Origin of the sequence: Marinobacter sp. 1-3A, from assembly GCF_016597775.1 — a bacterium.
GTDB classification, from domain to species: Bacteria; Pseudomonadota; Gammaproteobacteria; order Pseudomonadales; family Oleiphilaceae; genus Marinobacter; species Marinobacter xiaoshiensis.
This window is the reverse complement of the sequence record NZ_VCGZ01000004.1, coordinates 1-410,975: the sequence shown is the minus strand read 5'-3', so window position 1 is coordinate 410,975 and position 410,975 is coordinate 1. Positions and strand designations below refer to the sequence as shown.

Below are 410,975 nucleotides of genomic sequence, written 5' to 3'. Positions count from 1 at the left end.
AAGTCGCCAGGTCAGAAATTGCGAGCCCGTTGGGCCAACGACACTGAATCCGGAAAAATGCGCCGTAGAAAAAGACGCGGCTTAAACACAGAAACAGTGTCAACTATCTTGAAAAACACCGGCTGGTTCCCATCACTCCCGAAGATTTAGAGTATTTCCCCGTTTGGCCGCACCCTGAGTATGCTCAAAGGATTGTAGATGAGCATTTCCCTGGCCATCATGCGGTAGAGATACCACTTGAAGAATTTCTATCTCATTGGCTGCCAACCTTTGAGGCTGACAATGTAAAGGTCGCGGTATTTCCGAATAAAGAGTGGGTGTTCTGGGTTATGGAACCGGCTGACTTGGCGCAATGCCTGAGAGATGAGGCCGCTCAGTATGAGTAAAAAGCATAACCATCGCAGGCACGGCGACGTCTTTTCCATTGCGGCTTCGCCTCCATTCCAAAGCCGCGCATGCTGCGGGCGTTAAATTTTTTTGGCGCACCTTTGTCGACTATGATGTAATACATTGTAGTCATCAAATTTGAGGGTCCAGCCATGAGCGTCACTACAGTTCGCCTTCAGGCAGAAGTTGAGAAAAATCTTGATGCGATCGCCAGTAGGCTCCACCGGAGCAAAGGTTGGGTGATCAATCAGGCATTGTCGGAGTACATAGCAAAGCAACAGCTTGAACAAGAGCGTTGGAAGCAAACGCTGGAGGCAATGGAATCTGCTGCCCAAGGTAAGGTGGTTGATGCCAGCGAAGTTCATAGCTGGCTCAATAGTTGGGGAACTGAAAACGAGCAGGATGCACCGAGGTCGTGTAAGTGAAACTGGTTTATACGGACGAAGCCATTGAAGATTTGAAGCGCCTCAGGGAATTTATCGCCATCCACAATCCGTCAGCAGCTGCCAGGATAGCCACTGAACTGGTTGGTAGGATCGAGTTGCTACCAGGTTTCTCCAAAATCGGCACACCAGTTGAAATGGCTCCGGTACCTGACTCTGTCCGAGATATGGTTTTCGGCAAGTACGTCGTTCGATATTCGGTTCATACCAGCGCCATCATTATTCTTCGGGTATGGCATGGCTTGGAAGGTGAACGATAGCAATTTAACCAAGCGCGACACTCAGATGCCTTAGCCTCCGCTTCGCTGCGTCAAAGTCACCGGTGCGCTCGGCGTTGTGTGTATTTCTCCACAGGCCATAGAAGGGATTCAGATGACTCATCATTTCGGTTCTTGTCTGTGCGGCACCGCTAGCTTTGAGGTAACAGGGGGCTTCGATTGCTTTTACCTGTGCCATTGCAAGCATTGCCAAAAAGATACGGGTTCGGCTCATGCAGCAAATCTATTCTCCCAGTCAGCTAAATTGGTCTGGCGGACAGGTGCAGATGCTGTGACCTCGTATACGCTTCCAGGCACTCGTCATAACAAAAGCTTTTGTAAGTTGTGTGGCTCAGCATTGCCCAGCACCCAGACCCCTGGCTTGCTTGTTGTTCCCGCAGGGTGCTTGGACAGTGAAATCTCTATGGCACCGACAGCGCACATTTTTTCATCCAGCAAAGCTGTTTGGGATGAGGCGTTAGGGGAGGTCCCAGCGTTCGAGGGGCTGCCAGCTTGACCTACCATCACACGAAAGAAGCTAAGGAATAGGCAAGAAAGCTAAAAAAGTTACAAGAGAAAGCGGATGGATTTAACTATATACAAAGATCTATTAACCGAACTCCGCTTAGCTGCAGGAAGGTTTGAAGGCCCATCCGAAGCAGATAGTGAAGCGCTGGAAGAAGACTTTTCAGAGATCCTGGAATCTATCGATATTAATAAATGGAGTACCAATACTGACGGAACAGTGAAGTCTATTGATGCTCTATTGCGTGAGCTGGCCGAGGCTAACCGTAATTTAGACAAACAAAAATGTATTGAATCCCTCTCCATGATCAGGGTGGCGCTTTCTGATATAGAAAGCTCGTTTTCAAATACTCTTGATAGTATGGAAAAGTTAGTATTATCAATACGAGATGCATAACAAGACCATTCAGCATCATTTTGCACTCTCTCGTCAGCCTTGCGCTCTAAAAAATTCCATGAAAGGGTTTAAACATGAACTTAAGGCTTACCGGCAGCATTGGGACATTTTTTCTCGTCGTCTTGGGGCTGATGTATAACGTTGGCCAATTCAGCGTTGCAGATTTCTTTATATTCCTTGGCCTTGGGACTGTTGCTGGCTTAATCGCATGGTTTAAGCTGTTTAAGCCAAACCCCCATCGGCAAGGCCGATAAAAGCATAACCATGCGCTTCGCCACCAACATTCAGAACACTCAGCCAAGCTTTTCTTTCTGTACTTCACCGCGAATGACTATCTGGCCGCTGTAAGGTGAAGGCTTGGCCTCCTCCATGTCGGTCTGGTCTGATTTACGGTCAGCCAGGCTGGCATTTGCGGGCAGAGCGGCCACGGCAAACAGGGAGGCGAGTGTAATAAGTGCAAATTTACGCATGTCTGTATCTCCAGAGTAAGTAGGTTTGAACAGTTCGCTGAATCTCCGGGTGTTCCGGGATCAGATGCAGCGAAGTATGCGGCTCTGGAGCAAGCTTGAATAATTGGTAAACGGTATAGCCTACATCACGCAGATTGATGTGAGGGCTGGTTTATCTGGTGTTGAAGCCGTCAAAACGATCTCTATTATACGAATTAATGCTTATACATAACTCTGAGTGATGTATTGAATACGATGCTTTGATTAGTCCTGTTCCTGCAGTTTCATAAAAATACAAGCCAACTTGGTTCCGATTCATCACTTCTCGGAGTTGGCTATGCGCTTTCAACACATCACATCTCTTTTGGCTGCCGCCGCTTTTTCGTTCTCAGCTCCGGCACAATCTGCTGACTCTGTGTTGGCGGTGTCTTCCGATAACGATCTTTTTGCTCCGACCCAAACCGACCGGGACTACACCGCCGGGCTGGCGGTCACCTACTCGTCAAATTCCCGGGACTTTCTCAACAACCCGGCAGCTCGGGTGAGCCAGAGCCTGGATAAGCTCGTGCTTCCTCATAGTGATGCACAGGTTGAAAAGCCAGAGAGTCAGGCGCTGGAGTTTGGTGCCTATGGTTTTACGCCAGAGGAAATCAAGGCGTCAGCGGTTGATAGGAACGACCGTCCATACAGCAGCCTTGTGTATTTGTCTTCCAGCCAGAGCTATCGGGCGGCTGCCGGCAATGCCGGCTGGACAACCTCGCTCACGGTGGGAATGCTCGGATTGGATGTGTTCAAGTCTGCTCAGAACGCGGTTCACAAAGTGGTAGGCAGCGACCGGGCGAACGGCTGGGAGCATCAGATTTCAAACGGCGGTGAGCCTACCTTCCGTTATTCTGCCGCTTACCATCAGTACCTGGATGCGAGCGTGCCAGACCGTCAGCTCAAGGTGACCTATTTCGGCTCGGTGGGTTACTTAACGGAGTTTGGTGCCGCGCTGGTGTTCCGAAGTGGCCTGATCTCGTCGCCGGATAATCGATTCAACCCGGAGCTGATGGCGTATGGCGAGCGCGCACCGGGGGTGGCGGCTCATGGCGGGCGGGAAAATTACTTCTGGGGAGGCCTATCGGTCAAAGCTCGTGCCTATAACGCTTTTTTGCAAGGGCAGTTCCGGGATTCAGAGCATGAGCTGAGCGCCAGCGACCTCAATGTGCTGCTGGCGGAAGTCTGGGCCGGATACACCCACAGTTTTGTGGCTGGCATCGAGCTGAGCTACGTGTTGCGCGTGCAAAGCTCGGAAATCAAGCAGGGTACCGGCGACCGTACCCTGGCCTGGGGTGGCCTGGTGTTCAGCAAGCGTTTGTAATGCAGAAATCAATGCCCGTAAGTGATTGCGGTGAAGCCACGCGCAGGCCAGACTTACCGGATACGGATTGCCGGGAAGCCAGAATGCGAACGCAAGAGCTGCAACTGCTGTACATTTTTGATGCCATAATGACTGAGCGTTCGATCACCCGGGCGGCAGAACGGCTGGCCATGACCCAGCCTGCGGTGTCTAACGCGGTATCCAGAATGCGCCAGATCTGGAACGACCCACTGTTTGTTCGCAAAGGCCGCAACATAGAGCCAACTTCTTATGCGCTTAGCCTTTGGGACCAGGTGAGTGAGCCTATGTACACGCTCACTAACGCGGTTAGCGCCACCCAGTTTGATCCGGCCAGCTCAAAGCGTACTTTTCGCATAGCCGTCACCGATGTGATTACAGAAATGATCTGGCGACAGTTGATTCAGCTGTTAGAGCAGGAGGCGCCGGGGGTTGATCTGCATGCGGTACCCTACACTATGGAGCGCACCCACCAGGATTTACGTGAGGCCCATGTTGATCTGGCCATAGGCATGCTCAGTCATCACGACCACAGCCTGCGTAGCACCTGGCTGTTAGAGAGTGGTTATGCTCTGGCGATGCGGTATGATCATCCGCTGGCGGGTCGGCCGATCACTCTGGAGGAGTTCACCAGCGCACGGCATTTGTTGGTGAGCATGTCGGGCGATGCTCACGGATTTGTTGATAGCTATCTTGATCAGAAGGGGCTTGGCCGGCGTATAGCGGCCACGGTAAACCACTTTTCCATTGTGCCTCAGTTGCTCAGGGAGTCCGACCTGATTGCGGCCGTGCCACAGCTGATCACTCAGGATTGCGGCTTTCTGGACGGCCTGTGGCTGGGCGAGCTGCCATTTTCAGTGGACCCGACCAGTCTTTACCTCATCTGGCACAACCGCCACGACCGTGACCCGGGCATTGTGTGGTTGCGGGAACACCTTGAAACACTGATGCAGGCACGCGGGCAGGAAATTATGGCCCAAGCACCTTGCGGCTGAGCCACCTGGCCAGCCAAATCCTTGATCGCTGTAAATTCCTCTATAATGTGTGCCCTGGTTCATTCAGCCTGGAGGCACACTATTACTGTTTCACTACCCCGCTTGTATTCCTTCCGACGTTGCCCTTACGCCATGCGTGCCCGGCTCGGAATCCTGTTTGCCGAAATGAAGGTGGAGCTGCGCGAGATAGTGCTGAAAAACAAGCCAGCGCAGATGTTGGCTATCAGCCCTAAAGGTACGGTTCCCGTACTGGAGCTGGCAGCAGATGACAGCTCTACCCGGCCGGTTATCGAGGAAAGCCGGGAAATACTTGAATGGGCTCTGCAGCAGAATGATCCCCAAGGTTTGCTAGGCACCGATTTGGTCAGTGCTAACGCTCTGATCGACCGCAACGACAACGAATTCAAACATTGGTTAGATCGCTATAAATACGCCGATCGCCATCCAGAATTGAGCCAACTGGAGTACCGGCAGCAGGGCGAGGTGTTTTTGCAGGCGTTAGAGAATTTACTGGCCCAAAATAGCTATCTGCTTGGGGATAGCATCAGTATCGCAGATGTGGGCATCATGCCCTTTGTGCGCCAGTTCGCCCATGTAGACCGGGACGTTTTTTACAGCCTGCCATATCCAAGTCTGCAGCAATGGCTGAGAGGCTGGCTGGAACACCCGGTATTCTTGCAGGCCATGGTCAAGTTTCAGCCCTGGCAGGAAGGCGATGAGTTGGTGATATTTCCAAGCGACACCCCAAAGGAGGATAAGCGTAAGATGAACACAGCCCCTGAATCCTATCCCATCGGAACCCCCGGCACGCCTTGGGGTGATGAGGAACGCGCCGAGTGGTTGTCCCGACAGAGCCATCAACGCAGCTATGAAGCTGAGGTGTTGAGTGTGATCGAAGGCCTGGGCTCCCGCTTCGATGTGGAAGAGTATGGCCGCCTGAACTATGGCTCTGAGAGCTATCCCTTGATGGCGATCCGAAGCCGCGACTGGCGCGACGATTTGCCAGTTGTCCTGATTACCGGCGGGGTCCATGGCTATGAAACCAGCGGTGTGCATGGCGCGCTGCAGTTCGTGGATCAGCACGGGGAAGATTACGCGGGCCGCATCAACTTGCTGGTCGCCCCTTGTGTTAGCCCCTGGGCATACGAGCGCATTCATCGCTGGAACGCAGATGCCATCGACCCGAACCGCTCCTTCCATCAAAACAGCGCAGCAGGGGAGTCGGCAGCACTTATGCAGCTGGTGGAGCCGATCCGCGACCGTGTGGTTTTGCACATGGACTTGCACGAGACGACCGATACCGACGAAAGCGAGTTTCGCCCTGCGTTGGCAGCCCGGGATGGCAAACCATTCGAGCGGGGTGAGATTCCCGATGGCTTCTACCTGGTGGATGACAGCGAGAACCCGCAGCCAGAATTCCAGCAGGCGTTGATCAAGGCGGTGGAGCAGGTTACCCATATTGCTCCGGCTGATGCCAAAGGCGAGATTTTCGGTTCACCAGTGGTTGCCCGGGGTGTTATTCAGTATCCGCTTACACAGTTGGGATTGTGCGCCAGTATTACTAGTGCTCCCTACAAAACCACCACCGAAGTCTATCCCGACAGCGCCAGCGTGACCCCTGAGCAATGCAATGCCGCACAGGTGGCAACGGTGTGTGCGGGGATTGATTACGCGCTGGCTTCCAGCGGTCTCAAGTCGTAAGTACGCTATGAAGTTTAAGAATGCGGTTGTTTATGAAGGGCGGGTAAGTCGCGCTGAATCTCAGCAGTGACCTTGAGTAATTCTTCCAAAACCTGGTTCTGGCTTTTATGCTCGCCTTGAATAATCACATCTGCGTAGCGGGTATATAGCTCGTACCGCTCGGCAAACAAGTCTTCCAGGGATTGGTCCGGGCGCTTTGAAATACCTCTCAGGCTGAAGTCGCCGATGCGTTGACGCACCGCAGTGAGAGAAATATCGAGGAATACAACAATACTGTTTTGCTTGAGGTGCCGCATTGCGCGGTCGCTGTATACGGCGCTGCCGCCGGTTGCTATTACCTGGCCAGTCACATCCAGGCTGCACAACACCTGCTCTTCGATGCGGCGCAAGGCCTGGTAGCCTTCGCCATCAACAATGGCCTGTAACGTACTGCCAGTCTGTGATTGGATCAAAAGATCCGTATCCACAAACCCCAAGGCGGCAGCCTTGGCCAAAAGAACGCCCAGGGTGCTTTTGCCCGAGCCGGGCATTCCTATCAAGACAACATTATTCAGCGGCGAAAGCACAGTAACCTTACCAGTAAACAGGTTGGCGGCTTGAAGGTAAACACACTGGGGTTGACCCCAAGCCTGCTGGGTTAATTCCCTAGAACATTTGTTTCATTTTTCTTGGATTTTTTGGCCGCTTTCTTTTCCTTTGCAGTTAAAAGCGGTTTCTTCTTGGTGTCCTTTTTCTTGTCTTGTCCTTTACTCATGACATATACCTCAATAATCGATGCACTGAAGTTCAATGCAAGCTGCTATGCAGCGATATCAGTATGGCCTCTATGCTGAACAACGGAAAGGAGTTGTTATGAGGAAATAGTGGAGAAACCAATTAATTCGTAGTCTCACCTATGTTGTATGGGCGAACTGTGTCAGGCTCATCGGCCGAATATGCAGGCAAGGAAGTATGGCCCGAATGACCAAGAAAAAGAGTTCCGCCCTTTGGCATCCACGATTTTGGCCCTCGTGGGCGATCGTATTCGTGCTGTACCTAATGTCTTTGTTGCCCATGGCATCCAAGCAACGCTTTGGCGCGCGCCTAGGTCGGTTTCTGAGCCGCAAACTTAAATCCCGGGCTCGGGTCGCTAACCGGAATCTCGAGGTCTGTTTTCCTGAACTGGATGAGACCGACCGCAAACAGCTGGTGGAAGATAATTTTGTAGCATGCACCCGCGGCTTTCTGGAAAGCACGCATGCATGGTGGCGGGATATGTCTCCCTGTTATGGAAAAACTGAGGTGCAGGGATTGGAGCATCTCAGGGAAGCCCAGGAAAAGGGCAAAGGCGTGCTACTGATCGGTGGTCACTACAGCATTTTTGATTTCGCGTTACCGCTTGTTTCCTGCCACTTGAGCAACCCGGGTTATGTATACCGGCCTAATAATAATCCGGTTATTGATCGTATGATCGAAAAGGGCCGTCGTCGTCATTTCGGTATTCGCCCGTTTACCAAGCGCGAGTTGCGGCCAATGGTGACTTTCCTGAAGAAGGGAGGCGAAGTCTGGTTTGCCTGTGACCAGGATTTTGGCAACAAAACCGAGCTGTATGTGCCCTTTTTTGGAGTGGAAACCGGGTGCATTACATCCCCGAGCTATATTGCCAAGGTTTCCGGTGCCTCGGTTATTTGCGTAAGCCACCTTCGGATGCCTGATGGAAGCTACCGCGTGGTGTTCTCGCCAATACAGGAGGGTTTTGGGGTCGATAGCCGCAAGGATACGGAAGTCTGGAACCGATATATTGAAGACACTATTCGCAAACTGCCTGATCAGTACCTGTGGTTGCACAAGCGCTTTAAATCCCGCCCCGAGGGCGTGAGTAAAGTTTATTGAGTAGTGACCAGATAACAACGTGAGACCCATGTCTGTATGCGAGTGACAAAGGTTTGAATATGCTGTTAGCTTAGCATGATAATAGATGTATTAGCTTTGTTCCGGGTTTGCAGTGTCAATAAACAGGCTGGAGAAGAATATGTCGCAATCAGGCGGTAGTGTTTACACCAAAAGCCAACTCATGGTTGTGCAGGGTGTTGTCGGAGATTTGAGCAAGCACTGGGGGTGGCTCCTGGCGCTGGGTATTTTATTTATAGTGCTGGGAACCGTTGCTCTGGGAATGAGTGTTGCCGTAACGGTTGCAACAGTGCTCTTTTTTGGTGTGCTGCTGGCGATTGGTGGTGTTTTCCAGATTATTGAGGCGTTTAAATGCCGGGGCTGGAAAAGTATTCTGATGCACGTTCTGATAGCGCTGCTCTATATAGTTGCCGGCGTTAGTATGATAACCGAGCCAGTGGCTGGCTCCCTGGTGCTCACGGCGTTACTGGGTGGCGTTTTTGTTGCGACCGGTCTTTTGCGGATTGTAATGGGCTACCACTTGAAGGGCACTGGTCTGCGCTGGGGTTGGATGGTATTCGCTGGCGTTGTCTCGCTGGTCCTGGGCGGCATGATTTTCTTTCAGTGGCCCATGTCCGCGCTCTGGGTGATCGGCCTGCTGATTGCCATTGAAATGATCTTCCACGGCTGGGCGTATGTAATGATCGCCCTGGCACTGAAAACCGTTCGGTAAAGCCGGTGCGCTGTCCGGCTTGTTTCTGAACGGATTACAGAGGGTGCGAGAATGTCACCGGTTTTCCTGAAAATAGCTGGCTTGCTCGCCATTGGTATGGCTGTATTCGGGCTGCTCACTGGTAAGGTGCCAGCCGGAACCAGAGGTTTTAAAACCAATTACTACCACCGAAACGAAAACCCCTTTCTGTTTTATGGTTTTATCGTCATTTACCTGGTTATCGGAATGGCTGTACTCGTTAATTCCGGCTAATACCCGGCGCTTTACTTGCCCAGCAACTCTCCCACCGGGCGCAGGTTTACCACGTGATCACAAAGGGATTTTATGATCATTAATATGGGGGTGGCGATGATCAGCCCTACAGGGCCCCAAAGCCAACCCCAGAACAGAAGCCCGATGAAAATCACTACCGGGTTGAGGCTCGAAACCTGGCTGGTTAACCAGGGTGTTAACAAGTACCCCTGAATGCTGGTGATGGCCAAAGAAATACCCGCCACAATGATGGCAGTATTAACCTCGCCAAACTGGATAAAGGCGGCAATACCGGTGCCCACAAATACCAGAAAAGGCCCCAGGTAGGGCACGGCACTGGCAACACCCGCAACCACGCCCCAGAGCATGGCCTGTTCTACCCCCAGGGCTACGAAAGCCAGCCAGGTCAGTACGCCCACAAACAGCGCGCCAAGCAGCATCACGAAGAGAAAACGTCGTACCTGGTGGTGAAAATCATTCATGATTCGCGCGGCCTTGCGCATTCGTCCAAATGAAGGCCCGGAGATTTTGACGATCTTGCGCTTGTACAGGGGACCCACCGCCAGAATGAAATACACCAGTAACAGTACGGAGAAAAACTGGGAAACCATGACCAGTGCAGCAGGTGAGTTCCGCAGAACGTACTCTTCAACATCCATGGGTTGATCCACCACCCGCACGGGTGTGATGCCCTGATGTGCCGGGTGGTCGTCGCTTTGCCCCTGTGCAGCAGACTCTTCAATTTTCTTCGCTGCCGCCTGGGCCTTGTCAATGAGGCCCTCCTCTTGCTTTGGAGACCGGGCCTCGTTACGTTGAAAGTCACTAATGGCCACGGGGACTTTATCCAGTATGGCCATGGCTTCACGTTGCAGGGGAATGCTTGCAGCCGCGATAACGCTCAATAGTGAAACCAGAATGATAGCGGCACTGAGTGGCCTGGGAATTCTGAAACGGTCGAGAGCTGAAACTAGGGTGTCCAGGGCGTAACTGATCAGCACAGCCACCGTCAGTGGCAGCAGCACGGCCTGGGCCCAGCTAATAAAAAAGAGTGAGGCGATGCTGGTGAGCACAACCAGCGATATGCTGCGAATGTTTACGGCCTCAATCAGTGCCTTCGCAGGTATTTCGTTGATGTCGGCATTACTCGGGCTGAACTTACTCTGTTCGTCGCGTGCCATAGTGTCCATTGAGAGAGTTGTCAGTTTTAGATTCCACTAAGTGTAGACTGCTGCAGCGGCGCGCGAGCAAAAGCAACAGAGTTGTAATAGAACGCTTTTGTTTTGCGTCGCGATAACACCCCCTCTTATAATCCTCGCTACTGTGATGTGATCGGCATCTCACCTTGAGCTCTCCCTTGCAAATAAAAAAAGGAATACAAAATGTTGAAATTTGGCTCTTTGATGGCTGTTGCTGCAGCGACTTTGTTGCTCAGCTCTGCGGCGAACGCTCAATACAAAGATGAGTACACGGTCTCTACGGTTTTGCCGTCGGCGTTCCCTTGGGGACAGGCTGCCGATAAATGGGTTGAGCTGGTAAAAGAGCGCTCGGAAGGGCGCATTAACATGAAGATTTACAGCAACTCCCAGTTGGTATCTGGAGACCAGACCAAAGAGTTTTCAGCCATGCGCTCGGGGCTGATTGATATGGCCGTGGGTTCAACCATTAACTGGTCGCCCCAGGTGCCTGAACTGAACCTCTTCTCCCTTCCGTTCCTCATGCCCGATAACGCCGCCATTGATGCCATTACTCAGGGTGAGGCGGGCAAAGCTGTATTCAAGGCCATCGAAAAGCGTGGTGTAACGCCGTTGGCCTGGGGCGAGAATGGCTTCCGGGAGTTGTCTAACTCTAAGCTTGCGATTAGTGAACCCTCCGATCTGGAAGGCCTGAAAATTCGGGTTGTGGGCTCGCCTTTGTTCCAGGATACGTTTACAGCCCTGGGTGCCAACCCAACCCAAATGAGCTGGGCAGATGCCAAGCCAGCACTGACTACGGGTGCTGTAGATGGCCAGGAAAACCCTCTCTCTGTGTTTGATGTGGCACGTATCGACCAGGTAGGACAGGAGCACCTCACACTGTGGCATTACATGGCCGACCCGCTGGTGTTTGCAGTTAGCAACCGTGTATGGGCTCAGTTCAGTGCAGAAGACCAGGCTCTGCTGAAGCAGGCGGCGGTGGACGCAGGTCAGTGGGAAATTGAAAAATCCCGCGCTGAGCTGGCGGATACACTGCAAGCCATCAAGGATCGCGGAGTGACGGTTACCGAGCTGACCCGGGAACAGCACGATGCATTTGTGAACGCCACACTGTCTGTTTATAAAAAGTGGACACCGCGCATTGGTGAAGACCTGGTAAAACAGGCTCAAGCGGCCGTAGCCAACCGTAAACAGTAATAGCCTGTGGTATCAGCGCTCGCCTGTGCGTGGCGAGTGCTGATACCGGAACCGGAGTATTCATGCCGTCCCGACCCCCGAAGTTCCGACCGGAAGCCTGGTTGGCATCCGTTGCCCTGATTACCATTTGCCTGATCAGTCTTGGGAATGTGATTGTTCGTTACACCACGGATGCTTCCTTTGCGTTCACCGAGGAATTTTCGGTGTTTCTGTTGGTGTTGCTTACCTTTGGTGGAGCTGCGGTTGCGGCTCGCAACAATCAGCACATTCGCATTGAATTGATTGAACACCATTTGCCGCCCGCCGCGTTAAAAGGGCTTTTTGTTCTGCAATGGCTTGCGGGTGTTGCGGTCATGGGTGTTACCACTTGGTACGGAAGTATTTTTGCGATGCAGGAATACGATTGGGAGTCCTTGTCGCCGGGATTGGGCTTGCCGAACTGGATTTATGTGATCTGGTTGCCTGTGTTATCGGGTGCAATCATTATTCGCATGACTCAAAACTTTATTGATCGCCTTCGCGGAAAAAAAGACCCGGAGGTGATTCATGAGTCCTGATATTTTGATGATCGGCAGTTTTCTGTTGGCGCTGCTTTTGGGTGTCCCGGTTGCTATAGCTCTGGGATTGGGTGGGTTGGTGGGCATAGTATCCGGGCTGTCTCCGGATATGCTTGCCACCTTTGGCACCAACACCTACAACAGTGTGTCCAAGTACCCGCTGATTGCGATCCCCTTGTTTATTCTCACCGGCCTCATTTTTGAGCGCGCGGGTGTGGCTGCCAGCCTGGTGCGCTTTGCCCAAGCGATTATAGGGCCGCGGCATGGCAGCCTTACGGTTGTGGCGGTACTGGTTTGCCTGATTATGGGCGGCATGAGCGGCTCAGGGCCTGCAGATGCGGCGGCTGTGGCCATGGTTATGCTACCCAGCATGCGCAAAGCGGGTTATCCACAGCCATTTTCTGCTGCACTTATTGCAGCCTCGTCGTCTACTGCGATACTGATTCCGCCATCCATAGCCCTGATTCTGTACTCCATTGTGGTACCGGGCGTGGATCTGCGTGCCTTGTTTGCCGCGGGTTTGTTCCCGGGCATTCTGGCGGGCTTGTCTCTGCTGGTGCCAGCACTGTACCTCGCCCGTAAATACGGTTGGGAAAACCCCGAGGAATCTGAGCGCCCGCCTTTTTGGCCCAGTTTCAAAGCGGCACTGCCAGCACTTTTTGCGCCTGTTATTATTCTGGGTGGTTTGCGCTCTGGCTTGTTTACGCCCACCGAAGCCGCGGTGGTAGCGGTAACATATGGCGTAATTGTAGGCACGCTTGTTTACCGTAACCTTAGCTTCCGTAACCTGTTTGATTTGATGACCGATGCGGCGGTGACATCCGGTGTGGTTATGCTAATCATTGCGCTGGCGGGGATTTTTGCCTGGGCAGGGACAACGCTGGGCACCTTCCAGCATCTGGCCGATGCACTTTTATCGCTCTCTGAAAACGGTTGGGTATTGCTGGGGCTGGTTATGGTACTGGTGTTAATTGCCGGTATGCTGCTGGATGCCATATCGATTTACCTGATTCTTATCCCCATCGTACTGCCTTTGATGAATCACTTTGGCTGGAACCCTGTATGGTTTGGCATTCTGTTAGCTATGAACATCGCCATTGGCCAGTTTACGCCGCCGGTAGCGGTTAACCTGATGGTTACAACACGTATTGCTAATATTCGCCTGGAACATACCATTGGGTGGGCGCTGGTGTTTATTGCTGCCATGAGCGTAAGTCTTTTGCTGGTCATGCTCATTCCTGGCATCGCGCTCTGGCTTCCAGAGCAGCTTGGCTATGTAGTTGGGCCTTGGTAAAAGGCAGGTTTAGCCAAGTAATTGGACGCTATAGGTAAATGCTATCGCGAGATTGAATTTAATCAATTTCACTTAAGTTTCCGCGTTGGTTAGTATTAATACCGTAGATTCATCAACATACAAACGAACCAAAGGAGAAAATTCCATGGGCGTGATTAACAGCGAAATCAAACCGTTTAACGCAACCGCCTTCAAACAGGGCGAGTTTGTTGAAATTTCTGAAGCAGATGTGAAAGGCAAGTGGGCGATCTTCTTCTTCTACCCAGCCGACTTCACCTTTGTATGTCCTACTGAGCTGGGCGACGTAGCAGATCACTACGAAGAGCTACAGAAGCTGGGCGTTGAAGTATTCTCTGTGTCTACCGACACTCACTTCACCCACAAAGCATGGCACGACAGCTCTGAGACCATCGGTAAGATCAACTACTACATGGTTGGCGACCAGACCGGCACAATCACCAACAACTTTGGTGTAATGCGTGAAGGTCAGGGCCTTGCAGACCGCGCTACTTTCCTGATCGATCCGGATGGAATCATTCAGGCAATGGAAATCACTGCTGAAGGTATTGGCCGTGATGCAGACGATCTGATGCGTAAAGTTAAAGCCGCTCAGTACGTTCGCAACAACCCAGGCGAAGTGTGCCCGGCAGCGTGGAAGGAAGGCGAAGCTACTCTGTCTCCTTCACTGGATCTGGTTGGTAAGATCTAAGCAGCCCTTTAACCGGGAAGCGAAAAGTTCAGGCTCTATCTATAAGGGCCTGTAACTAAAAGAAAACCCCGGGTCAGTTCAAGAACCCGGGGTTTTCTGTATCTGCGGCGTACGAATTTGGTCTAGTTTTCTACTGTATCAACGCCATACTGGGAGCCGCGGGCTTTCAGTCGATAGAACTCTTCAATAACACCCGCCATGGCATCTGGGCAATAGGGGCGAAGGCCCCCTAAAACAAGGCGCTTGGATACTTCACCTACTGGTTTGCCATCGGAGTTCAGCCGGTACTCAAGGGTGACATTCCCGCGTTTTCCGCTGTCTTCCAAATCAGCGTTATGCAGTTCCAGTTCGGGTGATGATGCATCCAGGCTATCCAGAGCAAGGCTCATGCTTTCGTACATCACCATGGGGCGATCCGGGTTGAACATCACACCCTTCGATTCCATCAGTGGTTTGAGCGTGTGAGGAAAGTTTTTACCGGAGGCTGCCACGTAGCAGCGGATAAACTCCTCAATAACCTGCTCATCCCTGGTTGTTTCGCCGCTGCGGGTGACTTCCATATAGACCTTGCCATTCTGGTCACACACTTCGATGGTTTCATCACCGATTTCCCGGAATTCCAGGGGCACACCGTCACCAAGCAGGGCACGGAAGTGAAAGGTCATGGATCGGGACAGGCCGAAACGCGACACCACTACGGCAAAAAGCAGATCTCCGGGAACGCAGAACCGGCGCGCATCGGGATCGTGGATCGGGTTGAAATCTTCGGCCACCTCTTTGGCAAACTGGCTGGCCTGAGATGCGGAGATGTGTACGCGTCCGTCCTGAATTGTATAAAAGCGGTCTGGAAACATGTGCTCTTGGTCCTGAGTGCAATGGGTAACGCCACAACGTCTTGGAGCATGGTACCGGGGTCTGGCGCGTATGGGTATGCGCTATTTGTCCATTCGCCTTGGCAGAAACGCTATCAGGCGTTTTTGAGTGCGTTTCAAGATAATCAGTCAATAGTATTCTGCTATCAATCAGTTTGGATCAATTGATTTGAGCATTTTGTTGCCAGGCCGTATCGTTATGTCATACCCCAAACAAAGCTTACTTCGAACTCTAAATCCGAAGTATCAGTTGAAAGATTTCAAAAGGAGAATTCCTATATGTTGGATGCAAATATCAAGCAGCAACTGCAAGCCTACCTGGAAAAACTGCAGCAGCCGATTGAGCTGGTAGCAGCATACGATGATGGTGCCAAATCACAGGAGTTACGGGAACTCCTGGAAGAAATAGAGACTATGTCCGAGAAGATCAGCCTGCGCACGGACGAGTCGAATGACGTACGTCGTCCGTCCTTTGCCATCAATCGCGTGGGCACCGAAATGGGTGTCCGGTTCGCGGGCATTCCCATGGGCCATGAGTTTACCTCGCTGGTTCTGGCTTTGTTACAGGTTGGTGGCCACCCATCCAAGGCTTCTCAGGATGTGATTGAGCAGGTTCAGCAGCTGGATGGCGAGTTTGAGTTTGAAACCTACTTCTCGCTGTCGTGCCAGAACTGTCCTGATGTGGTTCAGGCTCTGAATCTGATGAGCGTTCTCAACCCGAATATTCGCCACACGTCTATTGACGGCGCCCTGTTTCAGGACGAAGTGGAAAAGCGTGAGGTTATGTCGGTACCCAGCGTTTACCTGAACGGTGAGCCATGGGGCCAGGGGCGTATGACCCTGGAAGAGATTGTCGCAAAGCTGGATACCAAATCGGACGAGCGTGAAGCTGAGAAGATCAACGAGAAAGACACCTTTGAAGTACTGGTGATTGGTGGTGGCCCCGCTGGTTCAGCCGCTGCTATTTACGCCGCTCGTAAGGGTATCTCCACTGGCATCGCGGCGGAGCGCTTTGGTGGCCAGGTGGCAGACACCATGAGCATCGAAAACCTGATTTCTGTGCCTTACACCGAAGGCCCGAAGCTGGTTGCGGCTATGGAGCAGCACGTTAAAGAGTACGACGTGGATATCATGAACATGCAGGTGGCGGAGAAGCTGATTCCGGCAGCCAAGCGTGGTGAGCCCCATGAGGTTCGTCTGGCCAATGGTGCATCGCTCAAGGCTCGCACCGTTGTGCTGTCTACCGGTGCGCGCTGGCGTCAGCTGGGTGTTCCCGGTGAAGACGAATACCGCAACAAGGGTGTGGCCTACTGCCCGCACTGTGATGGTCCCCTGTTCAAGGGCAAGCACGTTGCAGTGATTGGTGGTGGTAACTCAGGCGTGGAAGCCGCTATCGACCTGGCTGGCCTGGTTGGCCATGTAACACTGATCGAGTTTGGCGATGAAATGCGCGCAGACGAAGTGTTGCAGAAGAAGCTGCGCAGCCTGAAGAACGTGGACATCATTACCTCTGGCCAGACTACTGAAGTGGTTGGTGAGAATGGCAGGGTAAGCGGCTTGAACTACACAGACCGCAAGACAGGTGAAAATCACCATGTAGCACTTGAAGGTGTGTTCGTTCAGATTGGCTTGGTGCCAAACACTGAGTGGCTGAAAGGCGACATTGAGCTGAGCCAGCACGGCGAGATCATCATTAACGACCGCAATGAAACCTCGATTCCGGGTGTGTTTGCGGCAGGTGATGCCACCACAGTGCCCTACAAGCAGATTGTGATATCCATGGGCGAAGGCTCAAAAGCAGCACTGAGTGCTTTTGATTTCCTGATCCGCAACTCTGTGGAATAAGAGGGAAGCTATAGCCGGGGTCTATGCCCCGGCTATGGTCTGACAAGCTCTGTAAACGGCATTCGCTTTGATAGGCGAGTGCCGTTTTGCATTTCAGTTCCCTGAAATATCCTGCACCAGGCTGCCTTCGATGGCATCTGGCGCTTTACCATCCGGAAACAGGTGTCCGTAAGCGGCTTTTATTCCAGACAGAATGAATTCGTGGGGAACATCGTCGAAAACGCCATGATCGTTCACGTATTCCATGTGGGCTTCGCCGGCTTCGGTGTATTCCTGGAAAATCGAGTCGTTAACACCATCAAATTCCAGAGGCTCAACCTTCATCAGCTCGCACAGGCGTTTATCGAAAGCCGGGGTGGCCTTTATCCATTTGCCGTTGAGGTACAGCTCGATAAATCCGTGCATGCGAAAAATATCCGAGCGCAGCCATTCAATGAGTTTTGGGCTTGATAGGTGATTTCGCACATCGGCAAGGCCCAGGCGGCTTGGTATACCAACGGATCGCGTAGCGGCGCCGAGCAATACTGCTTTGGGAATGCAGTAGCTTTCAGCTGTTTTCAAAGCATGGCTGGCACTGAAGGTTTCGGGCTCCGGGCGAAAAACGTAAGGGTTGTAGCTTACGCTGTCCCGAACGGCGAGATACAGGGCTTTCGCTTGCTCTACCTTGTCGTCAGGTACGCCTTCCAATTGGGTGGCAATCCAGGCCTTCAGTTCGGGCTGGTTGTAATCGAAATACTCTGTGGGCTGGAGGTAGCGTTCCATTGTTGTTGTCTATCCAGTTGGGTAACAGGTCTCCGATCATCTCTGATTAGCTTGCTACACGCAATAACGATATCCATCACCCTGAGTGCCCAAATGGATCATTCGCTAGCCTTCGATGATTCACTCCTTTCTTGGCTTATTGGCCTCGCCTGAGTTCATAGACACACATGTTGACCGCAGAGGCCAGGTTCAGGGATTCGATCTCGCCATTGCCAGCAATGGTGTAGGGTTTTGCGGCCATCTGTGTCAGGGCTTCCTGCGGCACCCCCCGGGCTTCGTTGCCGAACAGGTAGCAGTCGTGCTGGCGGAATGATTCTGTGGTGAGCCTGTCGCCGTTCAGATCGAGGCAGGCGATAGAGCTATAGCGGCTGGACAGGCTTGCCAGCGGTACCTCGGTTTCCAGAGCTGTGTGGAAGATCGCACCCATGCTGGCGCGCACCACTTTCGGGTTGTAGGGGTCGACACTGCCGGGGCTGAGCAGGCAGCGAAACCCGCCAAACCAGGCCAGGGTGCGTAAAATAGTGCCGAGGTTGCCCGGGTCCTGAACTTCGTGCAGGTAAATGGCTTGTTCGCCGGGCTCGGTAACGGGCTCAGCTGCGTTAGCCGGCATGGGCACGACCGCTAAAATCCCCTGGGGCGTGCGGGTGTCGGCAAGCTGGGCCATCTGGCGGTCGTTAATGAGATGGGTTTTAAACGGGCCAGACCAATGCTCATACGCGTCGGTCACATACAGCTCTGATGCCCTCAGCGCGGGCTGACTGGTGGCAGCCTTTTGCAGTTCCAGCACCAGATGCTCGCCTTCAACCAGATAATGACCCAGCGCCTGACGGTACTTTTTCTGGTGCAGTTTTTTAATATCGTCCAGCTTCACGATGGGGTTCCCGAAACGGCTCCGCTGTTGCTTTCCAGATCGTCCAGCATGGCCAGTGCCAGTGCTTCGGCAACCTTGATGCCGTCCACGCCGGCTGAAAGAATGCCACCAGCATAGCCTGCGCCTTCGCCAGCAGGGTACAGGCCACGAGTGTTCAGGCTCTGCAGGCTGGTGCGATCCCGGGTGATGCGTACTGGTGAGGAGGTGCGGGTTTCTATGCCAGTGAGAACGGCATCTTTTCGGTCAAAGCCCCGGATCTGCCTGCCAAAATTTGGCAGAGCCTCGCGGATGGCTTCGATGGCATAGGGAGGTAGGGATGGCACCAGATCGCCCAGTTTGACGCCGGGCTTGTAGGAAGGCTCAACCTCGCCCAGCTCGGTGGAAGGTATGCGTTTGATGAAATCTCCCACCAGCTGGGCGGGGGCACAGTAATCACTGCCGCCGAGTGTATAGGCCCGGGATTCCAGCGCTTCCTGAAACTCCACACCGGCCAGCGGGCCGCCGGGGAAGTCTTCTTCCGGGTGCACGGCCACTACTATGCCGGCATTGGCGTTACGCTCGTTTCGGGAGTACTGGCTCATGCCATTGGTGACGACCCGGCCCGGTTCTGAAGTCGCAGCCACCACCGTGCCCCCTGGGCACATACAGAAGCTGTAGACGGCGCGCCCGTTGCTGGCGTGGTACACCAGTTTGTAGTCTGCCGCCCCCAGGGCGGGGTGCCCGGCGTATTTGCCCAAGCGGGCATTATCAATCAGCGATTGCGGATGCTCGATGCGAAAGCCAATGGCAAAGGGTTTGGCTTCAAGAAACACATCGTTTTGCTGGAGCATGCGGAAGGTATCCCGCGCGCTGTGACCAAGGGCCATAATCACGTATCGACTGTTCAGCCGTTCACCGCTGGCCAGTTCCACACCTTCAACGCGGCCATTCTGTATGAGCAGGTCGGTGACTTTGCTTTCGAAGCGGATTTCGCCGCCAAGACGGATGATTTCCTCACGCATTTTGGCCACCACGCCGGTCAGCCGGAAAGTGCCAATATGGGGCTTGCTCACATAGAGTATTTCTTCCGGTGCACCGGCCCGGATAAATTCATGCATTACCTTGCGGCCGTAGAACTTGGGATCTTTGATCTGGCTGTAGAGCTTGCCATCCGAGAACAACCCTGCGCCGCCTTCGCCAAACTGCACGTTGGATTCTGGCGACAGGGTTTTATTCCGCCAGAGGGCCCAGGTGTCCTTGGTGCGGCGGCGAACGTCGGGTCCGCGCTCTAACACAATGGGCCGGAAGCCCATCTGGGCCAGAATCAGGGCGGCAAACAGGCCGCATGGGCCCAGGCCTATCACGATTGGGCGCTCGGTCAGGTCAGAGGGCGCCTGAGCGACTGGATAATAGGCGGTGTCGGGTGCTTGCCGCACGTGTTGGTCTTTTTCGAAGCGGGCCAGAATGGCGTCTTCGTTACGCGCGCTCAGATCAATAATGTAAACGAATTTGATCTCGGTATTCTTCTTGCGGGCATCGTAGCTGCGCTTGAATACGGTGAAGTCCACCAAATCGGCGTCGCCGATGCCCAGCCGTTCAAGGATGGCGGCCCGCAAGGCACTTTCGGGGTGGTCCAATGGCAGTGCCAGTTCGGTAAGGCGGATCATAGTCTGTCCTGCCCGGGTAGGCCGCTGTGGGCGGATCATTTGCCGGGTATAAAGGGATCGGAACGTGTTGCGGTAATTGTACGTGCGCCGGGCCCGGATGTCAGGGTTTTGCCGCAAGCGGGCCAGCCACGTAGAATGGGCGGTCGACTTCCTTTTTTGATGAGTTCTTATGGCACGTTCCAAAAGCAGTGGCCGCTGGCTTGATGAGCACGTAAACGATCCCTTCGTGAAGCAGGCGCAGGTAGACGGCTATCGCTCACGGGCAAGCTACAAGCTTCTTGAAATCAACAAGAAGGACAAGCTGATTCACCCCAACATGGTGGTGATGGATCTGGGCTCTGCGCCGGGCGGCTGGTCACAAGTGGCGGCCAACCTGGTGGGCCACAAGGGCAGAGTTTTGGCTTCGGATATTCTGCCGATGGATACCATTGCCGGTGTGGAGTTTGTTCAGGGAGATTTCACCGAAGACTCGGTCTTTGAGGCCATTATGGAAGCGCTCGGCGACAGCCGGGTGGATGTGGTGATTTCCGATATGGCTCCAAACATCAGCGGCGTTACTGTGACTGATCAGGCCTCCTCCATGTACCTGGTGGAACTGGCACTGGATATGGCCAGCCAGGTGTTGAAGCCCAAGGGCAGCTTTATAGCCAAGGTGTTCCAGGGCGAAGGTTACGACGAGTACCTGAAAGCGGCCAGAGTGGTCTTTGACAAGGTGGTGGTGCGCAAGCCGGACTCTTCCCGCGCCCGTTCCCGGGAAGTGTACGTTGTGGGCAAGGGCTTCAAGGGCTGAGTCTGCCGGTCTATTGGGCAAAAAAAGGGGGCACCTGACGTTTCAGGGCCCCGCAAAAAGGAAACAGTGTTAGCTTACAGGCTTGCGTGAAGCACCCGGCGGCACACATCCGGCGTGACATCACCATGCTCACCAAGCGCTGTCATGCCGTGGCTTTCCAGGCTCTTGATCAGTGGCTCAATGTGCTCTTCGCCAAGGTCGTAGTCGCCAAGGCGGGTTTTAACGCCCAGTGATTCAAAGAAGTCCTGGGTTTTGGCAATCGCGGCTTCGGCTTTCTTTTCAGCACTCCCCTCACGAATACCCCAAACCCGTTCGCCGTATTGAACCAGCTTGTCGAGTTTGGATGCCTTGCGCTCACGCAGCATCGACGGCAATACAATGGCCAGAGTCTGGGCGTGATCAAGGTTGTGCAGCGCAGTCAGCTCATGGCCCAGCATGTGCGTGGCCCAATCCTGGGGTACGCCACTGCCAATCAGACCATTCAGGGCCAGTGTTGCGGTCCACATCAGGCTGGCTCTGACCTGATAATTATCTGGCTCAGCCAGAGCTTGCGCGCCAATCTCGGTGAGCGTCAGCAGCAGGCCTTCGGCAAAACGATCCTGCACCGGCGCTTGAGCCGGGTAGGTCAGGTATTGCTCGATCACATGAACGAATGCATCGACAACCCCATTGCCCACCTGACGCAGCGGCAGGGTGTAGGTTTTCGTTGGATCAAGGATTGAGAACTGCGGGAACACAAGGTCGCTTTGGAACGGTAGCTTTGCCTTCAGGGAGCGACGGGTTACAACGCCGCCCTTATTCATTTCAGAGCCAGTGGCAGGAAGCGTGAGCACCGAACCAAAGGGCAGGGCACGCTTAATATTGCGGCCACCTTTGAGCAGGATATCCCACTCGTCACCTTCGAAAACGGCGGCTGCCGCAACAAATTTGGTGCCATCGATGACCGACCCGCCGCCTACGGCGAGCAGAAAATCTATGTTCTGTTCGCGTACCTGTATAACCGCGTTCATCAAGGTTTCGAAGCTCGGGTTTGGCTCAATGCCGCCAAACTCGGTCACCGTCCGGTCGCCGAGTGCCTTGGTAACTTCATCCAGCGTACCTGTGCGGCGTGCACTTTCGCCACCAAACAGAACGAGTACCTTGGCGTCTTTGGGTACCAGTTTGTCGAGCTCCGCAATTTTACCTTCGCCAAAGGCGATACGGGTTGGGTTGTAAAAGTTGAAGTTATTCACATGGAATCCTTAATGTTGAATCTTGAAGTTTAACGTAGATCGGTCGTCTGGTGTTTGGTGGCCCTTCCTTCGAAACCCTGCATCACATTCACCACATTTACGCCAATGGCATCCACATCGTAACCGCCTTCCATAGTGAAAACTGTAGGTAGCCTTAGTTGTTCTATACGTTGGCCCAGAGAAAAGTAGTCTTTTGATTTCAATTTAAAGAACGAAATCGGATCTTCCTCGAAGGTATCCACACCCAACGCAATAATCAGAGCGCCTGGCTGGAAATCTGCAATGCGCTTGCAGGCGGTTTCCAGCCCCTTGCTCCACTCGCTGTAGGGCGTTCCAGGAGGATAAATAATGTTGAGGTTATAGCCTTCTCCTTCACCCTCGCCTGTTTCATCCTCAAAGCCCAGAAAGTGTGGGAATACCAGATCAGGATCGCCATGCAGGCTGATGGTCAGTACATCGCTGCGGTCGTAAAAAATGGCCTGGGTGCCGTTGCCGTGGTGAAAATCCACATCGAGAATGGCAACACGCTCGTAGCCTTGATCGCGAAATGCCTGTGCGGCAATAGCGGCGTTATTGAAGAAGCAGTAACCCCCGAATAAATCAGCGTGGGCATGGTGGCCGGGAGGGCGACACAGGGCAAAGGCGGCACGTTCGCCGTTTGCGACCAACTTCTGGGCGGTTAATGCGACATTGGCAGAGGCGCAGGCCGCTTCCCAGGTGCCAGCAGAAATGGAAGTCTCGGCGGCAAAGCTGAAGTAGCCCAGGCGACCGTCTATATCTTTAGGCATGCGGGGGCGCATACCACGGCCACACCATACAGCGGGAATGGCTTCTCCCGGTTTGCCTTCAGCCACCCAGTCGGCCCAGCAGTGCTCAAGAAAAGCCACGTAATCCGGCGTGTGCACGCGCTTTACGGGTGCAAGGCCAAACTCTTCAGGCTCAATCACCTCACCCAGGGTTTGTGATTTCACTCTGGCCAGTATGGTCTCTGCCCGTGATGGCTTCTCATGGGGTTCAATCAGAATGCCGCCGTCCAGTTCGGTTTTAACGCAGCGGAGGCTGTGCAGGGGTGAGAAAACAGTTTTCATGGAGCACTATCCAGGTTGATTTGTCAGCTGACTGTGCCACAGGATTTGCAGTGGCTCAAACGAAACCCGAGTGTTTAAGCGGTGTGCTGTGGGCTATTGTACACGCATGAAAATATGCTAAAAACCAGACGGACCACCATGACTGAACGGGCGTAAAGACAATGTTGTACCCCTTATCGACGCTTGCACTGGCTCCGGTTCTTATCGGGCAGGGAAGCTATGTGCGCAAGGTTACCCCGCGCTTGCCGGAACCCGAGGGTGAGCGTTGCGGTACCCTGGGCTCCGGGCCGGAGCTGCGGCTGCTGATTCTTGGTGACTCTGCCGCGGCGGGCGTTGGTGTGAGCCATCAGCAGGATGCACTGGCAGGCCAGTTGGTCAGGGAACTCGCCAGGGATCACTGCGTGAGCTGGAATTTATTGGCAGAAACCGGTCGCACGGCAGCCGGTGTTATCGAGGCACTCAAAGCCGCACCCAAAGCCCATTACGATGTTGTCCTCGTGTCTGTTGGCGTAAACGATGTGACGGGCCGCACCCGCAACGGGCAGTGGGTGTCAGCCTTGAAGGAGTTGTCGGACCGGTTGATCAATAGCACGGGGGCAACACTCGTACTGTTCACCGCCATCCCGCCTATGCATCTCTTTCCCGCCTTGCCTCAGCCTTTGCGTTGGTACTTGGGCCTGCGGGCCAAACAGTTGAACACATTGATGAAAGGCCTGTGCAATACCGGCTCTTTCGAGAAAGGGCGCCTTGAATATCTGTGTGTGTCCTTTCCCCTGGAACATGGCTACATGGCCTCGGATGGCTTTCATCCCGGCGTGGATGCTTACAGGGTTTGGGCTGAGCATTCCGCGGCCAGTATTCGCAAACTGGCCCAAAATCAGTAGTTTTAGACCCCGCTAGCTAACCACCCCGCATACCCGGCTGCGCTATCGTAACTCTCATGGATACCAGAAGAACGACAATGACTTTGAGAGGTCGGATATGAGCGAGCAGCATTTTGATGTGTTGATCATCGGTGCCGGGGTGTCGGGGATCGGTATGGCCTGCCATCTCCAGCGTGAGTGTCCGGGCAAGTCGTTCGCTATTCTGGAGCGGCGTCAGTCACTCGGTGGTACCTGGGATCTGTTTCGCTACCCGGGCATTCGTTCCGATTCTGACATGTTTACCTTTGGCTATAATTTCCGCCCCTGGACTGGCGGAAAAGTGCTGGCAGACGGCGCTTCCATCAAGAACTATGTCAGCGAAACCGCAAAAGAACACAACGTTGAGCAGCATATTCGCTATGGTCTTGCCGTAAAAGCCGCGGATTGGTCCAGTGCAGAAAAATGCTGGAAGCTGACGGCGGTGAATGAGGCTACCGGTAAAAGCGAAACCTATACGGCCAGTTTTCTGATTGGTTGTACTGGTTACTACAACTACGATCAGGGCTATAAGCCTGATTTTCCCGGCGAAGCGGATTTCAAGGGCCAGGTTGTCCATCCGCAGCACTGGCCGGAAGGCCTTGATTATACCGGCAAGAAAATTGTGGTGATTGGCAGTGGCGCCACGGCGGTCACACTGGTGCCCACGCTGGCGGAGAAAGCCGGGCATGTAACCATGCTGCAGCGCTCGCCCACGTACCTGATGCCCCTGCCGTCGACGGATAAGGTAACCCTGGGCATTCAGAAGGTGCTGCCTGCCAAGGCCGCATACCGGCTGACCCGGGCGCGCAATATTACGGTGTCCCGGTTTCTGTACCAGCGTTCCCGCAAGAACCCCAAGCTCATGCGCCGCCTGTTTCTGGGCATTATCAAGCATCAGGTGGGCGACCAAACCGACATGCGCCACTTTACCCCGAGCTACAATCCCTGGGATCAGCGCCTGTGTGTGGTGAAAGACGGTGACCTTTTCCGCGCATTGAAGGCGGGCAAGGCATCCATGGCAACCGATCATATTGAGCGCTTCACAGAAACCGGTATTCGCCTTAAATCCGGTGAGCATCTGGATGCAGACATCATCGTTCCCGCCACCGGCCTGGATATTCAGATGCTCGGAGGCATCAAGCCGAAAGTAGATGGCCGGGAAGTGGTGTTGAAAAACAAGATTGTTTACAAGAATGTGTTGGTTGAAGGCGTACCCAATGCGGGCATGATCTTTGGTTACACCAATATCTCCTGGACCCTGAAAGCCGATATTGCCAGCGAATACCTGTGCCGCCTGATCAACCACATGGACCAACGCGGGATGCGCGTGGCCGTCGCCAGAGATCACGAAAACAGTCTGGGCGAGGATACCGTAATGGGCGCCCTGGATTCCGGTTACGTCAATCGCGCCGCGGATCGCCTGCCGCGGCAGGGCACTCACGGCCCATGGAAAGCGTCACAGAATTATCTGGCGGATGTAAAAGTGCTGCGGTTTGACCCTATTGAAGATGGCTACATCGAGTTTGATGGCAAGAAAACCAGGGCTCGTGAACGCAAACCTGGTGGCTTTTTCCAGCCTTTGCGTTCTGCACTGTTTGGGGCCTGACTGATCAAAGCCGGGGTGCGGCAAGTGTGCAGCACCCCGAGTTGTTAATCCTTACCCAAGTATGAAGCCCGAATATCGGCCCAGTTGCTCTCTTCCGTTACCCGCAGAACATGCTGCGAGATGACGGCTCTGAGCGGGCTGCCGTCTGGCAGAGCCAGAGCGTAGAGTTGTTCGGCAAACACACCGGGAAGCACCGTCAGCTTATCCTGGCCCAGCTGCAGGTTGCGATACTGCATCAGGGCGCGGTCGTACACTATGGCATCGGTGTCGCCATTGGCCACGGAGAGCATAGCGGAGGTGAGATCCGGGTAGGTCTGGTACCGAACTCGCTGCTCTTCCAGATAGCGCTGGCTGGCGGTTTTGGTAATGGTTGCCACTACTTTTCCGGGCAGATCATCCGCGCCCTGAATGCCGGAGCGCAGGTTGCTCACGGTCAACGAGGATGTGATGGCAGCGGTAAAGCTGGCCACCATTATCAATCCTGCAAACATCCAGACCAGGCCGATCAACCTGCCGGCCAGTGATACCGGTGCTTTGTCGCCATAGCCAACCGTTGTCATGGTAACGGCCGCCCACCAGAAACTGGCACCAATACCTTCTGCGGCGGAACCTCCGAATTGCTCCGGGTTGCGGCGCCGCTCAACCAGCCAAAGCAGAAAACCCACACCTGCCAAGAGCCCGGCCAGGCCAAGAATAACGCTGAGAAATTTCCAGCTTATGAGCGCCTTCAGGCTGCTAAGCAGGCTTGTTTCCGGCACTTGAGGAACCGCAATCGACAGGCCTGTCTGGTAGAAAGGATGGCTGAAATCAAAACGTGCTTCCCGGTCGGCCGTCATGGTCAGGGCGCCGACGGCCACATCAATGTCACCGTTTTCCACCGCGACAAGCAGCTCGTTAAAGCTCATGGGAACCCATTCAAAATCCCGCTCCATGCCTGCGGCTATATCTTCCCAGAGATCGATACTGATGCCTTCCCAGCGCCCATCCTCTGTTTGCATGACAAACGGCGGAACCTTGGTGATGCCAACTTTGAGGGGTTGGTCTTGGGCCTTCGCATGGCTGGAAAGACCCAGGGCGAGCAGGAGAAAACAGGATAGGATTCGTATTAGCATAATTGTGTGTGACCCCTTGCCGGGCCGCATTCCTTGTTGTGGGTTAGCGGTCTTCAATTGACGTAAACTACAGGATTGCCGGTTGCAATTCCTTATGGCTAATTGGTGAGGCCTCTGTTACTGTGCACGCATCCTGCCTCTAAGGATTCTGCAGTTTCCGGCTTTAAGCCGCGTTGCGAACCTCCATACGACCTGTCAGAGGACGTCACCCCGATTACCGGCGCGTGACTGTAGTCGTCTAATATTCCATGAATCTTCATGGCATCTGCCCGCATTCGCCGAGAACGGTGTTCGTGGAGGCAGAACAATCAAGAGTTAATCATATATGAGTTTTTCGTCACTCGGTTTGTCTGAGCAGCTTGTCCGTGCAACCGCCGATCAAGGTTACGATACCCCTTCACCCATTCAGCTTCAGGCCATTCCTGCCGTACTTTCTGGCAAGGATGTTATGGCTGCAGCCCAAACGGGTACCGGGAAAACCGCCGGTTTCACACTGCCATTGCTGCAGCGCCTGGCTGAGAAGCCGCGCACGGGCAAAGGCCCCCGTGTACTTATTTTAGCGCCCACACGGGAACTGGCCGCGCAGGTTCACGATAGCGTAAATCTTTACAGCAAATATGTTCCCACCAAAGCCGCCGTGGTGTTTGGTGGTGTAAAAATCAACCCGCAGATGATGAAGCTGCGTAAAGGCCTGGATGTACTCGTTGCCACACCTGGCCGTTTGATGGATTTGTATCAGCAGAATGCTGTGAAATTCAATGAAGTGGAAATCCTGGTGCTGGACGAAGCCGACCGCATGCTCGACATGGGCTTTATTCGCGACATCAAAAAGATTCTTGCGCTGTTGCCAGCCAAGCGTCAGAACCTGCTGTTCTCAGCTACTTTCTCCGGTGAGATTCGTGCACTGGCTCAAGGCCTGCTGAATAATCCGGTTCAGATTGATGTGGCGGTCAGAAACACCACTGCTGAGTCAGTAAAACAGTCGGTGTACACCGTTGACCAGAGCCAGAAAACCGCGCTGCTGAGCAAACTGGTGCGTGATAACAGCTGGGAACAGGTGCTGGTGTTTACCCGTACCAAGCACGGCGCTAACCGCCTGACCCAGAAGCTGGAAAATGACGGCATTACCGCTGCCGCCATCCATGGCAACAAGTCCCAGGGTGCTCGTACCCGTGCACTGGCCGATTTTAAAGCCGGAGAAGTGCGCGTGTTGGTAGCGACGGATATTGCTGCCCGTGGCCTGGACATCAAACAGTTGCCCCAGGTGGTTAACTTCGAGCTGCCCAACGTGCCGGAAGACTATGTTCACCGCATCGGCCGTACCGGTCGCGCGGGTGAAAGTGGCCATGCCTTGTCGTTGGTAAGCGCTGATGAGCTCAAGATGCTGGTTGGCATCGAAAAGTTGATCAAGAAGCAGTTGCCGCGCAAGGAAGTGGAAGGATTCGAGCCCAAGAACCACGTGGCCATGAAGCCTAAAGCCAAGGCAGACCCGAGCAAGGCTCGCAATCGCAGTGGTGGTAACGGACGGCCTGGCAGTAAGCCACGCAGCTTTGGCGATAAGCCTGGTGGGCGTAGCGGTGGTCGCAGCCAGAATGGCGGTGGTCAGCGTGGGCGTTCAAGCCAGAGTGCGTGAAGCCCGATAGGCCTCAGCAAACTGAATAAACAATGCGGAGCTTAGGCTCCGCATTGTTGTTTTCGGGGATCAGAACTTGTAGGTGAAGCCTACCATGTAGACCATCGGGTCGATTTCGACTTCGAACTTGTCGGTCTGAGCCACGTAGTTTCCTGCGCCGTCGTAGACTTTTACAGTGGCATCCGTATTGATGTCTGCCCACCAGATAGCTGCGTTCAGGCCAAAGTTTTTGCTCAGCATGTAGTCAACGCCTACTTCAAATGCAACGCCAACACTGTCGTCCAGCTCGAGCTCGCTAGAAGCGGCGCCAATGGCATTGTTCAAATCTGCAGAGGTTTTCTCTTCAAAGAATGTAGTGTAGTTGACGCCCACGCCTACAAAAGGCTGTAGCGCAGATGCACTGTGCATCGGGAAATATTGCAGTGTCAGCGTAGGCGGCAAGTGCTTGGTTTCACCCAGCTTTACGCTGCCTGGAATATCACCTCCGCCATTTATGTTGTGTTTGAACGGTGTTGCACCCAGCACACCAATGCCAAGATGGTTGGTGAACATATAAGTGGCGCGAAGGCCGAGCTGCGTGTTGGTGTCAACGCTAACTTTTGAATCTACCGCTGGCCCCAGAAGCGGTGCGCCGCCTACTGTGATTGATGCACTCGAATCATCCGGTGCTACATGCACAGCACCTGCACGCAGAATGAAATCGCCAGCTTCAAAAGCCTGGGCTGCGGGCGCAACGGCCATAACTGCAGCTGCCATAACACTAAGTTTGAACGTACGGGACATATATATCTCCTGAGAACCTGAATCGTTGTTGCGTTCAGATTAAAGATCATGGAGATAGAGAACTTGATATAGCGCAATAATTGCGGGTAGGTGATCTGTGTTACAGCGCCTGATTGACGTAACTCAAGAAAAGGTACGGGAGTGTAGTTTTGCGGATTGTCAGGCGGTGTCTTTTTTGCTGCCAGGCACAGCATCACCGGAAACAAACACATCCCGCACGGTGACAGGATTACCTTCTGCGTTGTGCACCTGAACGGCTTGTATAGGCTGCCCTGTCGCTTTGTCCCTAAGGTCCAGAGGTGTCTCGTCGGGTGCCGGGTTCCATTTGTCTCCCCATTGGCGCAGAGCAATAACAACAGGGAACAGATCCCGGCCTTTTTCGGTGAGGCGGTACTCAAAACGGGAGCCGTGCTCGCCCACATCCACTTTTTTCAATACGCCGTTATCGACCAGTCTGGCCAGGCGGTCACACAAGATATTTTTGGCAATACCCAGCTCCTGCTGAAAATCCACAAAGCGACGGGTACCGTACATAGCGTGCAGCACAATAAGCAGGGACCACCAATCGCCTACCTGGTTCAGGGCGCGGGCGACGGAGCAGTTGGAGTCATCAAAACGTTTTCTGGCCATGACAAGAAGTGTACATAATAAGGTTGCATCTTAAAACCAGATTAAATAAAGTTGCGTTAAGAGACCAGATTAGTAAGGTAGCTACCATGCAGCCATGCCACACTAATCAATAGTCATCACCAACATCAAATTTTGCGGAGTAGCCACAGATGACCACCAACCTGGGCCCTATGTTTCAACCCTTTGATATTCACAACCTCACGCTGCGCAATCGGGTCGCCATGGCGCCAATGACCCGCAATTTCTCGCCCAAAGGCGTGCCGGGGGAGAACGTAGTGGCTTATTACCAGCGCCGGGCCGAAGCAGGCGTTGGCCTTATCATCACGGAAGGCACAACGGTGAATCATGCCGGTGCCAATGGCTACCCCAATGTGCCCCAGTTTCATGGTGAAGAAGCCTTGGCTGGCTGGAAAAACGTGGTAGATGCTGTACACGAAGCTGGCGGAGCCATTTTTCCGCAGCTTTGGCACGTGGGTGCGGTGCGTAAAGAAGGTACAGAGCCAGATCCTGCCGTTCCCGGCTACAGCCCATCAGGGTTGTTTGCGCCAGGAAAGCCAAACGGTAAGGCGATGAGCAAAGAGGATATTGCGGATGTGGTCAAGGCATTCGCAGATGCCGCACAGGATGCCAAAGCACTCGGGTTTGACGGCGTAGAGATTCACGGCGCTCACGGCTATCTGCTGGACCAGTTCCTGTGGGAAGGCACCAACCAGCGGGATGATGAATACGGCGGCAGCATGGAAAATCGCCTGCGCTTCGTTGTAGAAATAGTAGAAGCGGTTCGCCACCGAGTAGGCCCGGAGTTCCCCATCATGCTGCGCTTCTCGCAGTGGAAGCAGCAGGATTACGAAGCAAAACTGGTTAACAGCCCGGAAGAGTTGGAACAGTTCCTGAAGCCGCTGGTTGAAGCCGGTGTGGATATTTTCCACGCATCAACCCGCCGTTTCTGGGAGCCGGAGTTTGAAGGTTCCAACCTTAACCTGGCAGGCTGGACGCAGAAGCTGTCTGGCAAGCCCACCATGTCGGTAGGCAGCGTTGGCCTGACCGAAGATTTCATCAGTGGCACCATGGCCAGCAAGCAAGAGTCGGTAGAGCAGTCGGGTATCGACGAGCTGGTAGAGCGCATGAACAACCACGAATTTGAACTGATTGCCGTGGGCCGCGCACTTCTACAGGACCCGGAATGGCTGACCAAAGTGCAGGAAGGACGACTTGGCGAAGTAGACGATTTCGTCCGTAAATCCCTCACCAAACTTTACTGAGACTGGACTGAATATTTCCTGTCTGTAACAGCACACCCCCATTGTCTGAGCGTATGATGGGGGTGTTTTTTTATGGGTGGAATTTCACGGGAGGAACGGTAATGTCTTTTAAGAACAGTCTGTCAGTGTTGATGCTTGCGAGCCTGCTGGCGTTTGCAGGTTGTGCGACGGTGGGTAAGGATTTTTCCACACACAATATTGACCAGATCACCCAGGGTGAAACCACCCGGGCCGAGATTCAGGAAATGTTTGGGGAGCCTTGGCGCACAGGCGTTGAAGACGGCAAGCGCACCTGGACTTACGGCAAGTACCGCTGGTCTGCCTTCGGTGATGCAGAAACTACGGATCTGGTAGTTCGGTTCAATCCCGACGGAACCGTAGCTTCTTACGTTTTTAACACCACCGAGTAAGCGGGCTTAGTCCCTCAGCCCACTAACAAGCTTGTCGATGCTGTCTTTGGCATCTCCAAACAGCATGCGGGCGTTGTCCTTGAAGAATAGCGGGTTTTCCACACCGGAATAACCCGTTGCCATGCCCCGCTTAAGAATCACCACTTGCCGTGCTTTCCACACCTCCAGTACCGGCATACCCGCAATCGGGCTGCCCGGGTCTTCTGCTGCGGCAGGGTTCACCGTGTCGTTGGCTCCAATAACCAGCACCACGTCTGTGGTTGGGAAATCCTCGTTGATTTCGTCCATCTCCAACACTATGTCGTAGGGCACATGGGCTTCTGCCAGCAATACGTTCATGTGCCCGGGTAGACGGCCGGCAACGGGGTGGATGCCAAAGCGCACATCCACGCCACGCTCCCGCAACAGTTTGGTCATGTCGCTCACCCCGCTCTGAGCCTGCGCCACCGCCATGCCGTAACCCGGTACGATAATGACGGAATCAGCATTGCGTAACTCCTCGCACACTTCGTCTGCGCTGGCTTCCAATGCTGTTCGATCGTCAGGGTCTGCGCTTGCAGAACTGCTGCTGGTTTGGCCGAATCCGCCGAGGATTACACTGATGAACGACCGGTTCATGGCCTTGCACATGATGTAACTGAGAATGGCACCGCTGCTGCCCACCAGTGCGCCGGTCACGATCAACAGGTCGTTGCCCAGCATGAACCCGATGGAGGCTGCGGCCCAGCCGGAATAACTGTTGAGCATGGACACCACCACCGGCATGTCGGCACCGCCAATGGCCATGATGAGGTGAATGCCCAACACTGCCGCCACGATCGTCATAAGCACCAGGGCAAGTATGCCCAGCGCCATGCTTTCGGTACCCAGGAACCAGGCGCCCAGCAGAATAGACACCGCTATCGCAGCCAGATTCATCAGATGCCGGCCGGGGAGGGTGAGAGCCTTGCTGTCGATACGGCCATCCAGCTTGCCGCAGGCCACAAGGGAGCCGGTAAAAGTTATGGCGCCGATAAAGATACCCACAAACACTTCCACCAGTTTGATGGTGTGCTCGGCACCCGTGCTGTGAATCAGCGGATCTATATAACCGGTAAAGCCCACTAATACTGCCGCCAGGCCGACAAAACTGTGCAGCAATGCCACCAGTTGTGGCATCTGGGTCATTTCTACCTTGTTGGCAATGGCGATGCCAATGCTGGCACCCACCAGCACCGCAATCACGATGGCAACAAGCCCACTGTCACTGACGCTGGTCATGGTGGCGACCAATGCAATGAGAATGCCGGCTACCCCGTAAAGATTGCCCCGGCGTGCGGATTCCTGATTGCTCAGGCCTCCCAGGCTGAGGATAAACAATACGCTGGCGACCACGTAGGCCACACTAACGAGTCCTGTACTCATGGTGGTCGCCTCCTACTTGCGGAACATTTTGAGCATGCGATGGGTAACCCGGAAGCCACCCCCTACGTTGATGCTGGCAATCAGCACCGCCACAAACGCCAGAACCCCGACCACGGCGTTCTCTGCCTGGGCCAGGTGCAACATGGCACCAATCACGATAATGCCACTGATGGCGTTGGTGACACTCATCAGAGGTGTGTGCAGGGAAGCCGTGACGTTCCACACCACCTGCCAGCCGATAAAACACGCCAGCACGAACACGGTGAAGTGCCGCAGGAAGCTCTCCGGTGCATAGGCGCCAACGCCATAAAGAGCCGCAAGGGTGACGACCAACACGGCCCCCTTACCGATCAGGCTACGGCGTTGGGATTCCTTGTGTGCCGCCGCTTTTTGTTCTGCCGAAGGTTCTTCTGTGCCTGGTGCAGGCTTGGGGCTGGTGGGTGTTTGCGGCTGCGGTGGCGGCCAGGTTACGTCCTTGCCCAGCACCACGGTGAGGCCACGAATCACGTCGTCCTCCATGTTCACTTTTGGCTGGCCGTCTTTCTCCGGTGTCAGTTCAGTCACCAGATGAAACAGGTTGGTGGCATAGAGATCGCTGGCCACCTTGGCCATACGGCTGGGAAGATCCGTGTAGCCGATCAGCGTAACGTCGTGCTGCTCGACAATTTTTCCGGGCTCGGTAAGCTCGCAATTGCCGCCTCGTTCCGATGCCAGATCCACAATCACGCTGCCGGGCTTCATGGATTTCACCATCTCCGCCGTGATCAGTTTCGGCGCGGGCTTACCTGGAATCAGGGCGGTGGTAATGATGATATCTACCTCTTTGGCTTGTTCTGCGAATAGCGCCATTTCCGCCTTGATAAACTCGTCGCTCATCTGCTTGGCGTAACCGCCTGCACCACTGCCTTCTTCCTCGCCAAAATCCAGCTGCAGAAATTCGGCGCCGATGCTTTCAATCTGTTCCTTCACTTCCAGCCGGGTGTCGAAGGCCCGGACGATGGCCCCCAGACTATTGGCTGCGCCCACCGCCGCAAGCCCTGCCACACCAGCGCCAATAACCATTACTTTGGCTGGCGGCACCTTGCCTGCGGCTGTTATCTGGCCTGTAAAAAAGCGCCCGAAGTGATTGGCGGCCTCCACTACCGCACGATACCCGGCGATGTTGGCCATGGCGCTCAGAGCATCCATTTTCTGGGCCCGGCTTATGCGGGGCAGGCTGTCGATGGCAAAGGTGGTGATGTTACGGGCCGCCAGCTGGTTCAGAAGCTCGGCGTTCTGGGCGGGCCAAATGTAGCTGATGAGAAAGCCCCCTTCCTTCATCAGGTCGGCCTCATGCTTGCCCAGAGCCGGGTTCAGCATGGGTGCGCGAACCTTCAGAATGATATCTGCCTCGCGCCAAAGGGATTGAGCATCCGCGGCAATGGAAGCGCCAACGGCTTCATAAGCTTCGTCGCGATAGTGCGCCGCTTCGCCTGCGCCGGATTCAACTCTTACCTCATAGCCCAGGTTGATCAGTTTGTGCACGGAAGGCGGTGTGGCTGCAACTCGCCGTTCGTCTGTGAATATCTCTTTTGGAATGCCAATCTTCATGATGCAAACGCCCTGTGTTTGAACCGATGAAAGGAAGGAGAACTACCTTCATCCTAGTGCAAGCTCAGGACTTTGCCTGCCATACGTTCTGTTGCGTACGGCAGAAATCCGGATAAGGCGCTATGCTTTGCGTTTTTGCACATACCGGAATTTTTTCGATGATTGAGATGTTTTTCAGCACCTATATCAGCAGCACCATTCGCTTTCTGTTTCTGCTGGCGCCTTTCTTTGCGGTGTCCATGTTTATCGCCTTGACCCGCGGTTTGCCCGCAGCTGAAAAAGCCTCGATCATTCGCCGGGCGTGCATTGCTGCATCCATAATGGGTGTCTTGTTGTTCTTCGGCGGCCCGGTTCTATTCAGTGCCATTGGCATTACTCTGAACTCCTTCCGTATTGGTGCCGGCACCCTGCTGTTCCTCACGGCCATTAGCCTCGTCACCAGCGGCACCCGCAACCATGCCACCGGCCTGCCCGAAGAAGAGCGTGATGATGTAGCCGTGGTGCCCCTGGCGGTGCCGATTATGATTGGGCCAGCCACCATTGGTGCCATTCTGGTTTATGGTGCAGAGCTCAAGCATGCGCCGGAAGTTGCCGGAGGCCTGCTGGGATTGCTTTCTGGTTTGCTGATTCTGGGCATATTGCTGCACCTGTCCGGGTATCTGGAAAAAGCCTTGGGCAAAACCGGCCTAAACATTCTCTCCAAAATCAGCGGTCTGGTACTCTCAGCCATGGCTGCTGAAATTGTACTGACAGGCATCACAGGCTTTATCGCCAGTTCGGGTTTAATGGGAGCATAAGGGGGCTCAATGTCCGCTGATACCATAGAACACAACCGCAACCGACAGGATTTCTCCGGTATCGACTCGATCTGGTTGTTTGGTTATGGCTCGTTGATTTACAAAGTGGATTTCCCGTACCTGGAAAAACGCCCCGCCTCTATTCAGGGCTGGGCCCGCCGGTTCTGGCAGGGTTCTCACGATCATCGGGGTACGCCGGAAGCGCCGGGCAGGGTGGTAACGCTTGTTGAGACTCCCGGAGCTACCTGCAAAGGCATGGCGTTCCGGGTATCACCGAAAGTGTTCGAGCATTTGGATGTCCGGGAAAAGAATGGCTACCTGCGTTTCACCACAACCTTGACGTTCGATAACGGCAGTCATGGTGAGGGGCTGGTTTACATTGCCACTGAGGATAACGAAGCTTTCCTTGGCGAGGCGCCGGATGAAGATATAGCGCGGCAGATTGCTTCTGCGGTTGGGCCGAGTGGTCCTAACTCCGAATACCTGCTCAGGCTCGCTGAATCGTTGCGCGCACTGGGTGATGAGTGTGCTCATACTTTCGCAATTGAGTCGTGCCTCAAGAAAACCTCCTGAACAAGAGCCTTGGCTTCGGGGAAGCAACCGAGGGCGGGGCACCTTCCGAAACACGCTGTGAATACGTCCGTGTACGCTTGGCTCCGCCATCCCTGGCTCCGCACAGTTTCGGAAGGTGCCCCGCCCTCAGTTGCGTCAGGCTTTGGCGGTGGCCGCTTGGTGATCATCCCGGGTAGCAGGATTAAAGCCTCTGGGAGGTGATTTGCGGCGTTGGTTCAGGCCGATCATCACCAGCGGCACAACAACCATCAAGCTGCCCACCAGGAACCACCAGTCGGGCACCTCGTTAAACCAGATCCAGCCAATAGCTACTGCCCAAATCAACCCTGTGTATTCGGCGCTGGTCACCTGATTGGCATCTACCTGTCGGTAGGCCAATAGAACGGTGATGTTGTAGCCCAGAATAAAAAATGCTGAAGCCGCCGCGGTAAACAAAATCTCTGGATGCCAGGTAGCACCTTGCTGCCATTCCCATATAGCGAGCAGACCGGCTGCGGGAATGACCAGTAAATAGTTTAGAAACAGCTTGTGCACAGTGCTTTGGCCCTTGGGTAACTTGCGCACCATCACCGCGTTGATTGCCAGTGTGAGGGCAGATCCCAGCGCCGCCACAACCGCCCAGTTGAACTCCACCGGGCGCAGGATAACGATGATGCCTGCAAAACCGCTGAAGACTGCAAGCACACTCAGTGGCGACAGTGACTCCCGGAAGATAACCACCGAAAACACCATCACCAGAATCGGTGCCGCGTAAAATACGGCGTTGGCCGTGGCCAGAGGCAGGTTGCTCAAGGCAACAATCATGCACAGCAGGCCTACCAGATGAACGTGCGCCCTGATAGCGTGTACTTTGATGCCGGAGAACAGGTTTTTCCGGTCGATCTTGCGGGCCAAAGGCAGCAAGAAAACAAGGGTGATGAGGCAGCGTAGAAATGCGAACTGCAGAATCGGTGCGCCCGGCTCCATGAGCTTGATAAACACGTCAGATATCAGCGCCATGGCGTTGCCAAGCACAAGCAAAAGAATGGCGCTGTTTACGGTTTTACCTGACATGCTTTCTTATCCTGAAACTCGGGGTGAAATAAAACGCACACGTGGGAAGTGGCAGTTGTAGCCTACATGGGTTTTAATATCCGATAAAATGATGAATATTCACCAAGTATTAGAAAAATAGATAATGAAGCTGCCCCCTCTCAAAGCATTGCCCGTATTTGAAGCGGTTGCTCGCCTCAACAGCTTTTCAATGGCTGCTCAGGAATTGTCGGTAACCCAGAGTGCGGTGAGCCATCAGATAAAGCAGCTGGAAACCTATCTGGGGGAACGGCTGTTCTGGCGCAGCGGGCGCACACTCGCGTTGACCGATGAGGGGCGGCAGTATCTGGATGCCGTCAGTACCGCGTTGCTGCAAATCGAGCGGGCCAGTGAAAAACTGCTGGGGCATGAAGAGTCCCGGTTACGGCTCGCGCTGTTCAGTTCCTTCGCCGTGCGCTGGCTGGTACCAAGATTGCCAGACTTGCAACGGCAGCACCCGCAGGTAGAACTGGCGCTGGAAATGACCAGTGAAAACCCGGTGCTGTCTGATCGGGTAGCAGACTGCTTTATTACCATCCACAGGGATTCCCCGGCATACAGTTACGAGCTTTTGTATGTGGAGCGGCTTTTCCCCGTGTGCAGTCAGGATTATTGGCAGCGCATCTGCAGAGAGTTAGGGCGGGAAACCGATGTGACCGGCCATGATGAACCAGCCATGACTCAGGCGGAGATAGCCCGCTTCCCCCTGTTATCTACCCACAGTATTTACGACAAAGCCGCTGGCGACTGGGAAGCCTGGTATCAAACCGTGGATGAATCCCTGCCTTCCGGCGCTCGCGTACAGCATTTCAGCCACATGCTGCTGGCGCTGGAGGCGGCGCGCTATCACCAGGGTATAGCGCTGACCAACGACTACATGTTGAGTACCCGTAAGGATTCAGAAGAGTTTGTGCGCTTGCCTTGCCACCCGCTGGTGACCGGCGACCGGTTCTATTTTGCCTGGAAAACCAGCCGGCGAAGGGAACGAAGCATTCAGCTGCTGAGGGGTTGGCTGGTGGATGAAGCCGTCAGAGGGGGACTCAGGTCACAATGATGTAAAATTGACCCTTTGTGTCGGCCTTTCCGGCGCTGGTGCTATCGGAGAATGATGTTGCAGCGGGTATCCTTGCATCAACAGAAATAAAACTGCGCCTCACGCAGAAGTTGTAAACAGGAACCCAACATGTCTTTAAATCGTCGCCAGTTTCTCCAATACGCCGGCGCCCTCGGTGCTTTGGGTGCGCTTGGCAGCCAGGCCGCACTTGCACAAGTTCTCAACCCTCAACGCATGCAGCCCTGGCGCAACTGGTCGGGCGTGCAAACCTGCTTGCCAGCACAGCAGATAACTCCCAAATCACTCGACGAGTTGGTCAGTGTTATTGCCCAAAGTACGGGAACTATTCGCCCGGTTGGAGCAGGGCATTCATTCAGCCCGCTTGTGCCCACTGACGACACCCTGCTTTCCCTGGGCTATTTCGGCGGCATGTTAAGCCATGATTCAGAAACCCACCAGGCGGAGTTTGGTGCGGGCACTTCCATGGCCCTTATGGGCATGGCGCTGAACGATGTTGGCCAGGGCTTTATCAATATGGCGGATATTGATCACCAGACGCTGGGTGGCGCCGTTGCTACATCCACCCATGGTACCGGCATTAAATACGGTTCGTACTCCAGCTACATCAAAGGGTTGCAGCTAGTAACTGCGAGCGGTGAGGTCTTGGACTGCGATGCCACACGTAACCCGGAGGTGTTCCATGCTGCCCGCGTATCCATGGGGTCGCTCGGGGTAATTACCAAGCTGACCATGCAGAACCGGCCAGGCTACCGTCTTCGGGAAACCATGTGGGTGGCCAAAACAGAAGACTTGCTGGCGGATATTGATAAGCATGTGTCTGAAAACCAGCACTGGGAAATGCTGGTGATTACCCATTCAGACTATGCGCTGGCGATTGCCCTGAACGAAACTGAAGAGCCGGCTACACCGCCGGTAAACAAGGCTGAAAGCGGTGGCAATGAGTTTGTGACTCTGCTGGAGAAACTCGACAAATATGGCAGCGACTTCCCCTCGGCCCGCCGGTTTTTGCTGAACAACCTGCGGCACTTTGCCACCTTTGATGAGCGCATTGGCGAGTCCTACGAGATCTATTCCAACGTGCGCTCGGTGCGTTTTAACGAAATGGAATACTCAGTGCCTGCTGAGCATGGCCCTGCCTGCCTGCGGGAGATTCTGCAACTGATAGAGCGCAATGATTTACCCACCTGGTTCCCGCTGGAATACCGTTATGTGCAGGCTGACGATGTGCCTTTGAGTATGTTCCAGGGGCGCGACAGTTGCGCCATTTCTGTGCACCAGCACTACAGCATGGATTATCACAACCTGTTTGCGGCCATAGAGCCGATCTTCTGGAAGTACGACGGCAGACCCCATTGGGGCAAACTGCATACGCTGAATGCACGGCATCTGGAAAAGTTGTACCCACAGTGGCGCGAGTTTACCGGGCTGCGCGAGAGCCTCGACCCTCAGGGCAGATTTCTGAATGCCCACTTGCGCTCAATTCTGGGCGCGTGAAGGAGATAGTGAAGGAGAAGGTATTGTGAATCGTCGTGGTTTTCTGTTCACCGGCCTGCTCGGTGGTGCGGCCATACTGACCGGCGCTGCCTTGCTGCGACCTGCTGACAAGGGCAAACCTTACACGGCTTACTTTGAGGCGTTGAACGCGGAGCTGAAGCGCGCCGGGCCCATGCGGCCGGTGTTACTGGTGGATCTGGACAGGCTGGATCACAACATTGATGTGGTTAAAGCCTCCCTGCAACGCAGCGGCAAGGCCTTGCGCCTGGTTGAAAAGTCGCTGCCGGCGCGCGGGTTGCTGGAGTACATTGTCAGGCGTACCGGCACAGACAAGCTGATGTCGTTTCACCAGCCCTTCCTGAATCAGACTGCGGAATACTTTCCCGAAGCCGATATATTGCTGGGCAAGCCGCTGCCAGCCCGATCCGTTGAGGTGTTCTACCAGCAGCATCAGGGGCAGGCTGATCCCACAGCGCGAATCCAGTGGCTGATTGATGCGCCTGAGCGCTTGCAGGAGTACCTGCAGATAGCACAAGCACGCAACAGCAGGTTCCGGATCAACATTGAGCTGGACGTAGGCCTGCACCGCGGCGGTGTGGCCGATATGAATACCTTGAATGCGTTACTTGGTTTGATTGCCGATAACCCGGAGCATCTCGAGTTCTCGGGGTTTATGGGTTACGACCCGTTTGTAGGTATGGAATTGCCCTCGGTTCTTGGTTCTCCGGAAACGCTGCTAGGCAAGGTGATGACCCGTTATCAGGGCTTTGTTGATTTCACAAAAAATCACTACCCGGCATTATGGCGGGATGGCTTGGCACTGAATACAGCTGGCAGTCCAAGTTATCGGCTGCACGAAACTGAAACCCTGAGTACAGAGCTGGCGGTGGGCTCTGCCATGGTGATGCCCACCCACTTTGATTTGCCTTCATTGAGTGATCACATTCCCGCGGCCTTTATTGCCAGCCCGGTGCTGAAATCCACGGGGCCGGTGAATATTCCAGCGCTTGATGGGAAATCCAGAATCTTCTCTTGGTGGGATGTTAACCAACGCGCCAGCTACTTTATGTATGGCGGTAACTGGCTGGCAGACTTTGTTGCCCCAGAAGGGCTGCAGAGCAATAGCCTGTACGGCAGAAGCTCGAACCAGGAGCTGGTGACGGCCTCGCCGGGAGTGGGGCTTGAAGTGAACGATCAGGTGTTTTTGCGTCCGCAACAGAGTGAGGCAGTATTGCTGCAGTTTGGCGACATACTGGCTATGCGTAATGGCAAGATTGTTGATCACTGGCCGGTATACCAGGACGGGTCCCGGGCATAGCCAGTGAGCCATAAGGCCAGTGGCCAGCATTTGAAAACGCTGGCCACAGCCTGTGAGCTTACTTGGTGCCGGGGCGCTCAACTACTTTGCGTTTACCCTTGGCGCATCGGGACAGAGCTTTCAGGCCTTCTTCATCGAAAGCATCCACCCGGATAACGTCGTACAAAGCTGTCAGAGCTTCCTCAAGCTTCTCGCGTTCTTCTGTTTTCACAACGCCTTCTGCGCAGGCCCAGTCCACCAGCTTTTTGCGCTCATGGCCCATCAGCAGTGTCACTTCGTCCAGATCGTCTTTATCACGATTACGAATGGCTTCGTGCATGCGGCCACGTACATCGGCGGTTTCGTTTGCCAGCTTGTAGGCATTCAGAACCCGACCAAGAGGGTCCTTCGGATCCATTGTGGTATAAGCGCCGCGGCTGATGCGCTGGCGCAGTGGTGTGTCTTTAACGATGCTGGCAGCCACTTGGGCGCCAAGCTTGTCATCCGGCCCGTTCAGACCGGTCGCACCCAGCGGAAACACCAACAGGCGCATTGGCCAACGTAAAGCAGGTACAGGGAACTTGGTGATGGCTTCACGCATAGAGTGCTGCAAGTCCTGCAGGCAGGTTTGCAGGCACCATTCCACCAGCGGGCGCTGGTCGGCAGGGTAGCCTTCCTCGTGCCATTGCTTGATTACGGCCGTCGCGTAGTACAGCTGCACCAGGCAGTCTGCCATGCGCCCGGAGAGGCGCTGTCGGGCTTTTAACCGTCCGCCCACGGAGAGCAGAGTTACATCGGTCATCAGTGCAAACGCCGCCGAGAAGCGGGCAAGCTGGCGGTAATATGAGCGGATGTTTCCTTGCCGTGGGACGGTTTCAAACAACCCGCCGGAGAGGGCAAGAACCAGGGCCCTCAATGCGTTCCGTGTGGTGTGAGCCAGATGCTTGTAGAAGATGCCGTCGAACGTCTTTGCCGCCTGATCTTCATCTTTCATATCTGCCGCTGCAATTTCATCAACAATAAACGGGTGGCAGCGGATCGCACCCTGACCAAACACCATCAGGCTGCGAGTCAGGATGTTTGCGCCTTCCACCGTAATGCCAATAGGCACAGCGTTATAGGCGCGGGCCATGAAGTTGCGGGGGCCGGTAATAACGCCGCGGCCAGCGACTACGTCCATGGCGTGGTTGATCACTATTCGCATCAGGTCGGTGTTGCGGTATTTCAGCAGGGCAGACGGCACCGCTGGCCGCACGCCTCTGTCCAGCATGCCGGAGGTCAGCAAGCGTGCTGCATCCATCATGTAGGTGTAGCCGGCAATGGGTTCCAGAGCCTCCTGAACACCTTCAAACTGGCTGATGGAACGGCCGAATTGCTCGCGGGTATAAGCGTAGGAACCGGTTGCCAGGCTGGCAACCTTGCCGGCACCTGTGCCCAGCGCGGGCAGGGAAATGGAGCGTCCGATAGACAGGCATTCCAGCAGCATGGTCCAGCCTTTGCCGAGCATGTCCTGGCCACCGATGACCTGATCCATGGGAATAAACACCTCGGTGCCCCACGTAGGCCCATTCATGAACACAGTATTCATCGGCAGGTGTCGGGCGCCTGCGTGCACGCCTTCGGTTTCCCGTGGCACCAGAACACAGGTCACGCCTATATCTTCGTTATCGCCCAGCAGGTTTTCCGGGTCGTACACCTTGATGGCCAGGCCAATCAGCGTCGCCACCGGTGCCAGGGTGATATAGCGTTTGTTCCAGGTAACTTTCAGGCCCAGAACTTCTTCGCCGTTCCATTGGCCTTTGCATACGATGCCTTTGTCGGGAATGGCGCCTGCATCGGAACCCGCAATGGGCGATGTGAGGGCAAAGCAGGGAATCTCTTCACCGCCGGAGAGCCTTGGCAGGTAGTGCTTTTTCTGTTCGTCGGTGCCGTAATGCATCAGCAACTCACCCGGGCCGAGGGAGTTGGGTACCATCACGGTAACCGCAGCAGATACGCTGCGGGTAGAAATCTTCATGACGATTTCAGAATGGGCCGTGTTGGAGAAGCCCATGCCGCCGTCTTCTTTCGGAATCACCAGGCCGAAAAAGCCGTTCTCTCGGATAAATTTCCAGACCTTGTCCGGCAGGTCATAGTCTTCGTGGGTGATCTTCCAGTCATCGAGCATGCCGCAGAGTTTTTCTACCGGGCCGTCGAGAAAGGCCTGTTCTTCGCTGGTCAGGTGTGCAGGTTTTGCATCCAGCAGTTTCGACCATTCAGGCTTGCCAGAGAACAGTTCGCCATCCCAATCCACAGAGCCGGATTTGAGGGCTTCTTCTTCGGTTGAAGACAGCTTGGGAAGGCGGCTGCGAACCCACCCCAGTAGTGGGCGACTGAATTTATCAAGACGCATATCGCTGGGAATAACCAGAATCAGGGCAAGAGCCAGAAAAAGGCCGCCAAACAGAATGCTGGCAATGTGCCACTCGTCCTGGATCAGGCCAATCAGGGTTGCGGCAGACATCACCACAGCGGCTGTGGTGCCGCCAACTCCCACATAGATAAGAACCAGGGCACTGATGAGCAGTAAAAGTACACTCACGGGCAGACCTCCATATCGTGGATAAAAATTCAGCGAATTTCAGTTTAACCTTCGGCCAAAGTCCCCCCACATGCAAGGGCTGCGCGTGGGTAGGTCTGTGCCGGCGCCTCTGGCTACAGGCTCAGGCCAACAATCAGCAGGGCCAAGGTGGCCAGAAGAATGGCTACGTTGGTACCCAGCAAGGTGTTCAGTGTATCTGGCTGCTCAAGGGCACCTGGCAGTTTGCAGGCAAGCCAGAACGCGAAGGGCGCCGTTGCTAATGACAGTATAGACGGCAATGGCAACCAGCCAGTGAGTATGCCCATTACCAAAACGACATAACCCGAGAGAAACAATGCGGATACCAGCCGGGCAGCGGCGCTGGTGCCAAGGGTAACCACCAGATGGCGGCGCCCTATCTTTCGATCGGCTTCGACATCGGGAATCTGGTTGATCAACAGTAACTCGCTCACCAGAAGCAGGCTGATCACCGATACGGTAATGGCGGTGGCATCAAGCCGGGCCCCGAGCGCCACCAGTGTGCCAAGAACCATCACCGGCCCGAAACCTATGCCCGGAGCAAACAGGCACAGTAACGGAGAGCGGGTAATCCAGCGGGTATAGGTAACCACAAGTGCAATGCCGGCGGTCCCCAGAATCAACATGGGAAGCCCGCGCTGCCAGAGAAAGTAGAGCCCAATAAGAATAACCAAAGCCAGGGTTCCAAGAGCAGCAGCCAGTACACGCTTTGCTGCGCCCGGCACCTCCGGGAGAGCGCCGCTGCCACCGGAAAACGGGGTGCGGGTGGTAATCAGGTCCAGCCCGGACACAAAATCTTCATATTCATTAAGCAGGTTTACTGCAGCGTGGGCCAGCAGTGCGCCCACAAAAACCAGCAGCGTGTCCAGCAGCGCCGGTGGCTCGCCCTGGTGCCAGGCCACGGCAACGCCCAGCCCGACACACAAAGGCGCAAGAATCAGGAAGTTAGGGCGGGAGGCGCGAACCACCGCAATGGTTTCAGACATTCACTATTTCCTCAGATGTAACCGGCGGCAAAAACCAGCCCGAGCACAATGGGCATAACAATAAGGCTGCCGAGGTTACTTAATAGTACGAGAGAGGCCACTTTATGGGGCTCTTGCTGATACTGCTCTGCCACCATGTAGTTGAGCACCGCAGGGGGCAGGGCCGCGAAAACCCAGAGAGAGGCAATTTGAAGGCCGGGGAGATCCAGAAGTGCAATCATCGGCCAGGCCAGCAATAGCCCACTGACCGGGCAGGCAATGGCGCCCAGCATGCCCAGTTTCCAGTCACTGAAGTCGATATCCAGCATACGCACGCCGAGGGTAAACAACATTAGCGGTATGCAGATTTCCCCGAGCATGTTCAGGGAGTGAAGCAGCCAGTCGGGAAGGCTGACGCCCGATAGATTAACGGCCAGCCCCGCAATACTGGCAAATACAATGGGCAGTCTCAGACGCTGTAATATGGAGGTATGTGGGTCCAGCATGTATAGACCCACGGAAAAGTGCAGCAGCATTTCTACAATGAAGAGCACGATGGCTGCGGGTAGAGCCGCCTCACCAAAGGCAAGAACCAGCAGTGGGATTCCCATGTTGCCGGAGTTGTTGAACATCATGGGGGGCAAAAAGGTTTTCAGATTCAGGTTAAGAACCCGGGCCAGCGGATACAGAACAATACCCGAACCCAGCACCACCACCGTCGCAGCCAGCGCCAGCCCGGCGTAATCCTGCAGCGGCGCTTGCTGGTCGGCCAGCACTGCAAACACCAGCATGGGCACAAACAGTTCCATGTTCAGAACGTTTAAGCCGCGAATATCCGGGGTGCGAAACCGACCGTAAAGGGCACCGCAGCCAGCTATAAGAAAGACCGGTAGAAGGGTCGAGAGAATCTGGCCAATCATCGAAAGCTCCAATAGGCGCCGCAGGTTGGTTGCGGTGGTAGTGTTACCCGACCACAATAGCCCGGATACCTGGATTGCTAATCGGTTATGGAGTTTACCAGTGACAAGCCCGTTTGATCAGCCTCTTAATCGCCAAGATACCTGTTCGGTAAAACTCGATGTCCGCAAGGCGGTATTTGGCCGAGAGGATGTGATTCCAGTGTGGGTGGCAGACATGGATTTCGCCGCGCCAGAGGCCGTTACTCGCGCGCTTTCAGAGCGTGCCGCACATCCGGCTTATGGCTATACGCTTTTCCCCGATAGCCTTTACCAGTCAATACAGGACTGGTTTCGTGAGCAACATGGGTGGGAAATCAAGCGCCACTGGATACTGATGGCGCCGGGGGTTGTGCCGTCCTTGCATGCCGCCTGTATGGCTTATGCAGCCCCGGGTGAAGGCGTGATTGTTCAGCCGCCGGTGTACCCGCCGTTTTTCAGCTCGGTTCGCTTGAGTGGGCGCGAGATTATTGAAAATCCACTGGTTTGCGATGAAACCGGTTACTACCGGATGGATCTGGAGCACCTGGAAGCTTGCGCTGCGCGCCCGGATGCCCGCCTGCTGATGCTGTGCTCACCCCATAATCCTGTTGGGCGCATCTGGTCGGTGCAAGAACTGGAAGCCGTTCTGGATATTGCACGGCGCCATGATCTGGTGGTCATCTCAGATGAAATCCACTGCGACCTTACCTTTGCCGATATGCCCCGGCACCGGATGCTGGCAACACTAGCGCAACCCGGCGATGCGCTGATTACGGCCATCGCGCCCAGCAAAAGCTTTAACATACCGGGGCTTGGACTGTCTGCCCTTGTCATTCCGGACAGGGAACAACGCAATGCCATGCAAGCGGTGTTCGATTCCCTGCACCTGCCCCAGTGCAATCCGTTCAGCATTGCAGGATTTGAAGCCGGCTACCGTTTTGGTGGGCCCTGGCTGAGCGATCTGATGGCGTATTTGCAGAAGAACCGGGACTTTGTAGTCAACACGGTTAACGCGCGCTTGCCCGGCATTAAAACCCGTGCGCCAGAAGGGACCTACCTGGTGTGGCTGGATTGCCGGGATATGGGGCTGGATGACGCGGCATTGAAACGGTTTTTCGTGCAGGACGCCGGAGTGGGTATGAACCCCGGCATCTCGTTTGGTGAACAGGGCAGCGGTTTCATGCGGCTCAATATCGGCTGCCCCAAGGCTGTGCTGGCCGAGGTGCTGCAGCGAATCGAATCGGCTTTGAGTGGCCGCCAGCCATAGCCCTGAGCGTTACTCTCCTGGAACCTTGGCTTCTGTGCCTATGTGGTAGGCGGCAAAGCCCGCCATGACCACCTGATCTACCGCCATGCCAATGATTCGGCCATCGCTGTTGGAATGGATAGGGTACTGGGCGTTGGTGATCGGATCAGCAACATAGCCAAGAATCTGCCCCTTGGTTACTTTCGCGCCCAGCTTGACCTTGCTGAACAGAATGCCGCCGTCATTGGCGCGCACCCACGCAGAGTTGTAGTACACAGGTTGTGGGTCGCCCCATACGAACATCCGCGAAATCATGCCCTGCTTTTCCATCAGGCTGGTGAGGCTGTTTACGCCTGCCTTGATCTGATGTTCCTGTATACGATGGGATTCCCCAGCTTCCAGCGTCACTGAACGAATGCCCACATCTACCGCAGCGGTACGCAGCATTCCGGGCGATCCACTACTGTGTACCACTGCCATGCGGTCAAACCCGCGGGTAAATTCCGCAACTGTTGGGTTGTTCATGTCAGCACGAAGTTGCGGCAGGTTGGTTCGCTTAAGTGAACCGGTATGTATATCCACCAGCATGTCGCAATGCCGGATAATATTTTCGAAAAGTGAGTAGGCAATCCGGTCTGCCAGGCTGCCATTCGGGCGGCCAGGGAAGTGCCGGTTCAGGTCGCGGCGATCTGGCAGGTAGCGGCTACCTTGCTGGAAGCCAGGCAGGTTCACAATGGGGATGCCTACCACGCTGCCACTGAGCTTTTCCGGATCAAGGTCGTACATTGTCTGGCGGATAATTTCGATGCCGTTGAGCTCGTCGCCATGAATGGTGCCTGTCAGGCACAGGGTTGGGCCGGTATTCACACCGTTGACCACCAATACCGGTGTGGGCTGCGACAAGCCGGCAATCTGAATGCCGGATGACCAGGACAGGCGTGTTGATGTGCCAGGCAAGACTTCGCTGCCAAGCAGAACCAGGTTTTTTGCAGGCTGTGGACCTTTAACTTGCGGTTCGGGTGCCTTGTCTTCCGGAATGTCGATTGCGATCGGCTCTTCAGTGCCGGGATTGCTCTGAGCGGCAGGATCTTTCGGCGGCTCAGGGGTAGGGGCAGGCGCAACTTCCTTCAGGTCAATGTTAGGCGCTACTTTTTTCGGCTTTGATGAACGTTTTGGTTTGGGTGCTGGTGTCACCTCTTCGGCTGCTGGTACCACATCGGGCGCTGGCGCCTCCGGGGAGCTTCGCCGTGGTTCTGAGTGCTCCACATCTTCAACGTTTTCGTCCTCAGCCAATTCTGCCAGCAGAATTTCCTGGGCAGCCGGTGTCTGAGCCTTGCTTACAGGTGGATCTGCCAGTGATACGGCAGGCAGGGCCAGCATGAGCAAGCAAAAGGGGGTTGTAAGAGCGGTCAGCATTTTCAGCCTGTAAAACAGCATGATTCCTCACGGGTTGTTCACGAAGGCCCAAGGATAAAGGTTGGCCGAGGGTCATGGATATGGCAATAACACAGGTTTAATGCCATTTTCATGATGCAGTCATGAACAAGGTTGCCAATAATAGTTATGGTCGCAGAGTACATGCGAGCCTGATCTATCCAGTTATATCCGACTGAGGAAGTTAACTATATGGACTTTTTGCGAATTCTTATTGCCATTCTGTTACCGCCACTGGGTGTGTTTTTGCAGGTAGGCATCGGAAAACACTTCTGGATCAACATACTGCTGACGATTCTGGGCTACATCCCCGGTATCGTGCATGCGGTGTACATTATCGCCAAAAAATAGAAACTGGCAGGCACTTTGCGCGCCTGCCAGTGGGCTGGGCTCAGGTAGTCTTAGTGGCTTGCCAGAGCCCATCTTCCTGCACAGCGCGGCCATCTGCTTCCAGCTTCAACAGGTGCGCCAGTGCTGAACGGGCTGCAACGCCATGAATGGCCGCTGGCACGTCGCCGTAGGCTTTGCTGGTGAGGTCTTTCAGGTTGACCGGTGAAAGTTTGGCGAGTGCGCGCGCAATCTTGTGCTCTCTGGCCATCCGGTGGGTGATCAGGTAGTCGATGATGGCTTGCGGTTGTCCCATCACGAAGCCGTGGGCCGGCGCGATGAAGCGAATGGGTTCTGCCAGCAGATCGTAAAGCGATTCCAGATAAGCCTTCATGTCGCCGTCGGGTGGGTTTATAACCACCGTTGAGCCCTGCATGATGTGATCCCCTGAAAACAGCAACTGCTGATCTTCTAACAGGAAACACAGATGGTTGGAGGCGTGTCCGGGTGTGTGCAGAACCTTGAGAGTGCCTGCATCGGTTTCGATCAAATCCCCGTGCTCAGGCTGTTCGTCCGGTGCGAATTTATGGTCCTGGCCCGGGCCGTCCGGCGCAGATCGACCATAAATCCGGCAGCCTGTTTTTTCCTTAAGCGCCCGGGTGCCCGGGGAGTGGTCCAGGTGGGTGTGCGTGACCACCACCGAATCAATCTTGCCTCCAGTCACCTCAAGAATGCGTTCCATGTGGCTCGCGTTGTCTGGGCCCGGGTCGAGCACGGTAAACCGTTCGTGGCCAAGAATGTAGGTGTTGGTGCCCGGGCCGGTCATTATGCCGGGGTTGGGGGCTGTCAGGCGAATCACACCTGCCGCAACTTCCACCGGCTCACCGGGAACAATTTCTGCTCTGGTGCTGCCTTCACCTTCCGGGTCCAGTTTGACGGCTTCCGCGTAAGCGGGCGAATCCGGCTCGAGAAACACCGGCTTGCCACGACGGATCGCCGGCCAGGGCTGGCTTGGGTAAGGTTCGGGAGGGTTTGCCCAGGCGTAGCGCATGAGGCTTTCCACAGAATCAAAATCCCGCAGGACTCTTAGGGTTCCTACGGTTGGCAGCGTCATCAGGCGTGTGCCGGCACGGTGTTCCTGCAGGGCCTGCTCCGGTTGAATCCACACGTGATCGATGGTTTCCTCGCCATCGTGGCTCACGTACTGGCTCTCTGGCGCTTCGGTTACGAAGAACCGGGTATCAAAACGCCGGGGAGGGCCGGGAGGGGTAATCCAGTGGCTCAGGTAAGCCAACCTGTCCAGTGGGATTGTAAGCTGGTGGCGCTGGCACAGTTCGGCCAGGGGCAGCTCGCCTTTGAACACCGCCTTGCGGTCGTCGTGGGCTGGGTGATCTCCGCCGATGAGCTTCCGCTCGCTATCAATAGCTACTAGCACGCCCGCTTCTTCAAAGCACTCGCGGACGGCGGCCAGCATGTAATCCGCACCGCCTTCGCTCAGGCTCATGGTATGGCTGATTTCGGTGTCCTTCAGGCCAGCGGTGTGTTTGCGGCCGAGGGATTCCTGCTGATCTACCGCGCCGCCGGGGAAAACATAAAAGCCGGGTAGAAAAACGGCACTCCAGGTGCGTTGTAACAGCAGTACCTCGATACCTTCGGGGGTATCTCTTACCAGTGCCAGAGTGGCCGCAGGGCGAATTTCCATAGAGTTTCCATTATTCAAAGCCGTAACCTCCGCTTGCCTTTACAACCAGCGCGCAAAGGCTGAATCCAGCGCTAAAAGACCAACAAAGACGATAACCGATTTTTGCAACAAGATCATTGAGATGAAGGTCGTTGCACAAGAGGGTATCATTCAGTGTCGCACACGACCCTTTGCCATACAGGTACCTTAAGTGGCCCGAATCAAGCTTTCTTTCCCCGATGAAGTGTTCTGTTTTGAAACCCTGTTGCAGGTTAGAACAACGGATATCAACGGTGCTAACCACCTGGGTAACGATGCGCTGGTTTCAATGCTGTCGGAAGCGCGAGCCCAGCTTTTGATCAGTCATGGTATTTCTGAGGGTAACAGCAGCGGCCAGGGCATTATTGTCACGGACCTGGCGACCATGTATCAGTCAGAATCCTTCTTCCCGGAAATGCTGCGCTTTGAAGTGGGGGTGATGGATTTTAATAAGTACGGCGGGGATTTCGTATTCCGGGTCACCAAAGCTGAGAGTGGTCAGGCGGTTGCCCTGGCGAAGTACGGGTTCGTGTTTTTTGATTACCTCCAGAAGAAAGTAACCCCTGTGCCAGAAAGCTTCCGGTCACGCTTTGCCTGACGCGCTCTCACGGAGCTGCTTCATACCGGCGCGATAGAAGCTGTAAGCCATAATGCCGGCCAGCAGGTTGCCCACCAGCGCACCGCTCATCAAGCCGTAAATGCCGTTGAGCTGGCTGCCCAGCCAAAGCAGGGGCAGAAAGCACAAAAACAGCCGCAGCATTGAAACCAGCAACGCCCGCACGGCAAGGCCAAGGGCGTTGCAGATGGACACCATCAACATGCACACCCCCAGGCCGCTGTAACTGAGTGGCACCCGCACAAGATAGGCACCAAGAATCTCCTGCACCTGTTGGTCGCTACTGAACAGGTCAGATACCAGGCCGGAGGCAATGAGCCATAGCAGGCCAATGGCCAGTTGCCAGCCCACCACGAAGCGCACCGCAATACGCACCAGTTTGCGGATCTGTTCTATATCCCCGGCACCCAGCAGGCGGCCAATCATCGGCGGCATGGACATGGTGAGTGCGAGTACCACCACAATGGAGAAGAATTCCAGGCGCGTGCCCAGGCCCCAGGCCGCAACCGCGGCCGAACCAAAACCCGCAACCATGGCCGTTGCCAGCATGGCGGAAACCGGCGGCATAAGCTGGCTGACCATGGCGGGTGCCATGATGCTGTTGAGTTGTCTGAGGGCGCGCCCCAAGGCGAGTTCACGAAGATCAAATCTGGCCCAGCCGCGCTTCAGCAGTTTTGGATAGATGAACAGGCAGCCGATTCCGAAGGAGGTTACGGTGGCCCAGGCGGCACCGGGCAGTCCCCAACCGAATACGAAGATATAGAGTGGGTCGAGAGCTATGTTGGCGAGGCTGGTAGCTACCATCATGTAGCCAGGCAGTTTGGTGTCGCCATGGGAGCGGCAAATGCTGTAGCCAAAGTACAAAAAGGCGCCGATCCAGGCGGAAAATAGCCAGGGTACCCAGTAAGTACGCACCATGGGGAGCAGGGTGTCGTCTGCGCCGAGGGCGGTCATGATTGGGGTTTGGAAAAGCCACAAGACGATGCAGAGTACGAAGACCAGTGTGCTGCCAACGGTGATAACCAAACCACCCAGGCGAAATGCCCGGAGTTCGTCACCTACCCCAAGTGTGCGCGAAATGATGGCGGTGGTGGCAATGCCAAGGCCCACTTGTAACCCGATGATGAGCTGGTGCATGGGGAGTGTGAAGCCCAAAGCAGCCAGCGGGTCACGGCCAAGCTGGCCGATAAATGCACTGTCGGCGAGCTGGAAGGTCATGAGTGAGAGAGCGCCAAACAGCATGGGCCAGGTCATGGTGTAGAGCTGGCGGGGTAGGCTGGCGGTTTGGGTGGTGTTGCTCACGGGTTTTGGGATTGCCTTGGTGTTGGGCTGGGGGGTTGAGTCTAACAGGTTTGTGATCTGAGTTCGGAGGTGGCCTAGCGGGCGAGCCAACCTCACCAGACACGCCGTGAACCCGTCCTTGGGGGCTTGGCATTGCCATCCATGGCAATGCACAGTCTGATGAGGTTGGCTCGCCCGCTAGGCTCCGTGCTCTGATATGGCCTGCAGAACACTATTCTTTGACGAGCTTACGCCAGTTTCAGGCTGATTGAAGGTTCGCGGTTATAGAGCCTTCAGTGCTGCGTCGTAGTCCGGTTCGTCGTGGATTTCGCTGACCAACTGGCTGTGGATAACCTTGTTGGTTTCATCCAGAACCACCACTGCGCGGGCACAGAGTCCCGCCAGTGGGCCGCCCTGAAGAGCTACGCCGTAATCCTGCTGAAAGCTGTAGTTCCGGAAGGTGGATAGGGTTTCTACGTTTTTCAGGCCTTCGGCACCACAAAAGCGGGATGCAGCGAAGGGCAGGTCGGCGGAGACAACCAGAACCACGGTATTGTCCAGGGAGCCTGCTTTTTCGTTGAATTTACGGGTAGATGTGGCGCACACGCCTGTGTCGATACTGGGGATGATGTTCAGGATTTTGCGTTTGCCTGCCCAGTTGTCGAGGGTTACTTCTTCGAGGCCGCTGCTGGTGAGTGTGAAGGCGGGTGCTGTGTCGCCGGCCTTTGGAAATTCACCGCTCAGTTCAATGGGGTTGCCGTCAAAAGTGACTGTGCTCATGGAGTGCTCCTTTGGTGATACAGAAGGTGATGCAAAAATAGCAAAACAGAAATAAGTTGAAACCGCTTACCCTGTTTAGTCCATTTTCGTTGAGATTGCATCCCTTCGGGGTGTTTGAGCAGGGTTAGCGGCTGGATGCAGTCTGTGGTTCGAACCCTGGAGCCGGGTGGCGTTGAACCAGAAGCAGGTAGCCTGCCAGGGATGCGACGGCGCAGATGGCGATGGTGGCGGCCATAACCAGTGAGGTGCCGTCGTGGAGGTAACCTACAAGCATGCCTGCGAAGGCGGCGACAGCCATTTGCGCAAAGCCGAACAGTGCAGACGCAGACCCGGCCATGCGCGGGAAGTTGGCCATGGCACCTGCCATGGTTTGGGGCATGACCATGCCCGTGCCTGCCATAAACACGGCTTGCGGAAGGATCACTGCCCACACGCTGAAGACTTCTGCCAGCGCCAAAGCCGCCATTAAGCTGCCACCCACAACGGCAATGATTAAACCGCGAACCAGAATTTGATCTGGCACCAGGCGGCTGCCGAGGCGGATTGCCGAGAGATTTCCGGTGACATAACCGGCAACAATTCCCGCGAAATACAGGCCGAACTGTTGCGGTGGCACTTTGAGAAAGTCGATCAACACGAATGAAGAGCCGGAGAGAAACGCGAACAGGCCGGAGAATAGCAGTGCGTTAGTTAGTGTATAGCCTAAAAAGCTGATGTCTGTCCCTATAGCGCGATAGTTCCGTAGCAGGCTGCACAGTTTAAGGGGCTGGCGGTATTCAGGCCGCATGGGCTCCGGGATGCCGAAGGCGACGACCACTGCCATGATCAGGGCATAGCCCCCAAGTACGATAAAAATGGAGTGCCAGCCCAAGCCGGCCACCATGATGCCACCCAATGTGGGTGCCACAGCAGGGGCAAGCGCCATGATGCTGGCCAGAAGCGCCATGATTTTTGCGGCTTCGCGGGGGGTGTAGATATCCCGAATGGCTGCGCGCCCAAGAACGGGCCCGGCTGATCCGCCCAAGGCTTGCAGAAATCGGCAAAGAATCAGGGTTTCGATGTTGCTGGCCAGCGCACAGCCAATGCTGGCGAGGGCGAAGACTACAAAGCCGCCAATCATGATGGGTTTGCGGCCGAATCGGTCCGCCAGGGGGCCACACACCAGTTGTGCTATGGCAAAGCCAACCATGTAGAGGCTCAGGGTTAGCTGAACCTGACTGGTGCCTGTGCCAAAGTCGCTGCCGATTTGCGGCAATGCCGGCAAATACATATCGGTGGCAAGCGGCCCAAGAGCTACGGCGGCGGCGAGCAGTATGGTTGTCCATATACTGGTGAGTGCTAGCATCTATCATCCATGCGTTGGAGGAGGCGAGCATGGGGGCGAGCTTTCCAAAACACGCCGTGAATACGTCCCTGTAGGCTCCGCTCCGCCATCCATGGCTCCGCAGGGTTTTGGAAAGCTCGCCCCCACGCTCGTGGCAAACTTTGGAGTGGATTCTAGGGGGTGCCTTGCGAAAAAATAACAGGGGCGCTGCTCATAGGATATATGAACAAAACAGATGGGTTAGTCGTTCAGGCCATTCATGGTGGCGGCTACAGCGTTCACCTGGTTTCTCAGCCAACGGTGCGCGGGGTCGTTCTGGTTGCGGCGGTGCCAGACCATCAGCAGGGTAAATGGCTTGAAATTGAAGGGTAAGGGCACCCAGGCAAAATCCCGAAGTAAGTGTTTGCTCATGCGCTCAGGTGCGGTAACCAGCATGTCTGTGCCCCGGAGGAATTCCGGCAGGCCGGAGAAGTTGGAGACGGTAATGGCGTTACGGCGGGTTAGGCCGCGTGCAGATAAGCCGGCTTCGAGAGCAGGTTTTTCTCCGGTGCCGAATACCATGGCGATGTGGTCGGCTTTCAGGTAATCGGTAACCGTCTCAGGGGCTTCGCGTTGGCTGGGGTCGTAAAAAACTACCATGTGATCCCCCATCAGCCCTCGTTGCATAATGTCGGTGGCTTCCGGGGCGTGGGGGGAGATGATCAGGTCGCAGATGTTTTTACGCAGCATGTCTGCTGTGGGAATGCCGGAGGCAATGACCTGCAGTGTAACGCCAGGCGCTTGCAGGCGTAGGCGTTGCATCAGTTGCGGGAGGAGTAAATCCCGCTCGTAGTCGTTGGCGGCGATGGTGAACGAGATTTCGGTGGTTTCTGGTGTGAAGGGTGGGCCAGAGGCCAGAGAATGCAGGTCATCCAGAATCTGGCGAATGTGGGAGCCGGCCTGCATTGCGTAGCGCGTGGGTGTGATGCCGCGCCCGGATTTGACGAACAGGGGGTCCCCGAGGGCTTTACGCAGGCGGTCGAGCGTGTGGCTTACGGCGGATTGGCTGACTCCAAGCTTGACCGCAGCACGGGAAACACTGCCTTCGTCAAGAACGGCAACGAAGGTGTGGAGCGCGCGGATATCAAGATTGAATGTATCAATAAGGTTCATGGGTAGCAGTGTAATCCACAACTGCCGATCCCGGAACCGGGCTCGTCATTAATCTGAACGCTGGCCCAACCATTCAGCGATTTCCAGCCAGCTTTCCCGAGGCGCTTTGCTACCGGCCAGAATGCCCATGTGCCCACCGGGAGTAACGCGGAAGGTTTTGTCCACGGAGCTGATATGGTCCATCAAACTCCTGGCCGCAGCCGGCGTTACCATGGTGTCTTCGCTGCCTGCCACGGCAAACAGGTTGGCGTTTACGTTGATCAGCTGTGCGTGATCGTCACCAATTTGCACCTTGCCGCGGGATAATTCGTTATCGATCCAGAGCCGAACCACCGCGTCCTGAACGATACCGCCGGGGTAGGCGACCATGCGATCCAGGAAGGCGGAGGTGGTGGCATGACTGCTAACAAACTCCCGGTCTCCCAGGCGGATAATCAGCTCCCAGTAACCCATAATACTGCCGATAGGGTTGGTTAGTTTGAAGCCGATGGTGTTCGCCCAGCCCGGGCTGTGGAACCAGTGTGGTTTCAGGTCGTGAATCTGAAGCCCGGTGCGCCGGTAAATGGCTCCGGCAACATCGGCCATACGCTGGTTCAACAAACCCAGAATGCCAGACGCGTGGCTGTCGATGGGTGAGCCCAGAATGATGGCATTACGGATATGTTGGTCTTTGCTCAAAGCCGTATAAAACAGGGTGAACATGCCGCCCATGCTCCAGCCGTGCAGCGACAATTCCTGCTGGCCGCTGTGCTGCCGAACTCTGTCGAGAGAGGCGGGTAGCAGCTCAGCCACATAGGTATGTAAGTTGTAATGACTGTGTGCCCGCGTGGGGATGCCCCAGTCTATGAGGTACACCTCAAAGCCTTTCGCCCGCAGAAATCTAACGAGGCTACGCTGGGGGAAAAGATCGTAGATCAACATGTTTACTGCCAGCGGCGGAATAATCACCACCGGTGTTCGGTGTCTGTTTGTCTCAACGGGAATGGTTATGCCATCAAGCTCGATGATGTCTTCTTTCAGTGGCGGGTAATAGCGCAAGCTGACCAGGCCATCGGTATGAAGGGTTTCAAAAGGTGTTTGCCCCGCTTGCACCAAGCTGGCAGCACGGAATACACGGTCAAAGGCATTGCCGGCATAACGTGATGTTTGCCGTGCCAGCCTGGCAGCTCTTTTGGTTGCGGCGTTGATAATATTGGGCATCGGGAAGATCCGTGATAAAAGATGTGAGGCTAATGCCAAACCCTTGGCAGCGCCATGGCAATACTGTCACTTTTGGTTGGCAGAGCGGTCACAATCAGCCACTGCCCATAGCCGGTGCTGATTGGTATGATTGCCCACCACTGGCTAAATAATCACAACAGGAACCGTATGCTCAGTTTCCTACCTGCTCCCGTTATTGGTGTGCTCAACTCCATTTTGTTGGCAATTAACACGCTCTTCTGGTGTGTGCTGCTTTATATCCCGGCCTTGCTGAAGCTCATTATCCCACACAAGGGCTTTCGGGTACTTTGTACCAAGATCATTATCTGGATTTCAGAGTCCTGGGTGGCCTGCAACACAGGCTGGATGAAGCTTACCCACGGCACTAAATGGCATGTCACTGGTGCGGAAAACCTGCGTCGTGAAAGCTGGTACCTGGTTCTCAGCAATCACCAGAGCTGGGTGGATATTTTTGCCATGCAGCGGGTGTTCAATCGCCGTGCACCTTTTTTGAAGTTCTTTCTGAAGCAACAGCTGATTTGGGTTCCCGTTATCGGGTTGGCCTGGTGGGGCCTGGATTTCCCGTTTATGAAGCGGTACTCCCGGGAATATCTGATCAAGCATCCGGAGAAGCGTGGGGAAGATCTCAAAGCCACTCGCCGTGCCTGCGAGAAGTTTCGTTATACCCCTGTGAGCGTAATGAACTTTGTAGAAGGCACCCGGTTTACCCCTGCAAAACATGCGAAGCAAAAATCCCGTTACAAGCATTTGCTCACGCCAAAAGCAGGCGGCGCCGCTTTCGTACTGGATACCATGGGCGATTCAATACAAACGCTGGTTGATGTCACCATTGCTTATCCCGGCGGAGCACCCTCATTCTGGGACTTTATTTGTGGTCGTATGAAGGAAGTGAAAATGGAAATTCATACCGTGACAATCCCTGAGCACCTGAAAGGACGGGATTATGCGACCGATGCAGAGCACCGGCGCAACGTGAAGAACTGGTTGGGTGAGCAGTGGCAGGCCAAGGACGCCCGCCTGGAGGAAATGCTCAAGCCCTAGCATTGACGAGCGACGTCAGCTTTTGCTGTCGTCGCTGTTTTTTCCAGTATCCTGCGCACTTTCCTTTGCAGTGGTCTTTGGCGCTTCAACCGCTTCTACCAGTTTGAAGTTAATCTGCCGCCGCTCTTCGTCCACTCCGGAAAAACTCACTTTAACCGCTTGGTCCAGCTGGAATATGCGTCCGTTCTTGTTGTGAATCAGGCGAAGTGTCACAGGGTCAAAGCTGTATTTGCCGTTAAGATCCTTGCAACTGACAAACCCTTCCAGCCCGTTGGCTTCAAGCCGCACGAAGAAGCCTGCCGGAATGGTTCGGCTTATTACACCATCCAGAGGCTCCTCGCCCAGGGTTTTGGCAAAATCGCTCTTGAGCCAGGTTTCCAGACTGTTGGCGGCCTGTCGGGCTTTGAACTGAGCGTTCTGGAGAGTCAACAGTTCGTCCCCGCTCAAGGCTTTCATGGGGGCGTCCCAAAGCACTGCTTTAATCATGCGGTGCACATACAGGTCAGAATACTTGCGCAGCGGAGAAGTAAACGTGGTGTAGGCGTTTAGCCCCATGCCCTGATGGGGTGCTGCAGTGAACGTCATTTCTGCCCGAGCCAACTGGCGCGAGAGGATGGATTTCACTGGCACTTCTGCCTCCAGAGTGGATGTTTCCTTCATCAGTGCTTTGAAGCCTTCCGGTGTGGTGGCATCTATATCCGCCAGGTGCGGCGCATAAGCTTCAAGCAATGCTCGAATGTTGTCGGCGCGGTCATCCCTGAGCCCCGGATGCTGAATAAACAGGCCAGACGCCTGTTTGGACAGGAAATCGGCCGCGCACCGGTTGGCGGCAATCATGCATTCTTCCACCAGGCGGTGCGCTTCGTTCTGCACCGAAGGTTCGATGCTGCGAATGCGCCGGTTTTCATCCAGCCTTAGACGAAACTCGGGGCGGTCGCCGCTTAGCAAAGCATGTTCGCTGCGCCATTTGCGCAATGCGGTAGCAGCCTGATGAAGTTGATCCAGGCTGTTGCACACGGAATCCGGTAAAGCTTTGATGTCTTCGTCTTCGCGGCCTTCAATCAGGTTGGAGACCAGATCGTAACTGAGCTTGCCCTTTGAGCTGATGACCGCTTGATGGAAGCTGTAATCACCCAGGCTGCCGTCGTTATTAACCTGCAGATCACACACCAGGGCCAGCCGTTTCACATCTGGCATCAGCGAGCACAGTCTGGTGCTGATGGTATCTGGAAGCATGGGTAGGGGATCGCCCGGGAAATAAATGGCGGTGGCGCGCTTGAAGGCTTCAAGCTCGGCTGCGCTTTTTTGGTCGATAACTGCAGCCGGGTCTGCAATGGCTATGGACAGTGCCCAGCCAGTCACATTGGGTTCGGCCAGAAGCGCGTCGTCCATGTCCTGGGTGGCGGGGCTGTCGATGGTCACATAGGCCCGGTCGGTGCGGTCTTCCCGGCCGTCGCCGAGGGCTTCGATAGAAGCCTCGCTCAGGCTTTCTGCCTGTTCAACAACCGGCGCTGGCCAGGAGTCTGAAAGATCGAAAGTTGCCAGAGTCAGGGCGCGCTCTATGCCAGGCTCGCCGGCTTTGCCAATGACTCGCAGAACCTTGGCCTGACCTTTGCCGTCTTTGATTGGATGTTTGTGCATGCAGCAGTACAGGTAATCGTCAGGCTGCGCGTTCATGCGCTCTTTTGGCGGAATGAAAATCCAGCGATTGATGCCCGGAGTTTCCGGCACCACAAAATGGCCTTTGCCCTTTACCAGGTAGCGCCCGACAAAGGTGCTTAGCCGGCTTTCAAGAAGCTCGTCCACGACACCCTGGGTTTTACCTTTTTCCACTTCCTGTTCGATAACATTTACCCGGTCACCCGGGAGCACTCTTTGCATTTCTTCCGGTGGCAGGAATACATCCCGCCCTTCATCCAGTGCGACGAATCCGAAACGGCCGTTTGTGGATTTAACGGTCCCGGGGAAAACAACTTTGCTTTCCTCAATGTCAGACTTTAGCTGGCGCAACTGGCTGAGAGCGTCGGCGTTGAGCATGGGTTAACCTGGCTAAAAAAATGAATGATGGGGCGGAGTATAACGGTTATGGCGATGCGAGTCAGACCCGTTACGCTGGGTTAATTTCCGTATCTTCTGGGGTGTTGATGCAAACGCGGTTGCGGCCTTCTTTCTTGGCGCGATACAGAGCCTGGTCTGCATTTCGCAAAACCCTGTCGGTGTTGTCCCCGGGTTCGGAGAAATATCCACCCACGCTGATGGTGACAGGTGTGCCGGTTTTACGGCTCTCCACCTCAACACTTTCACGAATGCGCCTGGCGATTTGCTTCAACGTTGTCGGGTCGCAAGGGGAGAGCAGTATGACGAACTCATCACCGCCCCAGCGCCCGGGACAATCGTAGGGGCGAAGGCTGGCTTTCAGCCACAGGGCAACGCGACAGAGAATTTCGTCGCCGGCTTGATGGCCAAGCTGGTCATTAATGGATTTGAAGTGATCTATGTCGAGCCAGATCAGGCCAAAGCCATTACCCGAGCGGGCTGAGCGCTGAATTTCATCATCCAGAGCTTCGTCTATCCCGCGGCGGTTTTTCAGGCCTGTGAGGGGATCAATTCGGGCAAGCCGATTCAGTTCGTCGGTACGCTGGGCAACTTTGTTCTCCAGTTGCCTCGTGGAGTCACGTAAGCTCTCGGTCATTTTTTCGAAATGGTCTACAAGACGACCAATCTCGTTATCCGGCTTGTCCAGGCGAGGCAGGATGAAACTGCCGCTGCGCACTTTTTCCACTGCCTCTTCCAGCCCCACGATGGGCTTTACGATGCGCGACTGGATAATCAGGTGGAACACCATCAGTGTAATCAGGAGACTGGCGAGGAAAACGGCCACCAGAGGCCACAGATAGCTTTTGGGTAATAGCGTGTTGAGATCCAGCAGGGTGATTTCGAACCAGCCGATCGCTGGCAAATAAGCAACTCCGGCAAGGTGTTGGCGACCCTCTACGGTGACAAATCCGCTTTCGACATGACCTGCTGTGCCAGAGCTTTTCTTGAGTAGCTGGAGCATGCCAAGAATTTTCTGTTTGTCCTCGGGAGCTTCAAACAGCAGGTCGACGGTGTTTTTCTGGCCTTCGGGCTTTATGACGCTGGCAAAATCAATGTAGTTACGATCCCGATATAACTGTATGGCGCCGTTGTAATCGACAAACAGGGTGGTGATACCTTCCTGGTTAATATCCACAATATCCTGAAGAAACCTGTCGAGATTCATGCCGGTGCCCACCATACCTACAATCTGATTGTCAGGGCCGCGCATCAGCACATCAATCCAGAGCTTGGTAACGCCCAGTTCGGTATCGGGATTGACGTTCAGATGGAAATCTCGCCCTTCTTCGATCAGTTGGTAAAACCATGCATCATTGGGCTCATCTGGGCTCAGGACATAGCGGAACTGCTGATCGGCGTATTCATCTTTTTCGTTGTTGAAGTAGTAGCGGCCGCTTTCCCGGAGAGCGACGAAATAGCTGTTGTCCCGGAAGTTGTCGCGAAAGCTTTCCATTTCGTGGATGGCATTAGCTTCCAGAGCCTTGTTATCTGGCTCTTTTGCCCAGTTGATCAGTGCGGTGGAGCTGGCCATTTGACGGGCGAGGCCAATCTCACGCTCCAGAGATTGCAGCAAGCGGGCGCTGTCATAGCGCACCTGTATTTCGGCTACCTGTTGCCCCCAGCGCTCAATCAGATCGGCGGAGAGCTCCCGGTAGGCTAACCAGGAGGCACATGCAGCGATAATGATCAGGCCGGCAGCAATGCTGAGGAACCGGGTTTTAAGTCGCAAGCAATTCCGTCTCCATTCCAGGGGGGGATCGGGAATAATCATAGTGCACTGGCAGGCAAGATTATAGAAAAGAGCGTGAGGAAATTATCGCAACCTGCGCCAGATCAGCATAGCTACCTGTGCGGAAAGAATGCTGTTACACAGGTTTCGGGGCGAGGCGCTGTGATTCAGCGCCTCGCCGAAGGCTAATTATGCTCGGCAAAGACTTTGGTCTGGCCGCTTTTGTTAAACAAAAGCACCTGATAATGGTCTTTGCGGTCGCCCATTTCCATGCCCGGTGAACCGGCAGGCATGCCGGGAACCGCAAGGCCACTGGCTTTTGGAGCATCGGCAATCAGCCGGTGAATGTCGCTGGCAGGTACGTGACCTTCGATCACATAGTCACCCACGAAAGCCGTGTGGCAGCTGGCCAGATTGGGGCTAAGGCCGGCTTCCATTTTTACACGGTTCATGTTGTGGGTGTCGGTAACTTCCACCTCAAAGCCGTTGCTTTCCAGATGGTTGATCCAGTCAGTGCAGCAGCCGCAGGTGGGCGATTTGTAAACATGGATGCTCTGTGCGGCGCCGGCCGCCAATAATGGGGTGCTGAAGCCAAGGGTGGCTGTCAGGGCCATTCCGAGAATCTGTTTTTTCATGGTCGTTCTCTCTCTGTAATGTGGTGTTCAGTGATGGCTGTTATCTTCTGCAGGTGTGTCGGTACTGGATGATGAAAGCCAGAACCACCAAACGATGGCGGCCATCAGAACAAGCCCTCCAGCATTGACCAATATAGTTTCCATCAGTTCCGCTCCTCTTTCTGCTGCTGGTGCTGGCTCTGTTCCCGCGTTTGAGCTGGCTTGTGGCTGGTTTTGAACAGGCGCAGCCGGTTGGCGTTGGTTACAACGGTTACCGACGACAGCGACATGGCGGCGCCCGCAAGAATCGGGCTCATCAATATGCCCCAAACCGGGTACAGCAGGCCTGCTGCTACGGGAATACCCAGTACGTTGTAAATAAAGGCACCAAAAAGGTTCTGGTGGATATTGCTCACTGTCGCCCGGGAGACCTCAATCGCATCCGGGACTCCATGCAGGGAGCCCCGCATCAGGGTAATGGCGGCGCTTTCAATCGCAACGTCGGTGCCTGTTCCTATGGCGAAGCCCACATCGGATGCGGCCAGAGCTGGCGCATCGTTGATGCCGTCACCCACCATGGCCACGGTGTAGCCTTTGGCTCGCATTTCGTTCACCACATCGGCTTTGTCTTCCGGCAGAACTTCTGCACGGTACTCATCAATGCCGGTTTTTGCAGAAATAGCTTTGGCTGTGGCGTCAATATCGCCGGTAACCATCATGACTTTGATTCCAGCGTCGTGCATACGCTGGATGGCGGCCTCTGAATCCGCCTTGATGGCATCGGCAACACCCATTACACCCAGTAATTCTGTGCCCCGGGCAAGAAACAGCGGTGTGCCAGCCTGCTCGGTAATGGTTTTCTCGGCATCGGCCAGACCCTGAAGAGCAATGCCTTCGGACTCCAGCCAACGGCGATTGCCAAGACGAATCGCATCACCTTCAAATTCGCCGAAAACGCCCTTGCCATTCAGCGCCTCAAACCCGGTGACGTTGAGAGGCTGAATGTTTTGCTCTTTGGCTTTGTTAACCACGGCTTCCGCAAGTGGGTGCTCGGAATGCATCTCCAAGCCAGAAGCCAGGGCCAGCAATTGCGCTTCATCACCGCTCACAGCGTGCACGCTGGTCACAGCAGGGTGGCCCTCGGTAATGGTGCCGGTTTTGTCGAGGATCACCAGATCGATCTTGCCGGCGGTTTGCAGGGCATCGCCCTGGCGAATCAGGGCGCCGTATTCTGCTGCTTTACCAACGCCTACCATCACGGACATAGGTGTGGCCAAGCCTAGCGCGCAAGGGCAGGCAATGATCAGAACGGTGGTAGCCGCGATGATCATATGCACTACAGCAGGCTCTGGCCCAACGTTGTACCAAACCAGTGCCGCGGCCACGGCAATGAGCATTACACTGGGCACAAACACCGAGGATATCTTGTCTGCAAGCCGCCCAATGGCAGGTTTTGAGCCCTGGGCTTTTTTAACCAGATGAATAATCTGCGCCAATGCCGTTTCGCTGCCCACCCGCGTTGCCTTGTACACAATCGCACCATGAGTATTCATAGTACCGGCAGATACCTCGTCACCCTCTGCTTTGGTAACCGGCATGGGCTCGCCAGTGAGCATGCTTTCATCCACACGGGTGCTGCCTTCAACAACAACTCCGTCCACCGGCAAGTTCTCACCGGGGCGAACCCGAATGTGATCGCCTTTGCGTACATCTTCTACCGGAATGTCCTGTTCGTGCCCGTCACGAATCACCCGTGCCGTTTTTGCCCGTAAATCCAGCAGCCGACGAACCGCTTCGGAGGTTTTCCCCTTGGCCCGGAGTTCCAGCGCCTGACCCAGGTTGATCAGGCCGATAATCATGGCGGAGGCTTCAAAATACACATGCCGCGCCATTTCTGGCAAAGCCTCAGGAATACTCACCACCGTAATGGAATACAACCATGCGGTACCTGTACCGAGAGCGATCAAGGTATCCATATTGGCATTGTGGTGCCGAAACGCCTTCCATGCCCCGGTGAAAAAATGCCCACCCGTGCCGGCCATAACCAACAGGGTTAACACGCCGAGCCCAAACCACACGCCCTGGTTTGCTTCGGATATGGTCATGGAGCCGAACGTCATGCCATAGACCATCATGGCAACACCCAGCCCCAGGCTGATTGCCATTTTTACCAGCAGGGTTTTGTACCGCTTCTTGTCCTCTTCCTGCTTCTGGTCGTCTGCCGCGTCAGCATCTTCAATCACACTGGCGCCATAACCGGAACTCTCTACCGCTTTGATCAAAGCTTGCGCATCCGACACGCCCGTTGCCGTAGCGGTATTGTCCGCAAGATTCATGTGGGCATGGGTAACGCCGGGCACCGACTTCAGCGCCTTCTCAATCGTATTCACACAAGATGCACAAGTAGCGCCAGTTACCGCCAGCAGCACTTGATCGTCACCTGGCGCAGGCGCTGCCGGTTTTTCAGGTTTGCTCTCTGGCGCTTTGGCCTGTTTTTCGGCGTTTGGAACAGACTCTGAGTCCTGCTTTTTTGCTTTGGACGCGCAACAGCTGGCGGGTTTTTCAGCTGCGCCCACTAGCTCTGCCGGGAAACCCGCTTCCGACACAATCCTGGCAGCTTCGGTGGAATCAATGCCTTCTGGCAAGGCGACCGTTTGATCTTTCAGATTAACCTCAACCAGGCTCGCATCACCGATCAACGGTTCCAGGGCATTGCGAATCTTCTTCACACAGCCCTGACAGGTGGCGCCAGAAATACTCAGAGTGGTCTTTAGCTCAGGTGCTTCACTCATAACGATCTACTCCTCAACATGCTGTGCGGGAGTGTTGTCATCCCAATGTTCAATCAAGCGGCAGATAGTTCGGCCATCCGGTGTGCCATCTGGCATATCCTGCCAGGCGCCCAGCGCTGCTTGCATCCGCTTGCGCAACTGCTGCAACTCCTCAATCTCCCGCTCTACATCGGCCAGCCGCTGCTGAAACACATCCCGAACCATAGGGCAGGGCGAATGGTGGTCATCCGCCTGATCGAGAATCTGCCGAACCTCGACCAGCGAAAACCCCAGCTGCCGGGCCTTGCGGGCAAAACGCAGACGCCGAAGGTCTTCGGCATCGAAATGCTGGTAATTGTTATCCGGGTTCCGCGTGGGTTTAAGCAGCCCCTCGCGGGTGTAAAAGCGAACCGTGTCCGGATTAACCCCGGCAGCAGTAGCAAGTTCTTTAACTTTCATAGACAGCAGCACCGCAAAATGTAAATGAGCGGTGGTGTGGGAGACCTGTCCGAAAATGCTCGGAGCCAGGGAAGGCGGAGAGCAAGCGTATATGGACGTATTCTCAGCGGTTTTCGGACAGGTCTCCCACACCGCCGCGGCTATCACCAAAGCGAGACAGCCGAGGGTATTTTGAAGCTTAAGGATAGCCTAAAACCTATGACCTACTCACAGGTCAATGGTTTTCAGGAAGAGGGGCTTTTCGCCCGAAGGAAGGTATCGCAGCTTTTACATTGATCAGGCGCCATCAACTTCGCCTGCCAGCCAATCTTCACGCCGCAAGCCGGGCAGGCCAGGCGCAACTGCAAAATAATAATCGGCGTAACCAAAGCCACCAGCAAAAGCCCCAAAGGCCCCCACTCATCACCACTGGAAAGCCCAAGCTGACTGCTGAATATCAGAACAATAACCAGAGCCACAAACGCAAAAATGAAATAACTCCGGTTCCAACGCTCCCACCGGCGAAGCTTCGCATCCTGTTCCGGTGTCAAATACTCCGTGGCCATAAAAACCTACCTGGACAAATCAAATTTCAAACCCGGGCTCAGTCGCCGCAAACTTCTCTAGCGTACCACCGAGCAAAGCCTGCTCCAGCTCTGCAGCTGGGACCGGCCGACTGATCAAATACCCCTGAGCCATATTACAGCCCTGGCCCCTGAGCAGGTCCAGTTGTGCCTGGGTTTCCACACCCTCGGCAACCACCCGCAACCCAAGGTTATGTGCAAGATTGATCACTGCACGAGTGATTACAGCATCATCATGGCGCAGGGTCACCTCCGTAATGAACGAACGGTCGATTTTCAGAAGATCTACCGGAAAATCTCTCAAATACGCCAGAGAAGAATAACCCACGCCGAAATCATCAATCGCCAGATGCACACCAAGATCGTGCAGGCGAGACAGCTGATCCCGGTTGCGTTCAATATTCTGAATGAAAATTTCTTCCGTAAGTTCCACCTCAAGCCGCTCAGATGGAATACCTTCAGCGTTCAGGGCATCGCGTATGTGATCCACCAGATGCTCGTTATCCAGCTCACGCCCGGACAGATTCACGGCAACTCTGAGGTGTTCAAAATGGGTGCCTTTCCAGGCAGCCAGCTGGCGGCAAGCTGCCATCACTACCCAGCTGCCGATATCCGTAATCCGGCCACTCTCCTCCGCCAGGGGAATGAACTCAGCTGGAGCCAGAAGGCCACGGTGGGGATGCTGCCAGCGAATCAGTGCTTCCACGCTGGTGATCTCACCGCTGTTCAGATTCAGTTGTGGCTGGTAGTGCAGCACAAATTCATTGTTGGCCAGAGCCTGGCTGAGCTCCTTTTCCAGTTCCAGACGCATCACCTCCCGCTCCTGCATACCTTCCGTATAGAACTGGTAGGTATTACGGCCCTGATCCTTGGCCCGGTACAATGCTATATCGGCATTGCGCAACAGAGTATCTGCATCCATGCCACTCTGCGGGTACACGGCTACACCCAGGGTGGCGGTAATGCTGTGAACTTCATTCTGAACTTTGAAAGGCGCTTCAAAACACTGCTTGATAAGCCCCAGCAGGTGAATAACGTCGTCAATGTCTTCCACATACTGCTGGCAGATCATGAACTCGTCACCACCGGAATAGGCCACAGATACGCGCTCATCACTGAGCTTGTTCAGACGTCCGGCAACCTGAACCAATAGCTCATCGCCAAACTGGTGGCCCAGAGAGTCGTTCAGCATTTGAAAACGGTCCAGATCCAGCATCACCAGTGCGACTTGTCGGGCCTGGCGATCTGCAAGAGTTAGTGCATGAGCCAGGTCTTCCATAAAAAAGCGGCGGTTAGCCAGGCCGGTGAGAACATCCGTAGACTCCAGCCGCACCAGGTCTTGCTGAATGGTTTTGCGTTGCGCAATTTCCATATCCAGCTCCCTGCGTGTTGCCAGCAAATCCTGATTGCGTTTGAGCATGAGCTGCAACAGTAGCGTTGCGATACTGGTCACCAGACCCATGAAAAGTAGCGCCACAAAGGTCCATCTGGGCCAGGGGCTGCGCTGTTTATCAACCCAGGTCTGAGAGGGCTCTAGAGTTAGTTGCCAGTCTAGTGTTGGCAAGTTGATTGGTACGGTATAAGACATGGAATCGTCGGCATCCTGGAGCCCATCCAGAGTGTAGATAGGGTCGCCGTTGCTGCTCAGTACGATGCGGAACGCATCCTGTTCCCGGGTGGCCAACAATTCGCGGGCCAGTATTTCCATTCTGAAAACTCCGGCGATAAATCCGTTGTTGTCTGCGCCTGTGCCTACAGGTGCATAAATAACAATGCCTTTTCCGCCCTGGCGGAGTTCCAGTACATCAGAAATATCGTAGTTGCCCGAGGCCTGGGCAGCCTCAAGAGCCTGTTTCCTTTGTTCATTGAAGGCCACGTTGAAGCCGAGAACGCTCTCGTTCAATGAAAGCGGTTCCAGCCAGCGAATAAAATAGTCTCGATCTATCCACTCAATGACCGTATAAATGAGGAAATCACCGAGGTGGTTGCGGGCATCCTGGCGCCATTCGCTTTCTGGCGTGCTCGGGTCTGTTGCCAGGCGCATGGCCATTCTCTGGATGGCGCTGGCGTGAGCTTTGAACTCCCACTCGATGTTATGAGCCATACTCTGGGCTTCATTCTCGAGATTGGCCTGGATTTGCTCTGTGTACTGGTGGATAAGGCCGTAACGAAGCCCTGAGGCAGTAATGAAAAAAACAAGGAAGATAACCACCGGAAAGGCAGGGTGTAACATCCGCTTTATGAAAAGCCTGCCTTTTACAGGTGTGTGTTCCAATAGCTGCTCCGTTCATCAGAAAACCGGCCAGAAAGGTTAACGGCTGGTGGCCGGAAATCATTAGCTGTTTTCTGGGGCATCTGCAGGGCCTTATTCAGGAGTCTATTGCAGGAATACCCAGGCGCGGGATTTCCTGCATCGGGCAGTTATCCATCACAAATGTCAGCCCTGCAGCTTCAGCTCTGGCGCCACCCGCTTCGTTGATAACGCCAACCTGCAACCAGATGACCGGAATCTTCAGCGCAATGGCCTGATCAATCACTGCATCTGTGCGCTCCGGGGCCAGGAACAGCTCCGCCATATCCACCGGCTCGGGCAGTGAGGCCAGGTCTGCGTAAACCGTCTCTCCCAACACTTTCTGGCCGGCGAGGCGGGGGTTCACCGGGATCATCCGGTATCCCTGCTGCTGCATGAATTCCATGACTTCGTAGGAGGGCCGGTGTGTTTTCTCGCTGGCGCCAACAAGGGCTATGGTGCGGACACTTTCAAGAATGGTGCGCATCTGGTCAGGTTGGTTGCTTGGCATGGTGACGAACCCTTGTATGGAGTTAACGATATGGAGTCAGCGGTGTGCCTCAAGGTACACAGACACGGATTCTGTATAGCGTAGCGCGTGGGGCTTGTCGATTTCTACCTGCGCCCACTGCACGGCAGAGTGCTCCATAACGATGTTGAGCACTTCGTGGGTCAGGCGCTCCAGCAAGGCAAAGCGATTGCCATTCACGTGGCCAATAATCTGCTTGGTGATGGTGCGATAATTGAGTGCCGCTGCAATTTCGTTGCGACTGATTGCTTCCGTTGCATCGTAAGTCAGGCACACATTAATGATCACATCCTGCTGGTTGTTGATTTCCTCTTCCTTGATGCCGATGTAGGCTCGCAGCAGTAAATTCTTGATCTGTATTCTTGCCTGGTGGTTGCAGGAAACCTCGGTCATACCGCCTCCATCCAATTTTTGCGATCAGCGATTGCTGCTGATCAGATTAAAAAACTCTGTGCGCGTTGCCTGGGATTTGCGGAACTGGCCCAGCATCATGGACGTCTTCATCTTCGAGTTCTGCTTCTCCACGCCACGCATCATCATGCACATGTGCTGCGCTTCGATAACCACAGCAACGCCTTTGGCGTTGGTAACAGTTTCTACCGCTTCTGCAATTTGCCGGGTCAGGTTTTCCTGGATTTGCAGACGGCGGGCATACATATCCACAATGCGTGCAAACTTGGACAGCCCCAGAACACGGCCCTGTGGCAGATAGGCGATGTGACACTTACCAATAAAGGGAAGCACATGATGTTCGCACATGCTGTAAAGTTCGATGTCCTGTATTACGACCATCTCATCCATTGCGGATTCGAAAACAGCATTGTTGACGAGATCGCTGAGGTCTTGCTCGTAGCCCTGGGTCAGGAATTGCATGGCTTTGGCCGCACGCATGGGGGTGTCCTGCAGACCTTCACGGTTGGTGTCTTCACCCAGCCCGTTGATGATGGCGCGGTAGTGGCCCGCGAGGTCGTCAAGGAGTTTGGTCATAGTCTTTTCCGATTCTCTTGAAAATGCTGAGGTAGATACAAGGGACAAAGCTTAAGTGAATTTGTCCGGTATCTCTACGATTTACGACGCTGGGCACGGAAAAGACCAGTCATTGGCAGTAGTTTACGGGCGGCAGTAGCGTGGCCCTGGCCAGAGGGTCGGGTCTATTCTTAAGTCGTAGACTGTGAAGAATATATCGGGGACATCGCATGGATCAGCAGACATCGGGTACATGGAAGGGAAGGCCCGTTGATAGTGAGGTGGCAGCACAGGAGGCGTGGCAGCAGAGCGGTAAGTGGTTCACCTATGAAGGTCATGCGATATTCAGCCGCATGGCGGGGCAGGGAGAGCCGCTGTTACTGATCCACGGGTTCCCTACCGCAAGCTGGGACTGGCATCGCCTTTGGCCCATGCTGGTTCAGGGCAACCATTTGCTGGCGCCGGATATGCTGGGCTTCGGCTTCTCTGACAAACCCCGACATTACGCCTACAGCATTGAAGATCAATCAGATCTTATCCAGGGCATGCTTGAGGGCCTTGGCCTCACGTCGGTTCATCTTCTGGCCCACGATTATGGATGCAGTGTTGCCCAGGAGCTTCTGGCCCGAGAGCAGGAAGGCACGCTGCCTTTCGAGATTGCCAGTGTGTGTTTCCTGAACGGTGCCTTGTTTCCTGAAGTGCACAGCCCCTTGCTGATTCAGAATTTGTTGCGTAGCCCATTGGGTGGGCTCATCAGTCGGGCCTTGACCCGGCGCAGCTTTGAGCGCAGTTTCATCAAGCTGTTTGGTAGCAAAAGCCGTCCAGATCAGCAGGATCTGGACGATTTCTGGCATTTGATTACCTATAACAACGGCCGTGGGATTTTGCACCAGTTGATTCATTTTATGGAAGAGCGCCGGTGTCACAGGCATCGTTGGGTCTCGGCGCTGCAAAATGCCAGGCAACCCATGCGTCTTATCTCGGGTGTTGCAGATCCTGTGTCGGGCGCGGCCACGGCGCAGCGCTATCAGGAGATGATCTCAGATGCCGATGTGGTGCAGCTGAAAAATGTAGGGCATTACCCCCACTTTGAGAGCCCATGGGAAGTATTCGGCGCTTACAGAGAGTTTCGTAAGCGCCAGTGATCGGGTTGAAAATAGCCGCTAGCCGGCAACGGGTGTTAAAGAGGTATCTGTATTCTGGTCGCCAGCTGCCTGGTTGGTCGCACTTACGACCTGGTTACGTCCCCTGGACTTGGCGTCGTAGAGCGCCTGGTCGGCCCGATTCAACCAGACAGACCAGGTTTCACCCTTGCTGACTTCGGCAATACTGGCACTGGCTGTTACCTTGATATCCTCAAGAAACGGGCGCGCGCTGATGCTCGTAAGCAATTGATGGGCAAGAAGATTGCCCTCATGCTGGTTGGTTTCTGGCAGAACGATCATGAATTCTTCACCACCGATCCGGAAAATCTGGTCGCTTTCCCTGATGCGCTTGCGTAGTCGCAGTGCCATTTCTTTCAGTACCTTGTCTCCCGCCAAGTGTCCCCACTGATCGTTGATCAGCTTGAAGTAATCCAGATCCAGGAGAACCATGCTGGATACCCGCCCATAGCGTTCACGCATCTGGATTTGGCCGTTCAGGATATCTGCCAGTTGTGATCGGTTGAGGCAGCCGGTAAGGGGGTCGGTGGTTGCCAGCCGTGTGAGCTCCATTTGAAGCTTGCCCACTAGCCAGGCAAAAATCATGGAAAACAGACAGGTAAGGCCCAGCGAGAAGGTAATGCGCCAGAAATCTGCTTCGGGAAACTTCATAAACGAAACCACCGCCATAACAGTGACAAAAATGGTATTGCTGGCAATGGCTTCACGGAGCGGAAGCAGGAAAAACAGCGCTGAAGCAGCTGGATAAGCCCAGTAAAGGCCTACATGCCCGTTAATGGCTGTTGAGTAGGCGGCGCAAGCCACTGCGAGTAGAGGGAATAGCCGCCCTTTCAGAAAATAGGTGGAGCGAAACCGCAACAAGACAATGACCGCAAGCGCATTGGCGCAGAAGAGGATCAGCATTCCGGAGAGCAGAAAGTGGTGGTGCTGCCATTGCACGACCACCAGCGGTGCCACCGCAATGAATGCCCATAAATGCAGGTGATAAACCAGCTGGTGTTTGAAACCAAGCACCGCGAGGGTCGGGTTGGTTGAGGTGGAATCCGTCGAGATAAACGCGCTCACAGCAAGCTCCGGCTGTTTTTGTTATATCGCCCAGCTTCTGGAGCCGGGCATGTGTCTAAGTCTAGCATGGGTATTCTCCAGTGAAGCTGAAGTATCCGGGTATCGGCACGATTAGTTTTGTTAAGTTGGCCCATGGTGACCGCTTCGTTAAAATCCTCCCCTCGTCTGAACAGATTGCTATTCACGCTGAACCCTGACAGGAACTCCGCCATGACCGCCATCCATACTCGCGCCCCGGCACTGACTATCCGGGCAGGCCGTCGAACCCTGCAGAGGTTGCAGGAAAAACCACTGACACCGGACGATGTGCACGTTATACCCGGGGCGGCTGGGGGGCCTAAAGCACTTGGGCTCAGCGGTCTGGACAAAGCCATATTTGGTGATTGGTTGCCCAGGGTTGAGCAGGAACGTTCGCTGATTGGTTCGTCTATTGGTAGCTGGCGGTTTGCAGCCATTGCCTCCTCGGACAACCCGCGGGCGCAACTTACCCGGCTTGCAGAACTCTACACGGCACAGCGTTTCGAAAAAGGTGTGACTGCGGCGGAGGTCACCCGCCAGAGCGTACAGTTCCTGAAAGAACTGATTGGGGGCCGGGAGGAGCATATTCTTGAGCATCCCTGGTACCGCCTGAATGTGATGGTTGTGCGCAGCCTTGGCATGCTTGAGCCCGATACGAAAGCACGCCTGAGCTTTGGTTTGATGAGCGCCATAAGTGCCAATGTTGTTGGGCGACGACACCTCGGGCGGTTTATGGAGCGGGGGATTCTTCATGATGCCAGGCTGAAGGCACCCTTGTCGGCGCTGGCAGACTTTCCTAGCCATGAAGTGCCGCTCAGCCGCGATAATTTGCACGCTGCATTGCTGGCATCGGCCTCCATACCCATGGTGATGTCGGGGGTCCGCAACATTCCCGGCGCTCCTGAGGGGATATACAGGGATGGCGGGCTTTTGGATTACCATCTCGATTTGCCGTATGAACAGCCGGGCGTGGTTTTGTATCCGCACTTCACGGATCGAATTGTACCCGGATGGTTTGACAAGACTTTGCCATGGCGTCGCGGTGATGCGACTCGCCTGCAGGATGTGTTGCTGGTAGCGCCTTCCACCGATTACCTGGAGCGTTTGCCAGATGGCAAGCTCCCGGATCGTAAGGATTTCGAAACCTATCTGGGAAATGACAGTGGCCGGGAGCGCTCGTGGCAGAAAGCGATTGCCGAAAGCGAACGCTTGGGAGACGAGTTCCTTGAGCTACTGGAAACCGGCCGCCTGATGGACGTTATTCAGCCTTTGTGAGTCATGGCGGCCAACTGTTCAGGCTGAGCTGCTTGCGGAAAACCTGCCAGCGCTGCCGTAGACAATCAGAAACGTGGTAAAAGCCGTTACCACCACGGATGGGCCTGCGGGCGTGTCGAGATACCACGACATACTCAAGCCCCCCGCGACGGCAATAAATCCGAAAACAACAGCCAGCGCTGCCATCTGTTCCGGAGTATTGGCCAGCCTGCGGGCGGTGGCGGCAGGAATAATCAGCAGAGCCGTAATCAGCAGTACGCCGACCATCTTCATGGCAACAGCAATCACCAGCGCAAACATCAACATCAGCAACAGGCGCAGGCGCTCAACTGGCACTCCTTCCACCCGCGCCAGTTCCTCGTGAATGGTGCTCATCAGAAAACCACGCCAAAGCACCGATAATAGCGTCAGAATCACCACTGCGCCGCCGTATATCCATAGCAGGTCGTTGCGGTTCATGGCCAGCAGATCGCCGAACAGAAGACCGGTGAGGTCAATCCGCACCTCGGGCATGAAGCTCAGTGCCACCAGACCAATGGCCAGGGCGCTGTGAGCAAGAATGCCCAGCAGAGTATCTGTTGCCAGGGTTTTGTTGCGGGAAAACAGTAACAGTGCCATGGCCAGAATAACGCTGGTAATGAGCACGCCGAGGTTCAGTGGAATACTGAACAAAAAGCTCAGCGCTATACCCAGGAGCGCGGAGTGCGCCAGGGTGTCACCAAAATAGGCCATCCTCCGCCACACGACAAAGCAGCCCAGAGGCCCGGCAATCAAGGCTACGCCGAAACCACCAAGGAGGGCGCGCCAGAAGAAATCATTCAGCACAGTATCAATGATGTTCATGGTTGCACTCCCCATGCCCGGTGGCTGAACCCGGGTGGCCTGTGCCAACCACATTGCCGCTCAGGTCGTGGCTGTGGTTATGGTGGTGGTGATACACCGCCAGAGACTCGGCAACCGGCCGGCCGAAGGTTTCAATAAACGCAGGGTCGTGTGAGATGTCGGCAGGATGCCCGCTGCAGCACACGTGCTGGTTCAGGCAGATCACCTTGTCAGTTGCAGCCATGACCAAATGCAAATCGTGAGAAATCATGATGACGCCGCAGTTGAGTTCATCTCGCAACTGGCGAATCAGATCATAAAGTGCCGCCTGACCGTTGATATCCACGCCCTGGGCCGGTTCATCAAGCACCAGAAGATCCGGCTTCCGTACCAGTGCCCTGGCCAGCAAAAGCCGCTGTTGCTCGCCTCCTGAAAGATGGTGAACAGATGCCTTCAACAGATGGCCGACACCGGTTCGCTCCAGTGCAGCTATGCAGGCCGCAAGCGGCTGGCCACTGAGCAACATGAAGCGCTGGATACTCAGGGGCAGTGTTGATTCCAGGCTCAGGTGCTGGGGAACGTATCCGATAACCAGGTCCTTTGCCCGCAGGATATGGCCGCTTGTAGCGGCCTGAATGCCCAGGACGGCTTTGATCAAGGTGGTTTTTCCAGCCCCGTTTGGGCCAATGATGGTAATGATATCGCCGCGGTAAAGCGTAAGACTGACCCGATCAACAACCGGGCGATCATCAAACCGGACGGTAAGGTGCTTGATGTCAACCAGCGGTTCATCCATGAGGCTGCTCCGCCTGACAGCGGGGGCACAGACCGGCTATTTCCAGAGTTATGGATTCGGAAATGAAAGCTTCGGCGCTGGCGGCATCGTGTATAGCTTTGGATACAGCCGCATCTGTCAGTTCCAGGGCATTGCCGCAAGAACGGCAGATAAGGAACATTCCGGTGTGGTGTTCGCCGGCGTGGGCACAGCCTATAAAGGCGTTCAGGGAGGCTATGCGATGCACCAGACCGTACTGTTGCAGGAAATCCAGTGCCCGGTAGACCGTCGGTGGTGCAGCACTGTGGCCTTCTGAGGCCAGCTTCGCGAGTACATCGTAGGCGCCGAGTGGTTTGTGGGATTCCCAGATAAGTTCAAGAACCCGCTCACGGGTGGGTGTCAGGCGGGCATGTTGCTCCTGGCAGATGGCCCGGGCTTCGGCTAAAGCCTGACTGACACAATCATCGTGATTGTGAGGACGGTAAGGGAGTGCGCGAACGGACATGGTCGGAATCCTGCAGAATTTGTAACATTATAACATCCGCAGGAGCCCGACTGCCAAGGGCAAGAATTGAAACGGCTTACACCATGGAATCGTTGGCGAGAGATTCAAGATAATCGAGATTGGGAATCCAGGCGGTTTCGCCGTCAACGTCGACGAGCATAAGATCCGCAGGCCCGTTTTCTGCCTCCATTTTTTTGATTTGCTCTTCGGTAATACGGACCTGGCTTGGAATGCCCTGTGTAATTAATGCCATGAAGCGAAGCTTTTTGTTGTTGTCGGTGATGCTGTTGAGTACCACGATACGGCCCCGGTTTTCACCTGGTACGGACAAGGTTCCGCCATTGGCGGCATCGTAGGAAATAACGGGCAAGTTAAGGCCCCGCCATTCCAGCCGGCCAGCAAGCCAGTCAGGTGCGCCGACGCCGGCCTCACCACTGGCATAGTCCACCACCTCGGCAATGGATACGTTGGGCAGTAACAGTTGCCGTCCGCTCACGGGAATCATGACGCAGGAGAGGGTTTGGCTGTTGTCATTCATTGCTTGTGTCCTCAGGCGGAGCCCCGTTTCTGCCGGCCTTTCAGCAGGCAGGATTCTTCAATGGTTTTGACCAGTTCCCGGGCCAGTTGCTCCGGGGTGCCGGTAAAGCTCGTGCAGCCGGTGGCAGCCACGGAATCCGGCATCGAGCTATTGCCACAGCTGGTGCTCTCCTGAACCCAGATTCGGCTGCCATAGGCCTTGAGCAAAGGTGCTGCAATTGCGCCATCATTGCCCATGCCGGAAAACAGGATGGCATGGCAGTGGGAGCCATAGTTGTCTGCGGTATTCAGTAACACCTGGTCAATCGACGGGCTATAGGGCCCGGGCCAGGGTGTATCCAGCTCAGTCAGTGCACCAGTGGCAGAAAATTTCCATTCGTGTTCAACCGGCATCAGTACCACATCGCCGTTTTTTACCCGGTAGTTCTCTTGTGCATGCTGCAGCTTGTAATGTGCATGGCGGCCAAGCACCCGGGTAAGCACTTCGGCAAAATTTCCGTCAATATGCTGGGCATAAACGAAGCCCACTGGCAGGCCCGGCGGAAGGCAGTCCAGAAATGCTTTCACGGCGGCTGGGCCACCCAGGGAAGCGCACAAAACCCAGATGTCTTCAGCTACGGAACCCGGTGCCGCAGGGGTTAGCCACTGCGGAAGTTCCGACGATTCCGGGCTTTCCGAAGGCTCTGCTTCAAGCTCTTCGATGCTGGCCTTGGAATCCAGCTGCGACAGATCGCCCAACTCTTGTTCCAGCTTGCCCAGCAGTCGCCGTTCCCAGCGAAAATACTCTGTACTACCAGCCCCGGGTGCCTGATCCAACCCGAACAGAACCGGAGCCTCGGTATTATCCAGAAGGTAATCAAACAGGGCAGGGTGATCTGCCTCGTCTTCCAGTGTCACCAACCAGAGCCCGGCTTCCGGGAACTCACGGTGGCCTTGCAGGCGCTCTGGATCTCCAGAAAAGCATACCTCAAGGCCGAATTTGGCGGCCGCGGCCTGCAGTCTGTGTCGCTGCAGGACAACGTCCGACACAATGCCGACCTGAGCCCGACCATTTTGGCCGGCCATCACTGCTTACCAGTTAGCCGTTCAATGGTCTTCAGCAGTTCCGTCTCCTGGAACGGCTTGCCGAGGTATTCGTTTACGCCGATGGCCAATGCCCGCTCACGGTGCTTTTCGCCGGTCCGGGATGTGATCATGCAGATCGGCATATCCCGCAGGTTGTCATCGTGCCGCACAAAGCTGGCCACCTCAAAGCCATCCATACGTGGCATTTCGATGTCCAGAAGCATGATGTCCGGCTTGTGGTCCTGCAGTTGCGCCACTGCATCCAGGCCATCTTTTGCAGTGATAACCTCCATGCCGTTACGCTCCAGCAGGCGCGAGGTAACCTTGCGTACGGTAACCGAATCGTCCACCACCATAACTACCGTGGCGCGCTCTTCGTAGCGTGCAGACTCTCTTGCCTTGTCCAGTTCGGCCAGACGCTGGCGTTCAGACAATATGTCAGAGCGGATCATGGCAGGCAGGTCGAGAATTACCACCACGTTGCCATCACCAAGAATAGTCGCTCCGGACACACCGCGAACGGTGCTGAACTGCGGTCCTAGCGACTTAACCACGATTTCACGGCTGCCCATCAGGTTGTCGACCTGCAGAGCCATGGGTTGCTCGGCACCACGAACCAGAATCACCGGCAGTGGCAAGGCCTGTCCCTGAAGCTTGGGATGGTGATCACTGTTCAGCAGGCTTCCAAGGTACTGCAGCCGGTACTCCTGGCCCGCGTATTCGTACATCGGCGCATCCGGCTTGTAGTATTCCTCAAGCTCGTAGGTGCTGACTCGCACGATACCCTCAATGGTGTTAAGCGGGATGGCATAGAAGTCTTCACCCGTGGATACCATCAGGGCCCGGTTTACAGAAACGGTAAACTGACGGTGAACACGGTGCCGCGGCCGACCTGCGATTCAATGTCCAGGCTGCCGCCGAGTTGTTTGATCTCACTGGCGACCACGTCCATCCCAACGCCACGACCGGAAATCTGGGTGACGTTCTGTGCGGTTGAGAACCCTGGCTGTACGATAAACTGCAGAATCTCGCGCTCGGAGAGTTCTTCATCCTCCCGCAACAGTCCTTGGCGAATGGCTTTTTCCCGGATGACATTTGAGGGGATGCCAGCACCGTCGTCTACCATGCGCAGAACCACGTCGCCACCTTCGCGAGCCAGAGACAGGGTGACTGCACCTGCCTCCGCTTTGCCGCTCTTCTTCCGGTCAGCCGGCTTTTCAATTCCATGGTCAATGGCGTTACGCAGCATGTGTTCGAGCGGCGCAATCATCCGCTCGAGTATGGTGCGGTCCATTTCACCTTCGGCGTTGCGTACATCAAACTCAACTTTCTTGCCTAGCTCACCACTGATCTGGCGAACAATCCGGCGTAGACGAGGCACCATGGAAGAGAAAGGAATCATTCGGGTCTTCATCAGACCTTCCTGAAGTTCTGTGTTAATACGGGACTGCTGAACCAGCAAGGTTTCTGTATCCCGCACCCGGTCTGCAAGGGTCTCACGCAGATCTGCGAGGTCTGAAGAGGATTCCGTCAGAGCGCGCGACAACTGCTGGATGGAGGAGTACCTGTCCATTTCCAGCGGGTCGAAGTCGTCACCGTAATCCGGACCGTGTTCCTTTTCGGCACTGAACAGAATCTGTGCTTCTGTTTCGATCTCCATCCGGCGCAACTGCTCCCGCAGACGCTCGATGGTGGCAGCCATTTCATCCAGAGTATGGCTGAAGTCGCTGCTTTGCTGCTCCAGTCGACCACGGGTAATACTGGTTTCACCGGCCAGGTTAACCAGGTCATCCAGCAAAGGAGCAGATACCCGAATGGTTTCCTGTGCAGCACGCTGTGCATCAACAACGCGCTTGGAGGTTTTGGCCTTGGCCCTGGCAGGCGCAGGCTTTGGTGCAGGTTCTGCTGGTGCCTCTGCTATTGCCGGTACTTGCACTTCCGGTGCGGCTTCGGCCACAGGTGCGCTTGCAGCTGCGCCAGACTCGTAGCGTCCCCGTATGTCAGCAACCAGGGCAATAATGCTGTCGTGATCTTCGGTGATGGCTTGCCACTGAGTGTCATCAGGCAACTTGCCAGCGAGGTCAATCAGGCGTGTTTCGAAATTGTGAGCCTTGTCGCCCAGCAGTGTGAGCTGCGACAAACGTGCACCGCCTTTCAGGGTATGCAGTGCGCGCTGAGCTTCCTGATTGAAGTGCTTGCTGGCTGGATCCTTGCGCCAATCTGCAAGAAGGTGCTCCAGTTGGTCCATGATCTCGCCAGCTTCTTCCAGGAAGATTTCCAGAATTTCCGGATCGATCGCTTCCTGATCGGCGATGGCCGTTTCTTCTGGTGACATCTCAAAGCTGTCTGAATCCAGAGTCTGGGCGCTGCTGAAGGACATCAGAAGATCCGGGTCTGCAGCTGGTTCCGCACCAATTGCCAGTTCACCGAGCATGGACTTCAGGTTATCCAGCCCACGGGTGCTCAGAGCCAATAACAGCCTCTGGTTACCTGGGCTCGATGTTACCGCTTCGAGGGCGCCAGCCCAGGCTTCCGCCAGTTCAGCAATGGGGTCCACATCGGAGAGTCGAGCACCACCTTTGAGAGTGTGCAGCTCTTGCTGAAGCTGTGGAACACCGTGCATTGCCTGGGGGTCTTCACGCCATTGGTCGAGGCACTCGCTGATAACGTCGTGGATCTCATGGCCTTCATCCAGGAAAATACTGGCGATGTCATCGTCATGGCTTGTGTCAGTTTGCGTGGCTTCCGGAAGAGGTGCCGGAATATCAATGTCTGCTGACTCAACTTTTGCATCTGCATCTGCTTCGGGCTCAGCTTCGGCCTCTGTGGGGACGGCTTCGCCACGGAGAATCGCTTCAACCTGATCCACAAGATCGTTGGCGGGCGGGCAAGGCTTCTGGGTAGCAACCTGCTCAACCATCTGCGCCAGTCGGTCGTGGCACGCAAACAGTAGATCGTTCATGGCAGTGCTGGCTGCAAGCTGTCCTTCTGCTACTTTTTCAAACAGGTCTTCGAGGACGTGGGTCAGGTCGCCAATGGCGTCAACCCCGGCCATGCGAGCGCCGCCTTTCAATGTATGAACGTCTCGCTGAAGCTCTGCCGCCACGGACCGGTTCGACGGGTCTTCACTCCAGGCATGCAGGGCACTGCCTGTGGAGTTGATCAGGTCGTAAGCTTCCTCAAGGAAAATGCCGGTGAGCTCCGGATCCATGTGCGAGAGATCGGTGCCGACTTCGGCAACTTCTGGCTCCTCTGCATCCTCAAGTTCGGGCAGAGGTGGCAGATCATCCACGGAATCAGTGCGTTCTGGCTCTGCCGGAGCTGCCACATCTGTAACCGGTCGCGAACTGGTCGTGTTGTCCATGTAGGCATGGATTTCGCTAATCAGATCAGGTGCCGGGCGGGGTGGCTCCTTGACTTCCAGGTTGTCCACCATACCGGCGAGGCGGTCGTGGCAACGGAACAGAAGGTCAGACAGCTCGTCATTTACAGAGAGTTGTTTATCCGTCAGACCCTCAAACAGGGTTTCAAGTTCATGGGCCAGATCACCCACTGCCGCAATTTCGGCGAGGCGTGCACCACCTTTGAGGGTATGGAGATCCCTTTGCAGCAGGCGCAAAATATCGAGATTTCCGGTATCTTCGCTCCAGCTTTGCAGGGCCTCAGCGGTGCTGTCGATAAGCTCGCGAGCTTCTTCGAGGAAGATCTCCGCAAGCTCGTCGTCCATATCACTGTCGGAAGCTTCAGCAACTTCGTCAGTTTCAGGCAGAGGAAGGTCTGTGGGTGTAGTGGCTTCCAGCTCTTCCATGTCGAAGCTGAGGTCGATTTCTTCCAGATCTTCGGTGAATTCCTGATCAAAGGCGCTTGTGGCTTCAGTTTCGGAGCCAAGCAGAGACTGGGTGAGCGCTTCAAGCTCGGCCACCAGCTCGTCACCGGTCTCGGTAGCCAGCCCTGCAGCAATCTGATCCATCATATTGATCAGGTGCTCGTGGGCATTGCGAACGGATGAGAAGAACCATTCGTCCGGTGCCTCGCTCTGGTTCGCAGTGGCTACATAAACTTCGTGGAGCGCTTCTGACAAGGCAGCGACATCGGCTAGCCCGGCGTCAGATGCGGCATCAGTAAGCTGCGCCAATTCTTCGGTCAGGCGTTGGAGTGGGCCACGGTCTTCAGGGCTTTCTGCCCACTGCGCCAGGATAAGGTCGGCATCCAGAACAACATCCAGCCCTTCACTCAGGAACAGCTGGACCAGCTGGGACGGCGCTGGCTGTGTGCCGTCATGGCTGGTTTCTTCGCTGTAGGTGCGGAGCCTGTCGTTGGAGATGTGTTCCAGTTTATCCAGGAAGGCTTCCGTGCATGGCAGTGAAGCTTGTGGCTCCTCACGTATCTGGGCCAAACCTTGCGTCAGGAAATCGCAGGCTGCTTCAATCAGTGACAGCACGTCGCGGTCTGCCCGAAGGTTCTGGGCGCGGGATTCTTTTACAAAGCGCTCAAGCGGCGCGATTACTGCCGCAATCGGCGCGATACCGGCGGTGTGGGCACTTCCTTTCAGAGTGTGGAGAGCGCGTGACAGGTCGTCAGTATAGGAAACGCTAACCTTGTCGCCTGCAGCCGCCAGATACTCTTTAAGGGTTTGCAGATGGGTTTCTGTTTCACTCTCGAAGATGTCCAGCAGTACTGGATCAACGTCGCTATCGTCATCCGTATCGTAGTCGGATTCCGGCAGCTCTATAGCAGTACTGGCGAAGGCGCTGTCATCGTCAGCGGAGGGCATTGTGCTTGCGTCAGGGATATCACCGTTAGCAAGGGCCCGGGCGCGGTCTTCAAGACGGGAGGGGTCTATCGACGGCGGCTGTTTATTCTCAAAATCATTGACCAGAGCCGGCAGAACCCCTGTGGCCTCTTCCAGCAGGCTGGCAATATCGTCATTCATGAAGGTGCTGCCGTCGATCACACGGTTCAGCATGTTTTCTATAGACCAGGCCAGCTCACCAACTACCAGCGCACCGACCATACGGCCACTGCCCTTGAGCGTGTGGAATGCGCGGCGCACTTCGGAAAGCGCACTGCGGTCATCGTGTTGACGCAGCAGCATGGGGAGGTATTCGCGGATGGTATCCAGAACCTCACCGGCTTCCTCAACAAAGATTTCGAGGATTTCGTCATCAATCAGGTCGTCTTGCTGGTCGCTATCGGCCGCCAAATCCTGTGCCGGAGTGCTTTCAGGTGCTGGTTCAGGCCTGGTGTCTTCGGCCGTTTCCGCTGCGGTAACTTGCTCATTGTCACTGCGGCGGGTTGTTGCCATGGCTTCCCCACGGGCAACCAACTCTTCCACATCGTCGGCGGCTTGGCCGTCACGGAATGCATGAATCAGTGCGGGAATGCGGGCATTCGCTTCATCAATAAACGAGAACAGATCATCGGTTGGCTTGATGCTCTGGTCAATTACACGGTTCAGCAGGTTTTCCACTGACCAGGCAAGGTCGCCAAGCCTGTTAGCACCTACCAAACGGCCACTGCCTTTGAGTGTGTGGTAAGCGCGGCGGACTTCTGTCAATGCCGGGCGGTCGTCGTGATTCTGGCGCAGGCGTGGATAGAATTCGTGAATGGTCTCCAGAACCTCTTCGGCCTCTTCCACAAAAATGCCGAGAATTTCGTCGTCCAGAAGCTCTTCATCCGATGCCTTGGGTGCAGTGCTGCCGCTCTGGGATGCGCTATCTTCTGACGCCGTTGGCTCAACAACGGGCACCTCATCCGGGGCCAGTTCAGTGCCCCATGTGGGCTCTTCACCAACCGGAAAGCCGAGGCTTGCAAGGCTTTCTTCAGCAATACGAAGAATGTCCGCGTTGTCACTGATGCCTTCAGCAAGGCGTTCAAGGTAGTACTCGATACTGGTAATGGCATCTGCCAAGGTATCCAGTTGCTTCCAGTCGGGTACATGCTTGTCACTTAGCAGAACATCGGAAATATAACGCTCGGCAGACGCCAGCATGCTGGCAACACGATCCAGTGGTACCAGGCTCAGGCCGCCGCGGATGCTATGGAGCAGGCCGGGAACGTGTTCGATTTCACGGGTGTCCCACTGGGATGCGATGAAATTGATAACCGCTGATTTCACCTGCTCCAGTGTGTTGCGCGATTCTCTCAAAAGCGCACTGCTGGCTTCACTGAGCTCGCGGGAACCCTGGTAGGCCGGAAGACTGTCGACGTTTCTTGAGGATTGCTCTGGCTGCCGATCGCTATCCAGACCTGCAAGGCTGGCTTCTACATAAAGCAGAGCCCCGGCAATGTCCATCAGAGTACCGTCATCAACCAGTTCGCTTTGGACGGCCAGCTTTTCAATCAGCTCGATTTGTTCGGTAATAACCTTGCGAGGAATCCCCAGGCCAAGCACCGCCAGAGTGTTACCCACCTGAACCATGCCGGGAAGAAGGTCTTCAAGCTCGCTGTTCTTACGCAGTTCTGAGCGCACGAACAGGTCCAGCTGGTCTTTCAGCTTGGCAAGTTCTTCATTTAATGCGCTGACAACGGAATGTATGGCTTCACGGCCTGGGCCGGAGACGCGATTTCGGGCTGCATCCACATCGTCTTCTGAAGGTAGCGCCTCTACGAGCTGATAGCGGCTACGCAGGTCCCTTACATTTTCAGAATCCAGATCCCGCGCCCGTGCTACGTAATAAAGCAGGTGTTTGAGCAGTGCATCGGGTGCTGGTTGAGCGAGGATATCTCCATGCTCGTCGGTGAGGCGGCGGATTTCGCTATCTAGCTCCCGAAGCAGGGACTTGACCGCTGCGTTGACCGGGTTGGCTTTTGCCTGAAGTGTTTCTACAAAGGCAGCTGCAGCTTTCCAGAGCTCGCCACGGGGCGTTCTCTGACAAAGGCGGGTTAGCCGGTGAATAACCTTCTGCAGGTAGACGAACTGGGCATCAAGGTCTTCTTCGCGAATGATCCCGGCAAGGGCAAACTGGTACATCTGCCGCAGTTTGCGGATGTGGCCAAGTACCTTTGGGTCCTGCAGGCGTTGCGACACATTGTCTGCAACCTGCATGCGTGACGGGCCGAGGTCTGGCTTGAACAGCGATGTGTCAGACAGCAGAGAGTCGCCACGCGCAGCACGCAGGTCGTTCAGTAGAGGCAGCAGTACCATGGGGAAATCATCCTGGCTGCTGGCCAGGTGTTCCAGATACTGTGGAAGCTGAAGAATCGCTTCCATCAGAACATTAACGGCTTCGTCCACACTGGCGACGCTGTTATCCAGCACCGCCTGGGTGAGCTTTTCCATTTCTTCGGTCAGCAGTGCTGCACCGTAAAGCTCAACCATCTGCAGGGTGCCATGCACCTGATGGAGATAATTCAGGCAGAAGCGCAGGCGTGCAGTATCGTCGCGATTTTCGACGTACGCCTCTAGCGCATGCTGACCCTGGGTCAGCGTGTCCTGTATCTCGCCCCGAACCCAGTCGAGGGCGATGCTGTCATGGTGGTTGCCCATAACCTCTCCGGTTATTCTTCGTCAGTCTGGCGCTTGATCCACGCCAGTACATGTTCCGAGGGTACTTTTTGTAAGCCCGGGGGCTGCCAGTCGGTCAGCTCTCCCTGGCCCAGAACCAGTAGTCCCCCGGGCGCCAGCCGCTCTGCAAGACGCCTGACAATGTCCCGTCTGCGCCAGCGACGGAAATAGATCAGCAAATTCTGGCAGAAGATAATATTCATTCCGTGCATGGGCGCTTTATCCAGATCCAGCACATTCAGTCTGGTAAAGCAGACCCGCTCCCGGATGCTTTCGACAATTTCTACGGTGTTCCGCTCGGCCGGGCGGAAATACCGGGCTTTCAAGTCTTCTTCCATGCCCAGCAGTTTGCGGGCATTGAACTGGCCTGTCCGGGCCTTCTCGATAACCGGTGTGCTGATGTCCGAACCGGTTACGCCATAGAGCGGCTGTAGCCCCAGTTGAGCCATACACTCGTTCAGCACCATGGCTAAGGTGTAAGGCTCTTCACCAGATGAGCAACCGACGCTCCAGGCCTCAATCGGCCGCTTTCGGAACTGCTCTCTTGGTCGTGTGAGGACATAGTCGGCGACCAGCCGGAAGGCGTCAGGGTCCCGGAAAAAACGGGTTTCCTGCACCGTAAGCCGGTCCACCAGCGTTGACCATTCCCGAATGGCATCCGGCCCCGAGATAATCGTTTCGTAGTAGGCCTGATAGCTGCTGCAGCCTATTTCCCGCATCCGGATAGCCAGATTGGTTTCCAGAAACGAGCGGCGCTCTGCAGGCAGTGTCATGCCGGTACGGTGTTCCAGTAGTGTCTGCCACTGGCTGAACTGCGCCTCATCCATTTCCGGAAGACGGCGCAGAAACCAGGCGCTTTCGGCAGTTGACGGGTTGTTATGAAGTTCAGACATAAACCGCCATTAGCCTCGGGCTGTAAATCAGCCCACCACCGGAACGTTGCTGTCTTCCTCTTCGTCGTGGCCTGCCATATCTTCTTCGGGCAGCGTAAAGCCGGCAACGGAGGACCGCAGCTCGGAAGCCATTTCCGCCAGATTCCCGATAGACTTCGCGGTAGCGTTGGTACCGGATGAGGTCTGGGAAGTGATTTCCTGGATAACGTTCATCGTGTTGGAAATGTGTGCCGCAGAAGACGACTGCTGGCGTGCCGCGTTGGAAATGTTCTGGATCAGTTCCGCAAGGCTCATGGATACGTTCTCGATTTCTTCGAGCGCGATACCCGCGTCCTGTGCCAGTCGTGCACCACGTACCACCTCGGCGGTGGTGTGTTCCATGGAGATAACAGCTTCGTTGGTGTCAGACTGGATCGTCTTAACCAGCGCTTCAATCTGCTTGGTTGCTGCAGAGGAGCGTTCCGCAAGGCGCTGAACTTCATCCGCAACTACCGCAAAGCCTCGACCCGCATCACCGGCCATAGAGGCCTGGATAGCAGCGTTCAGAGACAGGATGTTGGTTTGGTCAGCAATGTCGTTGATCAGGGATACGATGTCACCGATTTCCTGGGAAGACTCACCCAGACGCTTGATACGCTTGGAAGTTTCCTGGATCTGCTCACGGATGTTGTCCATGCCGCGAATGGTGTTCTGTACCACTTCTGCGCCTTTCTTGGCGATGGCAACCGAGCGCTCCGCAACCGCAGAAGATTCAGCAGCGTTGGAAGATACCTGGTCGATAGAGACAGCCATTTCGTTAACAGCAGCAGAGGCACCGGCAATTTCCTGGGCCTGGTGCTCGGAAGCGTCGGCCAGGTGCATGGCGGTAGACTGGGTTTCCTGGGCCGCGGAGGCTACTCGTACCGCAGTACCACGAATCGCCTGTACCAATCCGCGCATCTGGTCGATCGCGTAGTTGATGGAGTCAGCGATGGCACCGGTGAAGTCTTCGGTTACTGTGGCCTCTGTGGTCAAGTCACCATCAGCGAGGTCGGCCAGTTCGTCCAGCAGTCGCAGGATCGCATTCTGGTTTTGCTCGTTCTGTTCCTGGGTAGTAGACAGGCGCGTCTGGGCTTCCCGGTACAGGGCAAGACCGATGAATACAACCATGGCAACCATGGCGATCAGGATAATAAATGCCAGAGTCGGGCTTACCAGCCGCGAGCCACTTTGGGCACGGAAGCTTTCGGCAAGAACAGACAGTTCAGACAGCAGGATCTCGGAGTTCTGGAAGATGTCGCTGGCTGAGTTACGTACCTTGAAGAGGTCGGGAGAGGCTTCAAGGATTGCGTCTACGTTCTGGGCGACAAACTCGAACAGCTCATCAACAGCCTCAAGACCGTAGATTGCGTCTTCATCATCAACCCTGGTTGTGCCCATTGTCGGGTTGCCGTTCAACTGACCGTCGAGTACGCGGCCAAACAAGCTGGCGTCACGACCAAAGCGGTCAGCGGCAATTACGGCGTCTTCGTCACCGGAGAGTACGTTGTTTACCGAGCGCACAATACGCTCTGCAAGCAGTGACTGGCGCTGAGCCAGTGCAATCTGTTCGGCTGGTGCACCGCTATCCAGCAGGATTTGTACAATATCGTCGTACTCAACCTGAAGCTGGGGGATGGTTTCGTTCAGGGTGCGTGCTACTTCGTGCAGGCCAAGAACGGCGTCCCGGGTGGACAGTATGCTGTCTGCGTTCTCACGTACCGAATTCCAGTGCTGTTGAACACCACTTTCGCGGGCCAGTTCACTGGGCGGCAGGCCGGTTTCCGGGTTACCTTCAGTAACGTTGGACCAGAGCTGCTGGAACTCATCGCGGGAACGGCGCAACTGGTTGAACGCCTCGGCGGTGCCGCCGGCGGCTTCAGTCGCGTTTTTCGCGATTTCCTGCGATAGCACCCTGAGTTCAGCTGCGTTGGCAATGTATTCCTGGTCGTTCTGGCTGTCCCTGTTGATGATAAACAGGACCACAACGAGCAGGACAGTGAGTGCGATCAGCGAGGTAATCAGGCCAGCAACGAGTTTGTTGCCCCCCTGACCCGTACCGATTCTTCCGGCTCTGTTTTTCATTTTCTGGCTCCCGGCCTCTATCTGGAATTTGGCAAGTTGTTTTAATGAGGTTTCAGGCAGTCAGGGTGTTTTTCCTGCCACTGTCATCACCCTTACCACTGCGCGACGTCAAGAAAGCGTTCGTCTTCGAGCAGGTCGACGGCGGAAAACACTTTCCAGACTTCTTCGTTTCGTTCATAGCCGCCTGCAACAAACGGCTGAACACTTTCAGGTACACCCGCGGGTGTGGCCTTGAAACTATCGGTTGCAAAGTACTGCATGCCCAACACTGAATCGACGACCAAACCGCTGAAGATGTCACCCTGCTCAATCACAAGCACCCGCCGCTCCCGCTGACTGCGGGATGAGCGGGGAATGTCAAAAAAGCCGGCAAGATCAACCAGAGGAAGGAGGCGCCCACGCACGTTGGCGGCGCCCATCAGAAACGGCCGTACGCCCGGTATATGTGTAAACCGGGGAACGTGCAGTATTTCAGTGACCTCACCCATAGGAGCCACATAGCGCTCGCCTGCGAGAACAAAGCCGATACCGTTCCAAAGTTCAACGGCTTCTTGCTGTTCGGGCAGACCGGCGGCCATGGATCGGCTGCGTCGGGCGATATCCGTCAGTACGGCAAAGGGGGCGGCCTGTGCGGACATGCTTTCTCCGAAGTTAGGATCAGCCAATCAAGCTGTTGATTGTTTTGATCAGGTCGTCTTCGTTTACCGGCTTGACCAGGTAGCCTTTGGCGCCCTGGCGGGTGCCCCATACACGGTCAGTTTCCTGATCCTTCGTAGTGACAATAATCACCGGAATGGAAGCCGTTTCGGGGGCCCGGGTAAGCTGGCGGGTTGCCTGGAAGCCATTGAGGCCAGGCATAACCACATCCATGAGTACCAGATCCGGGGTTTCGGCGCGGGCCTTGGCTACACCATCTGCACCGTTATCGGCTGTAAGCACTTCGTGTTTGTGCTTTTCCAGAATGGTGGAGATTTTCTTAACCTCGGTAGGAGAGTCGTCAACAATCAGAATGCGAGCCATTGGTTCCTCGATGGTTCTTTAGATGTCAGCAGGGTCTACTGTGGAGCCACAGGTACATAGTGGCGAATGGTGTTAAGCAGCTCATCCTTGCTGAACGGTTTGGTCAGGTACTGGTCAGAGCCGACGATGCGACCCTTGGCCTTATCGAAAAGCCCGTCTTTGCTTGACAGCATAATGACCGGCGTCTTTTTGAATGAGGAATTATTCTTGATGAGCGCGCAGGTCTGATAGCCGTCCAGGCGGGGCATCATGATATCCACAAAGATGATGTCCGGTTGTGAGTCGGCAATTTTTGCCAAAGCGTCAAAACCGTCTGTCGCGGTGATAACCTCACAGCCTACCTTCTTCAGGAGGGTTTCTGCGGTGCGACGGATGGTCTTGCTATCGTCGATCACCATGATCTTCAAGTTCTCGAAGTTGTCATCCATTGTCCAGGTGCCTTGCGCTCAGCGACTGTCATTGTTTTAAACGGGGGCTTTTTAGCATAAACCTTAAGGTTCTTCTATAAACCCTGTTCATTTATAGATTATCAGTGGCCCGATAAAAAGTATTACTTTGTGACCAAATGTACTTTTGCCTGCAACATCACGTAATTTACCCAGGATTTCTCCGGATGCATTCAAGGCTCGGGTACAATACCATCTGATTTCTCAGCATAGCACTTATTGCCCGGTTTACTCTGCATACCGGTTCTTGTTTTTCACCCCCAGGAGCGCCAGAAATACTATGACAGTTCGACTAGGGATCGTGATGGATCCGATTGAGGATATCCATTTCAAAAAAGACAGCTCACTGGCGATGTTGCTGGCTGCGCAAAACCGCGGCTGGGAAATCGAATACATGGAGCTGCAAGACCTTTATCTGGACGGCGGCAAGGCGATGGCGCATACGCGCAGCCTGACGGTGCGCAAGGATCCGGAAGACTGGTTTAGCTACGGCCCTGCCAGGGATCGTGCTTTGGGCGATCTCGATGCAATCCTGATGCGCAAGGATCCGCCCGTTGATGATGAGTTCCTTATGTCCACCTATATCCTTGAAGCCGCCGAGCAACAGGGCGCTTTGGTGGTTAACCCGGCAGCAGCTTTGCGCGATTGCAACGAAAAGCTGTTCGCTACCCAGTTTGAGGATCTGACTCCGCCGTTGCTTGTCAGTCGGTCGGCGAAGCGTTTTCGGAAGTTTTATGCGGAGCATGGCGACATCATCATGAAGCCAGTGAATGGCATGGGTGGTCACTCCATTTTCCGCGTCAAGGAAAACGACTTTAATCTGGGGGTGATTATTGAAACCCTGACCAACTATGGTGCCCGCCAGGCCATGGCCCAGAAATACATTCCGGAAATCAGCGATGGCGACAAGCGCATTTTGATGATTGAAGGCGAAGCCGTACCCTACTCCCTTGCGCGAATTCCTTCGCAAGGTGAAAATCGCGGAAATCTCGCGGCCGGTGGTCGCGGTGAGGGTCGTGAGCTGACTGACCGGGATCGTGAAATCTGCGCGCGGGTAGCTCCGGTAATTAAAGAGAAGGGCTTGATGTTTGTAGGCCTGGATGTGATCGGTGATTATCTGACCGAAATCAACGTCACCAGCCCAACCTGCATCCGGGAGCTGGATGACACCTTCGGGACAGATATTGGCGGAATGTTGATTGATGCCATTGCGAAGCGTCTTAACCGGGGCTGACGTGAGTATAATGGGTCAACTACGGGAACGGGTTTAGTCATGGCGGTGCAGGTAAGCGATTTTGACAGGTTTTCCTTCACGCTGTTTATGGCGCTGGTGGTGCATGCAGTTGTAGTGTTGGGGATTACCTTTGCCCCGGAGTCTCCGCGCTCTTCTGCCCAGACAATGGAAATCACCCTGTCGCAGTTTGATGATGAGCAGGCGCCGGACAAGGCAGATTTTTTGGCGCAGACCAGCCAGCAGGGCAGTGGTACCGAGGATGAACCCCGGGAAATGACCTCGCCGCAACCCGCGGACATCAGCCAGCCGGAAGTGGCTCAGGTGCAGCCGGAGCCCATGGCCCAGGTGGAGCCAGTTCGCCGGCAGGAGCGTGCGGTTGTGCAAACGGAGGGACCATCCACTCAGCAGGTTCAGCAGCCTGAGCAGCGCGCTGAACCAGAAGACGAGCCCTTGCCGGTTAAAGAAAAGAAAAGCCTGATGGAGCGTAGTCTTGAGATTGCCAGTCTGGAAGCGCGCTTTGATGCCCAGCAGCAGGCCTATGCCCGCAAACCCAGAGTGATGCGGGTGACCGCAGCTTCCACCCTGAAGTCCAGCAACGCATGGTACGTGCAGAACTGGGTAAGCAAGGTTACGCGGGTTGGCAATATCAACTATCCCACCGAAGCCCGACGTGCCGGCGTTTATGGCACCCTGCGAATGCTGGTATCCATGCAGAAAGATGGCACAATCAAGGAAGTGGCTATTCTGCAATCGTCGGGCAGTACACTGCTGGATGATGCAGCCATTCGTATCGTCAGGATGGCCGCGCCCTTCGCGCCTTTTCCTGACGATATGCGAAAAGAAGTGGATGAACTGGAAATCATACGCACCTGGTCCTTCCAGCAAAGGGGGCTGACATCTGGATGACGGCATCTAAGCATTCTCCTCACAGCTTGCGACATCACTTTCTGGTGGCATCGCCCTATCTTGCGGATCCTCGCTTTCACGGCGCTGTTATCTACCTTTGTGAGCACTCCAGTGATGGAGCCTTGGGGTTGATGGTCAACCAGCCTCTGGATATTCATTTGGGGGAGATTCTGGAACAGCTTGATCTCCAGGGTGGCGAGCTTGACCTGCCTGTGTTCAGCGGTGGGCCGGTGGAGCAGGAGCGAGGGTTCGTGCTGCACTCCCCCGGAGCAGACTGGCAAAGTACTGCCAAAGTTTCTGACGACGTTATGTTGACCACCTCCCGCGATATACTGGCCGGCATTGGCCTCAACGAGGGCCCGGAAGAGTTTCTGATGGCTCTGGGATACTCGGGGTGGGGTGAAGGGCAGTTGGAGGAGGAGTTGGGCAGCAATTCCTGGTTAACCTGTCCTGCTACTACCGACATTCTGTTCAGGACACCCTGGGCTGACCGTTACAAGGCTGTTCTTGGCCTGATAGGGATAGATATTAACCAACTCAGTGAAACGGTGGGGCATGCCTGAACGCGGTCAGCGCAGTGTGATGGCATTCGATTTTGGTCTCCGCCGTATTGGCGTGGCTATGGGGCAGGAGATGATCGGTACAGGCCAGCCCCTGGCTATGATCCCCGCCGACAACGGAACCCCCGATTGGGCTCAGCTCGAAAAGCTGTTGGCGGAGTGGCAGCCGGATCTGGTGCTGGTTGGCCTGCCTCTGAATATGGATGGCAGCGAAAATGACATGTGTGGCCGCGCCCGAAAGTTTGGTAAGCGCCTGCATGGCCGTTTTCATGTGCCGATCGACATGGTAGATGAGCGCCTGACCAGTTACGAAGCAAAGGGCCAGGTGATGGCTGCCGGTGGTAGCCGGGACTATGGCCTTCACGGCGTGGACGATCGCGCAGCGGTACTGATACTGGAAACCTGGTGTCGGCTGCAAACAGAATAATAAAGTGAGGATTTAATGAGCGCATTGCTTGATGTGGACCAGCTTCTGGACAAGTTGGAGGCGGGGCTGCGTAACCTGCTTGAAGAACGCGGTATCAAGTCGCCGGTGCTTATCGGCATCCGCACCGGTGGCGTATGGGTAGCAGATATCATTGGCAAGCGCCTCGGGATTGAAGAGCCGTTCGGTGAGCTGGATATTTCTTTCTACCGGGATGACTTCAGCCGGATTGGGCTCAACCCCAAGGTAACCCCCTCAAGCCTGCCGTTTGATACCGAAGACCGGGATATCATATTGGTGGACGACGTTATTATGAGTGGCCGAACCATACGTGCGGCGATGAATGAGCTGTTCGATTATGGTCGCCCAGCCAGTATCATACTCGCCACGTTGATTGATCTCGGTGCCCGTGAATTGCCCATCCAGCCTGATGTGGCCGGGCAGTCGCTGAAGCTGGATGCGCCGCAGCGCATAAAACTTCGTGGCCCGGATCCGCTCCGGATAGAAATTCAGGCAGCCGAACAGTAAACCTCCGAACCCGATAGCAGGCACTCCATGACCGCAAACCTAGCTTCCCCTAACCACTTGCAGCTTACCCGGGATGGCCAGTTGCGGCATTTTCTGACTTTGGACGGGCTGGGCAGGGAATTGCTGACCGACATTCTGGATACTGCAGATTCCTTTATCGAAGTGGGTGAGCGAAGTATCAAGAAAGTGCCTCTGCTGCGAGGCCGAACCGTGGTCAACCTGTTCTTTGAAGCCAGCACCCGCACCCGCAGTACCTTTGAGCTTGCTGCAAAGCGGCTGTCTGCCGACGTACTTAACCTCGATATAAACACCTCCGCAACGTCCAAGGGCGAATCGCTCTCAGACACGCTTTTGAATCTTGAGGCCATGGCCAGCGATATGTTTGTTGTGCGTCATGCCCAGAGCGGTGCGCCCCACTTTATTGCTGAAAGCGTTACCCCAGGCGTAGCCATTATTAACGCAGGCGACGGTCGCCATGCTCACCCAACCCAGGCCATGCTCGATATGCTGACTATTCGGCAGCACAAAGGCGGTTTTGAGGGCCTTAAAGTGGCCATAGTGGGCGACATCCTGCACTCGCGTGTAGCGCGCTCCCAAATCCGTGCACTGAATGAGCTGGGTGCCGAACAGATACGGGTTATCGCCCCCGGAACCCTGTTGCCAAAAGATGTGGAAAGCCTCGGCTGCACCGTGGAATACGACATGGCCAAGGGTATGAAGGACCTGGACGTGGTGATCATGCTGCGCCTGCAGAAAGAACGAATGGAAGGTGCACTGCTGCCCAGTGAGCGTGAGTTTTACCGGCTCTACGGTTTGAGTCAGGACAAGCTGGCACTGGCGCACCCCGAATGCATTGTCATGCACCCGGGCCCGATTAATCGTGGCGTCGAAATTGAATCCGCAGTGGCGGATGGCCCGCAATCGGTGATCCTGAATCAGGTCACCAATGGTATTGCCATCCGCATGGCTGTGATGTCCATGGCGATGGGCGGGCAAATGGCCGAGCGGCAGCAGAAACAGAACGAGATAAATGAGAGGGGCTTGGCATGAGCGGTAACGACCATTTTTCCGGCGCCAGCCTGAAAATCACTGGCGGCCGACTTCTGGATGGCCATGGAAGTGAAACCCCTAACTCTGCCCTGTTAATTAGAAACGGGCGCATCGCAGCCATTGGCGAAGCGGCTGAAAAAGCCGATGCAGACCAGTCATTTGACGCAAGGGGTTGTGTAATTTCACCGGGTTTTGTTGATCTGTCTTGCAACCTGCGTGAGCCGGGCAATGGCCAGAAAGGCAACATGGTGTCCGAAACCCGCGCTGCTGCCCGGGGCGGCTTCACCACTGTATGCGTGTCTCCGGAGACCTCACCGGTTAATGACTCCCGAGCCGTGACTCACCTGATCAGGGATGGCGCTTATGTCAGCTCGCCGATTCGGGTGTTGCCCGTGGGTGCACTCACCCGCGGGCTTGATGGGGAAATGCTCAGTGATATGTCGGGCCTGACTGCTGCCGGCTGTATTGCTGTGGGTAATGGTTCCCGCGGTGTGCGCAATGCCCGAGTGTTGCGCCGCTGCATGGCCTATGCTCAGACCTTTGGTTTGATCGTGATGTTGCGCCCGGAGAATCAATCCCTGGCTGCAGACGGCTACGCCCATGATGGCCTGGTGTCGGCTCGCCTCGGCTTGCTGGGTATTCCGGAGGTGGCAGAAACCGCTGCTGTAATGGAGATGTTGCTGCTTGCCGAAGAAACTGGCGTGAGACTGCACCTGAGCCAGCTCTCATGCGGCCGCAGCGTGGAGATGGTTGCCGACGCCCGCAGTCGTGGCATTGCTGTGACCGCCGACGTAGCCATGCATCAGCTGGTCTTTACAGAGGAGGCGTTGTCGGGCTTTGACAGCCGCTTCCACTTGCGTCCGCCGTTGCGTTCAGAGGCGGATCGTCAAGCACTGGTTGCTGGCGTTCGCGAAGGTGTAATTGATGCCATCGTCAGCCAGCATCTGCCCCATGAAAGCGCAGCAAAACAGGCGCCGTTGCCAGACACTGAACCTGGTCTTTCCAGCATAGAAAGCCTGCTGTCTCTGGGGCTTGAGCTGGTTCAGAGGGGCGAGTTTACCCTTGCCGAGCTGATTCGCGGGCTTACTTCGGGCCCGGCTTCAGTGGTTGGGCTTAACGCTACGATTGGTCAGGATGATGTAGCTGACCTTTGCGTATTTGATCCTGAAGCGCACTGGACGCCAAGTAAGCGGTCCCTGATTTCTGCGGGGCATCACGCGCCAGTGCTTGATCGGCCGCTGCCTGGCGTCGTTCGGTTTACACTGGTGGAAGGGCGGGAAGCCTGGCCTGGCGCCTGAAGACGCCGGGTCTGGCTATAAAATGCGCCTGGGGTCAGCCAATCTTTGTCGACACCATCACATAATCCAAAATGTTGCTTAAAAACCCTTGAGGCGGGGCACCTGTGCCAACGTATTCTTATGCCTTCCGGCATAATGTCGACTTCAATAAAAGTGCGCAGCTTGTCAGATCGGATAGCAAGCACCGCCGCCAAACAATAATGATTCAGGAGTCATCCCGTGACATCAGTATTCTTCCCGCAAAAGGTGGCCTTGGCGGCTGCCCTGTGTGCAAGCTTTTTGCTCCCCTCGGTGGGTAATGCCCAAACCAGCCCGAAAGCAGACGATGAAATCATTGAGCGAAGCTTTTGTGTGTTTGATCCGGTTGGCGCTAACGGCCCGCTTTTCACCATTACCAAAACCTTTCAGCCTATTGCTCTTCAGAACGGTATCAAGCTGAACCTGAGCGCCTACACCGACGAAAAAGTTGCTGCGGAAGATTTCAAGGCTGGTCAGTGTGATGCAGTGTTCCTTACCGGAACCCGCGCTCGTGAGTTCAACAAGTTCACCGGCAGTCTCGAGGCCATGGGTGCTGTGCCTGGCCAAGAAGAAATGCGCCTGCTGTACAACACGCTCAGTCAGCCTAATGCCCGCCCACTGCTGGTAGATGGCCCCTATGAAGTGGCGGGAGTGTTCCCGGCTGGTGCGATTTACCTCCACACCCGTGATCGCAGCATTGATTCCGTAGAAAAACTTCAGGGCAAGCGCGTTGCAACACTGGATTTCGATCAGGCGTCGGTTCGCATGGTTCGCCATGTGGGCGCGTCTGTTGTTGGTTCCAACTCCGCTAACTTTGCCGGCAAGTTTAATAATGGCAGTGTTGATATTGCCTACGCTCCTGCGGTGGCATATCAGCCATTGGAATTGTACAAGGGCGTTGAGCCAAACGGCGGCGTTCTGAAATACGCACTGGCCTATATGAACTTCCAGATCATCCTCCACCGCGATCGCTTCCCGGATAGCGCCGGCCAGATGGTGCGTGATGAGGCCGTCAAACGCATGGGTGAGGCCTACGACATCATTTCCCAGGCAGAAGCTGAAATGCCGGAAAGTGTATGGATGACCTTGCCAAGGGAAGTGACAGCCGAGTACGACAAAATGCTGCAGAAAGTGCGCTTGTCACTGGTTGACGATGGTGTGTACGACGAGCGTGCAATCAAGCTGATGAAGGCGATTCGTTGTCGGGTGGATGCCACACGTTCAGAGTGTGCTTCCTGATTAGACTCACAATTTGAAACAGGCCCGCCTGGTGTGCGAAGGGCGGGTCGTTTCAGGCTTGGCTTTCGGGGTGCTTGTCAGTTTGAGCGAAGCGCATCCTTGAATGCTTTACCTGCCTTGAAACCAACGGTTTTGCTGGCGGGAATGCGGATTGTCGCACCGGTTTGAGGATTCCTGCCATCCCGTGCTTCGCGGGTGCGGATATTAAAGGTGCCAAAGCCTATTAGGGTGGTGTCTTCTCCGCGAGCAGCGGCAGCCGAAATCTGATCTGTGATAGCGGTAATCACTTCACTGGCTTTTTCTCGGGTGAGGCCAGTGCGTTCGGCGATAGCTGCAGCAAGTTCAGGTTTGCGCATCGGGTATCCCTTTTTTTATCCATCGGAGTTGCAGCTCAACGAGAGTGCGGCTGCCTGAATCTATAGCGGCTTGCGGTATTTTGTGCAAATACGATGAGCCATAAAATCTGTGTACACAGGCGTCATTTGCGGTGCCGGTCTCAAAAAGAGCGAGCGCTGTGGGCCATAATGCCCGGCTAACGGCGCGTTCAGAATAATAATTCAAAACGTTAAGAAGGTTTAAAAACCATGATGCAAACCGGGATTCCATTAACAGCCCCCTCTAATTCGAATCATTCCCGCTCGCTATCTGTCGGGCAGTCAATTCGGCATTCATTCGCCCGTTACAGGGGCGTTGTTGTTGCTCTGAGCCTTGGCACTTTGCTGTCAGGTTGTGGTGTGATCAATAACATGATGTACAAAACCACTGGCGATGTTATGCAGGGTTTCTCCCGTGAGCACACAATTCCCTACTTGATGGAAAGTGGCGATCTGGCTATGGGTTGCGCCATGAGTGAGGCCACTGCCCCTCTGTTGATGTCCTTCGGTCGAGTAACCGACGAGCCCGACCAGTTGGCGGTAATGCTTTATCTTTCAGCCGGTGGCTGTGCTGAAGATCAAGGTCGTGAGCATGAGTTGGCGGCATTGGCTGCCATGTACGAAAGAAAAGGCAACGCCGCAGAAGACGCCATGATTCGCCAGAAGCGGGCTTACGCTCTGGCATCAAAGCGCTATCTGAAGTCCTGGCAGCATCACAATACATACTACGGCGAGTCCGGTACCGGTGAGTGTCCGGATTTCGACGACGACCTGGATGAGTTCATTTACCTTGCCGGACTGCTGTCCGGTTTGCAGGCGCTTAATGCAGAAATCCAGTCAACATCGTCTATTGGCGTTCCCAAGAACGTTGGTTCGATTGTAGCCAGAGCGTCCAGCTGCCTTGAGAATGACAAGTGGTGGGGCGCACCAATGGCACTGAAAGCAACGGTTTGGGCCATGATACCGGGCGCTCAGCCGGAAGGTGAGGATGCCTTTGACCGTCTCGCGATGACCGATCGATTGGGTGAGGAAGCAGGTGTTCGATTGAGCCACGTGTTCCACGCAATCGCGGCAACCAACAAGGGTGATGAAGCCATGGTGAAGTCGGTGGTGCGCCGACACGCTGAGTCGCTCAAGGAGCAGCCGGCTAATGCAGAGTGGGCGTTCGTGGATGCCATGGCGACCAATATTATCGTCTCAATCTCCGACCGTCTTTGGGTAGAGAATACCGGCCACCGCACCCCTTTGGGCCAGCTTGGCAGCTTCTGGGATGACCGGCAGAAAGAAGTTGAAACCATGGACCTCGATGGCCTGCTGTAACTTGTTAATGTTCCAGAGTGTAGAGTTATGACCAAGGGTAGTTTTCGTCGGAGTGGTCTGGAGTGGTTTTCATCACTACCTGCCTGTCTGCTTTTGTTGTCTGTGGTGCTTTTTTCTACAAGCAGCGATATCCATAACCAGATGCTGCGCGGCGGCGAACAGCTCTGGAGTGGCTATTACAAACTGCGGATGGACCCGGTAGCGCCAACCTGTAACGCAGATCGGGATATTGATGCGGCAGTGGCGCAAGAGCTTGCTCAAAAGCCAGCCGACGATGACCCCATGGCGATGTTGCTGGGCGCGCAGGAGAAAGATCCTGCGGATGTCCGGCTTGCGATTGAGCGCTCTGTTGCCGATTGCAAAGCTGCCTATCAAAGCTATGACAGTCTGCAGGATAAGCTCACCCCCGGCGTCAAAGCCTACCGGGCAGTGGAGCTGTTTGTTGCTGATTTGATTGCCTTTGGCCTTGAGTCGCAACGCTACATTCTGGTGTTGTTGGTGATGTTGTGTGCTGCCACAGCCACACTTACACGCCATCATATAGCCATGCGGGCCATGGAGACCCGTTTGGACTATACGGTTTCCCTGACGCTCCAGACGATAGCTAACGCTATGTTGTTGGGGTCCAGCCTGATTTTCCGCCAATCCAGTTTGGGCACCGAAACGGCAGTTTCATCCGACGATCTCCTGCTCCATAACTTTTGGGTCGTAGGGTTTGCGTGTCTGACCCTGGCCAGCCTTTACCGGCTGGTTCGCGTGCCGGCAGGCCTGGCTCCCGGAGGGCAACTGAACAAGGCATTTTTGGCTGTGCCGCTGTACACCGTGATGTGTCTGATTTCCGGAAGCTATTTTGCGCTGATTGGTCACACGTCAGGCATTGGCATCTATCTCGGCAAGATGGTCGAACTGGCGGACATGTTCCTGAATGTGGGCCTGTATGTTTGGGTCGGCATGATGCTTAAACAAACGCGCCTGGCAACGCTGGTATTCAACCTGTTTCGACCCTGGCGTATGCCACCGGAATTGCTGGCTGTGGTTGCCGTTCTTGTTGCTGCTGTTCCAACGGCTTATACCGGTGCTTCGGGGATTTTCGTTATAGCTGCAGGTGCGGTTATTTACAGTGAGTTGCGTGCTGCTGGTGCCCGTCGGCAATTGGCGCTTGCGGCCACCGCAATGTCGGGTTCTCTGGGTGTTGTGTTGCGTCCCTGCCTTCTGGTTGTCGTTATCGCATATCTGAACCGGGAAGTGACTACAGATGACCTGTTCGGCTGGGGTATCTGGGTATTTGTGTTGACGGCTGCCATGTTCAGCGCAGTTGCGCTCACCGTAAACCGGCAGAGCAAGTTTAATCTGGCGCCGGCTTCCGAAGCCTTGCCTGCCACGCTAAAGGCGCTTCGCTCCCTGATACCCTACGCCTTGGTTATTGTGGGTGTTGTGCTGCTCTACCGTTTTGCTCTGGATGTGCGTATGGATGAATTTTCGGCACCGCGTTTGTTGCCGGTCATTATGTTGTCCATCCTGGTATACGAGCATATAAGCTTCAAAAACAAGAAGGGCAGTGCGACGGGTGAGATTAACCATCAGGGGCTGGAACGTAGTGTACGTGGAGCCACCAATGACACCACAGCTGAGATTGGTGCGTTGCTATTACTCCTGGGCCTGTCAGTCAGTATCGGTGGCGTGATCGAGCGTTCCCAGATCATGGAAGCCTTCCCTCAGGCGTTTGATAGTGCCTGGTCTGCGATGCTATTGATGGTGATGATTCTGGTGATTCTCGGAATGATTATGGATGCCTTTGGCGCCGTCATTCTGGTGACTGCCACTGTAGCGTCCATTGCTTATTCCAGTGGAATTCACCCCATTCACTTCTGGATGGTGACCCTGGTGGCCTTTGAGCTGGGCTACCTGAGCCCGCCGGTCGCACTTAACCATCTGCTAACACGACAAGTGGTGGGAGAGGCCGAGGTGCTGGCTGCCCAGCAGGAAGGCGGCACCTTCTATCAGCGCCATGAGCGCATCATCATGCCTCTGATTGCGATGGGCATCTCGCTGGTGCTTGTGGCCTTCGTACCTTTGATGTTCTACGCCTGAGGGTAGCAAGCCAGGCCAGGACTTCCGTCTTGAAACAAAAAAAGCGCCGTGCTTGATTAGCAGGGCGCTTTTTTTTGGGGCTGGGCTCAGAGTTTCGGGCCGGCCTCAACAATGGAATCGGAAACATCAAACTTCTTGAAGTTTTCGACGAACTGACCAATCAGTTCCGCTGCCTTCTTATCGTAGGCTTCTTTGCTGGCCCAGGTATTGCGTGGGTTCAGTAGCGCCGAATCTACGCCCGGTACCTGCTTGGGCACGCTCAGGTTGAGGGTTGGCAGGTGCTCAGTTTCAACCGAGTCAAGCTCGCCATTCTGAATGCCGCTGATGATCGCGCGGGTGGTCGGTATGCTGAAGCGTGTTCCTTCACCATAGGCACCGCCAGTCCAGCCAGTATTCACCAGGAAAACCTTGCTGCCGTACTCATCCATACGCTTCATCAGAAGCTCAGCGTACACGCCTGCCGGACGCGGGAAGAACGGAGCGCCAAAGCAGGTGGAGAAGGTAGACTTCAGTGCAGACGATGAACCCATTTCTGTGGAGCCAACCAGCGCTGTATAACCACTCAGGAAGTGATAAGCGGCACCTTCACGGCTCAGAATAGACACAGGCGGCAGTACGCCAGTCATGTCGCAGGTCAGGAACACAATGTGTGTTGGCTCACCGGCGCGGTTTTCGATTACGCGCTTTTCAATGTGTTCGAGCGGGTAGGCACACCGGGAGTTTTCAGTCAGGGAAACGTCGGTGTAGTCTGGCTCGCGGGTTTCCGGATCAATTGTTACGTTTTCAACAATAGCGCCGAAGCGGATCGCGTCCCAGATAATGGGCTCGTTCTTCTTGCTCAGATCGATACACTTGGCATAGCAGCCGCCTTCAATATTGAAAACAGTGCCAGGGCCCCAGCCGTGCTCGTCGTCACCAATAAGGAAGCGGTGAGGGTCGGCAGACAGGGTGGTTTTACCCGTGCCGGATAGACCGAAGAACAGACAGGTTTCGCCGTCTTCGCCAACGTTGGCGGAGCAATGCATTGGTAGCACGTCTTTTTCCGGCAGCAGGAAGTTCTGCACGGAGAACATCGCTTTTTTCATCTCACCGGCATAATGCATGCCTGCCAGAAGCACTCTGCGGCGAGCAAAGTTGATGATGACGCAGCCATCGCTGTTGGTGCCATCGCGCTCTGGTACGCACTCAAAATTGGCAGCATTCAGAATTTGCCATTCCTGCTTGTCTGCCTGGTTGTAGCTTTCCGGGCGAATGAACAGGTTGCGGCCAAACAGGTTTTGCCAGGCGGTCTCGGTGGTCATTTTCACTGGCAGGTAGTGCTCAGGGTCGGAGCCCACGTGCACCAGGGACACAAAGCTGTCTTTTTCAGCAATATAGGCTTCTACGCGTTCCCACAGGGCGTCGAATTTATCGGCGTCGAACGGGCGGTTGATCGGCCCCCAGTGGATGTCGTCAGATGTGCTTGGTTCTTCAACAATGTAGCGATCCATGGGGGACCGACCGGTGCGATGACCAGTTTCTACGACCAGCGAACCGTTGGATGCCAGCTGGCCCTCGTTACGCGCCAGTGCCTGTTCTACCAGTCTTGCTGTACTCAGATCATTATAAGTGTTGCTCACTTCGACCTCACCCTCGGGATGTCTTAGTGACTGCTCAGGCCGCCTGCCCGAAAATTGACGGAATTCTGAACAATCGGATCAATTCAGGCGCGCTATTATGCCAGAGGCGCCAATAAAAAACGACTACGCCGGAAGCCGCGTGATTGCTGGCTTCCGGGTGATTCTGCAGCCGTGCCTAGTGTAACGTATGGCCGGTAAAAAGCTGATCAATATCATTCCTGTCGAATCGATAGTGCGCGTGGCAGAACTGGCAGTCCATATCTATGGTTCCCTGTTCCTCCAGTATGCTGTAACACTCGTCTTTGCCAATGGCTTCAAGGGCAACAAGAGTTCTGTCTTTGGAACAACTGCACTGAAATGCCACGGTTTCGGCATCGAAGAGTCGCACCGTTTCTTCATTAAACAGGCGGTGCAGAAGAGTTTCGCTATCAAGTTCCAGCAGTTCATCGGCCTTAACCGTGCGTGCAAGGTGGTTAACCCGCTCCCAGAGTTCGTCATCTTCCTGGGTGGCACCTGGCATACGCTGGAGCATCAGGCCGGCAGCGCCCTGCTCATTGGAAAACAGAAACAGACTGGTGGGGATTTGCTCCGAGCGCTCGAAATATTCTTCCAGGCATCCCCCCAGACTATCCCGCTCCCGAGGCACCACGCCCTGGTAGCGGCTGCCTTGCCGGGGTGTGATGGTAATGGCCATACGCCCGTCGCCCAGCAAATCGTGGAAGCTGTCTTCGGTCACCGCGTGCTCGTCGAATCGTGCAAGCCCGCGAATCTTGCGGTCGTGGCTGCATTCCGCCATGAGTGTTCGAAGCGGGCCTTCGCCCTGGGCCTGAATGGACAGTGTGCCTTCGAACTTCAGGCTGCTGCTCATAACAATGCTGGCTACAAGAGCTTCTCCCAGAAGGCCTCTGACCGACTCGGGATAAGGCGCCTGGCCGGTGATTTCACGGAAGCTCTCGTCAAGCTGTACCCAGGCTCCGCGTACCTGGCTGTGTTCAAATATAAAACGCTGGAACTGGTCGCGGGATGCCATATTGGTTCTCCTGAAAACTGGGTGCTTTAATCGGTGGCTGACAACAGAACGGTCTGGTTCAGATGCTGTTCTGGTCACGGAACCGTTGAATGTCGCGGCGATCTTTCTTGGAAGGGCGCCTTGCCGGCGGCAATTGTGCTGCCTGCATGGTTTTACGTTGCCACGAGAGGTCTTCACGCTTTTTTATGCTGTCTTCGGTTTCGTGGTAGAGCTTTTGAGCTTCCGGCGCACCGCGCCGACGCTCGCTCACTTCATCTACAACCACGACTTTTTCAAGATAACCAAGGCGCAGGGTGAGCGTGGCGCCAGGCTCAACCAGGCGGCCTGGCTTGCAGCGCTGGCTGTTGTAGTGGACTTTGCCGCCTTCTACAGCCTCTTTTGCCAGGGAGCGTGTTTTGTAAAAGCGCGCAGCCCAAAGCCATTTGTCGAGCCTTACCCGTTGATCGTCCGAAGTGGATGCCGCCATATCTCCTCACCTGAAGGGCGTATGCCTCAATTATAGCGCCCTCAGTCATCAGATGGCAGAGGGCTTTTCTGGTGATGGGGCCTTTGCTGGTGAATCGCTGTCAGAACTTCATCAAAGTGGTGCACGCAAGGTATTTCGGGATGAGATTTGCTGGCTGCCTGTTTGCTGTCCGGGGCCAGAATTCCAAGGCATTGGGCAATTCCTGCCGACCGGGCGCTTTCCAGTACGGGGAAACTGTCATCCACCATTAATGTGGAAGCGGCTCTATAGGGGGCAAGTTGTTGCAGGTCCTGCCAAAAGGCGGTGTCTTCTTTGGGTTTGCCCAGCTGATGGCTGGAAACAATACCGTCCACATAGCGGTCGAGGCCTGTGCGCTGCAGTTTCAGCTCTAGAGGATCCGGGTGGCAGTTGGTGACGATGACGGATTGCAGGCCGGCCTTCTTGAGAGATTGAAGAAAGTCCGCCACATGCGGACGGTAGCCGATGCGGTCACTGAGCTCGGATTTCAGTCCGGTTATGTCCAGGGCAAGTTGCTCGCTCCAGTAATCGGTGCAGTAGAAGTTGAGCGTGCCTCTTTGGGCCATGATCATGCTGATGATTTTGTCCCTGGCTTTCTCGGCGTGCATGCCGTTGCGCTCCGCGTAACGCCTGGGCAGGTGTTCCAGCCAGAAATGATTGTCGAAGTGCAGATCAAGCAGTGTGCCGTCCATATCCAGGAATACGGTTTCGAGGGACGTCCAGTTGATCATATGCAAAGCCAGCCTTAAATGTTTTCCTCAGGCTGCCGCAGATCCCGATTTGAGGCAAGCCGGGATATTACGGATGTTGGGCACAGGTCTGCGGCCCAGAGCTACCGCTGGCATCCTGTGCAGTACACGGTAGATCGCCCGTTCATGCGGATTTCCTTCAGCGGTGTTTCGCAGTTCGGGCAAGGCTCTCCGGCGCGGCCATAAACCAGCAATGACTGAGCGAAATAGCCTGGCTTGCCATCGCTGTTCACGAAATCTCGCAGGGTAGTGCCGCCCATCAGGATCGCAGCGCTGAGAATCTCCCGGATAGCTTCCGCAAGACGCTGGTAGCGATCGAGACTGATGCGCCCAGCCTTGCGTTTGGGATGAATGCCGGCGTGGAACAGTGCTTCGTTGGCGTAAATGTTGCCTACGCCGACCACCACATGGCTGTCCATGATGAAGGATTTCACGGGGGTGTTTCTGGAGCGCGATAACTGGAACAGCATTCGACCAGTAAACTCTGCCGATAGCGGTTCCGGCCCAAGGCTGGCAATCAGGGGGTGCGTCTCGGCAGAGTCTGCCCACAGCCAGCAACCAAAGCGACGGGGGTCATTAAAGCGCAGAGTTACGCCGGAATGCAGCACAAGGTCGATGTGGTCGTGTTTCTCTGCCGGTGCGCCATCAGTGATGATGCGAAGGCTGCCAGACATGCCCAGGTGAACGATGGCAGTGCCATGGTCGAGGTTCAGAAAAAGATATTTTGCTCGCCGCTCGACAGTGCGGATAACCTGGCCGTTCATTTGCGCGGCAAGATCGCCGGGCACGGGCCAGCGCAGGCTGCCATTTCGTACTTTGACCTGTTCAATGGTTTGACCTTCACAGTGGGGCGCAATGCCGCGTCTTGTGGTTTCGACTTCAGGTAGTTCGGGCATTCAACCAGTCTCCGGTCAAATTTGTAGGTGTGATGTTGCGCAAATGTGAACGGTAGCAAGCTTGACTTTAAAGCTTGTTGTTTTAGCTAACACCTGTACGCTAAACTGCCGCGAACAGGCGCCTATATTGGTCGCTTCAGGTTTTGATTTGAGGATTAATTATGTGGTTTAACGGTCTCCTTGACCTGTCGGTGATACAGTTGATTCTGGTTGTTCTGGGTATGACCCACGTCACTATCATCAGTGTAACGCTTTATCTGCATCGCCATTCGGCCCATAACTCGCTGGATTTGCATCCTGCACTGAAGCATTTTTTCCGTTTCTGGCTGTGGCTGACCACAGCGCAGAATACCAAAGAATGGACTGCGATCCATCGCAAGCATCACGCCAAGTGTGAAACGGCCGAAGATCCACATAGCCCGGTGGTACTGGGTATAAAGAAGGTGTTATTCGAAGGGGCAGAGTTGTATGCCTCGGCAGCGACTGCTGAAAACCTTGAGCGCTACGGCCAGCGGACCCCGGAAGACTGGATAGAGCGCAATCTTTACAGTCGCCACAGGGCGCTGGGCATTGCTCTGATGGCAGTCATTAATCTGGTGCTTTTTGGTGTTAACGGTATCTGGATCTGGGCAGTGCAGATGGTCTGGATACCTTTCTGGGCAGCCGGTGTTGTGAACGGGATTGGCCACTGGATGGGTTATCGCAATTTCGAGTGTGCGGATAACGCCCGCAACATTTCTCCACTGGGAATTATTATTGGTGGTGAAGAACTGCACAATAACCACCACACCTACCCGAACTCCTCCAAACTTTCACGCCGCTGGTACGAAGTGGATATCGGCTGGGGCTATATCCGCCTGTTCCAGGCGTTTGGTCTTGCCAAACCCAAAGGCTATCGGCCGATCGCCCATTATGTGCCGGGCAAGCAGAACGTGGATGTGGAAACTGTGCAGGCTATTGCCAATAATCGTTTCGACATAATGCGCCAGTACCGCAAACGTGTGACAGAGCCGGTTTTGCGCCAGCAAAAGAGCCTGATGGATGATGAGATACGGCCCAGATATCGTAAACTCAAACAGCTTCTATCGCGGGAAGTTACGCTGATAAAGCCGCGAGATAAAGAGGCGCTGGAATCAGTTCTGGAAAGCAACGCTGTGTTGCGCCAGATTTACGAGATGAGCAACGAGTTACAGGCCCTTTGGCGCCAGCGCGGCCTTAAGCCGCAGGATAAGCTGCACGCGTTGATGGAGTGGTGCAAAGATGCTGAAGCCAGTGGTATCCGCTACCTGGAAGAGTTTGCCGCCCATTTGCGGGCTTATTCGCTGCGCCCTGCGGCTTGAACCACTCTGTATAAGCAGTAAGTGACCTGGCCAGCGGTTTTTTGCCGGTGCAGCTGCCAGTTGGCAGGTGCCGCCGGCGACGGCAGATCACTTTCGTGCTCCACGTATACCCAGCCTCCAGGTTTCACCCAGCCTTGGGTATTCAGCAGTGGGATCAGCGTTGTCAGCCAGCCCTGATGGAATGGTGGGTCCATGAAAATGATATCGAATGGATGCCGTGAGCGCTGGCTCAGGTAGGTGTCTACATTAGCGCAAATCACAGTGCCTGCTTCAGAACCCAGTAGCCTGAGGTTGCCCCGAAGAGCGGCGGCCAAGGCTGTGTTGTTATCAACCAGCGTGGCCTGGCCGGCGCCTCTTGAGAGCGCCTCCAGTCCCAAAGCACCAGAGCCTGCAAACAAGTCCAGGCAATCGCTTCCCGCGATATGAAGCGACAACCAGTTAAACAGGGTTTCCCGTGTGCGTGCTGGTGTTGGGCGAACCCCTCCTGCATCCGGGAAGCGCAGCTTCCGGCTGCGCCAGTCGCCCCCGATAATGCGTAGTTCACCCCCGGCACCTGTGTTCTTGGCGGCGCCCTTGGAAGGCTTGCTTGAAAGGTGCTGGCCTGAGGGTTTTCTTCGGGTCATATGGTTGGCTCCGGAAACGGGCGGCAATATTTTCGGCTGGCGTATCTTAGCGGAAATCGGGCTGTTCATGATAATCCACAGCAACCTCACTTCACTGGGACAGTCTGCTAGAATATGCGCTCTATTTGTCCCGCCCAATCAGACTGATGGTATGACTTTATGATGGCAGAGTGGATTTCGGTCGGCCTACTGGCCCTTCTTGTATTTGTATTTTTTCTGGATATCGCCAGCAATCGCCGCCGTGTACCGCGGCCGAAACCCGTGCCCCAGCGCAAACCGGAGGCAGTCAAAGGCCCTGAGCCTTTGGCGCCGACTGAAAAGCCAGCCCCCACCGCCCCTGAATCCTTGCCGGAGGACGCGCCAACAGCAGTTGCGCCACCGGCAATGCCAGAGCCGGAGCCGGCAAAGGTTCCCGAACCGGAAGCCGCGCCACAACTCAGTGTTTTTGAGCGCATCAAGCAAGGCCTGGGCAAAACCCGCGCAAGCCTGACCGGCGGCATGGCCGACCTGTTTTCGGTAGGCAAGAAAATAGATGAAGACCTGCTGGAAGAAATCGAAACCACGTTGCTGATGGCGGATGTTGGCGTAACGGCCACCTCGGAAATTATTGAATCCCTTACGGACAAACTCCAGCGCAACCAGCTCAAAGACGGCGAAGCACTTCGCAAGGCCCTACGTGACGAGTTGCATGGCCTGTTAAAGAATGTCACCAAGCCGCTGACAATTGATGCCGGAACCAAGCCTTATGTGATTTTGATGGTTGGTGTGAATGGCGTGGGCAAGACCACTACCATTGGCAAACTCACTAAAAAGCTCCAGAGCGAAGGCAAGTCAGTGATGCTGGCGGCAGGGGATACCTTCCGTGCGGCCGCCGTTGAGCAGTTGCAGGTTTGGGGTGAGCGCAATAAGGTTCCGGTGGTGGCTCAGCATACGGGTGCCGACAGTGCCTCCGTGATCTTTGACGCTATACAGTCAGGCCAGTCCCGTGGCGTGGATGTGGTGATCGCAGACACTGCAGGTCGACTGCAAAACAAAGACAATCTGATGGGAGAGTTGGAGAAGGTTGTCCGGGTAATGAAAAAACTGGACGCCACGGCACCTCACGAAGTCATGCTGGTGCTGGACGCGGGCACGGGGCAGAACGCTCTTAGCCAGGCGCAGGTGTTCCAGAAGGCGGTTGGCGTGAGCGGTATTACCTTAACGAAACTGGACGGCACTGCCAAAGGCGGTATCGTATTTGCCATTGCCCGTCAGTTGCAGCTTCCTATCCGGTTTATCGGTGTTGGTGAACAGGTTGATGACCTGCGCAGCTTTGATGCTGAAACCTTTGTGGACGCATTGTTTGCAGACTAGTTTGCCAAATAACCCGGATTGTTGGAGTCGTCGCCCGTTATGATCGAGTTTCGCCAGGTTACCAAGCGATATGACAGTGATCATACTGCGTTGCGGCAGGTGAATTTTCACCTGGATCGCGGTGAGCTGGCGTTTCTGACCGGGCACTCAGGTGCGGGCAAAAGTACCCTGCTGAAACTGCTCATGGTTATGGAGCGCCCCACTGCCGGAGAGGTGGTGGTCGGTGGTCAGGTGCTCAACCGCCTGCCGCGAAGGCAGGTTCCCTACATACGCCGGCACATCGGTGTGGTATTCCAGAATCATCAACTTCTTTTTGATCGCACTGTGTTTGATAACGTGGCCATGCCCTTGGAGGTCATGGGAGCTTCACCCCGTGATGTGGGTCGGCGTGTGCGTGCAGCGCTGGATAAAGTGGGACTGCTCAGTAAGGAAAAAATGAACCCGCTACAGTTATCGGGTGGTGAGCAGCAGCGTGTGGGTATTGCCCGGGCCGTGGTGAACAAGCCGCCTCTACTGCTGGCGGATGAGCCTACAGGTAACCTGGACCCAAAACTTTCTGCAGACATCATGAATCTGTTTGCACAATTCAGCCAGGTAGGTGTAACTGTGCTGATCGCCAGCCACGATCTCGCCCTGATAAACGAAATGGATCGGCGTACCCTGACTCTCGATCACGGCAATCTGATTGCGGGCGGTACCCCACTGCAAGGAGGTTTCCGTGGCCGTTGACCCGTTGTCCAAGCCCCGTAAACCGGATATTGCCCGGGGTGCGAAAGCCTCCCGGTCGCCCTGGCGCGAGCAGGCGGAATCCTACTTCATTCATCATCGAAAAGTGGCACGCGACAGCGCCTCACGCATGTGGCGAACCCCGGTGGCCAGCCTGATGACCTGGACGGTGATGGGCGTTGCGCTGGCATTGCCGGTTGCACTTTTACTTTTGTTGACCAGCCTTCAGGGTGTGAGCGCCGGTTGGGAGAGCGGTGCCCGGGTTACTGCTTATATGAAACTGGACGCCAGCCTTGAGCAGACCCGCAAACTTGCCGAAGAAATTGGCGCAGATGGACGGGTAGATGGAGTTGAATTGATTGACCGTGATCGTGCATTGACAGAATTCCGTGCATCGTCGGGTCTTGATGATGCGTTGGATTATCTGGATGAGAACCCTTTGCCCCACACTCTGCTGATCACGCCTGAGGAAAGTGCAAGGACGGCAGACGGGGTAGCAAGCCTGCTGATGTTTGTTGAAAGCATGGAGGGTATTGAGCGGGTTCAGGTAGATCTGGGCTGGTTGCAACGCCTGAACGCCATGACAGACCTGCTTGCGCGGGCCGTCTGGGCGCTGGCAATCTTGTTGGCGGCAGCGGTGGTGCTGGTGATCGGCAACACGGTAAGGCTATCTATTGAAAGCCGCCGCGATGAGATCCTGGTGGCCAAGCTTGTCGGGGGAACGGATGGTTTCGTGCGCAGGCCCTTCCTTTACACGGGCGCGTGGTTTGGTCTGGGCGGTGGCGTTGTTGCCTGGATACTGCTGCAACTCTCTCTTTGGTGGCTTAGTGGCCCCATTGAGCGCCTTGCTGGTTTATACAGCAGCGACTTCTCGCTGAGCGGCCTGAGTTTTGACGGTGCGTTTGCATTGATTATTGTAGCGATGCTGCTAGGCTGGCTGGGTGCCTGGATAGCAGTAAAGCGCCATCTGGACGATATTGAGCCGGGTGAAATAGCTGGCGGTTAATGATCCGGATTGCGGTAAGAGCGTATTGAATACGGATCGGTTCCGGGGTAGTTTCTAAGGTAGTGAAAGTCAGGGCGAATTCTCCATTTTGTTGATTTAAAACGTTTTACTTGAGAGATTCGGGAACTTTTAAGGTTCTTGGCGGTCCAATCTTTATTCGCTATATTATGCGACCGTCAGGTTCGGAGGCTAAAGCATGGGTACGAGTTTACAGCTTATTGAAAGACTGGTTCCGGGCGCCAATCTCGAGGCTTACATTCAGGCCGCGAGCCGCATTCCGGTACTAACCGTGGATGAAGAGCGGGAACTGGCCGAGCGCCTTCATTACGATGAAGACGTGGATGCAGCTCGCCAGTTGGTTCTGTCGCACCTGCGCTTTGTTATTCATATTGCCCGGAGCTATTCCGGCTATGGTTTGGCACAAGCTGATCTGATCCAGGAAGGCAACGTCGGCCTTATGAAGGCGGTCAAGCGCTTCAACCCGGAGTATGGCGTACGGCTTGTGTCCTTTGCCGTGCACTGGATCAAGGCAGAAATTCACGAGTTCATTCTGCGCAACTGGCGCATTGTGAAAGTGGCGACGACCAAATCCCAGCGTAAACTGTTTTTCAACTTGCGCAGCCAGAAGAAAAAACTGGCTTGGCTAAGCCACGACGAACTGCACGCAGTGGCAGACGATTTGGGTGTTGAGCCAAGGGTTGTGCGGGAAATGGAAGGCCGGCTGGCCTCCCACGACACAGCCTTTGATGGTCCGATGGACGATGATGACGACAGTGCTTACAAGGCGCCGGCGTATTATCTGGAAGACCACCGTAGCGACCCTGCCGTTCAGCTCGAAAAAGCGGACTGGACGGAGGATTCTAACGGCCGTCTGATGGAAGCGTTGGAAATGCTGGATGAGCGCAGCCAGGATATTTTGCGCGAGCGCTGGTTGTCCGAGAGCAAGGCAACGCTTCACCAGTTGGCAGACAAGTACGGTATTTCAGCTGAGCGTATTCGCCAGTTAGAGAAGAATGCCATGAAGAAAATCCGTACGCAGATGACTGAAGAAGCTGCCTGATCAGGCTGTTGATCTGAAAGTACTTTGAAAACGCCACCACCGGTTCCGGTTGGTGGCGTTTTTGTTTGTGTTCTTTGTGACTTATAGTTTGGTGCACGAAGTAATTGGGCAGGCCCTTCCAAAACACGCTGTGAATACATCCCTGTACGCTCGGCTCCGCCATCCATGGCTCCGCACGGTTTTGGAAGGGCCTGCCCAATTACTTCTTCCCGATACTTGAAACCGAGACCTCTAAAATGACTGAGAAACTCCCCCGTATCGCATTTCTTGGCATCGGCCTCATGGGTGCTCCCATGACCCGCAATCTGCTGAATTCAGGCTTCCCAATGACTGTATGGAACCGAACGGCCAGCAAGTGCGAGCCGTTTGCCAGTGAGGCAAGGGTAGCTGAGAGCCCCGTTGATGCAGTGCGAACCGCCGATGTGGTAATCACCATGCTGGAAAACAGCGATGTGGTTGAGCAGGTGTTGGTTGCCAGTGGTGCCATGGCAGCTCTAAAGCCGGGTGCCCTGGTGATTGATATGAGTTCCATTCAGCCGTCGGTCGCTCGTCGGCATGCCGCGCTTGCGATGGAACAGGGCGCTGGCTATGTGGATGCGCCGGTTTCTGGTGGCACGCTGGGTGCTCAGGAAGCGCGGTTAAGTATTATGGCGGGCGGCTCAGAGGGAGATGTTTCCAGAGCTTTGCCCGTGTTTGAGGTGCTGGGTAAGTGCACGAGAATCGGGCCGGTTGGAGCCGGGCAGCTTGCCAAATTGGCTAATCAGGCGATTGTTGGAATTACTATTGGCGCGGTGTCTGAAGCTTTGTTGCTGGCTGCCCAGGGCGGGGCTGATCCGGCCGCGGTGCGGGAGGCACTGATGGGCGGCTTTGCTGGTAGCCGGATTCTGGAATTGCACGGTCAGCGTATGATCGATCGGGATTTTGCGCCTGGCGCGCCAGCGCGGATACAGCTGAAGGACATGCGGATGATTCTGGATGAGGCCCGGGCAGAAGGATTAACGCTGCCGTTGTCGCAGCAGGTGCACAACGAATATCTCTCGCTGGTCGCTAATGGCCACAGTGATGCTGATCACAGTGGCCTGCTGCTGGAGTTGGAGCATATTAACCGCACCCGTCTTGGTTCTGCTGGCCCAAGGTTTAAGGAGTAACTGTCATGCCGCGTTTTGCTGCCAATCTGTCGATGCTATTCACCGAAGTGCCGTTTACCGAGCGTTTTGCCAAAGCGGCGGCGGCCGGGTTTAGGGGCGTGGAGTATCTTTTCCCCTATGAGTGGCCCAAGGAAGAGCTGAGTAAAGCTCTGGAAGACAATGGTTTGACTCAGGTTTTGTTCAATCTGCCGCCGGGTGACTGGGAGGCAGGTGAGCGTGGCATTGCTTGCTTGCCAGGCAGGGTTGATGAGTTCCGCGCCGGGGTGGATCACGCTATTGAGTATGCCCGGGCCCTTGGGTGCAAGCGGCTGAACTGTCTGGCTGGATTGAAGCCGGTCGAACTGGATGAAGATACTGCCTGGCAAACGCTGGTGGCGAATGTGGCCTGGGCAGCGGATAGGCTGGAGGGTGAGGGTATTACGCTGTGCGTTGAGGCAATAAATTCACGGGTCGATATGCCCCGTTTTTTTCTTGATACGTCTGCCAGAGTCATGGCTCTGATTGAGGAAGTGGAGGCCGATAACCTGCGCCTGCAATATGACATCTACCACATGCAAATCATGCAGGGTGACCTTGTGCGCTCTATGGAGTGTTTGCTGCCATGGATTGGGCACATCCAGTTTGCCGATAATCCGGGACGACATGAGCCGGGAACCGGCGAGATTAACTTTTCGAATGTTTTTTCCGCCATCGATAAAATGAATTATGACGGCTGGGTAAGTGCGGAGTACCTGCCTTCCGGGGCGACGGCAGATAGCTTGCACTGGTTGCCGTCATAGAACCGACCGTCGCCATTGGCGACACCCTCTTACAAGATCGTAACTGGCCGGTGCCCCGAGTTATTCGTACTCTGTTGTTAATGTAATCCGCTATCAGGAGGGGATCCGGTGAAAGCGCTGGTAATCGAAGACGATCAGGACGTAGCAAATTATCTTGTTAAAGGGCTGAAAGAATCAGACTTCGTGGTTGATCACGCTGCCGATGGCAAAGACGGCATGATGATGGCCGCCAGCGAAGAGTACGACATCATGATTGTCGACCGCATGCTTCCGGGCATGGACGGGCTCTCTATCATCAAGACCGTTCGCGCCACGGGAAACCAGGTTCCGGTTCTTATACTCAGCGCGCTGGGTGATGTAGACGATCGTGTTGAAGGCCTGCGGGGTGGCGGTGATGACTACCTTACCAAGCCTTTCTCCTTCACTGAGCTTCTTGCCCGGATTGAATCGCTGGTTCGCCGAAACCGCCAGTCGGCGGAAACTGAAACCGTGCTGCGTGTAGCCGATCTGGAAATGGATTTGCTCGCCCGAACGGTTAAGCGCTCCGGTCAGAACATTGATGTTCAGCCCCGGGAGTTCCGGTTGCTGGAGTACTTGATGCGCAACGCCGGCCAGGTGGTCACCCGGACAATGCTGTTGGAAAAAGTCTGGGATTATCACTTCGATCCCCAAACCAACGTGATTGATGTGCATATCAGCCGTCTGCGGGCAAAGATTGATAAGGAATTCGAAACTCCCTTACTGCAAACCGTGAGGGGTGCAGGGTACATGTTACGTGAAACTGCTTAGCCAGCTCAGGACATCGTCCTTCCAGCTTGCCCTGCTGTATATGGTGGTGTTTGCCACCTCGGTATTTTTATTACTGGCCTTTATTTACTGGCGTACAGCGGGTTTTATGACCGCTCAGACCGACGAAACCATTGAAGCGGAAATCGCCGGACTGGCGGAGCAATACAGAGGGCGCGGTGTAAACGGCCTGATCACGATTATTCGTGAGCGGGTTGCCCGCGATCCCAATGCAAAAACCATCTACTTGCTGACCACCGAAGACTTCCTCAAGCTGGCCGGCAATCTGGAAACCTGGCCAGAGGGCAGTCCCTCAGAGGGTGGTTGGGTTAACTTTACGCTCAGTTCAGCTGTGGGCTGGAAAGGGCCGGAGCGCTTGGCCCGGGCCCGAATATTTGAAGTTCAGGGCGGTTTGCGGCTATTGGTGGGTCGAGATGTTGACGAGCTCACCAGCCTCAAAAGAGTAATTGAAACGGCCATCAACTGGGGCATGGGGATCACCCTTGCGCTGGCACTGCTCGGTGGCTATTTGATGAGCCGAAATACCATTCGCCGCATAGAGGTCATCAATAATACCTCCCGGCGAATAATGAACGGTCACCTCTCCCTGCGTATACCTACCCGTGGCACTGAGGACGATTTCGATCAGCTGGCAGAAAACCTGAATCAGATGTTGGACCGGATTGTTTATCTGATGGAAGGTATCCGCCATGTGTCTGACAGCATTGCCCACGACCTTCGTACGCCTCTCACGCGATTGCGGAACCAGCTTGAAAACACTCTGATGTCTGTCGATAACGATGAGGCACGGGAACAGGCCGGCCGCGCTGTAGCAGAAGCAGACCAGCTCCTTGCGACATTTAATGCGCTGCTGCGCATCGCGCGTCTGGAAACAAAAGGTAATTCGTCTGATATGAAGCGGGTGGCTCTGGACGAATTGGTGTCTGATGCCTGTGAGCTATACGAGGCGGTGGCAGAGGATAAAGATCAAACGTTTGAGCAGTCTCTGGAGCCTGGCGTAATGCTCGAAGGCGACCGGGATCTGTTATTCCAGATGATCAGTAACCTGATCGATAACGCGATTAAATACACGCCCGAGCATGGTGCCATTGGTGTAGCTGTGCGGAGAGACGGCGATGACGCTGTTTTCGAAGTCAGCGATAGCGGTATCGGTATTCCTGACGATGAAAAAGATCAGGTATTCCAGCGTTTTTATCGGGTTGGGAAAAGTCGTTCGCTTCCCGGCAATGGCTTGGGTCTAAGCCTGGTCAGTGCCGTTGCAGAAATTCATAAAGGGCGGATTATACTTAGCGATACTGATGAGACACAGCAGCCGCCCGGATTGACGGTTGCTGTGTACATGCCTGCGGCTCACCCGTGCGCGCAAGCGCATACGGGCTACCCAGGCAGAACAGGCGTTGGCGCCGGCCACCGGTGACGCTACTGGTGCCACAGAGACCGACCGCGCCTGAGTCTTAGTGACTCGGGCGGAACCGGTTCACTTGCGACATAACCGGCGCGAATAAAGCATCGGTTCGGGTTTCAATCTTCTGGGTGATGCGCTCAATCTGAGTGCGACGAAGGTTGATGCGCACCTGAATGCTGTCCCACTCACCTTCAAGGTGTTTCTGTTCTGACATCAGAAAAGCCGCGATGTTGTGGCGGTTAACTTTTCCGGTAATGCCCATCTGGTCAAGGCGGAAACCCAGCGCGTCTACGCCTTCAAGAGCCATGTTCAGAAGCTTCTGTGTGTTCATTTATGCTATCTCCATAACTGGAAGCGGGTATAAGGTTCGATACCTTAACGCTATCCCGGTCCCCTAGAGTGTACAACCTAATTTTCTGCACATACTTGCCTGGTTCTCCCTGACTAAAAGGTAATTCATCGGCAAGGGCGTGGTAATTCCGGGTGTGTAGAATTGAAGCTGTAGATAGAGGCAAGCACGAATAGCAGCTTGCTTCTCCCTCCAGCACAGCGCTAGCCTTACCCCGTTTTTACGGGGTTTTTTTATGCCTGGTTGTTCTACTTTTCGTAAGTAATTGAGTTGATGTACCAGGTGATTGTTCCTGCATCGGTTCTTACCTCGGCCTCATCGCCTACTTCTTTTTTCAGAAGAGCCCGGGCCATCGGTGAGTCGATGGAAATGTAGTCATTGCGGTTGAATATCTCATCGTAGCCAACGATTCGGAACTTCAGGGTTTTGCTATCGTCGTTTTCAACTTCTACCCAGGCCCCGAAAAATACTTTTCCTTCCTGATCCGGGTGGTACTCCACTACCTTCAGATTGTCCAGGCAGCGTCTCAGGTAGCGTACTCGGCGATCAATCTCTCTGAGTCGTTTCTTGTTGTACTGATAGTCTGCGTTCTCACTGCGATCGCCAAGGCTGGCCGCCCAGGTAACTTTTTTGGTGACCTCCGGGCGCTCAAATCTCCAGAGTTCGTCGTGTTCCTTTTGCAGATCATCGTAGCCCTGCCGGGTGATAAGTGGCGTCTTCAAAGCGGCTCCTGTTGTCCAAAGGTGGTGCGAAACTGGCAATCTTATTCATCCGAGCCAGTGAAAGTTGTCACAAAACGGTCAATTAACTGAGAAACACGACCAGTTTGGCGATAGACTGATCGAAAATTGACACAATTCTAAAAAGCGTGTCTTCGAGGGCAAATCTAATGAATCTCTTGCACCGTTCTGTCAGAGCGCCGAAATTGATGCACTCCGGTTTGGCTTCTGTCGTTTTCCTGTTCATGGTAACAGGATTGGCCAGTGCGCAGACCAGTCCTGGCGAGAGCCAGGTGTTTGAGGTTGAGCAGCGGTCAACGCTGGAGACTATCCCTTTCAACTCCATTGCTGAAGATGTGCTCTCGGACACGGTGATAGAGGGTGGTTTGGCTGCGCCCGCTGAGGGTGTTCCTGTGCAGCAAGCGGGTGCTGACGATTTCTATCTTGACCCCTTGGCGCTGCAGCCGGGTGACGGCCGTACGGACCTCGGGCGCTCCCAGATACCAGTAGAGTTTCGCTTCAGCAATCCCAAATCCCTTCCCGGGCAGACACACAGCAATAATTACGTAATTCGCCCACCAGAAAACCGCACCTACGAAGCTCTCAATGTGAACATGAACGGCCGCTGACAGGCCCGGAAAATGCAGGAAGGCGTTAAATTACAGGTGGTGTGATCCCGGCAGTGTTTTGGCCGGGACCGGAAAGCTGAGGTGGCTTACTTCAGGGCTTCGAGCTTGTCGATGTACTTCTGCATGGCGTCGTCTTTCGACATACCTTTGCACTTTTCCCAAGCGTCATACTTGGCGCGGCCAACAAAATCCATCATACCCGGGCGCTTGCCTGACACATCACCTTCGGTGCCCTGCTTATACAGTGCGTAGAACTCCAGCTTCATCTCGTTGGATGGCTTGAAGTCACCTTCGGCATTTTGAATGTAGTTTACTGCCTCTTCGAAACGGGATTTCACGTCGCTCATATCAATCTCCTCCTTGGTTATTGTGAAAATACTTTTAAAGCTTTAACTATGGTTTCAGGAGTATAGCTACGACGCTGCGTGCCGTCATTGACCAAATTTCCTGAGGCTGTGGCCAGTGGGTCACATGTACATGCCTGGGCACAAACACTTTGGCAAAAGTTTGCCCGCGCGCACAGTTTGAGGCGCTGCTGGCCAATTATTGCTTGAGAAACCTGAGCCACATGTGTACAGTTTTGTCGCTGCGTGCCAGGACGGTACGCACGAAGGATTGAACAACTGCAAATGATTTGCACAGGGAGCAAGCCATGTCGTCCAAAGACGGTTCTGTCGCGCCGAAAGAGCGCATCAATATCAAATATGTCCCCGCCACCGGAGATCAGCAGGCTGAAACCGAACTGCCGCTGAAGATGTTCGTCGTTGGTGATTTTAAAGGACACGCCGAAGAAACCCCCATCGAAGAACGCAAAGCCATTTCCGTCGACAAGAACAACTTCCGTTCTGTCATGAAGGAAGCCGGCCTTACGTTATCTACTACTGTATCCAACCAGCTGGAAGAGCAGGCCGACGAACTGCCGGTCAACCTCGAATTCCAGTCCCTGGATGACTTCTCGCCCGACAGCATTGCCCGTCAGGTTCCTGAGCTGAAGAAGCTGATCGAGTTGCGGGAAGCACTTGTCGCTTTGAAAGGCCCTCTGGGTAACGTGCCTTCGTTCCGTTCCAAGCTGCAGGAGTTGCTGGATAACGACGAAGCCCGTGAAACCCTCTTGTCTGAGCTGGAACTGGCTACAGAAGGCGAGTAATCATTGCTGCCGCCTTCACGCGGTACACAACACCAAATATCAATCACGTACTGAAGGGATGTGGTATGTCTGATACTGCTGCGCAGCAATCCGCTGCCTCTGAATCTGTAATGGAAGGCTCCTTGCTCGACCAGGTCATGGCCAACAGTCGCATGGCGCCAGCTGACGAGGGCTACGATGTCGCCCGCAAAGGCGTTGCAACGTTTATTGCCAACCTGCTGAAAAGCGAAGAGAAAGGCCAGCCGGTCAACAAGGCACTGGTTGACCAGATGGTGGTCGAACTGGATCGCAAGATCAGCGCCCAGATGGATGAAATTCTGCATGCGCCCAAGCTGCAGGAACTGGAATCCTCCTGGCGTGGCCTCAAACTGATGGTTGATCGCACTGACTTCCGCGAAAATATCAAAGTGGATATTTTGCACGCCACGAAAACCGAACTTCTCGAAGACTTCGAGTTCGCTCCCGATGTCACCCAGACCGGCTTCTACAAGCACATTTATTCCACGGAATATGGCCAGTTCGGCGGCGAGCCCGTAGGTGCAGTTGTTGGTAATTATGCGTTCACACCGTCTACACCGGATATGAAGCTGCTGCAGTATGTATCGTCTGTTGGTGCCATGGCTCACGCGCCTTTCCTGTCCTCGGTTGCGCCGTCATTCTTTGGCGTAGACAGCTACCAGGAACTGCCGGCCATCAAGGAGCTGAAAGCCGTTTTTGAAGGCCCGAAGTACGCCAAGTGGCGCTCTCTGCGGGAATCCGAAGACGCCCGTTACCTGGGGCTCACATCACCACGCTTCCTGCTGCGGGTGCCCTACGATCCCACTGAAAACCCGGTGCGCAGCTTCAACTACAAGGAAGACGTTTCCGGCGATCACGAGCATTACCTGTGGGGCAACACCGCGTATTTGCTGGCTACCCGCCTGACGGAAAGCTTTGCCAAGTACCGCTGGTGCCCCAACATCATCGGCCCGCAAAGCGGTGGCGCAGTGGAAGATCTGCCGGTTCACCTGTTCGAATCCTTTGGCCAGCTGGAAGCCAAGATTCCTACAGAAGTGCTGATCACCGATCGCCGTGAATACGAAATGGCCGACGAAGGCTTTATCTCCCTCACCATGCGTAAGGGCAGCGATAACGCGGCCTTCTTCTCAGCCAACTCCGTACAAAAGCCCAAGCAGTTCCCGAACACCAAGGAAGGCAAGGAAGCGGAAACCAACTACAAGTTGGGTACCCAGTTGCCGTACATGATGATCGTTAACCGCCTGGCTCATTACATCAAGGTGCTGCAGCGCGAACAGATCGGTTCCTGGAAGGAGCGTCAGGATCTTGAGCGCGAACTGAACACCTGGATTCGCCAGTACGTGGCCGATCAGGAAAACCCGCCGGCCGAAGTACGCAGCCGCCGCCCATTGCGCGCAGCTCAGGTAACGGTTTCCGATGTAGAAGGCGATCCAGGCTGGTACCAGGTGTCTCTGGCTGTGCGTCCGCACTTCAAATACATGGGTGCCAACTTCGAGCTGTCGCTGGTAGGCCGCCTGGACAAGGATTAATCCGTGTTCAGTAGTGATGCACAACCCATGGGAGGCAGCCTGTTCGAACGATTGGAGCAGGCTGGTTCTCCGGAAGGGCAAAGCATGGGGGAAGTCACCCATGTGGTGGCTTCAATAAAACGCCACCTGGTTCGACTGCTCAATGCACATCCCGGCAATAGCGCCTGTGCGCCGGAACTGGGACTGCTGGACTTCAACGATGCGACTCTGGGTACCCACGATCTGAGTATCCAGATCCGCAGCGCAATTCGGCAGTGCATTGAGAAGTACGAACCGAGAGTAAAGCGGGTTGATGTGGTTGCTTTACCCCAGGGGCCAGACCCTTTGCAGTTACGGTTTCAGGTAACGGTATACCTGAACGTAGGCGCAGAAGACGACAAAACGACGATAGATCTATTACTGGATGACAAACGTTACTACCGAGTGACGTAACGAAACGATCAGCAAACACCAAGGATGGCAGGAGCCGGTGGGGATGCTTTTCTGCAGGGAAAAAAATGTCTGAGCGCAGCGAGTTGTTTTTTCCCGGAAGAAAAGTATACCGACCGGATCATACTCCCAAGGAAGCGGTAGTTGTATGAAGTTAAACCGATTTTACAGGGACGAACTGAGCTTTCTGCGATTGCAGGGGCGGGAGTTTGCTGAGGCTCACCCGCAGCTTACCCGATTTCTTTCTGAGCAAAGCACCGATCCTGATGTTGAGCGCTTGTTGGAAGGCTTTGCGTTTCTGACCGGGAAACTTCGGGAGAAAGTGGAAGATGAATTTCCAGAGCTGACCCATTCATTGCTGAACATGCTTTGGCCGAACTATCTTCGTCCGGTTCCGAGCTGCACCATTATGCGGTTTGATCCGCAGTTGCATTCCATCAGTGAGCGACAAAGGGTTGAGCGGCACACGGAAATCAAGAGCCGCCCTTTGGGAGATTCCACGCGCCAGACTCAGTGCCGGTTTCGTACTTGTCGGGCGGTGGATGTGTTTCCCATAAGTGTCGCCGATGCTCATGCTGAGCATTCCCGGGAAGTGTCGTCGATGACAGTAGACTTGGCGCTGCATACCGATCAACCGCTAAGCGCCCTGGATCTTGATAGTCTGCGCTTCTATCTGGGCGGGGATAATCATACGGCTGAAACGCTATATTTGTGGCTGAACCATTATCTCAGCCGCATGGAACTGGTGGTTGGCGAGTCGGTTTACAGCCTGCCGACTTCTTTGTTGAAACCTGTCGGTTTCGCCAGTGATGAGGCGCTTTTGCCTTATCCAAAGAACGCCTATTCCGGCTATCGGATTCTGCAGGAATACCTGAGTTTTCCTGAGGCGTTCCGGTTTGTGGACATTACCGGCCTGAAGAACCGCTTGCCGGCGGTTCAGGCGGATGAAATCAGTCTGCGTTTTCATTTCAGCCGGATTCTGCCGCCGGATGCCCGGGTTCGGGCTGAGAATATGCAACTTTACTGCACGCCGGCGGTGAATCTGTTTACCCATGAGGGTGAGCCGGTGGATCTCAACGGGCGTCAGACCGAGTACCGGATTCTGGCATCCAGCCGTTCGCCGGATCATTTTGAAGTGTTCAGCATTGAACAGGTGGAAGGCTGGCTGGAAGGTCGTTCCGGGCGGGGCGAGCGTCGGCTTTATACGGCGTTCGAGAGCTTTCAGCACGAAGTTGAGCGGGATCGTGGTCGCACAGCCCTGTATTACCGGGTTCGGGCCAAGGATAGCGTGCGTGGTGACGGCTTTGATCACTATATGTCGTTTGTTCGCGGCGATGAATCCGAGTGTATGGATCGCCAGGAAGCTATTTCCCTGACGCTGACCTGCACCAACCGGCAACTGCCGCAACAGCTGGCGGTTGGGGAAGTTTGCATGGCTACCGAAACCACGCCGGCGTTTGCGTCCTTCAGCAATATCACCCGTCCCACCGCTACCTTGAGGCCGACTCTGGATGGCAGCCTGTTGTGGACACTGATCTCCAATCTGTCGCTGAACTATCTCTCCATGCTGGATGTGGATGCCTTGCGCACCGTATTGCGTGTGTATGATTTCCGCGCACTGGTGGATCGCCAGGCGGAGCGGGTGTCCCAGAAGCGGCTTGCGGGTATCAGTGCCATTGAAACCAATCCGGTGGACAAGATGATCCGCGGGCTGCCGGTACGGGGAATTCGTTCGGTGATGAAGCTGGATCAACAGGCCTTTGCCTCGGAAGGCGATTTGTACCTGTTCGGCACCGTACTCAGCCAGTTCTTTGCGCTTTATGCCAGTATCAACGCATTTCACCAACTGGAAGTGGTGAATACAGATAATCAGGAACGGTATACATGGACGTTACAGCAAGGTCAGCAACCGCTGATGTAGCCGGCCTGCAACCCGTTCTGGGTAATGCGCGGCGGTACAGTTTTTTTCAGCTGGTGGATCTGATTCACCGGCACCACGGTGACGATCTGGAAGGCGGTCGCGACGAGCAACCGCAGCAGGAGCGTATCCGGTTTTCCGCCTCGGCGGGCCTCGGGTTTCCCGGTAGCGATGTGGTTTCCGCTTTGTCGCCGGAGCATGAGCACGGCCCCTACCAGATGGAAGTGAGTTTTCTGGGCCTGCACGGTTCACAGTCGCCGCTGCCGGGTTATTACCTTGAGGATCTCGCCTGGGAAGCGGGTCAGGATCTGGGTATTCGCCGGCATTTTCTGGATTTTTTCAATCACCGGCTGGTTACCCTGTTTCACCGGTCCTGGCGCAAATACCGTTACTACGTGCGTTTTCGCCCCGGCGCATCGGATGGCTTTTCCAATCTGATCTACGCCCTTATCGGCCTTGGCGATAGCCGATTGAGAGAAGCCACACCGGTTAACTGGTCAAAAATGCTGGCCTATTCCGGCTTGATGGCAGGCCGCAGCCGTTCGCCGGAAGTGGTCAGTGGCATTGTGGCTCATTGCTTTGATCTCGACCATGTGAGCATTGAGCAGTGGGTGTTACGCAAGGTCGCCATTGGTGAGGACCAGCAAACGCGCTTGGGCCAATGCAACGCTACGCTGGGGAACGACACCTTGGTCGGCTCGCAGATCCGTGATCGCAGCGGCAAGTTTATTCTGAGGATACGCAACCTCAGCCGTCAGCGTTTTGCAGACTTTCTACCCAACGGACAGGATCACCAAAGACTGGTGAAGCTGGTGGAATTCGCGACCCGAGAGCAGTTGGCTTACGACCTGGAATTGCAGATGCGCGGGCAGGATATTCGCCCGATGCAGATGGGGCAGGACATACGGTTGGGCTGGAATTCTTTTGTAACGCCAGAGAAATCCCGGCGCTGGCCAGCGGTTCGGATTCAGATACGCCGTTAATATGAAAAGGAATGCAATCATGGAAGAGCGGCAGGTAACCCGACTGAAGTTGACGGTCACCAACCCCGGCACAACACGCAGTGGCGCCGGCATTGAACACAGCTTTGGGCCCCGGGGTGGTTCCATCGGCACCGCCGAAAGTGACACCTGGCAATTGTCGGCGCACCGCACCGGCGCTGTTGCTGGCCATGCAGAAATCCGCCTTCTTGACGGAGGTTATTGCCTGATTGATCGCAGCGGTCGCACCTATATTAACAGCGCAACCCAGCCTGTTGGGCGCGGCCGTCGGGCCCGGTTGAACCAGGGCGATACTGTCAGTATTGGTCGCTACCGCATACGGGCAGAGTTAATAGCAGCGCAGGCGGGTTCGTCCACTGAACAGGAGCTGGAACTCCGCGAAGCGGCAGAAGACCGGCGATTGGTGGATATGGCCGAAGGTGAACTGGTACGCGGAGCTGCGCGTGATAGCGATATGCAGGTAGCTGAGCCGCTGGAAGGGCTGGCGCCGGCTGCCGCTGAAACCCCGAGCGCTGATCCCATGCTGCACTGGCAGGATGAGCCAGTTCGTGTAGACCAGGAAGAGCGCACACTGATGGCAAGCGAGCGCGCCTGGTTTGCCACGGAAACCGACGTAACGGATGAATACCGGGAAAATCGCGATGTGGCGATGGGCCTTCCGGTAAGGAGAGGAGAGAGAGACAGGATGTCAGAAACCCATAACGGCGCATTGGGCGAAGGTTCAGGTGAGAGAAGCCAGCCGCACAGCGATCAAAGCCGCAAACATATCAGTGCCACCCCTTTGATGCAGGGCATGGAAGCGGGGCTCGACTTTGCTGACAGTGATGGCATGCAGTTGTTCCTCGAAGAAGCCGGGCAGACCCTGAAAGCCACAATTGATGGTTTGCTGGCTCTGCACCAGGGCGAAGACAGCCGGCATCAGGCCCTGCGCACACGGTTGCAGCCCATCGAAGATAATCCTTTGCGTCTTGGCGGGGACTACGAAGAAACCGTGCAAACCCTGTTTGCCAGCCAGCGCAGCCCGGTGCACTTGTCGGCACCTGCCGCCGTGCAGGAAAGCCTGCAAAGCCTGAATCACCATCAGCAGGCAACTGGCGCGGCAATCAGTGAAGCGCTGGAAGCCATTCTTCATGCGTTTTCACCAGAAGCTCTGCTGCGCCGCTTCCATGGCTACCGCCGCGGCTTGCAGAAGAATGAGGATGAAGGCCGCTGGGCCTGGGATATGTACCAGCACTACTACAAAGAATTGAAATCGAGTCGTCAGCAGGGTTTTGAGCGCCTGTTTCAGGAAGTGTTCGATCAGGCTTACGACCAGCATTTGCGTCAACTACAAAGGGAGAACCTGGTGTGAAAACCTGCAAATGGAAGTTGCTGACGATGGCAGTAGTATTTGTGCTTGCAGGATGCAGCACACCCTATAACGCCGTAACCAAAACCGCGAAAGTACTCTGGGACCCCAGCATTCCTGTGGGTTATCCGGAAGATCTCCCCAGCCGGGTAGATCTGACTATGGTAGCCGAGCCGGGTGTGAACCCGAATGAGTCTCTGGCACCGACACCGATAGCCTTTCAGATTATTGAAATGCGCGACAGTTCCTTGTTGATGGCCGGTGATTTCGACCAGCTCCTGAACAACCTGAAAGACTCCCTGGGCCGGAACTACATCGAGCACAGCGATTACACCCTGCTGCCTGGCCAGTTCAAGTTTATAGAGCCGTTTGAGATCAGCAAGGACACCCGATTTATCGGCGTGATTGCCTTCTATGCCTACCCGAACCTGTCCCAGTGGAAGAAGGTGGTCAGGGTGGATCCTGTGGGTGGCCGTTACCACTTGCTTGTGAATCTGCGGGACAGGGAAGTCAAACTCAAGCGGTCGGAAGAAACCTGATGGCAGTTACAAATAGAGTCGTCTGGAGTGATGGGCTGTTTATCAAACCCCAGCACTTTCAGCAGCAGCAGCGGTATCTGGAACACCAGATCAACGAGCGGTCTCTGGCGGTTTCTGACTACCTGTATGGATTCAGCGATCTGGAGCTGAACGCGGAATACCTGAGCTTCGGGCGCGTGGGCCTGGTGCGTGCCAGCGGCCTGTTCCCGGATGGCACTCGCTTCAACCTGCCTCAAGACGATGTGATGCCAGAGCCTCTGGAAATCACCGATGCATCAGTGGCGAATCAGGTTGTGTACCTGGCTCTGCCGTTAGGTAACGATAGTCTGGCTGAAGTTGAGTGGCCAGATGCGCCTGCAGCCGGGCGCTTCCGGGCTCAGAGCACAGAGATCCGCGACTTGCATTCGATCGACGGCGACGCCCACATCATTGACGTGGCCCGAGTGGCGCCGCGCCTGATGCTGGAGCGGGATGACCGAAGCGCTTATGCGGCCGTGGCCATTGGCCGGATTCTGGAAAAACGTCCGGATGGCAGCCTGGTGATGGATCCGAATTTTATACCCACCATGCTCAGCGTTCGGTCGGCGCCCAAACTGCAGCGCTTTGTCGGTGAAATGGCCGGATTGATGCGTGAACGTGCGCGTAACATTGCAGAACGTGTTGGCGCGCCAGGGCAGGGCGGTGTTGCCGATGTGGCGGATTTCATGCTGCTGCAGATGCTTAACCGGGCACACCCGAGATTCATGCACCTGGCTCGTTTGCGCCAGCTGCATCCGGAGCGTCTGTACGAAGTTCTTTTGGAACTCTGCGGCGAGTTGGTGACATTCACCGACGAAAGCCGGCTGCCACGGGAATATCCCCCCTATGATCACGATCTTCCCGAAGACAGCTTTACACCGCTGATGCAGGTATTGCGGCAATCCCTGAGCACGGTGTTGGAGCCGCGGGCTCTGGCTATTCAGTTGCAGCAGCGCCAGTACGGCCTGACGGTCGCGCCGGTTCAGGACGGCCAGTTAATCAACGGTGCCGAGTTCATTCTGGCGGTGAAAGCCGATATGCCCCTGGACGACCTACGCAAGCAGTTTACCCAGCAGTGCAAGGTGGCCTCCGTGGAGAAAATTCGCGATCTCATCAGCCTGCAGCTGCCGGGCATTCCGCTGTCTGCGCTGCCAGTGGCACCGCGCCAGCTGCCGTATCACGCAGGATTTGTGTACTTCCGGCTGGACGATCAAAGCCAGGCCTGGCAGATGCTCGACAACGCCAGTGGTTTTGCCTTCCACGTGGCGGGCAGCTTCCCGGGCCTGGAAATGCAGTTCTGGGCAATCAGGAGCTAAATTATGACAAATGCACAGGTAATGGATTTACCCAATGGCAGCAGGCAGTCCGGCGGCAGTGCATTCAGTGATCTGTTGTTTGCCGACGAGCAGCCGCAAAACGGCGCGTCCGGCAATGAATTTGGCAATGACCAGTTCCAGCTCCGGGGGCTGGAAGACAACCGCCTGACGGATGCCGCTACGCCTTTGCTTGGGCTGGTTATCCGGATTCGCCGGCTGGCGGACTATCGCGCCGTTGAAAGCCTCTACCAGCAGGTAGTGGACGAAGTGGCCGCCATAGATCGCGAGCTGATCGAGCAGGGCTATGAACGCCCCACCGTGGTGGCCTATCGCTACGTGCTTTGTGCCTTCATTGATGAAGCGGTGCTTGGTACGGACTGGGGTGCCCACAGTGTCTGGTCGCAGCATTCGCTGCTGTCGCGCTTTCACAACGAAACCTGGGGTGGCGAGAAGGTCTTCGCCATACTCGCGCGCATGGAGCAGGAGCCGGCGCGCTACAAGGACATGCTCGGGTTTATTTACCTCTGCCTGTGCCTGGGTTTTGAAGGCCGGTACAAAGTGATGGAAAACGGCCGCGACGAATACGAACAGATATTGAGAGGGCTTCATGAGCAGCTGCAATCGCTCCGGGAAAACTCTGACCCCGAGCCTCTGGCAGACGCACAAATCAACGTAACACCGGCGCGCAATCGTCTGCGCAGTGGCCTGCCGATCTGGGTAATTGCCGGGGTGTTCGCAGCAGCCATGGCGGGAATATATAGCTTATACAACATAGCGCTGGAAGAACGCATCAGGGATGTGCTCAGCGTATTGGAACAACTACCGAAATAAGGATATCACTGTGATTCGGGTAGAACTGCCAGCGCTCATCGGGCGCCTCAACGACATTTGCCGCAATGGCCTGGAAGCCTCCGCGGCCCTTTGCATCAGCCGCCAGGGTGCGGAAATTACCCCGGCCCACCTGCTGTTCAAACTGCTGGAAACGCCGTTTTCCGACGTGCGCCAGATTCTTGAGCAGGCCGGTATCAACCATCAGGAATTCCAGCCCATTGTGGGTGAAAGCCTGAACGGCGAGCTGCAAACGGCGGAGCCGTATCCGTCGTTTTCGCCACTGCTGATCGACCTGCTGCAGGACGCCTGGCTGTTGGCCTCCACCGAGCTGGGGCATCGGAACTTGCGCTCCGGCGCCATCTTTCTGGCCTTGCTGATGAACGCCGACCGCTACCTCATGCCCCAGGTCAGCCAGCAACTCCGGGACATTAACCGGGAGCAACTGCGCCGGCAGTTCGACACCATGACCGCAGGCTCCGCCGAGCGCCCGGAAATAGCGCAAGGCGAAGCAGGCGCGCCTCAGGTTGAGGCGGATATGGACCCGCTCAAGCGCTACGCCACCGATTTTACTGCACTGGCCCGTGCCGGAAAGCTGGATCCTGTAGTGTGCCGCGACGCCGAAATCGACCAGATGATCGACATCCTCTGCCGCCGACGCAAGAACAACCCCATCGTAGTAGGGGATGCCGGAGTTGGTAAAAGTGCCATCGTGGAAGGCCTCGCCTTGCGCATCGTCAATGCCGAAGTACCTGAGCGCCTGCAAAAAGTAGAGCTGTGGACTCTCGATATGGGCGCGCTACAGGCGGGTGCCTCGGTAAAAGGCGAATTCGAGAAGCGCCTCAAAGGCGTGATTGAAGCGGTGAAAGCCTCAACCACCCCCATCATCCTGTTCATCGACGAAGCCCATACCCTGATCGGTGCCGGCAACAGCGAAGGTGGCTCCGACGCCGCCAACCTGCTCAAGCCTGCTCTGGCTCGCGGCGAACTGCGCACCATCGCCGCGACTACGTGGCGCGAATACAAAAAGTACTTCGAAAAAGACCCGGCCCTCAGCCGCCGCTTCCAGCCAGTGGCCCTGGATGAGCCCAGCCCGGCACAAGCGGTACACATTCTCCGTGGCCTGCGCACCGTGTATGAAAAAGCCCACCAGGTACTCATCGCCGACAGCGCCCTGAAAGCCGCCTCCGAAATGTCTGCCCGCTACCTGGCAGGCCGACAGCTCCCGGACAAAGCCATCGACGTACTGGACACTGCCTGCGCCCGGGTCAGCCTCAACCTGAGCACGCCACCGCGCAAACTTAGCCACGTGCGCAGTGAACTGCACCAGCTCTCCATGGAGCAGGAACTGCTGAACCGGGAGCACACCCTCGGCCAGAGCGTCGACACCGACCGGGAAGCGGAACTGGAGCAACGCATTGCCGAACTGAATGAACAGGCCGCCGAACTGGAAGAAAGCTGGAACACCCAGCGCGACATGGTGGCGCGCCTGGTGGACATCCGCGAACAACTGCTCAACCCGGCCGACGTTCAGGAAACCATTGCAAAAGACGAAGCCGATACCGAAGCCGACATTGGTGCATTGCCCGAACAGGCTGGCCTGGAAGAACACCCCAGCCTGCAAAACGAAGCCGCCGCCCTCGAACAGGAGCTGGCGGAACTGCAAGCTGATGAGCCCCTGGTGCATGCCCGGGTAGACGCCCGCCAGATTGCCGAAGTCATCGCCGACTGGACCGGCATCCCCGTCAACAGCATGACTACCGACGAGCTGGAAAAAATCACCCATTTACCGGCGTACCTGCAAGCCCACATCAAAGGCCAGGACACCGCCATTGATTGCCTGCACCAGCACCTGCTAACCGCCCGCGCCGACCTCCGCCGCCCCGGCCGCCCCATGGGTGCCTTCCTGCTGGTGGGCCCCAGCGGCGTGGGCAAAACCGAAACCGTGGTACAACTGGCCGAACTCCTCTACGGCGGCCGCCAGTTCCTCACCACCATCAACATGTCCGAATACCAGGAGAAACACACCGTGTCCCGCCTGATCGGCTCACCACCCGGCTACGTCGGCTATGGCGAAGGCGGCATACTCACCGAAGCCATCCGCCAGAAACCCTATTCTGTGGTGCTGTTGGATGAAGTCGAAAAAGCCCACCCGGAAGTCCTCAACTTGTTCTACCAGGCCTTCGACAAAGGCGAACTGGCGGACGGCGAAGGCAGGTTGATCGATTGCAAAAACATCGTCTTCTTCCTGACCTCCAACCTCGGCTACCAGACCATCGTCAACCACGCCGAACACCCGGAGAAAATCGAAGAAGCCCTCTACCCGGAACTGGCCGACTTCTTCAAACCCGCGTTGCTGGCAAGAATGGAAGTCGTACCTTACCTGCCGCTGGGCGAAGACACCCTCAACCGCATCGTCGGCGACAAACTGGAACGCCTGGCCCAGCAAATCCGTGACCGTTACCACACCGAAGTGGTGATGGAAGACGGCCTGGTAGAAGCCATCCGCAGCCGCGCAACCAGAAGCGAAAACGGTGCGCGTATGCTGGAATCGATCATTGAAGGTGAGCTGTTGCCGCCGATCTCGTTGGCGTTGCTGGAGAAACTGGCAGCCAAAGAGCCGGTTAAGCAAGTAACTCTGGGCGTTTCCGAAAACAGGTTTTCAGGCACCGTAGCTTAGGCCAACCGAGATCTAGCGCAGCGTGGGGTCAGTACAGAACCGGATAACAGGAACATAAGGGAAAAGAAAATGGGACGGATGCAGATGGAACTGCACACCGGCATAGAGCTGGCAGTCGCACTGACACGCCAAACCACATTGCCGGATTTGCTGAAAACAGCCACCACACAGCTGGAAAATGCCTTCGGCCTGACCCGCTGCTGGGCACTCGAACTCGACCTCAGCGGCCGCACACTGCACTGCAGCAACCTGGCTGAAACCGGCGAATTCGACTGCGGCGACTTCAGCCACCCCTTCGCCCACCTACTGCAAACCGGCAAAGCCCGCGAACTCACACGGGCCGCCAGCTATCGCCTCGATCACCCCGGCTTCCAAAGCCTCATCGAAGCCAGCGGCCGCCCAAAATCCCTGTGGCTCGAACCGCTCAAAGGCGACGACGGCCGAACCCTCGGTATACTCATACTCTGCCGGGACGAATCCGACTGGGATGGCATCACTGCCCAACCCCTGTATTGCGGCCTCCTGCACCTGCTAAAGCACCAGTGGATCGCCCAGCTGCAAAGCCGTGATCAGGTGTGGCAACGCCGCCTGCTTAAACGCTCCCTGGACAACCTGCACGACGCAGAAACCCTGCGCAAACGCAGCGAAACCCTGGCCCGCACCCTTGTGGGACCCTCAGAATCCATGACCAGCCTGCGCGCCCAGATTGTTCGCGCAGCCGGCAGCCAGCTGTCTGTGCTGGTGCAGGGCGAAACCGGTTGCGGCAAAGACGTCGTGGCCAGAGGCATTCACGAGCTATCAGACCGCGCCGACGGCCCCATGGTGGTGGTCAATTGCGCCGCCATTCCGGACAGCCTGCTGGAGAGCGAACTCTTCGGCCACACCAAAGGCGCCTTCTCCGGTGCCGACCAGGCCAAAGAAGGGCTTTTGGCTCAAGCCAATGGCGGCACCCTGTTTCTGGACGAAATCGGCGACATGCCCATGGCCCTGCAGTCCAAATTGTTGCGAGTGCTGGAAAGCCGCCAATTTCGCCCCCTCGGAGCACAAAAGGAACAGCACTCCGATTTCCGACTGGTCGCGGCGACCCACCAGCCTCTGCGCCAGAGTATTGAAGACGGCAACTTCCGCCGTGATCTGTTCTACCGCCTGAGCCAGTTCCCGCTGCAGATCATGCCACTGCGTGAACGCCTGGATGACCTTGAAGCCCTCAGCCGCCATTTTATTCGCCTGTATACCGAGCGTGAAGGTGCCGGGCCTTTGGGCATCAGCAGCCACGCACTGCGCGCCCTCGCAACCTACGATTTTCCCGGCAATGCCCGTGAACTACGCAACATCATCGAGCTGGCCTGCCTGCAGACTCCCGCAGGAGATGACATTCAGCCGGAAATACTCCGGCTCACCGACATGTTCCCAAGCCTGGCAGGCCCGGAAACGCATGGGGCAGTAGCATGCAGTTCCGATGAGCAAGTGGTGTCTGGCACGGAAGATATTCGGGATCTCAAGGCAGCCGCCCAGGCATTTGAAGCGGCGGTTATCCGTGATCGCTTGCGCCAGTATGGCGGCAACCGTGCCCAGGCCGCCGAGAGCTTGGGCCTGCCCAAGCGCACACTCGCCCACAAATGCTTGAAATATCAGGTTGCCGAATCATGAAGCACCCGAACGCCCCGACTCGCTCCAGCTTGCGCCCACTCCCTCTTGGTGCTGTCGCACTGGGCCTGCTTTGTTTCGGCGCCGCTAGCCTGGCGGATGTACCTACGCAAGCCCAGGCTGACTTGCTGGAAGATGCGCGCGGGTGCACCAGCGAAACCCAGAGGCTGGAGCGGTTGGCGTGTTTTGACGAGGTTTTTGGTACCCCTCTGGCAGAGGCTGATGCCGCAACCGGGCCCAATGCCGGAGTGCGCCGCATGGTCGGCTCCCTGCGCTGGCAAGAGGCCTACGCACAGCAGAGTGCTGAGCCTTCTTCTGGCAGCCTGAGCTACCGTAATACGGGGCAGACCGCCGGCCTTCTGGTGACCGTCCCCGCGTTGGGCGCAAAACCGCCACGGCCTCTGCTGGCCCTCCAGTGCCACAACAACATTACCGAGCTGACCCTGATGCTGCCGGAGCCTCTGGATGCAGAACGGGTAAACCTTAGGCTTGGCACCACAGACGCCGCCGGCCAAGGTGCCTGGCGGGTGCGTGATAATGGCTACGTGCTCAGCATCGGGCGCGGCCTGCCGGCTATCCGGGCGGTCAAGGCGATAGAGCACAAAACTGATATCCGCGTTTATTCCGAAAACAGTCGCATAGACGGTCTGCTATTCGATCTGACCGGTTTTGAAACTGCCATTCGCCCGCTTCGTGAAAGTTGTGGCTGGTAGTCGAGTACAAACGCAAGGACGCGAGGAACGAAGGACATGCAGGTAATAGAACAGCATCCCTACATTGAGCAGGTTGTCACCCCGCTGGAAGGCGAGTCGCCAACCGGTCACGGGCTGGGAGAGGATGCGGCGCTCGGGTTCCTTGAAGACGAAATCATGAAAATCGGCTCCCTTGCCCATACCGATATTGATTGGGGCAAGGTTGAGAGCGAATCCCTGAAAATACTCTCTGCTCGTAGCAAGGATTTGAAAGTTTTCGGCTTTCTCCTGATTGCCTTGCAACGGGGTGTTGATGGAGAACGCTTTGCGCTTTCGCTGTACCTGCTCCAGCAAGTGCTGGAAAGCTGGTGGGACGATGGTTGGCCATACCCGGGCGATAAGGGTAAGCGCGCGCGGAAAATGATGTTCACGCAAATGCTGCAGCGGGCGGCCAAAGGTGTGGTAGGCAGCTCCTTTGATGCCAGTGTGGGCGATGGCCGACGTTTTTGCCTTGACGTGCTGGCAAAACTTGAGGCGCAAGCGCAACAGAAAGAGCTGCCTGATGATGCGCTGGTGGATCTCAAACGAGCTGTTGAAAAACTACCCCAGGCCCAGGAGGTTGGTGGTCAATCGGGAGCGAGCGCAGAGGCAACTTCTGAGCGCTCTACTGCTGCAAGTGATAACGCCAAAACGGCGCCAGCACCTTCCGCTACGCCAGCCAGCCCGGCACTTGGCGCCCTGACGCTGGACCCGAGTAATGAGCGGGCTACCCGCCAGAGTTTGTTGAAAGTGGCAGATTTGCTGACCGGCACCGAGCCCGAGCGGCCCCTGGGTTACCAGATTCGCCGGTACGCCATCTGGCAGAGCATTACTTCGGTACCGCCAACCCGGGATGGCAAACGCTCTGACCTGGCCGCCGTAAGTGCGGATCGCGTTGCGGAATACCGTGAAGCTCTGGAAAAAGCGCCCGATCAGTCGCTTTGGCAGCGCATAGAACAAAGCCTGTCGGTCAGCCCCTTCTGGCTTGAAGGCCACCGACTCAGTGCCGGTGTGGCCGCGGCTTTGGGATGTGATGCCTGCGCTGAGGCCATTCGTGCAGCCGTGAACGAATTTGTGGAACGACTGCCGCAGCTGGCGGAACTGACTTTTAACGATGGCACCCCGTTTCTATCACCGGAAGCCCAGGAGTGGCTTTGGTCTGCGCCTGCCCATACCCAGGGGCAATCTGGCGGCAGTGCCAGCCCATGGGAGCAAGCCTATGACACTGCGCGGGAGCTGATTGCCCAGAAAGGGCTGGCGCAGGCTATGCAATTGCTTGAAGACGGGCTTGCGGGCGCCCGCGAGCCACGGGAGCAGTTCTACTGGCGCTTGGCATCGGCACGGCTGATGAAGGAAAGCGGCCTGGTGAGCCTGGCGTCACGACAGATCCAGGACTTGCAACAACAGATAAGTGGTTTGGTTATCGAAGATTGGGAGCCAGCACTCCTGAAACAACTTGAACGACTGTCCTGAGAGCTTTGGGCGTGTGTTGCCAGAGCTCTCAGTAACGAATCAACGAACTAGCCTGTCGAAAGACTGACTTTTGGAACACGGATACACAGCAGGAATGGACACCATGTGGAGAAAAGCTTTACTCATCGGTCGCTGGCTTCTGCCATACATTCGCAACGCGGCACCGATCACCCTGGCCCTTGGCGTTATCGCTCTATTGATAGCCACCTGGTGGCTTGGGCCGAAATGGGAGGTGGGTGGTGAGTTCCCGCTGGTTGCCTGGCAAATGCGGGCGTTGGTTACCCTCGGTGTTGTGCTACTGGTTGTGATGATCTGGGGCACGGTGCTGGCTCGCCGTCTTGGCAAGGTCAATGCTGCGAAAGCCGAGGAGCAGCAAGAGCAGGAAGATCCGATTCTGCCTATGGAGCGCAGGCAACAGCGGTTGCTGGATCGCCAGCTTGCCGCCCTGAAGAGCAACCTGCCGGGCCGCAGGGGTGTTTATCGTTTGCCCTGGTATTTGGTTATGGGTCTGGAAGGGGCAGGCAAAACCAGTCTTATTCAGCGTTCCGGGCAGACATACACCCTCACTAACGTCACCCGCAACAACCGCGCGGATCGCAATCCGTTCGGGTTCGACTGGTGGATTGGCGATAACGGCGTACTGATCGATCCCGACGGCGAGCTGCTGAGTCAGAGCCAGAACCAGAGCGCTGCCGGGGAAATACAACAACGGCTTTGGACGCATTTTATCCAGTGGCTAGAGCACAACCGCCCGCAACGCCCACTCAACGGCGTGATCCTGGCAATTGACCTAGCGCAGCTGAGCACCGCCAGCGAAGAGCAGCGGGAAGCTCATGCCATTTTGTTGCGCACCCGGCTGCGGGAACTGATGGAGCAGATTGGTTCGCGCCTGCCGGTGTATGTCTCCTTCACCAAAATGGATTTACTCTATGGCTTTGGGCCCTTTGTTCGTACCCTCAGCAAGCAGGAGAAAGAGCAGGCTTTGGGGTTCACTTTCCGGTTGGAAGGTCAGCTGGATAATGATGAGTGGCTGAATGAGTTTGCCGAGCGCTACAGCGAGATGGTTGAGCGTTTAAATGCACGCTTGCCAGACGTACTGGCCAGTACCCGTGATTCTGAAGATCGCGCCGCGGCATACTCGTTCACCCGCCAGCTAGCTGGTATGAAACCCGCGCTTGAAGGCTTCCTCACCAGTCTTTTGTCTGCAGACGCTTTCTCGACACCCGCATTGGTGCGAGGCACTTACTTCACTTCTGTTGTGCAGGAAGGCGTTCCGGAAGATGCGTTTGTCTCTGCGGCTGCGAGCCATTATCAGGTATCCAGCCCAATTCAGCCGGCCCAACGCACGGGCCAGTCGGCAAGCCTGTTCACCCAATCGCTCTTCCCCGGAATTATCTATCCTGAAGCCGGACTTGCCGGTGATAACCGCCGGATTGTACGCAGTCGCCAGCGCAGAGTGGCGATTGCGGCCATAGTCGCAGTATGTGCCGGGGCAGGCATGACGGCGAGTTGGCAGCATTTCTTCATCAAGAATGCTGAAGCAGCGGCGTCGGTTGAAGCACGGGTCAAGCGCTTTATTGATAACTGGCAGCCGGTGGGCTTTGAACCGGATACCACTGGCCGTAATCTGCTTGAACCTCTGGATCAGTTGCGTCAGGCGACTCTGGCGTTTGGAGACCATCGCCAGCAATGGCTGCTGGTCAGTGATATGGGGCTCTATCAGGGCCATAAGGTAGGGCCAGAAGTAGAAGCCTCCTACCTCGACATGCTGGCCTATCAGTACCTGCCTGCTCTGATGTTCGGTGTAATGGGTGAGATGAGTCGTGCGCCAGACAACAGCCCGGAGCGCCTCGAGCACCTGCGCGTGCTACGCATGCTCTACGATGGCAGTGGGCGCAGGAACGATATAGTAACGACCTACATGAGCCAGTACTGGCAGCGAGCCTTTCCGGGTCGGCGGGATGTTCAGCAGAGACTTATGGCACATCTAGACTATGCCATGGCCTACACCGACCTTGCCCATCAGGCCCAGCGCGGCGATGTAACGGCGGACATGGCGCTAGCGCCATTCAAAAGCAGCGTACAGTGGTCACAACACGAGTTGGGGCGCATGTCGACACCTGATCGTGTTTACCGGGACCTGAAAGTTGAGGCTGCCCGCGAGTTCAGTCAGCCAAACGATCTGGCCCGCACATCCGGCCCAGCGTTCAGCAACGTATTCGTGCGTGTGGATCAGTATGGCGAGCCAGGGCACCAGTCAGAAGTGGCCCAGGATCCTTTGAGCATTCCTGCCTTACTTACCCGGGACGGACTGGAGAAGTGGTTTCTGAGAAAGTCTGCCACAGTTACAGATCTGGCGTTGGTAGATGCCTGGGTGCTGGGTCGCAGGGATAATGTAGACTTCAGCAAAGCGGATGAGGCAGAGCTGCTAGCCAGCCTGCAAAACCTCTATGCAGAGCACTACGCCAACGCATGGCGCACAGCTCTGAGCCGGGTAGATATCCAGGATTTTGAAGACCTCAATCACGGGGTTCGGATACTGGAGAGCCTGACCAGCGGCCACCAGCCCATGGCCCAGTTCCTTGGGCAGGTGCGCCAGAATACGCAGCTGATCCCGCCTGCAGAGGGGGACGCTGCCGCGGCGCGTGAGCTGCTGGAGCAGTCGGAGCACTTTCGCATGTTGCAGAACATCGAACGCCAGTTCACCGATCTCCACCAGGTCACCCGAAAGAATGGGGATCAGCCGAGTGGGCTCGAGCAGATCATGCTCGTGGTAAGCGACTTGCACGAATACATGCGCAATATTCAGGAGGCGCCAGACAAGGGCAGGGCAGCCCTCAATGCGGCTCGGGCCAGAATGGGGTTGCAAGGAGCCGATCCGATTTTCACGCTGCAGCGAATGGCAGGGCACCAGCCAGAACCACTGAACAGAATATTGAACCGGTTGGCTACCGAAAGCTGGCGTGTCTTGCTGGACCAGGCCGTTGCGCAGCTGGAGCGGGAATGGTATCGGGAGGTTTACCAGCCTTTCCAGCAGAATCTGGCCAGGCATTATCCATTTAATGCGGCTGCGGGCCGCGACGTGGCTTTGCAGGATTTTGAGCGGTTTTTCGCCCCGGGCGGCGTACTGGATACCTTCTACAAGGACAATCTGAAGCTGTTCCTGGAGGATCATCCGGAGCAAGTGGGTGATGCCCGCCGGGCGGGGCTCGTGCGCCGGGATGTGCTGGCGTCTCTGAGTAATGCGGACAAGATTCGCAGTGCTTACTTTACGCGCAGCGGTACGCTGGATGTGGAGTTTGCCCTCGAACCCCTGAACCTGTCTTCCAACAAACGCCGCAGTGTTGTGAACCTTGATGGCCAGCTGGTGGAGTTCAGCCATGGCCCGCGCCAGAGTATTCCACTGGTTTGGCCCAACACCTTGAGAGAGGCGGTTGAAAGCAGGATTACCCTGGTGCCGGTGCAGGTTAACCGTTCACCCCGCAGCATTTCAGAAAATGGCCCCTGGGCACTGTTCCGCCTGTTGGACAAGGCCGACATAACGGGTGTCAGTAACAGTGCCGTAGATGTGCGCTTCCAGGTGGACGATGGCGAAATGCGCTATCGTTTGCATGCGGCAAGCAATATCAACCCGTTTACGCAGCAACTGCTATCGGGGTACAGGATTCCGCGAAGCTTGTACTGAAAAACATCTGCTCGAAACGGGGCGGGGCCGTAACGGGTCTACTGGCTATTTCGGTTACAGTTACGGATTCCCGACCCTGTGCTAGAGTAATTTGTGAACGGTCTTGCGGGCTGAGGGGCAAACACAGGTCTGCTTCAGCCCGTTGTCGAATGAAATCACTAACCGAATCAGGAGACAGCCCATGGAAAAGCAAATAACGAAAGATGACTATGCCCGCGTGAAAGATGATCTTCAGGTACTGCGTGACGACATTGCAACCCTGACGAAAGCGTTTGCAGACAGTCAGAAAGCCAGCGCCAATAACCTGAAGGATGAAATCAGCCGTGAGGCCCGCGCGGTGTTTGAAAACCTGCGTGAGCGGGGCGATGCAGCCCTTACTCGTGCAACAGAGGCAGGCTCGAAAACTGTAGAGAGTGTGGAGCACAAAATAGAGGAAAGGCCATTTCTCAGCATTATTCTCATGTTTTTGGCTGGTGTCATTGTGGGCAAAATGCTTGATCGCTGATGCTGCCTGATTCCGCAAGTATCCAGAGCACCCTTCGCAAAGCTGTCGCGGCTATCATCGGGGTAGTGCTGTCTCTGGTGCTGCTTACTGCGCTGCTGGTTACCGGCTTCTACCTGCTGGTCAATGCAGCCACCCTGGCCCTGGCTCCCCTTGTGGGCAAGCCGGGGGCTATGGCGATCACAGGGGTGGCATGCCTGTGTTTGCTGGCGCTGTTCTTCTACCGCATGACCCGCACGCCCAAACCCCGCAGCAATGCCCAAATTAGCCAGTCTGATCCTGGCTCAGGTTCCCCTATCGAATTATTACGTGCGTTGATCGCCCGTAACCCGTTGGAGGCTGCAGCACTGGCTTTTGCCGTTGGCGTGGCAGAACAAAATGACCCGAGACTGAAGAAGCTGTTGCTCCAGGGCGGTATGGTTTTGATGCGGCAGTCCTCTGGTCCAGGCTCTTCGGAATCCGGTGGTTTCGAAGAATCAGCCGCGCCGGCCAAAGATAAAGCTTCTTTCGAATAATCCCTCGCCCCACGTTGATTTCCCCGACATTACCTGTCACTTCAAGTCCTGAATCTGTGTTTTTTCAGCTATGAGGCTGTGCAGGGAAGTGATGATTATGTGATTGTTTTTCAGTTCTTTTTGTTGGGAAAGTTTAGGGAGTATGACGAGATTTTAGTCTGGATGTAACCCAAAATCGTGATCTGGGGCGCTAGGGTAGTAGCACGTGTTTCGGGGGCGGTGATCAGATCAACGCAGTCACCCGAAGAACGCTTTGACGAATGGAATTTCCAACCAGCGAGGAAAAGCACTATGAACTCCAAAGCTCGTATTGCCTGCGCCACGATTTTGTCTGCCAGTGTATTTGCTGCTCCCGTAGCTTTTGCCCAAGGTTCCTCTGATCGCGACGAATCCGGCCCATACATCAAAGGTAGCTATGGTGGATATAAATCCCATGGTGGTGACTTTGATGATTCCAACGATCTATACGGTGCTGGTCTCGGTTATCAGTTCAACCAGTTTTTTGCGCTTGAAGCGGCTTACATAGATTTTGGCAACTTCGGCAAAGACAAGGTTGAGGGCAAACTCAAAGGTGGGTCACTTGTGGCGATCGGACGCTTGCCCGTAACTGATAGCTTCGGCGTGTATGCCAAGGCTGGCGCGTTTGCGGCTGCTCTGGATGTGGATGCCTTTGACGAAGATGAAACCTACGACGACGTAAGCCCTGTTGTGGGTGCGGGTGTGGACTTCCGGATTACAGAGCACCTGACCACGTTTCTGGAGTACAACCGTTACAACGTCGACATTGATGAAAATGATTTCAATGGTCAGTTGAACAACGACGGACCGGACTTTGATACCGCTCAGGTTGGCCTCAAGTTCCAGTTCTGATCAGCCGTGGTATAGACCCGAAAAGGTGCAAAAGCTTGGCTTTTGCACCTTTTTGCTTGTTCCCTCTCCAATAGCCTGCCTGTCACTCATACAGATATACTGATACCACATGGCCCGCCGGCAAGTCGGGATGTGGCACGGTAAACAGCGAAACAGGAAAAGAGCTTATGTCTGACAACCAACCCTTCGACTGGTCATCAACCCCTGCAGCTGTGTGGCGACGCCATCGCGCAGGCTTGCGCGCAGTGCGCAGGCTGGACCCGGTTCAGTGGGGTTCTCTGACGGGCATTGACCGTCAGCAACAGGCGCTAGCTCGCAATACTGAACGCTTTCTTGCTGGAGAGCCGTCCAATAACGTGTTGCTCTGGGGCGCCCGGGGCACGGGCAAATCATCTCTGATCAAGGCGTTGTTGAACCGATATAAAGATCAAGGCCTGAGAATTATCGAAGTGGACAAGGACGATCTGGTGAACCTGCCAGAGATTGTTGATGATATCTGCGATCTTCCCTACCGCTTCATCATCTTCTGTGACGATCTGTCTTTTGATGTGGGCGAAACCGGTTACAAGGCGCTGAAAAGCGTGCTTGAAGGCTCACTGGAACTGCCCCCGGAGAATGTTCGTGTTTACGCCACGTCGAATCGCCGCCATCTGATGCCCGAATTCATGTCAGACAACCTCAAAGGCCACACTCAGGATGGTGAAATTCACCCGGCTGAAGCTATAGAAGAACAGGTGTCACTTGCTGACCGTTTCGGTTTGCAGTTGTCCTTCTACGCGTTTCCTCAAGAAGTGTATTTGCAGGCAGTGGATGCACTCTTCCCGGGTGTCACTGATCGGGAGAACCTGCACCGCGAAGCCATCCGGTTTGCAACCCAGAAAGGGGTGCGCAATGGCCGCACGGCACAGCAGTTTTACCGGCAGTTTTCCGGTGATGAGAATCTTGGGTGAAACCGCTTCGCTATTGCCGTTTTGCCATGCGCATGAAGTGATGGTGCACAAGCCGCACAACCAGATACACCAAAGCAAGGGTGGCTGGAATGGCAATACCCAGAGCCAGGGTTTTGTTGAAGATAATGCCCGCTTCGTAGATGGAATCGAGGGCCAGTTTGAGTAAGCCGATCAGGTAATAGGTGATGGCCACAACCGAAAAACCTTCAACGGTATGCTGCATCATCAGTTGAATTTGTGATCGCCTGTCCATGGAGCTCAACAGCTGCTGATTCTGGCTCTGTATGGCCAGTTCCACCCGGGTCCGCATCATGTCTGAGGTGCGATCTACCCGTTTTGACAGATCTTCCAGCCGCTCGCTTACCGCTTCGCAGGTCTTTACTGCAGGCGTCAACCGGCGGGTCAGGAACTCGCCGATGGTCAGATGCCCTGATACTTCGTCCTCTCGCAGCTCTTCCAGCCTGGTCAGCACAAGTTGATGGTAGGCTTTGGTAGCGGAAAACCGGAAGGTGGAGTGGGCTCGAAACGCTTCGATTTTGGCTGCAATGTTGGTTAGTTTGGCAAGAATGGTTTGCTCATCCAGGGTTTCGTTATCAGCCAGTGCCTGGGTGATAGTGGCCAGTTGCTGGTCCATATCATTCAGGGCTGGGGTGATTTCCCGGGCTACGGGCAATGCCAGCAGAGACATCAAGCGATAGGTTTCGATTTCCATCAGGCGCTGAACGAGCCGGCCTAGCTGGCTGTCCGACATGGTGTAATTGAGCACCATAAAGCGGCCGAAACTGTCGGAGTGCAACTGAAAGGTGCCCAGTACCCGCGCAGCCCCTTCCTGTGGGCTGCTTCCTACCAGGCGCATACCCTCAAAATGCCGGCGCATGAACGCAGGCTCGTTGCGGGCATGCTCCGTGGATGGGCTAACGTCAATATGAAACGCCGCAACTACCACGCCTTCGAGTTGCGCGAGCCAGCCATGCGGCAGTGCACTGATCCCGGTTTCCTCAAATGGCTCAACGTCAGACGGAGCCAGGTTGGTAAAAGTATAAGCAGTAAATTCCAGGTGAACTTCACGGCGAATGCGCAGATTATCAAAGGTTTGCTCGTAGCAAGTGACTTCCTCCTCTGGCCAGGGTTGCCCCAGCATCCGGTGCAGGCTCTGCAGATGTTTAAACTGGCTTTTGCGCTGCTCTGACGTGGTCAAAACTGCGATATGGCTTACCCTTGCCTGCGGCGGCAATACCTGAAATGGGCGCGAATGAAGCTCCTGATACAGGTCAGGGCGCAGGGGGTGAAAATCCAGTGCGACAGTCTTGGCGGTCACGGGTCAGTCCTTGGTTTATCCGTAAGCTTTGGGATGATAACGCGGAAGGATGCGCCGTCAATGCCATTAAAGTGCTGATTTCTGGCGTCAACTCGGCCACCAAAGAAGTCGGCAATCAAGCGCACGATCAACAGCCCCTGGCCCAGGTGTCCCTCGGTTTTGCCTTCACGCTGGGACACAAACGCCTCGAAAATGTCCACGCCCGAGGTGGCTGGCAAGCTTGAACCTTCGTTAAACACTTCGATTTGAACCTGGTCAGTGTGTTGGTCCAGACGTATTTCAATTCTGCCGTTTTCGGGTGTGAAGTCGCGGGCGTTGTCGACCAGTTTGTCCAGCATCTGTACCAGCAGTTCCGGGGAGCCGACAAGGGTGATACCGGATTCCGGCCCGGTGTAGATAAGTTGATGATGTGGATCCAGCGTCTGATAGGCCGCGCTTGCCTGGCTGACCACTTCTGCCAGATCAAAGGCTTCTTTGTCGGCATGATCAAAGCTTTGTTCCAGCCTTGCGGCCTCGCTCATGCCATTGAGAATTTGCCGCAACCGCTCGGTACCTGCGGTTGCGCGCCCAATGTATTGCGAACGCTCTTCTGTAGTTTCGGCGTGAGAAAGGTTTTCCAGGGATGAGCGTACCACGGCCACCGGGGTTTTGAGTTCATGGGAAAGACGCCGCGAAAAACTCTCCAGATAACGGTTATAGCCGTGCAGTCGGTCGGCCATCTGGGCGAAATGGTTCTGCAATTGGCCCAGTTCATCCTTTGCGCCTGAGCCCGGCAGGGTACCGATAATCCGGCCATCCTGATCTATGGTGGCGCTGACCGCTCGCTGTAGGCGGGCAATGCGCCAGGACAGCCAGCTGGCATAGCCCAGCAACACCAGCGTCAGGCCAATAATAATCAGCGTGCTGCGGGCAATAACGGAGCCAAGTGTGGAGCCAGCCAGGGTTAATAGCTGGTCCAGGGATTGCTCAAGCACCAGAGTTCGGCCGCCAAAAACAGGCTTGGATGTCATCAGCCAAACCTTGTCGTCTTCATGCCGGACAAGTCCTTCTTCGGGTATGCCACTCATATCCAGCCGATTGGTGTGGATGGAGAGGCGCGCTGGTTTGGGCTGGTAAAACTGAACCAGCGCCCTTAGTGCATTGAGGCTGATGTGCTCAACAATTTGCAAAGGGCTGAGTTCGTCAAACTCTGGTGGTGCCTGGGGAGACGGTGTTGCCTGTTGCGCGATCACCCAGCCCGCCGGCTCGATCAGCCGTGCAATTTGGCCTTTGCTCATTCCGGGAATCAGTTGCCGCTCAAGCCCGGATTGGCGTTCCACCAGTACTGGCAGTGGGTCTGTAGATGTGCCAGCTTGCGCTAACCCTGAACTGTCCCGCCATTGCGCTGAAAAACCGAAACGGCTGCCTTGCGGAGGTTTGGGCAGTTTCAGTTCAAGCTGCCAGCCGTTACCCATGCTGGTCCAGTGCCCGCTAACCCGGTAGTCAGGGGTGTCGCTGGCTTCTCTGTTTGCTGTATCAGTCGTTGTTGCATACACAGTGCCCGGCGGCGAGGCACGCATGAGCCATGATGTGGTTTGGGCATCGGGATTCAGTTGCTTGCTGTCTGCGGGTTCGAGCCAGAGTTTGAGCCGGTCGTGGGGCTGATCCGGTGCGCCAGGGTTGAAGAATTCGGGCTGGCGATTGCTGAGGCGTATCAGCAGGTACAGGTGGCGTTGGTCGGTTGCTGCTTGCCAATGCAGGGTGGGTTTGCCTGAACTTTGGGCGGGAGGTTCTGAATCTGAATAGGCAGAGGGTTGCCAAAGCAGGGATTGTTCACCCTCATCGTAACCGGGCCAGTCATGGCCGTAGCCGTCGAGATTGATCGGGCTGGTGAGGCTTTCCATGTAAATGGCGGGCGTTTGGGGCGCAACGACGGGAAGGCCCAGGCTGAGGTCACCGGCGGATTGGGCCAATCGATCAGCTTGGTCCTGCAGCTGCTGCAGCGCCTGTTGGCGAAGTGCCTGATCCAGCTCCAGCACGAACTGCAAGCCGGCCCAGGGAATTAGCAGCATCAGCAGGCTGGCAATAAAGAGCTGGCGTTTGAGGGTCACGGTTCAGAGCTCACGGGCATTCCAGCGATAACCCATGCCGTAGGCGGTCTGGATACTGTCAAAGGTGCTGTCGATCTGCAGGAATTTGCTGCGGATGCGTTTGATGTGGGAGGTGACGGTGTTGTCGTCCAGGTGTGTGTTGGCGGCTTCCATCAGTTGTTCACGGCTGCGCACGTGGCCGGGGTGTTGTACGAGTGAGTGCAGCATCCAGAACTCGGTCACGGTGAGGTCTATTGCGTTGTCATCCCAGGCTACGGTCATGCGATCAACGTTGAGGTCGAGGCGGCCGCGTTTCACGATTTCGTCCGGTTTTTGCAGGGCTTCTGCCCAGGCATCTGCCCGGCGTAGCAGCGCGGTCACTCTTGCCAGCAGGTGTTCGATGCTCATGTCTTTGGTGACGTAGTCGTCCGCACCCAGGCGCAGGCCGTGTACTGAGTCTATGTCGCTGTCGCGGGCGGTCAGGAAGATGATGGGTAGGGTCGCGGACAGCGAGCGCAGGTCCTGGCACAGGGTGAAGCCGCCTTCGGGTTCGTTGCCCAGGCCGACGTCGATGATGGCGAGGTCGGGCAGGCTTTGGCGCAGGACCTGCCATGCTGATGACCGATCACCGTAGGTGGATACGCGATAACCGCGGCGTTCGAAGGCGGCGCGGTAGTTGTCGCGGATGGCGGGTTCGTCTTCTATCAGGACGAGGTGTTTTTTCATGATTTTGGCTGTTGTTTGTGGGCGTTGGGGTCTATTTAAACACGGGAGGCGTTTAGAACAAGGGTAGCTTGCGGTGTTGCCATAATTCATCATTTTTTGTTCGTGGAATGTTTGATTCTGCCATGGGGGTACCTTTTTTGGTTGGTGGAATGGCTGTGTCTGATTTAGTCATGTAGCCAAAGGATTACTGCCATGATGTTTTCTTCCTTATCCTCTCAGCACAGTGCTTTTTTACTTGACGCGAACCCGCCCTCCCAAACGGCTGGAACCCTTCCCGAAACACGCTGTAGATACGTCCCTGTACGCTCGGCTCCGCCATCCATGGCTCCGCACGGTTTCGGAAGGGGGCACCGCCTCACGGGAGGGCTCAGTGTGGGCCGGAAGCGGCGGCTCGTGCGCTTTATGGAGGGGATTAGTTTGTGGATGGCTATGTTGCTGGTTTTGTTTGTGCAGCCGCTTTATGCAGAGGCCAACACCGGCAATGAAGATTCCGCAGGAGCCTTGCACTTTGTGGACGGTAAAGGGCAGTGGCAGGAACCCGCTTTGGTGCTGGGGAGTGACTTTGATGTTCGGGTTAGTGGGCTGATTGCAGACAGTAAGCTGGTGCGGACGTTTAAGAACACGAGTGATGACTGGCGCGAGGGGGTGTTTGTGTTTCCGCTGCCGGAAAAGGCCAGTGTTTATGGGCTGACCATGAAGGTGGGGGGGCGCACGATTGTGGGGGAGGTTCAGCCACGTGCGGAAGCGAAGAAGACTTATGAAGCGGCTCGGGATTCCGGGCGTCATGCGGCGACGGTTGAGCAGCAGCGGCCGAATCTGTTTACCACTCGGGTGGCGAATATTCCGCCGGGGGCTGAGGTGAGTGTGGAGCTCAGTTATCAGCAGTTGGTGAGCTATCGGGATGGGGTGTTTGAGTTGAGTGTGCCAACGACGCTGACTCCCAGGTATATGCCGGGTGCGCCTTTAACGGTAGCACCTCAGCAATGGCAGGGTGGTTGGGCAGTGCCTACTACCGAGGTGCTGGATGCGGATGCGATCAGTCCGTTTACGGTGGATGTGGACGATGTGGCAGCGGACAGTCACAGAGCTTCAGTCAAGTTCACGATTGATGCCGGGCTGCCGTTGGCGCAGGTGTTCAGTCCCAGCCATCAGGTGGCGACTCAGCAGGATGGTCAGGTAGTAACGGTTGAGCCACAGGCGGGGGACATTGTGATGAATCAGGATTTTGTGATTCGTTGGCAGCCTTTTGCGGGGCAGGAGCCGGGCGCGGCTGTGTTTCATCAGCAGTGGCAAGGGGAAGATTATTTGCTGGCGATGCTGGTGCCGGGGCGGGCGGGTAAAACCCGGTTGCCACGGGAGCTTACGTTTGTGATTGATACCTCGGGCTCCATGGCCGGGGAATCCATTCGGCAGGCGAGGGAAGCGCTGCAGCTGGGGTTGGAGACGCTGGTGCCCGGTGATCGGTTCAATGTGATTCAGTTCAACTCACAGCCCCACGCTTTGTTTATGCAGCCGGAAATGGCCACAGCCAATAATCTGGCCCGGGCGCGGCAGTATGTGAATGGGTTGAAAGCTGACGGTGGAACGGAAATGGCATCAGCGCTAACGTTGGCTTTGCAGGGGCAAGGCAAGAGTGCAGGTGAAATGCCGGAAGATGCAGCAAGAGTGCGTCAGGTGGTGTTCATGACAGACGGTGCGGTTGGCAATGAGTCGGCGCTGTTCAGCCAGATTCGTCGCCAGTTGGGTGATCACAGGCTGTTCACTGTGGCCATAGGGTCGGCGCCTAATATGCACTTTATGCGTGAGGCCGCGCGCTGGGGGCGTGGTAGTTATACCTCGGTGCAGGATCTGGCCGATATGAGTGGTCCTTTGGCCAGGTTGTTTGCAGCCATGGAAGCGCCGGTGATGACGGATATTCAGGTTACCTGGCCGGGGCAGTCTGCAGCGGTAATGGAAGACAGCTTTCCGCAGCGGCCCGGTGATTTGTTTCAAGGTGAACCCTTGTTGCAGGTTGTGCGTGGAGTAGCACCTGCCGGTAAGCTGAGTGTGTCTGGTCGGTTGCCGGGTGGTGGAAGCTGGCAGCAAAGCCTGGATTTGCAGCAGGCGGCTTCAGGTACAGGGCTGAATCGTTACTGGGCGCGGGAGAAGATCGACAGCCTTCTGGACGATGCCCGGATAGAAGGGCAGGAGCCGGATAAAGAGAGAATCACCAAGCTGGCGGTTGCCCACAACCTCATGTCGCCCTATACGAGCTTTGTGGCTGTGGATAAAACGCCGGTGCGGGCTGCTGAAAGCGCTTTGTTGAAAGACAACCTTCCCACGCTGCTACCTGCAGGGAGCCAGCCCGGCATGGCGCGCTACCCGCAAACGGCTACGTTTGCGCCTCTGATGATAGCTTTGGGATTGCTTGGATTGATGCTATCTGCAGCGATTGTGCTCCTGCAAAGGCGGGCGTACCCATGAGCCGCTCACTGCTGTTGTTGATCACAAGCTCTGCCATGTTGCTGGTATTCGGGCTTTGGGTACCTATCAAGGCTGTTGTGGCTCAGGAGCTGCTGGAAATCGCCTGGGCTGAGAGCCAGGCCAGGCAGACCGAATCCAGGCCCTGGCCCTGGGCTGATACCTGGCCCGTGGCAAAATTGTCGATGCCGGCGCTTGGTGATTCGATGATCGTTCTGGCGGGTGTTCATGGGGAAAGCCTGGCCTTCGGGCCGGGTCAAATGATGGGCGGCAACGGCACTGAGACTGCAGTTGTTATTGCCGGCCACCGGGACACTCACTTTCGCCCTCTTAAATATCTGGAGCCAGGCAATGAGCTAAGGTTACAAGGCCGGGACGGGCGCTGGCAGGGCTACCGGGTGAGTGCAACAAGAATTGTGGATAGCCGTTCGGAATTCATCGATACTCATAAGCTGCCTGCAGGTACTCTGTTGCTGGTTACCTGCTACCCCTTCGACAGCATGGATGCAGGCGGCCCGCTCCGTTATGTGGTTGAGGCTCAAGTAGACGATACAGCCCGCCTGGCTGACAAAGAAGACGATCACAGCAGCGTTCTTTATAGTCAGGCCATATTGGACGAAATTGACACTGTTGCAGGCCTATAAACTTGGCGTACACTTGTGCGCCAAAATCCTGATGCAGAGTTTGTCGTATGGGCTTTATCAGAAGTGTTTTGGCTTGGCTGAGTGTTCCTGTGCTTTGCATACTCGCCCTGCCATTCTTTATTGTCAGGCCGTTTAATCCGGATAATAACCGGCTGTTGGCCATTGCATTGGCGCGAACCGGTCGCGCAATACTCGGCATGGAGCGGCCGGTGGAAGGTGTGGAAAACATGCCCCAGGATCGCCCTGTGGTGGCAATTTGCAATCACCAATACAACGATGATCTTTTTGTGGTGGGGGATCTGGTCGCGCCTCGCACCGTCACGGTGGGCAAGTCATCACTGGTCTGGGTTCCGTTTTTTGGCTGGGCATTCTGGCTGGGGGGTAATGTGATTTTGAACCGTGCCCGCTCCCGCAAAGCTGTTGCAGTCATGCAAGCTACCAGTGAGGCGATCACCCGCGAAAATAAAAGCCTGTGGGTTTTCGTGGAAGGTACCCGCAGTAAGGGCCGAGGGCTGCAGAAGTTCAAAAAAGGTGCTTTCTACGCAGCGGTGACGGCCGGGGCGCCAATTGTTATGGTATGCGCAGCTGAATATCGCAATAAAACGTTTGGTTGGCAGGGTAGGCGCGAGGCTGTGCCTATGCGGATTCTGCCTCCGATAGAAACCATAGGGCTTACCACTGAGGATGTTCCAGCGCTGATTGCGCGCTGCCATAAGGCGATGGCCGAGGAAATTGCTGAGTTAAGCCGAGCCTGAAGATTCTACTCGAGTGTGAAGTCTCTGGTAGGTGCCGTTTTTCTGCTGGCTATTGTCAGCCAAATAAGGAAGAGCTGAATATGTTGATGCCTGTTACCGGCGTGTTTGCGGCCGTACTCGGTATATTGATGCTGGTGCTTTCAGCATACGTTGTTAAGTTCCGAATGAAGTACAACAAGGGTATGGGTGTTACCGACAACCCTGATTTTCAGGCTGCGGTTCGCGCCCACGGTAATCTTGTGGAATACGCGCCCATTGTTCTTATCATGCTGGGAATTGCGGAGCTTAATGGTGTGGCAACCGGATATGTTTACTGGACTGGCATGGCCTTCGTTACGGGTCGCCTCCTGCATGCCTGGGGCATGATTAATGGCCATGGTGAGGAGCATAAAGCGCGGGCTCTGGGTATGGTGCTGACCTGGTTGGGAATGCTGGCAGCGGCAATTTTGCTGCTGTGGAATGTGTGGCAAGTGCACGGCTGATTGTTGCAGTTAAAACCGCCGGGGCCGCACACGTCGGCCCCGGGACGTCCTCTTTAAAGTGCTTTTGCCATATCGCTGGACAGGTATTCAATTTCAACCCTGCGGTTGGCAGCCCTGTCATCAGGTGTTGTGAAAGGGCGGGCTGAGCCCCAGCTCGCAACAAGAATCTGCGATTCGGAAACACCTTCCTTGATCAAAAGCCGGGCAACGGCCTTGGTCCGTTGGCGGGACAGAAAATAGTTGTAGTCTTCGGCGCCATAATTATCAGAGTGGCCATGAATCCTGACGCTGGCAGATGAATGTTGCCTGAGATAAGCCGCGTGTTGGCGAACAATCGCCACGTCTGAGTCGTCCAGTGCGTGCTTGTTGAAGCCGTAGTGAAACCTCATCCGGTGCGGGCGTTTGCCTTCGGCCATGAGGGTAGCTGCATTAAAGCCGGAAGCCACGGCAGCTTTGGCAATCAACTCCGGGTTGTCCAATACGAGTACAGTCATCTGCAGTATCCTTGATTCAGACCTCTGGTTTTTCTTGTTATTCCCGCTCACTATTACCCGAGACAGAAATAACGGTAATTAGCGGATGGTGTAGTGTCCCATCCCACTGAAAATCATTTAAGCGCGGAAACAAGACGCTGGTATGATAGAAAACGGTTTTTCAGGGACAGATTATGATGAATTGTGACCGCCCATGCTGATTATTCCTGCTGAGAACGCCATTAACTGGAAGCGCCCGCCCTGGGTTACCCTCGGGTTGATGCTCGCCTGTATGCTGGTTTTCCTGTTTTATCAGGGAGGAGACAGCCGCAAGCTTGAGCAGGCAGTGAGTGAGTATCTCGATTCCGGGCTGCACCAGTTGGAAGCACCGGCTTATGAGGACTACCTGCAACGGGAAATCCACTTTGAAGGCGAAGAAGATCGCGTTTTTGAACTGCAGCAGTTTCAGAAGCTGAGAGAAGAAGGTGAAGACTTCTGGCTTTCTGCCAGCCTGCTTATGGATAGCGAATTCTACCAATACCTGCTGTCGAATCGCGATCTGATCTGGACCCCTGCAGAGCGCACGCGCTGGCTGGAAAAGCGCAGGTTCATTGAAGAAACCTATATTCAGCGCCTGAGCGCTCAGCAGCTGGGCCTGATTCCTGCTAAGTTGTCGTTATACACGTTGATTACCTACCAGTTCCTGCACGGTGGCTGGGGGCATATAATCGGCAACCTGCTCTTCCTGTTCCTGCTCGGATTTACCGTAGAAAAGGCCCTTGGCCCTGGCCGCTACCTGTTAGCCTATCTGGCATGTGGCGCATTATCGGGCCTTGTTTTCACCGCCTTCTCGATGGGAAGTTTCATTCCATTGGTGGGAGCCTCTGGTTCCATTTCCGGGCTGATGGGAATGTACGTGGCCATTTATGGCCTGCAGAAAATTCGTTTTTTCTATTTCCTGGGTGTGTACTTCAACTACTTCCGCGCACCTGCCATAGCCATACTGCCGGTGTGGCTGGGCAAGGAAATCTACGACTACTGGTTTGCCGGCGCAACTGGCATTGCCTACATGGCCCACGCTGGCGGATTGCTTGCAGGTGCAGGCCTGGTATGGCTGCTGGGCAAAAGCTGGCTGCAGGTGCGCGAGGAGTTTTTTGAGCCGGAAGAAGATGAGCAGGACGAGCGCTTTACCACCGGTTATGCCCAGGCCATGGCCAGCTTGGGCCGCATGGACTTCGACCTCGCTCGACGCCAGTTTGAGGCCTTGCGCGAGGCCTATCCGGACAGGCCCATCTTGCTGGGGCACCTGTACCACCTCGCCAAACTGCGCCCGGATTTACCCGAATACCAGTCCCGTACCCGCGAACTGATGAACGACTCCCTGAGCCGCAGGCAGCCGGAGCATATGATAGCTGTTTGGCAGGAGTACCTGAGTAAAGGCGAAAGCCATAATCCCCTTGCGGCGGAAGATCATAACCGGGTGTTATTCGCCAGCCTCAAACAGCACGATCTGAAAGCCGCAGAGAAAGCCTTTGAGCGGCTGCGTGGAGCGGATGATCCATTATTGACAACTGAGGCATGCAGATTGCTCGCCGAAGAGTTTGAAAAGCTCCAAATGGCTCCTAAGGCTCGACATTACCGTCAGCTGCTAGAGGCGAGCTGACATAGTTAGGGGCCTGTAAGCGTGTTTTGGAATAGCCCCCACGCTTACAGGTCTTACTCCGAAACCAGAAAGCTCGCCTTGGGCCCTTTAAGAAGTTCCCGCTTCTCAGCCTGCTCCAGAAATACCGGCACCTGTTCATGCAGCGGGTGATTCACGCAACGCTTCTGGATAAACGTCAAAAACGCCGTCGCCTTCTCCCACTGATTCAAACCGTTTGCCAGGGTTTGGGCAACCAGCAAATAGGCCGGAGCCAACTCGTCGCTTTCCGGAAAACGCTTGTGGAAGTCCTGCAGCAGCCTCAGAGCCAGCTTGTATTGCCCCCGCTGATACAGACAGCGCGCGCAGCGTACGGCCAGTTCCGGCTCATCCAGTTTGAAACCAGGCTCAGCCTCCTCGAGCAGACTCACGACAGACGCAATACCTTCACCGTCGTTGCGGTCTGCCAGCCAGCCAAGAATCCGTGGGTGGTATTGGTAGAGCTCAGTGGCATCGTTTCGGGCTACCAATAGTTGGTATAGCTGGCCAACACGCAGAGGGTCCTCACGGTTACGCTTCAGTGCTTCCTTCAGCATGCCCTGCACCCGGTCGTAGTTGCCGTCCTTCAGGTTCATATCGATATCCGCATCAAAGCGCGCACCACGATCCCGCTGCTGCATATCCACATCGGCGGAATCATCCTGAATATCTGAGGCGAACCCCAGCTCTTCCTGGTACTGGAATAACAGGTAGCCAAGCATATTGAACAGAATCAGCGTGAAGGTACTGTTCAGAAAGCCGGATAACGGCTGTGAAAACCAGAAAGGAAAATGGTTGTAGGCAAAATCCTGAGCCACACCCGAGGCCAGGGTAAGGAGAATCAGATAACCGTAGAGCAGAAAGTAAGGGGTGCCGATACGGGAAATCAGCACCGCCAGATTCATTGGGTTTACCGCCGCGCCCACAGAGCGCTCCATAGCCAGCACCATAATGCTCGCAGGCAGCGCCAGCACTACGAAAGCCAGTGCAAGTAACATCAGCAAGGGCCCGCCCACCATGGCGGCGGCGCCAACCAGCCCGCCCATAACAATGAAAACCAGCAGTTGGAGAATAACAATGTTGAACCCACTGCCGGTAAAGGCCACAGACACACTGGGCGGTTTCAGATGGCCCTCGGCAGTGTGATTGATCACTGCATAGGTGTACTTGAACAGGGCCAGGGCCAGGACCAGCCAGACCAGGATGCCGATCAGGTTGGCGGGAGCAACAAGGGGCACCAGAGTGCAGATGGCAATAACCATCAGCGGGTCTGTGTGAAACGGATAACTGAAAAAAGATCCAATCCGGTTCCAGAAGGGTATTACTTCCGTCGCTGCGCCCATATAGCGCATGGCTTTACTGCACGAAGGGCAAAGCGCTCGGCGTTGGCGCGTATCGGCATCGGGCATGCAGCGGCTGCAGTAATGAGTCTGACATTCGCCGCAGTGCCATTTCGCCGGGTCGCCGGGATGGTAGTGACAATCGTGTTTCATATTTAATACTGATCCTGCCAGCGTTCACGAACTTCCAGAATGGCCGGTAGACATTGGAAGAATGCCTCGACCAAATCCGGGTCAAAGTGCTTTCCGGTTTGTTCTCGGATTAGCCCGGTCGCTTTGTCTATCGGCCAGGCGCTTTTATAGGGGCGCTCACTGGTCAGTGCATCGAACACGTCTGCGAGTGCGACAATTCGGGCAGATACGGGAATATCCGTTCCTTTGAGGCCGTTCGGATAGCCGCTGCCATCCCACTTTTCGTGGTGATTTAATGCTACTTCCCGAGCCATGTCGAGTAGGTTGGAGCCGTCATCTCCAATAATCTCGGCTCCAATTTCAGGATGTGTCTGCATCACGGCCCATTCGTCCGGGTCCAGTTTTCCGGGTTTTTGTAAAATAGCGTCGGGGATGCCGATCTTGCCAACATCATGCATGGGGGCAGCATTCAATAGGGTATCTGCCCAACTTTCTCCAAAACCTGCTGCCAACGCGATCAGTCTGGAGAAGTGGCTCATGCGGATAACGTGCAGTCCCGTTTCGTTATCTTTGTATTCGGCGGCTCGGCCCAGACGCTGCACTACGGACAGGCGGGTTTTTACCAGCTCATCTATGCGCACAAGCGATAGGTGGGTTTTAACCCGGGCACGAACAATGGCAGCATTCACGGGTTTGGCAATGTAGTCCACGGCACCCAATGCAAATCCCCGGGTTTCGTCCTCGGAACCCGACAGAGCCGTCACGAAGATAACCGGTATATTGCGGGTTCTGCTTTCTGTCTTGAGTGTTTCACAGACGCTGTAACCGGTCATGCCCGGCATCATAACGTCGAGTAAAATCAGGTCCGGCTGTTCACTTCTTGCCAGTTCAAGTGCGCGCTCACCGTCTTTGGCGAATAGCAAACGATATTGGTCAGACAGTATATTTCGAAGCACCTGAAGGTTTGCTGGCTCATCGTCTACCAAGAGAAGCGTTTTCATATCAGTCAGCATCAGCAAGGCTCCAGAGTTTTACGGAAGTTGATCAGGATGTCTGCGGCTTTTTCTGGCTCGAAGTTCTCCAGCATCAGATCCATTGCTTTAACGCAATCAGCTGGCAGTCCCGGCTTGAGCTTCTCTATGTCTTTATCCGGCATCTCGCCTTGACTCAAACGCTCAATCACGTGGTTCAGCAGCCCCGTATCCAGCGGCGTAGCGACGGTTTCCGGGGCATTCTCGGGCAGATCGGGATGTTGTCGGAGCCAGTCGACGGCTGCATCAAAGTGCCGTTGTATACTGTCCCATAAAGAGTCAGGCGCTGGTGCTTCGGTTTTTAACTGGGACTCCAACTCTGCCAGTGCGTTGGCGAGGTGTTTGAAGCCTAGATTGCCTGCAAGCCCCCGAAGCCTGTGTGCGGAAGCAGCTTGGTCATGGGTATGCTGTTTTAGAGTCGCGGGTTCGCTGTCTGGGTCATTCAGAAATCGGGCGGCCGCGCTCCGGTGTTTAGCGACGCTCGGCCAAAGCTGGTTTAGGGTACTGTGATCAATGACTCCATTGATGGCTTGGGCCGTGTTTTTCTCTGGTTTGGCACGATCAATAGTATTCTCTACAGCACTATTAATAGCACTATCAATGCCCAACACCCTTGCCATTTCGTGGGTCAGGTGTGCCATGTCTATAGGCTTGGCGGCAAAACCGTCCATGCCAGCTTGCAGGGCCTCGCGACGATCAGATTCCAATACGCTGGCGGTGAGCGCAATCACCGGAGTATAGCCCCTTTGCTCAGCCGCTTCGTATTGGCGAATGGCGCGCGTGGCTTCGTGGCCATTCATTTCGGGCATTTGCACGTCCATCAAAACCAAGTCGAAGGCATCTTCACGATAGAGTTCCAGCGCCTGTTGGCCGTTGCTGGCTGTCACCACCTGATGTTTTCGCTGGACCAAGACTGAGGTCAGTAGTTCAATGTTTTGCGACACATCATCGGCAACCAGAATCCGTAACGGCGGTAGAGCAACTTCTTGTTCGGAGTGCAATTCGTCGTCTACCGGTGTACCTATATCAAGCGCTAACGTTACCCGGAAAACAGATCCCTTGCCGGGCGTGCTGGTTACGGTAATCTGCCCGCCCATCTGCTCCGCCAGCTGTCTGGCTATGGTGGTGCCAAGGCCGGTGCCACCAAAACGGCGGGTCATACTGGAGTCTGCCTGAGTAAAGGGTTCGAAGATTTTATCAAGGCGGTCCGCAGGGATGCCGACGCCGGTATCTTCCACCAAGATCACCACTTTTTCTCCTTCTGTGTAGTGAACTCTTAGATTGACACCACCGGTTTGCGTGAACTTTACGGCGTTGCTCAACAGGTTCAATATCACCTGCTGAATGCGCAAGGGGTCACCTTTGAAAAAATCCCCGGCCTGATAATCCAAGTTCAGATAAAGGCCTTTGCGGTCAGCGCTGAGTGATTGGGTTGCTATGATTTGTTCACAAAGTTGTCTGAGATTGAAATCCCGGATTTCAAACTCGATGTGGCCGCCATCGAGCTTTGCCGAGTCCAGAATGTCGTTCAGCAAGCCCAGAAGTGATCTGGCAGAGGTTTTCACAACGCACAAATGCCGCGCCTGAGACTCTTGTAGAGGGGTGTCCAATACCAAGTCCGTGAAACCTATGATGGCATTCATGGGCGTGCGTATTTCATGGCTCATGTTGGCCAAGAAGGCGCTTTTAGCTGCGGCTGCTTGTTCCGCTTCTTCTTTGGCTTGCCGCAGCTCGGTTTCCATTTTGTGGCGTTCGGAAATATCCGTTAAGAAGCCGACAAAGGTACTTATGCCGCCCAGTTTGGATTCGCCTATCGCAAGCAATACCGGAACCTGATGGCCATCCTTGTGGAGGGCCCACACCTCGCGGTTGTAGCCAATGATCTTGCGCTCGCCGGTACGCAGGTAGTTTTTTAGATAACTGTCATGGGCATCCCGGTGGGGATTGGGCATCAGCATGCTTACATTTTTCCCGATAACCTCTGCTGAATTGTAACCCAAAATCCTTTCGGCGGATTCGCTGAATGATAGAACGATGCCGCGGTCGGAAATCTTCACTATGCCATCCACAGCAGCATCCAAAATAGCTTGGATTTCACTCGCAGTTTCTTGGCTTCGCCTCAATAGCGCCCAGTAACGGGCCAAGGCATTCACACTGGCGGCCAATAAACTGAGGCTAACGGTGATGAAAGCAATCGTAAGGGCAAGTGCGGTGTGGCGGTTGCTGCCGGGAAGAAAATCCGGGTCGGGTTCACCGATGAAACGAGCCGCCTCCATGGCGGTGTAGTGCATACCGGCGATGGCCAACCCCATCACGATTCCGGCAAAAAGGCGACGTTTGTATCCGCGCATGGTGGTTCTGTGCCGCAGGCCGAAACTGATCCACAACGCCAAAGTACCCAGCAGAACCGCAACAACAATAGACAGCACAAACAGAAAAGGGTCGTATCTTAGACCCGGCCCGATCTCCATCGCCGCCATGCCCAAGTAGTGCATGGTGCCTATGCCTGCCCCAACAATCACGCCGCCGCCAAGCAAGCGTGAGCGGGTTAGGTTGTGGCCCGCGAGAAAGCTTAGAGCGACCCACGATGCGAGCAAGCTTGGTGTGGCTGAAAGTGCGGTGATCCAAGGGTGGTAATGAACCATAGCGGGCATTTCGAAGGCCAGCATACCAATAAAATGCATCGACCAAATGCCAAACCCTAGAGATGCCGAGCCGCTGACCAAATGCAGGCGCTGCAGAGAAGCTGTGGTACTTCGCCGCGCTGCCGCTGCAAGAGTGAGCGCCAGATACGATGCACCGATAGCAATAACCAGTGATAGAGCAACTAAGGCGGTGTCGTATTGGCCCGTCATCAACTTATCGGTTGCGGGATTGAGTACAAAAAAATGATCAAGCGCCAGCAATGCAGGTTACCTATTGCCAAAATATAGTTATTAAAAGTCTACCTTAACCCTAAGAGATGGGCTCGCAAATCCTATTTCGTTTAAATTTTGTACGCTGGCAATGATTGCCTGAATACCGAACATTCACCAAAGTGAGGTTGAACTATAATTATTCGATGCAATAGTAGTAGTTGACTTCACATTCCCTGACTTTTGCGCCAGCCTGCTTGTCTGATGTCGCAGTGTAGCTTGTAAAAGTGCTCGGATCATGACGAATAACGGAGGCACAAGTATGTCGAATAACAGCCTTGGAAAAGATAGCCTGAACACACTCAGTAGCTTGAGTGCAGGCGGTAAAACGTTTCACTACTACAGTCTGCCCAAAGCGGCAGAATCCCTCGGTGATATAAACCGACTCCCCTTTTCATTGAAAGTGCTCCTTGAAAACCTTCTGCGCAACGAGGATGGCGTAACCGTGGATCAAAGCCACGTTGATGCCATGGTGCAGTGGCTGAAAGACAAACGCTCAGACACCGAAATCCAGTTCCGCCCCGCACGCGTTTTGATGCAAGATTTTACCGGCGTGCCTGGCGTAGTGGATTTGGCCGCCATGCGTGAAGCTGTTAAAAAAGCCGGTGGAGATCCTGCCCTTATTAACCCTCTCTCGCCTGTGGACCTGGTAATCGATCACTCGGTGATGGTTGATGAATTCGGTACGGCGTCTGCCTTTGGGCGGAACGTAGCCATCGAGATGGAGCGTAACCAGGAGCGTTACGAGTTTCTGCGTTGGGGCCAGCAAGCCTTTGATAACTTCCGCGTGGTTCCGCCGGGAACCGGCATCTGTCACCAGGTAAACCTCGAGTATCTGGGTAAAACCGTGTGGCACAAAGAGCAGGGCGATAAAACCATCGCCTATCCCGATACGCTGGTGGGTACAGATTCCCATACCACCATGATTAACGGCCTGGGCATTCTTGGCTGGGGTGTTGGTGGTATTGAAGCAGAGGCGGCCATGCTCGGGCAGCCAGTATCCATGCTGATACCGGAAGTGGTGGGCTTCAAGATTTCCGGTAAATTGCGCGAAGGCATTACCGCAACGGATCTGGTTCTTACCGTTACTGAAATGCTGCGCAAGAAAGGCGTGGTTGGTAAGTTTGTAGAATTCTATGGCGATGGTCTTAAAGACATGCCCGTGGCAGACCGTGCCACCATTGCCAACATGTCCCCGGAGTATGGCGCAACCTGTGGCTTCTTCCCGGTGGATGAGCAAACCCTTAAGTACCTGCGCCTGACAGGGCGTGATGACCAGCAGATAGAACTGGTTGAAGCCTATGCCAAAGCACAGGGATTGTGGCGTGAGCCAGGCCATGAGCCGATCTACACAGCCACGCTAGAGCTTGATATGGGCGATGTGGAGGCCAGCATGGCTGGGCCGAAGCGGCCACAGGATCGAGTCGCGCTGAAAAACATGAAGGCGGCATTCGAACTGTTGATGGCAACCTCCGAAGGAGGCCCTGATGCGACTGAAAAGCGTGAAATGGAGCTTAAATCAGAAGGTGGCCAAACCGCAGTGGGTGTTGACGACAGTTATCACCACCCCTGCAGCCGGGAAATCACCCTGAACGGGCAGGACACTCGTCTCGACCCGGGCGCGGTAGTAATTGCGGCTATAACCTCGTGTACCAACACCTCGAACCCCAGCGTAATGATGGCGGCTGGTTTGGTGGCACGGAAAGCGATAGAAAAAGGCCTGAAAACCAAGCCTTGGGTAAAAACTTCCTTGGCACCTGGCTCCAAAGTGGTAACAGAGTACTTGAAGGCAGGCGGGTTCCAGGATGATCTGGATAAGCTTGGCTTCGACTTGGTGGGCTACGGCTGCACAACCTGTATTGGTAACTCCGGCCCGTTGCCGGATTCAGTGGAAAAAGCCATAACAGATGGTGATATCACCGTGGCATCGGTGCTGTCTGGTAACCGTAACTTTGAAGGCCGCATCCACCCGCTGGTGAAAACCAACTGGCTGGCGTCGCCCCCCTTGGTTGTTGCCTATGCGCTGGCCGGAAACGTGCGTTTGAACTTGCAGGAAGATCCACTGGGTAAAGACCAGAGCGGCAACCCGGTGTATCTGAAAGACCTGTGGCCAAGTCAGCAGGAAGTAGCCGAGGCTGTGGAAAAGGTCAAAACCGACATGTTCCGCACCGAATATGCCGCAGTATTCGATGGCGATGCCACTTGGCAGGCCATCGAAGTGCCGGAAACCAAGGTATATAAGTGGTCAGACGATTCCACTTATATTCAGCACCCACCCTTCTTTGAAGGTATTGGGCCTGAGCCTGATCCGGTCGAGAATATTGTTGATGCAAATATTCTGGCCTTGTTGGGTGACTCCGTAACAACGGACCACATATCGCCTGCCGGTTCCTTCAGTGCCGACAGCCCTGCAGGTAAGTACCTGCTGGAGCACGGAGTTGAGCCACAAAACTTCAACTCCTATGGCTCGCGCCGGGGTAACCATGAAGTGATGATGCGCGGCACCTTTGCCAACGTGCGTATCCGTAACGAAATGCTGGATGGCGTTGAAGGCGGCTTCACCAAGTTTGTGCCCACCGGGGAACAAATGGCGGTGTATGACGCCGCAATGAAGTACCAGGAGCAGGGAACACCGCTGGTCGTTATTGCGGGTAAGGAATACGGAACTGGTTCAAGTCGCGACTGGGCGGCCAAAGGCACTCGACTGCTGGGCGTTCGCGCAGTGGTGGCGGAATCTTACGAGAGGATTCACCGCTCCAACCTGATCGGTATGGGCGTGATGCCTCTGCAGTTCCCGGAAGGTGCGGATCGTAAGAGCCTCAAGCTGACCGGAGAGGAAACCATCAGCATCAGCGGCTTGTCTGGTGAAATAACACCGGGCCAAACCCTGACCATGACGGTCACCTACAAGGACGGCTCTACTGCGACCTGTGATCTGAAGTCGCGGGTTGATACTGCCAACGAGGCTGTGTACTTCCACCACGGCGGCATCCTGCACTATGTGGTGCGTGAGATGCTTAAGTCTGCCTGAACTGGCTGATTAATCCGTTCAGACGTAAAGCCGGCAACCTCCAAGGGTTGCCGGCTTTTTTATGCTTACTCGTCGCCCACTACAGGCAACAGTATCCAAAAGCTGGCTCCTTGCCCTGGTAACGACTCGAAGCCCACTTCGCCACCCATCACGGTAACCAGTTCGCGGGTTATGGCGAGCCCGAGGCCAGTTCCCCCTTGGCTGCGGGTGTCTGAGCTGTCGGCCTGTGCAAAGCGTTGAAAGATTCGGTCTCGAAAGGCTTCAGGAACGCCCTCGCCGCTGTCCTGTACTGTAATTGTGACTGTTGAGTTCTCGTCAGCTTCCTGACTCCGGGCAGATATGTTGACGAGACCTTTATCAGGGGAGAATTTTATTCCATTGGAGATCAGATTGTTCAGTGCTTGTAGCAAGCGCTTTCCATCCACCAGTACGTAGACATTGGGCAGGTCTGGCAGGGATTGAACAGTAATTCCTCGTTGCGCACCATAGGCTTGGTTTGCGTCGACTGCGTGTTCGAGCAGCGGCAGCAAACGTTGCTTCTCCATGGTTATGGGCAGCTTACCTGCCACCAGCTTTTCAATATCCAGCAGGTCGTTGATTAAAGAGGCCAGGTGCCTGGCGTTGCGCTCCGCAATGGCCATCATGCCCTGGGCTTTTGGTGATAGTTCTCCAGCAGCGCCTCCAGCTAGTAGACCTATAGCACCGGTAATAGAAGTAAGGGGAGTGCGCAGCTCATGGCTTACGGTAGATACAAACTGATTCTTCATGCGCTCGACTTTTTTGCGTTCTGAAATATCGTCGAGCAGAACCCAGAGCAGTTTTCGACCAACGGAATCCCGTATCAGCATGCTATGAATAATCGCCGGGTAGCTTTGGCCTTTGCAGTCGATTATTTCCTGTTCAATTGGGCCAAAATAGCCTGTATTTTTCAGTTGTTCGAGAATCTCGGCTCTCAGCGATCTCTTGCGGGGCGCAAGCAGTTGGCGGTAGTTCAGGCATAGAAACTCATCCTTGTGATAGCCAGTTGATTTTAGCATTGAGGCGTTAACATCAATGATCTCACCAGTACGATAGTCTGCAAGAATGATCCCACTGGGCGCCAGTTCGAACAGGCGGCGTAGTTGTTGTTCGCTTTCCTCCAGTCTCAGCATTGCGCGTTTTCTGTCGTCAATATCCTCCAGGTAGCCATGCCAGATAATGCTGCCGTCCGGGAGCTTTTGCGGAGAAGAATGGCCCTCAATCCAGTGCTCAGTGCCATCATCTTTGTGTATCCGGAACTGGATTGACCATGTGTTTAATTGTTGGGCGGACTCCTGGATCGCAGTCATCACTCTCTGCGAGTCTTCAGGAACGATCATCGCAAAAAGTGACTCTGCGTCACTTTTTGCTTGCATTGGGGTGATGCCAAATGAACGCTCGATGCCCTTGCTGCTGAAAGGAAAGGTCATACGCCCATCGGGATAGAGGCGGAACTGATAGAGGCCACCGGGCACCAGATCAACAAGCTGTTTGAGCATGGCCAGGGATTCATTCTGTTGCTCCAGCTCCCGATCCCGGTAGTGGATGGCCAGCGCACGGGCACTGATTTGTTCCTCGGCACAGTCTGCGATATCGCGCAGGCACTGCAGGTCATCCTCGCTTAGCTTGCGGGGTTTACGGTCAATCACGCAAAGAGTTCCCAGAGGATAGCCATCTGCACTGTGAATGGGTATGCCAGCATAGAACCGCACGTTGGGGGCGCCGGTTACAACCGGGTTGTCGCAGAAGCGTTCGTCTTCGTACGCGTCCTCAATCACCAGCGGCTGCTTGTCGAGAATCGCATGACCACAAAAAGAAAGGCTGCGTGGGGTTTCTCTGATATCCAGGCCCACGCAGGACTTGAACCACTGTCGGTCGCGATCGATCAGGGAGATCAGCGCAATGGGGGCATCGATAAGTCTTGCAGCCATGCGGGTGAGCCGATCAAAGCGGGCCTCCGAGGGAGTGTCCAGAATTCGCAACTGATCCAGCGCTGCTTGCCTGGCACTTTCATCGGCGGGAAAGGCGGGTGCTCTCATGCTGAAGGGCCCTCCGGTGTGCTGCTATCCAAAGGTAGCTCAACCCAGAAATGAGCACCCTTATTGTTGTAGAAGCCTATAGTTCCGTTCAGTAGGTCCGCAAGCTGGCGATTGATCGCAAGGCCCAATCCAGTGCCGTTGGTAGAACGGGTGGCCCCAGCTTCGGCCTGGGAAAAACGATCGAATATCTGGCCGGTGAACTCTTTGGGTACACCCTTGCCCTGATCGCTCACAGTGATTCTCAACCGGTTGCCCCCAATTGTTTCCCCCTGGAGGGTCACCACGCCGTTCTCCGGTGAAAACTTGATGGCGTTGCTTACAAAGTTGTCCAGTATCTGGCGTAATCGGTGGCCGTCGGTTGTCAACAGTAGTTCGGGTATGTTGTTAGCAGCGAGTGTAACGCCATACTCTTGCGCCATGGTCTGGTTGCCGCAGATGGTTTCCTTGAGTAACTTCTGCAGGTTTTCAGGCTGAAAACTGACGCGCAACTTACCGCCAGAGAGTTTGTTGAAATCAAGCATGTCGTTGATGAGAAGTTGCAGGCGTTCGCCATTCCGCAGCGCTAATGCAGTCATTTCTCTGGCACTGTCGGGGAGCTCGCCTGTTGTGCCGGAGTTTAGCAGTCGCAGGGCTCCATTTATGGAGGTCAGCGGTGTTCGTAGCTCATGGCTGACATTGGCAACAAAGTTATCTTTGAGTCGGTTGTAGGCGTCGCGCCCATCCATTAGCTGATTGAACGCCTGAGCCAGTGCCCGCACCTCTGGCGCTCCCTGCTCCTTGAGACGCCGCGAAGATTCGGGCTTCTGGATCATGGAGCGTATGCGGCGGGTCATCTGGGTGAGCGATGAGGTTGTTGAGCGAAGCGCCAAGAATGTCATCAACAATATGCCTGACGTTACGCCTGTACTAATCAGGAGAAACCGGCTGAAGGCCTGCTTTGCGGGGGCGGTAGCAAGGGATTTTGGAACGGCCCGGATAAACAGCCAGCCCAGCCGGTGCAAGTGGCTGGTTGCGTAGATCAGCGATTCTCCGGCATTGGTTTTAACCTCACCAAAGCTGACGCCAGAGAGGGCGGCATCAATCAGTAAGTTGTCTCCGGGGTCTGGTAGATCCTCGATAGCCTTGCCATTTGGAGAGCCCTCTATAAACAGAAAGTTACTTGAGTCTATTACCAGAAACACTGCGTCTTCGCTGGCACTGTCACGCACGTTTTCCGGAATCAGAAGCGATTGGTGCATTTTCAAGGTGCCGCTCAGGAAGCCCAGAAGCTCTCCGCCATCTGCCAGGATCGGTACAATGAAGATCATTAAAGGTATGCCCGATGGCCGGCCTATCAAGGGGCGACTGATCACTGGGCGGCGAGTTGTCATCGCCTCCTTCCAATGGGATCGGTCGGCATAGCTTGTGCCCACCCTGCTTGGTACGCTGGTGTTTTCAGCAATGAGCGTCGCATCAGGGTTAAAGACGGTCAGGCTGTAGGGAAACAGCTCCTCCAGCTTTTGCTGTTTTTTAAGAAGATTTGTGAGCTGGGGTTCAGGCAAGAGTTGGCCGTCATTGCTTAACAATGGGGCAAACTGGGACAGAACGCTTGTTCGAAGTTCCAGATCCTGGCTCACCAAGCTGGAAATATGGTTTGTTTCATGAGCCTGCTGCACCAGCAAGTTTGTTGAAAAATCCTCCAGTAGCGCGCTGTAAGCGGCATAGATAACTGAGCCAATGGTAGCCAAAGCGCCGACCAGTATGATTATGGCCAGCCGGCTACCCAGAGATAAATGATTCAAAACGCGCTCCTGTCTGGCAATTTGCTGTAAAACTTGCTTTGATTGAACAATAAATGAACCAGAAATCACAGCGTTTGCGCGCGTTAATTAGCTAGAGCCCCTATGCCTGAAAGCCCTGTTTCCGAGGTGCGGAAAAAACTGGAGATTCTTCGTGATCGTTTTCGGGATAGAACGATCGGTGAAATCGAAGGGTTGGTGGCCAGTGTCGCCAGTGCCTCCCGGAACCCTGAATCCATTAGTGAGTTGGTTTCGGCCTATCATATATTACACAGATTTGCCGGGTCGGCCGGGACCTTGGGTTTTACCCAGCTTGGCGAGCAAGCCCGTAAACTCGAACTTGCTATCAAGCCTTTGGCAGACGAGGTGGCAGAGGGCGCTGATAGCGAGCGCGTTCGGCAACAGTTAAACCAATTGCTGGCTGGCGGCTATGAAAAGGAACTTGTGGGCCTGAGCAACCTTTTGGTTGTGGCCGATCCAGTCTCAACCGGTTGGCACAAGCCCGCTCCTGCAGGTACGGATAATCCGCTTGTATTGTTGAACCTGGATCCGGATCAAGAGCACGGGGAGCTGATTTCCCAGGGCTTGGCGCTGTATGGCTACGAAGTGCGAAGTCTGGCCAATGGTGAGCAGTGGCCAGAGAACATGGACGATATTGATCTGGTTATGGTTCGGGATACGTTGCTGCAGGATGAGGAAGCCTGCTGGTTGCCCAGACTGCACAAATTGCCCGTGATATGTTTCAGTGAAGCTCACGACTTTGCCACCCGTTATCGACTGGCGCGCCTTAGTGTTGATGCCTGCATTGACGAGCCCCTGGATATACCCGCGCTTGCAGACCAGGTTGAGAAATTGCTGGCTGAAGGGCTGGCAACGCTCACCGGCAGAGTGGTTATCGTAGACGATGACAAGGAGTTACTGGAGCATTATCGAGTGGTTCTCACCAGTGGCGGTTTGCTGGTGCGGGCACTTGATGACCCATCGCGCCTGTTATCCGAACTGGCAGACTTCAGGCCGGATATCCTGCTTATGGATGTGCAGATGGGTGAGTACGATGGCCCGGTACTGGCCAGGATGCTTCGGTTTCAGGCCGAGTGGCTCAGTCTGCCCATTATCTTTTTTTCCTCTGAGGCAGACCGTGATCTGCAACTTGACGTGCTCGCCCGCGGCGGTGATGATTTTGTAACCAAACCGGTGTCTGACGAGTTTTTGTTGCGCACAGCAAGGATACGCTGTTTCCGCGCCCGGCAACTAGACAAACTGGTCTCCCTTGACAGCCTCACTGGCCTGTTAAAACACGCCCTGGCCAAAATCGAACTGAACCGGGAACACGCGCGCTGTGCACGCAGTGGGCATAGCTCGGTTGTAGCCATGCTGGACCTGGACCATTTTAAGCAGGTTAACGATTCTTATGGTCATGGGGTTGGTGACATGGTGATCAAGGCATTGTCCAACTTGCTGCGCCACCGGTTGCGCAACACGGACATTATAGGCCGCTATGGTGGCGAGGAATTTCTCGTTGTGTTGCCTGAGTGCTCACTGGAAAAGGCCGTTGAGGTGCTTGAAACGCTGAACAAGGATTTCGCCCGTTTGGTGTTCAATGCTCGCAACGAGGAGTTTTCGGTAACCTTCAGCGCAGGCGTTGCCACGCTGAATGCCTACGAGACCGGCGAGCAGGCTATAGATGCTGCCGACCGGGCACTGTATGAGCGTAAGCGTGCAGGGCGTAATGGCGTTACTGTCGCTAGCGAAGACCATTTATGATTTCTGATGAAAAACTGAGAACGTCGCGATGCATGTGTTGATTCTCGAAGACGATGAGCTGGTTGGCGACCTTCTTGAGACTGTCGTGGCGAGCGCCTTCCCGGGCGCAGTAATCCGGATTCATACTCTGGTTAAAGAGGCGCTCAGTAGCTGGCATAAACAACCGGCAGATCTGGTTATAACCGATTGGAACCTGCCGGATGGTTCCGGGCTTGATTTTATTCGCTCTGTGCGGAAAGCCAGCCGAGAAGTTCCTGTGCTGATGATCAGCGGTCGTGCCGATCGCGATTCTATCCTGGCAGCCGCCCATCTGGGCATTAACGGCTACGTGAGCAAACCGTTCCAGGTGGATAGTTTGCACCAGAGGCTGTTAGAGCTGGTGCCAGTATCCATCGACCTTGATGGCAGTTCCTCCAGCTCGCTGGAAGAAAAAATGGAGGCGGCCTGCAATTCCGCAATCCAGTTGCCGGGCGAGATTGACACCGCCGCCTTGCTGAATCTCATTGAAAAGCGTGATGAACTGGATGCCGTCACGCTTGCAGAACAGTGGAAGACAGACCCGGCGCTGAGTGCAAAGATGCTGGATGTGGCCAACAGCGCTTCTTTTCGCCGTTCCGGCACACCGGTAAAAACGGTGAGAGAGGCAATCAGTGCGATTGGTATTGCCATGGCACTGAACCAGGCTCTGGCATTATCTCTGGATATTGCGGGCAGGCTTTCCTGCCAGCGCCTCGCGGAGAGAGCGCAGGTGGAGCAGGAACAGGCATTGCGGGTTGCGGAGGCGGCCCGCGGGCTGGCTCGAAAAATTGGCGACGCCCCTGCGCTGTACTTTACCGCAGGCCTGCTCAGCCGTGCAGGAGAATTGGCAGCCTTGAAAGTACTGCAAAACCAGTGCGACGAGAGCGGTGAGCCACCAGAGCTTGAGCAGATTGACTCTGCCATAGCCCAATGGGCCCAAAAGCTGGGCAATCAAATCAAGGTGCAGTGGCGCTTGCCCCTTCAGATCAGAGAACTGGTTGGTGCCGTGTATTTTGTCGGCAGGAGCAACACCAGTCAGTCCAAGTTGGTCATGCGCGCAGCAGCTTTGCTGGCAGCAGATCAGGCAAACAGCCCTGAGTGTCGTACACTCCTGCGACGACTGGGAATTGAGCATCAGGAGGCCGCCCGGGATGACACCTGAAGGTCTCAAGCGAATTCTGATGGTTGAGGATGAGCCGGATATCCGAACGATTGCAGAGCTTGCGTTGGAGGCCATCGGCGGCTATGAGCTCACGGCCTGTGAGTCCGGGCAGCAGGCGCTGGCGCAGATAGCTGAGTGCAGGCCCCAGCTAATTGTTCTTGATGTGATGATGCCGGGCATGGATGGCCCCGAGACCTTGAAGGCAATCCGCAGCCTACCGGATTATGCCGAAACGCCGGCGGTTTTTATAACGGCCAAGGTCCAGAGCGACGAAATTCAGAGTTACCTCGCACTGGGTGCGGCTGGTGTCATTCCCAAACCCTTTGACCCGCTTACATTGGCTGATCAGATCAGGGACATCTGGAACGAGGCCCGTGCAATCGGTTAAGCTCTTGCCGGTTTATACTGTCGCAACTGCAAAAGGCTGTTATGTCGTCCTCCCAAAATCACGATGAAACCAAAGCTAGGCTTAATCTGGAAACCTCCCGCATACGCTGGCACGAGCTGCAAACCTACTATGCCCGAGGGCAGGTTGTGCGTGTTGACCAGACCCTGGATCTGTTGGATGTGGCGTCTGAGCTCACTGCAGATAACCGCGCGCTCTTTGAACAATGGCTGACTGCGGGCAAAGTAGGGGATGTATCCCCTGATCTGGCCCGTGCCTGGTACGAGCGTGATGCTACACTTTGGGCTGTCGTTGTAGCGCCCTGGGTGCTGGTTCAGGATCGCTCCGAGCCCTCTGATCCCGTGGTGCATTAATGCTTACCGGCGCCCTGCTGATTCTTGCTCCGCTGTTTCTTGGTTTTGCCCTATCCCTTGAAAGCCGCCGCCTGATGACCGTTATTCACTACACGGTGGAGGCTCTGGTGTACTTCATTTTGGCCTTGCTGGGCCTGGGGTTGGGCCAGATGGAGGGGCTAACGGACCAGCTTGGCACCATGGCCAGCCAAATGTCAGCCCTGGTGGTGGTTTTGTTTGTGGCGAATATGGCAGGGTTGTGGCTGTTTCACCGCTGGCGGCCCATGACGCCAGAGCATCGGGAAGAAACCGCTGGAAGCGCGGGCTATGTGCGGCTGTTCATGGCAGCGCTGAAGCCATTACTGGCGGTGCTGCTGGGAATGCTAGCAGGCTATTTCCTTTTGCCGCCACTGCCGCAAGCGGAGCAGTTGGCAACCTGGTCTCTGATGCTGTTGTTGTTCCTTATTGGTTTACAGTTGCGCAATGCCGGGCTTTCCTTGCGAAAACTGCTGATGAACACCCAGGGCTTGGGTATCGCCCTGGTGCTCGTGGTTAGTTCGCTGCTGGCGGGTGTCCTTTTGATGCCCGTTCTGGGGCTGCCATGGCACGATGTGCTTGCTCTGGCCTCTGGGTTTGGCTGGTACTCCCTGTCCGGCATTGTGATTGGTGATGCGCTTGGGCCGGCATGGGGCGGTGTGGCATTCATGAACGATGTACTGCGGGAAATCATCGCCCTGGCGATCATTCCTCTGGTGATTGGCAGCCGGCCAGCCATGGCCATCGGCTACGGCGGAGCCACTTCCATGGATTTCACCTTGCCGGTAATCCGCAGTAACGGTGGGCTGAGTTGTGTTCCGGTCGCGATTGCATCAGGCTTTTTATTGTCATTCCTGTCGCCGGTTCTGATGGGTGTTTTTCTGTCGTTTGGCTAGACCCAGGCTCACATCGCGGTAAAAAACGTTCTCAGACTGTTCTGGTAGGTTTGGATAATCACATCTTCCAGGGGCAGGTCTTTCACTTCGGCAATTTTTTCAGCGATGAATGGCAGATAAAAAGGCGCATTTTCACGGCCACGGTAGGGCGCTGGCGTGAGGAAAGGGGCGTCGGTCTCCAGAAGGATCTGGCTGATGGGAGCCATACGAACAATATCCCGCACGTTTTCTGCCTTGTTGAAGGTGGTGATTCCATTAAAACCAAGATTCCACCCCTGATCCAGGGCATACCGGGCAAGCCCAGGGCCGGAGGTGAAGCTGTGAATCACGCCACGTCGCTTGAGCGACTGTTCAAACTCTTTGAGTATGGCGATTGTATCCTCGTCAGCATCACGGCTATGGATAACCACCGGGCGGTCACTGTCACAGGCAATCTGGAGTTGTCGCCGGAACACGTCCCGCTGAACAGCGCGATCTGCGTTGTCATAGAAGTAGTCCAGCCCAATCTCGCCAACCGCAACGATCTTGTCGTCCTGGGCGTGGGTGCGGATTTCTTTCTCTACGGCATCGTTGTAGCTTTCCGCCTCATGGGGGTGGATGCCTTGAGTGCCATAAAGCCACGGAGCCCGGGTACTGAGCTCGCGTACAGTTGCCAGGTTGCCCGGTGCCACAGCAATGGTAATCACCTTCTCGATGTTCACCCGCCGGGTTTCTTCCAGAATTTCCTCCAGGGGACGATCCTTGAGGTAATCCAGATGACAGTGGGTTTCAATAATCGGATGGTCGAATACGGGAATCTCGCGACGTTTCTTACTCATGGGCTGATGCTAGGCTCCAATACAGGCAGTCGGTTCAACTGCTATTCTGGTGTTCGAAGCTCTCAAGTTTATCAGTTGCCCATACATAGGCCTACATTGTCTCGTAGGGGCTTTCCTTGATGGTTGTTGTTGCTCGGGATTGATTCAGGTGGAGGTGTAGATGCACGTTGTTGTTATTGGTGGTGGCGTTGTGGGTGTAACCACAGCCTGGGAACTGAGCCGTCGTGGGCATCAGGTGACGGTGCTTGAACGCCATGGCGCGGCTGGGGATGAAACCAGTAAGGGCAATGCGGCCCAGCGCTCTTATGGTGTTGTGTATCCTTGGGCAGACCCGAGCATGGTTTTCAAGGCATTGCCCTGGCTTGTGCAGCAGGATCGCCCTCTCAAGCTCCGAATGCCGCCTTCTCTTGCGGCCATACAGTTTATGTTTTCAACGCTGCGCTATGCGTGGTCGCCTGGCCTTTTTGGTTTTAACAAGCGCGCTATGTTGCGCCTCGGAAGTCACTCCCGCGAGCGGTTTCTGAAGTTGGAAAACGAGCTGAACCTGAAGTTTGATGGCGCTCACAAGGGTTTGCTGCACCTGGCCAGTACCCCGGAAGAGCTGGAAGTACATCGTGGCACACATCGAATACTGAAAGAAATGGGCGTAGCGTCCCGACTGCTGACGCCGGAGCAGGTCTACGAGGCAGAGCCCGGAATGGCGAGAACCGGGCCACTATATGGCGCGCTCAGTTACGATACGGATGGCACCGGCGATTGCCACCTGTTCACCAGGGCGCTTGCCAAAGCCTGTGAAGATAAAGGTGTTAAATTTCGTTACAACGTTCAGGTGGAGCAGCTAACTGCCAGCAGCCAAAATGTTGAAATGGTGGTTCTGCGTAACGAGCGTGGGCAGACAGAGGCTTTGGCCGCCGATGCCTTTGTGGTCAGCGCGGGCTGTTGGTCCCCGGAGTTGGTTCGGCCTCTGGGCCTGAAGCTGCCTATATACCCAATCAAGGGTTACAGCATTACGGTGCCCTTGAAAGACCCGGGCAAAGCGCCTGCTACCACCATTCATGATGACAACTACAAAGTTGTGTCTACCCGCTTGGGCGATCGCTTGCGTGCAACCGGTTTTGTAGAGCTGGCGGGGTTCAATCGTGATATTCCGGAAGCGCGTATAGCGACCATTCGGAAGTCTGTTGAGTCCCGTTACCCCGGCTGTGCAAATCTTGACCTTGCAGAAACCTGGACCGGGTTCCGCCCCATGACACCAGATGGCCCTGCCATCATTGGCCGGGGCCCGCGCCGCAATCTTTACCTGAATACAGGTCACGGCACCTTTGGATGGACTTTGGCAGCGGCCAGTGCGGATGTGATTGCACAAGTGGTGGATGGTGAGGAGCCTACAGTTCCTCTGGATGCATTCCGCCCGGGACGCTATCAGGAGTGATTCCTCCGCAGCCTGAGGAGTCATTTTATTCGCGATGGAAAACCCTCAATAACTGGCTGATAAAGCACCGGCTCATTTGGCAACCGGCTCCATTTATGGAGCCGCGGCCAGCGTGGCTTGAGAAGTATCCTGAGCTGGCGCGTCTGGTGGAAAAACTCACCGATGATGAGTGCACTGATTTGGAGGAGGAGCCTGCAAAGCTGGCAGAACTGGCTTCTCAGTTTCTGCCCGACCTCGCTCTCTATTCACCTATAGTCGACCTTCCGGAGCTGGCACCCGCGTCTTCTGACGTTGTAGCTGCGACTCTGCCCGAAGCCAAAGCAACTGACATGCCCGGGCGCAAGCGAGAGCAGGCAGGCGCCTTTACCGCTGCGCTGGAGCCTCTTCAGCACACCATTCTGGACTGGTGCTGTGGTAAAGGGCATCTGGCTCGAACCCTGTTTACACAGAGCCGAAAGGACGTTGTGGGCTATGAGTGGAACTCGGATCTGGTGGCCGATGGTAACCGGATCGCTGAGCGATTCGGGGATGCTGTTCGAATATCCTGCCAGGATGTTATGGCGCGAGATATACTCGTTCCCGAGAAAACCCATGCTGTGGCACTCCATGCGTGTGGTGATTTGCACCGGCAATTATTGATTCAGGGAGTTGCCGCTGATGTGCCGCGGCTGAGCTTGTCGCCCTGCTGTTATCACAAACCTGGTAAGGGGGCGTATAAGGCTCTTTCTAAGGGGGTGTCCATTCACGAACCTGCCCTTGTTTTGGATCGCAACGATCTGCGCCTGGCAGTAAGGGAAACTGTCACTGCACCAGCTGGCGTCAGAGAGCAAACCAAGACCCTAAGTCAGTGGCGCTTGGGGTTTGATGGCCTTCAAAGAATGCTGCGTGGTGTGGATCAATACCTTCCCGTTCCTTCATACCCCCCAGGACGTATGCAAGAAGGCTTTCCTGCCTTTTGTCATTGGGCTGCCAACAAAAAGCAGCTGTTTTTACCCGAAAACACTCATTTTGAATTTTGGCTGGAACACGGCCAGCAGCGCCAGCGGGAAGTATACCGCCATGAGCTTGTCCGGCACGTGTTTCGCCGGCCTTTGGAGTTGTGGCTGGTTCTGGATTACGCGGTCTTTCTTGAGGAGCAGGGATACAGTGTGCGGTTTGGTCATTTTTGCCCCCGGGCACTGACCCCGAGAAACCTGATGTTGGATGCAACCAAAAAGTAAAGGCGCCCTAGGGCGCCTTTACTGACTTCAACTGCTTGCGTTCAGGTTGTGATCGAATTAACGACGAACCTGGATGCGCGCTTCAACACGACGGTTTTCAGCACGGCCTGCCGCAGTGGCGTTAGTGGCAACAGGCTCGGTAATGCCATAGCCTTTCGCGCTTACTTTGGAAGGATCGACGCCCAGAGGACCAGTCAAACGGCCAGCAACTGCTTCAGCACGACGCTGTGACAGAGCCAGGTTGTATGCTGCTTTACCTGTGTTGTCGGAGTGGCCAGCGATTTCTACAGAAGTTCCTGGGTTGTCTTTCAGGAAGTCTGCTACACGGCGGAGTTCCGCATCGTAGGCGTTACCGATTACTGAACTGTTCGTTGGGAACTGAACTTCAATGGTGAACGTCTCGACAGTTTCAGTTACGCCTTCGCAGCCGGTCTCGTCTACTTTTGCACCGGCCGGAGTGTCTGGGCACAAATCCTGGCTATCAACTACGCCATCGTTGTCGCTATCCAGTTCACAGCCGCGGCTGTCTACCATGGCACCTGCTGGGGTGTTGGGGCAGGCATCACGAGCGTCGGGTACACCGTCGCCATCGGCATCTGGCTCACAGCCAGTGCTGTCAACGGTTGCGCCAGCTGGAGTGCCTGGGCACTGATCGCGGGAATCGGGTACGCCATCACCGTCTGAGTCAGCTGGAAGCTGAGGTGCTGGAGCAGGTGCGCTTCCAACAGTACGGCTGAATGCAAAGCTGATGCCGAGGGAAACCTGGGTATCGAAGGTGCTTTCGTCGATGCCGTGGAATTCACGCAGGTCACCACGCAGAGATACCGCGTCTGTTACGTTATAGCGGAAGCCTGCACCCACGTTTACACGGGTTTCATCGTGATCTGTGCCGGCTGTGCGGTAGCTGATTGTATCGCCAACGCCAAAGTCAGCATGCCCTGCACCCAGAGATACGTACGGGTTCCATGCTTTGTCTGGGGTTGCGAAGTAGTAGATACCGTCTATGCGGAGCTCTTCGAAATCTGATGAGCCGGGAACATATTTACGGTCTGCATCTGCGCGCGAATAGATAGCTTCGACTGCCCAGTGTGGCTTGAACCGGTATTCCAGGCCAACACCAAACGTGCCGGTCTCGCTCAGATCGCGGGCATCGTCAAAAAGCTGGAAGGCGGCGAACGGGTTAACGTAAACCGTTTCCTTACGCTCAGCCAGGGCTGGGGCAGCAAGAGTTGTTGCGATGGCAGCCATCGCTATCGGGCGCATGATCTTCATGCAGGACCTCCTGTTCGGTTTATTTTAAAACGCTTTTGAGTCATTTAGGTGATCATAGAGCGTACATATAGCCAATTTAAGCTAAAGAGGTACAAAAAACAAAGAATTGATGATTAATGTTACATTAGGAAATGTACGTGCCGAGCGACTCACTTCAGGTTATGAACAGCATTTTACAGGGCAGGGACGCTGAAATAGAGGTGTGCACTTTTTTTACTGAAATGCATTTTCTCGCCGCCGCTAAAATGCACTTCGAAGGAGCTCTCATCTTCACCAACCACGGAGCCTGCGCCGAAAATGGAGTGAGTGAGGCGCGCATGATGCCATAGGGGGGCGTTGGTGCTGGTAGAGGCGTGAGCCTCGCCCTCGAGAGTTACACCTTCTTGTGAAGCGTAGCGCGAACTGACGGGTGTTAATGGAGCTTGCAGCTCCAGCTTGTTCTCAGAGCCTGGCGCTTTCTCATCGAGCCAACGCCCGAACTCACTGGCCAGATTAAAACAGAACTCCTCAACAAACCGGCTGGGGCCTTGATCACCATCCAGGTGAGGCTGAGCGCTCGCTGGGCGGGTGATCAAATGCAGAGCGTTTTGAGTTCGGGTCATGGCTACATAGAGCAACCTGCGCTCACTTTCTAAAGTTGCCCGGGCATCGTCCTGTGAGCGCGGGCTGTGGGGTAGATACTTCTCTTGCAGCCCTGGAATGATCACCCTTGGCCATTCCAGCCCTTTGGTGCGGTGGATGGTGGAGAGCAAAACCCCCGCGTTAGCCTGTGCTTCGCTGGCTTGTTGGCGCAGAGCCTTCAGGTGTGCAAGCGTGCCTTTGGCATCCTCGTTCAAGCCTTTCAAATACTCCCGAAAGCCGTGAATGGTATCAATGCGTTCCTCTGCGCTTTCGTGGGTCAGGGCCAGGCTGCGAACACCCTCATACAACTCAGTGTGCTCTGCATAAACCGTGATTAGCCCTGCAGCAGGGCCGGAATAGCCGTGCAGTTGGTTTAGAGCCTCGCCCAGTTTGCGTAGCTTGCGTGCCGCCATAGGAGCCAGTGCGCCGAAATCCAGTGCCAGTAGGCGCTCGTGCCAAGCATTGGAAAAACCGGCCAGAAAGCGCGCTAATTGTTCCAGCTCGGGTTCCTTGAGGCCAACATGGGGGAGGCGAAGAAGCTGGCGCGCTAGTTCCAAGCGGTCTTCTTCCGGTAATTTTTCAAGCGTACCGGAAACCACCTTTAACAGTGCCGTGATGGCCTGAACCTCACGGCTGAACAGCGCGCCTTTGCCCGCATCGATGCGATAAGGAATTTGCCGCGCCAGCAATTTGAGTTCAATGGGCACACTCTGGCTCCAGACCCGGAACAGGATGGCAGTATCGGCCAGAGTGCTTTCGGCTTCTTCGCCGAGGATCTGTAACACGGCCTCTGCATCATTCTCCACCCGGTGCAGTGCAATCTCGGTAGCCGGAGTGGAAGGGTGGGAGTGGCACAATACATCCTTGCGCCCGGTGTTGTGGCATATCAGGTGGTTAGCCAACAGAGCCACGCGATGACCATAGCGGAAGGTGTAGCTCAGGGTTTGTTCAAGCGGGCTTTCAAATTCATCGCTGAAGCGCTTCAGAATAAACTCCGGTTTGGCACCCCGGAATTCATAAATGGTCTGGTCCGGGTCCCCAACTACGGTAACCCTGGCGCGGTCGCCGGCAACATAGCGCAATAACAGATGCTGGATCTCGTTGGTGTCCTGGTACTCGTCCACCAGAATCAGATCCATCTTGTTGCCCACCAGTCGCTGTAAAGGCGGGTTCTGGTGTATGGCCATCACTGGCTCGTACAGCATATCCGCAAAACTGATCCGGCTTTGCCCTTTGCGCCACTGCTCGAAGCTGTGGAACAGATCAATCAGGTATCTGTGCTTTTCTGAGTAGCCCAGCTCTTCAAATACTATTTCTGCAGGCGACAGGGTGGTTTTCACCAGATCAATAAACCCAGTAGCTGTCTCAACAAAATCCTTCTTGTTACGCCGGATCTCATCTGCCAGATCCTCAGGCGCCAGCCTCCGAATTAATAGCCAGGCCTGAAAGCTGATCTCCTGCTCGGTCAGGATTTTTTCGGAGAACCCCGGCAGGTAGCCTTCACGCACAAAGCGCTTGTACAGCCGCAGCCCCATAGCGTGATAGGTGCGTATTTCAGGCAGTGCTAACCCGCTCTGGTGACAAATCTCCTGCAGTTTCCGTTCAAAATCCACACGGGCACTTCGGTTGAACATAAGCACCAGAATGCGCGCGGGGTCGTGACCTTGCTGCAGTAGGTAGCGAATGCGCCAGGCCAGGGTGGATGTTTTACCGCTGCCAGCCACAGCGGTGATCACCGAGTGTTCGTAGCCGGCGGTAATAATCGCCCGCTGTTCGTCAGTGAGAAAATCAGGCAGATCAAGGGCGGGGGATTCAAGGGTCTTTGTTGGCATAGGTGCTATTGTACTGGCCAACTGGTAGCGCGGGTACCTGTGCCGCATAATTGCTGACAATCTGTTGGGTTTACCTTTTACTACCCATCGTTCTAGTTGGGGGGAACAGAAGCAGTGGGGAACACTTTCCAAAATACGCTGTGAATACGTCCGTGTACGCTCGGCTCCGCCTCTCACTGCTAATGCTCCTGCGTCGCGGTGAGAGTCCGGGGTTGGCCGTCCATGGCCAACCCGTGAAGAGCTTTTCGCTCTTCACCCATGGCTCCGCACGATTTTGGAAAGTGTTCCCCACTGCTTCTCACCTCGACATTTTTAGGAGACGAATGTGCAAACTGAAAAATCGATAAACGTACTTGGGGAAAAGCTCGAAACCTGTAGTACAGATCCGGAAACCGGTTTCTATCGGGATGGCTGCTGCAATACAGGACCGGATGATCACGGATCGCATACTGTATGTGTTGTGATGACCGCCGAGTTTTTGGAGTTCTCCAAGTCTCGTGGGAACGACCTGAGCACGCCGGTGCCTGCGTTCGGGTTCCCCGGCCTGAAAGCCGGAGACGGCTGGTGCCTGTGTGCAGCTCGCTGGCGTGAAGCTTTTGAGGCGGGCAAGGCCCCTCGGGTGCGGTTGCGTGCAACGCATCAGGCGGCGTTGGCGCACTGTGATCTTGGTGATCTGAAGTCTCATGGAATAGACCTCAGTTAATGAGTCCTGAAACGGAAACCTTTTCGCCAGACCTGGACGCATGGCGTTTTCTTCAAGCCGAACTTGCGGCTGCAGGGCAGCGGCGGCTGGTGTTGGTGGAAGGCGCCCGCGATCTTGCCATGCAGTGGTTGCAGGCACTGCTGCCAGCTTTGGAGTTGGAAGGCGGGCTTTGGGTTGGAGGAGCAGGTGATGCCCCGGACAGTCGCCTGACCAGTATTGAGCCCGCTAAGACGCGCCAGTGGCTGGGTCGGGAAACGTCGGTCATTGTGTGGGATGGCTGGCGGGGCAATCCGCCGGATGGGTTTGCGGCGCTTTCGGGCACGCTGAAGGCGGGTGGTTTGTTGTTCTGGTTGATGCCTTCGCTGGAGGAGTGGGGGCATTTTGCTGATCCGGATTATTCCCGAACGGGTCTGGATCACGATGAGTCGCATCCTTTTGCGAAGCGAATGGCGGGCATTCTGGCGAAAGATTCGTCGGTGATCCGGGTGCAGCTCGGTTCGCCTCAGGTGTTGGTTCTGCCGGAGCTGCCCAGAGTAACGTCTGAGTTTACTGTAACCACAACACCGGATCAGCAAGAGCTGATCCGTAAGCTGGTGGCTTTCGGGCTTGGGCGCAGGCGTCGGCCAATGGTGGTGACAGCCGATCGGGGCCGAGGAAAATCTGCGGCTTTGGGAATGGCTGCGGCACAACTGCTGCAACAGGGTCGCCGGAACATTCTGGTAACCGCCCCTTCTAGAGATAATGTAAACAGCCTGTTCAAGCATGCCCGGGAAACCCTGGGCGCAGACGTACTGGAGGCGGGCACGGATCTGATTGAAACCGTGACAGGCGCTCGACTGCGCTTTTTGCCGATCCGGGATTTGTTGCGGGAAAAGCCGGAGGCTGAGGTGGTGATGGTGGATGAGGCTGCCGCTATCCCTGTGCCTTTGTTAAAGCGTGCTCTTTTGGGTTGGCCGCGGGTAGCTTTTGCATCCACTGTGCATGGCTATGAGGGTGCCGGGCGTGGGTTTGCTATCCGCTTTCGCCAGATACTCGATGAGAAAACGCCCCAGTGGCAGTCGCAAACGCTGTCTGAACCAGTACGCTGGGCAGACGGAGACCCGCTGGAAACCCTCATATCTGATCTTTTCCTGTTGGGTGCCGAGCACCAGCCAGTTGAGCTGGCAGATACAGCGGCGAACCAAGTCATGATTGAGCCCTGGCAGCCAGCCCGGGCTTCCGAGGCAGAGCTGGCGGAGGCATTTGGCTTGCTGGTGGACGCCCATTACCGCACAACGCCTGCAGATCTCCGGCAGTGGCTGGATGATCCTGCCGCCAGAAGCTGGCGAGCCACTGTGAATGGACAGGCTCTGGGCGTGCTATGGGGCGCTGTGGAGGGCGGGCTGAGTAATGATTTGGCAGAGTTGGTTGCCAGCGGCAGGCGCCGGGTGCGAGGGCATCTTCTGCCCCAGTCTCTGGCCAGTCATAGTGGGTTCCCGGAAGCGGCCAGCCAGCGAGGTTTGCGAATTATCCGCATTGCGGTATCGGCTCCTGCCCGGCGCTTTGGTCTTGGGAGCCGGCTGGTTGATGAAGCGGCCAAGGGTGCAGAACTCGAAGGCCTGGATTTTACGGGCACCAGTTTCGGCGGCAATTCCGACCTTTACGCCTTTTGGGCATCCTGCGGACTGGAATTTGCGCGCGCTGGGCTGCAGCAGGAGGCTACCAGCGGGGAGTATTCGGTACAGATGGTTCTGGCTCACAGCGCAGGAGCAGCCACTTTGGTTCCGCAGGTGCGAGACCGGCTGGCGCGACACTGGCTGACGCTGGTGCCACTGAACTGGAAAGATCTGGAGCCGGAATTGCTGCTTGAGATAACCGCTGGCCTGCCATCAGGGCGCAGGCCGGATGCTGCAGACATCCGGGACCTGCAGAATTTCTCGGCAGGGTACAGGGGCTTTCAGCTGATGCTTCCGGTTTTGCGGGAGCTAAGCATGGTTTCCGGCGTTGCAGTTTGGCTTCTGGAGCATGCTGAGGCGACTCTGTGGTGTCAGGCTGTACTTCAAGGATTGAGTTGGGCTGATCTTCAACGTGAAGGGCTATGTGCAGGGCAGCGGGATGGCGAGGATCGTTTACGCCAGGTTACCCGTGAACTTCTGCAGAAGGGGCCAGAGTTGTGACCCGCTCGATTTAATTATCAGGGCCACCTGCTCAGAATAGGCCACACTTACCTGATAGAGACTGCTCGTTATGGCCAAGGGAATCGGCTTCTCCCACCAATCGCTCCTGCTATCTGTTTTTTTACTGGCGTCAGGCCTCGTTGCTGTGACCGGATGTGCTTCAAGAGAGGCTCCTGCCAATCTGGGTCAACAGGCAGAAATCGCGTTGGGTTCAGATCTCTATCGAGCAGCAGCGAAAGCAGACTTTGATGCAGTCAAAAAGCTGAAGGAATCCGGTGCGCCGCTGAATACGCTGACAGGAAACGGCACACCGCTAATGGCGGCAGTGCAAGCAAAGGCGGATCGTGTCGTGTGGTACTTGTTAAGCCAGGGTGCGAATTCCGATCTTGCTGAAAGCGATCAGGTTACGCCGCTAATGGTTGCTGCAGAGCAAGGTGATCGCCGGCTGACGCGCTTGCTGCTGTCTGCTGGTGCCAAGGTAAACGCGAAGGACCTGAAGGGCTATACACCGGTTATGCGCGCTGCGGAGACGGGGCAGCTCTCGGTCGTGAAAATACTTCTGACCGCTGGGGCGAATGTGAATGTCAGCCAGGATGGGGAGTCACTGCTGATGAAAGTGGTTGCCACTGGAGACCTGCTCACTGCAGAAATGCTGCTTGCTGCAGGAGCAGATGTAAACTTCCGGGCAGAGAATGGTGAAACAGCGCTCGACGTGGCTCGCGCAAATAACCATCAGGATCTGGAAATGCTGCTGGTACAGGCCGGCGCTAATTTATAAAGCCTTCAGATTTAGCCCATATTATTCAAGCTGCATGGGATCGGTCTGATCGTCCCATACCGGCGGGAAGTGAGTGTCAATTACCGCATCGGGTACATCGCGAATGTCGGCGAATGACCATTGGGGGCTTTGGTCCCGGTCAATCAGTTTTGCTCGAATACCTTCTGCCAGATCGGGCCTGCGTACACATTCCCAGGCCATGGCCAGCTCCATGCGGAATACATCTTTCAATGACATCTGCTGGGCTTTTTGAAGCTGGTTCCAGACCAGCCAGGCCGATACCGGGCATCCGCCTTCGAGAGTTCTTACGTTGGCTTGCCACCACTCAGAATTGATAGGGGCAGCCAGCAGTTGATCAACGATCTCGGGCAGGCTGGAACCGGCGCACAACCTCGCAATATCACGTTCGTGCAGCTCCAGGTGGCTGGCGGGGAGCGCCGGGTAGTCCGGAGTTTCAGCCTGGCTCAACAAGCGAAACAAACGGTTGTCATCGGCTGCTCTGTTACCGCTCCAGCGCTCCGCCTGCAAGCTTGAGAGCAGTCCTTGATGGTTGGAGTCTGGTAATGCCATGTCTGCCAGCCCAACGCGCAGGGCGTCGCTCACATTCAGGTGAGCACCGGTCAGGCCCATAAATAACCCGAGGCGGCCGGGCAGGCGATTGAGGAACCAGCTGGCACCCACACCCGGAAACAGTCCAATGGATACGGCCGGCGTGGCGAGCGAAGCCTCTGGTGTAAGTAATCGGTACCGGCAGGCGGAAAACAGACCAAGTCCACTGCCCATGATGGGGCCATGCCCGATAGCAACGACGGGCTTGGGGAATCTGCGCAGAGCATAGATCAGTTCGTATTCGAGTCTCAGGATGCTGAAGGCGCCTTCTTTGTTTGTTGAGCCCGTTACTGATTGATAAAGCCCGCGCAGGTCGCTGCCCGAGCAGAATCCGGTTTTGTCTGAGCCGCGTATCAAAACAACACAGATGCGTTCATCGTCAGCCCAGCGCGCAAGGCAATCCCTTAATTGGGCGATCATCACACTGGATAAAGCATTTAGCGTTGTAGGGGAGTTCAGGGTCAGTGAGCCGATGAGGCCCTCACGACAAGGAAGTTCTTGAACCTCTACAGACATTAGTGGAGTCTCCGGGTGGTAAAACGCTTTCTGGTGCGGTTTTTTGTTTGCATAGCGTCTGTAACTGGATAAAAGTCAAAGATGGCGAGTCTTGAAGGAATCGCATTGATCTATGGCATTTGCGACATGTTACGTCTGTGCTATAACTTCTCGCCAGTTCTCTATTAGGTTTAGAACACCTATACGCGACACTTAAAACGATGATGAGAGGTTAATCATAATGAAACTTAAACACTATGCTGTTGCAGGTCTTTTCGCACTGAGCGCCGCCGTTCCTGCTGTAGCTTCTGCGGCTGGTAATGTAGAGGCAGGCAAGGCGAAGTCTGCAGTGTGTGCTGCCTGCCACGGCCAGAACGGTATTGCACAGATTCCGATGTACGCCAACCTCGCGGGCCAGCATGAGCAGTATCTGGTTTCTGCACTGAAGGCGTACAGAAGCAAAGAACGTAACGGCGGCATGGCGGCAATCATGCAGGGTCAGGCAGCTTCTCTCAGCGATGAGGATATTGCTAACCTGGCAGCTTACTACGCAAGTCTGCCAGCTGGCGGCAAGTAAGCGTTATTGCATTAGTACAGCAGCTCAGGCTGCTGTACTAATGATTCGGTAGCTTGGGCGATAAGCCGAAGATCCCGGTAGCTTCATGCGGTTATTGGCAACAAACTGTTCGAGCATAGCTTCAAGAGGCTTGATCAGGGACGGATCCCCAGTGATCTCAAAAGGTCCCTTCTCCTGCACCTTTCGGATACCCCCATCCTTTACGTTACCAGCCACTATGCCACTGAATGCCTTCCTCAGATTCGCAGCGATCAGATGGACCGGCTGATCGCGGTGTAGCTCCAGGGCCAGCATGTTTTCGTGATCCGGCTCGAAGGGCATCTGGAATACAGGGTCGATTTTCAGCATCCAGTTAAAATAATACGCATCCTGCATCGCACGGCGGAAGGTTTCAACGTCTTTGAGTCCCTTTTTCATGGTCTGGGCCACCAACACGGGGTCATCGATAATAATTTCGTACTTTTTGGCGGCTTCATCCCCAAGCGCTGTGCGGATGAATTTGTCGATCATCTCGAAGTACTCAGCATTTTCTTTTCTGCCAGTGAAAACCACCGGGAAGGGCAGGTCAGCATTGTCCGGATGCAGAAGGATGCCCAGCAGGTAAAGAATTTCCTCAGCGGTGCCGACGCCCCCGGGGAAGACAATAACGCCGTGCCCGCAGCGCACAAAGGCTTCCAGACGTTTTTCAATATCCGGCATGATAATCAGTTCATTAACGATGGGATTAGGCGCTTCTGCACCAATGATGCCGGGCTCAGTAATGCCTATGTAGCGACCGTTTTTAACCCGCTGCTTTGCGTGGCCTATTGTTGCGCCTTTCATCGGGCCTTTCATGGCCCCGGGGCCGCATCCGGTGCATATACTCAGCTCTCGCAAACCAAGCTGGTGGCCAACTTCCTTGCTGTACTGGTATTCCTCATGGCTGATGGAGTGCCCGCCCCAGCATACGACCAGATCGGGCTGCCGACCTGTCTTCAGAGCCCGGGCATTGCGCAGTATATGGAAAACCATGTTGGTCAGGTCTTCAGGCCCGTTGCCTTTCAGAATTCCTGCAAACTTGGGCGTGGAGTGGGTGTACACGATATCCCGCAGAACCGAGAACAGGTGCTCCCGAATCGCCAGGAGCATTTCATCATCCACAAATGCATGGGCCGGCGCGTTAATCAGCTCCAGCTTTAACCCTCGGGGCTGGGGTATCAGGCGTATATCAAAATCCGCGTAGGTCTGCATCAGGTCCTGGCAGTCATCGGTCACAGCACCGGTATTCAGCACAGCCAGAGCGCATTGCCTGAACAGCTGATACAAGCCGCCCTCGCTTTTATCTTTAAGTAGATTGACCTCGTGATTGGACAGTATTTCCAAGCTGCCCTCAGGGGATACGAGGGCATTGATGGTGGGTGCAGTCATGAACGGAAAAGCTCCTGAGTGTTGCGGTAATACCCGATTTTGAGGCATAACGCCGAAGCGTTACACTATGCGCTCTCCTGATCATACACCATTCGACAAAACGCCCATTTATGAAACTGCTTATTCGTCCTGCCTCTGAGGTTGCTATCAAGAGCAAGCCTGTTCGTCGTCGCCAGATGCGTCAGCTGCGCCAGAACATCCGTAGAATTCTGACCCGGCTTGACGAGGATATTGTCGTAGAAGGCAGCTGGGACCGAGTAGATGTTGATGTGCCCGAAGGCCGCGGTCTGGCGGGCGCGGTGGTGGATGAACTGATGCGTATCCCCGGTATTTCCACTATTCAGGAAATCGCCGCTTTCCCGCTTGTCAGCCTTGAGGATATTGCCGAAAAAGCCGTGGCAGCGTTCGCTGGCCGCCTCGACGGGAAAACCTTTGCTGTTCGGTCCCGGCGGCACGGAAAGCATGACTTCCGCTCAGTGGACCTCCAGCGTTTTGTGGGCAGCGAACTCTACCTGTCCGCATCGGGTGCCAGCGTTGATTTGCGCTCACCTGAAGTAGAGGTGCGTATCGAGGTGCGGGACGACCAGTTCCACATTGCCAATCGCAAACATCGCGGCTTGGGGGGCTACCCGCTGGGCAGTGTCGAGAATGTATTGACGCTGATCTCGGGCGGTTACGATTCGTCGGTAGCGGCCTATCTGATGCTGCGCCGGGGCATGCGTAGCCACTTTTTGTTTTTCAATCTTGGTGGTGTCGCTCACGAAGTGGGTGTACGCCAAGTGGTTCACTACGTGTGGAGCCGTTACGGAGCATCCCACGGCGCCAAGTTTATCTCCGTGCCTTTTGATGGTGTGGTGGAAGAGATCATGAAGTCGGTTAGTCACCGGCATTGGGGCGTGGTGCTCAAACGGCAAATGTTGAAGGCCGCGAGTGAGCTTGCGCGCAGCAATAACGCCGCTGGCCTGGTGACGGGTGATGCGGTGGCCCAGGTGTCGAGCCAGACATTGACCAACCTGAACGTTGTTGACCGGGCCAGCGACGAAGTGGTTTTGCGCCCTTTGATCGCCATGGACAAGGAAGCCATCATCAAGCTTGCGCGGGAAATTGGCACGGAGGCCTATGCGCGCAACATGCCTGAGTATTGTGGTGTGATCTCCCAGAAGCCGACTACCCGGGCCCGCTTGTACCGGGTGGAAGCCGATGAGGCCGAGATGGATCCCCAGGTTCTGGTGCAGGCCATTGAAGCCCGTGAAGAAACGCTGGTAAGTGACTTGCTGGATACCACTATCACCCCAGAAGATGTGGAGCTGGTAAAAACACCCGCTGTAAGCGACGTGGTTATTGACGTGCGCCATCCGTCGGAAGGAGAGCAGTCGCCCTTGATGCTCACTGGCAACGAGATTCTTAAAATCCCTTTTTACGAGTTGAACCGCAAGGTGCCAGAGCTTCCCGCCAACCGACAGTACCTGCTGTATTGCGATCGCGGCACCATGAGCCGAATGCATGCAGTGCACCTGAAAGCAGAGGGGCACGGCAACATCAAGGTTTACGCGCCCGCTTCATAACGAATTAGCTGCCCATGCCTTTGAAGAACTGCTGTACGTTCTCGCTCAGGCTGTCCAGATCATAGCCGCCTTCCTGCACGACCAGTGTTGGAAGGCCAAGCTGGCGCATGTGTGTGCCGAGTTTGCAGAACCCTTCCGACGATACTGACACCTTGGCTTGGGGGTCGTCTTTATAAATATCAAAGCCCAGCGTCAGAATCAGTGCATCCGGCTGGAACAGCTTGATGGCCGCCATAGCCTCCTCCACCTTCGTGAAAAAGTCGTCCTCTGATGAACCATGAGGCATGGGCAGGTTGATGTTGTAACCGTACCCCTCACCTTCGCCACGCTCATTCTCAAAGCCAGACACCACCGGGTAGAAGTTGGTCGGGTCGCCGTGAATGGATATGTAGAGCACATCGCTGCGCTCATAGAAGATTTCCTGAATGCCCTGGCCGTGGTGCATGTCGGGATCCAGAATAACCAGACGAGGGAACCGGGATTTCATGTGCTCGGCGGCAATGGCGGCATTGTTGAGATAGCAGAAACCACCGGCGGAATCCTTGCGGGCATGATGCCCTGGTGGGCGGCACACGGCGTAGGAAGTGCGATCTCCCGCCATGAGCGCGTCAGCGGCCGCCAGGGCGGTTTGCGCAGACCAGTAGGCCGCTTCCCATGTGTGCTCCCCAATGGGGCTGCTGCCGTCGGCCTGATATCGGGCTGCTTCTGCCAGAATGCCTGTCAGGTGGTTGGGAGAGCGAACGAAGATGTTAGACATCACTTCCTCCCCCCAGTCGTCCATTTCCTTCCAGCGACGGTGAGCTGACTCGAGAAAGCGCAGATACCCCAGATCGTGCACCTTGGCAATCGGCCGGGCTCCCTGGTCAGAAGGCTGCAATACCGGTATTCCTGCCGCTTTCAAACCCTCCAGCATTTGGTGGGTGCGATCTGGCACCTCCTGAGGCTGACGCATCTGACCCCGGGTGAAGTAGGATTGGGGGGAATGCTTGTCTTGAGCTGGATGGAAAAATGCTTTCATTATCCGACCTCCTGGTTTCCGGTGCTGCTGCGGTATTACCCAGTTGCTGTGAATGCAGACACTGTGAGTATGAGCACTTGGGAGTATAGGCACAGATTGGGATTGGTCAAAAGCCGGGCCATCGACTTTACAGGTAGTGATTCAGCATCCAAGATGAAGGACGGATTCAATTCATACAACCGTGCACCTTTGTGGGTGTCGTTACTGACTGAACAGGAGCCGAAATGATCGAGTCACCACTGCTGGGAAAGATGACTGGCTACATCGGCGGTCGCTGGACTGACAATGAACAGGGCAACACCTTTGATGTTTACAACCCGGCAACGGGCAAGGTGATTGCGCAGGTTGCCTCCATGCCTGAAAGTGAGGTGAAGGCGGCGATCGAGGCAGGCAAGTCTGCGCTGCAGCTGACCCACCCCTACTCCATCGAAACCCGCAGGAAATGGCTGGAAGACATTCGTGATGCGCTCAGGGCAAACAAGGAAGAAGTAGGCAGGGTCCTGTGTCTGGAGCACGGCAAGCCTTTGAACGAAGCCCAGGGTGAGGTGGATTATGCCGCGGGCTTTTTCGATTACTGCTCGAAGAATATTCAGGCGCTGGACGCTCACGAGCTCCCCGGAAAACCACGAGACTGTACCTGGACCGTTCATTATCGCCCGGTTGGGGTAACGGCTCTCATCACGCCCTGGAATTTTCCCATTGGTATGATTGCCAAGAAGCTGTCGGCGGCCCTGGCTGCTGGTTGTCCCTCAGTGATCAAGCCGGCAAGCGAAACGCCATTGACCATGATTGCGCTGTTTGAGTTGATGGACAAGCATGTGGGCCTGCCTGATGGCATGGTGAACCTGGTGATGGGAAAGGCCAGCGTGATTGGCAAGGTTCTGTGCGAAAGCCCGGATGTGCCCATGTTGAGCTTTACCGGGTCGACAGAGGTTGGCCGTAAGCTGGTTGTGGATACCGCTGACCAGATTAAAAAACTGGCTTTGGAGCTGGGTGGCAACGCGCCGTTTATCGTATTTGATGATGCGAATCTGGACGCCGCCGCAGACAACCTGATTGCCAACAAATTCCGTGGCAGCGGGCAAACCTGCGTGTGCGCAAACCGGATCTTCGTGCACGAAAAGGTGATGGACGCCTTTGGTACGAAGCTTGCGGAGCGGGTGAACAAAATGACTGTTGGGGATGGCATCGCAGGTGATGTTGATATTGGTCCACTGATTAATAAAGCCGGCTTCGACAAGGTAAAACGCCACTTGGAAGACGCCTTGAACAAAGGTGCTGCCCTGGTTGCGGGCAAGCAGCCTGGTGATCTGGGTGAGGGCCACCTGTTTTTCCCGCCAACGGTTATTTCCGGCGTCACTCCGGATATGTGCTGTTCACGGGAAGAAACCTTCGGGCCCCTGGTGCCTATGGCCAGTTTCCGCACCGAGGAAGAGGTTATCGAGGCGGGTAACGATACTGAATTCGGCCTGGCTTCCTACGTGTTCACGGCAGATGCGGAGCGTGCCCAGCGGGTAGCTGCAGGTTTGCGGTTTGGGCACGTGGGTTGGAATACAGGTTCAGGGCCTACGCCTGAGGCGCCATTCGGCGGCATGAAGGCATCTGGAATCGGCCGCGAAGGCGGGCTTGAGGGGTTGTTCGAGTTTGTCGAAGCGCAAACGATACCGAGGGGGTTCTGATCTCTGGGCAGTCCTTTTAAACACAGAAGGCGAGCCAATGGCTCGCCTTCTGTGTTTTCGGCAACTGTTTAAGGTGTAAATATAACCTTAACAGAACTGTCTACATCGGCTTCATCAATGTAGCCGATGCTGCCTGGCGTCGATGAAACCCGCGCTTTCATTGCTGCGGCATTGTTTACTTCGGCGGGCGGTTGGCCACGGCCGGTAAACACCTGCTTGGACCAGAAGGCCTTGAGCTGGGCATCGTTGCGCCCGGTGATCTTGTCGTGGAACTGAGCGCGCACCGCGTCGCCACTGGCCATTTCAAATGTTGTGGCTTTCTGTCCGTCGGGCAGTTCATTACTGCGATTAAGGTACAGATCGCGCACTTGATTTTCGGTGATGCTGTCTGGGCCAGCACTGTGGCCGATCACTACAACATCGGCCAGAGCAAGGGGGCTAACCAGCAAGCTGGCCGCAAACATCAGGCTTAGCTTTTTCATAGGGGCCTCCGTTAAAACGCCGAGTCGAGTTTCAGGGTGTAGACGTTGGTGCTGTTTTTGCCAGCTGGCAGAACGTAAGCAGCATCCAGTCCTCCTGCAGCATTCTCAAAGCCGGTTACGTGAGTAACGTCCCCTTTGATTGCAACACCTGGTGTGATGTCCCAGCGTGCACCAATACTGTATTCGTCTCTCCGGGTGTTCAAAGCTGGTCCGAGAAAGGTGCGGTCGTCGTTATCCGTACTTTCGATCCAGCCAATTACCGCGTAGGGGGTTACGCTGCCAAACCGACGACCCACGGAAACGTATGCAGAGTCTGTATCTGCAAATTCTCCGTCGATTTTTGCCCGCGTTACTTCCGAGATAACCTGCCAGATGCCATCGTCATAGCCCAGGCCTAAGCCCAGGAACAAGGCTCGTTCACCATCTGAAAGGGCATACTCATGTACGCCATCCTGGTTAAGGTCAATATCAATGTTGACCTGAGCTGTTCCGACAATCGCTCTTGCAGTCCAGACATAGTCAGTCCACGAGAGAGTGGTGCCGAAAACGTTCCTCAATTCTGAAGGCCCAGTGGTTCCTTCTTCATCGGTGAATCCGGTGAAGAGCTGGCCTGTAACGGCTGAGTTGTCCAGATTCATTGTGTAGGTTGCATCTGCCCCTACATAGCTTTTTATAGAAATTGGGCCGTAAACGCTTTGTGGTGGCCGAGCCCAAGGCTGGGAGTAGCCCACTTCCAGGGAGTCGGAATACATGAACAGCGGCAGGCGCATTTTACCTGCACGGAGCTGCAGGTTGTTTATGGGGCGGTAGCTCAGGTAGGCCCACTCAACTACGGGGTCCCAGTCCTCTGCGCCGCGCCCTACCAGCTGGAAAACTGCCTGGCTCTTGTCAGAAACGTCAAACGTTCCTTGCAGAGCGAACAGGCTCAGATCTGCCACGCTGGTCTTTTCGGTTATACCGTCAAATCCCGCATCGTTGCTGGATTTTGCCACACCGGTGCTGAAGAAACCGTTGAAACGAACACGGTCATTCTTGGCGGTATTCACCTGCTGTTGCATGGAGTCCAGCTGCTGTTGCATGCGCGCCAATGTGTCTTCTGTGCTTTGGGCCGAAACGGAGCCCGCAGCAATGGCCAGAGCCAGCGGTGCGAAATGTAGAAATTTCTTCATAAGGAATTGGTCCGTACGTCTTTTGTGGTTAATTTACACGCGGAACTGGCTGGCAACGGTTTGCAGGCCGTTGCTGACGCTCTGAATATCGCGACTGACGTTATCCAGCTCATCGGTGCTTTCCATGACTGCCTCGGCATTCCGGTGCATGTCCGTCATGTAAGTGGTTACTTCGTTAAATGTCGTGCTTTGTTCGTAGGTGGCAGCAGCAATCTGTTCATTCAGCTCACTGATCTGCTGCACGTTTTGCAGAATGCGGGACAAAATCTCACCGGATTCAGTGGTCGCTTCCACGCCCTCATGGGCTTTATTTACACTGGCTTTCATGGAGGTAACCGCTGAAGACGACAGCTTGGAGAGCTCTGAAATTACACCCTGAATTTCTTCCGTTGCTTTGTGGGTACGTACTGCAAGCCCACGCACCTCGTCAGCAACCACTGCAAAGCCGCGGCCATGTTCGCCGGCACGCGCTGCCTCAATCGCGGCGTTCAGAGCCAGCAGGTTGGTTTGTTCTGCAACGGTTTGAATGGTGTCCAGCAAACCCCCGACCCGGGCAGAGAACTCGTCGAACTGATTCACCAGACCAGCGGTATTCTCAATGTCGCTGACCAACTCGCGGATGGTGGCCACATTTTTCTGTACTTTTTCCTGGCCCGATTGGGCGAAGCGCGCTGCGTCCTGGGTCTGGTCCGAGGCGCTGGAAGCAAAACCTGCTACTTCTTCAACACTTTTTACCAGTTCATCCACAGAGTTACGGGTAGAAGAAATTGCCTGTGCCTGGCTGCTGATGCGCTCAAGGTTGGCCCGGCTGGCATCGGTCAGGTGGCCTGTTGCTGTGTTCAGTCCATTCACGTCATCGCTGATAGTGGCAAATGATTTATGCAGCTTGGCAACGAACAGGTTGAATTGATTAACCAGTTCCCGGAGTTCATCCCGGCCTTCATAGTTCAGGCGACGAGTCAGGTCGCCTTCGCCAGAGGCCATGTTCTTCAGGGAGTCGATAATCTGGGTAAGGCTGGTGGAGATGGAACGACCGATCACCAGGCTTATTGCGATCAGCACTACAACGGTAGTGACAAGAATAATCAGCGCCAGAGTTTGGGCATTTGTTGAGGCTTCAGCGGTTTCCGAAATGGCGCCCTGGAACCGTGCACGATTGTTTTCAAGCATGGCGTTCAGGCCAGCCTGCAGTTGCTCCAGACGGGCTGCGTTACGGGCTGCGTCGTCGCCAATGCGTGTGAAGTCCGCTGTGCCGTCGATAATGGAGGTGGCAAGGCGGGACGCGTTGTCGTAGTAGTTGTCGAGGTCCCGGCTCAGCTTTTGAATATTGCTGGCTTGGGCGGGGCTCAATTCCGCAATTTTTTCCAGGTTGGTCGCAATGGTGTCTCGGTAGGCCTGGGTTGCTTCCAGCTGCTGGTCGTCCCCCGTGGTAACCGCACCACTGATTTGTTGCTCCATCAGCTTTAGCTGGCCTTCATTAATAGTGGTCAGTTCCAGCGTCGGATAAAGGCGATCTTTTACCTCGCTCAGGCGTTCAGAGTTGGAGCGTTCTGTTATAAACGCGAAGCCCTGACTGATGACAAATGCGAGGATGGCAATGCTGACCAGTAAGCCAAGCTTTTGTGAGATTTTAAGTGATGACAGCATAGTCTTTTCCTGACGGAACAACCCAATGTGGCGGAATCAGCATATAGGTTGCTATTAGTAGGCGAAATGGTGATTGTGTTTCGTGCTGTTATGTTCTGTTGTCGGCTGATTTTGCAGTAACTTTATAGTAAGGCGAGTCTAAAATGTTAAGCCATCGATCGGGATCGGGGCAGGCTCGGTCACGACTTGTTATAATCTTCGGCCAGAATTCCCCATTCTCCGGACTACAGTGATTTCCCCATGGATGTCTCCCACATTATAGATTCCCTGAATGATGCCCAGCGTGAGGCAGTTACGGCACAGAATGACCACTTGCTGGTGCTGGCGGGTGCCGGCAGTGGCAAGACCCGGGTGCTGGTGCACAGGATTGCGTGGTTGATGCAGGTGGATCGGGTTCCGCCTACGGGGATTCTGGCGGTCACCTTTACCAACAAAGCTGCCAAAGAGATGCGTTGCCGCATCGAGGAGATGATGAATATTCCGTCTCGGGGCCTTTGGTTTGGCACCTTCCACGGTATTGCTCACCGGCTGTTAAGGGCGCATTCGAAGGATGCCGGGCTGCCGGAGAACTTCCAGGTACTGGACAGCGATGATCAGCTGCGCATGGTCAAACGGGTAATGCGGGAAGCCCAGATTGATGAAAGTCAGTTTCCACCCAAGCAGGCTCAATGGTTTATCAGCAGCCAGAAAGACGAAGGTTTGCGGGCCGACCACATTCAGGAAAATCCGGGAGACCATTTCACCTCCACCATGGTGAAGGTATACCGCCGCTACGAAGAACTGTGCCAGCAGAGTGGACTTGTGGATTTTGGCGAGCTATTGCTTCGCTCCCATGAACTCTGGCTGCACCGGCCGGAAATACTGGCCCATTATCAACAGCGCTTTCAGCATATTCTGGTGGACGAGTTTCAGGACACCAACACAATTCAGTACGCCTGGCTGCAGGTTCTTGCGGGTAATCGTGTACCACTGACTGTGGTGGGCGATGACGACCAGTCCATTTACGGCTGGCGTGGCGCAAAAATAGAGAATATCCAGCAGTACCAGAGGGATTTCCCGAATTCCCGGCTGGTGCGGCTGGAACAGAACTACCGTTCCACTCAATTGATTCTGAAAGCCGCTAACGCCGTAATTGCCAACAACCAGGGCAGGCTCGGTAAAGAGCTTTGGACAGATGGCGTGGAAGGTGAGCCCATCAGTCTGTACGCAGCATTCAACGAGCAGGACGAAGCCAACTATATCGCCGATAGCATCTCCAGCTGGGTCAATGAAGGCAACCTGCGTAGCGAATCCGCCATCTTGTACCGCTCCAACGCCCAATCCCGGGTGCTGGAAGAATCCCTGATGCGCCAGGGCATACCTTACCGCGTATATGGCGGCCTGCGCTTTTATGATCGCCAGGAAATCCGCAACGCCTTGGCTTATCTGCGCTTGGTGCATTATCGCCGTGATGATGCGGCTTTTGAGCGCGTGGTGAACTTGCCCACTCGCGGCATAGGCGCCAAAAGTCTGGCCGAGCTGAGGGAGTACGCAACCAGCCAGAGTATTTCTCTGTGGGAGTCCGCCGAACGATTGCTGGAGGCCGGGCAGGTAAAAGGCCGGGCCAAAACCGGGCTGCAGGCGTTCCTCGATATTATAGAAGAGCTGTCTGCGATGGCTGAAGGCGCGTCGCTTCATGGGCTTATGAAGCAGACTATCGAAGCCAGCGGCCTGAAGGACTACCACGCCAGTGAAAAAGGCGAGAAGGCTCAGGCCCGGGTGGAGAACCTGGAAGAGCTGGTTAACGCCCTTGCAGATTTTGATGTGGAAGAGGGTGTGGACCCGCTCTCGGAGTTTATTGCTCAGGCAGCTCTGGATGCTGGCGAATCTCAGGCGGAAGATCACGAAGACAGTGTGCAGCTCATGACTTTGCACTCTGCAAAAGGCTTGGAATTCCCGTTGGTATTCCTTGCCGGTGTTGAAGAGGGTTTGTTCCCTCACAGCATGTCTCTGGAAGAGCCGGGGCGCATGGAGGAAGAGCGGCGGCTGGCCTATGTGGGCATCACCCGGGCCATGAAAAAGCTGGTGATCACCTATGCGGAATCCCGTCGTTTGTATGGTCAGGAGAAGTTCAACGCGCTTTCCCGCTTCGTTCGGGAGATTCCCAGTGACTGCCTGCAGGAAGTACGGTTACGCAACACGGTAACCCGCCCAGCTATGTTGGATCGTCCTAATGAGGGCTTGTTCAGTCAGGACTCTGCCCAACAGACCGGTTTCAGCCTGGGGCAGCGGGTTCGGCACCCCAAATTTGGCGAAGGTGTGGTGATGAATGCTGAAGGCACCGGGCACCACACAAGGGTGCAGGTGAATTTTGATGAAGGTGCCAAGTGGTTGGTGCTGGCTTATGCGCCGTTGGAGGCCTGCTAACTATTATCGGGGAGCGCAGGCAGGGGGAAGGCTTTTCAAAACACGCTCCTTGCGGCACATCCATGTGACGCTTGGGCTCCGCTTCTCACTGCTTTATGCTCCTGCGTCGCAGTGAGAATCCTGGGTTGGCCGTCCTTGGCCAACCCGTGAAGAGCTGTCGCTCTTCACCCATGGCTCCGCACAGTTTTGAAAAGCCTTACCCGGCCTCCGCTATCGACGCTGTGCTAGCCTCCTACTACATCAATACCGCGTAAATAACCCCAGCCAGAATGACTCTGTAGATAACGTAAGGCCACATGCCCACCTTGTTCAGCCATTTCAGGAAGAAGTGGATAGCGGTAATGGCAATAACGAAGGATGTAACGCCCCCTACCAGAAATGCACTCCAGTCCACGGCAATATCCGAAGTCGCTACTTCCAGAAGCTTAACTGCAGAGGCCAGAGCGGTAATGGGAATGGCCAGCAGGAACGAAAAGCGGGAGGCTGTTTCCCGGCTCATGCCCAGGAACAAACCGGCAGTTATGGTAATGCCAGAGCGAGAGGTGCCGGGTACAAGGGCGATGGCCTGTGCGATACCTACCAGTAAAGCGTCTTTCCAGTTCAGAGAGTCTATCGAACGTTGGCGTTTGGGCATCCAGTCTGCAACACCCAGCAGCAGGCCGAAGAACAGGGTGGTGGCAAAGATGATTTCTACCGCCCGCAGTTCGTTATCGATGATATCCAGTAACGCCAAGCCCGCGAGGCCAGCCGGGATTGTGCCAATCACCATATACAGCGCCAGTGCGCCCTGGCCGACTACGCGGCGTTGGCTCATGGATATGAGGCCGTCGCGGGCGATGCTGAATACGTCGGTGCGGAAGTAGATCACTACCGCCAATAGGGTGCCCACGTGAACCGCAAGGTCGAACGCGACGCCCTGATCCACCCAGTCAAAAAATGCAGGTACAAGGATCAGGTGGGCTGAGCTGGAAATCGGCAGGAATTCGGTCAGTCCCTGCATAAGGCCAAGGAAAAAAGCCTGGAGAAAATCCATTCTGTTGGTTCCGTTCGGGTCAGAGGTTTGCGGTTCAATGGTAAGAAAGATGGGCGGGATATTAGCAGGGTGGTGGTTGGCTGAACAGGTCGCGAGCCCCGGCACTGTGCTTTGTAAGGTAGACCCGGCCAGTCACCGGGGCTACGCGCGGCGGTCAGGCCGGGAATTTATCTCGGGTATTGTTGGCGATCCGCACCAGAACCAGCATCAAAGGCACTTCCACCAGCACACCAACTACTGTGGCGAGCGCCGCACCGGACTGTAGGCCGAACAGAGCAATGGCAGCAGCCACGGCCAGTTCAAAAAAATTGCTTGCGCCAATCATGGCGCCGGGTGCGGCGATGCAGTGGCGAACCTTCCACAGTCTGGCCCAGCCGTAGGCGATGAAAAAAATCAGCACCGTCTGGATGATTAGCGGCACGGCAATCAGCGCAATGTGCAGTGGGTTCTCCAGGATGACTTCGCCTTGAAAGGCGAAAAGCAATACCAGGGTGACAATCAAAGCTGCCGGCGTAATGGGACCCAACCGCTTCATGAACACTTCGTCGTACCACTGCTCGCCTCGGCGTGCGATTAATGTGCGACGGGTGAGATAGCCGGCGGCCAGCGGGATCACGATATACAACACAACCGACAGAATCACTGTATCCCAGGGCACCTGGATGTCGGAGATGCCCAGCAATAAAACCACAATGGGCGCGAAGGCAAACAGCATAATGATGTCGTTCAGGGATACCTGCACCAGTGTGTAGGCCGCATCGCCTTTGGTGAGGTAGCTCCACACGAACACCATGGCCGTACAGGGTGCCGCGCCCAGTAAAATGGCGCCAGCCAGGTATTCGCTGGCCAGTTGCGGAGCAATCCAGGGCTCAAACACCACCATCAGGAAGAACCAGGTAATGGCGAACATAGTGAAAGGTTTGATCAGCCAGTTCACGATGGTGGTAATGGCCAGCCCTTTCGGCTCTTTTCGTACACCAACAATCGCACCAAAATCGATTTGCGCCATCATTGGAAAGATCATCGCCCAGATCAGGATAGCGATAGGGAGAGACACCTGGGCGTATTCGAAGCGGGACAGGGTTTCGGGTATTCCGGGCGCAAACTGGCCCAAGGCTACGCCGGCAACAATCGCCAGAGCAACCCAGACCGAAAGATAGCGTCCGAATAGATCCATGCCCTCTGAGGGAGTGCTTGCGGCTTCAGTAATTTGGCTCATGGTGTAATTTGTAATCTCGCTGTCCGGGTGTCTTTACTTTGTCATCTTCGATAATTAGTATCGCAAAAAAAGCATATATGGAAAACCGAATATGCAAATTAATCAGGATTGGACAGCTTCATGATTAGAGACGTTGTTCCTCAGCAGGAAACTGCGTTGAAGCACCAAGACTTCAGCCCGGTCTCCGTTTTCAAGGCCTTGAGCGATGAGTTACGGCTGGCAGCTTTGCTGCTTATTCGGGGGCAGAAGGAATTGTGTGTGTGCGAACTGACAGAAGCCTTTGCTGTGTCCCAGCCGAAGGTCAGTCGTCACCTTGCCACATTACGAGAGGCCGGACTGGTAGAAACAGAGCGTCGTGGGCAATGGGTTTACTATTCAGTGAACCCACAGTTGCCGGACTGGGTAGCTCGGATTCTTGATGAAACGGCGCAAAATAATAAAGCCTTGATCGAAACGCCTATGGCGAAGTTGCAGGCAATGGCCGAGCGCCCGGCACCGCAGTGCCCCTGAACATTCATTGGATATATCACCTGCGAAATTCGCAAGGAGAACACCATGAGTAAAATCAAAGTAGGCATTAACGGGTTTGGCCGTATTGGTCGCTTGGCGTTAAGGGCCGCCTGGGAGTGGCCTGAACTGGAATTTGTGGCGATTAATGACCCGGGCGCAGACGCTCATACTTTGGCTCATCTGCTGAACTTCGACAGCATCCATGGCCGCTGGAGCCGTGAGGCAGCTGCTGATGGCGATGACATGGTGATTGATGGCCAGCGCATTCGTGTCACTCGTAATAAAGCCATTGCCGATACCGGCTGGTCTGGATGCGATCTGGTGATCGAAGCCAGCGGTGCGCACAAGACAGTGTCGGCGCTGCAGGGCTACCTCGATCAAGGCGTAAAACGGGTGGTGGTCACCGCGCCGGTGAAAGAAGCGGGCGCGAAGAATATTGTTGTGGGTGTGAATGAAGATATTTTTGACCCGGCCAGGGATCGAATCGTAACCGCGGCGTCGTGCACCACCAATTGTTTGGCGCCAGTGGTGAAAGTGATTCACGAGAAACTGGGTATCAAGCACGGCTCCATTACCACCATCCACAGCCTGACCAATACCCAGACAATCATTGATGCGCCCCACAAAGACCTGCGGCGGGCGCGGGCTTGCGGCAGTTCGCTGATCCCCACCAGCACCGGCTCAGCGACGGCGATTATCGAAATATTCCCGGACCTTAAAGGACGTTTGGATGGCCACGCAGTGCGTGTTCCCCTCACCAACGCGTCTCTGACGGATTGTGTGTTTGAGGTGGAAACGCCCACAGATCGCGATGCGGTAAACCGGCTGCTCAAAGAAGCCTCAGAGGGTGAATTGAAGGACATTCTGGGCTACGAAGAACGCCCGCTGGTATCCATCGATTACAAAACAGATCCGCGCTCGTCCATCGTCGATGCCTTGTCCACACTGGTGGTCAACGGAACTCAGGTGAAGATCTACGCCTGGTACGACAACGAGTGGGGTTACGCCAACCGCACCGTTGAACTGGCGCGCAAGGTGGGCCTGGCTTGATATGAATACCGCCATTCGTCAGTACCTGGTGATCACGGGTAATTATTGGGCCTTCACCCTGACGGATGGTGCCCTGCGTATGCTGGTGGTGCTGCACTTTCATCAGCTCGGATACTCGCCCCTTGAAATCGCTCTGCTATTCGTTTTCTACGAGTTATTCGGGGTGGTGACCAATCTGGTGGGTGGTTATCTGGGCGCTCGTATGGGTTTGAATCGCACCATGAACATCGGGCTGTTCCTGCAAATAGCAGCCTTGGCCATGCTGGCTGTCCCGGCGGCCATGCTCTCAGTGCCCTGGGTGATGGCGGCGCAAGCTTTGTCTGGTATTGCCAAAGACCTGAACAAAATGTCTGCCAAAAGCGGTATCAAATTGTTGGTGCCAGATGAACAGCAGGGCACTTTGTATAAATGGGTCGCCATACTGACGGGATCGAAGAACACGCTGAAAGGCGTGGGGTTTTTTCTGGGTGGCGTGCTGCTGATGTCGGTGGGTTTCACCGGCGCGGTGCTTACCATGGCTGCGGCTCTCGGGTTGGTTTGGCTGGCCAGTCTGTTTTTGCTTAAACAGGAATTGGGCAAGAGCACCGCAAAACCCAAATTCCGGGAGATTCTTTCAAAAAGCCCTGCCATTAACGTGCTGTCTGCAGCCCGTATGTTTCTGTTTGGTGCCCGGGATGTGTGGTTTGTTGTGGCTTTGCCCGTTTATCTGCATACGGTCTTTGGTTGGGATTTCTGGAAGGTCGGCGGCTTTATGGCCACCTGGGTCATCGGCTATGGCTTTATCCAGACCATAGCGCCCCGGATTACCGGCACAAGCGAAGGCAAGCAACCTGCCGCATTCTGGGCAGCAGCACTGGCATTGGTTCCTGCGGCTATTGCCCTTGGTCTGATGGCCGGCTGGTCACCACAGATCGTGGTTATCGGTGGTTTGTTGCTGTTCGGAATCTTGTTTGCCATCAATTCCTCCCTGCATAGCTATTTGATTGTCAGCTATGCCAGAGGTGATGGTGTATCCCTGGATGTGGGTTTTTATTACATGTCCAATGCCGCAGGCCGACTGCTGGGTACAATATTGTCTGGCTGGGTGTATCAGGTTTACGGGCTGGAGGCATGCTTGTGGATATCATCGGGTCTGGTATTAACAGCAGCGTTGCTGTCGTTGATGCTGCCGGAAAGGCATGTGGCTGAAGCATGACAGCAGGTGAAATCAAAAACGCAGAACCAGCCCTGCACCTGCTTCAATCTGAAGGTAGCCGCTGCTGCGGTAGGTAAGTTCGCAGCCGCCGGAGCAGAGCACAGAACCGCCGGAATCCAGGGCTGTGTAGATTCCACGAAGGTCCAGTCGCAGGCGCAAGCTGTCGTTAAGTAAGAATTGATAACCACCTCCGAGGGAGAGCGCAAGGCGATGCTCCGTATCGAAACCTGAACCCTTTGGCTCAAGCCGCGTTACGCCCAACACCCCAGAGGCAAAGCCACCGTGGGTTTTTCGGCCCGGAAAGTAGAGCCCACCGAACTGCAGCTGATAAATCGTAACGTCAGTTGCCTGTGCTCCCGTGGTAAACAAACCGCTATCGAGCTTGGCCGAGGTATCCTGCCGGCCAAAATACAGTTCGCCCTGCTTGCCTGCTTCTGGCAGGTCAAAGTTTAGAACAATCCCTTGGCTAACAGAGTCCTTGAATTTGATTTGATCCTTGGTGCTGGCGCTGGCGGATTCAATATCGATAGAGCTGCCCATGCGGTAGCCTGCGAAAGGCGTGATGCCAAAATCGGCAGCTACTGGGCTCGAAATCAGGGAAAGGGCTGTCGTGAGTATAAATAGCTGCCTGAAGCTCATGGGCTGAGGATCTCTGATTTCTTGAAAGGACTGTGTCGGGCGATAATGTATAAGCATTACAGACTCGGGCAATCTTGCCAATAGGCTAGACTGACCCGGAAAGAAAGTTGCCCTGCTAGTCTATCGAACCTGTTCTGAAGGGAGTTTTTTCATATGTCCATTTCGAGCTTGGTAGTAATCACCGGCGCCAATCGTGGAATTGGTCTGGAGCTTGCCCGCCATTATGCTTCTGAAGGTTATGAAGTAGTGGGTGTTTGCCGGCAATCGTCTGATGAGTTGGCAAAAGTGGCGAGGCAGGTCATTGAAGGCGTTGATGTCACCACCGCTGAGGGGATCGCAAAACTGAAAACCGGGTTAGCAGGCAAACATATCAGCCTGCTGATCAACAATGCTGGCCTGTTACAGGATGAGGTGTTGGGCAGTATCGATTTTGACTCTATCCGTACACAAATGGAGATCAACGCCTACGCGCCCCTGCGTGTAGCTGAGGCCTTGATTCCTTTAATGGGGCAGGGCAGCAAGATCGCCAATATCACCAGCCGCATGGGTTCAATTGCCGATAACGATTCTGGTGGCCGTTACGGCTATCGAGCGTCCAAGGCGGCGTTAAACGCCTTTGGTAAATCTCTGGCGATGGATTTGAAACCCAAGGGGATTGCTGTCGCGCAGCTGCACCCTGGTTTTGTGAAGACCCGAATGGTGAACTTTGGCGGCCTGATCACTCCGGAAGAGTCTGCCCGCGGGCTGGTGGAGCAGATTGCCAGGCTGAACCTGGAGAATACCGGCTCTTTCTGGCATAGCAATGGTGAAGAGCTGCCCTGGTGAGTATCAAACCACGCATTCTGCTGCTGTCGGCGTACGACGCTGCCAGCCACAAGCGCTGGCGTGAACAGCTCATTGCACTGTTGCCGGAATATCACTGGCATACACTGATATTGGCTCCCCGGTATTTTCAGTGGCGTATCCGCGGCAACCCGTTGAGCTGGCTGAACGAGCTGTGTCTTCAGGAACCCTGGGATCTGGTTATTGCCACGTCCATGGTGGATCTCGCAACCTTGCGGGGCTTGCATCCACAACTGGCGAACACACCTTGCTTGCTATACATGCACGAGAACCAGTTTGCTTTCCCTGTCAGTAACCAGCAGCAGGGGCGGGTGGAGCCCCAGATGGTCAATTTGTATGGCGCGGTGGCTGCGGATAGCGTGGTATTTAATAGTGCCTGGAATCGAGACAGCTTTCTGAAAGGAGCATCAGAGTTTTTGGGCAAGATGCCGGATGCCGTGCCGGAAGGGCTGATTGAACGTCTTCGGCTAAAGTCCAGAGTGCTTCCGGTGCCTATTGAAGATTATCTGTTTGTGGACAATCCGGAACCCTTGAACAGAGCGTGTCCACATCTCCTCTGGAACCACCGCTGGGAATACGATAAAGCGCCAGACAGGCTGCTGGGCTTTCTGGCGCGACTTGAAAATCGGCAGCAGCCATATCGGCTAAGCCTGGTCGGAGAAGGCTTTCGTAATCACCCGAAATCGTTTGATCAGATAGCGACCCGGTTCAGTCATCGCCTCGAGAACTGGGGCTTTCTGGAAAGTCGGGCTGAATACGACAGGCTGCTACGCAAGGCAGATATTGTTTTATCTACCGCGCTTCATGATTTTCAGGGGCTGTCGATGCTGGAAGCTATGGCGTCCGGATGCGTTCCTCTGGCGCCCGACCGGCTGGCGTATCGAGAATATGTGCCCGACAGCTGTCGCTATGAAAGCCATGAGCAGGACGCTGGTGCGGAAGCTGAAGCTGCGATCAGCTGTTTGCAACGGATTCTGGAGAAACCGCCCAGCCAGTGTCGGCCGGACCCCTGGAAAGCATCGGTACTGGCAGAGCAGTACCGGTTGCCGTTTGGTGAACTCATCCGGGCCCGCCCGGATTGAGCTGGCACTCAGGCTGGCTGTTCGGGCACTTCCCGGATCCGACCTTGTTCATCAATGGCAACGTATACAAACCGACCTTCAGTGACCTTGCGCGGGTGTTTGGCTGCACGATCAAGTGTCCACACTTCCACATGGATTTTCATGGAGCTGCGGCCGATGTCTACCAGTTCGCAGTAGCAGCCCACCTGCGAACCCACTCGCAGAGGTGAGAGAAACTCCATTCCATCCATTGCCACAGTGGCATTGCGGCCCAGAGATATGCGGCCAGCCATAGTTGCTGCAGCAATATCCATCTGCTTGACTAGCCAGCCAGCAAATACGTCGCCATTGGCGTTGGTATCTTGTGGTAGGGGAACAATCTGAAGGGTCAAGTCGCCGCGGGGACTGGGTTTGTCGTCATCGTACGCCGTCATGAAGCCTGCCTTTTATTAGGTTCTGGAATTATTTTCTTAGCATGGTAACGACCTGCAGCACGGCTGCAAGCTTATTTATTGCTTCGGCACAATATTTCAGCAGGTGTAACAAAGCTGTCATACAGAAGCTCTAGTCTTTAGCCATCAGTAAACCGGTGCTGTACACAATTTTAGTGACTGATGGAGATTTAACGTGATTAAACCGAATACAGCTTTTGCTATTGTTGCACTGACTGGCGGGTTATCCATGCTTTCCGCTCCGGCATTGGCCCGTGACACCGTAAACGTTGTGGGTTCTTCAACGGTTTATCCTTTTGCCACGGTTGTGGCCGAGCGCTTTGGCCGCAACACCAGCTTCCCAACACCCAAGCTGGAATCAACCGGTTCTGGCGGCGGCTTCAAGCTGTTCTGTGCGGGTATTGGCACTCAGCACCCGGACATTACCAACGCCTCCCGCCGCATGAAAGCCAGCGAATTCGACATGTGCCAGCGCAATGGTGTGGAAGCCATTACCGAAGTAAAAATCGGCGCTGATGGCATTGTAATCGCAAACTCCAAACAAGCTGACCAGATGGATCTGAGCCTGCGGCAGGTGTTCCTGGCGCTGGCCAAAGAAGTTCCCGACCCAAAAGGCGGTGACAAGCTGGTTGCCAATCCTTATGAGAAGTGGAGCGATATCGATTCCGGCCTGCCAGCTAAGGCCATTCGTGTGATGGGGCCGCCTCCTACGTCCGGCACCCGTGACGCCTTCGTAGAAATTGCGATGGAAGGTGGCTGTAAGACCTACGGCTTCATCAAGGCCATGGAAAAGAAAGAAATGCGCGGTGTTTGCCACAATATGCGCGAAGATGGCGCATTTGTAGAGGCTGGCGAAAACGATAACCTGATCGTGCAGCGCCTGGTGCAGGACAAAGACACCCTGGGTATCTTCGGCTACAGTTTCCTGATGGAAAACAGCGGTGAAATTCAGGCGACAACCATCAACGGAGTGGCGCCAACACCAGACACCATTGCCGATGAGAAATACCCGGTTGCCCGCTCTCTGTTCTTCTATATCAAGAATGCACACGCAGGTGTGGTTCCAGGCATTGCCGAGTATGCACAGGAATTTACCACTGAAGGCGCGTGGGGCGATAACGGTTACCTGGTGGATGTGGGGCTGATCCCTAACCCCCGCAACGTGCGCATGGAAACCGCGAAAGCAGTTCGGGAACTCAAACCAATGACAGGTGATGAGCTTTAATGCAGACGGCTGATTTATTGCCCCTGGTTCTGGTGCTTGCCGCAGTAGCTTACGGGTTCGCTTATATGCGTTCCCGGGCTGTGGCAGCACCCCTGGGGGGCATCCGTAACCTCAAGGCCCTGCCGGCATACTATGCCGCCAGGGCTGCGCTTTGGTGTGCGATTCCAGCCCTGATCATCCTGGGTGCCTGGGCCGCTTTTGAAGGCAAGGTTATTCAGAACGTTGTGATGGCTTCCCTGCCGGCAGAGTTGACGCCGCAATCGGCAGGGCACGCCAGCCTGACACTTTCCCAGATCAGTAACCTGGCAGCAGGTAAGCTGAACCCCGCCATGGTGCCCGATGGCATTTCCAATGCGGCCGTATTGTTGCAGGAGTTGCAAGAGCAAAGCAGTCGCTTCAAAAGTCTTTTGGTTGTTTTGATTGCGGTTCTTGGCGGCACCTTCGCCTGGACACGAGTGGCCCCGACTATAAACGCTCGCAAGAGCGTGGAGCTTACGCTTCAGCGCCTGTTCTTTGTGTGTGCCGCTGTGGCGATACTGACCACCATCGGCATTGTTTTTTCCGTTATTTTTGAAACCGTCCGCTTCTTTGGCAAGGTGCCGATGAGCGAGTTTCTGTTTGGCACCAACTGGAGCCCGCAAACTGCGTTGCGGGCGGATCAGGTAGGTTCAGAGGGTGCCTTCGGCGTTATTCCGCTCTTCACTGGCACCCTGATGATTTCCGCCATTGCCATGCTGATCGCCGTGCCGGTGGGCCTGTTGTCTGCGGTTTATCTTTCAGAATACGCCAGCCCACGGATGCGCTCGGTGGTTAAGCCATTGCTGGAAATGCTGGCGGGGGTGCCCACAGTCGTTTATGGCTTCTTTGCGGCGCTCACGGTAGCGCCTTTCATCCGTGATCTGGCTCTGATGGTTGGCCTTGAAGCTTCCTCCCAGAGTGCTCTGGCAGCGGGCTTGGTGATGGGCATTATGATCATTCCCTTCGTGTCTTCGCTATCTGATGACGTGATCAACGCAGTGCCACGCAGCCTTCGCGATGGCTCCCTGGCATTGGGTGCCACTCAGTCTGAAACAATGAAAAACGTGATTTTTCCGGCGGCGCTGCCAGGCATTATGGGCGGCATTTTGCTGGCTGCATCCCGTGCCATTGGTGAAACCATGATTGTAGTGATGGCCGCTGGCCTGGCTGCAAATCTGACGGCCAACCCTCTGGATTCAGTGACTACGGTGACAGTTCAGATTGTCACCCTGCTGACCGGTGACCAGGAGTTCGATAGCGCCAAGACGCTGGCTGCCTTCGCACTGGGCATGATGCTCTTCATCGTAACGCTTCTGCTGAACGTGATCGCACTGAAAGTCGTGCGTAAATACAGGGAACAATATGACTAAGCCAGGTTCACACGCGGAGCGTGAAGGCTCGCAGGCGGAGCTGATTCGCCGTTCGCTCAAGCGCCGCTATCGCAAGGAGCGCCGGTTCCGCCTTTATGGCATCACGGCCATCTCCATTGCGCTCTTCTCGCTGGTGATTCTGTTTACCGACATTATCAGCAAGGGATACACAGGCTTCATCAAAACCACCGTGACCCTTGAGGTGCATCTGGATGGCGAACTGATGTACCTGAACGATGCCTCAGATCCGGAACAGATCGCCATAGCGGACTTTCAGGCGCCCATCATCAGGGCCATGCAGGCGTATTTCCCGGAGGCTTCCAGCCGGGCGGATATGCGGGAGCTCAGCCGCATGACAGGCAGTTATGCCAGCAACCAGGTTCGCGACTTGCTGAAGGAGAATCCGGATTGGCTGGGCACTACCCGCACCATTGAGTTCCCGGCCCACGATACGGTGTCCGTTTATGTAAAGCATGCCGGCGACCCTGGCTACTCCATACGCCTCACAGAGCAGCAACAGCGCTGGACGGATGAACTGCTGAGTAAGGGCGTGATCGATACCGGGTTTAACGATGTGTTTTTCACCAGTGGTGACTCTCGGGAGCCGTCTAACGCCGGTATTCTGGGCGCGCTGGTTGGCTCCTTGCTCACCATGGGCATTACCCTGGTCATTGCCTTCCCGGTGGGCGTAGCCGCGGCGATTTATCTGGAAGAGTTTGCCCCCAGCAACCGCCTGACGGACTTTATTGAGGTCAACATCAACAACCTGGCAGCCGTGCCCTCCATCATCTTCGGGTTGCTGGGGCTGGCGGTGTTTATCGGCCTGTTCGGTATGCCTCGCTCGGTGCCCGTGGTGGGTGGCCTTGTGTTGGCGCTGATGACTCTGCCCACCATCATCATTTCGAGCCGTGCAGCCATAAAGAGTGTGCCCCCGTCGATTCGGGAGGCAGCCGAAGGCATAGGCGCGTCAAAAATGCAGGTGGTGTTGCACCACGTTCTGCCGCTGGCCATGCCTGGCATGCTGACCGGCTCCATCATTGGTATGGCGCAAGCCCTGGGAGAGACAGCGCCTCTGCTGTTGATTGGCATGGTGGCGTTTATTGTCGAGATACCGGATGGCTTCTTCAGTTCCGCCACCGTGTTGCCCGTACAGATCTTCATCTGGGCCGGCAGTGCAGAGCAGGGATTCGTGGAGCTGGCCTCCGCCGGCATTATGGTACTGCTCGCCTTCCTGATCACCATGAACGCGTTCGCCATCTGGCTGCGTAAACGCCTTGAGCGCCGTTGGTAAAGAGACAACACTTATGAGTATTAGTATGAGCCCTGCAGAAACCACGATTGAAGAAGGCAAAACCGTTGGCATTCCCTTCTCCGACGACCCCAAATTTCATCTGCGGAATGTGGAAGTCTTCTATGGCGAATCGCCGGCCATTAAAAACATCAGCCTGGATATCGCCCGCAACGAAGTTATTGCGTTTATCGGGCCTTCCGGCTGCGGTAAGTCCACCTTCTTGCGCTGCCTGAACCGGATGAACGACAGTATCGAGAGTTGCCAGATCAAGGGCTCTTTGCTCTTGGACGGCCAGGACATCTACGACCCCAAACGGGATGTGGTGGAGTTGCGTGCCCGGGTGGGTATGGTATTCCAGAAGCCCAACCCCTTCCCCAAGTCTATTTACGATAACGTCGCCTACGGGCCCCGCATTCATGGCCTGGCCAATCGCAAGTCTGACTTGGACGACATAGTGGAAAACAGCCTGCGTAAGGCTGGCTTGTGGAATGAGGTTAAAGACCGCCTTGATGCCATGGCAACCGGCATGTCCGGCGGACAGCAGCAGCGCCTGTGTATTGCCAGAGCCATAGCGGTCAGCCCGGAAGTGGTGTTGATGGATGAACCTTGTTCGGCGCTGGACCCGATTGCAACCGCGCGCATTGAAGAACTGATTGCCGAGTTGTCCGAAAGCTACACCATAGTGATCGTGACCCACTCCATGCAGCAGGCTGCGCGGGTTTCCAATCGCACCGCCTACTTCCATTTGGGCCATCTTGTGGAAGTAAATGACACCAGCAAGGTATTCACCATGCCGGAACATGAATTGACGGAATCCTACATCACTGGCCGGTTTGGCTGATTCAGGGTTTCAAGAACAGGGGGAGAGTCACAATGCCTACGAAAAAAGATGACGTATACGGAGATCATATCTCCAATCGATTCAATGATGAGTTGCTGGCTCTGCAAACCCGATTCCTGAAAATGGGTGGTTTGGTGGAAACCCAGATAGACAGCGCCGTTAAGGCGCTCATTGAGGGCGATGGCCAGCTGGCGGAAGAGATCCGCTCCAAAGACAAGCTGGTGGATCGGATGGAGATGGATATTGATGAAGAGGCGATGCTGATCATTGCCCGCCGCCAGCCGACAGCTCGTGATCTGAGACTGGTTATTTCTGTGATCCGAATGGTTGCAGATCTGGAGCGGGTGGGCGATGAAGCCAAGAAAATCGCCAAGTTTGCCATCAAGCTCCTGGATGAAGGTCAGTCGCCCCAGGGCTATGTGGAGGTGCGCAATATCAGCGCCCATGTGATGACCATGCTTCACGATTCACTGGATGCGTTTGCGCGCCTGGATTCCGAGCAGGCACTGCGAGTAATGAAGGAAGACAAACGGGTGGATGAGGAATATCAGGCTGCGGCCCGCACCCTGCTGACCTTTATGATGGAAGACCCCCGTAACATCTCACGGTGCATGTCAGTGATGTGGGTTCTGCGGTCGCTGGAGCGGGTGGGGGATCACGCCTGCAACATTGCCGAGAACGTGATTTTCATGGTCAAAGGCGAAGACGTGCGCCATACACCCATGGAAGAGGCGGAGCGGGTAGTGGGGCGTTAAGCCCCACTCTAGCCAAGCCAGGGCTGCTTAGGCCTGCTTCATTTTGTCGGTATAAGGTGGCCAGCCCAGAGGTTTTCCTGCCAGCAAGTGCAGGTGAATATGGAATACCGTCTGGCCAGAGTTTTCGCCGCAGTTCATCACGGTGCGATAACCGTCTTCGGCAAAGCCCATCTCCTTTGCGAGCTTGGCGGCTACCCAGTACAGGTGGCCAACCAGCTCGCGATCCATCTCTTCGATGTCGTTAATGGTCGCGATCAGCTTTTTCGGGATAATCAGCAGGTGCACTGGCGCTTGCGGGTTGATATCACGGAATGCCAGGCTGATATCGTCTTCGTAAACGATATCCGCCGGGATTTCGCGGTTGATGATCTTGGTAAAAAGGGTTTCGGACATCCTGGTTTCCTTTTATTTGTTGTGACTCGATTGTTCAGGTACTTAAAGCTGGTTCAGGCCCGGTAGCCGGGCAGCTAACTGGCGGATAACCGCTGGCAGCTCATCGTCGATTCCCATGGCATAGCGTGCCACCCGGTTACGGGCAAAGGGCAGCGCGCGGGCGGTGCCCAGGCCGATGTTCCTGAGCAGGTGCAGCGGCGGAATCTGGTTGCTGAACAGGTGATAAAACGCATCCATGGCAAACATCATGCGCCGGTTGGCCGGTCGCCGTTGCGTCTCATAGCTTACCAATACCGAGGCGTCGGCCAGATCCCTGCCAGCCCTACGTGCTTCTTTCAGAATAGATTGCAGGCACTGGGCATCCTGAAATCCAAGATTCACACCCTGTCCCGCCAAGGGGTTGATGGTATGGGCAGCATCCCCGACAAGCACAATGCGCCCCGCCGAGTAGTGCTTCGCGTGCTGGCGGGCGATGGGAAAGCTGGCGCGGTCCTCAATATGGGTAAGCTGCGGAAGCTCTGCCGGGAAAGCCTGCTGTATTTCTGCCATCAGTGATGCATTGTTCAGGCTTTTCAAGCGGGCGATTTCCTCTGGTGAGTCGTACCACACCAGTGATGCACGGCTTTCACCCGGGTGGTCAGAGCCGGCGGCGTAAAGCGGCAGGAAGGCTCTGGGCCCTGAGGGATAGAACCCTTGCCAGGTAATGTCTTGCACCGGCCCCTGATAGCGAACGGAAATGATCATAGCCTGCTGGCCATACTGATTCCGTGTAACGCCAATGCCTGCCATATCCCGCACCCGGGATTGTGCACCATCTGCACCAATAACCAGTGTGGCACTCAGCTGCGCACCGCTCTCAAGCGCAACTATGGCCAATTCGCCCGTTTGGGTAATACCAGTAACGCCATTGCCGGCGAGTATGGTGACAGAGGGTTCGGCTTCTGCAGCCTGCCAAAGGCTCTGCTGGGTGACTGAGTTTTCAACAATATGGCCAAGGTGAGAGGCATTCAGCCCGGCGGCGTCGAACTCCACCTGATTGGACGTGCGCGGTAGCAAGTTACTCAGGGGGTGGCGGGTTTCGTCCCACACCGCGAGACGGCGATAAGGCGTGGCGCGCATACCCAGGATATGATCCCAGGCGCCAAGGCTTTGCAGATAACGCTCACTGCCTGCGCTGAGAGCTGACACACGGATATCGGGGGCCGAATCGGGATCGAAACCGGGGGCGGGGGCGCGGTCAACCATCGCGACACTGAAGCCTTCCCGCCCGAGACCGGTGGCAAGTGCGGCGCCGACCATGCCGGCGCCGACAATTACAATATCAAAAGCTTGAGTCATATCGGGTTCCTGTCTGATGCCCCACAGTTTACGCGATGGCAAGGATCAGACAAGCGACCGGGATCAAGCCTGTTATGAAAGCTCCGTTAACCTATCATGCCCGAGACCAATTGCTCCGAGGCATCCCCGGGCTGGCGCCGGCCCTTTTTAAGCCAGGCAGGCTTCTGGGCACCGGGCTTGATGAAGCCCCGATTGAGCACGATGGGTTGTACCAGGTTCAGGAAATCCCGGGTTTTCATGTGCAGGGTTTCGGTATGGCTGCCTGCGGCAAAGGCGAGCTCCGGCTGTTCTGTCAGCGGCTCAGCACAATACACCGTCATCCCGAACAAGCTGCCGAAGGGCGGCATGGCGCCAACTTCACAATCCGGGAAGCGATCCTGAAACGCCTGCTCGTCGGCAAGGTCTACAAAGTCCGTATCCAGAATGCGGGAAAGGCTCTCCCAGCGAACACGCCAAGTTGCCGGCATGACCAGCATGGCCATTTTTCCATCGAGTTCGATAATGACGGTTTTGACAACCTTGTCACCCGCAATCTTTACATGGTGAGCCAGTTGCTGAGCGGTAAACGCGGGGGGGTGGGTGAGGCACATGTATTCAACATTTGCCCCATCCAGAAATTCTTTTAACTGCTGAATCGGCATAGTGACAGCCTCCTACCAGCATGGACAGCAACCCGGAATGGCTTGATATGAGCTCCACTCCGACGACGTTTGACGGGGCCATCAGGCCCCGTCATTAATCGTCAGCTTAGCTGAGGTTGTGCCGAATGCGAGTAACGGGTTGTATCTATGCGATACGAATTGCTACTTCACTCGCTTTTGTACAAATGCACGTCGCGCTGGGGGAAGGGGATGGAGATACCTTCGGCATCAAACGCTTTCTTCACAGCCTCCTGCATGGCCCAGTTGAATGGCCACAGGTCGCCGGCCTTGGTCCAGGCGCGCACGGTCAGGTTGACCGAGCTATCGCCCAGACTACCAACAACCACGAGAGGGGCGGGATCTTTCAATGCACGCTCGTCTTCAGAGATAAGGCGTAAAATAATGTCTTTCGCCTTGTCGATGTCATCGCTGTAGCCGATGCCAAAGGACATGTCGCAGCGACGTGTTTCATAGACGCTCATGTTGGTCAGGCTGGCATTAGACAGCTGGCCGTTAGGGATCACCACGCGGCGGTTATCGAAAGTATCGATAATCGTGTACAGAATAGTGATTTCTCGCACTGAGCCGAGAAAGCCCTGTGCTTCAATTGCATCACCTACTTTGAATGGCTTGAACAGCAGGATCAGCACGCCGCCTGCAAAGTTGCCCAGACTGCCTTGCAGCGCTAAGCCAACGGCCAAACCGGCGGCACCAATGATGGCAACGAAGGATGTGGTTGCAATGCCAACCATGGAGGCGACAGAGACGAGCAGGAGAATCTTCAGAATGACGCTGATAAGGCCGCACAGGAACTTGTTCAGGGTCGGGTCTTTTTTGCCAAGCTTAGCGTCCAGCACGTTTACAAGGCGATTGATCAGCCACATACCGATAATCAGGGTGACAATCGCTAGCAGGACTTTCGGGGCATAGGTCATGACCAATGTGATGGCTTGATCCATATATTCTGATGCGCGCCCGTCCGCGCTGAATAGGTCTTCCATAGTGATTCCTTATTAGTTCCTGATGATGAATGCGTAACGCTTGCAGTTAAAAATCCAGTGCAACCGGATAGGTTAAAGACTTTATATAGCAGACAAACTGGCTAAGGTATATCTGAATTGCAGAGCGCGCATGGCTCAAGCCGGGGTTTTTTCTGCAGCCCACTTGAGCAAGGCGCGAGAATCCCCACGAACAAGGATTCCCCCCTTCTTTTGCCCAAGCTGGTAATCGTACATAGGATCATAGTAATCCTGTAGCAGCGGCTGAATCCAGGCGTTATGACCTTCCAGGGTGCCGTTGTGTTCCTGTTGCTCGAGCGCTTGCTCCATAACATTGCGCAGCTGGCGGTACCGTTCGCCTCCCAGTCGTTTACTAATGCGTTCAAGCGAGCCCAGCAGGTAATCACGGAAGTTCAGCCAGCCAGCTTCTTCGCCATCTCTTTTTATATAATTGGAGGCCATGTGCTCGACATAGTCTTCCCGGATAATGCGGGTGCGGTCTTCCAGCGATTCCTCAAGAATGAGCAGGGGAGTGCGGGCCATCCGCTCTTTCAGTGCTTCGGGAAGGGCGCAGCGGCCAACCAGGCGGCTTTCATCTTCCAGATAAATCGGGCCGTCCTTCAGGTGGCGCGCTTTCAACAGGGCAATGGCCAGGCGATTTTCGAAATCTATTTGCGATGGCTGGGGAGTTACTTGCCGCCCAAAGCTGGAGCCCCGGTGATTTGCCAGGCCTTCCAGATCTACCGGGTTGGGGAGTTGCTGCAGTACACGGGTTTTGCCAGTACCTGTGCGCCCACTGATAATGCGAAAATCACTGGATTTGATGAGCGCGTCGAGGCTGTCGATAAGGAACCGGCGTAAGGCTTTATAGCCGCCCTTTACGAGTGGGTATTCAATGCCGGTATCCTTGATCCATTGTTGGGTTAGTCTGGATCTCAAGCCGCCACGGAAGCAGAACAGATAACCTTCTGGATGATTTGCCACAAACCGCATCCAGGTTTCAATGCGCTGAGCCTGGATATCCCCGGAAACCAGTTGGTGGCCGAGCCGGATAGCTTCATCCTGCCCTTTCTCTTTGTAGCAGATGCCGACCCGGTGTCGTTCTTCATCATTCATCAGTGGTGCGTTTATAGCGCCAGGGAAGCTGCCTCTGGCAAACTCCACTGGTGCCCGGACATCCATCAGCGGGGTGTCGTTCAGGAAAAGTGAGAGGTAGTCTTCAGTGTCGGGTCTGCTTGGCATTTCAGAGCTCAATCGCTTGCCAGAATGAGGCGGCAGTATAGCGGAAGTGCGAAAAATCCGTGAAAAAAAGGGCAGCCCTTGGGCTGCCCTTTACCGGAACAGGTCGGCGCATCCTTGCGCTGAGTGCAACAACCGTGTTGCGAATCCTTTTGCCACTCCGTGGTGCCGGCGTCCGAGCCAGCGGTCCGAATAGTTATCCCTTAAGCCAGATATCCCTCTATCCCTGCTTCTCCCTGCATTCCATGCCGGGGTGCATCCAGTGCGTCGTCCTTATCCTTATCATCCTTGACGAATCCACTATACCAATGGGTGAGTTGGGAAGGATGTGAGTCATGCACGCTTGTGTTTGGAGTTTTCGTCGAGAGATTACTGAAGCGTAATTATATCAGTATGTTAAGAAAATCCGGGTGGTGGTTGTAGTGGGTGCGCACGAGCGATTGCTGCAAGATCGCACACACTTGTGGGATATATCTCACACGGATTCGGGCGAATTTCTCAAGTCTCTTTTGCTGCTTGAGGGGAGGCCGGGCCAGGGCAGGAGCCCAATCAGTATTCCCGCGCCGTCGGCAGCTACATCTGCCAGCGAGAACTCCCGGTAGGGAAGAAGGGCCTGAACAGCTTCAATGCCAAACCCGAAAGCCAGCAACGCCGGTGCGTACCAGATGGCGCGGAGCTCCGGCCAGGCCAGTCGCGTAACCAGTGTGAGCTCAATAAACGCGATCAGGTGGTTCACTTTGTCGCTGGGAGCTGAAGGGATCGGGTAGCTGCTGCTGGTGGTCGCCAGAAAGCCAATGGCAATTACCGATAGCAGCAGGGCAAAGCGCCACAGCGGCCGGAAGTTCAGCAGGCTTGTCAGTTGGTGTTTCAGTGTTCCCATTGGTGAAATCCGTCAGAGTTCTCTGGCTGTGTGAAGGTTTTCAACATGATATGCTTTGCGCCCCGTCACTGTCATTGAAGCGGAGGACTATTCGGCGATGCTCAGAGGTAATTTTTTTCGTGGACTGGGCTATCTGGGTGAGGGCTTTCACCTGATTCGCCAGCCCGGTTTGCGGCTATTTGTCGTCATTCCGCTTGTTATCAACATTTTTCTCTTCGGGTTGCTGTTCTATTTTCTGGGTGAGCTCTTCGGCGCCTTGATAGCGACTGCCATGGGCTGGCTGCCCGATTGGGCCTGGTTGCAGGCGTTGGACTGGTTGTTCTGGATTTTGTATGGCGCTGTGATCCTGCTCATGCTGGCATACGGTTTTGTGATAATCGCCAACCTGATTGGCTCGCCTTTCTACGGTTATCTGGCGGAGCTTACGGAGAAACACCTCACAGGCCAGGAAGTCAGTACTGACGAAGGCTGGACAGCCATCATAAAAGACATCCCCCGTGCGCTCTGGAGGGAGGTACAGAAAATTGCCTACTACCTGCCACGGGCTATTGGTCTGTTTATTATTGGGCTTATTCCAGTGGTCAATCTGGTGGCGGCCGTGCTGTGGTTTCTGTTCAACAGCTGGATGATGGCGCTGCAGTATGTGGATTACCCCGCAGACAACCATAAGGTGAGTTTCAAGGCCTTGCGCCAACTGCTTGCCGACACCCGTTTGTCTGCCTTGGGTTTCGGGTTGCCGGTAGCTTTGGCAGCCATGGTGCCTGTTTTGAATCTTATCGTGGTTCCTGCCGCTGTTTGCGGCGCGACTGCCTATTGGGTGCGCGAAAACGGCGCAACACGCAATTAAAGAGTTTGGAGGATTTTTGGACGCATCGGAACTTGCTATAGGTCAGCGCTGGGTCAGCCACAGTGATACCGCGCTCGGCCTGGGAATAGTGACAGACATATCTGGCCGTCGGATTACCTTGGGCTTTCCTGCGGCGGATGAGGAGCGCACCTACGCTATTGATAATGCGCCGCTTTCCCGCATCGTGTATCAGCTTGGCGAGGAAATTGAGACCTTCGATGGCGCAAGATATCTGGTGCGGGCGGTTGAGGATATCGGGGGCGTGCTGCTGTACCACGCGGAACCGCTGATTGAGGGTATTGAGCAGCCTGAGGCTAACCTGGAGCAGATCTCCGAGGTGAAGCTCGCCGGCTCTGTCAATTTTTCTGCGCCTCATCAACGCCTGTTTGCCGGGCAGTTTGATCGTAACGGCGCCTTCCGCCTGCGCTTCGCCACACTGCAGCACATGGACCGTTTGCGGGCGTCTCCCGCCCGGGGGCTGATTGGCGCTCGCACACAGCATTTGCAGCATCAGATCTATATCGCCCATGAGGTCGCAAAACGTCATGCACCGCGAGTACTTCTGGCAGACGAGGTTGGCCTTGGTAAAACCATCGAAGCCGGTCTTATTCTGCATTATCAATTGCAAACTGGCCGGGCCCGCCGGGCCCTGATCGTGGTGCCGGATTCGCTGATTCACCAATGGTTGGTTGAAATGCTCCGGCGCTTTAATCTGCGCTTCTCGATTGTTGATCAGAGCCGCTACGACGCCCTGAAAGACTCGGAAGATGATGTGGACGCCTTGATGGATCATATCTTTGGCGGCGACTCATCTGTTAACCCCTTTGAAAGTGACCAGTTGGTTCTGTGTAGCCTCGATTTTCTTGTGAACAGCGAGAAGGCTCGGGCAGATGTGCTGAAAGCAGACTGGGATCTAATGGTTGTGGACGAGGCCCACCATCTGGCGTGGAGCCCAGACGATGTTAGCCCGGAATACCAGTTGGTGGAGGAGCTTTCAGCAATCAGCGAAGGCCTTCTGTTGCTGACTGCAACGCCGGAACAGGTGGGTGTGGCTAGCCACTTTGCCCGTTTGAGACTGCTCGATCCTGCACGCTTTCACGATTTACAGGCATTTCAGGACGAAGAGCAGCAGTACGAAGCTATTAATAGCGTAGTGCGGCGCCTTCAGGATGAAAGCTCGGACATCCAGGAGGGTGACCGCAAAGCACTGGAGGCCTGGCTGGGTGATGAACTGGAGCAGCTGCTGGCGGGTGACTCACCGCGTCAGGCTGTTATAGATGCGCTGCTGGATCGCCATGGCACCGGGCGGGTTCTTTTCCGTAATACGCGGGCAGCAATTCAGGGTTTTCCAGAGCGTTGTGCCAATGCGATTCCGTTGAAGTGTCCAGAGATGTACCAGGGGCAGGAGTTTGGCTATGCCGGGCTGGCGCCGGAGCAGTCAGTGGCTGAAGAGCAGTGGCTGGCGGATGATCCCCGGGTTGCCTGGCTGGAAAAGAAGCTGGCCAGCCTGCGCCCGGCCAAGGTGGTGGTTATCTGTGCCCTGGCCGAAACCGCTATGGCGCTGGAGCACTATCTTCAGTTGCGTGCCGGTATTCGCAGTGCGGCATTCCATGAGCACTTGAGTCTGGTGGAGCGTGATCGCGCTGCTGCCTACTTTGCTGATAACGAACAGGGTGCCCAGGCGCTGATCTGTTCGGAGATTGGCAGCGAAGGCCGGAACTTCCAGTTTGCTCATCATCTTGTGCTGTTTGATCTGCCAGCAAACCCCGACCTGCTTGAGCAGCGCATCGGGCGGCTGGACCGTATCGGGCAAACTGAAACCATCGATATCCATATCCCTTACCTTCAGGGCACCTCGCAAGAGGTTCAGTACCGCTGGTTCCAGGAAGGCCTTAACGCGTTTTCTGAAAGCTGTGCTGTTGGTGTTGCGGTACAGGAGAAGGTTGGCGAGCAATGGACGAGTGCTCTCGAAGGCGATCTGTCTGTACTGGACGGCCTGGTTGAAGCCTCGGCAGCCGAGACCAGTCGCCTGAAAACGCTCCTGCAAAATGGTCGCGATGCGCTGATTGAGCTCAATTCCTGCCGGGGAGACATAGCCGATACGCTGATTGCCGGCATTGAGGAAGAAGAAGGTTCGGCTCAGGTGCGGGATTACATGATGGAAGCCTTCGACATTCTCGGGGTGGACGTCGAAGACCATTCTGACCTTGCGGATATTCTGCGCCCCGGTGAACAGTATCAGGCGGGTCATGTTGCCGAGCTGCCGGAAGACGGTGTAACCGTTACCTGGGATCGGCAGCATGCCCTTGAACGTGAAGACATCGCCTTCATGAGCTGGGAACACCCCATGGTAACGGGCGTAATGGATTCAGTAACCAGCTCCGGCTTGGGCAAAGCCGCTCTGGCCAGCCTGTCGGTGAAGGCGCTACCACCGGGCACTTTGCTGATGGAAGCACTGTTTACCGTACATTGCCCGGCCCCGGAAGCCCTGCAGTTGACAAGATATCTGCCGGTTTCACCCTTGCGGCTACTGGTGGATGTGAATGGAAAAGAACTCTCTGCGGCATTGCCTCATGATCGCCTGAATGACTTGTGTTCCAACATTCGCCGCCGCACTGCTCAGGCAATCGTGCCGCAGATCCGGCCCCAGGTGGAAACCATGGTGGATCATGTGGAGCGCTTGTCGGCACCACATCTGGATCCAATGAAGCAAAAAGCGCTGGCGCAGTTGGCCGCTAACTTTGAGCCAGAGATTCGCAGGCTGGAAGCCCTGAAAAAAGTGAATCCGGCGATTCGGGATGAGGAAATTGATTATTTCCGAAACCAGCTGGATGCCGCGCGTGAGGCTATTGGGCACGCCAGCCTGGCTCTGGAAGGGATTCGGGTTATCGTCACAGCTTGATGCTGTTTTTTGAGATACCCTTAACGTAACATTTTGTAAATTGATCCATGGATGACAGAGAGACCCTATGATGACTTTGATTCTGTTTATAGTGGCGCTGACAGGCCTGTTGATTGTCATGCGGCGTGAATCCGGTGCCAAACCTGCCATTGGCGTAATGGTAGTCGTTGGTGTTCTGTCGATGATCTTTGCATCCGGATGGTTGGCACTGATTCTCTTTGTTGGCGCCGGAGTTACTGCAGCGGCGGGTTTGCCCGGCCTTCGCCAGGGCTGGCTAACGCCGCGTATTTTTGCCATGTTCAAAAAAGTCGCCCCCAAGGTATCTGATACCGAGAAAGTGGCGCTTGAGGCGGGCACCGTTGGCTGGGATGGAGAGCTGTTTACCGGGAAGCCGGATTGGCACAACTTGCTGATCAATCGCCACACAGGCCTGAGCGAAGAAGAGCAGGCGTTTGTGGATAACCAGTGCGTTCAGGCAGTGTCCATGTGTAATGCGTGGGACATTGCGGTAGAGCGAGCGGACCTTCCAAAAGAGTTGTGGGACTTCCTCAAGAAAGAGAAGTTCTTCGGCATGATCATCCCCAAAGAGTATGGCGGGCTCGGCTTCTCCGCAAAAGCCCAGACAGCGGTACTGCAAAAAATTGCCGCCAATGAAATGCTTATGGTTACCGTGGGTGTACCCAACTCCCTCGGTCCTGGCGAACTGCTGCTCAAGTACGGTACAGAAGAGCAGAAAGAGCACTATTTGCCGCGCTTGGCAGACGGCCGTGAAATTCCCTGTTTTGGCTTGACCGGCACTCGCGCAGGCTCTGATGCCACTTCGTTGCCGGATGTTGGAACTGTGTGCAAGCAGGAGATCGACGGCAAGGAAGTTATTGGAATAAAACTGAATTTCGAAAAGCGCTGGATCACTCTGGCGCCCATCGCGACCGTTGTAGGCCTGGCGTTCCGCATGTTTGACCCGGATGGCCTGGTTGGCGACACCAAGGATTACGGTATTACCTGTGCACTGATTCCCCGTGATACCAAGGGTATGGAAATCGGCCGCCGCCACTGCCCTATCGGAAGCCCGTTCCTGAACGGCCCGATCATCGGCAAGGATGTGTTCATACCGCTGGATTATATTATTGGCGGGCTGGATATGGCCGGGCAGGGCTGGCGTATGCTGGTTGAATGCCTCTCGGTTGGTCGCTGCATTACCCTGCCTTCCGGCGCTGCAGGCACCGCTGCCTATGCTGTGGGCACTGCAGGTGGGTTCACCCGCATCCGGCGCCAGTTCAACACCCCTGTGGCCGATATGGAAGGTGTGCAGGAGCCCTTGGCTCGCATTGCCGCCAAAACCTATATTTCCCAAGCGGCGGTTAATCACACGGCCAACATGATTGATAAGGGCGAAAAGCCTGCCGTGCCCTCTGCGATCCTCAAGTATCACCTGACGGAATTCCAGCGTGGCATTATGGCTGACGCCATGGATGTTCACGGAGGCAAAACCGTGACTCTGGGGCCCCGTAACTATCTCGGCATAAGCTACAGCGGTTCACCGGTTTCCATTACGGTGGAAGGCGCGAACATCATGACCCGCAGCCTGATGATTTTTGGTCAGGGTGCTATCCGCTGCCATCCTTATGTGCTCAAAGAGCTGGCGGCCAAAGACAAGGACGATATCAATGCATTCGACGATGCCTTCTTTAGTCATGCCGGTCTGATTTTTGGTAACGCCGCAAGAGCCTTTACCCAGGCATTGAGTATCGGCCGTGCAGACGTACCCTTCGATAGCGCCAGCCGCAAGTACGCTCAAGCGGTTGCCCGCTTTAGTGCCGCGTTTGGTCTGTGTTCAGATGCAGCCATGACTACTCTTGGCAGTGAGCTGAAGATGCGTGAGCTGATTTCAGCTCGCTTGGGTGACATGCTGTCTAACCTTTATCTTGCCTCCATGGTGCTCAAGAACTGGCATGAAACCCAGCCAGTGGAAGGTGAGAAAGAGGTAATGCAGTACAGCCTTGGCTTGCTACTGCATCGCACAGAAGAAGCGTTGGACGGTTTCCTGCAAAACCTGCCAAATCGTGCGGTCGCTTTGGTTCTGCGTGGTATCACTCTGCCTCTTGGCCGGCGCTGGGGTAATCCCCACGATGACCTTGCCCGTAAAATCGCGCGGTTTATATCCACCGATACGCCCATTCGTCACAAGTTGCTTGCGGGCACCTGGACAACAGACGGTGAAGGCTCGGTGGAGAATCCTGTAGCGCGTTACAACGGCCTGCTGAAAGACTATGACAAAGCCGAGCAACTTTACCGCAAAGCCACCAAGGCATACGCGAAAGGCGAGCTGCCAATGACCGCTTTGCACCCGGAACAGCGTTTTGACGCGGCATTGGAAGCGGGTATTTTCACCAAAGAAGAAGCTCAGTTCATGGGCGAGTACGAAGCTGTTGTCTTTGACATGCTTACCGTGGATGACTTCCCGTTTGATGAGTTTGCCCGCAACAAGGACACGGTGATTGATCACAATCCAGCGTAACGGGGCAGGCCGCTAGTATGTGGTTGTCTTTTCTGGCCGTGAGTGTTGGCGCCGTTGTTGGCGCCAACCTGCGCTGGTTGTTGGGGTTGTGGCTTAATACCAGTTACCACGTGATTCCCTATGGCACCCTCGCTGCCAATCTTGGCGGTGGTTGGCTGGTTGGCTTGCTCATTGGCTATTTCAGTCATGCCAGCACCCTTGCGCCTGAGTGGCGTCTGTTTGCAATCACTGGCTTGTGTGGCGCGCTGACAACCTTTTCCACTTTCTCTCTGGAAATGTTTTCTGCTATTCAGGACGGGAAGTGGGCAATGGCCATAACCGGGGTTCTCGCTCACGTAATTGGCTCTATACTCATGACTGCATTGGGTATTTACACCTTTAGTCTAATGAAAGGCTAATGGGTACGACTACCTACAGGATTTATTTTAAATCTACTTGGCAAGCCAGTGATTCAGTAGTAGAGTGTTTTGGAAGGAAAGATTCAGCAAAGCATTTCATGAATAAGACGTACTCCGCAGTTAGTAGTCACCGTCCTGTTTTTGATTCCGCGAGTTCTGTATTTCCGTAAAACGCTGACCACTCACATTCAGTGAATGGCAGCAGTTAATATGATTGATTTCAGGAAGTTTAAGTATGTCTACTACTACCGGTACTGTTAAGTTCTTCAACGAAGCTAAAGGCTTTGGCTTTATCACTCGTGAAGGCGGCCCGGACGTTTTTGTTCACTACAGCGCAATTCAGGGCGGCGGTTTCAAGACTCTGGCTGAAGGCCAGCAAGTTGAGTTCACCGTTACCCAGGGCCAGAAAGGCCCTCAGGCGGAAAACGTTACTCCTCTCTAATCCCACTCGGATAGAGTAGTAACCGCCAAAAAGGCAGCTTCGGCTGCCTTTTTTTCGTTATAAGGCTAGGTTCTTTTCCTGCACTGAGGCACTGATGTGGTACATTTTCAGCCGGGCACAGTGAGTTGCCCAAAGAGAATTGCTGGCGATCGTCACCCATGAGTGTCAACAAAGAGTATCACTGGGTTACACAACCGGAGAGCTTATGAAGCTGATTGGATCAACTACCTCGCCCTATGTTCGGCGCATCCGCATTCTGCTGGACGAGGAGCGCTACGACTTCGTTAATCTCGATATTTACGGCGCAGACCGCGACGAAATCAGAAGCACCAATCCCGCACTGAAAATACCTGTGCTGGAGAGCGATGGTCAGCAAATTTATGACTCGCGGATTATTGCCCGCTATCTCAGCTCCAAACAGGGCAGAGACCCGCTTACCTGGGATCAGCAAAACCAGCTAACCCTGATTGATGGTGCTAATGACTCTGCAGTTATCCTGCTGTTGGCGAAGCGTTCGGGCGTAGATGTAGACGCACCCGGCGTACTGTTTTTTGATCTGCAGCGTGAGCGCATCATGACAACGCTGCGCACGCTTGCGGCGCAAGTGGAAGATGGTCAGTTTGAAGAGTGGAATTACCCGGCTATCTGCCTCTATTGTCTGGTGGACTGGCTCGATTTTCGTGATCTTGTGGACTTCACCGGCATTGAAAGCCTGATTGCCTTCCGTGATAGTCATAACACCCTTCCGTGGGTAGCCGAAACCGATCCGCGTCAAGCCTAGGTTCAGGACAAGCCGCGAGTGATCAGAGCAGGGTCGCCGCGGCCTTCCACCGCTGCCAGTTCGGCACTGGATAGCCACTCCCCGGGTGGCTTGTCCAGAACGCTGGCGCATGCGGCCAGCGCGTGGCCCCAAGAGCAGTGATTGGCAAACAGCATTCCAGCCTCGTTTAGTGTTCCCCCTCTATTAATGTAGCCTAGCACCCTGCTGTGGCCGGGGTCGGGAAATAGAGTGTGCAAGTGCCCGCGGAATACCTCAGGGCGCATGTGAGTCAATGCCACTCTTCGGTGTAGCCGGCTCGGGAACAGGCGCTCGCGCTCGAATTCCGACATGCAACTTTCTGCTTCCAGAGTGTCTCTTGGCTCCCGGAATCGCCCTGGCTCCTGAATATAGACCAAGCGAAATGATGTGCCGGTATCGCGCAGACGTTCGCAGGCGCGGATCGCTTCCGAAAGTTGATAAGCGCCATTGGCGATCAGCAATATCGGTTCTCCCCCGGATGTGTCTTCGTCCACCACCAGGGCGCCATTCTGCGCTAGCGCTTCGGCCTCATGGGTATCAAATACGCAAGGCCGGTTTCGTTTCGGAATCACCATGCAGCTGATGGTTCCGCGTTTGGTAAATACCGAAGGAAGAACGGTGAGTGTGCTGTTGTAATCCACAGGAAAAATCACCCGGGAAACATCGTTCATTTCACCCAGCAGGCTTTCACAGAAGGTGGTGTCCTGGTGGGACTGTTCGTTTTTGCCATTTTCCCAGGTGTGGGATGTGGCAATAATCGGCTGGCCAAGCCAGCGGGCGGGGCGGCCCACGGCTTTCTGGTGCCGTGCAAAAATCAGTTCCTGGCGGATGGCGCCCAGCATTTTTACGCAGAAAGCTTCGTAGCTGGCCACCAAATTGATTCCGGCTTTATTCGCCAGGCAAGCAGAGACAACCGCTTCCTCATTCAGCACGGTGATGATTTTTCCATGAACCGACTCGGAATCGTTCTCGGGGTCAATCACCCGGTGCTTCAGATCTTCCAGTATGCCGGTCAGGCGGTTGCTGGCAAGTTCGTCAGGGTTGCCAACCCGAGCTCTAAGGTCCGGGTTTTGCACAACCAGGGCTCGGAAAAAGTCATCCACCGCCAACATTGGCGAAACTGGATCATTACGCTCAGGGAGGACTGGAATAACAAGGTCTGGCGGATTGCGCCTGGCCAAAGGGTGATCACGTTCCAAGGGGCGCGATTGCTGTTCGTGTTCTTTTAACCGCAGTACGCTTTGTGCAAGTTCTTCGGGCTCAACCCACAGACGAGAGGCGTGCGTCTGGAATAGTTCCCGGGCGCGGACGTCCAGGCGCGGATTGCCCGGGAGCGGCAGGTTGTGGGCCGGATTCAAGCCGGCGCCATAAAAGCCGAAGCCTTTCACGGTTTCAGCAATGCCGTAGGGAATGCGAACCGGGTAGTCCAGTTCGCCTGCCAGCGCACGGTCGCTCCTTTGCTGCAGAGAGTCTTCCATTTCTGCAAGAGCGCAAACAAAGGCCGCCGGATCGCGACCATCAAACCTGAAGGGGTCAAAGTCATGGGCGGCGAGGTGGGCCTCAAATCTCTCGAGCCCCTCGCGCGTGCCTAACTCAGTGCGTTGCTCAATGCGGCGGCCATTGGCAATCATCACCGGGGTCACCAGACCGCAGTCAGCTGCTCTCCACCAACGGGGAATCCAGTCACTGCCGCGCTGTTCTTCCGCCGCACCGTCAGAGAGAAAAGCAATCAGCGACTCCCCAGGTAGTGGCATGTGCGCGTATTGAAGTTCGGCAAAGCCCAAATACCCACCTTCGATGATGCCGCCGGCTGTGTATGGGTTAACATGGCTGCCTAATGGTGCCACCACACTGCCATCCGGCTTTTGCTGGTAACTGTAGAAATCCGCCACCATCCGTGACAGCCCATCTGTTCCGGTGTAGCGTTTATGTTGCTCGGGGAGAAGGTTGCCGGTCAGCACGTTCAGTGCATCAACTGCGGCTACGCAATGCCCCTGACCCATAAGCCAGCTACGTGTTTGCCCCGTCAGATTATTGAGGGCCATATAAGCCGCGTAGGCTGGCACCATGTTTAATGCCCCGCCGGTGTGACCTTCAGGATTGCATTTGAAGTCTTTCGCGGCCAGTGGAGCACCAGAGCTGTCTACGCGGTTTGCGTAGGTCATGTGTACAACCAGCCACATGCCGGCACTGGTTAGTCGATCAAGATCTGCCAGCTTGCGGTAGACTGTAGCGGTGTCAGGCTGAAGATTTGCAGCGACGAGACGTGAAGCGAGTGCCTGAACGCGTTCACAGGTTGCGTCGGTATGTTGGATGACGCCATAGCCTGAGCGCCAGAGTTTGTACTCGGAACAAGCCGTTGCTGGCAAAATCGGGGATGACATGGTGTGCCTCCAAGGCATAATTATTGTGCAACGATTGTAAGAGGCACGCGCGTTGTGCCGGTTGATGCAGGTCAGTCGGGAAGCCTTCTGGCAACAACTGTGTTTTGTAACTGTTTTTTAGGAGAAACTGATGACTGATGACAAACGCCGCCGCTATTCCGCCCCCGTGGTGGATGGAGTGGGCAAGTCTGCCAGCCGGGCTATGCTGCGAGCTGTCGGTTTTACCGATGAGGATTTCCGTAAGCCGCAGGTTGGTATCGCTTCCACCTGGAGCAATCTGACGCCCTGCAACATGCACATTCACGAGTTGGCGGAAGCCTCTTCGGCGGGCGCGGATGCCGCTGGCGGCAAGTCATTGATCTTCAACACCATCACAGTGTCTGACGGCATTGCCAATGGAACTCTGGGCATGAAGTACTCCCTGGTGTCCCGGGAAGTTATTGCAGATTCCATTGAAACCGTCGCGGGCTGTGAAGGATTTGACGGACTGGTTGCCATAGGTGGGTGCGACAAAAACATGCCCGGCTGCATTATGGGGTTGGCGCGGCTCAACCGGCCGTCGGTGTTTGTGTATGGCGGCACCATTTTGCCCGGAGAAAACCACACCGATATTGTTTCGGTATTCGAAGCGGTGGGCGCCCATGCCCGTGGTGACCTTGATTTAATCGAAGTAAAGCAGATTGAAGAAACAGCCATCCCCGGCCCGGGCTCCTGTGGTGGCATGTACACGGCTAACACCATGGCATCGGCTATCGAAGCTATGGGTATGAGCCTGCCGGGCAGCTCCGCACAAAACGCGGTATCCAATAACAAACTGGATGACTGCCGTGCTGCGGGCGCAGCGGTTTTGAATCTTCTGGATAAAGACATCAAGCCCAGAGACATTATGACCCGAGAGGCATTTGAGAATGCGATTACTGTTGTGATCGCGCTGGGTGGCTCAACCAACGCGGTTCTGCACCTCTTGGCAATGGCTAGCACGGTCGATGTGGAGCTGAGCCTGGAAGACTTCGTAGAGATTGGTAAGCGCGTTCCGGTCCTTGCGGACTTGCGCCCGAGCGGTCATTACATGATGTCCGAACTGGTGGCGATTGGTGGCATACAGCCGCTGATGAAAATGCTGATGGAGCGTGGCCTTTTGCACGGCGATTGCCTGACGGTGACCGGCAAGACATTGGCGGAGAATTTGGCTGAAGTTGAGCCTTATCCCGAAGACCAGGACATTATCCGTGCGTTCGACAACCCGGTGAAAGCCGACAGTCACTTGCGCATTCTCCATGGCAATCTGGCGCCGGAAGGGGCTGTTGCTAAAATCACCGGCAAGGAAGGCACGCACTTTTCCGGGCGTGCCCGGGTGTTCCATTCCGAAGAAGAAGCCCAAGAACGAATTATTGATGGGACCGTGGTGGCCGGCGATGTATTGGTGATTCGTTATGAGGGCCCGAAAGGTGGCCCAGGTATGCGTGAAATGCTCACGCCTACCTCGGCAATCATGGGCAAGGGCCTTGGCAACGATGTGGCTTTGATTACGGATGGTCGTTTTTCCGGAGGCAGCCATGGCTTTGTAGTGGGGCATATCAGCCCGGAAGCTGCTGAGGGTGGACCCATTGCGCTGGTTGAGGATGGCGATACAATTACCATCGATGCAGTCGCAAATACCATGGTATTGGACGTGTCAGACGATGAGCTTGAGCGCCGGCGCAAAGCCTGGGTTGCTCCCCAGCCACGATTTACCCGTGGTGTGCTTGCCAAATATGCTCGCACAGTAAGCTCTGCATCCACCGGTGCGGTTACCGACTTGCCATGATGCACCGATAAAGCAACGACAGAGCGCAACATGCATAAAATGAACATCGCGCGGATACTGTTGTGGCTGGTGTTATGCCTGCCACTTGCAGTAAGCGCACAGCAGAAGGGTGCCAGCGTAGCTGGTGCTCAGAACCTGAACCTGGCATCGGTTAATGCAGCCGTGGCGATGGTAGGCAGCAATGAATTGGTGTTTGGTCGAAATGCAGACCGGCCGGTGCCTATTGCCTCCATTACCAAGGTAATGACTGCGCTGGTTGTGCTTGAATCCGGCGCTCCGCTGAATGAGTGGCTGGTGTTCGAGAAGCGACACACAGCTGCTGCCGCCAATGCCTACACTCGCATCCGGATTGGCTCGACTATGCGCCGTGCTGATGTGCTGCGTATTGCGCTTATGTCGTCTGAGAATTTTGCGGCCTACACCTTGGCCAGAAGCCACCCGGGTGGTTTCGATGCATTTGTTGATGCCATGAATGCCAAGGCAAAGGCCCTTGGCATGATGAACACACACTTTGTGGACCCTACAGGCCTTTCGGCAGAGAACCTTTCAACCGCAGGTGATCTGGTGAAACTTGTTAATGCAGCTGCAAAGCACCCGGAGATTCGAGAGTACTCCACAACCGGCTATTTTCGTGGCAACTTCCGTAATCCCCGTTACAGTTTGTCGTTTGGTAACACCAATGCTTTGGTACACCGCGAAAGCTGGGGGGTGGAGTTGAGCAAAACCGGTTATCTTTCGGAGGCAGGGCGCTGCCTTGTGATGATCTCTGAAATGAACGGCAAACAGGTGGTCACAGTACTTCTCGATTCTTTGGGAACCCGATCCCCCATGGGAGATGCTGGTCGCATCAAGCGCTGGCTGGATACCGGAGCCAGTGGGCAGGTGGCTAAAGCGGCGCGGCAATACGCACAGGAAAAGAACGCGGCATACAATGCTGTGGCACAGAGCACCAGCACCACAACCGCTCTGAAGTAAAACCCGAGCGACATCGCACAATTCGCTGAACATGGCAGGAACCTTCATGATCCGGATTTTTACCACCGGTGGCACCATCGACAAGGTGTATTTTGACGCTAACAGCGAGTTTGAAATTGGCGAGTCGCTGGTGCCCGAACTGCTGGCAGAATCCAATATCCACAAAGGCTACAGCCTGCAGGGGTTATTGCGTAAAGATAGCCTGGAAATGACCGACGCAGATCGTGACAAGGTGTTTGCTGCAGTTAATGCCTGCGATAACAGCCGCATTCTGATTACCCACGGCACTGACACCATGGCGGAAACCGCTCAGGTGCTGTCATCTCTGAAAGACAAAACCATTGTGCTGACGGGGGCCATGCAGCCCGCGCGAATGCGTCGTAGTGATGCGGTGTTCAACATAGGTTTTGCCTGGGCAGCGGTGCAGCTTTTGCCTCCCGGTGTCTATATTGCCATGAATGGAGAAGTGTTCGAGGCCGGCACTGTGCGTAAAAACCTGAAAGCCCAGCGCTTCGAGCGTACCTGAGTTCAGCTAATCGAAGCGATTTCCTGCTCCGTCAGCTCCCGGAAAGCACCCGGCTCCAGTGCCGGGTCGAGGGATATGGCACCGATGCTCTGTCTGTGCAGAGCTTCCACATGATTCCCTACCGCTGCCAACATGCGCTTGACCTGGTGATAGCGCCCTTCTGAAATAGTCAGTTCAATCAACTGTGGCTCCACAACCTTTACCTGCGCTGGCTTTGTGGGCTTGGGGTCGTTGTGGAGCAGAATGCCGGTTTCCAATTCTTTGATGGCTGAATCTGTTATAGGAGTGTTCAGGCCTACCCGGTAGGTTTTCGGGCAGTCCACTTTGGGTGAGGTGACCCGGTGAGACCATTTTCCATCGGTTGTCAGTAGCAGTAAACCCGTGGTGTCGGCATCCAGGCGCCCCGCAATGTGCAGATCCTGGGTCAGCTCCGCAGGAAGAAGATCCAGAGCGGTAGGGTGATCACTGTCGCGGGTGGCACTGACAACGCCTGCAGGCTTGTTCAACATGAGATAGCGTTCACCCTGGATAGCCAGTTGCGCAGCGTCCAGAGAGATCTTTGCATCCTCAGGAACGTGCTTTCCTGTGTCTTTCCAAACCTCGCCGTTCACCTTAACCCTCCCCGCATGTATGGCACGCCTGGCCTCTTTGCGTGAAAGTGGTGAGCTGGTGGAAATAAACTGATCAAGACGCATGCTTTTTAACACTCCTGGCCTGGGGCTGGCGTTGCAAGGTTGGCAAGACACAGTACAGGAATAGCGCCGGTGGTGCGGGCCCAAAGTAAAGGCAGGGCACCGGTGTTCATGATGGGGCGTGGCGCACGTTCACCATTGCCGGGCATGATTGCGCCGTCTCGATCATCCGCCAGAATGAAGGTAAATGGGTGTGCCCCGGGGATGCCAAGGCGAACATCGGTTGCGGTGATCTCGCCGTTGTGTGCCTTGTAGTCGAGAAAGCCTTTGGTAAACCATTCGAGGCGACGGGTTTCGGGTAATTGCGCGACAGATCTCGCCAATTCTGGCTGGCGGGGGAAATATTCAAGGGTTAAAGGAGCGCCGCCATCCAGAAACCCGGTTACGATCTCGACTCGTTGATCATTCTTTATAGCCGTGGCACGCCATAACACCGTATTGAACGGCATGGGCTGCACCAGCAGTTCGGCCTTCTCAAAACCCGCTTCTGCGAGAACCGGTTGGACTCGCTCGGTAATGATTTGTTGGGCCACGAACGACCAGCCGAGATACGCAGTGGACAGAACCAGTCCCGCCGCTACGGCGCGCACTGCCGGAGGGCGTATTAAAAAGGCGATGCAGCCTGCCAACAGCGGGAGTGTATACAAAGGATCGATGATAAAGATGCTGCTTATGGCAAGGGGCTGGCCAATCGGCCAGAAAAGCTGTGTTCCGTAGGTGGTAAAGGTGTCCAGAAGCGGATGCGTCATCAATGCCAAAGCTGTTAGCAACAGCCAGCGGGGAAACCCCGGCTCTGGCTTCCACCGCCAAAGCAAAACCGCAAGTAATACCGACAAAGGCGCGAGCGCAAACAGAGAATGGCTGAAGCCCCGATGCTGGGTGAAGTTAGCCACCGCCGTTCCGTAATCAATCAGCACATCAAGGTCGGGAAGCGTAGCCAGCAGGGCGCCGGTGAGTAGAACAGGCCGCCCGAGTGTTCTGCCTGCCACAAGGCCAGCGATTGAGGCGCCAAGAGCAGCCTGAGTGATTGAGTCCATGAATTCCGTAAAAGTAGAGAGTGGTAGTGGGTATTATGCGTGGAATGCGGGTTCAGATCACGGGAAGAAGGATGTGTTGAAAAAACGGGTGTTAAAAAAGCTGACACCCCGGGCTTGATGCAAGCGCGGGGTGTCAGCTTTGTACTCTGTGCACTGCAGGACTATAGAGACCCTGTTAGTGCGCTAGCCAATTAAGCGGCTTTGCGGCGACGTGCCATGCCGAGACCGGCCAGGCCCAGGCCGAGCAGGGCGATAGTGCCGGGCTCTGGTACATCTACAGGTACAGAACGTACGTTCAGTTTTGCAAGAAGGTTAACAGAGGTTGCATCGCCTTCTGAGGTGGATATTTCTTTGATACCACCTTCGAAGCCCAGGAGGGATAGCCAATAGATATTGGAACCATACTGAAACTCTGTACTTTCGATCATGCTGTCCAAGCGAACAACATCATCCACGTCGCGGCTTGAGCAGCCAAAAATAAACGCAAGTGGACCGCAGTGCTTGTTTGGCGTTTCAGTATGACTGAAATCAAACGTGTAAGGTCCAGTGATATTGCCGTTGCTTGGGTTTGTAGAGAACGAAGCATACACGTCAAGAGCGGCGCCAGAGATGCTATCGCCAGTAATACGGTTGTTAAAATGGGTGAAAGTTCCTAGCACGAACGGGTCGTTAGATGTCAGCGTTTGTGGCAGATTGTTAGGCCCTTCGAAGCTGAAACCACTTTGTGGCCCATTTGAGCACTCTCTCCACCAGAGAATTCCGGAGCACGATTCCTCGCCGGTACCCCAGCGAATGCTCTCTGATCCAACGCCTTGAACATTTGATCCGCCCACAGGCGACTTCCATTCGCCGCTCACAGAGTCAAGATTTACTGGATATGCAGCTACACTCATAGCTGCTGTCAGCAACAATGCACCAATGGATCCCTTCGCCAACATCTTCATGGCATAACTCCTAGCTTTAACAGTGAAATGACACAATTCGTTTTATGTCGTCAGTTGCTACCATTAAGCTAGTTTTGTGCCAACTAAATATTTTCCGATATATCAGTGTGTTATGCGTCGTTTGTTTTCTGGCTGTAAAGAAAGCTGACAGCCTGTTTTAGATGCTGACTCCAAGCCGATCAAGCAATTCCTGTCCCGGGAAGCCATCAGCGATCAATCCTTCAGCATGCTGGTACTTACGAATCGCAGAGCGGGTTGCGGGGCCCGTAATACCATCTGGCTTGCCGGCATCGTATCCGCGCTCGTTGAGAGCTGCCTGAAGTTCGAGAACCGTATCTCTGGATAGCGCGGGGGTGTCCTCTGGTGGCGGATTCTGCAGCATTCCGGCGCCCGCAATGCGGTCAGCCAGGTGCCCCACGGCTATGGCGTAGAACTCGGAGCGGTTCCAGCCCATGATCACTTTAAAGTTGTGATAGGCAAGAAAGGCGGGCCCGCGGTGGCCGGCGGGAACAATCAGTGCCGCCGTAATCTCTTCCTGGGCAAGAGGTTTGCCGAACGCATCGGTAATACCCAGTTCACCCCATTTGCTCAGTTCAAGGCGACGTCCATCAGCCAATGAGTAGTCGAAGTTCTTGGGCAGCAGCACTTCGCGGCCCCAGCGGTAGTCTCCGTCCCAGTTCATGGACTGAAGAAACTTGCCAGCAGACATCATGGCGTCTGGCAGGCTGTTCCACAGGTCGCGACGGCCGTCGCCATCGGCGTCTACCGCATGCTTCAGGAAAACGGTGGGCATGAATTGTACGTGGCCCATTGCACCGGCCCAGGAGCCTTCCATTTGCTCCACCGGAATTGCGCCTTCATCAATAATGCGCAACGCAGCAATCAACTGTTCGGTAAAAAATGTGCTGCGACGGGGATCGCAGGCCAGAGTTGTCAGCGAGTCTGGCACGGACATTTTGCCGAAGTAGCTGCCGAAGTTGGTTTCGAGCCCCCAAAAGGCGACGAGATACGGAGCAGGCACGCCGGTCTCTTCAGTTACCCTGGCCAGAAGTTCGCTGTGTTCTTTGATCAGCACCCGGCCTTTGCTCACCCTGTCGTCGTTCACCCTGCGGTTCAGGTAGTCTGCAAAGGTGGTAGTGAACTCGGGCTGCCTGCGGTCCAGCTCGATTACCCGGTTTATATGTTTGACCCCTGTCATAACCTCCTGGGCTGTTTTAGCGCTCACCCCGGCTGCAATGGCTTTTTCCTGAAGTTGCAGTTTGCACTCTTCAAAGCCATCCGGCGCCGCCAGTACGGCCTCATTGTCTGCCACTTTGGCCAGGGCAGGCAGAGCGGAGATGGCCAGAAGGGCGGATACAGATACATGGCATGCCATACGCCGGTTGGGCAGAATCCTTGCAAACTTGGTCAGCACGGAAAACCTCGGTAATAGAAGAAGGTGTGGACAGTAAAAGGTCATGGTAGCGCGTTTTTCAGCTTGTGAAACACTTTACAAGGTTCATGGGGGTGACAGTTCTTTAACCTGTTGCAGCACGTGGCCAATGCAACACACTTTTTGGCGGCTTGCAGGTTGTAAGATTGTGGTTTTTTGTAGCATGCGGGTTTCCCCTGCGGGCCTTTGTTCTATAGTTGGGGCATACATTCATAAGAGTTCAAAACATGGCAACGCTGAAAGCGCTGGTGGTTGATGACGCCAGTTTTGTAAGGGATCTGGTTAAGCGGACGATACGCCAGCGCTTTCCAGTAATCGAAACTACCGATGCCCAGAATGGCCGCCGGGCCCAGTCGCTGATGTCCCGTGGGATGTTTGATCTGATTCTGTGCGACTGGGAGATGCCAGAGATGTCTGGCCTTGAATTGCTGCAATGGATGCGCCAGCAGCCCCAGTACGAAAAAGTGCCTTTCATCATGATTACCAGCCGGGGCGACAAAAGCCATGTGATTGAGGCCGTGAAAGAAGGCGTGTCTGAATATCTTGGCAAGCCGTTCAGTCCGGACGGGTTAAGCAAAAAAATCATCAAGGTAATGGGCAGTACACTGACCACAGCTATGGGCCAGAGTGGCAAATCCATGGCTGGGCCCGCCGATGCGTTCAAGGAGTCAGCGGCCCTGCTGACACAAAAGCGGGAGCCTGCGCCTGCGCAAGAGAGCCAGCCGACGCCCACGGCTGGCGTGCTTGTCCCTCAATCCGCAGAAGTGCCCAAGCCGCCGATGGCCAAGGGCGCCATGAGTCTTGCTTCAATCCGTTTTGCAGACAGTACCCTGAAGTCTGTGGTTAAAGACATTAACCTGACGGAAGTGCGGGTGATTGCCAAGCGGGATCAAACCTTTCCGGGCATTCTGGATCAGGCGGTGGTGGATATAGAAACCGGCGAGGGTCAGATGGCGCGGCTGAATGGTTACGTGCATCAGTTGCAGGCCGTGGACAAACGCAAGGATACTGATTTTGTAAGCGTCACTATCCGGTTTGTGGATGAGGATCCAAAAAAAATGGAGGACCTTTCCCGGTTCATCGCCCGTTTCCGGGCAGGCAAGCGTTAGCTTAATCAGCCGTCTTCGACACTAAGCGCTCGGTTGGGAAATGACAGACAAATTCGCTGCCTTCCCCGAGGCGGCTTTTGATCTCCATGTTTCCATCGTGATTGATCAATACATGCTTGACGATGGCCAGGCCCAGCCCGGTGCCACCGGTGTCTTTATGTCGGCTGGGGTCTGCACGATAAAAGCGCTCGGTAAGCCGGGGAATGTGAACCTCATCAATACCGGCACCTGTGTCGTTAACTGAAAGGTGGCCCCCTTCACTGTCTGTGAACCAGAGTACCTTGATTTTGCCCCGGGCCGGGGTGTATTTAACCGCATTGAAGATAAGGTTTGAGAAGGCACTGCGTAACTGGTTTTCATTACCGTTTATCAGGTAATTGCTGCTCGCTTCGAAGCTGATGTCATGCTGATTTTCGCTGCTGAGGGTTCGCGCGTCCTGGCAGATCTGCCTTACCAGTTGGCCAACATCTGTTGGAACGTCATTCTCGGACTCTTCTCCGGTTTCAATCCGGGATAGAAGTATCAGGTCGGAAATCAGCGTTTCCATACGAAAAGACTGGGTGGCCATTGTGTTGATGGCTCTCCGCCACTTGGCGGGCAAATCATCGGCATTGTCCACCAGGGTTTCCAGATAACCACTGATTACCGTAAGTGGTGTACGCATTTCGTGGGAAACGTTGCTCACGAAATCCTGGCGCATCTGCTCCAGTTGATGCAGACGCGAGATATCCTTGGCCACAATAAGACGGTCGTCTTCCCCGAACAGGCTGATCTGGATTTGCAGATGAATATGCGGTTTCGCGGGCGAACTCAGTTCCAGGGGGTCACGGTAGTTTTTTGCGTCAAAGTAGGCTTTGAAAGCCGGTGTGCGGATGAAGTTGTAAATATACTGCCCCTGATCCGTAGAGCGGCGAAATCCCAGCAGATGTTCTGCAGCCCCATTCCACCACTCCATAGCGCCGAGAGCATCGGTCATGATGACACCGTCGCGCATGGCATTTGTGGATTCCTGTATGCGATCTATGCGCGATCGTAGCCTTTCCTGGGTTTGCCGTGAGCTCTGGGTGAGCTTGTGCAGTTTTTCAAAGAAACTGCCCCAGATGCCCATGCTTTGAGGTGCTTCATGACCGGTGTTCGGGTCTGCCAGCCAATGCGCCAAACTCCGGGTTTGATAGAGCGTCCACAACAGATAAAGCCCAAGGCCGGTGGTCAGGCCGTAAACCGGGTGGCCAAAGTACAGGCCGGCAAGCGTGCTGCCTGCAAGCCCGGCTAGTGTGAAGCGCAGATGTCGCGACCAGATATTCTGCATTAAGGGCAGCCTTGTGGTGCTGTTGGTGAGCTGCAGGTGCAGATCAGGCGGGCTGGGTAGAGAACCGGTAGCCTGCGCCTCTCACAGTTTGAATCAGATAGTCGTGATGTTCACCCAGAGCTTTGCGCAGCCGTCGAATGTGCACATCAACCGTTCTCTCTTCAACGTACACATTCCCGCCCCATACCTGATCCAGAAGCTGGGAGCGTGTGTAAACCCGCTCCTGGTGGGTCATGAAGAACTGCAGCAGGCGGTACTCAGTGGGCCCGATATTCAGGGAGCGCTCGTTTGAAGTGACGCGATGGCTGGCAGGGTCCAGCGTGAGGCCATCCACTTCAATGGGGTCGTCGATGCCGGGGGGCGTTGCCCGGCGTAGCACGGCTTTGAGGCGGGCGACCAGTTCTCTCGGGCTGAAAGGTTTAGTGATGTAGTCATCAGCCCCGATTTCCAGGCCGCGGATTTTATTGTCTTCCTCAACCTTGGCGGTGAGCATGATGATGGGTATGTTTGCGGTGGTTTCTTCTTTTTTCAGACGCCTCGCGAGTTCTATGCCGCTGGTACCCGGGAGCATCCAGTCCAACAGCACTATGTCTGGCTGGCGGTCGACGATTAAGGCATGAGCCTCCAGGGCATCGGCGGCTTCGATACATTCGTAATCAGCCATCTCCAGCGCAACAACGATCATCTCTCGGATAGCGGGTTCGTCATCGACAATCAGGACGGTTTTTCCAGACATATTCTCTAACCTGTTTCAGACCATGATGTGTTGCTGAACTATTACAGCGCCAGAGTGTTACAGCTGTGTGACAGCTTTGGTATTCAGTGCCCTCAAGCGACAATCAGGTCAATAACCAGCCCGGCGAACACCGCAAACCCCGCCCAGTTGTTGTTCAGGAAGGCTTTGAAGCAACCATCTCGCTCGCGATCTTTAGCGAGATATTGCTGGTAGATAAACAGGCAGGCCATGGCAACCAGCCCAAGGTAATAGAAACTACCCAGTTCACAGCGGTTGCCCACAATTATCAGGATGAGCACCACCATGGCCTGGAGTGCGCCGATGATTGCACGGTCGCCATCGCCGAACAGGATGGCTGTGGATTTTATGCCGACTTTCAAATCATCATCGCGATCCACCATGGCGTAGAAGGTGTCGTAGGCCACAGTCCAGAGTACGTTGGCTGTGAACAGCAGCCAGGTAATCTGGCTGAGTTCTCCGGCTTCGGCAGCCCATGCCATGGGAATGGCCCAGGAAAATGCAGCGCCCAGGAACAGCTGGGGTAGATGGGTGAAGCGTTTGGAAAAGGGATAAATAAACGCCAGCGCTGCGCCACCAAAGGACAGATAGAGCGTGAGGGTGTTAGTGAAAAGCACCACCATCAGGAACGAGATAATACAGAGACCACCAAACAGGGCGACCGCTTCCCAGGCCTTTACCCGGCCGGTGGTTAGCGGGCGGTCTTTGGTGCGTTTTACGTGCTTGTCCCAGTCCCGGTCGGCAAAGTCGTTGATGGCGCAGCCGGCGGCACGCATAAAGAAAACGCCCAGAGTGAAGACGATGATGTTGCCAATGCCGGGGTTGCCCTCACCGGCAAGCCAGAGTGCCCAGTATGTGGGCCAGAGCAGAAGGAGAGTGCCAATGGGTCGGTCGATGCGCAGCAGTTTTGCGTAATCGGTTAATCGGCTCCGTATGTGTTCTGGCACGGCGTCAGGCAGCATGGGTTTATCCGTTTGGGGCATGGAACAGAATGTGTGGAAAGCAAATGTGCAGGGATTATAGCCAGTGGGCGGGCAGGGGTGAAAGTCGGAGCTTCCTCCGCAGCCCATCAGTTCCCGCGGTAAAGCACAGGAAGCAGGTATTCGCCGACCAGTAATGCGCTCTGCTTGTTGCTGAAGAGGGAGCGACGCGCAAGTTCAGGTTCCGATTGCCCGGCTCTTGAAGGAGCAGTGCAGAGCCCGGTTTCAAGAGGGCCGCGCTGCCAGTCGCGGCTGCCGAACAGGAAAGCGCCCAAGGGTTTGCTGCCAAGATTAAGCAGCCGCCGGCCTTCACCCTTGAGGCAAGCAAGGGGGATAACGGTGCGAGCAAGAACCCAGGGCTCGCCATCGCCACACAGACGTACTTCGCGAATCCAGGCGAGCTGGCGAAAAGGGATACCCAGGCGTCTGGCTTCTTCAAGGGTGGGTGTGGCAAAGCCTTCGCGCTGCACTTCTACGTGAAACGAACTCACGCACTGTTTTTGCAGTGCCCGGGTGAAGGAGCCTTCAACTTTCAGCCAGTAACTCGCCGGACCATGCACCTCCGGGTTGCGCAACCCGGCAGCTGCAAAAGAGCTATACCAATTGGTTGGTGGTATAGCCGTGCCCGGCCTATCTGCAAAAGATTCGATATCAAAGGCCCTTAACGGCATAGATCCCGGGAGCGTTGCGCCAGTATCCTTTGTAGTCCATGCCGTAGCCAAACAGAAAGCGGTCTTCAACATACAGGCCGGTGAAATCAGCCTTCAGATTCGGGCGCGCCTTGCGATCGTGCTGTTTGTCTACCAGTACGGCCGTCAGAACCTCCTTTGCCCCCTGGTTGAGGCAATAGTCAGCTATCGCACAGAGGGTGGTGCCTTCGTCAAGGATGTCGTCAATAACCAGCACCGTGCGGCCTTTCATGTCGGCTTTGGGCTGAAGTGTCCATTCCAGAATGCCGCCGGTGGTTTCCTGCCTGTAGCGTGTTGCATGCAGGTATTCCGCCTGTACCGGAAAGTTGAGGCGGGGCAACAGCTGACCGGTAAAGATCAGACCGCCGTTCATCACACAAAACAGCAGGGGATTGCTGTCTTTGAGGCGGCCGGTAATGTCGTCGGCAAGATTGCGAATGGCAGTCTGTACTCGCTGCTCATCAACCAGGCAATCAGCTTCGGCCATAACCTGATTCATTTCGGCGACGGTATCGCTCATAACGGTCGGTCCTGTCGTAAAACGGGCGATTATACCGGAGAGGGACAGCGGAGGGGAGGGGGTATAATACCGACAATTGGCAGAAAAACCTTGCGAGAGCGTCTTCGCTGGCATTGGTCAATCATTATGTGCCGCGTATGATTGCGGCGCAGTGCATTTAAATGAACGGCGTTGCAGGCTTTGCTGTGTGCCTGCGCAAAAAGCGCTTGCTGGTGTATTGTTCGACAATTAACATTGCAGCCACAAAAAAGTGTGGTGGAGAGACTGTTTATGAAGAAGTGGCAGTGCGTAGTGTGTGGCCTGGTTTACGATGAAGCAGAAGGCTGGCCGGAGGATGGTATTGAGCCCGGGACTGCCTGGGATGATGTGCCCGAAGATTGGGTTTGCCCCGACTGCGGTGTGGGCAAGGAAGATTTTGAAATGATCGAGATCGGTTGAACCCGAACGGAGCATGGCTATGACAGAGCAGACCCCCATCGTAATTGTCGGAACCGGTTTGGCAGGTTACTCCCTGGCCCGTGAAATCCGTAAGCAGGATAAAGACGTGCGGATTGTTATGGTGACCGCCGATGATGGCGTCAGCTACTCCAAGCCCATGCTGTCTACCGGGTTTTCCAAAGGTAAGGATGCAGACGGTCTGGCTCAGGCAGCCACTGCGGCAATGGCTGAGCAATTGGACCTGGAGCTGCGTACCTTCACTACCGTGACCGGCATAGACACCAACGGCCACCGATTATTGCTGGGTGACGGAAGCCTGACATACAGCAAGCTGGTGCTGGCCTGGGGTGCAGATGTGATTCGGCTGACGATACCCGGTGATGGTCAGGAGCGAGTCTTCCCGATCAACGATCTGGAAGATTACCGGGTGTTCCGCAAGGCGCTGAAGCCGGGTGGCCGAGTGGCTATTATGGGTGCCGGGCTAATTGGCTGCGAGTTTGCCAACGACCTGCGTAATGGCGGCTACGAGGTGGATGTAATTGCGCCTTCCGATGCTGTCATGCCGAGTTTGCTGCCTCCAGTCGCCGCGAACGCGGTGCAGCAGGAACTGGAAGCCTTGGGCGTGCGGTTTCATCTGGAAACCGTGGTGGAGCGTATAGAGCCGGCTGAGGCAGGTGTAAAACTGTTCCTCGCGAATGGTGAATCACTGCCAGCGGACATTGTGATTTCTGCTGTCGGTTTGCGGCCCCGCACGCAACTGGCGAGAGCAGCGGGGATCGAGGTTGGCCGTGGGGTTACAGTAAACAGGCTGTTGGAAACCTCGGCCAAGGATGTTTATGCCTTGGGGGACTGTGCTGAGGTGGATGGCCATGTATTGCTTTATGTTTTGCCGTTGATGGCATGCGCCCGCGCCCTTGCAAAAACCCTGACTGGAGAACCCACAGAGGTAACCTATGGCACCATGCCGGTGATGATTAAAACTACATGTTGCCCGGCAGCGGTGTGCCCACCGCCATCGGATGCGCAAGGCAGTTGGGAAACCGAGCAGGATGGCACCCATGTAAAATCCCTGTTCAAAAACCCGGAGGGGGATGTTCTGGGGTTTGCGGTTACCGGCCGGTTTGCATTGGAAAAGCAGGCGCTCTCCAAAGTGGTACCGCCCATTCATTCTTGAATGTGCTGCCTCCTGTTGGCGCTTTTCGTTGCGAAAGTTCCCCGCTTGCGGTAGAAAACCCTTCGTGAGCTAACGAATCAACAGGAGCAGGCATGCTTGACGTTACAAAAAAACTGGTGGAACTGCTGTATCTTGCGCCCACTGGCGGTGACCACTATCGGGGCGAAAGCCAGGATCTGGGATTCCCCCATGTGTTTGGAGGGCAGGTTCTCGGGCAGGCTCTAATGGCTGCCAGCCATACGGTCGAAGATCGCCTCTGCCACTCCCTGCATGCCTATTTCTTGCGGCCCGGCAACAAGAAAATGCCTATAGAGTATGAGGTTCAGCGGGTTCGTGATGGACGCAGTTTTTCTGTTCGCCGGGTCATTGCCCGCCAGGACGGCAAGGAAATCCTGACCGGCTCCATGTCGTTTCATGCCTCTGAGGAAGGTTTTGAGCACCAGGTGGAGATGCCCGATGCGCCAAACCCTGAAACCCTTCGCTCCGAGCAGGATTGGGGCAAGATGATGGCTCCACAGGCGCCAGAAGCCTTGCGGGAGATTATGACCCGTGACCGTCCTATAGAAATCCGGCCAGTGAACCCCACGAATCCGTTTCAGCCGGACAAGCGCCCACCCCTTAAGCAAAGCTGGATCCGTGCTTTGGGCCCTTTGCCTGACGACCCGGTTTTACACCGCTGCCTGCTTACCTACGCATCGGATTTCTCGTTTTTGGGAACATCCCTTAACCCCCATGGTGTATCGTTTATGAACAAGGAGTTGCAGGCTGCAAGTCTTGATCATGCCATGTGGTTCCACCGGGATTTTCGCATGGAGGACTGGTTGCTTTATGACAAGGACAGCCCGAGTGCGTCGGCCGGGCGGGGCTTCAACCGGGGTAACTTCTTTAATCAGGAGGGTGTTCTGGTGGCATCTGCTGTGCAGGAAGCACTGATTCGCAGGCGTTAACAGCCTTTGTTGATTATTATCCGGGGGCGTGTTGTTTGGTGACTGCTTCACGCCTTTTGGAGAGCCAGGCCAGCATTTGCTCAAGTGGCAGAGGCCGGCTCAGGAAATAGCCCTGAATCATATCGCAGCCCATTCCTTTCAGTAGATCTGCAGTAGCCTCATCTTCCACGCCCTCGGCCACAACCTGATAGCCGAGGCTGTGACACATGTTGATGGTTGTCTGAACAATAACTCTGTCTTCTTCCCGAGTAGCCAGATCCGTTATAAGCGATCGGTCGATCTTGATCTCGCTGGCGGGTAATTGCTTGATGTAGGAAAGCGAGGAATAACCAGACCCGAAATCATCAATGGAAACCGGAATGCCTTCGTAAGCCAGTGAGTTAAGAGCTTTCAGGGCGTTGACTGGATCCTGCATCATCGATGTTTCCGTGACTTCAAAGATGATCGCACCTCTGTGCTGCAAATGAGCGCCCATCAGGCGTTTTACAAAAATCGGAAAATCCGGCTCCCGGAGGTTGTTGGGTGAAATGTTCACCGAGAGATCGAGAAGGTGGCCACTATCGAGGAGGCGACCACGGAGTTCAAGAGACTGTTCCAGCACCCATCGGGTGAGTGGTTTGATCAGCCCTGTCTGTTCCGCGAGGGTGATGATCTCGTCTGCAGGAACAGGCTGTTCTCGTGCGGGCCAGCGAATGAGCGCTTCCACTCCTGAGATTCTACTGGTTCTCAAATCCAGCTTTGGTTGCAAATGAAGCGCTAGCTCATTATTTACAAGGGCTTTCTGTAACGCTGAAACCATTGTGAGACGGCTGGCGCTGTACGAGTCTATGGAGGGGGTGTAATACGCAATTCCCCGCTCACGGGCACGCTCGGAACTCTCTGCTATTGAGGCTCTGCGAATTAACGAAGATGCGTCTGTGCCATGAGCCGGCGACACAGCAACCCCAAGCTGGGCATTTAGCGGGATCTGCATGCCAAGATAGTCAACGGGGCTTCGGATAGCGTCCAGAGCACGTACAACGGCTCGGCGGGCATGCTCTGATGTGTCCGCATCCACCACGCACACCAGGGTTTCCAGGTCGAGAGAGGCCGTGTAAAAGCTGCGTCCATTATGCTGCCCCAGGGAAATTATGCCCGGAATCTGACGCGCAATAGCGTTTGCATTCTTTGAGGCCAACTCCGATATAAGATCGCTGTTCTGGTGGCCAAGAGTCTTGGTCACAGATTGCAGGTTATTCAGGTGGATGACAACAATGCCATGTCGAGTGTCTGGTGACCGGCGAATCAGGTCATTCACCTGCATTTCAAAGTTGGTGCGGTTTGGCAGGCCGGTGAGCGAGTTGTGTAGTGCATTTTCAATTAGTTTGAGTTCAGCAGAGCGCCGGGCTGTCATGGCTTTCAGTTCTGCTTCGCGGGCCTCTACTTTTTCCTGTCGCTCCTGGTTTAACCTTGCCGCCAGGGCCAGGGCGAGCAGAACCGCCTGTAGTGCAGACCCGATTTCCATGCCGTAGGTGGTTATAAAACTGTTTGGGAGAAACCCGGCTTTATTGGCGGCAGTAATGGCACTGCCCACTGATAGTGCGCACCAGGCTATCGTGTAATAGCCAGCTTGGGGGTTGCCGCGTATCCACTGCAGCGGGCCAATTATGGTGAGAAGCAGTGTGCTTGGAATGGCCACAGCGACCGACAGGCGGATGGCTGAGCTGTAATCAAGCACGCCGGTGGCAGCGATCATAATGGCGTTTATGGCGACAAAACCAAGGGCAACCCGATTCAGTATTGGCCCGGACTGTTCAAGCTGGAGAAAAGATCGTGAAAACAGCAGGGTAAATATGACTACTAAGGGGACGGAGAGCAGCATGGTCCAGCTATGAAGTTCCGGGCTTTTTGGCCATAACAGCTGGAAGGCGGTGCCGTTCAGGCTGGCAATCAATAACAGATAGCTTAGCGTTGATAGTACATAGAAGAGATAAACGTTCTCCCGCAGTGCAAAAAATACAAACAGATTAAAGAAGATAACGCTGATGAGCACGCCGTAATAGATGGCGTGGATTTGTTCCTCAATTGATGCATGTTCGAAAAACGTCTGGGCATTCCATAGTGTCAGCGGCACCTGCAACGTGCCTGTTGTTTTTACCTCAAGAAGTATCTGTTGGTCAGTATTGATGTTTGCACTGAACGGGAACAAGAAATGGCGGTTGAGAACGGGGCGGCTTGTAAAGGGGTAGTGGTCCCCGGTTACGGTTGTCTCGGCAATCTCGCCATTTTCCATCAGGTAAAACGCAACGTGATCCAGATGGGAGTAGCTGATTTCAAGCAGATTAATCTGCCTATCAACAGGAACGTTGAAGCGGAACCAGACAGTATCACGGGTGTAGCCAAAGTTAGCGCTACTGTTTGTAAGAGGCTGCCAGCCCGTTGCAGCGGACGCCTCTTCAGGTGACAGCTGTGCGTCCGGTGCCAGACGCAGAAACTCGACATTAGGGTAATGAAAAGCCTCGGCGCCCTGGCAGTTAAACGCCAGGGACACAAGCAGCGTGAGTGCTGCCAGAATGCGAGACCATTGGAACCTTGTCACGATTCACCGCTAATTGTGATTGTTATCCAAATCAGTATGAACTGTCGCTATTAGCGGCTCAAGCCGCTTCTAATTTAATACAGCAGATATCCATTCACGTACCCAAGGCAAGGCTTCCTCTTCCGGCTCCTGGGTTTCCAGCGCATCAATGCGCAGAGTGTCGCCAACCTTTCGGGCAGCGGTTTCATAAAGTGCTTCTTCCATTAGCTCGCCGGCACCACAAAACGTATCGCCGTAGGAGCTATCCCCCAGAACAATGATGCCAAAGGGGCGCCCTGGCTGTTGCGGCAACTGATCACGCAAAGCCACATAGAAGGGTAAAAGATTGCCCGGAACTTCTCCCTCGCCCGTGGTTGATGTGCAAACCAGTAAGGGAGATGTATCAGACGTTATGTCTTCCAGCACCGGGTTCTCCAGAACCTTCACGGAATACCCTTCGGCATCCAGGGCCTGTTTGATGGCTCTGGCGGTCATCAGTGCGCCTCCATAGACGCTGCCCACCAGAATTCGAATATCTGTCATGTTGTTTCCTGTTCAGTACAAAGCGGTTTGCCGGTTTCTCTGAGCGCCGGATAGTAGCGGCGCGACCGTTCAGTCTCAAGCGCTTGGCACATTCTGGGCATCTGCAGCCTGGCTGCGGACCCGAGGGGCAATCCGGTTGCGCCCGGCTTCCTTGGCGCTGTACAGATGCAAATCCGCCTGGCGAAGCATGTTATCGATGGAGTCAGCCTGAGAAATAGAGCAGACGCCGGCGCTCATGGTGATGGGCAAATCCTGCCCGTGAAAACTGAAAGTTTCCTGTGCTACCTCACTGCGTAAACGTTCGGCCAGCGTGAGGGCAGGGATCAGGGATGTATCCGGCAGCAGTAACAGAAACTCTTCGCCGCCCCAGCGTGCCGCCACATCTGTTTGGCGGATAACGGACTGCACAACTATTGCAAACTGTTTGAGAGCGGCATCACCAGCGCTATGGCCGTAATGGTCATTAATATTCTTGAAGAGGTCCAAATCGATCAGGACAATGGAGAAGTGATGTCCTGTACGCTGGTACCGGGAAAACTCTTCTGACAGCCGGTTCAGGATGTCGCGCCTGTTGGAAAGACCGGTGAGCTCATCGGTTTTGGCGGCGTGCTCGTGGGTCAGTGCGAGATCCAGTAATTCGTTACGAGCCTTCAGTCTGCTAGCTTCCAGAACAAAACAGAAAATAGATTCAAAGGTCAGCGATGCAAAAAAACGAAGCTTGAAGTCACTGCTGTACTCCGCTTGCACAAAAGGCAGGCCGGGAAACTGGAACACAATAATGGCAACCAGATAGACCAGTAGCAGAATCAGGGTGCCGGTTTTCAGATTGGTGAGGAAAAACAACAGAGGCGGAAACACATAGAACCACAGGGGGCCTGTGTTGCTCTCGCCACCGGAGGCTATCAGGTAAGTAAAGAGAAAACTGACAGTAACCAGAAGCCCGGTTTTTTGTACGTCCCGATTACGGTAGATGGCAAACCAGGCCATGTTTGCAGCGACCGGAAGAATAAACCCCCAAAGAGCAAAAGCGTGGCTGTAGTGCGCGGAGCTCCATGCCTTTGCGCCAATGCCAATCAGAGTCAGAATCGCAGCGAGTGACAGCCAGGTGAGCACCAGTGAAATCTGTGCGCTTTCGCGTTCCTGGGCAGCTTGGTAGCCCAGAGTTGAGTATTTTTTCATAGCGGCCCTATAGGTATATGCAACGCTTTTCCTTAGTACTCTGGCTCTTTACCCATTATGTATCAGGCAATGGTAGGTATGCATCTATTTCGAGTGTATTGTGTGACCGGGTCGCGCAGGCGCACATTTGTTTCAATTTCAGGGTAAAAAATTTATAGTTGCGCGCAACACGGCGGTTCGTTCTCCATTCAGACCAAATGAGACCTATTCTGTTATGGCCCGTTCAAGCGGATTTCTGGATACCCTTCTAACCAGCAACTCTACAGAGCGATACAGGGTCGGGCTCAGCCTGTTGTTTCTGCTCGGTGTCTGGCTGGCGGTAGGTTCCTTCAGTGAAGGGTTGCCCAATAGCACGCTGCTCATGGCTGCGGCTGTCATCGGCGGCTATATGGCTATCAATATAGGCGCTAATGATGTTGCGAACAATGTTGGCCCTGCGGTGGGCTCTGGCGCTCTGTCTCTCGGCGCAGCGGTTATTCTGGCAGGTATCTTTGAGTCCGCTGGTGCGTTGATTGCGGGTGGGGATGTTGTCTCTACCATCAAGGGCGGCATTATTGACCCTACCAACCTGGAAGATGGCCGTGCCTTTGTCTGGCTGATGACTGCAGCTCTGCTTGCGGGCGCGCTCTGGCTCAACCTGGCAACCTGGATGGGTGCGCCTGTATCCACCACCCACTCTATTGTAGGTGGCGTTCTCGGCGCAGGTATTGCGGCGGGTGGCTGGGGCATCGCAGACTGGGGTGTTATGGCCAAGATTGCTGCCAGCTGGGTTATTTCGCCTGTTCTTGGTGGTGCCCTGGCTGCCCTGTTGCTATTTATTATCAATAAGACAGTGCTCTACCGGAAGAACGTAATACCTGCTGCGCGAACCTTTGTGCCCTGGCTTGTCGCCGTCATGGCGTGGGCTTTTGGCACCTACCTGATGATCAAAGGCGTAAAGAAAATTGTTGAGGTGGATTTCCTTCAGGCCTCTCTGGTCGGTTTGGGTGCCGCTGTAGTTTCCTTTTTTATCGTGCGCTCTCTGGCTTCCCGTCGCGCAGCTACCATGGAAAACAGTGCAGGAGGGGTAAATACCCTATTCACCTGGCCACTGATATTCGCGGCTGCGCTATTGAGCTTTGCCCACGGTGCAAACGACGTAGCGAATGCCATCGGCCCGCTCGCGGCCATCAACGATGCGCTATCTAACGGTGCGATAGCGACGGCTTCAAGCATACCTCTGTGGGTCATGATGATTGGCGCTTTGGGTTTAACGGTCGGCTTGATGCTGTTTGGTCCGCGCCTGATCAAAACCGTGGGTAGCGAAATTACCGAGCTGGATAAGACCCGTGCCTTCTGTATCGCACTGTCGGCTGCGCTTACGGTTATTCTGGCATCGCAACTGGGTTTGCCGGTGAGCTCTACGCATATTGCCATTGGTGGTGTTTTCGGTGTGGGCTTCCTGCGCGAATACCTGAAATCCAATTACGCGACTCAGTTGCACAAGATCATGGAAGAGCGTGATGAGGATGATCTTGAGCGTCTCAAGCCTTTTCTGGATGACTTCCGCAACGCCTCTGTTGAGGAGATGGAGAAGCTTCTCAAGCGGGCCAAGAAGAAGAAGCATGTGCCCCTGACCAAGTCGGACCGCAAGCGCCTCAAGAAAATCTACAAAGAAGAAATGGTCAAGCGGTCTCACCTTGTGCGGATAGCGGCTGCCTGGATTATCACAGTGCCTGCCTCGGCCATTATGGCGGCGATACTGTTTTTCACTTTGCGTGGGTTGTTCGTCTAACGAGTTGGCTGGTTGTAACGCGCGGGTTTGGCCATACTGTGTCTATGCTACAGGAGCTTCATGCTCCCCCAGAACTTATTTGCCCGGAGGGTGAGGTATGAGTACACCGATTGAAAGCCGTCGTCAGGCCAAGGTGATTGATGAGCTTCGAGTGTTCATCAAAAAGGTGTTGAGCGATCCGACCATTGCGGTAAAGTCTATCGACATTGCCCGCAAGTATCGTTCACAGCCAGATTCCGACGAGCTGATAGCCCGGGAGATCAGTGCTAACACGACTATCCGTATTCCGGAAAAGTGGAGTGATGCGGATCGAATGTTTCTGGAAATTATTGATGAAGTGCTGGACGACGAAGAGGCGCTTTACTGAGTTAGTTGTCTCCGGCGCTCAGGTGCTAGAGGATAGCACTGAGCAAGGGAGGCGGAAGGGTATCCAAAACCGTGCGGAGCCATGGGTGAAGAGCGAAAAGCTCTTCACGGGTTGGCCAAGGACGGCCAACCCAGGATTCTCACTGCGCCGCAGGAGCAATAAGCAGTGAGAAGCGGAGCCGAGCGTACACGGACGTATTCACAGCGTGTTTTGGGTACCCTTCCGCCTCCCTTGCGGTTCTCTAAGCCGCTCACCGAATCTTCTGATTAGCCTACTTCAGGCTTGCTTCTGACCCTGCTCATGCTGTTTCAGCACCGCATCCGCCATTTGGTGCAATATCCTGATTTCGTCCTGAATTCCTTCATCCCCTGAAAGCTCACGTTGCTCTTCCAGAATGTCGGCGAGGATTTCAGGCGTGGTCAGCGGGTTCGCCAGAACAACCCGGAACACAATGCACGGGAATTTGTAGTAACAGGCAGGCTCCAGCCGGGTTCTCGACACAAACGCCTTGCCCCGTTCCCGCTGGGTTTTCTGGATGAATTTTGTAATGCTGTTTAAACAAGCATTCAGCTTTTCTGCCTGCAGGGGATCAGCCAAAGCCAAGGCCTGCTGCACGTTTTCCGGGCAGTAGCGGTAGGTAAGAATGTTCAGCTCAGGGCGGGTCACCAGCTCGAAGTCTGGTTGGGCCTCGATCATTTCGGCGAAGCTTGCCGCTTTTTCGATGCCTTGATCAATCAGTATCTCGTAGCCTTCCCGGGCGAGGATTTTCAGGCCGGAATGGATCAGCATCGACATGCCGGGGCGCGAGCCTTCCAGCGTGGTAGAACCCAGATCGCGGGAGCCTTTGCGGATAATGTACTGGGCGTGGTGCTCAACAGCACTGGCCAGGCTGGGGTCTTTGAATACCACCAAACCAACACCCATAGGCACATACAGCTGCTTGTGGGCATCGAAGGTGACTGAATCCGCCTTTTCTATGCCACGCAACAAATGCCGGTAGGTCCGGGAGAACAGTGTCGGGCCGCCCCAGGCTGCGTCTACGTGGAAATGGGCACCGAATTCCCGGGCGATGTCTGCCATGGCGTCCAGCGGGTCAACGTTGCCGGTCTCGGTGGTGCCGGCAATGCCGCAGATGGCCATAACCTTGATTTTCTGTTTCTGCAGCTCCAGACACTTGTCGCGCAGGGCGTCGGTCTGGATCCGGTTGTCGTCGTCTGTGTCTACCGCCACCAGGGATTCACGGCCAAGGCCTAATACATCGGCGGCTTTGCCCAGAGAATAATGCCCTCGGCGGGATACCACTATGGCAGCACCTTCGTAACCGTAGTACTTCAGTGCGCGGAACAGACCTTCCTGGTGCAGTCCACGAAAGCTGCCTTCAGCGGGGAAAGCGCGGTTGCGCGCAACCCACAGTGCTGTCAGGTTGGCGACTGTGCCGCCTGAGCACATGGCCCCAAGGGAGTGGCGAGGGTCGTGCATCCACTTCCGGTAAAAGGCGCCGTCTTCCTGGTACACCAACCGGTGGATCATGCCCAGAACCTGCCGCTCCATAGGCGTAAAGGCCTTGGAGGTTTCAGTTTTTACCAGATTCTGGTTCAAGGCGATCATGATTTTCGACAGCGGCAACATAAAATAGGGCAGCGCTGAGGTCATGTGGCCTATAAAGGCGGGGGATGCTGTGTGAACGGAGTTGGCAACCAGTTTGTCGAGCAGGAATTGGGTCTGCTCGGAAACAAACACGGGCTTTTCCGGGATGGCGTAGTCGGAAAAGTTTTTCTCGACGTCTGCAAGATCCCGTTCAACCGCAACAATATGCTCCTGCAGGAAGCCTGCAAGGTTGCTGGAAATATTCTGGTCAATACGGCTGAGCGTGGACTCCGGTGCCTCGGGCACGGTGAACACGCGATACATGGCTTCAAGTGAGGCCTGGGCCGTTTTCTTCTTGCCGGTCATAGATACCACACACAATCAGTGGTCATCCGCAGGGCCTGTTCCGGATGCCCAACGGATACAGCCGGGGTCTGTTTCCGGCATTGGTTACTTGTCACCTGTCGCTTCCAGGCACACTGGCATCCCTGAGGGGGCGTAGTATACGGGCTGCTTAAATCTTGTGCCACTGAGCGTGTTCAGAGAATTTCCCGGTGTATGTCGAGTATAGCGGCATCGACCTTTTCCTGGATGGCTTTCTCTACCTGGTCGAGGCGTTGAGTGATTTGTTGTGAGGATGTGCCGAGGGCTGCGATGGTCCAGGTGGCGCAGTCCAGGGCTTCCAGATCAGCGGTTTCTGCCACGGCCAGATCGGGTTCTTTGCCCCAGACGGCGCGCAGTGGGGTGAAGACTTTGCGTTTGGCTTTGAGGTCTTCGCAGCCGTAGAGTTGGAAGTGCAGGGTGAGTACGCCTACGTGGGGTGTTATCGCGGTGTTGTGTTGGGGCGCTTTGCCCTCTTTCAGCAGTCTTCTGAGTGTTTCAGACATAGATTTTCCGGCTTTGGTGCTGGAACCGACGAGGCAAGGCTTTCCAAAACATGCTCCTTGCGGCACATCCATGTGACGCTTGGGCTCCGCCATCCCTGGCTCCGCATAGTTTTGGAAAGCCTTGCCTCGCCGGTTCTCGAACAATTCAAGTGGAGTCCAACAAGCTCATATATTGATGTCTTGGTGGACACCAGCTCTAGCCTACTACAGGCGTTGCCCGCTTGATAATAGCCGCAGCATCAATCCCCGAGGGCAGGTTGCCGTAGTTCATGCCGCCATTGGACTGCAGCCGTGAAGCGCAGAAGGCATCGGCCACGGATTTGTCACCGTTGCGTAATAGCAGGGAGGCTTGCATGACCAGGGCCAGCCGGTCAACCAGGTTGCGGGCGCGGTACTGGAAGTCGCTGATGTCGGCGAAGTCATTTTGCAGCTGTGCCAGGAACTGGTCGAAGCGGCGGTCTGCACCCTTTGCCTTGGCAGCTTCGAGGAAGAAGGCATCGAGGGTTTCGGGTTCTTTCTGGATGGCGCGCAGGGTGTCCAGACACTGTACGTTGCCGCTGCCTTCCCAGATGGCATTCACCGGGGATTCGCGGAACAGGCGGGGCATGATGCAGTCTTCCATCACGCCGCTGCCGCCAATGCATTCCATGGCTTCGTAGGCGTGGTTAGGTGTGCGTTTGCAGATCCAGTATTTGCCAACAGGTGTAGCAAGCCGTGCCAAAAGGCGTTCGTGTTCCTGGTCCTGGCTATCCAGTGCTCGGGCGATTCGCAAGGTGTAGGCGAGGGCGGCTTCGTTCTCCAGGGCCAGGTCAGCAAGTACGTTTTGCATCAGTGGCTGGTCAATGAGCCTGTTGCCAAAGGCGCTCCGGTGACGGCAATGGTGGGTGGCCTGAGCGACGGCCTGGCGCATGCCTGCAGAGCTGCCAATCATGCAGTCGAAACGGGTCATGGCAACCATTTCTATGATGGTAGGTACGCCGCGGCCTTCTTCGCCAATCATCCATGCCAGTGCGCCGCGCAGCTCTACTTCGCTGGAGGCATTGGCTACGTTGCCCATTTTGTTTTTCAGGCGCTGGATCTGCCAGGGGTTTTTGGTTCCGTCCGGGCGCCAGCGTGGCATCAGGAAGCAGGACAGGCCGCCGGGGGTCTGGGCCAATACCAGAAAAGCATCGCACATAGGTGCGGAGACAAACCATTTATGGCCTACCAGCTCATAAGCCTGGCCCGGGCCTTTGGCTCCTACCGGGTAGGCCAGGGTGCTGTTTGAGCGTACGTCGCTGCCACCCTGCTTTTCGGTCATTGCCATGCCAATGGTTACTGAGCTCTTCTGGCTATCGGGGACGTTGCGGGAGTCGTAGCTGTTGGCCAGTATTCGGGATTCCCAGAGCGCTGCAAGCTCCGGTTGTTTGCGAATGGAAGGCATGGCCGCAAAGGTCATGGTGACCGGGCAGCAGTGTGCAGCTTCCACTTGGGAGTGCATATAGTATTTTGCTGCGCGGGTTACATGTGCGCCTTTGCCGGGGTTTGTCCAAGGGCTGCTGTGAAGACCGCTTTCAAAGGCAATGCCCATCAGTTCGTGGTACGAGGGGTGGAAATCCACTTCGTCGATGCGGTGGCCAAAGCGGTCGTGGGTATTGAGCACCGGTTTATTGTTATTGGCCCGAAAACCGAGATCGATGGTTGCGGCGCTGCCAGCCAGCGCGCCAAAGGCTTTCAGGTCGCTTTCCGCCTTCCCCGCTCCTTCGCGGTGCACAGCCTTCTGCAGGGCAATGTCCTGCTCATACAGGTTGTAGTTTTCCAGCGGTGGGGGCTGGTTGACTACCTCGTGGGTGATCGCCAAATAGCGATCACCATGTTCTTCGGGTGTTCCGGACGTGGGCTGTGGGGTATTCATAACTACCTCCTCGTGCCGGTCAACCCCTGTATGCAAAAGCAGATGATGGTGTTGACCAGCTGGTCGTTGTTCTCGGTTTCTTTTTCGGTTGCCTGCCCGATCTGGGTTGGTGATAAAGGCCCTACCAGGCTTTCCGCAATAGCCCCCACCAGGCAGGTGCTGCTTTGGCGGGGGTTCTGATCCGGAATGCACCCTTCTTCGATACCTTCCCGGATCGCCTGTTCAAACAGGCCGGCGTAGGCCTTTCGGTAAGCCAGCCGCTCTTCCTCAACTTTCGGGTCCACCGGCTCTGCAATGAGGGACCAGGCCATTACGGGCCCTTTCAATGCGCGCTCGGCAAATTGCCGCAATGCTTTTTCCAGTCTCTCTGTAGCACTTCCCGGTGTTGCCAGTGCTTTCGTAACCTTGTCTATTTCACGCTGCGTGGCCTGTCGGAAGATTTCAGCAAACAAGTCTTCTTTCGACTCGAAATGCCGGTAGATCGTTCCTGTGGCAACATTCGCAAGCTGCGCAATGCGAGTAATTCTTGCGTTGCGAAAGCCGCCTTCGGCAACGCACTCATAGGTGCACTCAGCGATCCGCTGACGTGCTGCGGCTTTACGCAGTCGCATCTTTTCCGTTTCACGATAAGCCATTTCGGGCTCCCGCTATTAGTGAATATTGATTCATTCTTTGGGTCAGGGCAAACACTTTTTTTTACCTTTATTTTATCTTTAAAATTCATCAGGTTATGGTTGTTACAAATATTTACAAAAAACATGTTGTCGGTAATAGCTCTGTCGTGAAAAGCAGATTATAAAGACGCCAAGACGGCGCCGCAGTAGCGGCTGGTCGAGGCGGAGTGCGGCTGCTTTATTTGGTTTGCCGCGCTTGTAACACTGTTTTCGTTGATGGAGAAAACCATGAGCGAGTTCGACGAAAGCAATCTGGAGCAATCCGGTAACTGGGCTAGTACGGGCAGCGAGAGTGACGATACACATTCTATCGCTGGCAGGGCACGGGTACGGGCGCAGCTACAGCAGGATATCGATGCTTTCCTGAGCCAAGGCGGCAAAATCCAGGAAGTTGAGACATCTTTCCGCGTTGACTCCCCTCGTAAGGTGGAGACAGGCTTTAATAACCGCGCGCTCTGAGCATTGTCTTTGCAGGCCGGGGCTGCATGCTCCGGCCTGTTTTTGCGGTCTGTCTCGGTCACGCGCCCAGTTTCCGCTTAATATGGCTCTTGAAAGCGTTACGGTCCTTGTTTCCCCGGATTGTAGCCAAGCCACCTATGGCCGGAACTGACCTCTATCATGAAATCTGTTTCCAAACTCTCCTTTGCCGTCCCCGTAATCATAGCAGTTGTGATTGCACTCTGGCTGCTGGCGGATAGTGCCCGAAATCAGCCTGTTTCCGTTCGTTCTGCTGAACGCCCCGATAATCTGAGAACGGATGACGCGGGCTTTGCTGCTGGCCGGCTGCAAAATCCTTCCAGACTTGTTGACGACTCCGCTGAGCTTGAGGTGCCAGAACAGTTACCGGCGTCGTTGGAAGGCACAACGGAGCCTGGCGGTTGGGCGATAACAGACCGTTTTGGCAACCTCATCCCCACAGGGGAGTTGCGGCAGTTGTTTGAGTACTATCTATCGGCTTTGGGTGAAGAAGATCTGTCGCAGTTGGTAGCAAGAGTACGGCTTGCCCTTTCAGTGCTGGAAGAGCCTGCGCGAGGGCAGGCTCTCGACACTCTTGGCCGTTACCTGGATTACAAGCTTGCCTTGTCGGATCTTGAGGCGGCTTACGGAGAAGCAGGGATTTCCGGTTCGGGTGAAATGGAGCGCCGGATGCTGGAGATTCAGGCGTTGCGTAGAACCTGGTTGGACGCAGATACGGCGGAGGCTTTTTTTGCGCAAGAAGAAGCCATAGATCGCTATCAACTCAGAAAGCGAAGCATTGCCAGAGACAGCAATCTGACGCACGAGCAGCGCGAGAAGGCCTTTGCCGAGGCTGAAATGGCCTTGCCTGAACCTCTGAGGCAGGCTCGCGAGGATACTCGAAAGTTTTCTCGCTATGAGCAGGCGCGAGAAGAGATGGCTAACGACCCGGAGGCTTTGCGAGCCTGGCGGCGTCAAGAATTTGGTGATGAAGCTGCCCAAAGGTTGGAAGCATTGGACGCAGAACAAAGGGATTGGAATCGTCGGTGGCAGTCGTATGCTCAAGAGCGTGATGCCTTGGCGAAGTCTGGCTTGGCAGAGCTTGAGAGAGAAAAAAGTCTGAGCCAGTTGCGGGAAAAGTATTTCAGCGAAGCTGAGCGAGTCCGGGCCAGGGCGCTCGATTCTATTCAATAGCAAAGCTTACAAAAAATGAGCCTCCCGGAGTCTGCTGCAGATTGAATGTTGCTCCGCAGACAGCGCTTGCCTACGTTGGTAGCCTGCAACCAGCAGCCCCGGAGGTGTATGATGGTGTCAACGGTGCCGCCAGGGTGCCAGGATTTCCAGTCCTACTCATTATTGTGCCATTCAGGAGGCTTTCTGTGTCTTTATCAACGCCACGTGTTTTTCCAGCTACCCGTTTGCGTCGCAATCGCGCCAGCGATTTTTCCCGTCGGCTGGTAAGGGAAAACCAACTGACGCCAGACAACCTGATTTACCCGGTTTTTGTACTGGAAGGGGAAGGACAGCGCGAGCAGGTGCCATCCATGCCGGGGGTGGATCGCCTGAGCATTGATTTGTTGGTTGAGCAGGCTGCAGAGCTGGTGGAGCTGGGGATTCCTGCAATAGCCCTGTTTCCAGTTGTGTCTGCGGAGAAAAAGAACTTGTCCGGCTCCGGGGCCTGGGATTCCGACGGGCTGGCACAGCGGGCTGTTCGGGCACTGAAAAAGGCTTATCCCGAGCTGGGCGTTATCACGGATGTGGCACTGGATCCGTTCACCACCCATGGCCAGGATGGCATCATCAATAACGAAGGCTATGTGCTGAACGACGTTACCGTTGAAGCCTTGGTTAATCAGGCGGTTTCACACGCTGATGCCGGTGCAGATATCGTTGCACCCTCCGATATGATGGATGGCCGTGTTGCTGCCATTCGTGAGGCGCTGGAATCCGCAGGACATATTAATACGCGTATTCTGGCCTATTCTGCCAAGTATGCTTCCGGTTATTACGGCCCGTTCCGGGATGCCGTCGGTTCGGCCGCCAGTCTGGGAAAAAGTGATAAGACCACCTATCAGATGGACCCGGCCAACAGCAATGAAGCGATTCATGAAGTGATGATGGATCTTGCCGAGGGCGCTGACATGGTGATGATCAAACCCGGCATGCCGTATCTGGATATTGTGCACCGGATAAAAACCGAACTGCAGGTGCCAACATTCGTGTACCAGGTTAGCGGCGAGTACGCTATGCATATGGCGGCGGAGCAGAACGGCTGGCTTGACGGAGACACTGTCATGATGGAGAGCCTGATGTCGATGCGCCGTGCCGGAGCAGATGGCATTCTGACATACTTCGCCGTGCGAGCCGCCCGCCTGATGCGGGACAAGCAGCGCTGAGGCTGTTAACGGACTACTCCTTGTCGGGAAGAGGCAGGGGGGGGGCAATCAGACAGGAAATCAAAGGCCATGAGAGCGGAAATTGTCAGAAATCTCACAGCAAGCGGGGGGCAGAGCGTACCCGCTCCCATAGACCTTCCAGCTGAAGGTGAAGTGATTGATCTGGACGCCAGTGAAAACTACTTCAACCGTGAGCTGAGCCAGCTTCAGTTCAATTATCGAGTATTGAAGCAGGCGCTGGATACCACTCATCCGCTGATTAACCGGCTGATTTTTTGCTGTATTTTTAGCAGCAATATGGACGAATTCTTCGAGATTCGGGTGGCAGGGCTGCGCCAGCAGATCAAATACGGCCGGGAAACCCTGGGCGCTGATGGGATAATGCCGGAACAGGCGCTGAGCGAGATCAGCCGCATCGCCCATGAATATATCGACGAGCAGTACGACATTCTGAACCATGTGCTGATTCCCGAAATGGAGCAGCAAAACATTCACTTTGTGCGGCGTATGGAATGGACGCCGGAACAGGCAGAGTGGGTGCGCAATTATTTCGATGAAGAAATTCTGCCGGTGGTCAGCCCTATAGGACTGGATCCTTCACACCCTTTCCCCCGGTTGGTTAACAAAAGCCTGAACTTTATTGTTGAACTTGATGGCAAGGATGCCTTTGGTCGTGAAACAGGCATGGCTATTGTGCCGGCGCCGCGCTCCCTGCCCAGGCTGGTGCGTTTACCGGATGAAGTCTGCAACGGCGGAGAGAACCTGGTTTTTCTGTCTTCAGTGATCCACGCCCACGCTGATGAGCTATTCCCGGGTATGGAGGTCAAGGGTTGTTATCAGTTCCGGCTCACCCGCAACGCCGACCTTGAGCTGGAAGACGACCTTGAAGATCTGGCGTCCGCATTGCGCGGTGAGTTACTCAGCCGGCGTTTCGGTGATGGTGTTCGGCTGGAGGTTGCGGATAACTGCCCTCAGGAGCTTGTGCAGTTCCTGCTCACGGAATTCGGCCTCGGGCAAAGAGATCTGTACCAGGTGAACGGGCCGGTTAACCTCACACGACTGATGGCGGTCACCGGCTTGGTGGATCGCCCTGATCTGCTATATTCCAGCTTTTCGCCCACCATACCCCGGCAGATCCGCAGCAAAGAAACTATATTTGATGCCATACGGAAACGGCCAATATTGCTGCATCATCCATTCCAGAACTTCAGCCCGGTTGTGGATTTGCTGCGTCAGGCCGCGAAGGACCCCCAGGTGCTGGCTATCCGCCAGACCTTGTACCGCACTGGCGCCAATTCGGAGGTTGTTGAAGCACTGGCCGATGCGGCCAAACGCGGTAAAGAAGTGACTGTGGTGGTCGAGTTGCGGGCCCGGTTCAGTGAGGCGGAGAACCTGGAGCTGGCCAGCCGTTTGCAGGAAGCCGGCGTGATCGTGGTGTATGGCGTTGTGGGCTATAAAACCCATGCCAAGATGATCCTGATTGTACGCCGTGAAGAAGGTCGGTTGCTCCGCTACGTGCACCTGGGAACCGGAAACTACCATGCGGTGAATGCTCGGCTTTATACCGATTACAGTTTCATGACCTGTGATGATTCCATTGGTGACGATGTTAACAAAATCTTTCAGCAGTTAACCGGTATGGGGAAGGCTCTGAAGATCAAGAAGCTGTTCCATGCCCCGTTCACCCTCCACAAGCGGTTGCTCAGCTTGATTGAGCGTGAGACAGCGTTGGAAGAAAAAGGCCGTATCATTTTCAAGATTAACGCCTTGACAGAGGTGCAACTGATCAAGGCCCTCTATCGTGCTTCCCAGGCCGGGGTGCAGATTGATTTGATAGTGCGTGGTATCTGCAGTATCAGGCCCGGGGTTCCGGGCCTCTCGGATAATATTCGTGTGCGCTCCATTGTGGGGCGGTTCCTTGAGCACACACGGGCTTACTATTTTGGTAACGACGGTAAGCCTGACGTGTACTGTTCAAGTGCAGACTGCATGGAACGCAACCTGCTAAGCCGGGTTGAAATTGCGTTTCCAATTGAGGACCCGGATCTGGTAGCGCGGGTGCGCGAAGATCTGGATACTTATCTGGCGGATAACTGCCAGTCCTGGATGTTGCAGCCCGATGGCAGTTACGTTCAAAATCAACTGGCCGAGGGTGAGGAGCGAGTGGCCTCGCAACTGGTTCTTCTGGAGCGCCTGACGGGCAAATCCTGAAATTTTCAGACGGAGAGAGTTCTTGAAAGCAAAATGGATCATTGGCGGTGCAGGTGTTCTGGTTGTCGCTGGCGCAATGCCATGGGTCGTGGGTTATGTAACCGAACAGCAGTGGCAGGAGGTTACCCATGAGCTGAATCAGTCGCAGCCATTTATCCAGATGCAGACGGATAACTATCGCAGGGGCTTTTTCGGCTCGGACATGAGTGGAGCCGTAACCATGGTTGACCCTGAGAGTGGTCAAACCCGCCGGATAGCTTACCGTGCCGGCGTCACCCATGGCATAACCGGTAGCTTTATGAATTTCGTGCCCGTTGATGGTTGGACACCGCAAGGCGCCGACTGGTTTCAGGAGCGGCCAAGGCTGACTCTGGAAACGCGCCTCTGGGGTACGGCTGTGCTGGAGCTGGAAGCGCCGGCTATGGCAATCACTAACCCGGAGAGCGGTGAATCACTGAGAGCCAGCGGCGGTGTTGCGCGTATTGAAATAAGTGACACAGGATCCCAGGCTGAAGCGCTGATTGTCTGGCCACAGGTTAGTCTGTCCGGGCGGGATATGAGCATCCGGGTTAATAATTTCCGGGTTGAACAGAGCATGGCTCATCTGGTGGGTGGCGTCTGGACCGGAACCATGGAAGCGTCGATAGGCTCTGTTGAATTGACACCTGCTGAGGCCTCCACGGTAACCATCGAGGGATTGCTCGCTCGCAGCAGCACCGAGGCGAAGGGCAAGGCGCAGCGCCTGGATTCCCTGTTATCGATTGAGGCGAAAAAGGTTCGTTATCAAGATCAGGCCTACGGCCCACACAAGCTGGCGTTCGCTCTGGAAAACCTCGATGTTGCCAGCTGGAACAGCTTAAGCACCAGTATGGCTGAACTTCAGGGCATGGTGTTGGCACCTGATGCCGGAGGTCGCGAAACCTTTGAGCGGCAGATGGAAGCCATGGGGCAGGTGAATACGGCAATGAGAAATCTGGCAGCAGCAGGGTTTTCGATGGGCGTTCCTGAGTTGTCTTTGGACACGCCGGAAGGAGCAGTAACCGGCAACCTGGTGCTCAGCCATCCAGAACTGACTGAAGATCAGAAAGAGAGCATGTTGATGGTGATGCAGCAGCTCAATGGAAGTATGAATTTGAGCTTGCCTGCCGTGCTGGTGGATGAATACCCGGCAGTGCGTATGCAGTTTGCGCCACTCATCAAAGAAGGTCTGTTGGTGCCCGATGGCGACCGGCTGGTGCTGGCAGCAAAACTGGCCGGCATGGTGATTGAGGTTAACGGCCAGGAAATCCCCTTGCCACCGGTGTTTTAAAGCGGTTCAAGGCAACAAAAAAGCCCCACGAAGGGGCTTTTTTGTTGCCGCCTGATAGACATCAGGCTTCACTGAATTTCTTTTTCAGAGCTTCTGCCACAACCGGGTCCACGAACTCCGATACATTCCCGTCCAGAGAGGCAATTTCCCGGATCAGGCTTGAGGAGATGTAGGAGAGGTGATTGGACGGCGTCAAGAACACGCTTTCCAGCTCCGGAGCCAGGCTGCGGTTCATGTCTGCAAGCTGAAACTCATATTCGAAATCGGATACTGCTCGCAAGCCACGGAGAATAACCGTGGCATTCTGGTCGCGGACAAAATCGGCGAGCAAATAGCTGAAACCGGTCACACTCACGTTCGGAATGCCAGCCGTTGCCAGCCGCACCAGTTCGCAGCGCTCCTCCAGATCAAACAGAGGCTGCTTCTTGGAATTGTAGGCAACGGCAACCACCACTTCATCAAACAGGTTACTGGCCCGCCTGATCAAGTCTGTATGGCCGTTAGTAATAGGGTCAAAGGTGCCCGGGTAAATGACTTTAGGCATGCACAGCTCCTTTTTTAACAGGCGCCCAGAGTATCAGTATTCAAAGAGTTTCTGTAGGCCGGGTGGCAAGCCCTTCACTGGCGTGAAGAACAGTGCCAACCATGGAGAATCAGGCTTTCAACCGTTGTGCCAGTCGAGAGCTGTTTCTCGCCGCCAGGGCATAAACCGAGAGCTGGGGATTTGCTCCAATGCTGGTGGGGAAAATCGATGCGTCGTGCACGCTGAGATTGCTCACGTGATGATGCTCACCAAATCCGTTGACCACAGACTCTTCCGGATTGCTCCCCATGGCGCAGCCGCCCATCTGGTGAGCGGTGAACAGGCGAACCCGGTGAGGCTCCATGGCAAAGCCGTCAATAGCAGCCTTGGCGTCGGCCCAGGTGGAATACCAATCCGAGTCAAGGTGCATCAGGCGCACTTTGTCTGCGCCCGCGGCAAACTGGATTTCAGCCATGGTGTAGAAAGCTCTACGAAGGCCTTTCCAGAGATAGTCGCTTACCGGGTAATCAAGCATCGGGCTGCCATCGTCACGAAGTGAAACAGTGCCGCCAGGGCTGTCCTCATGAAAACCATCACGCACCAGAGCGATAACTGACTGCATCCAGGGTAAGCCGGCCAGGTTTTTAGCTTGTTCGTCGCCATGGCCCGGCACAACTCCTGCCGACATGGCCGGGTGTAAAGGAGGCACCTCCAGCTTGTAGCCTGCATCGCCATCTACGCCGCTGCTAAAGTTGAACTCGTCGGAATATACCGACTGGGGTGCACCATAGAATGGGTCAACCAGCTTGGGCATTTGTGCAACGCTGGCGTTAACAGGGTGAATAAATGAGCGCTTGCCAACCCGTTCATAGGGATCGGGCAGTTTGGAACGTAGCAGCAGGCCGGGTGAGCCTATGGCACTTGCGGCAACCACAAAGTGCCTGGCTTTGAGTGTTACCGTAACGCTGGTAGGCGTGATGCCATCGCTGGCCATAGCTGTGGCTTCGAGGGAGTCAATTCGATCCTGATTCATCACAAAACGTTCGGCGCGCAGCCCGTGGTACATACTTGCATTGTTATCTAGCGCGCCCGGGATGGTTGTCATCAGTGCGCCTTGCTTGGCATTGGTAGGACAGCCTACACCGCAGTACCCGAGGTTCCAGCAACCTTTGACGTTGCGCGGGATAATCTGCCAGCTAAAGCCGAGCTTCTCGCACCCCTGTCGCAAAATGTCGTTATTGAGGTTGGGGGCCGTATCCCATGGGGCCATGGAATGGCGGGTCTCTCGGCCGTCGAACCAGGGTGCCATGGCTTCCGGGCTTACCCCGTCCAGACCAAATCGCTTGCTCCAGTAGTTAAGTGTTTCATCCGGGGTGCGGAAACTGCTGGTCCAATTGACTGTCGTTGAGCCGCCCACGCAGCGCCCCTGCAAAATAGCAATGGCACCATCTTTTGTAGTGCGACTCATGCCTTCCTGATAGAGGTTTGCGTAGGACGTAAGCTCGTCCATTTTGAAGTCTTTCTGGTAATACAGGCGACCTTCTTCCACCAGGATAACGGACAAGCCGCTTTTGGCCAGAATTTCAGCAGTGGTGCCGCCACCTGCACCGGTGCCGACAATAACGACATCTGCTTCAGCAGTATGATTTTCAGTAAGCGTGGCGCCGTCGATAACTTTCCAGCCAGACTCCAGGCCTTGGGCGATGCGATCGTTGAACGACATGGATGGTGGTTCCCCTTTTGGGTTAGATGGCAGTCAAAATAGCGGGCTAAAACAGCTGGCGGAGCGTCAGGCGCTGCGGAATTGCGGCAGGGCCTGAACCGCCCAGTCGGGTGGCCCCGGATAGCCTGAAAGCTGCCAGTTCTCCTGATGGCCGTAAAATGCCACGTTGCTTATTTTTGTCAGCGCAATATAGCCATTGTTGAAAAGGCCAATGCTGCTTGAACGCCAGCGCTGAAGGAATGCATCAGCTTGCTCCGCAGTGGCGTCGCGCCAAGCTGGCCAAACTCGGGCTATGGTGACACGCGTAAGACCAAAGTTGAGCAGGTCAAACAATTGCCTGAGCTCTTTCTGGTTCGCGGGGCCAAATTTGTGAATGCCCATATCAATGCGTTCGACGGTGCCTGCAATTGCGATGCGTCTCGCGTTAGCTTGTTCTGGAAGCGCGGAGCCGAGGATGGCCGGGAGCAGGGCTTCTAATAGTTCTATGTCATCAGCGGACAAAAACTGGAATTGGTAACGCGCATCCATGCGGGTGTCGACAGCACCAAGGCGGCCGGCGGGTGCTGTTGCACAGCCACTGAGGCCGGCAGTCAGGCTCACGGTGCCCAAAAAGAGCGCGCCCCCAAGGCCGGTACGAAGAAAGCTGCGCCGGTCGAGGCAAAGAGAATCCAGTTCGTCGGTTGGAGAGAGGGGGTCAGTCATAATCGGCTCGCTCTTGTTTTGGAGTAGGCGATTACCGGGGCGAATGGGCCCCGGTTGCAGTGCAAGGTGCTTAACGGATGAAAAGCTTGTAAATCATTCTGTGGGCAGATGTGCCATATGGGGGGTATACAAATTTGCCACTGTTAAACTTCTGTTTTGCAAAAATTGCGCGCTGGTGTGAGAAGGTCAAAAAACCTTCCTTGCCATGGTAATGGCCCATGCCGGAATCCCCTACACCGCCAAACGGCAGGTCATCCTGGGCGACGTGCATCAGAGAGTCGTTTATGCACATGCCGCCAGACAGGGTTTTATCGGTCACTTGGCTCTGCTGTTCGCGGTCGTAACCGAAAAAGTACAGGGCTAGAGGGCGCGGGCGATCATTGATGAACTGTATGGCCTCATCAAGATTGTCATAGCTTACAATCGGAAGGATCGGGCCAAAGATCTCATCTTGCATGAGCTTCATCTCCGGTGTTGTTTTCAGCACCAGGGTCACCGGGATCTTCCGGGTACCATCACTCATGTTCTCTTTTGCAGGATTGATCTCTATCAGCTCGGCGCCTTTGGCCCTGGCATCCTCGAGGTAACCTTTCAAACGATTGTACTGGCGCTCATTGATAATGGCGCTGTAGTCGTCGTTATCTCTTATTGAGGGGTACATTTCAGAGAGCTGGGCCCGAAACTCGTCTACAAAGGCCTGTGTGCGATCAGCCGGACAGAGCACATAGTCTGGCGCCACACAGGTCTGGCCTGCATTGAAGGCCTTGCCGAAAGCGATGCGCTGGGCTGCGTCTTCAAGCGGGACATCCGGAGAAACTATGGCAGGTGACTTGCCGCCTAACTCCAGGGTAACCGGTGTCAGATTCTCGGAAGCAGCGCGCATGACCAGCTTGCCTACAGAGGTGGAGCCGGTGAATAGCATGTGGTCAAAAGGTCGCGCTGAAAAATCGGCTGCAACATCGGCTTCGCCATTAATAACGGCGACCAGGTCTTCCGGGAAAGTGGCTTCAATAAGTTCTTTGAACAGTGCGGATGTGTGAGGGGTGAACTCAGATATCTTGATCATGGTTCGGTTACCCGCTGAAAGAGAGGCAACAAGCGGCCCTACGGCCAGATAAAGTGGGTAGTTCCAGGGCACGATTACGCCGACCACGCCTTTTGGCTGATAACAGACTTTGTTGCTGGCAGGTTGAAAAAGGATGGAGACGTGCCGGCGGGAAGGCTTCATCCAGCCGCCGAGATTTTTCAGGGTGTAGTTGATTCCCTGGATGGAGGGCATCACCTCTGCAATCAGCGATTCATCTCGCGAACGACAGGAAAAGTCCCTGTCAATGGCATCCAGAATGCGATCCTGATAGGACAACAGGGCCTGCTTGAGGCGCTCCAGGTTTTGCTTGCGCTCGGCCAGCGTCGGCGATGGGTGATCGTGAAACGCTTTTTTCTGTATCTCAAACACCCGGTGGGTCTGTTGAATGTGACTTTGGCTCTCTGAGAGCTGAACAACGCTGGCACCCATGGTGTCCTCCTCTTGGCACCGCCGCACAAGGGCGGCGGCCCGATGTTATTTTGGTGGCGAAAAAACGCTCAATTTGCACTGTACGGTATTATTAGAGTATATACTCTAGGGAGTCAAGCGACTCCGATGGCCAATTGGGCCATCTGTGAGCTGCAAAACAACAAACGTCGATGAGCTTATGAAAACCAGAGACAAGATCTTACTGTCGAGCCTTGAGCTGTTTAACGAGCAAGGTGAGCGGAACGTTACAACCAACCATATTGCAGCGTACCTGGCGATTTCGCCGGGCAATCTCTATTACCACTTTCGTAATAAGTCCGACATCATTTACGAGATATTTCAGGAATACGAAAAGCTGGTGGATTACTACCTTGATATTCCTGAAAACCGGCCGCTGAATCTGGACGACATGACGTTTTATCTGGAGTCTGTTTTTGACGGGCTATGGAGTTACCGGTTTCTTCATCGGGATCTTGAAAACCTGTTGGACAGGGATCAGCGCTTACGAAATGACTATCGAGAGTTCACAGATCGATGTCTGGCGGCCATAAGCAGAATTTTCGAGAAGCTGGCGGAAGGCGGGGTTCTGGAGCCTCAGCCCGATACGCTTCGAGCCGCCATGTCGCTGAACGTCTGGCTGATTGTCACCAACTGGATGGCGTTCCTGAAAACCGCACACGGTGAAAAGGCGTCGGCATGTCTGACTCTCCGTGAGCTGAAACAGGGAATTTATCAGGTGCTGACGCTTGAGATCCCTTATGTGACGCCGGTTTATCGTGAGCAGGTTCTGGAGCTCAGGGAGAAGTATCGACCAACCATGCCGGAGCAGGAGGGTGAACGCGAAGTTTCGGTGGGCTAAATCCAGGTGCCTGCTTCGGAACTTTTCCGGGCGGTTAGTGTCCTAGTGTGTGGCGCGGGCAATTCGGACGTTTCCGGCGCCCCCTGAGTGAGTTCTCAGGTTTTAACACGTCGCAAACCCTGACGTTTTACCGGCCTGTTTTCGCAGGCCGGTTTTTTCTTCGCTATTGAGTGCTTTCTGCTGAATCTTCCAGCCAGTCTGTCAGTGCCGACCGGCACTCATCAACGCCGCGTTTGGATGTTGACGAGAACATAATCAAATGCTCAACACAGGAAAACGCCTTCAGCTTTTTGGCGATCTCCAGCATGGCGGTTTTTGCTTGCCCGAATTTAAGTTTGTCGGCTTTGGTGGCCAGAATCATCAGTGGCAGCTTGTTATGTTCGCACCATTCCACCATCATTTGATCGAATTCGGTGAGCGGGTGGCGAATGTCCATCACCAGAACCAGGCCTCTCAGGCATTGGCGTTGGTTCAGGTATTGTCCCAGGTGCTTTTGCCAGTCATCTTTCATGTCCCGGGATACTTTCGCATAGCCGTACCCAGGTAAATCCACCAGCCGGGCGTGCTCGCGATTCAGGGAAAAAAAGTTGATCAGGCGCGTGCGACCAGGTGTTTTACTGGTGCGGGCCAGCTTCCCGTTCGCGGTAATTGCGTTCATGGCACTGGACTTTCCTGCGTTTGAACGCCCGGCGAAGGCGACTTCTGCGCCTATATCTGGTGGGCAGTCTTCCAGCCGGGGGGCGCTAATCAGGAAGCGAGCGCTGTTAAAAGAGATGCTTTTTTGAGTCAGGTCAGAGTCCACAGCGGTTGGCTTTCCTTTGGATTTCAGTTATTAGAGATTAATGTATAATGCTACACCAATTCCGGGCGGTACGCTTGGCGTAACCGCTGTCAGCCCTGGTCTTGAGCCTGACTGAACAGCGCCTGCCGGCTGTAAACCAAGAATATATTCGAGATGAGAGAAGCGGAGCGAGCATGAAGAAACTGATCGCAGGATTTGTTTTCGGCGTTGGCCTTACAGCAATGGCGCATGGGGCAGGTAATCCTGAAGCGGGAAAACAGGCAGCGGCAGCTTGCCAGGCCTGTCACGGTGAAGGTGGGGCAAAGCCAATCATGGGGTCCTATCCGAAAATATCCGGGCTGGGTGAAAGGTATCTGTTTGACCAGTTGGTGGCCATCCAGGAAGATTCACGTCCAATTCCTGAGATGACAGGCCAGCTTACTGGCAAGTCAAAGCAGGACCTGCAAGATCTGGCAGCATATTTTGCGCAACAAAAAATGGTTGTCAGTCAGGCTGATCCGGAGTTGGTCGAGAAGGGCGCCGCACTTTACCGCGGTGGAAACATGGCCTCTGGTGTTCCTGCGTGCGCAGCCTGCCACAGCCCTCAGGGCAAAGGCAACGAGCCGGCCGGGTATCCTCACATCGGTGGCCAGAATGCCGAGTATCTGGCCAAGCAGCTGGAAGCCTATCGCGATGGCACCCGTGCTAATGGCTCTCACGCGGCGATCATGGTGGATGTCTCTGCCAGGCTGACCGATGCAGAAATCGAGGCTGTTTCCAGCTACATTTCTGGACTGAACTGATCCAATCGTTCACGGCCTGACAAAAACCCCGCCCAGTGCGGGGTTTTTCGTCTGTCGAACCTGTAATCCGCAAGCAGTGGAACTTTTCAGGTTTGGCGGGTCATAATTCCCCTATAACGACATTTATAAAATCTGGAGATATTTCATGTTTCGAGCATTCAGAACGGTTGGTCTGCTGTTGGCGGCCCTGGCTGTTTTTGGCCAAGCCAATGCGGATGATTGGCAGGAAGGCGTGCATTACAAAAAGCTGGATACTCCGGTGCGCACAGACAGTGGTACCGACATTGAGGTGGCAGAAGTATTCTGGTACGGCTGCCCGCACTGCTACGACTTCAAGCCTCTGGCCGAAAGCTGGGAGGCCAATGCTCCGGATTATGTGAATTATGTACGTATACCTGCGGCTCTGGGTCGTTCCTGGGCGCCCCACGCACAGGCGTACTATGCGCTTGAAGCAATGAACTCGCTGGATAAAGTGCATGATGCCCTTTTTGAGGCTCTGGCAGGCCAGCGTCGACCGTTGAATGATGGTGAGTCTCTGGCTGACTTTGTTGCGGGTTATGGTGTGGATCGCGAAGAGTTCCTGAATAACTACAACAGTTTTGGTGTTAATGCGCGTATGCAGCAGGCGCAGGCCAAAATCCGGGGCGCGCGAATTACCGGCACACCGACTATGCTGGTAAATGGCAAGTACACGGTCAGTGCGTCCATGGCGGGTAGTCTTGAGGCATCGCTGGCGGTTGTGGATTATCTGGTGGAGAAAGAGCGGGCTGCGAATCCGTAACGCATGCCTCGCCTGGCGTTAGGGTTGGCAAACGGAGCAAGACAGCAGATATATCATGTATAAACGCTTCAGAAAGCAGCTCGATGGTATTATCAGTGCCCGGGGTGAGCCGAAAGGTTCAAACTCGGGCCTTGAGCACGTACCCCTGTTTGAGCCTCAGCGCCACCTTCGGCTGCTCACATTTAACATTCAGGTGGGCATCAGTACGTCGTCCTATCGCCACTACCTGACCAGAAGCTGGCAGCACTTTCTGCCCCATCGTAACCGTATCCAGAATCTGGACCGCATAGCCTCGCTACTGAGCAACTACGATGTAATAGCGTTGCAGGAGTGTGATGGAGGAAGTCTGCGCAGTGGGCACATCAATCAGGTTCAGTACCTTGCCGAAGCGGCGGGCATTCCATACTGGCATCAGCAGTTAAACCGTAATCTGGGGCAGATTGCCCAGCACAGTAATGGTTTGCTCAGCAGGTTCCGGCCTCTGGATGTAAAAGAATACAAGTTGCCAGGGCGGCTTCCCGGAAGGGGGGCCATTGTTGCCCGCTATGGCACCGAAGAAGACCCGCTGGTGTTGGTGATGATGCACCTTGCTTTGAGCAAGTCAGCGCAGCAGCGACAGTTGGGTTTTATCAGTGAGCTGATTTCAAAGTACCGGCATGTGGTGCTGATGGGGGATATGAACGCTCATGCAGAGCAGTTGTTGACTCAAACACCCTTGAAAGACACGGATCTGATCCCTCTGCCGGACAGCGCCCACAGTTTCCCGAGCTGGCGGCCTGAGAAGGCGCTCGATCATATTCTGGTGAGCCCGAGCTTGCAGATAAGGAATTCGGAAGTGGTGAGCTATCCCATGTCGGATCACTTGCCGATTGCCATGGATATAGCGTTACCCGATGGGTATCTGGAAAAGTTCTGAAGAGATTTTCTGAAAACTGGCCACAAAAAAACCCGACAAATTTGTCGGGTTTTTTTGTGGATACCAGATCAGGAATTACTTGATCTTGGCTTCCTTGTACGCAACGTGCTTACGGACAACCGGATCGTACTTTTTGATCTCGATTTTTTCCGGGGTGTTACGCTTGTTTTTCATGGTCGTGTAGAAGTGACCAGTGCCTGCTGATGAAACCAGCTTGATTTTTTCGCGCATGATGCAGCTCCTTATACTTTCTCGCCGCGGGCACGAAGATCGGCCAATACAGCGTCAATACCTTTTTTATCGATGATGCGCATACCTTTGGTAGACGTGCGCAGCCGAACGAAACGCTTTTCAGACTCAACCCAAAAGCGCTTGCTTTGCAGGTTAGGCAGAAAACGACGACGGGTGTGGTTCATCGCGTGAGAAACATTGTTACCGGAAACCGGACGCTTACCGGTTACCTGACAAACTCTGGACATACTTGCCTCCGACCTGAGCAATGGTCTTAATAAATACGAATTCGATTTTAATTGCGTCTCTGGTTGCCGAGGAGTGATTAGGCTCCTGTTTGCGCCCCTGAACTGAACGCTGCTCGCCAGACGCCGCCAGAAAGGGACGCTTTTATACCAGAACCAGCATCCCAACGCAAAAAATTGTTGGGAATTTGGCCAGTTTTCGCACATTCGCCTGTGACGGCTTACATCAATCCACGTTCTGCGAGGGATATTACCTCACCGTGACCGATCACCATATGGTCAAGAACCCTGATATCCACCAATCCGAGTGCTTCTTTCAGGCGCTTGGTCAGGGAGATGTCTGCCTGACTAGGTTCGGCTACTCCGGAAGGGTGATTATGGGCGAAAATAACCGCCGCTGCATTATCTTCCAGCGCTTGTCGCACCACTTCTCTCGGATACACGGCTGCGCCGTCAATAGTGCCTCTGAACAGCTCCCTGTATTGAATGACCCGGTGCCGGTTGTCCAGAAAAAGACCTGCAAATACTTCGTGGGGGTAAGTCCCCAGCCGACTGGTGAGAAAGCGTCGGGTGTCTTCTGGTGATCGAAGAGGGTCGCCTTGGCGTAGTGGCTCGTCCATTACGCGCCTGGCCATTTCCATGGCGGCTTGAACCTGTGCATATTTTGCGGTCCCCAGCCCTTTCACGCCACAGAACTGCCGCCTTGAGGCTGTCAGCAATCCACGCAGGCCGGAAAATTCCTGCAAAAGGGCGCGCGAGAGCTCCATAACCGGCATGCCGGTGGTGCCGGTGCGTAGAAAAATGGCCAGCAGTTCTGCGTCAGACAGGCTTTCGGGGCCGTGGGCGAGCAGTCGTTCACGGGGGCGCTCATCCATAGGCCATGCGGGGTTGGTCATGTTTGCTTCCTTGCGAATCGCTTTGGGGATTTTTGAGGGATTTAGCGCGTCCTGCGCATTCCAGTTACGAAGACTACTTCAAAAAGTAACAAATGGTAAACGAGGGGGCTGCCTTGCAGGCTGTCGGTATCCGCTGGGCATGCTATCTTATAAGCCTTTCATATTAAGCGGATACGGAGCCTTATGATGGCCGTCAGAAAAATTCTGCTGGGTATTACCGGTGGTATTGCAGCCTATAAAAGTGCCGAGCTTGTGCGCTTGCTGAAAAAGGCGGGCTATGAGGTAAAGGTTATCATGACGCGAGGCGCAGAAGCCTTCGTAACCCCTCTGACCTTTCAGGCGCTCAGTGGCGAGCCGGTGCGTACCTCTTTGCTTGATCCTGAGGCCGAAGCAGGCATGGGGCACATAGAGTTAGCCAAATGGGCTGATCAAGTGGTCATTGCGCCTGCTTCTGCAGATTTTGTTGCGCGGCTGGCCCAGGGCATGGCCGACGATCTTCTGACCACTGTTTGCTGCGCAACTGAGGCGCCCATCGCGGTAGCGCCTGCCATGAATCAGGCCATGTGGGGCAATGAGCGTACCCAGCGCAACATACGTTTGCTGGAGTGTGATCTGCAAATTTCTCTCTGGGGGCCGGCCCAGGGTGAGCAGGCCTGTGGTGACAATGGGCCGGGGCGTATGCTTGAGGCTGCGGAGATCGCGGCCCTGATCATGAATAAGCATTCCGGAGCTGGAGAGCTTGCGGGCAGGCGTGTCGTAATTACCGCCGGCCCGACCCGTGAGCCTATAGATCCTGTGCGCTATATCACCAACCACAGTTCTGGCAAGATGGGCTATGCGCTGGCTGTTGCGGCACGGGATGCGGGCGCCAGTGTTGTTCTGGTGAGTGGGCCGGTCAATTTGCCGGTTCCTGTGGGCATTGAAGTGCGCCCTGTTGTTACAGCCGAAGATATGCTGAAAGCGTCTATGGACGCAGTTGATGAAGGCTGTGACCTGTTTATTGCGACGGCTGCCGTAGCAGACTATCGGCCCGAGAATCGTGCTGACGACAAGATCAAAAAGTCCAGTGAGTCCATGGCGCTGCCCCTGGTGCGCAACCCTGATACGCTGGCTACCATTGCCGGGCGCCCCGATGCGCCCTTTACTGTGGGCTTTGCAGCTGAAACCACCGACGTGGCCAGCTACGCCAAGGACAAAATGCAACGCAAGAAGTTGCACATGATTGTCGCCAATGATGTCTCTGTTCCCGGCCTGGGCTTCAATAGCGACAATAACGCCGTCACGGTGTTCTGGCCGGATGGGCAGGAGGCGATAGGGCCAGACACCAAGAAAGCGATTGCATCGCGCCTCGTAGCGCTGATTGGCGAACATCTGAAGCAGGAATAACATGAGCAAAAAGAATTTACAGGTACGCATTCTTGATGATCGGATTGGCAACCAGATTGCCTTCCCCGAGTACGCCACCGAAGGATCGGCTGGGTTGGATCTGCGGGCTTGCCTTGATGAGCCCCTGACTCTGAATCCCGGGGATACCCAGCTCATCCGAACCGGGCTGTCCATTTATATTGCAGATCCGTCTCTGGCGGCCATGATTCTGCCCAGAAGCGGGCTGGGTCACAAACACGGCATTGTGCTGGGCAATCTGGTGGGGCTGATCGATTCCGACTACCAGGGCGAATTGATGGTGTCTTGCTGGAACCGCGGCAAAACTGCTTTTACGGTTGAAGTGGGCGAGCGGATTGCTCAGCTGGTGCTGGTGCCGGTAATTCAGGCGGATTTTGAAGTGGTTTCCGAGTTTGATGCCAGCGTCCGGGGCGAGGGTGGTTTCGGCTCTACAGGAACCCGCTAGCCTTTAGCCTTAGCGCAGAAACCCGCTGTGGCGTCTATACTTTGCCGACAAGTGCTTGTCCAGGACAAAAAAGATAATTGCAGGATGAACTATGAAACTGGGTAAGAAGAAAGTGACTGAGGCGTCCGTTGATGAGCAACCGACAGCCAAAGCAGAAAAAAAACCGAAAACCCGGGCTTCCGCAAGCTCTAAAATGATCCATCTGGGACAGACTGCGATCAAGCAGGCGCTGGTTGTTTTGGTGGCAGGCATTGCTGCAGTGGCTCTTGTTTATGTTCTGGTATTGCAGCCGGCATCGGAAGAGCGTTATCTCGCCTTGAAGGCCACTGAGGCAGATGCTGCGGCTCAGCGCATCAGTCAGTACCTTGCGTTCATGCAGCAGAGCGTGAATGGCTTGGCAACCCAGCCTCATGTTGTGGATGCCTTGATGGACCGCGCAGATCCCGGCATGGTCCAGCAAAGGTTAGCGACTGCCTTACCCGGAGTGCAGGCAGCGTATCTGTTCCCATACCGTCAGATTCCCAGGACTGGCGATGCAAATGGATTGCTTGGTTTTGCGGGGCTGGAGCTGGCCCGTCGCGCGGAGAACGCTCAGCTTCTGCACCCGGACGCGTTTCCCCGTGAAAATCGCTGGTATGTCCAGATGGCCGTTCCGGTTCGCAATCCCTCCAGCAAGGCGGTTGTGGGTAGCCTCCTGCTGGTATTCGACGCATCCCAGTTTCAGCCACTACTCTCTGTTAACAGCACACAGCTTGGTGGCGAGTTAGCCTTGGTGCAGACAGTCTCCGGAACATCCCGCACGTTCGTCAGTAACGGCGGTGCTGGAGGAAATGCAAGCACAGCTGAAACCCGTACGCTCGCCAATCCGGACTGGACTCTGCGCTATACACCGAACGCTTTGCCTGAGCCCCCCATCAATATCTTGTGGGTTGCGCTGTTGATGGGTGTGCCTACCCTGATAGCCGCCATACTTGTGTGGGTCTTGCTGATCAGCGCCCAGAAGAATTTGCGCCAGGAAGTGACCAACCTGATTCAGTGGGCTCATAAGGTATTTGGAGGTGAGCGACAAAAGTTACCCGGCTTTCAGTGGGACATGGTTGCCTCCGCCGCTGAAGTACTTTACAGGCTTTCCCAGGTTGTCGAAAAGCGCATAACAAAGTCTGCAGAGACGGCGAAGCCAAAGCCCGCCAAGGGTGGTGGGACGGCCGAGCCTGGCGACGTTGAGCCGCTGTTTCAGGACAAGGACATACCTGATATTGATATGTTGGACGGCGATGAAGACGTTCTGGGTTTTGGCAGCGGCAGTAGTGACAGCTCCTTCTTTGCAGGCGGAGAAATGCCAGATGTTGAAGAGGTGGATGAGCCGGTGGTTGAGATGTCGCCAGACATTTTCAGGGCCTACGATATCCGGGGCATTGTTGGCGAGACCTTATCTCCTTCTGTTGTTCTGCAAATTGGCACAGCCATAGGGTCAGAGGCTATCAGCCGCGGGCTGTCATCTTTATGCATAGGCTACGATGGCCGCCATTCCAGCCCCGGGCTGGCAGATGCGCTGGCTCGCGGTGTGATGGCTTCCGGCTGCAATGTTATTCACGTGGGCGCAGTGCCAACACCGGTGCTGTATTTTGCGACCCATCATCTTGAGAATGGGTCAGGCGTTATGGTGACAGGAAGCCATAACCCGGCCAATTACAACGGCCTCAAGATCATGCTGGGCGGTGAAACCCTCTCTGGCGATGCCATCAAGGCGCTCTACAAGCGAGTGCAGACAGGTGATCTGGCCGCAGGCCGTGGTGAACAGTCTACTGAAGATGTTCGCAGGGCTTACCTTGATCGAATTGTCGGCGATATCGCTGTGGCAGCACCGCTCAAAGTTGTTGTGGATGCCGGCAACGGCATTGCAGGTGAGCTGGGCCCGATGCTGATTGAAGAGCTTGGCTGTGAAGTTATCCCGATGTACTGCGAGGTTGACGGGGACTTCCCGAATCACCATCCGGATCCGGGCAAGCCAGCCAATCTTGCGGATCTGATCGAAAGAGTGAAAGCCGAAGGCGCAGATCTTGGTGTGGCCTTTGATGGCGATGGCGACAGGTTGGGCCTGGTCACGAATACCGGCAAGATTATCTGGCCGGATCGTTTGCTGATGCTCTTTGCCCGTGATGTGGTGTCACGAAATCCTGGTGCAGATGTGATTTACGATGTGAAGTGTAGCCGACGGCTTGCCGGTGTGATTTCGGAAGCGGGTGGGCGTCCCATCATGTGGAAAACCGGCCATTCGCTGATGAAGGCAAAGATGAAGGAAACGGGCGCTTTGCTGGCAGGTGAGATGAGCGGCCATATTTTCTTCGCTGAGCGCTGGTACGGCTTTGATGACGGGCTATATGCAGCGGCCAGGTTGCTGGAAATATTGGGCATTGATGACCGGCACAGTGACGAAGTGTTTGAAGACTTCCCTGAGGATATAAGCACGCCAGAGCTTAATGTTGAAGTCACCGAAAGCAGCAAGTTCACCATAATGGAGCAACTTGGTGCAGAGGGTGATTTTGGCGACGGTAACATCAGCAAGATTGATGGCATTCGTGTGGATTACGCCGATGGCTGGGGCTTGTGTCGTGCCTCCAATACCACACCCATGCTGGTACTTCGCTTTGAAGCTGAAACGGAAGAGGCTCTGGAGCGCATAAAAGATATTTTCCGGGCCCAGCTCCAGAAAGCAGCACCAGAACTTGTGGCTGACTTCTGACAACAGCTCTGTGGGAATCCTATTTTCATTCTGAATTATTAAGGCAAAATGATGACGCTGGATCGTGAAACAGCAATGCAGGTGGCTACCGTTCTTAGCCGTGGATTACCGTACATTCAACGGTTCACCGGGAAAACCGTGGTTATCAAGTACGGCGGCAACGCCATGGAAAACGAGGAGCTGAAAAGCAGCTTTGCTCGTGATGTGGTGCTCATGAAGCTTGTGGGCATCAACCCGATTGTTGTTCATGGTGGTGGCCCCCAGATTGGCGAGCTGCTGCAGCGCCTCAATATCCAGTCCCGCTTTGTGAATGGCATGCGAGTGACGGATGCCGCCACCATGGATGTGGTGGAAATGGTACTGGGCGGCCAGGTGAACAAGGAAATTGTGTCCTTGATCAACGCTCAGGGTGGCACAGCCATAGGTCTCACAGGAAAAGACGCCAACCTCATTCGCGCACGCAAGCTGGAAGTGGTTGATCGCTCACCGGAGTTGGAGCGCGCCGAGATTATCGACATCGGACGTGTTGGCGAGGTGGCCAGCATCAACGTGGACGTGATTGACATGCTCACCCGCAGTAACGTGATTCCGGTGATTGCGCCCATTGGTGTAGGGCCGGATGGCACCTCTTACAACATCAACGCAGATCTGGTGGCAGGCAAGGTCGCAGAAGCCATGAAGGCTGAAAAGCTCATGCTTCTGACTAACGTGTCCGGGCTCAAGAGCAAGGAAGATAAGGTGCTCACCGGGTTAACGGCACAGCAAGTGAACGACCTGATTGAAGACGGCACCATTCACGGGGGCATGCTGCCGAAAATTCGATGCGCCTTGAGTGCGGTGGAGAACGGTGTACGCACCTCTCATATCATTGATGGCCGCGTGGCCCACGCATGCCTCCTGGAAATCTTCACCGATGAGGGTGTTGGCACCCTGATATCGCGTAACTGATCGCGTCGCCTGAGGACTTTCCGGATGAAACGTCTGCTCACAACACTGATACTGGCAGCCCTGATTGGTTTTGCCGTATTCAAGGCCGGGGTCTGGTGGCTGGCGGACCAGCGCATGGCAGAAGCACGACAGGCGCTTGGCGTCAGCGGCGTTCTGGAGCGGGGAAAAATAGGCTCCGGTGTAGAAGGTCGACTGGTATTTACCGGGGCGTCCTGGCAGGGGTTTGAGTTGACTCAGCCTCTGGTTATCGGCCGTGCAGAATTTGAAGCCGGGTCTCCTGTGGCTCTGCTCCAGGCACTGGTGGACCCTGCCCAGTTGCCGGCCAGCTGGTCTTTGCAGGCCGAAGGGCTGGCGCTGGTACTTGAAGCAACCATGTTCCGCAATTGGGTAACGGAAGACGGTGCCGGTGGTCGTGAGCAGGCAGTCCTGTTTGCACTGCCCTGCGCGCCAGACCCGCGTCAGCATCTTGGTAGTGGCGATTTGTTACGCATGGGCATCACCCGCTTGTCTGGTGAGTTAGTGCTGAAGCAGACACCTGAGCGGCTTCACCTTGAGCTGAACTCGGCCAATACCGGTAGTCTTGAACTTGACTGGCCGGGCGCCCGCATCAATCTGGTATCGCCAGAAGCAACTTTGACGAGCTCGCCTCAGCCCTTGGACGTTACCATCAGAGATGGTGGGCTCATGCGCCGGGTGGCTGCCTACTGTGCTCGGGAATCCGGCCTCGGAACCTCTCAGTGGGCGGGTCGTGCACTGGAAACATTCGAAACCGGTTTGAACGCACGTGGTTGGCGCCCCAGCGAGCAGTTGCTTGCGTTGTATCAGCAGTGGTTGCTTGAAGGTGGGGAAATAACCGCGTCTGTGCAGCTGAACTCCGAAGCCCTTGGTATTCCGGTGCGGGCAGAGGATGAACCTGCTGATGGCACCCTGGCTTGGGCTGTAGAATACAATGGCGCCAAGGTGCCGGATGTGTTTCTCCGCAAGGTAGAGCTCGTCATGCCTGAAATTCCCAAGGAGGCGCTTGAGCCGCTTGTACCTCGTGAGAATCCGGAGGTTGTCAGTTGGCACGCAGAAGATCTTGAAACAGCGCCTGCATGGGTTGGCCGTAAAGTGAGGGTGACGCTCTCAAACGGGAATCTGGTGCAAGGCCGTCTGGCAAGCGTCAGCGAACAGGAACTGGAAGTTGCTCGTGAAGTCGCTGGAGGCGAGGTGGCCTACCCGATCGTTATGCGTGCGATTGCAGGGTTTGAGGTCTGGCGACGCGGCCAGTCACAATAACGCTCCAGCCGGGGCGAGGAGACACAATGCCGCAGTTTGGCGACGATAACGACGGTCGTAAAGCGATCAACAGGGCCGATTCGGTTCCGGGCGTGCGTGACATGCTGACCACGCTGGTTTCGCTGCCGTCGATCAGCAGTGCATCGGCGGAGTGGGATCACAGCAACGAGCCAGTGGTACGGCGACTGGGAGAGTGGCTGGAGGCTCTGGGTTTTGCCGTTGAGCTTCTGGCGGTGCCCGACATGCCCGGCAAGTACAACCTGATTGCAACGCTGGGCAGTGGCTCTGGCGGATTGGTGCTTGCCGGTCACACGGATACCGTGCCGTTTGATGACCAGCGTTGGCAAAGCGACCCTTTCACGCTGACCGAGCGGGACAACCGCTGGTATGGCCTGGGCACTTGTGACATGAAGGGCTTTTTCCCGCTGGCCATTGAAGCCGCCAAAGCCTTTACTGCCGCCGACCTGAAACAACCCCTGATTATCCTCGCGACAGCAGACGAAGAAACCTCCATGAATGGCGCCAGAGCGCTCGCTGAGGCTGGCAAGCCGAAAGCCCGCTATGCGGTTATTGGAGAGCCTACCAGCCTCAGGCCTGTGCGTATGCACAAGGGCATCATGATGGAGCGGCTGACGTTTGAGGGCCAGTCGGGCCATTCTTCTGACCCCAGCCTGGGTCGCAATGCGCTGGAAGGTATGCACGAAGCTCTTGGTGAACTTCTGGCTCTGCGCACCGATTGGCAGGCGCAGTACCGCAACCCGAATTTCGAGGTGCAGGTGCCAACTCTCAACCTTGGCTGCATCCACGGTGGCGATAATCCGAACCGTATTTGTGCCCGCTGCGAGCTGCATTTTGACCTGCGCCCGCTGCCCGGTATGAGCATGGAAAACCTGCGTCAGGATATTCTGCACAGGCTTAGGCCGCTGGCTGAGCGGAGCGAATTAACGATGGAGTTTGAACCGCTGTTTGATGGCGTGCCACCGTTTGAGACGCCCGCAGATGCGGCCCTGGTGAAAGCCTGTGAAGCGTTAACCGGCCATACTGCCCATGCTGTCGCCTTTGCCACCGAAGCGCCCTGGCTGCAAAAGCTTGGTATGGAAACCCTGGTTCTTGGCCCGGGTTCTATCGATCAGGCGCATCAGCCTGACGAGTTTATAGAAATGTCACAGCTGGAGCCCACGGTGAAAATCCTCCAGGGTCTCATCCGGCAGTTTTGTCTTTAAGTTTCTTCGAGTATGCGGACGCGCGCAAAAAACACGTAAAAATACGATTGGGGAATAACACTTGAAACCAAACGACTGGCTGCATTCTTTTCGCCATTCATCGCCTTATATCAACGCGCACCGCGGCCGTACGGTGGTGTTGACGATTCCGGGTGACGCATTTGAGCACGAAAATTTTATTAACATCATCCATGACATCACGCTGCTTGCCAGTCTGGGTGTGCGCCTGATTGTTGCGTACGGCGCCCGCCCGCAGATACAGAAACGCCTGGATGAAGCTGGTCTGGAATCGTCTTTTTCCCGCAGTCTTCGCATTACTCCCGAAAACCATTTGCCTCTGGTAATGGAAGCAACGGGTGGTTTACGTGCACATCTTGAAAGCCAGCTGTCCATGGGGTTGGTGAATTCGCCCATGCACAATGCCCGCATTCGGGTCAGTAGTGGCAATTTTGTCACGGCAAAGCCGGTTGGGGTGCTGGATGGCATCGATTTCGGTTACACCGGCAAGGTGCGTCGCGTTGACGTGGCAGGTATCGAAAAGCTGCTGGAGCAGGGGCACATCATTTTGCTTCCGCCAATGGGTTATTCGCCAACCGGAGATGCCTTCAACCTGTCCTATGAAGATGTGGGTAGTCAAGTGGCTGCGGCGCTTCAGGTGGAAAAGCTGATCGTCTTTATCGACGACCAGGGCCTGCTTGAGCAGGACGGCTCCCTGATTCGCGAACTCCCGGCCCGGCAGGCGCCGGAGCGGTTGGCGGATGGCACGGTCACCGGGCATGACGCAGATCTGTTGCGCGCCGCCTGCGATGCCTGTGTGAAGGGCGTGCGGCGGGCACATTTCATCAGCTACGTGAACGATGGCGCCTTGCTTGAGGAATTATTCACCCGGGATGGCACAGGTACGTTGGTCAGCGGCGATCACTATGAGCAGATTCGTCAGGCTCGAGCTGAGGATATCGGCGGCATTCTGGGGTTGATAGAGCCACTGGAAGAACAGGGCATTCTGGTACGGCGCTCTCGGGAAATGCTGGAGACAGATATTGAGCATTATGTAGTCGCAGAGCGTGACGGCACCATTGTCGGTTGTGCCGCCCTGCACAATTACCCTGAAGATGGTGCGGGAGAGCTCTCCTGTTTCGCCGTAGATTCCGCCTATCGGCGGGCTGGCAGAGGCGACGATATATTGCTGATGGTGGAAAAACACGCCCGTAGCCAGGGCATCCAGAAACTGTTTGTGCTTACCACACAAACCGAGCACTGGTTCCGCGAGCGCGGATTCCTGCCCAGCACGGTTCAGGCATTACCTGGGCCAAAGCTTGCGGCCTACAACACACAGCGCAATTCAAAAGTGTTTTTCAAACCGCTCTGACAGCGCTTCCAGTGACTGCTGGCGTTGAGCATCAGGCTTTTCGGAGAGAGTCTCTACGGCGTCGTAAAATGTCGGGAAGTCGTAGCCAGACTGCTTTAGCAGCTGCCTAAAGGCCGGTACGTGCTGGTTGTACTGGGAAAAAAGAGCAATCCTGGCATTGTTGAAGGCAACCGGAGGGTGGCCGAACGGGCCAATATTATTTCCTGATCTATTGGCTAACAGCAGTTCATAGCTCGTATTAAGCTGATCAAAGAGGCGTTGTTTACGCTCTCGCAAACGGTTCTCCGTAAGCACACCCTGCCGTTGATAGAGCTGTTCAAGTTCAGCACTCGTTGCGGCTACCAGAGCGTGGGTGCTGTTGCGCAGTTCAAGCTGTTCCAGTGCCTGGATGAAGGCGGCCGGATCGCCTCTTTGATCCAGCCAGAGCCTCAGGCCCTCCAGCTCAACTGCGGTGGCAAAACTTTCATTGAAGGCGGTGTCCCCTTTGATATAGATCACCTGGTGAGCCAGCTCGTGGAACATCAAGGCCACCATGCGGTCATCTGCAAGGCTGGTAAAACCGGAGTGCAAGGGGTCGTCAAACCAGCCCAGTGTGGAATAGGCAGTTACTCCGCCAATGAAAGTGTCGTAGCCATTGGTGCGGTAGGTTTGCTCTTCTTTGCGGGCATCTTCCAGGTGAAAGTAGCCGCGGTAGGCTTGGCAGCCCAATACCGGATAGCACCATTGGTGAGGCTGAAGCGAAAACTCAGGCACTGCCACAAGATTGACTACAACCCAGGGGTGTTCCAGAACGACATAGTTGGTGAAAGCGTCTCCGGGCGAGAGCCCCAGCCGGTCACTCGCAAACAGCAGAGCCTGGCGAGAGAGCATAAGTTTGTCACGGAGCTCAGGGGGCGTGTCTTCACTGGCAATAAGGGTGTCGACTGGTTTACCAGCTATAGTTAAAGCCAGGTGGCCGTGAATGGCCTGAGTGTAATAGCTGATGGTCGAGCAGCCACTCAGCAGTGTTATCAGTAGTAAAACTGTATAGATCTGACTAAGCTGTTTCATAGAATCAGGATGTTATGGTTTGGCGGTATATGTGTCCGTCACAGATCGCTATAGTACACTTATAGTATTGGTTATAAGCATCAGCATTTTTTGTATAACAGCAGGTGGCAAAGGCCACTTTTCAGGGACGTTAGTCGCTGGCAGGCTGAACACCCAGCCCCTCCGACTTTACGCAATGTCAGGTAGTTCATGGATCCGAGAGAACGTCGAAGCAGCCCTCGTAAACCTATCAAGCTTGCTGCCCAGATTGATCTGGGTACGGGTGAGACATGGCCGTGTCAGATTGCGGACTTTTGCCCGGAAGGCCTTTTTGTCCGTTATTCCGGTGAGACATCCCGCAAGCTCGATCGGGCGTTTGCTGCCTCGAGTCGCCCCGAACTGACTGTGCGATTTCGCGACCCGGATGGCAAACGCCGGCATGAGGTTCACGTGAGTGTGGCCAGGCGTATTGATGGAGCCATGGGCGTGAGTTTTACCCGCGACAACCCGGAAGCCGTAGCGTCTATGCTGCAGCAATGTGGCGGTTCTGATAGTCAGGAGCGGGCTTCACTACGCGCGCCGAGTGAGCGAGTCCAGTTTGTCCTGCACCAGTCTGCGCGGGCGGTTATCCAGCACATAGAACCGCTTATGGATGCCTGCTTTGTGCAAATGGCCGATACCCTGAAAGCAGCGGCGCAGAAAGCGACGAACGACCAGCAAGCCAACGAGTTAATGGACTTTTCCGGTCAGGTTAAGGCTCGGCAACGGGTTATCTGGCATCAGATGGCTCGTAGTCTGGAATCACCACTTAAACCGGCGCCTAAAGGCTTTCCGGGCTCCGAACTCTCTGTTGTGGACAAAGGCGAGTTTGAAGACTGGCTGACCATCCGGGTAATGGTGACAAAGGCCGACACCCAGTATCGCAAGGATCTTCTGCAGCTCAAGCTTCGTTTGGACAAGTTGGGCATTGCCAATGCGACCGGGCACCACAATCCTCTCGGCCCGTCACTTGTGTGTGAATCTTTTCATGCCGGGCTGACCCAGCTCAAGGCCTCCAGAGAAGTAGAGAAAATTTGTCTGAAGGTGTTCGAGCAGTCAGTCCTGCACCACCTTGGCCTGCTCTACAAGGAACTGAACAATATTCTGATTCGTCATGGCGTGCTGCCGGAGCTTGATCTCAGCAAGTACCTGAGTGAGCAGGCCGCCAGTAGTCCGGCGGACAGGCCGGCCGCGGAGCAGAGCCAGCCAGAGCCTGCACAGATGGAAGCAGCGCGCAACACTACGCCGCAGAATGATCAGGCTCAGCCCGGAGCAGAGCCGCCCGCGCCCCGCGGAGCAAGCGTCGGGAAATCGCGATTGGGCAGTGAATTCCGGGGCTATGCCCAAGCTGCTCAAACCGCCTTTGCGACTGTGCGAAACCTTCTGGGAACACTTGCAGCAACTCGGGCAAAAAGTGGTGGCACCGAGCAAACGCCTTTTCCCGTCAACGCCAAGCCTGTGTCTACCGGCGAACTGCAGCGTGAACTTCAACAGCTGCAGGCGGAGCCGGTTGAGGCTGCGACTAATGTGGTCCCTTTGCGGGAACGGGTAGTGGAAAAAGTCCGCGAGATGGGCGGCAAAAAGCTGGACGATGAACAGCAAAGCACGCTGGATGTTGTCGACCGTTTTTTCCACTCGGTAACCGAGAGCCCGAAGCTCAGCGAATACGCTCAGCAGCGAATGCGCCAGCTACAGGTACCGGTTTTGAAAGTGGTGATGCGCGACCCTGCTTTTTTTGATGACAAAAACAGCCCGGTTCGAGGCGTGATGAACCGACTGGCCCAGTTGGGTGTCAAGGGTGGTCGTCTGAACCCGGTGGTGCAACGCAAGGTTGATGAGCTTGTCCAGCGTATTACTACCGAGTTCGAACAGGATACCGGCGTTTTTGAGAACACAGTACAAGAGCTTGATGGCTTGATCGACCGCCAGAATCTGGTCTATCGGCGCAACGTTGAGCGGGTAACCGCCGCAGCCGAAGGCGCCCAGAAAGTGGCGGAATCGAAAGTGGCCGTAGCGGAAGTGTTGAACCAGAAGCTGGCGGGCCGGAAGGTGCCGAAAGCGGTGCTTAGTCTCCTGGACGGCGGTTGGCGGGACCTTTTGTCACTGACCTGGATTCGCCAGGGTGCAGACAGCCAGATCTGGGAGGATTACCTTGCAGTTGTTGACTCCCTGCTGGCGTTTTCAGAAGACCACGACTCCGCCATAAACCTGCCTGAATTGCTCCGGGTTATTCAGGATGGATTGGCGTCTATTTCCAGTAACCACATGCCATCATCCCAGATACGTGATGAGCTGAAACAGTTTTTGGTGCGTCGTCCAGAGAGCCCGCCGGAAATGGTGGAAGTTCCCAAAGCACAACCTGCCAAAGACCTCAAAAAGGCACTGTCTGAGCGCGAACAGCGCAGTCTGCAGCGCTGGATCAATCGTGCTCAGAGGCTGCGGACGGGTGATTGGCTTCGGGATCAGGAAAAGCCTGACGAGCCTCAGTATATCCGCCTGGTTTGGGTGGCTCGTGGGTTCACCCGCTTTGTTTTCGTGAATCACCAGGGCATGCGGGTAGTGGAACTGGAGCTGGAAGCCTTGGCACGCCAGATGCGCAAAGGCGTTATCGTACCTGATAGCCAATACGAACGGCCCTTGGTGGATGAAAGCATCGACCGAATGGTGCGTAAGGTCTATGACCAGTTGTCCTGGGCCTCAACCCACGACGAGCTGACAGGCTTGCTTGGCCGCCGGGAATTTGAGCGCATGCTTGATCAGCAGTTGGCCAGGCGTGAAGATGAACGCTCCTTGGTCAGGCTGGATTTGCGCAAGTTCCGCTTGCTGAATGACACCGCCGGCTATCAGGCGGGTGACGATGCGCTCAAACGGGTGGCCGATTTGTTGCGAGAGCATGTGGGGGACGGAATGCCCCTGGCAAGGCTCGCGGGGAACGAGTTTGGCATGCTTGTGCCAGCGGAAAGCGCTGACGATGCGGCCCGTAATCTCATTCTGGCTGTTGAAGCGGCTGAGTTTGTCTACGGCGAACGTCGCTATCAGTTGTCTGCCAGTATTGGTGTTGTGCCTGAATTACCAGGCCTGGTTAGCGCCGAGCGCTGGCTGAGAGCATCCGAGCAAGCTTTAGCCAGCGCAAGAGAGAAAGGTCTTGGCAAGGTGTCAGAGTATTCTCTGGATGCTGGCGATCAGGCGCGGCAGGAACAGATCGCGGCCAAAGTGGCCAGCCTTGGCGATCTCGATGAAGAGCGCATGCTGTTGCGATGCCAGAAAATTATTCCGTTGCACAGCCGTACCAGAATGGCGCCACAGTATGAAGTACTGATCAGCATGTACGATGACGCCGGAGTACTGATTACCGGGCGTGATTTTGTGCGCATGGCAGAGCGGTATGATCGCATGCAAGCAGTAGATCGCTGGGTGGTAGGGCACATGCTGGACTGGCTGCGGGTACAGGCGCCAGACCCCCGCCACCTTGGTGGAGTGTGTATCAACCTCTCGGGTTATTCACTGAACGACCAGTCGCTGCTTGAGCATATCTATGAAAAGCTGAGTGAAAAAGACGCGCCCATTGAGCGTCTCTGGTTTGAAGTTACCGAAGCCTCGGCAATCAATGATGTGCAGGCGGTGGCGGACTTTATTATCGAGATGAAGGAGCTTGGTTGCAGGTTCTGTCTCGGAAACTTCGGCAGTGGGCCCAGCTCGTTCGAGTTCATGCGCTCGCTCCCGGTGGATTTGATAAAGATAGACAGCGCGTTCACCGGCCAGCTCAGCACCAGTGAAACAGATCGCGCCATGGTGCAGTCCATGGTGGATATGGCGCATTATATGGATCGGGAAGTGATTGCCAGCCAGGTTGAATCCCGCGACGTTCTGGATACACTGAGGCAGTTGGGCGTGGATTACGCTCAGGGATTTGTGATTGAGAAGCCCCGTTCGCTCGATAGCCTTGCCTGACGCCTTCAAGGCGCACACGCAACATTCACCAGAATTTTATACAACCGGCGGCGCACCTAAGCCATGTCAAAACGTCATCCCATTATTGCGGTAACCGGCTCCTCCGGTGCGGGCACCAGTACCACAGGCCAGATATTCCGGCGCATGTTTGCGAATGAGGGGCTGACGGCGGCGATGGTCAGCGGTGACAGTTTTCACCGCTATAACCGTGAGCAGATGGCCCGGCTGGCTGCCAAGGGGCAGTTTGGTGAACGCAATCACTTTGCTCTTGCCGCCAACCACATTGATAAGCTGGAAGCACTGTTTTACGACTATAGCCACACAGGCAATGGCCGATATCGCCAATATGTGCACGATGAGGATCGTGACTTGCAGGCCGAAGGCCATAAACCGGGCACCTTTACGGCATGGGGTTCGCTGCAGGCAGACACGGATCTGCTGTTTTACGAGGGTTTGCACGGGGCGGTAGTCAGCGAAGCTTACAATATTGCCCAGTACGTAGACTTGATGATTGGCGTGGTGCCTATCGTGAACCTCGAGTGGATCCAGAAAATACACCGGGACACCCATCAGCGCGGCTACAGTCAGGAAGCCGTGGTTGCGACCATCATCAACCGTATGGATGACTACGTTCACGATATAGTGCCGCAGTTTTCACATACCCATATCAACTTTCAGCGTATCCCTCTTGTAGATACGTCCAACCCGTTTGTGGTCCGGGATGTGCCCACCGAAGACGAAAGCATGTTTGTTATCCGGTTTCGGGATGCGTCAGACGTGGATTTTTCCTACCTGCTGCAGGCGATACAGAACAGCACGCTGTCACGCCACGACACTCTGGTGATTCCGGGCACAAAAATGGCGCTGGCCATGGATCTTATTGTAAGACCGATGGTGCAGCGCCTTATTGCACAGAAATCTTTCGCCTGAATATGCCAGGGTTGTGCCTGGCAGAAGCCTGGCCGGGTACTCTTACTCCATGTTGCGTGAGTAGAATATCTCCAGCTTTTCGCGACGAAGCCGTTCTTCAATAGAGCGGGCAATCTCCGGATCCAGATCTTCGGCATTTTCACCAAAAACGTGATTGTCCAGGTTGAACTCTTTCACCATCATTTTGGTGTGGAAGAGGTTTTCCTGATACACGTTCACATCGATCATTTGATAAGCGTTCTGTGTATCTTCGGTCAGGTAGTTCTGGATTGAGTTAATGTCGTGATCAATGTAGTGCTTGGTGCCGTCTACATCGCGGGTAAAGCCGCGTACCCGGTAATCAACGGTCACCACGTCAGAATCAAAACTGTGGATCAGGTAGTTTAAAACCTTCAGGGGCGAAATCAGGCCGCAGGTTGATACATCGATGTCTGCCCGGAAGGTGCTGATACCCTCGTGGGGGTGGCTCTCGGGGTAGGTATGCACCGTCACGTGGCTCTTGTCCAGGTGGGCTACGATGGTGTCGGGCAGCGGGCCGGGTGATTCTTCGTTGTCTGGCTCTTCACCGTCGGTCAGCTCATGCTCAGCGATGAGCATGGTAACCGATGCCCCATGGGGCTCGTAATCCTGACGGGCGATGTTGAGCACGTTGGCGCCAATGATCTTGACCACATCGGTCAGTATCTGGGTAAGGCGCTCTGCGTTGTACATCTCGTCGATGTAATCGATATAGCCCTCACGCTGTTCTTCAGTCTGCGCATAACAAATGTCGTAGATATTGAAGCTCAGGGATTTGGTCAGGTTGTTGAAACCGTGCAACTGGAGTTTTGATTCCATGCTCAGCCCCTCCGATCTATGGAGATGAATGACGGCAGGGCGGTAATAACACGCTCTGCGCAGGCCGCCGCCGACAAGGGTTCAGGTTGTTCACCTTTTGCACTAGCCGGCGGAGAAAGGGCGGTATTATGCACGCCCCGTTGTGCGTTGAATAGTGCTATGGGTCAGGCTTGATCCGCAGTGCGGATTTCGTGGCTGTGGGTGATTTCCACGCCGGCTTTTTCAAGCATGATCGAAGCAGAACAGTACTTCTCGGCAGACAAACTGACGGCGCGTTTTACCTGGCTTTCTTTCAGGTTGTGGCCGGTCACCACAAAGTGCAGGTGAATCTTTGTGAACACCGAAGGCACGGCATCTGCACGCTCGGCTTCCAGCTCAGCATGGCAGGCAGTGACATCCTGGCGGCTTTTTTTCAGAATGCTCATCACATCAAAAGATGAACAGCCTCCGAGGCCCATCAGCAAAAGCTCCATCGGGCGGGGGCCCAGGTTTTCCCCACCGTGGTCAGGTGGGCCATCCAGCTGCACAGAGTGGCCAGTACCACTGGTAGCTCGGAAGCTGGCATTGCCGGTCCAGTCTACGGTTGCTTTCATCAAGGCTGTGCTCCTGTTGCGCGGTGGCGGGCAATGGCCCGCCTGGATAGTAGCGAATGGACAGGATGCTAGCATAACCGCTAGTCTCTGACAGTCGATGGCGAAAGCCCTTGATACATTTCGTATACTGTTTCCAGTTGCCCAGAGCTAACCTTCTTGTTATAAGTTGTTATGTTATTTGGCAAAAAAATAAACCCGCATGGAAAGCCGGGTGAACAACAAACATCGGATCCCGCCAGTATTTGAGGAGGCATAACCCGCACCATGGCCACAATCATTAAGCCAGTTGAGCAGAAAACAAAGCATCTCGACTATTTTCTTTCTCAGTGCCATCGCCGTCGCTACCCGGCCAAGAGCACCATTATTTACGCGGGCGACAAAAGCGACTCCCTCTTTTACATCGTTAAGGGTTCCGTCACGGTTATCATTGAAGATGATGATGGTCGTGAAATGATCATGGCCTACCTCAATGCCGGAGACTTCTTTGGCGAGATGGGGTTGTTCGATAATATGGATTCCCGCAGTGCCTGGGTGAAGGCAAAAACCGAGTGTGAGGTGGCTGAAATCAGCTATCCCAAATTCCGGGAAATTGCCCAGCAGGATCTTGGAGTTCTCTATTTTATTGGCGAGCAAATGGCGTCGCGCCTGCGTCAAACCACCCGTAAAGTGGGTGATCTGGCATTCCTGGACGTCACTGGTCGGGTTGCCCGTACCTTGCTTGATTTGTGCAAGGAGCCAGACGCCATGACTCACCCGGATGGCATGCAGATCAAGATCACACGTCAGGAAATTGGGCGAATTGTAGGCTGTTCCCGGGAGATGGTTGGCAGAGTGCTTAAAACCCTTGAAGATCAGGGGCTTGTGCGGGTAAAAGGCAAAACCATGGTGGTTTTCGGAACCCGTTAAGAGCGAATAAAGCTGCGTACTGCACTGGCAATGGCGTCTGGTTCTGTGAGCTGCGCCCAGTGCGGTGCGTTTAATTGCACTCGAGTAAGTTTGCCCACCCATTGGTTTAGCTGTCCGAACAAGTCGGCACCCACATAATTGTCTTGCTTCAGAATGATCAATTGCACCGGGCAGCTCGCGAACCTTGGTTGCGGCATGAGCAGACGGGACAGGAAGTTGGCCCGGTATAATCGCACTCCGTAACGTCCGTCATCCTTCTGAGCACTGCTGAAACAGGCATCTGCTACTCCCTCCCGCTTCTGCAATATGACCGGCCACTTTCTATCAAGCCCCAGGCTCCAGATAGCTTCCGGTACAACGGGTATCTGAAACAGAAATACGTACCAGGATTTAAGCAGCTGCCTGGTCATTCTCACTGGCCCACCACCGCTCAGGTTTGAAGACTGTGCTCTTAGCCAGGCCCCGACATGATCGAGACAGGGGCCGGAAATCGATGTGAAGGAGAGAATACGCTTCTGAAGAGGGCCTGAGCCCACAGACTCCCAACTTTGTATGGAACCCCAGTCGTGGGCCAGCAGGTGAAACCGGCGGTTAGGCAACAACTCATCCACAACGGCTTCAAGATCCTGCGCCAGCAACGACAAGCGATAGTCCCGTGTGCGAACCGGCTTGTCTGAAAGGCCTGCACCCCGAACGTCGTAGCGCACGAGAAAGAAGTCTGAAGCCAGAGCGCTAACAACCTTGTCCCACACGCGGTGGTTGTCCGGGTACCCGTGAACCAGCACCAGAGGTATGCCGTCAGGATTCCCCTCGGTCACGGCATGCAGTGAGATGTTGTTACTGGTGATGCGGTGGGTGTTGTACATCATTGCAGGCCCGTTATCAGGAGTTGAACGGTGTATGCAAGGAAGCTTACGTGTCTGAATCCCTAGAGGCTGTGGCCAAAAGGGCCATAACCCGGTCCGGTTGATCAATCGACAATGGCGACTGACTTGATCTGCATCCAGACTTGCTGTCCGGGCTCAAGGGCCAGAGTGTGTACGGCTCGGCTGGTAAGGCGAGAAAGAAAGGGGGTTTGCCCTGCCAGCAAGCGCACAATGGATGTGCCCGGGCTGACCTCGAAAGCTACTTCATCAACGATTGCAGGCAACAGATTCTGGATGCTCTGATCGGTTTGCTTGCTCCGGGCCAGGCTGACATCCCTTGCGAGCACCTGCAGCCGAATTTTATGCCCGATCATCAGGCTCTCATCTGCACGCAGCCAGAGGTGGCCGCCTCCAAAATCAGCACGGCACAGATGCCATTGCTCATCCCGTTCTGACAGGGTGGCATCGAGAATCACCCCGGCATCTTTCTCAAGCCCGAAGGGTTGGTTCGTGCGTGCCATGATCTGTTGCAGTGGGCCTTCAGCAACAACCCTTCCGCCATCCATCATCACGATGTGGTCTGCCAGTCGTGCAACTTCGGCTGTGGAGTGGGACACATAGAGCATGGGGATGGCCAGGTTGTCCCGCAAGGCTTCCAGGTAGGGCATGATGTCCAGTTTGCTGGCCTGGTCGAGGGCAGACAGGGGTTCATCCATCAGCAGCAACCTGGGGCTTGTGAGCAGTGCCCGGGCAATGGCTACGCGCTGACGCTCTCCGCCAGAGAGTTTTTCAGGCATACGGCCAAGCAGGCGCGAGAGCCCCAGCCATTCAACCGCCTGATCGAAGGATATTTGGCGGTCGCTTTGGGGAATGCGTTTGTACCCGTACATCAGGTTGCGCTTTACCGAAAGGTGGGGGAACAGGCTGGTTTCCTGAAACACGTAGGCCAGGGGCCGTTGATGGACGGGGCGGCTGCCAGTTTTGTTCTGCCATTCGTCACCGTTAACGCGCATGATTCCTTCTGCCGCCTGCAGGCCTGCCATGCAGCGCAGCAAGGTTGTTTTGCCGCAGCCTGAATGCCCGAAGAGGGCGGTGAGCCCGCTACCTGGCAGGTTCAGATCAACGTCCAGTTCAAATGTTCCAACCTTGCAGGCGAAACGTGCCTGTATTCCAGGTGCTGCCATCATTTCACCAGCCCCGACTGCAGCCGGCCATTGAGTGAATACAGGGTTACAAGTACAACAAAGGAGAAGACAACCATGCCCGCAGCCAACCAGTGAGCCTGGGTGTACTCCAGGGATTCCACATGGTCGTAAATGGCCACCGAGAGCACCTTGGTTTCGCCGGGGATGTTGCCGCCGATCATAAGTACAACGCCAAACTCGCCGATGGTATGGGCGAAGGTGAGCACGCTGGCGGTCAGAAAGCCCGGCCTTGCCAAGGGGATCACGATAGAAAAAAACTGGTCCCGGGGCGATGCCCGAAGCGTGGATGCGACCTCAAGAAGTTGCTGATTAATGGAAGCAAACGCATTTTGCAGGGGCTGAACGGTAAACGGCAGGGAATAGATTACCGATGCAATGACCAGACCTTCGAAGGTGAACGGCAACAAACCAAGCCCCAACTGCTCGGTGATCTGGCCAACCATGCCTTTCGGGCCCATCAGCACCAGCAGGTAGAACCCCAGAACCGTAGGCGGCAATACCAGGGGCAAGGCAACAATCGCTGCAATAGGCTGCCTTATCCAGTGATGGCTACGGGCCAGCCACCAGGCAATAGGTGTTCCTACAACCAGAAGTATGGCCGTGGTGAAACCTGCAAGCTTCAAGGTGAGCCACACTGGCTCCCAGTATATGTCCATGGAGTTGCCCGGTTTACGGTTTAATGATCGGTCTCATAACCAAAGCTTTCAATAATATTTCGGGCTTTGTCACCGCGCAGGAATTCAAGCCACTGATGGGCGGCATCGTTATTTTTGCTGCGAGTCAGAAGAATAGCCTGTTGGTTGATGGGGGAATAGTCGGCTTGCGGAATCAGCCATAGGGAGCCGCCTTTGTCATCCCAGGCGCGCACCTGTGAGAGCGCGACAAAGCCGGATTGGGCGTTGGTGGTTGCAACAAACTGGAAGGTCTGGGCAATAGAGTCGCCGCGTACCAGGCGATCCTGCAAGGCGTCCCAAACACCCATCTTGATGAGAACTTCCTGGGCCGCGAAACCGTAGGGCGCTGTTTTCGGGTTCGCAATCGCCAGGCGAGCAAACTCGCCAGACTCAAGCCAGGCCTTGGGGTCATCAAAGGTACCGGGTACCGGGCTCCAGAGCGCAAGTTTGCCGCGTGCATAGGTGAATCGTGTGCCTGCTACGCCTTGGCCATTTTTTTCAAGCAGTTCGGGGCGAAGGCTGTCGGCAGCAAGAAAAACATCGTACGGCGCGCCGTTATCAATTTGGGCGTAGAGCTTGCCGGTGGAGCCGTAGCTTGCAACTGCCTCCAGTCCGGTTGTTTCACCAAAGGCAGCAATGAGTTCACGTGTCGTGTCGGTAAAGTTGGCGGCCACGGCGATGCGCACATCGGCGGCGAAGGCAGTGCTGGCTGATGCCAGAGGTAGAAGGATTGTCAGGCATAGAGCTGCCAGCTGGCGATAGAGCTTTGTTTTCATGAGCATGGATCTTTCTCCTTGTATCCGCTCGGATATAACGCTGAGAATAATATAGTCGCCGTGGGTCGGATACAAGAGAATTAGCGTGTTGTCTGGAAAACTCAGGGCGCAGGCTTGTCTCTGAGTAAGGTCGCCAGCTCAACGAGTTCGGGGCGCTCTGCTACGGCTTTTTCGTACTGCCGATAGAGCGTGAGCACCTTTAGCCCCTCTTCTGAAAGCTCAGCACCACCGCCCTGATTGCCACCTGTGGCGGTGAGTACCAAAGGCTTCTGGAAGCAGGTGTTCATGGTGTCCACCAGCAACCATGCGCGCCGATAGCTCATTTTTAAAGCTCGTGCGGCCGCAGAGATTGAGCGGTGCTGCTGAATCAATTCAAGCAATTGAGCCTTGCCAGGCCCGAGAGCGATGGCGTGGCCGGCTTTGAGTCTTAGCCTTGGAACCAGGCGTTCATTACTATCAGGCATCGGTTATATTTCTCCGGGTAAGCAACGATAGCACGTGTTCCCGAACCTCTTCGGCGTTGGTTTCATTTAGCATCTCATGGCGGCCGCCTTCAAATAGCCGAAGGCTGGTATCTCTTACACCGGCTTGGCGAATGTCTTCAAAGTGCCGGGTAATGCCTTTGCTCATTTCCCCTACGGGGTCATCTGTGCCAGCAAACAGGTGAACCGGAAGATCTTTGCGCCACGCGGAAGGTCTGATTGTCAGCATCCCTTGAATGAAATCATGCCACAGGCCTGTGGTGCACTCGAATCCGCAGAGTGGGTCTGTAATGTATTTGTCTACCTGGGTAGTATCCCGGCTTAGCCAATCGCAGTCGGTCCGGTTGGGCTTGAACATACGGTTAAACTTGCCGAAGGACATTTTTGCAATCGTTGGGCTTCGGTGATGCTTGCCGTGGAATCGCCGGATGCCGTTAATCAGGATTCCGGATACCCATAGCTGTGGTCGGTGAATGCGGTTGGTGGCACTGAGTATCAACATATCCAGAGAGGCCGGGTGTTGCTGTGCGCAACTTTGGGCTATGAACGACCCCATGCTGTGCCCAAGCAGGGCAAGAAGGATTCCGGGGAAGCGCACCCGGGTATCCAGTAATACGCGGTTCAGGTCGTCGACGACTTTCCCCCAGCCGTCTGTATCGCTGTAGTGCCCAAGCTGGTCAGGAGTGCAGCCAGGGCCATGCCCCCGGTGATTCATAGTCACAACGGCAATGTTCCGTTCTGTCAGCCACCGGGCGAAATCAGCGTAGCGCTCGGCGTGTTCTGCCATGCCATGGGCGATAACCAGGACTGAACGAGGCGTGTCCGGGGAAAAAATCGCGCCTGTAATGGTGTGGTTATTCTGGCCATTCAGGCTCAAAGATTGCTCTTGCATGGTGTGTACCGGACGCTATTGGGGGCAGTTAATGGTCTGCCACAAGGTTATCGGTGCTCATTATAAACCCGGTTGAGTATCAGCAACTGTGGCTGCCACTGGTTGAGCCAGGCTTTTATTTCTTTCGGTATTCTCGCTGGCTTTGGCCAGGGAACCGGGTAGGCCTCTGGTTGAAACAAAGGTGCAAACAGGGATGCGGCTGTCAGATCGGCGCGGGAGAACGCGTCGCCGGCCAGAAACGGCTGCTGACTGTAGATTTCTGCCAGTTCCGTGAGTAATTCTTCCAGTACCTTCCGGGATTGTTCGGCGGTTTTCTCATTGATCTTCATCCACTTCCGCATAACTTCGTTTACCCGGCTGAATGCCAGGCTTAGCAGGATGCGATTGTAGAAGGGGGTACCTGCAGCGAGTAACGGTACCACTATTTTCGGGCGCTGCAGAAAATGGTGGTAGGAATAGCAGCGCACGGCTGGCCCAGCCAGATCATCGAGGCGTTTTTCCCACGCCAGAGCCTGAGCTTTTGCTGGCTCATCAACTGGGGTAATGGGGTTGTCGGGGAAGGTGCGTTCAAGATAGTCGAGAATGTTGGAGGAACCCTGAATAACCTCACCCTCGTGGACCAGAACAGGTACAGATGCCCCCGCGCCTTTGGTGAGCTTTTGCATGGTTTTTATATGCTGCCCAGGCAGAAGGTTTGTGGTTTCATAATTGAGATTCTTGTAGTCCAGTGCCCAGCGGACTTTTTCGCAGTAGTGGGATATTGCAAATTGGTAGAGCCTGAGTGCCATGGGCTGCCTCCTGAGTGAGAAGGCTCAGCATAGCGTCGTGCCCGATAGATAAAAAGTGGAAAGGGGTACTCGGGTTGCGTGTTTTAATGGCTGCCGGGCCCCGGCAGTTGGTTTTTAGGCATATGAGACATTAAGATGCCACCATTCATTCACGATCTAACACTCAAGGTGTGTCTATGTATTTGCAGCGCTTTTTGAAGGCATCTGCCGTCGCCGCGACGGGGCTTTTTATCTCCGCGTGTGCCTCGGGGCCAAAGACCTCGGGTGCTATTGGCAGCTACCAGTGTGGTCAACTGGATGTCACGGTTGCCAACGCGGGCGATGGCGATTTACTGGGTGTTGATTACCAGGGCAAACGGCTACTCCTGAAACCAAAGCAAAGCGCGTCTGGTGAACTTTATGTGGCCACCGGAGATGATCAGACCCAGTTCTGGAGCAAAGGTGAGCGGGCCACCTTTACTGTAAAAGGCCAGACTTATCCCGAGTGTTTGCAGGCCGGAGCGCTGGAAATGCCGTTTGAAGCCACTGGCAATGAGCCTTTTTGGCACATCCGTGTAGATGGCGAGGAGCTGGTAATGAACCGCCCTTATGACACCGGAGAACCCGAAAGAGTTGCTCTGGAAACAACCGTTGCAAACCGCCACGGCCGGGAGTTTCGTGGCGAGCTGGAAGGCCAGGAACTTACGATGAAAGTTGCTCGCCAACTGTGTGAAGACAACATGTCGGGTGCCCAGTTTCCGGCTCAGGTTCGCCTTGAATTGAACGGTGAGGTGTTTCAGGGCTGCGGCGGTGATACGGACCGCCTGTTCCGGGGCGCTGAGTGGGTTGTTGAAGACCTCGCAAACGCGGGCATTATTGACCGCTCCCGTATAACCATCGAGTTTTTTGAGGACAACCGTGTTGCCGGCAGGGCTTCATGCAACCGTTACGGCGGGCAGTACGAACTCACAGCCGAAGGAGTGAGCTTTGACCACATATTTGCCACGAAAATGGCTTGCGCGCCCGCTTTGATGAATCAGGAAGATCGTTTTCTGGAGCTCTTATCAAAAGTGAAGCGTGCTGCTATTGGGCGTAACGGTGAGTTGGTGCTGACAACGGACACGGGCGAGACCATCACCGCGTTTCAGTCAACGGAGAGTAAAGGCACCCCGTAGCTGGCAAGAATGTCATCGAACTGACCTGATTGTCGCAGATTTCTGATGCCATCCGACAGGATGCGTGCCAGCTCGGCGGCTTTCGGGTTTGCAGGTGAAAACGCAATATAGAAGGGTGCGCGGTGGATTTCGCCGGCGTCCCGAGGCGCAGGCAACGCTGCCTGGTTCTGCAGTGCCCAGTTCATCACAAGCCCATCTTCTACAAAAATATCTGTCCGGCGTTGATCAAGTAGAACAACTGCACGGCTCAGGGGAGCGGGTCCGGACAATAGCCATACACTGCCCTGATTTTGGTGGTTGCGCTCAATGTAACTGTCCAGCTCAGGTGAGTAAGAGTAGCCGTTAATGGCCAGCAGTGTGCGCCCCTTCAAAGAAGCTATTCCGTTATAAACCCACTGGCTTTCAGCGTTGGTGTAGAGATGTGTTCGTGAAATTCCAATGGGTTCCAGAGGGAATATGAAATCCGGTACATCCCCCCTGAATGCGCCTACTACAGCATCTGCGTGATTATCTTTGGCAAGCTGAATGGCTCTCGCCCAACCTGCATTCATGTATTCGACGCGGTACCCAGCGGAAGCAAAGACCGCTCTTGCTATATCTATGGCATAGCCCTCGCGGCCGGAACCAGCGATACAGTTGTGAGGACACCAAGGGTCTGCGGCAATGATAACGGTAAACTTGTCACGATTTGCAGACAGGGTTACATCAGGCGTGTCAGCGGATTGTGATGTAATGCTGGCTGGTTTTTCATCCGGGGGAGAACAGCCGGCCAGGCTGATAAATAAGACTGCAAGTATCGCTCGGAGCATGTCAGGGGCCAGAGTACTTTGGGCAGGAATATGGTGGAATAATAGACCACACACCCCCCATTTTGTATCGGCCCCGAATAATTAATCCAGGCTGTCGCGGCGTTTATTAGTCGCTTGAGGGCACCAGCGCTCTTGTCAGAGCTTTCATGCACAGGCTTCCGACTGCCTCGCCGTTGCGTACCACTCTGAATACCTTGTCAGTATCGCCACCAGACAGAGAAAGCACAGTTTCCAGATTGTCTTTTTCGGAAAGGTCTCCGGCATAATCTGTGTCCTTATCAACATCGCGGCTCATGATCGAGCGTACCCGAAGAACCCGTGCGCGATTTATATCGTTTATAAAGGCGACTATGTAAGGGTCGTTGGGGTTGAGCAGGATGTCCTGGGGGTCACCTTGTTGCACTACTTCTCCATCTTTGAGTATCACCAGGTGGTCGGACAGTTTCAGTGCTTCGTCCAGATCGTGGGTGATGAACACAATGGTTTTTTGCAGTTCACCCTGCAGTTCCAGCAGCAGATCCTGCATGTCTGAGCGGATCAGTGGGTCCAGAGCCGAGAAGGCTTCGTCCATCAACATCACGGGCGAGTTGGAAACCAGCGCCCGGGCTATGCCTACCCGTTGCTGCATGCCGCCAGACAGCTGGTGGGGAAACTGGTTTTCGTTGCCCTCAAGCCCAACTCTGGCCAGCCACTTTACCGCCTCACTTTCGAAATCTGCGACTTTCGAACCTCGAATGTTGAGCGCCATACCGGCGTTCTCAAGTACCGTTTTGTGGGGCAGTAACGCGAACTTCTGGAACACCATGGACATCTGTTCCCGCCGCAGCTGGCGCAGTTCTTCCTCGTTCAAATCCAGAACGTTCTTGTCATCAAGGTGAATTTCACCGGCGGTAGGTTCAATCAGGCGGTTCAGGTGGCGGATCAGAGTGGATTTGCCAGAGCCCGAAAGCCCCATAATAACGGTGATCTTGCCACTGAGGATATCTACGTTGATATCCCTCAGTCCAAGAACATGGTTTTGCTGATCCAGAAGGTCCGCCTTGTTCATGCCCCGTTTTACATACTCAAGCGCCACGTCTGGCGTGGGGCCGAAGATCTTGTAGAGGTTTTTGATGGAAATCTTTATATCATTTGCCACGTGCTGTCCTCACTGCTTTTGGGTGGCATTGATGCGTGCCAGAGATGCTTTGGTAACCCGGTCAAGAACCACCGCCAGGATCACGATACCGAGGCCAGCTACCAGGCCAACGCCGAGTTCCAGGTTGCGGATACCGCGAAGTACCAGAACACCCAGGCCCGGTGCGGAAACAAGTGATGCAATAACAACCATCGCGAGACTCATCATGATGGTCTGGTTTACGCCAGCCATAATGTTGGGTAAAGCCAGGGGAATCTGAACCTTGAACAGCTTCTGTCTGGGCGTCATCCCGAAGGCATCCGCCGCTTCGATTACATCCTTGTCTACCAGCCGGATACCCAGGTTGGTCAGCCTCACCACCGGCACAATGGCGTAGAGAATAATGGCGATACCGTAAAGCTTGGATTCCGTCACACTGAACAGGAAGATCAGCGGAATCAGATAAACAAAAGGTGGCAAGGTCTGCAGCATGTCCAAAACCGGGATTGTCAGCCGTTGCAAGGTGTCACTTCTGGACATGGCAATGCCTATGGGCACACCAAACAGTACACAAAGGAAAGCGCAGACGAAAATGATGGCAAGGGTCTGCATGGCGTATTCGTAGTAATCGATGAACGCCAACAGACAAATACTGACGCCCACAAACAGCACCAGTTTCCAGGATTTGGTGACCAGAAAAACCACCGCCAACATGATGGGGATGATGATCCACCAAGGCGTGTTGAGCATGCCGTAAAGGGCGCCATCAAGTGCCCAGCTTAGCGGCTGGGTTAGTGGGTCAAGCACCAGGCTCAGGTTGTCTTTTACTGCAAGGAAGCCCTCTTCAAGGCCTTTTGTAAGCTCTCTGGATTGGGGGAATGCGGCGCAGGAGTCGTTAAGCGCGTCCATCGACGGGAACGGAACGTCCCACAGGGATTCTGGCTCTGCATCTTTGCCCTTGGCTTTGGCGAGCAGATCAGCCATCGACATCGGGCCGTCTTCTTTACCTTTCGCGCACCAGTCTTTTAACCCAAGTGCTGAAAACAGGGAGTCGTAGGTTGCCATCTTTGTTTAGCCTCTTCTGCGCATGGGGAGCCATACGCCACAGATTCAGTTGTTCTCATTAACAGGTGTGCCCGGGGCAGATTTTTGCAAATGCTGCACCCGGGCAAGGGCGGGGCTGTCAGTTATTCAAGAATAGCAGCAAGCTTTGTTCTGGCTTCATCGTTCAGCCAGTCAGACCATTCTTCGCGGTGGGTGCTCAGGAAATACACCGCTGCTTCTTCCGCGGATGCGTTGTTGGAGTCCATCCATGCCAGAAGGCCACTCATGGTGTCTGTTTTGAACGTCATTTTGCTGAGCATTGCGGTCACTTCAGGCTCGCGTTTCTTGAAGTCGGTAGTGACTGATGTAAGAACCGTTGCCGCCGGGAACTCGGAAACACCCGGGTTGTCGGCGTTGGCGTTCTGGTTTTTCTCGTGCACCTTCTGCTTGTAATCGCCGAGCTTTACACGGGTCATGTCGTACTTGCCCATAGGCACGGTGGGGCCCCAGTAATAGCCGAACCATGGTTCTTCTTTTTGTACGGCAGATGCCATTGAAGAAGCGAGGGTTTCGCCGGAACCATGGTTGAATACATCGATACCGGATTTTTCAAGATCCATGGCTCGAATCAGGTTGTCGTTTACAATTCTGCAGCCCCAGCCGTCCGGGCAGTTGTTGAAGCGCGAGCCTACCAGTTCGGGGTTGGCCATCACGCCTTCAATGGTCTTCAGCTCAGGGTGTTTTTCAACCAGGTAGGTGGGCAGCCACCATCCTTCTTCGCCGCCGGGATCCAGTACTTTAGCCAGCCGCTCAATTTTGCCTTCTTCTTCGAGGCGCAGGTACGCCTCGCCGGCCGAGTTCAACCACAGTTCGGTGACAATGTCGGGTTCGCCGTTTTCTGCAACCGACGTCACAGCCGGGACTGTGTCTGACGGGATGACTGACACGTCGCAGCCATAACCTTGTTCCATGATGAACTTGGCTACGTTGGTGACCACTGTATTGGAAGCCCAGTTCATTTCTGTAATGGAAACTTCGCCACAGTTGGCTTGTGCCATGGCGGGCACAGATAGCGCACATAGCAGTGCAGCAGACGTAAGCTTTCGCATAGTCACTTCTCCGTTTGAGGGTTGGTGAAATCGGGTATCAGTTGTTTTATGGGTTGTTGTATTACTGATATGGAGTAACCGGGAACGGCTCTCTGGTTTGCAGTTTTCTGGCAAGGCCGGGAGTAGGGCAAAACGATTCATCTCGGTTACTACGTAGCTATAAGCATAAGGGTCCTGAGCTCAGTTACAAGGTTTTAACAAAAATGTGGCATTTATGAGGACGTATCCGGACCGCTGTTGGGGCTTCTGGCCAGTTGCTTGACGCAACCCTTTTTTCGGGCCAATCTCTCGAAGGCTTTTAACTTTGATTCATCCTGCTTTTCCGGAACGGAGCTGATAATAATGAAAATTTTCGAAACAAAAACCGCACCGAATCCTCGCCGCGTACGCATGTTCATGGCAGAAAAAGGGCTGCTTGAGAAAGCCGAATTCATCGAGATTGACCTGCAGAAGGGCGAAAACCTGACGCCGGAGTACGTGGCACGCAACCCTATGAAGAAAGTGCCGGTGATGGAACTGGACGACGGCACCTGCATTGCCGAAACCATGGCCATTTGCCGTTATTTTGAAGAAAGCTATCCGGAAACGCCCACTCTGCTGGGAGATACTCCGCTGGAGAAAGCGCTGATTGAGCAGTGGGTCAGATGGGTGGAGTTCTACTTCTTTATGCCAACAGGCATGTGCTTTCAGCACACCAGTGGCTATTTCAAAGACAGAATGAACCCGATCAAGGAATGGGGTGAAGACTGCGGGAAGAGTGTTGGAAAGTTTATGGCATTTCTGAACAACCACCTCGCGGACAAGGAATATCTCTGCTGCGACCGGTTAACCGCTGCTGATATAAACGCGTTCACTACGGTAGCCTTCGCCCGCGTAGTGAATATCCGCATCCTGCCGGAGCATGCCCATCTTCAAGCATGGTATGACCGTATCAAGGCGCGCCCGTCTGCGCAGGCTTGATATCGTCTGCGGTTACATGCGGCTCCAAGCCAGGCGCAGCTATCACTTCAATGCGGTTGCGCCCATTTTCTTTGGCGAGGTACAAAGCATCATCGGCACGCTTTATGGCGCTTTCAATGTCAGTGACCCCCTGGCAACTCGTCATTCCCAGGCTAATGGTTTGATGAATGCTGTGCTCTCCGGCTTCCATGAGCTCGTCTGCCAGGGCAAGACGAGCCTTCTCGGCTACATGCAGGGCGCCATCCAGACTCGTCTGTGGTAAAAGTATAAGGAATTCTTCGCCACCCCAGCGACATAAGGCATCCTCGGCGCGAATTTGACGTTTTAGCCTGTGAGCGGTTTCCTGAAGCACGATGTCACCAATATTGTGGCCGTAGCGGTCGTTTACCCCTTTGAACCGGTCCAGATCACCAAGAATAAGGCTATAAGTGGCGCCGTAGCGCTGCGCCCTGGCGTGTTCCTGCTCCAGCAGCTGGAGCATGGCGCGTCGATTCAGTAACCCGGTCAGTTGGTCGGTTGTCGCCTGTTCCCTGAGTTGTTGCCGGGCCAGAAACTCACCTTTCCGGAGTTGCCTCAGTGCTTCACTGAGCACGAAGCCAATAACCATCATAACCATCGGGTCAAACAAAAAGGGAAGCAGTGCCTTTGTAGCAATGCCCATTGCCAGCGCCACGGGTACAAAAATGGCCAGCGGCACCGCGAACAGGAGCCAAAACTCTTTTGGGCCTCTAACTGAGAGAACGGTAACCCCGAAAAAGCTGATAACCATTCCGTTGGTTACTTGATAAATATTTTCATGCTGCCCACTGTAGTGAACCAGAAACAGTGACAGTATCATGGTCATCACCGAGAGCCCCATGGCTCGGAGCAGATAGCGGCTCTGGCATCTGGGTTTTCCGGTGTAGTGGGAGACGAGCGTGAGCAATGCGCATAGCAAAACCGGTAACCGGCACGCCGCCTCGGTCAGCCACACGTCAGCGTTGTGGCCAAGGCGCAACTGGTGGGTAAACTGATAAAAAACCACGGTGATCAATAGCACCCAAGCCGCAACAACGGCAACTTGTCGTTCTACTATCTGGATATGCGCCTCATAGGCCACGCGCCATGGGGCCGGGACCTTTCTATATGGTGTTTTGGGGATTGAAATATTCACCATGGTCTTTATCCGGCTGCCAGTAGTTTTGATCATCAGATAATACGAGGTTCGGCGCAATAGCCCTTGAGGGGTAATTGTGTCGTAAAAGGAGACAGTATGAGTGAGGCATCTCTTAAATGTGTTCTGGATGCGATTGATGGTGCAAATCGCGCAGACCCGAATGAGGAGGTTGTAGCAGGCGAGTCCATACCAAGGGAATATGCCTACAGTTTGCACATGACTCGCTGGCTGTATGAGCTGGAGCCAGCCCCCTCTGAACGAATGCAGATCGCCTGCCGTGCCCAGCATCTTGAGCGCTGGAAAATGCCCCGCAGTGATTACCCGGAGGGCCGAAAGTCCTATTACGAGTGGCGTCTGGCCTGTGGGCGCATGCACGGGCGCAGGGCCGCTGAGATTATGGCGGAGTGTGGCTACCCCGAGAGCGAATGTGAGCGGGTTGAGGTGATTGTGACCAAGCGGGAGTTGCGTAAAGACGCAGACACACAACTGCTGGAAGACGTCGCCTGTATGGTGTTTCTCGAGAAGTATTTTGCCCAGTTCTATGCGGATAACGCGGAATATGATCGGGAAAAATGGCTCCGGATTGTGCGACGAACCTGGGGCAAAATGTCGCAGCGGGCCCATGAGCGGGCCTTGGCGCTGGCAGTGAACCTGCCAAGCCATCTGCAGGCGTTGTTACAGGAAGCATTGACCTCTGAGACAGGTGATTAAACACGACACTTGAGGCGCTTTTATCTGGTGCGTATGATACTCATTATCATTTGATATCCGGTATCATTAGATGGCTGTGCCTGCCAATAACAACCCAAAGATCCTGATTGCCGAAAATAACCCGGTCCTGAGGGGGCAGTTGGCAAGCGAGCTGTCCTCCCGCGGGTATCGAGTACTACAAAGCCATGAAGGTGATCAGGCGTTGGTTGCCGCTCTGGCTCAACGGTTCGACTTAATCCTTCTGGATGTTCTTTTACCAAAGATGACGGGTTTTGACGTGCTCAAAAGGCTTCGCAAAACCAGTCAAACCCCAGTCATGATGCTGACTGCGTGCGATGCCGAGGATGAGCGCATCATGGGCTATAGGGAAGGCGCCGATGACTGTTTGCCCAAGCCTTTCAGCTTTACCGAATTGTTTCTGAGAATTGAGGCGCTGCTTCGACGAACGCGAGGCGATACCGACCAAAGAGCTGAGCCATCAACATTGTTGATCGGTGAGCTGAAGCTGGATCGACAAAAACTACAGGTAAGCTTCCAGGGGAGGCTGGTGAGCCTCACCCCCATTCAGTTTCGCTTACTCTGGATTCTGGTTCTGCATCAACGAGAGTCTCTGAGCAAGCCCTACCTGTACCAAGTGGTGCTCGAAAAAGAGTTCAATCGGTACGACCGCAGCCTGGATATGCATCTTAGCCGCATCCGCCGCAAGCTGGTTGCGGCGGGGGTGGCCAGTGACCGCCTGCAAACCGTACACGGCAAAGGTTACTGCTTTCTGTAAAGCGATGGATACGTGACAGAGCGAGAGCAGATGTAACAAATGTAAAACCGGTTTCCTTAGCGACACAAGTTATCGAGAATGCATGCCAAATACGAATCATTATCATGATGGAGTTTGGTCGCTATGGCAGTTTTTTCCACAGTCGCACAACCGAAACACTTTCGCCGCAGTGCTCTTTGGTTGGCTCTTGTATCCAGCCCTGTTGTGTATGCTGAACCCGTTGCCCTGGAAACGATACAGGTAACAGCCGAGCGTGAGGCAGAGGCCGACGCAGTGGTGGATGCTAAAAGTATTGAGCGTTTTCTCTCTGCTGATCTGGAAGACATCTTTGCCGGCGAGCCGGAGGTGAGTGTAGGCAGCTCTGTGGGCGTCGCCCAGAAAGTCTACGTTCGCGGTTTGGAAGATCCACTGCTGAACGTCAGCGTGGATGGTGCCACTCAAGCAGGCGTATTGTTTCACCATACCGGCCGAATCGCGGTTGACCCGGATCTGCTGAAGCGAGTGGAGGTGGATACCGGTGCCGGGAAAGCCACGGCAGGTGCCGGTGCTCTGGGTGGTGCGATCCGCTTTATTACCAAAGACCCGGAAGATCTCCTGCGTGAAGGTGAGAATGTCGGTGCTTTGGTCAAACTGGGTTCCTTCTCCAACACCAAAGGCTACAGTGCCAGTACCACAATATTCGGTCGCCTGAACGATCAGTGGAGCACTCTGGTTTCTGTAAATCAGAGCGATCATGAGCGTTATGAAGACGGTAACGGTGACGAGGTGCCCGGCACTGATGCCCGCCAACAAGTTGGTATGGCGAAACTGGTGGGGCACTTCGCCAATGGCCAGACACTGCGCCTGAGCCACGAAATCCGCAACGATGAGGGTGAGCGGCCGCAGCGCCCCCAGTGGGCCGTCAGCAGCTTCAATAAACTCTACGACCTTGATGGCCGCCGGGATACGACCACTCTTAACTATGGTGTGGCGCCGGAAGGCAATCCCTGGTTGGACGCAGAATTCACTTTGTATCAGAGCAGCGCGGAGCTGGAGCAGAATGTGGCAGATCGCTGGGGCCGGTACTTCGGTTTTACTCGCAGCATCGGTGGGGATCTGCGCAATACCAGCCAGTTGGGCAGCCACAGCCTGACCTACGGCGTCGATTACCGTGAAGACAAAGTCAATGCCGGTGGGGAAGCTGATAAGCGGGCCGAAGAAGAAACCGGTGATGTCCTGGGCGTATACCTGCAAGCGGACGTTTGGCTTACACAGCAATTGTTGCTCAGCGCAGGCGCCCGTTATGACGACTACAACTTGCAGGATAACAACGACCAGACATTCAGTGAGGATGCCGTTAGCCCGAATGCAAGTCTGGCTTGGCAAGTTCTGAATGGTTTGACGCTGAAAGCTGGCTACGCCGAAGCTTTCCGCGGGCCTATGCCGCGTGACGCCTTCAAGGTAGATCTTGCGCAGAACGATCCCGACCTCAAAGGTGAAAGGGCGAAGAACACCGAAGTGGGCTTTGACTATGTTTACCAGAACTTCTCCCTGTCGGCGGAGGTTTACCGGTCTGAAATCAAGGATGCTATCGCCGATGTTCTGTTCGGGCCTGCCATCTACCAGAACATTGGCGACCTGGAATCTGATGGCTATCGCATTGCAACCGGCTACCAGTGGAATGCCTTGAGTGCCGGCTTGAGTTTTCACAGCAATGACGCCGAAGTCGATGGCCAGCCTTTGACCGTGTACGAGCATAACCTGCTGGGCAATACCATCGGTGATACCTGGGTCGCTGACCTGACCTACCTCTGGAGCCATAACCTGGAATTTGGGTGGCAGGGCCAATTTGTGCAGGGAATCGACGACCTTGAAACCACTGTGGGCACGATCGATAAGCCAGGTTACGGGGTGCACGACCTGTTCGTGAACTGGCTGCCAACGGGTAATGAAGATCTGCGTCTGACTCTGGCGGTGAAGAATGTTGGCGACAAGCAATACCTCGACCATGCCAGTAATGCCGATTATCAGGGCATAGCAGGATACGAAGGTGTTGTGGGTATGCCCGCACCCGGTCGGGATATTCGCCTTGGTTTGGCCATGCGCTTTTGAGGCCGATGATGTTACGCATTCGATGCATAGCCGCCCTGGTGGGCGGCCTTTTCTGTTTGTGGGCTGACCTCTCTCTGGCTGCCCGCACGGTCACTGATTTAGCAGGTCGTTCGGTTGAGTTGCCAAGTGAGGTGAATCGGATCGTGCTGGGTGAAAGCCGCTATATCCCGGCGCTTGCCATACTGGACGGAGACGCGCTACCCGACCGCTTGGCCGGTATGCTGCCAGATTTCGAGATGACCGATCCGGGCGGTTACGCCCAGTACCTGAAAGCCTTCCCGGCACTGGCGGATGTGCCCCGGGTGGGGCACACCTCGGCCGACAGCTTTAGCCTGGAAAGCGTGCTTGGTCTGGGTGCTGATCTGGCTATCTTCAGCCTGGAGGGACACGGCCCTGGCGCCCGTAACAAGATGTTGATTGATCAGCTTCAGCGAGCCGGTGTAGTTGTGGTGTTCATTGACTTCCGCCAGAACCCCTTGGTGAATACACCCAAAAGCATGGCGCTTCTGGGTGAGGTGCTCGGGCGACAGGAGGAAGCGCAAACGTTCAACCGGTTTTACCAGCGGGAACTGGCAAAGGTGACCGATGTGGTTGCGCAGATTCCCGAAACTGACTGGCCGAGGGTCTTCCTCCATAGCCGTTTGGGATTGCACGACAGCTGCTGTGAAACCATGGTAGAAGGCATGATGGGGCATTTTCTCAAGGCCGCGGGCGCGCGCAACGTGGCGGAAGGGAAGGTGCCGGGTGTGAGCGGGGTGCTGAACCTGGAATACCTGATCAGCAACCCGCCGGACTACTATGTGGCGACCGCTATCGGCTCCCGCAAATACACCACCTCGGAATCCGACTACAGCTACGTGATGCTGGGCGCTGGTATCGATACGGCGACAGCCCGGGCCTCACTGGCACAAGCCACTGACAGACCCGGACTGCGAGCGGTAGAACCCATCCGCGAAGGCCGCGCGATGGCCATTTGGCACCACTTTTACAATACCCCGATGAATGTGATCGCCGTTCAAGCACTGGCCCGCTGGTTTCACCCGGAAGCCTTTTCGGAACTGGATCCGGAGGCCACACTGGCGGAATTCTACCAGCGCTTTCAGCCGATCGAACTGGATGGTATCTACTGGGTTCGCGCCCGGGAGCCAGCTGAATGAGTTCAGTGTCGCCGGCGCAAATGACTAAATTGGGCGACTCTGCCCCTCACACAACACTGGCAAGCGAATACCGGCGTTTTGTCTTGCGCCGTGTTGTGTGTCTGGTGGCTTTGGCAGTGGTGGCTTTGGCAGTGGTGGCCTTGCTGGTGGACATAGCCAGTGGGCCCTCCATGCTGGGCTTGGCCGATGTGGTTCATGGTTTGTTGAACCCTGAAAGCATCGACGCCGGTACCCGCGTCATCATTGAGGACATTCGTTTGCCTTATGCCTTGATGGCCGTGGTGGTAGGGGCTTGTTTAGGCCTCGCGGGGGCAGAGATGCAAACGGTGTTGAACAACCCGCTTGCCAGCCCCTTTACCCTGGGCGTGGGGGCGGCGGCTACGCTTGGTGCGTCGCTGGTGATTGCCTTCAATATTTCCTTTCTTGGGCTGGCGGCCCATATTTTGCTGCCGTTGTCGGCCTTTGTGTTTGCGGCCGTGGCATCGCTGTTGATTCTGATTCTGTCGCGCTCTCTGGGTGCCTCGGTGCATGCCGTAGTGTTGTTCGGCATTGCTTTGCTGTTTGGTATTAACGCCGTGGTGGGGTTGATCCAGTTTGTTGCAGATGCCGAATCAGTGCAGCAAATTGTGTTCTGGACCATGGGCAGTCTGGCCCGGGCGAGTCTCGATAAAGTACTGATTGTGGCGTTGGTGCTGGCAATCTGTTTGCCCTTTTCATTGCGTAATGCCTGGGCCATGACTTTGTTGCGCAGCGGTGAAGAACAGGCCCGGAGCCTGGGTATTCGCGTTGAGCGGCTGCGCCTGACGGTGTTGATGCGCGTCAGCCTGCTAACTGCCGCAGCCATGTGTTTTGTGGGGGAAATAGGGTTTATTGGCTTGGTGGCGCCCCATATTGCCCGCCTGATGCTGGGCGAAGACCATCGGTTTTTGCTCCCGGGCAGTGCCCTTGCCGGTGCGGTGCTGCTGTCGCTGTCATCCATTGCCAGTAAATTGCTGGTGCCGGGCGTAGTGTTGCCGGTGGGCATTGTCACCGCATTGGTGGGGATTCCGCTGTTCATCCTGCTGATCATTGGCCGCAGCCGGAGGGTCGCCTTGTGACCCTGAAGCTGGAGTCCGTTACCGCAGGCTATCGAAATCGCGCTGTATTCAGCAACCTGTCACTGCCGGAAATACCTGCGGGTGCATTGGTGGCCGTGATTGGGCCGAATGCGGTGGGTAAGTCGACATTGCTGAAGTCCATCGCGGGTTTACTGCCCATCTCCGGCACCATGACCTTCGCCGGGGAAAATCTGGCGGGGCTCACATCCCATCAGCGTACCCGCCGTGTTGGCTATCTGCCTCAGCCGTTGCCGCAAGCTATCCCGCTGGTGGCCTACGAAACCGTGTTCAGTGCCTGCCGCTCGGCCCGGGGCGACTGGTCCCGCGAAGAGACCGAACAGGCCATCGAAGAGGTGTTCGACACACTGGGCATACGGCAACTGGCCCTGCGACGTCTGTCTGAAATGTCCGGTGGCCAGCGGCAAATGGTGGGTCTGGCCCAGGTGTTGGTACGCCAGACGCCGTTGATGCTGCTGGATGAACCCACCAGTGCGCTGGACCTGCATTGGCAATTGAACGTGTTGAACGCCGTGCGCGATGCCACCACCCACGCAAAGTCTATCGCGCTGGTGGCGTGCCACGACCTCAATCTGGCCCTGCGCTATTGCGATCAGGTTCTGGTGTTGTCACCGGGCGGGCAAGCCGTGCTGGGCACCCCGGAACAGGTGCTAACGCCGGAGCTGCTGGCCCGCACCTACGGCATTGAAGCCCGTATTGAACGCTGTTCGCAGGGCCAACCCATTGTGCTGGCGGACCGCCCGTTGCCCGCCAGTGTTCGCTGAACCCACGGAGATTGTTATGCCGTTTATGAGCGCAAGCGTATCCACTACGAATCCAAGCCGTTTGATTAACCGCTTATGCAAACATTTCAGCCATAAGATTGAAGCTGAGTGGAGCGAAACCAGCGGTTTTCTGACCTTCTCTATTGGCGAATGTCAGCTGAGTTCTGAAAACGGGGCGCTGACGTTGGTGTGCGAGTCTCCAACAGCAGAAGAATTGGAAGATCTGGGAAAGGTTGTGTCCTCCCACCTCATCCGCTTTGCTGGCGAGGAGGTGGCAGAAGTTAACTGGCAACCTGGTAGCGCCTGACTCAGTTGGTGACGGGACCTACCAAACGCCGGGGACGAAAACGGAAAAATAGCGCGAGAGCAAGGCCGAAGGTGAGCCACTCAGCCAGCGGCAGTGCCAGCAGGAGTGGCCAGTCCGGTGCAAACTGCGCAAGGCCCATCAGCAACAGGGCCGGCAGTACCAGGCTTCGAGAGAAGGCTACAAGGGCAGAGGGCAGGGCGTGATGTGTGGCAGTGAGATATACTGACAGCAGCACGTTAATTCCGTTGACCACAAATAGTGGCTAAAGGATAGTCAGGAACTGATCTGCCAGCAGGGCGATGGCCGGGTCGCTAGAAGTGTCGAGGAAGAGCCGGACTAACTGGTTGCCGAATAACCAGACACTGCTCACCAAAGCCAGGGCCAGAGTCAGAATCACCGTGACACCGCAACCCATGAACTGACGTATACGCTCGGTGTTGCCGGCCCCGAGGTTGTGGCTAATCAATACGTGCATAGCATCTGATATTCCGTAAAACAACATCAAGCTCAGAAAAATCAGATAGTTAACTACGGTGAACGCTGCAACGCCTGCCAGCCCCTGAGAGGTGATCAACAGCCAATTGATCAACAGCATCACCAGGCCTACAGACATCTCGTTGATCCATTCAGACACGCCGTTGGTGAAGGCCTTAGCCACCTCGCACCAGTTGTGCTGACGCAGCCGGAATACCAGCTTGCGAGAGGGTTTGTGGAAATAGAGCATCAGCACGGCAAGCTGCAGCAGCTGGGCCAGCCCGGTGGCGGTGGCGGCACCGCGCAATCCGTAATCCAGATAACCCACCAGAAGGGCGTCCAGTACAATATTGCCGGCAGCTCCCAGCACCAGTGCGGTGGTGGCCAGCTCGGGGAATCCATCTACACGTACGAAGTAATAAAGCACCATGGTGAACAGCTGCAGCACCATCACCCATATGATCACCAGAAAATACTCTGACATCAGTGGGAAAACAGCAGGGGAGGCGCCCAGTAGACGATAGATGGGCTCGTGACACAGTAACCCGAGTAGCGCCCCGGCCAGCGCCAGTGCAACTGTAGCCATCAGGCATTTGCTGAATATCGCCGATGCGGCGTCACGCTTGCCTTCACCAAGATAGCGGCCAGCACGTACGGTGCCGCCGATAGCTAGCGCCAGAGCCATGCCAAACAGTAAGGTAAACCAGGGAATCAGCAGGTTCAGTGCTGCGAGGGCATCGGCACCGGCGAAATTACCAATGAAAATGCCATCGACTATGTTGGCAGTCGTCAGTGCGAGCAACCCGGCGACAGACGGAATGGCGTAACGGAAAAAGGCCGGCCAGCAGGGGCCGGCCAATATCGGGTCTGAAGCTTGGTTGGGGGTGTTGGCCATGAAGCTGAAGTTTTGTGCGGATCAGCCGAACAGTTCTTGCAGCTTCTCGCCCGGGTCAGCAGCGCGCATGAAGGATTCTCCTACGAGAAACCCATATATTCCGCGGCCGGTCATGGCTTCCACATCGGCGCGGGTCATAATGCCGCTTTCGGTAATGGCCAAACGGTCAGGTCCAATGCGCTGATGCAGATCGAAGGTGGTGTCCAGCGACACGTCGAAGGTGTGCAAGTCGCGGTTGTTGATGCCCACAAGAGGTGTGGTCAGCGTGAGTGCATCGTCCATTTCTTCGCTGTTGTGCACTTCTACCAGTACGTCCATGCCAATCTCATGGGCGATACCTTCCAATTCCTGCATCTGGTCTTTGGTGAGGCACGCTGCAATGAGCAGTATGCAGTCGGCACCGATGGTGCGGGCTTCGTATACTTGATAAGGCGCAACCATGAAGTCTTTGCGGATAACGGGCAGGCTGCATGCGTTGCGGGCGGCTATCAGGTAGTCTTCGTGGCCCTGGAAGAAGTCGTGGTCAGTGAGAACTGACAAACAGGCGGCACCGCCTTTTTCGTAGCTTTCGGCGATTTCGGCGGGCTCAAAGGGGTCGCGAAGTATGCCTTTGCTGGGTGAGGCTTTTTTGATTTCGGCAATGACGGCTGGTGTGCCGGCTTCGATGCGCCGGCGCAGGGCGTTGGCGAAGCCCCTTGTCGCAGGCTGGTCGCCAGACATGGCCTTGAGATCTTCCAGGCTCGTTTGCCGTTTGCGAAAGTCGATTTCTTCCCACTTTCTTTCTACGATTTTGCGCAGGATGGTGGGGGTTTTGTCGTTTTGCTTGTTCATTCGAGTTTTCCTGACTCAGAAGCAGTGTGAAAAATCTGCGAGTTCTGCGAGTTTTCCAGCTGCGAGGCCGGAGCCCATGGCATCCAGGGCCATTTCAACGCCCATCTTCGGGGTTGGTGTCAGGCCGGCAACATAGATTGCTGCGCCGGCGTTCAGGGCGATCATGTCTCGGGCTTTTTCGGCCATTTCGTCGTGGCCTCGACCGAAGGCGGCTTTGATCAGGTTGAGGGATTGCTCGGCAGTATCAACAGACAATCCCACCAGAGTCTGGCTCTTTATGCCCAGGTCTTCCGGGGTGAGCTGGTATTCGGTGATCTCGCCATCTTTCAGTTCAGCCACGTGGGTGACGCTGGCCAGGCTGATTTCGTCCAGGCCGTCTTTGGAGGCGACCACCATGATGTGTTCGGAGCCGAGTTTTTGCAGCACTTCGGCCATGGGGCGGCAGAGGGCTTTACTGAATACTCCCACCAACTGGCGTTTAACGCCCGCCGGGTTAGTCATGGGGCCGAGGATGTTGAACAGGGTGCGGCAGCCCATTTCTTTACGTGGGCCCACGGCGTGTTTCATGGCACCGTGATGGGATGGAGCGAACATGAAGCCTACGCCGATTTGTTCTACGCAGCGGGCGACTTGTTCAGGCGTCAGGTTCAGGTTGATGCCTGCTTGTTCGATCAGGTCGGCACTTCCGCTTTTGGAAGACACCGCGCGGTTACCATGTTTGGCAACAAAGCCGCCAGCGGCAGCAACAACGAAAGCGGAGGCGGAGGAGACGTTGAACAGGTTGGCGCCGTCACCGCCGGTGCCCACGATATCAACCAGTGGCTCGGCTTTAATAGTTACGCCAGAGACCAGTTCGCGCATAACTTCCACAGCGCCGGTGATTTCATCGACGGTTTCACTTTTTATCCGCAAACCCATGAGCAGGGCGCCAATCTGGGCATCGGTGGCTTCCCCGTTCATAACGATGCGCATCACGCTTTTCATTTCTTCCCGGGACATATCGAGGTTTTCGGCCACCCGGTTCAGTGCGTCTTTCATGTTCATTCGTAGTGCCTTTTCTTATTGGGTTCGCAGGAAGTTGCGGAGCAGCTCGTGGCCCTGTTCGCTCATGATGGATTCGGGGTGGAACTGTACCCCTTCAATGGCCAGGGTTTTGTGGCGCACGCCCATGATTTCTTCCACGGTGCCATCGCTGTTGCGAGTCCATGCCGTCATTTCCAGGCATTCCGGGAGGCTGGCTTGCTCGATTGCCAGGCTGTGGTAGCGGGTAGACTGCAAAGGGTTGTTGAGGCCACGGAATACGCCAGTGCTGTTGTGAAACACCGGGGATACTTTGCCGTGCATGACACGCCCGGCGCGGATAATTTTACCGCCGAATACCTGCCCAATGGCCTGGTGCCCGAGGCAGATACCGAGAATGGGAATCTTGCCGGCAAAGTGGCGGATGGCCTCCATGGAAACCCCCGCTTCATTTGGTGTGCAGGGGCCTGGAGAGATTACCAGCCGTTCGGGTTTAAGCGCCTCTATCTGTTCCACGGTGATTTCGTCATTGCGGTGCACCTGTACATCGGCGCCCAGTTCCGCAAGATATTGCACCACGTTGTAGGTGAAGGAATCGTAGTTGTCGATCATTAGTAGCATGATGTATCCCTCGCCTCAGTGGTTAAAATCGTTGTAGGTCATGGCCACCGCGCGGAAGATGGCGCGGCCCTTGTTCATGGTTTCTTTCCACTCAAGGCGAGGAACTGAATCGGCAACTATGCCGGCGCCGGCCTGTATGTGCAGGGTATTGTCCTTGATAACGGCGGTGCGGATAGCGATTGCGGTATCCATGTTGCCATTGAACGAGAGATAGCCCACAGCGCCGCCGTATACACCACGCTTCACCGGCTCCAGTTCATCAATGATTTCCATGGCCCGGGTTTTCGGGGCGCCGCTCAGGGTGCCTGCAGGCAGGGTGGCCTTGAGTACATCAAGGCAGCTGATGCCGTCTTTTACCTGGCCAGTCACGTTGGACACAATGTGCATCACGTGGGAGTAGCGCTCTACCGCCATTTTTTCGGTGAGCTTCACGGTGCCGGTTTCCGATATGCGGCCGGCGTCGTTGCGGCCCAGGTCTATCAGCATCAGGTGCTCGGCGATTTCTTTCGGATCGGCCAGCAATTCGGCTTCAAGCGCTCGGTCTTCTGCATCGGTGGCGCCGCGTTTGCGGGTGCCGGCGATGGGGCGAACAGTGACTTCCCGGTCTTCCATACGCGCCAGGATTTCCGGGGAAGAGCCCACAATGTGGAAATCGTCCAAATCCAGGAAGTACATGTATGGAGATGGGTTAAGTACCCTGAGTGAGCGATAGAGATTAAGTGGCGGTGCTTCAAACGGAATCGACATGCGCTGGGAGATGACGGTTTGCATCACGTCGCCGTCCAGCACGTAATCCTTGATTTTACCAACAGCGGCTTCGAACTTTTCCTGGCTGAAGCCTGATACAAACTCGCTTTCATCCACCGTTTTCCCGCGCAGATGAGCTGGCGTTTGTGGAGCATTGGCGGTTTGCCGGTGTAGTTTCTGTTCGAGTTCGTCGAGCCTTGATTGTGCTTGTTCGTAGCTACCGTCATCCGCCGGATTCACATGCACTATCAGGTGCAGCTTGCCCCGCAGGTTGTCGAATACCACCAGTTCGTCGGAGACCATCAGCAGTATATCGGGGGTGCCTATGCGATCCGGGGGGCAGCTGGTAGCCAGGCGCTTTTCGATATAGCGAACCGTGTCATATCCGAAATAGCCCACCAGACCGCCATTGAAACGGGGTAGCTCTTCCAGATCCGGGGCGTTGAAGCGTTCCTGGTAACTGGCTACAAATGCCAGAGGGTCTTCTACTTCAGCAGCTTCGATTAGTTCGCCGTGCCGACGAATCTCGATACGGTGGTCGAACACCTTGAGCACTTCCTGGCTGGGCAGACCAATGATGGAGTAGCGGCCCCATTTTTCGCCACCCTGAACGGATTCAAACAGGTACGAATATGGCCCGCTGGCGAGCTTGAGGTAGGTGCTTAAAGGGGTGTCCATGTCCGCGAGGACTTCACGATACACGGGGATACGATTGAAGCCGGCCTGTGCCAGCTTGCGGAACTGTTCGGAGTTCATGGTCGGGTTTCCTGGGATCTGATCTGCGTTCGAGCAGGCAAACGGTACTGTAGGTTTCGCCTGTCGGGTGGTGGCGTTAAGCGGGCAGGGGCGCGCTTTTCGCCGGGCTGAGATTATTCAGCCGGTACGCCATCGCCACCATCGTGTTGCGCGGGTAGTCAGGATGCCTCGCGCGGCAGTCAGATTCAGTCCCTGCACGGCAGGAATCTCCCGAATTGAAAAGAATTAAAGTCCAAGAGTTGAGAGGTTACAAAAGCTCGCTCAGGGAATCAACCACAGCGTCCGCTCCAAGCGCATGTACTCGTCGGCCAAAATTGTAGCCATAGGTGACAGCAACACAGGGAATACCTGCAGCCTGGGCAGCGGTGACATCTGCAGCAGAGTCACCAATCATTACGGTGGTGCCTCGACTGCCTTTCAGTGCTCCCATGGCGTGAAGCAAGGGGCCAGGGTCTGGTTTTCTTGTTTCCAGCGTATCGCCACCAATCACCAGTTTAAAGTGGTAATCCAGCCCCAGCTGTTTCAATAAAGGGCCCACAAACTGTTCTGGCTTGTTGGTTACTACGGCCATGGGGCAGTTACGCTCACTCAGGAATTCCAGGCAGGCTTTAACACCGGGGTATACCACCGCATGTTGGCCGTTGAACTCCCGATAGTTGGCATAAAATAGCGCCAGCGCGTCGTCAAAAAGAGCATCGTCGGCTGCACGTGCAGGTTCCCAGTCGGCTTTGCCAGCCAGGGCACGACGCATCAGAATGGGGGAGCCGTGACCCACCCATTGGCGCACCTGTTCAAGGCCGGCGGGCTTGCGCCCAAGCTGCTCGAGGGTGCGGTCAACCGCCGCGGCAAGATCCGGTGCACTGTCTACCAGAGTGCCATCCAGATCAAACAGGGCAACCCCGGGCCAGCGGGCGTTAAACAGGCCAGCCAGGCTCATTGGTTTGGCACCTGGTGACCCAATGCAGTGCGGGCCTGCTCCAACTCCTGACGCATGGCGTCAATGGTGGCTTTATAATCGTCAGTATTAAAAATAGCGGAGCCCGCAACAAAGGTGTCTGCACCGGCTTCGGCAATTTCACGAATATTGTCGATTTTTACGCCGCCGTCGATTTCCAGCCTGATGTTGTAATTGCTGGCGTCGATGCGCTTGCGGGCATCCCGAAGTTTGTCGAGGGTGCCAGGAATGAACTTCTGACCGCCAAAGCCCGGGTTGACCGACATCATCAGCACCATGTCGAGCTTATCCATTACATGGTCCATGTAATGCAGTGGTGTGGCGGGGTTGAATACCAGGCCTGCTTTACAGCCGCCCTCACGAATCAGTTGCAGTGAGCGGTCAATGTGCTGGGACGCCTCCGGGTGGAAGGTGATGTAGCTGGCACCGGCGTCGATAAACATGCGGATCAGGTCATCCACCGGCGATACCATCAGGTGTACATCGATGGGTGCGGTAACACCATGTTTACGTAGGGCTTCGCATACCATCGGCCCAATGGTCAGGTTGGGCACATAATGGTTGTCCATAACGTCAAAGTGCACCACGTCTGCGCCAGCGGCCAGTACGTTATCCACTTCTTCGCCCAAACGAGCAAAATCAGCAGACAAAATGGATGGGGCAATCAGATAAGGATTCATCACGGTTCTCGCAAACAATTGGCAGCCATTAATAATAATGACAGTCTAACAGCACCAGAGCGTGTTTTCGTAGCCAGAGGAGCTGGAACTGTGCGCCGAATCAGAACAATTAGTAAAAGCATATACCCTGGGCGCATTACCGGTTGCCTGTTGGCCTTTATGCTGGCAGTTGCTGGGACGTCAGCATTAGCGCAGGATCAGGACAAAGATGCAGAGCCCGCGCCATCTGCTTCTACCGAAGTGCGGGGTGTCGTCTCTTCCGGACAGGGTGAGTGGGGTTTGAGCCAGCGATTTCCGGATTCTGCGCTCTGGCTTGAGCTGGAGGACGGCACACGCACGCTGGCGCTGTTCTGGCCCGAGATGGAAACGCCGGCACGAGGCGCCGTGATCATTCTGGCGGATGAAGGCGAGAACGCGGAATCGGGGCTGGCTGGTGCTCTTGCCCGGGAGTTGACCCATCGTAAACTGGCTGTGCTCAGCCTGGGGCTGGAAACACCGCCAGCGGCCCTCAAGAGGATACTGGAACGTCCGCAGCTTGCACCGGAAGCCAAGCCGGAAGGGCAGAGCCCGGAAGCTGCCATTCCGACCACGATTGACGTTATGGCGGTGGAAGCCCCGGGAGATCAGGAAACCGCCTATCGGGAGCGAATTCGCGATGAACTTGCGGCCGGAGCCGCGGAACTTAACACGCGTGAATACGAGCTGGTAGCCCTGGTCGGTATAGGGCGAGGCAGTAATCATGTTGTGTCCTACGCAGCTGGGTTGGGGACACCTCCTGCGCTGATATGGGCTGGGCCAAAGTTTTATCCGGGTGATGCTGAGCGGCTTGCCCCCACACTTGAGAAAGCCTCGGTGCCGCGTATTCTGGAGTTGTCGTCGTCTGGTGAAGGTAGCGACCGAAGGGCAAGTTTGGCGAGAGCCGGAGTGCAAGGCTTTAGCCTGCAGCCAGTGGGTTCGGGAACGGGATTTGTCCCGCGAGATGGGAAGGCTCTTGCGGGCAGGATAGCCGCCTGGTTAGCACCGGATGCACGACAATAGCGGATGCTGCGACTTCAGAGGCGACGCCGGATCATCTCCCAGGCTTGTTGGTAGGCTAGCAGCCGCTCTTTGGCCAGGGCCCGTTCGGCGGAGGTGAGTTGCTGTTGCGCCAGCTTGTCCGGATGGCACTCGGAGACTTTTTTACGGTATGCGCGCTTGATGGTTGCCACAGGGTCCCGCCGTGTAACGCCCAATAGGGCGCAGGCCTGCTCGAGGTTGACTGGCGTGGACGGCGCGTTGCTGATGTCACCCCATACCCGGCTGGCGTAACTGTCGAAAATGTCTTCGCTGATGCTGACCGGCATGCCAATGTGGTCAATCGTATCCTCGCAGCGGTAGCGGCGGGGTTTGCCTGGTCGACCTTTGAGTTGGGCGGCATGGCACAGGCAAATGGCCATTTTCAACGCAGGGGCTGGCCAGACGCGATGGCTGAGTCTGAGTGTCAGCCCGGTAAGCGGAGGCAGCGTTTCCGATGCTTTGCCTTGCTGGAAGCTGCTGATGGCCTTGCGTCTTTGGCGCTTGGACAGCCTTAGCGCTGTAATAAGGTTTTCTGCAAACCCTATGTCCTGCTCCGAAACTCGACCCTCCGATTTCGCAATGTAACCCAGAAAGAAAAACAGAGGGCGCCGGCACCAGCGGGGCAGGCTGGTTTTGCCAATCAGAGTGTGCGCCTGGTGGCTGGATGCTGAAAGCTTGTGCAGCAGGGTAGAAAATTCAGCTTCCATTCGCGGCGGCAGGGCGGGTTGCGCTGAATGAGTTCCCATCGGGCTATGGCTCCTGAGCGGCCAGTTGCTGATCCAGCGCCCGCAATCGCTCAGGTGTTCCAACATCAACCCAGCTGCCAAGGTGGTGCAGGCCGGCTACCCGGCTTTTAGCCATAGCTGCCCGCAAGACGGGCCCGAGTTTTCCGGCCTGATCCGTCAGCCCCTCAAACAACCTTCGGTGAAGAAGGCTGATGCCGGTAAAGGTCAGCTTCTCGCCTTCTTTGCCAACACATTCTTCGGAAAGCAGGCCGTTGTCGTTCAGGCAAAAATCACCTTTTCGATGATGCACCGGGTTGTCTGCCATCACCAGAATTGCGTCGAGAGACGCTTGTTCACCCGAGGCTGGTGGCTGTAACCGGGTCAGGTCAAAGTCGGCCCAGATGTCGCCATTGATAACCATAAACCACTGGGTGTCGTCGGATGCGAGTAGCGGCAAGGCGCGGACAATGCCGCCGGCAGTTTCCAATGGTTCGCCTTCCCGTGAGTAATGCAGCGATAAACCGAACCGACCACCGTCGCCCAGGGTGTACTCAATTTGCTCGCCGAGCCAGGCATGGTTGATGACCACATCCCGGAAACCGGCACGGTGCAGATGCTCGAGATGGTGTTCAATGAGCGGTTTGCCGCCTGCACTGAGTAAGGGTTTTGGCGTGGTCAGGGTGAGTGGCCGCATGCGCTCTCCCTTGCCGGCTGCAAGAATCATCGCTTTCACTGAGTATGCTCCTGGGCCGGAATTGGGCCAATCAACTCTTCAATCCGCGGCACAGCAACTGCAGCCAGCCAGTCATGGAAATGCCTCAATGCAGGTTGCCGCTGGCTGGCGGTGAGCAGGTAGCCGACAGTGCGGGGAATGTCTTCAAGATAGCGAGTTTTGCCGTCACGCATGGCCAGGCGGGCAAAAATGCCTGCGGCTTTCAGGTGGCGCTGCATGCCCATCAATTCAAACCACTGGCGGAAAGTGTCCTGGTCTGCACGATGCAGTCCTGCTTGCTGGCTCTTTTTGCGGAAGCTTTCCAGCCACTCACAAATACGCTCCTCAGGCCACTGGATGTAGCAGTCCTTGAGCAGTGACACTGCGTCGTAGGTTACCGGGCCGGATACGGCATCCTGAAAATCAATTACACCAGGGCGAGTGTGCTGTTCTCGCACCAGCAGATTTCGGGAGTGGTAATCCCGGTGTACGGTGACCTCCGGTTGGGCCAGAGCGCTCTCGCGGAGCAGTGCAAAGGTGGTGTCGAGCATGGATTTCTCAACATTATCGAGCGTCAGCCCGAGGTAGCCTTCCAGCAACCAGTCCCGGAATAGAGCCATTTCGCGGTTCAGCAGTGCTGCATTATAGGCTGGCAGAGGGTGGTGGGGTTGTGGGGGGATTTGCTGGATACGAACAAGCTCGTCCAGAGCGCCCTGATAAAGAGAGTTTGCTGTATCCGGGGTTAGCTGGCCCAGCATTAACCTGTCGCCAAAGTCCTCCAGCAAGAGAAAGCCGCGCACCGGGTCGGCTTCGAATATCCGGGGAACTGCAATTCCGGACTGACGCCAATACCTGCCGATGAGCACGAAGGGTCCACAGTCCTCCAGCTCGGGGGGTGAATCCATAACAATAAATGGGGTTTGGTTGCCGTTCGCCTCCGTTTTGCAGACCCGAAAGTAGCGCCGGAAACTGGCATCGCCGGAAACGGGTTGGGCTTCGGCGTTCTCAAAGCCGGGGAACTGGCTGACCCAGGCGGTCAGCATCTGCAGGCGGTTATCCATAGCTCGGGCTGTTATCCTGGAAAAGTGTGCATTGTAAACATAACGTTGGTTAGCCGGAGTTGCACCGATTAAAAGCGCTCTCCTGTCGGCTTCTTTGCATGGAGTATAAAGAGGGTAAGCCGGATTTGCAGCGGAGTTTCGTTTATCCGGTCCCGTTTCCGTTAACAAGCCTTCGGGGCACGTGTAAACTAGGCAGCTGTTGTTTGTGTTTAGGCGCTCTGTTGCACTATCCACACTCCTTCATGCACCTGGAACAGGAACCTCGCTACCGTGCCAATGTCCGACAGCTATCTGCAGGCGCAGAAAGGCACGTTGCAACGCCGGTTTGCGAGCCTGTTTGCCGGGTTTGCCCTGATGTCGGCTGCCAGTTTGTCTGCTGGCGCGGATACGCCATCTGCGGCCGAGCTGGATTGGCGCCCGAAAAGCCAGCTTCCCGATGCGGTCAGGGATTCATTGCCGGTATTTTGCTCCGGCGGGTACCTGCCTTCGGGCTTTGGCGAAGATGACTCGGCTGTTTTTGGTGAAAGCCCTGATGGCGCAGCGGCCCTGCAAGCCAGCGGCTTGAACGCCCGTTATGAAATAGATCGGGAACTCTATCTGCAGGGCGATGTCCAGGTGCGCCAGGGTAGCTTTCAGGTGACCGGCTCTGAGGCCCGGTATAGCCAGAGTGCTGGCCAGGTGTCGATTCAAGGCCCCTTGGTGAGCCGTGGTGACGGGTTTTTGTTGGCTGGTGAGCGCGCTGAATACAGCGTCGACTCCGGGCGATTTGATATCAATACCGCGACTTTTCTGCTGCATGGCCCGGAAATGCGGGGCAGTGCCGGAAGCCTTTCCCGGGTGGATGATTCCCGGGTAGAAATTCACGACGGCATGCTCACCACCTGCGGCCCGCAGCAAAATGACTGGGCGATTGTGGCCTCCGAAATCGAGCTGGATCAGGCAGAAGGTTTTGGAGCCGCCAAGCATGTTCGCCTGGAGGTTCTGGATGTTCCGGTGTTTTACTGGCCCTACGCCAGCTTCCCCATTGATGACCGCCGCAAAACCGGTTTTCTGTACCCGCAGTTTGGTTCCTCCAGCGCGGGCAGCGGCGCATTCATTGCCACGCCTTATTACTTGAATCTGGCACCTCATTACGATGCCACATTTACCCCCCAGTACATCCATGGACGTGGATTGTTTAACGAAGTGGAAGGCCGGTATCTCAGTGGACTGGGCGAGACCACTTTGCAGTTGGGGTATATAGATAACGATTCTGCCTACGCAGACGACAACCCTGCGGAGTCCGGTCAGCGTTGGGCTTTGGATGCTTCTACGCGGGCTGCGTTTGGCAGTGGTTGGAACGGCTATGGTGATTTTTCTGTAGTCAGTGATGAGGATTACCTGAGCGATCTCAACCGCAGCCTGGAAATTAATCAGGCCACGCACCTGCAGCGCAAAGGAGGCGTGCGCTATCAGGGGCAAAACCAGTATTTTGATGTGTATCTCAATGATTATCAGACCGTCAGCGACCGCATTGCCCAGGCAGACAGGCCCTATGCTCAGCTACCGGATGTGGTGTATGCCGGAACCGCCAAAGCCGGCGTGTTTGAGGCAGAGCTGGAAAGCCAGTACACCTGGTTCTATCGCGACAACGACACACTGACAGGGCTCGACAAAGCAAATGGCCAGCGCTTCCGTGCACGCCCGGAGCTGGCCCTGCCAATGCGCGCCCTCTGGGGTTTCAGTCGTCCATCGGTGAGTCTGGATTACACCCGCTACGAGCTGGAAGACTACAGCGCCGGCACGAATGGATTTGATCGTACGGTGCCTGTGGTGGAATGGGACAACGGCCTGTATTTTGATCGTCAGGCGAGCCTGTTTGATGTGCCCTACAACCAGACCCTTGAGCCCCGGTTGTATTACGCCTGGGCCGATGCAGAAGCAGATCAGAACTACATTCCGTCGTTTGATACGGCCTTGCAGACGTTTCGCTTTGAACAGCTGTTCCGTCCAGATCGATTTGTTGGGGGCGACCGTGTAGGGGAGGCTAATCAGTTGACGGTGGCGTTAACCAGCCGTTTCAACGATTTGCTTACCGGCGCCGAGCGGGCTCGTTTCAGCATTGGCCAGGTCCAGTACTTCGAGGATCGTGAGGTGACGCTGTTTGGTGAAGGCGGAAGTGATCGCAGCCGTTCGCCACTGGCGGGAGAGGTGGTGCTGAATCCCTTGCAGAATTTACAAATCCGGTCTTCCGGGTTGTGGGACCCTGAAACCGGAGATACAGAAGAAGGTCGCAGTCAGTTGATTTTCCATTCAGAGGACTACCGGTATCTGGCGAGTGTTGGCCACAGTTACAGCAAAGGCGAGCTGGATCAGTCTGATATTGCGGCGGTTCTCCCGGCAACAGACCGTGTTAGTCTGATCGGCCGCTGGGTGTACGATTCAGATCTGGATCGTACCGTCGGCTCTTTGGCCGGAATTGAGTACAACAATTGCTGCTGGAGTGTTCAGGTGGTTCACCAGAATTACCTGACAGATGATCAGCAGCTGGACAGCCGTATACTGTTCCAGTTTCAGCTAAAAGGCCTGGGTGGTAGTGGTGGGTCCTCTACGTCGATCTCCGAAGCTATATATGGGTTTGATGAGCGCGAGCGGCGCCGCTTCGGAACCCGCTGATTCGTTTTGCCCTGACGGTAACCGTGCCATTCCGGTACCCTGTCCGCAGGCTTATTTCTTCATTATGAGGTGATTATGAAGGCGACGATTCGCCAAGGTTTTCAGGCACTGCTGATGGTGTTTGCGGTGGTGCTGTCTTTTTCGGCTCACGCTGAGCGCAAATTGCTCGATCAGGTGGTCGCCATTGTGGATGACGACGTGGTTCTTCAGACTGAACTGGAAGCGCGGGTCAGCACCATTACTGGTCGCCTTGCGGCTCAAGGCACTGGCTTGCCGCCACGTCGCCTTCTTGAAGAGCGGGTTCTGGAACAGCTGATTACCGAGTCTGTCCAGTTGCAGATGGCCGACAAAATGGGCATGCGCATCAGTGATAACGAGCTGAACGAAACCCTCGTCAACATTGCCAAGAGTAACGGCATGAGCCTGTCTGAGTTTGAAAGCCAGCTGGCCGAGGAAGGCGTAAGCTACCGACAGGCCCGGGAACAGATTCGCCAGGAAATGCTCACAGGCCGCGTACAGCAGCGGCTGGTTGGTAACCGCGTTCGCGTGACCGACCGGGAAGTTGAGAACTATCTTCTGGCTTTGGAGTCTGGTGGTGGTAACGACGCTGAGTATCGCCTGGCCTACATATTTATCCAGCTGGATAACCCGGCTGACGATGCCGCAGTAGATGCCACTCGCGAGAAAGCTGAAGCGCTCCGTACCGCCATACTGAATGGACGTGATTTCCGTGAGGTGGCGGTGGCTGAATCCGATGCCAGCAATGCTCTTGAAGGTGGAGATATGGGTTGGCGCCCTGAAAGCCAGTTGCCATCACTGGTTGCGCCAGTTGTACCTGCGCTTGAAATTGGCCAGCCTTCGGAGGTTTTGGAGAACAACAGCGGCTTCCACATGGTTATGGTGATGGACAAGCGCGGTGGTGCCCAGAAAAAGGTCATACAGCAAAATCGTGTGCGCCATATCCTGATTCGGCCTTCTGGAGCGGTCACCGAAGCGGAGGCGGAAGCTACCATTAGGGAGCTTTATCAGCAGTTGCAGGACGGTGCTGATTTTGCAGCCCTGGCACGGCAGTATTCTGACGACCCGGTTTCCGGATCTGACGGTGGTAATCTGGACTGGGTGAGCCCAGGGCAGATGGTGCCAGCATTTGAGCAAGCCATGCAGGAAGCCGAAGTCGGTGAGATCAAAGGACCGTTCCGTTCCCAGTTTGGTTGGCACATCCTTCTGGTTGAAGAGCGTCGCCAGAAAGACATCAGTGTTGATGTGAAACAGGCGGAAGCGCGCCAGGCTATCTATCGCCGCAAGTTCGACTCCGAGTTGCAAAACTGGCTGAGGGAAATCCGGGATGAAGCCTTTGTTGAACTTAAAGGTGAGTATGCAACCGACACTGTGGAAGACGAACCAAGTGACTCTCAGGATTCTTCAGAATAATGAGTGATGAGATTGTTCTGGCGCTCACGGCGGGTGAGCCTGCCGGCATAGGCCCCGAGCTATGTCTGCAACTGGCGGCAGCTCAACGTGACGCAGGTGTGGTAGTTATCGCCAGCCAGCCGCTGCTGGAGGCTCGGGCCCAGCTTCTGGGCATCAACGTCAAACTGCACCTCTGGCAACCCGGCATGATGCCAAAAAAAGGTGCGGGAGAGCTTTCTGTTTTGCATGTTGAGGGCTGTGCATCGTTTCAGGCGGGCAAGCTGGATGTTGCCAACAGTCACTATGTGCTGGAAACCCTCAAAGTTGCGGCCAACGGCTGTCTTGCGGGTGATTTTGATGGCATGGTTACTGCGCCCGTTCACAAAGGCATCATCAACGAAGCCGGAATTGAGTTCAGTGGCCATACCGAATTCCTGCAAGAACTCTGTGGGGTTGAGCGAGTGGTCATGATGCTTGCCACAGAAGAGCTGCGAGTAGCGTTGGTAACAACTCACTTACCCTTGAAGGACGTATCTGCGGCGGTTACACCAGAGCGGATTACTCAAGTCACCAGGATTCTGAATGCCGATCTGAAAAAGTTTTTCGGCATTGAGAGGCCAAGAATTCTCGTTACCGGTCTGAACCCCCATGCCGGGGAAGGTGGCCATCTTGGTCGGGAAGAAATTGACGTTATTGAGCCAGCACTTGAGAAACTTCGCGCTGAAGGCATGCAGCTGATTGGTCCGCTACCGGCGGATACACTGTTCACACCGCACTGGCTTGATGATGCTGACGCAGCTTTGGCCATGTACCACGATCAGGGACTGCCTGTTCTCAAGTTTCAGGGTTTTGGGCGAGCTGTAAATATTACCCTGGGTTTGCCCATTGTGCGCACATCGGTAGATCACGGCACAGCGCTGGATCTCGCCGGTACAGGCAAGGCAGACTCCGGCAGTCTGTACACGGCTATCCGGGTGGGTGGGCAAATGGCTCGCTCCCTCAAGTCTGCGAATCGCAAAGCCCCCAACAAAGAGACATCTGAGTGAGTAAAAAAGCCGGCCATCAGGCCAGGAAACGGTTTGGCCAGAACTTCCTTCACGATCCGGGCATCATCGAGCGTATCATTCGGGCCATTCACCCAAAGCCGGATGATGCCATTGTTGAAATCGGCCCCGGCCTTGGTGCGATCACTGAGGAAATCCTGGCGGTTAATCCAAAACTGCAGGTTGTGGAGTTGGATCGAGACCTGATCCCTGTGCTGCGCACCAAGTTTTTCAACTACCCGGAATTTCGCATTCACGAAGCTGACGCACTGAAGTTCGATTTCAGCCAGCTTGTGGATGACAAGCCTCTGCGCATTATTGGCAATTTGCCCTATAACATCTCTACGCCGCTGATATTCCACCTTCTGGCGCAATCGGGTGTGGTGCAAGACATGCACTTCATGCTGCAGAAAGAAGTGGTGCAGCGGATGGCAGCGGTACCTGGTGATAATAATTATGGCCGGCTGGGCATCATGACCCAGTACTTCTGCAAGGTTCAGCCGTTGTTTGAAGTGGGTCCTGGTGCATTCCGGCCCGCTCCAAAAGTGGATTCCGCCATTGTACGGCTGGTTCCTCACAAGGAACTGCCGCATCCGGCCAAAGATCTGGTTACATTGCAGGCGGTTGTAAGAACTGCATTCAACGCTCGCCGGAAAACCTTGCGTAAGGCCTTGGCCGGCATGGTGACCCTGGAGCAGTTGCAGGCTCTGGGTATTAATGACGGCTTGCGGCCCGAAAACCTCAGCCTGGCAGATTACGTTAGCATTGCGGATTTGCTGGCAACTGAAAAAGGTAATGACCCAGCAGCTGTTCAAACTGGTGAAGCTGGCGCAGGAGACGTAAGCGGAGATAGCCATGACTGATTACGCCATAGGCGATATTCAGGGCTGCTATGACCGTTTGCAGGATGTCCTGGCCAAGGTGGGCTTTTCGCCTTCCCGTGACCGCCTCTGGGTGGCGGGAGATTTGATTAATCGTGGCCCATCCTCCCTTAAAACCCTGCGTTACATCGAGAGTCTTGGCGATTCTGCCGTGGTGGTTCTGGGTAATCACGACCTGCACCTTTTGGCAGTAGCGTTTGGCGGCCACGAGCCAAAGCGCAAGGACACGCTCAAGGGAATCCTGAAGGCGCCCGATCGCGATAAGCTCTTGGGGTGGCTACGACAGCAGAATCTGTGCGTGCATGATCCTGAGCGCAACCTCATCATGGCCCATGCGGGCGTGCCTCACATCTGGACTGTTGAACAAGCTTTGGCCAGCGCCCGGGAGGTGGAAGAGGTCATTCGTGGCGAGCACGCCAAGGAATATTTTGCGTTGATGTACGGGAATATTCCGGAAGGGTGGGACGCAAGCCTCACAGGCATGGATCGCTGGCGGGTGATAACCAATTACTTCACCCGGATGCGTTTTATTGCACAAGACGGCAGGCTTGAGCTCACCGCTAAAGAGTCCGTTGGCAGCGCGCCCGAGGGCTATGCCCCCTGGTTTGAATTTCCCCGCCCGGATGACTTGCGCGTGATCTTTGGCCATTGGGCCGCTATCGAAGGTGAGACAGGCAAAGACCGCTTTATAGGCCTGGATACTGGCTGCGTTTGGGGCGGAGCGCTCACCATGATGAACCTGGATACCGGAGAAAAAATCCACTGTGACTGTTGAAGCCTCAAAGCCACACACCTCGGGCCTTATGCGCCTGCCCATTATGATCGGTTCGTTTTTTGCCCTCACTGCGGTCATGGCTGGAGCATTTGGTGCCCATGGCCTGCGTAACCTGGTGAGCGAGCGCAGCCTGGAAGTCTTCCAAACGGCGGTTACCTATCAGATGTATCACGCCATTGCGCTGGTACTGGTTGCTTTGCTGGCAGGCTTTGGGCTTTCGCGGCGATGGCTCGGGCTGGCTGCTGGATTCTTTGTGGCAGGCATTCTGTTGTTCAGTGGCAGCTTGTATACACTGGTGCTGACCGAAATACGGTGGATTGGCCCGGTTACACCCATGGGCGGTGTATGTTTTATGATCGGCTGGATATTGTTGCTGACCGCTGGCGTGGGCCAGCAAACGAATCAAGAGAGAGGTTAGGGGCGTTATGCAGGTTCAGGTAAATGGCGAAGCCATGGTGCTCACAAAAGGCGCCACCGTTTCATCATTGTTAGAAGAAATGGCACTGACAGGTAAGCGACTGGCGGTGGAAGTAAACGAGGACATAGTGCCTCGCAGCCAGCACGTCGAGTTTACCCTCAATGATGGAGACCGCGTTGAGGTGGTACACGCCATAGGGGGCGGTTAATCCCCATTTAGCCAGGCTGGCTCCTGGCTGTGTTATGCATGTTCAAGAGATTACATCCTTACGTTTTACCAATCCGGAAACACTATGACCGACACACCAGAAATCCTGTTGCCCGAAGATAAACCGCTTGAAATTGCTGGTCGCGTTTATCAGTCGCGGCTGCTGGTTGGCACCGGCAAATACCGTGACCTGGCGGAAACAGGCCGTGCCATCGAAGCGAGTGGTGCTGAAATTGTGACTGTGGCGGTTCGCCGCACAAACCTGGGCCAGAATCCGGATGAGCCTAATCTTCTGGATGTGATTTCCCCGGACCGCTACACCATCCTGCCCAACACGGCAGGCTGTTATACCGCCAAAGACGCAGTGCGCACCTGCAAGCTGGCGCGGGAACTTCTAGACGGTCGCGATCTGGTAAAACTGGAAGTGCTGGGCGAACACAAAACCCTGTACCCGAACATGCCGGAAACCCTGGCGGCCGCGGAAGAGCTGATTAAAGACGGCTTCAAAGTGATGGTTTACTGCTCAGACGACCCCTTGCTGGCCACGATTCTTGAGGAAATGGGCTGTATTGCCGTAATGCCTCTGGGCGCACCTATTGGCTCCGGGTTGGGCATTCAGAACCGTTACAACATCCGGTTGATCGTCGAAAATGCCAAGGTTCCAGTGTTGGTGGATGCGGGCGTAGGCACAGCCTCCGATGCCACCATCGCCATGGAACTGGGTTGCGACGGCGTATTGATGAATACCGCCATCGCGCAGGCCAAAGACCCAATCAGAATGGCCAACGCCATGCGTTTGGCCATTGAAGCGGGCCGTGAAGCCTATCTGGCAGGGCGGATGCCCAAAAAGCTCTACGCGAGCGCATCCTCGCCCCTTGATGGCACTTTCTTTTAATATCGATTCTGATTAAGAGCGCTGCAGTATGGTCATAACCGATCAGAAGCCCAGCCGCCGGGAGGCAATTCTCCAGGCCCTTCTGGAACTCCTTGAGAACGACCCGGGAGCCAGGCTTACCACCTCTGTGCTCGCCAAGTCCGTTGGTGTAACAGAGGCGGCGCTGTACCGCCACTTTCCCAGCAAGCGGAAGATGTTTGAAGCGCTTCTGGAGTTTGCGGAGGAAGCGGTATTCTCCCGCTGCCAGGTAATCCTGCAGGAGCAGGAAGATGTGCGCGTGCGTTTGCAGCAGTTAGCCCATCTGGTTTTGGTATTCGCCGAGCGTAATCCAGGCTTGTGTTGTGTGCTGACGGGCGATGCTTTGGTTGGCGAAAACGAGGCGCTGCGCAAGCGTGCTTCCCAGTTTTTCGAGCGCCTGGAAACCCAGGTTCGGCAAACCCTGAAAGAAGGCGACATCCGTCAGGGCTTGCGGCCGCGTACCAGTGCGACTCGGGGTGCGGATTTTGTTCTGGTGTTTATGGAAGGCCGAATTCAGCGGTTTATCCGCTCATCGTTTTCTCGTTTGCCCACGGCTGAGTTTGACGAGAGTTGGGAGTTGGTTGCTGAAGCTGTTTGGCCCAAGCCTCACTCATACCCGGAAGCAGACCGAAGAATCTGACGTATGGGCTCCCAGATGGCAGGCGCCGAAATCAGAATGTCACGGCCCCAAAGGTCTGCCGGGTAACCCTCAGGCACTTCGCTGAAGTGGCCGGCTGTGGCACCAGCCTCGAGGGCGATCAGGCGCGCAGCGGCGAAATCCCAGGGGCTGACGTTTTCGTAGTAGATATCCAGTCTGCCGCAGGCTACCCAGCAAATATCCAGGGCGGCAGAACCGATTCGGCGCAGGTCGCGGCATTCATGGATCATTGCGTTCAGGCGGTTAACCAGTGGGGCCAGGTTGTCTTTGGTGTAAGGGAAGCCAGTTGCAAAGAGTGAGTCTCTGGGAACCGTTGCACCGCTATTGTGAATAGGATTACCGTTGAGCGTGGCGCCGTCGCCGCGGGTGGCGCGGAAGGTTTCGCCGGGGAAGGGTGCATGTACCACGCCGGCTTGCACGCGGCCGTTTTCTGCGTAGGCAATGGACACGGCAACCTGCGGATGGCCGTAGGCGTAGTTTACGGTGCCGTCAATCGGGTCAACGATCCAAAGAGGTGTTTCGAGGTTCTCGGCCTGGCTGAGGTCCGGAGTGTTTTCCTCAGACAGAATACGATGATCCGGGAAGCGTTTCTGAATGGCGCTGGTGATGAATTCATCGGCCATTATATCGGCATGGGTCACCAATTCAGCTTCGTATTTGTATTCAGTGCGGAGGGTGGTTTTATCACGCTCCCTGCGAATCAACTCTCCGGCTTCAGTAGCCAGATCTTCTGCGAAATCGGTAATGTCCCGCAGGGAAACAGAATCAGACATGGCGCCCCCTTTAAACCTTCTCTGAAGAGTGAGAGCGCCAGTCTACCACGGCTGGATCAGAGGCTGTTCAGCCAGGCTTCCATCTTGTCCATAGCCTTCACCAGGCGTGGGCACGCCTTTTCGATAAAGTCGTTGCCCAACTCCTGACCTGTCTGGTCTTCACCGGCCAGTTGCAAGGCGTCAGCACCGTCAAAATCAACGAACGCCAAGCGCGCGCCCAAGTGGTCGGGTGCAAACCCGAAGTCGCTGGCAGGCAGAATGGCGACACCGGTGTTCTCCAGTAAAGACTGGCAAAACGCCTGGCTGGTCTTGATGTCTTTTCTTGCAAGCTCGTCCCGGAAGTTGGAGAAGTCCGGGAATACATAGAATGCACCTTCGGGCTTTTGCACAACCGCGCCCATGGCGCTCAGGCGGGAGTGCATGTACTCACCAACCACCTTAAGCACACGGCGGGATTGCTTGAGGTACTCCTCAATGTCATCACCACCGTCAAAAGCAGCGATGGCAGCGTACTGTGTGGGTGCGCTGGTGGAGGTGTAGGTTTCGCTGGCGATGATGGCCATGGCGTCCTGCAGGGCACGCAATTCCTTCGGGAAAATGAAAGTACCCAGTCGCCAGCCGCCTGCGCCCGCCCACTTGCTCAGCCCGGTGCTGATGATGGTGCCTTCCGGGTAGTAGCGGGCGATGGACTTGTGCTTTCCATCAAACTGCACTTCACCATAGATCTCGTCGGAGAGCAGGATTAGCCGGTACTTTCTGGCCACATTGGCAATGGCCAGCAGCTGGTCGTCCGTGTAAGTACAACCGGTTGGGTTGGACGGGTAGTTGAGTATCAGAATGCGCGGACGAGAGGCATCGTCCCGGCAAATGATGTCCAGCTCTTCAGCGGTCAGCTGCCAGTTGTTTTCGGCATGGGTGGGCAGCCAGTGTACTGAACGGCCAATAATGCGTGCCTGGGGCGCATAGGAAACCCAGCTTGGGCGTGGGATAAGCAGGTCGCCGTAGTAGGCCAGCTGCAGAATAAACAGCAGCTCCTTGGAGCCAGGGCCGATCAGAACATCTTCCCAGGTGCACCGCATGCGCTCACTGCGGTTAATGTAACCGGCAATGGATTCACGCAGGCTTTTCAGGCCCTTGACCGGCAAGTAGTCTTTTTCGTGAGCATGGTCTTTAAGAGCATCCACCACGCGCTGGGGAACCGGGAAGGGCGATTGGCCCAGCCCAAGCTTGATGATGTCCTTGCCTTCGGCTTTGAGCTGGTTGCTCAGCTCGTTGATCCGAAGCGTGGCGGAAGGCTGAATGCCTCGAACGTTCAGGTTAATTGCAAAGCGCTGGTCGTTATGAATGTCCATTGTCTCTGTCTGTTGGTTGGGAGTGGCCCCGACAGTATAGGAAACCCAAACATATCTGTGAGCGCTATAAGGATAGGTGATTGCCGAAGTGTCACCTCGCTTGGCGGTCGCGAATCCATACCTCCACTCGCCCATTACGCAGTTGGCCGCTTTTTCCACCTGCCATGCCCACAGGCATATAGTGTCCGTAACCGGTGTAGCGGACATCCCGAACGCCGAAGTCAGCGAGTGCCTTGCGCACAGAAAGCGCCCGCAGTTCCGAGATCATCTGTGCACGTAACTCATCTGTTTGCTGGTCGGCAAAACCGATAAGCATCAGATCATTTGAGGTGAGGCCTTTCTTGCTGAGGAAGTCAGCAATTCGTTGTAAATCTCTCTGCGCCTTGTTGTCCAAAGTAGTCCGCCCCTCAGAGAAGCGGAAGTTGACTGTCAGTCGACTGTAATTCCGTGTTAACACTTTAAAGGTGGGAGGGGTTCTTTCAGCCAGGTCAGGTTTAACTGCAAGCGGGTTTTGGGAAACAAAGCCAGAGGTTGATACAAGGGCCTGACCTTCTTCACTCAACACGAACTCAACAAAGTCCTTCGCAATAGTCGAGGCGGAATTGCCATGGGTGTACATAAACAGGCGCCTGGAGAGCGGGTAGTCTTCACTGGCAACGGTTAGTCTGGAAGGTTTTAGTGCGGGCGCCTGGCCATCAGAAATCGCCAGCACTTTGCTATCGCGAACAGAAGCAAGCCCGGAAAAGCCAATGCCGCCGGGGTCGATGCTGACATCATCCGAGAGTTGGTCATTTGATTCATAACGCCGGGCAGAAGAGTGAAGGGAGTGCGGCTCGCTCAGAACCAGGCTTTTGAAGGTATCCCAAGTCCCGGAGCGACCATCCCGGGCGTACAGGTTGATGTGTCGGTTGGCGCCGCCGACCTCTGACCAGTTGCTGATTTTGCCCGAAAATATTCCGGCCAGAGTATTGATGTCCAGTTGATCGACTGGGTTTGACTGATGAACCAATACCGCGAGGCCGTCTATGGCAACCACATGCTCGCTACCGGAATCCCTCAGGTTGGTTTGCCCGGCCATTTTTTGCACCTCAGCCGGTTTGACGGGGCGGGAGGAGGCCCACACATCTGCTTTTCTTGCCTCCAGTGCTTTGAAACCAGTGCTGGAGCCATGGGCGGCTACCAGGATTCTCAGGGGCGTGCCGCTCTGATTTCCAATCAGGAGTTTCTCATTATCTTTGCCATTGGCAAGAATCCTTACCGGATCGCTACCACGATTTTTCAGGAAGCCTTCAACAAGCAGAGGGGCGAGTTCGGCGCCAATGGTATTGGAACCGTGAATCTGCATACCTTCGGCCTGGATTACAGGTGCATTGAATATCAAAAAAAGGCAGAACACGCCCAACAGGGCGCTCTGCAGATGGAGCGGGTGGTGTTGCAGCATCGTAAAACCTCATAACAACAGATAGTTAGCGTTGCGGGAAGAATGAGGCAGAATTATTACAGGGATGTTTCAGTGATGATCTGAGATGGTTTTAGATCGGGAACTGCAGTTATACAAGTCAGGAAAACCGGTGAGGGTCCAGTTCCATGTGCAGGATGCGCGGGCCAAGCATGACAATCCGGCCGCTGTAGCGCTCTTCACCCGTGGATGTGAAATCGAACAGGAAGCGCCGCCAAACGCGGAGTTGGCCCTGATCATCCCGCTTGAACCAGATCCCCCTGAGATAGATAGCATCATCAAGGAGCATCACGTCCATTGTTTTGCAGTAGCGGTGAGCAGCCTGTAGCACCGAGTCCTTAATGGCCTTGGCACGCCACCAGTACCAGATAGCAAAACCAGCTGTAAACAGCCAGAACAGTGTCCCAAGAGTCATAATAACAACACGATAGTGGCAGATTTCCGAAAGTGATAGCGGGTCGAGTTCCAGCCTACCTTAATTGTGGGTGTTTGGGGAATCACTATGGGGCGGACTGGCTGCAAACCTGCATTGGGAAATTGCTTGCGCCTGTAGAATGGTGAATCGTTGTTCATTTGGTTACTATTTACCATTACAAGGAAGTTCATCCAGCTTACATGCAACACGGAATGTTAAGCGGGCTGCTTCCCTCTAGAGTGAATAGTGCGCAGAAGAGAGCATTGCGGACTGAAGTACCAGGAGCATGAAGTTCATGCAAATTGAGCAGCCGCACGATTTCAGGGCATTGGTGGATCAGTATCCGCGCGCAATCATGATTGCTACCAAAGAGCCCAGAATTACCTACGTAAACCACATGTTCTACTCTGTCACTGGCTACCAGTCTGACGACGTGGTGGGCAAATCCCCTTCGGTTTTGAGTTCCGGGCTTCATACGCCAGAGTTCTACAGAGTTATGTGGCAGTCTCTTGCCAGTGACGGGCGTTGGGAAGGGCTGATCTGGAACCGGAAAAAGAACGGTGAAGACTACCCACAGTGGCTCAGTATTTACGCCATGGAAGACAACGGCCAGCATGTGTATGTCGGAATGTTTATGGATATGGGCGAGAGAGCAGGGGCAGATGAGCGCCTGGCCTCACTTGCCTATTATGACCCGCTTACGGAACTACCTAACCGCTCGTTATTCAAGGAGTTCCTGAACGCTCGCGTCAGCCAGCACATACGGGGTGAAGCCTGCTTCGCTGTTCTGTTTGTTAATCTCGATTTTTTCAAAATGATCAATAGCTTGCATGGCCACGAACGTGGCGACGGTGTGCTGAAACAGGCGGCAAGCTGCATCCAGAGTGTTGTGGGCAAGGATGACATAGTAGCCCGGCTTTCAGGTGATGAATTTGCCGTCATTGTGGAGCTTCAGCAATACAGCATGCTGCATGAGATATGCGAGCGCATGATTCAGGCGTTTCGTGCCCCCGTGATTGTTGGCGAGCGTGAGTGTTTCATCTCGGCATCTGCAGGGGCTGCGGTATATCCGGTACATGGTGAAAATGGTACAGAACTTCTGCAAAAGGCAGATCGTGCCATGCACATGGCCAAACTGGCAGGGCGCTCGTGTTATCGCATATACAGTGAAGAGGACGACGAGAAAGGCCGCCGTGAGCATGAGCTTTCTGAAGCTCTGACGGTTTCGCTTAAAACCGCATCTGACGAGTTTTATGTGGTTTACCAGCCACAGTACGACCTCTGCTCAGGGCAGGTTGTGGGAGTTGAGGCCTTGTTGCGCTGGGAACACCCGGCGTTCGGGTCTGTGTCCCCCGGCGATTTTATTCCGTTGGCGGAACGCCGTGGTCAGATTCATGAAATCACCCAGCAGCTGGTGCGCGGCATTATGGGGGATTTACGGGATGCACGCCCGGCGTTGCAGGGCAGGCCTGGCCTGGCAATCAACATATCTGCGCGCCAGATCACGGATGCCCGGTTGGGCTTAGCGATAGGCCCTTTATTTGATCGTATTCGTGAACTCGGCTGGCGCCCGGAAATAGAGATCACAGAGACCCATGTGATGAACCTTTCTGACCAATGCCTGGAAACACTGAGAGCGTTGCGTGAGCAGGGGGTCGGGATAGCGATTGATGATTTTGGAACCGGTTATTCATCGCTGGCGTATCTGCAAAACCTGCCAGTGCAAGTTCTCAAGATTGATCGCCAGTTCATTAGCAGTCTTGGTGGCCAAAGTGGTGGTTCACAGATTGTAACGGCGATTCTGGGAATAGCCGAGGCGCTAGATCTTGATGTGGTTGCAGAAGGTGTCGAAACCCAGGCGCAGTATGAGGAACTATGTGAGTTGAAGTGTCAGCGTGGGCAGGGCTTTTTGATGGCCCGGCCGCAGCGTTGGCAACAAGTACAAGACATAATTGCTGATCCCTATCGTAGTAGCCCTGCTTGAGCTTTAGCCAATACCGGCGCTTGGCCATTCTTCTCTTATAAAAGCCTTTCATAAAAAAACCCGGCTCACCGTTCAGTGAGCCGGGTTTTCCTACTTATCCGCTACCCGTCAGGACGTCACGGGCAGGGGTTTTGGATCACCATCCTGTTGGTCTTTACCTTCGTTGTGATCACGCGCCAGCAGAATGTAGAACGCTGGCAGCACGAAAACAGTGAACAGTGTGCCAATGCCCAGGCCGGCACAGATGGTCAGGCCGATAGCAAAGCGGCTTTCTGCGCCTGGGCCAGCGGCCAGCAACAGAGGCACCATGGCAAAGATCAACGCCAGCGAGGTCATGATGATTGGGCGCAAGCGAATGGCCGCTGCCTCAATAACAGCATCCGTTTTGTTCATGCCTTTGTCTTTCTGCAGCAGGTTGGCGAACTCTACAATAAGTATGCCGTTCTTGGAGACAACCCCGATCAGGGTAATCAAGCCTACCTGCGTATAGATATTCATGGTCGCAAAGCCAAGTACGATAAACGCCATTGCGCCGGCGATCGACATGGGAACCGAAACCAGGATGATGAACGGGTCGCGCCAGCTCTCAAACTGCGCCGCAAGCACCAGATAGATGACCAGTAGCGACAGGAAGAAAGTAACAACCAGTGCGCTGCCTTGAGTGGCCAGCTGTCGGCTTTGACCGGTGTAGTCGTAAGTGAAGCCCAGAGGGAACACTTCGTCAGCGGTTTGTTCCATGAAGTCCATGGCTGTACCCGCAGCGACACCTGGCATAACCACGCCCTGCAGAGTGAGGGAGTTCTGCTGGTTGAACTGTGTGCGGTTGGACGGCTCAACATCGTGGGTGAAGCTCACAACGCTGCCCAGTGGCACCAGATCGCCCTTGCCGGTACGAATGTAATAGTCGTTCAGCGCCTGCTCATCCAGGCGGAACTTCTGATCCACCTGCGGGATGACCTGATAGGAGCGGCCTTCCATGCTGAAACGGTTGATATAACCGCCACCCAGCATACTGGAAAGCGACTGCCCTACGTCCTGCATTGATAGCCCGAGATCGGCAACCCGGTCGCGATCCACGTTGATACGCGTAACCGGACGGTCGAAGTTGATGGATTTTTGCAGGAACATAAAGTTGCCGCTGGCCATTGCCTTGCCCAGCATCTCGTCGGCCACCTGGTCGAGCTGCTCATAGCTGCTACCTGTGGTGATCACGAACTGGAACGGCAAACCGCCACCAGATCCGGGAAGCGCGGGAGGCGCAAATGCTGCGGTTTGCAGTCCTGTTACTTTCTTGAGGGCAGCATCAAGCTGTGGCTGAACCTCAAACTGGCTCACGTCACGCTTGCTCCAAGGTTCCATTTTGAAACCACCGAATACGGCGTTGGGTGCGGTTATGCCCACGATCATAAAGTCTTCAGCATAACCCGGGGTCGCAGCCAGGCGGCCCTGTACTTCCTCACCATGCTCAAGCAAGTAGTCCAGCGTGGCTGTCTGGGGCCCAAGACCCTGGTAGAACAGAATGCCCTGATCTTCAGTGGGCGCCAGCTCGTTTTGGCTCATCATGGCCATGAAGTAGATGGAGCCCAGGACAATCAGTGCAAAGAACACCACAACGGATTTGGTTTCCATCAGAGAGCCAAGGGCCGACTTATAGCCAGAAGCAATGCCGTTAAACGTGCGTTCTACCAGTTTTTCAAACTTGCCGGGGTTGCCGTGGGGCTTGAGTACCATGCCAGAAAGCATGGGAGACAGCGTCAGGGCAACGATGCCTGAAACAACGACCGTGCCCGCAAGGGTGAAGGCGAATTCGGTAAACAGAGAGCCCACAAGGCCGCCCATGAACCCGATGGGTGCGTAAACGGCTACCAGGGTGGTGGTCATTGCAATGATTGGCACGGCCATCTCACGGGCACCGTGAAGTGCTGCCTCATACCGCGATTCACCCGCTTCAATATGCCTGTGTACGTTCTCTACCATGATGATGGCGTCGTCCACCACCAGGCCAATGGCCAGAACCATGGACAGTAATGTGAGCAGGTTCAGCGAGAACCCGAACATCAACATGATAAAGGCACCGCCAATCAACGACAGCGGCACGGCGACCGAAGGAACGATTGAAGCACGAATTGAGCCCAGGCAAAGGAAAACCACCACAAGCACAATACCCATGGCTTCAAGCAGGGTGCGGATGACCTCGTTTATGGAGTCTTCAATAAAGTCTGACGCGTCATAGGCCAGGCGCACATCCAAATCGCCTGGCAACTGGCTTTTGATTTCGGGGAGGTCGCCTTTAACCAAATCAGCCACGGTTAGCGGGTTGGCGCCGGGCGCCAGTTCGATAGCGACATAGGTTGCCGGCTGTCCTTTATACAGGGCCAGCGAGCTGTAGGTTTCTGATCCCAGCTCTACTCGGGCGATGTCCTGTAGGCGAATCTGGGTGTCATTAACCTGTTTGACCACCAGATTACGGAACTCGTTCGGGTCCGCCACATCTGTGTCACTGGTCATGCTGACTTCGGTATAGGTGCCCTTGGTGTTGCCAACAGCGGCCTGATAGTTGTTCGCGCGCAGCTTGGCGACCACTTCCTGGGGCGTCATGTCAACAGCTGCAAGGCGTTCCGGGTCGAGCCAGACCCTCAAAGCAAACTTACGGCCAAGGAGTTGTGCCTTACCTACGCCCGAGAGTGCCTGAAGCCTGGGTTGAACCACCCGGGTCAGGTAATCGGTAATCTGCGGTACGGCCATTTCCGAGCTGTAAAAGGCAATGTACATCAGGGCCGTGGAGTCACCGGTGGTAGAGGTAATAACCGGATCTTGGGCGTCTGCAGGAAGCACGTTACGCTGGCTGGCGACTTTTGCCTGAATTTCAGCAAGAGCTGCGTTGGCGTCGTAGTTCAACTCCATCTTGGCTTCAATGGTCGACACGCCCTGAGAGCTGGTAGAGGTCAGGTAGTCGATGCCGCTTGCTTCGGCGATTGCCTGTTGCAGCGGTGTGGTAATGAAGCCCTGGATGAGGTCTGAGCTGGCGCCAGGATAGGCTGTTGTAACCGTAACCGTTGTACTTTCGAGCTCCGGGTATTGCCGGATCTCCATTTCCATGGCGGCACGGGCACCGAGCAGCAGGATAAGTAGGCTAACCACCGTCGCCAATACGGGACGATGGATGAAAATGTCGGTGAATCGCATTACTCAGATGCCTCCTGCGGCTGCTTTTCCTGACTTTCGTCCTGAATCTTGACCTTCTGGCCTGCGCGGAGTCTCAGCAATCCTTTGGAAACTACTTTCTCGCCAGCTTCGAGGCCGGAGAGAATAGCCACATAGGTGTCTCGGGTTTGACCTGTGGAGACGCTGCGGCGATTGACCGTCAATTCACCTTCGTCATTTTCTTCAATAACAAATACGAAATCACCGTAGGTGTTGTAAGACACAGCTGTGCGGGGCACGGTAACCACTTCGTTATCGTTTGGCTGCAGGGTCTGAATGGTTGCAAACATGCCTGGCCGCAGCAGTTTCTGCGGATTGCTCAGGGTAGCGCGCACACGCACGGTGCGGGTTTCCGGATTCACCGAGGTATTGATGGCGCTGACCTTACCCTCAAATTCCTGTTCAGGAACTGCAGCAACGGTTGCGACAACAGAATAGCCTCGGGCAACACCCTGCAAGTTCTTTTCAGAGAGAGTGAAGTCGACGTAGATCGGGTCAAGCATGTTAATTTCGACAATCGGTGTGCCTGTGGGAATGTATTCGCCCTGGTCCACCATACGAATGCCCAGAGTACCGTTAAAGGGTGCTCTGATAATCTTCTTGCTCAGTTGCGCTTCAGCTTCATTTACACGTGCCGAAGCGGCATCAAAGTTCGCCTTGGATTCATCATACTGGGACTGTGACACGGCACGTTTTGGCAGCAGATCGGAGATGCGCTTGAACTCTTGCTCAGCCAACTGTGCTTCTGCACGGCGGGTGCGCACCGCTGCTTCATCAATTGCGGTGTTAAGGCGAATGAGTATATCGCCCTGTTTTACGACATCGCCAGACTCAAAGTTAATGGTTTCGATAACGCCCGGCATCTCATTCGCCACCTCTATGCCATTTACCGCCTTGATGCTGCCTACCGCTTTGATCGACGGTGTCCAGCTTTCAGTGCGGGCGACAGTTGCAGCGATTTCTGCAGGCGGTTGGGGTTTGGACAGCATTTCTCCCATTTGGCCGAACTGGTAAAACTTGTAGCCGAAGATGCCACCAAGCACCACGCCAAGGAAAATAATTGCGATCAGGAAGCGGGAAGCAGTGCGCATAATTCTGGTCCTGGAAATCTCTGTTTGGATGCGGGAAGGATTGATTCGCGACAAAACATAGCATGCTACAAAATTCCGCGTGCTGTTGTCACCGGTTTGTAGGTACTTTTGGCGAACATTGTCGTTACACTAGGTGCCAGAATTACGTTCTTTTAGCGGCAAGGGATCATTCATGCATTGGATATTGGGAATTGCGCTGGCGGCAGCCGTCTTTGTAATTCTGAAACAGTGGGGCAGATTGTCTGCGGAAAAGAAGAAAGCCGCAACCTGGAAGCTCGTACTTATTGTTGGCGGGGTGTTTCTGCTTGTAATGGTTTTAACCGGCCGGGTGCATGTGCTGACAGCCTCCGTTGCAGCACTGATCCCGCTGCTGCGTAAATTGCCCGAGCTTGCCCGTTTCTTTCCGGCGCTTAATCGCCTGTTTACCGGAAAGGATAGTGTCGGGCCAAATGCAGATCACGCCGGGGCCGGGCAAACGCCCGGTAATGGCATGACAGAGCGAGAGGCCTGCGAAATACTGGGTGTTACAACGGCTTGCTCAAAAGAGGATGTTGTTTTGGCGCACCGCCGCCTCATACAGAAGCTGCACCCGGATCGCGGCGGGAGCGATTATCTGGCCGCAAAAATCAACGAAGCCAAAAGTGTATTACTGCGTACCAGGGAGTGAAGGTTAGTGGATGACGTCGACTTTGACTTCAAAGCTGCGATTATCAGACCGGCTACTATTCACGCTGTAAGCAATGCCTGATTGCCTGCTGGTAGATTCTGTTGACGTGCTGCCAAGGGAAATCCACTGTCCAGGCTCTACTCTGCGAATGGTGACAACTGCTTGAGTATCATAGCCCTTCAGTTCGGCAGGGTCGGCCTCGAAAGACACAATGTTCAGTTCCACCGAGCGATCTGAAATCACCTGTGGGCTAACCACGAACCCACTGCGCGTTTCTACCTGGGTCAAAATAGCGGCAGGGTTTCGGCCACCGCGCACTGCGAAGGGCAGGGTGCGTACCTGGCCTGAGCTGATATGAGCAGACTGCCCATCCATAACCACAAGGCTTCTTTCCCGGAAGCCGCCGGTGCTGGTAACCCTGTGCTCTGCGGTTACGCCAATTTCGTTGCGTGTTGAGGTAACACCAGCGCCGGAGCGCTTGCCGCCAATATCTTCTGTAGACCGCACAGTGATTCGGAGTTGTGCAGGGGCCACATCGAGTGTGTCAATCAGGGTTGCTATTTCATCCAGCAGTTGCTGTTCGCCGCGGATAACCAGCTGTTGGCCTCGGGTGGTAATAGAGATGGGCTCACCCTGGTAGAGCTCCCTTACCTGGCTGGCAACGTCTGTCGCGGGCCGGTTTTTGAGCTGATAAGCCCGGGATTCAGCGTGTGCAGTGCCAGCTCCGGAAAAAAGTACAAGCGCAGTTATAAAAAGGAGCAGGAAGCTGAGATTCCTTGATTTCAGTGCCATAGCTGGTTCCCATCCTTCTGATAAAGCCGGTTTGTTTGTTAAATAATCCGGTTTACGGGTTGCCAAGTTGAAAACCCGGGGTATATATTGATAAGCATGAAGACGACACAAGCGATCTGTCAATTGAATGTTTTGCAAGCTTTCGGCCAAAAACCGTTGGCGGCAGTCGCTGCTGTATTTTTTTGGTGGTTTGGTTATGGCTTTTATTATAGCCAGAGCCAGGGCCGCCCATAACATCTTCAAAAAACGAACAACGAGGATGGCAGCCCGGCGAAAAAACCAGGCTGCCGTCGGAATCAAAAAAGCCCCGACTGTAGCCCAGCCGGGGCTTTTTTGATTCTGAAGCAAGGAAACGGGAACACAGACATGAACATGCCTTTAAACACTGTTGGGGAACGTCAGATGCAGAGTGCCGCCGCAACACATCGGCAGGAAACTGCATTACCAACGCCGGCTGAGCTGCGCCAGCGCCTGCCTGTCGATGAGCTACTTGCCCGGCAGGTGGGCAGGCACCGGCAAGCTGTGCGGGATATTTTACACGGCTCAGACGAGCGCACGCTGATTGTAGTGGGACCTTGCTCGGTTCACGATGAGGTAGCCGCGCTGGAGTATGGTGAAAAACTCAAAGTTCTGGCCGATGCGCTCAGCGACCGTTTTCTGATTGTGATGCGAGCCTACCTGGAGAAGCCAAGAACGACAGTAGGCTGGAAGGGGTTGCTGTACGATCCCGAACGCACGGGATCGGGCGACCTCAACGAAGGTTTGCTGCGCTCGCGCCGCCTGCTTCTGAATCTGGCCGAGATGGGATTGCCGCTTGCCACAGAAGCGCTGAGCCCCTTTGCCATGGACTACCTGGGCGATCTCGTAAGCTGGACGGCGATTGGAGCCCGCACCACTGAATCCCAGATTCACCGTGAAATGGTTAGCGGCTTGCCCATGCCTGCCGGGTTCAAGAATGGTACCGATGGCGGGATCAGCGTGGCTATCAACGCGATGCAGTCTGGTGCTCATCCGCATCACCACTTGGGCGTATCCAGCCACGGAACACCGGTTATGGTCAGCACTCGTGGCAACCCGGACACTCACCTTGTGTTGCGTGGCGGCCGTGGCATCACCAATTATGACGAACAGAGCATTCAGCATGCCACGAAGAGTTTGTCTGATGCCGGCCTGTGTGCCGCAATCATGGTGGATTGCAGTCACGATAATGCCTGTAAGCAGGCTGAGCGACAGATCGACGTAGCCCGTGAAGTGATGCGCCAGAAGCATGCGGGTTCTGCAGGTATTCGGGGCCTGATGCTGGAAAGCTTTTTGGAGGCAGGCCGGCAAAATGATGGCGACGACCTGCGTTATGGCTGTTCTATTACTGACCCATGCCTGAGCTGGGATCAGACGGAGGCTCTGCTCCGCTCACTGTAGAGAGCAAAAGCTGGCCAGCTAACAGCAGCAGCACACCGCCCATGAGCCGGTCCAGCCAGTGGCCAAAGCGGTTAAAGTTTTTGCGCACGGCAGGCAGCGTGAAAAACACAGCAACCAGGGTGAACCAAAGCCCGGTTGCCAGCGCCATATAAGCGCCGTATCCGGCCTGCACAGCAACAGGTGTGCCTGGGCTTATGATCACCGAGAATAGCGAGACAAAGAACAACGTAGCCTTTGGGTTCAGGGCATTGGTCAGAAAACCAAGCCTCAGAGCAGCAAGTCCTGTCTGTTGAGAGCTGTTTTTTGTGTCCACGTAAACCCCACCTTCCTGGGCTCTCAGGCACTGCACAGCGATCCAGGTGAGGTAGAGCGCACCTGCAATTTTGAGAATGGTGAACAACAAGATCGACTGCTGGATGATCAAGCCAATACCCAGCAGTGAATAGCTGACGTGCACCAGAATACCGACCCCGATGCCGGCTGCGGTGAGCAGCGCATTTCTCCGGCTCTGGCACAGGGCCTGCCTCAGCATTACAGCAAAATCCGGCCCCGGGCTTGCAACAGCGAGCAGGTGAACGAGTGCCACAGTAAAGAATTCCGGCCAGTAACTGTTCATACGCAAATTTCTCTCTGGGTTCTTTGTATCTGGACTAGGCTGTATCAGGCATTGGCGCAAAGGCTTGTGGGAAATCAGAGTGTGTCAGAACCTTTGCAAGCCTGTCAGCATAAATCCAGCCGTCGGTTTTTTCACGTACCGAATAAAATAATTCCGGCTTCTATACTGGTGTCATCACGATAGGAAATTTCACCCACGTTCCCGGCTCACGGGAATAACGGTCTGGAGACTGTTTTATGGAAAAGCGAGAAGTTGACGTTGCCATTATTGGTGCAGGTACGGCGGGAATGGTTGCCTACAGTCGTGTGCGAAAGGTCACTGATAAAGTAGTGCTAATTGAGGGTGATCAGTATGGCACTACCTGTGCTCGAGTGGGTTGCATGCCGAGTAAACTGCTACTGGCCGCTGCAGACAGCGCATATCAGATGGCACACGCAGGCCAGTTTGGAGTATCCCCAGGCAAAATTTCAGTGGATGGCAAGCAGGTTATGGAGCGGGTTCGTTCGGAACGTGACCGCTTTGTTGCTTCGGTTATTCGCACAGTGGAGGCGTTCTCCGAGGAGCATAAGATTATGGGCCACGCACGTTTTGCTGGGCCCAACCGGCTCATCGTAGACAACAAAATCGAAATTAGCGCTCAGCGCATTATCATCGCAACCGGTTCCCGCCCGAATATTCCGGGCTTTCTGAAAGAAGCAAAAGATCGTCTGGTGATAAATGACGATATTTTCGATTGGCAGGACTTGCCAGAGTCTGTGGTGGTTTTCGGGCCGGGTGTGATCGGGCTGGAGTTGGGCCAGGCGCTCAGTCGCCTGGGTGTTCGGGTACGCATGTTTGGAGTGGGCGGCGCTGTGGGCCCGATTCAGGATGACAGTATCCGAGAGTATGCGCTCAAACGCTTCAATGAAGAGTTTCCCCTGGACCCGGATGGCGACGTGAAGCGGGTCGAGCGTGTGGATGGTGGAGTGGCCGTTACATTTAGCAATGGTGATGCGGGCGAGAAAACCGAAACCTTTGAGTACCTGCTCGCGGCCACGGGCCGCAGACCCAACGTAGATAACCTGGATATACAGAATGCGGATATAGAGCTGGATGACAGGGGCATGCCTTTGTTCGATGCGCACACACTGCGTTGCGGCCAGAGCCATATCTTTATTGCCGGGGATGCCAACAACAATTTGCCGCTGCTGCACGAAGCCGCAGATGAAGGGCGAATTGCCGGAAATAACGCGGCGTCTTACCCGGAGGTAAGGGCCGGTAAGCGAAGCACGCCCCTTGCAGTTGTGTTTACCGACCCCCAGATAGCCAGTGTGGGCTTAACAATCAATGAGGTGGACAAGCGCTGTGGAGGCTGCTTCGCAGTTGGCGAAGTGTCCTTTGAAAACCAGGGCCGGAGTCGGGTGATTGGTAAGAACCGAGGCCTGCTTCGAGTCTACGCCGAGCATGGCAGTGGGTTGTTCATGGGGGCTGAGATGTTTGGCCCGGCAGCGGAGCACATTGCACACCTCTTGGCCTGGTCGGTACAGCGGCGGTTGACGGTCAGTGAAATGCTGGAAATGCCGTTTTACCACCCGGTTATTGAAGAAGGAGTTAGAACGGCGCTCAGAGATCTGAATCGGAACCTCAACATTGGGCCGGTTCCAGAGGGTGATTGCACCGATTGCGGCCCTGGTGTCTAGGTTTTCTGCCGGGGATTGATTCCCGCTATGGCGTGTATGCGATAAGTTAACTTCACGCACACCTGAAGCCTTGGTTATATTGGTTTCAGGTTCGAATTAACAGCCACGAAGGAGATGTACGATGACTAAGAACTTTATTGGTCTGGATAAAGAAAAAACAGTAAAACTGTCCAACTCTCTTAATGATCTGCTGTCCAACTACCAGATTTTTTATATGAACGTGCGCGGCTATCACTGGAACATCAAAGGCGATAACTTTTTTGAGTTGCACGTGAAATTTGAGGAGTTGTACGACGATCTTCTGCTCAAGATTGATGAAATTGCAGAGCGCGTTCTTACGCTTGGGCACCGTCCTTCCCACGCATACAGCACCTACATTGAGCGCTCTGAAATCCCGGAGCAGAAAGACGTTGCTGATGGCAAAACGGCCATGAACAATATCGTCGACAGCTTTGCCAAGCTGATTGGCAAACAGCGGGATTTGCTGAATCTTGCGGGCGATGCTCAAGATGAAGGCACAGTGGCACTGATGAGCGATTACATATCCCAGCAGGAAAAAACGGTCTGGATGTATCGCAGTTACCTGGGGCACTAAACTCAGGAAGCAGTTACGAGGCGGCCAATCGGCCGCCTTTTTTATGCCTGATCTTTTGATACCCGCCTACAGTGCGAGTATCACGAGTTTGCAGCCAAGGCTGGTAGCTCCTGGTGCAGGAACCACTTTTCAGTCACTACCTTGCGTGTAAACCAGTGCGAACGCATCAAAGTGCCTGCCAGAGGCATTTTGATCCAGTCAGGCACCTGAAAACCCTCCTCGGTAACAGATCGTCGGTGCCCAAAGCGCGCTGCTATGGCATCGCCATAGGCCTGCAAGGTGGTAGCAGAGAAATCCTGTGCGTGCCGGATAACGTCAGCTGCCAGCAATGCGGACTCAATGGCTGGGCGAATCCCTTCACCACTTTGGGTATAGGCAAGCCCAGCCGCATCGCCAATCAGGAGCAGACCATCGTCTACCAGCGCTCGTGCGGCATGATCATAAAGCAAATAAGCGTGCCCCTTGAAGCGACCGGGCAAGTCGGAAGGAATCCTGCCCGTTGTTTTCATGGTCTCGACAAAATCCTGTAAATGTTCGGTCAGTTTGTGATTATCCTCGCGCCCAAGGCCAATGTTCAGAAAATTGCCCTTACGAAATACCCAGGCGTAACCTTTGAGGTCTTTGCAAAACCAGAGCTCGGGTGTGTCTCCCCGGGCTTCGCAGGCTTTGGCCTGCTCCGGAGTCATTTCGAATTCGATTTCCTTGGCGGCCACGACAGTTTCATGGCCTCCCGGGCCATCACCAATCAGCCTCGCAACCGGGCAGAAGTGCCCGCCGGCACCCACCAGTAATGGGGCACTGAAGGCGTTATTGATCAGCCAGTTATCATCCTTTCGAACAATGCTTTTTACGGGTGTGCCGAGTTGCTTTGGCACGCTGGTTCTCGCCAGAAGATAATCGTCAAACTCACAGCGCCGGATACCATAGCTGATGGTGCTGCCATGATCGTTTTCCACTGCCGGCTGCCCCATCATCCCAATTCGAAAACGGCGTATAGGTTGAAGCGTTCGGGCATTGCCGTACTCAGCCAAATCAATGTCGAGGGCATCAATGACTGCAGGGGTTACCCAGCCGGCGCAGGTTTTGTCCCGAGGGAAATCCTGCTTATCAATCAGCAGAATACGCTTGCCACTATTTTCCAGAGATTTGGCCAGAGTCGACCCCGCCGGGCCGGCACCAATTATAATCAGGTCATATGTTTCCATAGCCGGTAACCTCAAGCGTTTTCGGGGGCAGCGGGGAAGTGGTACAAGTCCTGTCGAGTTTTGGGCAGCTGGTGGTTGTCGCCGTGGGTGAATACAACCTGGAAAAGCTGCAGCGAACCTGCCCGAAAGGCGGCAATGGAACCGGCCAGATACATTCGCCAGGCGCGGGTGAAGTGCTCGTCGTACATGTCAGTGATGTTTGCTTCGACTGTATTGAAGCGCTCCAGCCACTCACTGAGAGTTTCGGCATAGTGAAGGCGGAGGTTTTCTACATCGAGTACGGAAAAACTGCTGTGCTCACACAGCGCCATGATTTCGCCAATGCTCGGGGGATAGGCCCCGGGGAAAATGCGCTTTTCAATCCAGGCGTTCATCAGCATGGGCGTGTTTCGACCGATGCTGTGAAGCAACGCCATGCCATTGGGGCTGAGCGTGCGTTTTATCAGTTCAGATAACTCCAGGTAGTTCTCTTTGCCTACGTGTTCCAGCATGCCCACCGAAACGAACGCATCATATTGTCCCTGGATGTTTCTGTAGTCGTCTTCAATGTACTCAATCTGGCTTTCCAGCCCTTGCTGGCGCGCCTGTTCGCGAGCATAGGCGATCTGCTCCCTGGAAATGTTGTAGGCATGAACGGTTACCCCATAGTTTCGAGCCATGTAGCGGGCAAGCCCACCCCAGCCACAGCCGGCTTCAACCACGGTCATGCCCGGTTTGAGCCTGAGTTTTCTGCATACATGTTCCATCTTTGCCAGTTGAGCCTGCTCCAAACTCAGTTCTGGCCGCTCGTAGTAGGCGCAGGTGTACTGCATTTCGGCCTTATCCAGCCAGAGCTGATAGAAGTCATTACCCAGATCATAATGGTGGTGAATATTGTCTCGAGCTTCCATCAGGCCTGTTGAGCGGGGGGTGTGGTTTCGCCATAAGGCTTCAAGCCATCTTGGCCATTTCTGTCGGGCTTGGTGGATAGCCTGATAGATAGTAACCATTAGCTCTGGCAGATCGCCTTCCACATCCAGTCGGCCCGCGCTGTAAAGGTCGCCAAAGGCCAGGTTGGGGTTGGTAACCAGAGCATAGAGCGCCTTCGGGTCTGCAAGCCTTATGGTAAACCGGGCCGGCTGGTCCGATGGCTCAATCACATCGCTATTCCATAGCTGAAAGCGAATCGGCGGAGACCCTGCCATACGCATCAGCTTGGCGACAAGCCAGCGCTCATGGGTATGGGGTGCGCGCTCTACGTGGGTATTCTGTAAAGGAAGGTTGAGGACATGGCGTTGATTTGAGTGTTCGTTAAGCCCAGTGGCTTGAGCACTCCTTTTGGTGCTCTTTTGGGCACTGTTCTGGTTCACGGACTTTTCCTCTTTTACCTTAACATTGCTGTTCAGGCCGGCGGCTCTACGCCAAGGCTAATCCCGAATACTTGTCTGAGAATGTTTGATTGTCTGTTCAGTATAGAAAAGGTTTTGCGTTTGTCAGGTCTGTGCGGGGAGACAAGTTGCAGCCGGACCGGGCGACCCGGCTGCGTTCAGTGTCAGTAAGAGGAACTCATGCCAAACCACTCCGGGAATATCACGATCATTGCCAGTACCAATACCTGCAGGAGGATGAACGGCAAGACCCCTTTGTAGATGTCGACCGTTCGCACTTCTGGCGGCGCAACTCCTTTGAGATAGAACAGGGAGAACCCGAAAGGCGGTGTGAGGAAGCTGGTTTGCAGGTTCATGGCGATGAGTATGGCAAACCAGAGCATATTGATACCCAGGGCTTCTGCTACCGGCGCCAGAATAGGCACGATGATAAAGGAGATTTCCACAAAGTCGATGAAGAAGCCCAGAATCATAATCACCAGCATGGCCAGGATGATAAAGCCCCACTTCTCGCCCGGAAGCGCCAGCATCCATTCCTCCAGCAGATAATCGCCACCGGTGTAGCTGAACACCATGGAGAAGGCGGTTGCACCGATCAGGATGGCGAACACCATGGCGGTTACTTTAACCGTATCTTTCGAGGCGTCCCACACCATCTGGAATGAGAACTGACGATAGATAATGGCCAGAATAATGGCGCCGATGCCGCCCAGTGCGGAGGATTCTGTGGGTGTCGCTATGCCAGTAAAGATCGAACCAAGCACTATAACAATCAATGCCAGTGGCGGAATGATCGCCAGCAGGGCGTTCATGATTTCCTTTTTACGGGACACGCTGTCGTCTTTTGGCATAGCCGGGGCGGTCTCCGGCTTGAAGCGGGTTACCACCAGAATGTAGACAATGTAGAGGCCAATAAGAACCACGCCCGGCCCAACGGCTGCCTTGAACAGATCCCCTACGGGGAGCCCAAGCACGTCGCCCAGAATAATCAGAATGATTGATGGGGGAACTATCTGCCCCAAGGTGCCCGCTGCGCAGATGGTGCCGGTTGCCAGGCGTTTGTCGTACTTGTGGGCCAGCATGACAGGTAAAGAAATCAGCCCCATAGCCACCACGCTTGCCCCCACAACACCGGTTGAGGCTGCAAGCAGTGCGCCCACAAGGATGGTTGAAATGGCCAGGCCACCGGGCAGGCCACCAAACAAGCGGCCCATGGATGTTAACAGCTGCTCCGCCAGGCGCGTGCGTTGAAGAATAACGCCCATGAAGATAAACAGGGGTACGGCCATCAACACCGTATTCTGCATTACGCTCATGATGCGATAAGGCATGAAGGCGAACAGATCCATGCCTTCTGCAAATACGCCAAAGAACAAGGCAACGCCGCCAAATGTGAAGGCAACAGGGAAGCCCAGCATCAGCATGAACAGGGCGACGAGGAACATAATCATGCCGATCATGCGAGGCCCCCTCCGCTGTGTTCAACATCGTACTGCTTGTCGCCAGCCATTACGCGCAGGGCAAAGGTGGCCATATTCAGGCCGGCAATGGCGATAAAAAACGCCGAGAGCGGGATTACAGATTTGATCACCCAGCGATACGGCAACCCCCCCGGATCACCACTGCCTTCGCCCATCGTGTAAGCGTCCAGTGCAAAATCATACCCATAGATGCCTATCAGCCAGGCAAATGGCACAACGAACAGCAGGGCGCCTGTCAGGTTTACCCAAGCCTTGGCCTTGTTGCTCCAGCGCGTGTAAAACACATCAACCCTTACGTGGCCGTCGGTGCGCAGTGCATAGGGGATGCCGAGCAGAAACACCACTGAGTAGAGGTGCCATTCCATTTCTTGCATGCCAATGGACACTTCATTGAATGCGTATCGGGCGACAACGTCGTAAAACACATTGCCTGCCATCAGCAGCATTGCAACGCAGGCAATCCAGCCGCAAAAAATGGATACGCGGGCCAGGCCCTCATCCAGCTTTATAATCCACTGCATTCACTATCCTCCGCCTGGGGGTTGGCGATTCTGCTATTGCTATAAACAACAAAACCGGGATCACCTTCAGAGCGATCCCGGCTCCTTTTCAAGCGCTATCTTACTCGACTGTGCCCATGGTGTTCAGGTAGGCGCGTTCAGAAATATCGGTGTAAGCACGGCTTTGCGCCAGATAGTCCTGTTGCGACTTCACAATCCGGGCTGCTTGCTCGTTGCTCGCAGACGCTTCTTTCAGGAGTTTCTTGTTGGCATCGTACATGGCCTGGAAGATATCCTGTGGGAACTGTTTGATCTGCACGTTGGGATAGTCTTTCTTGATGTTGGCCCAGGCTTCCGCATTGGCGTGCTGGGAAAGAACCAGCATGTCGTAAGAGGCGGTGCGCATGGCAACACGCAGGATTTCCTTCAGATCAGCCGGCAGCTTTTCCCACACTTTCTTGTTGATCAGGAATTGCAGTTCGGTAGCTGGCTCGTGCCACCCGGTGTAGTAGTAATCGGCAATCTGCTGAAAGCCAAGGCGCAAATCCAGGGCCGGACCTACCCACTCAACCGCATCAATGGTGTTGCGCTCCAATGCGGTGTAAAGCTCCCCTGGTGCAATGTTGGTGGGATTCACGCCCACTTCTGCGAAGACTTCACCGGCGAAGCCAGGAATACGCATTTTCAGACCTTTGAGGTCGTCCAGCGATTTGATTTCCTCGCGAAACCAGCCACCCATTTGAACGCCTGTGTTGCCGCCGGGGAAAGACAGCATGTTGTGGGCGCCGTAAACTTCCTGCATGAGTTCCATGCCGCCACCATGGTAGAACCAGGCATACTGTTCCATAGCATTCATGCCAAAGGGCATGCTGGTGAAGAACAGGGTCTCAGGAACCTTGCCTTTCCAGTAATAGGAAGCCGAGTGGCCCATGTCGTACTGGCCAGCTTTCACCATATCAAACACGCCCAGAGGTGCTTTGTGCTTGTTGGCGGAATCTATGCGAATCTTGAGGCGTCCGTTAGACATGGTTTCGACGGACTTCGCAAAGTTCTTGGTTGTGTCACCAAAAATCGGGAAGTTCGGGCCCCAGGTTTCTGCCATTTTCAGGGTGAAGGTGTCTTGTGCAAAGGCTTGTGCGGAGGTGAACGTAGCAGCTACGGCGAGCACGGCTGCCGATAGAACAGAACGGATTTTCATTGCTCTTGTGTCCTTTTGTCATTGTTATGGATCGAGCTGGACCTTCTTTTGAGAGGTCTTTCAACTGGTTCACATTAACAAGTAACCTGCGCCAGTAAAACGAAAAATCACCCTGGGTAAGACATAGGTCGTAGGCCGAAGAGTGGCCTCAAAGGTCGTTCATCCTGCCAATCTGGCTGGAAAGCTGCATGGCGTGGTGTTGTTCCAGGGACAGGAGATCCTCTAGCAGTGTCTTTGCGCCCTCGATTTCAGCCTTGCCAATGAGTGTTTTGTACAGCTCCATAATCTCATCGTGAAAGGTAAAAACTTCTTTGGCTATGTCATCAAAGCTCATGGTCGTAAGCCGAGGATCGCAGGCCGCGCCAGGGGTAAAGGGCTTGTGCGTTTGATAGTCATAAAGCCGCGTTTTCAGTACTTTTGGGTCAGCCTGTTTTTCGAATTCTGCCACCGCCTTGGCTAACAGGGTTTCGTGGCTGGCAACGTAGTCCATAAGCGCACTTGCGCGTTCATTGCCGTGTTTCTCTGCTGCATCGTGCAGGCACCTAGCCAGGTGAGCGTGCAGCTGGCGGGTCCAGTCAATCAGATCTTCAAAGGTTTTTATTTCCATGGCCAAACTCCGGCAGTCGGGTATTTAGTCAATCCAGTGATCAAAGGTTAGCCTATTCGACGGCTTTTGCTGTTGTGCCTGCAGTTCTGACGGCCTCAGAACGACGGCGCCAGCTACGGAACTGGCGCTGAGTGGGCTTTTCAACGGTGTAATGAATCAGCGAGGCAAGCACAAATGCCGTGGCGAGCGCGAGAATTACGCCCAGCCAGCCCGGCAGGCCCGCGTTGTAGCTCCAGCTGATTACCCCATATCCAATATTCTGGTGCACCAGATAGAGGCTGTAGGAGAGGCTGCCCAGCCACAGCAGGGGCCGGTTTGCCAGCCAGTTAAGGCGACCGGCTACAGCGAGAGCAAACACAGTGAAACACCCCAGTACAAAAAAACTGTAGGGCATTTTGTAGGCAAGCAGGCCGTGGCAAACCGCCAGCGCCAGCAATGCGGTATCTGCCATCGCTGGCCGGCCGTATTTGTAAATGCGGTAAATCAGTATGCCGCCCATAAACAGGGGGGCATATTTTACAAACATCAGGTCCTTGACCAGAAACTCCACGCCCTCAGGTATCTGCTTCCACCAGATCACGCCTGCATAGCTCACCAGCATCCACACCCAGAAGGCCAGGCGCAGCCGTGACCACTCCCGCAGGGTATAAAACAATAATGCCATCCAGCTGTAGAAGGTCACCTCAACGACAAGGCTCCAGTAAGCCCCATCCACATGCTCGGCGCCAAAATACTCATGCAGCAAGGTTGCGTTGAGCAAGGCGGTTTCAAAACTGACCGCGCGGCTTTCGGGGCCAAGAAGATGCACAGAGGTGAACGTAAGAATAATGCCGGCCCAGAGTGCTGGCAGCAGCCGCACCGCCCTCGCCAAACCAAACCAGGCGGCATTGCGGGTGCGTTCAAGGGTCATGAAAATGACAAAGCCGCTGAGAATGAAGAACAGGTGCACACCGTAACGGCCAAAGAGCAGAGCCTCTGTCAGCAGCTGCGGCAACTCGAATGAATGGCCAAAGATCTTGTTGTAATAGGGCAGGTAATGAAAAAGCACCACCCCCAGAGCTGCGAGGCCACGCAATGCATCAAGACTGCCCAGCCTTGCCTGAGATGGATTCATAGCCGGTTCCGTCGGGATTTCGCTTTATATTAGCTTGCTTTTGCGGCCGACAATACGGATGAGATATACCATTCGCTTGCGGTAGGTATACCATGTGTTAACACACCGAGCTGATAGGGAGAGCGCCATGGGTACAACACTTGGCATTATCGAAGGCTTTTACGGGCCAGTATGGAACTGGCAAGAGCGACAGCAGCTGGTTCGCGCGCTTGCGCCCCATGGATACGGCTTTTATCTTTATGCACCCAAGGCCGATGCCTTTCTGCGCCGCCGCTGGCAAGAGCCTCACCCGCCGGAAATGGTTTCAGAATTAGCGGAGTTTGGTCGGTTTTGCCGCAAACAAGGGCTGCGATTTGGTATTGGCCTGAGCCCCTTCGAAATCTTCAATAACTTTGATGATGACGCCCGCAGCGCACTGGCCGTGAAGCTCGAACAGCTTGACCGTATCGGGATTGATGAACTGGCCATACTATTTGACGACATGCACTCCGACACCCCGGGGCTTGCCGAAACTCAAGTAGAGATCATGCACTGGATTCGGGAGCGCACTCAGGCTCGTATCCTCTCAATATGCCCCAGCTACTATTCAGATGATCCGGTGCTGGACCGGGTGTTCGGTGAACGCCCACCTGGCTATCTGGAAACCCTTGGCCGCCTGCTGCATCATGACATCCAGGTTTTCTGGACCGGAGAGGAAGTTTGTTCCAGAGAAATCTCCCCTGGGCATCTCAAACGTGTGAATGAACAGCTTGGACGCAAACCCGTGCTCTGGGACAACTACCCGGTAAACGACGGCGACCGCATGTCGCAGCACCTTCACCTGCGAGGGTTTACAGGTCGCCCGGCGGCTAATGGTGCCTATATTTCCGGCCATGGCATCAACCCGGCGCTTCAGCCCACGTTAACCAGAATTCCTGCCATAACTCTGGCAGATTCTTATCGTCAGGGTTCTGAATACCAGTATGGACATGCGTTTTTCAGCGCTGCCAAAGAAGTGCTGGGCAGGGAATTGGCAGAGCAGCTTCACAGTGATTTGCTGGTGCTTCAGGATGCAGGGCTGGGGCGAATCAGCGAGGAAAAGCGGCAAAGCCTGCTGCGCACATACGATGCCTACGATCACCCGGCAGCCAGCGAAATCCTGCGCTGGCTAGTGGGTGAGTACAAGGTGACGGATGAGATGGTTCAGACACAATGAGTCGCGTTTTATGAGCTCGATACTAACCCCCACGCAGACTCTTTGTTTTGCTGGCCACTTCCGCATTGCCTAAGATTCAGGTGGTACCATTGCGCCCTGCTTTATCAAAAAACGCAAAGGAGTGCTCTGAGTTAATCAGTGCTTGCGGTCGTTATGAAGTACCTTGTTGTGCTGTTGTTACTGGTCACCATGCCATTGGCCAGAGCAGAAGTCTCACCGGATGACGTAAAAAAGCTCGTAGAAGCCAGTCGACTTGACCTGAAAGTATTATCTTTCCGCCTGAGCGTTTCTGAGGCCAACAACCGGACTGCCCGGGGAGTGCCTACCGAAAAGCTTGCACGGATTTTCCGCGACTTCGCCGGTAAGCTCGATATTCAGGCGATTTATAGTTATTCGGTGCAGGAATTCACCAAATCTCTGGAACAAAAGCATGTGGCGGGCCTAATGGAATGCTTCACCAGTGATTCCATGAAAAAATACCATTTCGCTCAATACCAGCGACTGACCAGGCAGGGCGCACAGGTCTTTCGCGATAAACTGGTGCCCCTCGAGCTGGGCATTACCGAGCCAGACCCCGATCGAATGGAAAAAGTGAAGCCTCTGCAGAGCCAATATCGCAATCCGGAAATCTGGCTGAAGACCACAAAGCAGATGTTCTGGCTGATGAATCTGGACATGAAGGAAAAGTACCCGATGTTAGGGCGAACCCGGGAAATGATGGACTCATACTATAATGAGACCGAGTTCGAAGAGATGTCCCGTGAAACGACAAAATATAGCCAATTAGCCAGTTACGTTATACTGGAACACCTGAGCGATGAAGAACTGGCTGAACTCAAGGAGTGCCATTCAACACCGGAAATGAGGATGTTCGATGAGAGCATAATCCGGGGGCTTTATAAATACCTTGTAGACGCAGAGGCATCCTGGGTTACTCTGGCCGCGAGGGGCGAACGCTAGCTGCGCCACGCCAGTGGCGTCCTTAACAGCCACTGGTTATACGGACTTTGCCACCAACATCTCAGTAGCACCTTTTTGAAACCGGTAACTGACAGGCTGCAATGAGACATCCATCCCATCGGCAGATAAAGCGGTCTTTACCTGATCCAAATGCTTCGAGACCTCTCCGTCTAAGGATACAACAGGAAAGACACGGACTTCGGTCGCCACTCTGCATAGCTCCCGCATTGATGCGAGGTGAGTTGCCCCATCCACATGGTCACTGTAGAGAAAAAGGTAGTGGGAGCAGAGTGCCAAATCGAACTCGGAGTCGGAAAACGGCAGCGACGGCAAAGATGCTGATACATACCGCCCTTGCTGACAACCCGCCTCAAAGTCGGCCAGTAACCTCGACATGGCATTCATGCGAACCTCGCCAAGATGCTCGACGCTACTCAGTGACTCCCAAATATACTTGTCTGCGTCCTGCCGCACTTTAGTCATGATTTCCGGGTACACTTCATCAATCCGGCGACGTATTTCGCCGACCTGAAACTGGTAAACCGGATCACAGGAAACAACTTCACACCCACGCTCTGTTGCCTCTACATTGAAGCTTGCAGGGCCATCACCGCAACCTAGAATTTTCTTGTTCAGGTCATCATCCGATAGCTCAAACATCGCCTGATATTCTTCAAAAGATCGGCCCCACGGGACTACATTGGTTAACTTCAAATCTGACTCTCCTTAGTCTGTATAGCGCCAATAGCGTGCGCGGCTGCGGAATGGGGGCGAAGGCGCAATGTAGTAGATGTCGCCGTGACAATGATTGTTATATTCCTACCTCGGACACATCTATGGTTTCGGGCTCACCGTGAGCTTGGCTAACCCACTCCCTCATTTGTTCATGGTCGAGGACGAACTGCATATATTCTGTAGATACCGCCGAGACTTTGATTCCGTAGGTTTTAAATCGCGACGCAACTGGAGCGAACATGCAATCTGCAATAGAGAACTCACCGAACAACCACGGGCCGGCAGCGGAATAGGTTTCTCGGTACTGCGACCAGATTCGGTCTATCCGAGCTATCTCTCGCTCAAGGGTTGTATTAAGAGGGACTTTGCGCCCGATTGCGCGACAATTCATTGGCAATTGGATTCGAATTTCTGTGAACCCCGAGTGCATTTCTGCACAGCAAGATCTTGCTTCTGCTCGTGCGCGAACGGAACTTGGCCATCCGCGGCCGTCTAGATACTGCTCTGAAATATACTCGCAAATTGCCAGTGAATCCCAGATGACCAGGTCATTGTCTTTGAGTACCGGGACTTTCCCTGCAACGGTATGCTGCGCAAGCGCAGTGGATGTACCGGCTTGATTCAGCGGAATCCGCACTTCCTTAAAAGGTACCTCGTGGACCGACAAAAGCAGCCAAGGCCTTAACGACCATGACGAGTAATTTTTATTCCCGATTACGAGTTCCAAAGTTCACTCCTTGAAAATTGATCCTACCCACTAAAAGTAGACACTCGGTTATGCGCACTGGGCTTCCATCTGGCTGAGATAGCCCAAGGCGCAATGTAATGGGCGTCGCCGTGCACACTGGTTAATGGTGTTCGCTTATGTCAAAGGTTGGAGGCTTGCACCACACCAAAAACAATTTTTCCGAGTTTTCTTTACTTGACGCCCGCAGTCCGGGCAATCCGCTCCCATAACCGGATCATATTTCCCATCTTTTCTGCCATCGCGAAGATCTATTTGAGTCATCTTCTCTTTGAGCTGGGTTTCGGAGAAGCCTGTGGCACGCTCCAACTCTTCAAATAGCGCGTGGCAAAGTAAAGACAGACGATCTACTTTTTCTTCCAACTCATCAATCGAGCGGAGGGCAGTTTTTGCATCTATCTGAGCGTCACCACTTTTTCTGCGGTTTTGCGCAATTTCGAGGTGTTGAAATGCATCCCAAAAACGTGACATATTCGATCTCCTTATCTGTTAACGCCCGGCTCACTCGTCGGTTTGGAGCAGCGAAGCAGCGGAAAACCGGCCGCAGTGCAGCCGTTTGTTATGTTCTCTTTGAGATGCTAGATTGTGTATAAAAGTCGAATACCATACACATAGGTGCATCATGAGAACGAACATAGTCATTGACGACCAGTTAATGGCCGAAGCCCTCAAAGCCTCCGGTTACGAAACCAAAAAAGAGGCCGTCGAGCAAGGCCTGAAACTTCTGGTCCAGCTTAGCAAGCAGCAGGAAATTCGGAAGTTGCGCGGCAAGATCAAGTGGGAAGGCGATTTGGACGAAATGCGAGCTGCCCGATGATCCTGGTAGACACTAGCGTCTGGATCGACTATTTCAATGGAGTCGACAACCCGCAAACTGATCTGCTGGATGCTTCGATAGTCCAAGGTTCGGTTGCTATTGGAGATCTCGTATTTTTAGAAATCCTCCAAGGTATCCGCAACGACAAACAATATCGCCAAACCAAGCAAAGCCTGCTTGCTCTGGATCAGTATGAAATGTTTGGCAAAGAAATGGCAGCTAAGTGCGCCGACAACTATCGAGCGCTACGAAAAAAAGGCATCACGATCAGAAAAACTGCCGACGTGATCATCGCGACATTCTGCATAGAGAAAGAGCTGCCCTTGCTGTTTTTGGATCGCGACTTCATCCCCTTTGTTGATCACCTTGGACTTGAGCCTGCGCTGAGAGAAACATAACGCCAGCAATAAACGGCGCCCTGACAAGGGCGTCCGGTGGAGGCCGAAGGCCGGAACGAATTTGATTGCCTTGTGTACGCCCAGCATGGGCATGAACTAATGGGGTGAAAGTCCCCTGTGGGAAGGTCACCGTTCAGCCGGTTTTAGCCGATTGAACGCTAACCACTAGCGAATGGCAAGGGCTAATCCGTGAGGAACGGTCTGGAGGAAGCCGCTAGCAAAACTGCGAGCTGATGAACAAGAACATCATATGAGGCGTAGGCCGGAGGCGAGTTGGCACAAGACAACGAAGCCGCGTGATCTAACGGCCACCGTAAATGATGCAGTTGTGCAGCGACAGTGCATGCTCTTATCTGGGGCGGTCCGACGCATCGGGGTCTGCTCATGAGCAGAAGTCAGCAGCGGCCATAGTAGCCAAACGCCCGTCGTAATGGACGGGACAGGGTGAAGGGCCTAACACCGGGAATATAAGGAGGAGCCTTGACCGACTTGAACACACGAATGCCGTCCGGCAGTGACGTGGCTCAGCGTACGGCCATGAAGCCAGCCTTTAGCAATGATCTACTCGACGCTGTACTGCACCGGGCTAACCTACAACAAGCCTGGAAACAGGTTCGAGCCAACAAGGGAGCGGCGGGTGTCGATGGTATGACCATCGATGAGTTTCCCGCTTGGGTAAAGGCCGGCCACTGGATCGTGGTCGAGCAGTCGATTCGCTCGGGCAATTATCAACCAGCGCCGGTGCGGCGGGTTGAGATCGACAAACCGGACGGGGGCAAGCGCCAGCTTGGTATCCCGACGGTGACAGACCGGGTGATTCAGCAAGCCATTGCCCAGATCCTGATGCCCCTGTTCGGCCCGGGATTTTCAACGGACAGCTACGGCTTCCGTCCGGGCCGGAACGCGCACCAGGCGGTGCGACGAGTGCAAAGCATTCTCAAGGAAAGGAAGCGCTTTGCCGTGGATGTGGACCTGTCGAAGTTCTTCGACCGGGTTAATCATGACCTGCTGATGACGCACCTGGGCCACAAGGTTCGGGACAAGCGCCTACTGGCCCTGATTGCCCGATACCTGCGAGCTGGGATTATCGATAACCAGCTCTATCTGGAGAGTCGGGAAGGTGTACCTCAGGGTGGCCCATTGTCACCTCTGCTGGCTAACATCATGCTTGACCCGCTGGATAAAGAACTGGAACGACGGGGCCATCGGTTTGCCCGTTATGCGGATGACTTCACCATTGTGGTGAGCAGCCGACGCGCGGGCGACCGGGTGCTAGCCAGCATCAGCCACTACCTGGAGCATCGCCTGAAACTGACGGTCAACACGGCCAAGAGCCGCGTAGTCAGAACCAATGACAGCAAGTTCCTGGGCTTTACCTTCAAGGGAACCCAGATCCATTGGCACCCGGACACGTTGCATAAGTTCAAGCAGCGCATCCGGGTACTGACGAACCGGAACTGGGGCGTGTCGATGCACTACCAGCTCTTCAAGGTCAGCCAGTACCTCCGTGGCTGGATCAACTACTTTGGCATTGCCACTGGCTACCAACGCTGCTGCGATCTGGATCATTGGATCCGCCGTCGCGTCCGGATGGCTTACTGGCGACAGTGGCGTAAGCCGCGCACCAAAGTGAGAAACCTGATGAGGCTGGGTGTGCATGTGCAGTCTGCCGTGGCATGTGGCATCACCAGTAAAGGTCCATGGCGCAGCTCCAAAACTCCGGGCATTCAACAGGCTCTGTCGAACGACTACCTGAAGCCGAAGGATTGGTATCGCTTCGCGATGGATGGATCAGGCTTCACCATTCCCGGTGAAACGCCCTGTGCGGACCCGCATGCAGGGTGTTGTGGGGGCTGAGGGTTAGATACCCTCGGCTACCCGATTAAACGTCTCTTTCGGTATAGTTGGATATTAATTTTTCACGTTCGTAGCTTAAGAACTCAGGCTTCTCATGTATTTTTTTGTTGATAATTTCATTTATTACCAAATCTTGATTGAGATCTTTATCTATATACTTTTCTATTTTGTCTATTGCTGACCTTGGTACACCATACTCGGAAAGGATGGTAAGGTTTTCTCTAACAAAGTCACTTTCGATTGAGCTTGCATAAAATGTATAATTTCCCGGCTTTACACCCAGCTCACTGCAAACAAATCTTTGAAGTTCATTTACAACAAGCAACCATTTTGGAATTTTATATTGGAACCAGTGACGCAAAATCTGAAAACTATCTCGTATTGATTCATCGAGTATTTCTTTATCACTCCAACTATCATAGCGTTCAAGCTTTTTCTTATAAACAAAGTTGTTTTTTACTAATTCAATTATGCTTTTATTGATGCCATAGTCAAAAGTAACCTTAACAATTTTTTTCTTTGTCATTGGGTTAACATTTTCGCCTGGCTTTATAAGGTAATCCCAAGCAAGTCCTAAACAATATTCAAGCTGTCTGTATCTTGGGGTGGAATCCCAACATATCAGCTCATAGTTTTCTCTTATGTCTTGTCTGATTCTTGAGATCAGCGCATCTTGGCCTCGAATGTAGAGAGAATTCCTAGAGAAAATCTCCTTCTCGTTTTCTGGAATTTTTGATAAATATTGATATTGTTCACTTTCCTTATCTAGAACGTCCTCATTATTGATATTTATAAGTACTTCATCTGAAATAGGGTTTTGCTCAAAGAAAGGAATATCAATATATATTTGGTCATGCTTGGGTGTTGGATTGAAATTAAAAATTCTACCAACATAATGCTCCATTAAGCGTCCAGCTCTACCTTTAATGTTTGAGTAATCAAAAAAGTCAATTGGAGTATTCCTTCCTTTCTTGTGATCAAAAAAGACTACATTTTTTGCAGTTGTGTTGACACCTTCGATTATTGTTGCTGTACAAAATAGAGTCTTCAATATTCCGCTGTTAAAATAGTCAATGATCGATGATGTTAAGTGTTTCTGTAAAGCACCATCATGAACTCCAATTCTATATTTTAAACAATCAACAAGAGTCCAGTCTTCAGAGACATAGGTTTCTATCCAGTCTATGATTGACAGATCACGATTTCGAGGAGACTCGTTTTTTTCGATCAAGTATTTTAAGAATTCAGCTGATAAATATCTAGCTCTAGATGGGGACGAACAATAGATTATAGTGTTCTGTTCTTTGAGGTCATATAGCAAGTCAAATAATACTCTTTCCTTATACTTTTTCTTTTCTCCTTGCGCACCGAATTTACCTTTATGCTCTTGGTATATATCAATTTCATCACAACCAACTAGGCTATATTTTGTTTTGTAAAAAACAGCATTATACTTTTCTGCAAACCCTTTAGATATTCCCTCTATGTTAGGTCCTAACAGATAAAACTTAGGGTTAAATTTTTCTAGAATATATCTAAATGCATTATTCAAAGAATCCGATCTTTCATCGTCTCTCTTTGAACTTAACTTATAAAACTCGTCAATGATAAGGAAATCAATATCTGGCAAGTTTTGGTATTCGTTAACCCTCTCTGAGGTTAAAAGGAATAAATTACTTTTCTCAGCAGATGCTTCTTGTGAGGTTCTAACTATTATTTTGTAGTTTTCTTGATACTTCGAGAGTTTCTTTCTGGTCTCGTCTAATAGTGCCAACGTTGGTTGTATTACAACAATATTCTTATATTTATAAGATGCAACAATCTCTTCAATGAGCAGACTTTTCCCGAAGCTTGTAGGAGCACTTACAATTACATTCTTATCCGAGTTCAACAAATCGAGAACATATTTTTGTTCTTCGTGAAAATACTTGTCTTCTATGTTTGAAGATAAACTAGCTACTTGTCTGATTCTGGAACTGGTTGATGAAAGCTTTAAGCTTTCTTTTTTTAAGTATGGGTAGAAGCCAATAGATTCTACCACGTCAGCTAGCATTTCATCCAGTGAATTTGAAAACTTTTCTCTTGAATTTAATACGTGAATTAAAATATTAATACCTTCTTCTTCATCTTGAATCAGAGCTGCTGCACAATGACGATAAATATCAAATGTTTCTGAACTATTAAATTCAGTTGCTGTTTGGATTTTCTCTAGTATTACAGTCATTTCTACTCTCCAACAGATTGTAATAGAGAGAGTTTATGGTGCAGTTTTTTCACAAGTGTCTTCTTACACTGGACAGGGAGAAGTATTACTATTATTCGTAATCTTGACTTCAGTGGATGATTGTTTCTGTCATCAAAATACTTTTGTAATTCCCTGATTTTATTCTCATACTCATCAATAAAGCTAGAATTGTCTTCATCATCGTACTTTGAAAACAAGTCGCAACTATATGTGCATAACAATGGAATATAGATTTCGTTTAACTTTTCTTTAAGCTTTGTTGACGATGAGAATAATTTTTTCCAGTGCTCAGACTCTGGCACATTGTCAAAATGTTTTATCTTCTTTGCAATTAAACCAAACTCTGAATCTAAGTAATCAACTTTAAAATGCTCTTCTATGTCCTTTATGAGTTCGCTCAATCCACGCTTCGGATCAAGGTAGAGTTTGGACTCTCCTAGCCAAAGCGTTTTTGATTCTGGTTCAATGTGTACGCAATCAAAGCCATGGACTGTATGACCAAGCGAGTCTTTAAAATATATTTTTGAGAGAAGAGGTATTGTATTGAAGTGATCTCTTAGTATCAAATGAAGAATTAGCTCTCCAAACTCTCCTCTTCTGAGGTACTTATCATCAAGCTCATCGTCAATATGGCCATTATTTTTATAAATATCTCTTACTTTCTGAAATTCATCGATTTTATAAATTGAATTTGCAGCTTCAATGATTTTTTCAAGAGTTTGTGTATTTTCAGTGCTTGTACCCTCATGAAATCCAAATGAAAATTCATGGATTACATTTGTGATTTTTGTTACAAGTTGAGACCACCTATATTTGCTAACTCCATCGTCATCTAAATCAAAACCAACTAGAAAGCTCCTAAGCTTGTCTTCTGATATTTTCGATTCAATTACATTCCTTGAACCGAATGGCCCATTTTCCATATAAATCCCATAATTTTGTTGACTAATGATCTAGAGGTTTTACACAAAGACGTTTAACAGTGGTTAGGTGGAAGTAACTTTCACGGCACAAACGTGACTTCCACAATTCATTCAGCCCCTTTCTGGCCGCTGCAAAAATAACAACTAATAACAATACCTTATGCGTGCCCAGACTCTCCGGCTATGTAATCGCGTGACCTCTTCATTATTGCAATAACACCGCGCCATGCGTTCCTCCGGCTGGTTCGCGAGCCGGCTACCGCAAATAATATTCAACAGTTGAAACCACTCGCACGGTCTTCACCGGGTGCTGTTGCTCAGACACCCCCGGCGCTTGATCCCGGGCCAGTATCTGGAATACACCCTGGTTGGCGCGGCGTAGATCGCCCAACTCGGTTTTCGCATCTTCGGCAAACTGGCTGGCGGCTTCGCGTGCGGAGGCTGTTGCTTCGGCAATCATGGCGGGCTTGATGTCATTCAGGCCGTTAAACAGATAGGTTGGGCCACTTGGGCCGTAGTCTGAAGACAGCACCACGCCGGAATCCACCAGTTCGCTCACGCCCTGTGCGGCCTGGCGAATCTTTTGAATGTCATTGCTGCGCACCATCAGAGTCTGGCTGACGATGAATTTCTGTTCGTTATTGTTGTCCTGGTATGGGTTGGCGCGGGTGTCGGTTACATCAAGGCGCTGCAACTCCACTGAGTTGTCACCGATGGCCTGCAGCTTCAGGAATGCCATGATGGCGTTGCGGCTGTTTCGGGCTTTTTCCTGGGCCTCGCTGAGGCTGGCCCCGGTGGCCACAAATCGAATCGGCCATAAGGCCAGGTCAGCATTCACTTCCCGTTCCGCCACACCCTTCACGGTGACATAGCGATCGCCGGTGCGCAGGTCTGTGAGGCCGCTGCTGATCAGCGAGGCTGAAATAATGGCGCTAACACCCAGGATCAGGGCAGCAATGACTTTCATAAAGTGTCTCCCTCACAAGTTTCTATATTAGGGCGCCGGAACCTTGCAGACATCGCTTTGTGTTCGCGATCTTCGTCAAGGAACTCCTGCGGCAACGGCTGGATGAAGTAGAGGTAGTCGCCTTTTTCCCGGTTTTTCTGCAGAGGCATCTTGCCGGCATCCGCTGGCCATACTACCGGTGAAATCACCGCGACTGAAACACCCGGTGCCCGTTGCCTGAGAAGTGCAACGGTTCCCAGATGCTCTTCACTGTGGAAGGTGCCGGTGGTGTGAATTATCTGTGCGTTGGGGTGTGCTTTACGGGCACTCAGTATGCGATTGGCCATGGTGTTGTCGCGCAGCAATTGAGCTAGATAGGTGTTGTGCATTCGTTCGCTCATGGCGTCGTTTGCTGCGCTGTGGCTGCTGTTAATAGCCGCATTGAATTTTTCCCGGTAGGCGGGGGTGTCCAAAAATGCATCGCTGGGTAACTGTGCGCGTTCGTTGGCTGGCAGCTTGTTCAGGTAGTCCGGTCCTGTACGGCCGACGCAACGCACAATGGCGGCGGGGGCGTTAGCCGCCACTACGGGCAGGCCATGCTGCCGGGCAAACTCCACCAGTGGGCGGTAGGAAGCACGGTAATTATCCCAGGCTCCGCTGTCTTCAATGAACTCGGTTTCGCCGGTTTTGCCACTGAGGTAGGCATCAACGGCAGCTTGGCTGTCCAGGTTGAACTGTTCCATGGACAACACCTGCAGAGGATGCTGGCGATAAAGCGCTGCCTGAATCCGGGATTGCAGCAGATGGGCAGCCTGGTGGCCGTGGTACTCGCCAATAACGACTATATCCGTATGGGCAAGCCTTTGAGCGAGCGCATCCACGCTCAGCTGCGTGCCACTTTTGGCGTCTACCAGCTGAGCCTCGTAAAGGGTTTCTGGTCTCGCGCCTGTGTTGCTTTCACTGGAATGGAATGCGGTGGCACACCCAGCCAGGGTGCCTGTTAGTAGAGCCAGTGCAGTGATGAACAAACTTTTCATGGAAAAATTATATATGATGTAAGGCCTCGCTACTTGTATGTATTCCCAGACACGAGGCCAGTATGCCCCATCGCGCCCATCTTTTTTCTCTCCGGCTTGCCCATGCCTTCCGGGAAGCCTGCATTGACCAGCCGTACAACAGCCGCCGGTTCCTGCGGGACCTTATGGCTGGCGTTACCGTGGGCATTATTGCAATTCCACTGGCCATGGCGTTGGCAATCGCCAGTGGCGTTGCGCCTCAGTATGGTCTTTATACAGCGTTCATTGCCGGTTTTATAATTGCCCTTACCGGTGGTAGCCGGTTCAGCGTTTCGGGCCCCACGGCGGCGTTTGTGGTTATTCTTTATCCTATCGCTCAAACCTATGGTCTCGGAGGGCTTTTGCTCGCCACGCTGATGTCGGGTGTGCTGTTGGTCATTATGGCACTCATGCGGCTGGGACGTTTCATCGAATACATTCCTGAGTCGGTCACCCTTGGTTTTACCAGCGGCATTGCCGTGGTGATTGCAACTCTGCAGGTGAATGACTTTTTTGGCTTGTCTGTTGAGAGCATGCCGGAGCACTATTGGGACAAGCTGGCGGTGCTGGCGCAGAGCTTTCCTGCGCTGGATAGTATGAGCGCTTTGGTGGCCTTGGTTACGCTTGCGATCATGCTGATCTGGCCACGGCTCAGAACCCCGGTTCCGCCGCACCTGCCAGCTGTGATTGTGGGTAGTCTGCTTGCCATATGGTTAAACGCCAATGGTGCCTCAGTGGATACGATTGGGTCGCGCTTCAGCTATTTGTTGCCTGGTGGTGCCACGGGTGCAGGCATCCCGCCGTTTTTGCCGGAATTTGCCTGGCCTTGGCAGCAGGCGGATGCTAGTGGTAACGCCCTCGGATTTTCCTGGAGCATGGTGCGGGAACTCTTACCGGCAGCCTTTGCCATTGCCATGCTCGGCGCGATCGAATCCCTGCTCTGTGCTGTAGTGCTCGATGGCATGACCGGCAAACGACACAGCGCCAACAGCGAACTGATGGGGCAGGGGTTGGGTAATATTATTGTGCCGTTTTTTGGGGGCATTACTGCAACAGCCGCCATTGCACGCTCTGCGGCCAATTACCGTGCAGGTGCCGAATCCCCGGTTGCCGCCATGATTCATGCCATCGTCGTGCTGCTGGCCCTGGTATCGCTGGCGGGCATTCTGGCCTATTTACCCATGCCTGCCATGGCAGCCTTGTTGATTATGGTGGCCTGGAATATGAGCGAAGCACCCAAGGCGGTGCGCCTGCTGAAAACAGCGCCACGCAGCGATGTGTGGGTCTTCCTCACCTGTTTTTCCCTCACTGTGGCACTGGACATGGTTATTGCCATTACCACCGGCGTTCTGCTGGCGGCGGTGCTATTCATGCGTGAAATGGCAGAGATGACCAAGGTTACAGACATCACTACCGGTAAACGGGTCAGTGATGAAAACTTGCCTGCAGGATGGCGGGTATTTAAAATCAATGGCCCGCTGTTTTTCGCAGCGGCGGACCGTATTTTTGGCGAGCTTGCGGAGCTGTCCCGCAACGTTGAGGGAATCATTCTGTATATGGATGGGGTTACCGTTCTGGATGCTGGTGGCCTGTCTGCCCTCAACAAACTGATTGCAACCTGCCAGAAAGACGGTACTCGTATTGTAATTGCCGACCTGCAATCCCAGCCTCAGCGCGCGCTCGCACGAAGCGGCCTTGGGCCGGTGGAGGGCGTTTTGCAGTTTACGCCCACTCTGCGGGAAGCCCTTGAACTGCCTTTGCTATCCATGGCTAAGCAGAACCCAACGCTCACGGGAGCCCAGACATGAAAAAAACCGCCATATTGCCGTTTCGCGTGGTTGATCGAGTAAAGTTTATTGTTGAACGTCAGTTGGTGAAGGGCGCCGGCTTCCAGCTGCTGGTGGTGGGTATTTTTATTGGTTTGATCTCGTTGATCGGTGGGCTTTTGGTGGTCCCCCAAGGCGGTGACTTCGATGATCCTGGATCGGCCGTCTGGTGGGCATTTCTGCGCCTGACGGACCCTGGTTATCTGGGTGACGATGTGGGCACCTGGCAGCGGTTTGTTTCAACGCTCCTGACCATCAGCGGTTATGTGGTGTTCATGGGCACTCTGGTGGCCATTCTTACCCGCTGGCTGATTGCCAAAATGGCAGAGCTTGAGCGTGGGCTTACGCCGGTTACCCTGAAAAAGCACGTAGTGGTGCTTGGTTGGACCAGCCAAACACTGCCTTTGCTTTCCGAGCTGCTGGGCTCATCCGGGCGTATGCGCCGATTCCTGGAAAAACATGACACCCAGAAGCTTAATCTGGTGGTGCTATCGGAAGAGGCTTCTGCGGAACAGGTCCATGAACTGCGTAATGAACCCGGCATCGGGCGCCGCGCCCGGCAGATAATCCTGCGTTCCGGCTCCGCCATTCAGCCGGATGCCTTGCACCGGGTCGCCTGCCTTGATGCAGCAGCGGTGATTGTGCCCAGTGCCGTGTATGCAGCGGGAAGCTTGATAACCTCGGATGTGGAAACCGTTAAAGCCTTGTTGTCGATTGCCGCCCAGGCCAGACAGTACCAGGCACCCCTGCCATTTGTAGTGGCCGAGATTCAGGATATCCGCAAGCTTCCAGTGGTTGAGAGGGCTTATCCCGGGCCTATTGAGGTGGTCGCAGGCAATGCGACTATAAGCCGTCTTATGGTGCAAAATGTGCTGCATCCCGGCCTGTCTGAAATTTATAACGAACTGCTCACAGCGGGTGAAGGTAACGAGATTTATGTTCGCGGTGGGGAAACAGTGGCGGGTCTGTCTCTTGGTGAGTTGGCCGCTGAGCGCCCGAACGTAATCATTCTTGGGTTGCTTCGTAGCAGTGAGCAGGGGTGGGATATCCGTTTGGCTGCTCCTTCTGATACTTGCATAGAAGCTGAGGACAGGGTCGTTATGATGGCCCGGGATTATTCCGAAACAGATGCGGATCCAAAAGCCGAGGCATTACCCCGTATAACCCGTGGAGAAGCGAAACGCTCTGTGCGCGGCGAAGGGCTGGAGGGGCATCGTATTCTGTTGCTTGGTTGGAATCGCAGGGTGCCCAGCCTGATGGCCGAGTTCGCCAGTTATGGCCCCGGGCAACCCCTGCTGGATCTTGTTTCTGTTGTGCCAGTGTCTGAACGTGAGCAAGCGCTCAGCCGTTATGAAAAACACAAGCTTCTTGATACGTACAGCCATATCGAAGCCGACTATATGGTTGAGGATGAATTGCGCCGGATCAACCCTGCGAGCTACGACACGATTATACTTCTCAGTAGTGATCGATTGGCCTCTGGGGAAGAGGCCGATGCACGGACCATGGTGGGCTATCTCCAGCTTGAAGACATACTGGCAGAGTCGCCCGGGCGCCCGCAGCTGATTATGGAGCTTAGCGATCCGGACAATCGCCAACTGCTTTACGGTCACCAGAGTGAGGTGCTCATCAGCCCGATGATACTCAGTCACATTCTGGCGCAGGTGGCTTTGCGCCGGGAACTCAGAGCGGTACTGGACGAGCTGTTTACAGTAGGCGGCGGTGAAATCAGGTTCAGCAATCCTGATGACTATCCGCTGCCAGCGAGTGCCGACTTCCATGTGCTGGAAAAGGTGCTGGCAGCTGAGGGTGAAGTGGCGCTTGGAGTTTTTCGTGCTACCGCAGATGCCCGCGGCAGGCATCTGCTCCTGAATCCTCCGCGCAGGCAATATCTTGAGTTGCAGCCTGGGGATCGGCTGGTTGTGCTGTGCCAGTCCTGAAACCTTGTTCGATAAAGCAGTTATGCTGAGCATTCATAAGATAAATGCTGAAAATACATCATATAAATTTCAATTATAAGTTCTGGGCCATTAAAGTACTGCCAACGCTGACAACCAGCTCGGTGTTTTGCCCGGGCTCAAATCATTAACCCCCTTCATCAACACACAAAGGATCGAGACCATGCCATACGCACAAGACGTCGATACTATTGCTTCCATCGTGAAGCAAAACCCGACCTGGCACGCGATTAACCCTAAGCACGCTGCTCGCATGCGCGCCCAGAACAAATTCAAGACTGGTCTGGACATCGCCAAGTACACCGCGAAGATCATGCGTGAAGATATGGCTGCTTACGACGCCGACTCTTCCAAGTACACCCAGTCTCTGGGTTGCTGGCATGGCTTTATCGGCCAGCAGAAGATGATTGCTATCAAGAAGCACTTCGGTAACACCAAGCGTCGCTACCTGTACCTGTCTGGCTGGATGGTTGCTGCTCTGCGTTCTGAGTTTGGCCCACTGCCTGACCAGTCCATGCACGAGAAGACTGCTGTTCCTGGTCTGATTGAAGAGCTGTACACCTTCCTGCGTCAGGCTGATGCATGGGAACTGAACCACTTGTTCCGTGATCTGGAAGCTGCTGAAAAAGCTGGCGACAGCGCCAAGGCTGCTGAGCTGGTCAAGCAGATCGACAACCACGAAACTCACGTTGTACCGATCATTGCTGACATCGACGCTGGTTTCGGTAACGACGAAGCAACTTACCTGCTGGCCAAGAAGATGATCGAAGCGGGTGCTTGCTGCATCCAGATCGAAAACCAGGTTTCTGACGAGAAGCAGTGTGGACACCAGGACGGTAAAGTAACCGTTCCTCACGCCGACTTCCTGTCCAAGATCAACGCTGTTCGCCTGGCGTTCCTTGAGCTGGGTGTGGATGACGGTGTTATCGTTGCTCGTACCGACTCTCTGGGTGCTGGCCTGACCAAGCAAATCGCTGTAACCAACGAGCCGGGTGACCTGGGTGACCAGTACAACAGCTTCATCGATGGCGAGTACATCGAAGATGCTTCCCAGATCGAGAACGGTGACGTTGTAATCAAGTCTAACGGCAAGCTGCTGAAGCCCAAGCGTCTGGCTTCTGGCCTGTTCCAGTTCAAAGAAGGTTCTGGTGAAGATCGTGTTGTTCTGGACTGCATCACTAGCCTGCAGAACGGTGCAGACATGCTGTGGATCGAGACTGAGAAGCCTCACGTTGGTCAGATCGCTGCCATGGTAAACCGCATCAAGGAAGTTGTTCCCGATGCCAAGCTGGTTTACAACAACAGCCCGTCCTTCAACTGGACTCTGAACTTCCGTCAGCAGGTGTTCGACGCCATGCAGGAAGAAGGCAAGGATGTATCTGCTTACGACCGCGCCAAGCTGATGAGCGCAGAATACGACAACACTGAGCTGGGCAAGCTGGCTGACGAGTGGACTGCTAACTTCCAGCGCGACGCTGCGCGTGAAGCGGGTGTATTCCACCACTTGATCACTCTGCCGACTTACCACACTGCGGCTCTGTCTACCGACAACCTGGCCAAAGGCTACTTCGGTGCTGAAGGCATGCTGGCCTACGTTAAAGGCGTACAGCGTGAAGAGATCCGTCAGGGCATCGCTACTGTTAAGCACCAGGATATGGCTGGATCTAACATCGGTGATGACCACAAGGAATTCTTCGCAGGTGATGCTGCGCTGAAAGCCGGTGGTGCCGACAACACTATGAACCAGTTCTAAGAGAACAGTTTGTAGCAGGGTTATAGCACCCTCACTCCCGGGCTTGTTCCGGGAGTACAAAACCCCGCAACTGGAAACAGTTAGCGGGGTTTTTGTTTTGGGCTTTGTTATATTCTGTTGATCATCCATTAACAGGAGTTCGCCCCTTGAGTATCGAGCAAGGCATTGTGTTTGCGGTACTCGGAATCACCCTCGCCATGTTTGTGTGGAACCGCATCCGTTTTGATGTGGTGGCTATGCTTGCCCTGCTTGCGGTTGCCATATCCGGACTGGTTCCCACCGAAGAGTTGTTTGCGGGGTTTGGTCATCCCGCCGTGATTACGGTGGCTGCTGTTCTTGTGATCAGCCAGGGGCTGGTGAATGGCGGTGTGGTGGACAACATTGCGCGTCTACTGGGAAAAATTGGCCACCGGCCTACACTTCAGGTACTCACGCTGACCAGCGTAGTGGCGCTTTGCTCCGGCTTTATTAACAACGTAGGCGCGCTGGCGTTATTGATGCCGGTAGCCATCTGGATGTCCCGGGAAGCAGGGCGTTCGCCTTCACTGCTGTTGATGCCTCTGGCCTTCGGGTCATTATTAGGCGGCACCATGACCCTTATTGGTACACCGCCCAATATCATCATTGCTTCGTATCGTGAGAGCGGAACCTTCGGGTTGTTTGATTTTGCACCTGTCGGTGTAGCAATTACGCTGGCCGGGATCGTCTTTATTACCCTGATTGGCTGGCGTCTTACCCCGCGCAGGGAGGAGGCTTCTGCGAATGCCAAGCTGTTCAGCGTTGGCGAATATCTGACAGAGCTTCGTCTGCCGAAAGATTCAAACCATGCGGGCTCAACGTTGCACAGCCTTTTGGCAGCAGCAGAAGATGAAGCAGACATTGTTGTTCTCGCCCTGATTCGCGATGAGAAGTTACAGGCAGTTCCGTCTACCTATAAAATCCTGCATGAAGGGGATGTGCTGCTTGTAGAAGCCGACACCTCCAGTTTGCAGGTGTTTCTCGACAAAACGAAGCTTGAACTGGCGAATCAGGCTGTTGAAGATGAAGGCGCAGACGACGCTGAAAAAAGCAAAGATAAAGTCATTGGCGATGCCAGCGAGGGTAATGGCAAGAACGTTGAAAAAGACGATGAAAAGGCAGCAGCCCGGATAGACAAAGGCGAGCTGTATCTGGTGGAAGCCGTTATCGCCCCGGAGTCTTCTCTGGTGGGGCAAACCGCTAACCGGCTGAGATTGCGGGAGCGTAACCAGCTCAACATTGTTGCCGTAGCGCGGCTGGGGCAACGGCTCAAGCGGCGCATTGGTGACATCAGGTTCAATGCGGGAGACATATTGCTGGTGCAGGGCTTTGAGGATTCGCTGGGTGGCACCCTGGCAGAGCTAGGTTGCCTGCCATTGGCTGAGCGAGGGTTAAAGCTTGGCTCTCCCCGCAACACTGCGATGGCTTCCGGCATCTTTCTCGTCAGTATTGCAGTTATTGTGGCTGGCCTGCTATCTGCCCCCGTTGCTCTGGTTGCGGGTGCCGTGGCAATGGTTCTGGTGAAGTTGATGTCTGCTTCTGAAGCCTACAAGGCGATTGACTGGTCTGTGATCGTTCTGCTCGCGGCCATGATACCGGTCGGCCAGGCGATGGAATCCACCGGCGGAGCAGCTTTGATAGCGTCACAAATGCTGGTGCTGGGTGAAAATCTGTCGATTGCTTCGGTGCTGGCCATGATACTGGTGGGCACAACACTGTTATCCAACGTAGTAAATAATGCCGCCGCCGCTATTGTGGTTGCGCCGATTGCCCTGAGCCTGGCCAGCGAATTACAGATGCCATCTGATGCCGTTTTGATGGCGGTTGCGGTTGGTGCCTCGTGTGCGTTCATGACACCAATAGGGCACCAGTCCAACGCGCTGGTAATGGAGCCGGGGGGCTACGAATTTGGCGACTACTGGCGCCTGGGATTGCCCCTGACAATCATAGTAACCATTGTTGCCGTGCCAATGATTATGCTGGTCTGGACCTGATCCTGTGAAAACGAAACAAGCTTGAGGAATCATGATGGAGGCAAAGCCAATGCACAAAGCTGAATTGCTGGCAGAGCTTGAGAACACGCGAAAGCGAACGCGGGAGCTCATTACATCGCTGGGCGAACAACAGCTTGATGTGCCATATCACCCAGGTGTTAATCCACCACTGTGGGAAATGGGCCATGCCGTTTTTTTCTATGAAGTGTTTGTGTTCAATCTTCTGGACGGCGACGCCAGTTTTGACCCTTCCATGGACGATCTGTGGGACTCGTTTCATATTGATCATCCGGATCGGTGGCGCCGGGACATGTTTCCCGGCCTTGAAAAGACCCTGGCCTACTTCGACCATGTGTACGAAAAAATGGCCCAGCGCATTGAACAAGCACAACTGAGCGATCAGGAGGTCTACCTGTTTCGCTACGCCATCTATCACCAGAATATGCACATAGAGTCGTTGGTATGGTGCCGCCAGACTGTTGGGTACGCGTTACCACCCGGGGCAACCTTTGAGCGCCCGGCGCCGGGTGAGATGTCTGCCAACCCAAAGCAATCGGATGCCTTGGTTCCAGCCGGCGATTGGCTGATAGGCATGCCGGGAGATTCCGGGCACTACGCAACGGAGGATTTTGCGTTCGATGCCGAAAAGCCTCGCCATGTTGTGAGCCTGAATGAGTTTGCGATATCCAGGTGCCTGGTGAGCAATTATGAGTTTATGGGGTTTGTTGAAGACGGCGGTTACCAAAGGCCCGAGCTCTGGTCCTTTGGTGGTCAGAAATGGCTGCGAACGGAAGTTGATATGGCGCTGGCTCAGGGCATGCCAGAACCAATGCTGCAAACGCCAAAGCATCCGGTTTATTGGCGCCTCTTCGAAGGCCGGTGGCGAGAGCGTCTGTTCGATAAATGGCAACCTCTGAACCCCGATGCGCCAGTTTCCCATGTGACTTATTGGGAGGCCGAAGCCTATTGCCATTGGGCGGGGCGGCGGTTGCCTACAGAGCAGGAGTGGGAAGTGGCGGCGCTTGGCAATCGCAGCGGTGAGGAATTTCGTAAATTCCCCTGGGGTAATGAACTGCCGGATTCCAGGCGCGCTGATATGAACGCGAGCGGCATGGCCCAGAACCCGGTGGCGGATTATCCTGATGGCGCCAGTCCTTTCGGCTGCCGGCAGATGATCGGCACCCTATGGGAGTGGACCAGTAGTCAATTTCTCCCCTACGACGGCTTTCGCATCGACATGTACCCATTCATGTCCACGCTTCAGTTCGGGGATCACAAGGTCAGCCGTGGAGGCAGTTGTGCCACGTCATCCAGTCTCATTCGTGGTACCTACCGTCAGGCGTACCTGCCGCAGAGAAACGATGTATACACGGGCTTCCGGACCTGTGCCTTGAGCTGAAGCAGGCCTCAGCTCGCCTTGTCTGAAACCGGCGCGGGCATGGTGCCCGGGGAGCGTTCAAGAAGATGACTGGCCAGAGCCACACCTGTCTCACTCATGGTGAGATAGGCCTCGTCAGCGCCGGCTTCGCAAATGCTCCTGGCTTCGTCTTCGAACATGGAATGGGCAACAATGTAGCCAGTAAAACCGTATTTGCGTAACTTTTTGGCGGCGATCAGTTTTGCTTCTATATCGCTCATCGCAAGAATGACAGCATCCACCGCTGGCATGTGCAGCGCTTCCCAAAAGGTTTTATCTTCCGCATCGGCATAAACCACATTCCGCCCCTGCTTCTGATGGCGCATCACTTTTGCAAGGTCGGAATCCAGCCCCATCAGTCTTGCCTCTGAGGTTTGCAGCCAATCATAAGCCGCCGTGCCTGTACGCCCCATGCCCATCACAAGAACCCGGGTGTCACCTAAAGAGATGGGTAGCTCATCTGGGTGCCGTTGTTTGCTCTCGAAGGGCACAAGCCGATTGCTCAGCCGGTCGTATATTGGGTGAGCAAGCCGGTTCAGTGGTGCGGAGATAAGGAAAGAGAGGGCAACCGTAATGGCCAGAGGTACCAGCCACTCCGGCAGCGCAATGCTGGCAACGATCAGCCCGAATTCACTGTAGTTGGTGAGTGCCAACGCTGTCAGAAAGCCACTGCGGGCGCGCAGGCGGAACAGCAGCATCAGGAAGAAGAACAGAATGCCCTTTATGGGCAGTACCAGAGCGGCCACCACGGCAAAAATAATGGCATTGGTATCCGGCAGACCGCCTATGCCGATCTGCAGAAAGAAACCGACCAGGAAGATTTCCTTCACGCTCCACAGGGATTTCGCCAACTCCTGGCTACGAGGATGGTTAGCAAGAATGGCACCGAATACCAGAGCGCCCAGTTCCGAGCTAAGCCCGACGGACTGAAAGCCCAAACCGCCGATAACCAGAGCCAGCAGTAGCCCCAGAAGAACCAACAGTTCATCGTGCCCACTGGCGTCCAGCAATTTGTACAGCAGCGGCCGCAGCAGCGGCAAGCCAAAGACAATCAGTGCCCATTCCGAAGGTGTCTGGCCTGCCGCCAGGCTCATAACCAGCAGCGCAATCAAATCCTGCATGATCAGAATGCCGATGGATACCCGGCCGTGAAAGGCTCTGAGCTCGCGCTTGTTTTCCAGCACCTTGGCGGCCAGCACTGTCGATGAGAAAGACAGGGCAACTGCCAGCATAAACGCTACGTACCAGCTTATGTCCATCAGCAAGTAGAGCCCCGGGGTAAACACGAAGCAGGTGATGGCAAAGTGCAGAAGACTGCCGCCTATGACTTCCGGGCTGATAACCGACTTGAGTTTAAGCTTGAGGCCCACGGTGAACAGCATGAGCAAAACGCCCAGGTGAGCTATATGTGCCAGTACCGCTGTGGGTTCTGCAGAAATGCCAATAGATGGGCTGGAGGCAAGGCCACTGAGCACAAAGCCGGCTGCCAGATAGCCTACCAGTGGTGGCAGGCCGACAGACTTGATCAGAAGGCCAAGACCGAATGCAAAAGATATCCAGATAGCTTCAGGCATGGGAGGTTCTTTAAGGGAGAAATTAGCTTCCGTGTAAGGCTACCTTGTTTTCCCCAACCGTTGAAGACAATAACGGCAGAACCTCTTGCCCAATTGACTTAGTCGGCGTTTGAGATGAAGGGTTTGGCGAATTCAAGGAACAGGCGTGCCGATACTTCGGGTGCCTCAATCATTGGCGCGTGGCCAATGCCTTCCAGTATCTCAAGCTGTGAGCCGGGAATCGCCTTCTGAAAGACAGCGCCATTGCGGTAGTCAAGTATGCGGTCTTCTTTGCCCCATACGATGAGAACGGGGGCTTCTATACGTTTGATAGCATTGCGGAAATCCGGGGTAAGGCCAACTTCCTTTATCGCGGCAAAGATCACTTCGTTCACTTCCTGATTGGCGATGGCTTTTTCTTCCATAACACCCAGAATCGGCCAGGGAACAAAAGGCCTTTCTTCGAGGGCAAAATCCATCAGGCGATCAAAATCTCCGGGCTTGCTAGGGATAAGCGGGTTGTCGCCGGCAAGGACCATGTCGACCATCTCGTTTTCATAATCCAGTATTCCGGCAGGGTTGAACAGTACGGCTGTTTTGATTTGTTCCGGGTAGGTAGCGGTGTAAAGCGCGGTAATGCCGCCGCCCATGGAGTTGCCCATCATATGCATCTCGTTGATGCCCAAGGCTTCAAGAATACCGGCTAGGTGGGCGACCTGCTCTTCAAAACGGTATCCCAAATCCAGCGGTTTACTGCTTTCGCCGTGGCCTGGAAGGTCTATGGCGTAGACATTGAAACTGTCGGTGAGCTCTCGGGCGATGCGTGTCCAATTGTCTTTGTTCGCGCCAAAACCGTGTACCAGAACAATGGTATCACCGTTGTTTGCTTCGGCGTTTCGCAGGTACGCGATCTCCAGGTCACCCACAGTGATATTGTCTGCTTCAAGGCCGGCAGAGGCGCGCTCAAAGCCAATGGCTGTTTCATAGATGCCCTGGCGGGAGCAGGCGCTGAGCAACATCACAGATAAAAGCAGAGCAACGGCAGTAAAATGGGATTTTTTCAGCATGTGGGGCGAATCCAGGTTGTTTGTATTTTGTGCCGGCTGGGCGACTGCATGTACATTACTCTATAAAAAAGCCCGGACATTGGCCGGGCTTCAGTATGCAGTGCGTCGTTATGATCCTTCCCGCGCGATCGCACGATAGGCAATGTCCTTGCGATAAAATACGCCATTCCAGTGTATTTTTTTCGCGAGTGCGTAAGCCTTCTGTTGAGCTTCCGTAACGCTATGGCCCAGCGCGGTTGCGCAGAGTACCCGACCGCCATTGGTAAGCACTTGGCTACCATCCTGGCTCAGGCTGGTGCCAGCATGAAACGCCTTCTCACCTTCGGTGTCCGTTACCGGCAACCCGGAAATAACATCGCCTTTGTTGTAGTCGCCAGGATACCCGCCTGCGGCCAGTACAATGCCGACTGCGGCGCGCTCGTCCCAGTCTGAACTGCATTCATCCAGTTTTCCGTCGATAGCCGCCTGGCAGAGCGCAACAATGTCTGACTTCATGCGCAGCAGGATTGGCTGGGTTTCCGGGTCACCGAAGCGGCAGTTGAACTCGATCACTTTGGGGGCGCCGGTGTTGTCGATCATCAGGCCAGCGTATAAAAAGCCTTTGTATGGAAGGCCTTCTGCTGCCATACCGCGCACGGTTGGGTAAATAACCTCATCCATAATGCGCTTGTGTACTTCAGGGGTTACAACAGGCGCAGGAGAGTAGGCACCCATGCCGCCAGTGTTAGGGCCTGTATCACCATCGCCTACACGCTTGTGATCCTGTGAGGTGGCCATGGGCAGAATGTTTTCGCCGTCGACCATCACAATGAAGCTGGCCTCTTCACCTTCGAGGAACTCTTCAACTACTACACGGCTGCCTGCTTCGCCAAAGGCGTTGCCTGCGAGCATGTCACGGATAGCATTTTCGGCCTCTTCAAGGGTCATGGCTACAATAACGCCTTTGCCTGCAGCCAGGCCGTCGGCCTTGACTACAATCGGGGCACCCTGTTCGCGAACGTAAGCCAGAGCTTCGTCTACGTCGGTGAAATTACCGTATCCAGCGGTTGGGATATTCTGGCGAGCCAGGAAATCCTTGGTGAAGGCTTTTGAGCCTTCTAGCTGTGCTGCGTCGGCGCTGGGGCCGAATACGCGCAGGCCGCGTTCCTCAAAGAGGTCCACAATACCGGCCACCAAGGGGGCTTCGGGGCCAACGATGGTCAGACCAACGTTGTTCTCGGACGCAAACTTAGCCAGGCCTTCAATATCCAGCACATCTATGTTGACGTTTTCCACGCCCGGCTCGTGGGCGGTGCCCGCATTGCCTGGAGCTACAAAAACCGTATCCGCATCCGGAGACTGGGCTGCCTTCCAGGCCAGAGCGTGTTCGCGCCCGCCGTTGCCGATTACCAGAATATTCATATCTCGTTGCCCTGTGCTTTTATAAAGAGTTGTCATCAGTGCCGGAAGTGGCGCATTCCCGTGAACACCATGGCAATGCCGTGCTCATTAGCGGCATCAATAACTTCCTGATCCCGCATGGAGCCACCGGGTTGAATTACAGCAGTAATGCCAGCTTCGGCGGCGGCATCAATACCATCGCGGAAGGGGAAGAAGGCATCTGAAGCCATCACCGAACCTTTCACTTCCAGGTTTTCGTCGGCAGCTTTTATCCCTGCAATCCGGGCGCTGTACACGCGGCTCATCTGGCCTGCACCAACGCCAATGGTGCGGCCAGCGCGGGCGTAAACAATAGCGTTGGATTTAACGTACTTCGCCACTTCCCAGGCAAACAGCAGGTCGTTCAGTTCGTGCTCGGTTGGTTGGCGGGTGGTTACAACTTTTACGTCGGACATGGCCACCATGCCCAAGTCACGATCCTGTACCAGAAGGCCACCGGTTACACGCTTATAGTCCATGGACTGGGCACGTTCACCGTTGAGATCGCCACAGGCCAGCAGGCGTACATTTTTCTTGGTAGCAACCAGTTCTATCGCTTCCGGTGCAATGGTTGGGGCAATAATGACCTCAACAAACTGGCGATCAATAATTGCCTTGGCAGTTTCTGCGTCCAGCTCCCGGTTGAAGGCAATGATGCCACCGAACGCGGAGGTGGGGTCGGTAGCAAAGGCCAGATCATAGGCCTGAAGAATATCCGCACCGATCGCAACACCGCAGGGGTTGGCGTGCTTGACGATTACACAGGCCGGATCTGCAAATGGCTTAACGCATTCCAGAGCGGCGTCAGTATCTGCCACATTGTTGTAGGACAGTTCTTTGCCCTGAAGCTGCTTTGCCGTGGCAACGCTGGCTTCCTTCGGGTTGCGCTCGGCATAGAAGGCCGCGCGCTGGTGCGGGTTTTCGCCGTACCGCATGTCCTGCACTTTTATGTACTGGGCATTGAACGTGCGGGGGAAATCGGCGTTGTCGTTATCCGCGGTGCGGCCACCCAGGTAGTTGGCAATGGCGCCGTCGTAACCCGCAGTGTGTTCAAAGGCTTTAACAGCCAGATCAAAACGCGTGGCATGGCTGAGCTGACCATCATTGTCATCCAGCTCTTGCAGAACGCGGCTGTAATCAGATGCGTTAACCACAATGGCCACATCGTTGTGGTTCTTGGCAGCAGCGCGAACCATGGTTGGGCCACCAATGTCGATGTTCTCAATCGCGGTAGCAAGGTCGCAATCCGGATTGGCGATTGTGGATTCGAACGGATAGAGGTTCACCACAACCATATCAATCGGGTTGATGCCATGCTCGCCCATGATTGCGTCGTCAGTGCCGCGACGGCCCAGAATGCCGCCATGGATTTTCGGGTGCAGGGTTTTTACCCGGCCGTCCATCATTTCCGGGAACCCGGTGTAGTCAGAGACTTCAGTAACGGGAACATTGTTATCTTTCAGGAGGCGGAAAGTGCCTCCAGTGGAGAGCAGTTCGATACCGCGGCCTGCGAGGGCGCGCCCGAACTCGATGATGCCGGATTTGTCACTGACACTGATCAGTGCGCGACGGACGGAGGTATTAGCCTGGTTTGCCATGGGGTCACATTCTTCACTTGGGGTGAACGAACAAGGGCCTCGCGAAGGGTTTCCGGGAGGCCCTCTTCAAGTCAGGGTGTCTCGATTATAGCAGTCCGTACTGCTTCAGCTTTTTGCGCAGGGTTCCGCGGTTCAGGCCGAGCATGGTCGATGCTTTGGTCTGGTTGTTGCGGGTGTACTTCATTACCTGCTCCAGCAGAGGTGCTTCCACTTCAGAGAGCACCAACTGGTATACCTCTGTAACTGGGGCGCCATCGAGCTGAGCGAAATAGTTTTTCAGGGCCACTTCAACGTTATCCCGTAGGGTAACGGTGTTGCCGCTGCTGTTCACCGTTTGCAGTTGGTGAACATCATCGTTGGCCGGGGCGGCCAGTGGGTTGTTTGCCAAAGTCTCAGCGGTCATGCTGCGAATACCTCTCCATTTCGTAAACCTGAAAAATACTTTCGGATGCTGTCTTTCTGCTCCAACGCAGTGTCGTATGCGTTGAAGCGACTACGGAACTTTTTGTCCGGGTCGTGGGACTGCAAGTACCAGCCCACGTGCTTTCTGGCAATACGCACGCCCATCAGTTCGCCGTAAAAGCTGTGCAGGGCGACTAAGTGTTCGCTTAATATTTTTTCCACTTCGTCCAGCGGGGGCGAAGGCAAGTGTTGTCCGGTTTCGAGGAAATGCAGTATTTCTCTGAAAATCCAGGGACTACCTTGAGCCGCACGGCCAATAAGCAGGCCATCGGCACCGGTATATGCCAGAACTTCACGTGCCTTTTCCGGTGATGTGATGTCGCCATTGGCGAAAACCGGAATGCCAACACTGGCTTTAACTTCAGCGATGGTGTCGTACTCTGCATCGCCGTTGTACTTGTCGGCGCGGGTGCGGCCATGAACGGCCAGCGCCTGAATGCCGATATCCTCTGCCATGCGGGCTATTGCTGGGGCGTTACGGTAGCTTTGGTCCCATCCGGTACGCATTTTCAGGGTAACGGGTATGTCCACGGCACTGACCACTGCTTCCAGAATTTCTCTAACCAGGTGCTCATCTTTCATCAACGCAGAGCCGGCGGCTTTGTTGCATACCTTTTTAGCCGGGCAGCCCATGTTGATGTCGATTATCTGGGCACCGGATTCGGCATTAAGCCGCGCCGCATTGGCCAGCATTTCCGGGTCACCACCCGCGATCTGGACAGACCTTGGTTCGGGCTCCCCTGCATGATCCATGCGGGTTCGGGATTTGCGCGTATGCCAGAGCTTGCTGTCTGCTATTACCATTTCCGAGACCGCCAACCCCGCGCCCATCTTTCGGCAAAGCAGTCGGAATGGTCGATCTGTTACACCGGCCATGGGCGCAACAATCAGCGGATTGGGCAGCGTGTACGGCCCGATTTTTGCCGTCGGCAACATGGTTTGAACCCGTATCACAGCAGAGAATGCAAAAGTCGGAGTGGTGCGGTTGTTTAATAAATAACCGATGCCAGTTCCGAAGGGCGCTAATGATACCGCCGGGGGCACTTTGATTGAAGGGGCAAGGGAGCGAAAAAACTGATTATTTTTCGCTCTTTTTGGTTGACTTTTGTTCTACGGGGTGGCGAGTGGAGTGCCTGCCGGGTGATCTCCGGCAGGTTCGCTCAGGGGGTGTAGGGGCGGAAAATTATATTGTAGTTGACCGCGTCGCGACCTGGGTCGCGAATGGTGATGGCGATGCGCACAGGGGTTTCCACGGGCATGATGTCGAGTTCTTCAGCTTCGCCGGCAAGGTAGTCCGAAGGAGTGAAAATACTTTGGGCAACGACGTCTCCGTTCAGGTTGGAGAAGGTCAGAGCAATGGCGGGGAAGGGTTGCTGAAACACTGCCCGGTTGATGATGACTGCGTCTACCACCAGTTGGTTTCGGTTTTCCGGATCGGTGCGAACGACTAACTTGCGGCTCTGAATAGCCTCAACATTGATCAAAGGCTTCAGCTCGCAACCTGCCAGTTCGCAGCCTTTTTCATAGAATGGTCGTAGTTCGGGTATTGCAGACAATCGGTCAAATTGGAACCAGGTGACTTGCGCAACCAGAACCCCGATAAGGCCAAGCACAATGACAGACCAGGTCAGGGTGCGGAGCCAGCTTTTGTTGCCTCCGCCCATGGAAATCGGCTCGTGTCGGAGATCCCCAAAGGGTGCGCCCGCTTCAAAGGGCTCCTTTTTAGCTTGGTGTCCGCGATCTGGATCTGGCTCATGCTCATTGGCGAAGGACTCAAGCGCCGGATCGGCCTGCTCGTCAACGAAGAAGCCAGAAGGATCTTCTTGCTGGAGTTCCTGGGGGTTTTCTGTAGGGCTGTCGTCTTTTTCTGGCTCAGCTTCTTCAGCCAAAGGTTCAGGCTGTGGCTTTGATTCTGAGGGTGCTTCTGTAGCAGTCTCAGGGCCGGGTTTTGCGGGATCGGCTGGAGCGTCGTCTTCCCGGAGGATCGCTTCGGCCCAGCTTTCATCAACATCCCCAGTGGGGTCGTCATCGCTGGTTTCATCCAGCGATGACGGATTTCGGTCGTCGAAGCTACGGAAGCTGTCACTCAGTTCGTCATCCGAGAACGTCAGTTTTGTGCCGGCATAGCGCCCTTCTTGAGCATCTTCTTCGGGGTTATCCGCGAAGATGAAGTCATCTCCCGAGGTGTCGCTGACGAAGCCGCTGGCGGACTCTTCAGATGATTCACGCTCCGGAGGCGTTTTACTGCCTGTAACCGAGGGTGCTTTCTGGGTGCCGCTTGTGGCACTTGCTATCTTGTGCTCAATCGCGTTGAAAACAGCCATGCAATGACCACAGCGCACCTTTCCCTTGGCAAGGCCAAGCTGCTCATCGGTCACCCGGAAGCGGGTATGACATTTTGGGCATTCGGTTTGCAGACTACTCTGGGCCATGCTTTGTTCCTGAAAGCGACTGAGCTATGAACTGAAATACGAGTTGGGAGTTTAGTCTTTAAGACAGCCTCCGTCATCTGTCATTGCGCCGTCCTGTGAGGCGTACCCACTCTTCGCGCTGTGCTGGCTCATCCATAATAAACCAGGGCTCGTAAGCAGCCATTACCGAGCGGGCCTGGTAAGAAAGAATGCCCGAAAGTACCAGGTCACCCCCGGGGTTTGTCAGCTTGGCCAGATGAGGCGCAAGGCCAATCAGCGGTTGTGCAAGAATATTGGCCAGCATTACATCGGCTTTGCCGTCTGGCTCATTTTCAGGAAGGTACAGATCCAGTCTGGCTTCGTCCACACCGTTGCGACGGGCGTTTTCACGACTGGCTTCGAGTGCCTGGGGGTCGGTGTCTACGCCGGTAACGTGATTGGCGCCAAGAAGCAGAGCTGCCAGGCCGAGTATGCCCGAGCCGCAGCCATAGTCGATTACCTGCTTGTCTGTAACATCCGCACCATCCAGCCACTCCAGGCAAAGGGCAGTGGTGGGGTGCGTGCCTGTGCCAAAGGCCAAACCTGGGTCCAGCATCAGGTTGGCGGCATCCGGATCCGGAGCTTCATGCCAGCTTGGCACTATCCACAAGCGCTCGCCGAACTGCAGCGGATGAAAATCGTCCATCCAGGCGCGCTCCCAGTCTTTGTCTTCTACCAGGGTAACGTCTATATCGGAGAGTGATTGTTGGGTTTGCTGGTGCCAGGCATTGCGTATGTCTGAGCACAGCTGGTCTATATCGCGGTCGGCTTGAAAAAGCCCGGTAACGGTGGTCTGGCTCCACAAGGGTGTGGTGCCGTGGTCGGGTTCGTAGAGCGGTTGATCGGCTGCGTCTTCCATGGAGACGGCATCAGCGCCCATCTCCATAAGCAGATCTTCAAGCTGATCCGCGGTCTCGGGATCAGCTGGGATCTGAAGTTGTATCCAGGGCATAGCTCTTCCTGCATTGCGATGCAGGAGGTTAGTCCCGCATCAGTTTCTCAAGGTAGTGGATGGTGAAGTCTACCGTTTTAAAGCCGCCATCGCGTACCAGTTTCCGATGCAGAGGCTGATTGGTCTTGATGCCCTCAATCAACAGCTCGTCCAGAGCGATCTTCATACGCCGGCGGGCCACCTGTCTATCGTCGCCCCAGGTGATCAGTTTGGCAATCAGGGAGTCGTAAAACGGTGGAACGGTATAGCCACTATACAGGTGGGAATCTACTCGCACACCGTAACCTCCAGGAGCGTGAAAATATTTCACCTTTCCGGGGCTTGGCACGAAGGTATTCGGATCTTCCGCGTTGATGCGGCACTCCATTGCATGGCCCCGGATCTGGATATCTTCCTGCTTGTATTGCAGGGGCAGGCCGCTGGCAATGCGCAACTGCTCACGAACAATGTCGACACCCGTGACCATTTCGGTGATCGGGTGTTCTACCTGAACCCGGGTATTCATTTCGATGAAAAAGAACTCACCGTCCTGATACAGGAATTCAAAGGTGCCGGCGCCGACATAGCCAATCTCTTTGCATGCATCTACACAGGCTTTGAGTGTGCGCTCGCGGGCTTCCGGGTTGATGTTGGGCGCGGGCGCTTCTTCTATAACTTTCTGGTTACGGCGCTGGAAGGAACAGTCACGGTCGCCCAGATGAATACAGTTGCCGTGCATGTCGGCCAGAATCTGAACTTCAACGTGGCGTGGCGTTTCAAGGAACTTTTCCAGATAAACCGTGGGGTCGCCAAAGGCATTTTGAGCTTCGGTCTGTGTTATCTGCACGGCCTTGAGCAAGGCAGCCTCGGAGTGAACTACCTGCATACCGCGACCACCGCCGCCGGAAGCGGCCTTGATCATCACCGGATATCCGATTTTGCGTGCCACTTGCAGAGTGCGCTCGTCGTCGTCGGTCAGCGGGCCGTCAGAGCCCGGCACGGTCGGAACACCAGCACGAATCATTGCGTTTATGGCAGACACCTTGTTGCCCATCAGGCGGATGGTTTCTGCTCTGGGGCCGATAAAGCGGAAACCGCTTTTCTCGACCTGCTCGGCAAAGTCCGGGTTTTCTGCGAGAAAGCCGTAACCAGGGTGTATGCCTACGGAATCGGTTACTTCAGCAGCACTGATAATGGCTGGAATGTTGAGGTAACTTTCCAGAGGGCTGTTGGGGCCGATGCAAACAGATTCATCGGCAAGGCGAACGTGCATCAGGTCGCGGTCAACCTGTGAGTGAACCGCGACGGTCTTGATGCCGAGTTCTTTGCAGGCACGCAGAATCCGGAGGGCTATTTCACCCCGGTTTGCGATCAGAACTTTTTCTAACATGGCCATGAGTAGCTATCACCGGTTCAGGAAATGATTAACAGCGGCTGGTCAAATTCCACGGGCTGACCGTTTTCAACCAGAATTTCTGTAATCGTGCCGCTCTTGTCGGCTTCGATCTGGTTCATCATTTTCATGGCTTCTACGATGCAGACGATGTCGCCCGCTTTTACTTGCTGGCCAATCTCTGCAAAGGCGTCGGCAGTGGGAGAAGGCGCCCTGTAGAAGGTTCCAACCATGGGGGAGCGTAGCGCATGTCCATTGTGGACGGGTTGCGGTGCACTATCTTCCTGAACCGGGCCCGGGGTCTCTGGTGCCGGCGCATACTGCGGTGCTGGTGGAGCGTATTGGCTAATGTACTGGGTACCGGAAGCCTGTTCACGACGTCGGGAGATGCGAACAGAATCATCTCCTTCATGAATCTCAATCTCTTCGACGTCAGACTCTTCGATGAGTTCGATCAGTTTCTTGATTTTGCGAATATCCATAGTCAGTCCAATCCCGTTGTATCAGGTCTATCGGTGAATTCGTTGCATGGCGGCCTGAAGGGCGAGTTCGTACCCCTGGCTGCCTAATCCGCAGATAACGCCTACGGCGATATCAGAAAAATACGAATGATGGCGGAAGGCTTCCCGCGCATGCACGTTGGAAAGATGCACTTCTATGAACGGGATTCCTGTGGCCAGTATGGCGTCCCGTAAGGCAACACTGGTATGAGTGAAAGCGGCAGGATTGATAATGATGAAATCCACGCCCTCTGCCCGGGCTTCGTGGATCCGTTCAATCAGTTCGTATTCGGCATTTGATTGCAGGTGCAGCAGGTGATGGCCCTTTTCTGCGGCTATCCCTCGTAACCGGTCATCAATATCCGCCAGTGTCTCGTGGCCATAAACCTCTGGCTCGCGAATACCGAGCATGTTGAGGTTGGGGCCATGGAGCACGAGAATTGTCGACATGGTTGCGTCTGCCTTTTTCACTTTATAAACAGAATCGCCGAATATAACGGCATTTTCCACCCATGGTGTGTGCTTTTATTCTTCAGATCAACACTTTTTGACAATGTTGCATGCTAGCGATCGGCCACATCCCAGAGGCTGGAGGCGCCCGCATGTTCTTTTTGCTGATACTTATCATTGTCGTTAACGGAGGAGGGGACTTCTATACGACGATGGTTTCATACGGGCAGCCTTGTGTGGGCTGCCCGGTCAGTTGCCTGAGCTGATCAGCTGTCGGCCAGGGTGACGCAATTACGCCCGCGTTCCTTGGAAACATAGAGCGCGCGGTCGGCACGTTCGCATAGAGTATGGGCGGGGTCATTATTCCATGCAGCCACGCCACAGCTGAAGGTAACATTAAACTCCCGGTCACCGGCAGGCTGCTGAAGTTCGGCAAAACGCTCCCGGATTTCATTCAAAACGTTGCGCGCATCGCTTGGCCGGGTATTGGGAAGAATGATGGCGAATTCTTCGCCACCAAAACGGCCAATATGATCGGTTTTGCGCAGGCGCTGTTTGAAAAACATGGAGAGGCTGCGAATAACACGGTCGCCAATGGGGTGGCCGTAGGTGTCATTCACCTTCTTGAAGTAATCAATATCGATCATCGCAAAGCACAGTGACTGGCCTTTTTGCCTTGCGCGTGCGATTTCCTGATCCAGCAAATACAGGGTGTGAGTGTGGTTGTAGAGCCCGGTGAGACTGTCGCGGATCATCAGCGCCAGGAGAGAACGTGCGCGACGGCCGCGGTTATGGAGTGTGGCAATCAGGTGTTTGGGGTCTACGGGCTTGGTCAGGAAGTCGTCGCCGCCAAGGCTCATGGCGTGCAACTGTTTGGTGACATCTTCTTCGCCAGAAAGGTAGATAATCGGCACGCTGTGAAACCGGTCTTGCTGCCGGATAACGCGCGCAATCTCCATGCCGGTGCAGCCAGGCATGTACATGTCGAGGATGATGATCTCTGGTGAGAATGTGTCCAGTGCGTGAATGATTTCCATGGGATCGGTAATGATGTGGGCAGTCATGCCCGCTTTTTTGAGAACCGTTTCCATGAATTTGGCCTGTGCCCTGGAATCGTCCAGAACAAGTACCCGGTAAGGCTCCACAGTATTGCCGTGGGTGTAGGTTTCAATCTTCTCGATAAGCTGGCCCGGATCAACCGCAGGGTAGAAGAACTCTTCGCCGCCGCAGCGGGAGGCGCGCAGACGGGTTTCAATGGTGCCGTCTTCGTCGCTCATGAAAATAACTGGAACAGGCGTGTCGTGCCGCTCTTGCAGTTGCTCGATGGTGGCTATGCCGGCGTTCGGGGCACCTCCGAAATTTACATCCATAAGGATGGTTTCGGGCTTATGCAGGGCGCAGGCTTCGGTCAGTTCTTTAGCCGAATTGAACGCCGCAGCACGAAAGCCGAAAAACTCAAGCTGACGAATTAACCTGTTAGCCATCTCGGAGTTGGTGAGTGCTATGTATACCGGGGTGCGCCGGAACTGGTGAGGTGCTTCTGTGTCACTGTGGTCGGTTCGTCTCAGGGTACTTCGTGCAAGTGCGTCAATGGCATCCTGGAGCTGTAGCTCCGTGGCGTCGTCTGGTGCAGTCTCGCCCGACCAGTTTGTTACAGCCTTGAGAATCTGGTTGCCTGCTTCCGCATGGTCTGCCATCTCAAATCTTTGGGCATAGCGCACCAGTTTGTCGGATGCGGCCTGGAACTCCTCGCGAAGCGCGGGAAATGATCCGCTGTTGGCATTAATCTTCTGCCAGGTGTCCAGTACAACCCGGGCCTGAGTGGTCACACGGCGAGCAAAATGCTGCCTGAGTTTTTCTTTCTGGCTTGCGTCGCTCATTATTCTCGGGGCTGCCTCTTTTCATTATGGGCCGTCCTTCAGGGCGTGGACGTTTTTTCCAACTTTAGTCTGTTTTTGGAGTCTATAGTGTTTAGAGTTGTGGGCGTAGGTTGCACCATGTAATTGTTTGTGAATTCTGAGGTGTGTATATAGAAAGCGCCATGGGTTAGGATCCATACAGACCGTAATGCAGTCAATTAACAGACAAGGGGCTTAACGTAATATGCCAGGCAAAATCAGACAGTATTTCAGAGACAAGAAAGAAGACGCTCAGGATTTTGCCGGCAACAACGGCGTGATCGGCAAATTTGTAGCTGTTGTCTTGCTGGTATATTTGCTGGTAACGGTTGTACTGGGGATCTATTGGAGCAGTGAGCCCGAGGCCTTCTCTGTGCGTGAGCATACGCGGGCAGTGGCCAATGAAATGCAGCGGGAACCCATAACCGGCTTTGCTACAACGGTAACCATGATCCGTATAGCCGAAACGCTTCTCGATAAGCCAGGTGGCTACCTGTCCAACGATATATTTCCCCCGGGGCTTTGGCTGGATAACCAGCCCAACTGGGAGTACGGCGTGCTGGTGCAGCTTCGCGACCTGTCTCGGGCCATGCGTAAGGACATAAGCCGCTCTCAGAGCCAATCTGCGGAAGACCCGGATTTGATCATAGCGGAGCCCCAGTTTCACTTTGACAGCGAGAGCTGGGCTATACCCTCCACAGAGGCGGAGTATCGTCGTGGTATTGCCGCGCTGAAGCGTTATCTTAATCGGCTGTCCAGCCCGGAGCAGGCAAACGCCCAGTTCTTTGCCAGAGCCGACAACCTGAGCAACTGGCTTGGTGATCTGGAAACCCGGCTGGGCAGCCTTTCGCGCACACTTGGTGAGAGCGTTGGTAAGGCATCGGTGTCAGAAGCGGTAGCCAATGTGGATGCAGACAATCCGCTGAACGAAGAAACCGGTGGCGGCGATATCAAAACCGACTGGACCAAGATTGACGATGTGTTTTATGAGGCTCGGGGCAGTTCGTGGGCGTTGTTGCATATTTTCCGCGCGATTGAAGTGGATTTCCGCAAGGTTCTCCAGGACAAGAATGCTATTTCCAGCGTGAAGCAGGTAATCATTGAGTTAGAGGGTGCCCAGGGCGAAATGTGGAGCCCGGTTATCCTCAACGGCAGTGGGTTTGGGGTTCTGGCGAACCACTCGCTGACGATGGCGGCTTACCTTTCCCGCGCTAATGCGGCAATTAGTGATATGCGGGATCTGCTGTCACGAGGCTAAGCCAGAGGCGTTTGTTCAGGCATAAAAAAACCGGGCTTTTGCCCGGTTTTTTGCTTTCTGCAGATCAGATCAGCCTTGGTAAGCTTTGATCGAATCAACAATGGCTTGTTTGGCTGCAGCAGCGTTGTCCCAGCCTTTTACCTTGACCCACTTGCCTGGCTCAAGTGTTTTGTAATTTTCAAAAAAGTGGCGGATCTGGTCGCGCAGCAGAACAGGCAGGTCGTCGATTTCGTGAATGTCCTGGTACGAGTTGGTCAGCTTGCTGTGGGGTACGGCTACCAGCTTGGCATCGCCACCGGCTTCGTCGTCCATATTCAGCACGCCTACCGGGCGGCAGCGGATCACTGAGCCCGCCTGAAGCGCGTAAGGGGTAACAACCAGAACGTCCAGCGGATCGCCGTCTTCACCCAAGGTGTGAGGGATAAAACCGTAGTTGGCTGGGTAGAACATAGGCGTTGCCATAAAACGGTCTACCAGCAGAGCGCCCATGTCTTTGTCGAGTTCGTACTTGACCGGGGAGCTGTTAGCCGGGATTTCGATGGCTACGTAGATGTCTTCTGGTGGGTTTTTGCCCGCAGGGATATTGCTGAATTGCATGAGAGTTCCTTCCTGATACGTTAGGTTCGTTTAACTGTGCTTGAAAAGTGAGCGCAATTATACGGGACTCTGCAGGCATTCGAAACTAAACCTTGGTTGGGGGGCTTTAGTGCACGCTGCCCTCTGCCGGTAGTGCCCAAAAAACGCCCGTAAATACTTCCCTGTAGGGCTCGGTCGCGCCATCCTTGGCGCTCCACGTTTTTGGGCAGTACCGGCAGAGGGCAGCCCGAGCATTTGAGCAAACCTGATTTCGACGTGATCGAAGCCTACAGCCGGATCTGTTTGGCAATTAGCTCCTTCATGATTTCGGTGGTTCCGCCGCCAATCGACAAAATCTTGGTATCCCGATATAGCCTATCCACTACAGATTCCCGCATAAAGCCCATGCCGCCAAAAAGCTGCACCGCTTCCCTGGTGACTTTTTCGCAGATATCCACTGAGAAATTCTTTGCCATGGCCACCTGTTTGATCGGGTTTTTGCCAGCCTGCATCAATGCTGCGCAGCGGTAGGTGTATTCACGAGCCACGTCGATCTGGGTGGCCATGTCGACCAGTTTGTGGCGAGTTACCTGGAAACCGGAAACCGGGCGGCCGAATGCCTGGCGCTGTTTTACGTACTCCATGGCCGCTTCGTACGCCAGCTGTGCGGTCATGTAGGCCATGACGGATAAGCTGAGGCGCTCCGCCAGGAAGTTGCTCATGATGGCTATAAAACCCGCGTTCTCTGCGCCGATCAGGCGGTCTGCAGGTACTCGGCAGTCTTCAAAGAACAGCTCAGCGGTATCACTGGCCCACCAGCCCATCTTTTTAAGCTTGTTGCCATTGGAGAAGCCGGGCATGTCGCGGTCGATCAGTAGCAAGCTGATGCCAGCATGGCCTTCGCCCCCGGTTCTTACGGCTACGGTGAAGTGGTCGGCCCGTGTGCCGCTGGTGATGAAGGTTTTGCTGCCGTTCACTATGTAGTGATCGCCATCTTTTACCGCGCGGGTTTTCAGATTGGCTACGTCGGAGCCGCCGCCCGGTTCAGTGATCGCCAGCGCAGAAATTTTATCGCCACTTAGAATCGAGGGGACAATCTGTTCCCGGATTTCTTTTTTAGCCCACTTGGCAACCGGTGGCAAACCAATGTCGAGAGAGCCAATGCTGGCAACAAAGCCGCCAGATGTGGAGCGCATAAGCTCTTCGGAAACCGCTACTTTCAGGAAGATGTCCCCTTCACCAACACCGCCCAAGGCCTCCGGGAAACCAATGCCCAGCAGGCCAGCATCCCCGGCTTTTTTGTAGATCTCGCGGGGAAACTCGCCGGCTTCTTCCCATTCATCGATATGAGGAAGTACATGCGTAGAGATGAATTTGCGCGCGCTCATGCGTGCCTGTTCATGGGTTTCATTGAAGTAACTGGACACGGTGGAACACCTCTATATTTGTATTTGGCAGGCCTTAGTGTCGCTCAATTTTTAGCACCAAGCAAGCGCTTGGTTTGGAGTCTGGCAGGCATAAAAAAACTGGCATGTAGCGCCAGTTTTTCGTGGGGTGGCGGGGATCAGGTGTCTTTGCGAGGAATGCTCTGAACGCCGGTGCTGGTGCCCAGCAGCAACAGATCTGCTGGGCGACGGGCAAATAAACCGTTAGTGACAACGCCCACTATATTGTTCAGCCGTTCTTCAACCTGAATCGGGCGGGAAATATCCATGTTATAAATATCCAGGATAATGTTGCCGTTGTCAGTGGTGAAGCCGTCCCGGTAAACGGGGTCGCCACCCAGTTTGACGATTTCGCGGCCAACATGGCTCCGTGCCATGGGAACTACCTCTACAGGTAGCGGGAATTCGCCCAGTACGCCGACCTTTTTGGATTCATCGGCAATGCAGATGAATGTCTTGGCGACCTCCGCCACGATCTTTTCGCGGGTGAGTGCGCCACCACCGCCTTTGATTAGCTCAAGGCGTTCGTTGGTCTCGTCGGCGCCGTCAATATAAAACTCCAGTTCGCCGGCACCGTTCAGGTCATACACAGGTATGCCGTGGCTTTTCAGGCGCTCTGCCGTTGCTTCTGAGCTGGCGACAGCGCCGTCGAATTCGTTTTTCAGATCTGCGAGCATGTCGATAAAGAAGTTGGCGGTGCTTCCTGTGCCTACGCCAATAATACTGTCACGCTCCAGGCGCGGTGCAATGTAATCCACAGCCGCTTTGGCAACGGCTTTCTTTAGTTCGTCCTGAGTCATTAGGCGCTCCGGGGGGGCAAATCGAATGAGTTCGGGGTCATTATAGCGCTTAAGAGCCGCCTGCTTATAGACGACTGTGGTGCAAACTTCCTACACTGTGGGTTTTCTCCGACCATTCATCCAATCAGCAACCGGAACCAACATGCCGCAACGCTACATCAAGAAGATTCTCGATGCGCGCGTCTATGACGTGGCCATTGAAACACCCCTCACTGAAGCCCGTAGTCTGTCCAAGCGCTTTGGCAACAATATTATGCTCAAGCGGGAAGACCTTCAGCCGGTGTTTTCTTTCAAGATTCGCGGCGCGTACAACCGGCTTGTTCAGCTGTCGGAAGAGCAAAAATCCAAAGGGGTTATCTGTGCTTCCGCAGGCAATCATGCGCAGGGTGTAGCGCTTGCTGCCAAAGAGCTGGGTATCAAGGCCGTTATCGTGATGCCCCAGACCACACCTGAGATCAAAGTACGTTCAGTCCGGGATCATGGTGCGCGGGTAGTATTGAAGGGCGATGCCTTTGATGAAGCTGCTACCCATGCCGAGGAGCTGGTTGAGAAGCATGGTTACACCTACATTCCTCCCTATGACGATCCCGATGTCATTGCCGGGCAGGGTACAGTTGCCATGGAAATGTTGTGGCAGTTCAGCAAGCCTATCCATGCGGTGTTTATCTGTGTAGGTGGGGGTGGCCTGATAGCTGGCATGGCGGCCTATATCAAATACCTGCGCCCTGAAATCAAGGTGATTGGCGTAGAGCCGGAAGACTCCAATTGCCTGCAGGCCGCTATGAAGGCTGGCAAGCGTGTGGTTTTGGACGAAGTGGGCATCTTTGCTGACGGCGTGGCGGTAAAGCAGATTGGCAAGCACCCCTGGGAGATCTGCAAGGATAACGTGGATGAGGTGATTACCGTTTCCACTGATGAGATCTGCGCCGCCATCAAGGACATCTTTGAAGATACACGCTCGATCGCGGAGCCTGCAGGTGCGTTGGGCGTTGCCGGTATCAAGAAATACATCGAACGGGAAAAGATCGAGAATGAAAACCTGATCGCCACTCTGAGCGGTGCCAATATGAATTTTGACCGCCTGCGCTATGTTTCAGAGCGCACGGAGATTGGTGAGAAGCGTGAAGCTATTCTGGCGGTGACCATTCCGGAGAAACCGGGTGCTTTCAAGACCTTTATCAACGCTTTGCATAAGCGCAGCATTACCGAGTTTAACTATCGCTATGCCGATGCAAGCAAGGCAACGATTTTTGTAGGTGTTCAGGTTCAGGCTGGCGGTTTGGGCAGAGACGAGTTGGTGCAGGATCTTCGTGAAAACGGCTATTCCGTTCTCGATCTCACCGACAGCGATATGGCCAAACAGCACATTCGCCACATGGTCGGTGGCCACGCGCCCACCATTACCAATGAGAAGGTATTTCAGTTTGAGTTCCCGGAACGCCCTGGGGCGCTGCTGAAACTTCTGATGTCGCTGGGAACGCGCTGGAATATTTCGATGTTCCACTACCGCAATCACGGTGCCGCATACAGCCGCGTGCTGCTGGGCGCGCAAGTGGAGGATGATGAAGTGAAGGACTTCGAAACCATGCTGGGCAAGGTAGGCTTCCGTTATGAAAATATGACAGATAACGAGGCTTACCAGCTGTTTTTAGGTGCAGGCAACGGCAAGGCATCCTGATACTGTCAATCGGCCAGCCCGGGCGATGGCTTCCGGGCTGGCTATTTACTATCCCTATCCCTGTTTTTTTCTTACTGAACTTTAACCTGTCAAAAATTGTAAAATCCAGAATGCGTGTTAATCTTTCGACAAATTCTTGGAAACAAGAATAGTCAGCTGATTTCTCGCAGATTTAACTTTATTTGGAACAGGAATAAGTGTCATGGGTGGCAAGCCTGATATTATCCGGGCCATTGTGCTGATCTTCGCTGTCGGCCTTGTAATTACAGGGTTTACTTCGCTGCAGGCATCGGAAGACAGACCCGCGACCGTAACGGAAAGTTCTGCTGCGCCAGTTTCCACCTATATGGCGACTACCCGATCAGAATTCCGTTGACCCTGTAACGCTCTCCGCCTTACTTTACTCGATACACCTGCTCGTCCGTGACAACGCTATGCAGTGGCACATCCCAAGGTTCGATGGGTAGTTTGTTTACCTGCTGACAGTGGTGAGCCAGGCCGATGAGTTTTGGTGCCAGCCTCGGGCGCAGGCGGGTGAACGCGAACGTGCGATCGTAAAAACCGCCTCCCATCCCCAGTCGCCCGCCATGGGCATCAAACCCTACTAATGGAAACATCACAGCGTCTAGTGCCCATGCTGGTCGCCTGAGTCCTTTGCTGAATGCTGGCTCGGGGATGCCAAAGCGGTTGGCTGTCAGTTCGATACCATCGTAGTAGGGGCTGAAAACCAGCCTGCCAGGATGGATCGGGTGCAGTACGGGCAGGTAAAAGTGAACGCCTTTGCTGCGGGCCATGGCCATAGCCATGTACGGATGCGGGTCAATCTCGCCATCGTTGGGCAGGTAGATGGCAATGTGTCTGGCTCTGTGCAGGTCCGGATTTTTCAGCAGGTTCAAAGCGAGAGAAGCCGAGGCCTGTTCCTGCTCCCTTGCCGACAGTGCACGCCTGAGTTGGCGCAAATGCTTCCGTAGTGCGTTGCGAGACGAGGGAGTTAAATCGAATTCGGAAGGGTGTGAGTCGGTCGTCTGGCTCAAAATAAAGCTTCCCGAGCTGCCGTTATCGGACGTGGCCCTTGAACCCAAAGTTCAAGGTCGGCGGCCGCTGTGACATATTAGGCTTTCCCCCTGCGGGGACATGCTCACAATGCCCTGTAGTGGCCACCTGGGTAAAGCGCATCGGCTCGAGGACGAGTCCGACCAGCGAACAGCCCAGGAAGTGATTCCATTATAGGGCCAGATCCGGGTGCGATTGCAACACCTATCGGGGAATCTACCATAAATCAGTGGTTTGACTGCTCTCCGAGGGCGTTTTCCAGCTTGCTGTCCATGGCTTTCAGGAGCGTGCTGGTGGCTTCTGACATGGTGTCCCGCTCTAGCAAATCATGGGTCATATTCAGTGCTGCCATCACGGCAATGCGCTCGGTTCCGAATACCTTGCCGCTGGTGCGTATTTCCCGCATTTTGCTGTCCAGATGCCTCGCGGCCCGAACAAGTGCCTCCTGTGCTTCGGGAGGGCAGGCGACCAGGTATTCCTTGTCGAGAATTTTTACCTCAACGGTGGTGGGTTGCTTGGACATCAATGGTGCTCCAGTGCCCGAAGGCGACCGATCATGGCTTCGATCTTGTTTTTGGCAAGATCATTTTTTTGCATAAGCTGGGCCCGTTCCCGGTTCCAGTCATCTTGCAACTGCCTCAGGGCAGCGTTGCTCTGCTCCAGTTTTTGGCAGTGTTCGATCAGCTTGTCCAGCTTGTCCGCTAATGCTTGTACTTCGGACTGTTCCATGACGTGCCCAGCATAGGTTGAAGTTATTGCGACTAACTATAAGTGCGCGCGCCATAGCGGTCAATTTACACGCGTGTCATAAGTTGAAGCCTTCCGTTCTTTGACGCTTCTGAGCACGATTCTGTCACGTCCCACCGGGGCTTCCAAAGCCCTGAGAACGGCTTTGCCGCCAAGCGCTGAAGGCGGGAATAAGTGCTACTAACAGGGCGGCCAGCGGCACGGATATCAGTAGAGACCATTCTTCGAAGGTTAATGGGCGTAATTGAAGCTGAATTCCATAATTTGTCAGCAGCCAGGGGCCAAACATTGAAATCGCCAAAGCACCCAATGCCAGCGAAATTACACAGGCTACAAGGGCAAGTGCCAGGCACTCGATAAGGTAGAGGCTTGCAATCAGGCCGGGAGAGGCACCTGTAGCACGCAAAATTGCGATTTCGTGGGCGCGCTGGGTTTGCAGTGTGAGCAGTACCGCAATCAGTCCTATCAGGCTCGTCACCACCACAAATCCGGTGATGCCAAGCAGTGCCTGCTCAAACTGGCTCATCAGTCGCCACAATTCACTCAAGGCCACGCCGGGCAGAATGGCCGAGAGTGGCTCGCCCGCGTATTGGTTCAGATCACGCTGCACGCGGAACGTGAGGATCTTGCGATCCAGCCCGGCAAAAACAGCGGTAATGGTTTTGGGTGTGAAGTCGCGGTTTTGTGCCTTCTCCGGGGTGAGTGTGCGACCAGGAATGGCGACGCCCGATTCCCAGCCAACGTGTATAGCCTCCATGCCTTGCAGGCTGATATAGACCGCTTGATCAACAGGTGTGCCCGTGGCCTCAAGAATGCCAGTCACGGTGAAAGGCGTGTCTTTGTGATTCGAGAAGCTGGTGCGCCCGCCGCCATGGGACAGTATGATTTTATCGCCTAGGCCATGATTCAGGGTTCTGGCAACGCCGGCACCCAGTACCACATCGAAAATTCCGTCAAACCACTGCCCCCCAGCCAGGTTAAGAGGCTGGCCCCGGCCAAACCGGAAATGCTCGGCAAATCCTTTGTCTGTGCCCACAACCCGAAAACCCTTGTAACTGTCGCCCAGGGAAATGGGAATCAGCCAGTCAATGCGCGTGTCCTGTTCAAGATCCTGAAATGTGCTCCAGCGGATGTTGTTGGTGGCGTCGCCGATATGGAACACCGTGTACATCAGCAGGTTCAGCTGGCCGCTGCGGGCGCCGATAATCAAATCGGTATCGCTGATGGTGCTGGTAAAGGACTGCTTCACTTCTGTGCGCAAATACTGGATTCCAAGCAGAAGGGTGACGCTCAAGGTGAGGGTGAAGCATACCAGAGCCAGCACTTTGCGCCGGTGCCACAGGCTGGCACTTGCCAGTGATAATGCGAGGTGAATCTTCATGCCGCCACCTGCCCGAGTTCTAGCTGGTGATGAAAGTGCTGGGCCAGCGAGCGGTCATGGCTGACGAACAGCACGGACGTGTTGCGTTGTTCAGCCATGGTTAGCAATAGCTGAATGAAGCGGTCGCGATTATCACTGTCCAGCGCGGATGTGGGCTCATCTGCCAGAATAATCTCCGGCGCCCCGATCAGCGCCCGTGCAGCGGCAATGCGCTGCTGCTGACCAATGCTGAGCTGAGTAACCTTGCGTTGCCAGTGGCTCTGTGGAATGGCCAGAGCCGCCAGTAATCTCTGAGCGGCGGCAGCTGGCGACTCGCCGGTGGCAGCCTTGCGCCGATGTGACAGCCTGCAGGGCAGGGTCACATTGGCCTCGGCTGTGAGGTAGGGCACCAGGTTGAACTGCTGGAATATAACGCCCATGTGGTCCGCCCGGAAGCGGTCACGTTTGCTGGCCCCCAGTTGCTGGATGTCAGTGCCCAGTAGCTTGATGGAGCCCGCACCTGGTGCGAGCATGCCGGCAAGAAGGCTCAGAAACGTACTTTTCCCTGTGCCACTCGGGCCATGAAGAAAAAGATGTTCGCCCTGAGGTAGTGTGAGGTCCGGGAACAGTAATGTCGGCTGTTGGCTGCCCCAGCTAAAGCTGAGGCTTTTGACGTCGATCGCCGCTGGCGCATGTTCTCGATGGTGCGCGTTGGTTTCTGACTGGTTGTTCATGTTGATCGCTATCTGCCCCGTGTATTATGTCTGGCTACTATTCATGTGCACTGTAATGGCTGCTGGTTTTCCGGAGAGCTTTGCTAATGATCCCCACTTCATGTTCCTCTGCCCGGGTTCGGCTTTCGGCGTTGTTTATTCTCTTGCTGAGCGTTTCCATGCCGGCCTACTCAGAACTCCGGGAGATCGACTGGCTGGAACTGATGCCGGCAGAAGATCTGGCCCTGCTGGAAAATATGCCTGAACTGGAGCATGAGGGCGACGGCCCTGCCTTGCTGCCAGATGAAATCATGACCGGCAGGGTTGTACCCGAGATGGCCAATGTTAAAGGCCGCATCCCGGGTTTTGTGGTACCTCTCAAAACCACCAACGATATGCGCATTCTGGAATTCTTTCTGGTGCCCTATTACGGTGCCTGTATCCACGTGCCACCCCCGCCGCCCAATCAGATTATCCATATTAAATACAAGCAGGGGATCAAGCTCGAGGCCCTGTACGATCCTGTCTGGATTGAAGGCACGTTGGTGATAGATCGAACAGAAACCGATGTTGGCACGTCATCCTACTCAATGGTGGCGGAAACGGTTGAGCTCTATGAGGAGTAGCTTCAGCGCCCCAGTTTGAAAGAGCTTTCACCTTGCCCCAGGCGAGCTGCACCCTGTCCATCCGGCCCGGCCCAGGCAATATCGAGATGCTCCAGAGCCGGAAAACGGGCGGTAAGTGGTGTAGTCAGGGAAACAGAATGATCCAGCCCGGTGCAGTTCAGAATCTGGGTGACGGTGATATCGGCGTGCTGGCTCTCGTCCCCGTGGCTGTGCCCCCCATGATCGTGACTGCCTGCAACTTCGTGCTGAACCGTGGTGGCATGTATCTGACAGGTTGATTCCGGAGTGTTAATCAGCGGATTTTCGCCTAGCCAATGGGTAACGAGCTCTTCAATCTGGTGCTGCTCTGGCGTGCGAGGGTGGTGCTCGAACCCCAGCATATTGCCAGCCGGGGATGTGAGTAGTACTTCAACCTGGTTATCCGCGAATGCGAGTTGCATTTCAGCTTGGCCATGTTGGTGTGAGCCCGGGTTGTCGGCGGCCATAAGTGGGGTGCTGGCCAGTGCAAAAGCGATTGAGAATGCGCGATGGTTTTTTGAGAGCATGCCCGTGTCCATTAGTGATGAGTGTTATGTTATAACATGATCTTCTCTTGCTCCTCGAAAATCAACCATTCAGTGCCTTGAAGGCGCCTGAATGCTAGGATAGTTGCCTAACTTCTCAACACAGGATTGTTAAGGTTCATGTCAGAAACCGACACTGTTGGCGCGGCCTACGCCGCTGAATTTGAGCGCTGGGCGAACGTTTTCACCGCGCACAAAGCGTTCAGCCATCCCTCCGAGCTTCATGGTGCCCTGTGCGGGCGACTGGCTGCCGGTTCTCGCATCGAGGAAGATGAGTGGCTTGCCATGGTTTGCGAGCACATGGGTTTGCCTGAAAGCGCAGCTGCGGAGGCTGATGGTCTGTCTGTGTTCATGAATGAAGCCTACGAACAGACCTTGGCGTTTTTGAAGTCGGCGGATATGAGCTTCCATCCGCTGCTGCCAGACGATGACTATGCTATCGACCAGCGCCTTGAGGCTCTTGTAGCCTGGGTGCGTGGTTTTCTGGAGGGCATGGCCTTGTCTGCCGGAGAGTCTCTGGGTGAAGCGCCGGAGGAAATCCGCGAACTTATCGAAGACATGGTGGCCATAAGCCAGGTATCTGAAGATCAGGAATCAGACCAGGAAAGCGAGCAGCAGCTGGTGGAGATAACCGAATACATCCGGCTTGGTGCTCTGGCCGTGTTTACCGAATTCAATCCGCCCGAACGGCCGGCGTCACAAGCATCAACACTGCATTAATCAAGTCACACACTGCGGGAGAACCTATGTCGTCCATTATACCCGTCAAGGAATTTTCCGAGCGCCGACGCAAACTGATGGAGCGCATGGCACCAGACAGCATTGCCATTATTCCGGCTGCGCCGGAGCGCGTTCGTAACCGCGACGTTTTGCACCCGTTTCGACAGGATAGTGATTTCCAGTACCTGACCGGCTTTGGTGAGCCCGAGGCCGTACTGGCGCTGATTCCCGGCCGTGAACACGGCGAGTCGGTGCTGTTCTGCAAAGAGAAAAACCCCGAAAAAGAATTGTGGGATGGGTTTCTTGTGGGGCCTGAGGGCGCGATCGAGCTTTACGGGCTGGACGATGCGTTCCCCATTGCCGATATCGACGACATTCTGCCCGGCATGATTGAAGGTCGCAGCCGGGTGTATTACCCGCTTGGCAAAGATCAGGGATTCGATACCCGGGTGATGGACTGGGTGAAGGTTATCCGCAGCAAGGTCAAAAGCGGTGCGCACCCGCCTGGTGAGTTTGTGGCGCTGGAGCACCTTCTGCACGATCTTCGGCTTTTCAAGAGCGCAAACGAAATCAAGGCCATGGCCAAGGCAGGTCAGATCAGTTCTGAAGCCCATTGCCGTGCCATGAAGCGCGCTCGAAAGGGTGGCTACGAATACAACCTTGAGGCCGAACTGATTCATACATTTATGGACCATGGTGCCCGCTCCACAGCTTATCCGTCTATCGTGGGCGGCGGCGCCAACGGCTGTATTCTGCATTACATCGAGAACACTGCGCCCTTGAATGACGGCGATCTGGTGCTCATCGATGCGGGCTGTGAGGTGGAGTGTTATGCCTCGGATATTACTCGCACTTTCCCGGTCAACGGCAAGTTCAGCCCGGAGCAGCGGGCGCTCTACGAGGTGGTGCTGGCGGCCCAGTATGCAGCCATTGATGCGGTGCGCCCCGGTAATCACTGGAACCATCCCCATGAAGCGGCTTTGAGCGTGCTGACCGGTGGCCTGATCGAGTTGGGCCTGCTGTCGGGCACCGTTGAAGATGCCATTGCAAGTGAAGCCTTCAAGCCCTTTTTCATGCACCGCACCGGTCACTGGCTGGGCCTTGATGTGCACGATGTGGGTGACTACAAAATTGGCGACGCGTGGCGGTTGCTCGAGCCGGGTATGGCGCTGACGGTTGAGCCTGGCCTGTATATCTCGCCGAACAATACCAGTGTGGACGAAAAGTGGCGTGGTATCGGCATTCGTATCGAAGATGACGTGGTGGTTACCAAGGATGGTTGTCGGGTGCTGACGAACGGCGTACCCAAGACCATTGAAGAGATTGAAGCCCTGATGGCGGGATGAGCCTGTGAAACACTCTGATACCGATGTGATCATTGCAGGTGGCGGGCTGGCGGGCGCAACGCTGGCTTTGGCACTGGCCAAAGTTGCTCCTGCATTGAGGGTAGCGGTGGTTGAGGCTTTTCCGCTGTCTGCGGATGCCTTGCCGGATGCTTATCAGCCCAGCTACGACGCACGCTCCACTGCGCTGGCCTGGGGTTCCCGGCTGATTTTTGAAGAGCTTGGGCTATGGCAGCGGATATCAGAACATGCGACGCCCATCCAGCATATTCATGTGTCTGACAGGGGCCGGTTTGGCGCGACCCGCCTGAATGCCAGCGAGTTCCAGCAGCAAGCCCTGGGCTATGTTGTCGATAACCGCTGGATGGGGCTATGCCTGATGCGGGAGTTGCTTGCAACCAATATCCAGTGGCTGGCGCCCGCCGAAGTGACGGATATGGCGTCTTCCGAACAGGGTGTGAGCGTTGCGGTAAAAATCGGCAGTGAGACCGGCACCCTGAAGGCCAAATGCCTGATTGTTGCAGATGGTGGTCGTTCCGGGCTGAGAGAAAAACTCGGCTTCCAGACAAATCACCACGGCTATGATCAGAATGCCCTGATCGCAAACGTCTCCACCAGCGACAGCCATGAATTCACTGCTTTCGAGCGTTTTACCGATGCCGGCCCTATGGCATTGTTGCCCCATGGCTCACCTTCCCGCGCCGGCCATCAATCTGTATTGGTGTGGACGCTGAATGATAGGGAGCTTGAAGAGGTTCTGGGCATGTCGGAGAGCGACAAATGCCAGCGGCTTCAGGAGCGCTTTGGGTGGCGCTTGGGCCGATTCACCCGCATAGGTGAATGCAACCACTACCCACTAACGCTGACCACAGTAGACGAGCCGGTAAGGCCGGGTGTTGCGCTTGTGGGTAATGCTGCCCATGCATTGCACCCGGTGGCGGGGCAGGGCTTCAACCTGGCGCTGCGGGGTTTGATGACTCTGGTGGAGCAGTTCCGGTTGGCCGTTGAACAAGGCCGGTCGCCGGGCGACTTCCAGATTTTGCGCTGCTATCACGAGTTACATAAGCCGGATTGGCAGCAAACCGTGCAGTTCTCGGATTCACTGATCCGCATCTTTGGTCATTCATTGGCACCTATTGCGGCAGCGCGGGATGCCGGGCTGGTAGGGCTGGATTTGCTCCCCGGTGCAAAGCGCTTGTTTGCGCGAAAAGCGATGGGCACAGCCGGGCGCCGTGCTGTTATCAATGGGCCAGCAACGAGCGATAAGCAATGAGTGATACCAAGGTGTTCGATATTCTTGTGGTTGGCGGCGGCATGACCGGCACAGCTCTGGCTCTTGGTTTGTCGCAGCAGGGCTGGCAGGTGGGATTGGTAGAGGCCGGTGAGCGCGCTGCATTGTTGCAGGCCCCGGTGACGGTGAAGAGCGTGGCAGATTTTGAGCCTCGCGTCAGCGCTATCTCCATGGCCAGCCAGCAGTTGCTCGATTCATTAGGCGCCTGGCAGGGCGTTGTAGCGGGCCGCCATTGCCCCTACCAGGGCATGACTGTGTGGGACGGTGATGGCACTGGGCGTATTCACTTTGATGCTGCTGAATTACAGGCCCGCGCTCTGGGCACGATCGTTGAAAACCGCAGCCTGGTTCGGGCACTGTTCGAGCTTGTGGAAACCAGTGGTGTTGAGCTGATTGATGGTGTGCAGGTTACCGGCTGCTCCCAGGAGGGCGACCAGCGCAGCATTGAGCTTGCCGATGGACGCAAACTCGGGGCTCGTCTGGTTATTGCGGCCGATGGCGCAAACTCCCGGCTGCGCCAGTGGGTAGGCTTGCCAACCCGCGAATGGGATTACGACCAGCAGGCCATTGTATGTACCGTGCGCACAGCTCAAAGCCATGGATACACAGCCTGGCAGAGATTTTCGCAAACCGGGCCCTTGGCGTTCTTGCCGTTGGCCACGGAAAACAATGACGAGCACTTCTGTTCTATTGTTTGGTCGCAGGATACCGAAGAAGCCCGCCGCCTTATGGCTCTGGATGATGCAGCCTTCACTGCGGAACTGGAGCGGGCAATTGAAAGAGAGCTGGGTGCCCTGGAGGCGGTGTCCAAACGCTTTGCCTTTCCTCTGCGACAGCGGCATGCGAAAGACTATATTGCGCCCGGTTTTGCGTTGGTGGGCGATGCGGCCCACACCATTCACCCGCTTGCAGGCCAGGGTGCCAACCTCGGATACGGCGATGTCCGGGTTTTGCTGGAGGAGCTGGCCAAGGCTAAACGCAGTGGCTTGAGCCCAGCTAATGAACTGGTTCTTGCGCGCTATCAACGCCGCCGAAAAGGCGAAAATCTCGCCATGATGGTTGCTATGGAAGGCTTCAAACAACTGTTTGGCCGCGATGAATTGCCACTCAGATGGCTGAGAAACACCGGGATGCGTTGGCTGGACGGCCTGGGCCCCATTAAGAACAGAATTGCCGCCGAGGCCATGGGCCTTGATGTTTAACCTACTATCACACTGAAGGATCTGCGCTTATGGCAGGAACCAGTCTTCTCGCGCTATTCGATGATATTGCCACTATCCTCGACGACATCTCCATGATGACCAAAGCGGCGGCCAAAAAAACTGCCGGGGTGTTGGGAGATGATCTGGCACTGAACGCTCAACAGGTAACTGGCGTAAGAGCGGCGCGGGAACTGCCTGTCGTCTGGTCTGTAGCCAAGGGGTCATTCGCAAACAAGGCCATACTGGTGCCGGCCGCAGTGGCCATCAGCTTTTTTGTGCCTTGGCTGGTTACGCCCCTGTTGATGCTTGGTGGTGCGTTTTTATGTTTTGAAGGTGCGGAAAAAATCATTCACAAATTCTTCCACTCAGAGGAAGAAGCGCAACGGAAGGACGAACTTCTCAAGGCATTAAAGCAGCCTGATGTGGACTTGAGGGTTGTAGAAAGGCGAAAGATCAAAGGCGCTATACGCACCGATTTCATCTTGTCGGCAGAAATAATTGCCATCACTCTCGGGGTGGTGACCGCAGAAACTATCGGGATACAGTTTGCTGTTCTGGCGGTGGTCGCAGTGCTGATCACAGTCGGTGTTTACGGCTTGGTAGCCGGCATAGTAAAGCTGGATGACGGCGGGCTTTACCTTACCCAGCAAGAGAGTGCGGTGGCTCAGAAGATAGGCCACGGCATACTGTGGTTTGCGCCTTACTTGATGAAAACCCTGTCTATTGTCGGCACCATTGCCATGTTTTTGGTGGGTGGCGGCATTCTTGTTCACGGGGTAGCGCCCCTTTATAACGCTATCGAAGACTTCGCCGCAGGATTTGGCGGTGTTCCCGCTGTGCTGTTCAGCACGGTTGCTAATGGGCTGGTTGGCTTGCTGGCGGGGGCTTTGCTCGTGGCAGTACTTACACCACTGATCAGGATCTTGGCATCCAGATCAGAGGCAAGCGTCGAATAAACGGCTTACGAGAACGGGAACGGCTGTTTCCACCCGAAGAATGCGAGGCCCAAGGTGAACGCTTTGGCAGCCTGCCTCTTCAAGCTTACCTACTTCGTAGGGCGTAAAACCGCCCTCAGGCCCAATACATAGCGCGGTTGGCTTGTTGAGGTGGGTAGGGCAGGGGGTGGCCGTACCGGGGTGCGCAACCAGGGCCACCTTGCCTTGTAACAGGGCGGGTAGCTCATCTTCCACGAAAGGTTTGAACAGCTTGCGTATATGCACCTTCGGCATAGCCGTATCTTTTGCCTGCTCCAGGCCAAGAGTAAGGTTTTCCCGCAAGTTGTCATCTGACAGCCAGGGCGTTTGCCAGAAGCTTTTTTCCACCTTGTAGCTGTTGATCAGCCAGATATCCTTAACCCCAAGAGTGGCGCTGGTTTGCAGAACCCGGCGGAACATTTTAGGCCGCGGCATGGCCAGAATGAGTGTAAAGGGGAGTGGTGAGGGTGGTGGTTGGTCCAGAGTAACAAGCAGCTCAGCTTCCGAAGCGGTGAGCGTTACAACTTCACCCCACCCCATAAGACCGTTTACGCGGCCAACCGGCAACTGGTCCCCCTGGGTGGTGCCCAGCACAGATCGCATGTGCTCAAGCCTGCGCCCCCGCAGCACAGCACGGTTAGGCGCAACAAAATCCTCATCGAACAGTAAGGCGAGATTCATTAAGAGGAAGGCTCGTCCGTCTCTGCTACTTCGCGTACTGCCAGCCTGCCAAACAAAATGCCCAGCTCGAACAATATCCACATGGGCACAGCGAGAAGTGTCTGGGAAATGATATCCGGGGGGGTCAGCATCATGCCGATTACAAAGCAGCCCACCACAACGTAAGGACGTTTTGCTGCAAGGTCTGACGGAGTCGTTACGCCACTGAGAATCAGCAAAATCGTCGCGATGGGGATTTCGAAGGCAATCCCGAATGCAAAGAACATTTTCAGTACGAAATTCAGGTAACTGCTGATGTCTGGCAGCTCAACAATGCCTTCCGGGCCTATCGCCGTAAAAAAGCCGAACACCAGCGGGAATACCACGTAATACGCAAACGCGGCACCAAGGTAGAACAGGATCACCGAGGTAAACAGCAGTGGAAACGCCAAACGCTTTTCATGGGCGTAGAGGCCCGGTGCAACGAAGCTCCAAAGCTGGTAGAGAATCACAGGGATAGCGGCGAATACCGACAAAAACAGGGCCAGTTTCAGGGGCGCGAAAAACGGTGAGGTAATATCCGTTGCGATCATGGTCTGACCTACCGGCAGCAGTGACCGGATAGGCTCGGATAGCCAGAGGTACAGTTCATTGGCAAACGGATAAATGGCGGCAAAACAAATTACTACCGCCAAAACCATCTTCAGTAATCGGTCGCGAAGTTCCAGCAGGTGCGCAACCAGTGGCATTTCCGGCTGTTCGCCATCTGTTTTTGCATTCATGAAGGCTTATCCGACGGGTTTGGTGCGGCCGGCTTGTCGTCACTGGGGGCTGCGGTGGAGTCGCTTTTCTGGTGCTGATCTGGCTCGCTATTATGCTCGCTCGCTGATTTGCCGGCAGGTTTATCCGACAAGATCATATGCTCATACTTTTTGGCTTCATCCAGAGCACCACGCACGGTCTTTTTTACGTCATCCAGGCCCACATCACCGGCTTCGCTCAGCTCTTTCCTCAGCTCTTCGGCTTTCAGTTGGCGATCCAGCTCCGAGGTGAACTGGGTGACCATGCGGCGCGCGCCACCAACCCAGCGCCCAGCCGCCCTCGCAGCCGTGGGAAGCCGTTCGGGGCCAAGCACCAATAGAGCTATAACGCCGCAAATCAGCAGCTCAAGAAAGCCGATATCAAACATCTTGTCTGGTCTCAGCTTTTGGCTTTTTCCTTGGGCTTGTCTTCAGCCGCCTGTCGCGTCTGTTCTTCCTGAGTGCCTTCCAGCGAATCCGGGTCGCCCGGTTTGCTGTCTTCGTCATTCATGGATTTTTTGAAGCCGCGAATCGCTCCACCAAGATCGGTGCCAATGTTGCGCAGCTTCTTGGTTCCGAACAACAGAATCACAATGCCCAGTACAATAAGAAGTTGCCAGATGCTGATGCCCATTACGGGATCCTCGTTTTGATGTTTTCGTAGATTAGCATTATACGTTACCAGAGCCGGGTGGCGGAAACCCCCGTTAGGGGTATTACCTGCTCACTTGCTCCGGGACGCCTTTTCTTCCAGCCCGGAAAGGTCGAAACGGCTGCTCAACTCAGCCAGTATATCCTTGGAACTCAGGCCCAGGTTGGAAAGCATAACCATGCAGTGAAACCAGAGATCTGCTGTTTCACTGATGACTGCCCTGGTCTCCCCCGAGTGCTCCGCATCCTTGGCGGCCAGCAGTGTTTCTGTACACTCTTCGCCAACCTTTTCCAGAATCCTGTTCAGGCCTTTGGCGTGGAGGCTGGCGACGTAGGATTTCTCAGGGTCGGCTGATTTACGGGCTTCCAGAACCCGTGTCAGATTTTCCAGAACATCACTCAATACATCCACTCCTCAGTTACTGCCATAAATGGCATCCGGATCTTTAATGACGGGTTCAACGCCCACCCACTGGTCGCCCTTTAATGAGCGGTAAAAACAGCTACGCCGGCCAGTGTGGCATGCAATGCCGCCTTTTTGCTCTACTTTTAGCAGGATAACGTCCTCGTCACAGTCGAGGCGAATATCCTTGACCACTTGCTGGTGCCCGGACGTTTCGCCCTTGCGCCAGAGTTTACCCCGTGAACGTGACCAGTAAACCGCCTGGCCCTCTTCAGCTGTGAGGCGAAGGGATTCCCGGTTCATCCAGGCCATCATCAGGATATCGCCCGTGGCAGCATCCTGTGCGATCGCAGGAACCAGGCCGTCCGCAGTCCAGCGAATGGCATCGAGCCAATCAAGGGTGTCTAGATTATCAGATAAGTCTTTCATTTTTATGAATCCTGAGCATTTAGTCGCCGCAATCCCGACGCCATGGCCGTCGCAGCGAACACGAGCATAAGCGCGACAAAGGTAATGGTAATTTGATACCGGCCATTCAGGGTGTTGATCACGGCCTCGTAGGGGGGCTTCGGGTTGACCAGCAATGGCACTTCGTCTCCCGTTTGTAGTGATTTAAGGCGCCCGAAAAAGTCCAGAATCCCGCGCCTTGTTACAAACTGATGGGTCTGGCCCTGAATACTATAACGGATAGTGTAATCCCTGTACTGATGGGCGGTTACATGGCCAATAGTTGGCTGCGATTCAAAATGCTTTGAGGTTTCCCACACAAAAGACAGAGTACAGACAACCAGTAGAAGGACGAATATCCGGGTCAGAGCAGCGTGTGGGGATGCGTTCATGGAGCTTTTGCCTTGTATGATCTATAGCTTCGCACGAAGCAGGTTCAAACCAAGCCCGATGTACACAAGCCCAGTGACTTTACTTATCACTCCAGACAGGCGCGAGTCCGACCTGGCTGCGCTTGAAAAGCTGGCAGCAAATGTGACTAGAAAAAGACACCACAAGGTGCCGCCCAGCACAAAAATACCGCCTAAAAACAGAAATACTGCCGAGCTGTTACTGGCTCCGGGCGCCACAAACTGCGGCAGGAAAGCGAGAAAGAAGATTGCGATTTTCGGGTTCAACAGGTTGGTCAGAAAACCCTGGTAGAACAGCTGTGAGCGGCGCCGAAAGGCGGTTACAGAGGCTGGCGCGAGCTTGTTGTGAGCGCGCAGGGCCTGGATGCCAAGGTAGGCCAGATAGGCAGCTCCAACAAACTTGACCGCTGTGAATGCCAGTGCAGACGTTGCCAGCAGCGCTGATAGCCCGATTGCAGCAAACAGGGTGTGTGCCAGTATGCCCGCGCTTACACCGAACACCGATAACAGCCCGGCAACGCGCCCCTGGGACAGGGTTCTGGCTAAAATGTACACGGTGTCTGGTCCTGGAGTTATCCAGAGTAAAAAGCTCGCACTGAAAAACAACCAGAACTCGTGGGCCTGCAGCATCTGAGGCTCCTGCCTGTATTTGTGACTTCGCCGCCAATATACCCGCTATAACGACAATTCATCCAGAGCAGGGTGTGTTCTTCGAATGCGGCACCGGACCCTGGCAAACGACTCGGGATGAATTTATCGCAACCTGGAAAGCATTGTTAAACGCAGGCTGCTGTGCCAAGTTTACTATCGATGTTGCGGCTTGCGGTAGACATAGCAAGCTGGATATTCCTTTTATCCCGGCGGCGCTTTGTTTTTACGTCGCCCTGTTAACTTGAGGAAATCGTTATGAACAAAGACATCATTGAAGGCAATTGGAAGCAGCTTAAAGGTAAGGTACGCGAGAACTGGGGCAAGCTGACAGACGACGATCTGGATGAGATCGCCGGCCGCCGCGACCACTTTATTGGTAAGGTTCAAGAGAAATACGGCACCACCAAAGAGGACGCGATGAGAGAGTGGGAAAAGCTCACTAATTCCTGAGCATCCATAGCCGCTAAGACCTTCAAAGCCGGTATCTGCTCAACCACAGGCACCGGCTTTGAGCTACACACCCGGAAATAAAACTGTGAGCAGTTCCCAGCGAAGCGACAGGCATCAGGCAAAGCTTGGTGGAAAAGGTTTACACCCCAAAAATCTTCACAAGCAAGGCTACGATTTTACATCCCTTATAAAAAGCCACCCGGCATTAACACCCTACGTTAAAGCAAACGCTTACGGTAACCTCTCCATAGAGTTCGCAGATCCAAAGGCAGTAAAATTGCTGAACGCCGCCCTGTTGAAACACTACTACGGCATTGTTGGCTGGGATATTCCGGAAGGCGCGCTTTGCCCTCCCATTCCGGGGCGAGCAGATTACATTCATCACGTGGCTGAACTGTTTGGGGAGCTTGAGCCATTTGCGAATCAGGCTAGCACCCAAACCGGCATAACCTTGCTCGATATAGGCACAGGGGCTAATGGCATATACCCGATACTGGCATGCCAAATGTACGGCTGGCATTGCGTTGGCAGTGATATAAGTGCTCAGTCGCTTGAAAACGTTGCCCGCATTATCGCCAACAACCCCATACTGAAAGACCGTTTCACCCTGCGCATGCAAAGTGACAGGCACAAGATCTTCGACGGAATTATTCGGGAAGGAGAGTTTTTTGATGTCAGCGTGTGCAATCCCCCCTTCCATGCTTCACAAAACGAAGCACTCAAGAGCAGTCAGTTAAAGCTGAAAAACCTTGCACGCAACCGGGGTGAGACAAAGCCCGGGGCTGCATCGCAAGCTCTGAACTTTGGTGGCCAGGAAGCGGAACTATGGTGCAAAGGCGGCGAACAGATGTTCCTTAAAAAAATGATAAAAGAGAGTCAGCTATTTGCAGCGCAATGCCGTTGGTTTACAAGCCTGGTTTCGAAAGCCGAGAACGTAAAGCCCTCCTCCAAACTGATGCGCAAGCTTGGGGCGACCGAGGTACGGGAAATCGAGATGAGGCAGGGGCAAAAGGTTACGAGAATATTGGCCTGGACATTCGCATAGGCTAATCAATTATGCCTTGGCCGACACTTCTCAGAACCTCGGGATCAATATGAATTTCAAACGCGATAGATGCTGCTTTAACAGCAAGTGCCACAAACAGGCCTGTTAGCATAATCCCGCACCAGGCAATGGCGATAGAGAGTACTTTTGAGGGTTTACGCAACGGGCGCATGTCTCCGGAGGCAGAGGTCAGAGGTTCGAATCCTCTCGGGCGCGCCATGAATATCAAGGACTTGCGTGAAAACGCAGGTCCTTTTTTTTGGCTTGTGCCCAAATGGTGCCCTGACAGTGCCCACGATTTTTTCACAGATTAGCACCCAACCCTTTTCCCGACTTTTGCCCTGATTTCCCGTTTAGAGGGTTTGGGCACAGAGCTTCCCCCAGCCTTGCCTAACCCCACCAAGTAACGTAAAACAACCTTATATCGAGTGGTTAGCAAGCAATACACCCCAAGTATTGCCCGCAACTCTCCGGAATAACCAAAGGCACGAACCGACACACGCTGTCGCTCCGTGCCTTTACGCTTTATCAGAGAGCCCAAGCAGTAACTTCTCATAGGGAACAACCGAGCAATGAACAACACGGAACAGCAATTCCTCAAAGCCCTGGACGACAAGCTCTGGAAAGCCGCCGACAAGCTCCGCGCCAACCTGGATGCCGCCAACTACAAGCACGTGGTGCTGGGCCTGATCTTCCTGAAGTACGTCTCCGATGCCTTCGAGGAGCGCCAGGAAGAATTGCTGGAACGATTCAAGGATGAGAACGACGACATCTACTACCTGCCGCCGGAAGACTACGACGGCGACGAGGACTACCAGCAAGCCCTGCTGGAAGAGCTGGAAGTATTAGATTACTACCGCGAAGCCAACGTGTTCTGGGTGCCCAAACCGGCCCGCTGGAGCACGCTGAAAGAGAAAGCCGTGCTGCCCGTGGGCACCGTGCTCTGGCAGGACGATGCCGGTAACGACGTAAAGCTACGCTCTGTGTCCTGGCTGATCGACAACGCGCTGGAAGAGATCGAGAAGAGCAACGCCAAGCTCAAGGGCATTCTCAACCGAATCAGCCAGTACCAGCTGGACAACGACAAACTGCTGGGCCTGATCAACACCTTCTCCGACACCTCCTTCACCCGGCCGGTATTCGAGGGTGAGAAGCTGAGCCTGCACAGCAAAGACATCCTCGGCCATGTGTACGAATACTTCCTCGGCCAGTTCGCCCTCGCCGAAGGCAAGCAGGGCGGGCAGTATTACACCCCCAAGAGCATCGTCACCCTGATTGTCGAAATGCTGCAACCCTACTCCGGCCGGGTGTACGACCCAGCCATGGGCTCCGGCGGCTTCTTTGTCTCCAGCGACAAGTTCATCGAGGAACACGCCAGCGAGCAGCACTACGACGCTGCCGAACAGAAGAAGCACATCTCCGTGTATGGCCAGGAGTCCAACCCCACCACCTGGAAGCTGGCCGCCATGAACATGGCCATCCGGGGCATCGATTTCAACTTTGGCAAGAAAAACGCCGACACCTTCCTGGACGATCAGCACCCGGACCTACGCGCCGACTTCGTGATGGCCAACCCGCCGTTCAACATCAAAGACTGGTGGAGCGAATCCCTGGCCGAGGACGTGCGCTGGAAGTACGGCACCCCGCCCAAGGGCAACGCCAACTTTGGCTGGATGCAGCACATGATCCACCACCTGGCACCCACCGGCAGCATGGCCCTGCTGCTGGCCAACGGCTCCATGAGCTCCAACACCAACAACGAAGGCGAAATCCGTAAGCGCCTGGTAGAGGAAGACCTCGTGGAATGCATGGTCGCCCTGCCCGGCCAGCTGTTCACAAACACCCAGATTCCCGCCTGCATTTGGTTTCTGACCCGGGACAAAGCCAACGGCATGGTGCGCAACGAGAAAAAGCGCGACCGCCGGGAAGAATTCCTGTTCATTGATGCCCGCAACCTGGGCTTCATGCGGGATCGGGTGCTGCGGGACTTCACCAATGACGACATCGCCAAGATCGCCGACACCTTTCATGCCTGGCAACGCGGCGAAGGCTACGAGGATGTCGCGGGGTTCTGCAAATCCGCCAGCCTGGACGAAATCAAGAAGCACGACTTTGTGCTGACGCCGGGGCGTTACGTGGGCGCTCTGGCGCAGGAAGACGATGGCGAGCCATTTGCCGAGAAGATGGCGCGGTTGACCGGGCAGCTGCGGGAGCAGTTTGCGGAGAATGACCGGCTGGAGGCTGAGATCAAGCGGAATCTTGGGGGGCTGGGGTATGAGTGCTGATTGGCCCTCAATGAAAATTTCTAACGTTGCTGTCTATCGCAACAATAAACGCATTCCCTTGAAAAGCCTCGATAGAGCCAAGAGGCAGGGTATATATCCATACTATGGCGCATCTGGAGTAGTCGATTACATTGACGACTACATCTTTGATGGAACCTACCTGTTAATCTCCGAGGATGGTGAGAACCTAAGATCTCGAAAAACTCCCGTGGCCTTTAAGGCTCATGGGAAATTCTGGGTTAATAACCATGCACATATCCTCGAAGAGAAAGAAGAAGGTATCCTTGATTACTTGGAATATTATTTCTCTCAGCTTGATTTAACCCCCTATATCACAGGAGCGGTTCAACCTAAGCTAAACAAAGCCAATCTCGACACAATTGAAATACCAATTCCTCCTCTTGAGGAGCGCAGAGCCATCAACGGCACCCTTAACTCACTGACCTATAAGATCGACCTCAACCACCAAATCAACCAAACCCTCGAACAGATGGCTCAGGCCATCTTCAAAAGCTGGTTTGTCGATTTCGAGCCGGTCAAAGCCAAGATCGCCGCACTGGAAGCCGGCGGCAGCGAAGAAGACGCCCTGCTCGCCGCCATGCAGGCCATTTCCGGCAAAGGCGAAGCGGAGCTAACCCGCCTCCAGGCCGAACAGCCCGAGCAATACGCCGAACTCCGCGCCACCGCCGAGCTGTTTCCGTCGGCTATGCAGGATAGTGAGTTGGGGGAAATTCCGGAGGGGTGGGAAGTGACAGACCTGAAGTCATCAACTATTGAGATTAGAAGAGGCATCTCTCCAAAATATACTGAAGAAGGCGGCATCCAGGTTATCAATCAAAAATGTATCCGAAATCATAAAGTAGACTTTTCTTTAGCGCGCAGAAACGATACGTCTAAAAGAAAAATTGATGGCCGAGAAATCCAAATAGGAGATGTTCTAGTTAATTCGACAGGTGTCGGGACGCTTGGACGCCTTGCCCCTGTTCGGCACTTACCCGAACCATCAGTCGCAGACAGCCATGTAACAGTCATACGAGCTAATAATCGACTGATAAGCAATGCTTTTTTAGCCGGGCTGATGATTACTAGCGAGCCCCTCATAGAAGCAAGCGGCGCAGGATCAACTGGGCAAACTGAGCTTCGAAAACAAGTTCTCGAAGAGATAGTTTTTGCAAGGCCCTCATTGAAGTTAAGCAGGGCCTACGAAGGAGCTGTAGAGCCGATGGGACAGCAAATGGCATGCATAGAGAGACAGCTTGTGTCTTTAGCTAGCACCAGAGATGTCATTCTTCCGAAGCTCCTCTCTGGCGACCTCTCCGTACCCAACAAGGGAAACCAACCCAAAGCCGAACCGTTGAGCCCACTTCAAGGGGTTGAGTAATGGAATTGTGGTTGACCCGAGCAGGATCTCATGGCGAGTTCGAACAAAAGTTCCTCGACGAGGGCCGAATCTATCTGACCTGGGACGAGCTTGGTGAGGATCTGTCGAAACTGGATAACCGGCAGTGCCTCCTGGAACTCCTTGAGCAGACTTACCCGAATGAAAAGCTGAAGCGGTTACAGAACCACAGCAGCCAGATATGGCCGTTCGTCAAAACGATGCAAGCTGGTGACTGGGTGGTGCTTCCCTCCAAAAAACAGCCTGTGGTGTATGTCGGGAAGATAACGGAGGACTACGTTCATAACGCCAAAGGCCCGGATCCCTTCTTCCACTGGCGATCCGTCGAGTGGTTTGGGCAGGAGATCCCCCGCTCTCACTTTGGGCAAGACCTGCTCTACAGCTTTGGCGCGTTCATGACCATCTGCCGCATCAGACGCAACAACGCATTGCTACGCCTGCAGGCCATGCACAAGTCTGGCTGGCAGGCTGAGAACACCAAGTCAGTGATCCAGCACACCGGCCAGTCTACTAACCACGATGCTGATGATGTGTCCGGTGATGACGGCTTCGATTTCAATCTGGCAGACCTGGCCAAGCAACAGGTGGTCAGCCTTATTGAGCAGAAGTTCAAAGGCCATGAGTTAACCCGATTAGTCGGTGCCATACTCAGGGCACAAGGCTACACCATCTGGCAGAGCCCCGAAGGTGCAGACGGCGGCGCCGATATTCTGGCCTCCAACGGCATGATGGGCTTCGGTAGCCAAACCATCTGTGTGGAGGTGAAGTCCGGCACTGGAACGGTGGACAGGCCCACTGTGGACAAGCTCTTGGGAGCCATGTCGAAGTTCAACGCCGACCATGGTCTGTTTGTCGCGTGGGGCGGGTTCAAACAGAATGTGCAGAAGGACATGGCCAGCAGCTTCTTCCGTCTGCGGTTATGGTCTCAGGATGACTTGCTGGATGAGCTGTTCGCGGTATACGACAAGCTGGACGATGAGCTGAAGGCCCAGCTGCCACTTAAGCGAGTCTGGACGGTGGTTGCGGCCGATGACTGATGCCCGGATTACTGTCGAGGGAAAAGATGAGCAGTATGCACAAACTGCATATTGCTGAATCAGGCAAAAGGGATCGGGAACTCTCCGGTATTTCCGGAACGTTCGATCAGCGAGCAAATGCGTAGATTCGAAACCGGCAACCGCCGAGGATCTCTCGGTAGTTGCGCCACTTGCCCATAATCAGGCTTCCAGCCCAGGACAAGCGGTTTTCCGTCATCCAGAGTCCGAAAGAGCACAGGTTCCATTCCGGAACCCATGGCTAGAGAAAAGCCGCAAGCTCCCGAAGCGAAACCGTTTGCGGAAGTAAATCGCGTGTATTTGCATGGCGACAAGTCTTGAGTAGATGCGTTCAAGTAAGGAAGTACGAAATGACGGAAGATCAGCTGGAACAACAATGCCTGGAATGGTTTGCCGAAGGCGGCTGGGAAATCGCCCACGGGCCTGACCTGGCACCGGAGGGCGAAGCCCCGGAACGCGCCGATTACCGGCAGGTATTGTTGCTGGCGGATCTTGAGGCGGCCATTCACCGCATCAACCCTCACCTGCCCCAGAGCGCCGTTGAACAGGCTGTGGCGGTCGTCCGCAAACCCGAAAGCCTGGATGTGGTGATCAGCAACCGGGCCTTTCACCGCCTGCTGCTGGACGGTGTGCCGGTGGAGTACAAACGCGACGACAAGGTAGTTCACGACCAGGCCTTTCTGGTGGACTTCGGCGACCTGAGCGCCAACCGCTTTCGTGCCATCAACCAGTTCACTCTCGAAGGCTCCAAACAGCTCCGCAGGCCGGACGTGGTCTGTTTTATCAACGGCCTGCCCCTGGCGGTACTGGAGCTGAAGAGCCCCGGCGCCGAGAACGTGAACATATGGGACGCCTACAACCAGATCCAGACCTACAAAGACGAATGCTCCGATCTGTTTGCCTACAATGAAGCGGCCATCATCAGCGACGGCTATCTGGCCCGGGTAGGCTCCCTAACCGCCAGCCAGGAACGCTACATGCCCTGGCGCACCATCAAGCATGAGGACGACAAGCCCCTGCTGGAGTGGCAGCTGGAAACCATGGTGCGGGGCTTCTTCGACCGGGAGCTGTTTCTGGATTACATCCGCTACTTCGTGATCTTCGAGACGGATTCCGACAAACTGATCAAGAAGATCGCAGGTTACCATCAGTTCCATGCGGTGCGTGAGGCGGTTCGTGCCACCGTGATTGCAGCTCGGGATATGAGCGGCGATGGTATCAGCGAGAAGCGGGCCACCTACGGCGACGAGGTTCTGCCGGGCAGCAAGAAAGCTGGGGTGGTGTGGCACACCCAGGGCTCTGGCAAAAGCATTTCCATGTGCTGTTACGCCGGCAAGCTGCTGCAACAGCCGGAGATGAACAACCCCACGCTGATCGTCGTCACCGACCGAAACGATCTGGACGGCCAGTTGTTCGCCACCTTCAGCGCGGCCCGGGAATTGTTGAAGCAAGAGCCCGTGCAGGCCGATGACCGGGATACCCTGCGCCGGTTGCTGTCCGAGCGGGAATCCGGTGGCATCATCTTCACCACGGTTCAGAAATTCGCCCTGCTGAACGACGAATCCGGACACCCGATTCTGAACGACCGCCACAACATCGTGGTGATCTCAGACGAGGCCCACCGCAGCCAGTACGGCCTCAAAGCCACCCTCAAGAAAGACGGCACCTACAAGTTCGGCTACGCCCGCCACATGCGTGATGCCCTGCCCAATGCCTCGTTCATCGGCTTTACCGGCACCCCCATCGAGAGCGAAGACAAAGACACCCGGGCCGTGTTCGGCGATTACGTTTCCATCTACGACATCCAGGATGCGGTGGACGATGGTGCGACCGTGCCCATCTTCTACGAATCCCGCCTGGCCAAGCTGGACATCAACCGCGAACAGATCGAGGAGCTGTCCGATCAGGTGGAGGAAGTGGTTGAAGACGACGAAGACGTTGGCAGCCGCGAGAAAACCAAGGGCGAGTGGAGCCGGCTGGAGAAGCTGGTCGGTGCCGGCCCGCGCCTGAAGCAGGTGGCGGAAGACCTGGTAAACCACTTTGAAACCCGCTCCAGCACCATCGACGGCAAGGCCATGATTGTGGCCATGAGCCGGGAGATTGCGGTTCACCTGTATAACGAGATTGTCGCCCTGCGCCCGGAGTGGCACGACAATGATCCCGAGAAAGGCGCCATCAAAGTTGTAATGACCGGCTCCGCCTCTGACCGGGCCTTGCTTCAGCCGCACATCCACAACAAGCAGACCAAGAAACGGTTCGAGAAGCGCTTCAAGGACATCAACGACCCGCTCAGGCTGGTGATCGTTCGGGATATGTGGCTGACCGGCTTCGATGCGCCCTGCTGTCACACCATGTATGTGGACAAGCCCATGAAGGGCCACAACCTGATGCAGGCCATTGCCCGGGTAAACCGCGTGTTCAAGGACAAGCCCGGCGGGCTGGTGGTGGACTACATCGGCATCGCCAACGAGCTCAAGCAGGCGCTGAAAACCTACACCGACGCCAAGGGCAAGGGCTCCCCCACCCACAGCGCCGAAGAAGCCTACGCCATCCTGCTGGAAAAGCTGGACATCATCCACAGCATGTTTGCGCCCGGCCCCAAAGGTAAGGGATTCAGCTACAGCGGATTCGAGACCGAGCCTCACAAGTATCTGGTGCCCACCGCCAACTACGTGCTCAGCCTGGAAGACGGCAAGAAGCGCTTCCTGGATACCGTGCTGGCCATGAACAAGGCCTTCTCCCTGTGCGCCACCCTGGATGAAGCCCAGGCACTGCAGAAGGAAGTGGCGTTCCTGTCGCAGGTGAAGACCGCCATTACGAAGTTCACCAGCGTAGACAAGAAGCTGACCGAGGAAGAAAAGAATACCGCCCTGAAGCAGATTCTGGACAACGCGCTGGTCTCCGAAGGGGTAACCGATGTCTTCGCCCTGTGCGGGCTGGACAAGCCCAACATCGGCCTGCTCTCAGACGAGTTCCTGGAAGACGTGCGGCAGATGCCCTACAAGAACTTCGCCGTGGAGCTGCTGGAGAAGCTGCTCAAAGACGACATCAAGGCCAAGACCCGCAACAACGTAGTGCAGGAGAAGAAGTACGCCGACCGCCTGCAGGAGACGCTGCGCAAGTACAACAACCGAGGCATCGAGACAGCACAAGTCATAGAAGAGCTGATCGCTATGGCCAAGCAGTTCCAGGCTGAAATGGAGCGAGACGCAGCCCTCGGCCTGAACCCGGACGAAGTGGCCTTCTATGACGCCCTGGCCAGCAACGAGAGCGCCGTGCGGGAGCTGGGCGACGAGATCCTGAAGAAGATCGCCGTGGAAATCACCGACAAGCTGCGCAAATCCACCACTGTGGACTGGCAGGTGCGGGAGAGCGTGCGGGCCAAGCTGAGGATTCTCGTGCGGCGGACGTTGCAGCGTTACAAGTACCCGCCCGATAAGGCGCCGGCAGCGATTGAACTGATCATGGAACAGGCCGAAGCCCTGTCTAACCACTGGACGAAGTAATGTATTACTACACTGAAGACTCGACACTCAGCTGGATGAGACTGAGTGTTACCAGCATTACGCACCACCGAAGCCGTTGGTTGGTTCAGACATCGGCGCCAGTGGTCCCGAGATTCGTCTAAGAGTAGAGAGCCACCACTTCCCTCGAAGCAGACCCTTGATTAACCGCTGAAAGGCTGTGCGTAAAAGGGCACACCTTCTGCCCCCCCACGCCGAATCTGAGCCAAGACTGAAACCTAAGCCTCTCTGACTCTGCAGGTTTATACTGTCCGGAATCAAAAACGTGCCCTAGTGGACTAGTCGTGTTCGATTGGCTCGTTGTGCAAGTTTGTCTGTTAGGACGATGCGGAAAATTTCCAGAAAACTAACATGTGAGGCCTTGGCAGTAAAAGAGTAACAATACTAACAATACAAAAAGAGTCTCATATGTTGTCCAAACACAAAAAATTAACGATTGGATCTATCTGTGCTGCGTTTATGACCGTGCCAGCCTACTCTTATGCAGACAATGCAGCGCTCGAGAGAAAACTTGAAAGTCTGGAGCAGGAGATCAGTCTTCTTAAAGAAGATCTGGAGAACAAAGCGGTCCGATCTGGAGAGTCTCAGGGCGCAATTCGACTCCCAGGCACATCCACCGACCTTTCGGTAGGAGGCTTCATCCACCTGGAAGTCGCTGCTGGAGAGAGCGGTAGCGGCTTGCCCAATAACCCAGGATTCGCTCCGAGCCTGCTTAGTACGCCCTTCGGAGAGATTGAAGGTAGAGATACTGCAGTTGATTGGACCGCGCGTCGTAGCCGGCTTTGGCTGAAAACGAGCACTCCCACCGAAGAAGACCGACTAAACACCTACCTCGAAATCGACTTCTACGGCGCAGACGGCACCGAGTCTTTCACCCACAGCCATGCGCTAAGACTGAGGCGCGCCTTTGCAACCTACGGCAACTGGCTGGTAGGACAGGAGTTCACCACATTTTTCGACTTTGCGGCGGCTGGAGAACTGATTAACTTTGGCGGCCACGCAAACCTGGTTCAAGTCCGGCAACCTCAGGTGCGCTACACCCTGAATCGTGATTGGGGATCTCTGAAAATCGCTGCTGAGAACTCCTACGAAGACAAGGTTGTCACGCTGTCGAATTCCGTGGCCGACACCCAGAAAGACGACCAGAAGTATCCTGATGTGATTCTGAGAGCGGATATTCCGTTCGGAGATGTCCACACCTCCTGGAAGCTCATGGGACGAATGCTGACCATGGACAACCCGGCGTCTCAGGGAGACGTGGACGACGAAACTCTCGCAGGTGCTTTTGGCTCAACCATCCGGTTGCCGATTGCCAGCAACAACTTGACGCTTGAATACCACTACGGCGCCCTGGGACGCTATGTGTCGATGAGCGCACACCCTGACGCCTATGTGGATAACGACAAGATCGAAGCCTTTAACAGCTGGGGCGTGTCTGCCCAATATGCCCACAAATGGGGCGGGAAATGGAACTGGCGCACAACCGCTGTTTATGCCCATACCGAAGCTGACGAAGACATGAGCGGCATGCCGGCTGGCGTCGCCAAGAGCACTTCGACCGGCATCATCAACCTGTTCTGGAGCCCGATGAAGTCCACTAGCTTTGGTGTGGAATACGGCTATTACGAGCTGGATGCCAACCAGGTGGGTAACTACTCCGTTTCACGAGTCAACCTGAGTGCCCAGTACAATTTTTAATAAGTGAGCCCGGAGTACTGGGCCACTTTCATTTTAACTATAATTGAATAGGCTGAAGTGGGTTCCCCATGGAATATGATGTTGAAAGTCTTTATGACCGGCGAGCAAATAGCATTTGGGATAGAGTATCTATAGGTGATATTTTTGGGTATACGGATTTAATGGTTGATGGGGCACCTTCACCCCATCAATCTGATACCACCCTCAAATGGTTGATAGATCGACTCCGTAGTTGAGTTCCTCTGCGAAGTCCGGCAGTCCGTAAC

Annotated in this window: 372 protein-coding genes, 1 other RNA gene and 2 pseudogenes; 185 read left to right on the top strand and 190 right to left on the bottom strand. The window is 54.9% G+C overall.

The genetic code is table 11. The annotated features are described in order from the left end of the window. The first annotated feature begins 122 nt into the window (after positions 1–122). The 5 genes from FE848_RS19045 to FE848_RS09045 all read left to right on the top strand — a co-directional run bounded on the left by FE848_RS19045 (position 123) and on the right by FE848_RS09045 (position 2,009). A complete protein-coding gene (locus tag FE848_RS19045) occupies positions 123–386 on the top strand; it encodes a DUF2750 domain-containing protein (protein ID WP_227715269.1) in 264 nt (87 codons plus the stop codon). Positions 387–539: 153 nt separating this feature from the next. Next, on the top strand, positions 540–812 hold the full coding sequence (locus FE848_RS09060; RefSeq protein WP_200202457.1) for a CopG family ribbon-helix-helix protein: 273 nt from the start codon (positions 540–542) through the stop codon (positions 810–812). Further along, entirely contained in the window at positions 809–1,090 is a 282-nt protein-coding gene (locus FE848_RS09055; protein WP_200202456.1) for a type II toxin-antitoxin system RelE/ParE family toxin, read from the top strand. Before FE848_RS09060 ends, FE848_RS09055 begins: the two co-directional genes overlap by 4 nt. A 112-nt stretch (positions 1,091–1,202) precedes the next feature. Continuing rightward, positions 1,203–1,604 carry a GFA family protein gene (locus FE848_RS09050; RefSeq protein ID WP_200202455.1) on the top strand — a complete coding sequence of 134 codons (402 nt, stop codon included), beginning with the start codon at positions 1,203–1,205 and terminating at the stop codon, positions 1,602–1,604. Positions 1,605–1,670: 66 nt separating this feature from the next. Continuing rightward, positions 1,671–2,009 carry a hypothetical protein gene (locus FE848_RS09045; RefSeq protein ID WP_200202454.1) on the top strand — a complete coding sequence of 113 codons (339 nt, stop codon included), beginning with the start codon at positions 1,671–1,673 and terminating at the stop codon, positions 2,007–2,009. Positions 2,010–2,302: 293 nt separating this feature from the next. Here the strand turns inward: FE848_RS09045 and FE848_RS09040 are convergent, their stop codons facing one another. Beyond that, on the bottom strand, positions 2,303–2,479 hold the full coding sequence (locus FE848_RS09040; protein WP_200202453.1) for a hypothetical protein: 177 nt from the start codon (positions 2,477–2,479) through the stop codon (positions 2,303–2,305). A 316-nt stretch (positions 2,480–2,795) separates the two neighbouring features. Here FE848_RS09040 and FE848_RS09035 point away from each other — a divergent pair, with 316 nt between their 5' ends. The 3 genes and pseudogenes from FE848_RS09035 to FE848_RS09025 form a co-directional block, all read left to right on the top strand. Beyond that, the gene (locus FE848_RS09035; protein ID WP_200202452.1) at positions 2,796–3,821 is read left to right on the top strand and encodes a lipid A deacylase LpxR family protein; all 1,026 of its coding nucleotides are present in this window, start codon (positions 2,796–2,798) and stop codon (positions 3,819–3,821) included. An 83-nt stretch (positions 3,822–3,904) separates the two neighbouring features. Continuing rightward, positions 3,905–4,834 carry a LysR family transcriptional regulator gene (locus FE848_RS09030; RefSeq protein ID WP_200202485.1) on the top strand — a complete coding sequence of 310 codons (930 nt, stop codon included), beginning with the start codon at positions 3,905–3,907 and terminating at the stop codon, positions 4,832–4,834. Between the two features lie 45 nt (positions 4,835–4,879). Next, positions 4,880–5,527, top strand: a pseudogene (locus FE848_RS09025) (glutathione S-transferase); the annotation flags it as partial. 1,022 nt (positions 5,528–6,549) lie between these two features. Here FE848_RS09025 and FE848_RS09015 read toward each other — a convergent pair. Beyond that, positions 6,550–7,065: a shikimate kinase gene (locus tag FE848_RS09015; protein WP_200202451.1), complete on the bottom strand. Its 516-nt coding sequence runs from the start codon at positions 7,063–7,065 to the stop codon at positions 6,550–6,552. Between the two features lie 430 nt (positions 7,066–7,495). Between FE848_RS09015 and FE848_RS09010 the strand changes: the two genes are divergently transcribed. The 3 genes from FE848_RS09010 (at position 7,496) to FE848_RS09000 (ending at position 9,389) form a co-directional block, all read left to right on the top strand. Further along, the gene (locus tag FE848_RS09010; RefSeq protein WP_227715246.1) at positions 7,496–8,407 is read left to right on the top strand and encodes a hypothetical protein; all 912 of its coding nucleotides are present in this window, start codon (positions 7,496–7,498) and stop codon (positions 8,405–8,407) included. 139 nt (positions 8,408–8,546) lie between these two features. Further along, a complete protein-coding gene (locus FE848_RS09005) occupies positions 8,547–9,137 on the top strand; it encodes an HdeD family acid-resistance protein (protein ID WP_200202449.1) in 591 nt (196 codons plus the stop codon). 51 nt (positions 9,138–9,188) lie between these two features. Next, positions 9,189–9,389 (top strand): hypothetical protein, encoded by a 201-nt coding sequence (locus FE848_RS09000; protein ID WP_200202448.1) that lies wholly within the window; start codon positions 9,189–9,191, stop codon positions 9,387–9,389. 11 nt (positions 9,390–9,400) lie between these two features. Here FE848_RS09000 and FE848_RS08995 read toward each other — a convergent pair whose 3' ends face one another. Further along, positions 9,401–10,576, bottom strand: coding sequence for an AI-2E family transporter (locus tag FE848_RS08995; protein ID WP_227715245.1), 1,176 nt, complete (start codon positions 10,574–10,576; stop codon positions 9,401–9,403). Positions 10,577–10,768: 192 nt separating this feature from the next. Between FE848_RS08995 and FE848_RS08990 the strand changes: the two genes are divergently transcribed. From FE848_RS08990 to ahpC, 4 genes are all read left to right on the top strand, one after another. Further along, positions 10,769–11,779, top strand: a complete 1,011-nt coding sequence (locus FE848_RS08990) for a DctP family TRAP transporter solute-binding subunit (RefSeq protein WP_200202447.1) — start codon at positions 10,769–10,771, stop codon at positions 11,777–11,779. A 62-nt stretch (positions 11,780–11,841) separates the two neighbouring features. Continuing rightward, positions 11,842–12,336, top strand: a complete 495-nt coding sequence (locus FE848_RS08985) for a TRAP transporter small permease (protein WP_200202446.1) — start codon at positions 11,842–11,844, stop codon at positions 12,334–12,336. Beyond that, a complete protein-coding gene (locus tag FE848_RS08980; RefSeq protein ID WP_200202445.1) occupies positions 12,326–13,630 on the top strand; it encodes a TRAP transporter large permease in 1,305 nt (434 codons plus the stop codon). The genes FE848_RS08985 and FE848_RS08980 overlap by 11 nt, the downstream gene beginning before the upstream one ends. Positions 13,631–13,775: 145 nt before the next feature. Next, positions 13,776–14,339 carry an alkyl hydroperoxide reductase subunit C gene (ahpC, locus tag FE848_RS08975; protein ID WP_200202444.1) on the top strand — a complete coding sequence of 188 codons (564 nt, stop codon included), beginning with the start codon at positions 13,776–13,778 and terminating at the stop codon, positions 14,337–14,339. 122 nt (positions 14,340–14,461) lie between these two features. On the opposite strand, the gene FE848_RS08970 is transcribed toward ahpC, so the two are convergent. Continuing rightward, on the bottom strand, positions 14,462–15,193 hold the full coding sequence (locus tag FE848_RS08970) for a DUF3581 domain-containing protein (protein WP_200202443.1): 732 nt from the start codon (positions 15,191–15,193) through the stop codon (positions 14,462–14,464). Between the two features lie 297 nt (positions 15,194–15,490). Between FE848_RS08970 and ahpF the strand changes: the two genes are divergently transcribed. Beyond that, the gene (gene ahpF / locus FE848_RS08965; RefSeq protein ID WP_200202442.1) at positions 15,491–17,056 is read left to right on the top strand and encodes an alkyl hydroperoxide reductase subunit F; all 1,566 of its coding nucleotides are present in this window, start codon (positions 15,491–15,493) and stop codon (positions 17,054–17,056) included. A 93-nt stretch (positions 17,057–17,149) separates the two neighbouring features. Here ahpF and FE848_RS08960 read toward each other — a convergent pair whose 3' ends face one another. The 3 genes from FE848_RS08960 to FE848_RS08950 all read right to left on the bottom strand — a co-directional run bounded on the left by FE848_RS08960 (position 17,150) and on the right by FE848_RS08950 (position 20,335). After that, positions 17,150–17,818 carry a transglutaminase-like domain-containing protein gene (locus tag FE848_RS08960; RefSeq protein ID WP_200202441.1) on the bottom strand — a complete coding sequence of 223 codons (669 nt, stop codon included), beginning with the start codon at positions 17,816–17,818 and terminating at the stop codon, positions 17,150–17,152. Positions 17,819–17,954: 136 nt separating this feature from the next. Continuing rightward, the gene (locus FE848_RS08955; protein ID WP_200202440.1) at positions 17,955–18,689 is read right to left on the bottom strand and encodes a TrmH family RNA methyltransferase; all 735 of its coding nucleotides are present in this window, start codon (positions 18,687–18,689) and stop codon (positions 17,955–17,957) included. Next, positions 18,686–20,335, bottom strand: coding sequence for an NAD(P)/FAD-dependent oxidoreductase (locus tag FE848_RS08950; RefSeq protein WP_200202439.1), 1,650 nt, complete (start codon positions 20,333–20,335; stop codon positions 18,686–18,688). Before FE848_RS08950 ends, FE848_RS08955 begins: the two co-directional genes overlap by 4 nt. Before the next feature lie 169 nt (positions 20,336–20,504). Here FE848_RS08950 and rlmE point away from each other — a divergent pair, with 169 nt between their 5' ends. Next, positions 20,505–21,125 carry a 23S rRNA (uridine(2552)-2'-O)-methyltransferase RlmE gene (gene rlmE / locus FE848_RS08945; RefSeq protein ID WP_200202438.1) on the top strand — a complete coding sequence of 207 codons (621 nt, stop codon included), beginning with the start codon at positions 20,505–20,507 and terminating at the stop codon, positions 21,123–21,125. A 74-nt stretch (positions 21,126–21,199) separates the two neighbouring features. Here the strand turns inward: rlmE and FE848_RS08940 are convergent, their stop codons facing one another. Both FE848_RS08940 and FE848_RS08935 read right to left on the bottom strand, forming a co-directional pair. Beyond that, the gene (locus FE848_RS08940; protein ID WP_200202437.1) at positions 21,200–22,357 is read right to left on the bottom strand and encodes an iron-containing alcohol dehydrogenase; all 1,158 of its coding nucleotides are present in this window, start codon (positions 22,355–22,357) and stop codon (positions 21,200–21,202) included. Between the two features lie 29 nt (positions 22,358–22,386). Next, complete coding sequence (locus FE848_RS08935; RefSeq protein WP_200202436.1) at positions 22,387–23,445, bottom strand: histone deacetylase family protein; 1,059 nt, start codon at positions 23,443–23,445, stop codon at positions 22,387–22,389. A gap of 161 nt (positions 23,446–23,606) precedes the next feature. Between FE848_RS08935 and FE848_RS08930 the strand changes: the two genes are divergently transcribed. Next, complete coding sequence (locus tag FE848_RS08930; RefSeq protein ID WP_200202435.1) at positions 23,607–24,329, top strand: SGNH/GDSL hydrolase family protein; 723 nt, start codon at positions 23,607–23,609, stop codon at positions 24,327–24,329. Positions 24,330–24,426: 97 nt separating this feature from the next. Then, the gene (locus tag FE848_RS08925; RefSeq protein WP_200202434.1) at positions 24,427–25,953 is read left to right on the top strand and encodes a flavin-containing monooxygenase; all 1,527 of its coding nucleotides are present in this window, start codon (positions 24,427–24,429) and stop codon (positions 25,951–25,953) included. 44 nt (positions 25,954–25,997) lie between these two features. Here the strand turns inward: FE848_RS08925 and FE848_RS08920 are convergent, their stop codons facing one another. Next, entirely contained in the window at positions 25,998–27,065 is a 1,068-nt protein-coding gene (locus tag FE848_RS08920; RefSeq protein WP_200202433.1) for a transporter substrate-binding domain-containing protein, read from the bottom strand. A gap of 325 nt (positions 27,066–27,390) precedes the next feature. On the opposite strand from FE848_RS08920, the gene FE848_RS08915 reads away from it, so the two are divergent. Continuing rightward, a complete protein-coding gene (locus FE848_RS08915) occupies positions 27,391–28,698 on the top strand; it encodes a DEAD/DEAH box helicase (RefSeq protein ID WP_200202432.1) in 1,308 nt (435 codons plus the stop codon). A 69-nt stretch (positions 28,699–28,767) separates the two neighbouring features. Here FE848_RS08915 and FE848_RS08910 read toward each other — a convergent pair whose 3' ends face one another. Together FE848_RS08910 and FE848_RS08905 are read right to left on the bottom strand one after the other, a co-directional pair. Beyond that, on the bottom strand, positions 28,768–29,481 hold the full coding sequence (locus FE848_RS08910; protein WP_200202431.1) for an OmpW/AlkL family protein: 714 nt from the start codon (positions 29,479–29,481) through the stop codon (positions 28,768–28,770). Between the two features lie 159 nt (positions 29,482–29,640). Beyond that, positions 29,641–30,111: a winged helix-turn-helix transcriptional regulator gene (locus tag FE848_RS08905; protein WP_200202430.1), complete on the bottom strand. Its 471-nt coding sequence runs from the start codon at positions 30,109–30,111 to the stop codon at positions 29,641–29,643. A 149-nt stretch (positions 30,112–30,260) separates the two neighbouring features. Here FE848_RS08905 and FE848_RS08900 point away from each other — a divergent pair, with 149 nt between their 5' ends. Further along, a complete protein-coding gene (locus FE848_RS08900) occupies positions 30,261–31,373 on the top strand; it encodes an NADH:flavin oxidoreductase (RefSeq protein ID WP_200202429.1) in 1,113 nt (370 codons plus the stop codon). 101 nt (positions 31,374–31,474) lie between these two features. After that, positions 31,475–31,783, top strand: coding sequence for an outer membrane protein assembly factor BamE (gene bamE, locus FE848_RS08895; RefSeq protein ID WP_200202428.1), 309 nt, complete (start codon positions 31,475–31,477; stop codon positions 31,781–31,783). 6 nt (positions 31,784–31,789) lie between these two features. Here bamE and pntB read toward each other — a convergent pair whose 3' ends face one another. Further along, positions 31,790–33,187 (bottom strand): Re/Si-specific NAD(P)(+) transhydrogenase subunit beta, encoded by a 1,398-nt coding sequence (pntB, locus tag FE848_RS08890; protein WP_200202427.1) that lies wholly within the window; start codon positions 33,185–33,187, stop codon positions 31,790–31,792. Between the two features lie 12 nt (positions 33,188–33,199). Next, positions 33,200–34,777 carry a Re/Si-specific NAD(P)(+) transhydrogenase subunit alpha gene (locus FE848_RS08885; protein ID WP_200202426.1) on the bottom strand — a complete coding sequence of 526 codons (1,578 nt, stop codon included), beginning with the start codon at positions 34,775–34,777 and terminating at the stop codon, positions 33,200–33,202. A 158-nt stretch (positions 34,778–34,935) separates the two neighbouring features. Between FE848_RS08885 and FE848_RS08880 the strand changes: the two genes are divergently transcribed. Continuing rightward, positions 34,936–35,574, top strand: coding sequence for a MarC family protein (locus FE848_RS08880; RefSeq protein WP_200202425.1), 639 nt, complete (start codon positions 34,936–34,938; stop codon positions 35,572–35,574). Positions 35,575–35,583: 9 nt separating this feature from the next. Next, positions 35,584–36,147 carry a gamma-glutamylcyclotransferase gene (locus FE848_RS08875; protein ID WP_200202424.1) on the top strand — a complete coding sequence of 188 codons (564 nt, stop codon included), beginning with the start codon at positions 35,584–35,586 and terminating at the stop codon, positions 36,145–36,147. Between the two features lie 135 nt (positions 36,148–36,282). On the opposite strand, the gene FE848_RS08870 is transcribed toward FE848_RS08875, so the two are convergent. Beyond that, on the bottom strand, positions 36,283–37,200 hold the full coding sequence (locus FE848_RS08870) for a DMT family transporter (protein ID WP_200202423.1): 918 nt from the start codon (positions 37,198–37,200) through the stop codon (positions 36,283–36,285). A 124-nt stretch (positions 37,201–37,324) separates the two neighbouring features. Between FE848_RS08870 and FE848_RS08865 the strand changes: the two genes are divergently transcribed. The 3 genes from FE848_RS08865 to FE848_RS08855 all read left to right on the top strand — a co-directional run bounded on the left by FE848_RS08865 (position 37,325) and on the right by FE848_RS08855 (position 41,105). Beyond that, a complete protein-coding gene (locus FE848_RS08865) occupies positions 37,325–38,272 on the top strand; it encodes a LysR family transcriptional regulator (RefSeq protein ID WP_200202422.1) in 948 nt (315 codons plus the stop codon). A gap of 129 nt (positions 38,273–38,401) precedes the next feature. Continuing rightward, positions 38,402–39,787 (top strand): D-arabinono-1,4-lactone oxidase, encoded by a 1,386-nt coding sequence (locus FE848_RS08860; RefSeq protein WP_200202482.1) that lies wholly within the window; start codon positions 38,402–38,404, stop codon positions 39,785–39,787. A gap of 25 nt (positions 39,788–39,812) precedes the next feature. After that, entirely contained in the window at positions 39,813–41,105 is a 1,293-nt protein-coding gene (locus FE848_RS08855) for a DSD1 family PLP-dependent enzyme (RefSeq protein ID WP_200202421.1), read from the top strand. Between the two features lie 58 nt (positions 41,106–41,163). On the opposite strand, the gene FE848_RS08850 is transcribed toward FE848_RS08855, so the two are convergent. From FE848_RS08850 to FE848_RS08840, 3 genes are all read right to left on the bottom strand, one after another. Then, entirely contained in the window at positions 41,164–43,665 is a 2,502-nt protein-coding gene (locus tag FE848_RS08850; protein ID WP_200202420.1) for an acyl-CoA dehydrogenase, read from the bottom strand. Positions 43,666–43,778: 113 nt separating this feature from the next. Then, positions 43,779–44,669: a prenyltransferase gene (locus FE848_RS08845; RefSeq protein WP_200202419.1), complete on the bottom strand. Its 891-nt coding sequence runs from the start codon at positions 44,667–44,669 to the stop codon at positions 43,779–43,781. A gap of 11 nt (positions 44,670–44,680) precedes the next feature. After that, complete coding sequence (locus tag FE848_RS08840) at positions 44,681–45,568, bottom strand: AEC family transporter (protein WP_200202418.1); 888 nt, start codon at positions 45,566–45,568, stop codon at positions 44,681–44,683. Positions 45,569–45,668: 100 nt separating this feature from the next. On the opposite strand from FE848_RS08840, the gene FE848_RS08835 reads away from it, so the two are divergent. Then, on the top strand, positions 45,669–46,853 hold the full coding sequence (locus tag FE848_RS08835) for a MalY/PatB family protein (protein WP_200202417.1): 1,185 nt from the start codon (positions 45,669–45,671) through the stop codon (positions 46,851–46,853). Between the two features lie 9 nt (positions 46,854–46,862). Here FE848_RS08835 and FE848_RS08830 read toward each other — a convergent pair whose 3' ends face one another. After that, positions 46,863–48,269: a succinylglutamate desuccinylase/aspartoacylase family protein gene (locus FE848_RS08830; RefSeq protein WP_200202416.1), complete on the bottom strand. Its 1,407-nt coding sequence runs from the start codon at positions 48,267–48,269 to the stop codon at positions 46,863–46,865. A 189-nt stretch (positions 48,270–48,458) separates the two neighbouring features. On the opposite strand from FE848_RS08830, the gene FE848_RS08825 reads away from it, so the two are divergent. Beyond that, positions 48,459–48,617, top strand: coding sequence for a YqaE/Pmp3 family membrane protein (locus FE848_RS08825; protein ID WP_200202415.1), 159 nt, complete (start codon positions 48,459–48,461; stop codon positions 48,615–48,617). 40 nt (positions 48,618–48,657) lie between these two features. On the opposite strand, the gene FE848_RS08820 is transcribed toward FE848_RS08825, so the two are convergent. Next, positions 48,658–50,295 carry an MBL fold metallo-hydrolase gene (locus FE848_RS08820; protein WP_200202414.1) on the bottom strand — a complete coding sequence of 546 codons (1,638 nt, stop codon included), beginning with the start codon at positions 50,293–50,295 and terminating at the stop codon, positions 48,658–48,660. A 190-nt stretch (positions 50,296–50,485) separates the two neighbouring features. Here FE848_RS08820 and FE848_RS08815 point away from each other — a divergent pair, with 190 nt between their 5' ends. After that, positions 50,486–50,911, top strand: coding sequence for a thioesterase family protein (locus tag FE848_RS08815; RefSeq protein ID WP_200202413.1), 426 nt, complete (start codon positions 50,486–50,488; stop codon positions 50,909–50,911). Here FE848_RS08815 and FE848_RS08810 read toward each other — a convergent pair. The 5 genes from FE848_RS08810 to FE848_RS08790 all read right to left on the bottom strand — a co-directional run bounded on the left by FE848_RS08810 (position 50,897) and on the right by FE848_RS08790 (position 56,666). Continuing rightward, complete coding sequence (locus tag FE848_RS08810) at positions 50,897–52,183, bottom strand: MATE family efflux transporter (protein ID WP_200202481.1); 1,287 nt, start codon at positions 52,181–52,183, stop codon at positions 50,897–50,899. The genes FE848_RS08815 and FE848_RS08810 overlap by 15 nt on opposite strands. A gap of 309 nt (positions 52,184–52,492) precedes the next feature. Then, the gene (tpx, locus tag FE848_RS08805) at positions 52,493–52,990 is read right to left on the bottom strand and encodes a thiol peroxidase (RefSeq protein ID WP_200202412.1); all 498 of its coding nucleotides are present in this window, start codon (positions 52,988–52,990) and stop codon (positions 52,493–52,495) included. Positions 52,991–53,114: 124 nt separating this feature from the next. Next, on the bottom strand, positions 53,115–54,335 hold the full coding sequence (locus FE848_RS08800) for a Bcr/CflA family multidrug efflux MFS transporter (protein WP_200202411.1): 1,221 nt from the start codon (positions 54,333–54,335) through the stop codon (positions 53,115–53,117). 219 nt (positions 54,336–54,554) lie between these two features. Further along, on the bottom strand, positions 54,555–55,466 hold the full coding sequence (locus FE848_RS08795) for a LysR family transcriptional regulator (RefSeq protein WP_200202480.1): 912 nt from the start codon (positions 55,464–55,466) through the stop codon (positions 54,555–54,557). 48 nt (positions 55,467–55,514) lie between these two features. Continuing rightward, entirely contained in the window at positions 55,515–56,666 is a 1,152-nt protein-coding gene (locus FE848_RS08790; protein WP_200202410.1) for an alpha/beta fold hydrolase, read from the bottom strand. Between the two features lie 168 nt (positions 56,667–56,834). On the opposite strand from FE848_RS08790, the gene FE848_RS08785 reads away from it, so the two are divergent. Next, positions 56,835–57,728 (top strand): acyltransferase, encoded by an 894-nt coding sequence (locus FE848_RS08785; protein ID WP_200202409.1) that lies wholly within the window; start codon positions 56,835–56,837, stop codon positions 57,726–57,728. Between the two features lie 15 nt (positions 57,729–57,743). On the opposite strand, the gene FE848_RS08780 is transcribed toward FE848_RS08785, so the two are convergent. The 10 genes from FE848_RS08780 to folE all read right to left on the bottom strand — a co-directional run bounded on the left by FE848_RS08780 (position 57,744) and on the right by folE (position 69,767). Next, positions 57,744–59,765, bottom strand: coding sequence for a ribonuclease R family protein (locus tag FE848_RS08780; RefSeq protein WP_200202408.1), 2,022 nt, complete (start codon positions 59,763–59,765; stop codon positions 57,744–57,746). Between the two features lie 70 nt (positions 59,766–59,835). Beyond that, positions 59,836–61,554: a diguanylate cyclase domain-containing protein gene (locus FE848_RS08775; protein ID WP_200202407.1), complete on the bottom strand. Its 1,719-nt coding sequence runs from the start codon at positions 61,552–61,554 to the stop codon at positions 59,836–59,838. 185 nt (positions 61,555–61,739) lie between these two features. Next, complete coding sequence (locus tag FE848_RS08770) at positions 61,740–62,189, bottom strand: DUF411 domain-containing protein (RefSeq protein WP_200202406.1); 450 nt, start codon at positions 62,187–62,189, stop codon at positions 61,740–61,742. A gap of 143 nt (positions 62,190–62,332) precedes the next feature. Next, on the bottom strand, positions 62,333–64,960 hold the full coding sequence (locus FE848_RS08765) for a heavy metal translocating P-type ATPase (RefSeq protein ID WP_200202405.1): 2,628 nt from the start codon (positions 64,958–64,960) through the stop codon (positions 62,333–62,335). A 6-nt stretch (positions 64,961–64,966) separates the two neighbouring features. Beyond that, a complete protein-coding gene (locus FE848_RS08760; protein WP_200202404.1) occupies positions 64,967–65,398 on the bottom strand; it encodes a MerR family transcriptional regulator in 432 nt (143 codons plus the stop codon). Between the two features lie 224 nt (positions 65,399–65,622). Further along, on the bottom strand, positions 65,623–65,943 hold the full coding sequence (locus FE848_RS08755) for a hypothetical protein (RefSeq protein ID WP_200202403.1): 321 nt from the start codon (positions 65,941–65,943) through the stop codon (positions 65,623–65,625). A gap of 19 nt (positions 65,944–65,962) precedes the next feature. Further along, a complete protein-coding gene (locus tag FE848_RS08750; protein WP_200202479.1) occupies positions 65,963–68,194 on the bottom strand; it encodes a putative bifunctional diguanylate cyclase/phosphodiesterase in 2,232 nt (743 codons plus the stop codon). Positions 68,195–68,330: 136 nt separating this feature from the next. Beyond that, positions 68,331–68,762 (bottom strand): CoA-binding protein, encoded by a 432-nt coding sequence (locus tag FE848_RS08745; protein WP_200202402.1) that lies wholly within the window; start codon positions 68,760–68,762, stop codon positions 68,331–68,333. A gap of 36 nt (positions 68,763–68,798) precedes the next feature. Then, the gene (folX, locus tag FE848_RS08740; RefSeq protein WP_200202401.1) at positions 68,799–69,173 is read right to left on the bottom strand and encodes a dihydroneopterin triphosphate 2'-epimerase; all 375 of its coding nucleotides are present in this window, start codon (positions 69,171–69,173) and stop codon (positions 68,799–68,801) included. Positions 69,174–69,197: 24 nt separating this feature from the next. Then, the gene (gene folE / locus FE848_RS08735; RefSeq protein ID WP_200202400.1) at positions 69,198–69,767 is read right to left on the bottom strand and encodes a GTP cyclohydrolase I FolE; all 570 of its coding nucleotides are present in this window, start codon (positions 69,765–69,767) and stop codon (positions 69,198–69,200) included. A gap of 209 nt (positions 69,768–69,976) precedes the next feature. Here folE and FE848_RS08730 point away from each other — a divergent pair, with 209 nt between their 5' ends. Beyond that, on the top strand, positions 69,977–70,891 hold the full coding sequence (locus FE848_RS08730) for an alpha/beta fold hydrolase (protein WP_200202399.1): 915 nt from the start codon (positions 69,977–69,979) through the stop codon (positions 70,889–70,891). An 18-nt stretch (positions 70,892–70,909) separates the two neighbouring features. On the opposite strand, the gene FE848_RS18875 is transcribed toward FE848_RS08730, so the two are convergent. Continuing rightward, complete coding sequence (locus FE848_RS18875; protein WP_200202398.1) at positions 70,910–71,974, bottom strand: GGDEF domain-containing protein; 1,065 nt, start codon at positions 71,972–71,974, stop codon at positions 70,910–70,912. 210 nt (positions 71,975–72,184) lie between these two features. Between FE848_RS18875 and FE848_RS08720 the strand changes: the two genes are divergently transcribed. Next, positions 72,185–73,267 (top strand): patatin-like phospholipase family protein, encoded by a 1,083-nt coding sequence (locus FE848_RS08720; protein ID WP_200202397.1) that lies wholly within the window; start codon positions 72,185–72,187, stop codon positions 73,265–73,267. 18 nt (positions 73,268–73,285) lie between these two features. On the opposite strand, the gene znuB is transcribed toward FE848_RS08720, so the two are convergent. From znuB to pilG, 12 genes are all read right to left on the bottom strand, one after another. Then, positions 73,286–74,110: a zinc ABC transporter permease subunit ZnuB gene (gene znuB / locus FE848_RS08715; RefSeq protein ID WP_200202396.1), complete on the bottom strand. Its 825-nt coding sequence runs from the start codon at positions 74,108–74,110 to the stop codon at positions 73,286–73,288. Continuing rightward, the gene (gene znuC, locus FE848_RS08710; protein ID WP_200202395.1) at positions 74,097–74,885 is read right to left on the bottom strand and encodes a zinc ABC transporter ATP-binding protein ZnuC; all 789 of its coding nucleotides are present in this window, start codon (positions 74,883–74,885) and stop codon (positions 74,097–74,099) included. The genes znuB and znuC overlap by 14 nt, the downstream gene beginning before the upstream one ends. Next, positions 74,878–75,369 carry a Fur family transcriptional regulator gene (locus tag FE848_RS08705; protein WP_200202394.1) on the bottom strand — a complete coding sequence of 164 codons (492 nt, stop codon included), beginning with the start codon at positions 75,367–75,369 and terminating at the stop codon, positions 74,878–74,880. Before FE848_RS08705 ends, znuC begins: the two co-directional genes overlap by 8 nt. 76 nt (positions 75,370–75,445) lie before the next feature. Then, a complete protein-coding gene (locus FE848_RS08700; RefSeq protein ID WP_200202393.1) occupies positions 75,446–75,907 on the bottom strand; it encodes a chemotaxis protein CheW in 462 nt (153 codons plus the stop codon). A gap of 11 nt (positions 75,908–75,918) precedes the next feature. Beyond that, positions 75,919–76,971 (bottom strand): chemotaxis protein CheB, encoded by a 1,053-nt coding sequence (locus FE848_RS08695; protein ID WP_200202392.1) that lies wholly within the window; start codon positions 76,969–76,971, stop codon positions 75,919–75,921. Continuing rightward, complete coding sequence (locus FE848_RS19040; RefSeq protein WP_227715241.1) at positions 76,971–77,807, bottom strand: response regulator; 837 nt, start codon at positions 77,805–77,807, stop codon at positions 76,971–76,973. Before FE848_RS19040 ends, FE848_RS08695 begins: the two co-directional genes overlap by 1 nt. Positions 77,808–77,818: 11 nt before the next feature. Beyond that, positions 77,819–84,460, bottom strand: coding sequence for an Hpt domain-containing protein (locus FE848_RS08690; RefSeq protein ID WP_227715240.1), 6,642 nt, complete (start codon positions 84,458–84,460; stop codon positions 77,819–77,821). Positions 84,461–84,471: 11 nt separating this feature from the next. Then, entirely contained in the window at positions 84,472–85,371 is a 900-nt protein-coding gene (locus FE848_RS08685) for a CheR family methyltransferase (RefSeq protein ID WP_200202391.1), read from the bottom strand. Positions 85,372–85,398: 27 nt separating this feature from the next. Continuing rightward, positions 85,399–87,474 carry a methyl-accepting chemotaxis protein gene (locus FE848_RS08680; protein ID WP_200202390.1) on the bottom strand — a complete coding sequence of 692 codons (2,076 nt, stop codon included), beginning with the start codon at positions 87,472–87,474 and terminating at the stop codon, positions 85,399–85,401. Between the two features lie 92 nt (positions 87,475–87,566). Further along, a complete protein-coding gene (locus FE848_RS08675; RefSeq protein ID WP_200202389.1) occupies positions 87,567–88,112 on the bottom strand; it encodes a chemotaxis protein CheW in 546 nt (181 codons plus the stop codon). Positions 88,113–88,131: 19 nt separating this feature from the next. Further along, positions 88,132–88,494, bottom strand: coding sequence for a twitching motility response regulator PilH (pilH, locus tag FE848_RS08670; protein WP_200202388.1), 363 nt, complete (start codon positions 88,492–88,494; stop codon positions 88,132–88,134). Positions 88,495–88,529: 35 nt separating this feature from the next. Further along, positions 88,530–88,922: a twitching motility response regulator PilG gene (gene pilG / locus FE848_RS08665; protein WP_100637866.1), complete on the bottom strand. Its 393-nt coding sequence runs from the start codon at positions 88,920–88,922 to the stop codon at positions 88,530–88,532. Between the two features lie 298 nt (positions 88,923–89,220). Here pilG and gshB point away from each other — a divergent pair, with 298 nt between their 5' ends. From gshB to FE848_RS08625, 8 genes are all read left to right on the top strand, one after another. Then, the gene (gene gshB, locus FE848_RS08660) at positions 89,221–90,174 is read left to right on the top strand and encodes a glutathione synthase (protein WP_200202387.1); all 954 of its coding nucleotides are present in this window, start codon (positions 89,221–89,223) and stop codon (positions 90,172–90,174) included. A gap of 39 nt (positions 90,175–90,213) precedes the next feature. Next, entirely contained in the window at positions 90,214–91,080 is an 867-nt protein-coding gene (locus FE848_RS08655; protein ID WP_200202386.1) for an energy transducer TonB, read from the top strand. After that, positions 91,077–91,643 (top strand): YqgE/AlgH family protein, encoded by a 567-nt coding sequence (locus FE848_RS08650; RefSeq protein ID WP_200202385.1) that lies wholly within the window; start codon positions 91,077–91,079, stop codon positions 91,641–91,643. Before FE848_RS08655 ends, FE848_RS08650 begins: the two co-directional genes overlap by 4 nt. After that, positions 91,636–92,067, top strand: a complete 432-nt coding sequence (gene ruvX, locus FE848_RS08645; protein ID WP_200202384.1) for a Holliday junction resolvase RuvX — start codon at positions 91,636–91,638, stop codon at positions 92,065–92,067. Before FE848_RS08650 ends, ruvX begins: the two co-directional genes overlap by 8 nt. Before the next feature lie 15 nt (positions 92,068–92,082). After that, positions 92,083–92,592: a bifunctional pyr operon transcriptional regulator/uracil phosphoribosyltransferase PyrR gene (pyrR, locus tag FE848_RS08640; protein WP_200202383.1), complete on the top strand. Its 510-nt coding sequence runs from the start codon at positions 92,083–92,085 to the stop codon at positions 92,590–92,592. A 27-nt stretch (positions 92,593–92,619) separates the two neighbouring features. Continuing rightward, a complete protein-coding gene (locus tag FE848_RS08635) occupies positions 92,620–93,642 on the top strand; it encodes an aspartate carbamoyltransferase catalytic subunit (protein ID WP_200202382.1) in 1,023 nt (340 codons plus the stop codon). Further along, the gene (locus tag FE848_RS08630) at positions 93,639–94,940 is read left to right on the top strand and encodes a dihydroorotase (protein ID WP_200202381.1); all 1,302 of its coding nucleotides are present in this window, start codon (positions 93,639–93,641) and stop codon (positions 94,938–94,940) included. Before FE848_RS08635 ends, FE848_RS08630 begins: the two co-directional genes overlap by 4 nt. Positions 94,941–95,159: 219 nt before the next feature. Next, positions 95,160–96,197, top strand: coding sequence for a putative solute-binding protein (locus FE848_RS08625; protein WP_200202380.1), 1,038 nt, complete (start codon positions 95,160–95,162; stop codon positions 96,195–96,197). 77 nt (positions 96,198–96,274) lie between these two features. Here FE848_RS08625 and FE848_RS08620 read toward each other — a convergent pair whose 3' ends face one another. Further along, positions 96,275–96,553, bottom strand: a complete 279-nt coding sequence (locus FE848_RS08620) for an HU family DNA-binding protein (protein WP_200202379.1) — start codon at positions 96,551–96,553, stop codon at positions 96,275–96,277. A gap of 228 nt (positions 96,554–96,781) precedes the next feature. Here FE848_RS08620 and FE848_RS08615 point away from each other — a divergent pair, with 228 nt between their 5' ends. Next, the gene (locus FE848_RS08615; RefSeq protein ID WP_227715239.1) at positions 96,782–97,891 is read left to right on the top strand and encodes a hypothetical protein; all 1,110 of its coding nucleotides are present in this window, start codon (positions 96,782–96,784) and stop codon (positions 97,889–97,891) included. Between the two features lie 27 nt (positions 97,892–97,918). Then, entirely contained in the window at positions 97,919–99,982 is a 2,064-nt protein-coding gene (locus tag FE848_RS08610; RefSeq protein WP_200202378.1) for a TRAP transporter large permease subunit, read from the top strand. An 86-nt stretch (positions 99,983–100,068) separates the two neighbouring features. Here the strand turns inward: FE848_RS08610 and FE848_RS08605 are convergent, their stop codons facing one another. The 5 genes from FE848_RS08605 to mutM form a co-directional block, all read right to left on the bottom strand. Then, on the bottom strand, positions 100,069–101,601 hold the full coding sequence (locus FE848_RS08605) for a phosphoenolpyruvate carboxykinase (RefSeq protein WP_200202377.1): 1,533 nt from the start codon (positions 101,599–101,601) through the stop codon (positions 100,069–100,071). A 175-nt stretch (positions 101,602–101,776) separates the two neighbouring features. Further along, positions 101,777–102,631, bottom strand: coding sequence for an Hsp33 family molecular chaperone HslO (gene hslO / locus FE848_RS08600; RefSeq protein WP_200202376.1), 855 nt, complete (start codon positions 102,629–102,631; stop codon positions 101,777–101,779). Between the two features lie 58 nt (positions 102,632–102,689). Continuing rightward, entirely contained in the window at positions 102,690–103,097 is a 408-nt protein-coding gene (hslR, locus tag FE848_RS08595) for a ribosome-associated heat shock protein Hsp15 (RefSeq protein WP_200202375.1), read from the bottom strand. A gap of 41 nt (positions 103,098–103,138) precedes the next feature. After that, the gene (gene yrfG, locus FE848_RS08590) at positions 103,139–103,846 is read right to left on the bottom strand and encodes a GMP/IMP nucleotidase (RefSeq protein WP_200202374.1); all 708 of its coding nucleotides are present in this window, start codon (positions 103,844–103,846) and stop codon (positions 103,139–103,141) included. 101 nt (positions 103,847–103,947) lie between these two features. Beyond that, positions 103,948–104,760 (bottom strand): bifunctional DNA-formamidopyrimidine glycosylase/DNA-(apurinic or apyrimidinic site) lyase, encoded by an 813-nt coding sequence (mutM, locus tag FE848_RS08585; RefSeq protein WP_200202373.1) that lies wholly within the window; start codon positions 104,758–104,760, stop codon positions 103,948–103,950. Between the two features lie 161 nt (positions 104,761–104,921). Here mutM and FE848_RS08580 point away from each other — a divergent pair, with 161 nt between their 5' ends. Continuing rightward, entirely contained in the window at positions 104,922–106,100 is a 1,179-nt protein-coding gene (locus tag FE848_RS08580) for a fatty acid desaturase (protein ID WP_200202372.1), read from the top strand. Here FE848_RS08580 and rsmD read toward each other — a convergent pair. After that, entirely contained in the window at positions 106,076–106,723 is a 648-nt protein-coding gene (gene rsmD, locus FE848_RS08575; protein ID WP_200202371.1) for a 16S rRNA (guanine(966)-N(2))-methyltransferase RsmD, read from the bottom strand. The two genes, FE848_RS08580 and rsmD, sit on opposite strands and share 25 nt — an antisense overlap. A 159-nt stretch (positions 106,724–106,882) precedes the next feature. Between rsmD and ftsY the strand changes: the two genes are divergently transcribed. From ftsY to FE848_RS08535, 8 genes and pseudogenes are all read left to right on the top strand, one after another. Next, entirely contained in the window at positions 106,883–108,076 is a 1,194-nt protein-coding gene (gene ftsY / locus FE848_RS08570) for a signal recognition particle-docking protein FtsY (protein WP_200202370.1), read from the top strand. Between the two features lie 39 nt (positions 108,077–108,115). Continuing rightward, complete coding sequence (gene ftsE / locus FE848_RS08565; RefSeq protein WP_200202369.1) at positions 108,116–108,805, top strand: cell division ATP-binding protein FtsE; 690 nt, start codon at positions 108,116–108,118, stop codon at positions 108,803–108,805. Next, complete coding sequence (ftsX, locus tag FE848_RS08560; RefSeq protein ID WP_310966443.1) at positions 108,795–109,808, top strand: permease-like cell division protein FtsX; 1,014 nt, start codon at positions 108,795–108,797, stop codon at positions 109,806–109,808. The genes ftsE and ftsX overlap by 11 nt, the downstream gene beginning before the upstream one ends. A gap of 196 nt (positions 109,809–110,004) precedes the next feature. Then, on the top strand, positions 110,005–110,868 hold the full coding sequence (gene rpoH, locus FE848_RS08555; protein ID WP_200202368.1) for an RNA polymerase sigma factor RpoH: 864 nt from the start codon (positions 110,005–110,007) through the stop codon (positions 110,866–110,868). Between the two features lie 236 nt (positions 110,869–111,104). Continuing rightward, positions 111,105–112,016 carry an NAD(P)-dependent oxidoreductase gene (locus FE848_RS08550; protein WP_200202367.1) on the top strand — a complete coding sequence of 304 codons (912 nt, stop codon included), beginning with the start codon at positions 111,105–111,107 and terminating at the stop codon, positions 112,014–112,016. Between the two features lie 5 nt (positions 112,017–112,021). Beyond that, positions 112,022–112,795 (top strand): hydroxypyruvate isomerase, encoded by a 774-nt coding sequence (hyi, locus tag FE848_RS08545; protein ID WP_200202366.1) that lies wholly within the window; start codon positions 112,022–112,024, stop codon positions 112,793–112,795. Between the two features lie 108 nt (positions 112,796–112,903). After that, the gene (locus FE848_RS08540) at positions 112,904–113,584 is read left to right on the top strand and encodes a response regulator transcription factor (protein WP_100637889.1); all 681 of its coding nucleotides are present in this window, start codon (positions 112,904–112,906) and stop codon (positions 113,582–113,584) included. Then, positions 113,571–115,053: pseudogene (locus tag FE848_RS08535) on the top strand (ATP-binding protein). Before FE848_RS08540 ends, FE848_RS08535 begins: the two are co-directional and overlap by 14 nt. Before the next feature lie 3 nt (positions 115,054–115,056). Here the strand turns inward: FE848_RS08535 and FE848_RS08530 are convergent. Both FE848_RS08530 and greB read right to left on the bottom strand, forming a co-directional pair. After that, positions 115,057–115,338, bottom strand: a complete 282-nt coding sequence (locus FE848_RS08530; protein ID WP_200202365.1) for a hypothetical protein — start codon at positions 115,336–115,338, stop codon at positions 115,057–115,059. 266 nt (positions 115,339–115,604) lie between these two features. Continuing rightward, positions 115,605–116,078, bottom strand: a complete 474-nt coding sequence (gene greB, locus FE848_RS08525; RefSeq protein ID WP_200202364.1) for a transcription elongation factor GreB — start codon at positions 116,076–116,078, stop codon at positions 115,605–115,607. Positions 116,079–116,245: 167 nt separating this feature from the next. On the opposite strand from greB, the gene FE848_RS08520 reads away from it, so the two are divergent. Next, positions 116,246–116,704: a hypothetical protein gene (locus tag FE848_RS08520; RefSeq protein ID WP_227714732.1), complete on the top strand. Its 459-nt coding sequence runs from the start codon at positions 116,246–116,248 to the stop codon at positions 116,702–116,704. Positions 116,705–116,790: 86 nt separating this feature from the next. Here the strand turns inward: FE848_RS08520 and FE848_RS08515 are convergent, their stop codons facing one another. Further along, entirely contained in the window at positions 116,791–117,051 is a 261-nt protein-coding gene (locus FE848_RS08515) for an acyl-CoA-binding protein (RefSeq protein WP_200202363.1), read from the bottom strand. Positions 117,052–117,356: 305 nt separating this feature from the next. On the opposite strand from FE848_RS08515, the gene tssB reads away from it, so the two are divergent. From tssB to FE848_RS08425, 18 genes are all read left to right on the top strand, one after another. After that, positions 117,357–117,851: a type VI secretion system contractile sheath small subunit gene (tssB, locus tag FE848_RS08510; RefSeq protein ID WP_200202362.1), complete on the top strand. Its 495-nt coding sequence runs from the start codon at positions 117,357–117,359 to the stop codon at positions 117,849–117,851. Positions 117,852–117,916: 65 nt separating this feature from the next. Beyond that, complete coding sequence (gene tssC / locus FE848_RS08505) at positions 117,917–119,398, top strand: type VI secretion system contractile sheath large subunit (protein ID WP_200202361.1); 1,482 nt, start codon at positions 117,917–117,919, stop codon at positions 119,396–119,398. Positions 119,399–119,425: 27 nt separating this feature from the next. Then, entirely contained in the window at positions 119,426–119,830 is a 405-nt protein-coding gene (tssE, locus tag FE848_RS08500; protein ID WP_200202475.1) for a type VI secretion system baseplate subunit TssE, read from the top strand. 145 nt (positions 119,831–119,975) lie between these two features. Next, positions 119,976–121,748 carry a type VI secretion system baseplate subunit TssF gene (gene tssF / locus FE848_RS08495; RefSeq protein ID WP_200202360.1) on the top strand — a complete coding sequence of 591 codons (1,773 nt, stop codon included), beginning with the start codon at positions 119,976–119,978 and terminating at the stop codon, positions 121,746–121,748. Then, the gene (gene tssG / locus FE848_RS08490) at positions 121,712–122,728 is read left to right on the top strand and encodes a type VI secretion system baseplate subunit TssG (RefSeq protein ID WP_200202359.1); all 1,017 of its coding nucleotides are present in this window, start codon (positions 121,712–121,714) and stop codon (positions 122,726–122,728) included. Before tssF ends, tssG begins: the two co-directional genes overlap by 37 nt. Before the next feature lie 19 nt (positions 122,729–122,747). Next, on the top strand, positions 122,748–124,097 hold the full coding sequence (gene tagH / locus FE848_RS08485; RefSeq protein ID WP_200202358.1) for a type VI secretion system-associated FHA domain protein TagH: 1,350 nt from the start codon (positions 122,748–122,750) through the stop codon (positions 124,095–124,097). Further along, the gene (gene tssJ / locus FE848_RS08480) at positions 124,094–124,633 is read left to right on the top strand and encodes a type VI secretion system lipoprotein TssJ (protein ID WP_200202357.1); all 540 of its coding nucleotides are present in this window, start codon (positions 124,094–124,096) and stop codon (positions 124,631–124,633) included. The genes tagH and tssJ overlap by 4 nt, the downstream gene beginning before the upstream one ends. Beyond that, positions 124,633–125,967, top strand: coding sequence for a type VI secretion system baseplate subunit TssK (tssK, locus tag FE848_RS08475; protein WP_200202356.1), 1,335 nt, complete (start codon positions 124,633–124,635; stop codon positions 125,965–125,967). The genes tssJ and tssK overlap by 1 nt, the downstream gene beginning before the upstream one ends. A 3-nt stretch (positions 125,968–125,970) precedes the next feature. Continuing rightward, positions 125,971–126,798, top strand: a complete 828-nt coding sequence (gene icmH / locus FE848_RS08470; protein ID WP_200202355.1) for a type IVB secretion system protein IcmH/DotU — start codon at positions 125,971–125,973, stop codon at positions 126,796–126,798. A gap of 10 nt (positions 126,799–126,808) precedes the next feature. Then, a complete protein-coding gene (gene tssH, locus FE848_RS08465; RefSeq protein ID WP_200202354.1) occupies positions 126,809–129,475 on the top strand; it encodes a type VI secretion system ATPase TssH in 2,667 nt (888 codons plus the stop codon). A 78-nt stretch (positions 129,476–129,553) separates the two neighbouring features. Then, positions 129,554–131,125, top strand: coding sequence for a sigma-54 interaction domain-containing protein (locus FE848_RS08460; RefSeq protein WP_200202474.1), 1,572 nt, complete (start codon positions 129,554–129,556; stop codon positions 131,123–131,125). Continuing rightward, positions 131,122–131,835: a type VI secretion system-associated protein VasI gene (vasI, locus tag FE848_RS08455; RefSeq protein WP_200202353.1), complete on the top strand. Its 714-nt coding sequence runs from the start codon at positions 131,122–131,124 to the stop codon at positions 131,833–131,835. Before FE848_RS08460 ends, vasI begins: the two co-directional genes overlap by 4 nt. Positions 131,836–131,871: 36 nt before the next feature. Further along, positions 131,872–133,326 carry a type VI secretion system protein TssA gene (gene tssA / locus FE848_RS08450; protein ID WP_200202352.1) on the top strand — a complete coding sequence of 485 codons (1,455 nt, stop codon included), beginning with the start codon at positions 131,872–131,874 and terminating at the stop codon, positions 133,324–133,326. A 94-nt stretch (positions 133,327–133,420) separates the two neighbouring features. Then, on the top strand, positions 133,421–137,011 hold the full coding sequence (gene tssM, locus FE848_RS08445) for a type VI secretion system membrane subunit TssM (protein WP_200202351.1): 3,591 nt from the start codon (positions 133,421–133,423) through the stop codon (positions 137,009–137,011). Positions 137,012–137,192: 181 nt separating this feature from the next. Further along, positions 137,193–137,516 (top strand): DUF883 family protein, encoded by a 324-nt coding sequence (locus FE848_RS08440; protein ID WP_200202350.1) that lies wholly within the window; start codon positions 137,193–137,195, stop codon positions 137,514–137,516. Beyond that, a complete protein-coding gene (locus tag FE848_RS08435; RefSeq protein WP_200202349.1) occupies positions 137,516–138,028 on the top strand; it encodes a hypothetical protein in 513 nt (170 codons plus the stop codon). The genes FE848_RS08440 and FE848_RS08435 overlap by 1 nt, the downstream gene beginning before the upstream one ends. Positions 138,029–138,319: 291 nt before the next feature. Beyond that, positions 138,320–138,898, top strand: a complete 579-nt coding sequence (locus FE848_RS08430) for a porin family protein (RefSeq protein ID WP_200202348.1) — start codon at positions 138,320–138,322, stop codon at positions 138,896–138,898. A 167-nt stretch (positions 138,899–139,065) separates the two neighbouring features. Beyond that, positions 139,066–139,848, top strand: a complete 783-nt coding sequence (locus tag FE848_RS08425) for an ATP-binding protein (protein WP_200202347.1) — start codon at positions 139,066–139,068, stop codon at positions 139,846–139,848. 10 nt (positions 139,849–139,858) lie between these two features. Here the strand turns inward: FE848_RS08425 and FE848_RS08420 are convergent, their stop codons facing one another. Genes FE848_RS08420 through pdsR form a run of 3 tightly spaced genes read right to left on the bottom strand, consistent with a single transcriptional unit; the run spans position 139,859 to position 143,961 of the window. Beyond that, entirely contained in the window at positions 139,859–141,166 is a 1,308-nt protein-coding gene (locus tag FE848_RS08420; protein ID WP_200202346.1) for a DUF3422 family protein, read from the bottom strand. Then, positions 141,163–143,256 (bottom strand): ATP-binding protein, encoded by a 2,094-nt coding sequence (locus FE848_RS18870; protein WP_200202345.1) that lies wholly within the window; start codon positions 143,254–143,256, stop codon positions 141,163–141,165. The genes FE848_RS08420 and FE848_RS18870 overlap by 4 nt, the downstream gene beginning before the upstream one ends. Positions 143,257–143,259: 3 nt before the next feature. Next, the gene (gene pdsR, locus FE848_RS08410; RefSeq protein WP_200202344.1) at positions 143,260–143,961 is read right to left on the bottom strand and encodes a proteobacterial dedicated sortase system response regulator; all 702 of its coding nucleotides are present in this window, start codon (positions 143,959–143,961) and stop codon (positions 143,260–143,262) included. Between the two features lie 372 nt (positions 143,962–144,333). Here pdsR and FE848_RS08405 point away from each other — a divergent pair, with 372 nt between their 5' ends. From FE848_RS08405 to FE848_RS08390, 4 genes are all read left to right on the top strand, one after another. Next, positions 144,334–146,424: a marine proteobacterial sortase target protein gene (locus FE848_RS08405; protein ID WP_320159511.1), complete on the top strand. Its 2,091-nt coding sequence runs from the start codon at positions 144,334–144,336 to the stop codon at positions 146,422–146,424. Beyond that, on the top strand, positions 146,421–147,065 hold the full coding sequence (locus FE848_RS08400) for a class GN sortase (RefSeq protein ID WP_200202342.1): 645 nt from the start codon (positions 146,421–146,423) through the stop codon (positions 147,063–147,065). The genes FE848_RS08405 and FE848_RS08400 overlap by 4 nt, the downstream gene beginning before the upstream one ends. A 47-nt stretch (positions 147,066–147,112) precedes the next feature. Beyond that, a complete protein-coding gene (locus FE848_RS08395) occupies positions 147,113–147,820 on the top strand; it encodes a lysophospholipid acyltransferase family protein (protein WP_200202341.1) in 708 nt (235 codons plus the stop codon). An 80-nt stretch (positions 147,821–147,900) separates the two neighbouring features. Continuing rightward, a complete protein-coding gene (locus FE848_RS08390; protein WP_200202340.1) occupies positions 147,901–148,302 on the top strand; it encodes an MAPEG family protein in 402 nt (133 codons plus the stop codon). 53 nt (positions 148,303–148,355) lie between these two features. On the opposite strand, the gene FE848_RS08385 is transcribed toward FE848_RS08390, so the two are convergent. Then, entirely contained in the window at positions 148,356–148,796 is a 441-nt protein-coding gene (locus tag FE848_RS08385; RefSeq protein WP_200202339.1) for an OmpA family protein, read from the bottom strand. Between the two features lie 193 nt (positions 148,797–148,989). On the opposite strand from FE848_RS08385, the gene FE848_RS08380 reads away from it, so the two are divergent. Beyond that, entirely contained in the window at positions 148,990–150,438 is a 1,449-nt protein-coding gene (locus FE848_RS08380; RefSeq protein WP_200202338.1) for a rhomboid family intramembrane serine protease, read from the top strand. Positions 150,439–150,491: 53 nt separating this feature from the next. Here the strand turns inward: FE848_RS08380 and FE848_RS08375 are convergent, their stop codons facing one another. Genes FE848_RS08375 through FE848_RS08365 form a run of 3 tightly spaced genes read right to left on the bottom strand, consistent with a single transcriptional unit; the run spans position 150,492 to position 155,811 of the window. Further along, positions 150,492–151,946, bottom strand: coding sequence for a hypothetical protein (locus tag FE848_RS08375; protein ID WP_200202337.1), 1,455 nt, complete (start codon positions 151,944–151,946; stop codon positions 150,492–150,494). 2 nt (positions 151,947–151,948) lie between these two features. After that, a complete protein-coding gene (locus FE848_RS08370; RefSeq protein ID WP_200202336.1) occupies positions 151,949–152,938 on the bottom strand; it encodes a two-component system response regulator in 990 nt (329 codons plus the stop codon). After that, complete coding sequence (locus FE848_RS08365) at positions 152,938–155,811, bottom strand: MHYT domain-containing protein (protein WP_227715235.1); 2,874 nt, start codon at positions 155,809–155,811, stop codon at positions 152,938–152,940. The genes FE848_RS08370 and FE848_RS08365 overlap by 1 nt, the downstream gene beginning before the upstream one ends. Positions 155,812–156,133: 322 nt before the next feature. Between FE848_RS08365 and acnA the strand changes: the two genes are divergently transcribed. Further along, positions 156,134–158,902, top strand: coding sequence for an aconitate hydratase AcnA (gene acnA, locus FE848_RS08360; protein ID WP_200202334.1), 2,769 nt, complete (start codon positions 156,134–156,136; stop codon positions 158,900–158,902). 65 nt (positions 158,903–158,967) lie between these two features. On the opposite strand, the gene FE848_RS08355 is transcribed toward acnA, so the two are convergent. Further along, positions 158,968–160,959: an ATP-binding protein gene (locus tag FE848_RS08355; protein ID WP_227715234.1), complete on the bottom strand. Its 1,992-nt coding sequence runs from the start codon at positions 160,957–160,959 to the stop codon at positions 158,968–158,970. Next, positions 160,956–162,740: an ATP-binding protein gene (locus tag FE848_RS08350; RefSeq protein ID WP_227715233.1), complete on the bottom strand. Its 1,785-nt coding sequence runs from the start codon at positions 162,738–162,740 to the stop codon at positions 160,956–160,958. The genes FE848_RS08355 and FE848_RS08350 overlap by 4 nt, the downstream gene beginning before the upstream one ends. A gap of 102 nt (positions 162,741–162,842) precedes the next feature. On the opposite strand from FE848_RS08350, the gene FE848_RS08345 reads away from it, so the two are divergent. The 5 genes from FE848_RS08345 to FE848_RS08325 are packed head-to-tail and all read left to right on the top strand — an operon-like array spanning position 162,843 to position 167,351. Then, complete coding sequence (locus FE848_RS08345; protein ID WP_200202333.1) at positions 162,843–164,501, top strand: diguanylate cyclase; 1,659 nt, start codon at positions 162,843–162,845, stop codon at positions 164,499–164,501. 28 nt (positions 164,502–164,529) lie between these two features. After that, positions 164,530–165,681 (top strand): HDOD domain-containing protein, encoded by a 1,152-nt coding sequence (locus tag FE848_RS08340; RefSeq protein WP_200202332.1) that lies wholly within the window; start codon positions 164,530–164,532, stop codon positions 165,679–165,681. After that, positions 165,671–166,069, top strand: coding sequence for a response regulator (locus tag FE848_RS08335; RefSeq protein ID WP_200202331.1), 399 nt, complete (start codon positions 165,671–165,673; stop codon positions 166,067–166,069). Before FE848_RS08340 ends, FE848_RS08335 begins: the two co-directional genes overlap by 11 nt. Positions 166,070–166,110: 41 nt before the next feature. Continuing rightward, entirely contained in the window at positions 166,111–166,440 is a 330-nt protein-coding gene (locus FE848_RS08330) for a DUF2288 domain-containing protein (protein WP_200202330.1), read from the top strand. Next, positions 166,440–167,351 (top strand): lysine exporter LysO family protein, encoded by a 912-nt coding sequence (locus FE848_RS08325; RefSeq protein ID WP_200202329.1) that lies wholly within the window; start codon positions 166,440–166,442, stop codon positions 167,349–167,351. The genes FE848_RS08330 and FE848_RS08325 overlap by 1 nt, the downstream gene beginning before the upstream one ends. Positions 167,352–167,359: 8 nt before the next feature. Here the strand turns inward: FE848_RS08325 and FE848_RS08320 are convergent, their stop codons facing one another. After that, entirely contained in the window at positions 167,360–168,169 is an 810-nt protein-coding gene (locus FE848_RS08320; protein ID WP_200202328.1) for a TatD family hydrolase, read from the bottom strand. A gap of 160 nt (positions 168,170–168,329) precedes the next feature. Here FE848_RS08320 and FE848_RS08315 point away from each other — a divergent pair, with 160 nt between their 5' ends. Together FE848_RS08315 and FE848_RS08310 are read left to right on the top strand one after the other, a co-directional pair. Further along, on the top strand, positions 168,330–169,601 hold the full coding sequence (locus tag FE848_RS08315) for a D-amino acid dehydrogenase (RefSeq protein WP_200202327.1): 1,272 nt from the start codon (positions 168,330–168,332) through the stop codon (positions 169,599–169,601). Positions 169,602–169,696: 95 nt separating this feature from the next. Then, positions 169,697–170,821, top strand: a complete 1,125-nt coding sequence (locus FE848_RS08310) for a methyltransferase (protein ID WP_200202326.1) — start codon at positions 169,697–169,699, stop codon at positions 170,819–170,821. A gap of 57 nt (positions 170,822–170,878) precedes the next feature. Here FE848_RS08310 and FE848_RS08305 read toward each other — a convergent pair whose 3' ends face one another. Beyond that, positions 170,879–172,093 (bottom strand): OmpA family protein, encoded by a 1,215-nt coding sequence (locus tag FE848_RS08305; protein ID WP_200202325.1) that lies wholly within the window; start codon positions 172,091–172,093, stop codon positions 170,879–170,881. 173 nt (positions 172,094–172,266) lie between these two features. Next, positions 172,267–174,594 carry an ATP-dependent helicase gene (locus tag FE848_RS08300; protein WP_200202471.1) on the bottom strand — a complete coding sequence of 776 codons (2,328 nt, stop codon included), beginning with the start codon at positions 174,592–174,594 and terminating at the stop codon, positions 172,267–172,269. 277 nt (positions 174,595–174,871) lie between these two features. Between FE848_RS08300 and FE848_RS08295 the strand changes: the two genes are divergently transcribed. The 3 genes from FE848_RS08295 (at position 174,872) to FE848_RS08285 (ending at position 178,183) form a co-directional block, all read left to right on the top strand. Further along, a complete protein-coding gene (locus tag FE848_RS08295) occupies positions 174,872–175,249 on the top strand; it encodes a DUF2237 family protein (RefSeq protein ID WP_200202324.1) in 378 nt (125 codons plus the stop codon). Beyond that, a complete protein-coding gene (locus FE848_RS08290; RefSeq protein WP_200202323.1) occupies positions 175,249–177,405 on the top strand; it encodes a tRNA(Met) cytidine acetyltransferase TmcA in 2,157 nt (718 codons plus the stop codon). Before FE848_RS08295 ends, FE848_RS08290 begins: the two co-directional genes overlap by 1 nt. 70 nt (positions 177,406–177,475) lie before the next feature. Then, positions 177,476–178,183, top strand: a complete 708-nt coding sequence (locus FE848_RS08285) for an ankyrin repeat domain-containing protein (RefSeq protein ID WP_200202322.1) — start codon at positions 177,476–177,478, stop codon at positions 178,181–178,183. A gap of 21 nt (positions 178,184–178,204) precedes the next feature. On the opposite strand, the gene FE848_RS08280 is transcribed toward FE848_RS08285, so the two are convergent. Further along, positions 178,205–179,308 carry an enoyl-CoA hydratase/isomerase family protein gene (locus FE848_RS08280; protein ID WP_200202321.1) on the bottom strand — a complete coding sequence of 368 codons (1,104 nt, stop codon included), beginning with the start codon at positions 179,306–179,308 and terminating at the stop codon, positions 178,205–178,207. Positions 179,309–179,528: 220 nt separating this feature from the next. On the opposite strand from FE848_RS08280, the gene FE848_RS08275 reads away from it, so the two are divergent. Continuing rightward, a complete protein-coding gene (locus FE848_RS08275; protein WP_200202320.1) occupies positions 179,529–179,864 on the top strand; it encodes a c-type cytochrome in 336 nt (111 codons plus the stop codon). 24 nt (positions 179,865–179,888) lie between these two features. Here the strand turns inward: FE848_RS08275 and ppnN are convergent, their stop codons facing one another. Further along, positions 179,889–181,271, bottom strand: a complete 1,383-nt coding sequence (gene ppnN / locus FE848_RS08270; protein WP_227714723.1) for a nucleotide 5'-monophosphate nucleosidase PpnN — start codon at positions 181,269–181,271, stop codon at positions 179,889–179,891. Between the two features lie 110 nt (positions 181,272–181,381). Between ppnN and thiI the strand changes: the two genes are divergently transcribed. Then, positions 181,382–182,836 (top strand): tRNA uracil 4-sulfurtransferase ThiI, encoded by a 1,455-nt coding sequence (gene thiI / locus FE848_RS08265; protein WP_200202319.1) that lies wholly within the window; start codon positions 181,382–181,384, stop codon positions 182,834–182,836. A gap of 4 nt (positions 182,837–182,840) precedes the next feature. On the opposite strand, the gene FE848_RS08260 is transcribed toward thiI, so the two are convergent. Continuing rightward, positions 182,841–183,854, bottom strand: a complete 1,014-nt coding sequence (locus FE848_RS08260; RefSeq protein ID WP_200202318.1) for a histone deacetylase family protein — start codon at positions 183,852–183,854, stop codon at positions 182,841–182,843. Between the two features lie 224 nt (positions 183,855–184,078). Here FE848_RS08260 and FE848_RS08255 point away from each other — a divergent pair, with 224 nt between their 5' ends. Beyond that, positions 184,079–185,533, top strand: coding sequence for an NAD-dependent succinate-semialdehyde dehydrogenase (locus FE848_RS08255; protein WP_200202317.1), 1,455 nt, complete (start codon positions 184,079–184,081; stop codon positions 185,531–185,533). Between the two features lie 68 nt (positions 185,534–185,601). On the opposite strand, the gene FE848_RS08250 is transcribed toward FE848_RS08255, so the two are convergent. Genes FE848_RS08250 through FE848_RS08240 form a run of 3 tightly spaced genes read right to left on the bottom strand, consistent with a single transcriptional unit; the run spans position 185,602 to position 188,831 of the window. Next, positions 185,602–186,015, bottom strand: coding sequence for a phosphate ABC transporter substrate-binding protein (locus FE848_RS08250; RefSeq protein WP_200202316.1), 414 nt, complete (start codon positions 186,013–186,015; stop codon positions 185,602–185,604). An 11-nt stretch (positions 186,016–186,026) separates the two neighbouring features. Beyond that, positions 186,027–187,184, bottom strand: coding sequence for a hypothetical protein (locus FE848_RS08245; RefSeq protein WP_200202315.1), 1,158 nt, complete (start codon positions 187,182–187,184; stop codon positions 186,027–186,029). Between the two features lie 33 nt (positions 187,185–187,217). Then, the gene (locus FE848_RS08240; protein ID WP_200202314.1) at positions 187,218–188,831 is read right to left on the bottom strand and encodes a methyl-accepting chemotaxis protein; all 1,614 of its coding nucleotides are present in this window, start codon (positions 188,829–188,831) and stop codon (positions 187,218–187,220) included. 240 nt (positions 188,832–189,071) lie between these two features. On the opposite strand from FE848_RS08240, the gene uvrD reads away from it, so the two are divergent. Next, complete coding sequence (gene uvrD, locus FE848_RS08235) at positions 189,072–191,237, top strand: DNA helicase II (RefSeq protein WP_200202313.1); 2,166 nt, start codon at positions 189,072–189,074, stop codon at positions 191,235–191,237. A 235-nt stretch (positions 191,238–191,472) separates the two neighbouring features. On the opposite strand, the gene FE848_RS08230 is transcribed toward uvrD, so the two are convergent. Together FE848_RS08230 and arsB are read right to left on the bottom strand one after the other, a co-directional pair. Continuing rightward, positions 191,473–192,270: an undecaprenyl-diphosphate phosphatase gene (locus FE848_RS08230; RefSeq protein WP_200202312.1), complete on the bottom strand. Its 798-nt coding sequence runs from the start codon at positions 192,268–192,270 to the stop codon at positions 191,473–191,475. 154 nt (positions 192,271–192,424) lie between these two features. Then, a complete protein-coding gene (gene arsB, locus FE848_RS08225) occupies positions 192,425–193,489 on the bottom strand; it encodes an ACR3 family arsenite efflux transporter (RefSeq protein ID WP_200202311.1) in 1,065 nt (354 codons plus the stop codon). 120 nt (positions 193,490–193,609) lie between these two features. On the opposite strand from arsB, the gene FE848_RS08220 reads away from it, so the two are divergent. Genes FE848_RS08220 through arsJ form a run of 3 tightly spaced genes read left to right on the top strand, consistent with a single transcriptional unit; the run spans position 193,610 to position 196,244 of the window. Next, positions 193,610–193,999, top strand: a complete 390-nt coding sequence (locus FE848_RS08220; protein WP_200202310.1) for an ArsR/SmtB family transcription factor — start codon at positions 193,610–193,612, stop codon at positions 193,997–193,999. 45 nt (positions 194,000–194,044) lie between these two features. After that, entirely contained in the window at positions 194,045–195,049 is a 1,005-nt protein-coding gene (locus tag FE848_RS08215; protein WP_200202309.1) for an ArsJ-associated glyceraldehyde-3-phosphate dehydrogenase, read from the top strand. Position 195,050: 1 nt separating this feature from the next. Then, the gene (arsJ, locus tag FE848_RS08210) at positions 195,051–196,244 is read left to right on the top strand and encodes an organoarsenical effux MFS transporter ArsJ (RefSeq protein WP_200202308.1); all 1,194 of its coding nucleotides are present in this window, start codon (positions 195,051–195,053) and stop codon (positions 196,242–196,244) included. Positions 196,245–196,256: 12 nt separating this feature from the next. On the opposite strand, the gene FE848_RS08205 is transcribed toward arsJ, so the two are convergent. Continuing rightward, a complete protein-coding gene (locus FE848_RS08205) occupies positions 196,257–196,883 on the bottom strand; it encodes a hypothetical protein (protein WP_200202307.1) in 627 nt (208 codons plus the stop codon). Positions 196,884–197,036: 153 nt separating this feature from the next. On the opposite strand from FE848_RS08205, the gene FE848_RS08200 reads away from it, so the two are divergent. After that, positions 197,037–197,708, top strand: a complete 672-nt coding sequence (locus FE848_RS08200; protein ID WP_200202306.1) for an SDR family oxidoreductase — start codon at positions 197,037–197,039, stop codon at positions 197,706–197,708. Continuing rightward, positions 197,705–198,808: a DUF3524 domain-containing protein gene (locus FE848_RS08195; protein WP_320159510.1), complete on the top strand. Its 1,104-nt coding sequence runs from the start codon at positions 197,705–197,707 to the stop codon at positions 198,806–198,808. The genes FE848_RS08200 and FE848_RS08195 overlap by 4 nt, the downstream gene beginning before the upstream one ends. 8 nt (positions 198,809–198,816) lie before the next feature. On the opposite strand, the gene FE848_RS08190 is transcribed toward FE848_RS08195, so the two are convergent. Next, a complete protein-coding gene (locus tag FE848_RS08190) occupies positions 198,817–199,221 on the bottom strand; it encodes an acyl-CoA thioesterase (RefSeq protein WP_200202305.1) in 405 nt (134 codons plus the stop codon). 193 nt (positions 199,222–199,414) lie between these two features. Between FE848_RS08190 and FE848_RS08185 the strand changes: the two genes are divergently transcribed. Genes FE848_RS08185 through phoU form a run of 5 tightly spaced genes read left to right on the top strand, consistent with a single transcriptional unit; the run spans position 199,415 to position 204,739 of the window. Next, entirely contained in the window at positions 199,415–200,464 is a 1,050-nt protein-coding gene (locus FE848_RS08185) for a substrate-binding domain-containing protein (RefSeq protein ID WP_413785008.1), read from the top strand. After that, a complete protein-coding gene (gene pstC / locus FE848_RS08180) occupies positions 200,464–201,852 on the top strand; it encodes a phosphate ABC transporter permease subunit PstC (protein WP_200202304.1) in 1,389 nt (462 codons plus the stop codon). The genes FE848_RS08185 and pstC overlap by 1 nt, the downstream gene beginning before the upstream one ends. Beyond that, complete coding sequence (gene pstA / locus FE848_RS08175; protein ID WP_200202303.1) at positions 201,845–203,143, top strand: phosphate ABC transporter permease PstA; 1,299 nt, start codon at positions 201,845–201,847, stop codon at positions 203,141–203,143. The genes pstC and pstA overlap by 8 nt, the downstream gene beginning before the upstream one ends. A gap of 13 nt (positions 203,144–203,156) precedes the next feature. Continuing rightward, complete coding sequence (gene pstB / locus FE848_RS08170; protein ID WP_200202302.1) at positions 203,157–203,984, top strand: phosphate ABC transporter ATP-binding protein PstB; 828 nt, start codon at positions 203,157–203,159, stop codon at positions 203,982–203,984. A gap of 32 nt (positions 203,985–204,016) precedes the next feature. After that, complete coding sequence (gene phoU / locus FE848_RS08165) at positions 204,017–204,739, top strand: phosphate signaling complex protein PhoU (protein WP_200202301.1); 723 nt, start codon at positions 204,017–204,019, stop codon at positions 204,737–204,739. Between the two features lie 27 nt (positions 204,740–204,766). Here phoU and FE848_RS08160 read toward each other — a convergent pair whose 3' ends face one another. The 6 genes from FE848_RS08160 to FE848_RS08135 all read right to left on the bottom strand — a co-directional run bounded on the left by FE848_RS08160 (position 204,767) and on the right by FE848_RS08135 (position 210,228). Further along, positions 204,767–205,132, bottom strand: a complete 366-nt coding sequence (locus tag FE848_RS08160) for a histidine triad nucleotide-binding protein (protein ID WP_200202300.1) — start codon at positions 205,130–205,132, stop codon at positions 204,767–204,769. A gap of 42 nt (positions 205,133–205,174) precedes the next feature. After that, complete coding sequence (locus FE848_RS08155; RefSeq protein WP_200202299.1) at positions 205,175–206,470, bottom strand: FAD-dependent monooxygenase; 1,296 nt, start codon at positions 206,468–206,470, stop codon at positions 205,175–205,177. A gap of 86 nt (positions 206,471–206,556) precedes the next feature. Then, positions 206,557–207,111 (bottom strand): aminoacyl-tRNA deacylase, encoded by a 555-nt coding sequence (locus FE848_RS08150; RefSeq protein ID WP_200202298.1) that lies wholly within the window; start codon positions 207,109–207,111, stop codon positions 206,557–206,559. A gap of 167 nt (positions 207,112–207,278) precedes the next feature. Next, complete coding sequence (locus FE848_RS08145; protein ID WP_200202297.1) at positions 207,279–208,112, bottom strand: mechanosensitive ion channel family protein; 834 nt, start codon at positions 208,110–208,112, stop codon at positions 207,279–207,281. A gap of 135 nt (positions 208,113–208,247) precedes the next feature. Continuing rightward, complete coding sequence (gene mnmH / locus FE848_RS08140; RefSeq protein WP_200202296.1) at positions 208,248–209,351, bottom strand: tRNA 2-selenouridine(34) synthase MnmH; 1,104 nt, start codon at positions 209,349–209,351, stop codon at positions 208,248–208,250. Between the two features lie 472 nt (positions 209,352–209,823). Next, positions 209,824–210,228: a VanZ family protein gene (locus tag FE848_RS08135; RefSeq protein ID WP_200202295.1), complete on the bottom strand. Its 405-nt coding sequence runs from the start codon at positions 210,226–210,228 to the stop codon at positions 209,824–209,826. Positions 210,229–210,325: 97 nt separating this feature from the next. Between FE848_RS08135 and cysZ the strand changes: the two genes are divergently transcribed. From cysZ to FE848_RS08105, 6 genes are all read left to right on the top strand, one after another. Then, the gene (cysZ, locus tag FE848_RS08130) at positions 210,326–211,075 is read left to right on the top strand and encodes a sulfate transporter CysZ (protein WP_200202294.1); all 750 of its coding nucleotides are present in this window, start codon (positions 210,326–210,328) and stop codon (positions 211,073–211,075) included. Between the two features lie 16 nt (positions 211,076–211,091). Next, on the top strand, positions 211,092–213,977 hold the full coding sequence (gene rapA, locus FE848_RS08125; protein WP_200202293.1) for an RNA polymerase-associated protein RapA: 2,886 nt from the start codon (positions 211,092–211,094) through the stop codon (positions 213,975–213,977). 67 nt (positions 213,978–214,044) lie between these two features. Then, positions 214,045–216,495, top strand: a complete 2,451-nt coding sequence (locus FE848_RS08120) for an acyl-CoA dehydrogenase (RefSeq protein WP_227715231.1) — start codon at positions 214,045–214,047, stop codon at positions 216,493–216,495. 17 nt (positions 216,496–216,512) lie between these two features. Continuing rightward, positions 216,513–216,893: a fluoride efflux transporter CrcB gene (crcB, locus tag FE848_RS08115; protein ID WP_200202292.1), complete on the top strand. Its 381-nt coding sequence runs from the start codon at positions 216,513–216,515 to the stop codon at positions 216,891–216,893. A gap of 235 nt (positions 216,894–217,128) precedes the next feature. Further along, a complete protein-coding gene (locus FE848_RS08110) occupies positions 217,129–217,335 on the top strand; it encodes a cold-shock protein (protein ID WP_200202291.1) in 207 nt (68 codons plus the stop codon). 205 nt (positions 217,336–217,540) lie between these two features. Then, complete coding sequence (locus tag FE848_RS08105; protein WP_200202290.1) at positions 217,541–218,116, top strand: glutathione S-transferase family protein; 576 nt, start codon at positions 217,541–217,543, stop codon at positions 218,114–218,116. A gap of 2 nt (positions 218,117–218,118) precedes the next feature. On the opposite strand, the gene FE848_RS08100 is transcribed toward FE848_RS08105, so the two are convergent. After that, positions 218,119–220,518: a xylulose 5-phosphate 3-epimerase gene (locus FE848_RS08100; protein WP_200202289.1), complete on the bottom strand. Its 2,400-nt coding sequence runs from the start codon at positions 220,516–220,518 to the stop codon at positions 218,119–218,121. A gap of 130 nt (positions 220,519–220,648) precedes the next feature. Here FE848_RS08100 and ilvD point away from each other — a divergent pair, with 130 nt between their 5' ends. Genes ilvD through FE848_RS08085 form a run of 3 tightly spaced genes read left to right on the top strand, consistent with a single transcriptional unit; the run spans position 220,649 to position 223,826 of the window. After that, entirely contained in the window at positions 220,649–222,325 is a 1,677-nt protein-coding gene (gene ilvD / locus FE848_RS08095; protein ID WP_200202288.1) for a dihydroxy-acid dehydratase, read from the top strand. Between the two features lie 30 nt (positions 222,326–222,355). Further along, positions 222,356–223,300, top strand: a complete 945-nt coding sequence (pbpG, locus tag FE848_RS08090; RefSeq protein ID WP_227715230.1) for a D-alanyl-D-alanine endopeptidase — start codon at positions 222,356–222,358, stop codon at positions 223,298–223,300. A 46-nt stretch (positions 223,301–223,346) separates the two neighbouring features. Then, the gene (locus FE848_RS08085) at positions 223,347–223,826 is read left to right on the top strand and encodes an asparaginase domain-containing protein (RefSeq protein ID WP_200202287.1); all 480 of its coding nucleotides are present in this window, start codon (positions 223,347–223,349) and stop codon (positions 223,824–223,826) included. A gap of 2 nt (positions 223,827–223,828) precedes the next feature. Here FE848_RS08085 and rsuA read toward each other — a convergent pair whose 3' ends face one another. The 4 genes from rsuA to FE848_RS08065 all read right to left on the bottom strand — a co-directional run bounded on the left by rsuA (position 223,829) and on the right by FE848_RS08065 (position 227,913). Next, positions 223,829–224,521 (bottom strand): 16S rRNA pseudouridine(516) synthase RsuA, encoded by a 693-nt coding sequence (rsuA, locus tag FE848_RS08080; RefSeq protein WP_200202286.1) that lies wholly within the window; start codon positions 224,519–224,521, stop codon positions 223,829–223,831. 5 nt (positions 224,522–224,526) lie between these two features. After that, on the bottom strand, positions 224,527–225,555 hold the full coding sequence (locus tag FE848_RS08075; protein ID WP_200202285.1) for a metal-dependent hydrolase: 1,029 nt from the start codon (positions 225,553–225,555) through the stop codon (positions 224,527–224,529). A gap of 191 nt (positions 225,556–225,746) precedes the next feature. Continuing rightward, complete coding sequence (locus FE848_RS08070) at positions 225,747–226,499, bottom strand: THxN family PEP-CTERM protein (protein ID WP_200202284.1); 753 nt, start codon at positions 226,497–226,499, stop codon at positions 225,747–225,749. Positions 226,500–226,656: 157 nt separating this feature from the next. Beyond that, positions 226,657–227,913, bottom strand: a complete 1,257-nt coding sequence (locus FE848_RS08065; protein ID WP_413785007.1) for a lytic murein transglycosylase — start codon at positions 227,911–227,913, stop codon at positions 226,657–226,659. Positions 227,914–228,158: 245 nt separating this feature from the next. Here FE848_RS08065 and FE848_RS08060 point away from each other — a divergent pair, with 245 nt between their 5' ends. After that, a complete protein-coding gene (locus FE848_RS08060) occupies positions 228,159–229,040 on the top strand; it encodes a response regulator (RefSeq protein ID WP_200202283.1) in 882 nt (293 codons plus the stop codon). A 1-nt stretch (position 229,041) separates the two neighbouring features. On the opposite strand, the gene phoR is transcribed toward FE848_RS08060, so the two are convergent. The 5 genes from phoR to FE848_RS08035 form a co-directional block, all read right to left on the bottom strand. Next, positions 229,042–230,349 carry a phosphate regulon sensor histidine kinase PhoR gene (gene phoR / locus FE848_RS08055; protein WP_200202282.1) on the bottom strand — a complete coding sequence of 436 codons (1,308 nt, stop codon included), beginning with the start codon at positions 230,347–230,349 and terminating at the stop codon, positions 229,042–229,044. A 43-nt stretch (positions 230,350–230,392) separates the two neighbouring features. Then, complete coding sequence (phoB, locus tag FE848_RS08050; protein WP_200202281.1) at positions 230,393–231,085, bottom strand: phosphate regulon transcriptional regulator PhoB; 693 nt, start codon at positions 231,083–231,085, stop codon at positions 230,393–230,395. Positions 231,086–231,177: 92 nt separating this feature from the next. Beyond that, positions 231,178–232,065 carry a 4-hydroxybenzoate octaprenyltransferase gene (ubiA, locus tag FE848_RS08045; protein WP_200202280.1) on the bottom strand — a complete coding sequence of 296 codons (888 nt, stop codon included), beginning with the start codon at positions 232,063–232,065 and terminating at the stop codon, positions 231,178–231,180. Positions 232,066–232,172: 107 nt separating this feature from the next. Further along, complete coding sequence (locus tag FE848_RS08040; protein WP_200202279.1) at positions 232,173–232,754, bottom strand: chorismate--pyruvate lyase family protein; 582 nt, start codon at positions 232,752–232,754, stop codon at positions 232,173–232,175. Continuing rightward, positions 232,735–233,292, bottom strand: a complete 558-nt coding sequence (locus FE848_RS08035) for a hypoxanthine-guanine phosphoribosyltransferase (protein WP_200202278.1) — start codon at positions 233,290–233,292, stop codon at positions 232,735–232,737. The genes FE848_RS08040 and FE848_RS08035 overlap by 20 nt, the downstream gene beginning before the upstream one ends. Before the next feature lie 270 nt (positions 233,293–233,562). Here FE848_RS08035 and rd point away from each other — a divergent pair, with 270 nt between their 5' ends. The 3 genes from rd to FE848_RS08020 all read left to right on the top strand — a co-directional run bounded on the left by rd (position 233,563) and on the right by FE848_RS08020 (position 235,851). Next, on the top strand, positions 233,563–233,730 hold the full coding sequence (rd, locus tag FE848_RS08030; RefSeq protein WP_072795848.1) for a rubredoxin: 168 nt from the start codon (positions 233,563–233,565) through the stop codon (positions 233,728–233,730). 19 nt (positions 233,731–233,749) lie between these two features. Beyond that, positions 233,750–234,904: an NAD(P)/FAD-dependent oxidoreductase gene (locus tag FE848_RS08025; RefSeq protein WP_200202277.1), complete on the top strand. Its 1,155-nt coding sequence runs from the start codon at positions 233,750–233,752 to the stop codon at positions 234,902–234,904. A gap of 92 nt (positions 234,905–234,996) precedes the next feature. Beyond that, positions 234,997–235,851, top strand: a complete 855-nt coding sequence (locus tag FE848_RS08020; RefSeq protein WP_200202276.1) for an acyl-CoA thioesterase — start codon at positions 234,997–234,999, stop codon at positions 235,849–235,851. 16 nt (positions 235,852–235,867) lie between these two features. Here the strand turns inward: FE848_RS08020 and FE848_RS08015 are convergent, their stop codons facing one another. The 3 genes from FE848_RS08015 to FE848_RS08005 form a co-directional block, all read right to left on the bottom strand. After that, entirely contained in the window at positions 235,868–238,429 is a 2,562-nt protein-coding gene (locus tag FE848_RS08015) for an EAL domain-containing protein (RefSeq protein WP_200202275.1), read from the bottom strand. A gap of 69 nt (positions 238,430–238,498) precedes the next feature. Continuing rightward, the gene (locus FE848_RS08010; protein ID WP_200202274.1) at positions 238,499–238,951 is read right to left on the bottom strand and encodes a flavodoxin; all 453 of its coding nucleotides are present in this window, start codon (positions 238,949–238,951) and stop codon (positions 238,499–238,501) included. Positions 238,952–239,026: 75 nt separating this feature from the next. Further along, positions 239,027–240,130 carry a GGDEF domain-containing protein gene (locus FE848_RS08005; RefSeq protein ID WP_200202273.1) on the bottom strand — a complete coding sequence of 368 codons (1,104 nt, stop codon included), beginning with the start codon at positions 240,128–240,130 and terminating at the stop codon, positions 239,027–239,029. Positions 240,131–240,344: 214 nt separating this feature from the next. Here FE848_RS08005 and FE848_RS08000 point away from each other — a divergent pair, with 214 nt between their 5' ends. Further along, positions 240,345–241,904 carry an inorganic phosphate transporter gene (locus FE848_RS08000; RefSeq protein WP_200202272.1) on the top strand — a complete coding sequence of 520 codons (1,560 nt, stop codon included), beginning with the start codon at positions 240,345–240,347 and terminating at the stop codon, positions 241,902–241,904. A gap of 97 nt (positions 241,905–242,001) precedes the next feature. Beyond that, complete coding sequence (locus FE848_RS07995; protein ID WP_200202271.1) at positions 242,002–242,271, top strand: hypothetical protein; 270 nt, start codon at positions 242,002–242,004, stop codon at positions 242,269–242,271. A gap of 276 nt (positions 242,272–242,547) precedes the next feature. Here FE848_RS07995 and panP read toward each other — a convergent pair whose 3' ends face one another. The 4 genes from panP to FE848_RS07975 all read right to left on the bottom strand — a co-directional run bounded on the left by panP (position 242,548) and on the right by FE848_RS07975 (position 247,274). Then, a complete protein-coding gene (gene panP / locus FE848_RS07990) occupies positions 242,548–244,224 on the bottom strand; it encodes a pyridoxal-dependent aspartate 1-decarboxylase PanP (protein WP_200202270.1) in 1,677 nt (558 codons plus the stop codon). A gap of 173 nt (positions 244,225–244,397) precedes the next feature. Further along, positions 244,398–244,745 (bottom strand): DUF503 domain-containing protein, encoded by a 348-nt coding sequence (locus FE848_RS07985; protein WP_200202269.1) that lies wholly within the window; start codon positions 244,743–244,745, stop codon positions 244,398–244,400. A gap of 196 nt (positions 244,746–244,941) precedes the next feature. Continuing rightward, positions 244,942–246,639 carry an isovaleryl-CoA dehydrogenase gene (locus tag FE848_RS07980; protein ID WP_200202268.1) on the bottom strand — a complete coding sequence of 566 codons (1,698 nt, stop codon included), beginning with the start codon at positions 246,637–246,639 and terminating at the stop codon, positions 244,942–244,944. A gap of 2 nt (positions 246,640–246,641) precedes the next feature. After that, positions 246,642–247,274 carry a TetR/AcrR family transcriptional regulator gene (locus FE848_RS07975; RefSeq protein WP_200202267.1) on the bottom strand — a complete coding sequence of 211 codons (633 nt, stop codon included), beginning with the start codon at positions 247,272–247,274 and terminating at the stop codon, positions 246,642–246,644. Between the two features lie 267 nt (positions 247,275–247,541). Here FE848_RS07975 and FE848_RS07970 point away from each other — a divergent pair, with 267 nt between their 5' ends. From FE848_RS07970 to FE848_RS07950, 5 genes are all read left to right on the top strand, one after another. Next, the gene (locus FE848_RS07970) at positions 247,542–247,772 is read left to right on the top strand and encodes a hypothetical protein (protein ID WP_200202266.1); all 231 of its coding nucleotides are present in this window, start codon (positions 247,542–247,544) and stop codon (positions 247,770–247,772) included. A 159-nt stretch (positions 247,773–247,931) separates the two neighbouring features. Beyond that, positions 247,932–248,963 (top strand): lipase secretion chaperone, encoded by a 1,032-nt coding sequence (locus FE848_RS07965; RefSeq protein ID WP_200202265.1) that lies wholly within the window; start codon positions 247,932–247,934, stop codon positions 248,961–248,963. A 185-nt stretch (positions 248,964–249,148) separates the two neighbouring features. Continuing rightward, entirely contained in the window at positions 249,149–250,165 is a 1,017-nt protein-coding gene (gene hemB, locus FE848_RS07960; protein ID WP_200202264.1) for a porphobilinogen synthase, read from the top strand. Between the two features lie 69 nt (positions 250,166–250,234). Then, positions 250,235–252,376, top strand: coding sequence for a polyphosphate kinase 1 (gene ppk1 / locus FE848_RS07955; RefSeq protein ID WP_200202263.1), 2,142 nt, complete (start codon positions 250,235–250,237; stop codon positions 252,374–252,376). Between the two features lie 22 nt (positions 252,377–252,398). Further along, complete coding sequence (locus FE848_RS07950; protein WP_200202262.1) at positions 252,399–253,685, top strand: DUF945 family protein; 1,287 nt, start codon at positions 252,399–252,401, stop codon at positions 253,683–253,685. A gap of 61 nt (positions 253,686–253,746) precedes the next feature. Here the strand turns inward: FE848_RS07950 and coaD are convergent, their stop codons facing one another. From coaD to FE848_RS07930, 4 genes are all read right to left on the bottom strand, one after another. Beyond that, positions 253,747–254,229 carry a pantetheine-phosphate adenylyltransferase gene (gene coaD / locus FE848_RS07945; RefSeq protein WP_200202261.1) on the bottom strand — a complete coding sequence of 161 codons (483 nt, stop codon included), beginning with the start codon at positions 254,227–254,229 and terminating at the stop codon, positions 253,747–253,749. A gap of 109 nt (positions 254,230–254,338) precedes the next feature. Next, the gene (locus tag FE848_RS07940; protein ID WP_200202260.1) at positions 254,339–255,931 is read right to left on the bottom strand and encodes a GMC family oxidoreductase; all 1,593 of its coding nucleotides are present in this window, start codon (positions 255,929–255,931) and stop codon (positions 254,339–254,341) included. A 66-nt stretch (positions 255,932–255,997) separates the two neighbouring features. Continuing rightward, positions 255,998–256,633, bottom strand: coding sequence for a hypothetical protein (locus tag FE848_RS07935; RefSeq protein WP_200202259.1), 636 nt, complete (start codon positions 256,631–256,633; stop codon positions 255,998–256,000). Positions 256,634–256,703: 70 nt separating this feature from the next. Further along, entirely contained in the window at positions 256,704–258,149 is a 1,446-nt protein-coding gene (locus FE848_RS07930) for a coniferyl aldehyde dehydrogenase (RefSeq protein WP_200202258.1), read from the bottom strand. Positions 258,150–258,327: 178 nt separating this feature from the next. Between FE848_RS07930 and FE848_RS07925 the strand changes: the two genes are divergently transcribed. Further along, positions 258,328–259,008 (top strand): TetR/AcrR family transcriptional regulator, encoded by a 681-nt coding sequence (locus FE848_RS07925; protein WP_200202257.1) that lies wholly within the window; start codon positions 258,328–258,330, stop codon positions 259,006–259,008. Between the two features lie 163 nt (positions 259,009–259,171). On the opposite strand, the gene yihA is transcribed toward FE848_RS07925, so the two are convergent. After that, the gene (gene yihA / locus FE848_RS07920; RefSeq protein ID WP_200202256.1) at positions 259,172–259,810 is read right to left on the bottom strand and encodes a ribosome biogenesis GTP-binding protein YihA/YsxC; all 639 of its coding nucleotides are present in this window, start codon (positions 259,808–259,810) and stop codon (positions 259,172–259,174) included. A gap of 173 nt (positions 259,811–259,983) precedes the next feature. Here yihA and FE848_RS07915 point away from each other — a divergent pair, with 173 nt between their 5' ends. The 3 genes from FE848_RS07915 to FE848_RS07905 all read left to right on the top strand — a co-directional run bounded on the left by FE848_RS07915 (position 259,984) and on the right by FE848_RS07905 (position 262,289). Next, complete coding sequence (locus FE848_RS07915) at positions 259,984–260,592, top strand: c-type cytochrome (protein ID WP_200202255.1); 609 nt, start codon at positions 259,984–259,986, stop codon at positions 260,590–260,592. 145 nt (positions 260,593–260,737) lie between these two features. Continuing rightward, positions 260,738–261,373 carry a thiol:disulfide interchange protein DsbA/DsbL gene (locus tag FE848_RS07910; protein WP_200202254.1) on the top strand — a complete coding sequence of 212 codons (636 nt, stop codon included), beginning with the start codon at positions 260,738–260,740 and terminating at the stop codon, positions 261,371–261,373. 55 nt (positions 261,374–261,428) lie between these two features. Continuing rightward, positions 261,429–262,289 carry an endonuclease/exonuclease/phosphatase family protein gene (locus tag FE848_RS07905; protein WP_200202253.1) on the top strand — a complete coding sequence of 287 codons (861 nt, stop codon included), beginning with the start codon at positions 261,429–261,431 and terminating at the stop codon, positions 262,287–262,289. Between the two features lie 75 nt (positions 262,290–262,364). On the opposite strand, the gene rpmG is transcribed toward FE848_RS07905, so the two are convergent. The 3 genes from rpmG to radC all read right to left on the bottom strand — a co-directional run bounded on the left by rpmG (position 262,365) and on the right by radC (position 263,661). Further along, entirely contained in the window at positions 262,365–262,520 is a 156-nt protein-coding gene (gene rpmG / locus FE848_RS07900) for a 50S ribosomal protein L33 (protein ID WP_071263342.1), read from the bottom strand. Between the two features lie 11 nt (positions 262,521–262,531). Then, positions 262,532–262,768, bottom strand: coding sequence for a 50S ribosomal protein L28 (rpmB, locus tag FE848_RS07895; protein ID WP_200202252.1), 237 nt, complete (start codon positions 262,766–262,768; stop codon positions 262,532–262,534). Between the two features lie 218 nt (positions 262,769–262,986). Continuing rightward, positions 262,987–263,661: a RadC family protein gene (gene radC, locus FE848_RS07890; RefSeq protein WP_200202251.1), complete on the bottom strand. Its 675-nt coding sequence runs from the start codon at positions 263,659–263,661 to the stop codon at positions 262,987–262,989. A 186-nt stretch (positions 263,662–263,847) separates the two neighbouring features. Between radC and coaBC the strand changes: the two genes are divergently transcribed. The 7 genes from coaBC (at position 263,848) to argA (ending at position 273,071) form a co-directional block, all read left to right on the top strand. Beyond that, the gene (gene coaBC / locus FE848_RS07885; RefSeq protein WP_200202250.1) at positions 263,848–265,047 is read left to right on the top strand and encodes a bifunctional phosphopantothenoylcysteine decarboxylase/phosphopantothenate--cysteine ligase CoaBC; all 1,200 of its coding nucleotides are present in this window, start codon (positions 263,848–263,850) and stop codon (positions 265,045–265,047) included. A 1-nt stretch (position 265,048) separates the two neighbouring features. Next, on the top strand, positions 265,049–265,510 hold the full coding sequence (gene dut / locus FE848_RS07880) for a dUTP diphosphatase (RefSeq protein WP_200202249.1): 462 nt from the start codon (positions 265,049–265,051) through the stop codon (positions 265,508–265,510). A 91-nt stretch (positions 265,511–265,601) separates the two neighbouring features. After that, positions 265,602–268,253 carry a phosphomannomutase/phosphoglucomutase gene (locus tag FE848_RS18960; RefSeq protein WP_200202248.1) on the top strand — a complete coding sequence of 884 codons (2,652 nt, stop codon included), beginning with the start codon at positions 265,602–265,604 and terminating at the stop codon, positions 268,251–268,253. A 51-nt stretch (positions 268,254–268,304) separates the two neighbouring features. After that, the gene (argB, locus tag FE848_RS07870; protein ID WP_200202247.1) at positions 268,305–269,201 is read left to right on the top strand and encodes an acetylglutamate kinase; all 897 of its coding nucleotides are present in this window, start codon (positions 268,305–268,307) and stop codon (positions 269,199–269,201) included. A gap of 24 nt (positions 269,202–269,225) precedes the next feature. Further along, entirely contained in the window at positions 269,226–270,479 is a 1,254-nt protein-coding gene (locus tag FE848_RS07865; protein WP_200202246.1) for an acetylornithine deacetylase, read from the top strand. A 26-nt stretch (positions 270,480–270,505) separates the two neighbouring features. Further along, positions 270,506–271,702, top strand: coding sequence for an acetylornithine deacetylase (gene argE, locus FE848_RS07860; protein WP_200202245.1), 1,197 nt, complete (start codon positions 270,506–270,508; stop codon positions 271,700–271,702). A gap of 61 nt (positions 271,703–271,763) precedes the next feature. After that, positions 271,764–273,071 (top strand): amino-acid N-acetyltransferase, encoded by a 1,308-nt coding sequence (gene argA, locus FE848_RS07855; RefSeq protein WP_200202244.1) that lies wholly within the window; start codon positions 271,764–271,766, stop codon positions 273,069–273,071. Here argA and FE848_RS07850 read toward each other — a convergent pair. Continuing rightward, positions 273,045–274,121: an aminopeptidase gene (locus FE848_RS07850; RefSeq protein ID WP_200202243.1), complete on the bottom strand. Its 1,077-nt coding sequence runs from the start codon at positions 274,119–274,121 to the stop codon at positions 273,045–273,047. The two genes, argA and FE848_RS07850, sit on opposite strands and share 27 nt — an antisense overlap. A 189-nt stretch (positions 274,122–274,310) precedes the next feature. On the opposite strand from FE848_RS07850, the gene FE848_RS07845 reads away from it, so the two are divergent. Together FE848_RS07845 and FE848_RS07840 are read left to right on the top strand one after the other, a co-directional pair. Continuing rightward, the gene (locus FE848_RS07845; RefSeq protein WP_200202242.1) at positions 274,311–278,090 is read left to right on the top strand and encodes a DUF1631 family protein; all 3,780 of its coding nucleotides are present in this window, start codon (positions 274,311–274,313) and stop codon (positions 278,088–278,090) included. A gap of 63 nt (positions 278,091–278,153) precedes the next feature. Beyond that, complete coding sequence (locus FE848_RS07840; RefSeq protein ID WP_200202241.1) at positions 278,154–279,020, top strand: phosphoribulokinase; 867 nt, start codon at positions 278,154–278,156, stop codon at positions 279,018–279,020. Positions 279,021–279,062: 42 nt separating this feature from the next. On the opposite strand, the gene speD is transcribed toward FE848_RS07840, so the two are convergent. Together speD and FE848_RS07830 are read right to left on the bottom strand one after the other, a co-directional pair. Then, complete coding sequence (gene speD / locus FE848_RS07835) at positions 279,063–279,857, bottom strand: adenosylmethionine decarboxylase (RefSeq protein WP_200202240.1); 795 nt, start codon at positions 279,855–279,857, stop codon at positions 279,063–279,065. Positions 279,858–280,021: 164 nt separating this feature from the next. Next, positions 280,022–280,450: an OsmC family protein gene (locus tag FE848_RS07830; RefSeq protein ID WP_200202239.1), complete on the bottom strand. Its 429-nt coding sequence runs from the start codon at positions 280,448–280,450 to the stop codon at positions 280,022–280,024. Positions 280,451–280,714: 264 nt separating this feature from the next. Here FE848_RS07830 and crp point away from each other — a divergent pair, with 264 nt between their 5' ends. Beyond that, positions 280,715–281,356 carry a cAMP-activated global transcriptional regulator CRP gene (crp, locus tag FE848_RS07825; protein ID WP_100638015.1) on the top strand — a complete coding sequence of 214 codons (642 nt, stop codon included), beginning with the start codon at positions 280,715–280,717 and terminating at the stop codon, positions 281,354–281,356. On the opposite strand, the gene FE848_RS07820 is transcribed toward crp, so the two are convergent. The 7 genes from FE848_RS07820 to FE848_RS07790 form a co-directional block, all read right to left on the bottom strand. After that, positions 281,353–282,225 carry an alpha/beta fold hydrolase gene (locus tag FE848_RS07820; protein WP_200202238.1) on the bottom strand — a complete coding sequence of 291 codons (873 nt, stop codon included), beginning with the start codon at positions 282,223–282,225 and terminating at the stop codon, positions 281,353–281,355. The genes crp and FE848_RS07820 overlap by 4 nt on opposite strands. A gap of 101 nt (positions 282,226–282,326) precedes the next feature. After that, a complete protein-coding gene (gene modC / locus FE848_RS07815; protein WP_200202464.1) occupies positions 282,327–283,406 on the bottom strand; it encodes a molybdenum ABC transporter ATP-binding protein in 1,080 nt (359 codons plus the stop codon). Continuing rightward, positions 283,406–284,083: a molybdate ABC transporter permease subunit gene (gene modB / locus FE848_RS07810; RefSeq protein WP_200202237.1), complete on the bottom strand. Its 678-nt coding sequence runs from the start codon at positions 284,081–284,083 to the stop codon at positions 283,406–283,408. Before modB ends, modC begins: the two co-directional genes overlap by 1 nt. Before the next feature lie 20 nt (positions 284,084–284,103). After that, positions 284,104–284,883, bottom strand: a complete 780-nt coding sequence (gene modA, locus FE848_RS07805) for a molybdate ABC transporter substrate-binding protein (protein WP_227714719.1) — start codon at positions 284,881–284,883, stop codon at positions 284,104–284,106. Between the two features lie 95 nt (positions 284,884–284,978). Further along, on the bottom strand, positions 284,979–285,341 hold the full coding sequence (locus FE848_RS07800) for a winged helix-turn-helix domain-containing protein (RefSeq protein WP_200202236.1): 363 nt from the start codon (positions 285,339–285,341) through the stop codon (positions 284,979–284,981). Further along, positions 285,334–286,251 (bottom strand): alpha/beta hydrolase, encoded by a 918-nt coding sequence (locus FE848_RS07795; protein WP_200202235.1) that lies wholly within the window; start codon positions 286,249–286,251, stop codon positions 285,334–285,336. The genes FE848_RS07800 and FE848_RS07795 overlap by 8 nt, the downstream gene beginning before the upstream one ends. A 47-nt stretch (positions 286,252–286,298) precedes the next feature. Beyond that, positions 286,299–287,039, bottom strand: coding sequence for a glutathione S-transferase family protein (locus FE848_RS07790; RefSeq protein WP_200202234.1), 741 nt, complete (start codon positions 287,037–287,039; stop codon positions 286,299–286,301). A gap of 176 nt (positions 287,040–287,215) precedes the next feature. Here FE848_RS07790 and FE848_RS07785 point away from each other — a divergent pair, with 176 nt between their 5' ends. Continuing rightward, positions 287,216–288,193: an META domain-containing protein gene (locus FE848_RS07785; RefSeq protein ID WP_200202233.1), complete on the top strand. Its 978-nt coding sequence runs from the start codon at positions 287,216–287,218 to the stop codon at positions 288,191–288,193. Here FE848_RS07785 and FE848_RS07780 read toward each other — a convergent pair. The 4 genes from FE848_RS07780 to FE848_RS07765 all read right to left on the bottom strand — a co-directional run bounded on the left by FE848_RS07780 (position 288,163) and on the right by FE848_RS07765 (position 292,272). Then, positions 288,163–289,002 (bottom strand): substrate-binding periplasmic protein, encoded by an 840-nt coding sequence (locus FE848_RS07780; RefSeq protein ID WP_200202232.1) that lies wholly within the window; start codon positions 289,000–289,002, stop codon positions 288,163–288,165. The two genes, FE848_RS07785 and FE848_RS07780, sit on opposite strands and share 31 nt — an antisense overlap. A gap of 106 nt (positions 289,003–289,108) precedes the next feature. Further along, a complete protein-coding gene (locus tag FE848_RS07775; protein ID WP_200202231.1) occupies positions 289,109–290,140 on the bottom strand; it encodes an ATP-binding cassette domain-containing protein in 1,032 nt (343 codons plus the stop codon). Between the two features lie 9 nt (positions 290,141–290,149). After that, positions 290,150–291,184: an ABC transporter permease gene (locus FE848_RS07770; protein WP_200202230.1), complete on the bottom strand. Its 1,035-nt coding sequence runs from the start codon at positions 291,182–291,184 to the stop codon at positions 290,150–290,152. 122 nt (positions 291,185–291,306) lie between these two features. Further along, entirely contained in the window at positions 291,307–292,272 is a 966-nt protein-coding gene (locus FE848_RS07765; protein WP_200202229.1) for an ABC transporter substrate-binding protein, read from the bottom strand. A gap of 342 nt (positions 292,273–292,614) precedes the next feature. On the opposite strand from FE848_RS07765, the gene FE848_RS07760 reads away from it, so the two are divergent. Next, complete coding sequence (locus tag FE848_RS07760) at positions 292,615–293,232, top strand: glutathione S-transferase family protein (protein WP_200202228.1); 618 nt, start codon at positions 292,615–292,617, stop codon at positions 293,230–293,232. On the opposite strand, the gene FE848_RS07755 is transcribed toward FE848_RS07760, so the two are convergent. Then, complete coding sequence (locus FE848_RS07755; protein WP_200202227.1) at positions 293,204–294,388, bottom strand: GGDEF domain-containing protein; 1,185 nt, start codon at positions 294,386–294,388, stop codon at positions 293,204–293,206. The genes FE848_RS07760 and FE848_RS07755 overlap by 29 nt on opposite strands. A gap of 96 nt (positions 294,389–294,484) precedes the next feature. Here FE848_RS07755 and FE848_RS07750 point away from each other — a divergent pair, with 96 nt between their 5' ends. The 7 genes from FE848_RS07750 (at position 294,485) to FE848_RS07720 (ending at position 301,308) form a co-directional block, all read left to right on the top strand. Then, on the top strand, positions 294,485–295,099 hold the full coding sequence (locus FE848_RS07750) for a DUF4202 domain-containing protein (RefSeq protein WP_200202226.1): 615 nt from the start codon (positions 294,485–294,487) through the stop codon (positions 295,097–295,099). A gap of 70 nt (positions 295,100–295,169) precedes the next feature. Beyond that, entirely contained in the window at positions 295,170–295,874 is a 705-nt protein-coding gene (locus tag FE848_RS07745; protein ID WP_200202225.1) for a response regulator transcription factor, read from the top strand. A gap of 123 nt (positions 295,875–295,997) precedes the next feature. After that, positions 295,998–297,965 carry a TonB-dependent receptor domain-containing protein gene (locus tag FE848_RS07740; RefSeq protein ID WP_200202224.1) on the top strand — a complete coding sequence of 656 codons (1,968 nt, stop codon included), beginning with the start codon at positions 295,998–296,000 and terminating at the stop codon, positions 297,963–297,965. Positions 297,966–297,970: 5 nt separating this feature from the next. Then, the gene (locus FE848_RS07735) at positions 297,971–299,122 is read left to right on the top strand and encodes an ABC transporter substrate-binding protein (RefSeq protein WP_227715228.1); all 1,152 of its coding nucleotides are present in this window, start codon (positions 297,971–297,973) and stop codon (positions 299,120–299,122) included. Positions 299,123–299,142: 20 nt separating this feature from the next. Next, positions 299,143–300,219: a FecCD family ABC transporter permease gene (locus FE848_RS07730; RefSeq protein ID WP_227715254.1), complete on the top strand. Its 1,077-nt coding sequence runs from the start codon at positions 299,143–299,145 to the stop codon at positions 300,217–300,219. Further along, positions 300,216–301,001: an ABC transporter ATP-binding protein gene (locus FE848_RS07725; RefSeq protein WP_200202222.1), complete on the top strand. Its 786-nt coding sequence runs from the start codon at positions 300,216–300,218 to the stop codon at positions 300,999–301,001. Before FE848_RS07730 ends, FE848_RS07725 begins: the two co-directional genes overlap by 4 nt. 16 nt (positions 301,002–301,017) lie before the next feature. Further along, a complete protein-coding gene (locus FE848_RS07720; protein ID WP_200202221.1) occupies positions 301,018–301,308 on the top strand; it encodes a DUF2218 domain-containing protein in 291 nt (96 codons plus the stop codon). 1 nt (position 301,309) lies between these two features. Here FE848_RS07720 and FE848_RS18680 read toward each other — a convergent pair whose 3' ends face one another. The 8 genes from FE848_RS18680 to rpe all read right to left on the bottom strand — a co-directional run bounded on the left by FE848_RS18680 (position 301,310) and on the right by rpe (position 308,287). Further along, the gene (locus FE848_RS18680; protein ID WP_227715227.1) at positions 301,310–301,543 is read right to left on the bottom strand and encodes a hypothetical protein; all 234 of its coding nucleotides are present in this window, start codon (positions 301,541–301,543) and stop codon (positions 301,310–301,312) included. Positions 301,544–301,570: 27 nt separating this feature from the next. Then, positions 301,571–302,677 (bottom strand): MATE family efflux transporter, encoded by a 1,107-nt coding sequence (locus FE848_RS07715; RefSeq protein WP_227715226.1) that lies wholly within the window; start codon positions 302,675–302,677, stop codon positions 301,571–301,573. Positions 302,678–302,698: 21 nt separating this feature from the next. Continuing rightward, on the bottom strand, positions 302,699–303,508 hold the full coding sequence (gene trpC, locus FE848_RS07710; RefSeq protein WP_200202220.1) for an indole-3-glycerol phosphate synthase TrpC: 810 nt from the start codon (positions 303,506–303,508) through the stop codon (positions 302,699–302,701). Positions 303,509–303,523: 15 nt separating this feature from the next. Next, positions 303,524–304,552 carry an anthranilate phosphoribosyltransferase gene (trpD, locus tag FE848_RS07705; protein WP_200202219.1) on the bottom strand — a complete coding sequence of 343 codons (1,029 nt, stop codon included), beginning with the start codon at positions 304,550–304,552 and terminating at the stop codon, positions 303,524–303,526. A 15-nt stretch (positions 304,553–304,567) separates the two neighbouring features. Further along, complete coding sequence (locus tag FE848_RS07700) at positions 304,568–305,149, bottom strand: anthranilate synthase component II (RefSeq protein ID WP_200202218.1); 582 nt, start codon at positions 305,147–305,149, stop codon at positions 304,568–304,570. A 15-nt stretch (positions 305,150–305,164) separates the two neighbouring features. Continuing rightward, positions 305,165–306,652 (bottom strand): anthranilate synthase component I, encoded by a 1,488-nt coding sequence (gene trpE, locus FE848_RS07695; RefSeq protein ID WP_200202217.1) that lies wholly within the window; start codon positions 306,650–306,652, stop codon positions 305,165–305,167. A 247-nt stretch (positions 306,653–306,899) separates the two neighbouring features. After that, positions 306,900–307,589: a phosphoglycolate phosphatase gene (locus FE848_RS07690; RefSeq protein WP_200202216.1), complete on the bottom strand. Its 690-nt coding sequence runs from the start codon at positions 307,587–307,589 to the stop codon at positions 306,900–306,902. Then, the gene (gene rpe / locus FE848_RS07685) at positions 307,586–308,287 is read right to left on the bottom strand and encodes a ribulose-phosphate 3-epimerase (protein ID WP_200202215.1); all 702 of its coding nucleotides are present in this window, start codon (positions 308,285–308,287) and stop codon (positions 307,586–307,588) included. Before rpe ends, FE848_RS07690 begins: the two co-directional genes overlap by 4 nt. A 90-nt stretch (positions 308,288–308,377) precedes the next feature. Here rpe and FE848_RS07680 point away from each other — a divergent pair, with 90 nt between their 5' ends. Beyond that, positions 308,378–309,325 (top strand): DUF3530 family protein, encoded by a 948-nt coding sequence (locus FE848_RS07680; protein ID WP_200202214.1) that lies wholly within the window; start codon positions 308,378–308,380, stop codon positions 309,323–309,325. Between the two features lie 14 nt (positions 309,326–309,339). Here the strand turns inward: FE848_RS07680 and FE848_RS07675 are convergent, their stop codons facing one another. From FE848_RS07675 to FE848_RS07665, 3 genes are read right to left on the bottom strand one after another with little or no spacing between them, the layout of a single operon-like run. Continuing rightward, positions 309,340–310,089, bottom strand: a complete 750-nt coding sequence (locus FE848_RS07675) for a molecular chaperone DjlA (RefSeq protein ID WP_200202213.1) — start codon at positions 310,087–310,089, stop codon at positions 309,340–309,342. A gap of 4 nt (positions 310,090–310,093) precedes the next feature. Next, entirely contained in the window at positions 310,094–310,801 is a 708-nt protein-coding gene (murU, locus tag FE848_RS07670) for an N-acetylmuramate alpha-1-phosphate uridylyltransferase MurU (protein ID WP_200202212.1), read from the bottom strand. Continuing rightward, positions 310,798–311,841: an aminoglycoside phosphotransferase family protein gene (locus FE848_RS07665; protein WP_200202211.1), complete on the bottom strand. Its 1,044-nt coding sequence runs from the start codon at positions 311,839–311,841 to the stop codon at positions 310,798–310,800. Before FE848_RS07665 ends, murU begins: the two co-directional genes overlap by 4 nt. 354 nt (positions 311,842–312,195) lie before the next feature. Here FE848_RS07665 and FE848_RS07660 point away from each other — a divergent pair, with 354 nt between their 5' ends. The 9 genes from FE848_RS07660 to slmA all read left to right on the top strand — a co-directional run bounded on the left by FE848_RS07660 (position 312,196) and on the right by slmA (position 320,783). Then, complete coding sequence (locus FE848_RS07660) at positions 312,196–314,496, top strand: LPS-assembly protein LptD (RefSeq protein WP_200202461.1); 2,301 nt, start codon at positions 312,196–312,198, stop codon at positions 314,494–314,496. Positions 314,497–314,571: 75 nt separating this feature from the next. Beyond that, positions 314,572–315,927 carry a peptidylprolyl isomerase gene (locus tag FE848_RS07655; protein ID WP_200202210.1) on the top strand — a complete coding sequence of 452 codons (1,356 nt, stop codon included), beginning with the start codon at positions 314,572–314,574 and terminating at the stop codon, positions 315,925–315,927. Beyond that, positions 315,927–316,952: a 4-hydroxythreonine-4-phosphate dehydrogenase PdxA gene (pdxA, locus tag FE848_RS07650; protein WP_200202209.1), complete on the top strand. Its 1,026-nt coding sequence runs from the start codon at positions 315,927–315,929 to the stop codon at positions 316,950–316,952. The genes FE848_RS07655 and pdxA overlap by 1 nt, the downstream gene beginning before the upstream one ends. Further along, positions 316,949–317,812, top strand: coding sequence for a 16S rRNA (adenine(1518)-N(6)/adenine(1519)-N(6))-dimethyltransferase RsmA (rsmA, locus tag FE848_RS07645; RefSeq protein WP_310966526.1), 864 nt, complete (start codon positions 316,949–316,951; stop codon positions 317,810–317,812). Before pdxA ends, rsmA begins: the two co-directional genes overlap by 4 nt. After that, the gene (locus FE848_RS07640) at positions 317,805–318,605 is read left to right on the top strand and encodes a symmetrical bis(5'-nucleosyl)-tetraphosphatase (RefSeq protein WP_200202208.1); all 801 of its coding nucleotides are present in this window, start codon (positions 317,805–317,807) and stop codon (positions 318,603–318,605) included. Before rsmA ends, FE848_RS07640 begins: the two co-directional genes overlap by 8 nt. A gap of 43 nt (positions 318,606–318,648) precedes the next feature. Then, a complete protein-coding gene (locus FE848_RS07635; RefSeq protein WP_200202460.1) occupies positions 318,649–319,023 on the top strand; it encodes a DUF423 domain-containing protein in 375 nt (124 codons plus the stop codon). Positions 319,024–319,030: 7 nt separating this feature from the next. Further along, complete coding sequence (thiS, locus tag FE848_RS07630) at positions 319,031–319,231, top strand: sulfur carrier protein ThiS (protein WP_200202207.1); 201 nt, start codon at positions 319,031–319,033, stop codon at positions 319,229–319,231. Positions 319,232–319,315: 84 nt separating this feature from the next. Then, complete coding sequence (locus tag FE848_RS07625; RefSeq protein WP_200202206.1) at positions 319,316–320,125, top strand: thiazole synthase; 810 nt, start codon at positions 319,316–319,318, stop codon at positions 320,123–320,125. A 34-nt stretch (positions 320,126–320,159) separates the two neighbouring features. Further along, entirely contained in the window at positions 320,160–320,783 is a 624-nt protein-coding gene (gene slmA, locus FE848_RS07620) for a nucleoid occlusion factor SlmA (RefSeq protein WP_200202459.1), read from the top strand. On the opposite strand, the gene FE848_RS07615 is transcribed toward slmA, so the two are convergent. From FE848_RS07615 to FE848_RS07600, 4 genes are all read right to left on the bottom strand, one after another. Next, the gene (locus FE848_RS07615) at positions 320,750–321,574 is read right to left on the bottom strand and encodes an inositol monophosphatase family protein (RefSeq protein WP_200202205.1); all 825 of its coding nucleotides are present in this window, start codon (positions 321,572–321,574) and stop codon (positions 320,750–320,752) included. The two genes, slmA and FE848_RS07615, sit on opposite strands and share 34 nt — an antisense overlap. 56 nt (positions 321,575–321,630) lie before the next feature. Beyond that, entirely contained in the window at positions 321,631–322,926 is a 1,296-nt protein-coding gene (locus FE848_RS07610; protein WP_200202204.1) for a pyridoxal phosphate-dependent aminotransferase, read from the bottom strand. 91 nt (positions 322,927–323,017) lie between these two features. Further along, positions 323,018–324,271 carry a substrate-binding domain-containing protein gene (locus tag FE848_RS07605; RefSeq protein WP_227715224.1) on the bottom strand — a complete coding sequence of 418 codons (1,254 nt, stop codon included), beginning with the start codon at positions 324,269–324,271 and terminating at the stop codon, positions 323,018–323,020. Positions 324,272–324,485: 214 nt separating this feature from the next. Further along, entirely contained in the window at positions 324,486–324,800 is a 315-nt protein-coding gene (locus FE848_RS07600; protein WP_200202202.1) for a DUF3301 domain-containing protein, read from the bottom strand. Between the two features lie 295 nt (positions 324,801–325,095). Here FE848_RS07600 and FE848_RS07595 point away from each other — a divergent pair, with 295 nt between their 5' ends. Further along, on the top strand, positions 325,096–326,784 hold the full coding sequence (locus FE848_RS07595) for a putative bifunctional diguanylate cyclase/phosphodiesterase (protein WP_200202201.1): 1,689 nt from the start codon (positions 325,096–325,098) through the stop codon (positions 326,782–326,784). Between the two features lie 108 nt (positions 326,785–326,892). Here the strand turns inward: FE848_RS07595 and FE848_RS07590 are convergent, their stop codons facing one another. Beyond that, positions 326,893–329,970 carry an efflux RND transporter permease subunit gene (locus FE848_RS07590; protein ID WP_200202200.1) on the bottom strand — a complete coding sequence of 1,026 codons (3,078 nt, stop codon included), beginning with the start codon at positions 329,968–329,970 and terminating at the stop codon, positions 326,893–326,895. Beyond that, positions 329,970–331,079, bottom strand: a complete 1,110-nt coding sequence (locus FE848_RS07585; RefSeq protein WP_200202199.1) for an efflux RND transporter periplasmic adaptor subunit — start codon at positions 331,077–331,079, stop codon at positions 329,970–329,972. The genes FE848_RS07590 and FE848_RS07585 overlap by 1 nt, the downstream gene beginning before the upstream one ends. A 172-nt stretch (positions 331,080–331,251) precedes the next feature. Between FE848_RS07585 and FE848_RS07580 the strand changes: the two genes are divergently transcribed. Continuing rightward, on the top strand, positions 331,252–331,746 hold the full coding sequence (locus tag FE848_RS07580) for a molecular chaperone DnaJ (RefSeq protein WP_200202198.1): 495 nt from the start codon (positions 331,252–331,254) through the stop codon (positions 331,744–331,746). Positions 331,747–331,749: 3 nt separating this feature from the next. Here the strand turns inward: FE848_RS07580 and FE848_RS07575 are convergent, their stop codons facing one another. Next, positions 331,750–332,538, bottom strand: coding sequence for a secretin N-terminal domain-containing protein (locus FE848_RS07575; RefSeq protein WP_200202197.1), 789 nt, complete (start codon positions 332,536–332,538; stop codon positions 331,750–331,752). 366 nt (positions 332,539–332,904) lie between these two features. Here FE848_RS07575 and FE848_RS07570 point away from each other — a divergent pair, with 366 nt between their 5' ends. Continuing rightward, complete coding sequence (locus FE848_RS07570) at positions 332,905–333,957, top strand: 3-deoxy-7-phosphoheptulonate synthase (RefSeq protein ID WP_200202196.1); 1,053 nt, start codon at positions 332,905–332,907, stop codon at positions 333,955–333,957. On the opposite strand, the gene FE848_RS07565 is transcribed toward FE848_RS07570, so the two are convergent. After that, positions 333,902–334,573, bottom strand: coding sequence for a LysE family transporter (locus FE848_RS07565; RefSeq protein ID WP_200202195.1), 672 nt, complete (start codon positions 334,571–334,573; stop codon positions 333,902–333,904). The two genes, FE848_RS07570 and FE848_RS07565, sit on opposite strands and share 56 nt — an antisense overlap. 236 nt (positions 334,574–334,809) lie before the next feature. Here FE848_RS07565 and FE848_RS07560 point away from each other — a divergent pair, with 236 nt between their 5' ends. Next, entirely contained in the window at positions 334,810–336,252 is a 1,443-nt protein-coding gene (locus FE848_RS07560) for a dihydrolipoyl dehydrogenase (RefSeq protein ID WP_200202194.1), read from the top strand. Positions 336,253–336,373: 121 nt separating this feature from the next. Beyond that, complete coding sequence (locus tag FE848_RS07555; RefSeq protein WP_200202193.1) at positions 336,374–336,847, top strand: Dps family protein; 474 nt, start codon at positions 336,374–336,376, stop codon at positions 336,845–336,847. A gap of 80 nt (positions 336,848–336,927) precedes the next feature. Here the strand turns inward: FE848_RS07555 and FE848_RS07550 are convergent, their stop codons facing one another. From FE848_RS07550 to FE848_RS07520, 7 genes are all read right to left on the bottom strand, one after another. Next, entirely contained in the window at positions 336,928–338,052 is a 1,125-nt protein-coding gene (locus FE848_RS07550; RefSeq protein ID WP_200202192.1) for an NAD(P)/FAD-dependent oxidoreductase, read from the bottom strand. A gap of 11 nt (positions 338,053–338,063) precedes the next feature. Then, positions 338,064–339,401 (bottom strand): class I SAM-dependent methyltransferase, encoded by a 1,338-nt coding sequence (locus FE848_RS07545; RefSeq protein ID WP_200202191.1) that lies wholly within the window; start codon positions 339,399–339,401, stop codon positions 338,064–338,066. Between the two features lie 182 nt (positions 339,402–339,583). Further along, on the bottom strand, positions 339,584–340,879 hold the full coding sequence (locus FE848_RS07540) for a TRAP transporter large permease (protein ID WP_200202190.1): 1,296 nt from the start codon (positions 340,877–340,879) through the stop codon (positions 339,584–339,586). Then, positions 340,876–341,421 carry a TRAP transporter small permease subunit gene (locus tag FE848_RS07535; protein ID WP_200202189.1) on the bottom strand — a complete coding sequence of 182 codons (546 nt, stop codon included), beginning with the start codon at positions 341,419–341,421 and terminating at the stop codon, positions 340,876–340,878. The genes FE848_RS07540 and FE848_RS07535 overlap by 4 nt, the downstream gene beginning before the upstream one ends. A gap of 100 nt (positions 341,422–341,521) precedes the next feature. Then, positions 341,522–342,598: a TRAP transporter substrate-binding protein gene (locus FE848_RS07530; protein ID WP_200202188.1), complete on the bottom strand. Its 1,077-nt coding sequence runs from the start codon at positions 342,596–342,598 to the stop codon at positions 341,522–341,524. A 148-nt stretch (positions 342,599–342,746) separates the two neighbouring features. Then, on the bottom strand, positions 342,747–343,205 hold the full coding sequence (locus FE848_RS07525; protein ID WP_200202187.1) for an ATPase: 459 nt from the start codon (positions 343,203–343,205) through the stop codon (positions 342,747–342,749). Positions 343,206–343,257: 52 nt separating this feature from the next. Then, complete coding sequence (locus tag FE848_RS07520) at positions 343,258–344,319, bottom strand: acyltransferase family protein (protein ID WP_200202186.1); 1,062 nt, start codon at positions 344,317–344,319, stop codon at positions 343,258–343,260. A 127-nt stretch (positions 344,320–344,446) separates the two neighbouring features. Here FE848_RS07520 and FE848_RS07515 point away from each other — a divergent pair, with 127 nt between their 5' ends. After that, positions 344,447–345,514 (top strand): beta-N-acetylglucosaminidase domain-containing protein, encoded by a 1,068-nt coding sequence (locus tag FE848_RS07515; protein ID WP_200202185.1) that lies wholly within the window; start codon positions 344,447–344,449, stop codon positions 345,512–345,514. Between the two features lie 153 nt (positions 345,515–345,667). Further along, complete coding sequence (locus FE848_RS07510; RefSeq protein WP_200202184.1) at positions 345,668–346,474, top strand: hypothetical protein; 807 nt, start codon at positions 345,668–345,670, stop codon at positions 346,472–346,474. 36 nt (positions 346,475–346,510) lie between these two features. Here FE848_RS07510 and FE848_RS07505 read toward each other — a convergent pair whose 3' ends face one another. The 3 genes from FE848_RS07505 to FE848_RS07495 all read right to left on the bottom strand — a co-directional run bounded on the left by FE848_RS07505 (position 346,511) and on the right by FE848_RS07495 (position 348,425). Further along, on the bottom strand, positions 346,511–347,188 hold the full coding sequence (locus tag FE848_RS07505; protein ID WP_200202183.1) for a class I SAM-dependent methyltransferase: 678 nt from the start codon (positions 347,186–347,188) through the stop codon (positions 346,511–346,513). Between the two features lie 97 nt (positions 347,189–347,285). Continuing rightward, positions 347,286–347,936, bottom strand: coding sequence for a glutathione S-transferase family protein (locus tag FE848_RS07500; RefSeq protein WP_200202182.1), 651 nt, complete (start codon positions 347,934–347,936; stop codon positions 347,286–347,288). A 135-nt stretch (positions 347,937–348,071) separates the two neighbouring features. Continuing rightward, positions 348,072–348,425: a zinc ribbon domain-containing protein gene (locus FE848_RS07495; protein WP_200202181.1), complete on the bottom strand. Its 354-nt coding sequence runs from the start codon at positions 348,423–348,425 to the stop codon at positions 348,072–348,074. Between the two features lie 151 nt (positions 348,426–348,576). On the opposite strand from FE848_RS07495, the gene FE848_RS07490 reads away from it, so the two are divergent. The 3 genes from FE848_RS07490 to ltrA all read left to right on the top strand — a co-directional run bounded on the left by FE848_RS07490 (position 348,577) and on the right by ltrA (position 351,026). Further along, on the top strand, positions 348,577–348,771 hold the full coding sequence (locus FE848_RS07490) for a type II toxin-antitoxin system VapB family antitoxin (RefSeq protein ID WP_200202180.1): 195 nt from the start codon (positions 348,577–348,579) through the stop codon (positions 348,769–348,771). Then, a complete protein-coding gene (locus tag FE848_RS07485; RefSeq protein WP_200202179.1) occupies positions 348,768–349,169 on the top strand; it encodes a PIN domain nuclease in 402 nt (133 codons plus the stop codon). The genes FE848_RS07490 and FE848_RS07485 overlap by 4 nt, the downstream gene beginning before the upstream one ends. A 480-nt stretch (positions 349,170–349,649) precedes the next feature. Further along, positions 349,650–351,026, top strand: a complete 1,377-nt coding sequence (gene ltrA, locus FE848_RS07480; RefSeq protein ID WP_227715223.1) for a group II intron reverse transcriptase/maturase — start codon at positions 349,650–349,652, stop codon at positions 351,024–351,026. A 25-nt stretch (positions 351,027–351,051) separates the two neighbouring features. On the opposite strand, the gene FE848_RS07475 is transcribed toward ltrA, so the two are convergent. The 4 genes from FE848_RS07475 to FE848_RS07460 all read right to left on the bottom strand — a co-directional run bounded on the left by FE848_RS07475 (position 351,052) and on the right by FE848_RS07460 (position 356,177). Further along, entirely contained in the window at positions 351,052–353,250 is a 2,199-nt protein-coding gene (locus tag FE848_RS07475; protein ID WP_200202178.1) for a DEAD/DEAH box helicase, read from the bottom strand. Between the two features lie 2 nt (positions 353,251–353,252). Then, positions 353,253–354,194 (bottom strand): DUF1837 domain-containing protein, encoded by a 942-nt coding sequence (locus tag FE848_RS07470; RefSeq protein ID WP_200202177.1) that lies wholly within the window; start codon positions 354,192–354,194, stop codon positions 353,253–353,255. Positions 354,195–354,450: 256 nt separating this feature from the next. Then, positions 354,451–355,161, bottom strand: coding sequence for an SIMPL domain-containing protein (locus tag FE848_RS07465; protein ID WP_200202176.1), 711 nt, complete (start codon positions 355,159–355,161; stop codon positions 354,451–354,453). Further along, positions 355,158–356,177, bottom strand: a complete 1,020-nt coding sequence (locus FE848_RS07460; RefSeq protein ID WP_200202175.1) for a ChaN family lipoprotein — start codon at positions 356,175–356,177, stop codon at positions 355,158–355,160. Before FE848_RS07460 ends, FE848_RS07465 begins: the two co-directional genes overlap by 4 nt. Positions 356,178–356,239: 62 nt before the next feature. On the opposite strand from FE848_RS07460, the gene dauA reads away from it, so the two are divergent. The 5 genes from dauA to senA all read left to right on the top strand — a co-directional run bounded on the left by dauA (position 356,240) and on the right by senA (position 365,143). After that, on the top strand, positions 356,240–358,003 hold the full coding sequence (dauA, locus tag FE848_RS07455) for a C4-dicarboxylic acid transporter DauA (protein ID WP_200202174.1): 1,764 nt from the start codon (positions 356,240–356,242) through the stop codon (positions 358,001–358,003). A gap of 11 nt (positions 358,004–358,014) precedes the next feature. After that, complete coding sequence (locus FE848_RS07450) at positions 358,015–359,961, top strand: CASTOR/POLLUX-related putative ion channel (RefSeq protein ID WP_200202458.1); 1,947 nt, start codon at positions 358,015–358,017, stop codon at positions 359,959–359,961. A gap of 181 nt (positions 359,962–360,142) precedes the next feature. Further along, on the top strand, positions 360,143–361,732 hold the full coding sequence (locus FE848_RS07445; RefSeq protein ID WP_200202173.1) for an isocitrate lyase: 1,590 nt from the start codon (positions 360,143–360,145) through the stop codon (positions 361,730–361,732). Positions 361,733–361,878: 146 nt separating this feature from the next. Continuing rightward, positions 361,879–363,744, top strand: a complete 1,866-nt coding sequence (locus FE848_RS07440) for an SLC13 family permease (RefSeq protein WP_200202172.1) — start codon at positions 361,879–361,881, stop codon at positions 363,742–363,744. A 49-nt stretch (positions 363,745–363,793) separates the two neighbouring features. Continuing rightward, positions 363,794–365,143, top strand: coding sequence for a selenoneine synthase SenA (gene senA / locus FE848_RS07435; RefSeq protein WP_200202171.1), 1,350 nt, complete (start codon positions 363,794–363,796; stop codon positions 365,141–365,143). Between the two features lie 8 nt (positions 365,144–365,151). Here senA and FE848_RS07430 read toward each other — a convergent pair whose 3' ends face one another. From FE848_RS07430 to FE848_RS07375, 12 genes are all read right to left on the bottom strand, one after another. Continuing rightward, positions 365,152–366,735, bottom strand: coding sequence for a cation:proton antiporter family protein (locus FE848_RS07430; RefSeq protein WP_200202170.1), 1,584 nt, complete (start codon positions 366,733–366,735; stop codon positions 365,152–365,154). Positions 366,736–366,833: 98 nt separating this feature from the next. After that, entirely contained in the window at positions 366,834–367,781 is a 948-nt protein-coding gene (locus FE848_RS07425; RefSeq protein ID WP_200202169.1) for an alpha/beta fold hydrolase, read from the bottom strand. Positions 367,782–367,889: 108 nt separating this feature from the next. Then, positions 367,890–369,182 (bottom strand): phosphoribosylamine--glycine ligase, encoded by a 1,293-nt coding sequence (gene purD / locus FE848_RS07420; RefSeq protein WP_200202168.1) that lies wholly within the window; start codon positions 369,180–369,182, stop codon positions 367,890–367,892. Positions 369,183–369,217: 35 nt separating this feature from the next. Further along, a complete protein-coding gene (gene purH / locus FE848_RS07415) occupies positions 369,218–370,798 on the bottom strand; it encodes a bifunctional phosphoribosylaminoimidazolecarboxamide formyltransferase/IMP cyclohydrolase (RefSeq protein ID WP_200202167.1) in 1,581 nt (526 codons plus the stop codon). 85 nt (positions 370,799–370,883) lie between these two features. Next, the gene (fis, locus tag FE848_RS07410; RefSeq protein WP_200202166.1) at positions 370,884–371,201 is read right to left on the bottom strand and encodes a DNA-binding transcriptional regulator Fis; all 318 of its coding nucleotides are present in this window, start codon (positions 371,199–371,201) and stop codon (positions 370,884–370,886) included. Then, entirely contained in the window at positions 371,198–372,196 is a 999-nt protein-coding gene (gene dusB, locus FE848_RS07405) for a tRNA dihydrouridine synthase DusB (protein WP_200202165.1), read from the bottom strand. The genes fis and dusB overlap by 4 nt, the downstream gene beginning before the upstream one ends. A gap of 224 nt (positions 372,197–372,420) precedes the next feature. Next, the gene (locus tag FE848_RS07400) at positions 372,421–373,692 is read right to left on the bottom strand and encodes a DUF3426 domain-containing protein (RefSeq protein ID WP_200202164.1); all 1,272 of its coding nucleotides are present in this window, start codon (positions 373,690–373,692) and stop codon (positions 372,421–372,423) included. A 73-nt stretch (positions 373,693–373,765) separates the two neighbouring features. After that, positions 373,766–374,662, bottom strand: coding sequence for a 50S ribosomal protein L11 methyltransferase (gene prmA / locus FE848_RS07395; RefSeq protein WP_200202163.1), 897 nt, complete (start codon positions 374,660–374,662; stop codon positions 373,766–373,768). A 28-nt stretch (positions 374,663–374,690) separates the two neighbouring features. Further along, positions 374,691–376,037, bottom strand: a complete 1,347-nt coding sequence (accC, locus tag FE848_RS07390; RefSeq protein ID WP_200202162.1) for an acetyl-CoA carboxylase biotin carboxylase subunit — start codon at positions 376,035–376,037, stop codon at positions 374,691–374,693. 17 nt (positions 376,038–376,054) lie between these two features. Further along, positions 376,055–376,516: an acetyl-CoA carboxylase biotin carboxyl carrier protein gene (gene accB, locus FE848_RS07385; RefSeq protein WP_200202161.1), complete on the bottom strand. Its 462-nt coding sequence runs from the start codon at positions 376,514–376,516 to the stop codon at positions 376,055–376,057. 27 nt (positions 376,517–376,543) lie between these two features. Further along, positions 376,544–376,984: a type II 3-dehydroquinate dehydratase gene (aroQ, locus tag FE848_RS07380; protein ID WP_200202160.1), complete on the bottom strand. Its 441-nt coding sequence runs from the start codon at positions 376,982–376,984 to the stop codon at positions 376,544–376,546. 266 nt (positions 376,985–377,250) lie between these two features. Beyond that, positions 377,251–378,864 carry a diguanylate cyclase gene (locus FE848_RS07375; RefSeq protein WP_200202159.1) on the bottom strand — a complete coding sequence of 538 codons (1,614 nt, stop codon included), beginning with the start codon at positions 378,862–378,864 and terminating at the stop codon, positions 377,251–377,253. 223 nt (positions 378,865–379,087) lie between these two features. On the opposite strand from FE848_RS07375, the gene FE848_RS07370 reads away from it, so the two are divergent. Further along, on the top strand, positions 379,088–380,140 hold the full coding sequence (locus FE848_RS07370) for a DUF2333 family protein (protein ID WP_200202158.1): 1,053 nt from the start codon (positions 379,088–379,090) through the stop codon (positions 380,138–380,140). Between the two features lie 69 nt (positions 380,141–380,209). Here FE848_RS07370 and ppa read toward each other — a convergent pair whose 3' ends face one another. The 3 genes from ppa to rpiA all read right to left on the bottom strand — a co-directional run bounded on the left by ppa (position 380,210) and on the right by rpiA (position 382,961). Beyond that, complete coding sequence (ppa, locus tag FE848_RS07365; RefSeq protein ID WP_200202157.1) at positions 380,210–380,737, bottom strand: inorganic diphosphatase; 528 nt, start codon at positions 380,735–380,737, stop codon at positions 380,210–380,212. A gap of 266 nt (positions 380,738–381,003) precedes the next feature. Next, a complete protein-coding gene (locus FE848_RS07360) occupies positions 381,004–382,143 on the bottom strand; it encodes an acyl-CoA dehydrogenase family protein (RefSeq protein WP_200202156.1) in 1,140 nt (379 codons plus the stop codon). A gap of 137 nt (positions 382,144–382,280) precedes the next feature. Further along, entirely contained in the window at positions 382,281–382,961 is a 681-nt protein-coding gene (rpiA, locus tag FE848_RS07355) for a ribose-5-phosphate isomerase RpiA (protein WP_200202155.1), read from the bottom strand. A gap of 142 nt (positions 382,962–383,103) precedes the next feature. Here rpiA and ilvA point away from each other — a divergent pair, with 142 nt between their 5' ends. Next, positions 383,104–384,639, top strand: a complete 1,536-nt coding sequence (gene ilvA / locus FE848_RS07350; protein WP_200202154.1) for a threonine ammonia-lyase, biosynthetic — start codon at positions 383,104–383,106, stop codon at positions 384,637–384,639. Between the two features lie 202 nt (positions 384,640–384,841). Further along, on the top strand, positions 384,842–385,015 hold the full coding sequence (locus tag FE848_RS07345) for a hypothetical protein (protein WP_200202153.1): 174 nt from the start codon (positions 384,842–384,844) through the stop codon (positions 385,013–385,015). A gap of 19 nt (positions 385,016–385,034) precedes the next feature. Here the strand turns inward: FE848_RS07345 and FE848_RS07340 are convergent, their stop codons facing one another. From FE848_RS07340 to FE848_RS07315, 6 genes are all read right to left on the bottom strand, one after another. After that, a complete protein-coding gene (locus FE848_RS07340; RefSeq protein WP_200202152.1) occupies positions 385,035–385,673 on the bottom strand; it encodes a 5-formyltetrahydrofolate cyclo-ligase in 639 nt (212 codons plus the stop codon). A 4-nt stretch (positions 385,674–385,677) separates the two neighbouring features. Continuing rightward, positions 385,678–385,857: non-coding RNA, 6S RNA (ssrS, locus tag FE848_RS07335), on the bottom strand. 61 nt (positions 385,858–385,918) lie between these two features. Next, positions 385,919–386,215 carry a cell division protein ZapA gene (locus FE848_RS07330; protein ID WP_200202151.1) on the bottom strand — a complete coding sequence of 99 codons (297 nt, stop codon included), beginning with the start codon at positions 386,213–386,215 and terminating at the stop codon, positions 385,919–385,921. Further along, a complete protein-coding gene (locus FE848_RS07325) occupies positions 386,215–386,421 on the bottom strand; it encodes a TIGR02449 family protein (protein WP_200202150.1) in 207 nt (68 codons plus the stop codon). Before FE848_RS07325 ends, FE848_RS07330 begins: the two co-directional genes overlap by 1 nt. A gap of 124 nt (positions 386,422–386,545) precedes the next feature. Continuing rightward, positions 386,546–387,820, bottom strand: coding sequence for an ABC transporter permease (locus tag FE848_RS07320; RefSeq protein ID WP_200202149.1), 1,275 nt, complete (start codon positions 387,818–387,820; stop codon positions 386,546–386,548). Next, on the bottom strand, positions 387,817–388,533 hold the full coding sequence (locus FE848_RS07315; protein WP_200202148.1) for an ABC transporter ATP-binding protein: 717 nt from the start codon (positions 388,531–388,533) through the stop codon (positions 387,817–387,819). Before FE848_RS07315 ends, FE848_RS07320 begins: the two co-directional genes overlap by 4 nt. 86 nt (positions 388,534–388,619) lie before the next feature. Here FE848_RS07315 and FE848_RS07310 point away from each other — a divergent pair, with 86 nt between their 5' ends. After that, positions 388,620–389,138 (top strand): DUF3299 domain-containing protein, encoded by a 519-nt coding sequence (locus FE848_RS07310; RefSeq protein WP_200202147.1) that lies wholly within the window; start codon positions 388,620–388,622, stop codon positions 389,136–389,138. Between the two features lie 2 nt (positions 389,139–389,140). On the opposite strand, the gene FE848_RS07305 is transcribed toward FE848_RS07310, so the two are convergent. Further along, positions 389,141–389,683, bottom strand: coding sequence for a ZrgA family zinc uptake protein (locus FE848_RS07305; RefSeq protein WP_200202146.1), 543 nt, complete (start codon positions 389,681–389,683; stop codon positions 389,141–389,143). A 138-nt stretch (positions 389,684–389,821) separates the two neighbouring features. Here FE848_RS07305 and FE848_RS07300 point away from each other — a divergent pair, with 138 nt between their 5' ends. From FE848_RS07300 to FE848_RS07280, 5 genes are read left to right on the top strand one after another with little or no spacing between them, the layout of a single operon-like run. Then, positions 389,822–390,421 (top strand): UPF0149 family protein, encoded by a 600-nt coding sequence (locus FE848_RS07300; RefSeq protein ID WP_200202145.1) that lies wholly within the window; start codon positions 389,822–389,824, stop codon positions 390,419–390,421. Between the two features lie 26 nt (positions 390,422–390,447). Beyond that, positions 390,448–391,767, top strand: coding sequence for a Xaa-Pro aminopeptidase (gene pepP, locus FE848_RS07295; protein WP_200202144.1), 1,320 nt, complete (start codon positions 390,448–390,450; stop codon positions 391,765–391,767). A 4-nt stretch (positions 391,768–391,771) separates the two neighbouring features. After that, a complete protein-coding gene (gene ubiH / locus FE848_RS07290) occupies positions 391,772–393,037 on the top strand; it encodes a 2-octaprenyl-6-methoxyphenyl hydroxylase (protein WP_200202143.1) in 1,266 nt (421 codons plus the stop codon). Further along, positions 393,034–394,257, top strand: a complete 1,224-nt coding sequence (locus FE848_RS07285; RefSeq protein ID WP_200202142.1) for an FAD-dependent monooxygenase — start codon at positions 393,034–393,036, stop codon at positions 394,255–394,257. Before ubiH ends, FE848_RS07285 begins: the two co-directional genes overlap by 4 nt. A 29-nt stretch (positions 394,258–394,286) precedes the next feature. After that, entirely contained in the window at positions 394,287–395,213 is a 927-nt protein-coding gene (locus FE848_RS07280) for a DUF808 domain-containing protein (RefSeq protein ID WP_200202141.1), read from the top strand. Here the strand turns inward: FE848_RS07280 and FE848_RS07275 are convergent. The 8 genes from FE848_RS07275 to FE848_RS07240 all read right to left on the bottom strand — a co-directional run bounded on the left by FE848_RS07275 (position 395,193) and on the right by FE848_RS07240 (position 399,232). Next, positions 395,193–395,912, bottom strand: coding sequence for a 16S rRNA (uracil(1498)-N(3))-methyltransferase (locus FE848_RS07275; protein WP_200202140.1), 720 nt, complete (start codon positions 395,910–395,912; stop codon positions 395,193–395,195). The genes FE848_RS07280 and FE848_RS07275 overlap by 21 nt on opposite strands. Continuing rightward, the gene (gene tatC / locus FE848_RS07270) at positions 395,912–396,673 is read right to left on the bottom strand and encodes a twin-arginine translocase subunit TatC (protein WP_200202139.1); all 762 of its coding nucleotides are present in this window, start codon (positions 396,671–396,673) and stop codon (positions 395,912–395,914) included. The genes FE848_RS07275 and tatC overlap by 1 nt, the downstream gene beginning before the upstream one ends. Then, positions 396,670–397,080: a Sec-independent protein translocase protein TatB gene (gene tatB, locus FE848_RS07265; RefSeq protein ID WP_200202138.1), complete on the bottom strand. Its 411-nt coding sequence runs from the start codon at positions 397,078–397,080 to the stop codon at positions 396,670–396,672. Before tatB ends, tatC begins: the two co-directional genes overlap by 4 nt. 11 nt (positions 397,081–397,091) lie before the next feature. Then, entirely contained in the window at positions 397,092–397,325 is a 234-nt protein-coding gene (tatA, locus tag FE848_RS07260) for a Sec-independent protein translocase subunit TatA (protein ID WP_200202137.1), read from the bottom strand. Between the two features lie 90 nt (positions 397,326–397,415). Then, positions 397,416–397,745, bottom strand: a complete 330-nt coding sequence (locus tag FE848_RS07255) for a phosphoribosyl-ATP diphosphatase (RefSeq protein WP_200202136.1) — start codon at positions 397,743–397,745, stop codon at positions 397,416–397,418. Positions 397,746–397,757: 12 nt separating this feature from the next. Beyond that, positions 397,758–398,174 carry a phosphoribosyl-AMP cyclohydrolase gene (gene hisI, locus FE848_RS07250; protein WP_200202135.1) on the bottom strand — a complete coding sequence of 139 codons (417 nt, stop codon included), beginning with the start codon at positions 398,172–398,174 and terminating at the stop codon, positions 397,758–397,760. A 2-nt stretch (positions 398,175–398,176) separates the two neighbouring features. Further along, positions 398,177–398,584 (bottom strand): DUF3592 domain-containing protein, encoded by a 408-nt coding sequence (locus tag FE848_RS07245; protein WP_200202134.1) that lies wholly within the window; start codon positions 398,582–398,584, stop codon positions 398,177–398,179. A gap of 21 nt (positions 398,585–398,605) precedes the next feature. Continuing rightward, positions 398,606–399,232, bottom strand: a complete 627-nt coding sequence (locus tag FE848_RS07240; RefSeq protein WP_200202133.1) for a LysE family translocator — start codon at positions 399,230–399,232, stop codon at positions 398,606–398,608. A gap of 276 nt (positions 399,233–399,508) precedes the next feature. Here FE848_RS07240 and FE848_RS07235 point away from each other — a divergent pair, with 276 nt between their 5' ends. Together FE848_RS07235 and rlmF are read left to right on the top strand one after the other, a co-directional pair. Continuing rightward, positions 399,509–399,703 carry a CsbD family protein gene (locus FE848_RS07235; protein WP_200202132.1) on the top strand — a complete coding sequence of 65 codons (195 nt, stop codon included), beginning with the start codon at positions 399,509–399,511 and terminating at the stop codon, positions 399,701–399,703. An 85-nt stretch (positions 399,704–399,788) separates the two neighbouring features. Further along, complete coding sequence (rlmF, locus tag FE848_RS07230; protein ID WP_200202131.1) at positions 399,789–400,748, top strand: 23S rRNA (adenine(1618)-N(6))-methyltransferase RlmF; 960 nt, start codon at positions 399,789–399,791, stop codon at positions 400,746–400,748. 1 nt (position 400,749) lies between these two features. On the opposite strand, the gene FE848_RS07225 is transcribed toward rlmF, so the two are convergent. Then, positions 400,750–400,968 (bottom strand): hypothetical protein, encoded by a 219-nt coding sequence (locus FE848_RS07225; RefSeq protein ID WP_200202130.1) that lies wholly within the window; start codon positions 400,966–400,968, stop codon positions 400,750–400,752. Between the two features lie 352 nt (positions 400,969–401,320). On the opposite strand from FE848_RS07225, the gene FE848_RS07220 reads away from it, so the two are divergent. The 5 genes from FE848_RS07220 (at position 401,321) to FE848_RS07200 (ending at position 410,709) form a co-directional block, all read left to right on the top strand. Continuing rightward, a complete protein-coding gene (locus FE848_RS07220; RefSeq protein ID WP_200202129.1) occupies positions 401,321–403,033 on the top strand; it encodes a type I restriction-modification system subunit M in 1,713 nt (570 codons plus the stop codon). After that, positions 403,023–404,414 (top strand): restriction endonuclease subunit S, encoded by a 1,392-nt coding sequence (locus FE848_RS07215; RefSeq protein WP_227715218.1) that lies wholly within the window; start codon positions 403,023–403,025, stop codon positions 404,412–404,414. Before FE848_RS07220 ends, FE848_RS07215 begins: the two co-directional genes overlap by 11 nt. Continuing rightward, on the top strand, positions 404,414–405,469 hold the full coding sequence (locus tag FE848_RS07210) for a restriction endonuclease (RefSeq protein WP_200202127.1): 1,056 nt from the start codon (positions 404,414–404,416) through the stop codon (positions 405,467–405,469). Before FE848_RS07215 ends, FE848_RS07210 begins: the two co-directional genes overlap by 1 nt. 368 nt (positions 405,470–405,837) lie before the next feature. After that, the gene (locus tag FE848_RS07205) at positions 405,838–408,993 is read left to right on the top strand and encodes a type I restriction endonuclease subunit R (protein ID WP_200202126.1); all 3,156 of its coding nucleotides are present in this window, start codon (positions 405,838–405,840) and stop codon (positions 408,991–408,993) included. Between the two features lie 426 nt (positions 408,994–409,419). Further along, positions 409,420–410,709 (top strand): DcaP family trimeric outer membrane transporter, encoded by a 1,290-nt coding sequence (locus tag FE848_RS07200; RefSeq protein ID WP_200202125.1) that lies wholly within the window; start codon positions 409,420–409,422, stop codon positions 410,707–410,709. Positions 410,710–410,975 lie beyond the last annotated feature (266 nt).

What these genes read in the sequence shown, in the direction of transcription:
- tagH (WP_200202358.1), top strand. Translation starts at nt 122,748, where the DNA reads ATGGAAGAGCGGCAGGTAACCCGACTGAAGTTGACGGTCACCAACCCC.
- ppa (WP_200202157.1), bottom strand. Translation starts at nt 380,737, where the DNA reads ATGCAATTCAGCAATATCCCTGCGGGCAAAAACCCACCAGAAGACATC.
- rd (WP_072795848.1), top strand. Translation starts at nt 233,563, where the DNA reads ATGAAGAAGTGGCAGTGCGTAGTGTGTGGCCTGGTTTACGATGAAGCA.
- FE848_RS08810 (WP_200202481.1), bottom strand. Translation starts at nt 52,183, where the DNA reads ATGACCTGGCCCATGCTGTTTGGCGCTCTCTCACTCATGACCTTCCAG.
- acnA (WP_200202334.1), top strand. Translation starts at nt 156,134, where the DNA reads ATGTCGAATAACAGCCTTGGAAAAGATAGCCTGAACACACTCAGTAGC.
- trpE (WP_200202217.1), bottom strand. Translation starts at nt 306,652, where the DNA reads ATGAACTCCGAACAGTTCCGCAAGCTGGCACAGGCCGGCTTCAATCGT.
- coaD (WP_200202261.1), bottom strand. Translation starts at nt 254,229, where the DNA reads ATGCCTAAAGTCATTTACCCGGGCACCTTTGACCCTATTACTAACGGC.
- FE848_RS08400 (WP_200202342.1), top strand. Translation starts at nt 146,421, where the DNA reads ATGAGCCGCTCACTGCTGTTGTTGATCACAAGCTCTGCCATGTTGCTG.
- FE848_RS07300 (WP_200202145.1), top strand. Translation starts at nt 389,822, where the DNA reads ATGTCAGAAACCGACACTGTTGGCGCGGCCTACGCCGCTGAATTTGAG.
- tssF (WP_200202360.1), top strand. Translation starts at nt 119,976, where the DNA reads ATGAAGTTAAACCGATTTTACAGGGACGAACTGAGCTTTCTGCGATTG.
- FE848_RS08020 (WP_200202276.1), top strand. Translation starts at nt 234,997, where the DNA reads ATGCTTGACGTTACAAAAAAACTGGTGGAACTGCTGTATCTTGCGCCC.
- FE848_RS08370 (WP_200202336.1), bottom strand. Translation starts at nt 152,938, where the DNA reads ATGCTGACTGATATGAAAACGCTTCTCTTGGTAGACGATGAGCCAGCA.
- cysZ (WP_200202294.1), top strand. Translation starts at nt 210,326, where the DNA reads ATGCTCAGAGGTAATTTTTTTCGTGGACTGGGCTATCTGGGTGAGGGC.
- FE848_RS08655 (WP_200202386.1), top strand. Translation starts at nt 90,214, where the DNA reads ATGGCGGTGCAGGTAAGCGATTTTGACAGGTTTTCCTTCACGCTGTTT.
- FE848_RS07790 (WP_200202234.1), bottom strand. Translation starts at nt 287,039, where the DNA reads ATGGCACTCAGGCTCTACCAATTTGCAATATCCCACTACTGCGAAAAA.
- FE848_RS07280 (WP_200202141.1), top strand. Translation starts at nt 394,287, where the DNA reads ATGGCAGGAACCAGTCTTCTCGCGCTATTCGATGATATTGCCACTATC.
- FE848_RS07980 (WP_200202268.1), bottom strand. Translation starts at nt 246,639, where the DNA reads ATGAATACCCCACAGCCCACGTCCGGAACACCCGAAGAACATGGTGAT.
- pepP (WP_200202144.1), top strand. Translation starts at nt 390,448, where the DNA reads ATGTCGTCCATTATACCCGTCAAGGAATTTTCCGAGCGCCGACGCAAA.
- FE848_RS08340 (WP_200202332.1), top strand. Translation starts at nt 164,530, where the DNA reads ATGCATGTGTTGATTCTCGAAGACGATGAGCTGGTTGGCGACCTTCTT.
- FE848_RS08255 (WP_200202317.1), top strand. Translation starts at nt 184,079, where the DNA reads ATGATCGAGTCACCACTGCTGGGAAAGATGACTGGCTACATCGGCGGT.
- FE848_RS08245 (WP_200202315.1), bottom strand. Translation starts at nt 187,184, where the DNA reads ATGAAGAAATTTCTACATTTCGCACCGCTGGCTCTGGCCATTGCTGCG.
- znuC (WP_200202395.1), bottom strand. Translation starts at nt 74,885, where the DNA reads ATGGATGAACCGCTGGTTGACATCAAGCACCTTACCGTCCGGTTTGAT.
- FE848_RS07665 (WP_200202211.1), bottom strand. Translation starts at nt 311,841, where the DNA reads ATGGATAACCGCCTGCAGATGCTGACCGCCTGGGTCAGCCAGTTCCCC.
- senA (WP_200202171.1), top strand. Translation starts at nt 363,794, where the DNA reads ATGCACAAAGCTGAATTGCTGGCAGAGCTTGAGAACACGCGAAAGCGA.
- FE848_RS07840 (WP_200202241.1), top strand. Translation starts at nt 278,154, where the DNA reads ATGTCAAAACGTCATCCCATTATTGCGGTAACCGGCTCCTCCGGTGCG.
- FE848_RS07220 (WP_200202129.1), top strand. Translation starts at nt 401,321, where the DNA reads ATGAACAACACGGAACAGCAATTCCTCAAAGCCCTGGACGACAAGCTC.
- FE848_RS09060 (WP_200202457.1), top strand. Translation starts at nt 540, where the DNA reads ATGAGCGTCACTACAGTTCGCCTTCAGGCAGAAGTTGAGAAAAATCTT.
- FE848_RS07515 (WP_200202185.1), top strand. Translation starts at nt 344,447, where the DNA reads ATGGGTACAACACTTGGCATTATCGAAGGCTTTTACGGGCCAGTATGG.
- FE848_RS07315 (WP_200202148.1), bottom strand. Translation starts at nt 388,533, where the DNA reads ATGAACAACCAGTCAGAAACCAACGCGCACCATCGAGAACATGCGCCA.
- uvrD (WP_200202313.1), top strand. Translation starts at nt 189,072, where the DNA reads ATGGATGTCTCCCACATTATAGATTCCCTGAATGATGCCCAGCGTGAG.
- FE848_RS08250 (WP_200202316.1), bottom strand. Translation starts at nt 186,015, where the DNA reads ATGAAAAAGCTAAGCCTGATGTTTGCGGCCAGCTTGCTGGTTAGCCCC.
- FE848_RS09000 (WP_200202448.1), top strand. Translation starts at nt 9,189, where the DNA reads ATGTCACCGGTTTTCCTGAAAATAGCTGGCTTGCTCGCCATTGGTATG.
- hslO (WP_200202376.1), bottom strand. Translation starts at nt 102,631, where the DNA reads ATGGCATCCCGCGACCAGTTCCAGCGTTTTATATTTGAACACAGCCAG.
- FE848_RS07760 (WP_200202228.1), top strand. Translation starts at nt 292,615, where the DNA reads ATGAAAATTTTCGAAACAAAAACCGCACCGAATCCTCGCCGCGTACGC.
- FE848_RS07590 (WP_200202200.1), bottom strand. Translation starts at nt 329,970, where the DNA reads ATGCGATTCACCGACATTTTCATCCATCGTCCCGTATTGGCGACGGTG.
- FE848_RS07700 (WP_200202218.1), bottom strand. Translation starts at nt 305,149, where the DNA reads ATGCTACTAATGATCGACAACTACGATTCCTTCACCTACAACGTGGTG.
- pstB (WP_200202302.1), top strand. Translation starts at nt 203,157, where the DNA reads ATGAGTATTAGTATGAGCCCTGCAGAAACCACGATTGAAGAAGGCAAA.
- FE848_RS09035 (WP_200202452.1), top strand. Translation starts at nt 2,796, where the DNA reads ATGCGCTTTCAACACATCACATCTCTTTTGGCTGCCGCCGCTTTTTCG.
- FE848_RS08820 (WP_200202414.1), bottom strand. Translation starts at nt 50,295, where the DNA reads ATGGAAATTCGCCCTGCGGCCACTCTGGCACTGGTAAGAGATACCCCC.
- FE848_RS08985 (WP_200202446.1), top strand. Translation starts at nt 11,842, where the DNA reads ATGCCGTCCCGACCCCCGAAGTTCCGACCGGAAGCCTGGTTGGCATCC.
- panP (WP_200202270.1), bottom strand. Translation starts at nt 244,224, where the DNA reads ATGACCGGCAAGAAGAAAACGGCCCAGGCCTCACTTGAAGCCATGTAT.
- coaBC (WP_200202250.1), top strand. Translation starts at nt 263,848, where the DNA reads ATGGCCGTCAGAAAAATTCTGCTGGGTATTACCGGTGGTATTGCAGCC.
- rpmB (WP_200202252.1), bottom strand. Translation starts at nt 262,768, where the DNA reads ATGTCCAGAGTTTGTCAGGTAACCGGTAAGCGTCCGGTTTCCGGTAAC.
- FE848_RS08635 (WP_200202382.1), top strand. Translation starts at nt 92,620, where the DNA reads ATGACCGCAAACCTAGCTTCCCCTAACCACTTGCAGCTTACCCGGGAT.
- FE848_RS07720 (WP_200202221.1), top strand. Translation starts at nt 301,018, where the DNA reads ATGCCGTTTATGAGCGCAAGCGTATCCACTACGAATCCAAGCCGTTTG.
- ftsY (WP_200202370.1), top strand. Translation starts at nt 106,883, where the DNA reads ATGATGGCAGAGTGGATTTCGGTCGGCCTACTGGCCCTTCTTGTATTT.
- pntB (WP_200202427.1), bottom strand. Translation starts at nt 33,187, where the DNA reads ATGAGTACAGGACTCGTTAGTGTGGCCTACGTGGTCGCCAGCGTATTG.
- ahpF (WP_200202442.1), top strand. Translation starts at nt 15,491, where the DNA reads ATGTTGGATGCAAATATCAAGCAGCAACTGCAAGCCTACCTGGAAAAA.
- FE848_RS07735 (WP_227715228.1), top strand. Translation starts at nt 297,971, where the DNA reads ATGATGTTACGCATTCGATGCATAGCCGCCCTGGTGGGCGGCCTTTTC.
- FE848_RS07625 (WP_200202206.1), top strand. Translation starts at nt 319,316, where the DNA reads ATGACCGACACACCAGAAATCCTGTTGCCCGAAGATAAACCGCTTGAA.
- FE848_RS08845 (WP_200202419.1), bottom strand. Translation starts at nt 44,669, where the DNA reads ATGTCTGAAACCATTGCGGTGGTTCGCGCCTCCCGCCCTAACTTCCTG.
- purD (WP_200202168.1), bottom strand. Translation starts at nt 369,182, where the DNA reads ATGAATATTCTGGTAATCGGCAACGGCGGGCGCGAACACGCTCTGGCC.
- FE848_RS07475 (WP_200202178.1), bottom strand. Translation starts at nt 353,250, where the DNA reads ATGACTGTAATACTAGAGAAAATCCAAACAGCAACTGAATTTAATAGT.
- thiI (WP_200202319.1), top strand. Translation starts at nt 181,382, where the DNA reads ATGAAACTGCTTATTCGTCCTGCCTCTGAGGTTGCTATCAAGAGCAAG.
- FE848_RS07755 (WP_200202227.1), bottom strand. Translation starts at nt 294,388, where the DNA reads ATGGTGAATATTTCAATCCCCAAAACACCATATAGAAAGGTCCCGGCC.
- crcB (WP_200202292.1), top strand. Translation starts at nt 216,513, where the DNA reads ATGTGGTTGTCTTTTCTGGCCGTGAGTGTTGGCGCCGTTGTTGGCGCC.
- tssE (WP_200202475.1), top strand. Translation starts at nt 119,426, where the DNA reads ATGGGAGGCAGCCTGTTCGAACGATTGGAGCAGGCTGGTTCTCCGGAA.
- mutM (WP_200202373.1), bottom strand. Translation starts at nt 104,760, where the DNA reads ATGCCCGAACTACCTGAAGTCGAAACCACAAGACGCGGCATTGCGCCC.
- FE848_RS08960 (WP_200202441.1), bottom strand. Translation starts at nt 17,818, where the DNA reads ATGGAACGCTACCTCCAGCCCACAGAGTATTTCGATTACAACCAGCCC.
- FE848_RS08990 (WP_200202447.1), top strand. Translation starts at nt 10,769, where the DNA reads ATGTTGAAATTTGGCTCTTTGATGGCTGTTGCTGCAGCGACTTTGTTG.
- FE848_RS08935 (WP_200202436.1), bottom strand. Translation starts at nt 23,445, where the DNA reads ATGAAAACTGTTTTCTCACCCCTGCACAGCCTCCGCTGCGTTAAAACC.
- FE848_RS07865 (WP_200202246.1), top strand. Translation starts at nt 269,226, where the DNA reads ATGAAACGTCTGCTCACAACACTGATACTGGCAGCCCTGATTGGTTTT.
- FE848_RS08950 (WP_200202439.1), bottom strand. Translation starts at nt 20,335, where the DNA reads ATGATCCGCCTTACCGAACTGGCACTGCCATTGGACCACCCCGAAAGT.
- tssC (WP_200202361.1), top strand. Translation starts at nt 117,917, where the DNA reads ATGTCTGATACTGCTGCGCAGCAATCCGCTGCCTCTGAATCTGTAATG.
- FE848_RS08760 (WP_200202404.1), bottom strand. Translation starts at nt 65,398, where the DNA reads ATGAAAGTTAAAGAACTTGCTACTGCTGCCGGGGTTAATCCGGACACG.
- FE848_RS07425 (WP_200202169.1), bottom strand. Translation starts at nt 367,781, where the DNA reads ATGCTGAAAAAATCCCATTTTACTGCCGTTGCTCTGCTTTTATCTGTG.
- FE848_RS07770 (WP_200202230.1), bottom strand. Translation starts at nt 291,184, where the DNA reads ATGGCAACCTACGACTCCCTGTTTTCAGCACTTGGGTTAAAAGACTGG.
- tssM (WP_200202351.1), top strand. Translation starts at nt 133,421, where the DNA reads ATGGACACCATGTGGAGAAAAGCTTTACTCATCGGTCGCTGGCTTCTG.
- FE848_RS08430 (WP_200202348.1), top strand. Translation starts at nt 138,320, where the DNA reads ATGAACTCCAAAGCTCGTATTGCCTGCGCCACGATTTTGTCTGCCAGT.
- ahpC (WP_200202444.1), top strand. Translation starts at nt 13,776, where the DNA reads ATGGGCGTGATTAACAGCGAAATCAAACCGTTTAACGCAACCGCCTTC.
- FE848_RS08135 (WP_200202295.1), bottom strand. Translation starts at nt 210,228, where the DNA reads ATGGGAACACTGAAACACCAACTGACAAGCCTGCTGAACTTCCGGCCG.
- FE848_RS07510 (WP_200202184.1), top strand. Translation starts at nt 345,668, where the DNA reads ATGAAGTACCTTGTTGTGCTGTTGTTACTGGTCACCATGCCATTGGCC.
- FE848_RS08920 (WP_200202433.1), bottom strand. Translation starts at nt 27,065, where the DNA reads ATGCTAATACGAATCCTATCCTGTTTTCTCCTGCTCGCCCTGGGTCTT.
- FE848_RS07830 (WP_200202239.1), bottom strand. Translation starts at nt 280,450, where the DNA reads ATGAAAGCAACCGTAGACTGGACCGGCAATGCCAGCTTCCGAGCTACC.
- FE848_RS07225 (WP_200202130.1), bottom strand. Translation starts at nt 400,968, where the DNA reads ATGGCGCGCCCGAGAGGATTCGAACCTCTGACCTCTGCCTCCGGAGAC.
- FE848_RS08330 (WP_200202330.1), top strand. Translation starts at nt 166,111, where the DNA reads ATGTCGTCCTCCCAAAATCACGATGAAACCAAAGCTAGGCTTAATCTG.
- ppnN (WP_227714723.1), bottom strand. Translation starts at nt 181,271, where the DNA reads ATGACTGCACCCACCATCAATGCCCTCGTATCCCCTGAGGGCAGCTTG.
- FE848_RS07745 (WP_200202225.1), top strand. Translation starts at nt 295,170, where the DNA reads ATGGCTGTGCCTGCCAATAACAACCCAAAGATCCTGATTGCCGAAAAT.
- FE848_RS08970 (WP_200202443.1), bottom strand. Translation starts at nt 15,193, where the DNA reads ATGTTTCCAGACCGCTTTTATACAATTCAGGACGGACGCGTACACATC.
- aroQ (WP_200202160.1), bottom strand. Translation starts at nt 376,984, where the DNA reads ATGTCGACAATTCTCGTGCTCCATGGCCCCAACCTCAACATGCTCGGT.
- FE848_RS08995 (WP_227715245.1), bottom strand. Translation starts at nt 10,576, where the DNA reads ATGGACACTATGGCACGCGACGAACAGAGTAAGTTCAGCCCGAGTAAT.
- FE848_RS08765 (WP_200202405.1), bottom strand. Translation starts at nt 64,960, where the DNA reads ATGAGTGAAGCACCTGAGCTAAAGACCACTCTGAGTATTTCTGGCGCC.
- phoR (WP_200202282.1), bottom strand. Translation starts at nt 230,349, where the DNA reads ATGCAGAATATCTGGTCGCGACATCTGCGCTTCACACTAGCCGGGCTT.
- modB (WP_200202237.1), bottom strand. Translation starts at nt 284,083, where the DNA reads ATGGACATATACTGGGAGCCAGTGTGGCTCACCTTGAAGCTTGCAGGT.
- FE848_RS07595 (WP_200202201.1), top strand. Translation starts at nt 325,096, where the DNA reads ATGCAAATTGAGCAGCCGCACGATTTCAGGGCATTGGTGGATCAGTAT.
- arsB (WP_200202311.1), bottom strand. Translation starts at nt 193,489, where the DNA reads ATGAGCCAAATTACTGAAGCCGCAAGCACTCCCTCAGAGGGCATGGAT.
- gshB (WP_200202387.1), top strand. Translation starts at nt 89,221, where the DNA reads ATGACAGTTCGACTAGGGATCGTGATGGATCCGATTGAGGATATCCAT.
- FE848_RS08680 (WP_200202390.1), bottom strand. Translation starts at nt 87,474, where the DNA reads ATGAAAAACAGAGCCGGAAGAATCGGTACGGGTCAGGGGGGCAACAAA.
- FE848_RS08300 (WP_200202471.1), bottom strand. Translation starts at nt 174,594, where the DNA reads ATGCGGCACAGGTACCCGCGCTACCAGTTGGCCAGTACAATAGCACCT.
- FE848_RS08905 (WP_200202430.1), bottom strand. Translation starts at nt 30,111, where the DNA reads ATGGCCAGAAAACGTTTTGATGACTCCAACTGCTCCGTCGCCCGCGCC.
- FE848_RS07245 (WP_200202134.1), bottom strand. Translation starts at nt 398,584, where the DNA reads ATGAACGCATCCCCACACGCTGCTCTGACCCGGATATTCGTCCTTCTA.
- FE848_RS08230 (WP_200202312.1), bottom strand. Translation starts at nt 192,270, where the DNA reads ATGGATTTTCTCCAGGCTTTTTTCCTTGGCCTTATGCAGGGACTGACC.
- FE848_RS07445 (WP_200202173.1), top strand. Translation starts at nt 360,143, where the DNA reads ATGCCATACGCACAAGACGTCGATACTATTGCTTCCATCGTGAAGCAA.
- FE848_RS07540 (WP_200202190.1), bottom strand. Translation starts at nt 340,879, where the DNA reads ATGATCGGCATGATTATGTTCCTCGTCGCCCTGTTCATGCTGATGCTG.
- FE848_RS07715 (WP_227715226.1), bottom strand. Translation starts at nt 302,677, where the DNA reads ATGGCCAACACCCCCAACCAAGCTTCAGACCCGATATTGGCCGGCCCC.
- FE848_RS07655 (WP_200202210.1), top strand. Translation starts at nt 314,572, where the DNA reads ATGAAGGCGACGATTCGCCAAGGTTTTCAGGCACTGCTGATGGTGTTT.
- FE848_RS07975 (WP_200202267.1), bottom strand. Translation starts at nt 247,274, where the DNA reads ATGGCTTATCGTGAAACGGAAAAGATGCGACTGCGTAAAGCCGCAGCA.
- FE848_RS07430 (WP_200202170.1), bottom strand. Translation starts at nt 366,735, where the DNA reads ATGCCTGAAGCTATCTGGATATCTTTTGCATTCGGTCTTGGCCTTCTG.
- FE848_RS08035 (WP_200202278.1), bottom strand. Translation starts at nt 233,292, where the DNA reads ATGAGCGATACCGTCGCCGAAATGAATCAGGTTATGGCCGAAGCTGAT.
- FE848_RS07795 (WP_200202235.1), bottom strand. Translation starts at nt 286,251, where the DNA reads ATGCAAGAGCAATCTTTGAGCCTGAATGGCCAGAATAACCACACCATT.
- phoU (WP_200202301.1), top strand. Translation starts at nt 204,017, where the DNA reads ATGCCTACGAAAAAAGATGACGTATACGGAGATCATATCTCCAATCGA.
- argB (WP_200202247.1), top strand. Translation starts at nt 268,305, where the DNA reads ATGACGCTGGATCGTGAAACAGCAATGCAGGTGGCTACCGTTCTTAGC.
- FE848_RS08010 (WP_200202274.1), bottom strand. Translation starts at nt 238,951, where the DNA reads ATGACAGATATTCGAATTCTGGTGGGCAGCGTCTATGGAGGCGCACTG.
- FE848_RS08530 (WP_200202365.1), bottom strand. Translation starts at nt 115,338, where the DNA reads ATGAACACACAGAAGCTTCTGAACATGGCTCTTGAAGGCGTAGACGCG.
- FE848_RS07940 (WP_200202260.1), bottom strand. Translation starts at nt 255,931, where the DNA reads ATGTCGTTCAACGATCGCATCGCCCAAGGCCTGGAGTCTGGCTGGAAA.
- FE848_RS08105 (WP_200202290.1), top strand. Translation starts at nt 217,541, where the DNA reads ATGAAGCTGATTGGATCAACTACCTCGCCCTATGTTCGGCGCATCCGC.
- rpmG (WP_071263342.1), bottom strand. Translation starts at nt 262,520, where the DNA reads ATGCGCGAAAAAATCAAGCTGGTTTCATCAGCAGGCACTGGTCACTTC.
- FE848_RS08515 (WP_200202363.1), bottom strand. Translation starts at nt 117,051, where the DNA reads ATGAGCGACGTGAAATCCCGTTTCGAAGAGGCAGTAAACTACATTCAA.
- FE848_RS08110 (WP_200202291.1), top strand. Translation starts at nt 217,129, where the DNA reads ATGTCTACTACTACCGGTACTGTTAAGTTCTTCAACGAAGCTAAAGGC.
- FE848_RS08830 (WP_200202416.1), bottom strand. Translation starts at nt 48,269, where the DNA reads ATGCTGTTTTACAGGCTGAAAATGCTGACCGCTCTTACAACCCCCTTT.
- FE848_RS08060 (WP_200202283.1), top strand. Translation starts at nt 228,159, where the DNA reads ATGGCAACGCTGAAAGCGCTGGTGGTTGATGACGCCAGTTTTGTAAGG.
- FE848_RS07780 (WP_200202232.1), bottom strand. Translation starts at nt 289,002, where the DNA reads ATGCTCCGAGCGATACTTGCAGTCTTATTTATCAGCCTGGCCGGCTGT.
- FE848_RS08750 (WP_200202479.1), bottom strand. Translation starts at nt 68,194, where the DNA reads ATGTTACACCCTGCCTTTCCGGTGGTTATCTTCCTTGTTTTTTTCATT.
- FE848_RS08900 (WP_200202429.1), top strand. Translation starts at nt 30,261, where the DNA reads ATGACCACCAACCTGGGCCCTATGTTTCAACCCTTTGATATTCACAAC.
- FE848_RS09015 (WP_200202451.1), bottom strand. Translation starts at nt 7,065, where the DNA reads ATGCCCGGCTCGGGCAAAAGCACCCTGGGCGTTCTTTTGGCCAAGGCT.
- FE848_RS07585 (WP_200202199.1), bottom strand. Translation starts at nt 331,079, where the DNA reads ATGCGCACTGCTTCCCGCTTCCTGATCGCAATTATTTTCCTTGGCGTG.
- FE848_RS07275 (WP_200202140.1), bottom strand. Translation starts at nt 395,912, where the DNA reads ATGAATCTCGCCTTACTGTTCGATGAGGATTTTGTTGCGCCTAACCGT.
- FE848_RS08285 (WP_200202322.1), top strand. Translation starts at nt 177,476, where the DNA reads ATGGCCAAGGGAATCGGCTTCTCCCACCAATCGCTCCTGCTATCTGTT.
- FE848_RS07580 (WP_200202198.1), top strand. Translation starts at nt 331,252, where the DNA reads ATGCATTGGATATTGGGAATTGCGCTGGCGGCAGCCGTCTTTGTAATT.
- FE848_RS08755 (WP_200202403.1), bottom strand. Translation starts at nt 65,943, where the DNA reads ATGGCCACGGAGTATTTGACACCGGAACAGGATGCGAAGCTTCGCCGG.
- FE848_RS07965 (WP_200202265.1), top strand. Translation starts at nt 247,932, where the DNA reads ATGAAATCTGTTTCCAAACTCTCCTTTGCCGTCCCCGTAATCATAGCA.
- speD (WP_200202240.1), bottom strand. Translation starts at nt 279,857, where the DNA reads ATGGAATCAAAACTCCAGTTGCACGGTTTCAACAACCTGACCAAATCC.
- purH (WP_200202167.1), bottom strand. Translation starts at nt 370,798, where the DNA reads ATGGCAAACCAGGCTAATACCTCCGTCCGTCGCGCACTGATCAGTGTC.
- tatB (WP_200202138.1), bottom strand. Translation starts at nt 397,080, where the DNA reads ATGTTTGATATCGGCTTTCTTGAGCTGCTGATTTGCGGCGTTATAGCT.
- FE848_RS08460 (WP_200202474.1), top strand. Translation starts at nt 129,554, where the DNA reads ATGCAGATGGAACTGCACACCGGCATAGAGCTGGCAGTCGCACTGACA.
- pilG (WP_100637866.1), bottom strand. Translation starts at nt 88,922, where the DNA reads ATGGATGACAACTTCGAGAACTTGAAGATCATGGTGATCGACGATAGC.
- FE848_RS07555 (WP_200202193.1), top strand. Translation starts at nt 336,374, where the DNA reads ATGACTAAGAACTTTATTGGTCTGGATAAAGAAAAAACAGTAAAACTG.
- FE848_RS07690 (WP_200202216.1), bottom strand. Translation starts at nt 307,589, where the DNA reads ATGAGCCTGGCTGGCCTGTTTAACGCCCGCTGGCCCGGGGTTGCCCTG.
- FE848_RS08190 (WP_200202305.1), bottom strand. Translation starts at nt 199,221, where the DNA reads ATGACGGCGTACGATGACGACAAACCCAGTCCCCGCGGCGACTTGACC.
- FE848_RS08800 (WP_200202411.1), bottom strand. Translation starts at nt 54,335, where the DNA reads ATGCTAGCACTCACCAGTATATGGACAACCATACTGCTCGCCGCCGCC.
- FE848_RS08375 (WP_200202337.1), bottom strand. Translation starts at nt 151,946, where the DNA reads ATGAAACACGATTGTCACTACCATCCCGGCGACCCGGCGAAATGGCAC.
- FE848_RS08200 (WP_200202306.1), top strand. Translation starts at nt 197,037, where the DNA reads ATGTCCATTTCGAGCTTGGTAGTAATCACCGGCGCCAATCGTGGAATT.
- ppk1 (WP_200202263.1), top strand. Translation starts at nt 250,235, where the DNA reads ATGAGAGCGGAAATTGTCAGAAATCTCACAGCAAGCGGGGGGCAGAGC.
- FE848_RS08260 (WP_200202318.1), bottom strand. Translation starts at nt 183,854, where the DNA reads ATGAAAGCATTTTTCCATCCAGCTCAAGACAAGCATTCCCCCCAATCC.
- FE848_RS07310 (WP_200202147.1), top strand. Translation starts at nt 388,620, where the DNA reads ATGATCCCCACTTCATGTTCCTCTGCCCGGGTTCGGCTTTCGGCGTTG.
- radC (WP_200202251.1), bottom strand. Translation starts at nt 263,661, where the DNA reads ATGACCAACCCCGCATGGCCTATGGATGAGCGCCCCCGTGAACGACTG.
- FE848_RS08390 (WP_200202340.1), top strand. Translation starts at nt 147,901, where the DNA reads ATGTTGATGCCTGTTACCGGCGTGTTTGCGGCCGTACTCGGTATATTG.
- FE848_RS08155 (WP_200202299.1), bottom strand. Translation starts at nt 206,470, where the DNA reads ATGACTCAAGCTTTTGATATTGTAATTGTCGGCGCCGGCATGGTCGGC.
- FE848_RS08025 (WP_200202277.1), top strand. Translation starts at nt 233,750, where the DNA reads ATGACAGAGCAGACCCCCATCGTAATTGTCGGAACCGGTTTGGCAGGT.
- FE848_RS08005 (WP_200202273.1), bottom strand. Translation starts at nt 240,130, where the DNA reads ATGAAAAAATACTCAACTCTGGGCTACCAAGCTGCCCAGGAACGCGAA.
- FE848_RS08615 (WP_227715239.1), top strand. Translation starts at nt 96,782, where the DNA reads ATGATGCAAACCGGGATTCCATTAACAGCCCCCTCTAATTCGAATCAT.
- pyrR (WP_200202383.1), top strand. Translation starts at nt 92,083, where the DNA reads ATGAGCGCATTGCTTGATGTGGACCAGCTTCTGGACAAGTTGGAGGCG.
- FE848_RS07235 (WP_200202132.1), top strand. Translation starts at nt 399,509, where the DNA reads ATGAACAAAGACATCATTGAAGGCAATTGGAAGCAGCTTAAAGGTAAG.
- FE848_RS08275 (WP_200202320.1), top strand. Translation starts at nt 179,529, where the DNA reads ATGAAACTTAAACACTATGCTGTTGCAGGTCTTTTCGCACTGAGCGCC.
- FE848_RS07935 (WP_200202259.1), bottom strand. Translation starts at nt 256,633, where the DNA reads ATGACTGACCCCCTCTCTCCAACCGACGAACTGGATTCTCTTTGCCTC.
- FE848_RS08215 (WP_200202309.1), top strand. Translation starts at nt 194,045, where the DNA reads ATGAGTAAAATCAAAGTAGGCATTAACGGGTTTGGCCGTATTGGTCGC.
- FE848_RS08930 (WP_200202435.1), top strand. Translation starts at nt 23,607, where the DNA reads ATGTTGTACCCCTTATCGACGCTTGCACTGGCTCCGGTTCTTATCGGG.
- mnmH (WP_200202296.1), bottom strand. Translation starts at nt 209,351, where the DNA reads ATGCCAAGCAGACCCGACACTGAAGACTACCTCTCACTTTTCCTGAAC.
- FE848_RS08630 (WP_200202381.1), top strand. Translation starts at nt 93,639, where the DNA reads ATGAGCGGTAACGACCATTTTTCCGGCGCCAGCCTGAAAATCACTGGC.
- hslR (WP_200202375.1), bottom strand. Translation starts at nt 103,097, where the DNA reads ATGGCGGCATCCACTTCGGACGATCAACGGGTAAGGCTCGACAAATGG.
- FE848_RS07490 (WP_200202180.1), top strand. Translation starts at nt 348,577, where the DNA reads ATGAGAACGAACATAGTCATTGACGACCAGTTAATGGCCGAAGCCCTC.
- FE848_RS08730 (WP_200202399.1), top strand. Translation starts at nt 69,977, where the DNA reads ATGGATCAGCAGACATCGGGTACATGGAAGGGAAGGCCCGTTGATAGT.
- FE848_RS08695 (WP_200202392.1), bottom strand. Translation starts at nt 76,971, where the DNA reads ATGGCCGGCCAAAATGGTCGGGCTCAGGTCGGCATTGTGTCGGACGTT.
- FE848_RS08770 (WP_200202406.1), bottom strand. Translation starts at nt 62,189, where the DNA reads ATGAAAAAACAGATTCTCGGAATGGCCCTGACAGCCACCCTTGGCTTC.
- FE848_RS07785 (WP_200202233.1), top strand. Translation starts at nt 287,216, where the DNA reads ATGTATTTGCAGCGCTTTTTGAAGGCATCTGCCGTCGCCGCGACGGGG.
- FE848_RS07285 (WP_200202142.1), top strand. Translation starts at nt 393,034, where the DNA reads ATGAGTGATACCAAGGTGTTCGATATTCTTGTGGTTGGCGGCGGCATG.
- FE848_RS08075 (WP_200202285.1), bottom strand. Translation starts at nt 225,555, where the DNA reads ATGGACTCAATCACTCAGGCTGCTCTTGGCGCCTCAATCGCTGGCCTT.
- FE848_RS08335 (WP_200202331.1), top strand. Translation starts at nt 165,671, where the DNA reads ATGACACCTGAAGGTCTCAAGCGAATTCTGATGGTTGAGGATGAGCCG.
- FE848_RS07535 (WP_200202189.1), bottom strand. Translation starts at nt 341,421, where the DNA reads ATGCAGTGGATTATAAAGCTGGATGAGGGCCTGGCCCGCGTATCCATT.
- tatC (WP_200202139.1), bottom strand. Translation starts at nt 396,673, where the DNA reads ATGAATGCAAAAACAGATGGCGAACAGCCGGAAATGCCACTGGTTGCG.
- FE848_RS07600 (WP_200202202.1), bottom strand. Translation starts at nt 324,800, where the DNA reads ATGACTCTTGGGACACTGTTCTGGCTGTTTACAGCTGGTTTTGCTATC.
- accC (WP_200202162.1), bottom strand. Translation starts at nt 376,037, where the DNA reads ATGGCCATGTTAGAAAAAGTTCTGATCGCAAACCGGGGTGAAATAGCC.
- FE848_RS08365 (WP_227715235.1), bottom strand. Translation starts at nt 155,811, where the DNA reads ATGACGGGCCAATACGACACCGCCTTAGTTGCTCTATCACTGGTTATT.
- tatA (WP_200202137.1), bottom strand. Translation starts at nt 397,325, where the DNA reads ATGGGCATCAGCATCTGGCAACTTCTTATTGTACTGGGCATTGTGATT.
- FE848_RS08910 (WP_200202431.1), bottom strand. Translation starts at nt 29,481, where the DNA reads ATGTCCCGTACGTTCAAACTTAGTGTTATGGCAGCTGCAGTTATGGCC.
- FE848_RS08980 (WP_200202445.1), top strand. Translation starts at nt 12,326, where the DNA reads ATGAGTCCTGATATTTTGATGATCGGCAGTTTTCTGTTGGCGCTGCTT.
- FE848_RS08395 (WP_200202341.1), top strand. Translation starts at nt 147,113, where the DNA reads ATGGGCTTTATCAGAAGTGTTTTGGCTTGGCTGAGTGTTCCTGTGCTT.
- FE848_RS08915 (WP_200202432.1), top strand. Translation starts at nt 27,391, where the DNA reads ATGAGTTTTTCGTCACTCGGTTTGTCTGAGCAGCTTGTCCGTGCAACC.
- FE848_RS08885 (WP_200202426.1), bottom strand. Translation starts at nt 34,777, where the DNA reads ATGAAGATTGGCATTCCAAAAGAGATATTCACAGACGAACGGCGAGTT.
- FE848_RS08425 (WP_200202347.1), top strand. Translation starts at nt 139,066, where the DNA reads ATGTCTGACAACCAACCCTTCGACTGGTCATCAACCCCTGCAGCTGTG.
- FE848_RS08860 (WP_200202482.1), top strand. Translation starts at nt 38,402, where the DNA reads ATGTCTTTAAATCGTCGCCAGTTTCTCCAATACGCCGGCGCCCTCGGT.
- FE848_RS07850 (WP_200202243.1), bottom strand. Translation starts at nt 274,121, where the DNA reads ATGAAACAGCTTAGTCAGATCTATACAGTTTTACTACTGATAACACTG.
- FE848_RS07640 (WP_200202208.1), top strand. Translation starts at nt 317,805, where the DNA reads ATGACTGATTACGCCATAGGCGATATTCAGGGCTGCTATGACCGTTTG.
- FE848_RS09050 (WP_200202455.1), top strand. Translation starts at nt 1,203, where the DNA reads ATGACTCATCATTTCGGTTCTTGTCTGTGCGGCACCGCTAGCTTTGAG.
- FE848_RS07905 (WP_200202253.1), top strand. Translation starts at nt 261,429, where the DNA reads ATGTATAAACGCTTCAGAAAGCAGCTCGATGGTATTATCAGTGCCCGG.
- hisI (WP_200202135.1), bottom strand. Translation starts at nt 398,174, where the DNA reads ATGAAAGACTTATCTGATAATCTAGACACCCTTGATTGGCTCGATGCC.
- tpx (WP_200202412.1), bottom strand. Translation starts at nt 52,990, where the DNA reads ATGAGCACAGTCACTTTTGACGGCAACCCCATTGAACTGAGCGGTGAA.
- folX (WP_200202401.1), bottom strand. Translation starts at nt 69,173, where the DNA reads ATGACCGAGGTTTCCTGCAACCACCAGGCAAGAATACAGATCAAGAAT.
- FE848_RS07550 (WP_200202192.1), bottom strand. Translation starts at nt 338,052, where the DNA reads ATGGAAACATATGACCTGATTATAATTGGTGCCGGCCCGGCGGGGTCG.
- FE848_RS07330 (WP_200202151.1), bottom strand. Translation starts at nt 386,215, where the DNA reads ATGTCCAAGCAACCCACCACCGTTGAGGTAAAAATTCTCGACAAGGAA.
- pilH (WP_200202388.1), bottom strand. Translation starts at nt 88,494, where the DNA reads ATGGCTCGCATTCTGATTGTTGACGACTCTCCTACCGAGGTTAAGAAA.
- FE848_RS08325 (WP_200202329.1), top strand. Translation starts at nt 166,440, where the DNA reads ATGCTTACCGGCGCCCTGCTGATTCTTGCTCCGCTGTTTCTTGGTTTT.
- pbpG (WP_227715230.1), top strand. Translation starts at nt 222,356, where the DNA reads ATGCATAAAATGAACATCGCGCGGATACTGTTGTGGCTGGTGTTATGC.
- FE848_RS08865 (WP_200202422.1), top strand. Translation starts at nt 37,325, where the DNA reads ATGAAGCTGCCCCCTCTCAAAGCATTGCCCGTATTTGAAGCGGTTGCT.
- trpC (WP_200202220.1), bottom strand. Translation starts at nt 303,508, where the DNA reads ATGAACAAGCAAAACGACAAAACCCCCACCATCCTGCGCAAAATCGTA.
- FE848_RS07460 (WP_200202175.1), bottom strand. Translation starts at nt 356,177, where the DNA reads ATGAAAAGTTTGTTCATCACTGCACTGGCTCTACTAACAGGCACCCTG.
- FE848_RS09010 (WP_227715246.1), top strand. Translation starts at nt 7,496, where the DNA reads ATGACCAAGAAAAAGAGTTCCGCCCTTTGGCATCCACGATTTTGGCCC.
- FE848_RS07995 (WP_200202271.1), top strand. Translation starts at nt 242,002, where the DNA reads ATGAGTACACCGATTGAAAGCCGTCGTCAGGCCAAGGTGATTGATGAG.
- fis (WP_200202166.1), bottom strand. Translation starts at nt 371,201, where the DNA reads ATGACCGCTGAGACTTTGGCAAACAACCCACTGGCCGCCCCGGCCAAC.
- FE848_RS07370 (WP_200202158.1), top strand. Translation starts at nt 379,088, where the DNA reads ATGCCAGGCAAAATCAGACAGTATTTCAGAGACAAGAAAGAAGACGCT.
- arsJ (WP_200202308.1), top strand. Translation starts at nt 195,051, where the DNA reads ATGAATACCGCCATTCGTCAGTACCTGGTGATCACGGGTAATTATTGG.
- FE848_RS07675 (WP_200202213.1), bottom strand. Translation starts at nt 310,089, where the DNA reads ATGGGAACTCATTCAGCGCAACCCGCCCTGCCGCCGCGAATGGAAGCT.
- tssA (WP_200202352.1), top strand. Translation starts at nt 131,872, where the DNA reads ATGCAGGTAATAGAACAGCATCCCTACATTGAGCAGGTTGTCACCCCG.
- FE848_RS07525 (WP_200202187.1), bottom strand. Translation starts at nt 343,205, where the DNA reads ATGGAAATAAAAACCTTTGAAGATCTGATTGACTGGACCCGCCAGCTG.
- FE848_RS07520 (WP_200202186.1), bottom strand. Translation starts at nt 344,319, where the DNA reads ATGAATCCATCTCAGGCAAGGCTGGGCAGTCTTGATGCATTGCGTGGC.
- FE848_RS09030 (WP_200202485.1), top strand. Translation starts at nt 3,905, where the DNA reads ATGCGAACGCAAGAGCTGCAACTGCTGTACATTTTTGATGCCATAATG.
- FE848_RS07320 (WP_200202149.1), bottom strand. Translation starts at nt 387,820, where the DNA reads ATGAAGATTCACCTCGCATTATCACTGGCAAGTGCCAGCCTGTGGCAC.
- pstA (WP_200202303.1), top strand. Translation starts at nt 201,845, where the DNA reads ATGACTAAGCCAGGTTCACACGCGGAGCGTGAAGGCTCGCAGGCGGAG.
- FE848_RS08720 (WP_200202397.1), top strand. Translation starts at nt 72,185, where the DNA reads ATGACCGCCATCCATACTCGCGCCCCGGCACTGACTATCCGGGCAGGC.
- FE848_RS08315 (WP_200202327.1), top strand. Translation starts at nt 168,330, where the DNA reads ATGCACGTTGTTGTTATTGGTGGTGGCGTTGTGGGTGTAACCACAGCC.
- FE848_RS07205 (WP_200202126.1), top strand. Translation starts at nt 405,838, where the DNA reads ATGACGGAAGATCAGCTGGAACAACAATGCCTGGAATGGTTTGCCGAA.
- FE848_RS08280 (WP_200202321.1), bottom strand. Translation starts at nt 179,308, where the DNA reads ATGTCTGTAGAGGTTCAAGAACTTCCTTGTCGTGAGGGCCTCATCGGC.
- FE848_RS08790 (WP_200202410.1), bottom strand. Translation starts at nt 56,666, where the DNA reads ATGCCCAATATTATCAACGCCGCAACCAAAAGAGCTGCCAGGCTGGCA.
- FE848_RS07470 (WP_200202177.1), bottom strand. Translation starts at nt 354,194, where the DNA reads ATGGAAAATGGGCCATTCGGTTCAAGGAATGTAATTGAATCGAAAATA.
- rlmE (WP_200202438.1), top strand. Translation starts at nt 20,505, where the DNA reads ATGGCACGTTCCAAAAGCAGTGGCCGCTGGCTTGATGAGCACGTAAAC.
- FE848_RS08355 (WP_227715234.1), bottom strand. Translation starts at nt 160,959, where the DNA reads ATGAGAGCACCCGCCTTTCCCGCCGATGAAAGTGCCAGGCAAGCAGCG.
- FE848_RS07845 (WP_200202242.1), top strand. Translation starts at nt 274,311, where the DNA reads ATGGATCCGAGAGAACGTCGAAGCAGCCCTCGTAAACCTATCAAGCTT.
- FE848_RS08385 (WP_200202339.1), bottom strand. Translation starts at nt 148,796, where the DNA reads ATGACTGTACTCGTATTGGACAACCCGGAGTTGATTGCCAAAGCTGCC.
- FE848_RS07915 (WP_200202255.1), top strand. Translation starts at nt 259,984, where the DNA reads ATGAAGAAACTGATCGCAGGATTTGTTTTCGGCGTTGGCCTTACAGCA.
- FE848_RS07605 (WP_227715224.1), bottom strand. Translation starts at nt 324,271, where the DNA reads ATGCAGATTCACGGTTCCAATACCATTGGCGCCGAACTCGCCCCTCTG.
- znuB (WP_200202396.1), bottom strand. Translation starts at nt 74,110, where the DNA reads ATGAACATCATTGATACTGTGCTGAATGATTTCTTCTGGCGCGCCCTC.
- FE848_RS08100 (WP_200202289.1), bottom strand. Translation starts at nt 220,518, where the DNA reads ATGTCATCCCCGATTTTGCCAGCAACGGCTTGTTCCGAGTACAAACTC.
- FE848_RS08120 (WP_227715231.1), top strand. Translation starts at nt 214,045, where the DNA reads ATGATGACTTTGATTCTGTTTATAGTGGCGCTGACAGGCCTGTTGATT.
- FE848_RS08145 (WP_200202297.1), bottom strand. Translation starts at nt 208,112, where the DNA reads ATGGAAGACCTATTCAGCGCGGACGGGCGCGCATCAGAATATATGGAT.
- FE848_RS08650 (WP_200202385.1), top strand. Translation starts at nt 91,077, where the DNA reads ATGACGGCATCTAAGCATTCTCCTCACAGCTTGCGACATCACTTTCTG.
- rpoH (WP_200202368.1), top strand. Translation starts at nt 110,005, where the DNA reads ATGGGTACGAGTTTACAGCTTATTGAAAGACTGGTTCCGGGCGCCAAT.
- FE848_RS07560 (WP_200202194.1), top strand. Translation starts at nt 334,810, where the DNA reads ATGGAAAAGCGAGAAGTTGACGTTGCCATTATTGGTGCAGGTACGGCG.
- tssK (WP_200202356.1), top strand. Translation starts at nt 124,633, where the DNA reads ATGGCAGTTACAAATAGAGTCGTCTGGAGTGATGGGCTGTTTATCAAA.
- FE848_RS08085 (WP_200202287.1), top strand. Translation starts at nt 223,347, where the DNA reads ATGATCCGGATTTTTACCACCGGTGGCACCATCGACAAGGTGTATTTT.
- FE848_RS07610 (WP_200202204.1), bottom strand. Translation starts at nt 322,926, where the DNA reads ATGGACATTCATAACGACCAGCGCTTTGCAATTAACCTGAACGTTCGA.
- FE848_RS09040 (WP_200202453.1), bottom strand. Translation starts at nt 2,479, where the DNA reads ATGCGTAAATTTGCACTTATTACACTCGCCTCCCTGTTTGCCGTGGCC.
- tssB (WP_200202362.1), top strand. Translation starts at nt 117,357, where the DNA reads ATGTCGTCCAAAGACGGTTCTGTCGCGCCGAAAGAGCGCATCAATATC.
- FE848_RS07740 (WP_200202224.1), top strand. Translation starts at nt 295,998, where the DNA reads ATGGCAGTTTTTTCCACAGTCGCACAACCGAAACACTTTCGCCGCAGT.
- FE848_RS08440 (WP_200202350.1), top strand. Translation starts at nt 137,193, where the DNA reads ATGGAAAAGCAAATAACGAAAGATGACTATGCCCGCGTGAAAGATGAT.
- FE848_RS07615 (WP_200202205.1), bottom strand. Translation starts at nt 321,574, where the DNA reads ATGTCTGATTCTGTTTCCCTGCGGGACATTACCGATTTCGCAGAAGAT.
- modA (WP_227714719.1), bottom strand. Translation starts at nt 284,883, where the DNA reads ATGCTCATGAAAACAAAGCTCTATCGCCAGCTGGCAGCTCTATGCCTG.
- FE848_RS07200 (WP_200202125.1), top strand. Translation starts at nt 409,420, where the DNA reads ATGTTGTCCAAACACAAAAAATTAACGATTGGATCTATCTGTGCTGCG.
- FE848_RS07215 (WP_227715218.1), top strand. Translation starts at nt 403,023, where the DNA reads ATGAGTGCTGATTGGCCCTCAATGAAAATTTCTAACGTTGCTGTCTAT.
- FE848_RS08150 (WP_200202298.1), bottom strand. Translation starts at nt 207,111, where the DNA reads ATGCCGATTCAGCAGTTAAAAGAATTTCTGGATGGGGCAAATGTTGAA.
- FE848_RS08580 (WP_200202372.1), top strand. Translation starts at nt 104,922, where the DNA reads ATGTGGTTTAACGGTCTCCTTGACCTGTCGGTGATACAGTTGATTCTG.
- FE848_RS08220 (WP_200202310.1), top strand. Translation starts at nt 193,610, where the DNA reads ATGATTAGAGACGTTGTTCCTCAGCAGGAAACTGCGTTGAAGCACCAA.
- FE848_RS08785 (WP_200202409.1), top strand. Translation starts at nt 56,835, where the DNA reads ATGCTCAGTTTCCTACCTGCTCCCGTTATTGGTGTGCTCAACTCCATT.
- rpe (WP_200202215.1), bottom strand. Translation starts at nt 308,287, where the DNA reads ATGAATCCTTATCTGATTGCCCCATCCATTTTGTCTGCTGATTTTGCT.
- FE848_RS08675 (WP_200202389.1), bottom strand. Translation starts at nt 88,112, where the DNA reads ATGTCCGCACAGGCCGCCCCCTTTGCCGTACTGACGGATATCGCCCGA.
- FE848_RS08620 (WP_200202379.1), bottom strand. Translation starts at nt 96,553, where the DNA reads ATGCGCAAACCTGAACTTGCTGCAGCTATCGCCGAACGCACTGGCCTC.
- FE848_RS08435 (WP_200202349.1), top strand. Translation starts at nt 137,516, where the DNA reads ATGCTGCCTGATTCCGCAAGTATCCAGAGCACCCTTCGCAAAGCTGTC.
- FE848_RS09005 (WP_200202449.1), top strand. Translation starts at nt 8,547, where the DNA reads ATGTCGCAATCAGGCGGTAGTGTTTACACCAAAAGCCAACTCATGGTT.
- FE848_RS08520 (WP_227714732.1), top strand. Translation starts at nt 116,246, where the DNA reads ATGAATCTCTTGCACCGTTCTGTCAGAGCGCCGAAATTGATGCACTCC.
- FE848_RS07575 (WP_200202197.1), bottom strand. Translation starts at nt 332,538, where the DNA reads ATGGCACTGAAATCAAGGAATCTCAGCTTCCTGCTCCTTTTTATAACT.
- FE848_RS07730 (WP_227715254.1), top strand. Translation starts at nt 299,143, where the DNA reads ATGACTAAATTGGGCGACTCTGCCCCTCACACAACACTGGCAAGCGAA.
- pdxA (WP_200202209.1), top strand. Translation starts at nt 315,927, where the DNA reads ATGAGTGATGAGATTGTTCTGGCGCTCACGGCGGGTGAGCCTGCCGGC.
- FE848_RS07345 (WP_200202153.1), top strand. Translation starts at nt 384,842, where the DNA reads ATGGGTGGCAAGCCTGATATTATCCGGGCCATTGTGCTGATCTTCGCT.
- rsmD (WP_200202371.1), bottom strand. Translation starts at nt 106,723, where the DNA reads ATGACCCGAAGAAAACCCTCAGGCCAGCACCTTTCAAGCAAGCCTTCC.
- FE848_RS08745 (WP_200202402.1), bottom strand. Translation starts at nt 68,762, where the DNA reads ATGCCAAGCAACCAACCTGACCAGATGCGCACCATTCTTGAAAGTGTC.
- FE848_RS07970 (WP_200202266.1), top strand. Translation starts at nt 247,542, where the DNA reads ATGAGCGAGTTCGACGAAAGCAATCTGGAGCAATCCGGTAACTGGGCT.
- FE848_RS07495 (WP_200202181.1), bottom strand. Translation starts at nt 348,425, where the DNA reads ATGTCACGTTTTTGGGATGCATTTCAACACCTCGAAATTGCGCAAAAC.
- rpiA (WP_200202155.1), bottom strand. Translation starts at nt 382,961, where the DNA reads ATGACTCAGGACGAACTAAAGAAAGCCGTTGCCAAAGCGGCTGTGGAT.
- thiS (WP_200202207.1), top strand. Translation starts at nt 319,031, where the DNA reads ATGCAGGTTCAGGTAAATGGCGAAGCCATGGTGCTCACAAAAGGCGCC.
- dut (WP_200202249.1), top strand. Translation starts at nt 265,049, where the DNA reads ATGAGCAAAAAGAATTTACAGGTACGCATTCTTGATGATCGGATTGGC.
- FE848_RS08925 (WP_200202434.1), top strand. Translation starts at nt 24,427, where the DNA reads ATGAGCGAGCAGCATTTTGATGTGTTGATCATCGGTGCCGGGGTGTCG.
- folE (WP_200202400.1), bottom strand. Translation starts at nt 69,767, where the DNA reads ATGACCAAACTCCTTGACGACCTCGCGGGCCACTACCGCGCCATCATC.
- FE848_RS07930 (WP_200202258.1), bottom strand. Translation starts at nt 258,149, where the DNA reads ATGGGTGCCAGCGTTGTTCAGCTCTCAGAGAGCCAAAGTCACATTCAA.
- FE848_RS07925 (WP_200202257.1), top strand. Translation starts at nt 258,328, where the DNA reads ATGAAAACCAGAGACAAGATCTTACTGTCGAGCCTTGAGCTGTTTAAC.
- FE848_RS07210 (WP_200202127.1), top strand. Translation starts at nt 404,414, where the DNA reads ATGGAATTGTGGTTGACCCGAGCAGGATCTCATGGCGAGTTCGAACAA.
- FE848_RS19040 (WP_227715241.1), bottom strand. Translation starts at nt 77,807, where the DNA reads ATGGTATCCACGGGTGAAGACTTCTATGCCATCCCGCTTAACACCATT.
- ubiA (WP_200202280.1), bottom strand. Translation starts at nt 232,065, where the DNA reads ATGCTGCCTGACGCCGTGCCAGAACACATACGGAGCCGATTAACCGAT.
- FE848_RS07820 (WP_200202238.1), bottom strand. Translation starts at nt 282,225, where the DNA reads ATGATGTACAACACCCACCGCATCACCAGTAACAACATCTCACTGCAT.
- FE848_RS07240 (WP_200202133.1), bottom strand. Translation starts at nt 399,232, where the DNA reads ATGCTGCAGGCCCACGAGTTCTGGTTGTTTTTCAGTGCGAGCTTTTTA.
- rsuA (WP_200202286.1), bottom strand. Translation starts at nt 224,521, where the DNA reads ATGCGTCTTGATCAGTTTATTTCCACCAGCTCACCACTTTCACGCAAA.
- FE848_RS07800 (WP_200202236.1), bottom strand. Translation starts at nt 285,341, where the DNA reads ATGCCTGATAGTAATGAACGCCTGGTTCCAAGGCTAAGACTCAAAGCC.
- modC (WP_200202464.1), bottom strand. Translation starts at nt 283,406, where the DNA reads ATGGCAGCACCTGGAATACAGGCACGTTTCGCCTGCAAGGTTGGAACA.
- hyi (WP_200202366.1), top strand. Translation starts at nt 112,022, where the DNA reads ATGCCGCGTTTTGCTGCCAATCTGTCGATGCTATTCACCGAAGTGCCG.
- FE848_RS18960 (WP_200202248.1), top strand. Translation starts at nt 265,602, where the DNA reads ATGAAACTGGGTAAGAAGAAAGTGACTGAGGCGTCCGTTGATGAGCAA.
- FE848_RS07635 (WP_200202460.1), top strand. Translation starts at nt 318,649, where the DNA reads ATGATCGGTTCGTTTTTTGCCCTCACTGCGGTCATGGCTGGAGCATTT.
- FE848_RS08705 (WP_200202394.1), bottom strand. Translation starts at nt 75,369, where the DNA reads ATGTCCGTTCGCGCACTCCCTTACCGTCCTCACAATCACGATGATTGT.
- bamE (WP_200202428.1), top strand. Translation starts at nt 31,475, where the DNA reads ATGTCTTTTAAGAACAGTCTGTCAGTGTTGATGCTTGCGAGCCTGCTG.
- FE848_RS07465 (WP_200202176.1), bottom strand. Translation starts at nt 355,161, where the DNA reads ATGAAAGTCATTGCTGCCCTGATCCTGGGTGTTAGCGCCATTATTTCA.
- FE848_RS08305 (WP_200202325.1), bottom strand. Translation starts at nt 172,093, where the DNA reads ATGAAGATCATGCGCCCGATAGCGATGGCTGCCATCGCAACAACTCTT.
- FE848_RS08840 (WP_200202418.1), bottom strand. Translation starts at nt 45,568, where the DNA reads ATGATTGGCCAGATTCTCTCGACCCTTCTACCGGTCTTTCTTATAGCT.
- ruvX (WP_200202384.1), top strand. Translation starts at nt 91,636, where the DNA reads ATGCCTGAACGCGGTCAGCGCAGTGTGATGGCATTCGATTTTGGTCTC.
- phoB (WP_200202281.1), bottom strand. Translation starts at nt 231,085, where the DNA reads ATGTCTGGAAAAACCGTCCTGATTGTCGATGACGAACCCGCTATCCGA.
- FE848_RS08795 (WP_200202480.1), bottom strand. Translation starts at nt 55,466, where the DNA reads ATGAACCTTATTGATACATTCAATCTTGATATCCGCGCGCTCCACACC.
- FE848_RS08875 (WP_200202424.1), top strand. Translation starts at nt 35,584, where the DNA reads ATGTCCGCTGATACCATAGAACACAACCGCAACCGACAGGATTTCTCC.
- ilvA (WP_200202154.1), top strand. Translation starts at nt 383,104, where the DNA reads ATGCCGCAACGCTACATCAAGAAGATTCTCGATGCGCGCGTCTATGAC.
- pstC (WP_200202304.1), top strand. Translation starts at nt 200,464, where the DNA reads ATGCAGACGGCTGATTTATTGCCCCTGGTTCTGGTGCTTGCCGCAGTA.
- crp (WP_100638015.1), top strand. Translation starts at nt 280,715, where the DNA reads ATGGCCACAATCATTAAGCCAGTTGAGCAGAAAACAAAGCATCTCGAC.
- ilvD (WP_200202288.1), top strand. Translation starts at nt 220,649, where the DNA reads ATGACTGATGACAAACGCCGCCGCTATTCCGCCCCCGTGGTGGATGGA.
- FE848_RS07985 (WP_200202269.1), bottom strand. Translation starts at nt 244,745, where the DNA reads ATGTCTGAAACACTCAGAAGACTGCTGAAAGAGGGCAAAGCGCCCCAA.
- dauA (WP_200202174.1), top strand. Translation starts at nt 356,240, where the DNA reads ATGCCCCATCGCGCCCATCTTTTTTCTCTCCGGCTTGCCCATGCCTTC.
- yrfG (WP_200202374.1), bottom strand. Translation starts at nt 103,846, where the DNA reads ATGATCAACTGGACGTCCCTCGAAACCGTATTCCTGGATATGGACGGC.
- FE848_RS08610 (WP_200202378.1), top strand. Translation starts at nt 97,919, where the DNA reads ATGACCAAGGGTAGTTTTCGTCGGAGTGGTCTGGAGTGGTTTTCATCA.
- FE848_RS08825 (WP_200202415.1), top strand. Translation starts at nt 48,459, where the DNA reads ATGGACTTTTTGCGAATTCTTATTGCCATTCTGTTACCGCCACTGGGT.
- FE848_RS07910 (WP_200202254.1), top strand. Translation starts at nt 260,738, where the DNA reads ATGTTTCGAGCATTCAGAACGGTTGGTCTGCTGTTGGCGGCCCTGGCT.
- FE848_RS08320 (WP_200202328.1), bottom strand. Translation starts at nt 168,169, where the DNA reads ATGAGTAAGAAACGTCGCGAGATTCCCGTATTCGACCATCCGATTATT.
- FE848_RS07660 (WP_200202461.1), top strand. Translation starts at nt 312,196, where the DNA reads ATGTCGGCTGCCAGTTTGTCTGCTGGCGCGGATACGCCATCTGCGGCC.
- FE848_RS07485 (WP_200202179.1), top strand. Translation starts at nt 348,768, where the DNA reads ATGATCCTGGTAGACACTAGCGTCTGGATCGACTATTTCAATGGAGTC.
- tssG (WP_200202359.1), top strand. Translation starts at nt 121,712, where the DNA reads ATGGACGTTACAGCAAGGTCAGCAACCGCTGATGTAGCCGGCCTGCAA.
- accB (WP_200202161.1), bottom strand. Translation starts at nt 376,516, where the DNA reads ATGGATATTCGCAAAATCAAGAAACTGATCGAACTCATCGAAGAGTCT.
- FE848_RS07325 (WP_200202150.1), bottom strand. Translation starts at nt 386,421, where the DNA reads ATGGAACAGTCCGAAGTACAAGCATTAGCGGACAAGCTGGACAAGCTG.
- FE848_RS07750 (WP_200202226.1), top strand. Translation starts at nt 294,485, where the DNA reads ATGAGTGAGGCATCTCTTAAATGTGTTCTGGATGCGATTGATGGTGCA.
- FE848_RS08700 (WP_200202393.1), bottom strand. Translation starts at nt 75,907, where the DNA reads ATGAATGACAACAGCCAAACCCTCTCCTGCGTCATGATTCCCGTGAGC.
- dusB (WP_200202165.1), bottom strand. Translation starts at nt 372,196, where the DNA reads ATGTTGCCGACGGCAAAAATCGGGCCGTACACGCTGCCCAATCCGCTG.
- FE848_RS08685 (WP_200202391.1), bottom strand. Translation starts at nt 85,371, where the DNA reads ATGTCTGAACTTCATAACAACCCGTCAACTGCCGAAAGCGCCTGGTTT.
- FE848_RS08345 (WP_200202333.1), top strand. Translation starts at nt 162,843, where the DNA reads ATGCCTGAAAGCCCTGTTTCCGAGGTGCGGAAAAAACTGGAGATTCTT.
- argE (WP_200202245.1), top strand. Translation starts at nt 270,506, where the DNA reads ATGCCGCAGTTTGGCGACGATAACGACGGTCGTAAAGCGATCAACAGG.
- FE848_RS07400 (WP_200202164.1), bottom strand. Translation starts at nt 373,692, where the DNA reads ATGGCCCAGAGTAGTCTGCAAACCGAATGCCCAAAATGTCATACCCGC.
- FE848_RS08310 (WP_200202326.1), top strand. Translation starts at nt 169,697, where the DNA reads ATGGAGCCGCGGCCAGCGTGGCTTGAGAAGTATCCTGAGCTGGCGCGT.
- vasI (WP_200202353.1), top strand. Translation starts at nt 131,122, where the DNA reads ATGAAGCACCCGAACGCCCCGACTCGCTCCAGCTTGCGCCCACTCCCT.
- pdsR (WP_200202344.1), bottom strand. Translation starts at nt 143,961, where the DNA reads ATGAAAAAACACCTCGTCCTGATAGAAGACGAACCCGCCATCCGCGAC.
- FE848_RS07530 (WP_200202188.1), bottom strand. Translation starts at nt 342,598, where the DNA reads ATGAAAATCCGTTCTGTTCTATCGGCAGCCGTGCTCGCCGTAGCTGCT.
- FE848_RS08380 (WP_200202338.1), top strand. Translation starts at nt 148,990, where the DNA reads ATGCTGATTATTCCTGCTGAGAACGCCATTAACTGGAAGCGCCCGCCC.
- FE848_RS07570 (WP_200202196.1), top strand. Translation starts at nt 332,905, where the DNA reads ATGAACATGCCTTTAAACACTGTTGGGGAACGTCAGATGCAGAGTGCC.
- FE848_RS07375 (WP_200202159.1), bottom strand. Translation starts at nt 378,864, where the DNA reads ATGAGCGACGCAAGCCAGAAAGAAAAACTCAGGCAGCATTTTGCTCGC.
- FE848_RS09045 (WP_200202454.1), top strand. Translation starts at nt 1,671, where the DNA reads ATGGATTTAACTATATACAAAGATCTATTAACCGAACTCCGCTTAGCT.
- FE848_RS08550 (WP_200202367.1), top strand. Translation starts at nt 111,105, where the DNA reads ATGACTGAGAAACTCCCCCGTATCGCATTTCTTGGCATCGGCCTCATG.
- FE848_RS07765 (WP_200202229.1), bottom strand. Translation starts at nt 292,272, where the DNA reads ATGCGAAAGCTTACGTCTGCTGCACTGCTATGTGCGCTATCTGTGCCC.
- FE848_RS08000 (WP_200202272.1), top strand. Translation starts at nt 240,345, where the DNA reads ATGGCCCGTTCAAGCGGATTTCTGGATACCCTTCTAACCAGCAACTCT.
- FE848_RS08870 (WP_200202423.1), bottom strand. Translation starts at nt 37,200, where the DNA reads ATGTCAGGTAAAACCGTAAACAGCGCCATTCTTTTGCTTGTGCTTGGC.
- prmA (WP_200202163.1), bottom strand. Translation starts at nt 374,662, where the DNA reads ATGCCCTGGATACAACTTCAGATCCCAGCTGATCCCGAGACCGCGGAT.
- FE848_RS08040 (WP_200202279.1), bottom strand. Translation starts at nt 232,754, where the DNA reads ATGCCGTTAAGGGCCTTTGATATCGAATCTTTTGCAGATAGGCCGGGC.
- FE848_RS08880 (WP_200202425.1), top strand. Translation starts at nt 34,936, where the DNA reads ATGATTGAGATGTTTTTCAGCACCTATATCAGCAGCACCATTCGCTTT.
- FE848_RS08690 (WP_227715240.1), bottom strand. Translation starts at nt 84,460, where the DNA reads ATGGGCAACCACCATGACAGCATCGCCCTCGACTGGGTTCGGGGCGAG.
- FE848_RS07565 (WP_200202195.1), bottom strand. Translation starts at nt 334,573, where the DNA reads ATGAACAGTTACTGGCCGGAATTCTTTACTGTGGCACTCGTTCACCTG.
- FE848_RS08070 (WP_200202284.1), bottom strand. Translation starts at nt 226,499, where the DNA reads ATGAAGATGTTGGCGAAGGGATCCATTGGTGCATTGTTGCTGACAGCA.
- FE848_RS08160 (WP_200202300.1), bottom strand. Translation starts at nt 205,132, where the DNA reads ATGTCCGAAACCCTTTTTACCAAGATCATCAACCGCGAAATCCCGGCG.
- ftsE (WP_200202369.1), top strand. Translation starts at nt 108,116, where the DNA reads ATGATCGAGTTTCGCCAGGTTACCAAGCGATATGACAGTGATCATACT.
- trpD (WP_200202219.1), bottom strand. Translation starts at nt 304,552, where the DNA reads ATGAACATGAAAGACGCACTGAACCGGGTGGCCGAAAACCTCGATATG.
- FE848_RS08240 (WP_200202314.1), bottom strand. Translation starts at nt 188,831, where the DNA reads ATGCTGTCATCACTTAAAATCTCACAAAAGCTTGGCTTACTGGTCAGC.
- icmH (WP_200202355.1), top strand. Translation starts at nt 125,971, where the DNA reads ATGACAAATGCACAGGTAATGGATTTACCCAATGGCAGCAGGCAGTCC.
- FE848_RS08205 (WP_200202307.1), bottom strand. Translation starts at nt 196,883, where the DNA reads ATGAGCTTCAGGCAGCTATTTATACTCACGACAGCCCTTTCCCTGATT.
- FE848_RS08780 (WP_200202408.1), bottom strand. Translation starts at nt 59,765, where the DNA reads ATGCTCAACGCCGACGCTCTCAGCCAGTTGCGCCAGCTAAAGTCTGAC.
- FE848_RS07305 (WP_200202146.1), bottom strand. Translation starts at nt 389,683, where the DNA reads ATGCTCTCAAAAAACCATCGCGCATTCTCAATCGCTTTTGCACTGGCC.
- FE848_RS08290 (WP_200202323.1), top strand. Translation starts at nt 175,249, where the DNA reads ATGAGTCCTGAAACGGAAACCTTTTCGCCAGACCTGGACGCATGGCGT.